The following is a 461373-nucleotide window of genomic DNA, read 5'->3' as shown; positions in this document are numbered from 1 at the left end:
TCTTGAATTTTATATAAAATATTGAAGGCAACATCATGCACCAGTTTTGTTTTGGTGGAATAGTTGGCGTATATGGTTTTTTTAGAAATGCCAAGTTTAGCGGCAATATCGTCCATAGTGACGCTTTTAAAGCCGTATTCCAAAAACATCTCTGTCGCCATATTTAAAATTGGTTCTTTCAATCTTAAAAATTTTTTGACAAATGTAGTCTTCGGAAACTTTTAAAACAAATAAAGTTTCCAGAGTTTTTATAAATATTTAATTCTTCCTTTAAATTTGAAATTATTGCAATTATGGTATTTTAGCGCAAAATTTATTTTAATGCTGGCTATTACAGAGTATCGCGAGGTTTTTTTAGACTATTTAAATAATAAATTGAAAATTAAAGAACCTGCTAATCTTTATGAACCAATGGTTTATATTCTTGGTTTAGGAGGTAAAAGATTACGCCCAGTATTAGTATTAATGGCCACCGATATTTTTGAGAAAGATCACAAAGAAGCTTTAGATGCTGCATTGGCGATCGAGATTTTTCATAATTTTTCTTTAGTGCATGATGATATTATGGACGATGCTCCTTTAAGAAGAGGAAAGCAAACCGTCCACGAAAAGTGGGATGTCAACACGGGGATACTTTCTGGAGATGCCATGTTGATTAACGCTTACCAACTTTTCGAAAATTATGAAGGCGATACTTTTAAAGAATTAGCAAAGCTTTTTACAAAAACCGCTATCGAAGTATGTGAAGGACAGCAATATGATATCGATTTTGAAACCAGAGACGACGTGAGTATCGATGATTACCTAAAAATGATAGAATACAAAACAGCCGTATTAGTTGGAGCTTCTTTACAAATGGGAGCTATTGTAGCTGGCGTTAATGAAGATTGTAAAAAAGCCATATATCAATTTGGAAGATTATTAGGTATTGCATTCCAGCTTCAGGATGATTATTTAGATGCATTTGGTGACCCAAAAACTTTTGGTAAACAAGTGGGAGGCGATATTATAGAAAATAAGAAGACATTTTTATTTCTGAAGTCTTTAGAAGCATCCACTAAAGATGAAGCAAAACAACTAGAATACTTATATTCTATAAATCCGGAAGATAATTCTGGTAAAATTGAAACTGTAAAAGCTATATTTAAAAGTAGTGGAGCAGCGGCATCTACTAAAAAAGAGATCGAGAAATACACCAATTTGGCTTTCGATGTTCTAGATGGTATTGCTATTCCTGAAGAAAAGAAAACACCTTTACGTGATTTCGGGAAAATGCTAATGAGTAGAACGGTTTAAACTGAAGCAGTAAATACTATTCAGCTTTTTTTTTCTGAATTGTTCTGTTTCATCTTTTTAAGCTGAAAGGTTATTTTTGTAGCCAGTTTGGTAGAAATTTCCTTAATTTTAATCCCTTTCTAATTTCTTTTTCATTTTAAATTATCATATTCGTAATAGAATTAGCGAAATACTGTTCAGGTTGATTAGTGGCATTGTTAAAATTCCTTTAATGAATAGAATAAAACTATTAAATGCTATAACCAGTTTTTTTTAAAAATTGTACTTTTGCTATGTTTTACACTTTATAGAAACATTAGTTTCCACTTATGGATAGATTTTCATTTCTTAATGCCGCACGTACCGCATATTTTGCCGAATTATACGATCAATATTTACAATACCCAGATAGTGTAGAGCCCAGTTGGAGGGCATTCTTTCAGGGTTTTGATTTTGGAATGGAGCAAAACGGTGTCTCATCAGATGTTTTAGATGAAGCTCCGGTAACGTTTGAGGAAGGCCAAATGCCAGATCACGTTTTAAAAGAATTTCAGGTTATTCGACTAATCGACGGCTATCGTACACGCGGGCATTTATTTACAAAAACAAATCCCGTTAGGGAAAGAAGAAAATATGAGCCTACACTTGATATCGAAACTTTTGGGTTAAGTAAAGGTGATTTAGATACTACTTTTAATGCAGGTGATATTTTAGGTATTGGTCCTAAAAAATTGAAAGATATAATCAAGCATCTTGAAAATATTTACTGCGACTCCATTGGAGTGGAGTATATGTTTATTAGAAAACCTGAGGAAATCGATTGGATTCAGAAAAAACTGAATGTTAATGAAAATCATCCTCAGTTTGAAACAGACAGGAAAAAGCAGATTTTAAGAAAGCTGAATGAAGCTGTCGCTTTTGAAGGTTTTCTACATAGAAAATATGTTGGTCAAAAGCGATTCTCTCTTGAAGGAGGAGAAACTTTGATACCGGCTTTAGATGCATTAATCGAAGGCGCTGCAGAGAAAGGAGTCAAAGATTTTGTGATGGGAATGGCCCACCGAGGTCGATTAAATACCCTTACCAATATTTTTGGTAAATCGGCTAAAGATATTTTTAGCGAATTTGACGGTAAAGATTACGAACAGGATATATTCGACGGAGACGTAAAATATCATTTAGGTTGGACATCTTGCCGAAGTACAAGTAGCGGTAAAGAAATTAATATTAATATTGCTCCAAACCCTTCTCACTTAGAGACTGTTGGTCCTGTAGTAGAAGGTATAGCAAGATCAAAAAGAGATCGCCGTTATAGCGGGGATCCTTCTAAAGTCTTGCCAATCCTAGTGCATGGTGATGCAGCTGTAGCTGCTCAAGGCGTTGTTTACGAGGTAGTGCAAATGGCAAAGCTGGAAGGTTACGAGAATGCCGGTACTATTCATATAGTTGTGAATAACCAGATAGGTTTTACAACCAATTATTTAGATGCTAGATCTTCTACTTATTGTACAGATGTAGCTAAAGTTACCTTGTCGCCAGTACTTCATGTAAATGCAGATGATGCTGAAGCTGTAGTACATGCTGTGCTTTTTGCCCTCGATTTTAGAATGCAGTTCAAACGAGATGTCTTCATAGATTTATTAGGATATAGAAAATATGGACATAACGAAGGGGACGAGCCAAGATTTACACAACCTAAACTTTATAAAGCAATAGCGAAGCATAAAAATGCAAGAGATATTTATGCTGAAAAACTTATAAAAGACGGTGTAATTGACGAATCTTATATAGAAAAGCTAGAGAACGATTATAAAACGAAGCTTGAAGAAGATTTAGAAGATTCACGAAAAGAAGATACCACCAGAATTACTCCATTTATGGAAGATGAGTGGGATGGCTATGAAAATGTACAGGAAGATCGGATGATTGAGGATATCGATACGACTGTAAAAATGGATGAACTGGATAGAGTGGCAAAGGCTATATCTAAGCTTCCTGAAGGCAAAAAATTCCTTAAAAAGGTTAATAAAATTATCAATTTAAGGGAGAAAATGTATTTTGAGGATAATAAGTTAGATTGGTCTATGGGAGAGCATCTGGCGTATGGAACCTTAATGGCTGAAGGATTTAATGTAAGAATTAGTGGCCAGGATAGCGAGCGTGGTACATTCTCGCATCGTCATGCTGTATTAAAAGTTGAAGATAGCGAAGAAGAAATTATTCTTCATAATAATATAGAAGGTAGAGAAGGAGACTTCTTTATTTATAATTCGCCACTATCTGAATATGGTGTTGTAGGATTTGATTATGGATATGCCATGGCCAGTCCAAAGACGCTAACGATTTGGGAAGCTCAGTTTGGAGATTTTGTGAATGGAGCTCAGATCATGATCGATCAGTATATCTCTGCTGCAGAAGATAAATGGAAATTGCAAAACGGATTGGTAATGTTTCTTCCTCATGGTTATGAAGGGCAAGGAGCAGAACACTCTTCAGCAAGAATGGAACGTTTTCTTCAGCTATGTGCAAAGGATAATATGTTCGTTGCTGATGTTACAACTCCGGCGAATATGTTTCACTTGTTAAGAAGACAAATGAAATTTGGTTTTAGAAAACCATTAATCATTTTCACTCCAAAGAGTTTGTTGAGACATTCCAGGGTAAATTCAACTAAAGAAGAGTTTGCTGAAGGATCCTTTAAAATGCTTATTGACGATCCAGAAGCTAAGGCAGACAAAGTGAAAACTTTAGTATTTTGTACCGGTAAATTTTATTACGATCTTTTAGAGTATAAAGAAGAAAACGAGCGTGATGATGTTGCTTTAGTAAGAATAGAGCAGTTGTTTCCACTTCCGGTAGAGAAGATGAGAGAAATCATGAGCAAATATAAAAACGCAGATGATATTGTTTGGGCACAAGAAGAGCCAAAAAACATGGGAGCGTACGGTCATATGTTAATGCATATAGACGAAGCGAAAAAATTTAGATGTTGCAGCCGTAAATTTTACGGTTCTCCGGCAGCTGGTAGTGCAGTTCGCTTTAAGAAAAGACATCAACGCGTTATCGATTGTGTGTTTGATAAATCACTAACTGAAGATTAATTAAATTAGAATAAATTTTCTGGCTTATCCAGAAAGCAAAATAAAAAAGAAGAACATGGCCTTAGAAATGAAAGTTCCATCCCCCGGTGAATCTATAACCGAAGTAGAAATCGCAGAATGGTTGGTAGAAGATGGGGACTACGTTGAAAAAGATCAGGCAATAGCTGAAGTCGATAGTGACAAAGCTACCCTGGAATTACCTGCTGAAGCTAGTGGGATTATAACGCTAAAAGCAGAAGAAGGCGATACCGTTGGTGTTGGTGAAGTAGTTTGTTTAATCGATACTGAAGCTGATAAACCAGGTGGAGGAGATGATGACAGCAAAGATGAAAGTGCAGAAGAAGAGGTAAAAGAAGAGCAGGAAGAAAAAGAATCTAAAGAAGATAGCGATAAGGCTCCAGCAAAAACTGAAAAGCCATCAAAATCTTCAACGCCTTCTCAGAAACAAGATAGCCATGCTTCTGGTAGTCCATCACCGGCAGCTAAAAAGATCTTAGATGAAAAAGGGATAGACCCTAAATCTGTAGATGGTAGCGGTAGAGATGGTAGAATTACAAAAGACGATGCTGTACAGGCAAAAGCTTCTATGGGAACTCCCGGTACAGGAAAACGTGGAGAATCTCGTAAGAAAATGTCTATGCTTAGACGTAAGGTTGCAGAGCGTTTAGTAGCTGCTAAAAGTGAAACTGCTATGCTTACTACTTTTAACGAAGTAGATATGTCTTCAATCTATGCGCTAAGAAAAAAGTATAAAGAAGAATTTAAAGATAAGCACGGTGTAAGTTTAGGATTTATGTCTTTCTTTACTCTTGCTGTTGTTCGTGCTTTAGATATGTATCCTGATGTAAACTCTATGATAGACGGAGATTTTCAGGTAAAATATGATTATAAAGACGTTAGTATTGCCGTATCAGGTCCAAAAGGATTGATGGTGCCGGTAGTGAGAAACGCAGAAAATTTAAGCTTTAGAGGAGTTGAAGAAGAAGTTAAGAGACTTGCACTAAAAGCTCGTGATGGTAAAATTACAGTTGATGAAATGACTGGAGGTACTTTTACTATTACTAATGGCGGTGTTTTTGGTTCGATGATGTCTACACCAATTATCAACCCACCACAAAGTGGTATCTTAGGAATGCATAATATTGTAGATCGTCCTGTCGCTATCGATGGCCATGTGGAAATTAGACCTATGATGTACGTGGCGCTATCTTATGATCATCGTATTGTAGACGGTAAAGAGTCTGTTGGTTTCTTAGTAGCAGTTAAAGAGGCAATTGAAAATCCAGAAGAACTATTAATGGATAATGATGTAAAAAGAGCTTTAGAGCTTTAAGAATTACGATCCATGTTCAAATAAAAAAGGGAAGCGAAAGCTTCCCTTTTTAAGTTTTAGTTGGTTAGGTAAATCTTTTTAATGATAAACCAGGCTAAGAATATTTATAACTAAAATACCTATTACTGCAACTACAAGAATGTATGATGCTGGATGAGGTTTTAAATGGTTTTTCTTAGCGTAAAACATAAATCTAACATTGGTTGCTCAAATTTATATTTAATTAAGGAACCCTAAAAGGGGAGAAAACCCCTATTTTAAAAACAGCGTTTTAGATTTATAATCTATAATCGCTTTGCCTTTTTTTAGAATGTCAGCGCCAATAATCCCGTGTACTTTTTCAGCATCATGTTGTAATAAGGCCTCGTTTACATGGCGAAGATCGAAAAGAACAAGGTCTATTTTTTTCTTCTTCCAACCTTTAATTTCAATTTTGTTTTTTTGCGAAATCTGAGTAAGCATATTTGATGCGCCCGCACCCGCCGCTTTAACATCACTGTCTTCTGATAAAAGATCAAAATGCTCTATACTGTCTATGCCAACACAGGTACTAGATGCTCCTGTGTCTAAAATAAAATTTCCTTCAATCTTGTTAATTTTAGCAACGATTTCTAGATGATTGGTTTTGGTGAACTTAAATTTTATGCTTTCATATCCTTTTTCTTTCAGGATTTTCTTAATACTCGCCATTCTTTTTAGTTTTGAACAAAGATAGGTTTTCAAAATAAATTATTTTTGCAAACATGATTATTACAGATACACATACACATTTATATAGCGAATCTTTTGATGAAGATCGTGATGCTATGATACAGCGAGCAATAGATGCTAAAGTTGAGCGTTTTTTTATCCCAGCAATCGATTCTACTTACGCAGATAGAATGTATGGTTTGGAAAAGTCTTTCCCCGAGCATGTTCATTTAATGATGGGGTTGCATCCCACTCATGTTCAAGAGAATTTTAAAGAAGAGCTTCAATTTATCGAAGATCAATTTCAGCAAAGAGATTTTATAGCAGTAGGTGAGATTGGTATCGATTTGTATTGGGATAAAAGCACGCTTGCCATTCAGCAGGAAGCTTTTAGATTTCAAATTAAATTAGCGAAGAAGTATAAATTACCAATCGTTATTCATTGTAGAGAAGCTTTTGATGAGGTTTTTGAAATTTTGGAAGAAGAAAAAGGAGAAGATCTTCTTGGTATTTTTCATTGTTTTACGGGAACCGAAGGACAGGCAAAAAGAGCAATTTCATATAACCTGAAATTAGGAATTGGTGGGGTTGTAACCTTTAAGAATGGTAAGATTGATAAATTTTTAAACGCTATACCTTTAAGTAATATAGTTTTAGAAACCGATGCGCCATATCTTGCTCCAACTCCTTTCCGCGGAAAAAGAAATGAATCTGCTTACATTTTGAATGTTGCTGAAAAATTAGCGGAAATTTATGAGAAGCCTTTAGAAGAAATTGCTAAAATCACCACAGAGAATTCAAAAGATATATTCGGTATTTAAACTGAAATTAGTTAATTTTTTGTTCATTTGCTTAATAAGCCAGACACGTGCGAGACTTTGAAGATATAAGATTTTATAATGAAAAGGAGGTCCAGGAGGCCCTTCAGTATTACATTAAACATCCAATGATGAAGGCGCTTCTTCATTTTACATTTCCGGAGAAATCTTCCGAGGAAATTAAGGATATAGTGTTTAGCTGTAAAAGTATCCGGGATTTTCAAACTAAAATTATCTATCATTCGGTAGGAAAAATCATTGAAAAAAGTACGGATGGAGTTACCGATAGCGGGTTTGAAAAATTGAAGCCTGGAGAGTCTTATCTTTTTCTTTCTACACATCGCGATATAATTTTAGATACTTCGTTACTAAATTATACTCTTTATAATCATGATTTGGTAATGACGGCTTCTGCTATTGGCGATAACTTGGTGCAGAAAACCTTTTTGATGGCTTTATCCAAATTGAACAGAAACTTTTTGGTGCGACGAAAATTGAGTCCGCGTGAAATGTTTAAAAGTTCTCTGGAATTATCTACTTTCATAAGAAAGATGCTGCTTGAAGATCAAAGATCGGTCTGGATGGCACAGCGTGAAGGTAGAACTAAAGACGGGAGCGATTATACGCAGCAGGGTGTGCTTAAGATGCTAGGGATGGCAAAGGGCGATTTAAGTTTGACTGAATATTTTGGGAAAATTAAAATTGTGCCTATCTCTATATCGTATGAGTTTGATCCTACCGATGTTTTGAAAATGCCCGAGATTCTTTCTAAAAGAATGAAAGAAAAATATGTAAAAGCGCCAGATGAAGATTTTAAATCGATCATTCAGGGAATTTTAGGAATTAAAGGTAGAATTCATATTAACGCCGGAGATATAATGGAACCAGCCTTGTTTGATCAAATAGAAAATGATTTTGACTCTGTTAATGAGCAGTTAGGAGAAATAGCTAATAGAGTGGACAATCAAATCCATAAAAATTATGCGCTATGGCCGTCAAATTACATTGCTCAGGATTTATTAAATAATACAGAACTTTATACCTCAAAATATTCAGAGAAAGATAAAAGGCGATTCGAGAGACGTTTAAAACGTAGAGTAGATTTTAAAAATTCTCTGGAACTTAACAGTTATCTTTTGATGTACGCTAATCCTGTAATCAACAAAGAAGCGGTGGATGGCAACAAGGGCTAGAATTCTTTTAGTATATACTGGTGGGACCATTGGTATGATCAAGGATTATAGCACCGGTGCTCTTAAACCTTTTAATTTTAATGATCTTTTGCAGAATATTCCTGAATTGAATATTCTTGAAAATGAAATAGATACTTTAAGTTTTGAGCATCCTATAGATTCTTCAGATATGAATCCTGAGGAATGGAGAAAAATTGCAAACATTATCTACGATAGCTACGAAAGTTATGACGGTTTTGTAATATTACATGGTAGCGATACGATGTCTTATACGGCTTCAGCGATAAGTTTTATGCTTGAGAATTTAAATAAGCCGGTGATTTTTACAGGTTCTCAATTACCAATAGGTGATTTAAGAACAGATGCTAAAGAGAATTTGATTACCAGTATACAGATTGCAGGTTTGCAAAAAAACGGATGTCCTGTTGTGACAGAGGTTGGGCTCTATTTTGAATATAAATTGTACAGAGCCAATAGAACAACAAAAATTAATGCAGAACATTTTCAGGCATTTGCTTCGTTAAATTATCCGCCATTAGCTGAATCTGGAGTACATTTAGCGGTAAACTCTAAAATACTTTGGAAACAAAACAGAAAGCAACAGCTAAAATTGCATGGTAATTTTAATACCGATGTACTTGTTTTAAAAATGTTCCCCGGCATTACTAAGGAAATTGTAAATCATATTTTTAGTTATCCAAATCTGAAAGGTGTAGTTTTAGAAACTTACGGCAGTGGCAATGCGCCAACACAAACCTGGTTTTTAGACTTGCTTGAAGAAAAAATAAGTAATGGTCTTAAAGTAGTTAACGTTACACAGTGTGCTGGAGGGAGTGTTGCGATGGGAAATTATGAAACTAGTGTAGCAATGAAGAAAATAGGTGTGGTCTCGGGTAAAGACATCACTACCGAAGCTGCAATTGCTAAATTAATGTACTTACTAGATAAAAATTTAACACAGAAAGTCTTTAAAACTATATACGAAACCTCATTGAGAGGTGAAATGTCGTAAAATTAACGAATCATACTTGATGGTGAACAAATTTTTTTGTTATTTGGCGCACCATTTAAAACATGAATATAGAGAGGTGGCCGAGTGGTCGAAGGCGCACGCCTGGAAAGTGTGTATACGCCAAAAGCGTATCGAGGGTTCGAATCCCTTCCTCTCTGCTGGTGTTTTTATTGAAAAATTATTTTTATATCTTTAACCCTTTAACTAATTAAATTAAGACAAACAGTAATGAAAAGATTATTTTCTATTTTGGTAATCGCTGCGATTATGGTGTTAGGTGCCGGTAATCTTAAGGCGGCAAACATGGTGAACACATTGCCAGGTACGTTAGCGACTTTCGTTCAACAGGACGATGAAGCTGCGGCAACGGCTGATGCAGACGAAGAAGAATCTCTAGGTTTTCATCAGGAATTAAAAAAACGTTTTATTGAAGGTGGTGCTGGATTTATGGGTATCGTTCTTCTTTGTCTTATTCTTGGTCTGGCAATTGCCATTGAGAGAATTATCTATTTAAACCTTGCCAGTACTAATACTAAAAAATTAGCTCGTAATGTAGAAGAAGCATTAAACAGCGGAGGTATTGAAGCTGCTAAAGAAGTATGTAGAAACACAAGAGGACCTGTTGCTTCTATTTACTATCAAGGGCTTGATCGCGCTAACGAAAGCATCGAATCTGCAGAGAAAGCAGTAGTAGCTTACGGTGGTGTTCAAATGGGTCAATTAGAGAAAAACGTATCTTGGGTATCTTTATTTATCGCTCTTGCTCCTATGCTTGGGTTTATGGGTACGGTAATTGGTATGATCCAGGCATTCGATAGAATTGAGGCTGCTGGTGATATGCAACCATCTCTTGTTGCTGGAGGTATTAAAGTAGCACTTCTTACTACGGTATTTGGACTTATTGTTGCGATTATCCTTCAGATTTTCTATAACTATATCATCGCTAAGATCGATAGTATCGTAAACGATATGGAAGATGCTTCTATCTTGTTAATCGATATGCTTGTAGATTACAAAAACAAAAAGAGAGTTTAATTAGATCTGACTATAAAAGTTATGACATTACATAAAATTTTAAAATATGTTGCGTTAGTTATTGGCGTGCTTGGGCTTATCTTTTTGGGTAGGGTTATTGCAGCCGGTGACGAAGCAATAGAGGCATCAGTTGATGTTCAAAATAGCGTTTTAGAGCCAATGATGTGGATTTCATATCTTGTTCTAGGAGTTGTTATAGCATTAGTTGTGATATTTGTGATTGCCGGTTTATTTAAAGGCAATATTAAAAATACCATTATAGGAATTGTAGCATTTGCAGTAGTTATTTTAATTGCATATTTCTCTACTAGCGGTTACGAGCATACTACAAGTACAGGTGAGTATGTAAGTGCGTCCACAGATCATTGGGCAGGAGCTGGTTTAGTAGCTTTTTACATTTTGGCTGCATTAGCAATTTTATCTATGGTATTTTCAGGAGTGAAAAAACTAATAAGTTAAGAACCTATGGCTAGAAGATCATCACCCGAAGTAAATGCGGGATCTATGGCAGATATTGCTTTCTTACTTCTTATCTTCTTCTTGGTAACTACAACCATTGAGACCGATAAGGGTATTAGTAGGAAGTTACCGCCATGGCAGGACGAAAATCAACCGGAGCCACCAAAGATTAAACAAAGAAATATTTTTACTGTTGTATTAAACAGTAATAATGATCTTTTGGTGGAAGACGAAGAGATGGAATTGAAAGATCTGCGTCAAGCTGCTTTTAATTTCTTAGATAACGGAGGAGGATCAGGAAGCGAAGCTTGTAGTTTTTGCCAGGGCGCAGGAAGTGCAGAATCGTCTGTAAACCCACAAAAAGCTATTATTTCTTTACAAAATAACAGAGGTACAGAGTATGGTACTTATATTGCCGTTCAGAACGAATTGGTGGCTGCTTATAATGAATTAAGAGATAGAGAAGCTAAACGTTTGTACGGAACTACATTTGTTAATTTGGAGGCAGAGTATAATGATCCAAAAACAGGTGAAGGTAGAAAGGAGTCTTTAAAGGAGAAGATCGAATCTATTAAGGATTTGATTCCTCAAAAGCTTTCTGAAGCAGAGCCTAAAGGTTAACAGCCTTTTTAAAACTAAATTTAATTTGACCATTTATTATGTCTAAATTTAAAAAGAAAAAGTCTGGTGATTTACCTGCGATCAGTACAGCGTCGTTACCCGATATTGTATTTATGTTACTGTTTTTCTTTATGGTAGCGACAACGATGCGTGAGACTACGCTAATGGTTAAGAATTCATTGCCTACTGCAGATCAAGTTGAAAAGCTTGATAAAAAAGATTTGGTAATGTATATCTATGCCGGTAAGCCAAGCCAGAGATATCAGCAAAAATATGGTACAGAAGCTAGGATTCAGTTAAACGATAAGTTTGCAGATGTTAGTGAAGTACAATCCTTTATTTATTCTGAAAGAGATCAGAAAAGAGAAGAATTAATACCATATTTAACTACAGCTTTAAAAGTTGATAAAGAGACTAATATGGGACTTGTGTCTGATATTAAACAAGAACTTAGAAAAGCTGAAGCGCTTAAAATTAACTATACAACTATACAGGGTGATGCAACCCAAGCTCAGAATTAATCTGATTGTTTAGTTTTAAATAGTATTAAAAACATCCCATCCTTATTTCAGGATGGGATGTTTTTTTATATTTACTTTGGATTGTAGGTATATCGATTTCATGAAATATAAATTTTTAATTTTGCTTTTTTGGGGTTTAGCTGCGCGTGCACAGCAAACTAATCCTGCTTTTGCCGATAGTATTCCTACAGTTATCGATAGTAGCTATAGGGAAGATCAATTTTACTTTGGTTTAAGTTTTAATTTTATCACAGATCAGCCAGAATTTTTGGATCAAAATGGATTCTCGGCTGGCGTGAGTGGCGGTTTTATACGGGATATTCCTTTAAATGAAAATCGAAATATCGGTATTGGAATTGGCCTTGGTTTGGCCTTTGATAGTTTTGGTCAAAATCTGTTTATTGGGGAAGATCAGGATGGTAATAGTGTTTTTCGAAATTTAAATCAAGATGGGATTGATTATGATTCCAATCGTTTTAATACTTTTTTAATTGAAGCGCCAATTCAGTTTAGGTGGCGAACATCTACTTTCGATTCCTACAAATTTTGGCGTATTTATACCGGTCTTAAATTAGGATATATATATCATTTTCGGTCTATTTTCAAGCAAACAGGAAATACTGTGAAACAAAGCGATGTGCCAGAATTGGAAAGATTTAGGTTAGGCGCAAGTTTTACCTTTGGTTATAGTACGTTTAATTTTCAGATCTATTACGGTTTAAATCCGTTTTTTGATGGCGCTACAGTAGAGGGGGAAGATGTGAGTATTTCTACTTTACGAGTAGGTTTAATGTTTTATATTCTATAGCCAGTAATAAAAGAGCAACATTTGCGGTAAAATACCTGCTAAACATCCCAAGACCAGTTCTGTATTTGTATGAGCTTTTAAATAGAGTCTAGAACTACCCGTTAAGCCAAGAGCTATTAAAAGTCCAGATGTAGCCAAAATTAAATTGATGTGAAAATAACGGCTAAACGCTATTAAAAAGCCTGTAAAACCGGCTAATCCCATCATGTGTAGACTAATTTTTATTCTGAATAACGTACATACATAAGCGATAGCAGTTGCTCCTAAAATTCCTACAAAATAGAAGTAAACCTCTGGATAATTATAGCGATCTAAAATTTGATTAAGCACCATTAAGCAGAGAATGCTAAAAAAGAAAAGTGGCCATTTGCGTTCTTCAACTTCACTCAAAGCCATATTCGTTACCTTACCTAAATTTTTCAGAAGAAAAAAAAATACTATCGGGATAAAGACTGTTATAATCGCTATGGCTAATAATTTAGCTCTAATGACCTCTTCAGGAAAAAATCGGGGAGTTAATGAGAAATATAGTAAACTGCCCGCAAATGGCATCCAAATGGGATGAAACAAATAGGAAGCAAGCTTTAAAAGTACTTTCATTAAATTTCTTTACGTAAACGTGCTACAGGAATATCCAATTGTTCTCTATATTTTGCCACAGTTCTCCTGGCTATCGGGTAGCCTTTATCTTTAAGCACTTTCGCAAGCTTTTCATCTGTCAGTGGTTTTTTCTTATCTTCCTCTTCAATAGACATTTCTAGGATCTTTTTAATTTCTCTTGTAGACACATCTTCCCCCTGATCGTTTTTCATCGATTCAGAAAAGAATTCTTTGATCAATTTTGTCCCATATGGGGTGTCGACATATTTGCTATTTGCCACACGAGAAACGGTAGAGACATCCATTTCGATTTCATCTGCAATATCTTTTAGAATCATCGGTCTAAGATTACGCTCATCTCCACTCAAAAAATATTCTTTTTGGTAATGCATAATAGCGCTCATAGTTACCATCAAAGTTTGTTGCCTTTGTTTAATGGCTTCAATAAACCATTTAGCAGCGTCCAGTTTTTGTTTTATAAACATTACTGCATCTTTCTGCTCTTTGGTTTTCTTTTTGCTCTCTTTGTAGCCTTTCAGCATATTGCTGTAATCACGAGAAACGTGCATTTCTGGAGCGTTTCTTCCGTTTAGGCTAAGCTCTAATTCGCCATCTGCAATTTTAATTGTGAAATCCGGTATTACATGCTCTACCATTCTGGTGTTACCAGAATAAGCTCCACCAGGTTTAGGGTTAAGGTGACTTATTACTTCAATAGCATCTCTTAAATCGTCTTCAGAAATATCATGCTTAGAAAGCAGCTTTGTGTAATGTCTTTTGCTGAAGTGATCGAAAGATAAATCGATAATTTCAGTTGCCGTTGTAACTGCTCGGGTTGCTTCTTTCCTTTTTAACTGGATAAGCAAACATTCCTGAAGGGAACGTGCTCCAACGCCCGCGGGATCTAAATCCTGTACTTTTTTAAGCACTTTTTCAACCGTCTCCTCGTCAGTATATACATTTTGAGTAAATGCAAGATCATCTACAGTATCCTGGATGTTTCTTCTTATATAGCCACTCTCATCAATACTTCCAACTAGAAATTCGGCAATCTCGTATTCGTTATCGTTAAACCTTAGGGTGTTTAGCTGATTTCGTAAATGTTGGGTAAAAGAAATTCCTGCTGCATAAGGAACTTGTTTATCCTCATCGTCTGCGCTATAATTATTGGCTTGTAAGCGATAATTTGGGATTTCATCATCACTTAGATATTCATCTACATTAATATCTTCAGCATTAATCTCATTTTTATCATCAAACTCAGCTTCAGAATCTCTGTTTTCATACTCATCACCATACTCGTATTCTTCGCGCTGCTCGTCTTTCCCCGTTTCTAGCGCAGGATTTTCTTCAATCTCTTGTTTAATGCGCTGTTCAAAAGCCTGTGTAGGCAGTTGGATAAGCTTCATCAACTGGATTTGTTGCGGCGATAGCTTTTGTGATAACTTAAAATTTAATTGCTGTTTTAGCATATAAAGTTGTTTGCTTTATTCGATAATCGAGATTAAGAATGCATCTTACCAAAAGATAACTTCTAATCTAAATTTTTAATTAGCTATTCTGAACATTCCAGAATACCTTCTACACAAAAATACGGAAATGTTCGCTGATTGCACTTTGGCACAGTAGATGATTGTGGTAAATTTTTGTTAAGGATGCTAGAGCTTTTCTATAAATCTATAGAATTTCTTCGGAAATTTGATCTCAAACTCCTGAATTTCTGAATGGATAGGATGTTGGAATACTACGGCAGTAGACGCTAGAAAAAGACCTTTTGAAGTAGAAATTTTAGGAAAACCATACTGTTTTTCACCTAAAATCGGAAATCCATTTTTAGCAAGATGAATTCTTATTTGATGCGTTCTGCCTGTAATAGGTGTTGCTGCAACAAGGCTGAGATTGCTGTTTTTATAGCTCAATTTTTTTAAAAGTTTTACTGAAGTTTTCGCCTGTTTTTCTTCAATTTTATCTTCAAAAATCTGCTTAATATCTGGAAAATCACCTTCTACTATCGCAGTGTATGTTTTCTGAATTTCTTTTTCCTGAAATTGCCTGTTTAACTCGATAAGTGCTTTATTGGTTTTGGCGCAAAGCAAGATTCCGCTTGTGGGATTATCCAAACGATGTGCTGACTGCGGAACGTCTAACCGATCGATAGCTTCAGAAGGTTTTAAATTAAAAGCTAACGCATTTTGGATAGTTTTGAAGTAATTTCCGCTAGTAGGATAGCCAGCAGGTTTGTTAATTACCGCAATATAATCGTCTTCAAAAAGTACTTCAAGTTTTAAATTGAACGATTTTTGCTGAATTTCGGCTTGGAGTAGTTTAATTTTTTGTCCTTCTAAAACCCAGTCTCCCGTTTGGCCAATTTTGCGATCAACTAAAATTAGTTCTTTTTTAATGGCTTTTTTTATTGCGCTACGAGTGGTTAAAGATGCAAAAATAGTAGCAGCGTATTCTTGTAATCTAATAGTTTCAGATAATTTAGGAACAATATGCGTTTCTTTAATTTTCAAAAAAAATAAATTTCATAGGATTATTCCAACTAGCAAGTGCTGCATTGAAAGTGAAAATAAAAAAATATGATCACATAAAAAGAGGCTAAGATTCCTATAATTTCGAGAATATTGAGAGCTTTAATTTTTTCAGTAATAGTTTCTAGATAAAGTTTCATACTGAAAGAGGATTGAAATGCAATTTAAATAAAAAACCTCACAGTTGAATCATGCTGTGAGGTTTGAAATTTTATAAGAATCTATAATTTAAAATTCTGCATTCTGCGGAGTTCTTGGGAAAGGGATTACATCTCTAATATTACCCATTCCTGTTACAAATTGTACTAAACGTTCAAAACCAAGTCCAAATCCACTATGTACACAAGTACCAAATCTACGAGTATCTAAATACCACCAAAGTTCTTCTTCCTCGATTCCTAATTCTTGCATTTTCTCCTGAAGAACATCTAAACGCTCTTCTCTTTGAGACCCACCTACGATTTCTCCAATGCCTGGGAATAGAATATCCATTGCACGAACAGTTTTCCCATCTTCATTTAAACGCATGTAGAATGCTTTAATTTTGGCGGGATAATCAAATAAAATTACAGGGCATTTAAAGTGTTTTTCTACAAGAAAACGTTCGTGTTCACTTTGTAGATCTGCACCCCATTCTTCGATAATATATTTGAATTTTTTCTTTTTATTTGGTTTCGAATTTTTAAGAATTTCGATCGCTTCCGTATAACTAACGCGCTTAAAATTGTTTTCTAAAACAAAATTCAGTTTTTCGATTAAGCCCATATCGCTACGTTCTGCAGCTGGTTTAGATTTATCTTCATTCGCTAAACGTTCTTCTAAAAATGCAAGGTCATCTTTACAATTTTCAAGAACATATTTTACCACGTATTTGATGAAATCTTCAGCAAGATCCATGTTTTGATCAAGATCACAGAAAGCAATTTCAGGTTCAATCATCCAGAATTCAGCCAGATGCCTTGAAGTATTAGAGTTTTCAGCTCTAAAAGTAGGACCGAAAGTATAAATTTGACCTAAACCTAAGGCGAAAGTTTCTCCTTCTAACTGCCCAGAAACCGTAAGATTAGTCTCTTTTCCGAAGAAATCTTTTTTATAATCTATACTGCCATCTTCGTTTTTCGGAGGGTTTTTAAGGTCGAAGTTTGTTACTTTAAACATCTCACCAGCACCCTCGGCATCACTACCGGTAATAATTGGTGTGTTTACATAATAGAAATTATTTTGCTGAAAATAACTGTGTACAGCAAACGATAATTTTGATCGAACACGCATAATTGCGCCAAATGTATTTGTGCGGACTCTTAAATGCGCTTGTTCACGTAACTTTTCTAAACTATGGCGCTTAGGAGAAAGAATGGTAAGTTTTACCTCCTCTGGGTTAGCATCGCCTAAAATTTTTACTTCTTTAGCTTCAACTTCAACGCGTTGTTGTTTACCTTCACTTTCTTTTAAAATTCCTGTTACGCTAATTGCTGCGCCAACGGTAATTCTTTTTAAAATTTCAGGATCAAATTTTTCAAAATCTATAACACATTGTAAATTATTAATGGTAGAACCATCGTTTAAAGCAACAAAGCGATTACTTCTAAACGAACGCACCCATCCGCTAATTTTAAACTCCTGTAAAAACTGGTTACTTTCTAGTATTTCAGCAACTTTAGCCTGTATCATTTATTTTAGATTTAGAAAAGAAACAAAGATAAAAATTTCCCTTTAAGCCGCTAAGCTTTGCTCGATAATCGAGATTAAATACTGCTGGCGAACTTCAAAATTGGTGTTTTTCGTAAAATCAGGTTTTGATTCGCCGCTATGCTAATTTATTTTTCGATTTTATTGCTATTGTGTTCTTCGTCATCTTTAGAGATTTCTTCTTCATCTTCCTCGGTCGCAATTATTCGCATTGCAGGCTCTTTAAGCGTTTCTTTATTCGCGATACTTCGTTCTAAAGATAGCAATAGCGAGGGCAGTAGTAAAAGATTAGACAGCATCGCAAAAAGTAATGTTGCTGATACTAATCCACCTAAAGCTACGGTCCCGCCAAAACTACTAATCATAAAAACCGAGAAGCCGAAGAATAACACAATCGAAGTATAGAACATACTTACACCGGTTTCTCTAAGGGCAGCATAAACCGAGCGCTTAATCTTCCAATTATTAGCTTTAAGTTCCTGCCGGTATTTTGCCAAAAAGTGAATGGTATCATCTACAGAAATACCAAAAGCAATACTAAACACTAAAATGGTTGATGGCTTTATGGGAACACCTAAATATCCCATCATTCCTGCTGTTATTAGAAGCGGTAGTAAGTTAGGGACAAGCGAGATTAAAATCATCCTAAAACTTCTAAACATCCAGGCCATTAGCAAAGCGATTAACACAATGGCCAGAGATAAAGAAACTACAAGGTTTTTGACCAAATAGGTTGTTCCTTTTTGGAAAACAAGTGCTTTCCCGGTCATGCTAACTTCGTAGCGTTCTTCAGGAAATATTTTATGAATTTTTGGCCAGAGACTGGTTTCGATTCTTTCCATCTCGTCGGTGCCAATATCCTTCATAAAAGTTGTGATTCTTGCATATTGCCCGGTGCTATCTACGTAAGTATTTACCAGATTATCGTTACCTTCCATCCCTTTGGTGTAAGGAATGATGAAGTTTTGCTCTTGTGAGGTAGGAAGTTGGTAATATTTTGGATTTCCGTTATAATACGCCTGCTTGCTATATTTTACCAATCGCGTAATAGAAAGTGGCTTGGAAAGCTGTGGTTCTTCAACAATTAGGTTTTCCAGTTCTTCGATCCTTTTTAAACTGGAAGATTTTAAAACTCCTTTTGGTCTCTTGGTATCAATTAGAATTTCCAAAGGCATAATTCCGTCGAATTCCTGTTCAAAAAACTTCACATCTTTAAAGAAAGAAGCTTCCTGCGGCATGTCTTCCAATAAACTTCCGGAAATTTTGATATTGTAAATGCCTATTATGCTGGTTGCCAATAGCGCTACGGAAGTAAAATAAACCGCAATTCTATGGTTTCTTACCATCTTTTCCATCCAGTTTACAAAACCGCCAATCCATTGTCTGTTTAAATGTTTTAGATGTTTAGACTTCGGAATTTTCATATAACTGTAAACCACCGGAATGATAAGTAATGAAAGGATAAAAATGGCTATTATATTGATGGAGGCCACGATACCAAATTCCTTCAGTAATTTACTTTCGGTTAGAATAAACGTTGCAAAACCTGAAGCTGTAGTGATATTGGTCATTAACGTAGCATTCCCCACTTTAGCAATTACACGTTGTAGCGATTTGGCCTGATTGCCGTGTTTCTGGATTTCCTGCTGATATTTATTAATTAAGAAAATACAGTTGGGTATACCAATTACAATAATAAGTGGAGGTATAAGCGCCGTTAATACCGTAATTTCATAGCGCATTAAACCAATCGTTCCAAAAGCCCACATTACACCTATACATACAGTAAGCATAGATATAACTGTTGCTCTGAGCGATCGAAAAAAGAAAAAGAAAATTAAAGAGGTAACACCTAAAGCAGCACCGATAAAAAGCCCAATTTCGTCTACAATGTTTTGTGAATTAAGTGTTCTTATATACGGCATGCCAGAGACATGCACATCCATCCCAGTGTCCTTTTTAAACTGTTTAATCATAGGAACCAGTTGGTCGACTACAAAATCTTTTCTGGCTTTTGAATTTACAATCTCTTTATTTAAATAAAGAGCACTTTGGATGGTGTTAGAGTGGGAACTGTAAACAAGATTCTCATAAAACGGCATTCTAGAGAAAAGCTCGTTTTCGTAGTTTGCAAGTTCTAAACTATCTGGGGATTCCTCTTCAATAAAAGGAACCATTTCAAAACGCTTGGGATCTTCGAATTTCTTAAGTTTCTTAAGATTTCCGATAGAAATTGCGTAATCTACTTCCGGGAATTTTTGAAGACTGTCGTTAAGATCTTTCCAGGCCTTAAAGTTTTTTTCCTGAAATAAGGTAGAATCCTTAATTCCCATAACAATTAGATTCCCTTCTTCTCCAAATTTATCCAGGAAATCATTGTATTCCTGGTTTACTTCATGATCGTCGGGTAATAGGTTGGCTTCGGTAAACGAGAATCGCATATACTTCCATTCCGAAGCAAAAAAAGCGGTTATACCAACAATAAGCAGGATAATAATAATTCTGTTACGTAAAATTAACCGGGCTACAGCGTTCCAAAAGCCAAAAGTGAAGATCTTAGACATGCGTAATTTTTAAGCGCGCGCAAAGTTAACAAAAGAGAACCTAATAATCAGAATTTTGAGAATTAAACTCAGATAATTTAAAACTTGATGTTTAAAGTGAATTTAAAAGCAAAATTTCGATTAAATCCTGGAAGATTATAAGCGCCATAACGATACGCTGTGGATAGACCAAAACCTGAAATGATATTATTAACCTCTAATCCTGCCTCAGAGTATCCATGTTCCAAAGAATTGAAAGTGATATTTTGGTGGCGATCCATATTATCGATGTCTCCAATGGCATGCCGGCTAATTAAAACAATTTCAGGCTTAAAGAAATTGGAGAATTTAATAGGAGGTAAGGTATGTCTTAGATGGAGCATTGCTAACCGATCGCTATAAAACTCGTTGTAATACATGGTTTCGAAGCTAGTCTTTCCTGCTATAGAAAATCTTTTTAAAATAGCTTCCTGTCGCGAAGAGTTTGGAAAGGCATGGAATGTATGCGTAAGTGGCAACGCACCTGTGGCATAATTTCCTTCTACGATTACTTCAGTTTTCGAAAGATCAAGACGTTTTAATTCATATTCGAATTTTAAACCAGTTCTTATAAAATCAAAATCGCCATCGGCAACACCAGACAGTCCTTTGTCAAACTGGAATGTAAATCTTGGGGAGTGCCCTTCTATCAATATTGATTTTTCCGGTGTTTTTAAATATTCACTAAAAGGTTCCCAGGTTAGAGAAACTCCAATTGTACTAATATTATACTCAGGATAAGTTTCGCCCTCGTATGCAAAAACATAATCTTTTGCTCCCAAAACTTCGGTTTTGCTAAAGCGTATTTCAGAAGATAATTGCGGATTTATGCGATGTTCTAAACCTGCATAATATTCGCGATAATAATAGAAGAAATTAATATTTACAAACCTGGGCTCAAGTAAATAAAATTTTGGAGGAGCTTTTAAATAATTAAAACTTGCAACTTCTGCCATATCATTAGTATAGCCAAGAATTAAACTTGTTTGGGTTGGGCGGTTTAAGTAAATGTTTGCATCGATATTATATTTTGATTTCTTGTCTTTAAAACCATAGACATAATAACCGCCTACACTAAATCGCTTAGAAAAATGATCGTTGGTTTTTCCTCCAAAACCTAATCGAATTCCTTCATAGTTATTGAATTTGAACAGCTTATTGAGTTGAAGATCCCATACTCCTAAAGGATAATAGCCATTAGCCATTGTTTTTTTTACCTCTATTTTTCGTGCAATATTTTTCGTGTTGATGATGCTATCAACATAATTAGCTGTAGCTTCGTCTTTGCTAGTGAATGGTTCTTTGCGATTGTCAATCCAAAAGTTACTATCCCTATTGTTCGCCTTTGGGTTAACCTTAATTTTTGCTGAAGTGTTCTTTACTTTTGGGACGCTATCAAGATTATAATCATAATTAACCGTAGTGGCATCTAAATATAGATTCTGCTGAATGGTATCCTTATTGAAGATACTTGAGATTGAAAGTCTGCGCTGTATAGTGCCTAAAGAGATACTTCCTCCAAAAACTGAGATATCTTTGCCACCACTACCTGGTTTTATTTTAATATCTCTTTTCTTTAGTAGCCAGACATTTTTTGAATTTTCAAATTGATAATTCTCTTTAATTTCAAGATCAATTTGACCAATAAGGCGAGCTTCGGTTTTTTGAATTCCGAAGTTTAGGGTATCTAAATAGATCACACCTTCAAGGCTGGCAATGCGCTTTTCTCTTTTCGGTTTAAAATAGATTAGATAAGCCGGGCGATCACTATTGACGGTATCTAGAATACGATATTCGTAATTTTTAAAGGCATTTTCTGCTAGTGGCCCAGCATATTCTGTTTGAAAAATAGGGTATTTATTTTCGTAAAATGAAGTAGGATAAATATCCAGGCTAATTACCTCGTAGATCGGTTCTTCGAATCCAGCGGTTTCTAGTCCTAAAACTTCTTCTTTTTCCCCCTGTTTTTTGCTATAAGAATATTTAGTTACTTTTTCTGAAAGATAAGCACGGGCAACATTTACTATCGTGGCAATTTCAGTATTAGTAGTATCTGTAGTTAGCTCAATAGGGTTTTCGTCGTTGTCAATGATAAATTTAGAATAAGATGTATATTCAAAACCATTTAAAGCCTTCTTTGGATCGTTAATAATTCTATTTGCTATTGCCTTTTGAATAACGCGATTTGCAGGGTTTTTTGAAGAAGAAAGATAAACCGTGCTTAGTTTCTCGTAATCTGGATAAAGCTGAAAAACCGTAATTTTCTTTTTAGTTGAAATTTCAAAATCTCTGTTATAAAATCCAAGATAAGAAATGGTGATTTTTAGGTCTTCTTTATTTTGGGCGTTTATTTGAAAGCTTCCGTCTAGATTAGAAAGTTTTTGACTGCCATCTGGTAAAATGATCTTTGCATAAGCTAATGGCTCCCCGGTAATCGCATTGATTACTTTGCCCGGGATTTGTTGTGCGCTAACAAAAATACCGGAAAAGACAAAAAGAATGGTATAAACTAATCGCATATAGTATCCCCGGATTATAAAATGACATCAAAAAAAAGTCAAATTAAGTTTCGCTACAAACAGTAAAAAGCAAACTTAATTTGACTGTAAATAAAGAAATAAATTCCCGAATTATATGGTCATAATTTCTTTTTCTTTTGCCTCTAATATTTCTTCAATCTTGGCAATGTATTTATCTGTAAGTTCCTGTACTTCTGCTTCTGCATTCTTTTGTAAATCTTCAGAAACTTCAGCTTTTTTTAAATCGTTATTTGCAGTTTTTCTGTCATTTCTAACGCCAATTTTAGCGTCTTCAGCTTCAGCTTTTGCCTGTTTTACCAGTTGCTTTCTTCTTTCCTCTGTAAGCGGTGGAACGCTAATAATTACGCTTTCCCCATTATTCATTGGATTGAAACCAAGATTTGCAAGTAAAATTCCTTTTTCAATATTAGGAATTGTTCCTTTCTCGAATGGTTGTATAGAAATTGTTCGGGCATCAGGCGCGTTTACGTTTGCAACCTGATTTAAAGGTGTTTGAGAACCGTAGTATTCTACCATAACACTTCCTAGCATACTTGGGCTGGCTTTACCCGCTCTAATGTTTAGTAACTGTTTTCTAAGATGGGCAATAGCTTTTTGCATCCCTTCTTCAGCAGAATCTATAATTAATTCAATTTCCTCTTCCATGGTATATTGTCTATATTTTTAACTGTATGCTTTTATAAATTCACTTTTGTTCCCACATTTTCTCCGGTAACTACTTTTATTAAATTACCTGGTGTATTCATGTCGAAAACAATAATTGGTAACTCGTTTTCCTGGCTAAGAGTGAAAGCTGTGGTATCCATTACTTTTAGGCCTTTCCTAATAACATCATCAAAAGAAATAAAATCAAATTTAGTTGCTTTTTTATCTTTCTCAGGATCTGCGGTGTAAATTCCGTCCACACGAGTTCCCTTCAAAATTACATCTGCTTTAATTTCTATTGCTCTAAGAACTGCAGCAGAATCTGTTGTAAAATATGGATTTCCTGTTCCACCACCAAAAATTACCACACGACCTTTTTCAAGATGTCTAATTGCTTTTCTTCTAATAAAAGGCTCGGCTACCTCGTTAATTTTTATGGCAGATTGCAATCTTGTTTCGATCTCTGCATCTTCAAGTGCACTTTGCAAAGCTAATCCATTAATAACCGTAGCGAGCATCCCCATGTGGTCTCCCTGTACACGATCCATTCCTTTACTTGCACCTGCAACACCTCTAAAAATATTTCCGCCGCCAATAACAATCGCTACTTCTATTCCCTGATCTATTACCGATTTCACTTCTTCAGCATATTCGGCTAATCGTTCTGGATCTATACCATATTGGCGATTTCCCATTAATGCTTCTCCAGATAATTTTAGTAGTACTCTTTTGTATTGCATGGCTTGTTTTAAAGATGATTGATGCAAATATAGCTAATATCTTAATTTGAAAAATCTTATCAATTAAAAATCTAAACCTTAAGAATAATTTAGTATTTCAAACGCTTGCCAAAGTGTCTAAGAAGCTAAAATGGCTGGATTTTTGTTATCATTAAATTGAAGTTATTTGAAAAAGAATAAAAGATGATTGGATATTATTTAATAGCAGGAATCATGTTTATCGTGAGCCTGTATGTAAGCAATAAGCTTAAAAGTAAGTTTAAGAAGTATTCCAAAATGCAATTGCAAAATGGAATGAGTGGTAAAGAGATTGCTGAAAAAATGCTGCGTGATAACGGAATTACAGATGTAAATGTAATTTCTACACCCGGTATGCTTTCAGATCATTACAATCCCAGTAAAAAAACGGTTAATCTTAGTGAGGGTGTTTATTCGCAACGAAATGCAGCTGCAGCAGCGGTTGCTGCTCACGAATGTGGCCACGCAGTGCAACATGCTAATGCTTATGGCTGGTTAAAAATGCGAAGTGCGCTAGTTCCGGTAGTAAGTGTGGCTTCAAACTTATCACAATGGGTGATATTGGCAGGTTTGGTATTGCTTTATACTAGCACCATGGGGCCGACTATTTTCTTTATCGGAATTGTACTTTTTGGATTAGGAACACTGTTTAGTTTTATAACACTTCCTGTAGAATACGATGCGAGTAATAGGGCTTTAGCTTGGTTGGAAACCGAAAATATGTTAACTGGTCAAGAACACGATGCAGCAAAGGACTCTCTAAAATGGGCTGCAAGAACATATGTAGTTGCGGCTCTTGGATCGTTGGCGACCCTTCTATACTTCATAGGAATTTTTATGGGGTCCAGAGATTAAAATATAGTATACGATTTAGGCGAAAAGCAGGTAATAATTTTTACCTGCTTTTTTTATTTCACGAGGTATTTTCTGAATTGCATTAAATTATTCGCAGTTTTAAGGCTTTAATTATTTAATTTTGAGACAGCCTGCGAAGATTTAAAATGCCCGAATGAACAAGAAATTATTTTTACTACTTATATTTTGCACCTTTTTTCAGATTCAATCTTTTGCACAAAAGGATATCGCGAAACCCGTTTTTCGGGATTCCGCTCAAGCAATATTTTCATCGTCGATCTCAGAAAGTCGATTGGTGCCTCCAAAAAATGAACACAAAATATATAATCCTAGAAATCGCGGAATTAATAAAGTTATTCCTGGTAAAGGATACCCAAAGGGAGTAGATCCTGCTTTGCAAAGCAAGAAAGGTTTAGTGCCTTCTAGGCTGCCATCCTTATCTTTTGATGCAGTTACCACTCGTTCTACACCATCTGATCCTACGGGTGTAGCAGGATTAAATCACTACCTAAATGCATGGAATTCTGCGTTTTCGATCTATGATAAAGAAGGTAATATTCTTATGCAGCCCGCTTCTTTGGCAAGCATAGGAGGAGAGTTTGAAGGCGAAACTTTAGGAGACCCTATCGTAGTTTACGATCAATTTGCAGATCGATTTTTAATAAGTCAGTTTAGCGATACTCCCAATAGTTTTTTAATCGCAGTTAGTAGGGGGGCAGATCCCGTTAATGATGGATGGTATACCTATCGTTTTTCTACAAATAATGTGCTGCCAGATTATCCTAAAATTTCAGTTTGGAGTGATGGATATTATATTACCACAAACAAGAATTCTAATACGGCAGACCAAAGTCAGGTAATTTATGTGATGGAGCGTGATCGTATGTTGATTGGAGAAACAGCGCAATTTGTCTCTTTTCCTTTGCCTGGGATAGAAACTAATGGATTTTATAGTCCTGCTGGTTTTAATGCAATGGGAGAAAATATGCCGCCTAGAGGAAATGCACCAATTATCTACCTTCAGGACGATGCGTGGGCAGGAGTGCCAGAAGATCATTTAAAAATTTGGCTGGTTAACGTAGATTGGGAAGATTTATCTAATTCAACTATAGAAGAATCTCAGGAGTTAGGTTCATCTAGCGGCGTGTCACCATTTACGGCAACTTTCGATGGAGGATCTTTCAGTAATCTATCTCAGCCAAATGAAGCTCCAGATATAGACGCTTTGCAGGCAACCATGATGTATATGACGCAATATCGAAGATTTGCCGATCATAATTCAGTAGTGATGAATTTTGTGGTAGATGTAGATCCTACACAAGCCGAGCATGCCGGGATTAGATGGTATGAATTAAGACAATATAGCGACGATGGCGAGTGGAGTGTATATCAAGAAGGAACATATGCACCAGATAAAAGTGATCGTTTTAGCGGTAGTATTGGTATAGATGATATGGGAAATATTGGTTTGGGATTTACAATTTTGGATGACAGCCCTGCAAACCCTATTTATCCTTCTATAAGATATACTGGTAGGTATAGAGATGACGAGTTGGGTGTAATGACACTAGAGGAGCAAAGTATTGTGGAAGGGAATAGTCCTAACCCCAGTACACGATATGGAGATTATGCGCATCTAACAGTAGATCCACTTGATGGTTTAACCTTTTGGCACAATGCCGAATATTTTGAAGGAAATAATCGAATTAATAGGATAGCGAAATTTAGGTTAGCTCCAGATTTTACCAGAGACGTGGGTGTTACTGAAATTTCGGCACCAATAGATGCGACGCTTGGAGAAAATGAAAAAATAACAATAACCTTAAGAAATTTTGGTGCAAACTCGCAATCGAATATTCCTGTGAGTTATACTTTAGATGGGAAAACAGTAACCGAAATTTTTACAGACAGGATTGAGGGCTCTTCTTCGGAAAAATTTACATTTTCAGAAACCGGAAACTTTTCAGAAATAGGTAGAAGTTATGAGGTCTTCGCTAGAACAAATTTAGAGGGAGATCAAAATTCAGAAAATGATACGATTACAAAAATAGTGCAAAATTTACCGCCAAATGATGTTGGTGTTACCGCTATTAATGCACCATCAACCAGAGAGAATTTAGGCGATAATGAGCAAATTTCAGTCACTATAGAAAATTTTGGAGGAGAAGCTCAAAGCAATATCCCTGTGTGGTATCAAATAGGTAACAATAATCGAGTTGAAGAAATCTTTGCTGGTAGTATTGCTGTGGGTGAAAATTCAGTTTTTAATTTTCAACAAAATGCTAATCTTTCTAAAGATGGTCGTTACCGCATAACGTCTGGTACAGCTTTAGAGAACGATTTTGATACAACCAATGATATAGAGCAGGCCTTTGTTGCAAATCTTAATTGTATTCCAGAAGGTTCAGATTGCAGTTATGGCGACGGTATTTCTTATTTTGAACTTGGTGATATTTTGAATGAACGCATCCCTTGTAGTAATGGGTATAGCGACTATATTACTTTTTCTACAGATCTAGATCGATCTGAAGATACTTACACACTTACTGTTCAAACCTTTTTTAATCCAGACGCAGATGAAGAAAAATTTTCAATGTGGATAGATTTGAATGATAATGGTGAATTCGAGGCCAATGAGCGCCTTATTTCTTCAGAGCCACTTTTGGCTTCTAATACCTCCTATTCATACGATTTTAGTCTTCCTGAAAATGCGCCTCTAGGTCAGCATTTATTAAGAATAAGAGCAGGCGATACTAGTTATGATGGTGAGCTAAATAATCCATGTAATGTGATGGATTATGGTACTACACACGACTATTCAGTAAATATTATCGATTCTAGTTTAGATATCGAGGACTTTATTCTGAATGAAGCAGAATTAATAGTTTTAAACGAAAATAATGGTAAGTATCGTGTAGTTCTGGAAACAAGTTATAAAGAGCCACTGCGTATTACCGTTCACAATGTGCTAGGTCAAAAAATGCTAGAGAATAAAGTTGAAAATACCGAAGATGGATATGTTTACGACCTAGATATGTCTTATGCAGCGCGCGGTGTATATTTAGTGAGAATAGGAACAAGAAAAGTGGGCAAAGTGAAACGATTTATAGTGAAATAAAAGGTTATAATACGATAGCTCTTGCTGTAAAAATTAAGAAAGCTATTTTTGCCCAAAATCGAAATTCATGAAGATAATTTCCTATAACGTAAACGGAATCCGTGCCGCGGTAAGAAAAGGCTTTTTAGATTGGATACAACAGGCAGATCCAGATGTAATTTGTATTCAGGAAATAAAAGCAAATCCAGATCAATTAAACTTAGATGAATTTACCGAAGCGGGTTATCCTTACCAGTACTGGTATCCGGCTCAGAAAAAAGGTTACAGTGGTGTTGCAATTTTAAGCAAAATAGAACCTAAGCATGTAGAATACGGTACAGGGATCGATTATATGGATTTTGAAGGTCGAAATATCCGAGCTGATTTTGAGAATTGCTCTGTGATGAGTTTATATTTACCTTCAGGAACCAACATAAACAGATTGGAATTTAAGCTTCAGTTTATGGCCGATTTTCAGAAATATATCGATAATCTTAAAAGTGTAGTTCCTAATCTTGTAATTTGTGGTGACTATAACATTTGTCACGAAGCAATCGATATTCACGATCCGGTTCGGCTTAAAAATACATCAGGTTTTCTTCCGGTAGAGCGCGAATGGATCGATAATTTTATGAAAAGTGGGTTTATAGACAGTTTTAGGTATTTTAATGACGAGCCAGATCAGTATTCCTGGTGGAGCTACAGAGCGAATGCAAGGGCAAATAATAAAGGATGGCGAATCGATTACAATTTAGTTGCAGAGCCTTTACAAGAAAAATTAAAACGCGCCGTTATATTACCAGAAGCCTATCATAGCGACCATTGTCCTATTTTAGTAGAGCTGGAATAATTAAATTTTATAGAAATGAAAAGAACCATATTAGCTATTTCAGGAAGTGTTTTAATGCTTACTTCTTGTGTTTCATCAAAAGTTTATAAAGATCTAGAAAGTAGGCATGCCGATTTAAAGCGTGAAAATCGAGAGCTCAATTCAGAATTAGATCGATTAAAAGGTGTAGATGAAGAGTTAGCTGAATTAAAATCTGAACACAAAAGTCTTACTGCTGAAAGGGATAAACTTAAAAGTGATTTGGCTAGCCTGCAATCTAATTACGACAACTTAAAGAGTTCGTATGATGCCTTAGAAGAAAATTCTTCCGCAGCAATTGCAGAAAATTCACGTCAAAATCGTGAATTATTAGCGCAGCTTGAAGAAAAAGAGAAAGCACTCGCTGCTGAACAGGCAAGATTAGAAAAACTAGAGAAAGATTTGGCAGCTCGCTCTAAACGAGTGAATGAGTTAGAAGGCTTAATCGCAGCCAAAGACGCTAAGATGAATGCTTTAAAAGATGCAATTTCTAAAGCATTAACAGATTTTGAAGGTAAGGGGCTTACCGTAGAGCAGCGCGACGGGAAGGTATATGTTTCTATGGAAAACAAATTACTTTTCAATTCTGGTAGCTGGGCGGTAAATACAGATGGTCGCCAGGCGGTAAATCAGTTAGGGAATGTACTGGCTCAAAATCCAGATATTAGTGTGTTAATCGAAGGGCATACAGATAATGTTCCTTACGGTGGCAATGGGCCGTTAAAAGATAACTGGGATCTTTCTACAAAAAGAGCCACTGCGATCGTACAGATTTTAAGAGAAAATAACAGTATCGATCCACAGAACTTAACTGCAGCCGGGCGTGGTGAATATGCTCCTGTGGCTAGTAACGATACGGCGGAAGGAAAAGCGAAAAACCGTAGAATCGAAGTGATCTTAACACCAAAATTAGATGAGGTGACCAAGCTTTTAAATGAAGTGGACTAATATTTTCTACGGAAAGTTAATAATATTTAAATGTCCTTTTGAAGTTTTCAGAAGGGCATTTCTTTTTTGATCTTTGTTTGAAATTCGTTGTTTTTAACGACTATTTTTATATAAAAAAAGTTATGAAATATACTACGCTACCAAATACCGATATTAAAGTAAGTAAGATCTGCCTGGGAACGATGACCTGGGGAGAACAAAACACAGAAGCCGAAGGCCACGAGCAGATTGAATATGCGCTCGATCAAGGTGTGAATTTTTTGGACACCGCCGAAATGTATTCGGTGCCGGCAAAGCCAGAAACGCAGGGAAGTACAGAGGAAATTATTGGGAGCTGGCTAAAGAAAACGGGTAAACGAAAAGATATCGTTTTGGCATCTAAAGTTGCCGGCCCGGCAGAGATGGTTTCTCATGTTCGTGAGAATATGGGCTTCAGTAAAGAGGCGATTAACGACGCGATCGATAAAAGTCTTAAGCGATTAAACACCGATTATTTAGATCTTTATCAATTGCACTGGCCAGAACGAAACACTAATTTCTTCGGAAAACGTGGTTATAAACATCAGGAAAATGAAGAGTGGCAGGATAATTTTAAAGCTGTTTTAGAAAACCTTCAGGAATTGGTAAAAACCGGAAAGGTGCGTCATGTTGGTTTGTCTAATGAGACTGCTTATGGGTTAAGTCGGTTTTTAGAAGAAAGTCGACTTCATGATTTGCCGAAAATGATCACGGTTCAAAATCCATATAGTTTGCTGAATCGAAAAGATGAAATAGGGCTTACTGAAGTGCTTCATCGCGAAAATGTAGGATTATTGCCTTATTCTCCGCTGGGAATGGGAACACTTTCAGGAAAGCACCTAAACGGTATTGTAGAGAATACACGCCTAAGCTTGTTTCCGCAGTATAAAAGATATTCCGGAGAAGTAGCAGTGGAAGCTACTAAAGCCTACAAAGAAGTTGCGTTAAAACACGAGTTATCGATGACGCAAATGGCACTTGCTTTTGTAAATGAGCAGCCTTTTGTGACTAGTAATATTATTGGCGCCACTAAAATGGATCAGTTAAAAGAAAATATTGCCAGTATCGATCTCAAACTTTCTGATGAGGTTTTGGAAGATATCGAAAAAGTGCATGAAAAATATCCAAATCCGGCGCCTTAAATTAGATGTTAGATCGCTCCGCTTTTAGATATAAGATTCAAGATCGACTATTAAATAAGATTCGATATTTCTAAGCTACTTTTTCACAGCTAACAGCTGCGAGCTGAATTACAACGGAGCCACTAAACTTTCATGAATAAACGATGCGCTTTTGTTTTTAGGGCGAACATGGTACCAATCACCAGTTTTTCCTAAAAGTTGAAGCGTATCCTGATTTTTCGCTTGTCCTAAGATTTGGGATTTGGAAGTTGTAGGTTTGTCTCGAAGATTCGCAATACTGCTTTTGGTGATCAAATTGGTCGATTTTTTATCGAATTTTGCTATTTGGGGCTTAAATTCTTCAGCTTGTTTTACAAAGTATAGCGGATTAATGGCGCCATGTTTATAGATTCCAAAGTGCAAGTGAGGCGGAGTAGTTCTTGCGTTTCCGGTATTTCCTACAAAACCCAAAGTATCACCCGCATTTACATTTCCCGAGGTTTTAGCAATACTGTCTAAATGTGCATAATATAATGATTGTCCTCTTTTAGTATCTCTAAGCCAAACTTGTTTTCCCCCTAAGCCTTTTTCGCCGGTAAAACCAATACGTCCACTGGTTGCAGCGAGTACAGGCGTGCCTCGATTCGCAAAAATATCGATACCTTCATGATTTCTGGCACCACCATCGCGAGCAGCGCCCCAATAACTTTGTATATTATGGTTCTTTCCATCAGCTACCGGAAATATATAAGCCGGTTTACTTTTAAATTTGAATACAAATTCTGCCTGAGTTTCTATGGCTGGTTGAATTACTATTTTGTACAGTCCAGATTCTTTGATCTCATATTGAAATAATTTTTGACCAATTTCAGCACTTTCAATTTTTTTAAAATCTTTTAAGCTGTTATCGATCATGCGGTAAAAATCGATAAAAACAAGATCGTTTATAGAATCGGTAAAAATTTCAAAATCAAAAATTTCTCCTGCATTTAAATTGAGTTCGTAAGCATAAATTGGGAAAGATTTAGACATAAAATGACCATTTTCTACATAAGGTAAATCGATTTTTAAGCTGTCCTTTAATCCTAAATCATGTTGCTGTTCCCAGATTGTAAATAATTCATCTGAAATATTGTAATCTCTCTTATAAACTTCTTTTGCACTGGGGTTAGTAATAAAGTCGGTTGCTTTATTTAGGCGAGAGCAAGAGGCAAAAAAAACAGCTAATAGTATGTAATATAAAAAATGCTTCAACGTCTAATTTTTTCTTTTTCAGTAAAATAGACGCAGTAATTGTGCCAGTATTTATTCAAATAAATGGCTAACTACATCTTCTATTTTAGAAACGCGTATTACCTTAATTGCATAACTAGATTTTGGAAGTTTACTTTGAGTAGAAATCATAATTTTTGCAAACCCAAGTTTTTCAGCTTCCAAAATTCTTTGATCGGCGCGAGTTATTGGGCGTATTTCTCCGGCTAAGCCAACTTCAGCAGCAAAACAAATATCTTTTTCAATAGCAATATCCTCGTTAGAAGAGAGAATGGCTGCGACAACGGCAAGATCAATTGCAGGATCATCTACGCTAATTCCGCCAGTGATATTTAGAAAAACATCTTTTGCGCCTAATCTGAAGCCTGCACGCTTTTCTAAAACGGCTAAAAGCATATTAAGTCGCTTAACATTATAGCCGGTTGCTGAGCGTTGCGGAGTTCCATAAACAGCAGTGCTTACTAATGCCTGAATCTCAATCATTAGCGGGCGCATTCCTTCTAAAGTACTTGCGATAGCGGTACCGCTTAAATCTTGATCGTTTTTACTAATTAATATTTCTGAAGGATTGCTTACTTCGCGTAAACCGCTTCCCTGCATTTCGTAAATGCCCAATTCGTGAGTGCTTCCAAAGCGGTTTTTATTAGCTCTTAAAATTCGGTATACGTGATTACGATCTCCTTCAAACTGAAGTACCGTATCTACCATATGCTCTAATACTTTTGGACCCGCAATGCTACCTTCTTTAGTGATATGCCCAATAAGAATTACGGGTACATTACTTTCTTTGGCGAATTTTATTAATTCTGCCGTACATTCTCTAATTTGAGAAATATTACCGGGAGCGCTTTCAATGTAATCACTGTGTATGGTTTGGATGGAATCAATAATAACAACTTCCGGAGAAACTTCTTCAATTTGCCTGAAGATATTCTGTGTTTTTGTTTCAGTGAGAATATAGCAATTTGTCGAATTTGGATCTATACGCTCTGCACGCATTTTTATTTGCTGCTGGCTTTCCTCTCCTGAAACGTATAACACTTTGTAAGGAAAACTTAACGAGATTTGTAATAATAGCGTACTTTTTCCTATACCGGGTTCTCCGCCAAGTAAGGTTAGTGAGCCTGAAACCAGGCCGCCACCCAAAACACGATCTAATTCGGTGTTTCCGGTTTTCCAGCGGTATTCAGGAGCGGTTTCAATCTCATTAAGACGTAAGGGCTTAGCAGCTCTTTTCTTCTCGGTTTTTGCTGAGGTTTTCCAGTCCTTTTTGTCTGGTTTTTCAATTACTTCTTCTACAATAGTATTCCAATCTCCGCAGGAATTGCATCGTCCCTGCCACTTAGAATATTGCGCACCGCAATTTTGACAGTAATAAGCTGTTTTAACCTTCGCCATAGCCGCAAAGATAATTATTAACGATTGGCTTTTTTAATTTCTTCGGCTCTTTCCAACATAAAATCTGTAGTTAGAAAGGAAATTGGTTTTTGGCTGTATGCTTTTTGATAGATTTTAATAGCGCGTTGGGGATTGCCGGTTTCTTCTTCCCATCTGGCTTCAAAATACGTAGCAAGCATCGTGTTGGGATAATGATCGGCAGCCATTTTACTTAAATCTTTAAAATCTTCCCAGCGCTTGGTTTTTTCAATAGCTTGATTGATCGCAAGAAAATCATTGAGTCTAATTTGTTTCTGAAGACCAAAAAGCTCATTAATCGTAGTGTATTTATCCTGTAAATATTCAGAAAGGCTAATACTTGTTTGTAGTAATTTTGTTTGATATTCTTCTTGAGAAATAGGTCGATAAATTTCGAAAATATTATCTATAGCCGCTGGTATCGCTTTCCCAACTAACGAGTAATGCGTTGAATTTTCGAAGTTATCAAAATCGTATTCAATTAATGTGTTATTTAGATCTTTTAATAATACATCAAAACTTAAAATGCTTTCCTGTAATTGTGGGATATCATCTGATCCTGTAGCAAGGTAATACCAAATTCTTTTTTCAGATTTTTGAAAAATTTCATTCAATCTTACCGACATTTTTGGTGCGTAATCGGGACTAAGATTGATGTAGGCATCAAATATCGGTTTGTCTTTTAAAAGATAGTAATTCATGAAATTGGCAGTAAGGTCGTGCCCCACAATTACATGAAAAGGCGCAACACGATATTTTTCTGCAATACTCTTCATGAGTTCCATTCCTAAGAACTCGAAAAAAGCAGCTCCTTGTTCGCTCGGTAAATAGCGTTCTTCATCGTAATAAGAGTCAGCTTCCCTGCTGTTATTTTGATTTATTCCAATTACGATCATTTCTGGAGCGTCTTCCCAATAAGAATAATAATCTATCATTCCGGCTACTGGTTCAAATAAATAATCGCCATCCAATACTAACATAACTGGATATGATTTTTCTTTATTTTTATCGTAATTTCTTGGTAGCTGAATTTTTATTTCGCGACTTGCACCAAGTTTATCTGATGCTATTGTTTCGTAGGTAGTTTGAGCAGCAATTATCCATGGAAAGATAATGGCTACTGCTAATAGTAGTTTTTTTATCATAGGTGATCATTTAGCAGACTTCAATATAAATAATTATTTTCTTCTGTTAAGGATTGGTAGGAAAATAAATGAGAGTCCGCCAAGTACAAGGTTTAAGAGCGTTTGGGATGCCCAAACCACCCATCCAAAGGCTTCCCCGCCCTGTTTAGAGATACTAAAAAGTGTTAAGACTCCACCAATAGCAATGGGGTAAACTCCAATACCGCCATTGGTTACTGAGATTGCAAAAGATCCCACCACGAATGCGGCTAAAATTGCACCAAATCCCGCATCGCTAGTCTCTGGAATTGCAAAAGTGGCAACATAAAACATCATTACATACATGGTCCAGATAAAAAATGTATGAAAAATAAATGCCCATTTCTGACGCATTTTTAAAATACTGCGCATACCTTCTAGAATACCTTTTGCAAAATTTTTTATTTTTCTGAGAATAGAAAGCTTAGATTTTTTAATTATGATCAGGGTTATGGTTCCAAATAGTACGAGTAAGACAAAAATACCTATGGTGAAGATTGGATTAATATCATTTTCTGAAAAATAACTAAGAACGTGATCGGTTTGTAAAATAACTGCGAGCGAAATTATAGCCATTAGAATGATGAGATCTGCCAGACGTTCAGATATAATTGTCCCGAAGCCTTTTTCTATAGGAATCTCTTCGTATGTTTTTAGGGTTGCGGCTCTTAAAAATTCTCCTGATCTTGGGATACCTAGATTTGCAAGATATCCAGCCATAACCGCCATAAAGCTATTGCTGAATTTTGGTTTGTATCCTAAAGGTTCGAGCATAAATTTCCATCGATATGCTCTGGAAAGATGAGCTAAAGTTCCCAAAATTAAAGATAGAATTACCCAAAAAGGATCAGCTTTTTTGATATTTAGAATCAGCTCGGCACGCTCTGCCGGCGTGGCGCTGTTATAACTATACCAAATTAAAAAAATCCCCAGCATAAGGGGGATTATCGTTTTAAGTGTTTTTTTAAGCTTACTGTTCAAAAAAGTTATTTTTAGTTAAGCAGATTATTCTCTTCGTTAGGGAAAACAATAGCCGGCTTAAAAGCTTTAGCTTCTTCGAAATCCATTATAGCATAGCAGATTAAAATTAGCACATCACCTTTAGCCACCTTTCTAGCTGCAGCACCATTTAAGGTAATTTCTCCAGAATTTCTTGGTCCTGGGATAGCATAAGTTTCTAAACGCTCGCCATTGTTGTTATTTACAATTTGAACTTTTTCACCTTCAATAATATTTGCTGCATCCATTAGATCCTCGTCTATGGTGATACTGCCAATATAATTTAGATCGGCGCCGGTTACTTTTACACGATGAATTTTAGATTTAACTACGTGAACTTGCATGATTTTTAATTATTAAGAGCAAGATTGTCTATAAGTCTAATATCGCCTGCATAAGCAGCGATAAAAGCCCGGTAAGATATTCCCTCTCTTTTTTCTGTTATTTCTTTTAAAGTTTCAGCATCGGATATTTCAAAATATTCCAGTTCTAAAAATGGATAATTCTTAAACTGTTGCTCTACCCAATCATTAATGTAATTTGCACTTTCTGTGCCAAATAACGTTTGAGTTTCTTTTAATGTCGCATAGATAAAGGCAGCTTTTTCCCTTTGTAAGTCATTAAGTCGTTCGTTTCTGCTACTCCTTGCGAGGCCAGATTCTTCTCGAAGTATAGGACAGCCAATGATTTCTACGGGAATACGCTCTATCTCTGTAAGTTTTTTGATAATCTGTAATTGCTGATAATCCTTTTCACCAAAAAATGCTTTATCTGGTTCTGCGGTTTCAAATAAAAGTTTAACCACCGTTCCCACTCCGTCAAAATGTCCGTTTCTATGTTTTCCCTCCATCACACTATCTAATCCGTCAAAGTCAAAATGTTGCGAAATGACTTTATCACCGTACAATTCGTTTGCATTTGGAGTGAAAACAATGATATTTTCAGATATTTTTCTAATTAAATCGATGTCTTTATCGAGGTCTCTGGGATACTTTTCTAGGTCGCTGGGATTGTCGAACTGTGTAGGGTTAACAAATATGCTTACCACAACCTGATCGCAGGATTTAAAAGCTTCATTAACAAGGTATAAGTGGCCGTCGTGCAAAGCCCCCATTGTAGGGACTAAACCAATCGTTTTATTGGCCGACTTGATGTTTGCTAAGGTAGCCCTTAGCTGTTCCTTTTCTTTAAAAACCTGCATCGTAAATTAAAATTAACAGCGTGCAAACTTAATATATCTCTGGCAATCTGCATAAAATTTTGTAATTTTGCGTGTTTTTTGTTCGCAATCGCACTTTAAAGAAAAATTATATGAAAGATAAGAGGATATTGTACGTCTCGTCTGAAGTTATACCTTACTTACCTGAAACCGAAATATCATCCACATCTTTTGAAGCCGCAAAAATGGTGAATAACCTTGGAGGGCAAATTCGAATTTTTATGCCAAGGTTTGGTAATATAAATGAGCGCCGCCATCAACTTCATGAGGTTATAAGGCTTTCTGGGATGAATATGGTGATTAATGATTTGGACATGCCATTAATCATAAAAGTTGCTTCGATCCCAAAAGAGAGAATGCAGGTTTACTTTATAGATAACGAAGATTATTTTAAAAGAAAAGCAACACTTTCTGATGAGGATGGTAATCTTTTTGAAGACAATGACGAGCGCGCCATCTTTTTTGCCAAAGGTGTGATCGAAACTGTAAAGAAATTAAACTGGTCTCCAGATGTTATACACGTACATGGTTGGCTTGCGTATATGTTGCCGTTATATCTAAGAAATTACTATGGTAATGAGCCTCTTTTTAAAGATGCGAAAATAGTTACTTCAATTTACAATGAAAACTTTGAAGGAACGTTAGATGAAGAGATGAGAGAGAAAATCTTGTTTGACGGAATGGAAAAGAGAGATCTTAAGCACCTAAAGGAGCCAAGCTTTGTTAATTTAGCAAAAACAGCTGCAGATAACTCTGACGCTTTGATTGTGGGGAGTGATGATCTTCCTGAAGATTTACTGGATTATTTAAAGAAAATCAATAAACCTTTACTTCCATACAAAACAAGAGAAGAGTTCTCGCAAGCATATCAAGATTTTTACACTACAAAAGTATTAGCGGAATAGTAATTCTTATTTACATGAATTTATACAGAAGGATTTTAAAAATAGCAACAGTTCCTGTTGTTATTTTTCTTTTAGCATCTTGCGATGATGATTTTAGTAATGTTGGTGGAGAGGTTATCGGAAATCCATCTGGCGTAGAGGTGCGTGAATACGACATCAATGCCTATACTGTCGATTTAAAATCGATCGAGTCTAACCGGAATTTTGCGGTTGGCCAGACTCCTCAATATCCCAAACTCTTAGGAGTTTATAATCATCCCGTTTTTGGACAAAAATTAGCCAGTGTACTTTCACAAGTGAGTATCTCGCAAACTTCGCCTCAATTTCCCGATGGTGCAATTTTAGATAGTGTGGTACTTAATATGCCATATTACAGTAGGCAAACAAGAAATGCAGATGGGGATACAGAATATACACTAGATAGTATTTATGGTAGTGGCGCTTTTAAATTAAGTATCTATGAGTCTAATTACTTTTTAAGCGATTACGATCCTGAACAAAACTTTGAGAAAAGACAAAAATACTATTCAGATCAACAGGATGTATTTGAGCAATTCTTAAATAACGATCCTATTTATGTGAATGAGAGTTTTAGGCCTTCAGCAGATAAAATACGGATTATAAGACCCAATGGAGAAGGTGAAAATGACACCGTTTACAGTGCGCCTTCATTACGGGTTAAGTTAGATAAAGAATTTTTTCAGCAGAAAATATTTGATAAAGAAGGAAGTCAGGAATTATCAAGTCAAAGTAATTTTAAAGATTATTTTAGAGGACTTTTCCTTAAGGCGGAGCCTGTTGGGAATAGTGGAAGTATGATTCTTTTCAATTTTGCTTCAAGTTCTGGTGTGAAAATGTACTATTCTTACGAAGAAGAAACTACAGATGATGAAGATCAAACTGTAGATGTAAAAGTAATAGACAGTCTTGGATTAAACTTTACTGGTAATAGAGTAAATACCTTTAAAGGAGAGTACCCTCAGCAAGTTCAAGAGAATATTGCTAATGGATCTGAAAATCTTTATATTGACGGAGGTGAAGGAACTATTGGAGTTGTAGAGCTTTTTAATGAAGGAGAATTAGAAGATTTAAGATCTGAGAATTTTATTATCAATGAAGCAAACCTGGAGTTATATCTTAAAAGTGATGAAATGAACGGTGCTGAAGAACCATCGCGACTTTACCTTTATGATATCAATAATAATTCAGTTTTAGTCGATTATAATATAAATCAAAGTGACGTAAATACGAACAATCCTCTTAATTCTAGAACAATATTTTCATCGAAACCTGAAACAGATGAGGAAACGGGAGTTACAAAATATACACTAAGATTAACGCAACACATCTTTAATTTAATAGAAAACGATTCTACAAATGTAAGATTAGGAATTGCGGTAACTTCTAATATTAATCAGGCTGGTAATATAGCTGCAAAAGAAAGTACACCGGTATTAACTGGCGATAATAAATTAGACGTTGTTCCGGCTGCTTCAGCGATTACTCCAGAGGGAGCTGTATTTTATGGATCGGAAGCTGCAAACGAAGAAAGAAGACTAAAGTTAAAAATATACTATACAGATACAGACCAGTAAACCAAATCTTATATGTGCGGAATAGTTGGATATATTGGGCATAGAGATGCTTATAATGTTGTTATAGAAGGTTTAAAACGTTTAGAGTATCGTGGGTATGATAGTGCGGGTATTGCACTTTATGATGGAGAACAACTTAAGGTTTGTAAAACGAAGGGTAAAGTAGCAGATCTAGAGCAAAAAGTTCAGGAGTCTATTACATCGAATGGGTCTATTGCAATAGGTCATACCCGGTGGGCAACGCACGGTCAACCCAATGACATTAATTCACATCCGCATTTATCGAATTCTGGTAATCTTGCTATAATCCATAATGGAATTATCGAAAATTACGATTCTCTTCGTAAAGAATTAAAGAAACGTGGCTACACATTCAAGAGTGATACCGATACTGAAGTTTTGGTGAATCTTATTGAAGATGTTATTAAAAATGAAGGTGTTAAGCTAGGTAAAGCAGTTCAGATCGCTTTAAATCAAACAGTAGGAGCCTATGCTATTGCTGTTTTTGATAAAAGAAAACCAGATGAAATAGTAGTAGCGCGGTTAGGAAGTCCTTTGGCAATTGGAATAGGTGAAGATGAATATTTTATCGCTTCAGATGCTTCTCCTTTTATCGCGTACACCAATAACGCTATTTATCTGGAAGACGGTGAAATGGCGGTTGTTAGAGATGGTAAAGATGTTAAGGTCCGTAAAATTCATAATGATTCTGAAGTTGCTGCGTACGTTCATGAACTTCAACTTAATCTAGAGCAAATAGAAAAAGGTGGTTACGATCACTTTATGCTAAAGGAAATTTACGAGCAACCCAATGCAATAAGGGACACCTATAGAGGCAGATTGTTGGCCGATCAGGGAATTATTAAAATGGCTGGTGTAGATGATAATATAGACCGTATCTCGAAGGCTAAGCGTATTTTAATTGTAGGTTGTGGTACTTCATGGCATGCAGGATTGGTAGCTGAGTACATTTTTGAAGATATGGCTCGTATTCCAGTAGAAGTGGAGTATGCTTCAGAATTTAGATATAGAAATCCCGTTATTACCGAAGATGATGTTGTAATCGCTATTTCTCAAAGTGGAGAAACAGCAGATACCATGGCTGCTATAAAATTAGCGAAAGAAAAGGGCGCTTTTGTATTTGGTGTATGTAATGTGGTAGGATCATCAATCTCCAGAGAAACAATCGCAGGCGCTTATACTCATGCAGGTCCCGAAATTGGAGTAGCTTCAACAAAAGCATTTACAACTCAAATTACGGTTTTAACCCTAATGGCTTTAAAACTTGGTAAATATAAAGGGACAATTTCAGATTCAGATTTTAGATTGCATCTACAAGCGTTGGAAGCCATTCCGCAAAAAGTAGAAAAATTATTGCAAACTGATAAGGTGATCAAAGAAATCGCTGAAACCTATAAAAATACCCGAAACTGTATTTATTTAGGTAGAGGATATAATTTCCCTGTAGCGTTAGAAGGGGCCTTAAAACTTAAAGAGATTTCTTATATTCATGCTGAAGGTTATCCTGCGGCAGAGATGAAACATGGGCCAATCGCTTTAATTGATGAAGAAATGCCGGTTGTGGTAATCGCTGTTCGTAAAGGACATTACGAAAAAGTAGTAAGCAATATCCAAGAAATAAAATCCAGAAAAGGTAAGATTATAAGTGTGGTGACTGAAGGCGATACAGAGGTGAAGGAGCTTGCAGATCATGTGATTGAAATTCCTGAAACAATCGAATCTTTTACTCCGTTACTAACTACAATTCCGTTGCAATTACTTTCTTATCATATTGCAGTAATGTTAGGTAAAAATGTAGATCAACCCCGGAATCTTGCAAAATCGGTAACGGTAGAGTAAGGTAAGTACAGGATGATAATTTTTATTTACAAAGTAATTTTACGCGATAAAACGTAACTTTTTAGACTATAAAAAAAGTTATTTCTTTGGAAGTATGAAATTATAAAGAAAAAACTATCTTTGCAGCCAAATTTATGGCCTATTGTTATTTATAGAATTATAAATCAGTTAGGTAGGTTGTAGGTAGATTTAAATAAAAAAACATTAAAGAAATTAATAATGTCTAAAGTAACAGGTAAAGTTGCCCAGGTTATTGGCCCTGTAGTTGATGTTTCCTTCAGCTCAGAGAACGTAGAATTACCAAAGATTTACGATTCTTTGGAGATTAAAAGAGAAGATGGTTCTATTTTAGTTTTAGAGGTGCAAACACATATAGGTGAAAATACTGTTAGAGCTATTTCGATGGATTCTACCGATGGGCTAAGCCGTGGCGTAGAAGTTGTAGCTACCGGAGCTCCTATCCAGATGCCTATTGGTAAAGATATATACGGCCGTTTATTTAACGTAGTAGGAGATGCTATCGATGGTTTAGGAAATCTACCCAAAGCAGGTGAAGCAGGATTGCCAATTCACCGTGAAGCGCCAAAATTCGAAGACTTATCTGTTTCTACTGAAGTTTTATTTACTGGTATTAAAGTAATCGACCTTATCGAACCTTATGCAAAAGGTGGTAAGATTGGATTATTTGGTGGTGCCGGGGTAGGTAAAACCGTATTAATTCAGGAATTAATTAACAATATTGCAAAAGGTCATGGTGGTCTTTCTGTATTTGCCGGTGTAGGTGAACGTACTCGTGAAGGTAACGACCTTCTTAGAGAGATGCTTGAATCTGGTATTATCAAATACGGGGACGATTTTATGCACTCTATGGAAGATGGAGGATGGGATCTTAAGAAAGTAGATAAAGATGTAATGAGAGAATCTAAGGCTACTTTCGTATTTGGACAGATGAATGAGCCACCGGGAGCACGTGCTCGTGTTGCTTTATCTGGTCTTACTATTGCAGAATATTTCCGTGATGGCGCAGGAGAAGGACAAGGAAAAGATGTTCTTTTCTTCGTAGATAATATTTTCCGATTTACTCAGGCTGGTTCAGAGGTGTCTGCACTTCTTGGGCGTATGCCTTCAGCGGTAGGTTATCAGCCAACTCTAGCTACAGAGATGGGTGCGATGCAGGAAAGAATTACTTCAACTAAAAATGGTTCGATTACATCTGTACAGGCGGTTTACGTACCTGCAGATGACCTTACCGACCCTGCACCAGCAACAACTTTTGCTCACTTAGATGCAACAACAGTACTTTCTCGTAAGATTGCCGAGCTAGGTATTTATCCTGCGGTAGATCCTTTGGATTCTACTTCAAGAATCCTTACTCCAGACATCTTAGGTAACGATCATTATGATTGTGCTCAACGAGTAAAAGAACTTTTACAACGTTATAAAGAATTACAGGATATTATTGCGATTCTTGGTATGGAAGAACTTTCTGAAGAAGATAAACTTGCGGTATCGCGTGCAAGACGTGTTCAACGTTTCCTTTCTCAGCCATTCCACGTAGCAGAGCAGTTTACTGGTCTTAAAGGTGTGCTTGTAGATATTAAAGAAACGATCAAAGGATTTAATATGATCATGGATGGTGAGTTAGATCACCTTCCTGAAGCAGCTTTTAACCTTAAAGGGACTATCGAAGAAGCGATCGAGGCTGGAGAGAAAATGCTAGCTGAATCATAATAGTATAGAGCTATTAGCGGTTAGTGATTTAAAACTAACTACTAACTACTCAGTACTCAATACTAAAAACTATGTATTTAGAAATCGTAACTCCAGAAGCAGTTGTTTTTCAATCTGAAATTGAAGCTGTAAAGGTTCCAGGAATTGATGGTGAGTTTCAGATGCTTAATAATCACGCACCCATCGTTTCTACTTTAACAGAAGGTACGGTAAAGATCAATCTTACTGCTTCAAATACTGAAGTGACTTCTAAGTTATCTTCAGAATTTAAACAAGAAGGAAAAGAATTATTCTACCACATTAAAGGTGGAGTGCTGGAAATGAAAGATAATAAGGCAATCATTCTAGCCGACTAATATAATTCTGATAGTATATAAAAAAGCCTGTTGCAATTGCAACAGGCTTTTTGTTTTTGTTGAATATAGAGGTTCATCTAATCTATCCTGCCATAATCCTTTTTTAATTTTAGCGGTAGTTTGAATTCGGATCGCTGAAAAATGAGTTTGGTATTGAAATTATTGAATTTCAAATAAGATTTTCATTAGTTCTTGAAGTTAGTTATAACATCTGCTAAATGAAGACCATTGACTTTTATCTGAAAACTATTTCTTTGTAAGCCATTTTTCACGATTTTCGACTTCCTTTTTCTTGGCATCAGCGTTTATTTTTATTTCGTAAGAAGGATTTTTTCCAACAGTAACTTCTGCAGTCTTCTCTTCATCATAATTCTTGAATTTTATACTGATTTTTTCTCCAGGTTTTAATGTTGAAGTGATACTATTGAATTCTTCCTTATTTTTTATAACTGTATTATTTACTGAAATAATTTCAGCACCTTTATCCAAACCTCCTTTATAAGCTGATGTACCTATTTTAGGGTTGTTCGTCATAACCACCATACTATCTTTGTTTTCTACGGAAATTCCCAGATCAGCTTCCTCTGCTCTTCTTGAAATATTGATTCCCATTTTGTCCAAAAGCGGTTTGTATTCTGGCATTTTGCTATTGTAGATATATTTATTGAAAAAGCTTTTTCCAAAGCTTTCACCCGCGTATTCTTTTAGTAAATTTTCGATATCTTTTACTACGTAAGGCTTTTCTGGTTTTCCGTAAGTTTCCCAAACCAGTTTCATGAAATCATCTAGATTGAGATCTTGATCGCGTAATTCTAGATCTAAGGCTAATCCCAAAACACTTCCGTAGGAATAATAAGAAATAAACGTATTTTCACGATTTACAGGATCTAAAGAAGTTGCAGCATCCACAAAAGGCGCCTGGTAGCTCATTTCAATAGGATTAAAATATTGAAGTGCCGGAGATGTCCAAACATAGTTAAAGCTTCCGTTTAGACCGTTTATGTAATCTTCCGCAGAAATAATTCCTGCACGGCATAAAATCAAATTGGTGTAATAACTTGTAAAACCTTCAGCAAACCAAAGTGCACCACTCATATTCGCTTTTGTGAAATCGAAAGGTTCTAAAGATTTTGGCCGAATTCTTTCTACATTCCAGGCATGGAAAAACTCGTGAGAAACTGTGCCAATATTTCCCTTCATGCCTCCATTGGCTAAAGTTTCAGTATCTGTTAAAATAGTGCTGTTGCGATGTTCCATTCCGTCTCCCGAAACATTAGGCATGTAACAGGCTAAAAAAGTGTATTCGCCATAATCGAAATTGGGCAATTCGCCATAAACTTTCATTTCTTGTTCCACGATCTTTTTTACTTTCTGAAAATACTCTTCGAAAAGCTCATCGCTACTTGGATCGTGTAACACAAACCGAATGGTTTTTCCGTCCAGTTCAAATTTTTTAATTCTGAAATTGCTAATTTCAGTTGGACTATCCATAAAATACTGAAGATTGGGAGCAGTGTATGTATTCCTTTTAATATGCTTAAGCTGTGTGGCTACTTTCCAATTTGGTTGACTTTCAGTATTGTAATCGATCTCTATAGCTCTATCCTGCAAGCTTTCAGCAAACATAAAAGTCGCCGGCATGTTTAAGTGTGCATGCGTGGGATCAATTTGCGAGTAAGTGCCGTCACCACGGTTGGCGAAAAGAGTGTATTCTATATTTACGATTCCGCTATGACCGGTAACAGCCCACGAGTATGGATCTGGACGAAAGACTTCCAGTTGTTTTCCTTTGCTATCAGTAGCTTTAAATTCATAAACGTTTTTTGCAAATTCATGGATAGCATAGCGTCCGGGAGAAGATCTGCTCATTCTTACGGTGAATGTGTCGGTTTTTATTTCTGGGAATTCAATGTGGATCTTAGCTTCGTGATGCAAGGCATTTTCAAAAGAGATGCTGTACCTATTTTGCTGAGCAAAACTAATCGTGCAGACAAAAAGTAAAAGTAGGGGTAAACGCATAAACTAAATTTTAGTGCTAAAGTTAAGTAATTAATTTTCTTCCTGGTATTCAAGAATATCCCCAGGTTGGCAGTTTAGTATTTCGCAAATCGCTTCTAATGTTGAGAATCTTACTGCTTTGGCTTTTCCGGTTTTCAGAATAGAAAGGTTTGCCGTAGTAATCCCTATTTTATCGGCAAGTTCATTACTCTTCATTCCTTCGCGTTCCAAAACTTTATCTAGATTAATGATTATCGCCATCGTTTAGATCGTAAGTTCGTTTTCTTTCTGAGTTTCTCTGGCGTTTTTAAAGACCTTGCTTAAAAACACAAATAATAGTCCCACTGCAATGATGAATAGTAAATTATTGAAGCCAATATCTAATGAAACTCTAAATTCTTCTGGATCTATAAGAATATTAGCTACAATATTGCTGATAATTTTAGCCAGTGAAGTATAAATTATAAAAAGGCCTACTTTTTTAAAAAGATGAATTTGATCTGCTGAGTATAATTTGTTCTCGAAAAAACTATCTATAAGTTTCTTTATAAGGTAGATAATGTAAACCTCTAAGGCAATCAGAAAATATCTGAAAATACATAGTGTTATAATGGGAAGAGTGAAATCAGTAATCATTCTTTTGTTGACTTCTAAAGCAATTTCATTATCAGAGTAAAACTGAAAAAATAGTTGTAGGGGTGTGACTAAAACGATTATGAGCATTGCTGCATAGCAGAATTCTAATAGATGCTTTAGGATTTTTGGTGGTTTCATAAAATATTTATTATCGATTAACGATAACAATATTAATTAAAATTATTGTTTTTCGATAATTTCTTTATAAAAATTAATTTATTTAATTATGAAGACGCTTTCTAAATTGCTATTTTTCATATTCAAACATTAAGTTATTGCAAAGTCTGCGTATATCTGTATATTTAACGTTTAATATTCGCATAAAACTTAAATAATAACTATTATATTTGCGAGAAACGGATTATTAATCAACTATGCTATTAGCAATATTTCTAGGATTTTTATTTGCTTTACTTTTAGTTTTTGCAGGAAAGTTTTTTAAAGGAAAGTTTGCTGTTTTATCTTCTTTAATACCCCTTGGACTTTTTGTCTATTTTCTTCAGTTTATTCCTGAAGTTATGCATGGGGATGTTGTAAAGGAAAGTTATAACTGGGTACCTTCATTTGGTGTAAACCTCGGTTTTACTTTAGACGGTCTATCACTTTTATTCTGCTTAATGATAACTGGGATTGGAACCCTGGTTTTCGCCTATACATCAGCTTATTTACATCATCATAAATATCTTGACAGGTTTTACGCCTATTTGAGTGTGTTTATGGCTGCGATGTTAGGTTTAGTTTTATCTGATAACGTAATAAGCCTTTTTACCTTTTGGGAACTTACCAGTATAAGCTCTTTCTTTTTAATAGGTTTTAATAACACGCAAGAGGCTTCAAGAAAGTCTGCATTAACCGCGCTTGGTATAACAGGTTTAGGAGGAATGTTTTTGCTTGCTGGCGTTATCGTTTTAGGTAACATAACAGGAACCTATAGCATTGCAGAAATGCTCAATATGGCACCTGAACTTATTAAGGGACATGAGTATTATTCGATAGCAGTGATTCTTTTATTTGGAGCAGCTTTTACAAAATCTGCACAGTTTCCTTTTCATTTTTGGCTGCCTGGTGCGATGAAAGCACCAACACCGGTTTCTACCTATTTGCACTCGGCAACGATGGTAAAAGCAGGTATCTACTTAGTAATGCGTTTTACACCTGTTCTTGGTGGTGAAGAAATTTGGAATACAACATTAATAATTGTCGGAGGGGTGACGATGCTTTACTCTGCAATTCATTCTTTATTTAGGACCGATCTTAAAGGAGTTCTAGCATATTCAACAATATCGGCTTTAGGAATTTTAATGTTCTTAATCGGCATGGGAACTACTGAATCTTTTACTGCCGCAGCGGTTTTTATTATAGTCCATGCTTTGTATAAAGCTACGCTTTTCTTAACTACTGGAATTATAGATCATCAAACAGGAACTCGTGATGTAACTGTGCTTTCTGGTTTGCGTAAAGTTTTAATGCCTGTTGGTATTGCTGCAATTATTGCTGCAATCTCTAGTGCAGGTATTCCCCCCACGATTGGATTTTTAGGGAAAGAACTTACTTACGAGGCAACTATGCATGCACCGATAATAGCAACTTTATTGATTGTGGGGATCGTTATTACAAAAATGTTGTTGCTTTGGGCAGGTTTTGTAGCCGGTATAAAACCGTTTCAGGGGAGTTTGCCCGATAGTCTAAAGGATACCAAAATGCCGGGACCATTAATGTGGGTTCCACCAATAATTTTGGCAGTGCTAAGTTTAGTGTTTGGAGTGATGCCTTTTATTATTGAAGGCTCTTTGATAAAGCCAGTCGTCTCTGCTTTAGGAGGTGAAACTGGTGAAATCCATCTTGCCTTATGGCATGGATTTAATACGGTGTTTGTCTTAAGTTTAGTGACCATTACTGTGGGGACAATTTTATACTTTGTAATTAAGCCTTCCAAAAAACTTGAAATGATGATTGGAAAATTAGAAGTGGCCAGTCCTAAAAGTCTTATGGAAAAATTTAATATTGGATTTACGCAGGTTTCTTCATTTTGGACTCGTGTTTTTCAGAATGGTTATTTGAGGAATTATGTGTTTATTATTATTTTCTTCCTGGTAGGAATGGTTGGCTATACTATGGTAGGAAGTACCAAGTTTAATTTAGATCCTGCAATTTTATCTAATATTAGTTTTTACGAGCTAGTGGTAAGTATTATAATGTGTATTGCTATATTATTCACGGTATTTACCAGTAGTAGATTATCTGCCGTTGTCGCAATGGGAGTAGTGGGTTTAACAATATGCCTTGTTTTTGTATTTTATAGTGCACCAGATTTAGCAATGACGCAGTTTTCCATAGATACTTTAACGGTGATTCTGTTTGTATTGGTGTTATATCGTTTACCAAGATACCTCAAGATTCAGGATCATAAAATGCGTATTCGAGATGGAATATTATCCTTGCTTTTTGGAGGTATGATAGCCGTTTTAGCACTCGAGGTTTTATCTGAACCAGTAAATACTGAAATTGGTGATTTTTACGCCAAAAATTCGTATATAATGGCTCACGGTAAAAATGTGGTAAACGTTATTTTGGTTGATTTTAGAGGAGCAGATACTATGATAGAAATTTCAGTACTTACTATTGCCGCTATTGGGGTATTTGGATTATTGAAATTAAGATTAAAAAGAACAGATAGAGTTCAGTAATTAAAAGATTATGAAAACCATCATATTAAGAACAGCATCTAATTACCTTTTGCCGGTTTTGTTGATGTTCTCAATTTTTATCCTTTTGCGAGGACACTACCTGCCGGGTGGTGGATTTGTAGGCGGTCTTGTAGCAGCTATTGCTTTTGTCTTACATTCTTTCGCTAATGGACTAAAAAATACAAAAGCTTTACTCAAATTCCATCCGGGATTTTTAATGCCCGCAGGTCTTGCACTATCTTTTTTTAGTGGACTTTCTCCAATGTTGTTTGCAGGAGACCCATTTATGACCGGGCTATGGTATCATGGGCATGTTCCTGTTTTAGGAAGTGTAGGTTCGGCATTGTTTTTTGATATAGGAGTTTATCTTGTAGTTGTAGGGGTAACATTAACCATAATCTTTACAATTTCTGAAGCACCTTAATTATGGAGATATTATTAGCTATTTTAATAGGTTTGCTTTATGCGGCGGGGATTTATATGATCCTACGTCGTAGTTTGGTGAAACTAATTATTGGAATCATTCTGTTAGGGAATGGAGCTAATCTTTTGATTTTTCTTTTAGGCAGAATAACAAAAGGTTTGCCTCCTATAATACCAGAAAATTCTGAAGTTTTTACAGAAGCTTATGCAGACCCCGTTCCGCAGGCACTTATATTAACTGCTATTGTAATTAGTTTTGGATTGCAATCTTTTGCCATCATTCTTGTGAAAAGAGCTCATAAGGTGGTAAGAACAGACGATCTGGACGAAATGAACGCAACCGACGAAGATTCATGATGCAACAATTAATCATATACCCTTTATTATTTCAATTATTCCTAAGCATAGTTTTAATGTTTTTCTGGAATAAGATTAATGCGCAAAAAATTATAAGCATTGGTGGTAGTATTATCGCTGTGGCGCTTTCAGCTTATGTATTCTATTTTGTTTGGGAAAATGGTACTCAAAAGGTAAATGCTGGAGATTGGGATGCGCCCTACGGGATTGTCTTTGTTGCAGATACTCTCGCCGTTACTTTAGTACTTTTAACAGCATTGTCTGGTTTAGCAGTATCGGTTTTTTCGGCCGGTTCTGTAATTAAAGATCGCCTACGATTTGGTTATTATCCTATATTTCATTTTCTGCTATTAGGTTTGACCGGCGCATTTTTAACCGGTGATTTATTTAACCTTTACGTTTGGTTTGAGATTATAATTATAAGCTCCTTTGTATTAATTACAATTGGTGGTGAAAAAGCACAGTTAGAAGGTGCTGTAAAATATTTTACTTTAAACATACTAGCGTCTACCATTTTCTTAACTGCTATTGCGGTACTATATGGTTTAACCGGTTCGTTGAATATGGCAGATCTTGCAGGTAAAGTTGCTGCTGTAGAAAATCGCGGACTCGTAGTAGTTGCCGCTATTTTATTCCTTATAGGTTTTGGTACAAAAGCATCTATTTTTCCACTGTATTTTTGGTTACCGGCTTCTTATCATACGCCACCCGCAGCTGTTTCAGCAATATTTGGTGGGCTGCTAACTAAAGTTGGTGTCTATGCTTTGATAAGAGTGTTTACATTAATTTTTGTAGGCGATGTGTTCTTAGGGGAAATCTTAATGGTACTGGCTATTCTTACTATTTTTAGTGGAGGTGTTGGTGCGTTGGTTCAGAATAACGTTCGTAAAGTTTTTTCATATTTAATTATTTGCCATATTGGTTATATGATAGCTGGTTTGGGAATGTTTACTGAAGTGGCTATTACCGGAGTTATTTTTTATCTGATTCATGATATCATGGTAAAAACAAATCTGTTTATGGTGAGCGGAATAATTTTCAAAATAAAATCTTCAAACAGCATGAGAGCATTAGGAGGTTTCTATGCGAATTATCCAAAGCTCAGTTTGTTGATTTTTATTCCTTTATTTTCATTGGTAGGAATTCCGCCATTGTCAGGATTTTGGCCTAAAATTTCATTGATAGGTGAAGGATTTAAAACCGAGAGTTATTGGACGGTAGCAGCAATTATTTTTGCCAGCTTTATTACCTTAGTGATAATCGCTAAATTATGGGCAGAAGTTTTTTGGAAAGATGCTAAAGAAATTCCTGAAAAGCCTAAGTTCGAATATTTCAGTGATCTAAATAAAACAAAGAAAACGCAGTTTATTGTACCAATCATTTTCTTAAGTTTAATATCACTTTATATTGGTTTTGGAGCAGAGCATATTCAATTGTTATCTGCTAGAATAGCAAATGAACTTATGAATAGTCAGCAATATATCGATACAGTTTTAAACAATAGTTAAGGAAGGAAACAATGAAAAACAGGTTTGTATCTAATATTCTTCTAACATTTGTGTGGGTGGTGCTCACAGGAGACTTTCATGTTTCTAACTATTTGTTCGGCTTTATATTAAGCTATGTGATATTAATGGTGATTACCAGAGGTTCAAAAAAAGCCAAATATTTTACCATTGTTCCTAGACTTATTTATATCATACTATTCTTTTTCTGGGAATTGATAAAAGCAAATTTAGAAGTTGCTTGGGAAGTAATGACACCTAAATTAAACATGACTCCCGGTATCGTAAAAGTTCCACTAACGGTACAAAGCGATGCAGGAATAACCTTATTAGCGAATATGATAACTTTGACTCCGGGTACGCTTAGTCTGGATGTTTCAAATGATAAGAAGGTGCTTTATGTACACGCGATGTACATAAAAGATAAAGATAAATTCATTGCCGGCATAAAAAACGGTTTTGAAAAACGAATTTTAGAGATTTTAAAATAATGACTTTAGTTGAATATTGTAGAATAATAATCCTGCCTGTCTTGGCTTTTTCTGTGATACTTATCTTGGTGAGATTTTTTAAGGGTCCAAGTATTGCAGATAGAATCGTTGCTTTAGATCTTTTGATAACCACAGGGATAGGTATAATCGGGATCTATACGATAACATCGGGTAGCTCGACACTGTTAGATACAGGGATGATTCTGGCGCTTATCGCATTTTTAAGTACCGTAGCTTTAAGTTATTATTTAGAACGAAGAAGTAAGAAGAAATGAATATTTTAATAGGAATAATTATCACCTTAGGAACATTATTCGTTCTGCTCGCAGCAGTAGGACTTATAAGAATGCCAGATACCTATTTACGAATATCAGTAAATACTAAAGCTGCTACATTAGGAATTGGGCTTTTGCTGGTTGGTGTAGCCTTATACTTTTACGACCTCAGTACTACCTCCAGAGCATTTATAATCATATTATTCTTGTTCTTAACAGCGCCCGTAGGTGCACATCTAATAGGTAGAGCGTCATATTTTATTGGGAATAAACTTTGGGATAAATCCAAAATGGATGATTTGCAGGGGAAATATCAGCGAAATTCTCATGTATTAAAAAGTGAGATCGACGATACACCAGAGGATAATGTAGATCACACCAAAATGTAATTTTTTTATTTATAGTGCGCTACTTTTCAATTATAGGTAAGCTTTCTTTTTAAAACTCAATTTTCGTCAATCTGTAAGGGCATATTCAGGTAATCTTGTAATTTTGCCTGCATGAATAGATTCCCTTCCAAGCTTAAAAAAAGCCTAGATGCAAGATTGCAGGATAATTCGCTTAGAGAATTAAAAACTGCTGCAGGAGGTGTCGATTTTTACTCTAATGATTATCTGGGATTCGCCAATGCCGAATCTATTTTTGCTGAAGCCCAAAAGCTTTGCGAAAAGTATAACCTGAAGCAAAATGGCGCGACCGGCAGCCGACTCATTTCCGGGAATCACAAATTATACGAAATCACTGAAAATTTTTTAGCCGAATTTCATCAAGCTGAAGCAGCACTTATTTTTAATTCTGGGTATGATGCCAACCTTGGTTTTTTTTCTTCAGTGCCACAAAAAGCTGATTTTATTTTTTATGACGAGCTAATTCATGCCAGTATTCGTGATGGTATTTTGTTGAATCATGCTAAGGCGTACAAATTTCAGCATAACAATATTGAAGATTTACAGCGTAAAATTTCACGATTAAATCTTTCAGAAAATTCAGCTGTTTATATCGTAACCGAAGCTATATTTTCTATGGATGGCGATAAGGCTCCTCTGTCAGAATTAGCCAAATTTTGCGAAAAGAATAATCATTTTCTAATAGTAGATGAGGCTCATAGTACCGGAGTTTTAGGAATAAGTGGAATGGGATTGGTGTGTGAACTTCAGCTTCAGGAAAAAGTTTTTGCGCGCATTCATACCTTCGGAAAAGCAATAGGTTGCCACGGCGCAGTTGTTTTGGGTAGCCAAAAACTAAAGTCGTATTTAGTGAATTTCGCGCGGAGTTTTATTTACACGACGGGACTTCCACCACACGCTATTGCAACTATTTATTCAGTTTTTCAGCGATTAAAAATGAAAGAAACTGAAATAGAATTGCTAAAAGCAAATATTCAGTTTTTTAAAAAGCAGTTAAGAATCGCAAAAATCGACACTTATTTCGTTGAAAGTGAATCAGCTATTCAATGTGCAATAATTCCAGGGAACGAGAATGTAAAGAAAATAGCATCAATTTTTCAGCAAAATCAATATCTGGTAAAACCCATTCTTTCGCCAACCGTTCCAAAAGGTAGTGAGCGACTTCGTTTTTGTCTGCATAGTTTTAATTCCGAAGAAGAAATAAAAAAGCTTGTGAATATATTAAAAACATCCCTGACACAAATTTAATTTAAAATGAAGCAATCTTATTTTATCACCGGTATAGATACTGAAGTTGGTAAAACCATGATATCGGCAATTGTGACCGAAGCTTTGGAAGCCGATTACTGGAAGCCTATCCAGGCGGGCGATCTGGATAACTCAGATACGCATAAAGTGGAGCGTTTAATTAGTAATAAAAAGACCAAATTCCATAAAAACGCATTTGCATTAAAGACGCCTATGAGTCCGCATGCCGCTGCTGAAATTGATGGAATAGCAGTTTCTTCAAAAACTATAATTCGGCCAGAAACCGATAATGATCTGGTTGTAGAAGGCGCTGGCGGTTTGCTGGTTCCTATAAGTGATTCTGAAACTATTGCCGATTTGATTCAGCCAGAAGATAAAGTGATTCTGGTTTCCCGTCATTACCTGGGAAGCATTAATCATACCTTATTAAGTATCGAAGCTTTGCGTAGTCGCGGTTTAGATTGCTTCGGAATTATTTATAGCGGAAATGAAACTAAAACCACTGAAGATATTATCCAAAAAATGAGCGGTGTTCCGGTGATTGGAAGGGTAGAAGAAGAGGAAGAATTTACTGCAGAAGTGATTAATAAATACGCAGATAAATTTCGTGAGAATCTGAAAAAGTAAAGAATGCAAGAGAATTTAAGTTTAGCTGAAAGAGATAAAAAACACTTATGGCACCCGCTTACACAGCATAAGATTGCTGGTGATGCTCTAGGGGTTACAAGAGCGAAAGGCGTTAAGCTTTACGACGAAAACGGCAAAGAATATATCGACGGAATTTCATCATGGTATACCTGCGTTTACGGCCATTGTAATGAATTTATTACAGCCCGTGTAGCTGCACAAATGAAGAGTTTAGATCAGGTGGTGTTTAGCGGATTTACACATAAACCAGCTGTCGAACTTTCTGAAGCTTTAATGAAAATTTTACCGAAAGGGCAGCAAAAAATGTTCTTTAACGATAATGGTTCTACAGCGACTGAGATTGGGATAAAAATGGCTTTGCAGTATCATCATAATCTTGGGAACGATCGCAAAGTGATGCTAGCTTTTGAGGAAGGTTTTCATGGCGACACTTTTGGAGCGATGTCGGTTTCAGGATTGTCGGTTTATAATGGCGCTTTCGAGGATCATTTTATTGCCGTTAAGCGAATTCCGGTTCCAAATGGAAATAACAATCAGGAAGTTTTAGAGCTGTTAAACCAAGTGATTCAAGAAAATAATATCGCAGGCTTTATTTACGAACCTTTAGTTCAGGGAGCAGCAGCCATGAAAATGCACGATGCCAATGGGTTAAATGAAATCCTGAAAGTGTGTAAAGAAAATGATATCGTTTGTGTTGCAGACGAGGTGATGACGGGCTTCGGGAAAACCGGGAAGTATTTTGCTTCAGATTATATAGAAACTAAACCCGATGTTGTTTGTATGTCCAAGGCCTTAACGGCCGGCTTATTGCCAATGGGCTTAACCAGTTGTTCGCAAAAGATCTACGATGCTTTTTATTCTGATGAGATTGCAAAAGGACTTTTTCATGGGCATACATATAGTGCAAATCCATTAGCTTGTACCGCGGCCTTAGCCGGTGTAGAATTACTGACTTCAGAAGAGATGCAAAGCAATATTAAGCGAATTGAAAATTTACATCAGGCTTTTGCAGATAAAATTAAAGATCATCCAAAAGTGACCAATATTAGACATTTGGGGATCATTTTTGCTTTCGATCTGAATATAAAAATGGAGCGCTACGGAAATATTCGAAATCAGCTTTTTAATTATTTTATGGAAAACGGCGTTTATCTTCGTCCTCTAGGAAACACCATTTATATTACGGCCCCTTTTATTACTTCAGACGAAGAAATGCAGAAGATTTACGATACGATTGAAGGGGTTTTTGAAAGATTTTAAGTTAGAAGCTGGAGCTTACATCGCTTTGCTGTTAGAATATAGGTTAGAGAAACAAGAATCAGGAATCAAGAAATATGTAACATGCTAAAATTTTTCTTCCTTAACATAAAAAAAGCAAATCCCTACAATTATGAAAAATCCAATTTATATCACTTCCATGGCTTCTGTTTCTCCTTTGGGAGAAGACCAAGAAGAAATTTGGGAGGCTTATAAAAGCAATCATCATTTTATACAAAAGCACAATTTTGAAGAAGAGGAAGCTTTTGCTGCTTTTTTGCCAGAAAAATTACGTGCAGAAATAGATAATCTAAGAACTGAATCTGCAAATTATCGTAAGCTAGATCTTTCAGTATTATTTGCAATTTATACTTCGCGGCTAGCGATAAAAAGAGCCGGTTGGCAAAATGAAAAAAATATTGGAATCAATATTGGGAGTTCTCGTGGTGCGACTGGATTGTTTGAAAAATTTCATGCTGAATTTATCGAAAATCGGCAGGCGTCTACTCAGGCTTCCCCATCAACCACTTTGGGGAATATTTCATCCTGGGTTGGCCAGGATTTAGAAAATAACGGAATTCATTTTTCGCACAGTGTCACTTGTTCTACCGGTTTACATTCGGTTTTAAATGCGGTTGCTTGGCTTCAATCTGGTTTAGCTAATAAATTTATCGCCGGAGCGAGCGAAGCAGCACTTACCCCTTTTACAATTGCCCAGATGAAAGCGATTAAAACTTATGCTTCAGAAGATCTAGAATATCCTTGCCAGGCATTGAATCTTGATAAAACCCGAAATTCGATGGTTTTAGGCGAAGGTGCCGGGTTGTTGTGTTTAGAAACTTCAGCTTCAGAAAAAGCACTGGCTAAAATTACCGGAATCGGTTATTCCGCAGAAAAATTAAAACATAGTGTATCAATTTCTGAAGACGGGAAATGTATGCAAAATTCGATGAAAATGGCCATTGGAGATCTGGATCCTGCTGAAATTGACGTGGTTGTGATGCACGCACCGGGGACAATAAAAGGCGATCTTGGTGAAGTAAACGCGATAAAAGCTGTTTTTGGTGAAAATTTACCGGCAATGACTTCCAATAAGTGGAAAATTGGGCATACGTTTGCAACATCGGGAATCCTGAACCTGGAATTGGCAATGTTAATGCTAAAACATCAGGAGTTTATTTCGGTTCCTTTTTCCGATATTAGTAAAAAACCTGCACGATTACAGAATATTCTGGTAAACGCAGTTGGTTTTGGCGGTAATGCCGTTTCTATTTTAATTAATAATATTTAATATTTTTTAGCTCTAATGAGCGAAAAATCCTCGCTGTTCTTTTAGCGAAGTTTTGATTATTTTTGAATAAATCTATTTTCATGGCGACAAGACATAACTGGACCAAAGAAGAAATTTTAGAGATTTACAATAAACCATTGATGGAACTGCTTTACGAAGCAGCTACGGTTCATAGAAAACATCATGATCCTAATACTGTACAGGTTTCTACTTTGCTTTCTATAAAAACAGGCGGATGCCCAGAAGATTGTGGCTATTGCCCACAGGCAGCTCGTTACCATACCGATATTGAAGGTAATGATCTTATGAGTGTAAATCATGTAAAAGCGCAGGCATTACGTGCAAAATCTGCCGGTAGTTCACGTGTTTGTATGGGAGCAGCCTGGAGGAATGTAAAAGACGGTCCAGAGTTTGATAATGTTTTAGAAATGGTGCGTACCATTAACAAACTTGATATGGAAGTTTGCTGTACGTTAGGTATGCTTACTGAAAACCAGGCGCAGCGTTTAGCTGAAGCAGGGTTGTACGCCTACAATCATAATTTAGATACCTCTGAAGAATATTATAAAGAAGTAATTTCTACTCGTGGTTTCGATGATCGTTTAGAGACTATCGACAATGTTAGAAAAACCAATGTTACGGTTTGTAGCGGCGGAATTATTGGAATGGGAGAAAAAGAGGAAGATCGTGCCGGGATGTTAGTGGCACTTTCAACTTTAAATCCGCAGCCAGAATCTGTGCCTATTAATGCTTTAGTGCCTGTAGAAGGAACGCCAATGGAAGAGCAGGCGCCGGTTTCTATTTGGGAAATGGTAAGAATGGTTGCTACAACCAGAATTGTAATGCCAGAAACTCAGGTAAGATTATCTGCCGGGCGTACACAAATGAGTAGAGAAGGGCAGGCGATGTGTTTCTTTGCTGGTGCAAATTCAATTTTTGCAGGTGACAAGTTGTTAACCACGCCAAATCCAGATGTTAGTGAGGACATGCAAATGTTTAAGGCTTTAGGTTTAAATCCGCAAAAACCATTCACTAAAAAATCGAAACCAGAAACGGTAGAGGCAGCAGCATCTAAATATAATTCGCTGAATGAAAAGCCAAAATGGTCCAGACCAGGGCATACTATAGAGCGAAACAAAGTAACAGAAGAAAAACAAAAAGCTAAGGCCAAAGCTTAAATAGAGTTATGCAGTTGGATCTTCAGAAAGTACCACGAGTAAAAGGAATTTCAAAAGAGGAATTTCAGCAGGAATATTTTATTCCGCAACGACCGGTAATTTTTGAAGATCTGGCTAAAAACTGGCCAGCATATCAAAACTGGAATTTCGATTACTTTAGGCAGAAAGCCGGTGATGTTGTAGTGCCACTTTACGATAGCACTCCGGCAAAAGGTAGGCAAAACTCGCATGGCGCTGCCATGAAACTGTCCATTAAAGAGTATTTTGATATTCTTGAAAAAGGACCTTCAGATTTAAGAATGTTTTTTTTTAATCTTTTGCAAAATTCACCTGAACTTTTAAATGATATCGAATATCCAGATCTTGGAGTGAAGTTCTTTAAAAAATTACCTGTTCTATTTGTGGGCGGGGAAGGCTCTAGCGTTGTGATGCATTACGATATGGATCTTGCGAATAACTTTCATTTTAATTTTTCTGGTAAGAAACGCGTATTGTTGTATCCGCCAGATCAAACACGGTATCTGTATAAAGTTCCACACTCTATTGTAAGTATGGAAATTATTAATATGGATAATCCAGATTTTAAAACCTATCCTGCACTTGCTAAAGCAAAGGGTTTTGAAGCTAATCTGGGACATGGTGAAGGTTTATTTATGCCAAGCAAATGGTGGCATTTTATAAAATATGAAACAGCAAGTTTGTCGATTACCTTAAGATCTTTTCCTAGATCGCCCGGTAAAGTTTTAGAGGTGCTAAATAATCTTTTATTTATGCGGAATTACGATAATCTAATGCGTAAAATAAAAGGGCAGGATTGGATTGATTATAAAAATCAAAGAGCAATAAAGAATACTCATAAAAAAGCTAATATCGAATAATGAAGAATGGAGGTTTGCAGTTGGCAGAAATTCCAAGAGTAAAAAGGATTTCTAAAGAGGATTTTGTAAAGCAATATGTGAAGCCACAAAAGCCAGTTGTAATAGAGAATTTGATTGAAGATTGGCCGGCTTTCGAAAAATGGAGTTTGGATTATATTAAAGATGTTGCGGGAGAAAAGGTCGTTCCTTTGTACGATGATCGCCCAATAACTTCAGAGTTTAAATTCAACGAGCCGCATGCCGAAATGAAAATGTCAGATTATATCGATCTTCTAAAATCTGAACCTACAGATTACAGGATTTTTCTTTATCACTTAATGAAGGAGGTGCCAGCGCTGCAAAAAGATTTTAAATTTCCGAACATCGGTTTGCGAATGATAAAGCAATTACCCATGCTTTTTTTTGGAGGTGAGAATTCTAAAGTGTTTATGCATTATGATATTGATTTTGCAAATATCCTTCATTTCCAATTTCATGGTAAAAAACAATGTATTCTTTATCCACCTTCAGAAAGTAAATATCTTTACAAAGTTCCGCATGCTTTAATTTCAAGAGAAGATATCGATTTTACCAATCCAGATTTTAATAATTTTCCTGCTCTGAAAAAAGCAAAAGGCTATGTTACGGAGCTTAATCATGGCGAAGCACTTTATATGCCTGAAGGCTACTGGCACCAGATGACTTATCTTACCGCTGGTTTTTCGATGAGTTTAAGAGCTACACCGCGTACCGTTACCAATTTTTCTAAAGCTATTTATAATCTGGTCGTGATGCGCAATTTTGATAATCTTATGCGTAAGTTAAGAGGTCAAAAATGGATTGATTACAAAAATCGAGTAGCAGTTAAGAAGACTAATAAGTATGCTTAATTAATTAGTTATTGGAATAATTATTGGCATAAGTTTAGCCCTGTAGATTAAGGTTTGTTAACTTTGAATTGCAAAACAATTCGGTTTGAAACCACCCCTTAATTATAAAATCTCATCTTCTGAAGGGATCTATCTTCTTAAATGTATAATTGGTACGATTGTCTGCTATGCATTGTTTGATGCTTTTCCCCAATATCCTTTTTACTGGAGTATCATTTCTTGTTTATTGGTGTTCTCTCAGGAGAATGATCGTGAACTGGCGCTTAATAGAATTAAGTCTAATTTTCTGGGTTCTTTTGTTGGCTTAGCGGTCTATTTTTTACCAATTCCAAGTGTTGTGATGTTTTGTCTTGGGGTTGCTTTTACCGTTATTCTAGGAATATTTTTAAAAATAGAACCCACTATTAGATCTGCCTTGGCAGCAGTAATTATTGTTATTATAAATGAGGATAAAGCCGATACGGCTTGGCTGGTAGGTTTGCAACGAGCTGGCTGTGTGTTGTTAGGGTGCTTAATTGCCTTATTTATATCTATGTCTTTTAATAGGCTTTTTAAGGCGGTGTTTAATCGTTCAGCTTAGATAATTGGTTAGCTTTATCAAAGACAAGGTGGCTTTCCCAACCTCGATATTGCAAGTAATCGACAAGTTTTTTTTTCTTTTTAATTACTGAAGTTTCCTTGATGGTTTCCCATTTCTTTTCTGAAATTTCATGGAAAGTAGCGAGATAGTCGGTTTCTGAAATTTCTTTAAGTCCGGTTTGAATATTTCTAGCTGAAATTCCTTTTTGATTCAGCTCATTAGTAATTCTTTTTTTGCCCCATTTTTTAATTCTGAATTTACCCCTGGCAAAGTTTTTTGCGAATCGCTCTTCATTCAGAAAATTTTCCCGCATAAGTTCCATAATAATTTGTTCCTGGGCTTCGGGAATCATATTCATGCTCTTAAGCTTTTCTTCAACTTCTTTATGAGTTCTATCTCTGTAGGCACAATATTGCATTAGCTTAACGGTAGCCTCTTTTAGTGTATACGTTTTATGTGCAGCTTGTTTCATGTTGCAAAGCTAAATCTTTTGCGGTGCGATTGAAATAAAAAAACCGTCATAGCGACGGTTTCTTAACATATTATTTATGGATTAGGCCATAGCTTTTTTATTCAATCTTTTTTCAGCTAGTTTATCTAATTTGTTGTCTGCGGCATATTCTTCATCAAGTGTTTTTTGAAGTTTTGTAGCAAGTTCTTTATAGCCTAATTCTTTAGCGTAGCGAACAACCGTCCCGTATCCCGAAATCTCATAATGCTCAATGCGTTGCGCATCTGCAATGATACCGGCATCGCTAACCTCTTCAGAAGTCTTTTCTTTTAAGAAATCCTCAGCTTCTTCGATAAGTCCCTTCATCGCTTTGCAGGTTTCGCCAGTAGGTTTAATGCCTAGCTCTTTACAAATTTCAGATAAGCGTTCTTTATGCTCTTTAGTTTCTTCTAGGTGACCCTCAAATGCTTTTTTTAGAGCGTCATTATTTGCTGCTTTTACCATTTTAGGTAATGCTTTTAGAAGTTGCGATTCAGCACTATATAAGTCTTTCAACTGGTGTTCGAATAATTCCTTTAAATCTTTCATCTTTTTAATAATTAGGTTGTTATAGGTTAAATGTATCCTATAAACCAAACCAGTATAGTTAAATAGATAAGAAAGCTTTCTTAGCTTTTTGCCAATTGTGAGTGGTTATATTATTTAAATTTGGAGTATAAAAAAACGCCTAACAAAAATTTTGTTAGGCGTTTTAGTTTTATCGAATAACTTTTCCTTCTTGATCGTGGAAATGATACTCTAAATACGTGTAAGCGTCTCTAGGTATAATTTTAACCCAGCGTTTATGGTCTAGAAACCATTTAGATCTGGGAGATGGAAAGCCTTTCGTTAGAAAAGCTGCAATAAATGGATGCGCAGTAAGCGTTATTTTCTTATGATTCTTCTTAAGAAGTCGCTCTATATCGGCTTTGATTTTTTGTATTAAGATAATTGGTGCCTCAACCTCACCATCGCCATTAGGATTCTCCTCTCGGGTCTTAATATTCATTTCTGGCCTTACGCGTTGTCTTGTAATTTGTATTAGTCCAAATTTACTAGGAGGGAGGATCTTGTGCTTAGCACGATCGTCGCTCATTTCGTTTTTAAGGTGATCGAATAATGCTTTGCGATTTTCAGCTTTATTCATATCAATAAAATCGACTACTATAATGCCGCCCATATCGCGAAGTCTTAATTGGCGAGCAATTTCTGTAGCGCTTATTAGATTTACCTCTAGTGCGGTATCTTCTTGGTTTTTGGATTTGTTAGAACGATTCCCGCTATTCACATCTATAACATGCATAGCTTCTGTATGTTCTATAACCAGGTAGGCGCCCTTACTTATGGATACAGTGCGTCCAAAAGAGGTTTTTATTTGTCTTTCGATACCATACTTTTCAAAAATTGGAACATTGGACTGATGTAATTTTACAATTGATTCTTTGCTAGGAGCAATTTCGCTCACATAGTCCTTAATTTGTGTGTAAAGCGTCTCGTCATCTACAGTAATAGAGGTGAATGTATCATTGAACACATCTCTTAAAAGAGATGATGCCCGATTTAATTCTCCCAAAACTTTTGATGGATAATGAGGCTTATACAATTTTTTACACATCGCTGTCCATCGACCCATCAAATTTTGAAGGTCTTTGTCCAGCTCTGCTACTTTTTTGCCTTCGGCTACGGTTCTTACGATAACGCCAAAACCTTTAGGTTTTATGCTTTTAACAAGGCGTTTTAATCGATCTTTTTCTTCCTTACTTTCAATTTTTTGAGAAACTGAAATTCTATTAGAAAAAGGAACAAGAACGATATATCTTCCTGGTAGGGATAACTCGCTACTTATACGAGGCCCTTTGGTAGATATAGGTTCTTTTACAATTTGAACCAGTAACGACTGATTTGATTTTAAGACATCAGAGATAACTCCGTTTTTGTCTATTTCTTTTTCAAAAGTAAAATTCTTTAAAGAATAGTCTTTTAATTTACCTGTGCTTACACGTTTTATAAACTTAAGCAAGGATGAAACCTGAGGGCCCAGATCATGATAGTGTAAAAAACCATCTTTAGTATAACCAACGTTAACAAATGCGGCATTTAACCCGGGGACAGCCTTTCTAATCTTAGCAATCATTATATCGCCAACATTAAAATTATTGTCGTCTTCATCCTTGTTCAGTTCAACAAGTTTTCCATCTTTTAATAAGGCAAAATCTACAGCAGAGGATTCGGACCGTATAATTAATTCTTTGTCCACTCTATTAGATTTTTAAGCCCGAAAATTCTCGGGATGGATTAAACATTATTTTATCACAGGTGTTTGAAGCCTGAAGAGATTTATAAATATACCAGCATAGTAATTTAATACCTTGCTTTAATTCAAAATCTCGATGTCAAAGAACGTTGCTGTTAAAGCAAAATCTTTTAAATAAAAAAAGTAGTATGAAAACTACTTTTTCTTGTGGCGGTTAGCTCTTCTTCTTTTTTTACGCTTGTGCGTAGCTACCTTATGTCTTTTTCTTTTTTTACCACTTGGCATAGTGTTACGTTTTAATTAATAAATTTATTTCATTATTCCAGCTTCTTACTTCTGGATAGCTTATTTTACATCTACATTACTCTTAACTCCCTCCACGAAAATCTTCGCTGGTTTAAATGCCGGAATGTTATGAGCAGGTATTTTAATAGTTGTGTTTTTAGAAATGTTTCTTCCAGTTTTTTCTGCTCTTGTTTTTACAACAAAGCTTCCAAAACCTCTTAGATAAACATTGTCTCCACTTTCTAAAGAAGATTTTACCTCTTCCATAAAGGTTTCAATTGTAGCTTGTACATCACCTTTCTCCATTCCTAATTTCTCCGAAATATTCGCTACGATATCTGCTTTCGTCATTTTCGTGCTATTTAATATTTATAAATTGGGGTTCTTAATTTTCAAGGGGGCAAATATAAGAATTATATATTCAATATTTCAAACCTAAATCATTAAATAATAACGGAATAAACAATTTATATTGCGATAAGAGATTTTAAATTATGAATTTTTCTAAAACTTTGATTAACTGGTACTTAAAATCTAAGCGTGATTTGCCTTGGCGAAAAACCAGTGATCCTTACAACATTTGGCTAAGCGAAATTATGCTTCAGCAAACAAGAATAGAGCAAGGATTACCTTATTATATGAAATTTGTAGACGAGTTTCCTAGCGTTTTTGATCTTGCTGATGCTCCTCAGGATAAAGTGATGAAGCTATGGCAGGGATTAGGATACTATTCTAGGGCTAGAAATCTTCATGCCACAGCAAAACATGTGGCTTATGAGCTTGATGGGGTTTTTCCAAAGGATTATAAGGGATTGCTAAAATTAAAAGGAGTAGGCGATTATACCGCTAGTGCAATAGCATCTATAAGTTATAAAGAGCCTGTAGCCGTTGTAGATGGAAATGTTTACCGTGTACTTTCTCGTTATTTTAATATAGACACTCCTATTAATAGTACAGAAGGTGTGAAAGAGTTTAAAGCCTTAGCGACAGAGTTATTAGATCAAGAAAATCCTTCCGCATTTAATCAAGCTTTGATGGAGTTTGGTGCTTTGCAGTGCAAACCTAAAAATCCGCTTTGTAATACTTGTCCTTTTAATATAAGCTGTTTGGCCTTAAAAGAAAACAAGATTGGTGATTTGCCGATTAAAATTAAGAAAGGAAAAATCAAAAATCGATATTTTAATTATCTGGTTTTTTCTTCGGAAGAGAATAGAACCTTACTTCAGCAAAGAAAAGGAAAAGGAATATGGCATGGTTTGTATGAGTTTCCTTTAATTGAAACCAAAACTGATATTCAGGAAGCAGAAGTTATTGAAAATAATATCGAATTTCAGCAATTAACACAAGCAAAAAATGTGGCTGTTAGTCTCTATAACGATCAGGCGATTGTGCATAAATTATCGCATCAGCATATTTTTGCCCGTTTTTGGTTTGTTGAAGCAGAAAACTTGCCTGAAGACGGCATTTCTACAGAAAAAGTGAAAGAATATCCAGTGCCGGTGTTAATTCAGAATTTTCTTAATGAAATTGACATAGAAAACATGTAATTTTGCTGTTTTTCAATTTAACTGTATTCCGATTTTAATCGGATTGATTTTTTCATTAAATTAGAAAGATAACTTTAAATAAATCTAACACAATATTTTATGACAGGGACGCTAAATAAAGTAATGCTTATAGGACATACCGGAGATGATGTAAAGATGCATTATTTTGAAGGCGGTGGCTCGATTGGCCGTTTTCCGCTTGCAACTAATGAGGTTTACACCAATAGAACCAGCGGCGAACGTGTAAATAATACCGAGTGGCATAATGTTGTTGTGCGTAATAAAGCGGCTGAAGTTTGTGAGAAATACCTTAAAAAAGGGGACAAGGTTTATATTGAAGGTAGAATTAAAACGCGTAAATGGACCGATGATAAAGGGATGGAACGCTACTCTACTGAAGTACAATGCACCGAGTTTACTTTTTTAACTCCTAAAGGAGAAAGTAATGGTGGTAATCCTTCACCACAAAACAATGCGGGTAACCAGGGAACAAAGCCAAATAATACGGCAAACAGTAATTCGGGTTATTCGGGCGATAATACTAATTTTGCCAGTCAACCATTTAATGGTAACGATGAGGAAGAAGATGATTTACCATTTTAAGTTTAATTAAATTTATTGCATTTGGATCCAGAACCCCCCAGTATAATTTTATGGGCCGCGTTTGATTACACCCAGGTAATAAGCCTTATATTTTTATTACTGCTATTGCTATGCTCTGCCATGATATCTGGTGCAGAGGTAGCTTTCTTTTCGCTAACTCCTGCAGACTTTATGACAGAGGATGGGAGTAAGAGAACAAAATCTCAGGAAATTGTAATAAAGCTCCTAGAAAAACCAAAGAAGCTTTTAGCAACCATACTGGTAGCCAATAACTTCATCAATATCGCTATTGTTTTGTTATTTGATTCTGTTTCAGACCAATTATTTGGCGGGCTCGATTTTGTTATTTTTGGTTTAAACTTTAAGTTGATTTTTGAAATTGGCATTGTTACTTTCCTCATCTTGCTTTTTGGTGAGATCTTACCAAAAGTCTATGCTAGTCGTAATAATGTTCAGTTTTCAAATTTTATGGCGCAGCCGGTCAATATTTTAGATACTTTATTTTCTCCGCTAAGTACACCAATGCGCGCCGTTACTCTTTTTTTACACGAAAAATTAGGTAAACAACGTCCTTTTATTAGTATAGACCATCTTTCGCAGGCATTAGAGCTAACTAGTGAAGAAGATACAACTAAAGAAGAACAGAAAATTCTAAAAGGTATTGTGTCTTTTGGGAATACAGATACCAAACAAGTGATGCGCCCTAGGATGGATATCTTTGCGTTGAGCGACGAAGATACCTATGCTGAAATTATCCCTGCACTTATCGAAAATGGATATTCTAGAATTCCGGTTTACAAGGAGAATATCGATAATGTAACAGGTATTTTATATAGTAAAGACTTATTACCTTATCTAAATACGAAAGATTTCGAATGGACGTCTCTTTTAAGAGAACCTTATTTTATTCCGGAGAATAAAAAATTAGATGATCTTTTAAACGAATTTAAGGAAAAGAAAAATCACCTTGCAATTGTCGTGGATGAATATGGTGGTACAAGCGGACTAATTAGTTTAGAAGATATAATTGAAGAGATTGTTGGAGATATAAGTGATGAATTTGATGATGAGGATCTAATCTATTCGAAACTAGACGAATTTAATTATGTTTTTGAAGGTCGTACTCCATTGAAGGATTTCTATAAAATTATCAAGTTGGAAGAGCCTTCTTTATTTGAAGACAATAAGGGAGAATCTGAAACACTAGCCGGATTTTTACTTGAAATTTCTGGAGACTTTCCTCACAAAAACGAAATTATCAACTTTGGCAATTATAATTTTAAAGTTGAAGCTGTAGACGATAGAAGGATCAAACAAATTAAATTGACGATTTTGCCTGTATGAGGTATTTAAGTTATTTGGTAGTTTTTATAGTATTCTGTTTTATGGTTTCCTGCGGAAATGAAGTCCAGCCGAAACCTAAAGCAATGTTAGCTTTAGAATATCCTAGGGCAGAGTATCAACCAATAAACATTAATTGTCCTTACACATTTGAAATAAATCAAATAGCTGAAATCGCACCTTCTAAAAATAGGCGACCATGCTGGATCAATCTGGATTACCCTTCTTTAAACGGTTCTGTATTTATCACTTATCAATCGGTAAATAATAATCTAGATTCATTATTAAGGGATGCACAAAAATTGCCTTTAGAGCATACCATAAAAGCAGAAGCCATAGAAGGTGATATTTATACTAACGATATCCATAAAGCTTATGGTATGTTTTATGAACTTCAGGGTGATGCTGCCTCACAGGCACAATTTTATATTACCGATAGTACGAGCCATTTTTTAACAGGTTCGGTTTATTTCAATACGCAGCCTAATTACGACTCTATTTATCCTGCAGCTAGCTATATTATGAAGGATATGCGGTATTTAATGGAAACAATTAGATGGCAATAATTTTTTTCTTTTCAATTTCGATTCTAACATAGAATGATGATTTTTGCCGCAAATTTTAGAGCTATGGCGGCAGGAAACAAAAAATGGATATACCTTTTTATATTATCCTTAATTTGGGGCAGTTCTTTCATTCTTATCAAGAAAGGACTGGTAGGTCTCTCTCCGCTTCAGGTTGGTGCATTTCGGATTATTTTCGCCGCTTTATTTTTAATTCTTGTAGGTTTTCGAAAAATTATTAAGCTTAAAACTTCGCAATGGAAGTGGATCATTGTCTCTGGTTTTGTGGGATCATTCTTCCCAATTTTTCTTTTTGCTTTTGCTGAAACAAAAATAAGCAGCGGGATCGCTTCGATCCTGAATGCGGTTACGCCTTTAATGACGCTTATCCTGGGTGTTATGTTCTTTCAGGATAGATTGGATAGTAATAAAGGGATTGGTGTTGTGGTTGGTTTAATAGGTACTGCGGGTTTAATTTTTAGTAACGCAAATTTTAATGGAAGTGAGAATTATTTATATTCAATATTGGGCATTTTAGCCGCGATTTGTTATGGCATAAACGTAAATCTCTTAAAAAAATATTTAAGTGATATTCCTGCTGTGGCAGTAACTTCTGGTTGTTTTGCCGTTTTATTGATTCCTGCGTTCTCCATTTTGGTGTGGTCTGGATTTTTTACTGAAAATTTATCGAATATTGAATTGCAGAAATCGATAGGATTTATTGCAATTTTGGGAGTTTTGGGGACTGGTGTTGCGATGATCTTATTCAATAGACTAGTGCAAATTACAAATCCCGTTTTCACCAGTTCAGTAACTTATACGATGCCGATTGTTGCTTTGGCTTGGGGGATTTTGGATGATGAGGTTTTTAGTTTGAATCAGTTATTCTTTGCAATGCTTGTAATCATTGGTGTTTTGATTGTTAACCGTGCAAAAGCAATTTCAATAAGAAGAAAAAAGAAGTTAGTTCAATAAAAAAGCCGACTTAAAAAGCCGGCTTTATCTAACATTAACTAAAAAGAAGATTATTCAAAATCTGAATCTTGTACTCCTTCATTAATTTTATACTCCTTAACTTTAAGATCGAAAGACTGTGGTCCCATACTCTGAGAAATAGTGAAAGGCATTTTTACGCCTTCTACTTCTTGGTAATCACTATAAATTGTTGGGATACTCATTGTTTGTCCCATTTGTGAAATAGTCGTAAGTGTTTTCACTTTAAGTCCGCTTTCCACATCATAATAATTGGTAGTGCTTTCGTTTACTTTTACCGCATAAGCATCGCTGCCTTCAACATCTTCGATACCGGTAACTTTCGCATTTTCGCTTATGCTAAGTTCTGGGAATGTGTTAGCTTCAATGGCTACAGCATCAATTTGATCCTGGCTCATATCCATTTTTTGTCCTTGTACCATCATATATCCAGTTTCTCCATTGTAAACCTGTTTTTGCATCACATTACCAGAAACGCTAACAGTTTGAGAGAATTTACCGGCGCTGCTTTTACGTTGTTCTAAACTTAATTCTTGTCCCTGTATAGACGTAGTGGCAGTAAAAGCTATAGTGTTTATGGCTTTGGCAGCTTCTGCGCCTCCAATGGCTTCAATATAATCTGAATATACTTTCTCTACAGTAACCGAAGGGTCTAAAGCTTTGTTGTAGTCTGGTTTTTCAATCTCTTCACCATATTTGTTGTAATATTTAACTGGGAAAGTTTTTCCCTTATATTGCATCTTTTCAAGATTTTCAGCTACTTCGTTTCCTTTTCCTGCAATTACAATTCGTGATTGATCGGCAAGGAAATATTTTTTAGCAACTCTTTGAACGTCTTCTAAGGTAACCTTATCGATGTTTTCTAAATATTCTTTGTAGAAATCTTCGTCTAAATCTTCAGTTTCAACCTCCATTGCAAAACTAGCGATAGTAGAGGGCTGCTCTAAACTAAGCACAAAATCCCCTGTAAGTTTCGCTTTAGCATTAGCTAATTCAGATTCAGAAACCTTTTCATTTCTTATTCTGTAGATTTCATCTAAAAACGCTACAACTGAACTATCGGTTACTTCGTTACGAACACTTGCACTTGCTACGAAAGTTGCAACATATTTGTCATTACCAGTTCTCGAATAGGCGCCGTAGGTATATCCTTTATCTTCTCTAAGGTTTAAGAATAAACGAGCTTCGCCTCCTCCACCTAAGATTTTATTGGCTACCATTACAGGAAAATAATCTTCCTGTTTTTTCTGAAGGTTAATTGTATTTACTAAAGCAATTTCACTTTGTATTGCATTTGGCATGTCTACAAAGTTAATTTCAGTTTTATCTACATTTTTAACTTCAGGAATGTTAATTTCGGGTAATGAAGTCTTTTTCCAATTAGAAAATTCCTTCTTCACAAGTTTCTTTACTTCTTTCTTTTCTACATCACCTACTATTACCAAGTAAGCATTTGCAGGAGAAAACCAGGTTTTATAATAATTCTCTACATCAGTAAGACTTATATTGTCTATAGTTTCCTGAGTTTCAAATTCCCCGTAAGGATGGTCTTTCCCATAAGCTAAAGCAGATCTTACTCTGCCTGCATTGTAAGAAACATCTTTCTCGTTACTTTTTAAATAGTCTTTAGTACGAGCGATAGATTTATCGAATTCTTCTTCGGTGAATTTTGGGTTAATTACCCCATCTGCCATCAAACCAAGGATTTCTGGGAAATACTTTGAAAGCGTATTTGCAGAAGCTCCTCCTGAAGAAATATTCAATCTGGCACCTAGGTAGTCTACCCTTTCATTAAATTCATCTTTAGGCATATTGGTAGTTCCCTGTCCTAATAACTCTCCCATTAAGCCGCTTACTCCGGCTTTCTTACCTTCTGAATGCGGAGGGTTGTCGAATCTAAGCGACATAGCTACTCGTGGTAATTTATGGTTTTCTACCAGCATTACGGTTAGGCCGTTGTTTAACTTAAAAGTTTCTGGTTCTTCTACTTTTACTTTTGGTGCCGGTCCAGGTTCAGGCATGGTACTTCGATCAATCTGAGCGTTAAGCCCTATTGCGCCCAAAAGAAATATTGATACTGCTATTATATTTTTTTTCATTTTTGTCTAATTTGGTATTATTCCGCTTCCTTTTCTTCCGGTAGGTAATCAATGATTACTCTTTGATTTGGCTTAAGATATTTATTAGCAACTTCTTTAATGTCTTCTCTGGTGATGTTACGATAAATATCTATTTCTTCATTGATTAGACTGGTGTCTTTGTAAAGAAGGTAGTTGCGAGCTAAGGAATTAGCTACGCCAGCGATACTAGAGTTTGAATTAACAAAATCATTTTCAGCTTTATTCTGAAGTTTTTCGAAATCACTCTCAGAAATTAATTCATTTCTAAGTTTTGTAATTTCCTCTTCGATTTCTTCATTTAGTTTTTCAATACTTGTTTCGCCTTGTGGTAAGGAGTATACAAGATAAATTCCGTAGTCTTCCTGTTCAAGGTTAAAAGCGCCAACCTGTAAAGCAATATTCTGTTCGTCTACTAACTTTTTGTAAAGTTTTGAACTTTTTCCATCACTTAAATAGGTAGAGATCATATTTAAAACATAAGAATCTTTATTGCCAAATTCAGGTGTTCTATAGCCGGTGATTGCCATTGGGATCTGAATATTGGCATCATAAAATTCGCCATGAATTTCTTTAGTAATAGGATCTTCTTTAGGGTAATCTCTAGTTACTTCTTCGCCAGCCTCGATTGGGCCGAAATAATCTTTGATCATTCCCTTGGTTTCTTTAATATCGATATCTCCAGCAACAACCAGTACAGCATTATTAGGAACGTAATATTTATCGAAATAATCTTTAAACTCCTGTAATGTTGCGGCATCCAAATCTTCCATATAGCCTATATTAGGGTCTTTATATGGATGTTTTTTGAACATGTTCTTCTGCACTGCAGGAAGAATGTTTCCATAAGGAGAATTATCCATTCGCATTCTACGTTCTTCTTTTACCACTTCATTTTGAGTATCTACCCCTTCTTGTTTAATAATTGGATGCATCATTCGCTCAGATTCCATCCATAGTCCTAATTCTAGATTATTAGATGGGAAGGTTTCGTAATAATAAGTACGATCGTTTGAAGTGTTTGCATTGTTATCTCCGCCATGAGAACTAACGATTTCAAACCATTTTCCTTTTTCAATATTTTCTGTTCCTTCAAATAATAAGTGTTCGAAAAAATGGGCAAAACCGGTTCTACCTTCTTCTCGATCTTTACCACCTACGTGATACATTACAGCAGTTGTAACTACAGGAGCTGAATTATCCTGATGTAAAATAACATGAAGCCCATTATCGAGATCATATTCTGTATACTCAACTTCCTGGGCAAAGCCAACAGATCCTAATAATAAAGCACCTGTGACCAGCTTTAATTTGTTAATCATTGTGTATGGTTTATAGTTATGCTATGCGTTAGTGTGGAAAGATACAATTTTGTTACAATAAGAAAGTGACGAAATTTGGTATTAATTTAACACAAAACGTATAATTGTCTTAATTAACAAGCTGTTAAAGATAGTTTTCGAAGTTTTTTAAGAACTTTAGTTTTAAAACTAATAATTATGAAAAAAATAGGTGTTCCTGCAAAATTCGGAATCATGATAGCAGTAGGTCTTATTGTTTACTTTTTAGCGCTATCTCTGGTAGGTTTACATACCAATCCATTATTTAGTTTTTTTAATGGTGTAATAATGGGATTAGGTATATGGTTTGCTATTAAGGCAAAGCAAAGTCAGGAATCTGGGAGGTTTAAATATGCACAAGGATTTAGTACAGGATTAGTAACCGGCTTTATTGCCACCACAATTTTCACAGTATTCTTTGGTATTTATGCTAGCGAACTTAATACAGATTTTCTAGATCAATACCTTACGGTTTGGCGTAGTGATTATAAAACAGGTCTAGGAGTAACCCTTTTTACGGTATACGCTATGGGAGCGGCGAGCACCTTTGCCCTTACCCTTGCATTTATGCAATTATTTAAAAATAGCTGGAATACACAAGAAGCAGAAAAACATACACTTTAAAATTGGTGTTGTAGTAGTGCACAAATTTTGTTCAAATTTTGATGAAGTCTTTGCTAATTAATTATTTAGAATTATATTTGCACCCGCTTTGAAGAGAAGCTAAGTATATTTAATTAATTAACAGAACACTATGTACGCAATTGTAGAGATAGCAGGGCAGCAATTTAAAGTTGCAAAAGACCAGAAAGTGTTTGTACACCGTTTACCAGGAGAAGAAGGAGACAGCGTTTCTTTCGATAAAGTTCTTTTAACTGGAGATGGTGACAGCATAACTGTTGGCGCCCCGGCTATAGAAGGTGCTCTAGTAGGAGCAAAAATTAATCGTCACCTTAAAGGAGACAAGGTAATTGTTTTCAAAAAGAAAAGACGTAAAGGTTACAAAGTAAAGAATGGTCACCGCCAGTCTTTAACTGAAATTGTAATCGAAAGTATTACTGCTAAAGGCGGTAAGAAAGCTTCTGAAAGCAAAGCTGAGAAGAAAGAAGAGACTAAAGCTGATAATGATTTAAGTAAGCACACAGTTGCTGAACTTAAAGAAATGGCTAAGGAAAAAGGAATTGAAGGATATTCTTCAATGAAAAAAGCTGAATTAATCGAGGCTTTAAGCTAAATTATTAAATTACTAAAAACCTTATAAAATGGCACATAAAAAAGGAGTTGGTAGTTCCAAGAACGGTAGAGAGTCAGAATCGAAACGTCTTGGAGTGAAAATTTTTGGAGGTCAGGCTGCTGCTGCAGGTAACATCATTGTTAGACAAAGAGGTACTGCACACAATCCTGGTGAAAACGTATATGCAGGTAAAGATCACACTTTACACGCAAAAATCGATGGTATTGTAAAATTCACTAAAAAGAAAGACGACAAATCTTTCGTTTCTATAGTTCCTTTCGAGGCTTAAGAAATAATTAGTTTATAACATAAAAAAGCCTTTCAGTTTTCTGAAAGGCTTTTTTATGTTTCAACAAATCGGGGAATAATATAAAATTCACAATTTAGCATTTTCAGTTTTAAAGAAATCGAATGCTATTAATGTGATTGTAATACGTAAATTCTCCAATTATATATCCAAATTGATATATAAAATAAGCAGACAGCGCTAATAGCGTGCATGTCAAAATCAGTCTTTTTAGGTGTAATTTATTTATCATGGTTGTTAGAAATGGTCTATTTATCCAATATACTTTTTTTTCTAAATGATTTTGTTTACAGTTATATAATAAAGACCTAACTATTACATTAAGCTCAAAGGGTATATTTCAGGTTTTATAATATCGTTTTATGAAATCGACTCTCTTTCTATACCTCTTTACAATTTCAAACCTTCTTTTTAGTCAGAATTATTCCACGAAACAATCCACCGATTCAATATTTTTTGAATTGAAAGGCGAGCTTGATTCGGCTTATGAAATGGGAGATGAAGCTGAAATTGCCAAAAAATACGTTCAGCTTGGCGATTATTATCATTCGATAGAAATTAATACTCAGGCGATCGAGCAGTATAATCAGGCACTTTCAGTAATTGAAAAAGAAATCCCAGAATTAGAAGCAGACATTAAAAATAAGATTGGGCTTTCCTATATCAACCTGAAAAACTATGCGAAATCACGAGAATATCTAAATGAAAGTATTCGTATTTCCGAAGAAAAAAAACTAAAAGAGCGACTAGCTCTTGCTGAAAGTCTTTTGGGTACCACTTACGAGAAGCAAGGAAATTATTTAAAAGCTTTAGAACATCAAAATAAAAGTTTAAGTCTTTATACCGAAGCTAAAGATCGATTGGGAATTGCTACGGTAAATGAAAACATAGGGAGCGTTTACGAAGATTTAGAGCAGTTTGAAAAAGCCCTTAAATTTTTTAAAATTTCGAATAGACTTTTTAATGAACTTAATCATAAAGGTCGAATCAATGTATTGAATAATCTTGCAGATGTTTATCGAAAAACTGGCGATTATGGAAATGCTATGACCTTTACAAACCGCGCTTTAAAGCTCGCCGAATTGTTTGAAGATCGTCATCAAGTAGAAAGTGCGCATAAAGATCTGGCGAGATTGTATGCTTTAATGGGAGAATTTAAAAAAGCTTACGATCATCGTCTAATTTATGAAGAGCTCCAGGAAGAAGGATTTTATTCCCAAAATTTTAAGCAGCTTAATACGCTGCAAACCATTTTTGACACCAAACAAAAGGAGTCTGAAATTGCCTTGTTGAAACAGGAGAATAAAGTAAATGAAGCCAATCAGAATTTGTTGATTTTTGGCGTTGTTTTGTTGATTTTGTTAAGCGGAATTTCATTTTTCTTTTATAATAGAAAACGACAGGAAACTTCAAAACTTCAGGCTTATGAGCAAAAGCTACTGAAAGTCGAATTAGACAGAAAGGCTATAGAAGAGAAAAAACTTCAGGATGAAATTCGATTAAAAACAGCATCACTTTCAAAATACAGTCTTAATATGGCACAGAAGAATAAGATGATTGCTGAAACTTCTTCAACTCTACAAAATTTAGCTTCACGATCTTCCATAGATCCAGTTCCTAAAATTAAAAGTCTGGCCAAAGAATTAGATAAAAGTCTTGCTGAAGAACAAGAATGGGACGAGTTTATGAGTTTCTTCCAGGAAATCCATCCGCAATTTGTAAAGCAGTTGTCAGAACGTGCACTTTCAAAATTATCTTCAACCGAGTTAAGATTGGCAATGTTACTTCGGCTTAATTTATCTTCAAAAGAAATTGCAGCGATTTTGAGGGTCACGCCAGATAGTGTTCGGGTAGCGCGTTATCGATTACGTAGAAAATTACCAATAGAGCAGAAGCAGGAATTAGTAAATTTTATGCTTCAATTTTAAAGGAAATCTGCCTCTTTTTACATAAGGTTACTGTAATGTAAAGAAATCTTAATTGTTGCCTTGATGTAGCTGTTAAAAAATGATTTGTTAACTCTTTGTTGCTATAGCTTTTTATAGGTAAAGTCTTGTAATATATAGTTTTGGAGTATTCTTAAACTTAAAAAAATGAATCAAAAAAACTACTTTAAATTTTTGCTTGTAACGCTTTTTGTAGCTCTAAATTTTAGTTTTACGCAGGCGCAAACGGGAGCAATTAGGGGTACTATTGCAGATGAGACAGGAATTTATGTTCCGGGTGCTGAAGTGATGATCCCTGAAATTAACAAAGGAACCACAACCAACTTTGATGGAAACTTTACAATGGTAGAAATACCAGAAGGAACCTATACGTTGGTGATTAAATATATGGGATACGAAGACTTAAATAAAGAAGTTACCGTAACGGCTAATCAAACTATAGATGTAGATCTTGTTTTAAATTCTTCTACAACCACATTAGAGGCTGTACAGTTAATTGGTGGCGGTCTTAGCGCGCAGGCCCGTGCATTAAACGCACAAAAAAATAGAACCAATATTACCAATATTGTATCTACAGAACAGATTGGTAAATTTCCCGATGCCAATATTGGGGATGCTGTAAAAAGAATTCCTGGGATCACCATGCAGGTAGACCAGGGGGAAGCCCGTAACATTATCGTAAGAGGTTTAGCACCGCAGCTTAACTCGGTAACTTTAAATGGTAGCCGTATTCCTTCGGCTGAAGGTGATAACCGTAATGTACAGATGGATCTTATTCCATCTGATATGATCCAAACGATAGAAGTGAGTAAGGCAGTAACACCAGATATGGATGGGGATGCACTTGGTGGTTCTGTAAATTTAGTGACTAGATCTGCACCAGAAAATTTTAGACTGGCTGCAACGCTAGGATCTGGGATCAATTTTATTACCGATAAACGAATTCTTAGTGGATCTTTTTTATTGGGAGATCGCACTAAAGACGGGAAGTTTGGATATATGATTTCCGCTTCGATAAATGATAACGATTTTGGATCTGATAATGTTGAAGCCGAATGGTCTGATGAGTTTGAATACAATACGGGGCTTCCAGATGAGAATGGCGATGATATCCTGGAAGAGGTCGATGTAAACCCTTATGCCAGTGCTTTCGAAATTAGAAAGTATTTAGTGCAGCGGGTTAGAAGAAGTTTCTCTGCAAACTTAAACTACGATTTCAACGATAATAACAGTCTTTACTTCAAATCGATGTACAACTGGCGTGACGATCGTGAAAATCGTTTTGCTTATGCTTCAGAAATTTTAGATGCTGAAGATATTGGCGAAGGTGATTTTACGGTTACTAATGGGAACTTAGTTCGATTTCCTGCGGAAGCAGAAAGAGAAACCAAAGGAGGTATTCCTGGGGGAAGAATTCAAAATCGCAGATTAGAAGATCAGCGCATGCAAAATTATACCTTAGGCGGTAATCACCTCTTCGGAAGTCTAAAATTCGATTGGATGGGCTCTTACGCAAAAGCTTCAGAAGAACGTCCTAACGAGCGTTATATAAGCTGGGAAACCGAGTATTTTGTTGAAAATGGAATTGATCCTGAAGAACCATTACAAACTCCGGTAAATACATCTTCACCCTCAGATTTTGAGCTGAAGGAAATCACTGAAGAATATCAATTCACTGAAGAAGAAGATGTCAACGTTTTTGCGAATTTCGAATTACCGGCAGACTTTTTTAATCAGGGTTCTGGAATCGTAAAATTTGGAGTAAGAGGCCGCTTTAAGAATAAGAATAGAGATAACAATTTCTTTGAATACGAACCCGAAAATGGTTTCGAAAATATGGCTCAGACCGATGTTATCAGAAAAGATGGAAACGATTTTCTGGCTGGAGAACAATACCGCCCGGGATTCTTTACATCGCCAGAATATCTAGGTTCTTTAGATCTAAATTCAGATCAATTTGAAAGTGAAGATCTGCCAGATGAATATCTTCAGGAGAATTTTGAAGCTGAAGAGAATGTATATGCCGGTTACATCATGGCAAATCAAAATCTATCTCAGAATTTCTCGATCTTAGCCGGTGTTCGTCTAGAAGCGACTAAGATTAGTAGTTTAGGAAACGAATTGATTTTTAATGAAGACGGAGATTTCGAAGAAGCTGCGCCAGTTAGAGATGAAAGTGATTATACCAATATTTTACCTGGGGTGCATTTAAAATATAATGTGAACAATAGTACCGTACTTCGTTTTGCTTGGACCAATACTTTGGCGCGCCCTAATTATATCGATCTTGTACCTTACCGCGCTGTAAATAACGAAGATGAAGAAATTTCTGTTGGAAATACAGATCTTAATCCTTCAACTTCAATGAACTTCGATTTTATGGCAGAGTATTATTTTAAGTCTGTTGGGATCCTTTCAGGAGGCTTGTTTTATAAAGATATAGAGGATTTTGTGTATACTTACATAAGTGAAGATGAAGCTACCGGTTACGATTTATTTCAGCCATTAAATGGTGACCAGGCAAAGATCTACGGAGCTGAGGTTTCTTTCCAGAGACAATTAAACTTCTTGCCAGGATTTGCTAAAAACTTCGGAATTTATCTTAACTATACTTATTTACATTCTGAAGCAAACGGAATTAGAAATGAAGATGGTGATCTTAGAGAAGATGAATTGTCTTTACCAGGTTCTTCTCCAAACATGTTCAACGGTTCACTTTCATATTCAGATAAACGTTTTAGCGCTAGACTTTCTGCAAATTTCTCTGATGCTTATTTAGATGAATTAGGTGGTAATGCTTTTGAAGATCGTTACTACGACGAGCAATTATTTGTAGATTTTAATATGTCGTATTCGATCAATAAAAATCTTAGAATCTTTGCAGATCTTAACAATATTACCAATCAGCCATTACGTTATTACCAGGGAGTTGCGAATCGTACCATGCAAATGGAATATTACAGCCAGCGTTTAACTTTTGGTCTTAAATACGATCTATACTAGAGGGCAAGCAATTCAGTAGAAAAAATAATTTAAAAACATAAAATTTTAAGTCTTGGCTTACCAGCCTGTAGATGGTACTTAAAATTCAAAAATATTAAAATGACAAAAATAAAATCAATCCTAATTTGCCTAATCTTAGCTTCATGTGGTACGCAATTGCCAGAAATCGCACCCGATGTGGTTACTGAAAAAACATTGCACGATACCGACGATCCGGCAATTTGGGTAAACAAAGAAAACCCTGAAAAAAGTATTGTTTTTGGAACCGATAAAGATACCGATGGTGCGATTTACGCTTTTGATCTTGATGGGAAGATTATCGAATCTAAAACCATGAGAAACTTTAAACGTCCAAACAATGTAGATGTAGAGTATGATGTAAAACTTTCTGATAGTACTGTAACAGATATCATGATCTTTACAGAAAGAGAACGCGAACAAATTAGAATTTTTTCGGTGCCAGATATGAAGCCTTTGGATAATGGCGGATTTAAAGTATTTCAGGATACTCGTGAGAATGAAATGAGTTTACCGATGGGAATTTCGATCTATAAATCGCCAAAATCTGGTAAAACCTATGCTATCGTTGGTCGTAAAAATGGTCCTAGAGAAGGTTATCTACATCAAATAGAACTTGAACCTGCTGGGGATCATTTAGCACCAAAATTGGTACGTGAATTTGCCAAGTTCAGTGGGAAAAAAGAGATCGAAGCTATCGCTGTAGATGATGAGCTTGGTTTTGTGTACTGCTCTGATGAAGGTGATGGCATTAGAAAGTATTATGCCGAGCCAGATATGGGGAACGAAGAGATTGGTTTTTTTGGAGGGGAGTATTTTAAAGATGATATCGAAGGTATTGCTATTTCTATGTATCCAAACGGAAAAGGACAGATTATAGTTTCTAACCAGCAGGAAGGAACTTTTAATTTCTTCAGTAGAGAAGATAATAGTTTTGAGTATGCACTGAATTTAGGAACTACAGAAACTGATGGTTGTGAAGTGACTACAGCGTCTTTAGGCGAAAAGTTTCCCAATGGGTTATTCGTTTCTATGAATGATAATGATGAAAGTAATTTCTTTTATCACGATTTAAGTCGATTAAAAGAGCCGAAGAAAACTGAAGAATAATTGTTTGATTTTGAAGAAAAGTGTCGGTAAGCTTTAAGTTTACCGGCATTTTTTGTTTTTAGAAATATTCTAATTTCTAAACCTAAAATTAGTGTATTTTTAAAGTAAAATGAAATTCCATAAAAATGAAGGCAATTTCGAAAATAGGCATTGGACTTTTTTTCTGCTTAACTTTCAGCAATATGAAAGCGCAGGATACAACATCAGAATTCGATAAAAACTTTACCCATGTGGTCTATTTTTGGCTTAACAATCCAGATAGTGAACAAGATCGAGCTGATTTTCTAAAATCTCTGAACAAATTCATGGAAAACAGTCTGTATGCAAAAACCAAATTTATCGGAGAGCCGGCGGGAACACCAAGAGAAGTGGTCGACGGGTCGTTTACCTATTCTTTGATACTTAGTTTTCCTTCAAAAGAGATTCAGGATAAATATCAAAAGGAGAAGGCGCATTTAAAATTCATCGAGGAATCGGAGCATTTATGGAAGCGAGTGCAGGTGTATGATTCGGTTGGAATTAAATAAAGTACCTCGAGGCAAGCCTCGGGGTATTATGCCCTTTGGCGATGCCAATAAAAACAAAAAAATCCTCGCATTGCGAGGATTTTTTTATGCTGAAATTATATAAAATTAGTCTTCAAAATATACCGCAGAAACTTTGCTTAGCATATTATTGATGGCAGGAGTTGCGTCTCCAGAATCTTCATCTGAAAAAGCAAGAACTCTTCCGTCTCCGTTAGCTAATTCAGCTACGTAAATCATTCCAGAATCTTCATCATAAGAAACGTTTACAGGGTTACCCAGCATGGTACTTGCTCCGGCAATTCTTACCTGTTCTCCAACAGCTAACATTGCTCCATCTTCTGTAGCATTGAACTTATTGTCGAAATCGGTGATTACGTGTAATGCTCCATCAGAATCTGAACTTGCCTCACCAATATCAGACATGATCATTGTTCCATCATCATAATCTAAGCCATGTGTTCTTTCAATTCCCTGTATTGCGATCATTTTAGTTGCTTCTACCATTCCGTCTGCAGAATTAGATAGGAAATTATCGAAACTCGCCAGCATATTTGTTTTATCTACAACGGCATAAAGAGTATTGTCTACAAATTCGATTCCCCATACATCAAAATCTACCATCACGGTATTTCTTAGCGTCATCCCGTCTGCAGTTCTTGTATAAATAAAGAAACGTCCGTTTGGAGTATCGTCATCGTCACCGTTGGTATCGGCATTATCGGCGATCACAACCATATCGTCTGATACAGCAATATCGCGTGGACTAGCAACATTACCTGAACTCATAAAATCTGCCGAAGCTTCTGTAGACATATCGTCCCACATGCTCACATCTCCATAGTGCTGAATGCCAAGGGGGTCTCTTGAAGCAATGATTAGTGCATCTGTATCATCATCATAGATAATTCCTTCAGCATCATTAGAATCTGTGTTTAAGGTGTAGGAGTCTCCGGTGTCTAAATTGTAACCGGCAATATTTCCAGTATGCGTTGTAGCGAAAAGCATCGGAGCTTCTACTTCCATTCCGTCATCGGTTTCGATCATTCCATCGTCATCATCACTACAAGAGGCTAAGGTAATTGTGGTTAAACTTGCTAAAAAAATGTGTTTTAAATTCTTCATAAATTAAGTTGTTTTGATTTGCAATATTTACGAATTAAGATTTGGTGTCGGTTTTTAAATTTCGGGGATTAACAAAGGATTAATATTTTTCAGAGGGTTTTAACGTGATTTGAGAATTTGAAAAATAACCGATACTTTTTTATTAACTTTATTACAACAGGCTATATGCGAGAAATTAAATGAACGCAACCTTTTAAATGTTGTAGTATCTATTTTATAAACTCCTTATGTATGAAATCATTTTTTAAGTTTCTTTTCTGTTTATTTTCAATAAGCTTAATTTCTTGCTATTCAGATGAACCTGAGCGGGAGGAATTCACAGTACAGGATTTCTCTGCAAGTAATTTTCCGCAGGAATGGAAGTTGGTTGGAGTGCGAGCTTCGATGATCCCAAATGCCGAAATTGTTGACATTGAAGATGGTACAGAGTATTATAATTTTAATGAAGATTCTACGTTTCAGAAAAGAGCTGAAATTGAAGATGAATTAATCACAGCAGAAGGAACTTTTTTTATAGACGAGCGTGATTTTTTAATTCTGGAATATTCTCAAGAATCTGCTCTAATAGCAAGTTGTAGCAACCAATCTAAGACAGAATTCCTACACTTTTCTGATAATCAATTAATAAATAGTAATGCTCTGAGTTGTGACGCTCTTTACTATTACTATAAAAAAGTAGAATAAAAATTATTCTGAAAAAGAAAAATCCCATTCATTTCTGAACGGGATTTTTTATAATTCTAGTCTCTAGTCTCTAGTCTCTAGTCTCTAGTCTCTAGTCTCTAGTCTCTAGTCTAGTATCTATAGTATTCCGGTTTAAATGGTCCTTCAACTTCAACACCAATATATTTGGCTTGGTCTTCACTAAGCTTCGTTAATTCAACACCAATTTTTTCTAAATGAAGTGCAGCTACTTTTTCATCTAAATGCTTAGGTAGCATATACACTTTGTTTTCGTACTTATCGGTATTATTCCAAAGTTCGATTTGTGCCAAGGTTTGGTTGGTGAAAGAGTTACTCATAACAAAACTTGGGTGGCCGGTAGCACAACCAAGGTTTACCAAGCGCCCTTCAGCAAGTAAGATAATATCTTTACCATCTACAGTATACTTATCTACTTGTGGTTTGATTTCATCTTTAGTTTCTCCGTAATTATCATTTAACCAGGCAACATCAATTTCGTTATCAAAATGCCCAATATTACATACAATGGTTTTATCTTTCATTGCCTGAAAGTGCTCACCACGAACGATGTCTTTATTTCCTGTAGTGGTAATAACGATATCTGCTTTTTCAACTACTGTTTCTAAACGCTTTACTTCAAAACCGTCCATAGCTGCTTGTAATGCACAGATAGGATCAACTTCTGTAACGGTAATAATTGCGCCAGTTCCTTTAAAAGAAGCTGCAGTTCCTTTCCCAACATCACCATAACCACAAACTACAACACGTTTACCAGCAAGCATCACATCGGTAGCACGACGAATCGCATCTACCGCACTCTCGCGACATCCAAATTTATTATCGAATTTAGATTTGGTAACCGAGTCGTTTACGTTAATTGCCGGCATAGGAAGTGTTCCGTTTTTCATACGCTCGTAAAGGCGGTGAACTCCGGTAGTCGTTTCTTCAGAAAGTCCTTTAACGTCTTTCGCAAGCTCTGGATATTTATCCAAAACCATATTAGTTAAATCTCCACCATCATCTAAGATCATGTTTAACGGCTTACGATCTTCACCAAAGAAAAGTGTTTGCTCGATACACCAGTCAAATTCCTCTTCCGTCATTCCTTTCCATGCGTAAACTGGGATTCCGGCTTCAGCAATAGCAGCTGCAGCTTGATCTTGGGTAGAGAAAATATTACAAGAACTCCAGGTTACTTCAGCACCAAGAGCAATAAGTGTTTCAATAAGTACCGCAGTTTGTATCGTCATATGTAAGCAACCCGCAATACGAGCACCTTTAAGCGGTTGTTCTTCTTTATATTCTTCACGAAGCGCCATTAATCCCGGCATTTCTGCTTCTGCCAGTTCAATCTCTTTACGTCCCCATGCAGCAAGGGAAATATCTTTTACTTTATACGCCGTATAAGGCACTGTGTTCGTAGACATATTATTATATTTGATTATTCTCTAATATTACAGCGCAAAAGTAACTAATATTTAATAAACCGGCATGCCTCTTTTCAAAACAATAACACCGCGAAAAGGAACTAAAGTCTTCATTTGGAAGGTAGAAGAATCTTTTGAGTGGCTTAGCGACGGCATAAAATTAACTGATCACTGCAATAGTAGAGTTGCAGGGATGAAATCTGAAATCCATCGCAGAGGTTTTATGAGCATTAGGCATTTAATGGCGGAAGCCGGTTATGTAGATCAAGATTTGTGGTATGATGAGTTAGGAAAGCCATATTTAAATGATGAAAAATTCATATCGATAACCCATTCCTTTAATTTTACCGCGATTATTGTGAGCGACCAGCCGGTAGGAATCGATATTGAAAAACAGCGCGATAAAATATTGAAAATCGCTAATAAATTTACTCCGCTAAAAGAATATCATACGCTGGCAAACGAAGAAGCAATAATTCGAAAATTAACCATTGTTTGGGGAAGTAAGGAATCGATTTATAAAGTGCATGCACAGCCGGGATTAGGTTTTTTACAGCATATTTATATTAAAGATTTTGATTTTGAAGATGCCAATACTAGCGGAACTGTTACTTTTGAAGGCGAAAAAACCGAGTATGAACTGGAGTTTCTAGAATTTGAAGGATTTACCTGCGTTTATACCTTTCTGTTAAATTAAAATTGATGCCTACACTTTTAGATGCGATATTTAAAGCATCCAAAACCCAAAAAAAATTACTTGCAGTTTTAATAGATCCTGAAAAGTTTTCTGCGGAAAAATATGAAGATTTTATCGAAAATCTCCCTGAAGCAGTTACTCATGTTTTTGTTGGTGGAAGTACTGTAACAACTGAAGAAAGTGAGATTTGCGTAGATTTTATAAAAAGTAAAACCAAATTACCGGTAATTTTATTTCCCGGAGATAAAGGTCAAATTACTGAAAAAGCAGACGGAATTTTATTGCTCAGTTTACTTTCCGGCCGTAATCCTGAATATTTAATTGAGCAGCATATAAAAGCAGTGCCAAAATTGTTGAATTCTGGTTTGGAAATTATTCCAACGGGATATTTATTGCTGAATGGTGGTAATCAAAGCGCTGTAGCAAGAGTAAGCAAAACCCAGCCTATAGATCAAAATGAAATAGAACTAATTAAAAATACTGCGCTTGCCGGCCAAATGATGGGGAAACAACTAATTTATCTTGAAGCGGGTAGTGGAGCTAAAATTCCGGTTTTTGACGAAGTTATTGCTGAGGTAAAGAAAGATTTAAGTATCCCTCTAATCGTAGGCGGCGGCATTCGAAATGCAAAACAATTAGAAAAGGCTTATAAAGCCGGAGCTGATTTAGTGGTTATAGGAACCGCTTTTGAAAATGGAGAATTTATTAGTTAGTATTAAGTAGTGAGTACAGAGTAGTGAGAAATTAAATGATATATTGTTGATAAGCTTTCAACTTTTCTTTCAACACATCAACAAATTAACTCATTAGCAAATTGTCTCAGATCTAATATCTCACTACTAAATACTCACCACAAACTAAGCGTAAACTTCAGTTAAAAATTCTTTCATTGTTTTTGTTTTTCGACCAAGAATGTGTTCAAGATCTGTAGTGTCAAAATCAAATTCACCATTGGCTACACCTTGGCTAAACATGCTAAGCATACCCACAATTTCATTTGGTAAGCCAGCTTCTTTCATTTGAGATTCGAATTCTTCAACTGAAGGAGAAACATAAGCGATTTTTTCACCAAGAATTTCAGTTAGCATCTCGCTAATTTCTTCGTAAGAAACTTTCTCATTTCCATTGAATTCATAAATTTTATTAACGTGATCTTTTGGTGAAATTAGCATTTTAGCTTCAGCTTCAGCAAAATCTTCTCTGGGCACATAGGCAACTTTTCCGTCTTCAGTAGGAAGATAAATAAATTTCGTTTTTAGAAGTTGTTCTTTATCGCCAATAAACATAGGCACCACATCGCTATATAAATTATGACGTAAAATGGTATATTTTAAACCAGAATCGATCAATAGTTTTTCGGTTTGCAAATGGCTGCTTACAACAGGATCGAGTGGCGCATCAGAAGATTCCGTTTTTCTAACTGTGCTCGTGTAGAAAATATGCTGTACATTATTAACTTTTGCTGCAGCAATCACGTTTTTATGTTGCTCTAGGCGCGCTTCTAAATCACTACCTGAAACTAAGTAAACCTGCTCGAAATCTTTTAAAGCTTCTTCTAATTTTGCCGGGTTTTCATAGTCGGCTACTCTAATGCCAAAACCTTGAGCTTTATATTCTTTTACAATATCTTTTTCAGTATCTCTAACCAATACCGCAAGATTACTAGGATCGGTATTTTCGATTAAATTTTTAATTACAAGTTGTCCTAAACTTCCGGTTGCACCGGTAATCAATGTCTTTTTCATTTCAATATTTTTTAATTACCAATAGATATTTAGTTACTTTTGGTAAGTAAAGATAATTAAAGAGAAGTGAAATATCAAGAAGTTTCAAATTGGTAGTTAAGTTACTAAGAAGTAACTGTTGTTGAAAATCAAACTGTTATGGGAGTGAAAATAGAAATAAATTATTCGGAAGCTGAAAATTGTCCGGTTCGTAATATATTAGACCGGTTTGGAGATAAATGGTCTACACTGGTTATTTTGATCTTAGGGGATTATGACAAGCTTCGATTTAACGAATTACAGAAAATGATTGGTACCGTTTCTCAAAAAATGCTGGCAGTAACTTTAAAGAAGCTGGAAGCAGATGGATTGGTGGCTAGGAAAGTATTTCCACAGGTGCCGCCAAAAGTTGAATATTCGCTTACAGAACTTGGTTTTAGCCTTTTACCGAAGCTGAAAAGTCTGGTGCAATGGGCAAACGAAAACATGAGTGAAATTACCGAAAATCGATCTTCAAATAACCTAAAATAAATAAGCAATTCTCATTAAAATAGGGCTTCTTCGCGCTTTATAATGATTATTTTTGAGAATGAATTTTAGATAGAATAAATGAATATTTCAGCAGAAAATTATCAGTCGGTTTTTATTAAAGAATTTTTATTAGGTCATTCCCATGTGAAAAAGGAAGTACTTTCAGGGTTTTTAAAATTAGGGTATAAAATTGTAGAATTTCAGGTATTGTTTTTAAGCGCTCTTTTTGCAGTGTCATTGGATTCTATTAAAATTAGTTATTAGCATTATGGAGCAGATCTCGAATTTTTTTCTGGATTATTATGAAGGAGCAACTACGTTTGATATCGTTCTAGAAGCAACTGTCTTCATTTTTGGGATTGCAAGTGTTTATTTTTCTAAAAAGGAAAATATTTTGGTGTATCCTACAGGGCTTGTTGCAACCATCATCACTGTTTATCTTCTGTTTAAAGCCGAATATTATGGGGATATGATGATGAATTTCTATTATTCGGTGATGAGTATTTACGGTTGGATCAATTGGGCTAGAAAAAAAGATGGAACGCCTGTACTGCCAATTTCTAGAACAAATAAAAAAGAAAAAATAATTGGCTTCGGATTATTTGTGCTTACCATGCTGGTAACATTTGGCGTTTATAAAGCCTTTGGCCGAGAGATCGAAACCGCAAATTATATCGACATTTTTACTTCAGGAATATTTTTTACCGCCATGTGGTATATGGCAATAAAAAAGTTAGAAAACTGGACTCTTTGGATTTTTGCAGATTTAATTACGGTTCCGCTTTATGCCTACAGAGGTTTAGGTGTGTTAGCCTTGCAATATATTATTTTTACAGTTATGGCAGTTCAGGGATATCTTGTTTGGAAGAGAAATATTGGAAGTCACGTTGATTCCTAATAGATATTAATGAAATTAATTGTGCTAAATTTTTTAAATTCTATGTTAAAGCCCGCTGTCTTTCAGTGGAGTTGTTTTGCGGAGTTATTTGATTAAAGTGCTGTTAAGAAGCTGTTTAATGATCTTTATTTAATCTTGAAATTATTAAATATGCGTTAATTGGCGCCCTAAAATTCTATTTTTTAACGTATATTGACAAGCCTTAGATTTATATAATGGGCATAAAAATATTGAGGAAGGAGGAGCAAAGTTCTTCAAATTTCAGAGTTCCTTAAAATAATCAAATAAACTAGCTAAGAAATTAAAATGTGGTCAAAAACAATGGCTACAAAATATAATATCAGCAATTAATCAACTAACTAAAACTAACAAAACCGTGAAATTTAACGAATCAGATATCCTGCAAACTCAGGAAAAAGGATTAAATACTGAAGAAGTAAATAGACAAATTGAAATTTTTAAGCGTGGAAATATTAAAGTTGATATTCAAGAAGCGGCAACAATAGGAAATGGAATTTCTGAAATCTCAGACGAGCAGCGGACTGAATATATAAAGGACTTTGAACACAAAAAGGATGAGCTAGATCTTTTAAAATTTGTTCCTGCATCTGGTGCAGCAACGAGAATGTTTAAAGCATTGCATAATTTTGTAGACGAGTTTGATCCTAAAGAAAAAGATTTACGGGATTATTTAGATGAAAAAGGGGATTCTAGCTTACAGTTATTTTTTAACCATATAGAAAAACTGCCTTTTTATAATGAGGCAATTACAGCAGCTAAAAAAGATAACAGCAGTTTTGACGAGCTTAGCAACGACGAGCAAAAGAAAGTGATAGCTGAAAATGTTTTATACGAAAAAGGTCTTGGACTAAGTGATCTTCCAAAAGGCTTGGTTCCATTTCATAAGTATGATAATATTGTTGTAACTGCTTTTGAAGAACATTTATATGAAGCAGCAAAATATGCCGACAGTAAAGGTGTAGTAAAATCACATTTTACAGTTGGGCAAGGTGATAAAGAAAAATTTGAAGCAGAGTTTAATAAGATTAAAACGAGAGTAGAAGAGAAAACAGGTTTAAAGTTTGAAATTTCTTACTCTTACCAAGATCCAAAAACAGATACGATCGCTGTTGATGACGAAAATGCGCCATTTAGAACAGAGGAGGGTAAAATGTTTTTCCGGCCAGGAGGTCATGGTGCGTTAATCGATAATTTGAATCAGCAGAATGCAGATCTAATTTTTGTAAAAAATATCGATAATGTAGTGACATGGTCTAACCTTGGCGATGTAGTTGATTACAAAAAAATGCTTGCAGGTAAGTTGTTAGAATTAAAAGACAAAACTTTCGGTTTAATAAATAAACTTCAGGGAAATCCTTCCGAAGAAGATTCAAAAGAAGCTTCAGAATTTTTGCGTAAGCAATTATTTGTTAAATCCCTAAAAGGATCTGAGTCGGCTTCAGAATTATTAGGGAAGCTAGATAGGCCGTTACGTATATGCGGTATGGTGAAAAATGAAGGAGAACCTGGTGGTGGTCCATTTTTGGTGAAAGATGAAGAAGGTGAGATTTCGCTTCAGATTATTGAAGGGGCGCAAATTGATGATAATAATCCAGAACAGGTGAAAATCGTTAAAGAATCTACACATTTTAACCCTGTGGATATTGTTTGTAGTGTAAAGCAACCAGATGGCAGTACTTATGATCTTGAGAAATATGTAGATCCTAACATGAGTTTTATTGCTAACAAAACTAAAGATGGTAAACCTTTAAAAGCCTTAGAACGTCCAGGATTATGGAATGGTGCAATGGCGAAATGGAATACTGTTTTTGTAGAAGTTCCTGTAACGACATTTAATCCAGTAAAGACAGTAGCAGACCTTTTAAAAGAAAGTCACCAGACGGCTGAATGATTAACGAAGAAGAATTAATAAAAGAACTCGACTTTAGAGCTGTAAAAAGTAGCGGTCCCGGTGGGCAGCACGTTAATAAAACAGCTTCTAAAGTCGAGTTATATTTTGATATAGAGAAATCTCAATCACTTTCAGAGATTCAGAAAGAGCGATTAATCGCAAACTTTGCAACCAGAATCACAAAAGAAAAGGTTTTTATTCTGCAAAACGGAAATTCCAGAAGTCAACATAAAAATAAGGACGCCGTAATAAGTCAATTCTTATCGATGATTACATCTGGAACAAAAGCACCCAAAGCGCGAAAGAAAACAAAACCAAGTAAAATGGCTAAACTGAAAAGGCTAAGAAAAAAGAAAATTCAGTCAGAAAAGAAACAAAATAGAAAAAATCCATTGAAATAGAATTGTGTAATATTTCTACAACTGTGGATTTATGAACTGTAGAATTCCACAATTATAAAACTTATTTAATTTCGCTTTTATTTATTAGTACCTGTAACATAGTGTTATATATGTTATTTTAGATGTAAGGCGTTATGGCATAATTTTTCTATATAATAAAATGTTAGGGTTATTGAAGGATTTTAAATAACTGACGCAACAGCTCATACTGTTGTATAATTTAGATTTTCGGATTAAAAAGAGGCTGTGGTGGCCTCTTTTTTTATTACCAAATCTCATTTCCATAATTTATTTGTCGCTGAGTATATCATTGTGTGCAGATTTTCTACATAATTGAATCATAATATCTCGTAATTTCTACAGAATCTCTCGTTTTATAGGATTTTAAGTTTAGGGTAAAGCACTGTTAGTCATTGGTTTGTGTTTATTTTGAGATTAGGCATAATCTTTACTACTTTACTTATAAGATCTAAAAAATAGATCGGAAGAAATTATCAAAAAAACTCAAATTATGAAAAAGTCAATATTATCCTCAGTTGCAATTTTGGGATTATTTTTTGCTACACAGTCTATACAAGCACAGGAAGAAGAACCAATGGAACCAGAAACTACAGAAGTAGAAGAAGTAAAATCTGCTTCAGATATTTCAGAATTTAAATCTATTGATGTGCTAGCGTTACCACAACCAATTAAAGATGCTACAATGACAGAATTTAACGCTGTAGCTTCTGATGCCTGGGTTAAAATGCAAAACGATCAGAAAATTTACAAATTAAAAGTTGATGTAGATGGTGAAAGCAAAATGATTTATGCAAACACTAACGGAGAATGGTTAAAAGAAGATGAAGTTATAGACTAGTTATTAAGAAAACAAAAGCCGAATTTCAAAGAGACCAACTTTGCGGCATTGAGCAACAATCGGTTAGCACGTATTAAATAATGATAGCCCGGGAACTACTAACTAACATTAGGGCAATTCAAAAAAAATACATTTAAAATTTGGCGATTTTGCTAGCCGATTGTGCCAAAAAATGGGAATTAATCTATAGGCTATATTCGAATTTAGATTCAAAGAGGTCACATTGCGGACCTCTTTTTTTATGCATTCTTTTTAAAAAGTTGAACTTATGTTTACTAAATTTGTCATCTCGATTTAAAATTTGATTATGCCCAAAATTCTCATAGTAGAAGATGACGTTCCTTTCGGTACAATGCTCAAAACATTTTTATCTAAAAGAGATTATGAGACAGAATTGTGTTTTTCAGGTGAAGATGCATTGAAAATTATATCTAAATCAAATTTTAACCTTGTACTTACCGATGTTAGGCTTCCAGACAAGGATGGATTAACTATTCTTAAAGAAGTAAAAGCCAAAAATCCAGCAACACAGGTTATTGTTATGACTAGTTATGCAGAAATTAGTATGGCGGTTAAAGCAATGAAAGATGGGGCTTTTGATTATGTAAGTAAACCTTTTAGACCAGAGTCGATTTTGCAGACTATAGAGAACGCGCTACAAACAAAGGTTGTTGAGGAGAAAAAGCCAGAGAAGCAAAATACAGAAGTAAAGAAAACAATTCCGCAATCAAATATACAGTACATAAAAGGTGTAAGTGATGCCTCTAGAAAGTTGAATGATTATATCGAGTTGGTAGCTCCCACCAACATGTCTGTATTGATAACCGGGGAAAGCGGAACAGGGAAAGAGAATGTTGCTAAAAGTATACATTACCAAAGCAAACGTAAAGACGCTCCATTTATCGCAGTAGATTGTGGCGCTATTCCTAAAGAAATTGCTTCAAGTGAATTTTTTGGACATATTAAAGGTTCTTTTACGGGTGCCATTAACGATAAGATTGGACATTTTAAGGCGGCCAATGGTGGGACTTTGTTTTTGGATGAAATAGGGAATTTAAGTTACGAGTTACAGGTACAATTATTGCGAGCTTTGCAAGAGCGACGTATTAAACCGGTTGGTAGCAATAAAGAGATTGAAGTAGATATTCGCGTAGTCACGGCAACAAACGAAGATCTTGCACAAGCAGTGAAAGATGGTGAATTTAGAGAAGATTTATATCATCGCTTAAACGAATTCTCGGTGAAAGTTCCTTCATTAAAAGATCGTAAAGAAGATTTGATGCTTTTTGCCGATCACTTTTTAGAAGAAGCAAATACTGATTTGGAAAAAGAAGTTTTAGGTTTTACCGATGATGCTGTGGATGCTTTTAAGAATTATTCTTGGCCGGGGAATTTAAGAGAGCTAAAAAATATGGTTAAGCGTGCGGTGCTGTTAACTCAGGATAAATTGATTCCTATGAAGGTCTTACCGCATGAAATTGCTACAGCTGAAAAGGATGAGGAAGACTACGGACTTTTCAAAAATAAGAATGAAGAAAAAATGATTCTTGAAGCTTTAGAGAAAACCGCAGGAAACAAAAGTAAAGCGGCAAGAATGTTATCGATAGATCGAAAAACGCTTTACAACAAATTAAAACAGTATGATATTAAGCTGTAATCTCGGTTTCTAAAGATTGGACTAATATCTCTAACTGATTAATTAGCTGATTTACTTCAGCAACTGTAGTTTCTTGTTTACGCTCTAGCTTTTCTAGAATTGTAATTAAGTGAAGAACTTTCATTTGCCTGATCATGGGTAGCATTTTATGTGCAATTTGCCCGATAGCTTCCAGATTTTGTTCTTTATTATGATGCTTCAGTTTTTCAATACTTTCTTCTGAACTTTCTATAAACGCTTTGATGATAACTAACATCGCTTCTTTATCTTCTCCTGAAAACATATAGATATCCTCTAAATTATACAATTCAGTTTCGTTAGAACTTGAATCGTATTTGCTTTCAGCTGAAACATGTCTGTCGGTCAGGCTGAGATCAAATATCTCGCTGATCTTCATTAAAAGATCTTTTGCTTTAAAAGGTTTAGTCAGTTTTGCGGTAAAACCGGTGAGTTTGTATACTTCATCTTTCATATCGGTGCGACCGGATAAAGCGATAATTGGGATTTTTTTCAGTCTCTCATCTTTTTTAATGTTGTTCATTAACTGAAATCCGTCCATGATAGGCATTTGGATATCGGTGAGAATTAGATCGTATTGATTTTTGTTTAAAAGCGCCAAGGCTTTTTTTCCGTTTTCTGCGGTATCAAACTTCAATTGATGACTTTTTAGAAATTCTAAAGTTAGTGCTAGTTGTGCCGGCTCATCGTCCACTACCAAAACCTTTTTATTTCCGAAGTCAATATCCTGTGTTTTGGGAGTAGGCTCTATTTGTTTATTATTGGCATCCTTCTTCTTCAATTCTTTTACAGGAATGCTTACTGTAAATTCGCTTCCTTTGCCTTGGTCACTCTGCAGTTCAATTTTTCCTTTTAGAAGCGACGTAAGGCTTTTTGTGATGGTAAGGCCAAGACCGCTGCCGCCATATTTTTTTTCGATTCCGCTATTTTCCTGGCTAAATTCTTCAAATATTACTTCTTGTTTCGCTTTGGAAATCCCAATTCCCGTATCCTTTACTTTTATAATTAACCAGGAAGAGTTTTTAGCTTTTTTCTGAATAGCTCCTGTTACTAGAATTTCACCTTTTTCAGTAAATTTAATGGCATTGGTTACAAGGTTGGCAATAATTTGTTTGATCCTGAAAGGATCGCTGGAAAATTGCGCATCTGCCTCTTCAGAAACTTCAATTTTTATTTCAAGATCATTATTTTGTTTTGCCGGAATATTGTTTTGTACCGTGTCGGTAATTAAATTTCTAGGATTAAATGGTAAGTTTTCAACCAGCATTTTGCCGGCTTCCAGTTTCGATAAATCCAGTAAATCATTTACCAGATGAAGAATAAATTCAGATGATTTATTGATCTGTCTCAAATAATGTTGTTGCTTACTGGCAAGTTGGGTTTTGTCCAACAAATCAGAATAGCCAATTACCGTATTTAAAGGCGAACGAAGATCGTGGGTAATGGCTGCCATTAATTGCTCTCTCCTTTTTAATAATGTTTCTGCAAAGTTTTTCGCTTCTTCTAATTCTATTCGATATTGCTGGCTGCGGCGTACATCTCGTATAATTAGCATCAAGAATAATAGAATTACGATCACGCACACACTCCCCGAAATCATTATAATGCTTACAGTGTCTTCTAAAGTTTGCTGTGCTTTTTCTGTTCGTTCTATAGACGCTTCACGTTCATCTTGTTCTATATTGGCAAGAATTTTTCTTAATTGCTGATTAAGAACCATGTCGTTATCCAACAGATCGTTTTCTTTTTCAAATACCGAGTTTCTAAATCGAATATTAGCTTTTTGAAAGTCGTTTAATACTTTTTTTACTGCGCTAACTAACGAATCTGCTGTCTGATTGGTAAGCGACTTAGCGTTATCTTCTTTGGCATATTCCAGCCATTTTACTAATACCTTTTTTTGATAAGGCTCCAGATCATTAAAACGATCCTCGTAACCTTGATTGGCTTCAAAATTTTCGTTTACGCGGTTAAGTTCTTCCATTACCTGCTTATAGTAATTGGTGTTTCTTTCCTGCTCGCGTAATTTTAGTAGTGCTCCCAGATTTTCTGTTTTTAAATCCAGAAGTTTATAAATGCTGTCTAACTCGGTATGCAGATTGTTTTCGTCGTATTCTTGATCTAATTCAATCAAGTTTAATTTAATAGAATCTAATTGTTGTTGGTAGAGTTTTATATCTTCTTTAGTGCCAGTTTGAATTAGACGTCGACTAACATTTTCAGTTTCATAAAGATCGCTTGTGATTTCGCTTACCAAAAATAATTGGGCATTATTATTACTGTTGCTTTGCGCCATGTTGCTAAACATGACAACGCGATTGTAAATAAACCAGACCGCTACAACCACTAAAATTGCGATAAGAACGTAGCCCGTAACTACTTTTAAGGTTATAGATCTTTTGGTGTTTTGCATATCTTTTTCAAACACTTCAAAAATACAGGATTTAAATCAATTGCAATGATAGCAGTAAATCAAAAAAAGCGTTTTACATTTGCAGCGATCTCATAAGGGGTGCCTAACGGGCTGAGATTATACCCAATGAACCTGGGCAGGTAATGCTGCCAAGGGATAAAGTGCTAAAAAAGCGCTAGTACTCCTGGATATGCTCTAAAAATCTATTTGAGTAATTCAGGATTTATTTTTTTTAACCAAATTTTTAAATGGAATAATGGCCCCTTTTATTCGTAAATCATTGTTACGAATGAAAAATATATTATTCAGTAGTTTAATTATGCTTTTTAGTATGTCTGCTTTTGCGCAGCAATATGAGCTAAAAGGTATAGTAAGTCGAAAAGGAGAACCCTTAAACGGAGTAACAGTTTATGTTTCTGAAGAAAAAGAAGGTACACAAACCAATGATGTAGGGGAGTATCGACTTGTTTTGCCAGAAGGAGATTATACTATCGATTTTGTCTTCGGAAATAGAAAATCCTTCGAAGTAAACCTTACTGAAGATCAAACATTAGATGTAGATTTTGGTGATGCTGAAGAGGTTTTAGGGGAAGTGTTTTTACGTTCTATTCGTGTAGATGCAGATTCTCCAATCACTTTTAGTAATCTTTCCAATGAAGAAATAGAAAGTAGAAATTTAGGGCAGGATATTCCCGTTTTAATGAATTATCTACCATCTGTAGTAACTACTACCGATGCCGGTAATGGTGTTGGTTATACCGGGATTCGAGTGCGTGGTAGTGATGCTACGCGTACAAATGTGACCATAAATGGAGTGCCATATAACGATGCTGAAAGTCAGGGTACTTTTTGGGTAAATCTGGGAGATTTTGCTTCTTCTACAGAGAATATTCAGTTGCAACGTGGAGTAGGAACTTCTACAAATGGAGCTGGTGCTTTTGGTGCCAGTATCAATATTTTAACCGATAGGTATAGTGAAGAAGCATCTGCAGAGGTTGCCAATAGTTATGGATCTTTTAATACCCATAAACATACGGCTAAATTTAATACAGGTCTTTTTAATGAGCACTGGGATTTCTCAGGAAGGGCTTCATTAATTAAAAGTGACGGGTATATTGATCGAGCAGATTCTGAATTAAAATCTTATTTTTTGCAAGGCGCTTATGTAGAAGATAATACGTTAATTAAAGCTTTGGTTTTTGGAGGGAAAGAAAAAACCTATCAAGCTTGGTACGGAATTGATGCTGAAACTTTAGAAAATGATCGTACCTATAATCCAGCAGGACAATACACCGATGAAGATGGGAATAATCAATTCTATGATAATCAAACCGATAATTATCAACAAGATCATTATCAGTTACTATGGAATCAGACCTTCAATAATAATTGGTCATCTAACTTAGCATTGCATTATACCTACGGAAGAGGGTATTATGAAGAATACGAGGAAGACGCCGATTTAAATTTCTATGGATTATCTAATTTTAGCGCTGATGGAGAAGAAGTAACTACATCAGATCTTGTAAATACCAGCTGGTTGGATAACCATTTTTATGGAACCACCTTTAGTTTGAATTATAAGAATAGTAAAATAGATGCTATTTTAGGAGGAGGCTGGAATCGTTATGACGGAGATCATTTTGGTGAAGTAATTTACACACGTTTTGCTCAGAATAATGATCCATTTGAGCCTTTCTATCTGAACAATGCTATCAAAACTGATTTCAATGTTTACACTAAAGCAACAATATCTTTGACAGAATCTTTAGCAGTTTATGGAGATTTACAATTACGAACTATAAATTATGAAGCAGAGGGGCCAACAGAAAAACTTGATCAGTTTATTGTAGATGATCACTTTTCTTTCTTCAATCCAAAATTTGGATTTACTTACCGGTTCAATAGAGCACATCAATTATATGGATCTTTTGCGAGAGCACATCGTGAACCCGTTAGAGTAGATTACGAAAATGCCATAATTAACGATAGATCGCAGCCAAAAGAGGAAGCCTTAAACGATTTTGAGTTTGGGTGGCGTTTTAATACTGCTGCAACCCAAATAAACGCTAATCTTTATTTTATGGATTATCAGGATCAATTAGTGCTTACCGGTCAAATCGATGACGAAGGTGCTGCAATTAGGGAGAATAGTGGTGAGAGTTATCGATTGGGTTTAGAGATCGACGCAACTTTTAGAATAACAGATTTTTTAACAGTAAGACCAAATATTGCTTTAAGTAGAAATAAAAATATAGATTTTGTAAGTACGATAGATGGAGAGCAGGTAAACTTAGGCGATACCGATATTTCATTTTCTCCTTCTATTGTAGGCGGGAATATGATACAGGTGAATCCTTTTAAGAATTTCCAGGTGAACTGGTTAACAAAGTATGTGGGCAAGCAGTATATGAGTAATATTGAAGCAGAAAGTTCAGAGTTGGATGATTATCTTGTAAACGACTTAAATATTCAGTACACCTGGAATAATGCACCATTTTTTAAGGAAATTCTGTTTACTGGTTTAGTAAATAATATTTTTGATGAGCAATATGTTTCGAACGGCTATTATGATGGAGGCTATGTTGGTTATTATCCCCAAGCAGGAATAAATTTTTTAACCGGTATCACGCTTAAATTTTAAAGAAGATTCGATTTGTTTTAGTTCTAATGCCTGAGATTTGATAAAATTTCAGGCATTTTTTATTATAACTAATTTATCAATTTCTATAGAAAAGCAACTGCTGCTTTAAGTAGCTTTTAAAGAATCTCAATTAGAGATTGTAATTGTATTGCCTCGTTTCTCTACGCGATAAGGCTTCATGGCATATTCACCGTTGCCTTTTACCTGTTCACCGCTTATTATGTTATACACATTGCCTTCGCAACTACAAGTTGCTTCAATCCCGTTCATTTCCATTGCAGAACAATCATTGGGTGCGTGGTTTGGATCACTTAATTCGTAGGCTAGAAAAAGATCGTTGTTTACATTATAAATAACCACACCTTTAATCCCGATGCCTTCATTGTAAATAGCGATTTGATTTCCCGGAAAATTTAGTTGATTGTACTGCGGTAAGTCTAGATTTATGTTGAAGCCAAAATTGATGTTGACTAAATTTGGATTATTATTAAGGTTGTCGTCGCTAGAAGAACAGCCTGTTAATAAAACCAATAGCAAATTAAAAAATAAAAAACCCTTCATTCAATTTCTTTTTTATCGCAAATGTAAATTTGTTATATTTGTTAGAATCAATCCCATTATAGGTGGGATTTTTTTATTATAAAATATTAATCTAATGAAAATGCAGCTTAGAATATTCAAGTTCGCAGTCAGACCGCGATACTTGGCAATTTACAATTAGTGATAATCTTTTTATACACTATACCTGGTTAAGGTCATTAGATTTAAAACAATCATTAAAAACATATTATTTTTTGGAAACAGGCCTCTTTACCAAGGCCCTTTACCAATTATAAAAACGACGAAGTTATGAGTAAAGTATCTTATTACACTGCGGAAGGACTAAAAAAGTTGAGAGAAGAATTAAATCATCTTAAAGATGTAGAACGTCCAAGAGCTTCTGAAGCTATTGCTGAAGCTAGAGATAAAGGAGATTTGAGTGAGAATGCAGAATATGATGCGGCAAAAGAAGCGCAGGGGCTTTTAGAAATGAAGATTTCAAAACTGGAAGAAGTTGTTGCAAATGCACGAGTAATAGACGAATCTCAATTAGATACCTCTAAGGTTTTGATTCACTCCCACGTGAGAATTAAAAATCAAAATAACGGAGCAGAAGTAAAATATAAGTTGGTTGCACAAAGCGAAGCCGATTTAAAATCCGGTAAAATTTCTGTAGATTCTCCTATCGGAAAAGGCCTTTTGGGTAAAAAAGTAGGTGAGGTAGCCGATATTGCTGTGCCAAACGGTGTAATGAAGTTTGAAGTACTTGAAATCTGGAGAGAATAATAAAATATATTTAAGAGTTCAAAAAATCCTTTTCTAAGTCTTTTAACTAAGATTGAAGAAAAGGATTTTTATTTTTAAACTACCTAATTAAAAACCAAATCGATATGTCTACGTTATTTACAAAAATAGTTCATGGGGAAATTCCTGCTTACAAAGTAGCAGAGGATAGTCAGTTTCTAGCTTTTCTTGATGTTCGGCCGAATGCTAAAGGTCATACCCTTTGTATTCCTAAAAAAGAAGTCGATTATATTTTTGATATGGATGAACAAATGTATATGGAGCTTATGCGTTTTTCAAGAAAAGTCGCGTTGGCTTTAGAAAAAACGGTAGAATGCAAAAGAGTAGGTGTCGCCGTTGTAGGATTGGAGGTTCCTCATGTTCATGTACATTTAATTCCGTTAAATAACATGGGGGATATGAATTTTGCAAACCATCACGAAATGAGTGAAGAAGAGCTTCAGAAACTCGCATCATCAATTCATGTAAACCTATAAGAGCTTTTATCTTTGTTTAAACTTGAATTAAAATTAAGAATAGATTGGAGCGATCTGGATATGTATCGCCATGTAAATAATCTCAGCTTTATGCGTTTTATGCAATCTGGCAGGGTGAATCTTTGGGAAGCTACCGGATTGCATAAAATGTATACCGATAGTAAAAAAGGTGCAATGTTAGTTTCTACGCATTGCGATTTTAAAAACGCATTATACTACCCGGGAAATGTTCTTGTGAAAACAAGAATCACTGAAATGGGCACTAAAAGTTTTAAAATAGAACATCATATTTTAAACGAGAAACAAGAAATTTGTGCAATAGGTAAAGATGTAGCTGTGTTTTATAATTTCAACGAGAAACAAACAAATGCAATACCAGAAAGTCTAAGGAATATCTTAGATCGATATTAGGTTTTTTTAAGCATAATTTCAAAAGTAGTTCCTTCGCCAATTTCACTTTTTGCTACTCGAATACGCCCGTCGTGATATTCTTCTACAATTCGTTTCGCCAAAGACAGACCCAATCCCCATCCTCGTTTTTTGGTGGTTTGTCCTGGTTCAAAAATTACTTTGAAGCGATTTTTGTCGATTCCCTTTCCAGTATCATGTATATAAACAAAAACCTGTTTTTCATTTTGTCTAATTTCAAGAGAAAGTTTTCCTTTTCCTCGCATTGCGTCAATAGCATTTTTTACTAAATTTTCTATCGTCCAGCTGTAAAGTTGCGTGTTTAAGTTAACTTTTATTTCTTCTCTCGGTACTATGAGGTTAAAATCGATAAGTTTAGAACTTCTGGATTGTAAATATCGATAGCTCTCTCGGGTGGCTTCTACAAGATCGGTTTCTTCTAATAAAGGAGCAGAACCAATTTTAGAAAAGCGTTCGGTAATTGTTTGTAAGCGGGTTATGTCTTTTTCGATTTCAGTAATATAAACTTCGTTTACATTTTCTTGTTTCAGAATTTCTGTCCATCCTATTAGAGAACTTAATGGCGTACCAATTTGATGTGCAGTTTCTTTTGCCATTCCTGCCCACAATTTATTTTGTTCACTGTTTTTTGTGGTAGTATAGAAAAAATAAATTACTCCTATAATTAGAAAACCAATGGTTACCAATCCTAGTGGATAGTACTTAAGACTATTTAGAACAGGAGAATTTCCGTAGAAAACCAAATGAGTCCTAAACCTGTCTAAATGCATAATTATAGGCTCGTTTTCAGCTCTTAGTCGATTAAGGTAGTTTTCAGCTTTTTCAGGAGTATCGATTTTTTCAGGATCGATATAATGGGTAGAAACTATATTTCCTTCTTCGTCTGTTTGTATTGTTGGAATACTGGTGTTGCTATTTAAAACATTTAAGATAAGCGGACTCAAATTTTCGTTGCTGCTAGCGCGATCCAGTTCCAATAGCGCTTCAGACCAAATGCTCATTTTTGTGCGCTCTTCATCTTTAAGCCGGTTAAAAAAGATGGTCGTATTCCACAAGACTAAAATAATTACAGCGAGACCTGCAAATATGATAAACCAGCGATTAAACTTTCGTTCGTCATTAAAATTCATAAAGAGTTCCTCTTCATTTTAAAAGCGGTTAAAGATAAGCGTTTTAATATGAATATTATTGTGAAGACATGCTTTAAATTCCTTATCCTAATTATTACCTTTGTGAAAAATCAAAGCATGTTAAGTATAGATTCTAAGGAATCACCTTCTGGCGCCCTTTACAGATATTTGAGTGGAGCGGTAGGGCCAAGGCCTATTGCATTTGCAAGTACGTTAGATGCTGAGGGACGACCAAATTTGGCTCCTTTTAGTTTCTTTAATGTGTTTAGTGCTAATCCTCCAATATTGGTGTTTTCACCCGTAAGACGAGGTAAAGATGGTAGCCTGAAACATACATTTTTAAATCTGCAGGTTGTTAAGGAATGTGTAATCAATATTGTAGATTACAAAATGGTACAGCAAATGTCTTTAAGTAGTACAGATTATGCTAAAGGTGTAAACGAATTTGAAAAATCTGGGCTTACCATGCAGCAATCAGATTTGGTGAAGCCATTTAGGGTCGCAGAATCTCCGGTTCAGTTTGAATGTAAAGTAAACGAAATTATAGAACTTGGAGATGAAGGCGGAGCAGGAAATTTGGTAATATGTGAAATTTTAAAAACACATATTAAAGAAGAAATTCTGGACGAAGATGGTTATATCGACCAGGTAAAGATCGATCAGGTTGCTCGAATGGGCGGAAATTGGTATACTCGTGCCAAAGATGGGATGTTCGAAGTACCAAAACCAATCGCCAATTTAGGGATTGGAGTAGATGCAATTCCGCAGGGAATTAGAGAAAGTAATATCTTAACAGGAAATGATCTTGGTAAATTAGGAAATGTAGAAAATCTGCCTACTTTAGAAGAGTCGAAATTATATGTTTCTGAAGATGATTTATTTACAGAGATTATTGCAGCAAAAGAAACAGAAGCAATTCATAAACAGGCGCAATTATTGCTGGAAAAAGGAATGGTAATAGAGGCGTGGAAATTATTACTAGCAAATTTTTAAACGAAGATGGAAGTACAAGGAAAGATTAAATTAATCGGAGATACCAAAACTTTTGGTAATAACGGATTTAGAAAAAGAGAATTAGTTGTCACTACAGAAGAGCAATATCCACAGCATTTAATGATTGAGTTTGTTCAGGATAAAACAGATCTTTTAAACAGTTATCAGGTAGGGCAGCCTGTTAAAGTTGGTATTAACCTTCGTGGTAGAGAATGGGTAAGCCCACAGGGGGAAACCAAATATTTTAATTCTATCCAGGGATGGAGAATTGAAAATCTACAACCATCACAACCGGGTGGTCAAAACGTGCCGCCACCGGCAGATCAATTTGAGCCTGCACAAGATTTTAAAGACGAAGATTACGACGATCTTCCTTTCTAAATATTAGCACAATTTTTTGTAAAAGCTTAGTATGCACTTAACGTACTAAGCTTTTTTGTTTTTGTAATTTTCTGAAAACTAACCCCCCTAAACGTGCAAATTCTAAAACCATACGATCCATTTCCTAATGTAGCTTACGCTTCAGATGACGGATTGCTTGCCATTGGCGGGTCGCTAACAGAAGACCGCTTAATAGAAGCTTATTCTAAAGGAATTTTCCCTTGGTATGATGATTCTCAGCCGATTTTGTGGTGGTGTCCAGATCCCAGGATGGTTTTATTTCCGCAGAAATTAAAAGTTTCAAAAAGCATGAAACAATTGCTGAAGAAAGAAGCTTTTAAAGTGACTTATAATGAAGCTTTTGAAACGATCATAGATAATTGTGCTCAAATAAGTAGAAAGGGGCAGCAAGGAACCTGGATTACGCCAGAGATGAAACGAGCATATTCTGGTTTGCATCAAAAAGGAATTGCACAGTCTGTTGAGGTTTGGGAGAATGGCGAAATTGTAGGAGGTTTGTATGGGATTTATCTAAAACATAAAAAAGTGTTTTGCGGGGAAAGTATGTTTGCTAAAGTAAGTAATGCTTCAAAATATGGTTTTATAAATTTAGTAAGGAAACTTCAGGAGAAAGGAGTAGAACTTATAGACTGCCAGGTTTATACTGCTCATTTAGAAAGCCTTGGTGCTGAGGAAATTTCTAGAAACGAGTTTTTGAATTTTTTGAAATAAAAGGCGGTTGTTTCATTTATGATATTAATCAAAAAATAGATGAAAAAAATCACTAATTTTACTATTGGCCTTTATTGTATTTGTTTCTTCCAATTGCTGGGCTTAAACGGCTGCCATTTATTGCGAAAGTTGTTTTACTTCTTTATATCGAAAACAAGAAACTTCGTGATCGTTAACCATTCCGGTGGCTTGCATAAAAGCATACATCACGGTAGAACCAACAAATTTGAATCCTCTTTTTTTAAGGTCTTTACTTAACTTATCGCTAATTTCTGTAGTGGCAGGTGCCTCTTTATAATTTTCAACTTTATTTTGGATTGGTTTATGGTTTACAAAGCTCCAGATATAGTGATCAAAACTACCAAACTCTTCTTGAAGTTTTATAAAATGCTGTGCATTGGAAACCGCGCTTCTTACTTTTAATTTGTTCCGAATAATCCCCGAATTTTTAAGTAACTGCTGGATTTTATCTTCAGAATAATCAGCGATTTTTTTATAATCGAAATTATCAAAAGCTTCCCTAAAGTTTTCTCGCTTTCGTAAAATAGTGATCCAGCTTAAACCAGCCTGAAAAGTTTCCAAAATCAAAAACTCAAATAACTTTTGTTCATCGTGTACCGGTACACCCCATTCTTCATCATGATAATCTTCATATAAATTGTCACCTAAACACCAGCCACATCTATGTTTTTCAGTCATAAATTATTTTAAGGTTTAAATTGATAAGTAATTGTACCGGGTTGATCATCTCTGCCAGAAAGCTTGCTAAAAACTGCTTCAGAAGCATATAATAAAGCATTTTCTACAAGACATTTATTATCTGTAGAAGAACTAGCTTCGTTAAAAGAGGTTGATTTTACCCTGCCAGATTCATCTACTTTTATATTAATTACAATTTTTCCTGAAAGACTACACGTATAAATTGGGTTGGGAATGTTTACAGCCGTTCTACCTTTAAGATTAAAGGAAATAGAACTGTTTTTTAAACTACCAGATTTGCTGGAAATTTTGGAGGTCGAATTATTTCCATCAGACTGTTGCTTTTCTCTGCTTCCCGAGTTTTTAAGGGTATAACTGCCAGATGTAGCAGTTTCACTATTTTTTGATGTCGCCTGCTGTAAAGCAGAATTTTTCTCAAAAATAGCATTTAATTCTTTGTTGAAATTGGATGATCTTGCTTCCTGATTTTGATTAAAAGCGCGATGTGTTTGTGTTTTACTACTTGTAATTTCTTGCTTTTGATCGTCTTCAGGTTCCTTTTTTTCAGTCTTTAAAGCTTCAGTAACAGCGCTTAGGTCTACCAAAAATTCCTGGTTTTTCTGAGAGCTATTTTCTAAATGCCAATTAAAAAGCAATAACAAAAGCACCATAAATATTAGAATGGTTAAAAGCAGTGCCTTATGTTTTTCAAAAAATGGCATCAATATATACGTCTTACAATTTTTTTGGTGAAGTTAGTATCTTTCAAACTTATAATCAATAAAACACTTTGATGTTTTAGCATCAAATCTTACTTGCTTTTTTACTGAGTAATGCTGCAGAATGTATTCCAAAATTTGAATATGTAAAAAAAAAATGCAACCATATCGATATTTAAGTATCTTAGCTTTATAAACATCAATCAAATGAGAACTAGATTATTATCCTTGCTTTTTTTATGCACAAGCTTTTTTATTTCAGCACAAGAAACTGAAGAATCAATTGATCTTACAAAACAAGAGTTAAAATTAAATTTAGGAATGGCCGTAGCAGGGATTCCAGAAGTAAGTTACGAGTATTTTTTAGAAGATAATAGCAGTATAGGTTTATCTATAGGAGTAGGCTTAGACGAGCCCGAAGATTTGTCGCTACGTTTTATAGCTACGCCTTATTACCGGCTTTTCTTTGGAAAAAAGAAAAACGCAGGTTTTTTTATAGAAGCTAATGCTGCAATAGCTTCCTATCATGATTATTATAATGAGTATACCTATAATTACGATGATGACGGTTACTATTATGAAGAACAAACTAATATTTATGATGAAAAAACGACCAATTTTGGTTTAGGGGCTGCAGTTGGTTTTAAACTGTTAACTCGTAACAATTATATTGGTGAAATTTATGCCGGTGCCGGTAGGCTTTTTGGCGATAGCAACGATTTTGAAGTTTATCCTAGGCTTGGCGTTTCTATAGGCAAACGTTTCTAGGAATTTGAAATGGGCCTTGGTAATTGTTTTTCAAAATCATCAAGGCTTAAACTATTTTTTACGCTAAAATCACCAATTTTAGTTCTTCTTAATGCGGAAAGATGTGCGCCGCTATCAAGTTTTTTACCAAAATCGTGGGCAAGACTTCTTATATAAGTTCCTTTGCTGCAAACTACCCTGAAGTTAATATTTGGAAAATCTGAAGCATTAATTTCAAATTCTTGGATACTTATTCTTCTAGATTTTATTTCAACTTTTTCGCCTTTTCGAGCATATTCGTAAAGTCGTTTTCCGTCTTTTTTTAATGCGGAAAATACCGGCGGATATTGTTCAATGTCTCCAATAAAGCTTTTGGTAGTTTCGGTTATATTTTCTTTAGAAATATGGTCTGTCGGGAAAGTTTCGTCGATTTCAGTTTCCAGATCATAAGAAGGCGTTGTTGCACCTAATTTAAATGAGCCGGTGTATTCTTTAATTTGTCCCTGTAGTTCTGGTATTCTTTTGGTGAATTTCCCGGTGCAAATAATTAGAAGCCCGGTTGCCAAGGGATCTAAAGTTCCGGCATGGCCAACTTTAATCTTTTTAATATCGCAGCTTTTACGAATCATCCACCGTACTTTATTCACAAGCTGAAATGAGGTCCAGTTTAATGGTTTGTCGAAAAGTAAGATTTGTCCTGCTTTAAATTCTTCAGCAGTAATTATAGGATGATCCATAGATTAAAATCTGTTTAGGGCTTCAAACTTAAATACAAATTTAGGATCGAAAGCAATAATTTCAGTTTTTGTTGAAATTTCTATTTAGATCTTCAGCAATAAATTCAGAATGAGTTATGCAAAATAGCCAAAGCCAATAGCGATAATTCCTACGATAAAACAGTAAATAGAGAAATAAGAGAGTTTGCTCTTTTTTACCAGAGAAATCATCCAGGTACAGGCAACAAGACCAGATAAGAAGGCGGCAACAAAACCAATAATTAAATGGGAACCACCAACAGATTCTTCAGTAATATTCCCATCCATTAAATCTTTGGCTATTTTTCCAAAAATCAATGGCACTACCATTAAAAATGAAAAACGAGCTGCTTTGGTTTTGTCGTTTCCTAAAAGAACTGAAGTTGAGATTGTAGAACCGCTTCGTGAAATCCCCGGTAACATGGCGATAGCCTGTGAAACACCAATCACGAAGGCATTCATAAAACTTACCGGTTTACCTGTATCTTTTGCTTTATCAGCAAGCCAGAGTAAAAGTGCGGTAATAATTAGCATAAAGCCCACAAAAACAACACTGCCACCAAAAAGTTCTTCTAAATAATCTTCAAAAAAGACACCGATTAGCGCAGCCGGAATCATAGAGATAATAATCTTGGCTGAAAACTGCGTTTCCTCGTTCCATTTAAACTGAAAAAGTCCTTTAAAAATGTCGAATATGTCTTTTCTAAAAACAACGATCGTACTTAAGCCCGTCGCAAAATGTAAGACTACGGTAAACATCATAGATTCTTCTGGCAAACTACTGTCACCTAAAATGGCTTTTCCTAATTCTAAATGTCCGCTAGAAGAAACGGGTAAAAATTCAGTTAATCCCTGAATAATTCCCAGGATAATGGCGTCTAAAGTATCCAATTTCTATTTTTTGTTTGGGTTTACTAAAATAGCGAAAACCTGAATCCCAAAACCAATTAAAACGATAGTTGGGGCAAGGCGAATACGCTGAAAATTATAAACAGCTTCATTAAATTCGTTAGGATCGTCGCTACCACCGCCTGCCATCAAAATAAATCCTAAAGCGATTACCGCCAGACCGATAAACATGAATTTGTAATTCTTTTTACCAAATACAAAATTTTTGTCTTGTTGTTGGGGTTTGGTGTTATTGCTCATCTATTGTAATTTTAACTTTAGTAATAAAGCTCATCTGTTTGTAAATTTAAAAATCTTGTGGTGGCGAAAAAGGTACTTAGCCAGGTTATTACGATACCTGTTACAAAAACACCACCAAATAAGGCTAATATAAGTTTTTTGTCGGCCAGTAAATTTAACTCAGCAAAACTATCGTTTAGATAATAAATTACAGCAGCCATTCCTATAAGTGCTACCAAAGCGCCAATCATTCCTAGCTTTACGCTTTTCCAAATAAATGGGCGGCGTATAAAACCTTTGGTAGCGCCAACCATTTGCATGGTTTTTATTGTAAAACGTTTAGAGTACACCGATAATCTTATCGAGCTGTTGATAAGTAGAACCGCAATAAAAGTGAACAATGCACTAACGATTAAAACCCAGAAGCTTATCTTTTTAAGATTGTTATTCAGTAAAGAAATTAATGGCTTGTCGTAAGAAACTTCATCTACGGCGCTATTTTCTGAGAGTTGAGCTGCAATTTCTTCAACCCTTTCCGAAGAAACAAAGTCGGCATTCATATAAACATCAATAGAATTTTGAAGTGGATTGTAATCCAAAAATTCCATAAAATCTTCCCCAATAGCTTCTTTTGTTTGTTCAGCAGCTTCTTCTTTAGATACAAAAGTTACCGATTTTGTATAAGAAGCGGTATCTAAACTTTTGGTTAGTTTCTGCATCGCTTCCTCTTTGGCGCCATCATTAAAATAAACCGTCAAAGCAATTTGCTCTTTAAAATGATCTGCTACTTTTTTGGTGTTTAATACCAATAAACCCAGCATTCCCAGTAAGAAAAGTACTAACGCGATACTTAGAACTACAGAGAAATAGGATGAAATCAAACGGCGCTTTTGATATCTTTCAAAAGATGTGCTCATAAACAGCTATCAATTTTTTGTAAAAATAATAAAGTAAACGGTTCCAAGACTTTCTTAACGCCCAAACTTTATTAATTATTCTGATAAGTGTAAATTTGAAAGAATAAGATTCATATTGTGTGAAAATGCTATTAAATTTTTTAGCTCAAAACTCGAATAAAAGAAAATTGAAACTATGAGAATTCTTGTATACGGCACTGGTGGTGTTGGCGGTTATTTTGGAGGTCGTCTGGCACAGGCGAGCCACGACGTTACTTTTATTGCCAAGAACGAAAGTTTAAAAGCGATTAGGGAAAACGGACTTGTCGTTAAGAGTGTAAATGGTGATTTTACGGTACATCCTGCAAAAGTAACCGATGATATTAGTGAAGTTGAAACGCCAGAATTGGTAATTTTAGGTTTGAAATCCTGGCAAATAAAAGATGCTGCAAAACAACTAAAATCGATTATTACTGAAGAAACTATGGTATTGCCGCTGCAAAATGGTGCCGATAATATGGAAAAACTTCAGGAAATATTGCCTAAAAGGAATGTTTTGGCTGGTTTTTGCCGAATTTATAGTAAAAAAGAAGCGCCGGGAGTAATTAATCATTTTCAGTTTGATCCTGAAATTATTTTCGGAGAATTGGATAACGAAAAATCAGATCGGGTTTTAAAATTGAAGGAGATTTTCAATAATTCTGGCTTTAAAGGAATTGTTCCAGATGATATTTATAAAGCGATCTGGAAAAAGTTCAGTTTTATTGCTACCGTTAGCGGCTTGGGTGGATTAACCCGGGTGAGTATAGGAGAAATGTGGCAAGATGATTATTTGCAAGATGTTTTAAAGAAAACTGGCCTTGAAATTCAAGCCATCGCACAAGCAAAGGGAGTTAATTTTGATGATGAAGATATAGCAAAGCTATTTCAGTTTATCGGAAAGCAAGGAGAAACAGCTACTGCTTCAACGCAACGTGATATTATGGCCGGGCGGCCTTCAGAATTGGAGAACTTTAATGGTTATATCGTAAAACAGGGTAAGAAATTAGGAATCGAAACTCCGGTAAACGAATTTATTTATCGGGCGTTGTTGCCAATGGAGAAGGAAGCGAGGAATTAGAATTAAGAGTTTGGAGTTCTTCGCTGTTAGAAGTTAGAATGGAGATGCTAAAAATTAGACTAGAACTGTTGAATTTTAAATGCTGAATATTGAATTTAGAATGATTTGGTTGTCTGTCTTACTGAACTTGATTCAGCATCTTAACCCGAATTTCCAAATAATAAAATCTGAGAGACGGCAACTAATAAAATAACTGCTGCAAACCATCTAAACCTATTTCTATTCTTAATTGCTGCAACTGGTTTAAAATTGTAAATTTGCAGCCATTGTTAACAATTGATAATTACGGAATTTAGGAAATTACCTTAGGGAAAGGCCATAAAACTTTTATTAGAAGATTTTTTATTGCGAGGCTAGCCTTAAGTAATTAATCTCGATTATCGAGTTCCGATTAAAATATAGTCCGTTTAAGGACGTTCAGAAATACATAGAAATGAACTACAACTTCAACGAAATTGAAGCCAAATGGCAAAAATATTGGGCCGAGAACCAAACTTTTAAAGCATCAAACTCCTCAGAAAAACCTAAATATTACGTACTCGATATGTTTCCTTATCCTTCGGGAGCCGGTTTACATGTTGGGCATCCGCTAGGGTATATTGCGAGTGATATTTATGCGCGTTACAAACGCCATAAAGGTTTTAATGTGTTACATCCACAGGGTTATGATAGTTTTGGACTTCCGGCCGAGCAATATGCGATTCAAACCGGGCAGCATCCTGCAATTACCACTAAAGAGAACATTGCAAGATATCGTGAGCAGTTAGATAAAATTGGGTTTAGTTTCGATTGGAGTAGAGAAGTGCGTACCAGTAATCCGGAATATTACAAATGGACGCAATGGATTTTTAGTGAGTTGTTCGAATCTTGGTACGATTTAGAAGCTAATAAGTCAAGAGCGATTTCTGAATTGGAAGCAATTTTTGCTGCGGAAGGAAATACTCGTGTAAAAGCAGCTTGCGACGATGCTATTGAAGATTTTTCAGCGGAAGGATGGAATAAATTATATTCCGAAGAGAAACAACGAATTTTACTGAAATACAGACTGACCTATCTTGCTGAAACAGAAGTGAACTGGTGTCCGCAACTGGGAACGGTGTTGGCAAACGACGAGATTATAAACGGAGTTTCAGAACGTGGTGGCTATCCGGTGATTCGTAAAAAGATGACGCAATGGAGCATGCGAATTTCGGCTTTTGCAGAGCGCCTGCTTCAAGGTCTCGACAATATCGATTGGACTGAAAGTTTAAAGGAAAGTCAGCGTAACTGGATCGGAAAATCAGTTGGGGCGCATGTAGATTTCAAAATTCAAAATTCAGAATTCAAAATTGGTGTGTTCACCACCCGTCCTGATACGATTTTTGGTGTGACTTTTATGACGCTTGCGCCAGAACACGAATTGGTAAAAGAAATTACTACCGATGCACAACGTGAAGAAGTAGAAGCCTATATCGAAGCGACCGCAAAGCGTAGCGAGCGTGAGCGAATGGCCGATGTAAAAACTATATCAGGAGCATTTACCGGGGCTTATGCCGAGCATCCATTTACCAAAGAACCAGTGCCAATTTGGATTGGGGATTATGTGTTGGCAGGCTACGGAACCGGTGCAGTAATGGCTGTGCCATGTGGCGACCAGCGTGATTATGATTTTGCCAAGCATTTTGAAATTCCGATTAAAGATATTTTTGAAAACGCCGATATTTCTGAAGAAGCTCATAGCGGTAAAGAAGGAACGGTAATCGCTAATTCCGATTTTTTAAGCGGATTAGCATATAAAGAAGCACTACAAAAATCGATTCTTAAGTTAGAAGAAATAGGAGCAGGCTACGGAAAAACCAATTATCGATTACGAGATGCCGTATTTTCGCGCCAGCGGTATTGGGGAGAACCTTTCCCGGTATACTATGTAAATGGTTTACCACAGCTAATCGATGTAACGCATTTGCCGTTGCATTTGCCGGAAGTGGAAAAATATTTACCAACAGAAACCGGAGAACCGCCGTTAGGAAATGCAACCGATTGGGCTTGGGATACTGCAGCTAATAAAGTAGTAAGTAACGATAAGATCGATCATGAAACGGTATTTCCGTTAGAGTTGAACACCATGCCGGGCTGGGCGGGTAGTAGCTGGTATTTATTCCGTTATATGGATGCCGGGAACGATGAGGTTTTTGCTTCTGAAGCAGCATTAGATTACTGGAAGAATGTGGACTTATATATCGGCGGAAGCGAACACGCTACCGGCCATTTATTATATTCCAGATTCTGGACGAAATTCTTGAAAGATCGCGGACATTTAAAAGTAGAAGAGCCTTTTAAAAAGCTGATCAATCAAGGAATGATTTTGGGGACGAGTGCTTTTGTTTATCGTCTTGAAGGTGAAAATAAGTTTGTTTCTAAAAATCTTACTGAAGGAAAATCTGTTCAGCCAATTCATGCTCCGGTAGAATTTGTAAATGCTTCAGATGAATTAGATGTTGAAGCTTTTAAAAATTGGCGACCAGAATTTAAAGAAGCGGAATTTCTTACTGAAGAAAATGGAGCCTATGTTGTAGGTCGTGAGGTTGAAAAAATGTCGAAGTCCAAATATAATGTGGTTAATCCAGATGATATTTGTAACGATTACGGCGCTGATACGTTGCGGATGTATGAAATGTTCTTGGGGCCTATCGATCAGGCGAAACCTTGGAATACCGCCGGAATTACCGGAGTACACAACTTCCTAAAAAAGTTGTGGAAGTTATATATCAAAAACGATCAATTTGAGGTTTTAGAGGAAAAAGCTTCGGCAGATTCGTTAAAAACATTGCATAAAACCATTAAAAAAGTCACGGAAGATATTGATAATTTCAGTTTTAATACGTCGGTTTCTACGTTTATGATTTGTGTGAATGAACTGAATGCACAAAAATGTAACAGCCGCGAAGTTTTAGAACCTTTAGCAGTTTTAATAGCGCCTTATGCACCACATATTGCTGAAGAATTATGGAGTAAGTTGGGATATTCAGAATCCATTTCAACCGCTACTTACCCTAAATTTGAAGAGAAATTTTTAGTAGAAAGCACTAAAAATTATCCAATCTCATTTAATGGTAAAATGCGTTTTACGATGGAGTTACCATTAGATATGAACAAAGATGAGATCGAAAAAACGGTAATGGAAGACGAGCGTACTCAAAAACAGTTAGATGGTAGAACTCCTAAAAAAGTGATCGTGGTACCAGGTAAAATTGTAAATATTGTAGGCTAATATATTTTAAAAATCAATAAAAAAGCCGCCTTTTTCAGTAGAATAAGGCGGTTTTTTTGTTTTCAGCTTTTGAATAAACTTTGTTCAGAAACTAGATTTAATGAATGTATTTTTACGAGAAGTAGATACATTATCTAATTCAATAAAAATCATTTAAAAAGCTATTAATTAGAGTTTATGCCATAAGAATTTGCCATTTTAATTGCCCAGGCAATCGCATTTGCTGTGAATACGGAATTATAGACATCTTTATCTCTAGAATCTGTACCGCGGCCATAGGATGGCTTAAATACAGGGAAATTATTAGCATCTAACATAAATGGTGTAACTGTATCTGAAGTATTTGAACCATTAGAGTTAAACCCGCCATCCCCAACAAAAATCAGGTTTAAAGAGTTGTGCTTAAATGCTGTAATTTTATCTAATTCAATATCGGGGTTAGCTTGTGAAATATCAGTATTGTGAGAATAAACTGTTATGGCGCTAGAAGGAATACCTGTTACAAAATTTGTGGAAGAGGCATCTTCTCCCCAAACTTTTTGCCTTATATCTCCAAAAGGACCATTTAAAATATTATCATTGTTTGAGCTAAACTCATATAAAGCACCTGCCGGATGTGAATAGCCTGTTTTAATTTCATCTGAATTGAATAATTTTTTAAAAAGAATTTCAAGACCGGTAGTTGCTTCTGAAAACAAAAGAACTACTCCATTGTTGTTTAAATAATCTATTAAAATTGATGCTTCTTCTTCAGAAGGATTCCAGGAGAAACCAATAATTATAATATCTACCGGATTTTTACCGGTAGTCCATTGTTTTAGATTAACAGCACCTGGAGCATTGGTGCCATCAATAATTTCACTCCACCCGTTAAAATCAACGGTACTATTTGGTAAATCTCCGTAATTAATTGGGCTAGTTATTAAACTGTTAGAAGCTGCATTTCCAGAAAAGTTATAGCCATATCCATCTTTGTCGCTTCCAATGCTAAGTAATCTTTTTTTCGTATTAACAATATTTACAGGAATGCTAACTTTGCAAGAAGAATCAGATTGATCAGTAATATTAATATCTGTACTTGATGTTGAAGATGGTGTCCCGCTGCCTTGTAAAATAATATCTTGATTTCCTGAAGCATCAAAGGTGCCTGAACCTTTAAATGAGATGCCATTTACAGATTTGGTTGTAATATTATAATATCCAGGAGCAGTAACTTCTACCTGTAATTTTATTTGATTTTTATAATTCAAAGGTACCCCAACATGGTAACTCCCCAATACTTCAGCACCACTACAATTTATACTAAAAGTCCCTAAAGCTTCAACATCAATAGAAACAGGATTGTTGCAGTTTATGTCTATTCCAGATGCTGTAATGGAAACTTCGTCCTTTTGTACATTTTCAGGACGTCCTTGCCCCTCTAGCCTAATTCTTTGTATTCCTGTATTTAAAAATCGTCCTTCAGCATAAAATCCATAACCGTTAGAAGTATTTGCTGTAATAGAATACTTTCCAACTTTTTTTACATTTATAGATACCGTTAAATATTCATTTGGCGAAAGATCTTTTCTTTCAAAAAAAGTACCTTCGATAGTAATCTCACCACAATCTAAGGTTGCTTCACTGTATAATGCATCACCACACAAACTTCTCCATCGTGTATTGTTACTATCCCAAAAATTATAACATCCCTCAGAAATATTAAAAATTAAAAGGCTGTTTTCGGATTGGCTAGGCTTAATTGAATCTCGCTGAGATTGGGTTAATCTTGGAATTAAAATACCTTTTTTTGAAATTTCTCCAGATGGACTGTCAATTTCTGAAATATGCAATAGACTTTTTGAGTTAGGTTCTGTAGTATTAATCCCTACCTGAGAGAACGTATTTATTATTGAACATGTATAAATACATAAGAAAAATAGTATATGTTTCATGGAATAGGATAACACATAATTTTCAAAAAAGAAGGATTTAGCGCTTATCAAAGAAAGGTTTCTAACTTTAACAAACAATGTAATACAAATTTAAGATTTATTATCACTATTTGGGAATTGTATTCTATACATTTTTGCTTATAAAAAGACTGTATCCATATATACTGTATTGAAAAATCTGCTTGCGTATTTAATTATCTATTGAGAAAATATGATTTAGTAATCAATTAAGTGGAGAGTAAAGTCTATGAAACAAAATATAGCCTAAATTAAAAGGGACTTTGTTGAAAGGAAAAAATGAAAAACAGCTATTTTTTCTATTTAATAACCAAATTCAACCTTCTAAATATAAAGTCTATTTTCCAATATCTAAAAGCGGAGGGGTCTAAGTTATAAAAGGCGCAGCCGGTCTGGTCTAGATTCGAGCTTCTAATTAGCCTAAATAAAGATCAATAAGTCCTTCAGGAGTAGTAACGTTGATGGTTTGGTTTGGCTTGTCGATTTTTTCGATAAATTCATCATTCATGGGGATAAGAATTTCTTTATCGTCTTTTTTAATTTCGAATAAAGCCTGAGCGGTGCTATCGTTTATTGAAGTGATTATACCAATGTCGCCATGTTTAGCATCAATCACCTTAAAACCTATAATTTCGTGATAGTAGAACTGATCTTCGTCTAGTTCAGGAAGGAAAGTAAGTGGGAGATAAAGCTCACAGCCAATCATATCGTCTGCATCATCTTCCGTATCGATATCTTCGATCTTTGCACGCAGTAGTGTGCTTTTATGCAGGGAACTTTTTTCAATAAAAAATGGAACCAGATTATCGTTGTATTCAACGAAAACTGATTCCATCTCTGTGTACAATTCGGGTTCGTCTGTATCTAATTTGATAAGGAGTTCCCCTTTAAAGCTATATTTACTAACGATTTTCCCTAAGTAGAAACATTCTTCTTTAGTCATCGCTAGATAAGAAATTAACCTTGTTTTTCTTCAGTTTTAGCTTCTTCATCTGTAGCTGCGTCTACTTCTTTGTCTACATCAGCTTCTGGTTCGCCTTCTTCAGTAACAGCGGCAGCCTCAGCAGCGGCAGCTTCACGTTTAGCGTTTACTTCTTTCTCAGCAGCTAAAGCTTTGTCTTTTGCTTCTTGTTCTGCTTTTGTAAGATTTTCTTTCTTGTTGCTAATTTTGCTTTCTTTTTCCTCTAACCAAGCTTGGAATTTCTTCTCAGCTTCTTCTTCAGTTAAAGCACCTTTTCTAACTCCACCAGCAAGGTGATTTTTAAGTAATGCACCTTTGTAAGAAAGAATAGCACGAGCAGTATCAGTTGGCTGTGCTCCATTCTGTAACCATTTTACAGCTCCGTCAACATCTAGCTCGATAGTTGCAGGATTTGTATTTGGATTATAAATTCCTACTTTATCTAAGAATTTACCATCTCTTTTTGAACGTGCGTCAGCCGCTACGATCCAGTAAAAAGGTTTTCCTTTTTTACCGTGTCTTTGTAATCTTATTTTTACAGGCATAAAAATTAATTTACGGGGTTCCCGACCCCTATTATTAATAAGGCTGCAAAGATACTACATTTTTCTAATATACAAGACCTTGGCAAAAAAATATTGTAGCTCTTCTAGAACGATAATGAACTCATATCAATACTAAATAAAAGACAATAAAAATTGAAGAAATACCGCACTCTTGTTAAAAGCAGTTAATTAGTGCTAAACCCTGTTAAATAGGTTGTTGCGGCCGTATTTGAGTTGTAGATTTACTCAGCGAAACAATAAAAAAAAGATTATGAAATATTCAGAAGAAGTATCAGAAAAATTAAATGAGCTGTTAGAAAAAAACTATGACGCAGAGAAAGGATATAAATTTGCAGCTGAAAATGTTAAAAATGATAAGCTAAAATCTTTTTTCACTGAAAGAGCACAAGAACGCTACGATTTTGGACATGAATTAAAGTCTGAAATTAGAAATTATGGTGAAGTGCCAGATAAAGGTTCTAGTTTAGCAGGTGATGCTCACCGTACTTGGATGAACTTAAAAACAGCATTCTCTGGAAACAAAGAAGAAGCAGTTTTAGAGGAAGCTATAAGAGGTGAAAAGGTAGCTGTTGAGGAATACCAAAAGATCTTAGATGATACTAACGTGCCAGCATCTACTCAAAATATTCTTCTGAAACAAAAAAATTCTATAGTAGCTTCTTTAAATGAGGTGAAATCTCTTGAATATAAACTTGACTAGAAGAAAAAAAATAAAATTTTGAGGCGAATAGATGTTTGATTGAAGTAGTAGTAGTTTTAATGTTCGTATCGAGCCTCACGGAAAAGAAGTTTTGCTTCAATTACCGTGAGGCTTTTTTATTGGTTAATAATTGTTGAAAAACACACTTTTTCTCAACTGAAATTATGCTTAGTTTTGCAAGATAAGATGTTGCTGAATTGCCCTTTTTCTTCATACAGGGTGTAAATAATTAAGAGCCAATGTATTTAATTTTTGATACCGAAACCACCGGATTACCAAAGCGTTGGGATGCGCCTTTAACCGATTCTGATAACTGGCCAAGATGTATACAGATCGCTTGGCAGTTACATGATGAGATGGGTAATCTTTTGGAGCATCAGGATTATCTAGTGCGCCCAGAAGGTTTTGATATTCCTTATGATGCCGAGCGCGTTCATGGAATTTCAACAGATTTGGCCAAAGAAGAAGGTATTTCTTTAAAGGACATGTTGGAGAAATTCAACGAAGCTTTGGGAAGGACTAAATTTATCGTTGGACAAAATCTTGGTTTTGATGTTAATATTATGGGAGCCGAGTTGCATCGCGCTGGTATGGATAGCCAATTACTCGAACTTCCGGTTTTAGATACCTGTACAGAAACTACGGCCGAGATGTGTAGAATTCCCGGTGGACGTGGTGGTAAATTCAAACTACCAACGCTTACCGAGTTGCACGAATATCTTTTTGATGAGCCATTTGGAGAAGCACACAACGCAACTGCCGATGTTGAGGCTACAACACGTTGTTTCCTGGAATTGGTGAGAAAAAGAACCTATTCTGCGGAAGAATTAAATGCTGCTCCCGGTTATTTTGAAGATTATATAGAAGCCAATCCAGAGCCATTTCAGCCAATTGGTTTAAAGCACATAAATCTTAAGAAAGCTTCCGAAGCGATTAGGAAAAGGTTGGAGAAACTGCAGCCAACCGATGAGATTACTACGGAAGAAATCGAGGAGAATCTAGAAAAATTAGACGAGGTACCTTTTGCACATCTTCATAACCATTCGCAATTCTCTGTATTACAGTCAACCATAAGTATTCCCGATCTTGTAAATGCCGCTGGCGAGCAAAATATGCCGGCAGTAGCGCTTACCGATCATGCAAATATGATGGGAGCATTTCATTTTGTAAAAGAAGTTGGGAATTATAATAAAAGTGTAAAGGCGAAAAACGAAGAAGCCATTGCTAATGGTGAGGCCGTGGAAGCCAATGAAATAAAGGCGATTATTGGTTGTGAGTTTTTTGTTTGTGAAAATCACACCGATAAATCAAGAAAAGATAACGGTTACCAAGTAGTGATGTTGGCCAAAAATAAAAAGGGCTATCACAATTTGGCTAAAATGTCTTCGAAGGCATATACCGATGGCTTCTATTATGTACCTCGAATCGATAAAGAGGTTGTAAAAAAATATAAAGAAGATGTAATCGTGCTTACCGGTAACCTTTATGGGGAAGTGCCGAGTAAAATTCTAAATGTTGGTGAAAAGCAGGCCGAAGAAGCTTTGCTTTGGTGGAAAGAAGAATTTGGTGATGATCTTTATATAGAGATGATGCGCCACAATCAGGAAGATGAAAATCGTGTAAATCAAGTTCTGGTTGAGTTTTCTAAGAAACATGATATAAAATTAATTGCGACCAATAACACCTATTATTGGAGAAAAGATGACGCCAATGCGCACGATATTTTATTATGTGTAAAAGACGGTGAAAAGCAGGCAACGCCAATTGGTCGTGGCCGCGGCTATCGTTACGGATTGCCAAACCAGGAGTATTATTTTAAGACTGCTGAAGAGATGAAAAATCTCTTTAAAGATTTGCCTGAAGCAATATCGAATATTAAGGAGATTGTAGATAAAATAGAGCCTTTTGAGCTGGCACGCGACGTATTACTTCCTGCTTTTACCATACCTGAAGAATTTTTGGTTGAAGAGGATAAAATAGATGGTGGTAAGCGAGGCGAAAATGCCTATTTAAAGCATATTACCTTTAAGGGAGCTGAAGGGCGTTACAGCGAAATCACTCCGGATATTAAAGAAAGGTTAGATTTTGAGTTATCGGTAATCGAAAAAACAGGATATCCGGGTTATTTCTTAATTGTTGAAGATTTTATTCGTGAAGCCAGGAATCTTGATGTTTCGGTGGGACCGGGAAGGGGTTCTGCAGCCGGTAGTGCGGTAGCCTATTGTTTAGGAATTACGAATATCGACCCTATTAAGTACGATCTGCTTTTTGAGCGTTTCTTAAATCCAGATCGTGTGAGTATGCCCGATATTGATATCGACTTTGATGATGAAGGTCGTAGCCGGGTTATGGATTATGTAATCGGGAAATATGGTGCCAATCAGGTAGCGCAAATTATTACCTACGGAACCATGGCTGCAAAGTCATCGATTAGGGATACTGCTCGGGTTTTAGATTTACCTTTAAGTGATGCCGATAGAATAGCGAAATTGATCCCTAATACCAAACTAGGGAAGCTTTTCGCAATGGATGAAAAGACGATAAAATCGAAATTCCGAAGCGAAGAAATAGACAGTATTAACGAGCTGCTAAATATTTCTGAAGGAGATGATCTTGAAGCGCAAACGGTAAATCAGGCGCGAGTTTTAGAAGGGTCGGTTAGAAATACCGGGATCCATGCCTGTGGGGTAATTATTACCCCTAGTGATATTACCGATCACGTTCCGGTTTCGTTGGCTAAGGATTCCGATTTATATGTAACGCAGTTCGATAACTCGGTTGTAGAAGATGCGGGTCTACTAAAAATGGACTTCTTGGGGTTAAAAACGTTAACCCTAATTAAGGATACCATCAAAATTGTAAAAGGAAGACATGGGATCGATTTAGTTCCCGATGAATTTCCTTTGGATGATGAAGAAACTTATAAACTCTTCCAACGTGGAGAAACAGTAGGAATATTCCAGTATGAATCTCCAGGAATGCAGAAACACATGCAGGCGTTAAAACCAACGGTTTTTGACGATCTAATTGCAATGAACGCCTTGTATCGCCCCGGGCCAATGGAATATATTCCAAGCTTTATTGCCAGAAAACACGGGGACGAAGAGATAAGTTATGACCTTCCAGATATGGAAGAATATTTGCAAGAAACCTATGGTATTACGGTCTACCAAGAGCAGGTAATGTTGCTTTCGCAAAAGTTAGCCGGCTTTTCTAAAGGTGAAGCCGATATGCTACGTAAAGCAATGGGTAAAAAGATATTTGCCTTACTGGAAAAACTGAAGCCAAAATTTCTAGACGGTGGAGAAGAGAAAGGCCATCCTCGAGAAGTTTTAGAGAAAATATGGAAAGACTGGGAAGCTTTTGCTTCTTATGCGTTTAACAAGTCGCACTCTACCTGTTATGCATGGATTGCTTACCAAACGGCATATTTAAAGGCGCATTATCCTGCCGAATATATGGCTGCGGTATTGTCTAATAACATGAACGATATCAAGCAAGTTACCTTCTTTATGGAAGAATGTAAGCGAATGAAACTTAACGTACTTGGTCCCGATGTAAACGAATCTTACTATAAATTCTCTGTAAACAAAGATTACGCTGTCCGGTTTGGAATGGGAGCTATTAAAGGAGTTGGAGCCGGCGCAGTAGCCACTATCGTGGAAAATCGTAAAAGCGAAGCTGGGCATTATCGATCTATTTTCGATATGGCAAAACGAATCGATTTGCGAGCAGCCAATAAAAAAGCTTTTGAAAATCTGGCTTTGGCGGGCGGATTTGATTGTTTTAAAGAAACGCATCGCGCACAGTATTTTCACGATGAAGGAGACGGAATGAGCTTTTTGGAGAAAGTGGTGAAATTTGCTGCTAAATTTCAGGAAAATGAAAATTCGTCTCAGGTAAGTTTATTTGGCGAAGCCAGTGAAGTGCAGATTCCAGAGCCAAGTGTACCACCATGTGAAGAGTGGGGAACGATGGAAAAGTTACGCCGTGAAAAAGAAGTGGTGGGAATTTATATTTCTGGGCATCCATTGGATGATTTTAAGAAAGAGATTCAGTATTTCTGTAATGGAAGTTTATCAGATTTTAGAGAACTTGAAAAAATAGTAAATCGTGAAATTTCTTTTGGCGGAGTGATTAGCGATGTTCAACACAGAACCTCAAAAATGGGAAAAGGTTGGGCAATGTTTACCGTTGAAGATTATACTGAATCTTACGAGTTCAGAATGTTTGGCGAAGAATATCTTAAAAACCGACATTTTCTGGTTCCAAACTCTTTTGTGCATATAAAAGCCTTTATAAAAGAGGGGTGGACCAACAAAGATACCGGCAAAAAAGGAGAGCCTAGAATTCAGTTTAATAGCTTTCAACTATTGCATGATATCATGGATTCATACGCGAAGAAACTTACCATTCAGTTAGATATAAATGATTTGAAGGAAGAGAAAATCGATATTTTAAAAGAGATTTTTAGAAGTTACCGCGGTGATCATAAACTGAATTTTGTGGTGTATGAAATGAAAGAGCAGCTGAAATTACATATGCCTAGTAAGCGCCAAAAAGTAAAGATCTGTCCTGAATTATTAGAAAGTTTGGAAGCTGAGCATGTGGTTTATAAATTGAACTAAAGCTGAGGTTTTTTACTTTCGGGCAGGGATTGAAGCAAGCTACCGTGTAGCGCGTAAAGCCCGGTCCTTCCTGAAGATGAAATCTGAAGGAAGGAGCCCGCCGTATAATTATTGACAATCAGCTTATAACGAAATCTGATATTTGATTTGTAAGGTTTCCGAAAATATTTGACTACTTTTACGTATTGATAATTTACTAGAAAAATAAAGATTATGGCTATTGAAATAACCGACGCAAATTTTGAAGAAACAGTATTAAAAAGCGATAAACCAGTAATGGTTGATTTTTGGGCAGCATGGTGTGGACCTTGTAGAATGGTAGGACCGGTAATCGAAGAGCTTAGCGGCGAGTATGAAGGGAAAGCAGTTGTTGGAAAACTAGATGTTGATGCTAACCAGGAATTTGCTGCAAAATACGGAGTTAGAAATATCCCAACAGTGCTTATTTTCCAAAACGGAGAAGTTGTAGGTCGCCAGGTTGGTGTTGCTCCAAAAGATACTTATGCAAGTGCTTTAAACGAGCTTTTATAATCCATAGCGATTTTTGAATAATATTGAGCCCGGCTTTTGCCGGGTTTTTTTGTTTCTTGATTTGACGTAGCTAGTATTGAGAAGTTAGAAAATAGAGTAGAGAACCATGAATTTGAATTCTAAATGCAGAAAAATTGAATAGCTGTAAACTGTATACTGAAAACAGAGTTCTCGACATAACACTTTCACCTTGAGCGCTATCGTCATCTCGATCTTGTGGAGCGATCTTTTTTGAATTCAGTAGTTCTAACATAGAATATTGAAAAGAGACCAGATAATTATTATAAAATGCTGAAATCTGAATTGCTTTTCAATGAAAACTTTTCTGTTCAACGTTCATTCTTCATTGCTTATTGGTAATTGTATTTTGTAAACTGTCAACTCGTTTTCGTATATTCCTGCAACAAATATTTTTACTTTGAAATTACAACAACAGGTACATCAAACTGAAGGATTTTTAAATCTTGAAATATTGGCACGGCAAATTGTCGAAGGTTATATTTCGGGGATGCATAAGAGTCCGTTTCACGGCTTCTCTGCAGAATTTGCAGAGCATAAAATTTACAATCAGGGAGAAAGTACCAAGCATATCGATTGGAAGCTTTATGCGAAGACTGATAAATTGTACACCAAGCGCTACGAAGAAGAAACCAATTTGCGCTGTCACCTTATCATCGATAATTCTGCTTCGATGCATTATCCTTCTTTAAAGAAACAAAGTCTCTCAAAACTAAATAAAATTGGTTTCTCGGCTCTAGCATCAGCGTGTATTATGAATATGCTAAAGCGACAGCGTGATGCGGTGGGTTTAAGTGTGTATAGTGATAAGTTTGAATTTTATGCGCCAGAAAAAGCAGGAGAACGCCATCATCATTTATTGCTGAATCATTTAGAAAACGCGGTAAATTCTGGCGGGTCTAAACGCGGAACAGAAACCTATACCTATTTGCACCAAATTGCAGAAAAACTAAAAAGAAGATCTTTGGTATTTCTGTTTACTGATATGTTTCAAAGCGATAAAGAGGAAGCCGAACTCTTTGAATCTTTAAGGCATCTTAAATATAATAAGCACGAAGTAGTCTTGTTTCATGTTTTAGATAATAAAAAAGAGCTTGGATTTGATTTTGAAAATGCGCCGAAGCTATTTTTTGATGTAGAAACGGGAGATGAGATAGATTTATACTCAGAAAATATTCAGGAAAATTATAAAAAAGCGATTAAAAACTACTTTGAAAATCTAAAATTGGAATGCGCGAAATACCGGATAAGTTACGTTCCGGTAGATATCAATAAAAATTTCAATAAAATTTTACAATCTTATTTTGTTGAAAGACAAAAGCTTGCATAACGAGCTAAAAAAAATATCAAAAAAATTCAAAAAAAAGTTTGTGGAAGTGAAAAACAGCTGTATATTTGCACTCGCAATAACGCAACGGTCTGGTAGTTCAGTTGGTTAGAATGCCTGCCTGTCACGCAGGAGGTCGCGAGTTCGAGTCTCGTCCAGACCGCAAGATTGCAAAAAGCCTTTCAGAAATGAAAGGCTTTTTTTATGCTTTAATTTTACTTCTTTTTGTGTGCTATTATGACTGAAATTTATTTTACTTAAAAATTGGAGGTAGTTGAGGGGGGGGACTTAGGTTAGCCGATTATCTAAGTTATTCAGTTTATGCAATAAAAGCCTTGATTCGTATATTTTTCAGCGTAGAGTTATAAATACAATTAAAAATAAAAGCTATTTGAGTTGAATATATGAGATTAAGTTTTCTGAAAAATTAAATCAATTTATGTAGAAACAGAAAAATATGCGAGTTCGTGTCTCCAACTTTTAATCTTAGGGTGCTAAAGGCTCTTGTAATATGTTTCTCTACAGATTTTATGGAGATGTTTAAATAATCAGCAATTTCGGTATTGGTAAGCCCATCCTTTTTACTCAGTAAAAATGTTTCTTTACATTTTGGCGGTAATTTATGTATTTCGCTTCTTACGATGGCTATAAGTTGCTCAAGTGACTGTTCAGATTCTTCTTCAACAATACTAGATAGGGTATCGATATATTTCTTTTCTAAATATATCGTTTTTTTATTTTTTCTATACTGATCTATAAATTCATTATACACAGATTTATAAAGCAAATTTTTGATTGAAAGTGTAGTTTTTAGGTTGTCTTTATTCTTCCAGATTTTTATAAAAACATTTTGAACGATATCTTCAGCAAGATCCTTATCTGCTATTAGGTTGTAAGCATAAACGCTTAGTTTATGATGGTAGATCTTTAAAAGATATTTGTAAGCATCTTCGTTTCCGGTTTTTAAGGAATTTATTAAGTATATATTATCTGAAAAGGTTTTCGTCATAACGTATTGATGAAAATATGCTTTAATAATTATCTAATTTATAAAATTTTGATTTAAAAAGGTAGGGTATGTAAAAATTCGGTCGTATTAATAATAAGCTATAACTCCATGAGCACATCAATAGAATCCATAGTCGTAAAATTTATTTGTAGAGAAGCAACAGCTCAAGAACTGGATAAACTTGAGGTATGGTTAAAATATTCAGATAATACCAAAGTGTTTAAACAATTATTAAGGGTGAATTTTGCAATTGATAATAGCTTAAATCATTTTAATGATACTAAGATTCATCAAATATTAAATGAGCAAATAAAACATCATCAAAAGGCAAAAAGGCGAAAGAAAAACATGAGGATTTCTTTATATGCTCTAGCCGCAGTTGCGGTCATTATATTTGGCAGTGCTTTCTATTTAAAATTTGAAAAGAATAATCTGAATCAACAGAATGTAACATCAAATATAGTAGATGTTTCTGATGAGATTCCTGGGGCCATTCTAACTTTGGAGGATGGTGCAGAGGTTATATTGAAAAATGGAGATACCTATCAAAATAACGGAGTTAAGAGTGATGGGAAGCAGCTTATTTATGATAAAAATGAGGATAGTGATAAAGTTGTATTTAATTATTTAACTGTACCTCGTGGAGCGCAATTTGAATTAAAACTATCTGATGGCACAAAAGTCTGGCTTAATTCTGATTCTAAACTGAAGTATCCAGAGTCTTTTATTAAAGGTAAATCGCGCATTGTCCATCTACTCTATGGTGAAGCTTATTTTGAAGTTTCGCCAAGTAATTTGCATGATGGAAGTTTGTTTGAAGTGCGCAATGAAGAGCGCATTATTCAGGTACTTGGAACACAATTCAATTTAAAAAGTTATAAGGAAGAAACTAATACCTACACCACATTAGTAGAAGGAAGTATTATTTTAAAATCACGAGATAAAAAATATGCTTTAAAGCCAAATGATCAGATCATATACAATAAAGAAAGAGCAGAATATAAAAAGCAACAGGTGAATGTATTTAATGAAATATCCTGGAAGAATGGGATTTTTAGTTTTGAAGATAAAAAGTTGAAAGATATTCTCAAAGTACTGTCTAGATGGTATGATGTAGAATTTGATTTGAAAAATCACCAACTTGGAGAAGAAGAATTTGTAGGAGTTTTAAGTAAAGATCAAGATATTGAGGAAATACTTGAAAGTATAAAAAGTTCTGGGATTATCAATTCATATCAAATGAATCAAGAAATAATTATAATAAATTAAAAAAAGAGGGAACGAAGTTTTGACATTTAGCGGTATCGAACTTCGTCCCTCACCTAAATTAATCAAACATGGTGTTTAACTAATCTATTTTGTATGAAAAACAAAACTATAAAAAACAAAGCTTATATAATTAAGCGATGTTCAATTTTAATTATGAAAACCTTTTTAATTTTCTTTTGCTCGACAATTCTTGCTTTTAGCCCGAATGAAACATTTTCTTAGCAGAAAGTTCACATCGATAAAGATCAAAAGTTTAGTGTAGATCAAATCTTCGATATCATTAAGAGTCAGACAAACTACAGATTTATTTATCCAAAACAATTATTTAAAAATAAACCAAAAGTTCAACTTTATCAAGGCGATATTAAAGTAACAGAAATGCTTACTCTTGGTTTGAAATCAAGTGGGCTAACTTATGCAATCACTGAAAATAATAATATCATATTCAAAGAAAAAGCGGAGGATACCACTACTTTTTCTGAGGATCAAAATATGATAGAAGGTCTGGTTAAGGATACTAATGGAACTCCTTTACCTGGCGTAAATGTGCTAATTAAGGGCACTTCAATTGGAACCACTACAGATTTTGATGGGAAATATTCTATTGAAGCGAAACCAGGAGATGTTTTGACCTTTTCCTTTGTGGGAATGAACACGGTTTCAAAAGAGGTAGGTAATGAGAATATACTTAATGTCACGCTTACTGAAAATGCTGCGGCTTTAGACGAAATCGTTGTAGTTGGATATGGTACACAAAATGAAAAAGATATTACCGGTGCTGTAACTTCTGTTTCTGCCAAAAACTTTAATAAAGGCGTGCAGCAAAGTCCGCAACAACTTCTTCAAGGTAAAATGCCTGGTGTTAATATTGCGCAAAATAGTGGCAAGCCTGGAGGATCCAATACCGTTTTAATTCGTGGAGGGACTTCTTTAACTGGTTCAAATGAACCCTTATATGTTATAGATGGTGTGCCAATTTCTACATCCTCTGGTACAGGTCAAGCAAACATAAGTAGTAGTGGAACCGATTTTTTTGATCAAGAACCGGTTAATCCATTAATGACCTTAAATCCCAGTGATATAGAATCTATTAGTGTTTTGAAAGATGCATCTGCAACAGCTATCTACGGCTCTAGAGGTGCCAATGGGGTGATTGTAATAACCACTAAAAATGGAACTGCAGGAAAAATAAATGTTTCTCTGGATGTGTCTCATGGTGTTTCGGTAGTTTCTAATACGATTGAAGTCCTTTCTGCAGATGAATATCGAAAAGTAGTAAATGATCTTGATTTACCATTAAATGAGGGTGGTGAGTCTACCAACTGGCAAGATGAAATATATCGAACAGCTGAGGTGCAAGATTATTACCTTTCCTTAAGTGGAGGCTCAGAGAATACAAATTACAGAGCATCTCTGAGCTATAGCGATCAAGAAGGTGTGGTATTAGGTTCCAATTTAAATCGAGGAACTGCGCGTATTAATATTGGCCAAAAAATGTTGGATAAAAAATTATCTTTTGATTTAAGGTTAAACTACGGGCAAACAGTTTCAAATGCTGCTCCGGTTTCTAATACTGTAGGGAGTGAAGCTGGTTCCAGTATCAATTACGAGGCTTATGTTTTTAATCCTACATATTCTGTATACGATGAAAATGGAAATTTTAATCATATCTTACCCTATAGAGTGAATCCATTATCTTTCTCAGAGCAGGTTATTGATGAACGTACTAATAACAGATTTTTAGGAAATTTCACTACAGATTATAAGATCATAGATCCACTTAGTATCAATGTAAATTTAGGATATACCAATCAAACTATTGATCGTAATTCTTACCTAAGTAAGGAAAACCCATTAGGGCAGGGGTTAGGAGGATATGCCAATGTACAAAAATTAAAAAGTTTTAATAAGTTACTTGAAACTACCTTAAAGTTCGAGGAGAAATATGGAGATCATAACATCAACGCATTAGCAGGATATTCGTACCAATATTTCGTAGATGAAGGCTTAAGAAATGATGCTAATGGTTTCTTGTCCGATGAATTTAAATGGTATGGCTTACAAGCAGCCAGTAATGTACGTACCGTATCTTCATTTAAACAAAGTAATACTTTGATTTCCATGTACGCACGTCTTAATTACGATTATCAAGGTAAATATTTGCTTACAGCTACTGTTCGTAGAGATGGTTCCAGTCGTTTTGGAAGTGGAAATAAATGGGGTGTTTTCCCTTCAGGCTCTGTAGCTTGGAGGATATTAGATGAAGACTTCTTTAAATCTAATACAATCAATGACTTAAAATTGAGAACAAGTTACGGAGTAACCGGGAATCAAGAAATAGGGAATTTGAATTCTATAACAACATTGGGTGCCAGTACCACAGGTTATATTGTGGGCGGACAAAGAATCACTGTGGTTTTGCCGCAGCAGTATGCTAACCCCGATTTAAAATGGGAGCAAACGGCACAATTCAACGTTGGTATCGATTTTAGCCTTTTAAAAGGTAAAATCTATGGTACTGCAGATTATTATAATAAAGAAACAAAAGATCTTTTATTGCGAATTCCAGTTCCTACACCTACTGCGGTAAATACACAGCTGGCCAATGTTGGAAGTGTGCGTAATCGCGGTATTGAATTCTCATTAGGAGCATATGCCATCGAAAAAGAGAATTTCCAATGGCGAACAAATTTAATTTTCAGTCATAATAAAAACGAAGTACTTAGCTTATCCAATGCACAATATCAGGGCGATGATATACAAGTTGGACCTTTAAGAGGCCAGGGATTAACAAGTGGTACCTACGCCCAGTTAATACGACCAGGATTTGAAGTAGGTACTTTTTATGGCCGAGAATTTTTAGGAATAGAAGATGGGGTAGAGCAATTTGATCCTGAGCCAAAGATTATTGGTTCTGCACAACCTGATTTTACTTTCGGGTTCTCTAACAACTTTAACTATAAAGCTTTCGATCTATCGTTTAACTTAAGAGGCTCTGTGGGGAATGATGTATACAACTTAACGGCTAACAATTTAGCGTATTTAAGCAATTTGCCAGGAAGGAATGTGTTTAAAGAAGCTGTAGAAAGTGGGGTAACCAGAGATCAGCCTAAACAATACTCCTCTAGATGGATTGAGGATGCATCTTTTGTAAGATTAGACAATATTACATTAGGTTATAATTTAAATTCTGAAAATCTATTCTTTTCGAATGCTAGGCTCTATCTCACGGGACAAAACCTGTTTGTAATTACTGGTTATTCAGGTTTGGATCCTGAAGTGAATTCAGAAGTTTCTGGAGCCGGAATAGCTCCGCTGGGTATTGATTATCTCGCCTATCCTAAAGCAACAACTGTTACTTTAGGACTAAACCTAACCTTTTAATTTATACATATTATGAAGTTTTACATATATAAAATAGCCATTATATTGAGCGTTGCCTTGCTTGCTGTAAGTTGTACTGATTTGGATGAAGAAACTTTTGGGAGCTTATCGCCAGATAATTTTTACAATACTGAAGAGGAAGCTCTTGCTTCTGTTGTAGGAATTTATCAGCAACTTTCTTATTTACAAAGTATTGGGGATCCATGGAGAATCGCAGAGTTTGGAACCGATGAGTTTATTGTCCCTGGTCGTGCTAGCGGTGGATGGTTCGATCAAAGCAATATCGATATTATTAAGCACCAGGTGGATCCTGCAAATGCAACTACAGGTAGAGCCTGGAAAAATATCTTTCAGGAAATAGGAACAGCTAACGCCGTTATAGAAAGTTTGGAACAATCACCAAATAGCGAGAATTTAACTGCAATCATTGCTGAGGCAAAAGCATTAAGAGCTTATGGTTATTTTTATGCTATGGATTTTTGGGGAAATGTACCCCTAGTGACTGTGGCAAGAATTGATCCTAACGATTTGCCACAAACCACCTCCCGATCAGAAATTTTTAGTTTTATTGAAAACGAATTACTAGCTGCTTTGGAGGATATGCCATCTGTAAATGAAGTTAATCGATCTGACTATTATCCTAGATTTACGAAAGAGTCGATATATTCCCTTTTAGCCATGATGTATTTAAATGCAGAAGTTTATACTGGTACACCACAATGGCAAAAGGCGGTTGAAATGTGTGATAAAGTTATTAATTCTGGTGGTTATAATCTTTCTGGCGAAGTGATTGATAATTTTGCTTCTAACTCTCAAACAAATTCGCCTGAACTTATTAGTGCTTTCACAAATGATCCTATAAGTAATGCTGGCAATAATCAATTTATTTTATATGCACAAAATGCCTTAGATCAATTAAAATATAATTTGCCGTTTGTTCCGGCAAATGGATATAGCACCTATCAAGAAGCTTTAGATCGTTATGAGGACGACGATGTCCGTAAAGAGCTTTTAGAATATGGACCGCAAACTTATCTTAATGGAGAACCATTATTAATGGACAATGGAGAGCAACTTGTTTTAATACCGGTACAAGATTTAGTAAGTGCGGAAGATAATGAAGGATACAAAGTGTTGAAGTATACACCTGTAGGTGCTAGTTTTTCAGGCTTTAATGCGGATAACGATTATGTATTAACCCGTTATGCGGATATCTTATTAACAAAGGCAGAAGCCCTATTTAGGTTAGATAATAGTGCTGCGGAAGCTTTAAATTTGGTAAATGAAGTTAGAAATAGAAGTAATGCAACTTCATTAAACGCCTTAAGCTTAGAAATAATAGAGGAAGAGCGCGCTAGGGAATTTATCTGGGAAGGACATCGTAGAAGGGATATGATTAGATTTGAAAGCTATTTTAATGACACCTGGGCTTTTAAGACTACACAGACAGAAGAATATAGGGGTATTTATCCTATTCCTCAGGAACAAATTACCGCCAACCCAAACCTTACTCAAAATCCAGGTTATTAAATTTAATTGGAAAAAAAATAATCCAAATTGGGCGATTTAGGATACATTTTGTTGATCAGTACCTGGCAGGTCATCATTGCCAGGTATTGGGTCGACAAGCCTAGAATAATAAAAAATTATAATTACTGAAAAGACAAAATAACCACTATAAAAAACTATTTTACTTACAGAAAGCAACTCTTTCAACCACCAAACATCAGATTAATATGCAATGCTTTAGAACATTAATATTTCTTCTTTGCTTCGTGCAAACTTCATTCGCTCAGAAAGAAAAAATGAATATAAGACCTTATACAATCGCTACGAACTTTCAAAATTTGTCTAGCCATTATGACTTTCTTAGCCCTGTTCAGCTCGATTCTTCACTGGCCGTTAAGCAATTAAAAGATATACGATATAAGAAAACGGAAACTTCAGATTTAAAGCTTGACGCATATATTCCAGAACAAAAAAATAATGAAAAACTACCTGGGATCCTTCTTATTCACGGTGGAGGATGGTTTTCAGGAGAAAAAGAAAATTTGGGTGTATTAGCGCAGGCGCTTGCGGCTAATGGCTATGTTGCAGTAACACCAAGCTATAGGCTTGGTGGAGAGGCCATTTATCCTGCTGCGGTTTTAGATCTTAAAGATGCTCTACGCTGGATGCGAAAAAATGCAAAAAAGTTAAATCTGGATGTTAATCGTATAGCTACATTAGGTGGATCTGCAGGGGCACAATTAGCGATGCAAGTGGGCGTAACTCCAGATTCTGAAATTTATGATGAGGAGGATCAAGAATTCAGTTCTGCAGTGCAGGCTATCGTAAATATAGATGGAGTCACAACATTTGTGCATCCAGAAGTAGAAAAAGGTCCCCTTTTGAATACCTGGTTAGGAGGTACCTATGAGGAAAAACCCGAGATATGGAAAGAGGCATCTCCTATAGAATACGTGAATAGCAAAACTCCTCCTACACTTTTTGTAAATAGTGCACAACCCCGGTTCCATGGAGGGCGTGACAGCTATATTGATTTACTGGATCAGTACAACATTTATAGTGAAGTTCATACTTTAAAAGATACTCCTCATGCTTTTTGGCTGGTTAATCCTTGGTTTAAACCTACACTAAGATATACACTCGATTTTCTGGATAAATTTTTAAAAGAACCATATACTCCGCCGTATCGTACAATTAAGGTAGCTAAAAATGATCAGGCAGACTTTAGCAGTATTCAGGATGCCATTAATTCTGTTCGAGTATTTGGTCCAGGAGAAGTACTTATAGAAATTGCTGCAGGGGTTTATAAAGAAAAGATTGTTATTCCTTCACATATAACTAAGCTTACATTAAAGGGAAGCGATCGCGAGAAAACTATTATATCATATAACGATCATACTGGTAAAATTGATGAACTTACTAAAAAAGAACATGGTACTTTTTCTTCACATACCTTATTAGTGCAAGGAACAGATGTGCATTTGGAAAATTTGACGATACAAAATACTTCTTGTAATGAAGGTCAGGCTGTCGCTTTGCACGTGGAAGGTGATCGATTTGTAGCCGTAAATTGTAAGATTTTAGGGTGTCAAGATACTTTATACGCGGCTAAAGAAGGATCCAGGCAATATTATGAGCAGTGCTTTATTCAGGGTACTACAGATTTTATTTTTGGCCAGGCCATAGCTGTATTTCAAGACTGTACCATTAAAAGTCTTACAGATTCCTATATCACGGCAGCAGCAACCTCTAGAAATCAGGAGTTTGGTTTTGTGTTTTATAAGTGTAAACTTATTGCAGATAAGGATGTTACTAAAGTATTTTTAGGAAGACCATGGCGGCCTTATGCTAAGACGGTATTTATAAATACAGAAATGGGAGCTCAAATTTTAGAAGAAGGATGGCATTCCTGGCCAGGAGATTCCATGTTTCCTGAAAAGGAAAAGACTGCATATTATGCAGAATATGAAAGTAGAGGAGCAGGAGCATCAGCAGAAAATCGAGTGGAGTGGTCTCATCAATTAGGTAAGTGGGAAATCGAGCAATATAGCTTAAGAAATATCTTTAATGGTTGGATACCGGCTATGTATAAACGTTAAATTTCGGTTTGTCACCCATGCTAGCCATTTCGAGTGGCTGTGTTCGTAGGCTAATGTGCCGTTATCGAAAGATAACAAATTGCAATAATTTTCGATTAGGAATTCAGCAGAAATGAGCTATAAACGGTGTTGAACGAATCCTCCCTACCGGTCGGAAGCTTACTAAGCCAAAATACAACAATTTTTATATTTAAGATAAACTAAAATTTACCGTTATGTATAAAAAAAAGTAAAACGATAGTAGAGACCGCTATCGCAGAAGTTCCTGGCTTTGAAAACCTATGCTTACAACTTGGTAAGAGCTTTTCGATCAATGAGAAAGCCGCAAGTACCCTGAACAACTACAAGCGATGCCTGGCTCACCTGGGCCTGCACTACAAGCAAAGCCCGGAGACCCTCTCTACTGAAATGATCAATGATTATCTTTTTCATTGCCAAAACCTGCACAAAACCCCATCCGAAAGTTTTTTCAAGCACACTATTTTCGGCCTGCGGGCCATCTACAAGATCCTGGGCTTGAATGATAAGCAGGTCAAGCTTCCCCAAATAAAGCGACAGAACCAACTCCCTGTAGTGCTTAGCAAAGCTGAAGTACGTACCTTGCTCAAAGCACCCAAATATCTCAAACACCGATTGATCCTGGGGATGCTGTATGGGTGTGGACTAAGGAGCTATGAACTCTGTGCCCTACGGCTCTGCGATGTAGACTTTGACCGACAGACTGTTTTTGTAAAAAAGCAGAAGGGCAAAGTAGACCGTTATGTGCCACTTAGCAAGCACTTGGCACGTGGACTTAAAAAATACATTGCAACGGAATCTCCAAAAACCTTCCTCTTCAACAGCCAGGTAACCGATGATGGCGCCCCCCGGCCCATAACCCCCACCGCAATACAATGGGTCATCAAAGAGAACCGAAGTAAAGTAAATACCCACAAGACTATTACCGCCCATTGCCTGCGTCACACTTACGCCACGCACTTGCTGGAGGCAGGACTCAATATTATGAGCCTGAAAGAACTTTTAGGACATGCCTTTATCGAGACAACGCTGGTATATTTACACGTTGCCAACACTGGGAGTTCACGCAAGTTTAGCCCCCTGGATACCCTTTTTCAATAATGCGCAGTCACCTTAAGGTGGCCGATGTGCTGGAGATGGAGCAGGATTATATCTCCTCACGGGCATTTACGAGCTGGCACAGGCGTACCCTTCATGCCATCCGTAAATGCCGCACCCCTGCTATGGGCGGACATATCGATAAGTGCGATTGCTGTGATAAACTCCACATCAGTTACAACAGTTGCAGGAACCGGCATTGCCCTACCTGTCAAGGCCATAAACGCGAACATTGGATACAGGCACGGGAAAGTGAACTGCTCAATGTTCCTTATTTTCATGTAGTCTTCACACTCCCTTCGGAACTGAATGCGTTTGCTTTATCCCATCCCAAAATAATTTATGGGAGCTTGTTCAAAGCGGCCTGGTCCACCCTTAGACAGTTCGGGGAGAACCCCAAGCACCTGGGCGGGCAAATGGGCATGATAGCCATACTGCACACCTGGGGCCAAAACCTGAGCCTGCACCCGCACTTGCATTGTATTGTTCCTGGAGGTGCGGTAAAGAGGTCAGGCAAATGGAACCTGCAAGGAACAAGGGAAAATACCTGTTCAACGTGAAATCCATGGGGAAGGTATTCCGCGCAAAATATAGTGCACTGCTTCGAGAGCAAAAGATAGCCATACCACAGGAAATCTATGATAAGCTCTTTGCTAAAAACTGGGTAGTCTATGCAAAGCAGCAATTCCACACCCCAAAATATGTAGTAGAATATCTGGGCCGTTACACCCATAAGATCGCAATAAGCAATCACCGGATAAAACAAATAAACAACTCCCAAAGGAGGGTAACCTTCCAGATTAAGGACTACAGGAAAGCGGGCCAAAAAGGACAACTAATACTGGATACCCGTGAGTTCGTGCGCCGATTTGCACTGCACGTACTGCCCAAAGGTTTTACAAGGATAAGGCATTACGGCATCCTAAGCAGCAGTTGGAAAAAGCATAAACTACCGGCCCTACAAAATATCCTTGCAGGGGTGCCAGTAAAACCTGTCGAAAAAAAGCCTCCATTGCTCTTGGGCAAATGTCCAAGTTGCAAAAAGGGAAAACTAGTCACCGCTCTAACTTTCGATAAGCGTGGACCGCCAGATAAATGGAGAAAACTACTTTTATCCATTAATAGCTTTTAAAAACTGGCCTGCACCATGCGGGGCGGGAGAGTTATGTCCTAAAGCCAAGGATTTATTCAAAAAGGGACCGGAAAAGGAGGCTAATCGATACGTAACTAGATTTAAGTAACTAGAAAAATGTTGGAGCCTAAAAAACTCAACAAAAATTGTGGCTCATCTGCCCCAATAAAATTCCAGAATAATACAGGGTAAAAAGGTATTCCCCATAAAGGAGGAAACGGATCCGTCAACAAAATATTCAGCCCTGGCCTATCGGCGGGCCGAATACTTAGTTATTGTAGCACGTTATTTTTCACTTTTATATAGTTCTATCGCTTTTAAGAATTTAATTCCTCCAGCTTTCGTTTGGTCATATATGAATTCATTTAATTCAGGATGGTGTTCGTTAATCCAGCTTAAAAGTCCGTTTTTGTTTCTTTCCCAAGTCGCTTCATTAAAATCCACGTATTCTGTTTGTACAGTAATTATTTTTTCATTTTGGAATTTTATAGTCTGATTTGTTATAAATGGCTCTTTGTGAAGAAATGAAATTCTTTTATCAATCTTTGAAATTTTTGCTTTTACAATTTCGTTTTTTTGTTCGATTTTAAGTATCTCATAGTTAGGATCAAAAACAGAATCCCATTTTAAAAATTCTAAATAATCGCTTTTGGAATAAGTGTGTTTATATTCTCCTTCAATCATAGTTAAACTATCCGCAAACCAGTCTGATATTTTTGAATAATCTGAATTGTCAAGAACCTTAAAATATTGTTTAGCAATTTTAACTCTGTCAATTTTCTTTTCCGTGTTTTTACAGGACGTAAATCCGATTGTCAATAGTAAAAATAAAATTATGGTTTTGTTCACGGGTTTTTGGTTTTATGTGCTACAATGAAGGATATAAATTCAATAAAATGTTCACAATCATAATTACTAAACCGAATGAATAATTTTCTGTGTAACTTTTATATAAAGCAAAAAAACTACGAATTAAAATTCGATTAGATGGCTTATTTCTGCAGTCGCCATTTCTTTGCTTATTTCAGTCAATTCAATTAATAATAGCTCCAACTATCCAGGAAATAAAAGATATTGCTATTTAAACTTTAATTCCTCTCAAGAAAATCTTCTGTATTAGTAACTTCAGAATAAAAATAATTTAAGGCAGCTAAGAACGATTTATGAACTTCACTGGCTTCTACTTTTTCACTATTAATTTCTAAATCCCTGGTTGCACAGGCATCACCAATCACCACACAATCAAAACCAAAATCTTTGGCGGCCCTGGTGGTAGCATCTACGCACATATGCGTCATCATCCCGCAAATGATCAAGTTTTTAATGCCTTTTTCCTGTAGCGTTTGTAACAAATTTGTTTCTCTAAAACTATTTGGAAAATGTTTGATCACTATTTTTTCCCCGGTTAGTGGTGCTACATTTTTGTGAATTTCTACACCTTTTGTTTCTGGTATAAAAAAGGTAGAACCTGGCGCAAGCGATTGATGTTGAATATGAATTATGGGGAGATGCTTTTTTCTAAATTTTTCCAGTATTTTCTTAGCGTTTAAACTAGCTTTTTCGGGTTCAGAAAGTTCCATATTTCCGTTCGGGAAATAATCAATCTGGATATCGATTAAGATAAGTGCAGTTTCATTTTTCATAAGTTCTTTTTTTAAGTAAAAATACTCAAATCAACCATAAAGATGGTTTCTAAGCAGCTTAATTTTAATACCTTCATTCGCTATAGAATATAAAACCAAAACCTCGCCGAAATAGCGAGGTTTTATAAATTCAAATATAAATTCAAATTATCCCCAGACTTCCTGGCTAATTTCATTGATGAGTTCTATCTTTTTCCACTGGTCTTCTTCGGTAAGAATATTTCCTTCTTCAGTAGAAGCAAAACCACATTGCGGACTCAAACTTAAGCGTTCCAAATCTACATATTGTGTAGCTTCTTTAATACGATCGATGATAACTTGCTTGTTTTCTAAAGTTGCATTTTTGCTGGTAAGTAAGCCTAAAACAACTTTTTTATCTTTCGGCACAAATCTTAGCGGTTCAAAATCTCCAGAACGATCGTCATCAAATTCTAAATAAAAGTTTTCTACCGCTTCCTTTGCAAAAAGTGTATCGGCTACCGGCTCATAACCACCAGATGCGGCCCAGGTAGAATGATAATTCCCTCTGCAAACATGGGTTGATAAATGTAAATCTTCAGGTAAGTTTTCTAAAGCCGAATTGTTTAATTTAAGATAGGTTTCTTTAAGATCGTTGCGATCAAAACCTTCACCTGCCATTGTTTTCCAAAAATCGGCATCACATAACATGGCCCAAGTACAATCATCGAATTTAAGGTCACGGCAACCAAGATCGTATAATTTTAAAATCGTTTGTTGGTATGCTTCAGCAATATCTTTAAATAATTCTTCTTGATCTGAATAATATTTCTTCACATATTCCTCGTTATCGCCTCTAACTAATTCGGCATATAATTGGGCAGGAGCGGGAATGCTTTGTCTTGCAACATGTTCTTCGCCAACATGTTCTTTTAGGAATAAAAAACTATCGAAAACAGGATGATTTGGGTTAAATTTTATTTTTCCTGATAATCTGGCTGAATCTTTTCTGGTTTCTTCCCCCTGAAATAAATAACCCCGATCTTTTAAGAAATGCTCTATTCCATCTAATCCCCAAAAAAAATCTAAATGCCAGTAACTTCGTCTAAACTCTCCATCGGTTATGGCGTTAAGTCCGCTTTGTTTTTGTTTTTCGATAAGTTTAGCGATTTCTTCATCTTCAATTTTTTTTAATTCTGAGGCTGAAACTTCATTTTTAGCAAATTGTTCTCGAGCTTTTTTTAGGGTCTCTGGTCGTAGAAAACTTCCAACAACGTCAGATTTGTTTTTTGTGGTAGAATGAATGCACATAATTAAATTTTGTTAGGTTTTTGTAACGGTCAAAGTTATATAATAGCGTGTTTTCATCTAAATTTTTGGTGTAATTAGGTTTAAATCTCTTATTTATATTAGTATTGAAGAATATTGTACTTTTACATGCAGGCTACAAACTTTCAAAAAGAATAATATCCTATGGAAAATTTAGATGAGGTAGATCTTAAGTTGTTAAACATACTCCATAAAAATTCAAATTTTACCGTAAAAGAACTGGCAAAAAAGGTTAATTTATCTGCTTCTCCAGTTTTTGAACGACTGAAAAGGTTGGAGAAAAGCGGTTATATCAAAAAATATATCGCAATTTTGGATGCTGAAAAATTGCATCATGGATTTATAGTTTTTTGTAACATTAGGCTGAAAAAACATGATAGGACGATAGGAAATCAATTTGTAGATGATATTATGAAGATTGATGAGATTGTTGAATGTTACAATATTTCCGGGGATTTTGATTTTCTTTTAAAAGTTTATGCGCGTAATATGAAACATTATCAGGATTTTGTATTTAATAAACTTGGTGGCGTAAAGAGCATAGGAAGTACGCATAGTACTTTTGTAATGACTGAAATAAAAAACACCTATGGGATAGGGATTATTTAGCTGAAAGCGTTCCTATTCTTTCTTAAAAATGTTGCTTTGATAGATTTATAACAACCTGTTATTCAGATTGTTTGCGAAAAGTCAAAAATACTACAGGAATTTGTAAAAGCTTACATTTGCGTTTTTAACCAATTATGAGAAGAAAACCCTATTTGCTTTTACTTGCTGTATGCCTTTTGCTTATAAGTACCACCGTCTTTGGACAGGAGACTAAAGAAGAGAAGTCTAAAAAGGGATTTATAGGAAGATACATCAATAATATTTTAAACGATACGGTATCGAAAGAGAAATCTCAATTTTTTGTTTTTCCTACAGTTGGTTATCGGCCAGAGACCGGAGTAGAATTTGGAGTTACCCCGCTGTATATTTATTATGCGAATGAGGATGTAAATAACAGGCTAAGTGAAATGAAGGCCTACAGTTTTTTTACTCTAAATGGGCAATATGGTTTACGTATTGGCCATGCGTTATATTCAGATAAGGATAAGTGGTTTTTTCTTGGAGATATCGATTTTGAGCAATTTCCGCTTAAATATTATGGGATAGGAAATGATGTTCCGAAGGAAAATATAGCCTTGGTAGATGCAACCCAAATTCGAATCAAAGAGCGCGTTTTAAGAAGAGTACTAGAAGACTTTTATATAGGTGTAGAAACAGATTTTAGAAGCCTTACAAATGTATCTTTTGAAGGGAAAAATGATAATGATTTAGAAGATATTGAAATACCCTTTGGAGCCGAGGGGTCAACTAACTTTGGTTTAGGCGTAGGATTAGTTTATGATCAAAGACATAATGTTTTAAATGAAAGAGATGCTTTTTTTAGCGAATTTGCCTACCTGAATTATAATCCCTTTTGGGATAGCGATGTAGAATATCAGCTAATTTCTATAGATAACCGTGTTTTTAAAAAAATAAACGAAAGGGATGTTCTTGCGGCGCAACTATTTGGAGAGTTCAATTTTGGCGGAGACGTACCTTTCAATCAGCTTTCTTATATGGGAGGCGAAAGCTTAATGCGTGGTTATTTTAAAGGAAGATTTAGAGATCAAAATCAAATTGCCGCGCAAGTAGAATATCGATTTTTGCCATTAAAGTTAGGTTTTACAGATCGTCTTGGTGCCACAATTTTTACCGGAGTAGGAGAAGTCTTTGATAAGTGGAATGAGGTAGAACTCAACAAACTAAAATGGTCTGCCGGTGCAGGAGCACGATTTCTTATTTTTCAGAAAAAAGATGTATATCTTCGATTTGATTATGCCTTTACAAGAGATGGAAGCAATTTCTACATCAGTATTGGTGAAGCTTTTTAGTACTTAAGTTATAGAAATTGAATTCTTTAACCAAAATTCAACGATTAGCGACTAAGTTTTTTCAGATCGTTCAGCGAAATTCAAGCATTACTCTCAACTTTATTTTAGATTTTAAGTAGCAATTTTATAATTTGAAGATTATCAGTTTATGATTATCATGCACCTTACCGTACTTAATATTATGTTATAATATGCTATAGTTGAGTTAAAGGCTGTAATAAGCACATCAACTTCCAATAACGCGCACTTTCCTGCAATTATTCCAGTACATTCCCGATACCAAAAAAAACTTGTTGAGCTATGAATGAAGAGCAAAAAGAAAACAAAAAAACTCAGGATTTGGCTTCCAATACCAAAGATGGTACAGGAAAGACAATGACTACAAACCAGGGTGTTAAAGTTAATGATACTAATAATTCTTTAAAAGCTGGCGAGCGTGGAGCAACCTTGCTAGAAGATTTTATTTTAAGAGAAAAAATAACTCATTTTGATCATGAGCGTATTCCAGAACGTATAGTACACGCAAGAGGTAGTGGAGCTCATGGTGTATTTGAGCTTTATGAAAGCCAGGAAAAATATTCAAAAGCCGGTATTTTTACCGATACGAATAGAAAAACTCCGGTATTTGTCCGTTTTTCTACGGTGGCCGGTAATAAAGGATCTGCCGATTTAGCCAGAGACGTTAGAGGGTTTGCAACAAAATTTTATACGGAAGAGGGAATCTTTGATCTTGTAGGAAATAATATGCCTATATTTTTTATTCAGGATTCTATGAAATTTCCAGATTTGATCCATGCTGTTAAACCCGAGCCAGATAAAGATATTCCGCAGGCTGCTTCAGCACATGATACTTTTTACGATTTTGTTTCTCGAACAACAGAAACATTGCACAACCATATTTGGGTGATGAGTGATCGTGCTATACCAAGAAGTTTCAGAATGATGGAAGGTTTCGGTATACATACTTTTAGATTGATTAATGCTGAAGGAAAATCTCATTTTGTAAAATTTCACTGGAAACCACTTCTAGGAACACATTCTATTACATGGGATGAAGCTGTTAAATTGCATGGTGCAGATAGCGATTTCCATAGAAGGGATTTATGGGATGCTATCGATAGTGGCGAATATCCAGAGTGGGAATTAGGTTTCCAGATTATTCCTGAAGAAGATGAACATAAATTCGATTTTGATATTCTTGATCCAACAAAACTGATTCCTGAAGAAATGGTACCAGTTAAAAGAGTTGGTAAAATGACATTGAATCGAAATCCTGATAATTTCTTTGCAGAGACCGAGCAGGTAGCTTTTCATCCAGGTCATGTAGTACCGGGAATAGATTTTTCAAACGATCCGTTGTTGCAAGGCCGATTATTTAGTTATACCGATACGCAACTTTCAAGATTAGGAAGTCCAAATTTTCATGAAATACCAATCAATCGTCCTATAAATCCAACGCATAACAATCAGCGTGATGCGCATATGAGAATGACTGTTGATAAAGGGAAAACCGCTTATTTTCCAAATTCAATTGGTGGAGGATGTCCACATTTAGCTAAAATGGCGGAAGGTGGATTTACATCTTATGAAGAGCGTATCGATGCGAGAAAAATTAGAGCGAGAAGCACTAGTTTTAATGATCACTATTCCCAACCAGCATTGTTCTACAGAAGTTTAACAGATTGGGAACAGCAACACGTAGCAGATGCCTATACATTCGAACTTGGTAAATGTACCTACGATCATATTAAGGAACGTATGCTCTATGTAATTAATCAAATTGATAATGATCTTGCAATAAAAGTAGCAGATGGTTTAGGGATGCAGATCCCTAGTGAAATCGAGCAACCCGTAAATCAGGCGATAGGTGCCGATGCGGATCCAGCAGATCATCAACCGGGACCAAAGAAAGAATATCTTAAAAAATCTGAAGCACTAAGTCTTACTCATCTAAGTTCAGAAAGTATAGCCACGCGAAAGATTGCATTTTTGGTAGGAGATGGTTTTGATGGTGAACAGGTAATGAAAATGAAGAAAGCACTGACTAAGAAGAACGCTATTGTTCATTTAGTGGCAACTCATGGCGGAACTGTAAAATGCGATCACGACAAAAACCATAAAGTGGATGCTGCACTGTTAACTACAGAAAGTGTCTTATACGATGCGCTCTATTTGCCAGGAGGATCTAAGAGTATAAAGGCTTTAACAGAAGCACCAAAGTCGGTTAAATTTATAAATGAAACCCTTAAGCACTGTAAAGCTTTTGCTGCTGAAAAAGACACTACTGCGTTATTGGATAAAACCGCTATCAACTTATTTGACGATGATGTCGCGATATTAATAGGAAAACAACCAGAGCAATTTATTAAGCAAATTGCTGCACATAGAAACTGGGTAAGACAACCGAAAGCAATGAGTATTCCTGTCTAGTTTAGTTCAAATTCAGGGAGTGTTAGAAGAAAAGGCCGCATCAATTGATAGCGGCTTTTTTAATGACCTAAAAATAATTTAGAGTACAGTACTAACAATTGAAAATATTGATTTTTACTATCCATAAATAATTAAATGCATTCAATTTCTTTTTATTGAATCAATCTCCAGTTTTAATTGGTTTAGTTTTGAGAATTGAAATTAGTAAGTACTTTAAAGTCTCGTTAATGCTTGACTTAAAATGAGTTAAAACCATTTTGGCGCACGAAATTTATTCTAGTTTTGAAATTTAAAGCAATAATTAATGATTGAATTTTGGGACATACCAAAGCTATTTGTAGCCTTTTTTATAATCCTTCCGGCAGTTTCTTTGGTGCATGAGCTTGGTCATGTATTAATAGCAAAATTGCTAGGTGCAAAAAAGGTGAAGATCATTATAGGGTCGGGTAGAATTCTTGTAGATAACCGATATTTTGAAATTCGGAAGTATTATTTTTATTACGGCTACTGTTATTTTGAAAATATCTACGACCAAAGTAGATGGCGTAATCTCTTCATTTACTCAGGGGGAATACTTGGTAATATTTTATCCTCCTGCGTTGTAATTTATATAGTCACTAGCCAGGCACTGGTTCCTACTATTTTTACCTATCAATTTTTATATTTTTCGTTGTACTATGTGTTTTTTGCTTTATTGCCAATGAGTTATCCAGATGGGAATTACAGTGATGGAAAAATTATCTATCACCTCTTGAAACGTAATCATACATTATTGCAACAAAAGCAATTTCAGCTTTGGTTTGATGAAGATGAAAAATCCTGGCGACTTTCTTCGGAAAGTGAAGAAGAATTTGAGCAAGTAGAAGATTATGATGAAGCCTACGAGAAAGCCCTTCAGCAAGCTAGAGCTTCCCGTCCCAGTAAACTTGAAGTTATTAAAAAGAATACCAGTCACTTTGAAATTTTTCCTAGAAATCCTATTTAAATATAGTACAATTTTTAACTATATATTTATAGTAAACCGTAATGAAAATATTTAAGATTATCACTCTGTAGACTAGTGCAAAATTTCATTTCTCTGGATGTTCTTCAATTCTGAGATGCTAATAACCAAATCTTCTTCAAGTCCAGATAATACCTGATTTTCAATATTTAAATCTGTTCTAATAATCTGCAAGATTTTATTTTCCAGGCTTATGGCACGATCAATTACAAAATCGCGTCCTTTTCTTTGCAAAGTTAATAATTGATTGGGATAGGATTTTGCATTTAACTTTTTGATTTTTGTGGATTGTCTGAATGTTTTATTAAGCTTAGTTAATGCAGATTGCGTCATCTTTTGATGTCTAGAAAAAAGCTGTTCAAAAAACATCCGCTTAGAAGCTCTTTTAGCTTCCTCAAAAAATTGAATACTAGTTTCTAACGTGGTATATAATTGATTTAAATCGATATCCTTTTCAATATAAATTCTTTTGAGAATCAAAAATTTAGGATAAGGTTCTTCATCATAATACTTAATACATACTTTACCGTTACCTTCTATGTTTTCTGAAAAATACTCACCATTTACGTCACTAAAGGAACCTTCTTCTGTTAAGAAAACTCCAGAAATTGAAGCATTTTTAAGTTGATGTAATGTTGAAATTTCTTCATGATGCAACTCAAATTTATATTCGATTTTAGAGATGCAATCTGCTATACTTATTCCTCTTAAATTAGAGTAATAATTATCGTCTTTTGTTTCTTTCATCTTTCTAAATTTTTACTATTTCTGAATAAGATTTGGAAAATTTATTGATAGATCGAAATTGATCAATTGCCTCATTACAACCGTTTATTACCACATATCCTTAAATTTTTATAATACTGTTGTTCAATTAGTTAAGTTATGTTAATTTAGAGGTGCTAACCAAATTTACCTACCATGAAATTAATTCGCGAACCAAGGCAGAGACTTTTGATAGTCTCGCTGATGTTAAGTTATATTATTGCTATTTGCTCTGCAATTCAACTTTTACCTGAAATTCTAACGCTACCATTCTTACTTTTAGGATCTGTTTTAGTAATAATTTTATTTATTCAATTTATAATTAAATTCCGCTAATCAATATAAATGCATTAATTTGAAGAGAGTACTTCAAATTGAATTTCCTTAAAGCTTCCGCCATTGCTATCTTCAGCCGAGCATGCGGTGAGGCCTACTATTAAATCCATTTTCGCTTCGAATAGGATGTAATCTTGCCCAGAATTTAAAGGAGGATCAACACTAATCTTGCCCTTATTGTCAAACTGAACATTCATAAAAATATTAAAAGCTGTCGGAATATCATCTGGAGCAATATCGTATTTCGCTAAATTTGTATATAAATTTTCAAAGCAACTAGGGTGATATTTGTTATTATTGTACATAATTTCAAAAGTCTCAGGGCTGCAGGGTGCAAGTAAAAAATCATTTCTACCATTAGTATCTTCTAAAATTTCCATCATCTTACGGCTACGGTTACTCCATATAAAATTTCCTTTAGAAATCAAGATAGATTCTTCAAAATCTAAAGTTTTACCACTTGAAATTTTTTCTCTTATATCATCTTTATTAAAAAGTACCATATCACTAACCTGTTCTCCTTTGGGAGCAGTCACCTTCAAGCGGTCTCCTTTATTAATAGTAAGTGAGGCACCAGATTGTTTAGCTATCGTTTCCATATAAAAATAATTCTATTACTTATTATTTAAAAGGGCATTCCCAATCCTTTTCAACTTTTCTACCGCTATACTGCCTTGCTTCACTATGTGTTCCAAAATCTTCCAACATGGGATTTATGGTCCCTTGCAGCTGTTTATCTCTGTCTCGAATGGCATCTCTAACACGTTGATACGTTCCCATTTCTCGTAATTTTTCGAATTGCCAATGTAAATTGAAAGCAATTGCTGTGTAAGGAGCACGGCGTGCTTTTCTAGAACTATTAGAATGTAGGCCCACAACGTAAAATGATTTTCCTGCAATACTAAAGCTAAAATTCTCATCTTGTGGGTTGCTGCTAACCATAGGATCCCAATCATATTCATCCATATTATTCAGAAGATATAATTGTAACCAAAGTTGTTCTTCAAATTCCATTTCGTTTAAATCTACGCTCTCGGGAAAAATTGCAATAAATGTTTCAAAATCGTTAGATTCAAAATCGTAATTATTAATGTATGTTTTTAAATCTGAATAAAGCTTTCTTGTAAACTCAATATTACCTAGATTTTTATAGATATTCAGATTTACTTTATCCATGCTAAAAACAGTTTTAGCCATAATACAGGGATGATCTTCTCCAATGATAAATTCTTTGAAATTCTTATAAATTTTACTATCCGATTGGTTTTTTTTAAAATCAATAGCCTGATTTTCAATAGCTTTTAGCATATCGTCATTTTTCATCTAAATTAGCTAGGATGAACTGCTGAAAAAAAGTGCTTAAGAAGACTTTAGATCAAAATTTTACATGGTTTAACATATTTAATTTAATAGCGTCAACAATGTGATTAAAAAAGCATTTGTCTGTAATCGTAATGTTTTTCTTATTCGATTTTCTAGGTCTTTTCATTAAAATTTATACAATTCACTCTTTGTTAACCATCTAACTGCTACGGCTGTTATAATATTGAGAGAGAAAAAAATAATTATGAAAGATCCAAGAACAAAGTATCCACAACCACCATTTGACACCGAACTACAGAATGAACCAGGTGTAGAATCTAAAATGAATCCGCTTCCAGATTATGGTGAAAACACCTATAAAGGAAACGATAAGCTAAAAGGTAAAGTAGCCTTGATTACCGGTGGCGACTCTGGTATAGGAAGAGCAGTAGCTTACGCTTATGCATTAGAAGGAGCTAAAGTTGTTATTTCGTATCTTGATGAACATAATGATGCAAAAGAGACTGCAAAAGTTATTGAATCTAAAAATAGAGAAGTTTTATTAATCGATGGTGATATTAGAGAAGAAAAGCACTGCAAAGATATTATAGAGAAAACCATAGCTAAATTTGGCCAATTAGATATTATTGTAAATAATGCAGCATTCCAAATGGCAAGAAATAGTTTACAAGATATTACTGCTGAAGAATGGGATAAAACCTTTAGAACAAATATTCATGCTCCATTTTATCTATGTAAAGCGGCAGAACAACATTTGGCACCGGGAAGTAGTATTATAAACACAACATCGGTAAATGCTTATTCGCCTAGTGACAACCTGGTTCCTTATGCGGCAACCAAAGGAGCCATAAGAAACTTTACCGCGAGCATGGCACAATTATGGGCCGAAAAAGGAATTAGAGTAAATGCGGTAGCACCAGGACCGATTTGGACACCATTAATCCCGGCAACAATGCCCGGAGAAAAAGTGAAAAACTTCGGAAAACAAACTCCTTTAGGTAGACCCGGTCAACCTGCCGAATTAGCCTCAGCATACGTGATGTTGGCTTCAGAAGATAGTAGTTATACTTCTGGTGCAACAATTGAAATAACAGGTGGAAGATATACCTTATAAATTCTTTAAAACTCTTCTGGAAGATGATTTTCCAGAAGAGTTTTTTCTAATTTGGCCCGAATATATTGAATATTGATCATAACTAAGCCACTGATAAAAGTCTTACCAAATTCAATTGGCAATTAAGGAAACATCATCTACCCGGCAGCTTGCGTTAGGTTCTCCATGCACTAAAAAGCCAATTTCTACCTTTTCTTGATTAATTTTAATATTTTCGATCTTTACAGTAAACCATGTTTCATTTTCATTAGCATCTACTGAAACAACTTTTTTCTTTCCAGCACTTTCAGCATACATTTCTAATTTTGAGAAGTTCCCTGCCTTTTTCACCTTAGCGGTTAGCGTATAGCTGCCATCATTTAATTTTACGTAAGGCGTTGATGTGATGATTTGAAAAACGTTTCTTTTGAATTTAATATTATCAGATATGTTTAGACTTTTCTCACCAATTACTTCTTTTCTATCTTTTTTAGAATTGAAATAATTTAATTCGGGAGAATCTTTTGCTTCAATAACGATTACATTCCCTTGTTCAACTACAGAGTGCCATCCTAGTAATTGTTCTTGGATCGGCTTTACCGGGCTTGGTATTTTTCTTCGATCGGCTTCAAAACTTGGATTTCGAACGTAATTATTATCTTTAGCAACAGTCCAATTTCCTGTAGTTTCTTCAAAATTCCAGGAATTCAGAGAATTAAAATAGGGCGTGTCACCTTCAAAAGAAAGAGGACACCATTGATTGTATCCTAAACCATTCCTTGCAAAATCTGCCCATCGATCACCACAATAGATCGCAGTTTCTTGATCAGATCCGTTAACATTTACAAAAAAGCCGGTTTGTGTGATATGAGCATAATCTTTATAGCTTCCGGGGGTGATCAACATTTTATTTTCAGGAGAATATGGTCCGCGAATATTATCGGCCACCATGTAATAGGCATAGGAAGAATCCCACCCGTAAAGATTAGAAGCAAAAATATAATATTTCCCATTATGCTTTAGCATGCAGTTTCCTTCTGGGCCTTTGCCTTTGAAGATCTGAGTAACATCCAAAAGATCAACTTTGCCATCTTTTACCCCAATTTCTGAAACGTATATTTTGTTTCTTCCCTGGCCATAAGAGTAAATTAGGTATGATTTTCCCGAATCGGGATCTGTAAAAACGGTTTGATCCCCGGTGTTAGGGGTACCTATTCTGTCAGTCATATCTAATCGATTATGACATTCAAAAGGTCCTGCTGGAGTTTTTGAGGTTGCAATAAGCACACCGTCGTTGTGCTGAACAAACATGGCATAACGATCTATTTCTTTGACATAAGCAACGCCCAATCTTCCCATCCAAAAAGTTCTTTCGTAAGTTTTGATCACTTCACTTCTTTCAAGAGCATTACTTTCAAACTTCCAGTTTACCAAATCGGTTGAGGTGTAACATGTAGCTGCTTCAAAATGATTTCTATCCTGAGTTACCGATGGATCTCTTCTATAGAGTTCTGCTTCTTTATAATGAGCGCCGTACCAGTAATATTTTTCTACTCCGTCTTTGGGATCTGTAAAAATAAAAATTCCGCCTCCCTGGCTATAAATTGGTTGATTGTCTACAGTGTTCCAAAAAGTATCATTTTTAATATTCAAATTTTGTGAAATTGAGTCAGTATGTAAACCTAAAAAGTAAATTAGAAATATAAAGCTGAATATTTTTCTAGTGGAATAGATGTGCTTTAAAGCCATTTTGATTGGTTGTTTTTATTTTTTTGCTGAAATAAGATTATTCTTTGTCAAACGTTTTCGTTTATGGATGAAATACTTCAGCATTTTAATTTTGGTTGGCTTCTAAAATAATTCTTTTTATTTCAAATAATTCTTTTTTCAAGTTAAAATGCTGGTTTTTAAGTTTGTTTGTAATTGAGGAATTGAACTCCATTCAAAAGCTAGCAGATAAAAAGCACAAAGAGTGAAAATAAATTTGAAGTAAAACAGAAAAGCTGCCTGTTTACACAGACAGCCTTTCCTCTAAACACTTATAATGAAAAAATATTCTCAAAATTGAGCTGAGAATGCCTTAAAAACTAGTTATTCTTTTTCTTATAAAACATATAGAATATTTGCGGTAACACGGTAAAGGATAATAGCATACAGATTAACAAACCACCAACAATCATTATCGCTAAAGGTTTTTGTACTTCAGAACCCATCCCATTAGACAGTGCTGCTGGCAATAATCCTAAAGATCCCATTAAAGCAATCATAATTACCGGGCGTATTCTGCTATAAACTCCTTCAGAAATCGCTTGTTTTAGCGGCATATGTTCTAAGTTTTCTTTCATTACAGCAACGAGAATAATTCCGTCGATTGTACAGACACCAAATAGAATAATAAACCCAATTCCTGCGGAAATCCCAAAAATGGTTCCTGTAGCCCAAAGCGATATAAATCCGCCAATAAAGGCAAATGAAAGTGTAGAGATACAAATAATCGTGTCTTTAATATTTCCGAAATTCATATATAATAAGAACACAATTAAAAGAAGTACTGCAGGAACAATATAAGTTAGCTGCTTAGTAGCACGTTCTTTACTTTCAAATTCACCTGCCCATTCTACTTTGGTGTTTTTAGGAAAATTTATTTCTTTGTCTACTGCCTTTTGAGCATCGGCAATCGTGCTCCCTAAATCTCGTCCGTCAATACTAAAACCAACTCCGGTATATCTACTGCTGCCTTCGCGATAAATGAATGCCGGACCGGTTTTAAATTCGATATCTGCAATATTTTTCAGCGGTACTTTTTTATCGTTTAAAGTAGGTATCAATATATTCCCTATCTCTTCTTCGCTATCTCGATAGGGTTCATCAAACCTAATTTGTAAATCAAATTTTCGTTCGTCTTCGTAAAAATGAGAGGCTGTTTTTCCTCCAATAGCCATTTCAATTACGGCTTGCGCATCTTCAGTGCTTACTGCATATTGAGCCATTTTGTTTTCTTGTAGGCTAATACGCAATTCTGGTAAACCTATATTTTTATACACCAATACATCGGTGATTCCTTCAATTTTACTGATGGTTTTTGCCACCTGATTGGCTTGATCTTCCATTTGGAATAGATTATCTCCGAAAATTTTGATCACTAAAGAGCTTTTTACTCCGGCAACGTATTCTTCTACATTGTCCTGAATAGGCTGACTGAATCCAAGATTGATTCCTTTAAATTCTGCCAGCGTATCTTTCATTTCTGCAATGAGCTCTTCTTTAGAAAGGCTTCTTTTCCAGTGGTCTTTTTGCTTCAGCTCAATATGAAATTCATTATTGAAAAAACCTGTAGGATCGGTACCATCATTAGGTCTTCCAGTTTGGTTCAGTACAAATTTCACTTCATCAAAAGCGCGTAATTTCTGTTTAATTTTTTTACCAGTTTTTACCGATTCTTCTAAACTTACACTATTGGGTAAAGTGGCTCTTATGTAAAGTGCACCTTCATTTAACTGCGGAATAAATTCGGTTCCGTAATTCAGTAATTTCACTACGCATACTATAAAAATACCTGCAAAAGCAATCATTGTTACTTTTCTATACTTACTTGCAGCATTAAATAATCCGAAAATATTTCCGCGGAAAAAATTGACTACAGGGTTATTTTTAACTGTAATGTGCTTATTCAGTAAAACTTTACACATTGCCGGTACTAAGGTTAAACTTAATAAAAGCGACCCTAAAAGTGCATAGCCTAAGGTAAATGCTAACGGACTAAACATTTTGCCTTCTACTTTTTCGAAAGAAAAAATAGGGAAGAGCGCTATTATTAAAATTAGCTGCGCAAAAAAAATGTGGGGCGCTACTTTGCTCACGCTTTTTCTAATAATATCTCCTTTAGAGATTTGTTTATAACGCTCAAACCCTAATTCTACAGATTTTTCTTCTAATTTTACGTAGACGGCTTCTACGATTACCAGCGTTCCTTCCAACAGAAGTCCAAAATCTAAGGCTCCCATCGAGATAAGATTGGCGGGCATTCCTTGTATTTTTAATAAAATAATACTGAATAAAAAGGATAACGGAATAATAATGGCGACGGTAATGGTCGTTCTCCAGTTGAATAAGAAAACCAATACAATAAGTGAAACCAGTACGATCCCTTCCACCAAATTGGTACTTACTGTTTTTACGGTAGAATTTACCAATTCGGTACGGTCTATAAACGATTTTATTTTTACATCATTTGGGAGAATACGAGTGTTTAATTCTTCAATTTTGTCTTTTAAACGCTCAATTACTTCTGCAGGATTTTCGCCACGAAGCATTACCACAATTCCTTCCACAACATCTTGATCGTCATCTAAACTCACCTGTCCTAATCTTGGTTTAGCTGAAATTGCAACTTTAGCAACATTTTTAACTAAAACCGGAGTTTGATTATGAGTAGTAATTAAAGTGTTTTCAATATCTTCGATACTCGTCAACAAACCCACTCCACGAACAACATACGCCTGCTGACCTTTCTGAATCATATCGCCACCCACATTAATGTTACTTTTGGTAATGGCTTCGTAAAGGTCTAAGGGCGTAAGATCGTACTGTTCTAAAGCGGTTGGATTTACCTGTATTTGATAGGTTTTTTCTTCTCCACCAAAACTTTGCACGTCAGAGATTCCGGGTACGGCTAGCAATTCTCTTTCGATTACCCATTCTTGTATCGCAGATAATTCTTTTATAGGCCGATCACTTTCGATCACGTACCTAAAAATTTCTCCGGTAGCTCCGTACGGCGGATCGATTTCTGGGTCTGATCCTTCAGGTAAATCTACCCCTTGTAAACGGTTAGCCGCGTATTGTTGCGCATAAAAATCTTCTACACCATCTTCAAAAATAACAGTCACTACCGACAAACCGAATAATGATATAGAACGAACATCAGACTTTTTAGGAATGGTATTCATTTTTTTCATTAAGGGTAAGGTGACAAATTTCTCTACTTCTTCGGCACTTCTTCCCGGCCATTGCGTAATAATTCTTGCCCTTGTGTTGGTAACATCTGGGAAAGCTTCAATAGGCGTGTGTATGTAACTGTAAATTCCTGCGGCTGCTAATAGTCCCGTTAAAAAGAATACGATTAAGGTATTCTTTAAAGAGAACGAAACTATGGCATTGGTGAATTTTTCCATCTTAATTTTTATTTTAGCTTAATTAATTGGATGCGCTGCTTTCAAAAAGTAAAAGCGTGTCGTAGGTTACAATTTTCTCTCCTTCGGTTAAACCTTCTTTAATGAAGAAAGAATCTTCGTCTTTAGACAGGATTTTTACTTCACTCACGTTTGCTTCACAATTATTTTTAAGCTTAACCACGTAGTATTTATTATTGTTGAAAACAACCGATTTTGCTGGAATATGTGGTGCTTTTTCTTGCGTATTGTTCTTTACAATCGCCTCTACGTGTAAACCGGGTTTAAGAAATAAATCTTTGTTTTCAAGTATAATTCTTCCTTTTAATACATTTTCTTGAGGCTCTAAAACATTGGAAATACGATCGATTTTTCCTTGGAAAGTTTTATCGGGATAGCTGTTGGTTTTTATACTTACAGGCATTCCTTGTTTCACCGCATCAATATCAGTAGCATAAATATTCACATTGATCCAAACTTCATCTAAATCTGAAATCGTAAATAACGGATCGCCTTCAGCTCCAATTTGCATTCCGGCAGCAATTTTATTGTCGACAACAAAGCCGCTGCGTGGTGCTTTAATCTGAAATACGCCTTTTTCGGGACTCGCGCTATAAAGCTTTAGATTGGTTTGTAGTTTTTGAAGATCTGACTCTAGATTTTGTTTTTCGCTTTTAGCTGCGATTAATTCTTTTTCTGAAGCAATACCATCGTCGTAAAAACTCTGTGTAGATTGAAGTTGGCGTTTAGCTACTTCAAGATTGGCTTTAATTTGTTTTACTTCGGCTTCAATCCCGTTAAGCTCTGTACTTTTTATTTCTGCTAATACCTGATTTTTTTCAACTTTATCACCTAAGGTGAAGTAGGTGTTGGTAATAATACCACCAACTAAACTCACGTAATTTACCACCGCATTTGGATTGTAAGCAACAACGCCATTTAAGCGTAGGCTTTTAACCACATTTTCATTAGTGATCTGCATTGGTTGAAGTTCGGCTACTTCATTTTCTGTAAAACATTCCTGTTTTTTTACAATTGGTTTTTGTTCTTCTTTACAACTAAAAAGTATAGCAGATCCCATTGCTACTAATAATGGGAGTTTTATGTTCTTAAAGTAATTCATTAGTTAGGGATGTTTATTTCGAGTCCTGTGTTATGTTTTAATTCTTCTAAATCGTCTAAATATTCTTGCTGATTTTCCAGAATAGTTCGTTTGGTATCGATATACGATTCTAGAAAATCCATATAGGTGATAATGTTGATGGATTGTAGTTTGAAATACTCGGTATAAGCTTCCATTGTTTTATCTAAGCCTTCTAGATATTCTGTATCGATATCGTCAAAAAAGTGAGCCGCTTCAAGTAAATTTTTATAGCTTTTTCGAACTTCTTCCCGAACTGCTAACAGCTTGTTTTCATTTACATAGTTTTGCTTTTGTACCGCAAATTCAGCTTTTTTGATGTTTCCTTTGTTCCGATCGAAAAACGGAAGGTCTATAGAAAAACCAAAGCCAATAAAATCTTGCAGAATATTACCACCGCGGTCATAGCCCAGAGACACGGCAATATCTGGCGTTGCCATTGCTTTTTCATAACTTAATTCTTTTTGAGATCGTTGAACATCTAGTTTACTAATTCTAACATCCGGACGATTATTTAGCGCTTCTTCCTGTAAATAATCGAGGGTATAATTAAATGGTAGCTGATATTCGTTATCGGGATTAAAGCTTGTCCCGAAAGAAAGCGTGGTTTGATCGGGTAAATTCAGCATCACGACCAATTCTTCATTCAGTTCGTTTAGTGCTTTTCTTTCCTCGATTAATTCATCTTTAATACTTAATAAAGAAGCTTGTAACCGTATAAGTTCGGCTTTATTTACATTGCCCTGATCGTATTGTTTTTGGTAAGCTTTTACGATATTTTCTAAAGAAATTAATTGGCGATCAAGCATTTCTGCATAGCTTTCGTGAAACTGGAAAGCATACACCGTTTTTCTGAATTCAGTTTTTAAGCTTAATAGAAAATCTTCTAGGTAAGATTGTGCCATTTCCGCAGAAACCTCAGCAAGTTCCACACGTTTTTTACGTTTTCCGGCGGTTTCAATCACTTGTTCTATTTGTGCTGAAATCTGTCGATACCTTCCAAAACTATCGCTTCCAAACAAACTAGGTTGTGGTTCGCCGGTTTTCTTCTGGTAATCTGCCGTCCAAAGATTTACTTCATCAACTTCTAGCGTAGGATTGGGCCAAACTTTTGCCTGAATCACTTCAGCATCAGCCATATCTATGGATAATCGTTCAGCAAGAAGCGATAAATTATTTTCCAATAATAAGCCTTCAGCTTGTTCTAAATTGAGCTGTAGGGTATCTTGAGTTTGAGACTCAGCGTTATTCAGCCCAAAACAAATAACAAAAAGTAATAGATAGATTTTTTTCTTTTGCATTTCCTTATTTTGATGATACAAAAAAAGAAAACGAAGCTTAGAGGAAAATTTGTTCTATATTAAAAGCAGATTAAAGTAGATTAGAATTTTCTAATGTTGTATAACTTCTCTTTTCGTTATTCCTTACTTGATCCGGAATTTCATCAAGAGCTGAACAATCATTTTTGGAGGAGGCGACACTGAATCAAGTTCAAGTTGATGGTATTTTATTTCTGAATTATCATCTTGATCACTGCGGAAATTCAAGCTGAATTTGAGTATAATTTTTTAACTGCGTAGTAATTGAATGTTGAATTTGATGAAGCTGAAAAATCTTTAACGCGATGCTCATTCCAAGTCCGTTTCCCTGAAATGAAGCCGTGTTTTTTCCTCTATAAAAAGGCTGGTTAATATGCTTTAAATCTTTGTCTGAAATGCCTATTCCGTGATCTTTCACCTGCAATTGTAAACGATGATTCGCCTTGCTAAGCTTTATCATCACTTCATCTTTAGAGAATTTAGCCGCATTTTCGATAATATTGAATAAAGCCATATAAAGTAAAGTCTCGTTTCCTTTAAATTCCAGCAAATGAAAATCTTCCGGAACAATAGCTAGTTGAATATTAAATTTTTCTGCTGAATATAAGGGTATTAATTTTTCAATAATCTCCCAGATAAGTTCATCGATCCTAATGTTTTCTTTAAGCTGAATACTTTTATTAAGATTAGAAAGGGTAAGTAGGTTTTCTAAAATATTTTTAAGCTGCTGGGCGTCTTGCAAAACTTGCTCTGAAGTTTCCCGATAATCGTCGTTGCTTCGGTTTCGTTGTAGGCTTATTTCTAATTGATTAATGATGCTGGCAAGTGGCGTTTTTAGTTCGTGCGAAGAAAAATCTACAAAATTCTTTTGCTGCTCGTAACCGGTTTCTATTTCTTTTAAAAGATTATTGAAGGCTTGGAAAAGTTCTTCTAACTCGTCTTTAGAACTTTTGTAAGAAAGTTGCAGCGGACTTTTATTTAAATTTAAATCATTTACTTGCTGAATAATATTTCTTACCGGTTTGTAAGCCAATTTGGAAAGTCTGGAAGTAAGAAAAATAAGAATAAGCATCGCCACAAAAAAACTGATTGCCAAAATACTAATCAGCTTTTTTTTCTGACTTTGGATCATTGGGTTGGTAGCTTTCACCAGCACTACAAAATCACCCTGATTATCCTTGTAAAATAATCCGTGATAATACGTATCGTTATCCCGAAAATTGAGTTCTCCTTTTTGTTTAATTTGTTCTATGCTTTCGCTCCAATTTTGCTTCAATTCTTTGGTATTGAATGCAATATTTCCGTTTTCATTAAAAATGCTGACTTCTTGATCTGAACTAAGATTGTAAAAAGAATTCTGGATGGGTTCAAATCCTTTTTGGCTAAGTTCATCTCTTTCTAGGTAGAACATCGCTGAAATTTTTGCCGTTCTGGACAACTCCTGAAAGAATATATTTTTAGAACTTTGATAAAAGGCAATATAAATGATAACAGAAGTTATCAAAAAAACAAGCCCAAACAGAATACTTGAAATTAGCGTTATTTTTTGCCTAATTTTCATTGCTCGTCAGAAATCATATAACCTCTTCCTTTAATAGTCTGAATGAGTTTAGCTTCTTTTTCGCTATCAATTTTATTTCTTAGGTAAGAAATGTACACATCAATTACATTAGTGTAGGTATCTTGCTGGGTATTCCAAACATTTTGTAAAATAGTCTGGCGGGTAACAACTTCATTTTTATGTTCTAATAAAGTTTTGAGCAGAAGAAACTCTTTTTGGGAAAGGTCTATGTTTTTACCGTTTCTTTCTACTTTATGTGCTTTGTAATTCAGTTTTAAATCTCCGCAAAATAAATCTTCTTCAACTGGTTGCTGGTAAGTATTGGTTCTTCTATTTAATGCTTTAATCCTGGAGACAAGCTCTTTAAAATGAAATGGTTTTACTAAATAATCATCGGCTCCTTTATCTAAAGCTTTTATTTTATCATCGGGTTCTCCTAAAGCACTTAAAATGATAATAGGAGTGATTATTTTTTTAAAACGAATAAGCTCACAAAGTTCTATTCCGGTCAATCCCGGCAGCATAATATCAAAAATAAATAAGTCCCAATCCTGATTAAAAACTAGATCTCGAGCAGCATAACCATCTTCTTCAGTTTGCACTGAAAGGCCTTCTTCCTGCAATCCTTTGCTTAAAGATTCTCTTAATCGTCTGTTATCTTCAACCAGTAAAATTTTCATCTTTAATTATTCCGAACTTAAAATATGATGCACAAATGTACTATTTCAACTTAAGAATAATACGATTATTATAGCAGGTATTCCTTAGTCTTTAATGTTGCGGAATTATTCAGCAATTTTATAGGCTTTTTCTAAAAATTGAGGATATAGGTTATCACGTTTAAACATATTAATGTAAAATAATGCGATTAAATCATTTTCAGGATCTATAATATATTCAGTTCCTAACATTCCGCCCCAATTATAAGCAGAATTCGAAACTGCTGGAATATGTTTATTATCTTCATTTTGTAGTTGAAAACCTAAACCAAATTGAAATCCTTCACCGCCTGCATTTTTTTCAGGTAAACGATTAATTGAAGTCATCTGTTTAATGGTTTCCGGTTTTAATATTTGATGATTATTAAAGGTGCCGTCATTCAATAACATCTGGCAAAATTTAGCATAATCTTCAATAGGCCCGTTTAAACCAATGGCTCCTTCAGCATAAGTTTGCTCTTCGCTGATAGCAGCTTTTGCAAAGTCTGTTGTTCCCGCTTCCAAACCTTCTTCAGTAATCGTGTAGGGCTTTACAAAACGGTCTAAAGCTTCTGGCTCGTAATACCAGTCGGTATCATTCATTCCTAAAGGATTTAATACGGTTTCTTTTACATATTCTTGCAATGGCTTACCTGAAATTACTTCAATCATATAAGCAAGCATGTTGGTGCTAATGTGATAATTCCATTCTGAACCAGGATCGAAACCAAGTGGATATTTTGCTAACGCAACCATTTCATCTTTTAAATATTTAGACGTTGCATCGCCGCCAAAACTTCGTTGTCCCGAGGGTTTATTATCGGCATTTCCTTTACCAAAATTTTTAGGAACAGTGTCGTTTACACCTTCGTTTTTTCTGATTTCAGAAACCAAACCTGCATTTAATCCGGAAGAATGAGACATTAAATGAGCAAAGGTCATCGGTGTTTTTACCGGACGGGTTTCGTAAGTTCCGTCTTCATTCACTTTGGATACGACTTCATTAGGTATTTCCGGAAAATATTTAGAAACAGGATCATCTACAGCTACGAGTCCTTTTTCAACCAAAGTCATAAAAGCTACGGTAGTAATCGCTTTGGTTTGCGAAAAAAGGACATAGTAATCGTCGGTTGAAGCAGGAGTTTTAGTTTCAAGGTCTTTATATCCAAAAGCTTTATCGTACAAAATATTACCGTGCTGAGCGACAAATCCTGTAACGGCATTTACTTTCTTCTGGTCCACGAAAGATTGTAATAGCGAATCCATGTTTTGAATACTTTTTTCGTCAACACCCAGTTCTTCTAGGTTAGCACTTGTTTTAAATTCTTGGGGAGTAGTTTCCTTCACTTCCTCTGTTTCTTTTTTATCTGTTTTTTCCTTGCATCCATATAGGATGGAAAGAGAAAGGAAAAGTGTAGCGGCTAGTTTTTTCATAATTTAATTATTGCTGATTGAAGATCTTTATAATACTTTCCAGACCTGAATAGAGATATACTCTTTTTTGCCTTCTGGTTTACAAATGAAAATGGCATTGTTAAGCCATGCATATTTTGAATTTATGGGGGCTTCAAATTTAGGAGCTGCTCTAAAATAAGGAGCGGAATTTTCTTGTTTTGGATTATAAATTATTCCAGTATTTCTAACATTTATAAAAACACCATCATCGGTTTTAATCGTGTAAATTGCATCTAAATGTACAAGTTCACCGTTGTTGGTTACGTATTGATAATCGGCTCCGTTTTTAAGAATTGTACCTTTTAACTTTGGTCCTTTAAACGTGCCACCAGAAATTGGTATCATAATTCTTTGTCCTAATGGAGCTTCACCAAGTTCAATAGGAGTATCTATGTTTACTCTTAATTCAAAAGCGAACTCTAACTCGGGAGGTTCAAATTCCTGAGTAACTGTTTTAAAGCTGAAAAAGCTTAATACTGAAATTAAAAAATACAGATGAACATTTCTCATAATTTGAATTTGGGGAAAGATTTTATTCTACAGGATTTAAATATTTCGCCAAAAATTCTTCGATAGCCGGATCTGTAATTTCTAATTTCTCGGCATAAGCAACCCCGTGCCCTCCTTCAACTTCTAGGTACTTAATGTTTGCACCAGCTGTTTTCATTTTTTCAACAAAATCACGTGTCCGCTCTGGCAAAACAATACGATCGGAATCTCCCTGTATAAGAAACATTGGTGGGTGATTTTTACCAATATAACCTATTGGCCACCATTCAGCTTTAGCCATAGGCACATCTCTACCTAATTCGGTTGGAGGCGATCCGGCAGCAACGACATTCACTTTACTTGAATATTCTTTAAAGGGTCCGTCACCTTCTAAACTTTCAATAGTAGGAGTCATGGCCAGCATCAAAGCAAGATGAGCTCCGGCAGAATGGCCATACGCCCCAATACGATCTGGATCTACTCTTAATTCTTCAGCATGAGCTCGTAACCACCTTACGGCACATTTTACATCTTCTATGCAAGCCGGAAAACCAGCTTCTCCGGTAAGTCGATATTCTACATTAATAACCGCGTATCCTTTTTGTGCATAAGCGAGCATCATTTTTTGATAAACATCTACATTTTTTGATCCAGCCGCCCAGCCACCACCATGTACAATAACTAAAGCTGGTTTAATACCTGCTGCAAAATTCTTCGGCATTGCCAGATCAAGTTTCCACGAATCGCTATCGCCTGTACGGTAAGGTATATCTTTAGTAACTGTAACTGTTTTTTCTTCTGAAAAAACCTTAGTTGCATCTACTTGTGCTGAACTGAAAAAAGGAATGCTAAAAGCTAAAAAAATGATAAGCTGAAATCTCAAATTTGAATTTTTCATAATGCTGAAAATTTAAATTTTATTTATCGAAATTTTTAGATTTCATCGTCCACCCGGGATAATTCTCTAAATTAGATTCTAAAAAAATATCAGATTTATCTTCATTTTTAAAATGCCAGTCTAACCAATCTTTAGCCATTTTAGCAAAAGAACCGCCATTTTTTTCGTTAAATGTACCGCCATGTCCCGCTTCTAAATTATTGCCAAAAGCTACCGGTACGTTTTCAATTCTATCATAATCTAAAAATGCATTTTCAGTTGCCACATCAGTTTCTCCACCAACAAGATAAATAACATCACCATTCAGTTTTTGTAAGGATTTTGTACTGGCACCAGCCATCGTCATATCGCCCATACCCGAATTAAACATCATATATGTTTTAATTTGAGGATTCCCTGCAATGCGCATTACTTGTGCACCGCCACAAGATTGTCCTCCGGCAGCAATTTTATTTAAGTCTACATTTTTATAGTAGTCATTACCTTTTGTTTTTGCTTTTTTAGTAATCCAATCAAGACCTTTTAAAAGTTTGTCGTCTTCTGTGCTTTTGTGTTTTCTTTCCTCAACAGTCATTTGCAAATCACCTATAGCAACAATTACATAACCATAAGAAGCAATTTCAGATAGTAATCTTTCGTGGTGTATGGAAGAATCCATACAGCCACCATTGGCCCAAATCAGGATTGGTAATTTATCTTCGGTGCTTACCGCTTCTTCAATATTTTCGGGACGATAAATAACAAAGTCTGAAAGTGATTTTTCTGAAACTGCGATAGCATGGTAAGGTCCGCTGCCCCCCCCCTTATCAATCGTTTTCGTTTTTAGCCACTGGGCGTTGGTGGAAATAGCGATGAAACAGCAAATAATGAAGCTGATAATGGTTGTAGTTTTCATAGAAATTAGGTTACGCTTAAAGGTACTATTTTTATTAAAAGTATAATGATGAGTTTTAGATTATGTGACGGAAAATTATAAAATCAAAAAATGGAGTCTACGGGAAACATAAAAATATTATCGAAATCGCTATAATATCGTTTTTTTTAAAATCGATGTTAAACTTATGGTAATCGAACCCAATTTTTAGGATTATGTTTATTCAGTTTTATATTTGATATATCAAAAGAGAACATTATGGAAAATCAAGAAATAAAAATAGAGCTGGAAAACGGCGAGACCTTAGGTTTTAATGTGAACGCAGAAGTGCAGAAAGGTCTTTATCTAACCACCGATACTCGTTTAATCAATGAAAATATTCAAAAATTTACGATTGATATAGAAATGGTTCCTAACCAGATTGCCATGAAGATTTCTCAAATAGGTAAGTTTGCAGCAGTTACTTTTGCGGTAGATGAAAATAGAAAATATCAGTACCTTATAGGATCAGATCTTGATATCGATAAAATGGAGAAAAATGCTTCCGATAAAATTCCGGATCAAATTAAAGGACTTATTGTAGAAGCTTATTCTCTTACCCAGAAAAAATAAAATTCAATTTCAACAAATTTGAATTATTTTATAAAAAGCGGGCTAAATGTCTGCTTTTTTAATGTTTAAGCTTTGTTTCAGTTTTCATAAATAAACATCTATTTCTTAGAATAAATAGTGCTTATATAGTTCCGAAACTAAAAAATAGCGCTTATGATCTCACTCATAATCTAAAAGCCAGCAGTTCTTCAACTTTGTAACGTAGAACTTAAAAATCATCGTTATGAATACGTTACAAACAAAAACAGTAGGCCAAATGGTTACTGAAAATATTAAAACTGCACATATTTTTAAAAAGTATAATATCGATTTTTGCTGTGGTGGTGGAATTAGCATCCAAAAAGCTTGTGATCGATCAAATGTTTCTTTTGAAGATCTGGCACGTGATTTACAAAATCTTGACCAACCTAAAAGTCGTGCTACAGATTATAATAATTGGGAACTAGATTTTTTAATTGATCATATTATCAATATCCATCACCGGTATGTTGAAGAAAACATCCCGATGTTGATGCAATATGGTACAAAGGTGGCTAAAGTTCACGGCGAGCGTCATCCGGAACTACTGAAAATACAGGAACTTTTTGCAATGGTTGCTACAGAGCTTAGCGGACATTTACGTAAAGAAGAGCTTATTTTATTTCCTTTTATAAAAAAAATGCTCCAAGCTAAAAAAGAAAATACATCTTTAGCACGGCCACAATTTGGTAAAGTAGACAATCCTATAAATATGATGGAGGTTGAACATGAAGAAGCGGGTGAAATCTTAAAAAAAATCGCAAAGCTTAGTAATAACTACACACCACCTGAAGGTGCTTGCAATACCTATCGTGCTTTTTTCTCTAAATTAGATGAATTTGAACAAGATCTTCACCATCATATACATTTAGAGAACAATATTCTGTTTCCAAAGGCACTTCAATTGGAAAAAACGATTCAATATTCTGAATAATATAGCGTTTATTGGCTGTTTTAATTCTGAAGTTCATTTTTGATTTATTTCACCGGTTTTATGTTTTTCAAAGCTGTAATCCTTTATAAGTTGTATCCTTATGGAAAAGGGAATAGCGCGCGCTGATTCCTGTTTCTGTAGGGATTCTTTTATTTCAGAATTTAAGAAGTAAATCAACTTGAAATGATAAAAAATAAGATGCAATTTTATACTATAAACAAATTGTTTTTATAAAAAACTAAAAAATGATTGAGGCAGAGGTACTTTTAAAATTTGGCTCGCAAAAATGCGAATATAATAAAGGAGATCGGCTATTTGGCGAAGGCGAAATGGCGCAAAACTATTACCAGGTGATCTCTGGAGAAATTAAAATGAACAATTATAATTTAGACGGAAAAGAATTTATTCAAGGAATTTTCAAAGATGGGCAAAGTTTTGGGGAACCTCCCTTATTTGCAGATGTAAAATATCCTGCTAATGCTGAAGCTATTGTCGACTCCATTGTTCTTAAATTATCCAAAAATCATTTTCTCGAATTACTTGCCTCTAATCCGGAAATTCACCTAAAAATCACCCAAACACTGGCTAAAAGACTTTTTTATAAAGCGATTATGGTTTCAGAAATTTCTAGTCAAGAGCCGGAACATCGTATTTTAAGAATTCTAGATTATTTTAAAAAACATGAGCATAAAAAGGAAGTTCCCTTCAGTTTTAAAGTAGATCTAACCCGCCAGCAAATTGCAGATCTTACAGGTTTACGGGTAGAAACGGTGATTAGAGCCATGAAGTCATTAGAGAAAAAAGGAGAGCTTAAGATTATTTCTAGAAAAGTTTATCGATAATTATTCAATAACTTCTAAAAGTTCAATATCGAAAATTAAAACTGAGCCACCAGGGATTGTACTGTACTTACATGGTCCATAGGCTAAATTGGAAGGAATTAATAGTTTACCGCTACCACCTTCTTTAAAATAAGTAAAACCTTCCGTCCAACCAGAAATTACTTGTCCCAATCCAAAAGTGATATCCTTATTTTGATCAAATACATTACCGTTTAGAAAATAACCTTTATAATTCACTCGTACTCTGCTTGAACTTGAAGGCTGAGCACCTGTACCTTGTTCTTCTACAATATAGTATAGGCCAGAATTTGTTTTTTCGGCCTCCAAATTATTAGATTCCAGGTAGTTTTGTATTTCCTGATCATTATCTTCAGTATAATCTTTAGTCAGGCAATTTTCATTGTTATCATCACTTCCGCAGGAAACAAAAAATAAAATTAAAATGGCAAGTAAACAGTTTTTCATGGTTATAATTATAAGTTCAGTCTATTTTTAGAAAGCTGAATTAGTTATTGCATTCAGCAAAAATGGCTATAAAATTTGAAATAAAATAGAAAGCCCATAACATTTCTGTTACGGGCCTTATTAATTATTGGGAGCAGGTTACTTTGTAAATAAAACCGCTCCGCCCTCAGCGGCAAGAGTAAGTTTTATCTTCCCGCTTTTTTTTATTTTTTCTTCTTTGAAGCTGGCTTTTGTATTTTTTGAATCATAAATATGATTCACTTTTTCTCCGGCAAGCATTGGTAATTCTAAAGAAATCTGACGTTTTTCTTTTTTGGCATTTACCACGGCAATATACCATTGTTCTCCTTTTCTGCGAGCCAAAGCGCAAAAATCTTCTGGTTCTCCGCCAATATAAAGGGTTTCGTCCCAAACGCTGGGCACTTCTTTTAAAAAGTTAAGTACATAATCAGGTTGCTCATCAAGATTATTCGGGGTTAAACCATAATGCTGAATGGGCGAAAAATAGAGTACCGCAGTGGCCAGCTCAAAAGCTTCGGTCGTGCTTCTTATAGTTCCGTTTTCCTGAGTTCTGGATAAGCGCTTATTTAAAAATACTGGAGAAAAATCCATCGCACCAACCGTGTTCCTGGTAAACGGAAGTAAAGTCGCATTTAAAGCATGCTTATCTAAAGATTCCTGTTGAAAAACCAGATTTTCTGAAGCTAAAACTGCCTCTGAAGTTACATAATTTGGATACATTTTCTCCCATCCTCGTGGCAACGTGCAGCCATGAAATGTAATTGCCAATCCATAGTTATTGGCGTCGGTTAAAATATCTTCATACAACTGCATAGTCACCTGCTTATCGCCACCAAAAAAGTCGATTTTCAATCCTTTAACGCCAATTTTTTGTAACCAGGCCATTTCTTTCTGGCGCTGGATGGTATTATTCATTTTATCTTTTGGCGTTTGTGGCGCTTCATTCCAAAGTCCGTTTGAATTGTACCACAGCAAAATATCAACGTTTTTAGAATTGGCGTAATTCACCAGTTCTTCCATTTTTTTTCGGCCAATATTGCGATCCCAATTGGCATCGATCAAAACATACTCCCAATCCATATCGGCAGCCAGATCTATAAACTCAACCTGGTCTTCGTAGTTTATACTTGGATCCTGCCACACAATCCAGCTCCAGCTGGCTCTTCCCATTTTATAATCAATAGAAGCTTCGTATTTTTCTTCAACTAAATCAAAAGCCACGGTAGATTCTACAATAGGTTTCAGTGTACTTCCTAAAGTAATCGTTCGCCATGGAGTACTTGCCGGTAGCGATTGAATAGCATAGGTTTCAGCAATGCCATTATTTTCTCCCTCCTGCGGAAATTCAATCTCAAAAAGCCTGTTTTCTTTCACTTCGCTTAAGCGGCAACCCGGGTAGTGGCTATCGGTTCCGGTTTCAGAAATTAACAACCAGCCTTTATTTCCGTTTTTAAAAAGAGCAGGAAAAGTATAGCCCACACCATATTTTGAGGGCGTGTTTAGTTTTTCATTTAACGTATATTCTTCTTCGTATGAAGGTTTGGTTCCCATCCAGCCGATCATAGGTGTCGCTTGCGGACTAATGTAGCTTGTAGCATCACCTGGAAGTTTAAACCCAGATTTTTCATTTAAAATCTTCAGGCTATTTTTCCCTTCATGAGATTTTAATTGATATGAATAAGCAACATCACGGTTAGAAACCCGAAATTTCACAATTAGCGTATCCTTATTGCTATTCAGAAATTTCCCAACCAATTCATTACCTATATAATCTACATGGCTTACTTTGGCTTTCTTAAGCTCATAAGAGCTTTCGATGTGATCCTTCTGAAAAGAACTATTTTCTAAATTCTTAGAGAAATCCCCAATAGAAGTTTCCAAACCAAGCGGAGAATCCTCTAAAAATACTTCATTTTTATAACGAATATCGTAAGAGATTTTTCCGCTATTATTTTTTAGTTCTACGGAAATATTACCATCAGGACTTTTAAGCTGTTCTGTCTTTTGGGCACTAATCGATTGAGAAAGTAGGATTCCTCCGATTAATGAAAAAGCTGTTTTTAATATGGTTGACATAAAGTGTTTTGTTGGTCGATTTTTTAAAATTTAATTAATTGGCTCAATTCCTTCTAAAGTTGGTTTTACTTCTTCAATTAATCCATCTTCAGTAAAGTTTAATCTATCGATAGCAACCTCACGATGGAAACCTGCAGCGCCACCCATAGCTTCTCCTTTAGGTCTTGTAAATCTGTGATACACCAAATAAAATTCATCCTTATCATGTACTTTAATTACTGAATTATGTCCGGTAGCTAAAATATCCTGACTTTCATCTTTCTGAATTACGAGATTATTTTCCGGAATAGTAAGAGGGCCAAGCGGACTTTTAGCAGTGGCATAACGCACTTTATAATTTGGGCTTCGGGTATCATCTTCAGACCATAAAAAGTAATAGGTGCCGTTTCTAAAAAAGACTTCAACTCCTTCTCTAAAAGTATTATCCGGAGTAAGTACTTTAGGCTTTTTGCTTTTGATAGAAACCATGTCATCATTTAATTCTACCACGGCTAAAAAGCCATTCCCCCAATACAAATAATTTTTTCCGGTTTTTGGATCTACAAAAATATCAGGATCGATATTTTGTCCGCCTTTTATTCCTTCTGGTTTTTCTGAAATTAAAGGCGCTCCACTATCTTTAAAAGTACCTTTTGGGTTATCTGAAGTTGCTACTCCCACTTGCTGTGCAGCCGTGAAATAATAGAAATACTTGTATTCTCCATCAATTTCTTTTTCTACCATCGTTGGAGCCCAGGCATTTCTACTGGTCCATTCTACGTCTTTTTCAAGATCTAAAATAACGCCTTCATCAGTCCAATTCACTAAATCTGGCGAAGAAAAAGTTTTAAAATATGTTCCCGACCATCCATCAAATCCATCACTGGTAGGGTAGAGGTAGTATTTACTATCTTTTTCAGAATAAATAATTTCAGGATCAGCGTAGTAGCCTTCTACCACAGGGTTGTTAGCCACTTCAACACTAACCTGATAGCTGGTTTTGTTTTCACCATTTGTAACTACGTAAGTTACCGCTCCGTTTGAAAAATCCTGAGCTCCTTTTGGTGAGATTTCAGTACCCGGAAGCAATTCGAATTGAGGATCGAAATTCGATAAATCAGTATCATATTTTACCGGTAAATAAATTGTTTTTTCTGAACGTTTGATGACGATATTGTTGGTTTTTATCGCTTCATTTTCAGCGCCGGTAATTTCAGTTAAATCTTCGGAAGGAAACTCTTTTAATAAGCGTTGTAATTCTTCTGAAGTAATTGGCAGTACTGTACCATGTCTTGGATGAAAGTTCATCGAAATATCTTCATCTACAACTTCAAAATTCTTAAGATCAGCACTTCTGGTAAACTGATATTTTCCGCTGGTGTACATGTCGTACATTAAAATATAATCTTCAGAATTATTCAATTTAAAAACCCCAGAACCTTCTACCGCTTTATCAGTTTGATCTACATTTCCAGACTCCGCTTTGTATCCAGAGGTTAACGAATCTGATATGGCTACTTTAATTCCTTTATCGGTATCGCCTTCGGTTTTGTAGAACAAATAAAACTTGTCGTCTTTTTTTATAATATCACCATCGATAGAAGCCATTTCGTTAGGATTAAAAAACAGCTGTTTTGGCGTGGTTTCTAAAGCGGTAAAATCGTCGTTTACATAGGCGTAATAAATTTTATCATAGCTTCCCGGTTGTAACATCGAGAAATAAACCATGTATTTTTTCTTATTCGCATCATAAATAGTTTGCGGCGCCCACACGCGGCTAACATCTGAAAATTCTGGAAAAGTTTCGGTAATATCGATTACGCTGCTGGACCAGTTTATCAAATCATCAGATTTTAATAAGGTCATCGCGGTATTCGACCAGCCGTTTTTGGTAAGCAAATCGGTTACCACCATATAAAATCCGTCGTTATTTTCTTTTCGTAAAATATGAGGATCACGAACTCCACCTGTACGGCTTATAGAATCTGAAGCGACAATAGGTTCGTTATTATTTAAAGCATGAAAGTTATAGCCATCGCTACTAATTGCGTAGCGAATCGCTTCTTCTCCGGCGCCGTTACCAGTGAAATAGGTGAACAGGTAAGCGGTATTTTCGTTAGTTTTTTTATTGTTTTTTTCGCAAGAAACAAGCCCAAGGAAACAAAAAACCAGTAGGGCAGATGTGGTTAAAAACTTTTTAGTCATTTTTGTTGATTTTCGGAAGATTTAATTATAAACGTTAAAAATACATTTTTAAAAAATAGAATGCTAGGTTGTTTTAAAATTAGAGTAACAATACAAAACTACCCTCAGGCGTATAAAGACCTAAGGATAGTTTCAACTCACACTTATAACTTACTCGATAATCGAGATTACAGGCTCCAAGCCTTACCTTGAGCTAGTTTACATCATTATTCAATAGAGAAATGATATAAGAATAACTATATTTATTCTCCTCTAAACGATATTTTTTATGTGGATAACGTCCCCACGAATCATCACCACCTAAACCACGTTGCTTATAATCGACATGTAAAAACACCTTGTCCTGAACTTTGATATCGGTGGTATGGCGTTGTGCTTTTTCCTCTCCCGAATCTAAATCTTCGGTAGCAATGTTTAAAGCACTAAATCCTAATGGCTGTTCACCAATGATTTTTAAACCTTTTCCATTTTTATTTTGAAGCTTAATCCAACGCGCGTCAGTTTTGTAACCAGCCTCTTGCGGACGAATATAGCCCCAGGTAAACTGATTTTCAACTTTGTCTTCATAGATTCCTAAAAACGCTGAAGTATTCCTGTCTGAATAATTTTCCCATGGACCACGACCGTAATATTCTAAATTTTCATAATCGCCCGGTAAAATTATTCGCATTCCAAAACGTGGAAGTTCGGGAAGATCTTTTTCGCTATCCAAAGTAGCGGTAACTTTAATGTCTCCGTTGTTTTCTATAAAATATTCTACGATATAAGGTACGTCAACACCGGCTAACTGATACGTCACTGTAATTAACTGACCGTCTTTTGCTTTTTTAGCAACCTCAACATTTGTCACTTCTGAATTATGCGTCGCCTCTTTCCAGGCTTTTAATCTTTGTGGCATGTGATTACCAAAATCATTATCGGTAGGCGCTCTCCAAAAATATGGCTGTGGAAATACTGATATTGGTGATTTTTCACTGCCTTTTAAATGATAGGCTTCAAAGCTTCCGGTTTCAGTATTAAAAACACCTTCCACCATATCATTTGAAAATTGAAGTTTATCACCTTTCTTTTTAACTTTTAACTTACCAGAAGTTTCAGTTTTGGTTTCAGTAAAAAATGTATTCTCACCAATTTTGAATTGTTCTCTGGCAATTTCGTGCCCCGCAGGAACCATTGCTTTCGTCTTTTTAGTATAAGCGTATACACTTAGGAAATATTCTTTATCCTGAAGTTCTGGTAAATTCACAGAAATCGATTTTGAAGTATTTGGAGCTACTTCAATATTGAATTTTTCAGATTGTATTAATTCTCCATCAGCAAGCAATTCCCATTTGAAATCGAAAGCATCCAAATTCGTGAAATTGAACTTGTTTTTTATCGAAAGTTCATTTTTATCTAAGTCAAATTCAATATTTTGATATACTTTTTTAACTTCCTCTAAAGCCGGGTGAGGTTCACGATCTGCACTCACCAATCCGTTTGCATTAAAGTTTTGATCGTTTTGCAAATGCCCGGCGCCAAGATCGCCACCATAAGCCCAAAACTCACGTCCATCTTCGGTTTCTGTTCGTAATCCCTGGTCTACCCAATCCCAGATAAATCCGCCTTGCATATGATCGCTGTTATCGATAATATCCCAATATTCCTGAAAATTTCCGTTACTATTCCCCATTGCATGAGAATATTCACACATAATAAAAGGACGTTTTTTAGTCTCATCTTCAGCATAATTTATCATATGCTCGATACTTGGATACATGGGGCAAACGATATCTGTATTTCGATTTTCACCTGCTTGCTCAAACTGAACTTTGCGTGTTCTATCACGTTCTTTGATCCAATCGAATGCATCGTAAAACACTTGTCCATTTCCGTTTTCATTTCCTAAAGACCAAATTATAATAGAGGGGTGATTTTTATGAAACTCGACCATCCTTTTAATTCGGTCTAAATGTGCAGGCGCCCATTCTTTAAGATAAGCAGGATGTATTGTTGTGTCCAAATCTTTATTGAAAGCTACGCCCATTCCGTGTGTTTCTATGTTTGCCTCATCAACAACATACATTCCGTATTCATCAGCCAATTCGTAGATATAAGAATCATGTGGATAATGACTCATTCGGATTGCATTGACGTTGTTCTTTTGCATCACCTCAATATCCTTACGCATCATTTCACGATCTGGCGTATGCCCTTTATCGGGATGATGTTCGTGTAAATTCACTCCATTTACCGTAATTGCCTGTCCATTTACCATCAGCTGCGCATTTTTGATTTCCACTTCACGGAAACCAGTTCTACCAGCAAGCGCGGCAACTTCATTGTCTTTTTTATCTAATAAAGCAATCGAATATTGATAAAGATTTGGAAATTCATTGCTCCATTTTTCAACCTCAGCAAGATTTTTACTAAAGCTTACTTCCGTAGCTTTTTTATCTAATGTTTTAGTTTCAGCATAGACTTCTTTACCAGAAGGATCCATTAATGTGAATTTCACTTTTGGCTTTTTGATGCTTCCTTTATCAAATTCTTTCAGTTTAACATTCACGTTCAACTCACCATTCTGATAGTCTTGGCTTAAGCCACTGGTTACAAAATAATCCCAGATCGTAGTTTTAGGAATGGCCTGTAAATACACATCACGTTCAAGTCCGCTTAAACGCCAAAAATCCTGATCTTCCAGATAACTACCATCGTGCCATCTAAAAATCTGAACAGCTAATACATTTTCGCCATCTTTTAAAAATTCAGTAATATCAAATTCAGCCGGCGTTTTAGAAGCTTTGGTCATTCCCGCTTCTTTACCGTTCACAAAAATTCGAGCATAACCCGAAATTGATCCAAAACGAAGGATAACTTCATGATCTTCCCACTGCTGCGGAACAGTAAAAGTTCTGCGATACGTACCTACCGGATTATAAATTTCTTCATCGCCATCTTTCGAGTTTTTATTGATCGTTTCTCCACTTTCGGTTTTTTCTTCCGAAGGAAATCCGATGTAAGGCGGATTTTTAGGATGTGGATAGGTGATATTGGTATAGATGGGAAAATCGAAACCTTCCAGTTCCCAATTAGATGGTACTGTGATATTATCCCAATCCTTATCGTTAAAATTTTTTTTATAAAAATCTAAAGGTCGTTCACTAGGATGTTGAACGATATTAAATTTCCAGGTTCCATTTAAACTTTGGTATAAATCGGATGATTTCGGTTCATTTTTTAAAGCTTTAGAAGCGGAAGAATATAGCACGAAATCACTACGCCCTTCTAGTTTGTTTCGATCTAAAGTTGTAGGGTCTTCCCACTCGTTTTGCTGAGCATAGGTAGCGGTTACAAATACCGCAAATATTAGATTGAAAATAGTTTTTTTCATTGGGGTTTGGTTTTTTCGACTAACTTTTAATATTCTGAATTATAGTTACTATAGATTTCTTAGGGATTTCTACTTGTGAACCTAAAACTTCTTCAAAAGCCAAGTTGCTATCTGAAGAGGTTGTGTAAGTTTTCAGGTTTTCCATAGAACTATTTGCTGAGCTAAGAGTTAACAATTCATTTTTTGCTCCATTATTAACGATCACCGTAATAATTTCATCTTTATTTTTATTTAAATAGGCTGAGCATAAAAGAGTATTGCTTTTATCAGCTACAGAAATCTTTATTCTTTTGCTTCCTGGTCTTATGAACCGGCTATAATTTCCCAAAGCCCACAGCATTTTACTTTCATAAAAATTACCGCCTTTCTTGTTCTTGTCAATATAAATAAGTCCGTCTTTATAATCATAAGGCGAAATCGCTAACCACCAGTGCCAGGCAGAAGCTTGAGCAACAGTTATATCATTATGTATCACCTTAGCCATATATAATGCGGGTTCGATACCTAAATCACGACCATTACCGTTTATTTCACCATCGTTATCACCAAGGATGCAGTATTCTGACATCCAATATTTCAGAGAATGGTAATTTTTAAGATTTTCTGCTAAAGCTTCACGCTCATTTATCAATTTAGATTCTGGAGAAGTAGTAAAATAACTATGCCCAGATATCGTTTGGCTAATATTCGATAAATCGCCTATATAATTTTGCGAATCTGGATTGAAAAACTCATAAATCTGGCTGCCTCTTCCCGGTTTATTATCATCTTCAAAAAGATAATTGATTTGTGCCGCTTCAGCAAGATCAATTTTAGTTTCTATTCCTTTTTTTTCTAATTCTGAATCTAAAGACTTCGCCAAATTTGCAATCTGATCATTCCAAAAAGGAGTGCCTTCCTGGGTGCCATCTTCCCAATCCCATTGAGGTTCGTTTATGGGGCTTATATAATCTACTTTTAATCCCATTTTCTCTAATCCCTCTATAGAATTTGCAAGAAAACCTGCGTACTTCGCAAATTTATCCTCAGCCAAATTAGCTATCTTCCCAGAAGCAGTATAAGCTTTTTGGTTTTTGGTAAACATTACCGGCGGACTATTAGAAAAAATAAGAAAATCATCTACACCAAATTCTTGCGCTTTTTTGGCAAACCATACTTGGCCTTTTTGCTTATCCCAGTCGTACCCTCCATTTTCCTGCAAAAAAGATTCAGCTTTTCTCCATTCATCCTGAATATTATCGTTATTTGTACTGCCTGCACCAAGATTAAAACGCCATAGGGATAAACCAATACCTTCTGGATTACCTTCAAAATCGACCTCCTTACTAAAAAGTAAAGAGGCGATTTTTTCTTTTTTTTCTTCTGGCCATAATCCTACAAACTGTGTTGACCAGGCATCTGAAGCACCAAAATTATCTATAGTCTGATAGGTTACAGACGTGTCTAGCATTAAGTTATTCGTCTGACTTATAGCTGAAAGCTGTAGTATAGAAAAAAATATGAATAAATTATAGTTCAATCTTTTGCACATTGGTATAAATAAGTTCATTCGACATCGAGGACCTTGCTCCAATACGTACAAAAATATAGTCTTCGTTTCTTAGGTTTTCAGGGATTTCCATATCAACTGAAATATTATCATCAAAGTCGAAATCTGCTAAGTTTACTGCTTTTGTAGCTGTATTAATATTTTTATCAAGGAGAATAGAATTATCTAGGATTACAAGTACTTCTTGTATCTCACTGTTTTCTACAATTTGATTTATTTGAAAACTGGAATTTAGCTGTTGTCCGTTCAATTGAAAACTTTCATTAGTAATAGTCACATAAGGTGTAACAGGTACATCTAATTGCGTATTTCCATTTACCTGAACTACTATGGTATCGTTTAGTTGTGGTAACCATGGATCGCCACCTTTTCTTACCATTTTGTATTCGCCATCAAAGAGCGAAACAGAATAGGTTCCATCCTGTGCAATAAACACAGGGATAAATTCATTTAAAGCGTAACCATCTTGCCATAATTCTAATTCGGCACTATTTGTTCTTACAGATATTGGAAGATCCTGATACATAATCTGGCCTTCTAACATCGCTCCCGGCGCATCAAAGTTATCTTTTTCGCAACTAAGAAAACTAATACTAATAAGCGATAATGTATATATAATTCGTTTTTTCATTTCAGAATAATTTTCAATAATTAATTAAAATCTAGTGAAAAGGGTTTCTTACCAACTTTGGATTATTATTGAGTACTCCTTGATCTATAGAAGAGTAATAATTTGCTAAGCGGAAGAGACGCGCTCTTCTGAACCTTGTTGGTCTAAGTTTATTGTAAATATATTTGTTGTTATCGGGATGTCCAGGACGTACAACGCGGTAAGGGTAAAGACCATATACCACTGCCTGTTCACTATTTTCGTCGCCATTCCAAATTTCATGAGCAATTCTCCATCTTTTTAGATCGAAAAAGCGGTGGTCTTCAAAAGCTAATTCAACACGACGTTCATTTCGAATATCTTCGATAGTGATATTCTCTATACTATTTTCTGGGAATCCTGCACGTTTTCTAATAGTATTTACATAATTAGTAGCAATATCCATCTGGCCTATTTCAAAAGAAGCTTCAGCTGCATTTAAATAAATCTCCCCTAAACGAAACCAAGGCCACCAATTTTCAGCAGCTACACCTCTAAGACTCGCTCCAGAAGCATTGCTTAAAAATTTTCTTAAGTAAAAACCAGAGTTGCTTACATTTTGTGCATTGTCTTGAGGACCATCGGCACCCGTCCATAAGTCACCATCACTATAATTTTCTCCTAAGTTTTGTGAAGATTGATAGGAATAACCTGTGCCGTCCCATACCGCAACTCCCGCTTGCATTTCGACTGGAGCACTTTTAAATGTAGTTCCTGGATAAATTACAGTACCATACAATCTAGCATCTTTATTTTCAAAGATTCCGGTAAGTTCATCGTATACTATTGGATCTCCATTTGCATCATGAAAATTTAGTTCTCCGTCGCTACCATCCAAATAATCGAAGCTTTCAACTAGATTTAATGAAGGTGTTACGTTAGTATGGAATTCATTATCTTCTGATAAACTTCTTGGTATATTCAAGAAAGTAAAGCGATGAGGCTTTAATTCAGTAACGAAATCTTTAGCAAAAATTATTTCGTTACTATTTTTATCCATAAGCATCTCATAGAAATTCATTCCTCTATCGGGATTCTCATCATAAAGGGTGTAGTTTCCATTTTGTAGAATTTCTTGTGAAGCTGTTAAAGATCTGTTATAAAATTCAGTAGCTCTCCCTGCCGGAATTCCAACTTCTTCACCCGGAAGGGTTATAGGAGAGTCCATTAAATTATTATACTTTGCAATTGACCCGGCATAAAGCATAGCTCTGCTTTCTAAAGCCAGTGCAATAAAAGTATTAGCTCTGGTTTTACTGCCGTTGTTACTTGCAAGATTATCTTTAATATCCTCTAATTCTTGATAAATGAAATCGTAAACTTCAGCTTCTTTCGCTCTCGGGATTTGTAAATATTCGGGATCACCATTGAAATCATATATAAGTTGCTCGGTAACTATGGGCACACCTCCCATACGCTTTACTAATTCAAAATAAACAAAAGCTCTTATAAATCTTAATTCAGCATTAAAAAGATTTTTTTGATCTTCATCTATTTCAGTACTATACTCTTCTAAATTATCTAAAGCAAGATTAATATCCCTTATAAAGCCATAGTCCCAGTATCTACCATAATCGTCACCATACTGAAAATCATTGCGCCAGTTAGAATCAAAATGCCCAGACCACATAGCATTATCCATCTCGGTCATCCCACCATCATTAAATACCCCGTGGAGGCTTGGCAAACGATCATAATAATTTGCCATTAGGGATTTAATTAACTCTGGGTCATTCCATAATTGCTCATCACCAATTATATTTTTTGGATCACGCTGTAAATATTCATTATGGTTACAGCTTAAAATGCTTATAAAACATGTAAGAAGTAAGATGCGTAAGATTGTATATTTCATAATGTTTTTTTATAAATTTTACTAAAGTGAAAGGTTTACTCCAACAACTATAGTTCTTTGCTGTGGATATACTACTGATCCGCTTGCTGATATTTCAGGATCTATTCCAAATCCGTTTACATTATCAAAAGAGGCAAGATTTGAGCCAGTTACATAAACTCTAAGTCGATCTGCATTAACTTTGGAAACAAGGCTTTTCGGTAATGTATATCCTAGTTCAATATTTCTCAATCTTAAGAACCAAACATTAGTTAACCAAAAATCACTATTTCGACCGTTAGGACCTACGTTACCGTTTCTAATGGCTGGATAACGTCCAGGAATCCATTCACTTTCTGGGTTATAGGGATCTGCTCTGTGCCAACGATCCTCTAATAGATAGGCTGGTGAATTACCACCTGCATGAAGGGGATTTCTTAATTCATAATTTTGAAACCATGATTGCATTGTTGCTCCCGCTAGATCTATCGTAAGATCTATGTTTTTCCAGTCCATCGCAAAAGTACCACCGTACGAAATGATTGGTGCCCAATCACTAGGGTAACCTATTGGTCTTTCATCCATCCAGTTGATAACACCATCCTCATTTACATCCTTATAAATAAAATCTCCAGGAAGCAGAGTATTATTATTTTGACCATCAATGTTTACATCGTAATTTCTGATCTGTTCTTCAGACTCGAAACGACCTTCCACTTGATAACCCCACCATATACCGCCCCAGCGTTCTTCTGCAGAATTTCTATATTCATTATAGGAATTACCAAAGCGTGGTTTGTAAGTAGAAACACTTTTAAATCTTGAATAAGTGAAATTTCCACTTACTGAATAATTGAACTCGTTGATTGAGTTTTTATAAGTTACTATAGCTTCACCACCGTTGTATCCATTTTCATTTTCTCTAAGATTTTCGTTAGGAAGATTATAACCTACTTCACTAGGAAGTAATACATCGTATTTTGGGCCTGGAATTTCTGTTCTTCTTATTCTAAATATGTCTCCTGTAATACTCAATTTGTTATTAAACATGGTAAGATCTATACCAATATTAGAATTTGTATTGGTAGCCCATGATAGGTTCTCAATAGGGAGAGCTCTAGGACGCAATCCTGTTGTATAATTTCCGTTTAAAACAGCACTGCCGTTGTTCCAATTATAACCTTGTAAATAGTCAAACATTTCAACATTCATTTCAATTCCTGTTTGACCAGTAGAGGCTCTTATTTTTAGATCATCCACGATTCCTGCTAGCGGCTCGAAAAATTTCTCATCAGATATACGCCATCCAAGAGAAACTCCAGGGAAAAAACCCCATCGATCATCTTCTGGATATAAGTACGAGGCATCATAACGACCAAGAAGTTCAACTATATATTTATTGTCGTAACTGTAGTTTAATTTACCTATGTATCCTGCTCTTGCCTGGTAGCTCCATCCGTCATCGAAAGAATTAATTTGATCGAATTCTAATAATGGTAAATAGTTATTGGTAGGATTGGTCCCTATTTGTTGGAAATCCTGTTCAAAATCATTTCGCTCATAGGCAGCCATTACTGAAAATGTATGTTTTTCTATGGTTTTAGCATAGTCCAATTTTATCTGTGAAAAAGTACTTATATCTTCTCTTTCAGCTTGATAACGCCATCCATTTTCTGCACCGCCAGTTGCATTATAAGAGTCATTTGCCTCATTGTATGTAAAAACGTCGTATGAATATTGAAAGCCGTCAAATTTGTTGTTGCCAAAATTATAGGAATGTGTTCCTCTAACTTTTAAGCCAAAATCAAATTCATACTCAGCATACAGGTTGATGTTTAGATTTCGTGCAAAGTTATCTTTATAACCTACTATATCTCTATCAAACAGTGCCGGATTTCTTGAGTAATCACGCGTTTGATTAGGATATTCAGGATTATTGTTGACATATGGAGGAGTGGTAGGAATATTACTGAATAACCCTAAAATTGCGGCAAAATAACCATCACCACCTGGCAGACCAACATCTTTGGTTTCTTCTAAACGTCCACTAATTTGGGTTCCAACTGTAAATCGCTTCGCTATCTTGGACTCTATGTTAGCTTGTAAGTTTGTTCGCTCGTAAGCAAAATCATCCAGTAAAGCGTCTTGGCGTGTATTTGCTAAGGATAAATAATAATTTGTTTTATCGGTTCCTCCCGAAACACTCGCATTAATGTGACTTTGTGGAACATTGTCCCTCATTAAAAAGTCATAATAATCATAACTTTGATAACCAGGCTCTGTACCTTGTTGCCATTTTTGTAACTCCTCTGGAGTGTAAACGGTACTAGGATCCCTACCTTCGTTTTGGGCAGCTTCTACCAATGCTCTAGTATATTGAGAGGCATTAGCTAGCTCAGGAAACCTAGTTAGATTTTGCCAACCGTAATAACCATTAATATTAATTTTAGGTTCATCATTTTTTTTACCTTTTTTAGTGGTAACGAGAACTACACCATTGGAGGCACGCAGACCATAAACGGCAGCCGAAGCATCCTTTAATATCGTTATACTTTCAATATCTTCAGGATTTAATGAGTTAAACATATCGTTTCCTGAATTACCTGTCGATTGAAGCCAATCTCGTCCATTGTCACCACCATAAGGAACACCGTCTATAACATACAGTGGATTGCCTAAGTTTCTAATCTCTAATCGAGCTCCTCTTCCTGGTCTTGCGTCTTGCGCGCGTACCGAAACCCCTTGAATCTTACCAGCTAAAGCTCCTGATGTGGTCGTCGATGTAGTTCGCGAAATGTCATCAGATTGTATTGTACTAATAGCTCCGGTAACATCCTTTCTCTTCTTTGTACCATAACCTACAACAACTACTTCATTTAAAGCTTCGGTATCATTAAGTAATGTTACAGAGAAGAAATTTTTTTCTCCAATTTTAATTTCTTTAGTTTGGAAGCTCACAAAAGAAACTACCAAAATTGCATTCTCAGGATCTGCAACTTCTAGAGAAAATTCTCCATCCAAATTAGTGACTGTTCCATTTGATGTGCCTTTAATTAGAACTGTAGCTCCTGGTAGCGGTAAGCCAGTGTCATCCAGAATTTCTCCTGTGATTTCTTTCTGCTGGGCAATAAGTGAAGAACCCATAATCAAAAAGAGCAATAACATATTGGGTTTAGATTTTCCCAGATTGAGTAGAAATGTAAACATACATTTTGATTTTAGTTAATTTTTAAAAAAAGTTAGATTTGCAAGCCGAACTATGTTGAAAACGATTTCGTCAGTTTTCATTGTTACAATTTTCTTAATTTTATAAGGATTGTATCGGGTACTAATTGACTTAATGAGTGGTTTAAAATGACTCAATATGCTATTTTGCTTATTTTTAGCGCTTGAATTTGTATAATCAATAACAATATCTATTACTTAATGAGAATTTGTAAGTCTGTTTTTTTATTAATCAATCTCACAGCTATAATTGCATTTTGTAACCCAGTTTTAGCACAAAAATTGGAATCTTTACATTTTTATGAAATTAATACAGAGGATGGGCTCTCTAGTAATTTTGTTAATGATATAACGCAAGATTCTCTTGGTTTTATTTGGATAGCAACAAGTGACGGACTTAATCGTTATAACGGGACAGATTTTAAAATTTTTAAAAGCGGCAAACCTAATTATAATTTATCAAATAATTATGTGCAGAGCATTGAGGTAGTTGGTAGTAAAATTTATATAGGTACCGATGGAGGTTTGTCTATTTATGATAATAAAAATGAATCTATGGCTGTCTATAACGAAGAAAAGGACAGCCTATTAGGTAATAGTATAAGTGCGATTAGAAAGTTAGCAGGCGACAGTATAGCTTTGGGAGTTTACAGAGGTGGTTTGCAGTGGTTGTCTTCTTCCGAAGAATTGTTTAGTGTTAATTCAAAATTGAATAGTAATTTATCATCCAAAGAAATTTCTTCAATCATTCAGATAGAGAATAGCTTATTTGTTGGAACTTTTGATAATGGTCTTAATAGAATAGACCTAAATACGAATACCGTAGAAGCCAATATTTTTGATCTTAGAGCTATTAACAGTCTTTATAAAGATAGTGACAATAATATATGGATAGGAACTCGAAATGGCTTAGTAATACTTACTAACAAAAATAAAATTATTCGCATTAACAAAGCTGTTAATCCACAAGAAGGCTTGAGTGATAGTGATATTTTATGTTTTCAGGAAGATGAAAATGGTTTTATGTGGATTGGCACCAGAAATGGAGGGCTTAATTTATTGAATATCAATAGTATTGGTGAAAATAAAATTTTAAAAGTCGACTGGTATTTGCCGTCTGAAGATGAAAATAGCGTTACTAATCGTACTGTTTCCTCTCTTTTTCTAGATAGCGATAAAAACATGTGGATAGGAACTTCCACTGGAATTAATTTTGTCCAAACATCTGGTGAAATTGTTCAGTTCAGGAAACATATAGATAATAATAATCAGAGTTTAAGTCATGATAGAGTGGGCGCAATTGCGATCTCTAAATCTGAAGGAGTTTGGGTGGGAACCGATGGGGGAGGTCTCGATTATTTTGATCCCGTTAGCCAAAGATTCGATCATTTTTCAAAAAATAATTCTAAAAATAGCCTAAGTAGCAATTATATTTTGTCCTTGCTTGAAGACTCTCAGGAACGTTTGTGGATAGGGACCTTTCGAGGTGGTATAAATCTTTATAAAAATGCTCAGTTTAAGAACTATTTACAAGGATCTCCAGCCGATGGTAGTGATGTAAGAGTCATTTTTGAAGCTAGAAATAAAAAAATATGGGTAGGTACAAATAGAGGTGGCTTATTTTGGTTTGACGAAAACATAGGAGATTTTAAAAATGTAACCGATTTAGAAAAGCTTGATATCCGAGATATTTCTGAAGATGATATTGGTAATTTATGGCTTGCAACTTATGGATCTGGACTTATAAAATACAATCCAAAAACAAAAGAAATCGTAAGATATGCTGTAAACTATGGTTTGGATTTTCCCAGCGACATTATTTTTAGTGTACTTTATTTAGGAGAAGGACAACTTTTGGCGGGAACACGTTATGAAGGTCTTGTTCATTTAAATACCGAAAATAACTCGTTTGATCGAGTGACCGAAGTAGATGGATTAAGTAATAATTCTATTGTAGGAATAATTAAAGAAGACGATCAATATGTTTGGCTTAGTACTTTTAGCGGAATCAATCGTTATAATATCGAAACTCGGGAAATTGTAAATGTTTCAACTTTAAATAATATACAGCCAGGAGAATTTAATGTTGGTGCCATTAGCAAATCTAGAAATGGTATAATTTATATCGGCGGAAATAAGGGATTAAACTTCTTTGATCCGTCAGAAATTCGGCAAAACGAAAAAAATACGCCAATATATTTTGATAATCTTAAGATTTTAAATGAAAAAGTTTCTGTTGAAAATAGCCCTGATGCTGTTTTAGATAGCTCTCTTTTTTATAAAAATGATATCACCTTGGCGCATAATGAAAATTCTTTTTCGGTAGACTTTCATAATTTAGATTTTCCGTTTGCCAGAAATACCGATTTCGTTTACAAATTAGATGGGTATAGCGATATTTGGATAGAAACGAATGGTGCTAACACCGCCAATTTCACTAAAGTTCCTCCCGGAGATTATAAACTTATTGTAAAAACTAAATCTGGATTAAATAGTGTAAGCAAAGCACAATTGGGTATTACGATTATACCGCCTTTTTGGAGCACCTGGCCAGCTTATCTGCTTTACCTTATTTCAATTTTGGTAATAATTTATCTAATATCAAGATACTATAGTGAGCGATTAAAACTCAAAAATTCTATTGCATTAGAACAAAAGCGCTATCAGTTAGAGCATCAGCTTAACGAAGAGCGACTTCGATTTTTTACGGGCTTTTCACATGAACTTAAGACGCCTCTCACCTTAATTCTTGCGCCTATCGAAAGTTTATTAGAAAGAGTGAAACATAAAGACTCTCGTGACGATCTCAAATTTATTCGAAGAAATGCAAAGAGTTTACAGCAAGCAATCAATAAACTATTAGAGTTTAGAAAATCTGAAGAAGGCTTAAGTCAGTTAAACTGTAATAATCATGATTTAAAGGAATATTTAAAAAGGTGGATAAAAAATTATCAGCCTCTTGCGAAAGAGAAAAACATCGAAATTCATTTAAATTATATAGCGAATCATAGAAAACTGAACTGTGATATTGATAAAATCGGGGTAATTATCAATAACATATTATCAAATGCTTTAAAATACTCCAATAAAAATACAGCGGTAAAAATTGAAGTCTATTGTGAGGGTACAACTCTTAAAATCGAAGTTACCAATCAGGGAGAAGGAATCAGCTCTGAAGAAATAAATCATATTTTTGAATGGTATTACCGTGCAGATCATCAACAAAAAACAGGAACTGGGATAGGGCTTGCCTTATCGAAGAGCTTCGCAGAGTTGCATGAGGGGACAATTGAAGTAAACAGCACTCCCGGGGAGAAAACAAGTTTTACACTTTGTCTTCCACAAAAATTGTTGGTTTCTGAAAATAAAGATTTAGCTAATAAAGAGCAAGTAATTATAGCTGAAGAAATTGCAGAGGATACTGAGGTTCCAGCGCTTATTAGTTCTGAACATCAAAAGAGTCTTTCTGCAGACGCGAACAGGAAAATTATGCTGATTATTGATGATAATCCCGAGATTCGCCTTTTTCTAGAGAATCTTTTTAAGAATTCCTACGATTTGCTTTTTGCAGAAGATGGGCAGGAAGGTATAAATAAGGCGACCAAATATGTGCCAGATGTTATTATATCTGATGTTATGATGCCAATCAAAAACGGTATCGATCTTTGTGCCGATCTTAAGGCAGATACAATAACTAGTCATATCCCGGTGATATTGCTAACAGCCAAATCCAATACAGAGAGTGTAAGTTCAGGGTATCAGGAAGGGGCAGATTTATATATAACCAAACCTTTTAAACCGAAAGTGTTGAAGCTACAGGTGAAAAGTCTGTTAGCAAATAGAGAGAAAATACGTATTCATTTTTCACAATCTGATAAAACCGAATTATTAATAGGTCAGGAAAAAAATTCAAAATTAATCGAAACTGAAAAACAGTTTTTGAAGAAAATCGAAGAAATTATTTTGGATCCAGATCATTTGAAAAAAGTGAATACCGAGTTTCTAGCAAAAAAGATGGGAATGAGTAGAACCCCACTTTATAGAAAAATTAAAGCGCTAACAGGTTTTAATATCAACGAATTAATAAGGGATATTAGGATAAGAAAAGCGGCCGATCTTATATACCGTGAAAACTATTCGGTTACTGAAGCTTCGTATGCAGTAGGCTTTAGTAGTATCAAATATTTTAGAAAGATTTTTAAAGAAAAATACGGTAGCAATCCTTCAGAATTTAAAACAGGTGCTACTAGTAAAACATAGATGTAATTAATCTGCTAAAGAGTTTTCCTGAAAATAACGAAGCCTCTAAATACTGAGAGGCTTCGTTTGAACTATTTTAAGATTGCGAATAAAAATATTAATTATTCGATCGTATAATCGAAACTTCTAGACTGCGACAAACTAAAATAACCAAAGGCATAATTATCTTCATTTGTATTGTTGATAAGATTACCTCTTATGTTTGCCGGTGGAGTGCTAAAGGGATTGCCACTTGTACTTTGTATAATAAGACTCATGTATTCGTAAAATTGTTCAGAAATGCCTCTAAAAGTGGTATTAACTGTAGATCCTACTTCCAGGTCTTCATCAGAAAATCCATAGTCAACTTCATTGCCATTTATGAATTTATCACTACCAACTCCATATACAGGATAGATTAAAAAATCGGTTCGATAAGTTTCTAAATAATAATTTTCTTCCTCTTCAGGATCATTGAAATAATATGTGATTTCATAATTGTCAGCTGAAAAACCACCATCATCTGACTGTTCAATTCTGGTAATTTCAGGAGTGCTTATCATACGTTCTGTAGCCGTATAGGTTTCATTATCTACAATTACTTCTAACTGATAGCTGTCGTTGAGCTCTGGTAAAAAATTATTGCATTGGTAAGTTCCGGCTTCTTCGGTCTCTTCAAAAATAAAAATATCACCGTTAGCATTACTAATTTCAACTTCAGCATTACTTACTTTTTGCGTTTCGGTTTCGTAATAATCTGTAAGTCGGCTTAGATAAATTTGCTGAACATTTCCGGGAGTATTGGCTTCCCATAAAATTTCAGCATCAACAACTAGTCGATTGTCAGAAGGCTCTAGGTCTACTTCAATTACTTCTTCGCAGGAATAAAATGTAAAGATTAAACTGCAAAGAATAGCGTATAACCAGATTTTTTGAGTGAGTTTATATAAAGTTTTCATGGCTGATTAAAATTTGAAATTGTAAGAAACACTAGGGATAGCTCCAAAAATTGAAAGGCGTCGAGCTTCGTTGAAGCCGGTATCTTCGTTAGTTGTAAATCTAATCGAAGCTGCATTTTGGCGGTTGTAAGCATTATATAAGCTAAAAACCCAATAACTTTGCCAGCCTTTTTTCTTATCTGGTTTTGGCGTGTATGTGGCAGCCAAATCTAAATGATGATAAGTAGGTAAACGATTCTCGTTTCTTTTAGAATAATTAGGAACATGGATGCCTCCCAGCTCATAGTAACCATTAGGATAAGTTACCGGTTGTCCCGATTGCAAAGAAAAATTAGCACTAAAAGACCATTTTTCAGTATGCTCATAATTTGCCACAAAGCTCAAATTGTGTAATTTATCGTATGGAGAAAAGTACCAATCTCCGTCTGCAATCCCAGGTTCTTCAGGAGTGTTTCCTTCGGTACGTTGTTCTGCTCTCGATATGGTGTAAGAAAGCCAACCTTTTAGTTTTCCTGTATTTTTTCTGAACAAAAACTCCATCCCGTACGCTCTGGCTTTACCGCTAAGCAATACTTGTTCAATATTATTATTGCCTATAAGATCTGCCCCATCTACGTAATCAACACGGTTTTTAATGTCTTTATAAAAAGCTTCAGTTTCCAACGAATATTTTTTGTTACTGAAGTTTCTAAAATAACCTAAAGCATATTGATCTAAAAGTTGAGGTTTGATAAATGGTCCACTAGGCGTCCACATATTTACCGGAGTTGGCGATTGGCTGTTGGAAATAATGTGCATATACTGCGCCATGCGATTATAACTGGCTTTAAAAGAAGTTTCGTCGTTTAAGGCATAAGATAATGCAGCTCGAGGTTCTAAATTAGAAAAGTCCTTTATTACTTCGCCACTATCATAATTGGTGCTTCCTATAATTGGAGCATCTTCATAAATGTTGAAATCTGGATTGTACATCGCGGGATTGTTATTGGCATAAGTGTTTACGACCTGCGGGCCATAGCGATAAAACATGCTATAACGTAATCCATATCTGAAGTTTAGTTTTTCAGAAATCTTATGATTTACATCGATATAAGCAGATGGCTCAAACGCATATTTTTTATCTAATTGTAAAAAATTGATCGCAGAGCTTTCGTCTTTAGGTAAGAGCGTACCAGGATTAGTTTCGTAATAAGTGGCTTCCAATCCATAATTTAGCTGAATAGCTTCAGAAAGATAATGGTTCCAATCATATTTTAAACCATAGCTTGTAACGGCACTCTCCCAATAAAAACTTTGACTATCAAGATTTAAATTGAATTGATAATCGCTATAAAAAACCGATAAATCGGTATTTATATCTTCATTAAAACGATGTTTCCAATTAAGCTTGCCCATAGTGTTGCCATATGTAGTGGCAAAACTATCGCCAATATCAAAAAGATCTTTTCCAAAATATCCAGAAAAGCTTAGTGAGTTATTTTTATTTAAGCGGTAATTCAGTTTTGTATTTAAGTCATAAAACTGTGCAGAATTATCATTCAAGAAAATATGAGCGTAGGAAGATCTACCTGCGATCATAAACGAAGCTTTGTCCTTAATTATCGGTCCTTCGGCTTTGAGGTGGCTAGAGATCAATCCAATCCCTCCTTCAAGTTTGTAATCTTTATAATCTCCGTTAGCTTGTTTTATATCTAAAACTGAAGAAACTCTACCGCCATATTTAGAAGGTATTCCACCTTTGTAAAGATCAAGGGAATTTACCGCATCCGCATTAAAAACCGAGAAAAAACCGAATAAATGCGAATCGCTATAGATAGGAACATCGTCCAGTAAGATTAAGTTTTGATCGGCAGCACCACCGCGAACATTAAAACCAGAAGAACCTTCACCAGCATTGGTAACCCCAGGAAGCGTAAGAAGCGATTTTAAAGGATCGGGTTCGCCCATAGCTACCGGAATTTGTTTAATTTCATTCATCGTAAGGCTGTTCATACTCATTTGCGGCTTCTTGATATTCACCGCTTTCCCGTTTTGTTCGATCACTACTTCATTTAATGTTTCCCCTTCTTCTTCCAATTGAATTTTTAGATTGCGATCACGATCTAAATCAACTGTTTTTGTAATGGTTTGATAGCCTAAAAAACTAAAACTTACTTGATAAGTGTTTCGCGGAAGTATAATAGAAAACTCACCATCAAAATTAGATGTCGTTCCTTTTTTAAGTTCTGGGATGTTAATAGTAGCTCCTAATAGGGGAACATTTTTTTCATCGTAAATAGTGCCCGAAAGCAAAAATTCTTTCTGGCTGTTATTCGAAATTCGTTGTTTTACGGTGATATTATTTCCTAGAAGCTTGAATTCCTGTGGAAGTTGCGTGTTTAAATTGCGAATTAATTCGTCTATTTCTATGTCATCATATTTAAACGATTTTGCAAAGGATACCTTAGATTTAAGATCTTCAGTATAGGCTAATTTATAAGGCGATTGACTTTCAATCTGATCTTTTAAATTATTTATTGTATTCCCTTTTTCGATATATATAGCTAAGTTTTGGCTAACTAAACTTAAGCTACAAATAAATAAATAGGAGAAAAAAAGATGTTTCATACGTTGATGAGGTTTTGAAAAATGAATTTTAATATTATTTTTTTAGAATAACTTTTCTACGAGTCGAATCGATCTCGTAAGTTAGATTATGGATTTCAGTAATAATCTGTAAAGGTGTTTCAAGATGATCTTCTTTATTAATACGTAATGTTGTTTTTTTATTTAAAAAGTACTTTTCTATTTGTATATCATAACCATATTGTTTCTCTAAATAATCAATAATGGTTTTTAATTTTTTACTTTCAAAATCAACATATGTTTTGATATTGTTAATTTTAGGACGATCTTTTTGGTAAATAAATGCTTCGCCGGGTGAAAGTATCCAGCTTTCAGATTGCCCTTTGATATTCATCTTAACCTTGCCTTCATAGAGTTTAACTTCAGTCTTTTTATTAAGATCTGTGGTTATTGTAAATGTGGTTCCAAGAACAGTAGTGATAAGATTGTTATTATGAACTTCAAAAGGATGATGCTTATCTTTTGTTACCTGAAAAAAAGCATTGCCTTTTAAGTAAACTTTTCTGTTCTTATTAAAATTTGGGGGATAAGATATTTTAGAATTGCTATACATCCTAATTGCTGTGCTATCAGGTAAATAAATCACTTTGGTGTGATCACTGGGATTGGAAATATTTACAGTAGAAGCTGAAGTTTGTTGAGGTTCATTCCAAAAATAAAAACTACCGACTAAAATAAATAATATTACCGCTGCAGCATATTTTAGGTAAAAAGGTTTTTTGCGGCGTTTCTTTTTAAACGTAGTTTGATGAAAATCTTCCCAGGATTTTTCTTTTTTATTTTGGGTATTTTCTAAGGATGTTTCTTTCCAATATTCGTCAAACTGGGCATCAATTTGGTCTGTATCTATCATGATGCTTGCAATAACTCACAATTAAAACCCTCTTTTTGTACGCTTGTAATAAAATTTCCTGCTATTGTTGCTTGCGAAGAAACAATAATTAAAATATGATTATCCATTTCGTAAGGATGTATCTCGCAATCAGAAAAATTGAAGGCAAGAATTTTTAGAAGATAAATCAATTGTTCGCGTTCTAGTATATCGAGTTTGTAAATTTCAATAATCATTTTAGCTTATCTTTTTATAGTATACAATTGAGATTGTGAAAGTTCCTAAGCCTTTTTTATTTTTTTTCGGATAAAATTATTTGCCAGATAAATATGATTGGCAATGGTTTTATGAGAAAGCTGCGTCATGCTCGATATCTCTTTGTAAGAATAATTCTCTAGTTTATGGAGTTTGAAAATTTTTTTTTGCTGAACGGGAAGTTGATCAATTAGTTTAGAGATATTTTCACTCTTATCGGCGGTCTCATCATAGTCAGAAATTTCTGAAGACGTTTGGTCTCGAAGATAGTTTGAATCTAACGGAATGATTTTTTTCTCTCTTTGAAGGTAATTATAGATGATGTTTTTACAAATCACAATAATCTGAGCTTCTAATACAACGTCCTCTTTAAGTTGATGTCTGTTTTTATAAATTTTTACAAAAGCCTCCTGAATAAAATCCTCTGGAGTTAAAAACTTAAACTGAAATTTTTTACAGATATGAAAGAGTTTATCGTAATAGGCTAAGTAAACCTTTTTAAAGGTCTTAGTATTCCCCAATTTTAATTGCTGAATTGTTTTCCTGTTACTTTTCATTACTTCTGTAAAAGCTAATTGCAGCTATTAAACGATAAGGGTCACCTTATAATATACGAGTGGCGTAATTTTTTTGAAAGATCAAATTTATCTTAACTGAATTCATTTGAAATTCAACGGTGCAAACTTAGAAAATCTAATTTGTAATTTTAAAAGTTAGATTGTAGATTTGTCAGCCTTTTTTTAGGGCGTATTTAAAAGCTATTGCAATCTTCTTTAAAGGAATATTAATTTTTAATAATATTTCTCTCATAGAAGCTATAAAATACTATTGAGTAAGAACATAAAACTTCAAAATGAGTTTATTTTTTGAAGTAAAAATTTAGTTGTGTTGTTTGTTCCAAGAAATTGGAACTTGTAGGTAAACCTTTTTAGGCTATTTTTAGTCTTTGGGTTACCAATGAGAAGCTTTTTTCCGTTAATTCGGGAAGAGGCTTTTTTGTTTTATTACAACTTCAAAGATCACTTAGTTGATAATTATTAATTGCTAAGAGCAATTTTATTAAAAATCTTTATCTCTTTTTTTTCCAAAAGTGTGGCACTAATCAACAGATTGTGTGGTAAACATAAACGTGGAAAACCCCATAAATTCTTAAAATAGCCTTAAAATTGAGCTTCTAAAACGTTTGAAATGTAGCGGTATGCAAATTGCTTAAATGCTAATCAGAAAAAATATAACGCATGAGCAATAAATATAATCTATCCGTTTTAGCACGTTTTGCGTGGTTACTAATCACCATTTGTTCGTTAGGTTTAGCAACGTCCTGCAAGGAAGAAGAAAAAGAAGATGAAGGTATCCCTTTACCAGTAATTTCTTTGCAAGAACAAAATGCTTCCAAAGGATTTGAATATATAGGATCTATTGAAGGAGTAGAAACTATTGAAATTAGGCCACAGGTAGATGGAATTTTAGAAGAGATCTACGTAGATGAAGGCGATTTTGTGGAAAAAGGACAGGATTTATTCAAAGTAAATAGTCAACCCTATATGGAAGACTATAAAAATGCGAGAGCCAATGTTGCTTTAGAAAGAGCCAAAGTAGAAAAGGCAAAAAGTGATTTAGAACGTTTGCAACCACTTATTGATAACGAAGTAATTTCTGAAGTTCGAAAAAAATCTGTTGAGGCCGATTATCAGGTTGCTCTATCTTCACTTCAAAGAGCACAAGCCCAGGCAGCTAATATGAGAATCAATCTCGATTTTACTACTATAAAAGCACCTGTTAGCGGTTTTATGGGCAGAATCCCAAAATCACCTGGTAATGTCGTAAAGCAAACCGACGAGAAACCTCTTACCGTATTATCCAAAGTAGATGATATTTACGTCTATTTTTCGATGAGTGAGTCAGATTACTTGTACTACGAAAGAGCGAAGAACGACACGCTTTCTAATAAAATGAATAATAAAGTAAAACTTGTTCTTGCCGATGAGTCTGTTTATGAGCATACCGGAAAAATCGATGCCAATTCTGGGCAAATCGATAAAACTACCGGATCTATTACTTTAAGAGCTCGATTTGAAAATCCAGATACCTTATTAAGATCTGGTAATACGGGTAAAATTTTAATGGAAGAAATTTATCCAAAAGCGATTTTGGTACCTCAAAGTGCCACAACCTTTATTCAGGATAAAAAATTCGTTTTTGTTTTAGATGAAAACAATATAGCACAGCGAAAAGAAATAATTACAGAAGGACGATCTGGTGATAATTATATTGTTAGTTCCAAAAGTTTGTCTCCAAAAGATCGTATTGTGCTTTCTGGCTTAGATAAATTAGCAAACGGCATTAAAGTAAAACCAATCGAGCGAGGGCGTTTGCTATCTCAGGTCCAACTATAAATCATCACTTTTTAGCCAAACCAAACCTAGATCTACATGTTTAAGAAAATAATAAAAAGGCCCGTACTTACACTGGTCATTACTATCATATTGGTTATTGCCGGGGCCGCAAGTATTGCCTCTTTACCCGTAGAACGTTTCCCTGAAATTGCACCTCCAAGTGTTAGTGTTCAGGTTTATTATCCCGGGGGTAATGCAGAAACTGTTGCCAAATCTGTTTTATTGCCAATTGAAGAAGCTATTAATGGGACCGAGAATATGTCTTATGCTAATTCTACTGCAACAAACTCAGGTAGAGGTCGGGTTACTGTTTACTTTAAACCGGGTACAGACCCAGATTTAGCTGCTGTAGATATTCAGAATAGAATATCAACCATCACTTCTATGATCCCTCAGGAAGTTACTGAAGCTGGTATTTCGGTAACAAAAAGAATGAAGGGTAGTATCATGACGATAAATATTTATAGTGATGATCCTACTTACGATGAAACATTTCTAAACGCCTTTACCAGAATAAACATACGGCGAGAATTAAAACGTGTAGATGGATTAGCACAGGCTTCGATTTTGAGGCAGCGGGATTACGCTATGAGAATATGGCTAAACCCTCAAAAAATGGCTTCCTATCAGTTAACTCCGCGTGATGTGTTCGATCAAATTAAAGATCAGAATTTTGAAGCTGCACCGGGTAAATTTGGTGAAAACTCTGAAGAGCTTTTTGAAATTATAATGAAGCATGATGGCCGTTTTAATCAACCAGAGGATTACGAAAATCTGGTTATTAAAACCAAAGATGAGACAGTACTACATTTAAGGGATATTGCCAGAGTAGAATTTGGTGCTTCTAATTATACCAGTGAGAATCGGCTAAATGGTAAACCATCGGTTACAATCGATGTTGTGCAACAAAATGGTGCAAATGCCATGGAAATCGATGGCAAAATTAGAGAAATATTAGAGCAGCAATCACGATTATTTCCAGAGGATGTCCATTATAAAATCACCTATAGTGTTCGCGATCAAATAGACGAGTCGATGAGTCAGGTAGAACATACACTCGTAGAAGCCTTTATCCTTGTGTTTTTAGTAGTTTTTATTTTTCTTCAGGATTTTAGGGCGACGCTCATTACAGCAATTTCAATCCCTGCTTCTTTATTAGGAACCTTCTTTTTCTTGAATATTATTGGTGCTTCGATGAATGTCCTTAGTATGTTCTCTTTAGTGCTGGCTATTGGTATTGTAGTAGATGATGCCATTGTAGTAATGGAAGCTATTCACGAAAAGATGACACATCATAATATGCCGGTAAAAGAAGCGGTAAGTGCTGCTATGGACGAGATTACCGGGGCAATTATATCGATAACCGTAGTGATCGCCGCAGTATTTTTACCTGTAGGATTTTTAAGTGGACCTGTTGGAGTTTTTTATCAGGAATTCGCTTATACTATCATTTTTGCAGTATTGATTTCAGCTATAAATGCTTTAACGCTAACTCCGGTTTTAAGTAAAATTTTCTTCGATGGCAAAAATAAAAACAAAGAAAAACGAGGAATAGCCAAAGCCGTATCTAATTACAGGCAATACAGAAAAGCCAAAATATTACGAAACAAAGGATTTAGAAAATTTGATAGTTTCTTCGACAGGTTTACTAAGAGATATCTGGGGGTTGTACGGTGGACACTGAATCATAAATGGATTGGATTGGCAGCATTAGCCGTAATTATAGGTGCAACGGTATTTTTGTCGAAAATAACGCCTAGTGGATTTATCCCTACGGAAGATGATAATTTCTTGATATTATCGATGAAAATGCCCGAAGGATCCTCATTACACCGTACAAACACAGCGCTAAGAAAAGCAGATTCTATTTTGCAAGAACAACCTGCTGTTAAAGGTGTGAATACTGTTTCTGGTTTTAATGTGGTAGATAATGCAAATAGTCCATCGTCAGGATTGGCGTATGTACAGTTAAAGTCGGCTGATGAGCGCGGTGAAATTCAGGAGATAAAACCCGTAATCAAAAATTTATTAAGTAAGCTGGATGATATTCCCGAAACAGATTTTAATATGTATCCAAGACCAACTATACAGGGGTTTGGTAATTTCGACGGAGTACAGTTTATGCTTCAGGATAGGGCAGATGGCGATTTAGGTGAGTTTGGGCAAATTGTAAATGAATTTATCAATACCTTGAACAATCAGGAATCGGTAGAAAATGCTTTTACATCTTTTAACCCTAATTTCCCGCAATATCGCTTAGATATCGATTACGAAAAGGCCAAAAGTATGGGGGTAAGCGTTAAAGATATGATGTTTACCATTCAGTCTTACTTTGGTAGAGTCCAGCCTGGAGACTTCAATAGGTTTAGTAGGCAATACGGAGTTTATATGCAATCTGATATTCAGTTTAGAGAGTCTCCAGAGTCATTCAACAGCATTTTTGTTAAAAACGATAAGGGAGAAATGGTTCCGGTTAATACGATTGTAAAGCTTAAACAAACTTACGGGCCAGAGGTTGTGAATCGATATAACCTTTATAATGCTGCCAAGATTAATGTTACTCCCGCAGAGGGTTATAGTACAGGTGATGTGATGAATATGATTGAAGATCTTACTGCTGAAAAGCTTCCTGCAACCTTAAGTTACGAGTGGACCAGTATGAGTTTAGAAGAGAAAAATTCTGGTGGGGACACGATCATTGTGTTCATAATCATTATTTTATTGGTCTATTTTATTCTGGCGTCACAATACGAAAGTTTCTTATTGCCATTAGCCGTAATGCTATCCTTACCGGTGGGAATATTTGGCGTTTTTACAGCCATTAATTTTGCGGGTATCGATAACAATATTTATGTGCAGATTGGTATTATTATGCTTATTGGTTTATTAGCAAAAAATGCGATTCTAATTGTAGAATTTGTGGCTCAAAAAAGACGAGCTGGTTTCTCTGCATTTGATGCCGTGGTGGAAGCAAGTGCACTCAGAATTCGCCCAATAATTATGACGTCGCTGGCATTTACTGTAGGATTAATTCCATTAATGTTTGCTGAAGGTTCTTCGGCACAGGGAAATCATTCGGTTAGTATTGGTACTGCAGGTGGGATGATTAGCGGTATTGTTCTAGGGATTTTTATTATTCCGTTACTTGCTTATGTATTCCAAAGACTTCACGATAAAATGAATTTGGAACGTTATGGCGATTAAACCAAAATCAACTAAAAAATTGAAGATGAAAATGACTTTTCTTTCAACTATAAATACGAATAGAATTATACCTTCAACTAGCTGTTTTAAAGGGCTATTAGGAATTTTTGCAATGATAAGCGTGGTAAGTTGTAAAGTAGGAGAAGAATATACACGGCCAGAGTTTAAGGAGGATATTTCAGCTGAATATTATTCAGGAGAAAAAGACCTGGATTCGATGAAAACTGATTCTTTAAATCTTGCTGAAATTGATACCGATACTATCCCGATGTCTGAAATTCCGTGGAAAGAGTATATAGAAGATAGTACGTTGCAGTCGTTAATCGATACGGCTTTGGTAAATAATATAGACCTTAAAAAAGCCATGAAGAACATGGAAATTGGGATGGAAGAATTAGCGCAATCTAAAGCTAATTTTTTCCCTTCTCTAAATGCAAGGCCTGCAGATTATCGAAGAGATTATTATTCTGAAAATTACAATAATTACGGTTCTAATCGATCTCGTAGAAATCATGGTGAAAATCCACCAAGCAGTCTTTATACTGAAAGGCTAGAGTATTCATCTGCGCTACAGGCAAATTGGGAGCTGGATCTTTGGGGGAAATTGCGTTGGCAAAAAGAAGCTGCAAGAGCTGATTTTATGAAAAGCAAAGAATTTAAAAAAGCTGTGCAAACCTCTTTAATTGCTGAGGTAGCTTCAACCTATTTTAATCTAGTGATGCTTAAATCCCAAATTGAAGTTGCCCAGAAAAACTATGCTTTAAATGATAGTACTTTAAATATTGTACAATTGCAATATGATGCAGGAGAATCGACTTCGCTGGCCATCCAACAAACCAAATCACAAAAATTAAAAGCGAAAACTTTGATTCCTCAATTAGAGCGAGAGTATGTAATTATGGAGAATAAATTGAACCGTTTACTGGGTCGTTCTCCGCGATCGATAACCATACCAGCTAATTTTGAGGATATCGAATTTCAAAAAAGATACAACACAGGAATCCCGCTAGAATTAGTTAAAAATCGTCCAGATGTTGCGATGTCTGAATATGAGCTGATTGCCGCGAATGCCGATGCCGGTGTTGCTAATGCTTTGCGATATCCATCTTTAACTATTGGTGCTTCTGCGGGTTTAAATTCATTTGAATTAGATGAATTTTTGGATCCTGTAAGTTCTGGTTTTGCATTATTAAACGGAGCTATTTTTCAGCCAATTTTTAATAATCGTAAACTGAAAACAAATTATAATGTTGCACTTTCTCAAAAAGAAATTGCGCAACTGGATTTTAAAGGTAATCTTATCGAAGCGATTGCAGATGTGTCTAATTCTTTAGCAAAAATGGAAAAGCTGAAAGAAGAATATAATATAGCTGAAGAAAGAATTGAAGTAACCCAGAAAGGTTTAAAAGATGCCGGAATGTTGTTTAGAGGAGGTTATGCCAATTATCTTGAAGTACTTACCGCACAAAGTGATGCTTTAGAAAGTGAACTGAATTTAATTAATATTAAGAAGCAACTTTTAATTGCCAATGTAGAACTGTACCGTAATCTCGGTGGCGGGTGGCAATAGTGGATAAAACAAAAAAATCCGTTAGTGCTTCTAACGGATTTTTTTGTTTCAATTTTTATAGAATATTAACTAATTTTTCAAATACTCTGGCTACCATCTCAGCGCCAGGATCTGGGATACCTTCTAAACTAGATTCAGATAAATAAGAACTTCTACCAGATTTTGTATTGGTGATATTTGCGGTTTCATCTGCTCCTTTACGAGCTGCTTTAGCAGCTTCATCCATAGCCTTCCCTTCACTTAAAGCTTCAAAGGCTGGTTGCATTGCGTCAATCATGGTACGATCGCCTTTTTCTGCACCGCCATAAGATTTCATTTTATCTAATCCGTTTAGTAATGCTTTACCAACGTTATCATCATCTTCCAAACTGCTGCCCGCTTTGGTAAAAAGCATCGATAATAAAACACCGCTGGAACCACCGGTTTCCCTAGCTAATACTCGGCCAATTGTAGTAAATAATTCAGGTAAAGAAGCATAAGGTAATTCATCTGAAATACTTTTGAATTTTTTACCGGCACCGGCAAAAGTAGATCCTGCATCGCCGTCGCCAACTTTTTCATCCAGATCGTTCATTTCTTTTTCCATCTCGATTAAATGTTCTGAGATTTCCTGAACAACTTTTTTGTTATGCTCATTTTCTGAAGGTTCAAACTGCATTGTTTTAGGTAACTCCGGACTTTTAATGCTGCTTGGTTTAGCATATTCTCTTATACGCCATTCGGGAGTTTCAGTAGTTTGGAATAATGCTTTTTCAATTTCTTCATCTAATTTCAGTAAAGTGATTGAAAACCCATTCATATTCAGCGAAGTTGTCATAGCTGTGGGACCTACCAAATATTTCACTTTAGAAGCAAGATCGGTTTTATCGAAACTATGCACCAACAAATTCATCTCTAGTGGCGTAACACTTCCAAGATTATTAAAAAGCAACACATATTTTTCATCTTCACCAGAAAGATATTCTTTTAATTCATCTAAGGCTTTTTTTACCAGTGCATCGGCTTTATCCATTTTGATAACATCGACACCGGGTTCTCCATGAATTCCCAAACCTAATTCGGCTTCAGAATCATCTAATCTTGATTCTTCAGGATTGTTGAATTTTTGGCCTTCTGTAAGTGAAAGTCCAATAGATATAGTACTTTCGGCTACTTTTTTAGCAGCTTTTGTTACTTCATCTAAAGATTTTCCTTCTTCAGCTAATTGTCCAGCAACTTTATGTACTAGTAGCGTTCCGGCTAAACCACGCTGTTGCGTGTCTGTCCCTAACGCAATATCGTCGCCTACAATTACAGTTTCTACCTTATGGCCCATGGCTCTAGCTTGTTCTGCAGCAAGTCCAAAATTTAAGCGGTCTCCGGTATAATTTTTAATCACCAGTAAGCAACCATTATCGCCACTTACAGCCAAAATAGCAGCGAGCACCGCATCTACAGAAGGCGAAGCGAAAATGTCTCCGCAAACAGCGGCGGTAAGCATTCCTTTAGCAACAAAACCGGCATGCATAGGTTCGTGTCCAGAGCCACCACCAGAAATGATGGCAACTTTCGATTTATCGATTTCTTTTCGAGTAACTACTCGAACTTCAGGAAAAGTGTCTAATTTGGTTAGTTTAGGATCGGTAAGTAAACCTTCTATAGATTCGTTTACAACATCCTCTGGCTTATTGATGAAAAACTTCATGTTAGGTCTTTTCTTTTAAAGATACAGAATTATTAAGCGTAAAGAATTTCAGTAGCGAACAGATGCCGGAAATTATAAAAACTTTAAGTCGATTTTAGGAATTTAGAAGATCTGCAACTAATTTTGAATAATTGCAATGCTATTGCAGATATGCTATGTTATATTTGAGTTGTGAAATTTATAGGAATCATATTAGCTGTTTTATTCTTGTCGCTTAGCTTTTTGCCATGTTCAGATGTTGCAAGCGATAATGAAGAGCACACTCATGTCGTAGAAAGTCATAGCGATCATGATGGCGCAGTCGATTTATGTACACCATTTTGTTACTGCCAATGTTGCCACAATCATATGATGACCTATAATTTGCCGAATTTCGAAATTTCTAATCCTTCGGTTTTAAGTGCACATTTTGGTTATTTAATCACAACTTCTTCAGCATTTACAGATCATTTTATACCGCCTCCGCAGGTTTAGTTCAGAAGTGAAAATCAATTTATTTTAGAAGATTTAGGCTGAATTTTTTCAGCAATAAACTTCTTCTTATTTCCTATTTCTGAATTTAAATCAATTTTCTGATGATTAATAGAATCATTGACTTTTCTGTCAATAACAAATTTATCATCGGGTTGTTTACCATAGTGCTTATTGCCGCCGGAGTTTGGAGTATGCAACAAGTTCCTGTAGATGCACAACCCGATATTACCAATAATCAAATTCAAATAATTACACAGGCGCCTAATTTAGGAACTGAAGATATCGAGCAATTTGTAACCTATCCTGTAGAAGTTGCGATGGGGAATTTACCGGAGGTTAAAGAAATCCGGTCGGTTTCCAGATTCGGATTATCTGTGGTTACTATCGTTTTTAACGATGATATTGGTACTTATTTGCCACGCCAATTAGTTGCGGAACAACTTGCTAAGGTGAAAAAAGATATTCCCGAAGGTTTTGGTGAGCCATTTATGGGACCTATTTCTACAGGATTAGGGGAAATTTACCAGTATACGCTAGAAGTTGACTCTGAATTTAAAGACGAATACACACCAACAAAATTACGCAGCATTCAGGATTGGATTGTAAAACGCCAATTTGCAATGGTTCCCGGTGTAGTGGAAGTAAATAGCATCGGTGGGAAAATCAAGCAATATGAAGTTGCTGTGAATCCCGACGATTTGCGTTCGATGCAGGTGACGATGGCTGAAGTTTTTGAAGCCTTACAAAACAATAATCAAAATACAGGCGGCGCATATATCGAGAAAAACCATCAGGCTAATTTTATTCGAGGAGAAGGACTCACAAAATCAATTTCGGATATTGAGAATATTGTCGTTAAAAATGAAAAGTTTCCTATTTCCATCGCAGATGTAGCACAGGTTCGTATAGGAAATGCAATTAGATACGGAGTGCTCACTAAAAATGGAAACGGAGAAGCAGTTGGCGGAAGTGTTTTAATGCTGAAAGGAGCAAATTCTAATGAAGTTGTAGAAAACGTAAAAGATAGAATAGCTCAAATCCAAAAGTCTTTGCCGGACGGAGTTTTTATCAAGCCTTTTTTAGATCGTAGCGAGCTTATTGCGAATACTACAACTACTGTGAAAAGCAACTTACTGGAAGGCGGACTCATTGTAATATTTGTTTTGGTGCTTTTACTTGGTAATTTTCGAGGCGGCTTAATTGTTGCCAGCACCATCCCGCTATCCTTGTTTTTCGCTTTTATTTTGATGAATATTTTTGATGTTTGGGCCAATTTAATGAGCCTTGGTGCGATCGATTTTGGGATTATTGTAGATGGCGCAGTGATTATTGTAGAAAGTACGGTTTTTATATTTAGTAGAAAATCGATTACCAATAAACTCCATCAAACTGAAAAGGATAAACTGGTAAGTATGTCATCTAAAAAAATGATGAATTCTGCATTCTTCGGTCAGGCGATAATTTTGATTGTCTTTTTACCAATTTTAGCTTTAGAGGGTGTCGAAGGGAAAATGTTTAAACCGATGGCGCTAACTTTCATATTTGCAATGCTGGGAGCCATGATCTTGTGTTTAACCTACGTGCCAATGATTTCCGCATTATTTCTGAAAAACAAAAAGTCAGACAAATTAGGATGGGGAGATCGCTTTGTAGGATGGCTTCAGCAAAAATACGAGCCTTTGCTTCAAAAATCATTAAAAGCTTCTAAATGGATTGTTTGCTCAGCAATAATTTTGTTGGTTTTTGCCGGTTATCTTTTTAGTAGAATGGGAGGCGAATTTATTCCGCAGTTAGATGAAGGCGATATTGCATTTCATGTAATTTTAAAACCAGGAAGTTCGCTTTCTGAAGGGGTAGCAACTTCAACGAAAATTGAGAATCTTTTATTAAATCATTTTCCCGAAGTAGAGCAAGTGGTTACACGATTTGGTGTTTCTGAAGTACCAACCGATCCTATGCCGATGGATATTGGGGACAGTTTTGTTATTCTAAAACCAAAATCTGAATGGACTTCTGCGGAAACAAAGGATGAGCTTATTAAAAAAATGAAGCAAACTATAAGCGAAATTCCCGGAGTAAGCTATGAGTTTACTCAACCAGTAGAAATGCGTTTTAATGAATTGTTAACCGGAATTCGAGAAGATGTTGCTGTAAAATTGTATGGTGAAGATTTAAATATCCTTGCTGAAAAAGCTCAGGAAATAGGGGATCTTATTTCAGGAATCGAAGGCGTAGCCGATATGAAGGTAGAAGCCACCGCCGGTTTACCACAAATTACGGTAGATTACGACAGATCGCAAATGGCGCGCTACGGTGTAACTATCGAAAGCGTAAACCAAATGATAGAAACTGCATTTGCAGGATCTAAAGCCGGAGTAGTTTTTGAAGGTGAACGAAAATTTGATTTGGTAGTTCGGCTTGAAGAAGAAAACCGTCAAAATATATCGAATATCGAGCAATTGTACATTAATCTACCAGACGGAAGTAGTGTGCCTTTAAGCGAACTCGCAACAATTAGCTATCAGCCGGGACCCATGCAGATTAGTCGAGATAATACCAATCGAAGAACTTATGTTGGAATTAATATTCGGGATCGAGATGTGAAGTCTGTCGTGCATGATATTCAGAATAAATTAGATGCCGAGCTAGAGTTACCTGCTGGCTATTTTGTACGGTATGGTGGTGCTTTCGAGAATCTAGAAAGAGCGAGTGAACGTTTAAAAATTGTAGTTCCCATAGCCTTACTACTCATTTTTATTCTTATCTATTTTGCATTAAAATCTTTTAAACAGACACTAATGATTTATATGGCAATTCCTTTAGCCGCTATTGGCGGGATTATTTCACTTTGGTTACGCGGAATGCCGTTTAGTATTTCAGCGGGAGTTGGTTTTATTGTTCTTTTTGGGGTTGCGGTGTTAAATGGTCTTGTTTTAATAAGTAGTTTAAATGAACTGAAAGAAGATGGAGAAACCAATTTGAAACAACGAATTTCACGAGGAACAAAAAGAAGAATCCGACCAATTTTATTAACCGCACTAACCGATGTGCTTGGTTTTCTGCCAATGGCAATTTCAAGTTCAGCCGGGGCCGAGGTGCAGCGACCCTTAGCGACAGTAGTAATTGGCGGATTAATAACTTCAACTTTATTGACGCTTTTTGTGTTGCCGATTTTATATAAATGGGTAGAAGAAGGTGGCTTTAATTTCAAAATAAATAGCAGAAAGTTAGCAGGAGCTGGTTTCGTTGTATTGATGGTTTTGCCAAACTTTAGTAATGCTCAGGAAATAGAGCTGTTACCGGAAGTCACTATGCATCAGGCGGTTGAAATAGGATTGGAAAATTATCCGCTGTTAAAGAACAAGCAACTGGAAGTTAAAAAAGAGGAAGCTCTAAAAAAGAATGCTTGGGATTTCGGGAAAACAACCATTTTTACAGCCGGGGAAGAGCTGGATAACGGAAATGGGGTGTACACTCGTATTGGTTTTAGCCAGCAAAATATAAATGTCTTCGGAATTGCTTCCGCATTAAAACTTCAGAAAGAGAAATTAAAATTAGCAGAAAATCAGCTGAATTTATCCAAAATCGAAGTGGCTACAAAAATCCGAAAACTTTGGGGAGAGGCTTATGTAGCAAAGCGAAAGTTTGAACTTTATAAAGAGCTTGATTCTATTTACGGGAAATTTAATGATGCTGTTAATTTGAGATATGAAGTTGAAGAAATATCGGAATTAGAGAAATTGAACGCTCAAAATAAGGTAAATCAAATTCTGGTAAAAGCACGGCAATCTAAAGTTACTTACATCAATACGTTAAGTGAATTGAATTTATGGCTAGGCGAAAGCCAGGATGTGACGGTCACTTCTTCATTATTGATGGAATCAATTGAAAATAGTTTTGAAGGTAAATCTTCCAGACATCCTTATTTGGATGCTGCGGAACAACAAAAACAGGTAGCAGAAGCAAATTTCAAAAAAGAAAAATCAAATTTTCTACCCACCTTGAATCTGCAATATGGTCAACAGGAAGTTGAAGGAGAAGACGGGTACGTGATGTATCAAGCCGGTATTTCAATTCCTTTTTTAAGCGGAAAGAGTTATGGGAATACTAAAGCAGCAAAAATCGATGCTGAAATTGCTAATCGAGCCTCTAATTTTGCCAAACAGGAGTTTTTGATGCAACGAAAACAAGCCTTACAAAAATACCAAAGTTGGAAAATTTCTTGGGAATATTATGAACAAGAAGCTTTATTGATTGCTGAAAAACAGCGAAAAGGAACAATTATAGCCTACAATGAAGGCGCACTAGATTATGTAGCTTTTATTCAAAACCTTGAAGAAGCTTTGCAAACCGAGCTGGATGCTATCGATGCCGCCAGAGAATATGTACTGGCTTATGCTGAAATGAAATTTTACTTGGTAACCAAGATTTAATCACATTAGGTTTTTAGTGAATTGCTGAAAACAAAATAAAACGAAAATCAATGAAAATATATTCAATTATAAGTTTGCTTGCATTGGGCTTTTTAATAGCCTGCGGAAATGCTGAAACGAAAGAAGTTGCAGAGAAATCAAATACTTCAAAAATTAATGCTGAAGAAAATTCGCATGAAGAATTAAACGGAGTTGAAATTAGTGCCTCACAATTTGATGCTTTAGCCATAGAAATTGGTGAAGTAAAGCTTCGAAATATGGCAGGGATGGTAAAAGCGAATGGACAATTAGAAGTACCGCCGCAAAATGAGGCTTCGGTAACTACAGTTTACGGTGCAAATATTAAAAGTATCGAGGTGATTGAAGGGCATCAGGTAAATAAAGGACAGGTATTAGCCTATATTTCGCATCCTGAAATTGTGGATATTCAAACTCGGTTTTTAAATGCATTTAATCAATTTCAACTTAAAGAAAAAGAATACGCACGCCAAAAGAAGCTTTATGATGCCGGGGTGTCTTCCGGAGAAAAATTTCAGATTACAGAAACCGAATTTCAGAATGCAAAACAAGCTACGAGTGGTTTAAAAGCGCAACTAAAATTGCTAAATATCAATCCAAAGCAGATCATACAAGGCAAGATATACCAACAAGTTCCTATAATTAGTCCGATTAACGGTGCTGTTGAAAAAGTGAATGTAAAAACGGGACAGTATGTAGATGCGCAAACCGAACTTTTCGAAATACTAAATACCAAGGATGTTCATGCAGATTTAATGGTTTTTGAAAAAGACATCCAAAATGTCGAAAATGGGCAAAAAGTGATGATTTCTTTAAAATCAAGACCCGATTTAGAAATGGAAGCCGTAATCATCTCGGTAGGGCAGGCGTTTGAAGAAAATCCCAAAGCTGTTCATATTCATGCTGAAATTGAAAATAAGCCTAAAAACCTAATTCCCGGAATGTATCTTACGGGAAGAATTATTACTGAAAATAATGAAACTGAGGCTTTACCAACAGCAGCTATTTTTACTGAGAACGATAGAGATTTTATTTTTAAAGCTGAAAAAAATAATGACAAATGGATCTTTTCTACTGTTGAAGTTAAAACCGGTATTGAAGATGGCGACTGGATAAGTATTACATTTATGAACCCTGAAGAGAAAGGCGCAAAATTTGCTTTAAATAATGCTTATTATTTGCAGGCAGAAATGAATAAAGGCGAAGGCGGCCACGAACATTAATAGTATGCAAAAAATAGAAGATATTTTAAAAGCAAAAGGGATTAGGCCCACAGCAGTACGTTTGTTGGTGTATAAATTTATGGCGCAAGAATCTTTAGCGATGAGCTTAAATGATATTGAAGCAGCTTTTGATAAAACTGAACGCACCACGCTTTTTAGAAGTTTGAAATTGTTTGAAGAAAAAGGTCTGGTACATAAAATTGAAGACGGTAGCGGTATAGCAAAATATGCGCTGCAAACATCAGAAGAAGGTAATGTTAGTGATAAATTGCATTTACACTTTCATTGTTCTAAATGTGGGGAAACGCAATGTCTTACCGATCAAACAATACCCAATATTAGTCTGCCTAACGGTTTTAAAGCTACCGATGCGAATCTGGTGGTAAAAGGACTTTGTGATAAATGTTCGTGATTAGTTGAAGCTAGATATATTGATTCTTATAAATGAAGTATAAAAAAAGCCAGATTCATTCTGGCTTTTTTTTATATTTTAAAAGGAAGTGGTTGTTAAACAACGATTTTCTTTTCTCCTTTAATTTCGTGGTTGTTGTGGCTAATATCTTCTTGTCTTTTTAATTTTTTTAGAAGCTTGTATCCTATATAAGCACCACCAGCTGCGGCTCCAAATCCTAATCCTATTAATCCGCTTTTTGCTACAACTTTTTTACCAGCCTTTGCTGCTAAATATCCCGCTATCCATTTTCCTGTTGATCTTACTTGCTCTTTCATATTTAAATTGTTTATGATTTTCCTGTTGGTTTAATTAATAATTCGTTCACATTCACGCTGTCTGGTTGGGATAAAGCGTAAATTACTGCATCTGCTATATTTTTAGATTGCAGTTTAGGTTCTTTGTCATTATCGTAATTTTTGTCATTAAGAAGCTCTTCGTCGGTAATGTTATCTCTAAGATTAGTTTCTACAGTTCCTGGTTCTATACAGGTTACTCTAATATTATAATCGGGAGAAAGTTCCATTCTCATCGCTCTGGATAATGTAATGATAGCCGATTTAGAAGCTCCATAGATAGCACCACCTTCGTAAACTTCCTTACCATCGACAGAAGATATATTTATAATATGCCCACTTTCCTTACTTTTCATTTGCGGAAGAACTGCATGGATACATCTTAATGTTCCTTTTACATTTACTTCAATGGTTTGTAGCCATTCATCTAAATGCCTGTTTTTTAAATAAGTTAGTGGCATTACGCCTGCAGAATTTACTAGAATATCAATAGTTTTAAATTTTGCTACTGCCTTTTTAAATCCATTAGCAACACTATCTGTTTGGCTTACATCCATTTCAATTAGAAGGCTTTCGGTTTTTATATCCTTCTGGATTTCCTTAAGCTTTTCTATATTTCTACTCGCTAATACTATCTTACAGTTTTCCTTAGATAATTTTATAGCAATGGCTTTCCCAATGCCACTGCTTGCTCCTGTAATAAAAGCTACTTTGTCCTTCAGTATCATATTTTGCCCACTCGTTTAGTTCAATTCCACTTCTTAAATCTACTATGAAAGAAGGCATTTTTTTGGCGATTATGATGTAATTCATTCTTAATCTTTTGATAAACCTAAGTTAAAAGCAACTTTGTTTATTTTATTGAAATGATGATGATTTAAGTTTTTGCGTGATTTTTATTCTGAATAAATTTAATTTAAAACCTTTTTCTCTAAAAGTCCGTATATATTATGATAGAATGTTTTAAATAGTGAGGAATAATAATATAAAACGCTTATTGGTCTTTACTAAAATATGCTTTTAGTTCTATTTGATGAGCTTTTTAAGATTTCGGATATCAGAAATAAAAAGAAGACATCTGATGTTCCTGCAGTTTGTTTTACAACTAAATAATTCACTTTTTTGCCCCGAATATTTTTGAAGCCATGATACAATTGTATCATGGCTTTTTTATAGTTGTAAAGGCACTGGCTTTTTGTCTTTGTCTATTGCTACAAGGGTAAATTCTCCTTTTACGGCCTGTTCTCTATGATCTGAGTACATTTCTTCAATAAAGATCTCGACATTTACTTTTAAACTGGAATTTCCAACATGGGCTACTTTACCAATAAGTTCTACAATAGTGCCAGCAGGAATAGGTTTTTGGAAATCAATCCGATCACTACTCACGGTTACCATACGTTGCCGGCTAAATCTAGTAGCAGTGATAAAAGCTACTTCATCCATCATTTGCATGGCAGTACCTCCAAAGAGGGTGTCGTAATGATTTGTGGTGTTTGGAAAAACAGCTTTAAAAAGGCTTGTTTTGGATTTGGTTATTCGCTCTTCAATTGTCATAAATTTCTTTCTCTAAAGCCAAAAAGTGCGTTACCTTTTTAGTGTTGTTTTTTAAAGGATAAATATCAATTCTGCATAAATACTCCTCACCATTTTTCCGATAGTTTAAAAGCACATCAGAAAAGCTAGTTTTAGAAAATACTTTTTTTCTAATTTTCTTTCTTGTTGCTATAGATGTTTTGCTTCCCTGAAGGAAATTAGGTTTTTTACCTTTCGCAAAATTTGCGGGATATCCTGTCATTGCAGAAAAGCCTTTGTTTGTCCAAAGAATTGTTTGATCTGCTTTGGTAAGCACCATCGCTTCATAATCTTCCTCTAAAACAAAATCTAAATTGGTGTTCCAGTTATATTTTTTGCTTAAGTTAATTAAAGATGCTAATTCGGTTTTCTTACGAGCTTTATCTCTAATTCTATCAGAATGATTAGCAAAAATATCGAGACTTGTGAGAGGGTGAAGTTGTTGGATAACTAAGTTTTTATAGCTAGTATCCTTCTTACTTAAAAATAAGTCTAATGAGGATAAGTTATAATCGTTTTCTGGTGCCATTATTTTTTTGGTTTAGAAAGTCGGTTACCAGTAATATGTCTTTGTCTAGTACTTTTAAATCTACCAGACTCAAAATTTCTTAATTTTTGATGTTTCGTTTTTCTACCCTGAACTCGTGCACGCCACTTTCTCCAATTTCTTGGGTGCATTTGTTCTTGCATAATTTTTATAACATCCTTTTCAGTAAGTCCAAATTGATATTCAATCGCTTCAAATGTAGTGCGATCTTCCCAGGCCATGGCGATCACACGATCGACTTGCCTTTCGGATAGATTAAATTTTTCTGAAATTTTCATACTCTATCTTTTGTTTAAAGATAAAGCGATAAAGTTAAACATGAAAATAATTGTGGTTTAATTTAGAATGTAAGAAGTGTTTTTGATCACTTTGTAGCCACAAGTAAAAAGTATTCGATTTACTGAAATAGAATGCGTAGGTACTTTTTTCTTTTTCAGCTTTAAAAATTTAGCCTTAAATTTTAGGGTATCTATCTTTTTAGAGGTTAATAATTTCTTGTGATTGTGTTTATGGTAAGAAAGGCAATTACCAACTACAAAATTGGATACTCTATATTCAGTATTAATTTCTTTGAATGCATCATTTTCCATAATCACTAGCTTTAATAAATAATTCTTATTAAATTTAGTTAATTTTCATTTTAAATCATAAAAAAATAATAAATTCTTTTTATTGAATGTTTTAACTGTAAAAACCTCAGTTTATTCCTCGCTACTTAATTTTTCATTAATTAGAAAATCTACAATTTCAGTATTAATTTCGGCTCCCAGAAGAATTATGAAACAGGTAATATATAGCCAAAGTAGTAGTACAACCACCGCCGATATTGAGCCATAAACTTCACCATAATTACCAAAATTACTCACATAAAAAGAAAAACCGTAAGAAGCAGCTAACCACACAAGCGTAGAAAATATAGCACCAGGAATCACCCAGCGGAGTGCGGGTTGTTTTCTTGCAGGTGCAAATTTGTATACCATGCATAAAAAAATGCAGACTAAAACAGCTAATATTAACCATCGCGACCAACTAATAATATCTTCTAAATATCCTGGTAATCCAATTTTATGTACCAGTGCAGGGAATCCAACGATAAGCACCATGCTTAAGATTAGCATAGCAAGTCCTCCAACTGTGAATATGGAAGCCATTAAATACTGTTTAAAAATATTGTGATCTTGTTCGGTATCATAAGCGATATCTACACCGGTTAATAATCCATTTGTTCCCTTATTTGCACTCCAAATACTAAATAAAATTCCAAATAATGTTCCCCATCCCAATTTATCACCGTGCGATTCTAGAAAAACATGGATACGTTGCTGTAAAATTTCAAATGCTTGTTTGGGCATCATTGCAGAGAGCTCACTAATTTGTCTTTCTATATCCTGGGGATCGGTGGCTAGGCCGTAGATAGAGATAAGTGCCATAATTGCGGGGAAGACCGCTAAAAATGCATAAAAGGCTACTCCTGCAGATACAATGCTTACCTTATCTTCGCCAATTTCATTTTTAATCTGTTTAATCACCTCCCACCATCCTTTCAAATTAAGGGTAAAAGGATTGTATTCTTTTTTTGTATCTATTGCCTCTCTTTCCATTTTAAACAGTATTACACTACAGGCACAAAAAATAATTATAAAATTTTCTAAGTCTCACAACGCACTGTTAATTCTATTTTTAATCTGATAATTATCATAATTCATCAATCTCAATATTCGTAATTTAGATGAAAATTATTAGTTATGAGAACTGTTCTTTTACCAACCGATTTTTCTGAAAATTCCTATAATGCTATCAAATATGCTTTGCAGTTATTTAAAAATTCGCGCACTAAATTTATTTTGCTGAATACACTCTATAATGCAGATTTTATAATTTACAGTAGCTTGTATGGAGTTTATAAAGAAAACTCTACTAAAAATCTATCTCGTTTTCTAAAGCGGATTGAAGAAGAGTTTCACAATAAATACCATGAGTTTGAATTAGTTTCTACTTTTAAAATGCTACATGAAGAGATTAAAGAACGAGTAGCCCAACAAGAAATCGATCTAATTATAATGGGAACTGAAGGCGCCCAGGATGGCAGTGAAATGCTTTTTGGAACCAATACGGTACATGCGATAAAAGCTGCTAAATGTCCATTATTGGCAATTCCTGCTGGTGCAGCTTATTCTGAACCAAAAAATATTCTCTTTCCAAATGATTTAAAATTAGACTTTGAATCTTATGATTTATGGTTTCTAAAAAATATTATAGATCAATTTCAATCTACTGTACATATTCTTAATGTAAGTTTTGGAAAAGATTTAGATGAAAATCAAGAAAAGGCTAAAGTAGCATTGCAACAGTATTTCGATGAGAATGGCTACGTTTTTGGTAGAATAAACCGGGATAGCGTTATGGAAGCTTTAAAAGAATACCAGAAACAGAATCCAGTTGAAATGCTGGTGATGATAAAAAACAAACACACATTTATCGAAAAATTATTATTCAGCTCTTTAGTGCACGAGGTAGCTTATAATGTGAAAATTCCATTTTTGGTCTTACCATCAGAAAATTACAAACATCAGGAAATTTGATTTTCAATAAAATCGGAAAGATATTTTGCATCATTTTTTATACCTCCCAAGGTTGCCGATCCACGGGTATGCAGCCACGGGAGGCCTATAAAATATAAGCCTTTAGTATTACTTACGCCGCGTTTATGTTTCGGGTAGCCATCTTTGGTTAGTTCTAAACCATCAATCCAGCCAAAATTGGGACGATATCCGGTTGCCCACACGATATTTTTAATATCAGAAATCTCTTGTTCTTCCGTAGAAATAATTTCTCCTTCAGCATCTAACGTTTTACCAACAGCTTCTACATTTGTTCGGCTTAAAATCTCCTTTACATCGGTACCAATAATAGGTTGCCGACTATTGTTTATTTTTCTCCCAATCCAAGAATCTTTACTGAAGCTAAGAAAGCCGGTTTTAGAAAACCACCACCACAAAGTTTTTCCCAAAAATTCCTGCGGAAGCACTTTTACATCTGTTGCACCAGAGAAATAAGTTTTTCGATTGGTGGAAGAAATTTCATCCAGAATCTGAAACCCAGAATCTCCTGCACCAACTACCAATGCATTTCCTTCTTGTAATTGAAGAGGATTTTTATAAAAATTGCTATGAATTTGAAAAACCGATTTGTCTATTTTTTTGTAAAAAGGCGGCGTATAAGGTATATGAAATGGCCCGGTAGCAATTACCAGATTTTTTGCCTTAAATTCTTCTTTTTCAGTGGTGATTAAAAAAGTAGATTTCTCTTTAGAAACTGAAGTGACTAATGTGTTTAGCTGAATTGGAAAATCGAATTTTTCGGCATACAATTTAAAATAATTAGCGACTTCGGTTTTCGAAGGATAATGTCCTTTTTCTGAGGGAAAATCCATTCCCGGAAGGTGATTAAACTCGGTTGGAGTAAATAATTTTAAAGAATCCCATCGATTGAGCCATGAGGCGCCAATTTCTTCCTCTTTATCCAAAATAATAAAATCATATCCAGCTTGCTTCAGGTAATATGCCATAGCAAGACCGGCTTGCGCCGCACCAATTATTATAAAATCCAGCATTCTTTGTTTTGTAGCGTTGCCTCCAAAGTTCGTAAACTTAATCATGATATAAAAAAATCTGCATCTTTCATTTTGGGTTACTGAATTTATATATTGTAAATTCATCTTTCAGAAAAGTTTAAAATATGCGTCCCTATATCCTGGCAGAAACTAATTACAAAAACGTAAAAGATGAACATTACGAAATAGCGATCTTACCTTGGGGAGCGACCGAGGCTCACAACTATCATTTACCTTATGCTACCGATAATATTCTTGCTGAAGAAATCGCAAAATTAACCTGTAAAATTGCCTGGGATCAAGCTGCGAAACCTCTTTTATTACCAACCATTCCGTTTGGAGTAAACACAGGCCAAATGGATGTGCCTTTTTGTATGAATATCAATCCTTCAACGCAATATGCTATTTTAAAAGATACACTTCAGGTTTTGGATAAACATAACATTAAAAAGCTAGTTATTTTTAACGCTCACGGCGGGAACAACTTCAAACCGATTATTCGTGAACTGAGTTTAGATTTTCCAGAGGTATTCGTTTGCAGTCTAAACTGGTTTCAATCGATAGACGCAAAAGATTATTTTGATGAACCTGGCGATCATGCAGGAGAGCTTGAAACTGCAGCAGTAATGCATTTTAAACCTGAATTGGTATTGCCACTTGAGGAAGCCGGGAATGGATATGCTAAAAATTATAAACTAAAAGGTCTAAAAGAGGGGTGGGTAACCAGCCAAAGGAAGTGGACTAAAGTTACTGAAGATACCGGAGTTGGAAACCCAAAAAAGGCGACAGCTGAAAAAGGCAAAAAATTTGTTGAAGCTGTTGCCAAAAAAGTAGCCGATTTTTTAATTGAATTGCATCATGCAGATTTAAATGATTTATACGAGTAATGCTGAAATCGCTTATTTATATCTTTGGATTTTTACTTTTAGGAGAATTAATTCAATATCATTTTAGTTTACCCATAGCTGGGAATATTATAGCTATGCTGCTAATTTTTTTGGCCTTGTTTTTTAATTTCATAAAGTTAGAAGATGTAAAACCAGCTTCAGATATGTTAGTAAAATATATGGTAATCTTTTTTATTCCCTACGGAGTTGGATTAATGGCTTATACCGATTTGATCGCTGATTTTTGGATACCTGTTACAACTGCGGTTGTTTTTAGTACTTTAATTTCTATTTATATTACAGGTTTTTTATTTCAAAAATTGGACAAAAAATGAAGCCATTTTTACTTCAGCCAATCTTTGGAGTAACGCTTACTCTAATTGCTTATTTCTTTTCAGGAATAGTAAGAAGAAAATTCAATTTTGTCATATTTAATCGCGTATTCATTTCTGTTTTAATAATAGTAGCGGTTTTGTTCGTTTTTAATATCGATTTTGAAACTTATAATAAGGGAGGGAAATATATAAGTTTTTTCCTTGGGCCTTCGGTAGTAGCATTGGGGGTATTTCTTTATGAAAAACTAGAAGAAGTAAAACGAGATCTAAAAGTTTTTTTACTTTCTGTTTTTGTGGGAGGAATTGCAGGGATATTTAGTGTATTGGCGATTTTAATATTATGGAATACTCCTGAAATCTTAAGTCGGTCGTTAGTTGCAAAATCTGTTACTACTCCTATTGCTATTGAAATCGTAAAGGTAACAGGTGGGTTACCAGAAATTACGGCAGGTATTGTGATTGCGACTGGTATTTTAGGAAACGCAATAGGTCCATATTTTTTAAAAATAACAGGAATCAAAAATAAAAAGGCCATTGGATCTGCCTTGGGTACGGCAGCACACGGTATAGGAACAGCTAAGGCTTTCGAAATAAACCAATCTGCAGGAACTTATAGCGGTTTGGCAATGTGCATTAACGGTATAATTACCGCTTTACTGGCGCCTTATATTTTAGAATGGTTTCTAAATTAAAGCAATAAAAAAAGCCACCAAAGGCGGCTTTATTTTTTCTTAAGAAATATTTCTATTATTGGTCTACTTCAATGGTATCTGCTTTTTTACTGTAAAGAGTAGAATCTTTGCCAGTATAACTTGCGGAAACATTTCCGTTAGGAGTTTCAGTAACCATATCTTCTAACAAATCTGCAGCTTCATCAAAAAAGGCACTTACATTAGCATCTTTGTAATCAGTTTTTTTGGCGGCTTTTAACTTTTTCCAACTTTCTTTTAATTCCATAACCTCATCCGATAATTCGGGATAGCTGTCTTTTTGCAAGTTTTCTAACACTCCTACAATAACCTGTCCTTTGCTATATAGATTATCTGCAGTTATAGTAGTATCAATTTCATTGGTATTACCATCAATTTCAGCCGTAATAGAATTTAAGCTATCATTAGGTTTGGCATTAAGATCTTGTGATTTTTCCTCAACAGCAGCAGCCAATTTATTTAGTGCTTCTTTGGTATAAAGCTTTTGTTCCATATTGTCATCAAGATCACCCCCACGCTCTACATAGGTTAAATATTCTGCCGTAGCATTTGTAGGATAAGAGTTGTCTGTTGTTTCATCTTGCATATCCATCTCTTCAGTCGCTTCAGTATTCTCTTTAGAATCTGATTCTGAATTTTTACATGATGACAGACTTATAATACTTGTAAAGCCAAAGGCCAATACAGATAATTTAATTAGGTTCTTTTTCATAACAAAAGTATTTGTTGGTTTTAAAGGTAAAATTAGTTAACCAAACTAATATGATGCGTAAATCAGTTTATAAACCTTTGTTAATAATGTAGTTAGGGTATTTTAAGCTATTAACATAAATTTTCTGAAAGACAATATTGTTTAAATTATAGAGATGTTTTGGATTGGTGTAATTTCAATGAATTGTAGGGTAAGCGAGATATTAAGGTTGTATATATGTTTGATTTTGTGTACTTTAATGCGTTCATTAATTTGTATTATGATAGCACCAAATGATTCTTCCGAAGAGGAGTTTAAAAGAGTTCTTGAAGTTTCTCAACTTGATCTAGATTATCAGAGCCTTCAGGAACTGTTTGAAAATTTAACAAATATGGCATCAAAGATTACCAGGGCCAATTTGTGCTTAGTGAATATTTTAGATTCTTATTGGCAATGGTCTATTGCAGCCACAGGCATGGAGCCTGCTGTGATGCGAAGAGAGCAATCGGTTTGTCAATATACCATAGGTCAAGATGGGTTTTTTGAAGTCGACAATTTTAGGGATGATGATCGTTTTGATGTGCCGTTAGATGAAAAGTATTGCTATTATTTGGGACTTCCTTTAAAATCTTCTGAAGGAAATGCCATTGGCGCTTTATGTGTTATCGATGAAGTTAAACATGAAATTTCAAAAGACCAGCGTTATCTCTTAAAATTAATAGGTGCTGAAATTGTTGAAAAGCTGGAAGGTTTAAAGAAAACGACTGAGATTAATCGTCGTTTTCATGATATGCATTCTGCACAAAGAGAACTTGGGTACGAACTTCGTGGTCCTGTTAGCAGTATTTTAGGTTTAAGTAAACTTGCTGAAGGGGAAGACGATCCATCGATGCTAAAGCAATATTTTAGTCTTGCAAGTCAAAGCAGTTCCGAGCTGATTGATATTATTGGAAATACTTTAGAGAAGAATAGTAGTGATTTTTTACACTATGAAAAAGGAAGTATTACATTAACCTCATTGAAGGATAAGCTCATTGCTCTATATTCGAGTTTAGGAGATACAAAACATATAAAATTAAATATTGAATTACTGGCAGGAAATCAAAATTTGAAATTCTCGAAACAGAGTATTATTCAGGTAGCAGGGAATCTGATATCTAATGCAATAAAATTCAGTAGTGATCATTCAACAATAAAAGTCGTATTGGGATTAAAAAATACTAGTATTTTAGATATGGCAAAATTTAGTATTCAGGTACAGGCTAATGGTGCTTGTCTCTCTAAGGAATCTATTGAAGATATCATGAGCTCGAACATGAAGGCTAAAGAAAGTTTGGTTGGTGTGGATGCCTACGGTTTGGGATTAAAATTAGCGCGTTATTTGGTTTTGTCTATGGGAGGACAAATAGAAATTACTTCAGAAAGGGAAACGAAATCTACCCAATTTGATATTTCTATTCCCCGTTTTATTTAAGCTGAAACTAACTATTACCAAAAAGAAAATCGCGATACCCCCAACCTTTATAGAGAAAAAGCACAAAGAAAATAAGAGCAACCATAAATTCCATAAAAGTAGAAGCTAAAAATCCTATAAAGCTTCCGTAAGCAGCACGTAATGCTGTTTTTGAATCAGATTTATTTACGATTTCACCAATAAATGCACCTACAAAAGGACCAATTAATATCGCAAAGGGGATTGGCGTAAAAATTCCAACGATTAGTCCTACGGTTGTACCTATCATTCCCGCTTTGCTACCGCCATATTTTTTAGTGCCCATGGCAGGTATCACCATTTCAAGAATATAAATGGTAACGGCAACAACTAATGTGATCCCAAGAAACCAATAATCGATTTCTATACCAGGGATTAAGTAAAACGCCAATAATCCTAACCAGCTAATTGGTACACCGGGAAGTACAGGTAAAACACTGCCAACGATTCCTACAATTAGTAAAATCACTGCTAAAGTAATAAGGATTAATGTCATGAGTTTTTATGATTATTAAATTATTAAAGTAACTCTTTTAAAAAGCGTTTAACCTCTGTAATGTTTTCAACACGATAATCGGCATAAGAATCATTTCCGTGCTCTCCCACTAAAATTCCGTAGCCGTTTTCCATTTCTTTAAACGCATCTTCATCTGTCGTGTCATCGCCAAGATAAATAGAAAAAGGATTGGTTGCTGTACTTAATTCTTTCCGAAGAAAATTTACAGCTTTTCCCTTGTGCCAATCGATATTAGGTTTTATTTCCACTACTTTTTTACCGTCACCTTTATGCAATTTCGAATAATTTGAAACTACATTTTCAATGATAGAATGAAATTCTGAAATTTTTTCTTCGGAAACCTGGCGGTAATGAATAGCTAAAGTAAACTTTTTACGTTCAAATCGAACGCCTTTAATAACACTCAATTTTTCTTGAAGTTTTTCTTCAACTTCGTCAAAAACCGGAAGCATTTTTTGCGCTTCTTCATTATCCTTTTCAAAATTTTTAGGACCTGCAATTTCAAATCCGTGACTGCCGGCATAATAAATATCCTGTAAGCCCACTTTATTACGAACATCACTTAAGCCTCGACCACTAACTACGGCAATAGCATAGTTTTCGGATAGTTGCTTTACAATTTCTTTAGTCTCATTATCCATTCCCGCATCTTCGTGATTTTCTACGATGGGCGCCAAAGTACCATCAAAATCCAAAAAAATAAGTGGTTTGTTAGTGCTGAATTTTTTCTTTAATACTTCAAGATTTTCGATTGCTGAAGGCAATTTTTTCGGGTCCTGAGACTGTTTCATAATAATTGGATCTATCTAATTTTTGTCAATTCAATATAGAATATTTTAAAATCATTACTGTTAGTTTTCTATTAAAGTTAATTCTGGATTTTATTCTTATAATAAAAATCTAAAATGTTAAATATTGAAATTTACAACTAATACATTAGTTAAAACTAAATGATTAGTTTATATTAGCTTCATCAATTACTAAAAGACCCTATTAAAATATTTGTGATGAAGCAATTAACAAAAGCAGAAGAAGAGATTATGCAGATTCTTTGGCAACTTAAAGAAGCCAATGTCGCAACGATTATCGAAGAAATGCCAGAGCCAAAACCGGCATATAATACGGTATCTACAATTGTTAGAATATTAGAAAACAAAGAATTTGTAGATCATCGAAAAAAGGGGAAGGGATATATCTATTTTCCTATAGTAGAGAAAGAGACTTATAGCGACCAGAGTATGAACAAGCTCATCAATAATTACTTTAATGGTTCTTTTAAAAGTATGGTTTCTTTTTTTATGAAGAAAAACGAAATGGATACCAAAGATTTGGAGGCTATTTTAAAAGAAATTAATAAAGATGAATAGTGATGCTTAGATATTTACTACAAATAATATTATTTCAATTGGCATTTTTGCTGGTGTATGAATTGTTTCTGAAAAAGGAAACCTTTTTTACGGCAAACCGTTGGTATTTGTTGTTAACCCCCGTGTTATCATTAGCGCTTCCTTTTGCTAGCTTTAGTATATTTTCTGAAGTTTTACCTGCATCTACCGTTACGGCAATTAATAATACGATCAAATTACCCGAGGTATTTATAGGAGGTAACCAGCCGCAAGTTGAACAATTACCTACGGTACATATTAAATCTGAAAGGGAAATAGCAATAAATTGGTGGTTGGTATTATATGGCTTAGGATCTTTAATTAGTTTGCTCCTTTTCTTTAAGAGATGGAGCGTATTAGGAAAGCTGTTTAAGTATAAAGCTGAAGAGAAAAAGGACTTTAGAATTATTGAAATTCCTAATTCCAAAATGGCGTTTACCTTTCTGAAAACTGTTTTTTTAGGAAGCGAAATTTCAGCTGAAGAACGCGAACAGATTTTAGCACACGAGCTTATTCATGTATCGCAAAAACACAGTTTCGATCTGTTATTGTTCGAAATACTAAAAGTACTATTATGGTTTAATCCTTTGGTATATGTTTTTCAGAACAGAATAGCTTTATTACATGAGTTTATCGCCGATGAGCAGGTTCTAAAACAAACCTCTAAAAAGCATTATTTTAATCAGTTGCTCAATAGCGCTTTCGAAACTCAAAATCTATCATTTACCAATCAATTTTTTAATCATTCATTAATCAAAAAACGAATAGTTATGTTACAAAAAAACAAATCAAAAGCAATTGCAAAATTTAAGTTTTTACTGGTGGTACCAGTATTAGCGATGATGCTTATTTACGTTTCATGCTCAGATGGAGGAGCAAGCATGAAAAAAGAAAGTCCAACGGAAAGTTTTAGCCAGATTATTAACAGTATAGAAACTAGAGATAACTTATCTTCAGAAGAAAAAGAAGCCTTAATTAGTGCTTTAAATGAGGTAGAAGCAAAAATGGAAAATGACCAAAATCTGGAAGATATTTTAACCAAAAATGAAATTCAAAACTTAAAAGGTAAGCCGGCAAGCGATGATGTAGATATTCCATTTAGTGTGATCGAAGAAGTCCCTATCTTTCCAGGTTGCGAAGGTTTAAGAACCAATGAAGAGCGAAAAGCTTGTATGGCTGAAAAAATTCAGCAAATGATAGTGGATGAATTTAATACAGAGCTGTGGAAAAGCTTAACTAAAGAAGGCGAAGTGCTTAGAGTAATTACTCAGTTTAGAATAGACGAAAACGGAAAAATTCAAAATGTAAAAACCAGGGCACCACACGCATTATTAGAAGAAGAAGCCAAAAGAGTGATAAAAACTTTACCTCAAATGAAACCAGGAAAACAAAGAGGTGTTGCGACATCGGTAATGTATTCTTTACCAATAGTTTTTCAGAATTAGTAATTAATTTTTTGGAAATACTTCTTTCTAAATTCAAGTTATGAAAAAATTCCTGATTTTATTTTTCAGTATTATTAATGCATCCGGTTTTTCTCAATCTACTACCAAAATTGCCGATAGTTTATACGCTGTTGGTCAATACGAGGAGGCTATTACTTTAATGCAAAAAGAAGATACTTCTTCCGTAAGAATACTGGCAGATTTGGCTAAATACTACAAAGCAAATAATAATGATATTGAGGCTTTAGAAACTTATCAGAAGATTTTAAATAAAGATTCCACTCGTGTTTTAACTGCTTTAAATTATGGCGAAACGCTACTGAATTTAGGATCGTTAGAAAGAGCGGATAGTCTTTTTGCTAAGTTAAACAGCCGCTTTCCCAAAAATGCACAATTTTATTATTCGCGGGGATTAGCTAACGAGAGAATGGAAAATGATAGCATTGCTATGGTATACTTCTCAAAAACACAAGAACTTGATAAATACCACCAAAATGCGCTTTACAAGTTATCCAAAGATCGACTTAAAAATAAGGAATATCAAGAAGCTATCGCTTTTGCAACAATTGGATTGGAAAAAAATGAAAACAACGTTTCTTTACATTCTATCATAGGGCAAACCTATTCTGTAATGGCGGTATTTTATCAGGCTATACCGCATTACGAAAAGATTATAGCATTGGGGCAGGGGAGTGAATTTATTCATTCAAAGCTGGCCTATGCGTATTATAAAGACGGTAATTTCGAAAAAGCTATTGAAAATTATAAGCAGGCTTTATTGTATGAACCGGGAAATTCTAGTACACACTATCTATTAGGGAAAATATATGCGCAAACCGGGGATTTTCAAAATTCAGAATTACATCTTCTTATGGCAATTAAAATTAAAGACCAGCCAATGGAAGCCGAGTATTTTAGTTTAGCCTTAACCTATAAAAATTTAGAAGAACACAAGAAAGCTTTTGATTGGTTTCAGAAAACATTAAAAGAAAATCCAGACCATATTAGGGCAATGTATGAGCGCGCAGTTGCTGCCGATAATTATTTTAAAGATCTGGATACCAAAATAAATTATTATCAGGCGTTTTGGAATAAATATTATGGAGATGATCCTAACTATCTCGCGAAAGATATGCTGTATTTAACTAAAAATAGAATTAGCGATTTAAAGGAAAAAAAGCACATGTTAGCTGAAAAAATAGAGAAAGCCGAAACAAAAGATTCTTTAGCTGAAGTAGAGGCTAAATCTACCGATCTGGCGACGCAGGAAAATTAGCATAAAATTCATCTAATCTTGGGGTTAAGCGCAATTTGATTATTTTTGAAGTTACAAGCCGAAGATTTGATGAAAATAAGATTACTTCCAGTTTTAGTATTATTAATTATTTCCTGCAATTTTGAGACTAAGAAAATCTCTTCTGAAGAGGTTTTAGAGCAGGAATCCAGAGCCCTTAATTGGAAAGAAGTCGATGAATATCCGGCCTTTGAAAATTGCCAACAAGAAACCGAGCTTGCTGCCGCTAAGCGATGTTTTGAAACCAAAGTTGCAGAAAATATCTATGCATATTTAGAAAAACAGCAGCCCATAGTAAGTAAAAGTATCGATGATACTATTTTTATTTATCTTGAAGTTACCAAAAAAGGAAAACCAGAAATAGATTCTATTTCAGTAATCGATAGCACAGTAACCAATCAATTACCAAAAATAGAAAGTTGGTTACGAGAAAGTATCGATTCTTTACCTAAAATCTATCCCGCCAGTAAACGCGGTATCCCGGTGTCTACCGCTTTCAAAATGCCAGTAGTGATAAAAGCGGAATAAATTTAAAAATCAATTATTCAGCATTTCTTATTCTAGATAAGAACTAAAAGCAAGGTCTGTTACCGTAAGGATCTTTCTCGTGATCTATAGTGTAATTAAACTCTTTCCCATCTCTACCTCGAGTATAAGTCACATAGTCCCAAACGCCAGAATGTATGAGCGTATAAGTACCGTTTACTTCACCCTTATAGATCTCATCATAATATTTGGTAATTGTAGGATGAGCGCCACCTTCAGAATATTCTTCTTTGGTATATTTTAAGTCGATAGTTTCTTTCTGTCCCTCGTACTTAACTTTATTGGCTTTCCCATCTTCACCGAGTTCTATCCAAATTCTTTTGTTTTTATCATTATCAGAAGTGTAGCAAATATATTGAAGCTGCTCGTTATTGCTTTCTGATTTATTTGTAGGCGTAGCCGAATCTATTTTAGTTTCCTGCTTTTTTTCGCTTTCTACAACCTCTTGTTTAGGTTTTTCTGGTTGCTCATAGCTATCTTTATTGCTATTATCTTTACAAGAAATAAAAAGCGTTGATGCAATTACTGAAACTGATAATATCTTTCTAAATGTCATTTCTGTGTATATAAATTTTAATTGCCAATTACAACATTCCATTTTCTAACAGAATATTCTTTTATGAGTCCGTTTTTGAAGTAAGGATCATTTTCAGCAAAATTCGTTGCAGCCGATTCAGATTCAGATTTAAAAATAAAAATCGCTTTATCAGCGGGCTCGTCCAATGCTCCAGCCATTACGATTTCTCCGTTTGCTTCGCCTTTTTTGGCCATTGCTAGATGTTCTTCACGGTATTTCCCTCGTTCTTCCAAATAAGAGTCTACCAGGTGATAAGTTAGGATATAATAATTCATAGTTTGTTTTTTTAAATATAAGGAATAGAAATTAGATTAAGAGACAAGAGACAAGAGACAAGAGACAAGAGACAAGAGACAAGAGACAAAAGGTTTAAATTGAATAAAATTTCTCCATCCCGCTGTGCTTCAGTCTAAATGATCTCTAGTGCAAATTGCTAATTGTCTACTGAATTTTGTAAACTGTAAACTGTCAACTGCCCACTTCTATGTGAATAAGGTTTCTCGGCTTCATAGTGTTTTGCTCCAAATGACATTTTTTATCACGTTGACCAAAAGTAGAGAATTTTTTAATTGCTGAAAGCTTAAGGCTGTCTGCTAATTGTTTATTGAATTTTGTCAATTGAATTCATCTCTTAAACCTTCTTCCTTTCCAGTTGTAACCTCCAAATAGCGAAAGAATGGCAACATAAACCGAGAAGAATGGATATAGCACACTGCTAATTAGATATTTTCTCATTAGTGATTCATTTTTAAAGAGAATCGTTCCGCGATAAAGCAACACAAAATCCAGGTTAAATTTCACTAAAAATAAGATCATAAAATAAGGAAAGGGGAATAATTTGAAAATACCGAAAAGCAGGCTCAAACTGAAAGCAATGTTCATATTAAAAACGATTAGTCCCGTTAGTTTGGCGAAATTGCTGGTGTACGCTGAGGTTTTTGAAGCCCACCGAATACGTTGCTGTACCAGTCGCTTAAAACTCGATTGTGGTTTGGTTTTTACAATCGCATTTTGGTCTTTTAAGAAAGTCACTTTTAATTGCTGCTGAATAAATTTTTGCAGTAAAAACACATCATCTCCGCTGGCAATTTCAGAGTTTCCTTCAAATCCATTTTGCTTAACAAATGATTCTTTTTTATAACAAAGATTAGCCCCGTTTGCCATAAAAGCTTTTTTGATTCCAAACGCTCCAGCTCCCGTAATCTGTAAGCTTAAAAAATCTAGCGCTTCAAAAGAAGTCACGAATTTTTTGTCGGTAATCTCAATCTTTACCGGTGCAGCAATCATTACCGAGTTATTTTCTAAAATTTCAGTATTAAAACTTTGTAGCCAGTTTTGCGGTATTTTACAATCGGCATCGGTGGTGAGAATATATTCTAATTGTGCCATTTCAATTGCAGTTTTTATGGCATCTTTCTTCGGGGAATTCGAAATGCGATGGTTCTGTAAAACTTTCAGGTTAAGCTGAGGTTGAGTTTCGATAAATTCGGCAATAATTTTTTCTGAATCGTCTTCAGATTCATCATTGATCAAAAGAATTTCAAAAAGCTTAAAAGGGTAATTCAGTATAGCTAGGCTTTCAAGTAAATCGGGTAGATTTTCAGCTTCATTTCTAAACGGAATTATAATCGAAAAACGGGTTTTAGGTGGCTCGTAATTATCAGTAGAAGGCTTTAACGAATTCCAACCTTTTAAAAACGCCAGCATTAAAGCTGCATATAAAATGGCGATTAGAATTACAAATATCAGCATCTGGGCAAGTTTAGTGCAAATATAGATTTCCGTAGCTTTGCAAAAGGGGAATTATAAAATTTCTCCACAAAAACTGAAGAATTTGAGCGAAAAGATCATTTTAGGAATCGACCCGGGAACCACAATTATGGGGTTTGGATTGATAAAGGTGAAGAATAAGAAGATGGAGTTTTTACAGTTGAATGAATTGCAGCTGAAAAAATATGATGATCACTACGTGAAACTGAAATTGATTTTTGAGCGTACCATCGAGCTTATTGAAACCTTTCATCCAGATGAAATTGCGATTGAAGCGCCTTTCTTCGGGAAAAACGTACAATCGATGCTGAAGCTAGGTAGAGCGCAGGGAGTAGCAATGGCAGCCGGACTTTCGCGTGAAATCCCAATTACAGAGTATCTCCCAAAAAAGATCAAAATGGCGATTACCGGTAACGGTAGCGCGAGTAAAGAGCAGGTAGCAAAAATGCTGCAAAGTATGCTAAACTTAAAAACATTGCCCAAAAACCTGGATTCTACCGATGGTTTGGCGGCAGCAGTTTGCCATTTCTATAATTCTGGTCGCACCGAGATTGGTAAAAGTTACACCGGTTGGGATGCTTTTGTCAAACAAAATCCTGGGAAAGTTAAGTGATCAGTAAGCAATAATCAGTTCACAATTAACAGAAGATATGAATGACTTTAAAGATAATCCATTAAAGAAAAAATCTTATGACTTCGCACTTCAAATTGTTCAGGTTTCTAAAAAGTTGATGACTGAAAAAAGAGAATTTATACTTTCTAAACAATTACTAAAATCTGGTACTTCGATCGGCGCTAATGTAGCGGAAGCCAATGGGGCAATCTCTAATGCTGATTTTTCAGCAAAAATATCGATCGCTTATAAAGAAAGCTTAGAAACAAAGTATTGGTTGTCACTTCTAAAAGATTCAGATTATCTGCAGTTAGAGAGTTTTGAAAGTCTTCATAAAGATTGCGACGAAATATCTCGAATACTGTATTCAATTTTGAAGAAAACGAGGCTAAATAAATAAGCCATTGTTTATTGATCATTGCTAATTGTTAATTGAATTAAATGAGCGGAATCTACATTCATATCCCATTTTGTAAGCAGGCGTGTCATTACTGCGATTTTCATTTTTCGACCTCATTAAAGAAGAAAAGTGAGCTGATTGTCGCATTGCGAAAGGAGTTAATACTTCGGAAAAATGAGTTGCCAGATGAACCGATTCAAACCATTTATTTTGGTGGTGGGACACCCAGTTTGCTTAATCTAGAAGAACTGAATGCGATTTTTGATACAATTTATACTGAATTCAATATTGCTAAAAACCCTGAAATAACACTGGAAGCGAATCCCGACGACCTTTCAGAAGAGAAAATAGGAGAACTGGCGGCTTCAAAAATTAACCGACTAAGTATTGGCGTGCAATCTTTTTTTGAAGAAGATCTAAAATTAATGAATCGTGCACATAATGCAGAAGAAGCTTTAAAATCTATAAAACTAGCCAGATCGAAATTCGATAATATTTCGGTTGATTTAATTTACGGAGTACCGGGAATGAGCGATGAACGCTGGAAAGAAAACATTCATATTCTACTGGATTTAGGAATTTCCCATATTTCAAGTTATGCTTTAACGGTCGAGCCAAATACGGCGTTGCAAAAATTCATCGAAAAAGGAAAAGTAAAACCCGTAGATGATGCCGCTGCTGCTCAGCATTTTGAGATTCTAAGAACGACCCTCAAAAATGCCGGATTTGAGCATTACGAGTTTTCAAATTATGGGAAACCCGGTTATTTTTCGCAAAACAACACCGCATATTGGTTAGGAAAACCCTATTTAGGAATTGGGCCTTCAGCGCATTCGTATGACGGGAATTGTAGAAAATGGAATGTTGCGAACAACACGCTTTATATCAAAGCGATCGAAAAATCTGAATTACCTCTCGAAATTGAAGAGTTAAGTACAACAGATCGTTATAATGAATATATTATGACGCGTTTGCGAACTCATTTTGGCGTAGATCTTAAAGAAATTGAATCAAAATTCGGTAAAAAATATCTGGAATATTTAAAGGAACAGTCGGCTATTTTATTTCAGAAAGAACTTCTAAGAACCGAAGATAACGTGATGCGAATAACAGAAAAAGGAACTTTTTTAAGTGATGGAATCGCAGCAGATTTGTTTTATATTGATTAGTAGTTCGATGTTAGACCACTTCGCTTTTAGATATTAGAATTTAGGCAGAAGTATTAATTATATGCTATATTTTGAATGCTGAATTTTAATTCTACAATGATCATCTTTTAGTTTAAGGTTGAAACGAACATTGAAAATGAAATAACTTTGCGGTGAGTTTACTCTTACATACTTCGAAAATTAATCGCTAATTTTACGTGAGAATTCACAAAGTCTCATTAATAAAATTCTTAGGTTAGATCACACATTATGCTTGCACAAATTCAGTATGAGGGAGAAAGTTTTACGATCGATTTTTCGAAACCAATCGATATTTCGCTGAGTTTGCGTGGCGATGGTAAAAACCCAATAGCCTGGTATTTAGATGCTCCTAAGATCACACCATTTAGAGATGGTGATTTTGTAGGGAAAATTTCAGAAGGCGCTTCAGTGAATTTTAATAATATTCAGTTTAATCCGCATGGGCATGGCACGCATACCGAGTGTGTTGGACATATCAGTAAAGATTTTTTCAGTATAAATCAAACACTCAAAAACTTCTTCTTCAAAGCAAAACTGATTTCTGTGGCTCCGGAAAATCATGGAGAAGATCAGGTAATTTCCGAAGAAATTTTAAAAAAGCAATTGGGCGATTCCTGCCCGGCAGCTCTTGTGATTAGAACGATACCTAATTATGCCGAAAAGCGAACAAAAAAATATTCGCATACTAATTGGCCTTATTTATCTGAAGCTGCGATGCTATACATCCGTAAATTAAATGTAAAGCACATGCTTATAGATTTACCATCGGTAGATAAAGAAAAGGATGAAGGGAAACTATTGGCACATAAAGCTTTTTGGGATTATCCTAAAAATACTCGATTTGATGCGACTATCACAGAGCTTGTGTACATTCCCAACCAGATTAAAGACGGAGCATATTTTCTGAATCTGCAAATTGCATCTTTCGAGAATGATGCTTCGCCTTCTAAACCGGTATTGTATAAAATTCAGTAAAATTAGAATCGCAAAGATAGCCCCAAGCCACTGCCAGAAGCTAAAATATTTAATTCTGTTGTGAAATTATTTGTTTGCCTTTCTAAAGAGTTGTTGTACAGATCTACCGCTTGTTTTGCTTTTTTACTGGCACTAGAAGATAATGGTATAGCTACTGCAACCAGGCCTGCACCAATACCCGCCAAAGCCCAATTAGGATCGCCACCACCAATGGCTTCTCCCAATGGCCAGCCAATTAATCCGCCGCCGGCAACAGAAAGGATAGAGGTGAAAACCGTTGTTGTTTTAGCCTTTCTTATTAAATCCTGAGCTTCTGGAATATCTTCAGTAATTGCAGTAAGATCTCTTAAACTTAATGTATTTTCGTTTTGAGTAAATTTATAACTTCCAAAAACTTTTTCGTATTCAATTTTTTGTGCATGAGATAAGTTTAATGAAGTAATGAACATGGCAAGAATGATGATTTTTTTCATGATTTTAATTGTTAGATTTTGCCGAAAATTAAATTAAAAATCAATATCTAAATCGTTAATTTTTAGGTTAATATAAAATTTTATGAATGCTATTGTAAAGCTTGAGGAATTGGCCATGATGGCTTTAGGTATTTTTGCTTTTTATTTCTTACATTTTTCTTGGTGGTGGTTTGTAGGCTTATTTTTTATGCCAGATATGGGTATGATTGGATATGCTTTTAATAATAAAACAGGAGCTTTTTTATACAATTTATTTCATCATAAAGGGCTGGCAATTTGGTTTTGGCTAGTAGGGTTTCATTTACAGTTAGAGGTTTTACAATTAATAGGTGTAATTTTGTTTTCTCATTCGGCTTTTGATCGTATTTTGGGGTACGGACTCAAATATGAGCAAGGTTTTAAATTCACTCATTTAGGAGAAATCGGTAAATAATATGGAGTTACTTTTTATCGGGCTGGCAGCTGGAGCTATTGTAGCGTATTTTATTTTTAGAACGTTTAATAAAGATCGTTCTAAAATTAAAACCAAGGAGCAGTCGGTTGTTTTAATGGAGAAAATTAGGAGCGTTTGTAAGTTTATAACGGTCGAAGGTGATTTTTCTGAAATCTATCATTACGAAAATCTAAAAGAGAAATACATAAGCTTGATTTTTGGTAAAAAGAAAGCTATTGTTTTAATAAGTGCAAAAGCGCACGTTGGTTTTGATCTTAGCAAAATAAAAATGGAAAGTGATAATGAATCAAAAAAAATTGTGCTTACCAATTTTCCGCAGCCAGAACTGCTAACCGTAGAAACCGATTTTAAATATTACGACAAGCGCGAAGGCTGGGCAAATCCTTTTACAACTTCAGATCTTACCGATATTAATCGCGATGCTAAAAAACATATTGTCGATAAAATTCCGGAAAGTGGATTGTTGGAACAAGCTAAAAAAGAAGCTTTGGATACGATCCTGTTAATGGAAAACATCGTACAGACAATCGGCTGGACCTTAGATTATTCGGCTTTGGTTTTGGATGAAGCCGAGATTAAGAAAATTGAAAATAAAGAATCCTAAAAACAATTTTATGGATATCGATACTTTTAGAGATTATTGCTTAAACAAAAAAGAAGTGACCGAGCATATGCCATTTGGACCAGAAACTTTGGTTTTTAAAGTGATGGGAAAGATGTTTGCATTGGTTTCCCTAGATGCAGTGCCGCTTCGCATAAATTTAAAATGTAATCCAGATAAAAGCTTAGAGCTTCGGGAAGAGTTTGATGGAAAAATTATTCCGGGATATCACATGAATAAACAACATTGGAATACGATGATTCTCGATGGGCAAATTCCTGCAAAATTAATTTTTGAACTTACAGACCATTCTTATCAACTTATCGTTGATGGACTAAATAAAAATCAAAAACAAGAATTCGACGAATTATAATGGCAAAACACATCGATTTTTATAAAAAACAGATTGAAATTCATCAAAAAATAGCTGATAAGCTTTCAAAGCAATTACTGGCTTCTAGTTTATTAAGATTGGCCGTTTTTATAATTATTGGTTTTCTTATTTATTTTTACTGGGGAGAAACCAAAATTATGATGGCTGCAATTATTGGAGGTATTGCCATATTCTTATATTTAGTTTCACGGCATAGCAATCTTAAATATAAAAGTGATAAACAGAAATCTTTAATTAAGTTAAATCAAACTGAAATTGATGTGATGCAGTCTAGGCAATTTCAGGAGTTGCCAGATGGTAGCGAATTTGAAGTTCAAAATCACGATTATGCCCAAGATATCGATCTCTTCGGAAGGGGTTCCTTCTTTCAGTATTTAAACAGAACGGCACTGTACCAAGGCACTAAAAAGTTGGTGGATATTTTGCTGGCTAATGATATTGAAAGTATTACCAAGAAACAAGAAACAGTTAAAGAATTAGCTGCAAAAGCCAAATGGCGACAAGAATTTAGTGCTACCGCAAGTCTTGTAAAAACAACCGAATCGTCAACCACGATAGTTAATTGGTTTAGAAACTACAAACGCTTTGTACCAAAGTTTATAAAATGGCTTTCTCCGCTATTCTCATTGTTATCTGTAGCTATAATCGCAGGATATATTCTTGGTTTTGTTACTGAATTTCAGCTGTTACTATGGCTTATTGTTGGGATCTTGATCACTGGCGTTTTCTTAAAACGGATCAATTTGCTTTCGGGGAGCGTTTCTAAAATTCAGGATACTTTTCACCAATATCACCAATTGTTGGGAATGTTAGAAAACGAGGAGTTTTCTTCAGCAATAATGACAGCCAAAAAGAAAGCGATTAGAACCGAAAATAAAAAAGCTTCTGAAATTTTTAAGGAATTTTCTAAAGCCATCGATGCCCTGGATCAACGTAATAATATGATATTTGGCGTTATTGGTAACGGATTTTTACTTTGGGATTTGCGCCAGTCTTTAAAGTTGGAAAACTGGATCGAAAACTATGGATTTCAGGTTGAAAATTGGTTTGATGTAATTGAAGTGACCGATGCTTATAATTCGTTAGGAAACTTCAGTTTTAATCATCCAGATTATACTTTTCCGAAGATTAATTCCGTAGAAAAAGGAATCGAAGCAACTCAATTAGCACATCCACTACTGCATCCTGAAAAGCGCGTAGCCAATGATTTTTATATCGACAGTAAAGAATTTTTTATTGTTACTGGAGCAAATATGGCCGGGAAAAGTACGTTTTTAAGAACGGTTTCCCTGCAAATTGTGATGAGCAATATTGGTTTGCCGGTTTGTGCTGAAGATTGTTCTTATACGCCCATAAAATTAATTACCAGTATGCGCACCAGCGATTCTTTGAGTGATGACGAATCGTACTTTTTTTCTGAATTAAAACGACTTAAATATATCGTAAATCGAATTAAAGATAATCGATATTTTATAATTTTGGATGAAATTTTAAAGGGGACAAACAGTATCGATAAAGCGAGCGGTTCTAAAAAGTTTGTTCGAAAATTGGTAAATTCTCATTCTAACGGAATTATCGCAACGCACGATTTAAGTCTTTGTGAAATTACTGAAGAATTATCGCAGGTGAAAAACCATTATTTTGATGCTGAAATTACTAATGATGAGCTTCATTTTGATTATCGCTTTAAAGATGGGATTTGCCAAAATATGAACGCATCATTTTTATTGCGAAAAATGGAAATTGTAGATAATTAACAGATTTTTAAAATGTTAACTAACTTAATTCTTTACTCAGGATTTTCAGGAATTACCGTTTTTATTGGGGCTCTCCTGGCAAATATTTTTAATCATCATGTTAAAGAATCTCCGGTAAAATATGAAATTGTTCATTTTTTAATGTCCTTTGGTGCGGGGATCATCCTATCGGCTATAGCTTTGGTATTAATCCCAACCGGGATGGAACGCTTAAGTCTTGCCGGCATGGCTTTTTCTTTTGTGCTGGGAACGATAACATTTTTATTTATCGATAGGTATTTAGCTAAAAAGGGAGGGCAAACAGCAACGCTTTTAGCAATGATGATGGATTTTGTTCCTGAAGCTATTGCTTTGGGTGCCGTATTTGCTATCAATACCGGCATGGCGACATTACTTGCGGTTTTTATAGGACTACAAAATCTACCTGAAGCTTTTAATGCATTTCGCGATATGGTGCAAAGCGGTTATAGTATATCTAAAAGCTTGGTAATCTTTTTCTTTTTGAGTTTCTGCGGAATTTTAGGTGCGCTTTTAGGCCATTTTGTATTAAGTGATTTTCCTAATTTAACAGCACATTTAATGACCTTTGCCAGCGGAGGTATTCTATACTTATTAATACAGGAAATTATACCAGAAAGTAAACTTGATAATAATTATATCGCTTCTCTGGGAGCAAGTTTGGGGTTTTTAATAGGCATTATTGGTGAAAAATTAATTTAATGGATTCTTTAACCCAAATAGTTTTAGGCGCCTCTGTAGGAGAAGTGGTTTTAGGTAGAAAAGTTGGAAACAAAGCAATGCTTTACGGAGCGATTGCAGGTACCATTCCAGATCTAGATGTGATTGCCCGTAGTTTTACCGATACGATTACCGCCAACGAATTACATCGTGGATTTACACATTCGATATTTTTTGCTTTGGTTTTTGCACCAATTTTTGGTTGGATTATTTCTAAAATTGAAAAAAAAGCTGATGCCGATTGGAAAGATTGGTCTAAACTGATGTTCTGGGGATTGTTTACACATCCGCTGCTGGATATGTTTACTACCTGGGGGACACAACTTTTTTGGCCAGCAGATTATCGACTGGCATTTAAAACGATCTTTGTAATCGATCCTGCGTATACGCTTCCCTTTTTGTTTTTTACGTTGCTTGCTGCTTTTCGACCAAAAGGTTCTATAAGCCGAAGAAAATTAAATTCCATGGGATTACAGCTTAGTTGTTTATATCTATTTCTTATTACCATCCCATTAAAAATCTATACGTTTTACGAATTTAAAGAGGCCTTAAAAGAGCAAAATATCTCTTACGCTGAAATCGAAACAAAACCAAGTCCGTTTAACACGATTATGTGGACTGCCAACATAGCGACCGATAAATCCTATTTGGTTGGAAATTATTCTATTTTGGACGATCAACCAATAGAGTTTAGACGCTACCCAAAGAATTATCATCTTTTAGGAGAGATAAAAGAGTATCCTAATTTTAAGAAACTTGTAAAAATTTCAAAAGGATGGTATACGATTACAAAGAAAGAAGGCGATTTATATTTTAATGATCTTAGGTTTGGAACTATAGATCCTACAGGAAAGGATTCACGATTTGTCTTTAGTTATAAACTAGAAGTGAAAAACGGAATTCTTACCGCTACAGAAGTTGAAAAAAATTATGGTGATGCCTCAAAAATGATGAAAAGCCTTTTTGATAGAGTTAGAGGGAATTAGGTTTTAGTCCGTAGTTTTTGGTTGCAGAATGCAGTCTCAGTTGGCAGTAATCGGTTAGATCACTTGGCAGTCGTAGAATAGACAATGAGTAAAGGTGCAAGAATCAAGGTTTGTTGATAATTATAACAATTTCTGAATGTCACTTCGATTAGAGCAAAGCGGAATGTATAAATCTTTTTCAATTTCAAAATTTTGTTCTGATTCTCGGTTTTAGATGCTATCGTTTTTTTTATTCTAACTTCTAACTTCGGAAAGAATTATCCATAAAGTCGAGATGATCACTTTTCTTAATTCAAAATTCGAAAATCTTATTTCCATATATTCATTATCTTAGGCTCTGTAAAAGCCCTAGATTAATGAAATTAAAATTCCTTCTTTGCTCATTTTATATATTTTTAGCCAGTATTTCTTTAGCTCAAAATTCTTCAGCTAAATTAGATAGTATCCTTAAGAATGAAAGTGAACATCGAGCTTACGATTACCAAGAATATCCCTTGGGTTTACATACTGAAGAATTTTATAAATCTGAAGCCGATTTTGCCCAAAATCTTCTCGATAAGTTATCCAAAATCGATAGATCAAATCTCTCCCAAACCGAAAAGATTACGGCCGAATTAATTGAATTTAAACTCCAGGAACGTGTAGATCAATATCAATATAAAGCTTATTTGAATCCGCTTCTTTCTGATGCCGGGTTTCATGTAAGTTTGCCTTATCATGTTGCTCGATTAAATAATTACGAGCAAGTAAAACAGTATTTGAATAAGCTCAATGCGATTCCGCAATATGTTGATCAAAACCTGAATCTACTCAGAAAAGGACTAAAATTAGGGATCACGCAGCCTTTAGTTATTTTCGAGGGCTACGAGTCAACGTATAACGATCAGATCGTAAGCGATTATAACGAAAGCTTTTATTACAGTCCGTTTCAGGATTTGCCAACAAACTTAACACAAAAACAAAAAGATTCAGTATTAAAAGTGGCTAAAATAGCTGTGGAAGAAAATGTAATTCCGCAGTTTAAAAGAATAAAAAAGTTTTTTGAATCTGAATATTTCCCCAAAACCCGAAAAAGTATTGGTGTTTCTGAAATTCCAAATGGTCTGGAATATTATCAAAACCGAATTCATTATTATACCACGCTAGATCTTAAAGCTGAAGAAGTTCATGAAATTGGTTTAAAAGAAGTTGCGCGAATTAATGCTGAAATGAAAGCGATTATTGAAGAAGTAGCGTTTGATGGACGTTTTGATGAATTTATTGATTTTCTACGAACAGACGATCAGTTTTACGCCAAAACCGGAGAAGAGTTATTAAGAGAGGGGCGAGATATTGCTAAAAGAATCGACGCACAGTTACCGAGATTTTTTAAGGTTTTGCCCAGAAAGCCTTATGGAGTAGCGCCAGTACCAAGCGCTATCGCGCCAAAATATACAGCCGGGAGATATAAAGGATCTTCGTCGCCAACCGAGCCGGGATATTTTTGGATCAACACCTATAAATTAGAAAGCAGGCCAAAATATGCATTGCCGGCTTTAGCACTTCACGAAGCGGTGCCAGGACATCACTTGCAAATTTCTTTAAATGCCGAGCTAGGAGATAGTATTCCGCCTTTTCGACGTAGATTTTACCTTTCTGCTTATGGAGAAGGCTGGGGTTTGTATGCTGAAAGTTTAGGAGAAGAAATGGGGATTTATACCACACCGTATGAAAAATTTGGTCAACTAACTTACGAGCAGTGGCGCGCTTGCAGATTGGTAGTGGATACCGGGATGCATGCTAAAGGCTGGAGTCGTGAACAAGCAGTAGCATTTTTAACCAAAAATACAGCCCTTTCTTTACACGAGATCAATACCGAAATCGATCGTTATATTTCTTGGCCGGGACAGGCACTTTCTTATAAAATAGGAGAAATAAAAATTAAAGAATTACGTAAAATGGCAGAAAAAGAGTTAGGGACAGCTTTCGATATTCGTGAATTTCATAACGTAATTTTATCTCACGGAACGGTGACTTTAAAGCTGATGGAAGATTTGGTAAACAACTATATACAAAACATAAAAAATGAATAAGTCGTTCTTCGTAGTGCTTTTTATGCTGAATTCTCAGTTTTTTTTCGGGCAAACCAGGGATGATTACGATCAGGTAAAAGAATCGATAATTATAGCATATAATTCCGGAGAATATGATTCGATATTTAATAGTTATTCCGCCGAAATGCAAGGTGCATTAAGTTTAGAGAAAACAGAAGCGTTTTTTAAGAATTTAAAGAGTTCTGTAGGAAATATTATCGAATCAGAGTTTTTAACGTTTAATCCGCCGTACACTATTTATGCTACGGAATTTGGGGGCGCAGCTTTTATGTTTAGCCTGGCACTTTCAGAAAATAAAGAGATAACGGGGTTGAAGTTTACGCCATATGGAAAAGAAACAAACCTCGCTGAAGCCGATACAATGCTGGATCTCCCTTTTGAAGGCGAATGGTATGTAGTTTGGGGTGGTGATACAAAAAAAGATAATTATCATGTGGAGCATCCTGCACAAACCGGCGCTTTTGATTTTTTAGTAATCAATGATGATCTTAAAACGCATGATGGTGATGGAAGCTTTAATGAGCAATATTATGCCTTTGGAAAAGAGATTTTAGCACCGGCAGCCGGAGAAGTAGTTATGGTTGTCGATGGCATTTACGATAATATTCCCGGTAAGATTAATCCAGATTTTATGACCGGAAATACCATTGTGATCAAACTGAAAGATGGAGAGTTTTTATGGTTGGCGCATTTAAAAAAGCATTCGATTAAAGTAAAAGAAGGTGATAGGGTTGGGGAAGGACAGTTTTTAGGCTTATGCGGAAATTCTGGGAATTCTACTGAGCCACATTTGCATATGCATGTTCAGGATGAACTTAAAATTAATCAGGCAAAAGGCTTGAAGAATCATTTTAGGCGTTTAAAAGTGAAACGAAAATATATCGAAAACTACTCACCAGTTCGTGGAGATTTGATCGAGAAGATCTAATTACAGATCGCTGCTCTGTTAGATGGTAGAAATTAGATCGCTCCGCTTTCAGATTTAGAAAGGAGATTTTCTGAGAAAGAGACGGGAAATTTATTTTAAATCTTGAATGCTGAATTTTGGACGAGATTTAGATCGCATTGGCAGGTGTGATATGAAATCTACGTAGTTGTAATTTCGAGCTTGCCTAGCCGCGAGGCAGTAACGCATTAGAGAAATTTATTCATTTAATTCTATTTATAAAACAAACCTCGCAAGTTTTTAAAGACTTGCGAGGTTTGTAAATATTAGTGCGCTGAAAGCTTTCTAGCAGATCGCTATGCTATAAAACTGTTCACTGCCATTGCAAATTTACTTCTGCGAGTCAGCAAAGTTTTTATAGAAATGCGGAATGGTTTCAATGCCTTTTAGGTAATTCCAAATCCCAAAATGCTCGTTTGGTGAATGGATTGCATCTGTATCCAAACCAAAGCCCATCAGAATAATTTTGCTTTTTAATGCTTTTTCGAACAAAGAAACAATAGGGATACTACCACCGCTGCGCTGCGGAATGGGTGTCTTCCCGAAGCTTGTTTCGTAAGCTTTGCTAGCCGCTTTATAAGCGTCGTTATCTATTGGTGTGACATAAGCATAACCTCCATGGTGTGTATTTACTTTTACTTTAACTGCTTTTGGAGCCAGGCTTTCAAAATGCTTTTTGAAAAGTTCAGAGATTTCTTTCCAATCTTGGTTAGGTACAAGTCGCATCGAGATCTTTGCGAATGCTTTTGAAGGTAAAACTGTTTTCGCGCCTTCACCAATGTAACCGCCCCAAATTCCGTTTACATCTAAAGTAGGGCGAATAGAGCCGCGTTCTAAAGTAGAATACCCGGCTTCACCATAAACATCATTGATGTCTAGTTTCTTTTTATATTCTTCTTCATTGTAAGGTGCTTCAGCCATTTTTGCTCTTTCTTCCGCAGAAAGTTCTTCAACCTTATCATAAAATCCTGGAATGCTAATATGATTATTTTCATCGGTTAACGATGCAATCATTTTAGTTAGAATATTGATGGGGTTTCCAACCGCACCACCGTACAATCCAGAATGAAGGTCGCGATTAGGGCCGGTAACTTCTACTTCCATATATGATAATCCTCTTAATCCCGTGGTGATACTCGGCACATCTTTGGCAATCATACCGGTATCTGAAATTAAGATCACATCATTTTTGAGCTTTTCCAGATTATTTTCGATAAACCATCCTAAATGTTCGCTGCCTACTTCTTCTTCCCCTTCAATCATAAATTTTACATTGCATGGAAGCTGATTGGTTTTGGTCATATATTCCAATGCTTTTACATGCATATACATCTGGCCTTTATCGTCGCAGGCACCACGGGCAAAAATAGCGCCCTCTGGATGAAGTTCAGTTTCTTTAATAACAGGTTCGAAAGGTGGGGAGTTCCAAAGATCTAAAGGATCTGGAGGCTGCACATCGTAGTGGCCATAAACCAGTACCGTAGGTAGGTTTTTATCGATAATTTTTTCTCCATACACTACAGGATGGCCTGGGGTATCACATATTTCGACCAAATCACAACCAGCTTTTTCTAATTCTGTTTTCACTGCCTGGGCAGTGGTGATCATTTCATTTTTAAATTTTGAATCGGCACTTATCGACGGAATTTTAAGTAAATCAACAAGTTCTGAGACAAATCTATCTTTATGCTGTTCAACATAAGATTTTACGTTGTCCATGAGTTTGGATTTTGAGTTTTATCAAAGGTAAGAATTTCAGAATTTTTTTTGGAAGCTTGTTTGTGAATTAAAAGATTTGTTTATATTTGCATCTGCTTACCGAAAGGATGAGCACTTTATTGAACCTGCGGGCGTGGTGGAATTGGTAGACACGCTAGACTTAGGATCTAGTGCCGCGAGGTGTGAGAGTTCGAGTCTCTCCGCCCGCACAGGTTAAAAGCCTCTCAGAAATGAGAGGCTTTTTTTATGGAATTTCTTTTTTGCAGATAGCGCAAAATTCTCATAATCTTCATTTACTTCGGTTTCCTTTTCTAGAATCCTTAGACTATTACTTCAGTTAAATTGAGGGTTGAGAAAAACTAAGACTCGTATTCTTTCAACAAATTTTAGCAAATTGAGTTTAGTTATATTCTTCAATTCAAATTTTACTTTCATTTTTTCAGCATAAAACCTAATCCTAAGTACTCTTAAAAATCTTTAAAAAACCCAATCGATATTTAGACTAAGTTTAAATAAAATCGCAAAAAATAGTATATTGCGTCCTAAAATGGTTCGATTCCTTTAGCAGGTTTCGGCCTAATGTAAAGATCAATAATTAGAAAATTCAGAAAAAAACTAGTATGATAAAAATTAAGCACATTTTGGCAGGAACAGCTTTAGTACTGGCTTTACCATTAACGGCTCAGGAAGATAATGTTTTTCTTTCCAGAGATTATTGGACTAATAATCCAAGTGTAAGCGAGGTAAAAAGTGAGGTGCAAAAAGGGAACGATCCAACTGAACGAAACGGTAGTAATTTTGATCCTGTCGTTATGGCGATTTTCAGCAAACCATCGAAAGAAGTTATAGAATATTTGCTAGAGCAAGAAGGTAACGATGTAAACAAGTTAACCCACGATGGTAGAACCTATATTTTTTGGGCAGCCTCTGCAGGTAATTTACCACTCGTAAAATTATTTGGAGAAAGAGGAGCTAGAATGGATTTAGTAGATGATCATGGGTACTCGGTTCTTAATTTTGCGGCAAATGCAGGTGTTAAGGATAAAGAGCTTTACGATTACTTAATTTCAAAAGGATCGAATCCTAAAGTAGAAAAAACACACTCTGGCGCCAATGCCTTGCTTTTAATGATGCCAAGTCTCACCGATTACGAGATGGTAGACTATTTTGAATCTAAAGGCTTGTCTATTAAAGATACCGATGACGAAGGTAACGGCGTTTTTAATTACGCAGCAAGATCTGGGAATATCGAAATGATGAATAAGCTTATCGAAAAAGGGGTAAGTTATAAAGAAGAAAATAAAGTTGGCGGAAATGCAATGTTCTTTGCAGCTATGGGATCTAGAAGATCTACAAACGACTTATCTGTTTTCGAATATTTAAAAGAAGTAGGAGTAGCACCAAATGTGACTAAGGATGATGGATCTACACCACTGCATGTTTTAGCTGCAAGAAGCAAAGATATGAAAGTGATCAACTTTTTTGTTGAAAACGGTGTAAATCCAACAGCGAAAGATGATGAAGCAAATACGCCGCTTCTTAACGCTGCGAGAAGAAATAATCTTGAAATAATTAAGTTTTTTGCTGAAAAAACAGACGATATCAACGCTGCAAATAAAAAAGGCGAAACAGCTTTAAGTCTGGCGGTTTCTGGAAATTCTCCTGAAGTTGTTAAATATTTGATTGATGAAGGCGCTAAAACTGAATTTACAGATAATGCTGGCAACACGTTGGTTTATTATTTAGTTGATTCATATCATCCGCGTAATGCGAAGGCTTTTGAAGAAAAGATGACTTTGCTGAAAAGAGAAGGTGTAAATTTTTCTAAAACTCAGGCTAACGAGGAAAATTTTCTTACCCTGGCAGTAAAGAAAAATGATTTGGCATTAATTGAAAAAGCATTGGAGGAAGAAATAGATGTAAATACTACAGATGCTGAAGGAAATACTCCGCTACAAATTGCAGCTTTAAGATCAGATAATACTAAAATTATGAAGCTTCTTTTAGATCATGGAGCCAATAAGGAAGTAACCACAGATTTTGGAGAAAGTGTTTACGATTTGGCTAGCGAAAATGAAATACTTCAGGAATCAAATGCCGATTTAGAATTTTTAAAATCATAACATACAAGATGAAATTTAATACATTAAAAATAGGTCTTTTAGTCTTATGCTTAGGTTTGTTCTCGTTTGTAAGTTCAGAATCTACATCTTTTAAGTGCCTTATTCAGCTAACAAATTATAATGGAGAAGGAGCTTATGTTGTTGTCTCATTAATTAACCCTTCTGGAGAATACGAGAAAACCTTATTGGTGCAAGGCGACGACGAAGAGTGGTATCCAGATTTAACCGACTGGTGGGAAGATCAAAAACAAAAGGATGAGAATATTGACGCCATTTCTGGGGCAACTGTAGGTGCCGGTGGACGTGGAATGGGTGCTTTTCAAATCGAATCTGATAAAATAGACAGCGGTTACAAAATACGTTTTGAAACTGCCGTAGAAGATCAAAAGTATTATGTGAAAGATCTAGAGCTTCCACTAACTTCAGAAAATCTGAAAGGTAAATTTGAAGGCAAAGGCTATATTCGCTATGTACGGATAATGGCAAGCAAATAGTAGTCCTATGATATTATCGATTTGGAGATACAGTCACTTAAGTTTGGCTGTATCTTCTTTTGTTTTTATCCTAATTGCTTCGGTAACAGGTATAATATTAGCATTCGAGCCGATCGATCATGCTGCGCTAGATTATCAACCAGTAGACACTTCAGAATTACAAATTTCTGAAGTGATAAGAACGCTTCAGTCTAACTATGATGAGGTACTGAGTTTAGAGGTCGATGAGCAGGGATTTGCTATCGCTTCTGTGTTTAGTATGGAGGGCGATAGTGGAGATTTTTATATCAATCCAAAAACCGGAGAAAAAATCGGTGAACTTAAGGGCCAATCTTCTTTATTCAAATTTGCAACTAGCCTGCATCGTAGTTTATTTCTTAAAAGTGCTGGTAGAATATTTGTGGGGATTACTTCATTCTTGTTGTTTTTAATCAGTATCACTGGTTTAATACTGGTGATTAAAAGACAGCAAGGTTTTAAAGCGATTTTCGATAAAATTGTACGAGAAAATTTCTACTCTTATTATCATATCTATTTGGGCAGGTTGTCGCTTATCCCTATTATCATCATTACCGTAACCGGAGTTTTCCTTTCTTTATTGCGTTTTAATATTATTCCTGAAGTTCGGCTTTCGCATACTATAAATGAAGAAAAGTTAGTTGAAAATACTCAGCGTACTTTATCTAATTTTCCTGCTTTAGAGCATATTTATTTAGACGATATACGATCTATTGAATTTCCGTTTAGCGAAGATGCTTCAGACCCTTTTAAAATTAGTCTTCAAAATAAAGAAATATTAGTTAATCAATACACAGGTGAAGTTGTTAGTGAACTATCTTATCCATTGGTTAATCTAATTTCAGGCTATAGTTATAATTTGCATACCGGGCGAGGAAATGTAATTTGGGCGATAATTTTAGCGCTTTCCTGCATCAGTATACTCTTTTTTATCTATTCTGGTTTTGCAATCACACTTAAAAGGAGAAAGTCACTGCTAAAGAATAAATTTAAGAAAGATGAAGCCGAAATTATCATTCTTGTAGGATCAGAAACCGGAAGTACAATGTCTTTCGCTAAGCTTTTTCAGCAGGAATTAATCAAGAACGGAAAGAAAGTTTTTATAGCCCAGATGGATCAATATGCCGTCTTTAAAAAAATGGAGCAATTGGTTATTTTTACCTCTACTTATGGTGATGGAGAACCTCCTGCGAATGCTAAAAAATTTCTTCGGAAATTTAATAATATTGAACAAAAAAATAGTTTTTCCTACTCTGTAGTAGGTTTTGGGTCTCTTGCCTATCCTAGTTATTGTAAGTATGCTTTTGATGTCGATCAACAATTGTTGGAAGATGAAGGAAGCATTCAGTTTCTGCAACCCTATACTATAAATAATAAATCTTGGGAGGCTTTCGATCAATGGGTTGATCAGTGGAGCAATAAATTTGGGATTACAGTAAACGTTCCCAGAGATAATGACGTTACAAAACAGCGAAAAAAGACAAAAAAATATAGAATTCTGTATAAAACTAAAGCTAATGAAAGTCCGGATAATACTTTCGTTGTAGGCTTAGCTCCGATAAAAAAGCAAAAGATAAAATCGGGTGATTTATTGGCAATTTATCCCACTAAGAATGATCACGAAAGATTGTATTCTATAGGAAAAGATCAAAATGGAGATATCCTTTTAAGTATCAAAAAACATGAATTTGGCTTGTGCTCTAATTTTTTAAATGATGTTGAAGTTGGAAGCACTATTGATGCGGTAAAAATTAAAAATCCAGACTTTCATTTTAAGGCTTCGCGCAACGCTATAATGATCGCTACAGGAACCGGTATTGCACCCTTTATAGGGATGATGCAGGAAAATGCTAAGAAGCAAGCGGTAACTTTGTATTGGGGAGCTCGTAATTCTGAAAGCTTAAATGTATATAAGAATAGAATAGATTCTTTCTTGAAAGATGGGCGCTTAGCTGAATTTTTACCAGCTTATTCAAGAATCTCTAAAGATAAAATTTATGTACAGCATTTGATTGCTAGAGATGCTGAAAAAATAGCAAAAAGTCTTAACGATGGCATTGTAATTATGATTTGCGGTTCCATTTTAATGCAAAAGGAAGTTGTGAAAATCCTCACTGAAATTTGCGAAAATCACAATAAAAAACCACTTAGTTATTATCAAAAGAAAGGTCAGCTTAAAATGGATTGTTATTAAATAATCAATTTCAATTAGATGAAAAATTGGAAAACGCTTTAGTATTATTGATCAGATTTTCATTCTAAATCCTAAATATAAAGGTGATTTCGATTTTGATATTTGCAAAAAAAATATCGCCTTTTTTTGGGATTGTTCTTATTATAAGACACTTAGGTGGGAAATCTATAATTATCAATTTTTTGATGAAATTTTAATATTAAATACCAACACAATTCATCTTAACTGTTTAATTTTGAATCGCTAAACTAACTCAACTTGCGATGAAACTAATTTATAACGGTGCACACCTTAAGGTATACAATATTGTATCGCGTGCTAATCAGGTAATAGAAAGTCAATATTTTCAAAAGGATTTAAAAGAATTTTTAAACCTTCATTACAATGAAAAGGTGGTTTCAGAATTCTTAAATCGTTTAAAAGATTCAGATTTTAATATTAACGTTAATTCCAATTGGATGCCGTTTTCCAAAAGATTAATTTACATCGATAAAAATGGAATAAGTGTAAACTCTGGTATTTTAAATAAAGCTTCTAAATTTTATGTGGGATTGATATTAGAAAAAGCTTTTTTGATTTTCGATCAAAAATATGATATCAGTAATAAAACTTTAATGATTAAAGATCTAGAGGAAAAAGAAGATGTTTTGCAGGGTATTGGCTACTTGGCAACAACCGCGGGAGATCGCTAATCGTTTAATGATCAAAATATGGCTTAATGCCCAACCATTAATAACAACAAATTTTAAAGCCTGAAGTTTCAACTTCAGGCTTTTTTATTGAAGGATTTAAGAGATAAATATTTAGCGATATAACCCCCCCTGTTTTTTAATTTTTTATTATCTATAATTTGATTTTTAATCTCTAATTTTCCTCCCTCAAATTAATAGCGTTTTTATGGAAATTTTTCTTCAGGCAGATAGCTGGGTTGCTTTGCTTACCTTAACATTTATGGAGATTGTTCTTGGGATCGATAATATTATTTTTATTTCTTTAGTCGCGGGGAAATTGCCGCAGCATCAGCAAAAGAAAGCCAGAATTGGAGGGTTAGCGTTGGCTATGATTACACGAGTATTACTTTTGTTAGGTATTACCTGGATTATTGGTTTAACTAAACCCGTACTTACTTTTGGCAATTTTGAGCTTAGTTGGAGAGATATTATCTTGTTAGCAGGAGGGATTTTTCTTTTAGTGAAAAGTACTTTAGAAATACACCACAAAGTAGAAGGACAGCAAGAAGCAGAGAAAAATGTTAGCGCCAAATCTTTTGGTTTGGCTATAGCTCAAATTGTGATGTTAGATATCATTTTCTCTTTCGACTCTATTTTAACCGCCATCGGCTTGACGACAGAAATTATTCTTATGATAATTGCAGTGATAATTTCTATTTTGGTAATGATGATTTTTGCTAAAGCGGTAAGTGATTTTGTAAATAAACACCCTACGATCCAAATTTTAGCGTTAAGTTTTCTAATCTTGATAGGAGTGATGCTTATTATTGAAGCAGTTCATTATCACGTACCTAAAGGTTATATCTATTTTTCGGTCTTCTTTTCTTTGTCTATAGAAATGCTGAATATGAGATATCGAAAGAAAAACGATTAATTGAAAATAGTCTGAATTGTAAGCGACTGCTTTGTTGCCTTTCTAAAATACAATCATAGCAATCCGTTCTCTTTTTTGAGATCTTTGGCAAGTTGCTTATCGCTAAGCGTTCCTTTTTCTAAATGTTCTACGGAAGAAATAATATCTTCTTTAGAATAGCTTTGATGTAACTTTGCGATTCCCTGAATTTTAAAAGGCGCTGCCCAAAAACCTGTGATTAATGGCAAATGGTCCTGAAGTATTTTTTTAGGAATATTTTTGTAAAATAAGGGCGTTTTTTGCCGATTTTCGAAAGTATTGACCAGCTTTTCTAATGAGTTTTCTAACTCTTCAGAAGTTTGTATTTTGATCTTAGCGTTGATATGAACAGCCGAATAATCCCATGTGCTAATATCTTTTTCCGCGTACCACGAAGAGCTTACGTATGCATTTGCACCTTGAAAAATAAATAAAACTTCAGTATCATTCTTCAGAGACTTTAATTGCTCATTATGATTTGCGATATGCGCATACAATCTAAAATCCTCTGCAGTTCCTTCTGTTAAAACCGGAATATGAGTTGCTATTAGGTTTTGCGCATTGCTCACCATTGTCGCAAAAGGATTGTTTTTAATAAAATCGAAAATAAATTCTGGATGCTCTTTTTGATATTTCTTCGGTTGATACATTAAAAAGGGTATTAGCAGCTAAATTTAAGCTTTTTGCTTAACATCCTTAATAAGCCATTCTTCCAATTTAGTTTCAGGATCACAATGTAAAACAGAAACATCGCCTGTCGTTTCGAAGATTACCGCTCTCACTTCAGAGAGTTGGATAACATTAGCTTCTCTTAATTTTCCGCGCAAATCAGATTCGGTTACTCGGGCTTTCTTCAGATTATCATAGTAAATCTCCCCTTCCTTCATTAACATGATAGGATCATTATCTGTAATTTTCTGAAAAGCCGGATATCTTCTTAAATATGCTGTGCCAATTTGTAAAATATAGACCGCCAAAAGACCTACCGCACCCTGAATTAAGCTTACGTTTTTTAGTAAAATGGTTGAAGCTAAAATACTACCACTGGCGATCGTCATTGCAAAATCGAAACTCGACATTTTAGAAAAACTACGTTTTCCTGCAATTCTTGTATAAATAATTACTAAAATATAAATGCCTATTGCACTTAATGAGATAGCAATTAAACTTGTTGCTGATGCTTCAAACCATTTCTCCATATTGTATTTTTAAATTATTATCCTCCAATTAATTCTCCGCCATTCACGTGAATGGTTTGTCCTGTAATATAACTGCTGTCTTCGCTTGCTAGAAATACATAAGCGGGTGCAACCTCTCCCGGCTGCCCGGCTCTTCCCATGGGTACTTTTTGTCCAAATTCTTTTACATCGTCAAAAGTAGCAGGGATTAAAGGCGTCCAAATTGGGCCTGGTGCTACGGCGTTTACACGTATCCCTTTTGTTACGAGCATTGTAGATAAACTTCTGGTAAAGCTCGTAATTGCGCCTTTACTACTGGCATAATCCAGTAAATGGGAGCTTCCTCTATAAGATGTAACCGAGGTTGTATTAACAATTGCGGCGTTTTCTTTTAAATAGTTTAGCGCTTCCTTGATAATATAAAAATAGGGGTAAATATTGGTTTCAAAAGTTTCCTTAATCTGATCTATACTTATATTTTGTATATCATCTTTTGGAAATTGTACAGCAGCATTATTAATTAGGATGTCTAGACTTCCTAATTTCTCAATCGTAAGTTTTATCGATTTTTTACAAAATTCAGGATTCTTAATATCTCCTTCAATTAAAACACACCGCTGTCCTTCGCCCTCTATTAATTTTTTAGTCTCTAAAGCATCTTCATCTTCGCTTAGATATATAATGGCAACATTAGCACCTTCTTTAGCAAAATGTAAGGCTACACTTCGACCTATACCACTGTCTCCACCGGTAATTAAAGCATTTTTTCCCTTCAGCTTTTCACTACCTTTATAAGACGCTCTAATGATCATTGGCTGGGGGTGCATTTGATACTCATCTCCAGGTTGTTTTTGATCTTGTTGTGGAAAGGTTTTTGGTTGATCCATAAAATTTGCATTTTAGTAATTCGAAATCAAGTAAATTTAAGCATGCCAGACAGAAAAAAAATGTTAAGTTGTCCTAAGCCTTTCTAAAGGACTACTGAATATAATTTTTTGGACTATAAAAAATTTGAAATACACTAACTAACACACTTATAAATGACAACTCCTTTAAAAATTGGGCATAGAGGTGCCAAAGGTCACGTGGCCGAAAACACAATAGAGAGTATAAAAAAAGCTATTAGCCTTAAGGTAGACATGATCGAAATCGATGTGCATCTATGTAAAACGGGAGAGCTAGTTGTAATTCATGATGAAGAACTAGATAGCACAACTACTTGTACAGGATTTGTTGGTGAAAAATCACTTAAGGAGCTAAAATCTTGTAGAACTTCAGAAGGTTATCAAATTCCTACATTAAAAGAAGTGCTCGATGTTATTCAGGATAAAGTAATTTTGAATATAGAATTGAAAGGAGAAGGAACAGCATTACCGGTATTAGACTTGCTGGAAAAGCGGCCAGAATCAAGAATTTTGATTTCAAGCTTTAATTTTAATGAATTGATGAGTCTTCGTAGTCAAAATACTACAATCCCTTTAGCTGTGTTAACAGAAGACGATATGAGTATTGCATTTTTACAGGCACGACACTTAAAAGCAGCTGCCATTCATCCTTATTATAAATTAGTAACCAGAGATTTTATAGGGGATTGCCACCGTAACAAAATTAAAGTGAATGTTTGGACGGTAAATAAAACCGAAAAAATCAAGAAAATGAAAGATCTTGGAGTAGATGGGATTATTTCCGACTTTCCAGATCGAATATAGTGATAAGATTTGCCATAATTATTTCTAACAAAATTAGATGACGCATTACAATGTTTTGATAGTAGGTGGTGGAGCTGCCGGTTTTTTTACAGCAATTAATATTGCAGAGTTTAATCCCGAATTAAAAATTGCCATTCTAGAGCGAGGAAAAACGGTCTTATCTAAAGTTAAAATTTCAGGTGGTGGACGATGTAATGTGACGCATGCTGAATTTATGCCGAAAGAATTGTCACAAAACTATCCCAGAGGACAAAAAGAATTACTTGGCCCTTTTCATAGTTTTATGACGGGTGATACCATTGGCTGGTTTGCCGATCGCAATGTAGAATTGAAGACTGAAGAAGATGGCAGAATGTTCCCTGTGAGTAATACTTCTGAAACTATTATAGACTGCTTTCTTAGCGAAACCAAGCGTTTAAATATAGATATTCTTACAGGATATTCGGTAAATGCTATTGATAAAGTAGATCATACCTGGAGTGTGAAAACCACTAAGACGAATTTTACTTGCGAGAAGTTAGTCATAGCAACAGGAAGTAATCCTAAAATGTGGAATATCCTTCAACATTTAGGGCATCATTTAATAAATGCGGTACCGTCTTTATTTACGTTTAATATCAAAGATCCCAGAATAGAAGGTCTTGCCGGTATCGCTAATTTTGCTGAAGTGAAAATTCCGAATTCGGGACTGGAAAGTGAAGATCCACTTTTAATAACTCATTGGGGATTAAGTGGCCCCGGGATTTTAAAACTTTCTGCCTGGGGAGCGCGAGAATTAAACAAATATGATTATAAATTTCCTATAGTGGTAAACTGGGTGCCGGGTTTTAATTCAGATTCTATAATGGAAGATTTGATGAAAATTAAGAATAACTCCGGAAAACAAAAAGTTTCTAAATATCCACAATTTGAACTTCCAAAGCGACTTTGGATAAAAATATGCAAGGCTTCAGAAATTGTAGAAGAAGAGGTTTGGGCCAATGTTTCAAAAAAGCAATTAGAAGCATTAGCGATACAATTAACGAATGCTGAATTTCAGGTAAACGGTAAAAGTACTTTTAAAGAAGAGTTTGTAACTGCTGGGGGTGTAGATTTAAAAGAAATCGATTTTAAAACCTTCCGAAGTAAAAAATATCAAAACTTATATTTTGCAGGAGAAGTACTAAATATCGATGCTATTACGGGTGGCTTTAATTTTCAGAATGCCTGGACGGGTGGATATATCGCTGCAAAAGCTATTGCTGAAAGTTAGTTAATACGCCAAAATTCAAAAGTAAAAGCCAGCAAATAAAGTACCCAAACAGCATAAGGGATAAGTAAGTAGGCAGACCATGCGTTTACAATTTTAAACCATTTTATAGTAATAAGAACAACTATAAATACGGAGATAATCGCAAGTAAAGCCATTAATGGTTCGTGCAATCCAAAGAAAAATAAAAACCAAAAAGTGTTGAGTAGTAGGATAAAGCCAAAATGATAAAGTGCTGTTTTTACCCATTTGTGATAGAAACCTTTACTCCATACTAAACCTGCCGAAACGCCAATAAGTATATACATGATTGTCCACACCGGGCCAAAGAAAGATTCCGGTGCTGTAAACCATGGTTTCTGCAGCGCAGCATACCAGCTGTCTAATCCGTCTTGTAGCGCAATAATGCCTAAAAAGCCAAATACCAGACAAACGGCAGTTGCTGTAACACTGCGTATAAGCAGCTTAGCATTCATTAGTTATGATTAGGTTTTGTCTTTTAAAAATAGCAAAAAAAATGAATTATGGGTGAATCAGTAAGAAAAATTTAAAAGTATATATTTGTCGAAAATCTTTAAAAATGCCTGATAAGGAATTTATCGTAGCAGATGTTAATCCAACCATAGAAAATGGTTCGGAGAGCTGGGAAGCGCCAAGTAATATAGCTTTAGTTAAATATTGGGGTAAAAAGGAAAATCAAATTCCGGCGAATCCTTCTTTAAGTTTTACGCTCAAAAACTGTAAAACTACAACTAAATTAAACTATGTTAAAGTTACTGAAGCGCATCAAAATTCTGAAGAAATTACTTTTGAAGTGATCTTTGAAGGCGTTAAGAAAGAAAGCTTTAAGCCTAAAATTGCTTCTTTTTTTAAACGAATTTTGCCTTATTGTGCTTATTTGAAACATTTTAGTTTCGAAGTTGTATCAGAAAATTCTTTTCCGCATAGTAGTGGTATAGCATCTTCAGCAAGTGGGATGAGTGCTTTAGCACTTTGTGTGATGAGTTTGGAAAAATCACTTTTTCCTGAAATGACCGATGATTTTTTTAATAAAAAGGCTTCGTTTTTAGCAAGATTGGGTAGTGGTAGTGCTTGTAGAAGTGTAAAAGGCAATATGGTCGTTTGGGGCGAGCACAAAGATATTTTGCTGAGTAGTGACTATTATGGGATCGAATATCCTCTTAAAACTGATGCCGTTTTTAAGGATTATCAAGATACTATCTTATTGGTAGACAAAGGAATTAAACAAGTAAGCAGTACGGTAGGCCACGATTTGATGCATGGGCATCCCTTTGCAGAGGCAAGATTTAAGCAGGCAAACGATCATTTATCAGAACTAATCCCTGTTTTTGCAGATGCAGATCTCAAAACTTTTATAAAAATTGTAGAAAGCGAAGCGCTTAGCCTTCATAGCATGATGATGAGTAGCGATCCTTATTTTTTGTTGATGAAACCAAATACTTTGGCACTTATTCATAAAATTTGGGAGAAGCGAGAAGAAAGCGGAATCCCGGTTTGTTTTACTTTAGATGCCGGTGCAAACGTACATATGTTATATCCTTCAGCAAACAAAGAAGAAATTTTGGAATTTGTTAAGAACGAGTTAGTTGTCTATTGTGAAAATGGACACTATATTTGCGATGAGGTTGGAGAAGGAGCAAAAATGTTGTAATTTTATATAAGTTGCTGTAAATCATAATCTGGTTGTAGTAGCTAAAAGGCTAATTATATGAAGGGACCTTTATTTTATTCTAAAATTTTATTGTTTGGAGAGTATGGAATCATCAAAGATTCTAAGGGCTTATCTATTCCTTACAATTTTTATAATGGCGCTTTAAAGGTTTCTGAAGAGCCTACGGCAAAATCTAAAGAATCTAATGAACACTTAGCTCGTTTTGCAGTATATTTAAATACGCTGCAAATCGAAAATCCAGAGCTTGTACATTTTGATATTAATGCTTTAGAGGCTGATATTGAGAAAGGAATGTATTTTGATTCGAGCATCCCGCAAGGCTATGGCGTTGGTAGTAGCGGTGCATTAGTAGCGGCGATTTACGACAAGTATGCTACAGATAAAATTACCGTTTTAGAAAATCTAACCCGTGATAAATTACTTAAACTGAAAAAGATTTTCGGTAAAATGGAATCTTTTTTTCATGGTGAATCTTCAGGATTAGATCCTTTAAATAGCTACTTAAGCATTCCGATTCTAATTAATTCTAAAGACAATATCGAACCTGCCGGAATTCCTTCGCAAACAGAAAACGGTACAGGTGCTGTATTTCTTTTGGATAGCGGTTCTACGGGAGAAACAGCCCCTATGGTAAGCATATTTATGGAGAATATGAAGCAAGAACCTTTCAGGAAAATGCTTAAAAATCAGTTTGTAAAACATACAGATGCTTGTGTTGATGATTTTTTAAAGGGAGATGTAAAATCGCTATTTAAAAATGTAAAACATCTTTCTCATGTGGTTTTAGATAACTTTAAACCTATGATTCCTGCGCAATTTCATAAGCTGTGGAAACATGGTATAGAAACCAACGATTATTACCTTAAGCTTTGCGGCTCTGGTGGTGGTGGCTATATCTTAGGATTTACAGAAGATTTAGAAAAAGCCAAAAAAGCCCTTAAAGATTACAATCTGGAAGTTGTATATAACTTCTAAACTTATTAAAATCAATAGCGTATGGCTTCGCTGATGAATAAGCGCTTTTTGCTTAAAATGCTTAGCCTTTTTTCTGTGGTTCGCGGTTATAATATTCTTATGATCGTTATAGCGCAGTACTTAGCTTCAGCATTTATTTTAGCTCCAGAACTTCCTTTAAGAGATGTTTTTTTCGACGATAACCTATTTTTCATTATTCTAAGTACCGCCACGGTAATTGCTTCAGGATATATTATAAATAATTTTTACGATAGCGAGAAAGATTTAATAAATCGTCCCAAAAAAACGATGCTCGATAGGATTGTAGGGCAGCGAACAAAGCTTTCAGTATATTTTATTCTGAATATGTTTGCTGTATTTTTCGCCAGCTATGTTTCGTTTAAAACGGTGGTCTTTTTTTCGCTGTATATTTTCGCAATTTGGTTTTATTCACACCGTCTCAAAAAGATTTTATTTGTTGGGAATCTTGTAGCATCTGTAATGGCTATTATACCTTTCTTTGCTGTGTTTGTGTATTACGGTAATACCGAAGCTGTAATTTTTATCCATGCCACATTCCTCTTTTTAATGATCGCTATGCGAGAATTGGTAAAAGATTTAGAAAATATTAAGGGAGATCTGGCTCTAAATTATAATACGATACCTGTGGTATATGGGGAGAAGTGGAGCAAATTATTTTTAGGGATTTTATTCTTATTTTCTATCATCCCAACATTATTACTTACGCAAAAGTTTGATTTGGGGTATATGGATATTTATTTTTGGGCAAGCTTTTTATTGCTTATCCTATTTATGCTTATTCTATATTTCAGCAAAGCGAGGTGGCAGTATTTATTGCTTCATAATATTCTCAAGTTTATAATTGTTTTGGGGGTTTTCAGTATTTTACTTATCGATCCAGATACCCTTTTAAACCGAGTTTTTTAAGGAAGCCGAAGCTTTTTTATACTGAAATATGTAAAATTGGCTTTCAACTTTCTTTATTTGAAGTAGTTGGATTAAAGAAAATTCAAAATCTTTCAATAATCATTTTTTAACATCGAAGGTAACCAGTATCTTTGCAAAAAATTAGCGATATGAGCAGGAATGATAATTCTTCAGGAAAAAAGCATAGTGGAAGACAAGGTGGCGGTAGTCGCAACAAATCTTATGCTCGCGGTAACGCGCCTATAAAATCTAAAAAAGTAACTGCTTTAGAAAAAAGGGAAGATGGAATGCGTTTAAATAAGTATATCGCTAACGCAGGTATTTGCTCTAGAAGAGATGCCGATATTTACATATCTTCAGGAAATGTTTCTGTAAATGGAGAAATAGTAACCGAAATGGGTTACAAAGTTCAGCTTACTGATGAAGTTAAATTCGATGGCCGTAGCATATCTCCAGATAAGCCTGAATACTTTGTACTAAATAAATCTAAGGGAGTTTTCGTTACCGGAAGTATCCATAAAGGAGGATTAACGGTAATGGATATTATGGCGAAAGCTTCTAAATCTAAACTCGATCCAGTTGGTAAATTAGATACCCAAACTACCGGTTTGTTGGTATTTACAAACGATGGTGCTCTAGCTAAGAAATTAGCTAATCCTAAAAATGGGATACGTCAGATTTATCATATCAAAATTAATCGTGCGTTATCACAAGAAGATTTAGAGAAAATTAGAGAAGGCGTTTTTATTGAAGGGAAAAAAGTAAATGTAACCGATGTGAGTTATGTGAAAGATCGACCGAAATCTGAAGTAGGTTTAGAGCTAACAAGCACAAGATCCCATATCGTTCAGAAAATATTTAAAAGTTTAGGATACGAGATTGTTAATTTAGATCGTGTAGTTTTTGGTGGTTTAACCAAGAAAGATTTGCCAAGAGGTCGCTTTAGAACACTTACCAAGCAAGAGGTTATTAATCTTGGTAATTTGTAAATCATTTTTTAAATATTCAATCATTTTTTTATTTACATTTATCCCAGAAATTATAACTGGGATAAATTGCTTCTTTAGCAATCGCAATTATAATTAGATCATTAATTATTAGAAATATTCTTTTAGTGTTTTTAAATTGAAAAACATTTTTCTTTTCAGATTCCCGCCAATTCAGGTGGAACTTGAGTTTAGAACAACCTCTAGACATCGTAATTTTTATATTGAAAATATTCTTAACAATATTTTATCAATCTGAATTTTCAGACTGATGAAATAATACCTAATTTTTATTTTTTAACCATTTACTTATATAAATTGAATACCAAATACAGGGATTTAATCGATCAAACTTACTATTTTCCTCAAGAAGAATTTAAATTAGAAGGTAGTGAACTTCAATTTCATGATATAGATTTAATGGAACTGGTAAAACAGTACGGAGCACCATTAAAATTTACTTATCTGCCAAAAATTTCAGAAAATATTAATCGTGCAAAAGGCTGGTTTAATACCGCAATCAAGAATCTTGATTACAAAGGCTCTTACAATTATTGTTATTGTACCAAAAGTTCGCATTTTGAATATGTGATGAATGAGGCGCTAAAGAATGATATTCATATCGAGACATCTTCTGCTTTCGATATCAATATTATTGAAAAATTGAAGGCTTCTGGAAAACTTAAAGATGATGCTTATGTAATTTGTAATGGCTTTAAACGCGACCAATATGTCAATAATATAGGTAGGCTAATTAATAATGGGCACAAAAACTGTATCCCGATTATTGATAATTACGAAGAACTAAGTTTACTTGAAGATAGGATTAATGATGATTTTGAAGTTGGGATAAGAATTGCATCAGAAGAAGAACCAAAATTTGAATTCTATACTTCAAGATTAGGAATAGGTTACAAGAATATTGTGCCATTCTACAATCAATCCATAAAGGATAACGATAAAGTGAATCTAAAAATGCTTCACTTTTTTATTAATACCGGTATTCGTGATACCGCTTATTATTGGAACGAGCTCAATAAATGTCTTAAGGTGTATATTAACCTTAAACGTGTGTGTCCAACTTTAGATAGTTTAAATATTGGTGGAGGTTTTCCTATAAAAAATTCACTTCATTTTGAATATGACTATCAATATATGGTTGAAGAGATTATCAACCAAATCAAACAGTCTTGCGAAGAAGCCGGTGTTGAGGTTCCAAATATTTTTACCGAGTTTGGAAGTTTTACGGTAGGTGAAAGTGGTGGCGCTATTTATGAGATTTTATACCAAAAGCAACAAAACGATCGTGAAAAGTGGAATATGATCAATTCTTCTTTCATTACAACGTTACCAGATACTTGGGCAATTAGTAAAAAGTTTGTGATGCTAGCCATTAATCGCTGGAACGACGAGTACGAGCGAGTATTATTGGGAGGATTAACATGTGATAGTGATGATTATTACAATAGTGAGCAACATACCAATGCTATTTATCTTCCCAAGTTTAAAAAGGAAAAGCCATTATATATTGGGTTTTTTAATACCGGTGCTTATCAACAAACCATTGGTGGATTTGGAGGGTTACAACATTGTTTAATTCCGCAACCAAAGCATTTGCTAATAGATAAGGACGAAAATGGTAAAATCACTACCAAGATTTTTAAAGAACAGCAAAAAGCAGAAGATATGCTGGATATTTTAGGATACCAGTAATTATAATCATTAAAATATTTATCTTTAATGATTTCAACTATTTCTTATTAAACCAATTAGATTAAAATGAGTAAAAAGAATTATGCCGGAATACCAGATAAATACGCTCGTATAGACGAGGCAAAAGTGGTATTAATTCCTGTTCCTTATGATGGAACAAGTACCTGGCAAAAAGGCGCAGATAAAGGACCAGATGCTTTTTTAGAAGCTTCAGAAAACATGGAACTTTATGATATTGAAACAAGATCTGAAGTTTACAAAAAAGGTATCTATTTAGCGCCACCAGTAACTGAAGATGCATCACCTGAAAAGATGGTAGAAGCGGTTTATAAAACTACTAAAAACTATATCGCTCAGGACAAATTTGTGACCCTTTTTGGAGGTGAGCACAGTATTTCTATTGGTAGTATTAAAGCATTTAATGAAAGCTTTGCAGATTTAACAGTAGTACAACTTGATGCTCATGCCGATTTGAGAGCAGAATACGAAGGCTCTAAATGCAATCATGCCTGCGCAATGCATGAAGCTAGTAAAAATACAAACCTAGTACAGGTTGGTATTCGTTCAATGGATATTTCAGAAACCGATCATATGGACGAGAATCAAGTTTATTTTGGACACGATTTATATGAAGACTGGATGGATGATGCTATTGGACAAATGACGCCAAATGTTTTTATTACGATAGATTTAGATGCTTTCGATCCTTCAATTTTACCATCTACAGGTACACCTGAGCCAGGAGGCTTATTTTGGTACGAAACCTTGGAGTTTTTAAAATTGATGTTCAAAAAGAAAAACGTGGTAGGTTTTGATATCGTTGAGCTTTGCCCAAATAAAGATGAAAAATCTTCAGACTTTCTAGCAGCTAAACTTTATTATAAAATGCTTAGCTACAAATTTAAATATCAAGATTCTAACGAAGACGACGAAGATGAATAAAGGAGCGATTTCGCAATTTATAGAAAAATATTATTTACACTTTAATGCAGCAGCGCTTGTCGATGCCGCTAAAGATTACGAAAAGCAATTAGAGAAAGGCAATAAAATGCTGGTCTCTCTTGCTGGTGCAATGAGTACAGCCGAATTAGGAAAGATTTTTGCTGAAATGATTCGGCAAGATAAGGTACAGATCATTTCCTGTACTGGTGCGAATCTTGAAGAAGATGTAATGAATCTTGTAGCACATTCACATTACAAGCGCGTGCCTAATTATCGTGATCTTACTCCAAAAGAAGAATGGGAATTGTTAGAAGGTGGCTTAAACCGAGTAACCGATACTTGTATTCCTGAAGAAGAAGCTTTTAGAAGAATCCAGGAGCATATTTATAAAATCTGGAAAGAAGCAGATGATAAAGGAGAGCGTTATCTTCCTCATGAATATTTATATAAACTATTACTTTCTGGAGTTCTAGAAGAATATTATGAAATTGATTTGAAGGATTCTTGGATGTATGCTGCTGCTGAGAAAAATTTACCGATAATCGTACCGGGGTGGGAAGATAGCACATTGGGTAATATTTTCGCTTCTTACGTAATTAAAGGAGAATTGAAAGCTAGTACTATGAAATCTGGGATTGAGTATATGACTTTCTTAGCCGATTGGTATACAGAAAATGCGAATACCGGTATTGGTTTCTTTCAAATTGGAGGTGGTATTGCAGGAGATTTCCCAATTTGTGTAGTACCAATGTTGTATCAAGATTTAGAGCGAACCGATACTCCATTTTGGAGTTATTTCTGCCAGATTTCAGATTCTACAACTAGTTACGGATCATACTCTGGTGCTGTTCCAAACGAGAAAATTACTTGGGGTAAATTAGATATTAATACGCCTAAGCATATTATTGAAAGCGATGCAACAATTGTAGCCCCACTTATATTTGCTTATTTATTAGATATGTAATGCGCCGATTAATACTTCTAGTGGAGTATTAACAAATAATTATATTAAATTGAAGCTGTCCTCTAGTCAATTTTGGCGTATTTTGGGCAGCTTTTTTAATTCTCTGGTTGTATGAATATGTGGATAGTGTATGGGATCGGTTTTTTGGCTCAATTATGTTTTTCAGCCAGATTAGTAAATCAATGGTTGTTATCAGAGAAAAAAAATAAAGTTCAAACCCCAACATTATTTTGGCAGCTTAGCCTTTTAGGTGCTATTTTGTTCTTCGTTTACGGCTATTTACGTAAGGATTTATCGATAATGATTGGCCAGGCGCTTATTTATTATATCTATTTCCGCAATTTACAATTACAAGACCAGTGGAAACCTTCCAATATTTTCTTTAAAATCGCTGTGGTTCTCTCACCAATACTTATTACTGTTTATCTTGTGTTTTTTAGTGATTTAGATTGGTCCAGGCTGTTTACCGGCGATAATATAGCTATTTGGCTAGTAATTTTGGGAACAGTAGGACAAATGGTTTATACAGGAAGATTCGTTTATCAGTGGATCTATTCTGAAAGGCACGACAAAAGTAGTTTGCCTTGGGGATTCTGGATAATGAGTTTAACCGGTTCTGCCATTATTTTTACATACGCCTGTTTTAGAACCGATCCTGTGTTATTATCAGCACACTTTTTTGGAGCAGTAGTATATATAAGAAATTTATTTTTGATGCATAAATCAAGAAAGAAGGCTAAAGCTTAATTTCTTCGGAAAGAAAACTTCAGTGATCGCAAATCCAATCACTACTAAATATTCTAATGCCACCAGCCATAAATTTTCCTGAAATTCGGCATTTCCATAAGCGCTATAGCTTAAAATTGCCATAAAAGACCAAACGATAGGAAATCGATATTTGGTGAATACTGAAAGCAAAAGCGGAGTCACAATATACCAAGGATGAACAGTGGTCGAGAGCAAAAAATAAAAGGCAAGCGCAAAAACACAACCTGAAATTAGCGATTTTAAGCTGCTATTTTTTCTAAAAAGACCAATGGCTAGGATTATTATAAAAGTGATTACAGGAAGAATCCTACCCGCATCAGCGATAATGTTATATCCTTTTATTTGAAAACCAATCCAACGAACGATGTAGTAAATACTGGCGTTGAATTCGAATTTCTGAAACCAAAGCCCAACACTTTCAGAAAAATTATTCAGAAAAGCCGAATTATAGAATGGAAGAAAGCTTAAAATGACCGTTAGCAACACGATAGCATAAAATCCAAGAAGTTTAGTCCATTTTATCGATTTTAGTTCAGTAATTTTTTCTGAAAATGGAGTTGCTAGATTTCGATTTTCGATAAATTCTGCATCACTTTTTTTACTACTGAAAAACTTCAGAAAGAGCGGTAGGAACATCAGCGGAAGCAATTTTACGGAAATCGATAACCCTAAAATTATAGCTGAAATGATCCATTTTCGTTTCCATAAAAAGTAAAAACTCAGTAGAATAAAAAATCCCATCACACTTTCAAAATGTAGATTTCCGAAGCATTCAATAATCACAAATGGATTCAGTATAAACCAGAAAATGTAGTATTCTGGTAAATCAAGTTTTTGTAAAAGTTTTCTTCCGTAGAACAAAATTCCGATTTCAGCCAACAAAATAAACAGCCTAAAAATTACTACGGAAAAAAGAATATTTTTATCTGAAAACCATCCTGAAACAGCAAAAATCAATTGATTAATAGGCGGATAATTAGTGTAATTGGAAGCACTTAGTGTGCCCATGCCATTCACCAGTTGCTGAGCTTGGGAAATACTACCAAAATGTGCCGATTCTATCAAATAATCAGGCGTCGATAAATACGGATTAATTCCGTTAGCGAGTAATCGCCCATCCCAAATAAACCGGTAAAAATCTTGTGAAAGATTGGGTAAAGCGAAAATAAAAAATAGTCTAAAGATCAAAGCTGCGCCTGCCAAAAACCAGAATCGTGTTTTTAAAAGCTGAATAATTTTAAAACTCAGAAAAAACAAACCCGCGTAAAGGGTGATTAATTTTGGGAAATCTGCTCGATCAAGATCGTAAGCAAAACTCCAGTAAAAAGCAGCAGTCGTTAAGAATAATAGCAACGGAATTTTATAGAGTTTCAGGGATTGGAACAAGCTTGATGCCATTTAATCATATACTTTTCGAAAGTAAACATAAATATTAGACAAATCATCTGCCAAGTGAACAGAAATCAAGATTTATGTTAAACCTATTTATGGTATTCTAGAGGATAAAAGAAAAATAATTTTATTTTTATCTTTTCCGAAGTATAACTCTTTCTCAAATCTTGAAAAAAAAATCTTATAATTTCAGCTTTGTTACTTTAGTAAATTTATTTTTTACGAGCTTCTCAATATTTACTTATGGACAAGAAATTAACTCAACTAACATAGTTCACGATTTTGAAGGATATCGTTATTTCAGACTCAATTATGATAATGATTTCTTTATGTACTCGGATGATGATTACACTCAGGGTTTGAATTTCGAATTATTTCATCCAGTTTTCAGAAAAAACCCAATAAACTTTCTCTTTTTTAAAAGTAAAGGTGGCAATTATAAATATGGACTTGCTATAGAGCATTCTGCATTTACACCAGATGTCATAAGCGACATTGATATCAGATATACTGATCGGCCTTACGCTTCAGTATTAACTTTAAAAATGATGAGCGTTAGTGATCATCTTGATAAGGGGTTCAGGATGAAATCTTCTTTCTGGCTAGGTATTATTGGTCCATCATCTTTGGGCGGAGCCGGGCAAACTTGGATTCATGAGGCTACCGGGAATTGGAAGCCTAGAGGATGGGATAATCAAATCGTAGATGACGTAATGCTAAATTATAATCTAGGCTTCGAAACGTTGCTTTTAAATTTCAGTAATTATTTTTCATTATATGGTGAATCGAAGGTACGATTGGGGACGATGTTCACAGATTTCAATCTAGGTGCAAGTGCAACTTTAGGACTCGTTAACTCGCCTTTAAGAGCATCCAATAGAAGAAGTAGATTCCAGGTTTATCTATTTGCTAGAGGAATAACTAATTTTGTTGGATACAATGCTCTATTACAAGGAGGAGTTTTTAATCGTAGAAGCACTTATACTATTCCTTCTAACAAAATAGAGCGTTTTACTGGGCAATATTATTACGGTTTAGTTATTAAATCTGGTTTTTTCTATTTAGAGTATTATCAAACCTCAATGACGCGTGAATTTGAATATGGTGATCCTGAAGATTGGGGCGGTTTAAAAATTGGAGTAAGGATTTAAAACAACTATAAATATGATCTGAATTCTAACAGCGAAGCGATCTCAATTCTAATTACTAAAACTATCCCTTCGAAAAAATACTCTTAAAAGCCACAAAACCAAATCCGCCAAAAAGCATAAGGTGGAAAACAATTAATCCAAAGTCATTTAGCGCAAAAGCGCTGTACAAAGCAAATGCGAAGTAGAGGCAAAGGATCGTTTCGATAAGAATATTTACGGAAAATTTATTCGATAAATATTTATTGCCTTTCCAGGAATCTTTAAGCGTATTCACGTTGAATTTTGGAGTTCGTATAAATTCAGATTTTTTACCAAAATGCCCTTCTAAAACCGCTAAAGAATTATGTACAGAAAATCCCATTGCCACCGCAAAAAAGGTGATAAACATCCCGATAAAACTCAAGAAAGATTTTATCCCTTTCCCGTAGATTTTGGTGTAGGGAACATAGTAGCAGAAAAAGAAAATGATTGTGCTAATGCCAAAACCGGCAAGCACATTAAAATACCAGCTAAACGCAGGATTGTTATTTTTAATGTATAAAACGGGAACACTTAAAATTCCCAATAATAAAACGATTAAAAACATACTGGAATTTAGCAAATGAAAAAATCCGTGAAATTTTGTGCTAAATGAAACACTAGGATCTTTAACTAATCTTAGATAATTTTTCCTGAAATTTTCAGCTGCACCTTTGTTCCATCGAAATTGCTGCGAACGTGCTGCACTGATCACTACAGGAAGTTCAGCCGGAGTTTCGACATCTTCCAGGTATTTGAATTTCCATTTTTTAAGCTGTGCGCGATAACTTAAATCCAAATCTTCGGTTAGCGTGTCACCACTCCAATTCCCGGCATCAAGGATACATTGCTTGCGCCAGATCCCAGCTGTACCATTAAAATTGATAAAATGCCGACCAAAATTTCTGCCGGTTTGTTCTAATATAAAATGAAAATCTAAAGCAAAAGCCTGGATTTTTGTAAGTAGCGAATAATCACGATTTAGATGCGCCCAGCGAGTTTGCACTACGCCAATTTCAGGATTCTTAAAATAAGGAACCGTTTGTTGCAGCCAATCTGGATTCGGCATAAAATCGGAATCAAAAATGGCAATAAATTCTCCTTTGGCGATTTTTAATCCTTCTTTTAGTGCGCCGGCTTTAAATCCGCTTCGGTTTTCACGTTGGATATGCTGAATATCAATCCCATTTTGCCGAATTTCAGCAATAATTTCAGTAGTTTTTAAAACCGATTCGTCGGTAGAATCGTCCAAAACCTGAATTTCAAGTTTGTCCTTTGGGTAATCGATCTTAGCGATATTCCGCAGTAATCGTTCTACCACATACATTTCGTTGTAAAGCGGCAATTGTATGGTCACTTTGGGGATTTCAGCAGGATTATTTAGATCGAACTTTTCAGCATTATCGACACTTTTCTTCGCTTTTAAGTAATTCAGCAATAATTGTAATTCTGAAATACTGTAAAAGAAGATCACCAGCAATGCCAGTGTGTATATTATGATAATCGCTAAATCCAATCTATTTTTTAATCTATTTAAAGCTATATTTAAAAATCCAGCCTAAAATCTTTACGCCTGCAAAGATAGCGCCTTTTAGCGTTCCAGAAACTTTAGAGACACCAATCCTGTTTTTGTAATGCACAGGCACTTCTACATACGTGAAATCCAGTTTTATGGCTTTAAGTTGCATTTCTACCGTCCAGCCATAGGTTTTATCTTGCATATTTAGCTGAAGCAGTTTCTCGTATTTTATCGCTCTAAAAGGACCAAGATCGGTAAATTTTGCGCCAAAAAATATATGCATTAAAGTGGTGGCAAGCCAGTTTCCGAAGATCTGCGGAAGCGTCATCGAGCCATCTTCTCGCCATTTTTTAACCCGGGCGCCAATTACCATATCCATATTTTTTTGCTGAATGGGCGCAATGATATTGGTTAATTCTGAAGGATAATCGCTGTAATCGCCATCCAAAAATACAATGATTTCAGGTTTTTGTGCTTGCATGGAGATATAATCCATACCTTTTAAACAAGCATAACCATAACCCTTACGGTTTTCCTGAAGAACTGTTGCTCCAGCAGCAGAAGCATTTTTCTCGGTATCATCGGTCGAATTATTGCTTACCACAATAACTTCATCAACGATATTGGGGATTTCTGCAATAACTTTTGCAATCGAATCTGCTTCGTTATAGGCAGGGATTATAACTTTTATGATTGAATTTTTTTTCAAATTCTTTAGGCTATTTAATCAATTTCTAAACATCACAATTTTAAAAATACTGTGAGATTACCACGTCTTTTATTGAGATTTCTGATTTAAAAGATCCAAAAGATCTACATCGTTCCCAAGTAAAACCTCATTTTCGTTGATTCTGCCTTCTGTTTTTCCGTTTTCTAATTTTAGAACACCACGAGGGCAAACCGCTGAACAGATTCCGCAGCCCACACAACTAGATCGAACAATATTTTGTCCTTTTTGGGCATAGGCTCTAACATCGATTCCCATTTCGCAGTAGGTAGAACAATTTCCGCAGCTAATACATTGTCCGCCATTGGTTGTAATTCTAAATTTTGAAAATAATTTTTGTTGCATCCCAAGAATTGCTGCCATTGGGCAACCAAATCTACACCACACGCGACTTCCAAAAATCGGGTAAAAACCAACACCAATCACTCCAGAGAAAGCCGCGCCGATTAAAAATCCATACCATTCACGGAGTTTATAAGCCGGGAAGAAAAAGATATTCCAGTTTCCGCTGAAATAATTAATTCCAATAATGGCTAATATCACCACTAGATATCCAATTGCCCCGTATTTCGCATCCTTTTGGATTTGGTCGCGTTTAAAGATCATGATCAAGGCGAAAAGTAGTGTAAGAAATCCTGCGCTTCCCCAAAGAAAAACATCTTTAGTTAACCAAAATCGATCTGAATTTTCACCAAGATAAGAATAGACTACGGCGATAGTCATTACGGTTACAAAAACCAATACACTATGAATTACCCAGCGCTCGATCTTCCATGCTTTTTGAGATTTATCGGAAAGTTGTCTAAAAGGATCGCCGGCAGTTTCTGCCAGCCCACCGCAACCACAAACCCAGCTGCAATACCAACGTTTTCCGTATTTATAAGTAAGAATAGGAGTGATGACGAAGATGGAAACAATACCAAAAATAAGCATGGAGACACCTAAATTTCCACCAGATATAAACGATTCTAAGCGATAACCTGCAAAAAGATCGTAATTAAGGGGCCAGATTGTAGTTGGCGCAAAATAAGGTTTGTTTAGTCGGGCAAGAATTTCAGGAATTAAAAACGCAAAACCTAACTGAAAAAACATGACCGAGCAAGTTCGAATGATTTCGTAGCGATTATGACGATATTTCAGGATAAATTTAAAACCAAAGATCCAGATTGCAACCGTATATAAAGTTCCGTAAGCAAACCATTCGCTAGCCGGGCCGCCATTTATAAATTTACTTAGCGGATCGAATAAACCGATAACTCCGCTATTTGCGCCTTCGCTGTTTAACCCTAAATACTGCGGAAACCAATATAACACCACATAAAATAAAGTTAGACCAATCCCAAGTATCCAGGCCCAAAAGCCTTTACCGCTTAGGGATTTGAACCAAACGCCGTCGTTTTTGATTCCTGCATGTTTTCCCCAATACGCATCAATTGAAAAAATTGCCGTTCCGAGTGTAATCAGTCCCAGCGATAAACTTAGAAATAAACTTTTATTCGGAAAGTTGAAATTTGCGATGGCAAGCACCAAAATCAATAAACCGGTAAGGCCAATAGCACTTGCTATTTTTTGAGTGGTGGAAATACTTTTTGGTGCATCCCCGGTGATAGACATATTATGTTCAATGTTGCTCATGTAGTTTGTGCGTTTTGGAGATTTTTCTTAAACCCTTCAAAAATTTCTGCCTCATGCCGAGTATAAAATTCAGGATCAAAATTAGCTTGTTTTAGATTAGCAAGTACGTAAGTTATCTCTCGATTTTCGGTAAGCCAACGATCTAAAACTTCGTGTCGCATTCTAATTCCGAAGGTATTTATTCCTAAAAATTGATTCGTTTTTTTATCGAAATTTATGGTGATGGCTTTGGTTCTATCTTCATGCTGCCAATGAAAATGCTGCTCATTTTCCTTTGGTTTTGGCCAGACCCAACCGTAAGTTTGATATTCGATGTCAAAGAATTTGGCCGAATTAAACCAATTTCCCGGATTATATTGAGATCTTTTTCCTGTAAGCGTTACCGCTAAAGTTTCACCCATCATTCGGCCGGTATACCAAACGGATTCAACCGGTTTTCGCTGGCCAATGGCTTTCTGTTGCTCGGCACAATCGCCAATGGCATAAACATCTGGAATATTGGTTTCTAAATAAGAATTCACCAAGATTCCTTTATTCATCGCCAAATCTGAATTTTTTAAAAAATCGATATTTGGGCGTACGCCGGCACAAAGTCCGACGAACTGGCAATCGATTTGTTCACCGGTTTTGGTAATTATAGAACTGACTTTCCCGTTTTCGTCTGGAATAATTTTATCGAGTTCGGTTGCTGTTCGTAGGTCGACGCCGTGAGATTTAATATGTTCAGAAATCATATTTGCGTCTTCAAAAGGTAATACCGAATGCCAAAAAGCTTTTTCTCGAACCAGCATTGTAACCTCGATATGCCTGGTGCGAAGCATTTCGGCAAGCTCTACGCCAATTAATCCGCCACCGATTATGACTGCTTTTTTACAGTTTTTGGTGTTTTTTTCGAGTATTTCTAAATCTTGTTTCGACACCAATCCCTGCACTCCGTCTAGATCTTCACCTTCCCAACCAAATTTGTTTGGGATCGATCCTGTTGCTAAAACCAGCTTGTCGTAATTAAGTTTGTCGCCATTTTTAAAATGAAGCGTTTTTTCACTAAAATCGATTTGCTGTACCCAGCCATTTTTAAGATCGATTCGGTTTTTCTCCCAAAACCAATCTTCATAAGGTTTAAGGTGATCCCACTTCATGTGGCCCATGTACACATACATCAGCGCAGTACGAGAAAAAAAGTAATCACTTTCCGCAGAAATTACCGTAATCTTTTTATCCGATCGTTTGCGGATATGCCGTGCAGCGGTAATTCCAGAAATTCCGTTACCCAAAATAACGATATGCTCCATGCTTTTGCAGATATTGCTTTATGTTTCGAAGTGCAATTTAAAAGTTAGTCGAAAATAAAGAAGTATCTTAACTTATAATTTCGAGAAGCAATTTTAAGATTAGGTATGTTTATTTAATTTTTTAGGCAGATACTGATTTTCTTTAATTTAGGCTCAAAAATAGGTTGGATTCAATGAAATTTAATTTTTGGTTAATTATCGCGGTAACTCTCTTTCATTGCAGCTGCCAGCCAGATTTTCCTAAACTAAAATATAATGGATTAAGCTTAGTTGCTTCCCGAGATTCGTTGAAAACAGCGCATATTCTTCCGCTAAAAAATGTAAATGCGAATACAGTAGCCTTGATGCCTTTTGCTTTTCTTCAGGATTTAAAAAATCCAGAGCTACATTTTAATGACGATCGACAATGGTGGGGAGAACGGGTAGAAGGGCTTCAGCAAAACATTCGAGTACTTCAGGAAAATGAAATAAAGATTATTCTAAAGCCTCAAATTTGGATTTGGCACGGCGAATTTACCGGAGATCTTAATATGTCTTCAGAAGAAAATTGGATAAAGTTTGAAAATAGATATTTGGAATATATTTTATTATATGCGGAACTGGCCGAAAAGGAACAAATTGAACTATTCTGCATAGGAACCGAGCTTTATAATTTTACTGAAAAAAGACCCGAATTTTGGCAAAAGATGATCGCTGAAGTACGCAAAGTGTATTCTGGAAAGATCACTTATGCTGAAAACTGGGATAAAGTTGACCAGTTTGAGCTTTGGGATCAACTCGATTTTATTGGCGTAGATGCTTATTTTCCTGTAAGTGAAGAAGAAAATCCTACAAAAGCCGAGTTGATCGATGGGTGGAAATCACATAAAAAAATGCTTCAGAAATTATCTTCGGAATATAAAAAGCAGGTAATATTTACTGAATATGGCTATCGTAATGTCGATTTCGCAACGAAGGAACCTTGGAAAGCTTCAACAGTTAGGCGTAATGATGAAGTTCCAAAAAACCTAAATGAAGAACTACAAGCAAACGCTTTACAAGTGATTTACGATGAATTTTGGACTGAAAATTGGTTTGCCGGTGGCTTTCTTTGGAAGTGGCATCACGATCATGATCGTGCCGGTGGAAAGCAGAACGATCGCTTTACACCACAAAATAAACTGGCTGAAGATATAGTAAAGATGAATTATAAAAAGTTTAGGTTGAAGAATTAACTTTAGACTGATAGCAACTGTATAGCTGTTCTGGTGAAGCGCCCTTAAATTTCTTCCAGTAAATCTGGCAAAAAAGCCATTGTGTTTGCCAAACTCCTAACTTTTCATATAAGCGAGCTGAGGTTGTAAGCCATTTGTTAATAATAGTAAATTCACCTAAATCGTATAGTTTTCCAATCAGCTCATTGTCTTCGTAAACTATATAGTTTTCATTGTAACCTCCTAATTTAAAGAATAATTCTTCTTTAATAAAAAGGGATTGATCGCCACCGCGACAGGAACGATGATTAATTCTGGTAAATTGCGCCATAAGTTTTAACCACCAGTGATTTTTATCGAATTTCATTATAAAGCATCCCGCTTTTTTGTCGTTTTTTATAGTCCTAATGATGTAATTATCAAAATGGAAAGGAGGATAGCTATCGGCATGCAGAAAATATAATATTTCAGCCTTAGCTATTCTTGCACCAGCATTCATTTGCTTGGCTCGACTTTTTTCAGAAAAAATAATTTTTACAGAAGAGAATTGGCGGGTAATAGCAATCGTTTGATCCAGGCTACCACCATCTACGACAATTATTTCAGCAATAAATCCTTTGTTGTGTTTCAGTAAATATTCTAACAGCCGGCCAATATTCTGCTCTTCATTAAAAACAGGAATAATGATGCTGATTTTCATTTTACTGCTTATTCAGATTCCAGTTATATTCTTTGAAGGAAATATTATTCCAATTTTTCATTTTCACATTACTGTATTGGTTAATATATTCCCCAAGAGTATTACCTTTTACAGTAAAGTCACCACTATACCAATCAAAGATTCTGGAAAGTTGAGCAGATTCTTTTTTAATAATATTTTTATCTGAATTTATAAAAGTTCTTGTTGCGTATTCTAATTGCTCGTTGATTGCGCTTGCGGTATACGCTTCATTTAAAAGTCTGGGGCAAGAAATAGACGCACAGTTAATGGCGAAGTGAATTCTTGGTTCTTTCATTCGTCTTAAAATACTGTTTTCTATAGCTCCCAAAGAAATTTGCTTATTGCCCATGCTAACAAATTCTTTAGTCCATGCACCATCGATTTTCTTAATGCTTTTTACCGGGTAATTATCTAAAATTAACCGAACAGTGTTTGCGTTATAAGTATTGATGTAATACGCTAATTGTTCCTGAATAGACCAACTGTTATCTGGTTTATTATCGGCAAGCATTTTAATATATTTATCTAATGCTTTTCGATCTTTTTTGAATCCCTCATAATCTACTAATCCTTTTTCATTCACATGTTTCTGTAGCAAATTATGCCAGCCAGAATGGTCAATATTAACTGAAGAATTAGAAGATGTTGAAATTAGCTCACCTTTTACATTGTTATGCGGTAATCCCTTACTGGAGAATCCAGCAGCTGAAAATAAAGCGCAGCCGCTTAAACCAATAGAGAAAATGGCCGTGATCGTTATTCGTTTAAGCATAATAAGATTTCTCATGCTGCGCATATTTAAGTTGTAATTGTTAACAGCATCCTCCGCCATCGTAATGAAAGGTAGATTCGCTAATATAGATATCATTTCTTCCTAAATCTTTTAAGGCCTTTGCTGTTTTATCGCAAACTGCTAAAGGTTGATTATGAAGAAGGACATGTCCTTTTTGATCATCAAAATACTCTTTTTCGCCAAAATAAATTGCTGCTTTGCCTGTAAAAATACACGGGCCATCTTCTGGCATGGGATCTTTTATAGCAGCAACTTCTATCGACTCAATAAAGATTAATTCTTCTGTTGGATAGTGTTGAGGATCTAGAATACGATATGGTTTTCGTGCTCTAATTTCTATGGTTCCAAAACCCACATCGGTTAAAGCTTTTACGTATTCCTTGATAGGTAGACTTCCGCTAAGGCATAAAGCTCTTAATCTTTCATCATTTCTAAGCTCATCATTCATTTGCTGCTCGCAAGTAGGATCGCTCATTACCAACTTTCCGTTGGGTTTCAAAACACGATACATTTCTTCAATAGCTTTTTTAAGATCTTCAACTTTAAAGATATTGAATAAACAGTTTTGCGCTGCCACATCTATAGTATTATCTTCTACCGGAAGATGTAAAGCATCACCTTTTTTTAGATCTACAAAATCTGATTGAAACCACGAATTTTGTTCTTCAGCAATCTTAAAGTTTTTTCTTGAAGCTTCCAGCATCTCATCTACCGCGTCTATGCCCACAACTCCATTTTTTTGTCTTGAAAAATATGCGAATTGTAGTAATTCCATTCCGCCGCCAACGCCAACGTAGAGGATCTTTGGGTTGTTAGAAAGGTCGCGAGCATGAACGGTACTGCCACAGCCATAGTTCATCTCTTGCATGATCTTAGGGATTTTTAAACCCGGCAATTCCCAAATAGGATTTGTAGTGCAGCATAGACCAACATCTGGTTTAAGAGCTGCATCTTTATAAACATTTTTTGTGGTTTCAAGATAGCTACTCATAGCTTATATTGTTTTTATCACTTCTTTAAAAAGAGTAATCATTTGTGGTTCGGCTTTCTCGGCCATAGCAATAATTTCTGAAATTTCTACTGGCTCTAAATTGTCAGGATCTCCTTCATCTGTAATCACAGAAACCGCGGAAACAGGAATATTTAGATGGTTTGCTACGATAATTTCTGGAACAGTACTCATTCCAACGGCATCTGCTCCTGCTATTTTTAAAAATCGATATTCTGCCCTAGTTTCTAATTGAGGTCCTAAAACAGAAGCATAAACGCCTTTGTGCAATTTGATGCCATGCTCTTTTGCAACATTTTCCATCGTCGCGTTCATCTTAGCGTCGTAAGGTTGAGACATATCTACAAAGCGTTCTCCTAAATGTTCTACACCTTTAAAGGCTAAAGGAGATCCTCCCTGAAAATTAAGGTGGTCGTCAATAAGCATTAATTCCCCTTTTTTATAATCTAAATTTATAGAGCCTGCTGCATTAGAAACTAAAAGTTTACTAATTCCTAAACGCTTCATTACACGTACAGGATAGGTGACATCCTGTAAAGTATAACCTTCATAAAGATGAAAACGCCCCTGCATTACCACTACTTTTTTTCCTTCCAGGCTTCCGTAGATCAGTTTTCCTTTATGAAATTCTACCGTCGCGGTTGGAAAGTAAGGAATGTGATTGTAGCTGGCTTCATATTCAATTTCAATTTCTTCGATTAATTTACCAAGTCCGGTTCCTAAAATAATTCCGATTTCCGGAGCTTCAAATCCTTTAGATTTAAGATAATCTGTGGATTCCTGAATTGCGTCTGTCATTTTCATTTTGTAAAAAATTGACTAAAAGCGGGATGATCTTGGATATCTGAATAGTAATCTACATCATTCCGCTCTTCCAGTAATTTATAATTTGTGTTTGTTAAGTTTTGTATGGTTTCTTTTAGCACCGTATCGGTTCCCCAAAATTTATTCTCAAAAAGGTCTTCCTTAAGCTGTCTCATCCCAAGCAAATAATAACCGCCATCTTGTGCGGGGCCAATTACAACCTCCTGGGTTTCCAAAGCTTCAAAAGCCTTTTCTAAATCCTCGCTATTGATATCAAATAAATCGGAACCAATAATTGCGATTTTCTCGTATCCATCTTCGAATCCTTCAGTAAAAGCATATTTCATTCGCTCTCCCAGATCTTTACCATATTGTTTTTTCTTCTGAAAAATGTTAGGATTCCAGATGTCACCTTCTTGTATTTCTTCAGAATAATATACTCTTTTTTCCGCAGAAATTGGTGCTGTAACTTTTACCGTGTGATCTAATAAAAAACGATAAATTTCTAATGCTGTTTGATCGCCTACATCTTTGGCAAGTCTTGTTTTTACTTTGCCAAATTCTGGATTACGCGTAAAAATTATAAGTAAGTTTTTTGAAGTAGTTTTTTCTCTCAAAAAATCATATTTTTTTGCTGTAAAGCCGATTTATAGAGCTTTTGAAATAAAGGCTTAAGGTTTTCGCATTCTCAGCAATATACTGTGATTATATGAAAATGACCTTTAATATTTTGTGAAATTTACAAATGCCAAAAATGGCCAAATATTAGTTTCTTTTTTTAATAAGCTTTCAAAATTTACACTGCATAAAGAAGCTTATTTTATATGATTATTGCTTTAATTAAATGGTAGAACCCTGGCAGCTACTCCCAGCGCCGGCGGTACAACCATAACAATGTTGAGAAATAATAATATTTCGATCATTCAGTAAATCTTCATTGTATTCACTAATGTGTTTTGTGCTAGCATTTACCTTAAGATCCAGCATTTGATTAAAATCACAATCGTAAAGCCATCCATCCCAGCTAATCGAAATTGTATTGGTACACATTACATTTTCCACCGCAGCAGGATTGTATGCATCTACCAGCGAATACATGTAATCTTCGTAATTTTCTGAAGCGATTAAATATTCCAAAAACCGACTAATAGGTAGATTGGTGATTGCGTACAGATTATTAAAATCGATATTAAAATCTTGTTTTAATGCTTTTTTAAAGTCGTTTTCCATTGCCGCCTGGTTGGTAGGTAAGAATGCTCCAGAGGGGTTATAAACCAGATCTAATTTGAGGTCGCAGCCCGGCTGCGCGTATCCTACTTCGTTTAAAAGTTGAAGCGCCTTTATGGATTTATCGAAAACTCCATTTCCGCGCTGTTTGTCTGTTTTCTCACGTTTATAAAATGGAAGTGAAGAAACGACATGTATTTTGTGTTTTCTGAAAAATTCTGGTAAATCGTGATATTTCTTATTTGTAAGAATTATCGTAAGATTAGATCTTACGATAATATCATTAATTCCTGCTTTGCAGGCTTCTTCTACAAACCATCTAAAATTAGGATTCATTTCAGGCGCTCCACCGGTAAGATCTAAGGTGTGTGCGCCGGTATTTTTAATGACTTCCAGACATTGCTGCATGGTCTCTTTCGTCATTATTTCTTTACGATCTGGCCCGGCATCAACATGGCAATGCGAACAAACTTGATTACACATATAACCAAGGTTAAGCTGTAGTATTTCGAGTTTTTTAGGTTTTAATGGAAAATGGCCGGTTTTAGCAATTTTATCCTTAAAAGTTGGTAGTTCTCCATCTTCAAAAATTCCTTCACTCAAAATTTCCAGTTGGCGTTGCGGACTGGACAAATCATCTTTTCTTCCTTTTAGGGATTTTAAAGACATACAAATTGTTTTTGTTTTTAATTTGAAATGAATAGAACAAGCAGCAAAGAGACTACATGCTTAGTTTTTTGTACTTATTCATCATCTGTACACCATGTACAAGAGTCGCGCCACTTTCTATTGCTGCTCCTGCATGTACGGCTTCCATCATTTCTTCTTTAGTTATTCCTCTTTGTAAGCCATCTTTTGTGTAGGCATCGATACAATAAGGACATTTTACCACATGGGAAACTGCTAAAGCGATTAATGATTTTTCTCGTGCAGAAAGCGCTCCTTCTTCAAAAACTTTTCCGTAGTAATCGAAAAATTTTTCACCAAGTTCCTCACTCCATTCTGTGATTTCACCAAACTTTCTTAAGTCGGCTGGATCATAATAATTTTTAGACATAGTAGATTTTTTCTGTAAATATACAATTTAGAGATAGCTTAGTTAATCATTTAGTAATTCATGTAAATTTAATCCTATGTGCATTTCTTAAAATTATTCTTTATTTTTGTTAAAATATAGGATTTAAGATTTGACCAATGCTTTTAAAATCCACTGTTTAAATTGCCATGCTTTCTAAACAGTTATAATTAGATTTTATTGAAATTGGACTGGATTTGTGGACGCTGATTATGGAAATTCTATGATTTTTACTAACAACAAGATTGCTTGCTAAAAGATTAGATTTCATGAGAATAGACGTCAAAACTTTGCCGGTAAATGATATTATCAAAGATATTTCTAATTGCTTTGGAGTACCAGTTGAAAATGCTGCAGGGGAGTTGAAAATTGAAATTCCCAAAAACATAGGCGAAGGATATATAAGAGGATCCAGTTTTAAATCGGGTATAGGTATTATTACCTATAACTGTAAATTCTTAGAAGATGTTGATATACATTTTACATTAAATTCTATTCATCCCCTAAAATTTATTTTTTGCTCAGAAGGTAAGGTAGAGCACTGTTTCGAAAATTCAGACGAAAGCGTGATTATTGATAATTTTCAGAATATCATAGTTTCAAGCAGCGGATATAGGGGACACGTACTTAGCTTTAAAAAAGATGTTGCGGTACATGTGTCGAGTTTAGAAATTATACGGTCGGTTTTTTCGCATCGAGATAATTATCAATTTGAAGGTATGGAACCTGATTTGAAAGCGATTTTTAAAGATCAGGTGTCTGAAAAAGAATTCTTTTATCAGGGTAATTATAGTTTAAAGTCGGCAGACTTGATGGAGCAAATTGAGACTAAAGATTTTTCAGGCTTTTTACGATCTATTTATCTTGAAGGTAAAGCTTTTGAAATGCTGGTGGTGCAAATAGATCAATATCAAGACGATGAGGCAGAAGATAAATTACCTCAAATTCTTCGAAAATCGGATGTTGAAAAAGTAAATTACGTAGCTCGAAGAATTGAAGGAGATCTGGCTACCAATCTAACTGTTGAGGCATTAGCCAAAGAGGCGGGTACGAATGTTAATAAACTTCAGGAAGGATTTAAGTATGTTTATGATTTAACGGTGAACAAATATATACAGCATCGAAAGCTTGAAGCCGCAAAAGAAATGCTGATGAATTCCGATAGAAATATTTCTGAAATTGTAAATTCTATAGGACTAAATAACCGAAGTTATTTTTCAAAGATTTTCAAAGAAAAATATGGGGTTAGTCCAAAATACTTCAGGAAATCGAGTTTGCGTCACAATCAGGTTTAAATTTGATCTCCCAAATCTAAAATAGCTTCTTTGGTTTCGTTCAAATAGCTGCGCCCAATGGTATATCGGTTGCCTCCAATTTCAATACTATTCCCTTCAATCGCTTCAACCTTTGCGATAGATATGGTGTAGGATCGATGTATTCTAATAAATTGCTCTCTTGGTAAACTTTCAGTAAAGCTACTAAGCGTTTGGTGTACAATATATTTATCTGTAGCGGTAATAATTTTGATGTAATCTTTAAGACTTTCAATAACCAAAATATCGTTTAGATAAATTTTTCGCATTCGCTTTTTGTCAACTTTCACGAAAAGATGATCGTTTTCTTTGGTTGTTTTAGCGGTACTCTGATTTTCAGTTTTGATTTTTACTGCCTTATTTACAGCTTTTAAAAATCTGGGAAAGGGAATAGGTTTGATTAAAAAATCTAAAATTTCCAGCTCGTAGCCTTTTACGGCATATTCAGAATGTGCTGTGGTAATTATTACATTAGGCTTATTAGGTAAACTTTCTAAAAAACTATAACCGTCTAATAAAGGCATGTTTACGTCTAAGAATAATAAATCTATTTCATTTTCCTGTAGATAATGCATGCTTTCTACAGCGTTGGTAAAGGTAGCCTGCAGGGTAAGCTCCTTAATCTGTTCAGTATAGTTTTTTATCACCTTAATAGCTAAAGGCTCATCATCTATTATGATACAGGAAAGATTCATTTTAGTTTTAATTTTAATTTAATTGAAAAATGACCGTTTTTTTCACCGATATCAAGTTTATATTCCTCTTTCGTATAGCCAAGTTCTAAGCGTTTTTTAACGTTATTGATTCCTATTCCTCCGGTAGGTTTAAGTTTTTTTGGGAGCTTTTTTTTCCTTTTTTGAGAAATAGAATTAGCTACTTCAAAAAAAAGAAAATCATCCACAACTTTCAATTTTATTTTTATAAAAACATTTCCGATATTTTCATTAATTCCGTGTTTAAATGCATTTTCAACAAAAGGGATTAGGAGCATTGGAGATAATTCTTTTCCTAAAATTTCTCCAGAAATTTCCATCTCTACATTAAGATTCTCTCCGTAGCGAATGCGTTCTAAATCCAAATAATTCTGAATGCATAAAATCTCTTTTTCCAGGCTTTGTCTTTTATTCTTTGTTTCGTAAAGCAAGTAACGCATCAATTCAGAAAGTTTAAGGACTACGTCTGGAGCTTTTTGTGATTTCTCTAGGGTTAACGCATAAATGTTATTTAAGGTGTTAAAAAAGAAATGAGGTGAGATTTGCGAGCGCAGAAATCGTAATTCAGTTTCTAATTTAGATTGTTCTAATTTTGCCGCTTTTTGATTAGTAGAAATATAATCGATGGTAATCTTAATTGCAGTGAAAAAAGAAATCACATAAAATTCCCCTAACATCATTTGGATTATATAATTGGCTGTTAAGGAATTTGTTTCGGGGCCTTCCGGCCAAACATTTTTACTGATTAAGAAATAGGTGAGTTCAAACTTAATAATCACCATACAGAAAATAGCCAAAAAAAGTATGCTTGTAAAAAGTATGTAGCGCTTTTTGTAAATAAAGGTCGGAATCAAAAAATAAACGCTGAAGTAGCAAAGAAACATATGGATAGGAAATCCTAGAAGATTACCTTTTAGAGATAAAATATAGTCCTGATAAAAGCTTCCCCATCGCAACATGTTGAAAATAAAGTAAATGCTCCAAAACATCACGTGGTGTATGGGCTTGATCTTATAATCAGAGAAATTTGATAATTCGAATAAGTTTTTTATGGATCTTTCGGCTTTCAATTATTTAAATTTTTCTTAACTATTTAGTTGTTTGTCTTTTCAGAAATGTCATTGGTCTAATATCTTTTTAATAGTTGATGAATATATAAATATTTAGCTTACAAGTTGAGTTAACTCAGCTAATAATCCGAAAATTCTTTGTGTATGAGAAGCCGATTTAGTGCAGTAGCCATATCATTTTTGCTGTTAATTTCCTGCAAAAAAGAAGGTAGTAAAGATCTTAAAGAAGCGCCAAAAAATAATGATTTGTCCAGTTTCGTAAATCCGTTTATTGGTACAGGTGGGCACGGGCATACATTTCCGGGGGCAAGTCGGCCTTTTGGGATGGTGCAGGTTAGTCCAGATAATGGTAAAAGTGGTTGGGATTGGTGTTCTGGTTATCATTATTCAGATTCGCTGGTAGCAGGATTTAGCCATTTGCATTTGTCGGGAACCGGAATTGGAGATTTGGCCGATCTTTTATTTATGCCGGTAAATCAACAAATCGATTTAACTAAAGAGGTAAAAGAACAAAATGATATTCCTTATCTTTCTAAATATTCTCACGAAAACGAAACTGCAAAACCAGGTTATTATCAGCTGTTTTTAGAAGACTTCGATATCAATGTAGAACTTACCTCCACATTAAGAACCGGCTATCAAAAATATACTTTTGGAGAAGGAGAAAAACAATCGGTAATTATCGATTTAGGCTTTGCTATTAACTGGGATAAGCCAACGGAGACTTCAATAAAAATAGAAAACGAAAATACCATCACCGGATATCGTCACAGCACCGGTTGGGCAAAAAATCAAAAAGTATTTTTTGTAGCTAAATTCTCTAAGCCGATTATCGATTCTGAATTGTATGCTGAAGCTAAACCTTCTGAAGCATCTGAAGTTGAAGGCGAGAAAACTTCAGCACAACTCTATTTCGATAAAGAAGACAAAAATCTTCAAGTAGCTGTAGCTTTATCTTCGGTAAGTATAGAAAATGCTAAAGAAAATTTAGACAGCGATGCGAGTTTCGATTTTGAAGGTATTAAAACAGAATCCGATAAAGTTTGGAATGTGGCACTTTCTGATATTGTAGTAGAATCGAAAACCGATTCTTTAAAAGAAATTTTTTATACCGCCTTGTATCATTCGAGTTTATCTCCTGTAACTTTTAGTGATAAAAATGGGGAATATCGCCTACAGAATGATAGTATTTCTTCTGCTGAAGGAACAACTTATTCTACGCTTTCACTTTGGGATACTTTTAGAGCTGAAAATCCTTTGTTAACAATTACAAACCCCGATAAAGTTTCTGACATTATTAATTCGATGCTTGCGTATTATGACGAAAGTGGCGCGTTGCCGGTTTGGACGCTTTATGGGAACGAAACGAATACCATGACGGGCTATCACTCGGTTCCTGTTATTGTTGAAGCTTTTACAAAAGGAATTAAAGGATTTGATGCTGAAAGAGCTTACGAAGCCTTAAAAACAACCATGATGCAAGATCAGCGTAGTTTAAAAGAACTTAAAAAATATGGTTATGTTCCTTACAATTTGGGTAACGAATCGGTTACTAAAACTTTAGAATATGCTTATAACGACTGGTGTGTAGCGCAAATGGCAAAAGCTTTAAATAAGCAGGAAGATTATGAGTATTTCTCGAAAAGAGCCGAATCCTATAAAAAGCTTTTTGATCCTGAAACCGGATTTATGAGAGGGAAATCTTCTGAAGGAAAATGGCATACCCCTTTTGATCCTAAACATTCACAACATCGCGTAAACACCGATTATACGGAAGGAAATGCGTGGCAACACAGTTGGTTTGTCTTGCATAATGCTGAAGGTTTAATTGAACTTCATGGTGGTGCCGAACCGTTTACTGAAAAATTAGAACAACTTTTTAATGAAAGCTCAGAGATCACCGGAGAGCATATTTCCAACGATATTTCAGGTTTAATTGGGCAATATGCGCATGGAAACGAGCCAAGTCATCATATTGCTTACCTATTTAATAAAGCCGGAAAGCCTTGGAAAACTCAGCAATACGTACACAAAATTCTAGAAACTCAATATTCTACAAATCCAGATGGTTTAAGTGGTAACGAAGATGCTGGGCAAATGTCTGCCTGGTATGTTTTCAGTGCTATGGGATTATATCCGTTTAATCCTGCAAGTGCAACTTACGAGATTGGTACACCGGTTTTCGATAAATCGACGATCAATCTTAAAGGCGGAAATCAATTTGTAATCACAGCAAAAAATCTTTCTCCTGAAAATTTCTATATCCAATCGGCTAAACTGAACGGAAAAGAATTTAATCAAACAACTATTTCTCACGAGCAAATTGAGGCAGGTGGAACTTTAGAATTTATAATGGGAAGCGAACCGAATAAAAACTGGGGCGTAGCCAAAAAATAAGCAGAATTAATGCATATAGTAGACGTAATTATAATTGTCCTTTATATTTTATTAACCTTAGGCGTTGGTGTTTGGGTATCCAAAAAAGCCAGCAAAGGTTTAGATTCTTATTTTTTAGGGGGTAAAACAATAAAATGGTATTATCTGGGATTAAGTAATGGTTCTGGGATGTTCGATGTTTCTGGTACCGCCTGGATGGTAGGAATCCTGTTCTTATACGGGGTGAAAAGTTTTATGTTTATGTGGATGTGGCCAATCTGGAATCAGGTATTCGTAATGATGTTCCTGGCCGTTTGGATTAGGCGCTCTAAAGTGATGACGGGTTCAGAATGGATTTTAACTCGATTTGGTGACGATAAGGCAGGACGAGCTTCTCATTTAATTGTAGCCATTTTTGCGGTAGTTGCCTCTATAGGTTTTATCGCGTATTTCTTTGAAGGTGCCGGGAAATTTATGACGGTAATTCTTCCGTGGGATATGAGTCTTTCTATTGCTGAAATAAACTTGCTAACTTCAGAACAGTCTTATGCCTTGCTTATCATTTTTTTTACAACGATCTATACCATAAAAGGAGGAATGTTCTCTGTAGTTACTACTGAAGTTTTACAATATCTTATTATGGTTATTGCCGGGATTTTAGTTGCCGGGTATACCTTTTATGCGTTTAGTGATGTTGAGGTAAATCGGTTAATTCCTGAAGAATGGAAAAATGTTTTCTTCGGAAATGAGCTTACCGGATTTTGGTCTGGAGACTATCAAGAATTTAATCGACTTATCGATACGCAAGGGTATAAAATGTTTGGTGCTTTTATCGGGATGACGCTTTTTAAAGGTTTCTTTTCGAGTGTTGCAGGGCCAACGCCTGGTTACGATATGCAGCGAATTCTTTCAACTCGAAACGTGAAAGATGCAGCATATATGAGTGGTTTTACCAATCTGGTTTTATTTATACCACGATATCTTTTAATTGGTGGAATTGTTTTAATCGGGCTTGTTTTTATTGCGCCACAAATGGCAGAAGCAGGAGTTGTTACCGGTAACGATCTGGAAGTAATTTTACCAAAAGTAATCAATAATCATGTTCCGGTAGGAATTAAAGGATTATTGTTGGCGGGATTATTGGCTGCATTTATGTCCACATTTTCAGCTTTTGTAAATGCAGGGCCGGCTTATATTGTAAACGATATTTATAAAAAGTATTTTAAACCAGTAGCTTCAGATAAACACTATGTAAAAGCGAGTCATATTGCATCTTTTGGTGTGGTTATTCTTGGAGTGATCATGGGCTTTTTTGCAGATTCTATTAATGCCATTACACTTTGGATTACCAGCGCACTTTATGGCGGTTATGTAGCGGCAAACTTTTTAAAATGGGTTTGGTGGCGATTTAATGGTTGGGGATATTTCTGGGGAATGTTAGCAGGTTTAGTTATTGCCACACTTCAGTTTTTCTTAGATCAAAATAAAGCGAATTTAGAAGCCGGTACCTTGCTGCATGATCTTTCAGAAATTCCGGTAATCTATTTATTCCCGATCATTTTAGGATTCTCATTGCTTGGTTCTTTGTTAGGGACATTCCTAACAAAACCAACAGATATGGCAACGCTGAAATCCTTTTACACCAATGTGCATCCTTGGGGTTTTTGGAAACCGGTAAGACATTATTATTCCGAAGAAAAAATAGAGAAAAACAACGAATTTTGGTTGGATATGTTTAATTGTCTAATCGGAATTATATGGCAATCCAGTATGATTTTATTACCAATCTTTTTGGTAGTAAGAGATTATCCTAAAACTTGGATGTCTTTTGCCGTGTTTATCGCAACAAGCTTAATTTTGAAATTTACCTGGTTAGATAAAGTGAAAAATCTTGAAACCAGCGAAGACGATATTTAATTAATACAGAATTAAACAGTAGCCTGATGATATTTCAGGTTAAAAAATAATAGAAATCTCGAAATTCGAGTAAAATAAAGAAGATGATGAAGAATATACCTTGGCAGGATAAGCCAGAGAATTGTAACGATCTACTTTGGAGACATAGCGAAAACCCTATAATCGATCGTTATGCTATTCCTACCTCAAACAGTATTTTTAATAGCGCAGTAGTGCCTTTCGAAGATGGTTTTGCCGGCGTATTTAGATGTGACAACAAAGCGGTACAAATGAATATTTTTGCCGGATTTAGTAAGGATGGTATCAATTGGGATATTAACCACGAGCCCATCGAAATGCAGGCAGGGAATACTCAAATGATCGATTCAGATTATAAATACGATCCTCGTGTTACCTTTATCGAAGATCGTTATTGGATTACTTGGTGTAATGGTTACCACGGCCCTACAATTGGTATCGCTTACACTTTCGATTTTAAAGAATTTTTTCAGTGTGAAAACGCTTTTTTGCCCTTTAACAGAAACGGAGTTTTGTTCCCTACAAAAATCAACGGTAAATATGCAATGTTAAGTCGGCCAAGTGATAACGGTCATACACCATTTGGAGATATTTACATTAGCTACAGCCCAGATATGAAATATTGGGGTGAACATCGTTGTGTTATGAAAGTAGCTCCGTTTGAAGAAAGTGCATGGCAATGCACAAAAATCGGCGCTGGCCCCGTGCCGATTTTAACCGATGAAGGTTGGTTGTTGTTTTATCACGGTGTTATTGCTACCTGTAACGGATTTAGATATTCGGTAGGTGCTGCAATTTTAGATGAAAACGAACCTGATAAAGTAAAATACCGTTCGCAACCTTACTTATTAGCTCCGGCAGAACTTTACGAAATGACGGGGGATGTACCAAATGTAGTTTTTCCTTGTGCAGCCTTGCATTCTCATGAAGAAGATAAGCTAGCTTTGTATTACGGAGCGGCAGATACCTGTACAGGTGTTGCCTATGGTAAGATAAGCGAAGTTGTAGATTTTGTAAAAAATAATAGTTTGTAAGATGAAATCGATACTAGTCAGTTTTGGATTCTTTTTTTGTTTGAATGCTTTTGCGCAGGAAACGCCACGCTCTTATGTGGCGCACAAAACTTCCGAAGAAATTACTATTGATGGTAAAGCTGAAGAAGCTAGCTGGAAAGAAGCAAAATGGACTGCCGATTTTATAGATATTAAAGGTGAAAAAGTCCCAAAGTATAAAACCAATGTAAAAATGCTTTGGGACGACCAGTATTTTTATATGTATGCCAAAATGGAAGAACCGCATATCTGGGCAACTTTAAAGCAACGAGATACGGTAATTTTCTATAATAATGACTTTGAGGTTTTTATAGATCCAGATGGTGATACCCAAAAATACATGGAGTTTGAAGTAAATGCCTTAAATACGGTTTGGGATTTAATGCTTTTAGAAACCTATCGCGAAGGCGGTCCTGCGATCGATCACTGGGATATTAACGGAATTAAATCTGCCGTGAATATTGAAGGTACTTTAAACGATACTTCAGATAAAGACCAATATTGGGAAGTAGAAATTGCCATGCCCTGGGATGCTTTAATTGAAGCTAGTAAAATTGGTGAAATTCCGCAGAATGACTTTTGGCGTGTTAACTTTTCGCGCGTAAACTGGGATCACGATCTTAAAGATGGTCACTATTCAAGAAAGAAAGGTGAAAATGGTCAATTTCTGCCAGAATATAACTGGGTTTGGTCACCACAGGGTGTAATTAATATGCACGAACCAGAGCATTGGGGTTATGTATATTTTAGCGATCAAAAAGCTTGGGAAAATGTAGAATTTCAAATTCCTGAAGACGAGCATATACGTTGGAAAATGTATGAATTGTATCGTGCTCAAAAAAAATATTATTCCAAACATAAGAAATGGGCAAATACTGTAGCGAAACTTCAGGATTCGCCGGTTGCTGTTTTAAATAAAGAATTAAATCCGAAAATAGAAGTCCATTCTTCAGGATATAACCTTACGGTAGAAAGTCCTTTTTCAGGAAAAGAATACCTGATTAAAGAAGATGGACAATTTTTAGAGTTAAAGAATTAAATAACCTTTAAGGTTTTTAAAAATAAATCAAATGAAAATTAAGTTTTTATTCCTTTCCCTTTTAGTAGCATTTTCAAGCATTTCATGTTTGGATAATATGCAAAGTGCGCAAAAAAATACTTCCGAAGAAACTAAGAATGAATCAGCCGAATCCTCAGATTTTAAATTTTGGACATGGATTACTGCCGATGAAAAAAGAACAGATTCTTCATATACTGCTGAATTCAAAAAATATAAAGATAATGGTTTGGATGCCGTATTGATTAATACGAATACCGATCCAGATTTGCTTTCTCGATTAACGCCGCTTGCCAAAAAAGAAGGTTTAGAAGTGCATGCCTGGTTAATGACAATGAATCGCCCGGGAGATTCCGTCGCGCTGCAACATCCAGATTGGTATCAGGTAAGCCGTAGTGGAAAATCTGCTTTTGACGATCGCCCGTATGTAGATTATTACCAATGGCTTTCGCCAAGTAATCCGGAAGCAGTGCAACATATTTATGATCTTATTGAAGGTCTAGCAAAAGTTGAAGGAGTGGCTACAGTTCATTTAGATTATATTAGATATCCAGATGTTTTTCTTCCGGTTGGGCTGTTGCCAAAATACGATTTAGAACAGGAAACAGAATTACCAGATTATGATTTTGATTATTCTGATGCCAGCGTAAATGCATTCAAAGAGAAATTTGGTAGAGATCCCCGAGAAATGGAAAATCCGGCCATTGATATCGAATGGAAACAGTTCCGTTTAAATCAGGTAAAAAACGTAGTAGATCATGCTTATAAAATTGCACACAAACATGGCAAAGAATTAAGTGCCGCTGTTTTTCCTTATCCAGAAATGGCCGATCATATGGTGCGCCAACGTTGGGACAAATGGAATATAGATTATGTATTGCCAATGATCTACAATAACTTTTATAATGAAGATTTAGATTGGATTGGTTTTGCTACCAAGCAGGGAGTAAACGATCTAAAAGGTCAAAATACACAATTGCATACCGGAATTTATATTCCTGAAATGACACCAGAAGATATTACAAAAGCCATTCAGTTAGCTAAAGAAAATGGAGCAAAAGGAGTTTCTTTCTTTGATGGAGGAGCTTTTACAGATGAGAAGTTGGAAGCAGTGAAGAAAGCGAGTGAGAAATAAAAGTTAGAAGTTAGATCGCTGCGCTGTTAGAATTGAGAATTAGTATGGAGTTAAGAAAATAGACAAGAGAATCAAGATTAAGGACTAAAATAGTAGTGAGTAGTTAGAATTGAGTATTGAGTGAAAGCTTCAATTAAATTGATAATTTGCTAATTTGAAAATGTGTTAATGTGAAAAAAAGAAAGGAAGCTTACTGTATTGTTAGAGTTTAAATATGAGATCGCCACGCTGTTAGAAGTTAGAAATATTTTAAACGAGTCTAAAGTAGTTAGGTCATGCTGAACTTGATTCAGCATCTCATCCTGATGAGAAAATCGACAAATTCTAAGAAAGAATATATTTAGATCTCAAAATTGTTCATTATAAAGGGCATTTTTCTTTAAAACCAAAGAAGATGAGATGCCGGGTCAAGCCCGGGATGACGAAACTTTTAATGCTAATAACTATCGTAAAAAAGCTAACCGCAAAAAAATGAAATTAAAATTCTTAGGAATAGCTGTTTTAATGATGATTTTTTCCTGCAAAACAGAGGAAACTGAAGTCAGTAAAAAGTCAGAAGAGAAACTTACGCAATTTGTAAATCCGTTTATCGGGACAGATGGGCCGGGAAATACGTACCCGGGTGCGACTACGCCATACGGAATGGTACAATTAAGCCCCGATATCGGGATTGGCGGTTGGGATCGTATTGCAGGTTATTTTTATCAGGATTCGATTATTAGCGGTTTTTCGCACATGCACTTAACAGGTACGGGTGCCGGCGATCTGTACGATATTTTGGTGATGCCAACTAACAGTAAGTTTTCAGAGCGTATTCCAGAAAATAATCATAAACCTTTTTCAAAGTTTAGTCACGAGGAGGAAGAAGCTTCGCCGGGCTATTATTCGGTGCAGCTTTTAGATTACGATATTAAAGCGGAACTTACTGCTACGCCAAGAACCGGGATTCAGCGGTTTACTTTTCCTAAAGATTCGTTATCGCAAATTCATGTGGATTTGGGGTATGCTTTAAACTGGGATAAGGCAACAGATACGCATATTAAAGTAGTAAACGATTCGGTTATTGAAGGTTATCGAAAATCTACTGGATGGGCAAAAGATCAGCGAGTGTATTTTGTAATGAAGTTTTCTAAAGCTTTTCAGGATTTCGAAATTCTAAAGAATGATGAGGTTATTTCAGCAAAAGAAATTACTGCGGAAAAGACGAAGATTATTCTCAATTACAAAACCACTTCCGAAGAACAAATTGTAGTTAAAACCGGTGTTTCTTCAGCAAATGTTGAAGGCGCTTATGCCAGTTTAGAAACGGAAGCTAAAGATTTTAATTTTGATAATTATCGCAAAAAAGCGAATGAAACTTGGGAAAGTGAACTTCAGAAGATAAAAATTAAAACATCAAACAGTGATCAAAAATCGGTGTTTTATACGATGATGTATCAATCGATGTTGGCGCCAACTTTATTGAGTGATCCCAACGGGAATTACAAAGGCGCAAATGATAGTATTGAAAACGCAAGCGGATTTAAGCGTTACGATACCTTTTCACTTTGGGATACTTTTAGAGCCGCGCATCCGCTATACACGATCATTCAGCAAGAAAGAGTGCCAGATTTTATAAAATCGATGTTAGCGCATTACAAGGAAACTGGTTTGTTGCCGGTTTGGTCGATGCAAGGAAACGAAACCAATATGATGTTGGGGTATCACTCGGTTCCCGTGATTGTTGATGCTTATTTTAAAGGTTTTGATTTTGATGCTGAACTAGCTTACGAAGCCTGTAAAGCCAGTGCGATGACGAGCACAAGAAAAATCCATGTTTTTGCTGAAAAAGGTTATGTGCCGGCAGAAGATAAAGAAGGCGATTGGAGTGTTTCTAAAACGCTGGAATATGCTTACGACGACTGGTGTATCGCAATGTTTGCTAAGGATTTGAGGAAAGAAGACGATTATCAATACTTCTTAGAACGCTCTGGTTACTGGAAAAATACCTATGATTCTAAAACCAGTTTTTTTAGAGCAAAAGACGAAAATGGTGAATTTATCGAAGGATTTAATAGTAAAGAGTATTCCAATTATTTTAGTGAAAGTAATGCGTGGCAATATTACTGGTTTGTGCCTCAGGATATTCCCGGCTTAATTGAAACTACGGGAGGTGAAGAGCGTTTTACGCAAAAGCTAGATTCGATGTTTTCGTTTAATCCTGCTGCAGATGATAAATTGCCAATTTTTAGTACAGGAATGATCGGCCAATATGCACATGGTAACGAGCCGAGTCATCATGTTGCGTATTTGTATGATTATGTAGGTAAAGCTTCAGAAACGCAAAAACTGGTGCGCAAAATTATGACCGAGCAATATAAAAATGAGCCAAACGGTCACTGCGGAAATGAAGACTGCGGACAAATGTCGTCTTGGTATATTTTTAGTTCGATGGGATTTTATCCGGTAAATGCAGCGCAGGGAACTTATATGTTGGGTGCTCCGTTATTTGAATCTGTTGAAATTAATCTGCCGGGCGGTAAAAAATTCAGTATAAAAACATCGAATTTTGCTGAAGACAATCAGTTTGTCGCAAAGGTGAAATTAAACGGAAAAGAGCTTAATCGTGCTTATATTACTCATAAAGAAATTATCGCTGGTGGCGAATTGTTATTCGAGATGAGCAGCGAACCTGTCGATAGAATTTTAGAAACACCGCAGCCGAATACCATTTATTAATATTCGATAAGTCTGGATATCATTTTATTTGCTAAATCAAGATTACATGAAATTGTTTAAAATTCTACTTCTTTTTATAGTGCTTTCAACAATTGGCTGTACTGAAAAGGAAAATCCGTCATTTGCAGAAGACGATTTAGTGCTTATTCCGCAGCCAAAATCGCTAAAACTCAATAACGGAAGTTTTGAAGTCAATGAAAACACCAAAATCATCATTCCGCAGGATAGTTTAGCTTCAGTTTCTTCAATTTTAAACGATCTTTTTAAAAAAGCTGCCGGATTTGAGTTGGAAACTTCAGAAGAAGCAACTTCAGAAAATAGTATTCAGCTAAAAATAAATTCAGAAATCGCTAAGGAGGCTTACGAGCTTAAGGTAACTTCAGAAAATGTGATTGTAGAAGCAAATTCTAAACTAGGATTTGTGTATGGATTAGAAACGATTCGGCAATTACTTCCCAAGGAAATAGAAAGTGCATCGAAAATATCGAATATCGGCTGGTATATCCCAAATGTTGAAATTAGCGACGCACCGCAATATTTATATCGCGGGAATATGCTGGATGTTTCACGTCATTTCTTCAGGAAAGAATACATTAAAAAGCATATTGATCGACTCGCGTTTTTAAAACTGAATACCTTTCATTTTCATTTAGTCGACGATCAGGGCTGGAGAATCGAGATCAAAAAATACCCAAAATTAACTGAAGTCGGTGCTTTTAGGGTCGATCAGGAAGATCGCCCTTGGAATGCGAGAACCAAAAACGATCCTGATGCGAAGGCTACTTTTGGCGGATTTTATACGCAGGACGATATCAAAGAAATTGTGGCGTATGCCCAGGAAAAAGGCATACGCGTGATCCCGGAGATCGAAATGCCGGCGCATGTAATGAGCGCGATTGCTTCGTACCCGTGGTTGTCGTGTACAGGCGAACCTATTGCGGTACCTTCAGGGGGTATTTGGCCAATTACAGATATTTATTGTGCAGGTAAAGAAACGACTTTCGAGTTTTTAGAAGATGTGCTAACGGAGGTTATGCAATTATTTCCGGGAGAATATATTCATGTAGGTGGTGACGAAGCCACCAAAACCAACTGGAAAACTTGTCCCGATTGCCAACGCCGAATTAAAGAAGAAGGACTTGCCGATGCAGATGAGCTACAAAGCTATTTTATGAAGCGTATTGAAAAATTTTTAAATGAAAATAACAGAACGCTAATTGGCTGGGACGAAATTTTAGAAGGTGGTTTACCAGAAGAAGCAACGGTAATGAGCTGGCGTGGTTTTGAAGGGGGATGGGAAGCATCAAAAGAAGGTCACGATGTGATCATGACGCCAACCAGTCATTTGTATTTCGATTATTACCAGGGAAGTCCAGATAACGAGCCGGTTGCTTTTAATGCATTTACTCCGTTAAAGCGAGTGTATGAATTTAGACCCGTGTTAGATTCGATGAGTGTCGAACAGAAAAAACATGTGCTTGGTGGGCAGGCCAATCTTTGGGCAGAATATGTACCTACAGAAGAGCATTCAGAATATATGTTATTCCCAAGATTAGCGGCGTTAGCAGAAGTGGTTTGGAGCCCTGAAGAGCAATTGGATTGGGAAGATTTCTCGGTAAGAATCCGTAAAATGATGGAGCGTTTTGAAGTCATGGGGATTAATTATGCGAAAAGTGCGTATGCGATTCAGCCAGAATCTGATATCGATCTGGAAACCGGGGAAATTACAATCAAATTAAAATCTGAGTTTCCAAATACTGAAATTCGGTATGCCTTAAATGGAGAAGAACTTACTTCCGAATCTAGTGTTTACGAAAATGAAATAAAAGTAGATACCGATACTAAAATTAAGGCTGCTGTTTTTAGTAATGGTAAGGTTATGGGGCCGGTAATGGATAAAACTTTTCAGTTTCACAAAGCTGTGGCAAAACCGGTGACTTACAAATATCCTTACAATCAAAGTTATGCTTCTTCAGGAGAAACAGCGCTTGTAAATGTTTTAAAAGGAAGTAAGTATTTTAAAGATGGCCGTTGGCAGGGATGGATAGGCAATCCTGCGATTGTTACGATAGATTTAGAAGAAACTACAGAGGTAAGTGAAGTAGTGGTAGGTAGTTTAGAAGAGCAGGGAACAGGGATCTATTTTCCGCAGCATATAAAAGTGGAAGTTTCTAACGATGGAAAAACTTTTAAAGAAGTAGCTTCTTTAAAAAGAGATTATCAAACCAATCCTGGGGCGAAAATCGAGAATTTTAAGTTGAAATTTGAGACTCAGGAAAATATTCAGTTTGTAAGAGTAAGTATAGAACCATTAGCAAAAACTCCAAATGGGGGTGGTGCGTGGTTGTTTTTAGATGAAATTCAGGTAAAATAATATAGTTTTCTTTAAGATTCTACGTCATTCCGGACTTGATCCGGAATCTCACAGAAATTGTATTTGAAATTTCTGGATGAGACCCTGAATCAAGCCCGCCTGCTGGACGGGCAGGTTCAGGGTGGCGAAAGTAATGACTAGGGAAATACTTTTTTTTAAATATAATATTCGATGTTTTTAGTAAGAAATATTCTTTCAGTAGTAGTTGTATTTATTAGTGTTCAGATAGCTTCGGCACAAACAGGTTTCGATCCGCTTCCTTATGTAAATCCTTTTATAGGAACTTCAAATTACGGGGCTACAAATCCCGGAGCAATAGCACCAAGAGGGATGGCTAGTGTGTCGCCGTTTAACGTTGCCGGGAGAATAGATCTAAATCCGCTTGAAAAAGATAGTCAGTGGTTATCGAATCCATACGTGCACGAAAATCAGTTTTTAACCGGTTTTAGTCACGTAAATATGAGCGGTGTTGGTTGCCCGGAACTCGGTGTAATTATTACCATGCCAACTACCGGAGAATTAGAAACAGATCATGTAAAATACGGAACTACATATTCTGAAGAAACTGCTGAAGCAGGATATTATTCAGCACAACTCGATAAATATAACGTAAAAGCAGAAGCTACAGCGAGTACCAGAGCAGGAGTGAGCCGGTATTCCTTTCCGGCAGGGAAATCGAACGTATTACTGAATTTAGGTTTAGGCTTAACGAACGAGCAGGGCGCTATGATACATGTGGTTGGGCCAGATGAGATTGAAGGAATGCGAATGGTAGGAAGTTTTTGCTATAACAATGCAGAAGCTGCCTATCCTGTATATTTTGTAGCGAAATTCTCTAAACCAGCCGATGATTTTGGCGTTTGGAAAACACCATATAAATACGAAGGTTTAGAATCGCAATGGATGGGGTATAACGGTAAAACCCGAATCAAAAAGGGATTTACCAGAGAAGTAGTGGGCGATAGTATTGGGGCGTATATGACTTACGACTTTAAGGAGCCGCAAGAAGTTGAAGTTCAAATTGGGGTGTCTTATGTAAGTATTGAAAATGCTCGTGAAAATTTAGCGAAAGAAGTTGGAGATTCCACTTTTGAAGAAGTTTTAACGGAAACAAAAAATGCCTGGAAAAAGAAATTACAGGTTGCTGAAGTTGAAGGCGGAACAAACGATGAGAAAACAATCTTTTATACCGCTTTGTATCATACCCAAATTCATCCAAATACTTTAAATGATATCAACGGGGAATATCCTGAAATCGCTACGGGTAAAATAGGGAAGACTGAAGGAACTCGTTACACCACTTTTTCTTTGTGGGATACCTATCGTAATTATCATCAGCTAATGAGTTTGTTGTATCCGGAAGAGCAACTGAATATGGTAAGATCGATGTTAGAGATGTACGATGAAAATGGATGGTTACCAAAATGGGAATTAAATTCTACCGAAACTTTTACAATGGTAGGAGATCCTGCCGCTGTGGTTTTAGCAGATACGTATTTACGTGGTTTAACCGATTTTGATGAGGAAAAGGCTTACGAAGCGATGCTGAAAAGTGCATTGGATACCGTGAATAATCCGCTGCGTCCCGGACTAAAAGAATATATCGAAAATGGATATTTGGGAGTAGATGGTGATGTGCCGGGACCTGTGTCGACCACTCAGGAATATAATATTGCCGATTATGCCATCGCTCAGTTGGCTAAGAAGTTAGGAAAAAAGAAAGATTACAGACAATTTTTAAAGCGCTCGTTGTCTTATAAGAAGTTGTACAATCCAGAGACAAAATTTATTCAACCAAAAAATAGTGATGGCAGCTGGTTTGCCGAATTCGACCCTTTAGCGGGAGCTAATTTTGCTCATAATCCTGGTTACATCGAAGGAAATGCTTGGCAATATCTGTTTATGGTGCCACATGATGTAAACGGATTAAAAAAATTGATGGGTGGAAATAGCAAATTTGAGGCTCGATTAGATGAACTATTTGCAAAAGATCAATTCGATATGGCTAATGAACCTGACTTTGCTTACGGATATTTTTATAATTTTATTCCTGGTAAAGAATATAAGGCTTCAGAAAAAATACATGAGCTAATTAAAACCTATTGGAAAAATGCTCCAGATGGTATTCCTGGTAACGATGATACAGGGACGATGAGCGCGTGGATTATTTATTCGATGATGGGAATTTATCCTATAACTCCGGCTGAACCTGTTTACACTTTTATAACGCCAACATTCGACAAGGTTACGCTTCACTTAGATGAGAATATATATCCAAATAAAAAACTAATTATTGAGAATAAAACGAATCCTAATGGAGCCTTAAATTTGATAATAGATCAAAAAAGTATAAAAGGTCTAATATTCGAAATGCCAATATCAGACTTCCCTAAAAAATTAGACTTTAATCAGTATTAAGGCTAAAAAAATTAAAAATAGTCTTTAATTGATTTAATTTTTAGCCAAAAATTTAAACGAAAACGATTTTTGTATATAAGTTGTTTAGCTATTCAGCAGTGTCATCCGTCGATTTTATTTTCAAAAGCTTAACTAAATGCTAACATTTAAGATAAATTTAGCAACTTTAGGGTTGAATTAAACATGTACTAACTAAAATTAAAATTACAAGTATGGTGAAGAAAATTATGTTTTCAGTTCTGCTTGTTATGGGACTTTTTCAATTTGCTATAGCACAAAATCAGCAAGTTAGTGGTACCATTACAGAGGCCGAAACCGGTATGCCGCTACCTGGTGTTACCGTATTAGAAAAGGGTACTTCTAACGGTACTTCCACAGATTTTGATGGCGTCTATACGCTGAGCGTGAGTGATAACGCAATCTTAGTTTTCTCTATGGTAGGTTACGAAACCAGGGAGGTTAGCGTAACTTCAGGAGAATTAAACTTGGAATTAGCCACAGATACAGAAGCTTTAGATGAAGTAGTGGTTACAGCATTAGGTATCAAAAGATCAGAAAAGGCATTAGGTTATGCCCTTACCGAAGTTGGTGGTGACGAATTAGCTGAAGTAAAGCAGGTAAATGCTATTAACTCTTTGCAGGGTAAAGTAGCAGGTTTAAATGTAAGTGGAGCAGCTACTGGTCCGGCTGGTACAAGTAACGTATTAATCCGTGGTATTTCTAGTGTTGGTGGTAATAATCAACCACTTTACGTTTTAGATGGAATTCCTATTGACAATACAAATTTAGGTTCTGCAGGTCAATATGGAGGATCAGATTTTGGTGATGGTATTTCAAGTATCAATCCAGATGATATCGAATCTATTAGCGTTTTAAAAGGTGGTGCAGCAGCAGCACTTTATGGTTCCAGAGCATCAAACGGTGTAATCTTAATAAATACGAAATCAGGAAAAGGACAACAAGGCTTTGGAGTGCAATACTCTGGATCGGTATTGTTTGAAACTGTGATGGATGATATCTATGATTTCCAGAAGGAATATGGACAAGGTATTAATGGAGTAGCGCCAGAAACTAGTCAGGAAGCGCTTACTGCAGGAATGCAGGCATGGGGTGGTCGATTAGATGGATCAGATGTAGTTCAATTTGATGGAGTTGAAAGACCTTACACCAATCAAGGAAATAACTTAGATCGTTTTTACGAAACAGCTCACACAATAACTAACACTGTAGCGATCACAAAATCTGGTGAAGGATATAACTTAAGATTTTCTGCAACAGATATGAGTAATGAGGATGTAACTCCTAATTCTGGCATGAATAGAAAATCATTTTCCCTTAATGGAGGTTTGTTATTGGCTGAAAAATTAACTCTTGATGTTAGTGGTAAATATATTTTAGAGGATGTGAAAAATAGACCTAGATTATCAGATTCTCCGGGTAATGCTAGTTTTACAACTGTTTTGTCACCAGCGAATATTAATGTAGAAGACTATAAGCCTTGGATTAATGATGATCTTACAGAAAATAGAATTTCTAGTAGCACTTACCATCAAAATCCTTACTGGTCGGCTTATGAATTCAGTAATAATAGCTTGAAAAATAGATTCATTGGATCTTCAACTATTAGATTTGATATAACCGATTGGATGTATGCATTGGGTAGAGCGGGTCTAGATCAATATACAGCGAGAATTACCACTGTAGAACCTTTTGGTACAGCTTATAATCCATTAGGAGCAATGACAGAAAACACCTATATCTCTAAAGTAGTAGATGCAGATGTGATGTTAGGATTCAGTAAGTCTATTGGAGACTTTAATAGTGAAATAATTTTAGGAGCCAATAGCAACGATAGAAAGTTTGAAACTACTACTTTAAACGGAAGAGAGTTTGTTATTCCTGGTTTAGTCGACATTAATAATGTGACTAATAAGAATTATGATTACATATATTCTCAAAATAAAATCAACTCTTTATATTTTACAGCTGAGTTTTCTTACAACGACTATTTATTTTTAAACGTAACTGGTAGAAAAGATTGGTTCTCAACATTATCACTTGCAGGGAAATCTAGTCCTAATAGTTATTTTTACCCTTCTTTTAATTCTAGTTTTGTATTTAGCGATGCGCTTGATATGCCTGAGTTTATAACTTTTGGTAAGTTGAGAGCAGGATACTCTGATATAGGAGGTGGAGCTCAGGATCCGTACCAACTTTCTCTGGTATATGGCATTTTTGATACGTATAATGGTAAAGGTTCATCTGTGCCATTGGGTAGAATTACAAATGACAGACTTCCAAATCAAGAGCTTAAGCCATTTTCTAAACAAGAATATGAATTAGGTCTTAACTTGAAGATGTTTAATAGTAGAATAGGAGTAGATTTTGCATATTATTTCAATAAGACTACAGACGATATAGTTCCTATCAGCCTTTCTAATAGTTCAGGGTACAGTAGTGCGTTCGTGAATATTGGTGAATTGACTAACAAAGGGATAGAATTCTTATTAACAGGTTCTCCTATTAAAAATGAGAATTTTACTTGGAATGTATCTTATAATTTAGGGTATAACAAAAACGAAGTTGTTAAGACAGATGATGATGATAATCCATTATTCCCAGATACTGCTCAGGCCACAAATGTATCCTCTGGAGCGATCGTGGGTGAGCCTTTTGGAGCCATTTATGGTACTTCTTATATCAGAGATGATCAAGGAAGAATTCAATATGATAGCAATGGTACGCCTACAACAGGACCTAGAAAAATTTTAGGTAATGGAGTAGCTCCATGGACTATGGGACTCACCAATAATTTTAGATATAAAAACTGGAATCTTTCTTTCTTGATCGATGCCAAATTTGGAGCAGATATTTATTCTGGTACCAGTGCTTTTGCGAACTACTATGGTGCTAGTAAAAACACGCTTGTAGGTAGAGAAGATGGTATCGCTGTTCAGGGATTTGATGCATCAGGGGCAGATTTCTCAACTACTATTGCTCCTGAGAATGTAGACTCTTACTACAAAAAACTTTACGAGATCGCTGAAGAACATATCCAAAGTGCAGACTTTATTAAATTTAGAGAATTTAGTTTAGGTTATAGTCTGCCAAGTGATTTGATAAAAGATACTTTTATTAATAGCGCTAACATATCTATAATAGGACGAAACTTGTTCTTTATAAAAAGAGAAACGGATAATATAGACCCAGAATCTTCTTTTAATAGTAGAGGAGCCAGAGGTTTAGAAAGATTTGGCTTGCCAACTAGTAGAAGTTATGGTCTTAATCTTAACGTTAAATTTTAAAGAAGATACTGATGAAAAATAGAATATATACACTTATATTGCTGATTGGGGTGATATCTTTACAATCATGCGATCAGGACTTTGAAGAGTTAAATGTAGACCCTACAAAGACAACAGAGATGGATCTAAGTTATAAATTTCCATCAGCAGTACTGTATGTTTCTGGGCAAAGATATGAGTCATGGAGAGCAAATTTAATTTACTCTTCTACTATGATCCAGCATATTGCTAATACTGAAACATATTGGAGCGGTGATAAGTATTTATTAAACACCGCTTATGCCGAAGCTTTCTGGACTGCTATGTATCCGCAGGCAATAAAGTCTATTGAAGATATGAAATATGGCTTAGAACAGATGGGAGATTCTACTTCTGTAGATTACGCGATAGTTAATACATTAGGTGTCTATCAATATCAAAAGATTACAGATTTATATGGTGATGTTCCTTATTCTGAAGCAGGAAAAGCTTTTATTGATAAAGATTTTAGACCTGTTTATGATAAGCAAGAAGATATTTATGCAGATATGCTGAATACGCTGGAACAATCAGTTGAGATTTTTGAAACTGGAGGCACAAGTTCTTTAGGTAGCGCAGATATTTTATTTGAAGGAGACGTTAATAAATGGAGAAAGTGGGCTAACAGTCTTATGTTAAGACTTGCTATGCGTATGACCAAGGTAGATGAAACTGCAGCTCAAGAGTGGGCTCAAAAAGCAATCGAAGGAGGAGTAATGGAGTCTAACGACGATATTGCTTACGTAGTTCATGAAGAAGGAAACGGAATAGTTCAAAACGGAAACGGAGAAACTTTTACTGCAGACGGTACTCCTAGAATGAGTGATACTTTTATAGAATTTTTGCAAGACGATCCTAGGTTAACAATCTATAGCAGTCTTCCAGAAGACACCGGTGAAGAAGACGCTAATGGTGATCCAATTTTAAGATCAGAAGAAGAAAGATTAGATCCAGACGCGCAAATTGGGCTTCCTAATGGTTTAGATGGTTCAATGTTAAGAGAGCTTACTGGAGAAACTGATACTCAGGATTATTCAGAGCCAAACAGGCTTTATATGACAAGTGAGGCTGCACCTATGTTTTTCCAGACCTATGCTGAAGTAGAATTCATGTTAGCTGAAGCTGCTTTTAGATGGGGAATTGCAGGTGGCGATGCCGAGGCTCACTATAATGCTGGTGTTCGTGCAGCAATGAATTATTTGGAATTATATTCTCCAAATGCTGCAATTTCAGAAGCTGAAATCGATGAATATCTTGAAGATAACGCTTATGCTGAAGAGGATGCCCTGGAGCAAATTAATACGCAGTATTGGGCAGCAACATTCTTGAATGAAATAGAGTCTTATTCAAATTGGAGAAGAAGTGGATATCCAGACTTAACTCCGGTTAATTATCCAGGGAATGTAACAAACGGAACAATTCCTAGAAGATTGACTTATATGACCTCTGAGCAATCAACAAATGCTGAAAATTATAATGCCGCTGTGCAGTCTCAAGGTCCAGACCTTTTGACAACTCGTATCTGGTGGGATGTAGAATAATAATATGAATTTTAATAAATCACCTCTTTTTACCTAACACCAATGAATAAACTTAGAATTCCAATTTTATTCCTTTTTATGATCTTTTTTAGTAATGCCAAAGCGCAAGATAAAGAAGGCAACATAGTAGAATATTTTGGCAAGGAAAAAGTGAATGATGTTAGTGAAGGAGAGGTGATTCATTTATTTAAAGAAGGTCTTATTTTAGGAACTTCAGGAACACCATTTAGTAATTCAGCTATTCAGCATGATCCTATTTTTGCTGAGGTTTTGCAGAATGGTTTTCAGATAAATGAAGGAAAAGAAGTTTACGACAATTTCAAAGAAGAAACAATTGCTTGGCAAAATATCGCAATTAGCGAAAACGGAGAATTCAACGATCCTAAATTACGTCGAAATGGATATTTGTATTTAGAATACATTTCCGAAGAAGAAAAAACCGTAATTTTTGAAGCCTCTGGGCATACCAATGTTATTATTAACGGATTGCCACATGAAGGAGATCATTATGATTTTGGGTGGAATCTAATTCCAATAACTTTAAAAAAAGGAGTAAATAAATTTCTACTTTCTGGCGGTCGTTTTTCTAGAATGCGCGCACGTTTACTAACAACTTATAAGCCGGTTGAATTTACTACTAGAGACTTAACGCTACCCAATTTACTTCAGGAAGAAAACGAAAACTTATGGGGCGCAATTCGAATTATTAATACTGAAAAGAACTCCTTAAAAGGAGCTAAAATTAAAGTTGAATTAAATGGTATTTCAGCAGAAACAAAAGTTCCTAAAATTGTTTCTAAAAATGTTCGAAAAGTTCCATTTTCAATTCCTATTCCTTCCAATCTTCAAGAAGGAGACAGCATTACTGCTAATCTTTATCTACAAGAAGCTAATGGCAGAGATATCGATACCGCCAAAATTATACTCGATATCAAATCAAAATTCAAACATCACAAAAACACATTTCTTAGCAAGGTAGACAATAGCGTGCAATATTATAGCGTGGCGCCATCCTTAACTAAAAACAAAGAAAATCAGGCCTTATTTTTATCGGTTCACGGAGCTTCTGTAGAAGCTGTAAATCAGGCCAACGCTTACAAACAAAAAGATTGGGGGCATTTAGTTGCTCCTACTAATCGCAGGCCTTTTGGTTTTGCCTGGGAAGATTGGGGAAGATTGGATGCATTGGAAGTTTTAGAACATTCAGAAAATTTATTAAAAACCGATCCGCAACATACTTATTTAACCGGGCACTCAATGGGTGGCCACGGTAGCTGGTATTTGGGTGTAACCTATCCCGATAGGTTTGCGGCAATCGCACCCGCTGCAGGTTATCCAGATTTATTAGACTATCGAAATAGTTTTATTAGTCGTATTTCAGACGAGCAGATTGAAAAGCAATTCGAAATGTCGGCAGCAGATTTTAAACAAAAAATTAATCCAGATTTCAAGAATACTACTGAAAAAAATCTTGATCAAATTACTCGACGTGCCGGCAATACTAGCCGAACGCTTAAGTTGAAGAACAATTATCTGCATTACGGAGTTTATATTTTGCATGGTGATTCTGATAATGTTGTCCCTACCTATCTTGCGCAGGAAATGCGTGAGGAACTAGGTAAATTTCATCCCGATTTTGCCTATTATGAATATCCGGGAGGCGAGCACTGGTTTGGTGATGAAAGTGTAGACTGGCCACCAATATTCTATTTCTTTAATCGAAGAAAAATAAAAAGTGATGCTGAAATGAATAAAATTGATTTTAGCACAGCTTCACCGGGAGTGTCGTCTAAATCCCATTTTATTATAATTCTTCAGCAAGAACATCCTTTTGAGATTAGTAATTTCAAGTTTGAGAGAACCGAAAATGGATTTTCTCTTGAAACTTCAAATATAAAAACACTAAGTATCGATCTTGCCGCGATGGATCATCCAAATTTAAAAGCGATGGTGATCGATGGGGATTCTATTTCAACCTCCACTTCAGGAATTATTTACTTTGAAAATGAAGCAGGCAGCTGGAAAACTTCAGAAATGCCTGATGATTCAGAGAAAAGTCCGCTTCGATCTGGTGGTTTTAAAGATGCATTTCGCCATAATATGGTATTCGTATATGCAACTAAAGGATCTAAAGAAGAAAATGAATGGTATTTTAATCGCGCAAAGTTTGATGCTGAAAAGTTTTGGTATCGTGCAAACGGAAGCGTAGAAATTATAAAGGATACCGATTTTAAAGCTTCAGATTATATCGATCGTAATATTATAATTTATGGCAACAAATCGAATAACGCTGCATGGAAGAAATTACTCAAAAATTCGCCTGTACAATTTTCTGAAAATCAGGTAAAAATTGGCAATAAAACCTTAAAAGGTGAGCATTACGGTGCTTACTTTATTTATCCTAAAGAAAATCACGAATTCGCAAGTATTGGTGTAGTCACCGCCTCTGGTATTAAAGGAATGCATGCCGCTTATGCTAATGATTATTTAGAGAACGGAACATTTTATCCAGACTTGCTTTTGTTTAATGATGAAATGCCCAAAAACGGATTATCGGGTATAAAGGGGAGTGGCTTTTTCGGAAATGACTGGTCAGTAGAAAATGGGGAATTCATTTGGGATATTGAAGATTAAAAAAATTACTCGATAATCGAGATTAAATACGCGGTTCTGATAGTTTTCGGGATCATGGCTTGAAATAAAAATTAAGATGCCTTTTGGCTTGGCCTTAGGTAGTTTATTAGTTGTATTTAGCTTTAAAACTGGTTGGTATTTAACTAACCAGTTTTGTTATTAAAATTGAAAAATTGATGAAAAAAATTTGCCTTTGTTTTTTACTAATTTCAAACTTGTTGAGTGCGCAGGATTTAAAAAATGCGCCTTATAAAAATAGTGAGCTTAGTGTTGATGAACGCGTAGAAAACCTTATTTCTTTAATGACCATCGATGAAAAAATCGGTCAGTTAACCACACCGCTTGGCTGGAAAATGTATAAGAAAGAAGGAAATACATCGGGAATTAGTGAACTTTACAAAGAAGAAATAAAAAACAGAAAAATTGGCGGTTTATGGGGATTGTTAAGAGCAGATCCCTGGACACAAAAAACTTTAGAAAACGGTTTACATCCAAAAGAAGCTGCCAGAATTACGAATGAAATACAAAAATACGCGATTGAAAATAGTCGTTTAGGAATTCCATTATTACTCGAAGAAGAAGCTATGCACGGGCATATGGCAGTTGGGACTACAGTATTTCCAACTGCGATAGGCCAGGCTAGTACCTGGAATCCTGATTTGATTAAAGAAATGGCTCAAACTATTGCAGCGGAAATTAGAATACAGGGAAGTAATACCGCTTATGGTCCTATTATAGATATCGCCAGAGAGCCAAGATGGTCTCGAGTAGAAGAAACTTTTGGGGAAGATTCTTATTTAATCGCTGCAATGGGAAAATCGATAATTAAAGGTTTTCAAGGTGAAAAAGAAAGCGATCTAAAAGATGGTAAACATTTAGCTGCAACATTGAAACATTTTGCGGCATACGGAGTTTCAGAAGGAGGACACAATGGCGCTGCGGTACATGTTGGGCAGCGTGATTTATTTCAGAATTACATGTATCCCGTAAAAGAAGCGGTAGATAGCGGGGTGTTATCAGTGATGACGGCTTACAGTTCTATCGATGGAATTCCAAGTACAGCACATAAAAGTTTGTTGACAAATACACTGAGAGAAGACTGGGGATTTGATGGTTTTGTAATTTCAGATTTGGCAAGTATCGAAGGGCTTTTAGGAGATCATCATGTGGTGGAAACTTCAGAAGATGCAGCAGCTATGGCCATGAATGCCGGAGTAGATGTTGATCTTGGCGGGAATGGATATGACGATGCTTTATTAGATGCCGTAAATTCAGGAAAAGTTTCCGAAGAAAGAATCGATGAAGCGGTTAAAAGAATTCTTACTGTAAAATTCAAATTAGGGCTTTTTGATGATCCTTATGTAAAGGAAAAAGAAGCTGAAAAAATAGTTCGAAATTCAGAACACATCGAATTGGCAAGGGAAGTCGCTCGCCAGTCGGTTACCATGCTGAAGAATGAAGACAATATACTTCCATTAAACAAAGAATTGAAAAACATTGCGGTAATCGGGGCAAATGCCGATATGCAATACAATCAGTTAGGCGATTATACCGCTCCGCAATCTGAAGACAATATTATTACCGTTCTAGAAGGTATTCAGCATAAAATGCCGAATGCCAATATCGAATACGTAAAAGGAACTGCCGTTCGTGATACTACACAAACTGATATTCCGGCAGCGGTAGCAGCAGCTAAAAGAGCTGAAGTTGCCATTGTTGTTTTAGGAGGTTCAAGCGCAAGAGATTTTAAAACTGAATATTTAGAAACCGGAGCGGCTACTGTTTCTTCTAAAGAAGACCAGATTTTAGGCGATATGGAAAGTGGCGAGGGCTACGATCGTTCAACTCTTAATTTAATGGGGAAACAATTAGAATTGCTTCAGGCTGTTGTTAAGACTGGAACGCCAACGGTGTTAGTTTTAATAAAAGGCCGCCCATTATTGCTAAACTGGCCTTCAGAAAATGTACCTGCTATTTTAGATGCCTGGTATCCCGGGCAAGAAGGCGGGAATGCTATTGCCGATGTATTGTTTGGTGATTTTAATCCTGCGGGAAGATTACCGGTTTCTGTACCAAAATCTTTAGGGCAAATCCCGGTATATTATAATTATTGGTTCCCAAATCGTAGAGATTATGTAGAGACCGATGCTAAGCCGTTGTATCCTTTTGGTTTTGGTTTAAGTTATTCTGAATTTGAATATTCAGATTTAAAATTGAAAACTTCAGTGAAAGGGAAAAATACCAAAGTAGAAATTAGCCTAAAAGTATCTAATATCAGTGAAGTTGATGGGGATGAGGTGGTGCAGCTTTATATCAGAGATATGGTAAGTAGTGTGCTAAGTCCCGTAAAGCAGTTGCGAGGTTTTGAGCGTGTTACTATAGCTTCAGGAGAAACGAAAACTATTCAATTTGAATTGCTTCCGAAGGAATTATCATTATTTAATGCTGAAATGAAGCAGTTGGTAGAAGCCGGAGCATTTAAGCTGATGATTGGTGCTTCTTCTGAAGATATCCGACTGGAAACTACTTTTGAAATTCCTGAAAATATTGAAATTACAAATTAATATTGGGATAATGTCACCCTAAAATTGTCCTCGATAGCTATCGGGACAGGGTCTCATCCAGATGTAAGAAAATTAAATAAGAATAATTGATTATAAAATATATCTAAGAAATGTTGAAATTCAATAATCTGAAATCACTTTTTTGCTTGGCACTGTTGGTTTTTGCACAACAAACTCAGGCACAAACGCAAGAAGAAGATGAGCATGGTGTACATGGTCGCTCTCAGGAATATGTGGCGCCAACCGATCCTCAGGTTTTAGAAAAGCTAGAGGAATGGAAAGATCTTAAATTCGGAATGCTCATTCACTGGGGGATTTATTCGGTTCCCGGCATTATGGAAAGCTGGAATTTATGTTCTGAAGATTGGATTGAGCGTGATAGTACTATTGCTTATAACGATTATAAAAAATGGTATTGGAATTTAGATAAGATCTTTAATCCGGTAAATTTCGATCCCGATAGTTGGGCAGAAGCCGGGGAAGCTGCTGGGATGAAGTACATGGTGTTTACCACGAAGCATCACGATGGTTTTAATATGTTCGATACACAGCAAACCGATTATAAAATTACCAATGGCCCTTTCCAAAATAATCCAAAAGCGAATGTTACCAAGTATATTTTTGAAGCTTTTAGAAAGAAAGATTTTATGATTGGGGCTTACTATTCGAAACCCGATTGGCATTCGCAATATTTCTGGTGGGATAAATATGCTACACCTAATCGAAATGCGAATTATGATATCGAAAAATATGACTGGCGTTGGAATAAATTTAAAGAATTCTCTTATAACCAAATAGAAGAATTAATGACCGATTATGGAAGTGTTGATATTCTATGGTTAGATGGCGGTTGGGTACGCCCAAAAGAAACCGTAAATGATGAAGTTAAAGCCTGGGGCGCACCAATTCCAGATTTTAGTCAGGAAATCGATATGCCTAAAATAGCTAAAATGGCTAGAGAGAAACAACCGGGAATTATCTTTGCCGATCGAACTGTACACGGCCCTTACGAAAATTACCAAACCCCGGAACGTAAAATTCCTGAAACCAAATTAGATAATCCATGGGAAAGTAATTTACCATTAGGAAATAATTGGGGATATGTGCCAAACGATCCTTTCAAATCTTCAACCACAGTTATTCATAATTTAGTAGAAGTGGTTGCTAAAGGAGGAAATATGCTTCTTGGGATTGGTCCGAAACCAGATGGAACCATTCCTTTGGAAGTGGTTGATCAGTTACATGAAATTGGCGCTTGGTTAGATAAAAATGGCGAAGCTATTTATGGTACACATGCCATTGATGATTACCAAGAAGAGAATGTTTATTTTACTGAAAAAGAGGAGGTAATTTATGCAATAGCGATGTTTGAGGATGATGAGAAGCTTCCTAAAACAATCAGTTTCAGTAAAAATTTACCGTCAGAAAATGTGAAAATCAAATTATTGGAAACCGGTGAAAAAGTGGATTTCAAAATAAAAAATGGTAAAGTTGAAATCACACTTCCTAAAGAAATTCGTTCAGCAAAAAATAGTTCAGGAGTAGCATTTTCAATCGAAAATTAAAAAAATGATTCAGCATTTCAATAGAATTATAGTTGGTTTAGGAATTGCAACGATGTTGTTTGCCTGCCAGGAAAAACAAGAAGAAAAAGCACCAGAAGCTGTTGGGCCAACGCCAAGTAAAGAACAATTGGCATGGCACAAAATGGAATTAAATGCGTTTATTCACTTTACCACTAATACATTTACAGGCAAAGAATGGGGATATGGCGATGAATCTCCAGAAATTTTTAATCCTACAGATATTGATGTGGATCAGTGGATGGAAACTTTGCAAAAAGCCGGTTTTAAGGGCGTTATTTTAACGGCAAAGCATCATGATGGTTTTGCATTATTTCCTTCAGATTATACCGAGCATGATATTGCCAATTCATCATACAAAGATGGAAAGGGAGATTTGGTAAAAGAAGTAGCCGAATCTGCCAGAGCACACGGATTAAAATTCGGGATTTACTTATCGCCTTGGGATCGTAATCGTGAAGATTATGGGGAGAAATCTTATGTGGAATATTACCGAAATCAGTTAAAAGAAATTTTCACCAACTATGGCGATATCTTCGAGATGTGGTTTGATGGCGCTAATGGCGGTGATGGATATTATGGTGGTGCCAATGAAGAGCGTAGGATCGATAAACAAAATTATTACGATTGGCCAACAACTTTAGCAATGGTTGAAGAAATTCAGCCTTCTGTATTATTTTTTAGTGATGCCGGGCCAGATTTACGTTGGGTAGGTAACGAAAGAGGCGAAGCAGGATCAACTAATTGGAATATCATCAATCCAGATACGCTTTATGCGGGGAAACCTGAAATTAGCGATTTGTTGCAAACTGGAGCTAAAGACGGGACAAAATGGATTCCGGCTGAGGTAGATGTTTCCATACGCCCAGGATGGTTTTATCATAAAGAGGAAGATTCTTTAGTAAAATCTCCACAAGAATTATTTACTACTTATTTGCAATCGGTTGGTAGAGGATCTACTTTATTGCTGAATGTTCCGCCAGATCAACGTGGCCAATTTGATGAAAATGATGTCGCTTCTTTATTAGGAATGCGTAAAATTATCGATAGTGTTTTTGCTAATAATTTAGCTGAAAATGCACAAATATCAGCAAGTAATTATCGAGGGGAATCAGAAGCATATTCCGCAGAAAATTTAATCGATGGAGATTCTGAAACGTATTGGGCTACCGATGATGAGGTTATTCAATCTTCAGTAGAAATCACTTTCGATGCTGCTAAAACGGTTAACTTTGTATTACTTCAGGAATATATTGAATTAGGACAACGTGTAGAAAAATTCAATATTAGTGCAAAGGAAAATGGCGAATGGAAGCAAATTGCTGAAGGCACAACCATCGGGTATAAGCGAATTCTAAAAGTTCCTTCCGTAGAAACTACCGCTTTAAAAATTGAAATTGAAGCAGCAAAAGCAAATCCAATATTAGCTAATCTAGAAATTTATTAACGAATGCGAATTTTATCGAATCTTATTGTTCTTTTTTGTCTTGTAGGTTTTAGCATGCAGGCACAAAAAGAAGTGTTTAAAATTGAAGATGGTAATTTTCAGTATAAAGGAGAGCCTATTCATATTTACTCGGGAGAAATGCATTACAGCAGAATTCCTAAACCTTATTGGCGCCATAGGATGAAGATGGTAAAAGCTATGGGTTTAAATGCAATTACCACTTATGTTTTTTGGAATTATCATAATACCGCACCGGGAGAATGGGATTGGAAGTCGGGGAATAAAAATCTTCAAGAATATATAAAAATGGCTGAAGAAGAAGGGCTATTTGTAATTGTACGTCCCGGCCCATATGTGTGTGCCGAGTGGGAATTTGGCGGATATCCGTGGTGGCTTCAGAAGAATCCCGAACTTAAAATTCGTCAAAATAACCAAGCATTTTTAGATTCTTGCCGAACTTATATTAATGAGTTGGCTACGCAAATTAAACCACTTCAGGTAAATAAAGGCGGAAACGTAATCATGGTTCAGGCTGAAAACGAATTTGGCTCTTTTGTGTCACAACGAGAAGATATTGCTGCGGAAGATCATAAAGCTTATAAACAAAAGATTTTTAAAATGCTGAAGGAATCTGGTTTAGAAGAACCGTTTTTTACTTCAGATGGAACCTGGCTTTTTGAAGGTGGCGCTGTAGAAGGTGCATTGCCAACTGCCAATGGTGAGAATAATGTAAACAATCTTAAAAAAGCGGTAGATAAATATCATCATAATGAAGGCCCCTATATGGTAGCCGAATTTTATCCCGGTTGGTTAGATCATTGGGCAGAACCTTTTACAAGAATCGGAGCCGATGCGATTGCTAAGCAAACAGAAGTGTATCTTAAAAACGAGGTAGATTTCAATTTTTATATGGTTCACGGCGGAACAAATTTTGCGTTTACCAGTGGTGCCAATTATAACGAAGATCATGATATTCAGCCAGATATTACCAGCTACGATTATGATGCGCCAATTTCTGAACCGGGTTGGGTAACGCCAAAATATACCGCGATTAGAGAATTGATGAAGAAGTACGTAGCATACGATATTCCTGAAATTCCGCAGCAAATTCCTGTTATTGCGATAGCTGAAATTAAACTGAATAAGAAGCAAAGTGCTTTGAAGATGATTAAAGAATCTGAACCTGTTGTTGCTGATGCACCGATGAGTTTTGAAGCATTAAATCAGGGTTATGGCTATGTGTTGTATCGTAAAAAATTTACGCAGCCTATTAACGGGAAATTACAAATCCCTGGCTTACGAGATTTTGCAACAGTTTATGTGAATGGAAAATATGTAGGTAAGCTTAACCGTATGAATAACGAATACGAGATGGATATTAAAATTCCGTTTAACGGAAGTTTAGAAATTCTTGTAGAAAATATGGGACGAATTAATTACGGGGCAAAAATGACCGAAAATAAAAAAGGAATCATCAGCGCTGTAAGCATTAATGATTACGAAATTTCTGGCGGATGGGAAATGTACAAAGCGCCATTCGAGCAAGCACCGCAAGTAAAGGCTTCCGAAGAAATAAAAGAAAAATTACCGGTCGTGTATTCGGGGAATTTCGATCTAGATGAGATTGGAGATACTTTCTTGGACATGCAGGAGTGGGGAAAAGGAATTGTTTTTATTAACGGACATAATTTAGGTAGATACTGGAAAGTTGGTCCACAGCAAACGATGTATTTACCGGGATGTTGGTTAAAAGAAAAAGGTAACGAAATTACCATTTTTGAGCAGCTTAATGAAGATTCAAAATCGACAATTTCAGGTTTAGTGAAGCCGATTTTGGAAAGCTTGTCTCAATAATTCTTCATGTTTTTCACGACATAACATGTTAGTGAAAAGTTTGTTTGACAATGAAAGGAGGACCGCCATCCTCCTTTCTTTTTTGTAAAATACTAAATTGAGTTTTGCTAATATAAACGCGCAAAATATTGAAAAGTAACTTAGTGTAAGTTTGTTTTATGCATTGGTTGGGAAGAGGAAGTAGTTCCCCTCTTCCCTTTTTTTGTTTTAATCTGAATCTATTATGAGAACCATTTGTATCATTTGTTTTGTATTATCTTTTCTGAATATAAAAGCTCAGGAAGATGTGAAATTTGAAGTTTTAGAATCGGGTTTTATTTATACGGAAGCGAATTTTCCCAGCGCTCACGCATCTACTATCGAAGAATTAGAAAATGGCGATCTTATTGCAGCCTGGTTTGGTGGCACGCACGAAAGACATCCAGATGTGAGTATTTATACCAGTATAAAAACTACAACCGGTTGGTCTTCTCCTAGAAAGGTAGCCGATGGTTTTGAAAATGATACGCTTAAATATCCAACCTGGAATCCTGTTTTAGTCAATATTCGTGAAAATTTATTCCTTTTTTATAAGATTGGACCATCACCTTCTACCTGGTGGGGCGCTTATAAAACTTCAAAAGATCAGGGAAAGACGTGGAGCGATAAAATCTTGTTGCCTGAAGGAATACTGGGACCAATAAAAAATAAGCCAATACAACTAGAAAATGGGCGAATTGTTAGTCCGTCGAGCATAGAACTTCAAGACGGTGCCGTTTGGCATTCACACATGGAAATTTCAGATGATCTTGGGAAAACCTGGAGGAAGATTCCTATCAATCACGATTCAGATTCTAAAGTGATTCAGCCTACAATCATTCAGCTAAAAAATGGTGATCTAAAAGCATTTTTCAGAAGTGATCAAGATGTTGTTTTAGAAAGTTTCAGCAAGGATAATGGCGAAACCTGGAGCAAATTTATGGAATCTGAATTAGCGAATCCAAATTCAGGAATCGATGCTGTACGTCTAAAAAACGGCGGATTTTTAATGGTTTATAATCCTATGGCCAGTGGAGACGACTGGTGGGATGGTAGAAGTAAATTGAATTTAGCGTATTCTAAAGATGGAAAGCATTGGCAGGACGTTTTAAAACTCGAAAATGAGGAAGAAGGCGAGTTTAGTTACCCGGCAATAATTCAGGCTGAAAATGGCGAAATTCTTATTACTTATACGTACGATAGGAAGAGGATTAAGTATTTTAAGTTGAAACGAATAAATTAACTACTTAAAAACCTTCGGTATGGTAAAAGGGTCAAAATCCCATAATAATGGTAAAATAAAGTAAACAATAAGACTAATTAGGATAATCGAAACGATGTTCAGCCAAAAACCTGTTTTCATCATATCGGCAATTTTTAGATGTCCAGATCCAAAAACCACGGCATTTGGTGGTGTTGCTACGGGAAGCATAAAAGCACAACTTGCCGCCAACGTGGCTCCTACCATTAACATATAAGGATGCAGGTTTAGAGCTAGGGCCATTGGCGCTAAAATAGGTAATAACATTGCGGTTGTAGCTGTATTTGAAGTAACTTCAGTTAAAAAGTTCATGGCGCTTACCAATATTAATAAGAGGATAAATAGGGGTAAATTCTCTAAATTAACCAGTTGCTCCCCGATCCAGTTGGCCAATCCCGTATTATCAAAAGCTCTTGCCAAAGCCATGCCACCCCCAAATAATAGTATAATTCCCCATGGTATCTTAATGGCTTCTTCCCAGTTTAAAAGGCGCTTTTGCTTTTCCTTATTTTTACCAGAGGGAACCAGGAATAAACAAATTGCTGCAGCCATTGCAATAATAGTATCATCGATATTTGGTAGAAAATTATCTAGGAAAAACGAGCGTGTGATCCAGCAAATAGCAGTAAGTACAAAAATGATTAAAACTCTTTTTTCTTGCAAGCTAATATTTCCGAGCTCGCTTAATAATTTTTTAATTTCAGATTTCCCTCCTGGAAATTCGGTTTGTTTAAAGCTAAAAGCAAAGCTGGTAAGGTATTTCCAGCAAAAAGCTAAAAGAAGAATCGAGATTGGAATCCCTAAAAGAGCCCATTTTAAAAAGCTTATTTCAATCCTATACAGTTCTTCAATAATGCCGGCAAAAACGAGGTTAGGCGGCGTACCAATTAAAGTTCCAATCCCACCTATAGAAGCACTGTAAGCAATAGCTAACATAAGAGCTTTTCCAAATAATTTGCTTTCATTTTCACTAGTGTCTGGGTTGTCCTTTAGTTGATTTATTATAGCAGTTCCTATAGGAAGCATCATTACAGAAGTTGCGGTGTTAGAAATCCACATCGATAAAAATGCGGTAGCCAACATAAAACCCAAAATGATATACTTAATATTCGTCCCAATAAGGTTAATGATATTAAGGGCGATTCGGCGGTGTAAATTCCATTTTTCTATGGCTACTGCAAGTATAAAACCTCCCATATATAAAAAAACATATTTATGGCCGTAAGAGGCAGTAGTAAGGCCTAAATCTAGCACTCCGCTTAGAGGAAAAAGAACAATAGGCAGTAGAGCAGTAGCAGCTATAGGAATAATCTCGGTTACCCACCAAATTGCCATCCATAATGTAATCGCTAAAACATCAAATGCTGCCGGAGACATTTCTGCCGGAGGTTGTGAAAATTGAAATATTCCGAAAATTAAAGGACCTGATATTAATATTAGGCTTTTTAAAGTGTTGTTCATTTAAAATATGTTATTCAGCCGGAAGATAATTATTTTTCTGAATAGCAAAACAGTCCGCTGTATTACTATGTTAATAGTTTTATTACTAAAAAAATAGTTGTTTTTAGTTGTTTCTTTTTAATTTATATAAGATATTGTGGATAAATCAATCAGAAATCAAATATGAAAAATAAATTTATCTTCATTTTAGCTTTTTTAATGCTAAGTGCTTTTCCACTCCAAGCTCAAAATAAACTTAACTATCGAGTGAGCTATGAACTTACTTATAAATTAGATTCAACAGATTTAGAATCCAGTAAATCTGAAGTGATGTGGCTTTTCGCAAATAATGATTCGTCTTTATTTATAAGTAGAGGAGCAGCACTAAAAGATTCCATAAAAAAGAATGTGATTGCTGCCGAGATTGGATCTGAAAAGTGGCGAAGTAAAATGGAAGCTGCTAAAACCGAATTTGAATATCGAATTTTCAAAAATAAAGCTGAAAATAAAATTGGATACGGAATTAAGCTTTTAAGCGATAAACTTTACTATTCAAACTCTTTAGATCAAATAAAATGGGAAATACAGGCTAACGCTAAAGATATCGCTGGCTACAACGCACAAAAAGCGACAACAAGTTTTGCTGGTAGAGATTATATCGCTTGGTTTACTCCGGAAATTCCACTTACCGATGGCCCTTATAAATTTGCAGGTTTACCGGGACTGATATTAGAATTGCAGGATACCGAAGCTGAATATTTTTTTAAGTTCGCTGGTTTTGAGAAGCTTGCCAATCCTCTAGAGTACGAGATCTTTCCTGAAAAATATAAAGAAGTTAAGAAAAAAGAACTTTTAGATTTAGTAGAAACTTATGAAAAGGATCCTATAAGTTATGTAAATAATTATGTGGGCTCGGGTGGTACAACTGTACGTGTTGAGATCGTTGGAGATGAAAAAAAAGACTATCTTAGAAAGCATCGAGCAGAACTGGCTAGAAAAAATAATCCTATAGAACTAGAAAAATGAGAAGTCTTTTTATCCTTGTATTTATACTTTGCTTAGAAAATGTAGTGGCGCAAAATTCATATTCCTATAAAGCTACGTATCAACTCAAATATCAGGAAGATTCTACCGATTTGAATAGCATAAAATCTGAAACTGTTTTACTTTATTTAGGGGAAGGTGTGTCCCGGTATTCAAGTCTAGGTAAGGCTGTTGAAGATTCTTTAACCGCAACTTTAGATCCTAGAAATAAAAGTATGGCTGAATTTTATAGAATTAGAAGTCTAACTCCAGAAACCGATTTTCACTATAAGATCTTCAAAAATTACAATGATAACGAGCTTATTTTAGCCGAAAAGGTTTTTAAGGATAAACTGAAATATAAAAAAACTTTAAATCCCATCGACTGGGAAATAGAGCAAGAAACAAAAGAAATTTTAGGATATAAAGTTCAAAAAGCTTTAGGCTCTTTTGCCGGCAGAAATTACGAAGCCTGGTTTGCGCCAGAGCTTCCATTTTTAGACGGTCCTTATAAATTTGGAGGTTTGCCGGGACTTATTTTGGAGATTTCAGACACTAAAAATCATTATCGTTTTAGCATAATGGAATTTCAGGAGTTAAAAAAAATAGTGTCTAAAACATTGAATTTGGATGATTATAAAGAAGTTTCTCAGCGAGATCTCGATCAGGTTCGTGGTGATTATAAAAGAGATCCACTTACTGCAATGACCAACGGCGGTGTGACCATTCATTGGAAAGATGGGCAGGAAGAAGAAGCCAAAAGGAAATTCCAGAAGAGACATAAAAAGCAAAATAATCCAATTGAACTTTAGCCAAAATAAATTTATAAATCTAAAATCTTTATGAAATTCAAAATAGGTCTAATATTGCTATTATTTTTTTTTAAGATTACAGCACAGGAGAAACCGAAAAGAAAATTCAATTATAAAGCAACTTATCAACTCGAATATCAGGAAGATTCTACCGATCAAAATTCAATAAAATCTGAAACCGGTGTGCTTTATTTAGGAGAAGGAATATCTCGATATTCAAGTTTAGGTAAAGCGGTTAAAGATTCTTTAGAGAATATGCCTAATCCTAAAAGGATGAGGATGGACGAGTACAATAAAATGACCGATTTTAAATCTAAAATCTTTAAAAATTACCAGAATAACGAACTTGTTTTAGCCGAAAAAGTTTTTCAATATGATTTGAAATATAAGCAGGATCTAAAACAAATCGATTGGGAAATTGAGCCAGAGAAAAAAGAAATTTTAGGCTTTAGCGTTCAGAAGGCGACGGGCTCTTTTGCCGGTAGAAATTATATCGCCTGGTTTACTCCAGAATTACCATTTTCTGATGGCCCTTATAAGTTTAATGGTTTGCCTGGGCTTATTGTAGAGATTTCAGACCAAAAAAATCATTATCATTTTATTCTTACCGGATTTCAGGAATTAGAAAAACCGGTAGCTATACTATTGAATCTTGATAGTTATAAAACTGTTTCTCAGGAAGAACTTGATCAGGTTCGAGACGATTATAACCGCGATCCAATTGGAACAATGGAAAAGGCAGGAGTTGTTTTTGGTTGGAGTGAAAAAGATGAAGCTAAACAAAAAAAGGAACTCACTAAAAAGTATAAAAAACGAAATAATCCTATTGAACTTCAATAATTAGTAAGCATCATCAATCAAAATATAAACATTGAAAAGATCAGCAAAAGCTTTATTCTTAATACTATTAATATGCGTTGCCTTTACAGGCTATTCTCAAACTGAAATTACCGGGCAGGTTTTAGACGATAACAGTAAAAAGCTTAGCGGTGCAACGGTGATGATCAGCAAAGATTCGGTTTCTTCGATATTAGCTTATGGTATTTCAGATTCCGATGGAAAATTTCAAGTCAGGGTTAAAAGCGAATCAGAATCTTTGTTTTTAAAAGTTTCCTATATTGGTTTTAGCACGTTTAAAAAAACGATTCAGAATAAAAAGCAGGCACTACAAGTCAAACTTTCGCCTTCTTCAGAAGCTTTAAAAGAAGTTATCGTGAAATCTGAAATTTTACAGCAGCGCGGCGATACACTTAGCTTTTCGGTAGCTGCTTTTAAAGATAAAAATGATCGTGTAATAGCTGATATCTTGAAGAAATTACCGGGAATCGATATTCGGCCAAACGGACAGATTTTTTATAAAGACGAGCCTATCCAGAAATATTATATCGAAGGTTTAGATCTTTTAGAAGGTCGCTATAATTTGGCTAATAATAATCTTTCAGCGAATGCAGTTTCTAAAGTTGAAATTCTGGAAAATCATCAGCCGGTAAAGGTTTTGGATAGTTTAGAATTTTCAGAGCGCGCTTCTATAAATATCAAGCTTAAAAAAGAGGTTACGGTTAGCGGAACGGCGACTGCCGGAATTGGCGCTGCGCCTTTACTTTGGCAAACTAAAATAACGCCAATGATTTTTACTAAAAAGCAGCAGGCCATCCTTACTTATCAAAGTAATAATACCGGGAACGATGTATCTGGCGAGATTCGCAATTTTTCTATCCGTTTTGTTGGAGCAGAGTTTGATATCGATAAAACCGATTGGCTTTCGATACAAAATGTATCTGAGCCACCATTCTCATCACAGCGCTGGCTTGACAATAATGTTCATTTAGGTTCAGCAAACATCTTACAGCGTATAAAAAAAGATAGGGATCTAAAACTGAATATTTCTTATCTTAACGATTACCAACAGCAGGATGGACGTACGCAAACTCGGTATTTTACTCCTACCGATACGATTGATGTGATTGAAAACACCAGTAACGATATTTTTTTAAGCAAGTTAGAAGGACAACTTACCTTCGAGAATAATGCTGATAAAAATTATCTGAAAAATCAATTGGAATTTAATGGTTCTTGGAATGCTAATCGTGGGCTAATCGATCGTTCTAATACACAAATAAAACAGCAGTTGGATAATCCTTTCTTCGGAATAAAAAACGATCTTCGCCTGCTTAGAACTGTCGGTAAACAATTAATTACTTTTACTTCAAACACCGGCTTTACGGAAACCAATCAAGATCTGCTGGTGCAACCGGGGCAATTTGAGACTATTTTTAATGATGGCGATTCTTATGGCGAAATTCAGCAATTGGTATCAGCAAGAAAATGGTATACCAATAATTCAGCTGGTTTTACCAAAGCGCTTGGCAAATTTACGATATCGCCAAAATTTGGATTTTCTATTCAAAATCAACAATTAGAGACCGATATTTTTCTGGAAGATGGGGTAGAGGTTTTAGATACTGATTTTAAAAACCGAACCAAATTTGTACAGTCTTCAGTATATTTCAAAAACTATTTCAGATTTAAAAATAAAGATGAAACCTGGAATTTGAGTTTAAGTACGCCGTTAGCGTTTAAAAGTTTCGATCTTGAAGATGATAACTTTAAAGAAAAAAGAAATTTAGATCGATTGGTTTTCGAGCCCAGGTTTTCTGTGGATAAAAAACTTTCAGCCTTTTGGGAAGTAGATGCTTCAGCAGGATTGCGTTATGATTTTGGTGAAATTCAACAATTATACTACGGATTTTTGCTGAATGGCTATCGAAATTTGAATCGGTATGAGGCGCCAATTTCAGAAAAAACACGACAGGATTATAGTGCGGGACTGGCTTATCGAAATCCGTTAAAACAATTGTTTTTAAACGCTTCGTATTCTTATAATTATACTGAAAATAATTTATTATATAGTTCTACTATTGGTGAAAATGGAGCTACAATTTTAGAAGCAATAGAAAGCGAAAATACGTTTGATGCTCATAGTTTTAGTGCCGGCGGGAGTAAGTATTTCAGAAAAATAAAAACAACAGTAAAACTGAATGCTTCTTATAATTTGTCGACACGCCAACAACTTTTAAATAATACGCTAGCCGAGGTAAATACGCAAAGTTTTGTTTTAAGAGGAAGTGTAGATGCTGAGGTTAGCAGTTGGTTAATTGCAAATTATTCGGGTAATTTCTCAACGTTTACTTCGGGTTTTGGGGGCAACGATTTTCAGCAAATAGAAACGCATCAGCATACTGCAGATCTTTACTTTTATCCAAAAGACAATCAATACTTAAGTATAAGCGGTGAATATTATGGCAATTCTTTATCTGAAAATGGCGATAATTATTTTTTGAACCTGGGTTATCAGTTTACTTTTGAAAAACCAAAAATGGATTTAAATATTAGTTGGCGAAATATCCTGAATACCGATCAATTTATAAACGCCAGTAATAACCAGTATTATTACGTACAAAGTAGTTATCGCTTGCGCCCGTCTCAGGTAATGGCCACTTTAAAGTTTACGCTTTAAATTTTTTAAGTTGACCCAGAATTAATTTTGTGACAAATGACCAATTTTAAAAAAGAAGCCTGTGTAGAATCTTTAGAAGAAGCTTTAAAAGCTGAAGCGTGTGGTGCAGATCGAATTGAATTATGCGCAAACTTAGCTTTAGATGGAATTACTCCTGATAGAAATGTAATTCAGCCGACAAAAGAGCAGTTGCAGATTCCAATTCGAGTTATGATTCGCCCTCGCGCAGGAGATTTTGTGTATTCTGAAGATGAATTTTTAAGAATGAAGAAGGATATTGAATTTTGCCAGCAAGTTGGAGTAGAAGGAGTGGTCTTTGGAATTTTAAATGAAGATAAAACACTGGATATTGAACGAATTTCTGATTTAGTTGAAGCTGCAAAGCCTTTAAAAGTTGTAATCCACAAAGCGATCGATGATACTCCGGATATTTTAAAAGCAACTGAAGATTTAGTTAAAATCGATGGAATTTCTACGATTTTGACTTCAGGAGGAAAAACGACCGCGAAAGAAGGAATTTCAACTTTGAAAGAAATGCTTGCAATTGCAGATAAAAAGCTGGAAATCATGCCCGCTGGAAGAATTACTAGTAGCAATTTAGGCGAAATGCATAAATGTATCGGTGCAAGAGCTTATCATGGGCGTCAAATTGTTGGTGTGTTTTAATAATTTTTTATAATTTAGCTAGTCCAAACGTTTTTTAATATGAATGCTGAAAAGAAGAGAAAACCGGAGGAAAATCTTAAAATCACCGTATTAATTATTCTGGCAATAGTTGTTTTTCAGATAATTATGGATTGGAGCGATTTTAAAACAGGTCTTATAGGAGCGCTAGTTCACTAAACCAACCAAGTTTACGGTTTAAGTTTTTCTTACGAAACTTGTGAATTTCAGAAGGATAGCTATATGCAATAGGTCAGCCTTCAATTTCTATTAATTTTAGGTGAATTTATATATCTTTTTTGTTCACTGATAAATCTGAATTTTTTACTTTTTTCAATATTTATTTTCTATTACTTTTTCAGAATAGTTATTTTTCGATTTTTAGGGAAAATTTGAATAGTGAAATAAATACTGATCAATACCTTTCCTTAAAAAGTTTCGAAGTCAAAAGGATTTTTAGCTTATAATTTTCATCAGATTTATTTAATAATCTTGCAGATAGTTTCTGGAGTTAAAAATTATTTATAGCTTTCTCTACTCTCTGGTTATTTAAAAAAAAAGCTGCCTTAAATGAATAAGACAGCTTTTTAAATGATTTGGGTTTAGAGATGTAATTACATCATTCCTGGCATTCCGCCACCCATTCCTTGTGGCATTCCGCCGCCACCAGCATTATCTTCTTTGATGTCGATCAAAGCACATTCTGTTGTTAAAATCATTCCAGATACTGAAGCTGCATTCTCTAAAGCTACGCGAGTAACTTTCTTAGGATCGATAATACCAGCTTTCATCATATCTACATAGGTATCGGTTTTCGCATCGTAACCATAATCTTTATCACCTTCAAGTACTTTATTGATTACTACAGATCCTTCACCACCTGCGTTTTCAACAATTGTTCTAAGCGGAGATTCGATAGCACGAGCTACAATTTGAATTCCGGTTGCTTCATCTGCATTTTCAGTAGAAATTGCTTCAAGAACTGCTTTAGCTCTTACTAAAGCAACACCACCACCGGCAACGATACCTTCTTCTACAGCTGCACGAGTTGCATGAAGTGCATCATCTACACGGTCTTTCTTCTCTTTCATTTCAACTTCAGAAGCTGCACCTACGTAAAGAACTGCAACACCACCTGCTAATTTAGCAAGACGCTCCTGTAGTTTTTCTTTATCGTAATCTGAAGTTGTAGTTTCGATCTGGGCTTTGATTTGGTTTACACGCTCTTTAATAGCGTTATCATCACCAGAACCGTTAACTACAGTAGTGTTATCTTTATCGATAGCTACTTTTTCAGCAGTACCTAACATATCGATAGTTGCATTTTCTAAAGAGAATCCTCTTTCTTCAGAAATTACTGTACCACCGGTAAGAATAGCGATATCTTCTAACATTGCTTTTCTGCGATCTCCGAATCCTGGAGCTTTTACCGCAGCAATTTTAAGAGAACCTCTTAATTTATTTACTACTAAAGTAGCAAGTGCTTCACCGTCTACATCTTCAGCAATAATTAAAAGTGGTTTTCCAGATTGCGCTACTGGTTCTAGAATTGGCATAAGATCCTTCATTGTAGAAATCTTCTTATCGAAAAGAAGAATATAAGGATTTTCTAAATCAGCAGTCATTTTCTCACTGTTAGTCACAAAGTAAGGAGAAAGGTAACCTCTATCAAACTGCATACCTTCAACAACATCTACATAAGTATCTGTTCCTTTTGCTTCTTCAACAGTAATAACTCCTTCTTTACCAACTTTTCCAAAAGCTTCAGCAATTAATTCACCAATAAGCTCGTCGTTGTTTGCTGAAATAGAAGCTACCTGCTTAATTTTTTCTGAAGAATCACCAACTTCCTGAGTTTGCTCAGATAAGTTTTTAGTTAAAGCTTCTACAGCTTTATCGATTCCTCTTTTAAGATCCATTGGGTTTGCACCTGCTGCAACGTTTTTAAGGCCTTCTTTAACGATAGCTTGAGCCAGAACAGTAGCAGTAGTTGTACCGTCACCAGCAAGGTCGTTGGTTTTAGAAGCAACTTCTTTTACCATCTGCGCTCCCATATTTTCAAGCTCATCTTCCAGCTCGATTTCTTTAGCTACAGAAACACCATCTTTAGTCACTGTTGGAGCACCAAATGATTTACTTATAATTACGTTACGACCTTTAGGTCCTAATGTTACTTTTACTGCATTTGCAAGAGCATCTACACCACGTTTAATTCCGTCACGTGCTTCGATGTCGAATTTTATATCTTTTGCCATTTTATTGTAAATTTTAGTAGCCGAAAAAGTCAGCTAAAAATTGGTTAATTTTAAATTGAATTTAGAAAGAAACTATACGATAGCCAGAATATCGTCCTCTCTCATGATAAGATAATCTGTACCTTCCAATTTAAGTTCGGTACCAGCAAATTTGCCATAAAGAACTGTATCACCAACACTAACAGTCATGTCATGATCCTTGGTTCCTTTACCAACTGCAACAACTTTACCTCTTTGTGGTTTTTCTTTAGCAGTCTCTGGAATGTAAATACCCGAAGCTGTTTTAGTTTCAGCTGCTACAGGTTCGATAAGAACTCTGTCAGAAAGCGGTTTAATGTTTAGTCCCATTTTCTATAATTTTATTTTGATTAATTAATTTAAAACTCGAAACTGAATATTTCGAAAATTATGCCATGTGAAAAAAGCTGACATTAATAAATAAAAAATGCCAGCTTAGTGACAAGCTGGCATTTTTAACCATTAATAAAAATGGGATCGTATTTTATTGAGCACTATCTGCAGCAGGAGCAGTTTGTGATTGCTCATTTTGCTGTGCTGGTACATTGTTTTGTGGTAAAGTATTTTCTACTTCATCCTCATCAAAAATTTTGGAATCTTCAAAACCATTACCACCATCCATAATAGATACATTACTTACAAGAATAAGTACAAGTAAAACGGTTGCGAGTGTCCATGTACTTTTATCTAGAAAGTCATTTGTTTTTTGTACACCACCAATTTGTTGGCCACCGCCACCAATAGAAGAAGATAATCCTCCTCCCTTAGGATTTTGCACCATGATAACTACCACTAGCAAAAATGCTACGATAACTATTAAAACTAAAAAAATTGTAAAAGTGCTCATTCTTTCTCTTTATTATTTTCCTGAATTTTTTCGACTGCTCGAATTTGGTCTGCAAAGAAACCACTTTTTTCGGGATTTTTCAAAATTAAAATTTTATATGCCTGAATTGCTTTTTTGTAATTCTTTTGCTCCAGATAAACCCGAGCTAAAGTCTCTGTCATTAAGGCTTCGGGTGCGGGAGTGGATAAATCTGGTGTGCTGGCCTTCGGTGCAGATTTAGTTGGTTTGATTTTGGGATTTTTAGAAATAAAACGATCAATAATGTCAAATTTCTTCTGAATATTTTCTGGTGTATCTTTCTCTTTTTCTTCTTTTTTTTGCTGAAGTGGCTGGGCTGAAGTTAAACGCAACCATTCTGAAAAACTGTGAGATTCGGAATTATTGAACTGTAAAGGTTGCCCAATTTTTAATTGATCTTTCGGTTCTTCTTTTAATTTAGATTCTGTTTGCCCTTCCGCAGCATTTTTAGATTTAGAACGCTCAAATAATTCTGGATCCATCACTTTATCAGATTCGTCCTGCTTCATTTGGATCGCTTCCCCGACCGCCATACTTTTTTTACCAAGTACCTGTATGGGTTCGGTAACTTCAAGATTGTAAAGTTTGTTTTCTTGTTCTTTAATTTGATCTGCAATTCTACTTTGGTTGAAATTTACAGAGCTTATGTATTCAAAAAGGATTTCACGGTCTGTAGTAAAAGCAGCGGTTTTTCTTAAAGCTGAGTTATACGATGGGCTCTCTGCATCTTTTAATCCTTTTAATCGAATTGCACGTGCCGCCTGAAAATAAGGTGCATTCATTAGAATATCTTCCAATTCTCTGGTTTCCTGCGGGGAAACTTCCTCGGGATGTTCTAATAAATATGTGAAATTCTTTATATCCATATAATTTCTACCAGTCGGTTAAAGCTGCATTAAAAATATCCTGTGTAATTCGATCATAAATTTCATCGATGGCGGTATCCAAATTGCCACCAATTAATTGTTGTCCTGCCGGGTAATCGTAATAAAAAGAAAAGCGTCTATCAAAATCTTTTTCAGGCTCTAAAGTATTATAATATCTTATCTGCACTGCAATTGTTAAACGGTTTTGTGCTGCTGTATTTTGCGCAGTCGCCGTCATTGGTGCGATGTAATAATCGATAATTTCGCCTTCAAAAATTAGATCTGCATTGTTATTGGTGAGAGTAAGATTGGTTTGGCTTTGAATAAGATCCTGTAAATCTAACTTAAAAGTTCTTTCGATACCTGGCTCAATTAAATCTGCCGTATTTTGAAAATTGTTAACTTGAAAGGTTTCCGCATTTCCTGTGCTTGCCCCGGTAAAAGAATAAATTCCGCAGGAAACCAGCGTTAAAACACTAAAAATCGATAAAACTAGTCCTAATTTCTTCATGGGTTCGGTTGCCAAAATATTGCTTCTAAAACGGCAAATATTAATTATAAATTGTATTGTTTGATCTTTCGATAGAGCGTGCGTTCGCTAATACCTAATTCTTCAGCAGCTGCTTTACGTTTCCCGCTATGGCGCTCTAGTGATTTTTTAATCAGCTCTAATTCTTTATCCTGAAGTGAAAGTGTTTCTTCTTCTTCGATTTCTTCAGCAAAGTGATATTTGTCCTTTTCAGACATGTTCTCTGGCTGAGGCTCGTAATCATTATTACTGCTTTGTTGCGGGATTTGTAGAACCTCAAGATTATCGCTGTCTAAATCTTCTACATTAAAGTCTTCTTCATCTTCATCGCCATTTCCGTAGATTTTCTGAATTAAACCTTCATTTTCATCTCTAACCTCCTTAGAGTTGCCTTCCTGCATTAACTTTAGCGTAAGTTTCTTTAAATCGTTAAGATCATTTTTCATGTCGAAAAGAACCTTATATAAAATCTCACGCTCGTTGCTAAAATCGCTTTCTTTTTTCTTATCTGAAATTACTGCGGGTAAATTGCTACCCATATCTGGTAAATATTCTTTCAGCTCTTTACCGTTGATAGATCGCTTTTGTTCTAATACTGAAATTTGTTCCGCAATATTGCGGAGCTGGCGAATATTACCACCCCAATGATATTTTTGCATCAAAAGAACAGCATCATCTTCCAATCTAATGGTGGGCATCTTGTATTTTAATGCGAAATCTGAAGCAAATTTTCTGAAAAGTAGATGAATATCTCCTTTTCGATCCCTTAGAGCGGGTAAATTAATTTCTACAGTGCTTAATCTATAGTAAAGATCTTCTCTAAATTTCTCTTTTTTGATCGATTCGAACATGTTGATGTTGGTCGCAGCTACGATCCTTACATTGGTTTTCTGTACTTTAGAAGAACCTACTTTTATAAATTCTCCATTTTCCAAAACCCGTAAAAGTCGAACCTGGGTGGGAAGCGGAAGTTCACCAACTTCATCAAGAAAAATGGTTCCGCCATCGGCAACTTCAAAATAACCGCTACGGGTTTGTGTTGCACCGGTAAATGCACCTTTTTCGTGTCCAAAAAGCTCACTGTCGATGGTGCCTTCTGGTATTGCACCACAGTTTACCGCTATATATTTTCCATGCTTTCTATGCGAAAGCGAATGTACTATTTTAGGTATACTTTCTTTACCAACACCACTTTCTCCCGTTACTAAAACCGAAATATCAGTTGGAGCAACCTGTATTGCTTTTTCAATTGCCCGGTTAAGTTTTTGGTCGTCTCCTATAATCCCGAAACGTTGCTTTATGGCCTGTACTGATTCCATTTAAAAATATGCAGTATTGATTATTACTGATTAATTCCTGAAAAATTAAACTGAAAATCGTCTTAATTATTGTCGCTGTATCCAACAGGTTCGCCAATTAATGTTGCGCTGGTGCAATCATTAATTTTTACATTTACAAAATCACCAACCTTATAATTTTCTTTTGGGAAAACAGCTACTGTATTTTGTGACGTTCGACCACTCCAGTGTGCATCAGATTTTTTTGATGATTTTTCGATAAGTACTTCTACAGTTTTTCCTAAAAATTGCTGGGTCCTATATCTGCTATGTTCTTGCTGAAGAGCAACAATTTCAGAAAGACGTCTTTTTTTGATGTCGTGTGGAACGTCGTCTTCAAATTTTCTGGCAGCCATTGTTCCCGGTCTTTCAGAATAAGCGAACATAAAACCAAAATCATACTTTACGTATTTCATTAAAGAAATAGTATCCTGATGATCTTCTTCAGTTTCGGTAGGGAATCCCGTAATAAGATCATGAGAAATTCCACAATCTGGGATTAATTTTTTGATATTATCAACCAAGGTGAAGTATTCTTCACGAGTGTGAAGGCGATTCATTTTTTGAAGCATACGGTCACTACCACTTTGAACGGGTAAGTGAATATAATTACAAATGTTGCGATGTGCAGCCATAACTTCTATAACATCTAACGTCATATCCTGCGGATTAGACGTAGAAAATCTAATTCTCATTTTTGGTTGAGCTTCTGCAACCAAATTTAATAGAGCAGCAAAATTGGTAGCTGTTGCTTTTTGCATTGGTGTGGCGTCTTTAAAATCTTTTTTTAATCCGCCACCATACCAAAGATAACTGTCTACATTTTGGCCCAAAAGCGTAATTTCTTTGTAGCCCTTTTCAGCAAGATCGTTTACTTCTTCGATAATACTCTGTGGATCTCGGCTACGTTCTCTACCACGGGTAAAAGGAACGACGCAAAAAGTACACATGTTGTCGCATCCTCTGGTAATCGATACGAAAGCAGAAACTCCATTAGTTTGTAAACGTACAGGAGAAATGTCACCATAAGTTTCTTCTTTAGAAAGAATTACGTTTACAGCATTTCTACCTTCTTCAACTTCACTTATAAGGTTTGGTAGGTCTTTGTAAGCATCTGGCCCAACAACCAAATCCACAATTTTTTCTTCTTCTAAGAATTTACTTTTAAGACGCTCGGCCATGCAACCTAAAACCCCAACTTTCATATTAGGGTTGATGCGCTTAACAGCATTATATTTTTCGAGACGTTTTCTTACCGTTTGTTCTGCTTTTTCTCTAATCGAGCAGGTATTTACTAAAACTAAATCGGCTTCTTCCAGCTGTTGTGTTGTATTATAACCTTCTTTAGAAAGTATGGAAGCAACGATTTCGCTATCGCTAAAATTCATCTGGCAACCATAACTTTCAATAAAGAGTTTTCTTTTATTTTCGGTCTTTGGCTCAATAATCAGGGTGTTTCCCTGCTGCTTTTCATCAATAATCTTCTCCATAATGCTATACTAAGCTTAGGTAATTAGATGGCAAAGATACGTTTTAAGGTTATTGTGCCAAAGTGGCAGTAATTTTTTTTATAATTTTTAAGCAACTTTTTAAGTTTTTCTGCATCTAATGTGAGAAAAGCAATTAAAAAAGCTAAAGGAAGAACCTTGTGAGTTTTTGAAAAAGAAACAATTTTTTATGGAAGGCTGAGGATGTTTTCTTTCAGAAAAATAAAGAAAAGAGTGAAACCCCCGATCGTTGCTAACAAAATCAATGAAAATATAACACCTATGAAATAATTCTGCCTAATGATGACTGTTAGAGATCGGGGTAAACACTAGTTGTAATTGGTTATAAAGATAGTAAAATCAATCTATTAAGTGTATTAATTACTATTGTTATTTATGTTTGGTTATTTTTTTACATGCCTGCAGTATTGCGGGCATGTTATTTTACATAAATAGCTTCCAAAATGGAGCAGTTTAAGACTAAATACTTGCATTTTAAAACCGATTTAATGATTCATTTCCTACGTTAAAAAAAAATTGATATACTTTTGCACTTACAAAACTGTAAACTATGGCAAAAAATTTAGTGATCGTGGAGTCTCCTGCCAAAGCCAAAACGATTGAAAAGTTTTTGGGTAAAGATTATAAGGTGGCTTCTAGCTTTGGGCATATTGCTGACCTTCCAACAAAAGAGTTAGGTGTAGATACTGAGGGAGATTTTGCTCCTAAATATATAGTCTCCAAGGATAAGAAAGATGTAGTTAGGAAACTAAAAGGTTTAGCTAAAACAGCAGAGACCATTTGGCTTGCTAGTGATGAGGACCGTGAGGGAGAAGCTATCGCATGGCACCTTGCTGAGGAGCTAAAGCTAAAAGACGATCGTACTAAGCGAATTGTGTTTCATGAAATTACCAAGACGGCTATTTTAAAAGCTATTGATAATCCCAGGGGGATTAATTATAATTTGGTAAACGCACAACAAGCAAGAAGAGTTTTAGATAGGCTTGTAGGTTACGAATTATCTCCTGTTTTATGGAGAAAAGTAAAAGGAGGTCTTTCTGCAGGAAGAGTGCAAAGTGTCTCGGTTAGGCTTATTGTTGAACGAGAACGTGAGATTGAAGATTTTAAAGCCGAAGCTTCCTATAGAATAGATGCTGAATTTGCCAATGCTGAAGGTAAAACGTTTAGGGCTAAACTGCCTAAAAATTTTGATACAAAAGAAGAGGCAGAGACTTTCTTGAAAGATAACCTTGGTGCTAATTTTAAAGTAGCCGATCTTACTAAAAAGCCTGCTAAGAAATCTCCGGCACCGCCATTTACAACTTCTACTTTACAGCAGGAAGCTTCCAGGAAATTATATTTTTCGGTAAGTAAAACGATGACTTTAGCGCAACGTCTTTACGAAGCTGGTCACATTACTTATATGAGAACCGATAGCGTAAACCTTTCTGAAGATGCGCGTAAAGGTGCTAATAGAGAAATTTTAAAAGCTTACGGAGAAGAATACGCAAAAACCAGACAATTTAAAGGAAAGACTAAAGGCGCGCAAGAAGCTCACGAAGCCATACGGCCTACTAATTTCGCAAGTCATTCGGTTAAAGCAGATCGTGACGAGCAGCGTTTGTATGAATTAATTTGGAAACGTGCTATTGCCTCCCAAATGTCTGAAGCGCAATTAGAGCGAACTAATGTTAAGATTGAAGCGAATAAACACGATAAAATTTTTACGGCAAACGGTGAAGTTTTAAAATTCGAGGGATTTTTAAAAGTTTATTTGGAAGGTAGTGATGATGAAGATTCTGAAGAACAAAGCGGAATGTTACCGGAAATGAAGGTGAACGAAGCGCTTCAGAATATTTTTATTAATGCTACGGAAAGATTTACTCGTCCGCCTTATCGATATACTGAAGCTTCTTTGGTAAAGAAACTAGAGGAGTTAGGTATTGGTAGACCGTCTACCTATGCACCAACGATTTCTACAATTCAGAATCGAAATTATATAGAAAAAGGATCTGTTGATGGGGCCGAACGCGAATATGTTCAGTTTACCCTTGAGAACGAAAAAATTTCAGAAAAGAAATTAAGTGAAACCGTAGGAAGTGATAAAGGTAAATTGGTGCCAACCGCAGTAGGTAAAGTAGTAAATGACTTTTTAGTAAATCATTTTTCTAATATTCTTGATTATAATTTCACAGCAAAAGTAGAGCAAAGCTTTGATGATATTGCTGAAGGAAATGAAGAATGGACAAAAATGATGAAAGATTTTTATACCGATTTTCATCCTCATGTTCAAGACGTTGCTAAAAATGCAGATCGTGAAGTTGGGGAAAGAATTTTAGGAGAAGATCCCGAAACCGGAAAGCCGGTGAGTGTTCGTTTAGGTAAATTTGGTCCAATGGTTCAAATTGGCTCGGTAGAAGATGATGAAAAACCAAAATTTGCCAGTTTAAGTCCAGATCAAACTTTAGATACAATCACTTATGAGGAAGCAATGGATCTTTTTCAGCTTCCGAAGGAATTAGGGGAATATAAGGATGAAAAAGTAGAGGTGAATAATGGCCGTTTTGGTCCTTATGTGAAATTCGGTAAAAAATACGTTTCTCTTGAAAAAGGAGAAGATCCTATGAGTGTAGATTTCGATCGCGCTATGGAGCTAATTAAAGAAAAAGAGAAAGCCGATGCTCCAATATATCATTACGAGGAAAAGCCGGTTCAAAAAGGAGTAGGGCGCTTTGGGCCTTATCTAAAATGGAATGGTATTTTTATAAATGTAAATAAGAAATACGATTTTGATAATCTTTCTAATGAAGATATAGAAGAGCTTATTGAAGATAAAAAGCGTAAGGAGCGCGAAAAAGTAATTCATAACTGGGAAGAGGAAGGTATTAGAGTCGAAAAAGCCAGATGGGGAAGGTCTAATGTTATTAAAGGTAAAACCAAGGTAGAATTGCCAAAAACAGTAGACGCTACAAAAATCACTTTGGAAGAAGCTAAAGACATAATCGCCAAAAAAGCACCTAAGAAAAAAGCGACCAAGAAAACCACTAAAAAGAAGACCACCGCAAAGAAAACGACCAAGAAAACCACAAAAAAAACATCGAAAAAATAAGCTGAATGGAGTTGGATTTTTTAAGTCCTGTTGGTAACGATATAATTGACTATGCAAAAAGCTTAAATGCGCATAGTATGGGTTCTAAGGTTAAATTTAATTCAGAATTTACTGGGATACCGGATCTTGATGATGTTCAAATTGCAATCGTTGGTATTAGAGAGAGCCGTTTATCTGAAAATGATGAAGATGATTTGCTCAGTTTCGATAGCATTAGAAAAGCTTTTTACAGTCTTTTTCCTGGGAATTGGCATTTAAATATTGCCGATTTGGGTGATATTCAGAAAGGAGCTACTGTAAAAGATACTTATTTTGCAGTAGAAAAAACGGTTGCAGATTTAGTAAAAAAAGGCGTAATTCCTGTTTTGCTTGGCGGTTCTCAGGATCTGCTTTATGCGCAATACAGAGCTTATGACACTTTAGATGAGATGGTAAATCTTGTAAATGTAGATGCCAGATTTGATCTTGGCGATGCAGAGCAGGTAATTTCTAATAAATCTTACGTTTCTAAAATTATAGTTAATGAGCCTTACAATCTTTTTAACTATTCTAGTATAGGATATCAAACCTATTTTAATTCTCAGGAAGAAATAGAATTAATGGATCGGTTATTTTTCGATGCCTACCGCTTGGGAGAAATTAGTAATGACATTTCCCTAATAGAACCAATAATGCGAGCAGCGAATTTGGTAAGCGTAGATTTAAGTAGTATAGATGCGGCTTCAATAGGGCATTCATACTTCAAATCGCCAAACGGCTTTAATGGAAAAGAAATTTGTGCTATATCCAGGTATGCAGGGCTAAGTGATAAAGTGAGTTCTTTTGGGATTTTTGAATATAATTCTAATTTGAGTGAGTTGTCTGAGATGCTTGTGGCTCAGATGATTTGGTACTTTGCTGAAGGTGTTAATTATAGAAATAACGAAAATACAGTTGCCGCTAAACAAGATTTTATAAAATATCAAGTCCCTATAGATGATGATATTTTAGTGTTTTACAAAAGTCCTACAAGTGGGCGCTGGTGGATCGAAATTCCTTACGTAGCTAGCCTCAATACTAAATTAAAGAGGACTACGTTATTACCTTGTAGTGAGGAAGATTATCTGGAAGCTTGCAATCAGGTGATTCCAGAAAGATGGTATAAAGCAAAAAGAAAAAACGAAGTTTAATAATTAGGCATAGCCTTTGTATGTGGTTATTTTCTTAAAACTGTTGTTTTTTAGAAAATAATTGGATAGGTTTACCGCCTAAATTTGAGATGTCTTAACCTAAAAGTATTATGAAGAAAATTGTTTCGCTGGTTGCTGTTCTTGCTTTAATCTACAGTTGTGGTAGTAATGACAGAGGGCAGCTTGTAGGTGCGAAAGGAGAAAGATGGAACCCAGAGGAGCCGTTTGGTATGGCCTTAGTGCCTGGAGGCTCATTTATCATGGGGAAATCAGATGATGATATAGCAGGACAATTAAACGCTCCCCCAAAAACGGTTACAGTTAATACATTCTATATGGATGAGACTGAAATCACTAACGCAGAATATCGCCAATTTGTAAATTATGTTAAAGATTCGGTTGTTCGCGTGATGCTGGCTATGGAAGCCGAGCTAGAGGGCGCTACTGCTGGATCAGAAGGTATTGGTGAATATGCTTTTGCAGATGCCGATGAATCTGATCTTACGCCTTATCAACAATACATGTTGGATACTTATGGTTCTGGTGGAGAAATGGATGCTTATGAAAACCGTAAGTTAAATAAAGACGTAGATATTATATGGGATACGCAGGATTATCCAGATGTTGCTTACGCAAGAGTGATGGACCAGTTATATATTCCGCAGGAAGACGCATATAATGGCACTCGAACTATCGACGTTGAGAAATTGAAATTCAAGTACAGCTGGATGGATATTCAGGCAGCGGCAAGAGGTAAAGGAAATCGTCGGGAATATATGAAGACTGAAGTTGTAGAAGTTTATCCTGATACAGCAGTATGGATTAAAGATTTTAATTATAGTTATAATGAGCCTATGCACAACGATTATTTTTGGCATAGCGCATTTGATGATTATCCTGTTGTTGGAGTGAACTGGAAACAAGCCAGAGCATTTGCACAATGGAGAACAAAATATAACAATGATTTCCGCAAATCCAGAGGAGATAGTAATGTGCCATCATACCGTTTGCCAACAGAGGCAGAATGGGAGTATGCTGCACGAGGTGGTCTGGAAGGAGGAACTTATCCATGGGGTGGACCATATACAAAAAATGATAGAGGTTGTTTTATGGCTAATTTTAAGCCCTTAAGAGGAGATTATGCTGCCGACCAGGCATTATACACTGTTGAAGCTCAATCTTTCGATCCAAATGGTTATGGTTTATATAATATGGCAGGAAATGTCGCAGAGTGGGTCAACTCTTCTTACGATGCATCTAGCTATGATTATATGTCTTCTATGAATCCTACTGTAAATGATTATGATGATGCACGAAAAGTTGTGAGAGGTGGATCTTGGAAAGATGTGGCTTATTTCTTACAAGTTTCATCAAGAGATTATGAATATGCAGACTCTGCGAGAAGTTATATTGGCTTTAGAACTGTGCAGGATTATCTTGGCAACGATGTTCCATTAAATCAACAAACTACTTTTGAGTAACCACTTAACCCTAAATACATTCCTAAAACTTAAATTTTAATTATTATTTATTATGGCACAATCAAAAACTAGAATGAAGGTGATGAACATGGTTTACGGTATCGGTGCGGCCGTAGTTATTATTGGAGCGCTTTTTAAAATTATGCACTGGCCTTTTGGTAACCAGATGCTAATCGCAGGTCTTGTGACTGAGGCATTTGTATTCCTTGTTTCAGCATTTGAACCTGTAGACGAAGGTTACGACTGGTCTCTTGTATATCCCGAACTGTCTGAAGGGAGTGCTGCTATGGTTTCTCCTAAGAAAAAAGAGGTAGTTGTAGAGGAAACAAAGGACGCTCAGGGTATGCTTTCTAAAAAGCTTGATGAAATGTTACGAGATGCTAAAGTAGACGCGGCTTTAATGTCAAGTCTTGGTGATAGCATAAGAAATTTTGAAGGTGCAGCTAAAGGAATTGCTCCAACAGTAGATGCTATGGCTTCTCAGAAAAAATATAGCCAGGAGTTAACAACTGCTGCTACGCAAATGGAAACTCTAAATAGTATTTATAAAGTTCAGGTAGAATCTGCTTCAAAACAAGCTGAGGTTAACAAAGCTGTTGCAGAAAATGCTGGTAAACTTAGAGCTGAAATGGATTCTTTAACACAGAATCTTGCTTCTTTAAACGGTGTTTATGGAGGTATGCTAACTGCGATGAATGGTCAACGTAGAGCTTAATTTTAAGAACTTTATAATATAAACTTATTAGAAAAATAATACATGGCATCAGGAAAACAAAGCCCTAGGCAGAAGATGATTAACCTGATGTATTTAGTGTTTATCGCAATGATGGCACTTAATATGTCTAAAGAAGTTTTGGTAGCCTTCGGTTCTATGAATGAGAAGTTGGAGCAGGCAAACGCCACTACCGAACAGCGAAACGCATCAGCTATGCAAGGTTTGCAATCAAAAGCAAATGAGCAGGCAGAAAAATATGCTGAACTAGCGCAAAAAGCGGAAACTATTAATCAATTATCACAGAATTTAGATTCTTATATTGAGGGGGTTAAAAACGAATTGACTGCCGATTTAGATGATCCACAGGATTATCAGGCAATGGATAAAACAGATATTCTGGATGAACGATTTTTCACTGGAGGGAAAGTTAGTCCAAGAGGTCAGGAATTCGTAGATAAGATTAAAGAATATAGAGAGGGTGTAATTAATACATTAGGTGAGGATTATAGCGCTCTTAACAAAGAGATTGCAGCAAAATTTGATACTTCAGAAGAAGAAGATGGCGAAGGTACTAAAAAGCCTTGGTTAACTTATAATTTTGAAGGATTTCCATTAATTGCTTCCATCACTCAGATGACGCAAATTCAGTCGGATGTTAAAACGACTGAAAATGATATTCTTTCTTCAATGTTATCGGGACAATTGCAGGAAGAAGTTTCAATGACAAATTATTCAACTTTGTTAGAAACACCTAAGTCTGCTTATTATCAAGGGGAAACATTCAATGGAGCTATTGTTCTTGGTAGAACAGATGCTACTACTAAACCAAATAAGGTAGAATTGAAATTAGACGGAAGAACACTTTCTGGTGACGATTATTCTTTACAAGGTGGTAAAGTTGTTTTAAATGTTCCTGCGGGTAATGCTGGTAGTCATAAGTTAACAGGTCAGTTAATTTTTGCTGAAGATGGAGAAGAAACCTTGGTGCCTGTAGAACAAGAATTTGCAGTAATACCTAAGCCTAATAGTGCAACTATTTCAGCTGATAAAATGAATGTTGTATATCGTGGAGTTAAAAACCCGCTTACAATTTCAATGGCTGGTGTTCAGGATAATAATATTAGTGCAAGTGCACCTGGTTTGAGCCGAGTTTCTGGAAGTAGTTACGTTATGGATGTAACTAGTGTACAAGCGAGAGAAGTAAAAATTAATGTAACCGGAACGATTGACGGTAAAAGTTATCCTTCTAGTTCTACTTTTAGAATTAAAGATATTCCTAGTCCGGTTGGTTCTATTCGTAAAGAAACCGGTTCAGTTAAAATGCAGAGAAATAGTCTTGAGATTTCTGAAGTTGGAGCAGAATTGCCTGATTTCGATTTTGATATAGGTCTTCGAGTAACTGGATTTAGTTTTAAAGTTTCTGGGCAGCCAACAGTGACTGTTAGAGGTAATAGATTGGATAATGCAGCGAAAGCTGCTTTACGTAGAGCAGGAAGAGGAGAAACCGTGCAAATTTTTGATATTGAAGCTTCACTTAATTCAAACAGTGGATATAGACTTAAGAAAATTGCACCAGTATTTGTAGAACTTACGAATTAAGAAAAGTAATTATTTATGAAAGGAAAATATATAATATTTAGCTTATTGTTATTTATCGGTTTTACCGGTATGTCACAAACAGCGAGTATTCTAAATGCAGAAAAGCCAGAAGACATTGGGAAGTCTAAAACAGACGCCGAAGATAATACTGAAGGTGGGCCACTAGAATATGGTTATGTAGATGATCGTGATGTACTTTGGTCTAAAGGGACCTGGGAGATCATCGATTTGAATGAGAGAGTTAATTTTCCTTTGTACTACCCTGTGGATACAATGAATATTGCATCCAACAGAAGGTCACTTTACGATGTTTTAATTCGTGCTATAAAAAACGGTAAAATTGAAAATATTTATGCCGATTCCTACTTTACGGAGAAAAGAACTTTAAAGGATATTAGAGCAACAATTTCTCGTGTCGATACTACAGATTATGGTATCGAACAATACAATGCCGGTCAAGAAGTTGATGAGCAATTTATTGATCGAAGAGATTTGGGTGCTGCCGATATTGTTCAGTATAAAATACGTGGAATTTGGTATTTCGATAAAAGACAAGCAGAGCTTAAGTATAGAATTCTTGGTATTGCACCAAGGGCTCCTGATGTAAACTTTATCGACGACTCAGAGCTTAACGACCTTGTTGATTTGTTTTGGGTTTGGTATCCAGATGCTCGTGATGCCTTGTACGAGGCTAAAGCTTATATAGGAAATAATACTGTTATCTCGTACGATCAACTTTTAAATGCTAGAAGATTCAATTCTGTTATTTTTAAGGAAGACAACGTACAAGGTGATAGAGCAATTAACGATTATATTGTAGATAATAGCTTTATGCAATTATTAGAGTCTGAGCGTATTAAAGAACAGATTCGTAATTTTGAGCAAGATATGTGGAATTATTAATTCGCAATTCTGCAAATAATAAATAGAGCGCCTTTAATAGGCGCTTTTTTTGTGCTTAATTTGTATTTGAAAATAACAAAGTATGCTGGATTATATCGTCGTTGGTTTAGGTTTAAGCGGAATCGCAATTAGTAACCATCTTGAAAAAAGAAATAAGAAATTCGTTGTTTTTGAGGATAATTCTCAAGAATCTTCGAAGGTTGCTGGTGGTATTTATAATCCAATTATATTAAAACGGTTTACATTAGCCTGGGAAGCAGATAAACAAATTAATTACTCAATTCCTTTTTATGAAGAGCTTGAAAAAAAGCTAAACACTAATTTTATTCAGCCATTTAATATTTATAGGAGATTTCAATCTATAGAGGAACAAAATAATTGGTTTGAAGCGGCAGATAATTTGCGATTAGCCCCTTTTATGGGTACTCAACTAGTAAGAGAGGTGAACTCGAATATCTCTGGAGATTTTTCATTTGGAAAGTTAGAGAAAACGGGCGCCATAGATACGGAAAAGTTAATTTCAGCAAACAGAGATTATCTAAAAAAGCATTCCATTTTAAAAGAAGAAAAATTCGATTATTCGGCTTTAGAAATCGAGGGTGATTTTGTTAGTTATAAAGATAAGAAAGCTAAGAATATTATCTTTTGTGATGGTTTTGGGCTTGTAGATAACCCATTTTTTAATTATTTACCATTACGAGGAAATAAGGGAGAATATTTAATTATCAAATCGAAAGATTTGAAGTTAAAACAAGCTGTAAAATCATCTGTTTTTATTTTGCCTTTAGGTAATGATCTCTACAAAGTAGGCGCAACATACGATCATAAGGATAAAACTAAGGAACCTACTTTAGAAGCGAGAACAAAGCTTCAAAAAGATTTAGATAAGCTAATTAGCTGTGAATACGAAATTGTAGATCAGGTATCAGGAATTCGACCTGCTACAGCAGATAGAAGACCGTTATTAGGTAATCATCCTCAGCATAAAAATCTTTTTTTATGCAATGGTTTTGGTAGTAGAGGTGTACTTATTGGCCCTTTGCTTTCAGAAAATTTATTAAATTTTATAGAGAATGGCATTCCACTGCCTCCCGAAGTTGATATTACTCGATTTCAGAAAAAATATTACAAAAACTAATTCCTGTTTTGTTTTCTCTTTGCGGCATTTTTATCGTATTTCAGAAATAAATTTATCCAAATGTTTCTGGATAAGCGCATAATAATTGGCATAAAGACGATAAGTGTGCCTACGATAGCAAAGAAAGAAGTTAATAGTCCGCCACCAAGAAAGTAGTGCGCAATGATAAAAGCAGCTACAGAAAATGCAACTCCTACCGCATAACTTACATACATTGCCCCGTAAAAGAATGACGGCTCAATCTTATATTTGGTACCACAGTGAGAACAATGATCATGCATCTCGTAAACTTTGTTTAGTTTAAAAGGGTTTTTTTCTCTATACATGCTCTCTTCCTGACATACGGGACAGGTTCCCGTTAAAATGCTATACAACTTCGTGCCTTTCAAGAATTTCATAAAATTTTTTTTGCAGTACAAATTTAATCATCTTTGCACAAACCTAAGTTACTTTATATATAAATGCTCAACATCCATAATCTTTCAGTCTCTTTTCAGGGAGAATATTTATTTCAGGAAATTAGTTTTCGTTTAGGAGCCGGAGACCGCATAGGTCTAATTGGTAAAAACGGAGCGGGAAAATCTACTATGCTTAAGATTATTGCTGGCGATCAGGAATATGATAGTGGGCAAATTGCCAAAGACAAAGAGCTTAGAATTGGATTTCTAAAACAGGATATAGATTTTGTACAGGGACGTACTGTTTTGGACGAAGCATATCAGGCTTTTGAAGAGATTAAACGTCTGGAAGCCAAAATGAATGAGATTAATCATCAACTAGCGACCCGTACCGATTATGAAAGCGATTCTTATACCGAATTAATTCAGGAACTTACTGATGTAACACATCAATACGAGATTATTGGAGGTTATAATTATGAGGGAGATACCGAAAAGGTATTGCTGGGGCTTGGTTTTAGTAGAGCAGATTTTAAAAAATTAACCGATACCTTTTCTGGAGGTTGGAGAATGCGAATAGAACTAGCGAAGCTCTTGCTTCAAAATAACGATATTTTGTTGCTGGATGAGCCTACCAACCACCTGGATATAGAAAGTATCATTTGGTTAGAAAGTTTCTTGAATTCTTATCCCGGTTGTGTGATTCTGGTTTCTCATGATAAAATGTTCTTAGATAATGTAACCAATCGTACTATAGAAATATCTTTGGGTAGAATCTACGATTATAAAAAGCCGTATTCCAAATATTTAGAATTGCGAGGAGAGCTAAGAGAGCAGCAACTTGCAGCGCAGAAAAATCAGCAAAAAGAAATAGAGCAAACCGAGAAATTGATCGAGAAATTTAGAGCAAAAGCATCTAAAGCTTCTATGGCGCAGTCTTTAATTAAAAAGCTGGATAAAGTTAATCGTATTGAAGTAGATGAAGATGATAATGCGGTGATGAATATTAGTTTCCCTGTTTCAGTGCAACCGGGTAAAGTTGTTGTTGAAGCAGAGCATGTTGGGAAGGCTTATGGAGATCATAAAGTACTTGAAGATATTAATCTACTTATCGAACGCGGAAGCAAAATCGCTTTTGTTGGTCAAAACGGACAAGGGAAGACAACCTTGGCAAAAATAATTATAGATGAAATTTCTCATACGGGAGATTTAAAACTTGGTCATAACGTTCAGCTAGGTTATTTTGCGCAAAATCAGGCTGATTATTTAGACGGAGAGAAAAGTATTTACGATACCATGGTCGATGCTGCGAACGAAAGCAATCGATCTAAAGTTCGCGATATGCTAGGTTCGTTTTTGTTTCGTGGTGATGATGTAGACAAAAAAGTGAAAGTGTTATCTGGGGGAGAGAGAAACCGATTAGCACTTTGTAAAATGCTATTACAGCCTTTTAATGTGCTGGTAATGGATGAGCCTACCAACCACTTGGATATTAAATCTAAAAACGTGCTAAAAGAAGCTTGTAGAAATTTTGAGGGCACTCTAATAATTGTATCTCACGATAGAGATTTTCTTCAGGGATTAACCAAGACGGTTTACGAATTCAGAAATAAACAGATCAAAGAATATTTAGGCGATATAGATTATTATCTGGAGCAGCGTAAACTGGAAGATATGCGTGCTGTAGAGAAAAAAGATAAGGCTCCTAAAAGTGCAGCTAAAAAGGTAGCTACAGAAAAACAATCGTACGAAGACCAGAAAAAATTAAAAGCACTAAACAATAAGTTGAGTAAGGTAGAGTCGAAAATTACCAAATTAGAAAAAGAGCTAAAACGTAAAGATCACGAATTGGCGACTAATTATGAGAAGACAATTGCTCAGTCCAATTTTTTAGATAGTTACAACGATAAGAAAAAAAATCTAAAGAAATTGTTTCAGGAATGGGAGGGATTGCAGTTAGAAATAGATGAAATTAGTTAATTTCTTAAAAAAATTAAGATATTCGATTAAACTTTATCTAGTTTTAGGAGTCCAACCAACTAAGTTATGGATAAACGCAAGATAATTCTCTCAGTTCTTGGACTTCTGCTTATTGTGGGAGCCGTATTTGCAGCTAAATGGATCATAGACAGTAATGTTAAAAAAGATCCAGAAATACAGAAGGTTGTAAAAAATGTATTCGTTAAAACAGTTAAAAATGACACCGTTCCTATAAGCATTCCTGCTAACGGAAATGTTACTGCGTTAAGAAAGCTTGAACTCTACTCAGAAGTTCAGGGGATTTTTAGAAGCAGTAGTAAAAACTTTTTGGCAGGTCAGGAGTATAAAAAAGGTCAGATTTTACTGAATATTGATTCCGCAGAATATGCAGCCAGTGTACAGTCTGCTAAAAGTGATTTATATAATAGTATCACTGCTATTATGCCCGATCTACGCTTAGATTATCCAGATGCTTTTGAGAAATGGCAGCAATATTTAAGCAATTTTGATATTAATAAATCGGTTCCAGAACTTCCTGAAATCGAAACCGATAAAGAAAAATATTTCATAAGTGGTCGTGGTATTGTTTCTTCGTACTATACCATAAAAAACCTTGAAGAACGTTTAAGAAAATATACAATCGTAGCGCCATTCAATGGTATACTTACCGAAGCTTTGGTAAAGGAAGGAACATTAATTAGGTCTGGACAAAAGCTGGGTGAATATATAGATCCTTCTGTTTACGAATTACAGGTTTCTATAGCTAAGAAATTTAGCGATCTTTTAGCGGTGGGCGAAGAGGTTAAACTTCAAAATTTAGATAGAACCCAAAAATATAGCGGAACCGTTAGTAGAATTAATGGTAGAGTGAATCTGGAAACGCAAACCATTCAGGTGTTTATTCGTGTAGAAGGACAAAATATACAGGAAGGAATGTATCTTGAAGCAATGCTAGATGCTAAAAAAGAACCAAACGCTTTAGAGATCCCGAGAGAATTATTGGTAGAGCGATCTAAAGTTTACGTAGTTAGAGACAGTGTTTTAGATTTGGTAAGCGTCCAACCCGTTTATTTTAGTACCGAAAGTGTAGTGGTAAAAGGCCTTGAAGATGGTACTAAAATGTTAGCAGCATCTGTACCGGGAGCTTATGCTGGGCAGTTAGTTAATGCTGAAGAAGTAAAAGATACCGCTAAAAACGAATAATCTTGAGAAAACTTATTAGTTATTTTATAAAGTATGAGGTTGCGGTTAATATCGTAATCATTGCTTTTTTACTATTCGGAGCAGTTGGTGCGCTTACTTTAAAGTCTTCTTTCTTTCCTTTGCAGGATAGCCGAATGATCAATATTAGCGTGACCTATCCAGGATCTGCGCCCGAAGAAATAGAGGAAGGGATAATCCTTAAAATAGAGGACAATCTAAAAGGCCTGGAAGGTATAGAACGTGTAACTTCGGTTGCCAGAGAAAGTGGAGGATCTATCACCGTAGAGATTGAGCGAGACGAAAATATTGATGTAATGCTCACCGAGGTTAAAAACGCAGTAGATCGCGTGCCAACCTTTCCAACCGGTATGGAGCCTTTGGTAGTTGCCAAAGAAGAATCGGTTAGACCAACCATTAGATTTGCAATTAGTGGCGAGAAAATCCCGTTGGTTACCTTAAAAAGAATAAGTGAGCAAATCGAAAATGATTTGCGAATGATGGATGGTATTTCTCAGATTGAAATAGACGGTTTCCCAGAAGAAGAAATAGAAATTGCGGTTAGAGAAAACGATCTTCTGGCTTATAATTTGACATTTCAGGATGTTGCTCAGGCGGTTTCAGGAGCAAATATCCTTACCACTGGAGGGACGATTAAAACCAGTAGCGAGGATTATTTAATTAGGGCGAATAACCGGTCTTACTACGCAGACGATTTAGAAGATCTGGTATTAAAATCTACTACGAATGGAGAAATTATCAGATTGTCTGATATTGCCAGAGTTTCCGACCAATTTTCTGAAACACCTAACGCATCATTTTTCAACGGCAATCAAAGTGTAAATATTACAATAAGTAATACCAATTCTGAAGATTTACTTGCAGCAGCAGAGCAGGTGAATGAATATATCCAAAAATACAATCAAAAAAGTAGCAATGTTCGTTTAGATGTTGTTTTCGATTCGTCCATAAGATTACAGCAACGAACGCAGCTTTTAGTGGAAAATGGAATCATGGGGATAGTTTTGGTCCTGTTCTTTCTTTCCCTTTTTCTAAATACAAGATTAGCCTTTTGGGTGGCTTTTGGTTTACCGGTTGCCTTTCTAGGAATGTTTATTTTTGCTGAACAGTTTGATGTCACTATTAACGTTTTATCGCTGTTTGGGATGATTATCGTTATCGGTATTCTCGTAGACGACGGGATTGTTATTTCAGAAAATATTTATCAACATTTCGAAATGGGTAAGAATCCCATTAAAGCAGCACTAGACGGGACGATAGAAGTTGTTCCTCCAATTATTTCAGCTATAATAACAACCATCTTGGCTTTTGCCAGTTTCCTGTTTTTAGATAGTAGAATAGGCGAGTTTTTTGGAGAAGTATCTACTGTGGTGATGCTTACACTGGTTGTATCTTTAATTGAAGCACTCATTATTTTACCTGCGCATATCGCACATTCCAAAGCATTAAAGCGTAACGTTTCGCAACCAAAATCTGTAATAGGTAAATTCTTCGGTAAAATGAGGAATATAAATAAACTTGGAGATCGATTGATGATTTTTCTTCGTGATAAAGTTTATGGTCCGGTTTTAAATTTTGTGCTGAAACAACAAATATTAAGTATAGGAATTCTTTTAGCGGTCCTTATTTTAACTTTTGGAGCTATTGGTGGTAATATTATAAGAATAACACTTTTTCCCAGCGTAGCCAGTGATCGAATTTCTATCGATCTTTTAATGCCTGAAGGAGTTAATCCTGAAAGAACAGATTCGATTATTACAATGGTTGAAGAAGCCACCTGGCAAGTAAATAAAGATTTTTCTGAAGAACAAACTGGTAATCTCTCTGTAATAGAAAATACCATTAAGAGGGTTGGCCCAGGAAATAATAAGGCGTCGATACAGGTAAATTTACTACCTGGTGAAGAACGTGATTTTGGTGCACCTGAAATTACAAATGCAATTCGCGATAAAGTAGGGCCAGTATATGGCGTAGAAAACTTAACGTTTGGATCGGGCGGTAATTTTGGAGGTGATCCTGTTTCTGTTTCCTTGTTGGGGAATAATCTCGAAGAACTAGAAGCCGCAAAGGAAGAATTAAAAGCCAATTTTGAAAACAATCCGTTACTAAAAGATGTAAACGATAGTGATCCTAAGGGAATTAAAGAAATCAATATTTTCCTTAAAGATAATGCGTATGCGTTAGGATTAGATCTGGCCGATGTAATTGGGCAGGTTAGAAATGGTTTCTTTGGGACACAGGCTCAGCGATTTCAAAGAGGACAGGACGAAATTAGAGTATGGGTGCGTTATGATTTGGAAAATAGATCTTCTATCAATGATCTTGATGATATGCGTATTCTAACCCCTTCTGGAAACCGCGTTCCGTTTGATGAAATAGCGAATTATGAAATTATTCGAGGAACCGAGTCGATTAGTCACCTTGATGGAATGCGAGAGATTCGAGTAAGCGCAGATATGGAAGATCCCAACGGAAGTTCAACAGACATTTTAGCTGATATTCGTGAAAATGTAATGCCTGAAATATTAACTAAATATCCAAGTTTAAGCGTTTCGTACGAGGGGCAAAATCGTGAAGCTGACAAATTGATAAATTCAGCCAGTACTGTATTGCCAATTATTTTGTTTTTGATTTATGCTACAATAGCTTTTACGTTTAGAAGTTATAGTCAGCCATTATTACTAATGATTATGATCCCTTTTAGTGTTATTGGCGTTGCATGGGGACATTGGATTCACGATTTTCCAATCAATATGCTTTCAGCATTAGGTATTATAGCGCTGGTGGGAATAATGGTTAATGATGGCCTGGTACTTATTGGGAAATACAATGGTAATCTACAGGATGGCATGAAGTTTAAGCAGGCAATTTACGAAGCAGGAAAATCTCGTTTCAGGGCAATTTTTCTTACTTCCTTAACCACCATAGCTGGTATGGCACCTTTGCTGTTAGAGAAAAGTAGGCAGGCGCAATTCCTTAAACCTATGGCTATATCCATAAGTTACGGGATTGGTATAGCTACTTTATTAACCTTATTTTTATTACCGCTACTGCTTTCTATTACTAACCGTATAAAAGTGGAAGGTAAATGGTTGGCAACAGGTAATAGAGTGGAACGCGAGTCTGTAGAGCGAACAATAAAAGAATTAAAAGAAGCAGAAAAAAATAAAGATGAATATTAAAATTACCTATTTTACTGTCATTTTTTTCATGTTTATTGGGCTTGCTACAAAAGCTCAGGATTCTTTGTTAACCAAAAATGAAGTTATAGCAAGAGCTCTTGATAGTAACTTCGGAATAAAAATGGCTAATAACAACGTTGAAGTTGCTGAAAATAATCAGAGTATCTTAAACTCTGGATATCTTCCGTCTTTAAGAGGAGCAGGTGGTTATAATTACGATCTTAATAATCGGCTAACAGAACCAGAAGAAGGAGACAACGTAGATCAACGCGGGATCGAAGGCGAGTCCTATAGCGCCTCTATTAATTTAGACTATACGCTTTTTGATGGATTGGGACGATTTTATAATTATAAAAGTTTAAAAGAGCAATATAATCTTTCGCAATTAGAAGCGAGAGAAACTATCGAGAATACCATACTTCAATTGCTAACGGTATATTATGAAATAGCGAGATTAAGTGAGAATATGGGGGTTTTAAAAGAAACTTTAAAAATTTCTCAGGATCGAGTAAAGCGTGCACAGTATCAATTTGAATACGGGCAATCTAATAATTTAGTAGTCCTAAATGCTCGGGTAGATGTGAATACCGATAGTATTAATCTTATCGAAACGCGACAGCAACTACGCAATACCAAACGCGATTTAAATGTTATTCTCAATAGAGATGTCAATAATAGAGCTTTTGAAGTAGATACTTCTGTAAGTTTTATTACCGAGCTACGAATAGATTCCTTTCTAGAGCAATCTACTTATAATAATGTAAGTCTTCTTAAGGCAAAAAGTAATATTATCCTTAGTGATTATGATATTAAGGTAAGTAAATCGGGTTATTTGCCTACGGTAGGTCTTACTGGTTCTTATGGATGGAATAGAAATATAAGTGCAGCTACCGCCTTTTTTCCGGGATCCAAAACAACTACCGACGGCTTATCTGCAGGATTAAGTTTATCGTGGGATTTATTTGATGGTGGTCTAACCAGTGTAGCCATTCAAAATGCTAAAATTAATAAAGAGAATCAACAACTTCAGAAAAAGCAAATAGAATTAGAGGTAGAGCGGGATATTGCAAATGCTTTAGGAAACTATGAGAATAAACTTTATATCTTTCGTGTACAGGAAGAAAATGTTTTGACAAACGAAGATAATTTTAGCCGATCTGAAGAGCAATATCGATTAGGACAGATCTCTTCTATAGAGTTTAGGCAGGCCCAAATTAATTTGCTTGATGCTAAAACGAGTCTTAACTTAGCCAAATATGATGCAAAGTTGGCTGAATTGGAATTATTGCAACTTACCGGCCAGCTATTGAATATTGATTTTTGATATGTACGAGCATTTTTTTCAATGTCCCTATTGTTGGGAAGAAATTTCTGTACTTTTAGATCCTTCGGTTTCCAGGCAAACATATATTGAAGATTGTGAAAATTGTTGCAACCCAATAGAATTTGATGTAGCTTTTCAGAATGGAGAAATTACCGAATTTGAAGCTCGAAGTATAGAGCAATAATAACAGTATTTTATTAGTAAAATGGGCGATAAAACAATTTTTGAGCTATCTGAAAATGTTGTAGGGATTATTCTAGATCAGTACGTTTCAACTCAGGTTATGGAAGAAATTCTAAAAGAAATTGAAGAGCGAATAAAAGGCAATAAAAAATTAGATTTTTTCTGGAAATTAAAGATGGAAATAAAATTTCTTTAGCAGCTTTTTGGAAAGATATGCTATTTAAATGTAAGCACGCCGATGATTTTAATAAGGTGGCTTTGGTTACAGATATACAGTGGTTTAGAAGCTTTGCAGATTTTAAGGATAATTTAGTGGATTTGGATATAAGAGCCTTTGATAATGACGAACGCCTGCAAGCTCTAAATTGGATAGCTGAATAATTTTTTAAAAAAGTTTTGGAGAAGTAAAAAAGAGTCGTATATTTGCATCCCGATAGCGAAACAATAGCTGTCAAGACTTACTGAAATAGAGATATTAAAATATATATCGCGGGATAGAGCAGTAGGTAGCTCGTCGGGCTCATAACCCGAAGGTCACTGGTTCGAGTCCAGTTCCCGCTACTAGAAAAGGCTTCACAATTTTGTGAAGCCTTTTTTTATTATTTTTTTAATAATAGTTATCCAAAATCCTTGCACTAGCTGTGTGAAATCATATGATAAAAAAGGAGCGGTTTACCTGTGAAATATAGATCCATGATTTCCTGGATGTTGTCATCAGAATATCCGTAATAGTGAATTTTTTTTTAAAATTGATAACTGCAAAATCGACGAAAAAAATTAATTTTATCGGTTTCGTTCAAACCTTATACGCTAGAATGGTTGTGCAGATAGATCTCCAAACATATTCAATACAATGGCATATTATGCAATTGCAGCAAAATTCTTTTAGAAAACATAGCTATTCAACTTTTTCTTATTAAAAACCTATTCTAATTAAAAAATATTATGGTAGAATTTTGGAGTGCTAATAGCGAATTAATTATATATGTGCTTGTCGTTATAAGTGCTGTTCTATTGCTCTTAGTTTCAACAAAATTACTTTATAAATGGCTCATAAAAAAAACCTTAAAAAAATATCCTAACGAGAAGCCTACCACTTTAAAGCTTGTTAAACGAGTACTTAACACATTATGGGTTATTCTAGGTGTGGCAGCCTTAAGTTTTGTTTTTATTTCTGAAGATAAATATGCCGTTGCCGCCAAAAATTTTGAAAAGATCGTCTATGTTGGTTTTGTATTGGTTTTTACGATAATTGGATCAAGTGTTGTCGATACATTATTTGGCCGAGTTATTAAGAAAACTATAGCTTCAGATGGTGATCCTACCAGCTATAAATTTTTGCGTTATTTAAGTGTATTTGGTGTTTACTTCTTCGGTGCTATTCTTGCTACTTTGGCCTTTCCTGCTCTAAGAGGCGTGGCGCAAACTGCATTAGGTGGGGCGGGAATTTTAGCACTTGTGTTAGGTGTTGCCTCGCAGGAAGCGCTGGCAAATATTATAGGCGGCATTTTCATTATATCCTTTAAACCTTTTCGAGTAGGCGACGTCATTAAAATTTCAGACACGCTTGTTGGTTCTGTAAAAGATATAACTTTAAGGCATACGGTGATTCAGAATTATCAAAACAAAATGATTGTGATTCCCAACGCGATAATAAATAAAGAAAAGGTGACCAATTATGATTTGGAAGAAAAGAAAATCTGCCAATGGATCGAAATTGGGATCTCTTATGATAGTGACATAGATTTGGCCAAAAGTATAATGAAAGAAGAATGCGAGAATCATCCTAATATTTTTGATAATCGCACTAATCAGGATATTGGAAATGGAGTTCCTTTGGTAATAGTTCGTGTTATAGATCTTGGAGATTCTTCAGTTACTATTCGCGCCTGGGCCTGGGCTTGGGATTACGCTTCTGCTTTTGTGATGAAATGTGAACTCTACGAAAGTATAAAAAAACGATTTGATGCTGAAGGTGTAGAAATTCCTTTCCCACACCGAACTTTAGTATTTAAGGACAAACAAATGGAAACATTTAAAAATTGCTATTCATCTAAAGATTAATAATCAGTTTGATGGAGATTATGAGATTTTACAACTATCAAAACTAATCGGTCTTGTTTAGTCGATTTATTCAGTGGTTTTGCGAATGCATTTTCTGTTTGTTTTAAGATGCTACGGAATTAGTTTGAACAATTATCGGAAGAAATGTTTGAAGATTAAAATCTTAAAAATAGCCTTTATTTTCGGTATTTTTAGTCAGTATTTTTTTGGAGACTTAGATTTTTGTAATGAGTAAATTTTTTCAAGCTATTCTGGTGGTTCTTGTCCTTGCGGCGATTGTTATATATAAAATTACTAAAAAGAAGAAAAAGAAAGCATCGCCATTTCCCGCAAACTGGCATCAGCTGCTTTTAGACCATGTAGAGTTTTATGCTGAATTAACTAGAGTCGAAAAAATAAGATTTCAGCAGCGTGTCATGTTATTTTTAAATGAAGTCTATATCGAGAGCGTTTCTTTTAAACTTGAAGATCTAGATAAGATTTTGGTCGCTTGCAGTGCGATAATTCCTGTATTTAGATTCAGACACTGGCATTATTCCAATTTAAGCACGGTAATTTTATATCCCAATCATTTCAATAAAAATCTTGTTTTCGATAATGATGGAGAAGATAAAATAGTGATGGGCTTAGTGGGAACCGGCAGGTTCGAGCACCAAATGATTCTTTCGCGACGCGCGTTGCATGATGGATTTGCCAAGCACAATGACCGGTTAAATACCGGTATTCACGAATTTGTTCATTTAATCGATAAAATGGACGGGCAAACCGATGGTGTGCCAGAGCGGCTTTTAAAACACACTTATACCATTCCGTGGCTTAAAATGGTACATAAAGAAATGGAAGAAATTAATGCCAATAAATCAGATATTCGAAACTATGGTGGAACTAATGAAGCCGAATTTCTTGCCACAGCCAGCGAATATTTCTTTGAAAACCCTAAGCGTATGCAACGTAAACATCCAGATGTATACAAAATGTTGCACGATTGCTATTTTCCTGAAGATTAATCTTTAAGAATTTAATTGATAGTTATTTTTATTACTTGATTTAATTATCGTAATATTGCAATTAATATTCATCGTAATATTACGATAATTAAAATTTTGACTTATGAAATTAGCGGAAATAAAGCAGATTTTAAAAGAAAAGGAAACTATCGAATTTGAACTGCCGGATGGCAGTTTAGTACCATCGCATTTTCATGTAACCGAAATTGGTAGTGTAGAAAAGAAATTTATAGACTGCGGCGGTACATTTAGAGAAGAAAACAAAGCTAGTTTTCAATTATGGGAAGCTAATGATTACGACCACCGCTTGCATCCAGAAAAATTAATTTCGATCATAGAACTTTCAGAAAAAATACTAAAGCTTGATGGAAATTCAGAAATAGAGGTAGAATATCAGGAAAGCACTATAGGTAAATACGATCTTGAGTTTAATGGTGAACGATTTTTATTGGTTAATAAATTTACTACCTGTTTAGCTCAAGATCAATGCGGGATTCCAGCCGAATCTTCTGAAAAACGGAAAAAAAGTTTAAAAAATCTACCCCCAGTTGAAACCAATTCATGTGAACCGGGGTCGGGTTGTTGCTAATTAAAAATAGTTTTAAAAATGTATAATTCTGTTCAACAATTTATAACTTCTCTAGATATCACTGTAATTAGTGAAGAGCGTAAAAGCGCGCTGGAAGTTTTTATAAGGTTTATTGCTGAAAAAATTAAAAATAAAGAAACAGTAAACCTGAATTTTATTTGTACTCATAATTCAAGAAGAAGTCATTTTTCTCAAATTTGGGCGCAGACCATTGCTGATTATCTATCATTTAAAAATGTGAACTCTTATTCAGGAGGAACAGAAGCTACCGCAGTTTATCCTTCTGTTTTAAAGACTTTTGAACATGTTGGTTTTTCAGTAGGACATCTTTCCGAAGAAAAAAGTGCGCTTTATTTTTTAAAATTTTCCGAAGATGCCTCACCAATTCTCAGCTTTTCGAAAGTTTATAATCATGCATTTAATCCTAAGAAAAACTTTGCAGCGGTAATGACCTGTTCTCAGGCCAATGAAGCCTGTCCTTTTGTGCCGGGCGCCGAGGTACGAATACCTTTTACCTTTGAAGATCCAAAAATAAGCGACGGTACGCCAGAAGAGTTTGAAAAATATCTCGAAAAATCCAGGGAAATCGCTAATGATCTTCTTTATGTTTTTACCAAAGCAAAAGAACTTTCAGACTAAGAAATAATGAAAAAGAAATTAAGCTTTTTGGATAGTTATCTTACCCTGTGGATTTTTATAGCTATGGCGGTTGGTGTTTGTCTTGGTTATTATATTCCGGCGGTGCCTAAGCTTATTAATTCATATAGTTCTGGTTCTACCAATATTCTAATCGCGGTTGGATTAATCTTGATGATGTATCCACCTTTGGCGAAAGTCGATTACAAAATGTTGCCTAAGGTGTTTAGAAATGTGAAGATTTTAAGTATTTCGATAATTTTAAATTGGATCGTTGGACCGATTTTAATGTTTTCGCTTGCGCTTTTGTTTTTAGGAGATCATCCCGAATATATGACCGGTTTAATTTTAATTGGTTTGGCGCGTTGTATCGCGATGGTTCTGGTTTGGAACGACCTTGCTGCTGGAAGTAAAGAATACGGTGCAGGATTAGTAGCTCTAAACAGTATTTTTCAGGTTTTTGCCTATTCGTTTTATGCCTGGTTGTTTGTAACTAAGCTTCCGTCTTATTTTGGTTATGAAGGAAGCATTGTTGAAATTTCTGTAGCTACGATTGCAGAAAGTGTTGCGATCTATTTGGGAATTCCGTTTTTAATGGGAATTTCTAGTCGCTTAGTTTTAGTGAAGTTGAAAAGTGAAAAATGGTATTCAGAAAAATTTATTCCTAAAATATCCAAAATCACCTTAATTGCTTTGCTTTTTACTATTGTGGTGATGTTTAGCTTAAAAGGAAAATTAATTGTAGAAATTCCTAAAGACGTAGTAATTATCGCAATACCGCTAATGATATACTTTGCTTTAATGTTCTTAATAGGATTTATTGCCAGCCATTGGGCAGGAGCGAAATATGATGAAAATGCTGCTGTTTCTTTTACCGCAGCAGGAAACAACTTCGAACTCGCTATAGCTGTAGCTATTGCGGTGTTTGGATTAAATTCAGGTCAGGCTTTTGTTGGGATTGTTGGGCCTTTAATCGAAGTCCCTGCGCTTATTCTTTTAGTACGCATTTCGTTCTGGCTTCGAGAAAAACTATATGATAAACCTGCAATTCAGTCTTAAGACAGATTCGTTAGATTTGCGTCAATTTTAACCTAATATTAGATTTAGGATATTGTTTCTTTTTTACCTTTAAAAGAAAGCACGTAAATTATGAACGAAGATTACCAAAAAGGATTAATACTGAATATTCCAGTTAAGTTGCCTTATGCCGTTTTGGAAAAGGTTATCGAGGAGAAAATGCAAGAAGAAGACGAGGAGGGCAACGGGATTAGCGAATATGCCGATGTTAAATTCGTGTGGTTAGAAAAAAATCCTGAGGTAGATTATGATATTACCCTTGGTTTGCGATTAAAAGCCAAAACATTTCTGTTTAAAAATAAAGAATTAGAGCTCAAAATTCATCTTAAGTTTGATTTTGATCCTGTAACCAATCAATTTTCATTAGCAGATTACGAGGCTGTAGGAGAGAACGATAACAAATTGACGAATAAAATTGTACAGATTATTCTGAATAAATTTGTTCAGAAGAAAATACTGCAAAAATCAAAACAAAATCTCTCAGAGAAATTACAGCAAGAATTAAAAAAGATCAATGCTAAGCTTCAGGAAAATAATCGTCCTGCTGAAGGTTTGCTGGTAGATGCTCAGTTAGATCAGCTTAATATTTCTCATTTCGAATTTGCGCCACAGGAGCTTTATATTTATTTAAGTCTTACCGGCGAGGCCGCTATGGAAGTTACTAAAATTCCAGATTAGCCAGCCACTAATGAAGCGATTAGTAATACTTCCGTTTTCTTTAATATTTTTTTCCTTGAATACTCAAAACATCGTTGAAAATTATCCTGATGTGGAAGAGCTGGTAAAAGCTTTGTATAAAAAAGATTCTCTGCAATCTGGCATTTTAGAAAATGAAGAATTTCTGAATAATTAGATAAGAAATAGAATTGCAGTGTTTGGTTAAAACTCAAACGTAAAGCCCTTCTTCGTTAATTTTTGATATACTTCTTCATCAAAACTATAAAGCTTGGCTGCGCGATGGGAAACATCTTTTTGTTTTTCACCAATATCCACCAAGAGTTTCATCTTTAAAAATTTTCTACGGAAGTTAGGTTTATCCATTTTTACATCCAAAATTTCTTCATAAAGCTGCATTAGCTGGAGTAAAGTAAATTTTTCTGGTAATAGATTGAAACCTATAGGAGCCTGGCGTACGCGGTTTCTAAGTTTTTCAAGTGCTGCCTCAAAAATTATTCTATGATCATAAATAAGATCTGGAATTTCTTCAACCAAAAACCATTTCGCTTCTGATGCGGTGAAACCAGCAGCAATCTCGTAATCTTCGCTTTTTACTAATGCGTAATATCCGATAGTGATCACACGGCTGGTGGGAAACCGGTTAGGCTCTCCAAAAGCCTGTAGTTGTTCCAAGAAGATGTTGTCTAAGCCGGTTAGATCTCTAAGAACACGTTTAGCAGAATGGTCTATAGATTCTTTCTCGGTAATCCATCCGCCTGGTAAACCCCATTTATCTTTACTAATTCCTTCGGCATGCTTTACCAGAAGAACTTCCATCTTACCTTCATTGAAGCCAAATACCACACAGTCGATAGTCACTGCTTCAATAAAACTCTCTTCTTGTATATATTTTTCTCCTTCTGCAATAAAGCCTTTAGACATCTTGTGAAAATTAGAGCGTAAAAATAACAATTTCAACGGAAATGATAGTTTCGATTAATTCCTACCAACTTTTTATGTCTACCATTCATCGATAGAAGAAAAGTAGTACATCGAAGAGTTCTATCTATTCTTCTTTTTCAGTCTAATTTTAGGGTGTAGATAAGAGGAATTATGAATATAGCAGTTGAAAATACAAACGGAGAAATGATCGATGTGAACATCGAGCTATACAGAAATAAACAGTTTGTAAACTGCTGTGAAGCTGAAAATATGCAAGGAACATATGCGAGAGCTAAAAATCCAGAAACGAAACCAGAATTAGCGTATAATCATAAAATAATAAAAGCTTTTATAGATCCTAAAACGCGTAAAAAATTTGAAGTTTCTGAACATGAAGCAATCTCAATATGTACTCGATCAATAGAACAATTTGCTGAAAATAGATTTAAAAATAAGCAAACCTTCTTTATAGAGTTAATGAGCCAGTCGCCCTACGATTTGCAATATCATTTCTTAGTAGAGGAGTAGCGAAGAGACACTTTTTTGCCCTGAACAAAGTGAGTTTAATTTGGTTAAGAAAAACGGATTGGTGGGGACTAGGTCAAGCCAATCCGTTTTCTTTTTTTGATTCAGTAAAAAATATTCTTTTTTCTATTCGCTTACCAGGCGTAAATCTGTAAAGTTTTCGTTTAAAACAATAAAATTTTCTGCTTTATTGTAACCTATACTTTCTAATGTAACATCTTCATTATTTACACTCGCCGATTTGATGTCGAATGGTAAGCCATGTAAACAGATTTTCATGGTTTTTAAACTCGATTTGTAAGTGCCGGCAACGTGTTGCTGAATAATGATCTCTTTTTCTTTTCCGGTAAGTTTAAAAGTTCTAAGATTAAAAAGACCCATCTTATAGTCGTAACCATCATGATCATCTTCGTAATAAATAGAATTTTGTTTTCCCTCTTTGTAATAAACGTCTAAGCGAAGTTCTTCAATTTGTATTTCATCTACATATTGTTGAACAGGATATTTGGGGATAATGGCACCTTCTCTTACAAATATTGGCATGCTATCTAAAGGAGCGTCTACCCAAAGTTCTTTTCCACCTTCTATTACAGCATCGTTCCAGAAGTTATACCAACGTCCTCTGGGAATATACATTCTTCTTCCCTGTACATTTGGTTCTTGTATTGGGCACACTAGAAAATGATTTCCGAAGATAAATTCATCAGAGCGGTAATGTGTTTGTATATCTTCTTGGTCAAAATAAACTAATGGCTTAAGTATTGGGATATTATCTTCACAATATTGGTAAAAAGCAGTATATAAATAGGGAAGTAACTGGTATCGTAATTCTACGAATTTACGGGTTATATTCAATACCTCTTCGCCAAAATACCAAGGTTCCTGTTCTCCATGATCTCCCGAAGAGTGCACGCGGCAAAATGGATGAAAAACACCAAGCTGAATCCATCTTGTAAATAACTCTCCTGTTGGCTGATCTGCAAACCCACCAATATCGGTACCCGCAAAACTAAATCCACTCATTCCAAGGCGTTGAATCTGAACATTTCCCAACCACAAATGTTCCCAGGTGGCTACGTTATCTCCCGTCCAGGTGGAACTGTAACGTTGCCCACCCGAGTAGCTGGCGCGTGTTATTGTGAAAGGTCTTTTAGGGAAAATATATTTTTTAACTCCTTCATAGGTAGCTCTGGCCATTTGCATCCCATAAATATTGTGTGCTTTACGGTGGCTACATCTGTTTCCGTCGTAATCGTGACGAACATCTAAAGGGAAAGTTTTTCCGGGTACTTCCATAACCGCTGGCTCGTTCATGTCGTTCCAAACACCTTTCACACCTATTTCGGCAATTAAAGTTTTGTAATGATCTGCCCACCATTCTCTAACTTCTGGATTTGTGAAATCTGGAAAAACACAATTTCCTGGCCAGACTTTCCCACGCATATAAGGACCGTCTGCCCGTTTACAGAAGTAATCTTTTTCTAGTCCATCGGTAAAAATTTCGTAAGTATTGTCTATTTTTATACCAGGGTCTATGATTGCTACTGTTTTAAAGCCGTCTTCTTCTAATTCTTCAACCATTCGTTTAGGCTCTGGGAAATAGTCTTTATTCCAGGTGAAGCATCTAAAGCCATCCATATAATCGATGTCTAGATAAAGCGCATCACAAGGGAATTTATTTTCTCTAAAACTAGCTGCCAATTCTTTTACTTTTGCTTCTGGATAATAACTCCATTTGCTTTGGTGATATCCTAAAGCCCACATTGGTGGTAATTCTGGTCTCCCGGTAAGATTAGTGTATTTGGTAACAACTTCAGCAATCTTAGGGCCGTAAATAAAGTAGTAGTTCATCTCCCCACCATCTGCCCAAAAACTTGTAACGTGGCGTCGCTCATGGCAAAAATCAAAGTGCGTTTTAAAAGTATTATCGAAAAATATACCGTAGGATTTAGCATGATGAAGACCTATATAAAATGGAATGGATTTATATAATTCTGGTAAATCTCTCCCAAAAGCATATTGATCGGTATTCCAGTTGCTTATTCTTTTTCCTTTTAGGTTGAAGTGTGTTGGTTTGTCGCCCAGGCCGTAAAAATTTTCTCCTTCTACTGTGCTTTTGCTCATTTTCACATAATTACCGCCGAACTCGAAACTTTCTTCCCAATGAAATCCAAGTTCATCCTGAAGAATCAATTCATCTTCGATATCGAACATGGCCGTTTTTAGGTCGCTTCTGTTAATTCTACATTTAATCTGTTCGGTAACGATCCAAATAGCGGTTTCATCTTCGATAATTTCTAATACTGAATATCCGTGAGAATGATCGTTATCTATGGCGTACGAGAAATCATTTTCAAACACTCCATGGGTTGCATACCTAAATCTTAGCATGCTATCTCGTAGTACAGTTACTATAAGATGTACACCGTTTTCTGAAAGAAACAAAATAGAATCTCCGTTTTGCTCATAAGAAACCAATTTTGAGGGGAAAAGGTTTCCTTTCTTTTCTAATTCTGTATTTGTAATCATATTCTAATTATTAAGTAACATTTTGAGATGGCTAATTGAAACTAAAAAATACCGAAGCTAACGGTGGTATTGTTAAAGCTGCAGAATAATCTCTCCCATGAAATGCCTGATTATCAATTTTTATAATTTTATTTTTTACACCAGAACCTTCGTATTTTGAATCGTCTGTATTTAGAATTTCTTTTAATTTTCCCGATCTGGGAACACCTATGCGATAGTTATTTAAAACATTTGGTGTGAAATTGCAGACAATCACTAGATCGTCTTTTTCTTCTTTTCCTTTTCTTAAATAGGATAAAATTGAGTTTTGATTATCATCGTAAGAGATCCATTCAAAACCCTCAGGGGAAAATTGCTTTTCGTAAAGTGCAGGGTATTTTTTGTAGGTTTTGTTGAGGTCTTTTATTAGACTATGAATTCCTTTATGAAAAGGATAATCCAATAAATTCCAGTCTAAACTGCTATTGTAATTCCATTCACCATACTGCGCAATTTCACCACCCATAAATAATAATTTATTTCCCGGATGTGAATACATGTAGGCATGCATTAACCTGAGGTTTGCAAAACACTGCCACTCATCACCCGGCATTCTACCAAGTAGTGACTTTTTACCATAAACCACTTCATCGTGGCTTAAAGGAAGGGTGAAATTTTCTGTAAACGCATAGGTTAAACTAAAACTAATGTCGTTCTGATGATGTTGGCGGTAAATACTATCTTTTTTGAAATACTCTAAGGTGTCGTGCATCCAGCCCATCATCCATTTCATACCAAAACCTAAACCGCCAAGGTAAATAGGTTTAGAAACACCTGGATACGCTGTGGATTCTTCAGCAATAGTTTGTACGCCATCAAAACTCTGGTAGATTTCCATATTCAAATCTTTTAGAAATGATATGGCCTCCAGATTCTCATTTCCACCAAAAATATTAGCATCCCATCCGCCTTCTTCACGAGAATAATCCAAATAAAGCATAGAAGCGACGGCATCAACTCTTAAACCGTCAATATGATATTGCTCGATCCAAAAAATAGCATTACTAATTAAGAAAGATCGCACTTCGTTACGTCCATAATTGAATATAAGACTTTTCCAATCGGGGTGATATCCTTTTTTATAATCTGGATGTTCGTAAAGGTGTGATCCATCAAATCTACCTAAACCATGTTTATCTTCAGGAAAATGAGATGGCACCCAATCCATGATCACGGCGATATTTTTTCGGTGGAAAGCATCTACTAAAAGTTTAAACTCGTCTGGATTGCCAAATCTTGAAGTGGGAGCATAATATCCTGTTACCTGATATCCCCACGAAGGATCGTAAGGATACTCCATAACCGGCATAAATTCTACATGTGTATAACCTAGATCATTAACATAATTAACCAACTCATCGGCCATTTCTACATAACTCAACGAGCGGTTTTCCTCGTATTTACGTTTCCAGCTTGCAAGATGAATTTCATAAACCGAAATTGGTTGATCTAGCGCATTTTTTTTTGAACGGGTGTTAAGCCATTTTTTATCTTTCCAGGAATACTCATCCTCCCAAACTATCGATGCGGTAGCCGGTGGATGTTCACTTTTACGGGCATAAGGATCTGCTTTCTCAGTTACAATATTGCCAATTGAACTATTGATTTTATATTTGTATTTACAGCCTTTCCCAACTCCTGGTATAAATCCTTCCCAAATACCGCTACTGTCCCAGCGCACAAATAGAGGATGTTCGTTCTCTGTCCAATAATTAAAATCTCCAACTACAGAAACGCTTTTAGCCGTAGGTGCCCACACCGCAAAATAGGTTCCTCTAACACCATTAATTTCTAAAATATGTGATCCAAGTTTTTCATAAATTCGATAATGTTTTCCTGCCTTAAATAATGAAATGTCAAAATCTGTAAATAAAGAATATAGCTGTACATCCTGCTTCATAAAAGCTTAAAATAATTGGTTAGTGTTGTAGAAGGTAGTTAGCCATCTAAATGAAAAATCTTCATATTTCTTAAGAAGATCTCTATACATTCGTGGCATTAAATTACTGTTTTAATTCTATATCCTGAACTTTTTAAATTAATATTAGCGTTTAGTTAAAATTAGAAAAGTCAAAAAGAGAATTAAAAAGAAGCTTAAGTGTGAGGTTTTGGTAATTAAGGAAATAAGTGAGTTAATAGATTTTAAACGATGCTTAGCTTAATACCAAGATCTTTTATTTTTTTTGAAAGACTAGTAGAAATACCTTTATCTGTAATAATATGATCTACCTGCTCTAAACTGCAAATTCTCCCAAAACTTTTTTTGCCGAATTTAGATGAATCTGCCAGGATTATGGTGCGTTGCGATGCTTCAATCATTTTTTGATTTAATAATGCTTCTTCTAAGCTTGTGGTAGTGCATCCATATTCTAAATCTATACCATCAACCCCAAGAAATAGTTGGTTACACGAAATGTGATCTAGAATATGTTCAGCATAATGGCCGGTCACTGAAGATGAACTATGCCTCAAATTTCCACCAAGTTGAATTACCTGAATGTTTTGATGATTCAACAATTCTAAAGCCACATTTAAAGATGATGTAATCACGTTTAATGCCCCTTTATTAGTAATAGATTTTGCCAGTTGCTGCACAGTTGTGCCAGAGGCAATCATAATTGAATCGTTATCTTTAATTAAGCTTGCAGCTTTTTTAGCAATATCATCTTTTTGAGAGACAGAAATTTTTTCTTTCTCATTTACCGGGCGATCATTGATGTATGGATTTTCTAAAGAAGCACCGCCGTGGGTGCGGTGCAAAAGGCCTTTATCTTCAAGCAGTTTAAGATCTTTTCGTATAGTCACGGCAGATACACCCAGTTCTTCGCAAAGTTCTGAAACTTCAATGTGCTGTTCTTGCTGTAATTTTTCAAGAATTAACTGGTGTCTCTTCATGATATTCAAAATAAATAAAGCCTAGCAAATATATAAAAATCGATTTTCTGTACTATTTAATAATAAACGAAATAAAATGAAAGTTAAAGTTAATTAACTTAAGTTTTACGAGAATATAGACTGAAAAGATAATCATTAACACTTTCGTTTGCTTTCTTTAACTAATTTTTTTGTTTCGAAATATTTCGTTTTAAATCATTTTTTTTAAATTAGCTAAAAATTAGAAGTTACATAATTATGGCAGCTAAAAATATATATTCTAGAAATACACTTGTCGATTCGGTCAAAGATGTAGAGAAATGGGATGTGATTGTAATAGGTGGAGGGGCAACAGGCCTTGGTGTAGCATTAGATAGTGTTACTAGAGGATATAAAACATTGCTGCTAGAGCAGGTAGATTTTGCAAAAGGTACTTCTAGCCGTAGTACAAAATTAGTTCACGGTGGTGTGCGATATTTGGCACAAGGGAATATTGATCTTGTTAAAGAAGCTTTATATGAGCGCGGTCTATTAAGTAAAAATGCTCCTCATTTAGTGAAAAATCAAAGTTTTGTAATCCCTAATTATAGGTGGTACGAAGGTATGTATTACACTATTGGCTTAAAGGCTTACGATTTTCTTGCAGGTAAATTGAGTTTAGGTAAATCTAAGCATATAAAGAAAGAGGAGACCCTAAAACGTGTAAATACTATACGGCAGGATAAATTAAGAGGTGGGGTTGTTTACCAAGATGGTCAGTTTGATGATTCGCGTTTAGCTATAAACGTCGCGCAAACTTGTGTAGAGCATGGAGCATCGATTCTTAATTATTTTAAAGTAAATAATCTGATTATTGAAGATAAAGTAATTAAAGGAGTTGCGGCAAAAGATATGGAGACTGGCGAAGATCATCAATTTTTAGGTGATACGGTAATTAATGCGACGGGCGTTTTTACAGACGATATCTTAAAAATGGCTAATCCAAATGCCCGTAATATGGTAAAACCAAGTCAGGGAGTTCATTTGGTATTCGACAAGTCTTTCTTACCAGGAGAAGATGCCATTATGATCCCTAAAACAGATGATGGCCGTGTATTATTTGCGGTGCCATGGCATGATAAGGTTATTGTAGGAACAACCGATACTCCTTTAGAAGAGCATTGTTTAGAACCTCAGGCTTTAGATAAGGAAGTAGAATTTATATTGAAAACTTTCAATAATTACCTAGAGAAAAAAGTTACCCGGGATGATATTCGAAGTATTTATGCTGGTTTAAGACCTCTTGCTGCACCAAAAGATGGTTCAGAAAGTTCAAAAGAGATTTCCAGAAGTCATAAAATTTTAGTTTCAGAAACCGGTTTAATTACCATTACCGGAGGGAAATGGACCACCTTTAGGCGAATGGCGCAGGATACTGTAGATAAAGCGATATCATTAGGGAAACTTCCGAAGAAAGAATGTAAGACTATGGATCTAAAAATTCATGGAGCTAAAGAAAATCCAGATTTAACTAATCATCTTTATATCTACGGAAGTGATCAGCCACAAGTTCATAACCTAGTTAATGAAGATCCTACTTTAGGTGAAAAACTTCATCCAAGATTGGATTTTCTAAAGGCCGAAGTTGTTTGGGCAGCGCGCCATGAATTGGCAAGAACAATAGATGATGTTTTAGCAAGAAGAGTGCGAATGTTATTTATGGATGCTAAAGCGGCTATAGAATGTGCTCCTGAAGTGGCAAAATTATTGGCAAAGGAGACAGGTAAGGATGAGCAGTGGATTAACAAGCAAATTTCAGATTTTAAAGAAATAGCAGATCATTATACCATATAAAATTTAACCAATTTATTAACCAAACAGCCTTCAGTTTATATTGAGGGCTTAGGGTTGCATTTCTAAATGCAACTCTACTAAATTATAAAGCGATTATGGATCAGTACATGTTAGCATTGGATCAAGGAACTACAAGTTCTCGCGCAATCCTTTTTGATAAGAAAGGCAAAATTGTTTCTGTTGCGCAAAAAGAATTTACGCAGCATTTTCCTCAACCAGGATGGGTAGAACACGATGCCAGGGAAATTTGGTCAACGCAAGCAGGTGTAGCTGCTGAAGCTACCACTAAACACGGAATGAACGGGAACAACATCGCTGGGATTGGTATTACAAATCAACGCGAAACCGTTGTAGTTTGGGATAAAAAAACCGGTGATCCGGTATATAATGCTATTGTTTGGCAAGATAAGCGAACTTCGGATTATTGCGACGAACTAAAGGAAGATGGCACTGCTGAAATAATTAAGAAAAAAACAGGCTTGGTGATTGATTCTTATTTTTCGGGTACCAAAGTAAAATGGATTCTTGATAACGTCGATGGAGCTAGAGAAAAAGCTGAGGCCGGTGATCTTATTATGGGGACTATAGATACTTGGTTAATCTGGAATTTCACTAAAGGAGAATTGCATATAACCGATGTAACTAATGCTTGTCGTACCTTGTTCTTCAACATCAATACGATGGAATGGGATGATGAACTTTTAGAGATTTTCGACATTCCTAAAAGTATGTTGCCAGAAGTAAAAGATTCCAGCGAAATATACGGGCATACCAAAACCACCGTTTTTGCATCTAAAATTCCAATCGCAGGAATTGCAGGAGACCAGATGGCTGCTTTATTTGGACAAATGTGTACCAAAAAAGGAATGGTGAAAAATACCTACGGGACTGGATGTTTCATGTTAATGAACATTGGTGAAGAGCCAATCGTTTCAGAAAATAATCTTCTTACATCTGTAGCCTGGAGAATTAATGGGAAAACAGAGTACTGTTTAGAAGGTTCAATTTTTATTGCTGGGGCTGTGGTACAGTGGCTTAGAGATGGTTTAGGTGTGATTAAGAAATCTGCAGATGTAGAAAAGCTTGCAAGCTCTGTAGACACTACCGATGGGGTATATTTTATTCCTGCATTCTCTGGATTAGGAGCACCTCACTGGAACCAAAAAGCCAAAGGAACAATGTTCGGGATTACCAGAGGAACTACAGATGCACATATAGCAAGAGCTTCCCTGGAAGCGATAGCCTACCAAACCATGGATATTCTTAAAGCAATGCAAGCTGATAGCGGGATTGATATCAAGCAATTACGTGTAGATGGAGGAGCATCGGTAAACGATATGTTGATGCAATTTCAGAGCGATGTTTTGAATACGGAAACAGTACGTCCCGAAGTAACTGAAACTACTGCTTTAGGTGCTGCTTATTTAGCAGGTCTTGCTGTTGGGTATTGGGATAGCATGGAAGAAATTGAAGAAATTTGGAAGATTGATAAAGAATTTCATCCTACCGAAGATCAGAATGCTGTAAAAGACGGTATCGATGGATGGTATAGAGCAGTAAATGCTTTACAAGAATGGACAAAACTTTAAATTAAAATAGCATTTATGACACCTTTTATAGCCGAAATTTTAGGCACAGGATTACTAATTTTATTGGGGGGCGGAGTAGTAGCGAATGATATTTTAAACGGAACCAAAGGTAATGGCGGAGGTTGGGTAAGTATCTCTACCGCATGGGGATTAGCAGTTTTTGCCGGTGTTGTGGTCGCAGGTCCCTACAGTGGTGCGCACTTAAATCCAGCAGTTACTTTAGGCTTGGCCATTGGGGGACTTTTCCCATGGGCAGATGTGCCTACCTATTTAGCAGGAGAATTTATAGGCGCCATGATTGGTTCTTCGTTAGTATATGTAATGTATAAAGACCATTTTGATGCTACCGAGGATGCTGGGTTAAAGAGAGCCGTCTTTTGTACAGATCCAGCAATCCCTAACAATTTTAGAAATTTAATGAGTGAGATTTTGGGAACCTTCGTTCTCGTTATCGCCGTGTTTTATTTTGCAGATGCATCTTTCGAGACAGAGTCTGGGGGGACAACTAAAGTTGGTTTGGGAGCTATTGGGGCCATCCCTGTAGCATTTATGGTTTGGGGAATTGGCCTTTCTCTTGGAGGGACTACAGGTTACGCAATTAATCCAGCGCGTGATTTGGGACCAAGAATTGTACATGCCCTTTTACCGATTAAAGGAAAAACCGATAGCAATTGGTCGTACGCCTGGATTCCAATTGTGGGACCAATTATTGGAGCCGCCATTGCTGCAATTCTATTTTTAATTTTAGGAAAGTAATTTTATGAAAAATATACATGCTATTTTTCTGCTAACTTTCTTGTTGGCGGGTAATATTTCTTTCGCTCAGGTTAGTGATGAAAATATCGTAGAGGAGCGAAATGAAGATGAAGTTGAAAATGATACCAAATTATTTCATTTTAATCTTCAGCTTAAAAACATGCACCTTTGGAAAGGGCTGCATGTTACCGATGCGCCAATGACGGCGGCAGATATCAACTATACTTCTAAAAACGGATTCTTTAAAGCAGGACTTTGGGGCGGTAGAGGTTTCAATGGCGATTATACCGAATTTGATTACTACATAACTTTTATGCATAATGGTTGGTCTTTGGCTATTTGGGATATTAATAATTACAGCGATTATCCAGATGCTAAGATTTTTGATTACGACCGTAGTGAAACTTCACATTTTATAGATGTTATTTTAGGATATCAATTTCAAAAAATTCCTTTAAAATTATCATGGAGTACGATAGTGCAGGGAAGGGACACTTATGTAAATGATAATGGTCAATTGCGAAATGCATTTTCTAATTATGTAGAAGCTAGTTATGTAATATTAGATGAAAAAGACTGGTCTTTATCAGGTCTTGTAGGTGGATCCTGGTCTTTTGCTCCACAAGACGCACATTTTTATGGAGATGAAGCAGGAATTACCAATATTGGAGTGATTTACAATCGAGATCTAAATGTTTTTGACAAGTTTACGCTCCCGGTTTCAGCAACAGCAAGTTGGAATCCTGTGCAAGATTATGGCGCGATACAGGTTGCATTTAATTTATTTTAGTTAATAATTTAAAGATTTTTGCATAGTTAAATAAACTAATTTTTGCTTCGGAATTGAAGTCGCAATTTATTTTATCCTTAAGTATGAAAAATATAATATCCTCATAAAATTAATTTATGAGGATTGTTGTAAATTGACGGGGGAAATGCAGAAATTTGATTTAGGAAAATAAATGGGAAAGTTATTGCTATGAAAATCTATGACTTTGAAGTAAGTACTGCCAATGGTAAAAAGCTTCAGCTTGAAGCTTTTAAAAATCAACCAATTTTGATCGTAAATACAGCAACCAAGTGTGGTTTGGCGCCACAATTTGAAGGTTTAGAAAAATTACATCAAGATTATAAAGAAGATGGGTTGGTAGTGCTTGGTTTCCCATGTAATCAATTTGCAGGACAGGAACCAGAGACCAACGAATCGATGGAGGAAGCCTGTAAAATAAATCACGGAGTTACTTTTCTTTTAACACAGAAGATCGATGTTAACGGAAGTAATACGTATCCTATATTTAAATACTTAAAGCAGTCTTTGCCAGGAACATTAGGGAAAAGAATTAAGTGGAATTTTACTAAATTCTTAATTGCACCCAACGGAGAACCTTACAAAAGATATGCGCCAACAACTTCACCCGCAAAAATAGAAAAGGATATAAAACAACTCCTAAATAACGCAAAATGACAACTAAATCTACCCTCAGTTTAAACGAGCAATTGTGTTTTCCTGTTTATGGTTCTACAAGAATCATATCTCGTCTTTATCAGCCTGTTCTTGCCAAACTTCAGCTTAGTTACTCTGAATATATGGTGATGCTGATGTTATGGGAAAAGGATAAGGTCAATATTGGTCAAATTAGAAGGCAGCTTTATTTAAATAAAGAAAGCTTGATGCCTATTCTAAAAGGACTTCAACAAAAAAACTTTGTATCGCTTCAGAATGATCAGTTGGATTCTTTAGAGGATGAAATCAGTATTACTGAAACGGGAAAAGCTTTAAAAGCAAAAGCAAAAAGGATTCCCTTTTCCTTATCCAGAGTGCTCAATACTCCCGTAGAAGAATTAGGAAGCATGCAATTGCTTATTAAAAATTTTCTTACCCGTTTTGAGAAAAAGAAGTAGCTGAAATACTTCAAATCTTGTTCGGATTTTAGCAGAAATAGCGGTCAAATATTAGTTCAGTAATTCTACAAACTTGGCATCTCTAAAATGTTTCCATTTCAGATTTCAGCCTAAAATAATATCTTGCATCCATGAAAGTGGATAATCTGCAACAAGGTTTTTTTGGTATAGGAATTCAAAATGGAAAAACTCCAGAAAACTTGGGGGTTTTATGGCGTTCTGCCCAAAATATGGGAGCTAGTTTTATTTTTACCATTGGTAATAGATATGCAAAACAGGCGTGCGATACCCATAAGGCCGTAGGTGCAATGCCGTATTTTCATTACGATAGTTTTGAAGATTTTTATGCGCACTTGCCTAAAGGCGCTATGCTTGTAGGCGTAGAATTAGATGAAAAAGCGGAACCTTTAGAAAGTTTTGAACATCCCCGCCGATGCGTTTATCTTTTGGGAGCAGAGGATCATGGGCTTTCGAAACAAGCCATTGAAAAATCACATTTTCTGGTGAAATTTAAATCGACCTTAAGCCTCAATGTTTCAGTAGCCGGTAGTATTATAATGTACGATCGTAGTGCTAAGAATATAATATAATTAGAATTTCCGAATTCAGAAGAGATATCTAGTCGTTGCGTATTTTTCTATAAAAATAAATGCCTATATCTATAATTTGATAAATCGATTTATTAAAAAGATTTTGCATATCTATTAGTTCATGATTTCTTCATACTTTCTTTAAATTAGCGGTCATTAAATAAAAATTAGTAAAATGAAATATTTTTCAAAGGCTGTTCTAGCTTTGGCGTTTACAGGAGCTTTTAGCTTTGTGTCTCAAGCGCAGGAAGCGGCAGAGAACAATCAGCAAGATTTTGATGAATTTATGGATCGTAGCGGTAACTCTTACCGTTCAGCTTCAGGTGTACCTGGGCCAGACTATTGGCAAAACGAAGCAGATTATGAAATAAAGGCAACGCTAGATGATAAGGCACATACCTTAAGCGGAGAAATTACGCTTTCTTACACTAACAATAGTCCAGACGAATTACCTTTTATCTGGTTATATCTCGAGCAAAATCGTTTTACCGAAAATTCTAGAGGAACTTTAACTACTCCAATAGGTGGAAACCGCTATAATGGGGATGTAGATGGAGGTTACGAGATTTCTAATCTGGAAGCTAAAACAGGTAGAAGTACTTCTTCTAAGCATCTAATTAATGATACCAGAATGCAGGTTTGGTTTGATAAGCCAATAAAAGCAAATGGAGGAACTGCTACAGTTTCTATGAACTTTACCTACAATATACCAGTTAAGGGTATGGATCGTATGGGAAGATTAGATGTAGAAGATGGTACGATTTACGCAATGGCGCAATGGTATCCTCGTACCGCTGTGTATGATGATATCGAAGGGTGGAATGTAGAACCTTATCTTGGTGCAGGAGAATTTTATCTTGAATACGGAGATTTTGATTATGAAATTACCGCACCCTGGGATCATATCGTAGTTGGTTCTGGTGAATTGGTGAATGAAAGAAAAGTCCTTTCTTCAAAATTAAGAAATCGATTAGATAAAGCAAGAAAGAGTGATGAGACCGTAACCATTATTGGTGAAGATGAGATTAATGACGCTTCGCTAAGAGCAAAGCAGGATGGAACGCTTACCTGGCATTTTAAAATGGAAAACTCTCATGATATCGCCTTTGCTTCCTCAAGAGCATTTATATGGGATGCTGCTAAAATTGATTTGCCAAGCGGGAAAGATATTTTAGCTCAGTCGGTTTATCCAAAAGAAAGTGCAGGTAATGATGCCTGGGGAAGATCTACAGAATATAGTAAGCAGTCTATAGAGCATTATTCTAATAAATGGTATGAATTTCCTTGGCCAGTTGCAACGAATGTAGCTGCTGAAATTGGCGGGATGGAATATCCTGGTCTTAATTTTTGTGGATGGAAAAGTAAGGGCGCTTCACTATGGGGTGTTACAGATCACGAATTTGGACATAACTGGTTTCCTATGATTGTGGGATCTAATGAAAGAAGATATGCCTGGATGGATGAAGGTTTCAATACCTTTATAAACTATTATAGTACCAAAGATTTTGGTGAATATCCTGCAAGTCTAGATAAAACTAGAAATCTTACCGGGTGGTTTAAGTCTGAAACTAGAGAAGGTATTGATACATATCCAGACGTTACTAACTTAAGAAATCTTGGAATGACGGCCTATTATAAACCAGGTATAGGTCTATTAATGCTTAGAGAATACATCTTAGGTCACGAAAGATTTGATAACGCGTTTAAATCGTATATTAAAACCTGGGCTTTTAAGCATCCGCAGCCTAAAGATTTCTTTAATCACATGGAGAATGTAGCCGGGGAGAATTTATCTTGGTTCTTCGGAAGCTGGTTCTACGGAACGGGTAATATCGATCTTGCTATAGAAGGCGTAAAACAAAATAGAAACGGCAAAGGTTTTATTATTACTGTTGCTAATAAAGGTGAAGTGCCTATGCCTGTAAAAATGAAAATTACTTATCAGGATGGATCTTCAGAAATGCTAACACTTCCTGTAGAAATATGGCAACGTGGCGATAGTTGGAGTCACTTAGTAGATACAGATAAAGCTCCAAAAAGTATCGAAATAGATCCAGATAAAATTTTACCAGATGTAGATTATTCTAATGATAGCTGGCCAGCTGAGTCTTTCTATCAAAATTAGAAACCTATAAAGTCAATTAAAAAATCCCGGTCTTTCCGGGATTTTTTAATTTTAGCCACTAATTTTTCTTTCTAAACATTTGCTGAGTTTTAATCAAATCGGTTACTTTTTCTGGTAGCATATCTTCCCAACCCGATTTTTCTTCAGTAATCATCTCATGTACTTTTCTGGAATTGATATCCAAAGTTTCCTCATCGTAATCTGTAATGTTGATAATACGATCATTCTGCTTAAAGAAATTATATAAACCTCTGGTATTATTGTTTACTCTCAGGTTTTTAGTAGTGTATATTTCGCCGGTTTCCTCATCTCTGGATGGATAGAGATAGATATTTACATTACGGGCAAATAGAGAACCAAAAGCTTCTAAAATTCCACCACTCAAATTAGTATAGTATTTATTATCAAAAATATCCTGTAAAGTAGTAACTCCCATGGTAAGACCAATTTGCTCTGAGGTAAATTGAGCAAAATAATTCACTACTTTATAGTATTGCTGAAAATTAGAAATCATTACCGTATGGCCAAGAGCACAAAGCAAGTCAGCACGATTTAGAAAATCTCGTTCATCAATTTCGTCGCCTTCACCTTTTAGATTGAAAAGCGTAATTTCAAATATAACTTCTGTCGCAGCACGTTGTATGTCATGATCCTCCATAAACATACGCAGCGACTTCTCGTACATACTTATGTTTACTTTGGTTACCGGTCTAAAACTTCCGCGTAGCGTTAAAATATTTTTCTTGTAAAGCACATTTGCCGGTAAAACATTATTCCCAGATGGAGCGAACATCACCGCATCGGTCATTCCGTTTTTTACCAATTGCAAACTCATAAGTCTATTATCAACATCTTTAAACGCAGGACCTGTAAAATTGATCGTATCTACTTCAATTTTATCAGCACTTAGGTGATCGTATAAACGCTTGAGTAAAACTTTGGGATCGTCGTGATGATAATAGGCTGCATAAATAAGGTTAACCCCCATTATCCCTAGACTTATTTGTTGTTGGGCAGCTTTGTTTTCGTGCAATTGCACGTGTAGAATTATTTCACTGTACTCTTCCTTTGGCTTGGTTTGAAATCTGATCCCTATCCACCCATGGCCTTTGTATTTTTTTGCCCAATCTATAGTCGCAACCGTGTTGGCAAAACTAAAAAAGAGTTTATTAGGATGTTTTAATCGTGATATCCGTTTTTCGATAAGACCGGTTTCGTAGGCCATCATGGCTTTAAGACGAGGTTCGGTTACATATCGTTTGGCAGGTTCGGCACCATAAATAGCATCACTAAAATCCTTATCATAGGCACTCATTGTTTTTGCAATGGTCCCAGAAGGGTTTGGCGCTCTAAAAAAGTTTCTTACTGTTTCCTGTCCGGCACCGATTTCGGCAAAAGTTCCGTAAATATTTTCATTAAGATTAATGCGGAGTGCTTTATTCTGAATAGAAGTTATTTTATCAAACTCCTTGTCTCCCTGAACATTAATTGGCATAGATTAGACCTTTAGGCATTCGTTTGCCTAAAATTACAATTATTCTGAAGAGTGCGCCCTAAAGCAATGTTAGATATTCTATAATATTTATTTATGATTATGCGTTAGGTAAATAAATCCATTACTTTATATTTAATAAATCTAAAAGTTTAGTTATACTTTTTTAGTCAGCTATTTAAAAATGAGTCATCTAACCAAATCATCATCAAAATGCGAACATTAATTATTCAGGCACTTTTATTTATTTCCGCAACCGTTTTTAGCCAGCAGACCGAAATTTCTGCGGTACTTGCAGATGCACAAACCAAAGAAATTATTCCTTATGCGACCATTCAGTATGGAGAAAACAAGGGAGTTTTAACCAACGACGAGGGCGTTTTTGTACTACCCGAAGGAATTTCAGAAAATAATAAAATAAAAGTTTCTTCTTTAGGATACGAGGAGACCGAAATGCTAATTTCAGAATTAAAAGATACCTTATTTATAAAACCATCTTCAATTACGTTAACAGAAGTTTTCCTTTCTGATAAAGACTTAAGCGGTGAAGAAATTTTGGAGAAGGTTTTAGCGAATATCGATTCTAATTATAATTTTAATTACGCAAAGAAGCGTTTTTTTTATCGAAGTTCTTACTTCAATGATATCAAACGTTTGGATATGGAGGTGGAAGAAAGTACCATTCCAGAAATCGATCAGAAATTTGTGAATAATGCTCTAACTCAAATTCCGCGTTACGTAGATAGTTACATGGAGTATCTTGGTGATTTTTACGGGAATTATGAGGATCAAAAAGTTCAGGTAATTAAAATTGCTAATCTTTACAATCCAACGAACGAGCAGGGAGTAGAAGAACTTGGCGAGCGTATGGAGCAAATAATCAAAGATAATCTTGGCGAAGATACTTACGTGAAAATTAAATCTGGATTGTTAGGATTTAAAATGGATAGCGAAGAGTTTCTTGAAGAAATGGAGGAAGCGGAAGAACCTAAAGAAAAAACTGCTGAAGAAAAGACTAAAGATAGTATTAAGCTTTATGAGAATTTAGCGAATGGTATTCAGTCAAAACTTTTGGCTAGCCTAAAAGGAATGTTTTGGAAGGATGATATTACATTCGATGTTTTTCAGAAATCAAGAAAATATGAATTTGAAGTTGAAGGGTATACCCAGATCGGGAACGATATCGCCTATGTAATTAATTTTAAACCAAAACGCGGTGCCGACTTTAAAGGGAAAATGTTTGTAAGTACAGAAGATTTTGGACTTTACCGTTTGGATTATGATAACGTAAAACCACTAAAGAAATTCAAACTATTTGGAGTAAGTAATAAGAAAGACGTTTTTCAGGGGAAAATGATTTTTGCTAAAGATCAAAACGACAAATACAATCTAAAATATGTAGAGCGTAGCTCTGGGAATACTTTTGGTGTAAGCCGACCTTTAAAGATTTTAGTAAAAAAGGGAAAATGGTATTGGAACAAACGTCTTAAAGAATTAGATCTAGAGATGGATATTGTTGCAAGTGATGTTTCTAAAGGGCAGTGGATTATTTATGATGAAGAGGAAATGGATAAAGAGGCTTATGCTTCAGTAGAAGTAAATAACCAGTTTGATTATAAGAAATTCAAAAAATATAATGCTGAATTTTGGGATGGATACAATGTAATGGAGCCAAATCAAGCCATCAAATCCTTTAGTGCGATGGACGAAGCTGAAGATTCAGAATAAATAGATAAGCCTTAAAATAAAAAGCTCCCTAAAATATCGAAATTCGATAGTTAGGGAGCTTTTTTAATTTATATAAATAAAATTTGAATGTCCGTAGCAATTTACGGATAATCGAAAATCAAACTAATCTACGCGATCGGTAACTACGCGGTAGGTTGGGTCTTCTATAATATTTACTTCGATAATTGCATCTGCATTGTTTAAAAGATGACGGCAATCGTCACTTAAATGACGAAGGTGTAATTTTTTATTTTGCTTAGCATATCGTTCAGTAAGCTTGTTTACTGCTTCAATACCAGACATATCTACAATTCTACTTTCAGAAAAGTCTACAATCACTTCCTCAGGATCATTCAAAACATCAAATTTTTCATTGAATGCCGTGGTAGATCCAAAGAAAAGCGGACCGTAAATTTCATAATGTTTTACGCCATTTTCGTCGATTCTTTTTCTAGCTCTAATTCTTTTTGCGTTATCCCAGGCAAATACTAATGCTGAAATAATTACACCTATTAGTACTGCAAGTGCCAGATTATGAAGTAAAATAGTAATTAAGGTTACCAATACCATCACAAAAATATCATGCTTGGGCATTCTGGTAAGTGTTTTAAAACTTGCCCACTCAAAAGTACCAAAAGCAACCATAATCATTACGCCGGTAAGTGCTGCCATGGGTAATAATTCTATTACAGGAGCGCCTACAAGAATAATAACTAAAATGGTAATTGCTGCGATAATTCCAGACAGTCTGGCGCGAGATCCGGAAGATAAATTTACCAGCGTTTGTGCAAGCATTGGGCAACCACCCATTCCGTAGAAAAAACCATTGGCGATATTAGCCGTTCCCTGTGCAACACATTCTTTGTTACTACGACCACGGGTTCCCGTAATTTCATCAACAAGGTTTAAAGTTAAGAGCCCTTCAGTTAAACCAACCGCTGCCATGATAAGTCCGTACGGTAAAATAATTTTTAACGTCTCTAAAGTAAATGGAACCTGCGGAATGTGAAATGGAGGTAACGTACCACTTACTGAAGCGATATCTTTTACCTGTCTGGTCTCAATTCCGAAGAAATAAACAATCGCAAAAACCACCAATATCGCTACCAACGATGGTGGCACTGCTTTGGTTATTTTAGGGAAAATAAGAATGATAGCGATCGTTAAAGTAACTAAAGCGAGCATAATTAATAATGGGCTACCGGTTAACCATTCTACCTGCCCATTTACTACTTCTTTAAATTGTTCTAATTGAGCAGAAAAAATAATAACCGCAAGACCATTTACAAATCCAAACATTACAGGTTGTGGCACTAATCGTATAAATTTCCCGAGTTTAAACACGCCAACGGCAATTTGGATGACGCCGGCCATGGCCACTGCGGCAAATACATAATCTAATCCGTGAGAGTTCATCAAAGCAATTAAAACAACCACGGTTGCACCGGCACCACCAGAAACCAGTCCTGGGCGACCACCAAATATGGCAGTAATTAATCCCATGATAAATGCGGCATATAAACCAACCAATGGAGGGAATCCTGCTAGTATAGCAAAAGATAAGGATTCTGGGATCATGGTCATCGCCACGGTTAGCCCAGCCAAAATCTCGGTTTTATAATTAACTTTTTGTGAGAAATCAAAGAGATTGAAGACTTGTTTCATAGTGCTTTTTGTGTCTTTTTGCTGATATTTAAAGCCTTAGGCTTCAATTTTAGAAGCCGCAAAATTATATAATTTAATTTAATAAGAAAGAAGACTGCTTAAAAGCATTCAATTTTTAATGGTATCGTAATATAAAAGCTTGTTTATTATGTATTTAGTAGTCATTTTTAGAAATTTGGAAGTCTTCTTTTCTGAAAAAAATCAATTTTTCGTTTGGTTTTAGGTTGCAGTAATTAAATAAAATATCTTTGTAAAAAATTCAGCATGGCACATAAAGCAGGTTTTGTAAATATTATCGGAAATCCAAACGTAGGAAAATCGACATTGATGAATGCTTTTGTAGGAGAGCGATTATCAATTATTACTTCTAAAGCACAAACTACGAGACATCGTATTTTAGGGATCGTTAATGGTGAAGATTTTCAAGCAATTTTGAGTGATACTCCCGGGATTATTAAACCTGCGTATGAACTTCAGGCATCGATGATGGATTTTGTGAAATCTGCTTTTGAAGATGCAGATGTGCTAATATACATGGTTGAAATTGGTGAACGGGAATTAAAAGATGAGTCTTTTTTCAGAAAAATTATTCATGCCGAAATTCCAGTTTTATTATTGCTAAATAAAATCGATAAATCTAACCAAGAGCAGCTCGAATCTCAGGTGCAGCTTTGGAAAGAAAAAGTTCCTAATGCCGAAATTTATCCAATTTCAGCCCTAGAGGGATTTAATGTGGCTGAAGTTTTTAGTCGTATTATTGAGTTATTACCAGAAAGTCCCGCATTTTATCCTAAAGATAGTCTTACTGATAAACCGGAACGCTTTTTTGTAAATGAAATTATTCGCGAGAAAATTTTGATGCATTACAAAAAAGAAATTCCTTATTCCGTAGAAATAGAAACCGAGGAGTTTTTTGAAGAAGAAAAAATTATAAGAATGCGTAGTGTGATCATGGTAGAACGTGATACGCAAAAAGGAATTATAATTGGTCATAAAGGGAATGCTTTAAAACGTGTAGGTGTAGAGGCGCGTGCCGATTTAGAGAAATTCTTTGGGAAGCAGGTGCATATAGAACTTTATGTGAAGGTGAACAAAAACTGGAGAAGTAACGATAGACAATTAAAGCGTTTTGGTTATTCTAAAGACTAATTTGGTGCGTTAGCTATTTTAATCTTTCGTTAAAAGACCCGGGTTAAATTGATTCCCAAATCGATTCGTATATCTTTAAGCTGAACTATTACTTCAGCAAAAATATGAGTCCGTTTATTATTCTAACCATTATCATTGCATTAGCCGCTTTATTTGGCTATGTGAATGTTCGATTTTTAAAATTACCAACTACCATTGGTTTAATGCTGATTACAATTATTTTCAGTTTAATTGTTTTCGGGATTAGTTTTTTCGATGATACTTTACTCGATATCGAGGAATATATCATTACCCAACTCGATTTTAGAACCTTGTTGTTAGATGTAATGCTTAGCTTTTTGCTTTTTGCCGGAGCTTTGCATACAAATTTTGAACAATTAAAAGTACAGCGATGGCCTGTAATTGTTTTTGCAACATTAGGAGTGCTAACTTCAACCTTTTTAGTAGGTAGTCTTGTTTATTTCATGCTGCCTTTATTTGGCTTGGAGGTAGACTTTATAAATTGTTTATTATTTGGTGCTTTAATTTCGCCTACAGATCCTATTGCTGTTTTAGGAATATTAAAAAAAGCAGGTGCTCCCAAACAACTTGAAACAAAAATTGTGGGAGAATCTTTGTTTAATGATGGAGTAGGAGTAGTCGTTTTTCTAACCATATTTAATATAGCCGAATCTGGTGGAAGCGAAGAAAGTACCGGATTTATGCATATTCTTGAACTTTTTGGTGCTGAGGTTATTGGTGGCGTAGGTCTAGGATTAGGGATTGGGTATATCACCTATCTTTTAATGCGCTCGATTGATGATTATGATACCGAAGTAATTATAACACTAGCCGCGGTAATGGTCGGGACAGCAGTTGCTCAAAAACTTCACTTTTCAGCTCCATTGGCAATGGTAACAGCAGGTTTGTTAGTAGGAAAAGACACGGTACGTCAATCTTCTATGTCTGAGATGACTGAAACCTATGTAGATAAATTTTGGGAGCTTATCGATATTCTTTTAAATACGGTGCTTTTTGTTCTTATCGGGATGGAAATTTTGGTGCTCACGTTCGATCTGGAGTATATTCTAGCCGGGTTATTAGCTATTCCGGTAGTGCTTGTTTGCCGCTATCTTTCTTTGTTGCTGCCAATAGAGTTTTTTAGAAAGAAGCTAGGCTTTGTGCCGAAAACCAATCTAATTATGACGTGGGGCGGTTTAAGAGGTGGGATTTCTATCGCACTTTGTTTAGGACTAACTAAAGATATGGATCGCGATCTATTTCTAGTGATGACCTATGTTGTGGTGATCTTTGCTATTTTAGTCCAAGGATTAACTGTTGGGAAACTAATTGAAAAAACACAGAATACACAAGCCACTGAATAGTTTATGGTTTTAAATTCAGGAAAGTTTATTGTTTCTAAATCGGTTGTTTAGTACTACCTTTGCAAATAATTTTTAGTTATGAGTGGTATTGTTGCTATTGTAGGGAGACCTAATGTTGGAAAATCTACTTTTTTTAATCGTTTAATACAACGTCGCGAGGCGATTGTAGATTCTGTAAGTGGTGTAACCCGCGATCGTCATTATGGAAAATCAGACTGGAATGGTCGACATTTTTCATTAATCGATACCGGTGGTTATGTTATTGGGAGTGATGATGTTTTTGAATCTGAAATAGATAAGCAGGTTGAACTCGCCATCGATGAGGCTGATGTGATTATCTTTATGGTAGACGTAGAGACAGGCATAACCCCGATGGATGAAGATGTTGCAATACTTCTTAGAAAGGTAAACAAACCTGTATTTCTTGCCGTAAATAAAGTAGATAATAATAAACGTCTAGAAAACGCTGTTGAATTTTATTCTTTGGGATTAGGTGATTATTTTCCTATTGCGAGTACAAATGGTAGCGGATCCGGAGATTTATTAGATGCCGTTATCAAGGCTTTACCAGAAGAGACAAATGTCGAAGAAAGTGAACTTCCAAGATTTGCAGTAGTAGGGCGGCCTAATGCTGGTAAATCTTCTTTTATAAATGCTTTAATTGGTGAAGAAAGATATATTGTAACTGATATTGCTGGTACAACAAGAGATTCTATAGATACCAAATATAATAGATTCGGTTTTGAATTTAATTTAGTAGATACTGCTGGGATTCGCCGAAAATCGAAGGTAAAGGAAGATCTTGAATTTTACTCGGTAATGCGGTCGGTAAGAGCAATAGAAAATGCCGATGTTTGTTTACTGGTTTTAGATGCTACCCGAGGTTTCGATGGTCAGGTGCAAAATATATTTTGGCTGGCACAGCGTAACCGTAAGGGAATAGTTATTCTTGTAAATAAGTGGGATTTGGTAGAAAAAGAAACCAATACCATGAAGACTTTAGAGCAGGAGATTCGTCGCGAAATTGAACCTTTTACAGATGTACCAGTTATATTTATGTCGGTACTGAATAAACAACGCATTTTTAAAGCTATTGAAACTGCTGTTAAGGTTTTTGAAAACCGAAGTAAAAAAATAAAAACTAGAGAGCTTAATGATGTAATGCTTCCTATTATAGAAAATAATCCGCCACCGGCTTATAAAGGGAAGTTCGTTAAGATTAAATTTTGTATGCAACTGCCTACGCCACAACCGCAGTTTGCATTTTTCTGTAATCTACCCCAATACGTAAGAGATCCTTATAAACGATTTATAGAAAATAAATTACGTGAGGAATTTGATTTTAAAGGAGTTCCTATTACGGTATATTTTAGAAAGAAATAAAAAAAATATTCTAATAGTTTAGTGAAGGATTCTTAAGCCATTTTAAGGTTTTTGAATCCTTTTTTTATGCTTTTTTATGAAATCTTTGATGTTTTATTAAACGTTTTCGTTTTAGGAGAGTCTAATTGAATATGACCACCACGTTTGTAACCTAAACCGAAAATTTTAAACATCAATCAATGAAATTTTATTTTGTAATTGCGTTTCTTTTTATCAGCGCGATAAGTTTCTCTCAGAAATTCGAAATGTCTGGGAAGGTACTGGATCCAGATGGCAATCCACTTCCGTCTGCTACGGTGTATGTAGAAAAAGTCTCAGATAGTACTTTAGTAACGTATACAATATCTGAAAGTTCTGGAGAATTTACTCTTGCTGGTTCATCTAAAGAAAAGAATTTGAATCTTTTAATATCTTTTGCGGGTTACAAGCCTTTTAAAAAGTTAGTTCAGATTAAGGAAGAAACTCAAAACCTAGGCGATTTGAAGATGGAACTTCAGGATAACCAATTAGGAGAGGTAACCGTGGTAGCTTCAAGACCTCCGCTAACATTAAAAAAAGATACTTTAGAATTTAATGCCGATAGTTTCAAAACTCGGCAAAATGCAAACCTTGAAGAATTATTGGAGAAATTACCTGGCGTAGAAGTAGATTCTGATGGCGCGATAACCGTCAACGGAAAACCAGTTTCCAGTATTAAAGTAAACGGTAAAGAGTTTTTTGGCGACGATCCGCTAATTGCGACTAAAAATCTTCCCAAAGAGATTATAGAGAAAATTCAGGTTTCAAACGAAAAAACTAAGTCTGAAGAATTTACCGGTAAAGCGGGAGATCCAGATAATAAGACCATAAATATTACTATAAAAGAAGATAAGAATAAAGGCTATTTCGCGAGAGCTACTGCCGGTGGTGGTACCGATGATCGTTATGAACTTAGCGGAATTGGGAATATTTTTAAAGACGATATGCGTTTAAGCATTCTGGCTAGTTCTAATAACATTAATAGTTCAGGTTTTAGTTTCGATGAGGTTTACGGAATGATGGGGGGAGGCAATGCACGTTCAGTTTTTGGAGGCGGTGGCGGTATCACCAAAGCAGAAAATGCGGGGCTAAATTATACTAATGAGTGGAATGATAAATATGAGTTTAATGGCGATTATTTCTTCGGAAGAAACGATACACGGCAGGAAACTGAAGTAGAAACTAAATATACTATCGCAGATTCAACTAATACTGAAGAAGACGGGGCAAGTATAAGCTTTTTTGAAAATTCAGATAGTTATAGTAATCTTTTAAATGATAGTCATAGAGCTAATGCAAGATTCGAAATTGAATTTGATACCCTTACAAAACTTTCTGTTTCCCCTCGATTTACCGCTAACATAGGAATTTCGGAACGAGGATCATCTTCTGATCGTTCTAATGAAGACGGTGAATTGGTAAACACTACTTTAATCGAAGAATCTGAAGATATTCACAGTACTAGCTTCAGTAATAACATTGATTTTATTAAACGATTTGGGAATCGGGGTGCTTTTCTGCAAATGGAGTTTAGAAACACTTATGACGAACAGGAAAATGACAATTATTTTTATTCTGAAAGAGTAGTATACGATGATAATGGTAATAATACAGAAATACAGGATCAATATATAGATGAAGATGGAAATACAGAAAATTATTCCTTTAGTGTTTCCCAACGGAGTGTACTAGCTGACGATCTCTTTCTGGATTTATCATATGATTTTTCTTCAAACAATAACACAAATGAGCGCTATGTGTTTGAAGCTGACGAAAATGGCGATTATAGTGTTTTGAATGAAGGCTTAAGCAGTAACTTTGAAGTAAAAAGTAGACAGCATATCCCAAATGCCGGAATCAACTATGAAGGGGATGTTTGGAGAATAGATACTAATTTTGGTTTTTTAAACACCACTTTAGAAAATAATAATTATCTATCTGATATTTCATTCGATAACACATATAATAATCTTTATATGCGAGCAAGGATTAGGTATGAAGTTGAGCGATCAAAAAGTTTATCCATAGATTATTCTACAGATGCTAATGTGCCTTCAGTACGGCAATTACAGCCGGTTATCGATCAAACTAATCCCAATAATATCCTTACTGGTAATCCAGATTTGAGACCTTCTTATACTCACAATATTCGAGGAGGATATCGTAATTTCGATTTTTCAACTCGTAGCGGTATTTTTAGTTATTTCAATTTAAATTTTACAGAAAATAGTGTTGTAGCTAGAACAATTACAGATACACAAGATTTCTCCAGAACAACAACGTATACGAATGTTGACGGCGCTATGTCTGCTTCTTTAGGTGTTTTCTATAACAAGCAAAAGAAGAATGAAAATAGCGAGTTTAGATATCGTTTATCTTTAAATAGTAGCTACAATAAAAATGTGGGATTTTCTAATGGTATAAAATTTTATTCAGAGACCGTTTCTATCGATCCTTCGATAAGAATTACGTATGCCATCGAAGACGTTTTAGAGATTAATCCAGAAGTAGGTATAGGTTACAATAATTCTCATTATAGTATTAGTAATCCAAATGACCGAGAATTTATTAATCAGCGTGCAGGGTTAGAGGTGACTACATACTGGCCTAAAAATGTAGTTTTTGGTAATGATATTTCTTATAATAAATTCGGAAATGTATCTTCTCAATTTGATAATACTTCTTTGCTTTGGAATACCAGTTTAGGATATCAGTTTTGGGATGAGAAAGCAAACCTAAAGATAAAAGTTTATGATGTATTAGATCAGGTAATAAATACCCGCAGACAATTTGGGGATGATTATATTCAGGATTCTAGCAGTTTAGTACTTACTCAGTATGCAATGCTAAGTTTTACTTATAACTTAAAGAATTTTGGAGGTCAAGGTTATGGAGGTGGCAGAGGAGGCCGACGACCACCAAGATAGTACTTTAAAATAATTGACAAAAAAATGCCCAATCTTAGCCATAAGATTGGGCATTTTTTTATGTAATTTCTAATAGTGATTTTATTTGTTTAGTTAGATTTTACCAGCTTCCGCCAGCGCCACCTCCGCCAAAGCCTCCACCGCCGAAGCCTCCACCAAATCCGCCGCCGCCTCCGAAACCACCTCCAGAGCCGCCACCGAATCCGCCGCCACCAAAACTACCGCGACCAAGCGAACTTAAGATAATGGCGTCCATTAGCGTGCTGCGACCACGACGACCGCCGCCTTTGCCACCACCTCTACTTTTACCGATAAGCGAAATGATGATAATTATAAAAACTATAATAAATAAAGCGATTGGCTTTGCCGAATTTCCTGAACCCCCACGAGCTTGAGATGTGCCTTTAAACGTACCAGCTAAAACTTCAAAGACAGCGGTAGTTCCTTTATCTAAACCAGTATAATAATCGCCTGTTTTGAATTCCGGAGTAATTATTTGATTTACGATCTGCTTAGTAGTAGCATCTGTCATATACTCTTCTAAACCATAGCCCGTTGTTATCCATAACTTATGATCACCTTCAGAAACCAAGATTAATAAGCCATTATCTTTACCTTTTTGGCCTATCTCCCACTTATGAGCCCACTTAGCTGAATATGTGCCAATATATTCTCCTTGCAAAGATTTAATAGTTGCAACTACAATCTGCGTAGAAGTAGTATCTGCATAGTTAATAAGCTTTTGGGTAAGACGTTGTTCTTCCGAAGTATTTAAAAGATCAGCTTCATCGTAAACTGCGGTTTGTTTACTTGGTTTTGGTGGAATATCGCGCTGTGCGAATCCAACAAAACTAATAAGTAATAATAACAGGCTTAATAGGCCAATCTTTTTATTGAGTTGTAGCATTTATCCTCTTGAAATTTGATCTGAAAGTTCATTCTCGTCATCTTCTTGCCATGGAAAATGTCTTTTCAATTGTTCGCCGGCTTTTAATATACCGTCAACAAGACCTTGTTTAAAGTTTCCTTTTTTGAAGTGTTCCAGGATTACATCTTTTGTACTTTCCCAAAAATCATCTTCTACCTTATCGTTAATACCTTTATCACCATAAATAACAAAGTTACGATCCTCGGTAGCGACATAAATTAATACGCCATTTTCCTCTTTTGTGTTATCCATTTTCAGCTTATGGAAAACATCCATGGCGCGTTCAAAAATATCTTGTGCTCCTGAAGATTTCTCTAAATGCACACGAATTTCACCAGAAGTACTTTTTTCAGCTGTTCTTATCGCTTCTACAATATCATTTTCATCCTCTGTTCTTAGCGAAAATTCTTTACGGCTCATAGTTATAATTTTTTGATTACTGAAAATCGAATTCTACGTCTGGAGCGTTTTCAGCACCGGCATCTGCTTGATATCTTTCCATACGTTCAAAACCAAACATCCCTGCAAAAATATTATTAGGGAATTTTCGAATATAAGTGTTGAAGTCTGTTACCGCAGCATTATAGCGATCACGCGCTACATTAATACGATTTTCGGTACCCTCAATTTGAGCTTGTAATTGCAAAAAGTTTTGATTTGCTTTAATATCTGGATATCGCTCTACACTTACCAATAATTTGGATAAGGCAGACGATAAACCGGTTTGTGCTTGTTGAAATTGCTGAATTTGAGAAGCGCTCAAATTTGAAGCGTCAACATTAACAGAAGTTGCTTTGGCACGCGCTTCGATCACATCAGTTAAAGTACCGCGTTCAAAATCGGCAGCACCTTGTACTGTTTTTACAAGATTTCCAATAAGATCGTTTCTTCGTTGATAGGAACTTTCTACGTTAGACCATGCTTCTTTAGCGTTTTCTTCAAGTTCAACTCCCGTGTTGTTTACTCCGGCGGTCATACTATAAACTATAATTCCAAGAACAACTAGGACGATTACGGGGATTAACCATTTTTTCATTTTCTATAATTGATTTTTAATATTGATTAGGCTTGATTTAATTTTTTCTAATTTACGAACAATATCAAAATTGCTCAGTGTTTTTTGCTTTTCTTCTTTAAGGTGTGTTTTCGCACCTTCCAGAGTAAAACCACGTTCTTTAACTAAATGATAAATAAGCTCTAGATTCTTAATATCTTCAGGTGTGAATTTGCGATTTCCTTTCGCGTTTTTTTTGGGTTTAATAACATCAAATTCTTTTTCCCAAAATCGTATTAAGGACGTGTTTACTTTAAAAGCAGTGGCAACTTCGCCAATGCTATAATATCTTTTTTCAGGTAGGTCGACTTGCATTAATCCAGAGATTGATTTTCCTGTTGCGATTTTCTCAATACTTCGTCAAATTCTTCCGGAGAAAGGTTTCCGTAGTAAAAATTGATAGGATTTATATGCTCATCATCTTTGTAAACTTCATAATGCAAATGTGGTGCTTCAGATCTTCCAGTGCTTCCTACAAAACCAATAAGATCTCCACGTTTTACCTTTTGTCCTCTTCTTACATTATATTTGTATAAATGGGCATATAAGCTAGTGTACCCGTAGCCATGATCAATCCTGATGTGATTGCCGTAGCCGGTGCTATGATTATCGGCTCTTATTACGCGACCATCTCCTGTAGCATAAACCGGGGTTCCTCTTGGTGAAGTAAAATCCATCCCATAATGAAACTTCCTTACCTTGGTAAAAGGATCGGTTCTCCAACCATAACCTGAGGCAATTCTGGTTAGATTCTCATTCTTTACAGGTTGTATTGCTGGGATTGCAGCTAATAAATCCTCTTTTTCTTTTGCTAATTCTGCAATTTCATCTAAAGATTTAGATTGTACTACTAATTGTTTAGTAAGCACATCCATTCTTTTTGTAGTTTCTTTAATTAGCTTCGAGTTGTCGAAACCTTCCAGATCTCTATATCTGTTTATCCCACCAAAACCGGCTTTACGAGTTTCCTCTGGAATAGGGTTAGCCTCAAAATATAAACGGTAAATATTGTTATCTCGATCTTCGATATTGCCGAGCACATTTTGAATTTGATCCATTTTTTTATTCAACAAGCCATATTGCAACTGCATATTTTGCAGTTCTCGCTTAAGTGCCTTTTCTTTGGGCGTTTCGATCTGCGGAATATTCAGGTAGACTAACAATAGTAGAAAACCGGCAAGAAAACTTCCGAAGATGCTAAGCAAAACAATTCCAAATCGACGACCTTTTTTTCGCTCGATTTTTTTGTAAGAAAGTGTATCGCTATCGTAATAATATTTAACCTTCGACATGAGTTAAATTTATAGTATTTTTGTTGCCGTTGTATGCACAAAAAGCGTGCAAGTTTAAACGCTAACGAACAAAGATAGCAATTGTTTTATAGCCTGCATAATTTAATAATTTTTAGAAGAAATTACAGTACATGAAATCTCAGGAAATTCGCAAAAGCTTTTTAGGATTTTTTAAAGCAAAACAACATAGTATTGTACCCTCAGCTCCAATGGTGCTTAAAGATGATCCAAGCCTGATGTTTACTAACGCAGGTATGGTTCAGTTTAAAGAATTTTTTCTTGGGAATTCGGTGCCTAAAAATACAAGAGTAACCGATTCGCAAAAGTGTCTTCGGGTAAGTGGTAAGCATAATGATCTTGAAGAGGTAGGGCATGATACTTATCATCACACCATGTTCGAGATGTTAGGGAACTGGAGCTTTGGAGATTACTTTAAAGAAGAAGCCATTAACTGGGCCTGGGAATTATTAACCGAAGTTTTTAAGATCGATAAGGAAAGTTTGTACGTTTCTGTTTTTGAAGGAAGCAAAGAAGACGGTGTTGGTTTAGATACTGAAGCTTTAGAATTTTGGAAAAAAATTGTTCCTGAAGACCGAATTATCTACGGAAACAAAAAAGATAACTTTTGGGAAATGGGCGACCAGGGACCATGTGGGCCTTGTTCAGAAATTCATGTAGATATACGTTCTGCTGAAGAGAAAGCTAAAAAATCGGGTAGAGAATTGGTAAATGCCGATCATCCTCAGGTTGTAGAAATATGGAACTTGGTTTTTATGCAATTTAATCGAAAAGCAGATGGTTCTTTAGAAGAACTTCCGGCAAAACATATCGATACCGGGATGGGATTTGAGCGTCTTTGCATGGTCATGCAAGGGAAACAATCCAACTATGATACCGATGTTTTTACACCACTTATCGGCGAGATAGAAGAGATAACAAATTCCACATATGGTAAATCTGAAGATATTAATATCGCGATTCGTGTAATTGCAGATCACGTTCGTGCGGTTGCCTTTAGTATTGCAGATGGACAATTACCCAGCAATACGGGAGCGGGATATGTGATTCGTAGAATTTTACGTCGCGCTATTCGGTATGGTTTTACATTTTTAAATATTAAAGAACCTTTTATCTACAAATTGGTAGATAGACTTAAAACTCAAATGGGAGAAGCTTTCCCAGAGTTGGTAAAACAACAACAGCTTATCCAGAATGTGATTAAAGAAGAAGAACTTTCTTTTCTTCGAACTTTAGAGCAGGGATTGGTGATGTTAGAGAATATTGTAACCGAAGCTAAAGGAAAAGAAATTTCAGGAGTGAAAGCTTTTGAATTGTATGACACTTTTGGATTTCCGATCGATCTAACTGCACTTATTTTAAAAGAGAAAGGACTTAGTCTAAATATTGCTGAATTTGAAGCTGAACTTAAAAAGCAAAAAGAACGCTCTAGAGCCGCTACGCAAGTAACATCTGGCGATTGGGAAGAAATCACTGAAGTTGAAGAAAATGCTTTTGTAGGATATGATCAATTAGAAACGAAGGTTGAAATCGCCAAATACCGTAAAGTTGAAACCAAAAAGCAGGGAGCGCTTTATCAAATCGTATTTACTAAAACACCTTTTTATCCAGAAGGTGGTGGACAGGTTGGCGATAAAGGGTATTTAAAACTTGGTGAAGAGAAGATAAACATTATCGATACCAAGAAAGAAAGTAACCAAATTATACATTTTGCTAAAAAATTGCCTAAAGATGTTTCAGCAGAGTTTACGGCGGTGGTAGATGCTGATGCACGTGCAAAAACAGCGGCAAATCATACTGCTACGCACTTACTGCATCAGGCGTTACGACAAATACTGGGAACGCATGTAGAGCAAAAAGGTTCTATGGTGCAACCTAATTATATGCGATTCGATTTTAGTCATTTTAGCAAACTTTCTTCCGAAGAAATAGAACAGGTAGAGCAGTTTGTAAACGAGCGTATTCAGCAAAAGTTAAAACTGGAGGAGCAACGCAATATAGCGTATCAGGAAGCTTTAAACCAAGGAGCGATTGCACTTTTTGGGGAGAAGTATGGAGATAGCGTTCGTGCGATTCGTTTTGGAGAATCTATGGAACTTTGCGGTGGTACGCATGTAAATAACACCGCTGATATCTGGTATTTTAAAATTACCGGGGAAAGTGCGGTAGCTTCAGGTATTCGTAGAATCGAAGCCATTACCGGTGATGCAGCAAGAGACTATTTTAATACTAAAACTGAAATATTAGAAGAGGTTCAGGGATTGTTGAAAAACGCCAAAGATCCTGTAAAAGCAATTTCAGTTTTACAAGAAGAAAATACTGAACTGAAAAAGCAAGTAGAAGCTTTATTAAAAGAAAAAGCCAAAAACCTGAAATCTGAGGTTAAAAATGAGATTCAGGAAATAAACGGTGTTCACTTTTTAGCAAAACAAGTAGATCTTGATGCCGGCGGAATTAAAGATTTAGCCTTTCAATTAGGTGGAGAAATCGATAATTTATTCCTTCTTTTTGGAACCGAGCAAAAAGAAAAAGCATTGCTTTCCTGCTATGTTTCTAAAGAATTGGTTGCCAGTAAAGCGTTAAATGCGGGAACAATTGTTCGTGAGCTTGGTAAGCATATCCATGGAGGTGGCGGTGGCCAGCCTTTCTTTGCAACTGCAGGTGGTAAAAATCCGGCAGGAATTCCAGAAGCTTTGGCTGAAGCTAAAAAATATATTGAGTAGAAAGATTCTAAGAATTTTAGTATCTTTCTTTTATAAAATTATAGGCGTATGGAAGAACATTTCTGTACGCCTTTTTATTTATTTGATATGGATTTCAGAACAATTGTACCGGTTAGAAATCAATCGCCGAAGATCAACTACAATGCTAATATTGCCTTGTTTGGATCTTGTTTTGTAGAAAATATTGGTGATAAACTTCATTATTTTAAATTCAATGTGCTGCAAAATCCCTTCGGAATTATATTTCATCCCGTGGCACTGCTCAACTTATTCCGAAGAATAGAAGAAGATTATTCGTACTCAGAGTGTGATATTTTTGAGCGTAATGATCAATTTAGCTGTTTCGATGTGCATTCACAAATGAATCGTCCCGATAGGGCAGAAATGATTTTTCATTTAAATAATTCTTTGCAGAATACGCGATCTTTTTTGCAAAAAAGCACACATGTAGTTATAACTTTAGGCACTGCCTGGGGCTATGTTTTACATTCAGAACAGCGTTTGGTAGCAAATTGTCATAAAGTGGCGCAATCTAATTTTACTAAAAGAATCTATTCTATAGATGAGATAAAAAAAAGTCTCTTCGAAATTTCCAATATCATCTGGAAGCTTAATCCTAAAGCTAAAATTATTTTTACCGTTTCACCGGTTCGGCATTTAAAGGATGGTTTTGTAGAGAATCAACGTAGTAAAGCAAATCTAATTTCAACAGTTCATGAATATAGAGAAGAGGAGAAGCTGAAATTGAACGAAATGACAGCATATTTTCCCAGTTACGAACTTGTAATGGATGAATTACGCGATTATCGATTTTATGGAAAAGATATGATTCATCTTTCTGAAAGCGCTATAGATTATATATGGGATAAATTTAAAGAAGCCTGGATAGATTCTGAAATTTATCCAATAATGAAAGAAGTGGATAGTATTCAGAAAAGTCTAAGTCATCGCCCTTTTGACGAAAACAGCCCCAAACATCGCGAATTTCTTGAAAAACTTAAGTTGAAAATCGAAAGACTAAAGCATAAAATGCCTTCTATTGAATTCTGAATTTATTATTTTAAAAGCTAATTTGGCAGTTATGTAATAAAATTATGTGATATATATTTTGAATATTATAAAATAATTGTAAATTACGCACTGTAAATTAATTCTAATTTATTGATTGAAGTATCCTACTTAAGGATACGATGATTAATTAAACTTTCTTTTCTAAAATTTGTTTGGGGTAGATTTTAGAAATTTTACTCTTATGGACGGGTGGGGCCGTCCATAAGTTTTTTATAACACTTTCCTATTTTTAAATCCTTATCTTTAATTTCAACTTTAATTTTTATACAATGAAAAAGTTCCTGTTAGGAGCGGTTGCTGTTTTACTTATCGTTTTTGGATATCGCTTTTATAAGAATCTGCAAAATGAGCGTGAAGTATTAGAGCAAAACTCTAAGCTTATTCAGGAACAAATTAAAAATGTAGGTAAACTTGTGGTTACCGAAGGTAATTTCTCTCAGGTTTGGTCGTATAAAGATTCAAAAAAGTTTTATTTAGATGTGTTTTCAGCAAGAAAGAAAGCACTAATTGTTGTGAATGCAAAAGTAACGGTAAGCTATGATCTAAGTCAGCTTGAAACCGAGATCGACCAGGAAAATAAGCGTGTTATTATAAAAAGTATCCCAAAGCAAGAACTAAATATTTATCCAGATATTCAATATTATGATGTTACACAAGATTATCTAAATCAGTTTGACGCTTCAGATCACAATAAGATTAAAAAGAAGGTGACCGCTTCTTTAAAGAAAAAAATAGAGGCTTCCAGTATTAAGACGAACGCTCAAAACAGGTTGGTGAGCGAATTGTCCAAAATCTATATTTTAACAAATACCATGGGCTGGACCTTAGAATATAATGACATGCCGGTAACATCTCAAAATGATTTACAGGATATCAAACTTTAGATTTTAGGAGCCATTTTATTTTTAGCCATAGCAATTCCATCTTCTATCAGATGAGCGATTTTAGGTCTTTTTTGCTGAAGTTTTTCTAAATGATCTTTACTTATTTTGGCTAATTCTGGATCATGCGCTAGCGCCAATTCATAAATTTCAGTAATTAATAACCAATCGTCCTGGTGGTCTTTTTTAAGAATATCGAATGCAGCCTGAATGCTAAATTTTGTATTTTTTCCTTCTCTAAAATGGCGTACAGCTTCGTATAAGCCTTCGAGTTCTTTTTGTTTTGAAGTCTTTTCTGTTTTAATTGAATTTGAGCTTGTTTTATGGGTAACTAAATCGAAAGAATGATGATCTGCCGGTCCTGCAAATGCCGATACTATTTCTTTGCCTACAGCCATATCGTATCTTCCCCATTCCGGTTTAAATAAAACTTGATCTTCATACTTTACAGTACAATTTCTAAAGCTTATAAGAACTATTTTTCCTTGTAGGTTTCTGGTTCCTGTAATTATTTCGCCGTTTACAATAATACCACCTTCAAATTCTAGCTCAATATTTTCTCCTTCGTAAATTTTATAGGCTTTTAAGTCACGCGGACTCATATCTTCAATGGCTAAATTGATACCTTTTAATTTTCCGATCGGCGAGCCAAAACCTTCGGGATGTGATTTTGTACCATGTCCAATCAATTCTTTTTCTCTAGAAGCAAGTGCTGTTTTTCCTTTCGTTTGAATATAAATTGGTTTTCCTTCAAATTCGATCACATTTTCAAAGTTCCCTGAAACCTGCAAGCCGGTACTAAATTCGATAGTGCCCAAACCTTTTGAATCTATCAATTTTTTAATTCCGCTTAAGCCACCTTTTCTAAGCGCCATTTTATTAGCGAATTCCTCTAAAACCAGGCTTAAATGTGCAAAATCTGGAGTTACATACAACTGCGGTTGTGGCTTTGTAATATCAAATTCCTGATGCATAGCTTCGATCGAATAAGGGATTTTTTTTATATTCTCAGTCATGCACGACTTGCTTTCGCCAATCGACGATAATAAACCGGCACCATAAATCTTTGGATTTTCAGGAGTTCCTATCAGCCCGTATTCTACTGTCCACCAGTGTAAGTTTCTAATGAGCGCCATTTCACTCGGCTCTACATTTTTGTCCTGCAGCTCACCAACAAGTTTTTCAATAGCAGCTATTTCTTTAAGCGGAGTTCCTTCAGCTTCTTTTAAAATAGAAAGTTTTCTAATAGCTTCGTAAACTTCGTAATCATGAGCGCTTGAAATTGCTTTGCATCCAATTTCTCCAAAACGCCTTAAATATTCGGCATATTCTGGATTAGCTATAATTGGTGCATGCCCGGCGCCTTCATGAATAATATCGGGTGCAGGAGTGTACTCGATATTTTCCAGTTGCCTGATGTCGCTAGCAATTACCAAAACATTAAACGCCTGAAATTCCATAAATGCAGCCGGCGGTATAAAACCATCTACCGCAACCGCTGCCCAGCCAATTTCTTTTAAGATTCGATTCATCCCGTACATATTTGGAATATGATCTATAGAAATTCCAGTTTGCTCGAGTCCGTCTAAATAAGATTTGTGCGCCACCTTGCTAAGGTACGCTACATTTTTGCGCATAACATATCGCCACACCGCCTGATTGATAGGTGTATAGTCTTCATAATTTTGTGGTTTAATGTATTGCTGAAGATGCTTTGGTAAACGTTCTAAAATTTCATTAGACTCAATTGAATTATGCATAAAGTTGTAGCGTATTTTAGTATTGAATATACGAAATTTTAAAAGAAATAAGTTGAATGTAAAAAATATGGCAATAAAAAAAGCCTTTCGTAGGAAAGGCTAAATTTAATTTTTGAAAGTTGTAAAATGTTCTTTTATTCCTCAGATCCGGGAGGATATTTTTCTAGGATTTTAGAAACAATCTCATTTATTCTTTCCTGTTTTTTACTCACTTTTTCAGCAAGAGCAGCAGTACCCATTCCCTGCCAAACCAATTCTTTAGTTTCAGCATCAATAAGATCAATATATAAAGTTCCGTCGCTAGTTCTATTTACTGTATTGAATCCTGTATTCCAATACCATGGAGACCATCCCCAACCATAACCCCATCCAGGATTATTTTGATAAATATTTATATTCTCATGTGTCTTAGTGAAAATACTTACTAAAAGATCTGGACTTTGTGATTTTTCGAAGCCTTTTTCATTCATGGAAGCTTCAATAGCTCGCATAATACGTTTTTTATCAAGATCAGATATTTCAGCTTTATCAACCCCCGGCTTAAAAAAAGCGAAAGAGCTGTAAGAATTAAAATTGGCTTCACGATCATAATCAGAGGCTACTCTCACACTGCTACAAGAAGTGAAGAAAATGGCCAAAAGCAACAACACAGGAGTAAATTTTAGAACTTTCATAGGTGTTATATTTTATAATTTATAAAATGCTAAGCAAGTATGCTAAACACTTGTTAGACTGTTTTGTAATCTCAAATATCATGCCGAATTAATCTATTTTATCTATTCTAAAAATCACTATATCTATCTATACGAATAAGCTACCATCTCTTACAATTATATAAAACAGCCATCACTAATGTTTTATTGAGAATTAGTCTTTTTATCATAGCCGTAAGGGCAATGCCGGCAACCACTCTCACAACAATAGCCTCTTTTAAGATGATATTGCTCTGTGAAACATTTGTAACCTTCTGGCGTTAAATAATAGTCGCCATCTTCTAAAGGTATTTTTTTTCTTGAAAAACTCATGAAAACAAATTTACAATTCTTAACTTGAAGAAAATGATTTTGATCAATAAACATATTCTGGGTAAAAACTTTATTGCGGTCGCCATTTGGCCCGTGATCTTTGTGAAATCTGCTAAATACAAAGAAGATGATTTATTAGTGAATCACGAGAAAATTCACTTACGCCAGCAATTGGAGCTTTTAGTTGTTTTCTTTTATATTTTTTATGCTGCGGAATTTCTTTTTGGCTGGATAAAATATAAAAATGCGATGAAGGCCTATCAAAATATCAGTTTTGAGGTTGAAGCCTATACAAACGAAAAAGATGAAGATTATCTTGAAACCAGAAAGCCATTTTCCTTCCTAAAATATTATCGCTAAAATCTTTGTTCCAATTTTCGCCTTTCTCATCTTTGCAATATGAATGCTTCGGAAAACATCGAATCGATATTCCATAGAAAAGAACCTGTTTTTTCTCGAAACGACTTTATTACAAAGTTTGAAGATAAGAATATTGAAGTCTGGTTAAAACGTGAAGATCTACTGCATCCCGAGGTTTCAGGGAATAAATTCAGAAAGCTGAAATACAATGTTCTAGAAGCGAAAAGACTTCAAAAAAAACGAATTTTGACTTTTGGTGGTGCATTTTCTAATCATATTGCCGCTACGGCTGCAGCCGGAAGAATTCATAATATTCCTACAATAGGGGTGATTCGTGGGGAAGAGCTGAGAAAAGACCTTCAAAAAACGCTAAAATCAAATCCTACTTTAAAGTTTGCTTCACAAAATGGGATGCAATTTCACTTTATTGCAAGAGAAGATTTCCGAAGAAAAAATGATCCTGATTTTATCGAATCTCTTTATGCTGAATTCGGAGATTTTTATTTGGTTCCCGAAGGCGGAACAAACAAGTTTGCTATACAAGGTTGTGAAGAGATTTTAAGTGAAGAAGATAAGAATTTCGATTTTATTTGTGTTGCGGCAGGAACCGGTGGAACGGCTTCAGGATTGATAAATGCTTCAGCTGAAAACCAAAATGTTCTGGCTTTTTCAGCATTAAAAGGGGATTTTTTAAAATATGAAATTGGCCGTTTCAGCAATAAAAAAAACTGGACACTCGTTAGCGATGAGTATTTTGGTGGTTATGCTAAAATAAATGAAGAGCTGGTAAGTTTTATTAATGAATTTAAGACCGAGTTTGCAATTCAGCTTGATCCCATTTACACCGGCAAGATGATGTTTAGTGTTTTTGAGATGATCAAAAAAAATCGAGTTCCTGAAAATTCCCGTATTTTAGCGGTGCATACGGGCGGTTTGCAGGGGATTGCAGGGATGAACCGGCGATTGGAAAAAAAGAAAATGAGTTTAATTATTGTATAATATGAGGTTGAAACCTTATTTAGTTTTAGTGGTATTTGCACTTTTTATGGCTTCCTGCGGAAGTAAAAAAAAGGTGACTACACGTAAAAACCGAAAAGATAGAAATGAAGCGGTGATTAATAACCGTAATCAGGGAAATAGAAATACCGAAACTCCGGCTGAAATTGTGGATGCTGAAACCATGCCCGTGAGAACCTACGATTTTACGGTAGAAAATTATATTGCAGATTATGCGCCTATAGCACAGCAGGAAATGCATTTATATAAAGTACCTGCAAGCATCACTTTGGCCCAAGGGATTTTAGAATCTGGCTCTGGGAAAGGCAGATTAGCACAACAAGCCAATAACCATTTTGGGATTAAGTGCCACGACTGGCAAGGCGATAAAATTTATCACGACGACGATCGCAATCAGGAATGTTTTAGAAAATATAGACATCCAAAATATTCTTTTAGAGACCATTCATTATTCTTAGCAGAGCGTCGGCGCTACGCCGAACTTTTTGATCTTGATCAAGACGATTACAAAGGCTGGGCAAAAGGTTTACGCCAGGCCGGTTATGCTACAGATCGTCGTTACCCGCAAAAGCTTGTAGATTTAATAGAACGTTACGAGCTATATCGCTATGATGCGGAAGTTTTAGATCGTCCTTCTCCTAATTATACAACCGAATTTGAAGCGAAAGGCGATAGCTATATCGTTAAAAAAGGAGATACTTTATATTCTATTTCAAAACGCTATAATACCACTGTAGAAGAAATTAAAAGTTTAAATAATTTAACTGGCACCAATATTGAAATTGGACAAGTTTTATTAGTAAAATAACGACCATAAGAAAATTGCAATTATATGATTTATCAAAGAAGTAGTGCCTTATTTGCTGAAGCCAAAAAAGTGATTCCGGGCGGAGTAAACTCGCCGGTTAGAGCTTTTAAAGCAGTAGGAGGAGATCCTGTTTTTATTGAAAAAGCAGAAGGGGCTTATATTTATGATGAAGACGGAAATAAATTAATCGATTATATCAATTCCTGGGGACCAATGATTCTTGGCCATGCGCACAAACCTGTGGTTGATGCCGTGATCGAAAAAGCCAAAAAAGGAACTTCTTTTGGAACTCCGACCGAGATTGAAACCAAAATAGCCGAATTAGCGGTAAAAATGGTTCCTAATATCGATAAAATCAGAATGGTAAATTCGGGTACCGAAGCTTGTATGAGTGCGGTTAGATTGGCCAGAGGTTTTACCGGGAAAGAGAAAATCATCAAATTTGCCGGTTGTTATCACGGGCATAGCGATTCTTTTTTGATTCAGGCTGGGAGTGGAGCGATGACTTTTGGTACGCCAAATAGTCCGGGAGTTACCCAGGGAACAGCTAAAGATACTTTGCTAGCCGCTTATAATGATTTGGATGGTGTAAAGCAGATTGCTGAACAAAATAAAGATGAAATTGCCTGCATTATCGTAGAACCTGTTCCAGGAAATATGGGATGCATTCCTCCGGCTGAAGGATTTTTGGAAGGTTTGAGAAAGCTTTGCGATGAAACCGGAATTTTACTGATTTTTGATGAAGTGATGACCGGTTTTAGGTTAGCCGCAGGAGGTGTTCAGGAACGATTAGGGATCAACGCAGATATTGTTTGTTTTGGGAAAGTAATTGGCGGTGGTTTGCCAGTAGGTGCATTTGCTGCGCGAAATGAAATTATGGATTATTTGGCTCCGGTTGGGCCGGTGTATCAGGCAGGAACTTTAAGTGGAAATCCACTTGCTATGGCTGCAGGATTAGCCATGTTAACCGAATTGTCTGAGAATCCTGAAATTTTTAAAAGCATTGATAAAAAAACCGAATATCTTCATGAAGGAATGGAGAAGGTATTGAAAGAAAACGGAGTAAAACATACCATTAACCGCGTAGGTTCGATGATCTCTGTTCATTTTTCTGAAGATGCGGTAAGCGATTTTGCTACTTCTGCGGAAGCTGCAAAAAATGGAAAATTCAATACTTTTTTCCACGGAATGTTAGAAAACGGAATTTATATCGCACCGAGTGCTTTTGAAACTTGGTTTATAAGTGAAGCTTTAAGCTATGAAGATCTTGATAAAACGATCGCAGCGGTAGATAAAGTAACTAAAGATTTCGATTAATATCGATTTTATATAAATTCAACCGGCATTTTGATTTTTCAGAATGCCGGTTTTTTTGTTTTCAGATTATCATCTTCGTTTCGTAGTAAGATAAATAATAGGTCCAAAGAAAGGAACGAGTATTGAAATCATAGCGTATAGGATTTTTTCTAAATCTCCAGCTGTAGATTTAATGACCTTTCTTAATGAAATCCATAATAATATAATGTGAGTAAGTAAGAGGATGGGAACAAGAAGATTAAAAAGTTGCCCTAATAATATTCCTGTATTAGTAACATTTGTATTATACGTGATATCTATATTTTCTTGCTTAGAGTGTAAATTATCTATAAATTCTTCGATATTATCTATTTCGCTAGCCTTAAGTTTATAAGGTACCTTTTCTGAAGTATAAACTAATATGTCTTCACGATCTTCGATTACCACTTTCTCGATTTCTTCGGAAGGTAAAATTTCTTCGTTAAATTCAGTAAATGATATTTCTTTAGAATCTTTACCGCATCCAACTGATATTAGGCAAATTAAAACTGGAATAAGAAATAGTAAGGATTTTCGCATATTTTGTTGTTTCAGATAATTCACGGTTACAGATGATATTTAAAAGCTAATATAGAAAATGGGTGAGTCTTAAAGCTTTTCATTTGAAAATCATCATTTTGAATTATAGCAATCCATTATCAGAGAAAAAAACTAGAATATTATATATTCGAACTTTGCCGGAAGATTTATTCTTTCCTTCAACTTTTAAATCCAAAATTGAATGTCTGCAATAAGTCATAATGAGGTGTGGTTAATATGAGCTTCATTCAGGGTCTTATCACTTTAATTTGCTTTACAATATAATATGAGATTCCGGATCAAGTCCGGAACGACAATAATTTAAAATTAGTTGAAGGCCGCTCGCTGAGAACTAAAAGCTAAAAACTCTTCTAATAATCGCTAATTGTTTATTGAATATTCAAGAAAACTGCTTACTGATAACTGTAAAAAGTGAACTGTTAAATAATCGTCTACATCATCCCTAGCAATTCCTCCACATAATCTCTAGAATTCGATAATCGCGGTATTTTATGTTGTCCACCTAGTTTACCATTTTTCTTCAACCAATCGTGAAATAACTTTTCTCTTGCTACATGAATCTTAGGCGCATTAAGTGTCATATTTAAATAGCGCTTCGCCTCGTAATCACTATTTACTTGTTGTAATGCCTGGTCTAGATCTTCATTAAATTCCGACATCGATTTTGGCGGATGCTTAAACTCGATAATCCACTCGTGCGCTCCTTTTTCTTTACCTTCCATAAAAACCGGGGCGGCAGTGTAATCTACGATCTCGCAATTGTTGGTAAGCGATGCTTTTTTTAGTGCAGTTTCAGCATTTTCTATAATCAATTCTTCACCAAAAACGTTAATGTGATGTTTTGTTCTTCCAGATACTTTTATACGATAAGGACTGGTAGAGGTAAAACGAACCGTGTCGCCAATTTTATAGCGCCATAAACCTGCATTGGTTGTAATAACGATGGCGTAATTTTTACCAATTTCAACTTCAGAAAGTGGTATAATTTCTTCCTCATTGCTTCCGTAGGTATGCATAGGAATAAACTCATAGAATATTCCGTAGTCCAACATTAACAGCAAATCTTTGTTATCATTTTGATCCTGGCAGGCAAAAAATCCTTCTGAAGCATTATAAATTTCGTAATATCTAAAATCTTCGTTAGGTAAGATTTTTTGATACTGAGCTGCATAAGGATCAAAGCTAACACCACCGTGAAAATAAACTTCAATATTGCGCCAAACTTCAAAAATGCTTTCCTTACCGGTATGTTCTAAAACATTATTTAGTAAAACCAGCATCCATGAAGGAACTCCGGCAAGACTGGTTACGTTTTCTTTGATAGTTTCTCGCACAATCGCATCCATTTTAGTTTCCCAATCGTGCATCAAAGAAACTTCGTTACTTGGTGTGCTACTAAACTCGGCCCAAAATGGCATATTATCGATAAGAATGGCCGAAAGATCTCCAAAACTTGTTCCGTTTTCTTTGTAGATTTCTTTACTTCCGCCTAAGCGTAAACTTTTTCCTGTGAAAAATTGAGAGCCGGGATTATTGTTTAAATACATGCAAAGCAAATCTTTACCAGCGGCATAATGGCAATGTTCTAAAGAATCCTCACTTACTGGGATAAATTTACTTTTAGCGTTTGTAGTTCCACTAGATTTTGCAAACCATTTTATAGGAGTTGGCCAAAAAATGTTATTTTCTCCTAACCGGCTTCTTTCAATAGCTTCATAATAATTTTCGTAAGAATGTAAAGGAACACGAGAAGCGAAATCCTTATAGGATTTGATTTCAGAAAAGGCATATTTTCTACCAATCTCTGTGTTTTTAGCTTTATAAATTAGTCCTTTTAAAAGCTCATCCTGTACATCGTGAGGATATTTTATAAATAATTCCATCTGGTGAATACGCTTCTTAAGAAACCATGAAGCAATGGAATTTACTAATGGAATTGGCATTTATTTATTATATATTTATCAACTCTTTGCAGAGCTTTTTGGTTGGTAGGTTAAAAATAACCGAAACTTTGAAGCCTGCAAAAACGCATCAGTTAAAAATAATGAAAAAGATATGAGATACGAGGGTGTGCTCACCAAAATGAAAACAGAACTGTTGGAAAATGTAGAATATTATCTAGATTTTGAGAACGATTTTTTAAATATGAATCAACTTCTAGAGAAAAACTTAAGTTTAAATTTTCTACGTTTTCAATGCCTTAATTGTGGGCAACAAAAGAAAATTTTTAGACAGGGTTTTTGTTATGATTGTTTTAGCTCGATTCCGCAAGCCGGGGAATGGATCATGAAGCCAGAACTAAGTAAAGCACATTTAGATCTGGAAGATCGAGATTTAGAATATGAAAAAAGAGTGCAACTAACACCGCATATTGTGTATTTAGCAAATTCGAGTAATGTAAAAGTAGGCGTGACTCGTAAAACTCAGGTGCCCACACGATGGATCGATCAGGGAGCACACGAAGCAATTGAAATTGTAGAAGTTCCTAACAGGTATTTGGCCGGGATTACAGAAATCGCTCTAAAAGCCCATGTTTCTGATAAAACAAACTGGCGAAAAATGCTTACCAATGATATTTTAGATTTAAATCTGGAAGAAGAGCGAGAAAAATTGAAAGATTTTATTCCTGAAGAAGCCAAAGCCTATTATTTAGCCGATCAAAAAGAAACCGAAATTAAGTTTCCTGTGAAGCAATTTTCACCAAAAATTAAAACGCTGAATCTTACAAAATCTCCATTTTATCAGGGTAAATTAATGGGGATAAAAGGTCAATATTTATTATTTGAAGACGGAACTGCTTTTAACGTTAGAGCCCATGAAGGTTTTGTCGTAGAACTTAAAGTCGCTTAAAACCAAAGTATGAAATCACAAAAAGAGAAAATGCTTTCTGGTGAATTATATTTTGCCGGTGATGACGAGCTAACGAAGGAGCGTATGAGAGCTCGGGAGCTGATAAAAAAGTATAATTCTCTTCCTGAGGATCAAGCGGAAAAATTAACTGCTATTTTAAGGGATTTGATTCCTAATGGTGGGAGAGAATTAGTTGTTCAGCCGCCTTTTTTTTGTGATTACGGATATAATATCAAAACTGGAGATCAGGTTTACTTCAATTTTAATTGTGTAATTTTGGATGGGATGGAAGTTAGCATTGGCTCGCGCAGCATGTTTGGGCCTAATGTGCAAATCTATACTGCATCGCATCCTTTAAACGCGAAAGAAAGAGCTTCGCTTTTAGAATTTTCTAAAGCCATAGCCATAGGAGAAGATGTTTGGATTGGTGGAAACGTTACTATCTGTCCCGGTGTGAAAATCGGAAATCGTGCAGTTATTGGTGCCGGAAGCGTGGTAACTAAAGATATTCCTGATGATGTTTTTGCTGCCGGAAATCCTTGCAAAGTAATTAAGAAAATAGAACACTAATTTTTGCTGTTTACACTAATAAATAAGATTTATGCTAAAATTATCGAATCTTGTCTTGTTATTATTTGCAACTTCTGTGCTTTTTGGACAGGAAATAGAACATCCACAAAAAAAGTATTCTGAAGACTCCAAAATGGAAGTCGTTAATCTATTGAAGAGTGCAAATGCAGAAGATCAGGTCGCTCTATTTGTAGAAGATCAATTTATAGGGAATCAGGTTTTGTACCCAACTTTAAATCCTGATAATATTAAGAGTGTCGAAGTCGAGAAGGAACCTTTTGTATTAGATAGTATTCATTTTGATGGTAAAATAATTATTACCTATAAAGACGAATATCAACCTGAGTATGTCTCGGTAAAGAAACTTATCTTAGAACAAACAGAAATTGATCTACCAATTGTCGTACAAATCGATAAAGAAGTGCTAGATCTCGATTATGCTATGTATAAGGTGGATAAAAATTTTATACTGAAGCTAACTTTAGAAGAAATACCAACTTCCAAGGAAGGGCATAAAATTGTATTGGCAAAGTTTATTACAAAAACACCAGCTAATATTGTTGAAGCAAATAACATACATATTAAATAAAAACCACTTAGATTTTTTAAAATCCAAGCGGTTTTTATTTTTTTACTCATTACTCACTAATCACTAACTACTGCGCAGTATCTTTCTTTTTCTTATTTCTGTTAAGTAATCCTCCTAAAATAGATTTTGCCGCATCTTCTATTTTTTTCTCCTGAGTTTTTGTGGTGTCTACAGTTTTCGCAGGTTTTGCTGTACCAGTACTATCTGTAGTGGCTGTATTATCCTGTTTATTTTTTCCTAATTGTTTATTGATAAGATCATTTAAAGCATTGGTGCCTTTTTCTTTTAGCTTGTCTTTTTGTTCTTCAGCAATTTTTTGCGTTAAGCTAGTAATTGCCTGTTGCATATTCAGGTTGATCTTTGGACTTTGGAACGTTCCGTTTAAACCTACCGGAATTTCAACCTTTGTATTTTCAAGGCTCGATCCGCTAAGTTTGCTTAACGTACTGCTTACTTGGTTTCCTAAATATTTTGCCGGAACATCCAGATCCAATTTATAGTTCATATTCATATCAAACCCGTGGCTACCCGAAATTTTTACCAGAATATCTTTAATCTTGAAATCGAAAGGTTGGATATTCACCGCACCATTATCAAAAGTTAATTTAGTTTTCAGATTACTCAAATCAATTTTATCTAAATCTATAAAATTAATTTGATCGTCTAATTTTGATAAAAGCGGCATTTTTTTAGAATCGATATCTGCCGTTAAAATTTGAGCCAGAGCATCCCCGGCTAAACTTGTTAATATTGGAGTTAGATCGTTATTGAGGTTACCGTTTAGTTTTAGGTTAGTCTGAATTTTTCCTTGTAGTGCATTAGCAATTGGCGCTAGGCCTTGCATTAACTCTAATCCATTGAAAGACTCAGCAATACTAATCGCATTCAAATCTAACGACATATCGAAAGTAGGCGTTGGTGTTTTGGTAGAAACATTTCCGTTTAGGGCAATTTTTCCGCCGAATATATCTGAAGTGATATTTTGCAGCGTAGCGGTTTCGTCACGAATAATCACTTTACCTTTTGCATTGGTAAGCTTCAAGTTATCGTATAAAATTTTGTTAGCATTAAAAGTAAGGGCTACGTCAAGAAAAGATGGGATTTTAATAGCTTCTTCGCCAGTGGCTACTTTTTCGGTTTTAGGCGTTTTAGCAGTATTTTCTTCGGAAGTTTCCGCAGGTTTCTCTTCGGTTTGTGCCACCATAAAATCGTTCACTGCAAAAGTATTCGATTTTACGTTGAAGTCTCCTTTTAATTTTTGATCGGTAAACAGGAATCCCATCAAATTCTGTATAGTTCCGTTTGCTTGGAGATCGGTTTGGCCGGTAATTAAATTTAATTCAGGAACTGAAACATTATCCTGAGCCAAGTTTACTTTAGCGCTTGATATATTTACTTCGTTCGGAATTTCCGGAGATTTATAACTAAAGTTTTTAATACTTGCCGTACCACTACTTTTTACATTCTGGTATTGTTCTTTTTCGATACTATTCATATCGAAATTGGCTGAAGCATCTACCGTTAAAATTCCGTTTAAATCTAAATTCATATCTAATGGATAGGCTTTATCGAGATTGGCTAAATTTAGCGTTCCGTCCAGATCAAGATCAACAAGCATATTGCCCATTAAGTTTTTTACACTTCCGTTAGCTGCAAAACGATCTTGATCGATTCTGAATTTTACATTGTTGAAGGTTAAATAGGTATCTTCTACAATTCCGGTTTCATTTAAAACCCGAAGATCAAGATTAATATCTTCTACACTTTTTGGTAAATCGGGATATTTAAATGAAGCATTATTTGAGGTTACTGAAATATCTAATTTCGGAATATAGGTGTCATTAGCAGTTCCTTTAATCATACCGTTTACCACAAAATCACCTTTAGTTTCAACATTTTCGATGTTTTTGGCGTAAACTTCTGGAATTACCGCCAAGAAGTTTTTAAAGTCAGATGAAGGTGTTTTGAATGTTAGATCGATATTGGTATCATCACCATCAACTTGTACAAAACCATCAAAAGTAAGTGGTAATTGATTGATTTTTGCTTCATTCTCTAGAAACGTATATTTCATATTTTCTAAATCCATTTGAAGCACAGCATCTAGTGCTACTTTATTTCGGTTTAAATAATTAATACTATCAAATTCGAAAGAAACTATGGCTTCAGTATCGGTATCTAATTCGGTTTGATCGAGAGAAAAATCTCCGGTTCCGCTATGGTTTAATTCTTCTAATTGTAAGGCCATTTTAGCGCCTTTATCGATATAATTTAATCGGGAATTATTGATTTCGTAATGTTGCAGGTCTAAAATTAATCCGCCTGTTGTATCTGCTGGAGTAGTTTTATTTGTTGCTGTAGTATCTACTTTTGCAATGTCGTAATTGGCTCTTCCCAAAGAGTCTACTAAAATATTTAGGTAAGCATTGTTGATTTTAAATTCATCAATTTTTTTAGCTTCATCATTGCCTTTAAAAAGTTCTTTAATGCTCATCTCTAATGTTAGCTCTTCAACATCAGCAAGTGTATCGCCTTCAAAAGGCGCATTATTTATAACGCTAACATCGCTAAGGACTACTGTGGCTTGTGGAAAACTTCGGAATAAACTTAAATCTAAATCTGCAAATTCTACTTTGGCGTTTACATTATCATTGATGGTTTTTTTGACGAAATCTTCAATTTGTGATGAAAATATAAATGGAGCTGCGATTAGTAATACTACAATCACCAGCAGTGTGATTCCTATAATTTTAAAAACTTTTTTCATAGTCAGATCAGTTTTTTAAGTCGTTTATGTAATGTGCTAAGTTTTGGTTAAACCTAGTTATTCTTCTAGTATAAGTTCTTCTCCTTCAGCTAATTTAAATCGTTTCCTGATGCCATAGACAGCAAGATATAGAAATGGTGTGTCGCAAATGGCTACAATTACTTTAAACAGAAATCCGCTAAGTAATAGAACACCAAATTTATCCCATTCAATTTTGTTAAAGCTACATAACAAAATAAGAACCGAAGCCGTATCTACAAACTGAGATAAGAATGTCGAGAAATTATTCCGAAGCCAAAGATGTTTTCCTTTAGTCAGTTTTTTCCAAAAATGAAAAAGCTGAATATCGATATATTGGGCAAATAGATATGCAAGCATCGAAGCTATCACAGCAATGGCGGTAGCGCCAAAAACTTTAGTGAAGAGCGCGTCTCCAATCGGTGACCAGTCGGTTGCCGGAACAGCATTTGCCGTGTAAATAATCAGTAAAGAAAAGAGCGATGCAAAAATTCCTGCAGTAACTACTTGGTTGGCTTTTTTCTTCCCGTACACTTCGCTAATAATATCAGTGATCAAAAAAGTGACTGGATAAGGTAAAATACCCACTGAAATTTCAAATTTGTAAATCCCGAAAAAATCCCAACTAAAAAATTTTTGAAATATTAAATTAGAAACTACCAGGGATGCAATAAACAAAGACGCTAAAATCAAATAAAATCGATACGCTGTTAGTTTATCTTTAAGCTTCAATTTGGCCAAATTATTTTTTTAAAAGACTTCCTCGCAAAATTAAGGGTATGTGCTTTTGTTTTGCTTAATTTGCTGTGAAATTATAGCAGATCCCTTATTAAAATTTTCTTAATTAAAGTTTGAAATCCCCTAAGATAGTACATATAGCGCTGGGAAGCAATGAAGGAGAGCGTTTTGAGATTTTACAAAATGCCGTAGGTAAGATTTTTGAAGAGATTGGTGAGATCGTTCAGATTTCTTCGGTTTATGAGACGCCAGCCTGGGGTTTTTCTGGAAATGCATTTCTTAATGCCTGTATTGCGGTTTCTACACGTTTTTCTGCGGAAGATGTGCTACGGAAGTTATTAGCGATCGAAGCTCATTTTGGAAGAAAAAGAAGTGATTCTAAAAATTACCAAAATCGAACTTTAGATCTGGATGTTTTACTGGTTGAAGATGAAGTTAGTGAAACTGAAATACTAACATTGCCGCATCCACAAATACAGAATCGACGTTTTGTATTGGAACCTTTAAATGATATAGCTGCGAACGAAACGCATCCGGTATTAAAAAAGAAAATTCAGCAATTATTATTGGAAGTAAAAGATGAAGCTAAATTAACTAAGATCGATGCAAAGCTAGAAACGCTAAAGATTGCGAATAAATTTAGTTCTTGTAATTACATTGCAGTTGAAGGTAATATTGGTGCCGGGAAAACCAGTTTCTCCACGATGGTTTCTCAGGATTTTAATGCGAAGTTGATTTTAGAACGTTTTAAAGACAATCCTTTTTTACCGAAATTCTACGAAGATCAGGAGCGTTATGCATTTTCTCTGGAAATGTCTTTTCTGGCCGATCGGTATCAACAGTTATCTGATGATCTTGCGCAATACGATTTGTTTAAAGACTTTGTGATTTCAGATTATGATGTTTTTAAATCGCTTATTTTTGCAAAAATTACCTTGGCAGAAGATGAATATTCACTCTACCAAAAGTTATTTCATCTGATGTATAAAGAGCTGGTAAAACCCGATTTGTACATTTATTTGTATCAAAATACCGAGCGTTTACTTCAGAATATAAAAAAACGAGGGCGGGAATACGAGCAGAATATTCAGCCCGATTATTTAATGAATATCAATAAAAGCTATCTCTCTTTTATAAAGTCTCAAACCAATATGAAAGTCCAGATTATCGATATTTCTGAACTGGATTTTGTAAACAACCGTAACGATTATTTGAAGCTGTTAGCGGAGATTGATTTGTAGATTACAGTTACCAATTTACAGTGGTCGTCTTTCCGTGCTTGATACGGAATCTCATTATGTTGGATGCGATGCTGAATCAAGTTCAGCATGACGAAGAAATAGGTTTATTTGGATTCATTCATTTTCTTTTTTCCATTGCCCAAAAAAGAAACAAAAAAGTCTAGGCTTACTAAACTTACTCTAAATTGTACGTTCGGAAGCTGAATTTTAGAAACTCGCTATCGCTCAGACAGCCTAAAATTAAGGCGCTTCTCTTACTTCCAATTTTACGCGTAATTTTCGATAGGTCGTTTCGTATACTACTTATAAATAGTAATTGTAAACTCAAAATTCATCATTCAGAATTCAAAATTTTTCATCCTGATTCCTGCATCTTGACTCTCTCGTTTTTTCTTTATTTCTGAAATCTCACATCTATAATCTCATCTCTAAGATCTAGCAGCGCAGCACTCTAATCTGCGGTTTTTAATTTTGAATAAAGATCCCAAAGAATCACTCCTGTACTCACCGAAATATTTAATGAATGTTTGCTTCCGGCTTGCGGAATTTCGATCACACCATCACTAGCCGAAACTACTTTTTGCTGTACGCCTTTTACTTCATTTCCAAAGATCACCGCGATTTTTTCACCAATTTCAGGTTTAAAGTTATTCAGTATTACCGCACCTTCTGCCTGCTCGATAGAAAATACTTTTACGTTATCTTCTTTCAGTTTTTCAACTAAAGCTAAAGTATCTTCAACATGTTCCCAAGTCACTGTTTCGGTAGCGCCAAGAGCAGTTTTCTGAATGTCTTTATGGGGTGGTTTAGCCGTGATTCCGCACAAATAAATTTTCTCGATCAAAAAAGCATCGGCAGTTCTAAAAACAGATCCAATATTATTCAGACTTCTGATATTGTCCAGAATAACGATGATAGGTGTTTTTTTAGCTTCTTTAAACTCTTCAACCGATTTACGATTTAGCTCGCTGTTTTTGATCTTTCTGTTCTTCATGCGGCAAAAATAAAAATAATTGTCGGCTTTAACTTATCTATCAATCATTCGAAACTTTCAGAATCGATAATTTAAAACCGATTTTATATGAAATTGGGTGCGACTCTTTACAATTTTAATAAATATGAAATGCTGTGAGAAACCGGACTTTAAGCCTTAAGCTCGTGGTGCTATCTCTATTTCAAAGCTCAGCTTTTTTTATGATCTTTGGAGATCATTCATTATTTAAGAAATATTCATCAAAAATTTTATGAAGAAATTACTCATTCCACTTTTTACAATCCTTTTGGGAATAGGACAAAGTTTTGCGCAGGTCACTCCAAAATGGATCCGGTACCAGTCGATTTCACCCAATGGGGGAACCATTGCTTTCACCTACAAAGGCAATTTATACACAGTTGCTGCTAGTGGTGGCGATGCCAAACAAATCACTTTTCATAAGGCACATGATTATATGCCGGTTTGGAGTAAGGACGGTAAACAAATCGCTTTTGCTTCAGACCGTTATGGGAATTTCGATGTTTTTGTGATGGATGCTTTAGGCGGCCCGGCAACACGGCTAACCTATCACAGCAACGATGAGCAACCCTTTAGTTTTTCCGCAGATAATCAGTCGGTTATTTTTGGTGCCGTTCGCCAGGATCTCGCAGAGCACCGCCAGTTCCCGGCCAGTTACCAACCCGAATTGTATAGCGTTCCTGTTACAGGAGGGCGTGTAGATCAGATTTTCACTATTCCGGCAGAGTATGTTCAGGTAAGTGACGATGGCAAAACAATGGTGTATCATGATAAAGTTGGTGGGGAGAACGAATGGCGTAAACACCATGTATCTTCGGTAACCCGGGATCTTTGGACTTATGATGTAGAGAACGATAAACACAGTATGATCACCTCGTTTAAAGGCGAAGATCGTCAGCCGGTTTTTGATAATACCGAAGAAAATTTATTTTACTTAAGTGAAGAAAGCGGCAATTTTAATGTTCATAAATTATCCTTGGAAAATCCCGAGAAAACCAAGCAATTAACCGATTTTGATGATTTTTCGGTTCGTTTTTTAAGCTATGGCAATGGAACTTTAGCTTTTGGGTACGATGGCGAATTATATACGATGAAAGAAGGACAGGCGCCCAAAAAAGTTGAGGTGACTATCAGAACGCAGCCTGTGGACAATAGTGATAATTATATTAGTATTAGAGACGGAGTGCAGGAAATGGAAGTTTCTCCAAACGGTAAAGAAATCGCTTTTGTAGCTCGCGGAGAGGTTTTTGTGACTTCTGTAGATGGCTCTTTAACCAAAAGAATTACCAATACGCCAAATCAGGAGCGTTTTGTGTCGTTTACACCCGATGGTAAATCGGTAGTGTATTCCAGCGAGCGTGATGGAAAATGGAATATTTATAAAACCGAAATTGTAAGAAAAGAGGAGCCTTTTTTCTATGCTTCAACCTTACTAAAAGAAGAGCCCGTTATCGAAGCTGAAACTGATAGTTACATCCCTAAATATTCTCCTGATGGTAAAAAGCTGGCGTATATTTCAGGAAGACGGACATTGCGTGTAAAAGATCTGGATTCAGGAAAAGAAATCGATCTTTTAACTCCTGAAGATCTATTTACCATGAGTGATGGCGATCAAAATTTTACGTGGAGCCCTGATAGTAAATGGATTTTGATGGATTGGGGGAAATTATTAAGTAATAATGAAGTGTTATTATTAGCCGCAGATGGTAGTAAGCGGGAAAATTTAACCGAAAGTGGTTACCAGGATTATTACCCAAAATGGGTAAACGACGGAAAGCAGATGTTGTGGTTTAGTAACCGAAACGGACTAAAAAGTTATGCCACCAGCGGAAGATCTGAAAGAGATGTGTATTCGATGTTTTTTACCCAGGAAGCTTATGATAAATTCAATATGTCTGAAGAAGATTATAAGCTGATGAAAGCTGTTGAAGAAGCTCAGAATGCGAAGAAAGACGAGGACAAAGAAGACGATAAAAAAGATAAAAAGAACAGGAAAGATAAGAAAGACGAAGAAGTTAAAGATTTGAAGTTCGATTGGGAAGGAATGAAAGAGAGAAAAAAACGCCTTACCACGCATTCCAGCAGTTTAAGCGATGCCGTACTTTCTAAAGATGGAGAGAAAATTTATTACCTATCAAGTTTTGAGGATAAAAACAATCTTTGGGAAACCAATCTTCGCACCGGTGAAACCAAAATGTCGGTAAAACTAAATTCCAGAGGCGGAAGTTTAGTTTGGGACAAAAAGCAGGAAAATCTTTATCTATTAAGTGGAGGGAATATTTCTAAAATCGATGTCGATAAAGAAAAGTCAGAAGCAATTAAGATTGCCGGCGATATGTATTACGATCAAGGTGCCGAAAGGGAAAAAATGTTCGATCATGTATATATAAGAACAAAGAATATTTTCTACGAACCCACATTTCACGGGAAAAACTGGGATTCGTTGTATGTGCAGTATAAAAAATACCTTCCGCATATAGGCAATTCGTATGAGTTTGCTGAAATGCTTTCTGAAATGTTAGGCGAACTGAATGTATCACATTCGGGCGCGCGTTATAGTAACCGAAGCGACGATGGCGACGAAACGGCTTCACTCGGGATTTTTATGGATTATGATTTTGAAGGTGCCGGAATTAAAATTACTGAAGTTATCAAAGGAGGACCTTTAGATAAAGCAGCTTACGATATCGAACCGGGAATGGTGATTACCGCTATTGATGGGGAAACCATAGAGAACGATCAGGACATTGCAAAATACCTAAATCACAAAGCCAACAAATTTGTGTTACTGGAAATAAAAGATCCTGAAGCTAAAGCACCAAAACAAATTACCATGAAACCTGTTTCTTTGGGGGAAGAGCGTAATTTGTTATACAGGCGTTTTGTAAGAATAAATCAAAAAGAGGTTGAGGAGAAAAGTAACGAAAAATTAGGTTACGTACATATCCCGGGAATGAGTGACGAGCCGTATCGTTCGATCTACGAAGATATGATGGGTAAATATTTTGAAACCGAAGGCGTAATTGTTGATACTCGTTTTAACGGTGGTGGAGATTTGGTAGCCGATCTTGCGGCGTTCTTTACCGGAACACCTTTTATCACTTATGAAACTGAAGCCAAAGTGGTGGGTGGCGAGCCAACATCACGATGGACAAAGCCTACACTTTCTTTATTTAACGAAAGTATGTATTCAGATGGGCATTGTTATGCCAGTGGGTATACCGATTTAAATATTGGTACAACTATCGGGATGCCGGTACCGGGAACTTGTAGTTTTGCTGGCTGGGAACGTTTAGCCGATGGTACGGTTTGGGGAGTCGTTCCTGTTAGCGCTAAAAATAAAGCCGGGGAATGGATGGAAAATAATCAAACTGAACCCGATATTATCGTAAAAAACATGCCGGGCGTGATTAGCGAAGGTCGCGACCAGCAGTTAGAAAAAGGTATCGAAGTTTTATTAGATCAGGTTACTGAAGAGTAATTCTCTATCAAATTCGAATTATAAAAGCTCCGAATTAATTTCTCGGGGCTTTTTTATTTCAATAAGTCTAGTAAGGTTTTTGTAAAATATCAGACCATTTTTGAGAACGTGTTAAAACCAAATCATTTGCCAAAACCAAAAAAGTCTTTAGAACCCAATAAGATCAATCTTAAAGAAAGTTTTGCTTCTTTAAAATTTGTACCGCGATTCTTCCAAGAGATAAGGAAAGTAAATCCGCCGTTGTTTTACGCCAATATTGGTAGCCGAATTTTAAGTGCGGTCATTCCTTTAGCCTTGCTATGGATAGGGAAGATCATTATCGATGAGGTGGTGTTACAAATCGATGCCGAAGTAAAAGACCTTTCCCGATTATGGATGTTTGTTGCTGCAGAATTTGGGTTGGCGATCTTATCAGATCTTTTGAGTCGAGGAGTTTCACTAACCGATGCTTTGCTTGGTGATCAATATTCGATAGATACTTCTGTAAAAATTATTGAAAAAACAGCCGAACTGAATCTCGATCAATTAGAAGATTCCGAGTTTTACGATAAACTTGAAAGAGCCCGTAGACAAACTACCGGAAGGGTTGGTTTAATGTCCAATATTCTTGCACAGGGCGAAGATCTAATCGTGATTTTATCGTTGCTTATCGGTGTAGTAGCTTTTGAGCCCTGGTTGATTATTTTGTTGGTAGTCTCAATTGTTCCTACTATTATAAATGAAATAAAATTTAGCGGCACCAGTTATTCTTTAGCCAGAAGCTGGACGCAGGAGCGCCGCGAACTTGATTATTTACGTTATGCTGGGGCAAGTGATGTGACGGCAAAAGAAGTGAAGTTATTCGGACTTTCGGGATATCTTGCGAATCGATTTAAGTCACTTTCAGATCAATATTACGTAGCGAATAAAAAACTGGCGAAAAAAAGAGCCGGTTGGGGTTCGGTGTTTAATGTGATTGGAACTTCTGCCTACTATGGTGCCTATTTACTCATCGTGTACAGAACGGTTCTAGGCGTTTTTAGTTTGGGTGATCTTACGTTTTTATCGGGGTCATTTAATCGCTTACGCTCAAAATTGCAGGGATTTTTCACTCGTTTTACGGCAATAACCGAAAGTGCGCTGTATCTTCAGGATTACTTTGAGTTTTTGGATCTTAAATACGAGGATGCCGTAATTGATGGTTTACCACTTCCCAGGGAAATTAAAAAAGGATTCCGTTTTAAAAATGTAGGCTTTAAATATCCAAAATCAGATAAATGGGTGGTTCGTAATATTAATTTTGAATTACTCGCCGGCGAAAAACTGGCTTTTGTGGGAGAGAATGGAGCCGGAAAGACCACGCTGATCAAACTGTTACTGCGCTTTTACGAACCGACTGAAGGAGAAATTTTACTGGAAGATATTCCGGTAAAGCAATATGATAAAACGCAATATCAGCAGTATTTCGGAGTCATTTTTCAGGATTTTGTAAAGTTTGAATTGACCCTTCGAGAAAATATCGCTATGGGCGATATTCGTGAAATCGACAATCAATTTAAATTAGATGTTGCAGCCGAAAAAAGTTTGGCAAATCAGGTAATCGATGATGTTCCAAAAGGATTAGATCAGCAATTAGGGAAACGATTTAAGCAGGGGAAAGACCTTTCTGGCGGGCAATGGCAAAAAATCGCAATTGCCAGAGCGTATATTAAAGATGCTGAGGTTTTGATTTTGGATGAACCAACTTCAGCCTTAGATGCGCGGGCAGAAACCGAAGCTTTCGATCGTTTTATAAATCTTACAGAAGGAAAAACCGCCGTGATCATTTCACACCGCTTTAGTACGGTACGAATTGCAGACCGAATTATGGTATTGAAAGATGGCGCAGTTCTGGAAATCGGCACCCACAAAGAATTAATGAGAAACGATAAACTATATGCCGAATTATTTAATCTTCAGGCAGCGGGATATCAATAGTTTTCGATTAAACTTCAGAAATGATATAGCGTGATAATAACATTTAATATCTTTATGCTAAATAATTCAATTCTAATGAAAATAATTAGCATTCTTTGCCTTTTCTTGAGTTTTTCGCTTTCGGCACAAATCCAAACTTTACCACTTTGGCCAGAAAATAAAATGCCCAATTATCAAAAATCTTCAGAAAAAGAAGAGATTAATGATGGTGATGTGGTTTGGATTTCGAAGGTGCAACAACCTACTTTAGAAGTTTATCTTCCGGTTAAACAAACCGCGACCGGCCAGGCGGTTTTGGTTTGTCCCGGTGGCGGTTATGCTGGCCTGGCTTACGATTGGGAAGGTACGCAGATTGCTAAATTTTTAAATACTAAAGGCATCGCAGCCGGAGTCTTGAAATATAGATTACCGGGTTCAGCTTCAGTAAAAGAAAATTTTAAAGCGCCACTGCAAGATGCACAACGTGGTATTCGATTGCTTCGCGCTAATGCTTCAGCATGGAATATTGATAAAAATAAAGTTGGTGTAATGGGCTTTTCTGCCGGTGGGCATTTAGCTTCGACTTTAGGAACGCATTTTCAGGAGGCATTTTATTCAGCAATAGATAGTATAGATTCTGAAGAAATTCGTCCAGACTTTATGATTTTAATTTATCCGGTAATTAACATGGATCCTGAAATTACACATCAGGGCTCACGCGAAAATTTACTGGGGAAAAATCCAAGTGCAGCATTAGAAATGCAGTTTTCTAACGATTTACAAGTAACCGAAAATACACCAACCACGTTTATTTTGCACGCAAGTGACGATGGCGCGGTGCCGGTTGAAAACAGTTTGCGGATGTATGCTGCGCTTCACAAAAATAATGTAAAAACAGAGATGCATATTTATCCTGAAGGAGGGCATGGTTTTGCGCTGGCTAACGGAAAGTATTATCTGGAAAATTGGAGCGAGCGATTAAGTGACTGGCTTAAAAAAATAGAGTAAAAAATGAAGCATATTGCAATTTATGCCGAAGATCACAAATTAGTTTCCCGACTAGTGGATGATCTAAAAAAAGATAAAAAAGTACCCGGATTTGAAGAATTTCAGCATAAAAAAGGATTTGAACATTCTGAAGCTGTTCTTCAAAGTTTTATAAAAAAAGATCAAAAACATGGAAATTCAGTTTTAGTAAAAGATCAGGATCGCAGCTTGAGAACTTTCTCCAGTGGTGAAAAACGTAAAGCTTTACTCGAGTTTTTACTGAAAAAAGAGCCAGAATACCTTATTTTAGACGATCCTTTCGATTGTTTAGATGTGCAATCTGTAGCGAGCTTTAAATCGAGATTGGCTGAAGTGAAATCTGATTTTGCAATGCTACAAATCTTTAGAAGGGAAGAAGATATTTTAGCATTTATCGATGAGGTGCTAATTTTTGATTCCAACGGGAAAGCTATTCTGAAAAATAAAGCCGATTTTAAAGAAAATAAGAAGGAGTTTTTAGCGGAAATAAAGGCGATCCCACCTGCTCCTAAAACTTTTAAAAATATTCGCGAAAGCCTGATTAAGCTGGATAAGGTTAATGTTTCTTATGAAGAACGCCCTATTTTAACGAATATCACCTGGGAAGTGAAGCGAGGTGAATTCTGGAAACTTACCGGCTCAAACGGATCTGGAAAAACCACGATTTTGAGTATGGTTTACGGTGATAACCCAAAAGCTTATGGAGTTGATTTATTTCTCTTCGGAAAGAAAAAAGGAAGCGGCGAATCGGTTTGGGATATCAAGAAAAAAATCGGTTATTTTTCTCCCGCTTTAACGGAACTGTTTACTCGTAGAAATACGGTTGAAGATATGGTGATTTCAGGATTGGTTGATAGTGTTGGCCTTTATCAAAAACCAACAGATAAACAAAAAGCTTTGGCTAGGCAGTGGTTAGAAACTCTAGGTTTTCGGGATAAAGCCAAGAAAATATTTAATGATCTGTCCAATCTTGAAAAGCGAATGCTTCTAATCGCTCGCGCGATGATAAAACATCCACCATTGTTAATTTTAGACGAACCTTCTACAGGTTTAGATGATAAAAGTGCTTTAAAGATCACTAATCTTATCAATCAGATTGCAGCGCAAAGTGACACTGCAATTATTTATGTTTCCCACAGAAAAGAAAAAGGCTTAAACCCCGATTTTGAATTTGAATTGGTTCCTTCGGAAAAAGGATCGGTTGGAAAGCTTATTTCAAAAGTCAATTATCAATGAACAATTAACAAGATAGGTTTTAGTTCTCAGCAATAAGCTAATTTTTAATTATCGTCATTCCGTGATTGACAAGGAACCTCATCCTACTAGAAACTGAACAAGGTGCAGTTTCCGGATAGAAAAGTTCAGAATTACGAAGAAATATGATCAAAAATGATAATTGGTTGTTAAAATTGTTTAATGCGATTTTGAAGATTATCCGATAACAATCAATTTAGTTCACTGTTCACTGTTAAAAAAATGTGAATAAAAGCTATGCTCAGATTTTCTAATCGCAATGAGGTTTCTTTATTTTAGCGTTTCTAAAATTCTCCTGGTTTGACAGCAAAAAAAGAAGCAAAAGTGACCCCTTTAATGAAACAGTATTTAGCGATAAAAGTTAAATATCCTGATGCAATGTTATTGTTTAGAGTAGGTGATTTTTATGAGACTTTTGGAGCCGATGCAGTGGTAGCTGCCAGAATTTTAAACATTGTGCTAACCAATAGAAATAACGGCGGCGAGCGAAGCGAGCTTGCAGGTTTTCCGCATCATTCTTTAAATACGTATTTGCCTAAGCTTGTAAAAGCAGGGCAGCGTGTGGCTATTTGCGATCAATTAGAAGATCCAAAAATGACCAAGAAGATCGTGAAGCGTGGAGTAACCGAACTTGTGACTCCGGGTGTAGCTTTAAGTGACGAGGTTTTAAATAGTAAATCGAATAATTTTCTTTGTGCGATACACTATGGAAAAAGAAATCTTGGTATCTCATTCTTGGATGTTTCTACGGGTGAATTTTTAACCGCGCAGGGAACGCAAGAATACATCGATAAACTGCTTCAGAATTTTAACCCGAGTGAAGTTTTAATTCAGAAGAAATATAAAAAGAATTTTGCTTCTGATTTTGGGGAAGATTATCATGTTTTTTACTTAGAAGATTGGGTCTTTAAAAACGACTTTGCTAGTGAAACCTTAAATAGTCATTTTAAAACGGCTTCTTTAAAAGGTTTTGGGGTTGCTCATTTAGAGGAAGGAATTATAGCTTCAGGATCGATTCTTCATTACCTTGCCGAAACTCAGCATAACAAGCTTCAGCATATTACCGCGATAAATCGTATTGCAGAAGAAGAATATGTTTGGATGGATCGGTTTACTATACGGAATCTTGAATTATATCATAGTACAGCCGCCAATGCAGTAACCCTTCTAGATGTGATCGATAAGACGATTTCGCCTATGGGAGGCCGATTACTGAAACGTTGGCTGGCGCTGCCATTAAAAAATTCAGAAAAAATAAAGAAGCGCCACGAGGTTGTTGGCTATCTTTTAGAACATCCCGAGGTTTTATATAAGATACAGGAGCAGGTAAAAGAAATGAGCGATTTAGAACGTTTAATTTCAAAAGTAGCAACGGGTAAAGTTTCACCAAGAGAAGTAATTCAGCTTAAAAATTCCTTAGAAGCTATTATTCCGGTAAAGGAAACAGCTTTAGGATGCGAAAACGAAGCTTTAAAAGTGATTGGCGATAATTTACATGCCTGTGAATTACTTCGGTCTAAAATAAAGGAGAGCATTAACGAGGAGGCGCCGGTATTGGTACAAAAAGGAAATGTGATCGCAAGAGGATTTCATAAAGAACTGGACGAACTTCGTGATATTGCGTTTTCAGGAAAAGACTACCTGGATAATATGCTGGAGCGTGAAAGTGCGGCTACAGGTATTACTTCGCTGAAGATTGGAAATAACAATGTGTACGGCTATTATATCGAAGTGCGAAACACGCATAAAGATAAGGTGCCGGCCGAGTGGGTAAGAAAACAAACGCTGGTAAATGCGGAACGTTATATTACCGAAGAATTAAAAGAATACGAGGCTAAAATTTTAGGTGCCGAGGAGAAAATCCTGCAATTAGAACAGGACTTATTTTCGAAATTGGTGCTTTGGATGAGCGATTATATTCAGCCGGTACAGCAAAACGCGCAGTTGATTGCGCAATTGGACTGTTTATGTTCGTTTGCACAGCAGGCGAAGATCGAGCAATACTGTAAGCCTGAAATCGAGGAAGGCTTCGAGTTGCAAATTGAAGATGGTCGTCATCCGGTGATCGAAAAGCAATTGCCTATTGGCGAATCGTATGTGACCAACAGCGTTTTCTTAGATCGTGAAGAGCAGCAGGTGATTATGATTACCGGGCCAAATATGAGTGGTAAGTCGGCTATTTTGCGCCAAACCGCACTAATTGTACTAATGGCCCAAATGGGAAGTTTTGTGCCGGCAAAATCGGCTAATATCGGTTTAGTGGATAAGATTTTTACCAGGGTTGGCGCCAGTGATAATATCTCGATGGGCGAATCGACGTTTATGGTAGAAATGAACGAAACCGCTAATATTCTGAATAATATTTCTGAACGGAGTTTAGTACTTTTAGATGAAATTGGTCGTGGGACGAGTACCTATGACGGGATTTCGATTGCCTGGGCGATTAGTGAGTATCTGCACGAGCATCCATCACGCCCAAAAACGCTATTTGCGACGCATTATCACGAGTTAAATGAAATGTGTGATACCTTTAGCCGCATTAAGAATTATAATGTCTCTGTAAAGGAATTAGAGGATAATGTTCTTTTTCTACGGAAGCTCGTTCCCGGGGGGAGCGAACATAGTTTTGGGATTCATGTAGCAAAAATGGCGGGGATGCCACAACAGGTGTTACATAGGGCCAATAAGATCTTAAAAAAGCTGGAGCAAAGCCATAATATGGAAGAAAGCAGCGAAGTTTTAAAAAAATCTGCAGAAGAAGAGATGCAGCTTAGTTTTTTTAATCTGGACGACCCTTTGCTGGAAGATTTACGTGATGAATTGGTAAGTATTGATATTGATACACTTACGCCGGTAGAAGCGTTAATGAAGCTAAATGAGATTAAGCGAATGCTCTCGGTAAAACAAAAAAAGAAGGCCGAAAACGTAAAAAATTAAAAAAAAGCTTTGTCGTTTTAAGAAATGTGCTAAATTTGCATCCGCAATAAACAATTGCGCATCGGTAAAACCGAAAGTTCTTTTAAATACGCGAAAATAGCTCAGTTGGTAGAGCGCCACCTTGCCAAGGTGGAGGTCGCGGGTTCGAATCCCGTTTTTCGCTCAGTATATATAATATTATGCTCGGATGGTGGAATTGGTAGACACGTTGGACTTAAAATCCAATGAACAGCAACGTTCGTGCGGGTTCAAGTCCCGCTCCGAGTACAGAGAAACCCCTGCAAAAACAGGGGTTTTCTTGTTTTTAGTCCCTTCTTTTTAATATGAAAAATAAGGATAAAAACGAAAACGTACCCAGAAACGTACCCAGAAATTCTATAATTGAATTAGAAATTTCGATGGCGAAAAAGAGATATTCTATTCCAAAGCTTTACATTCCAAGAGTAAATGGCAAACCAACTGTTGCTCCTGGAAAAAGGTGGTACGTTTATATTCATTGGCGATCCAATCCAGATGGCCCACTCGATAAGAAATTTACTTTTACAAAGAAGATCAATCGGCTTAAAACTATTAAAGAACGAAGAGCTGCAGGGAAACATTTAGCTTCTATTTTAAGCCTTGCTTTAGAGCGAGGATGGGTTCCGGATACCGAAGAGCGAAAGTCTAAGAAAGCAAAACATCGTGGACCACAAATGACACTGGCCACCGCGATGGAATACGCTTATAAAATTAAATTGAAGTCCGGGAAAAAGGAATCTACGCTTAACGGTTATGAGTTTCACATGAATCGTTTTCTACATTGGGCAAAGGAAAACGGTTATTACGGAGCAGATCCTTCACATTTTGGAATTGATCAGTTCTATGAGTTCCTAGATTGGTTACGATTTGATTATGTGAATGAGCAAACCGGGAAAGAAGTCTCCGGTAGTTCAGTAAATAATCATAAATCGAGTCTTTCTGCGTTATTTACTACGATGAAAAATGAGCGGTTAATCCCTTATAACTTTATTAAAGATATTCCGAATGTAGAATCAGATCCGGTAAACAATAAAGCTTTTACTATGGAAGAACTCCGGATCATCAAAGAAGAACTCGAGAAAACAGATCCTTATTTAAAACACTATGTTTCCTTTGTAATTTATTCTTTGTTGCGACCGCTTGAAATCTGCAGGTTAAAGGTAAAAGATATAAATACTAAAAACTGGTTGCTCCAAGTTGAAACTAAAACCGATGATTTAAGCGTAAGACGCGTAATTGAGAAATTGAAACCGACTATAAAAGAAATGGAGTTAGAGAAAGCTCCACCATCCTATACTTTATTTACGAATCAAAATAAACCTGCAGATTGGGATGTTTCCTTGAAAAGTAAGGCAGATCATTTTGGTAAAAGATTTAGAGAAGTCAAGACCAGGTTGGGCTTTGGCAGGGAATACGGGATATACAGCTGCCGGCATACCGCAATTATGAATTTATATAATAGCCTTGTAGATGAAGGAATGGGAGAGCAAGAAATTTTATTTAAATTGATGCCAATAACACTGCATAAGAGTGTTGTGGGGATAAAGAATTATTTAAGAAAGCACAAAAAATCAATTCCACCCGATCATTCAGATATCTACACTATTGAATTTTAAGTTATTTATAATAGCGTTTCTTTGGTTATATACAAAAACAATCATATATTTGCACTGTTCATTCTACCATATTAGGAGAAATGAATTACGAAGTCCGGCGGCCTCAGAAGCTTTGCCGGACTTTGCGTTTTAATATATTTCGGGTAGTTTATTTTTGTATTTATTTTTAATTGTTTTGTGTCCGCCATATTTTTTTTCTAAATAATATGCAGTTATAAAGTAATAATCAGATCCGGATCTTTGTGGTTCCAGGATGATTACATAATTTTTGGATAAATTATGAATAAAGGTTCTTTTTATATTTCTTCCATTTTGCCTATGATTTGAGCTAAATACCCTTATATCAGCCCCATTTATATTTTCTTTAAGATGAGGAAGAATCCAATGTAGCCTTTTAGATCTCTCAAAATCGAAAACACTTCTTTTTTTTATTACATTTCCTTTATCGTCGTAAGTATCTTCGGTTCTGTTAGTTAAATGGGAAAATAAAACTTCCATGTCTACATCTCCATCTTTCTTCAATGGACGGATAATTTTATCTCTAAAGGTTATTTGTTTATCATTGTTTATATCTCTATCAAAAATAGCTTTCAAAGAGATAGTTCTTTTATCCTCTGGTAAATGATTTATTTCTAAATGAGAATCATATTTTTTTATAAGATTAGTGGGCATAATTTACTGAAGTTTAATAAAGAATAAATTGAATTTTCTTTCATATGGGGGAGTCTTCTCGTTTAGAGGTTTTCCAAGTAGTTTTTCAATTTTCTTTATAATATTATTTTTAGCAGTAACTTGATTTAAATTTCTGAGTTTATAATTAATGGCACCCATCAGTACATCAGTTATTTGCATTAATTCACTTTCATATGATCTAATTACTTGTAAATTTCTGATGTTACTATAATCGCGTTCTAAATAATTCTTTAAGTTTCTAGCCTTCAAGTATGAGTAACTGTCCTTAATGTCAATGTAAATATTGTAATTACAGTCGGGTTCTAATTTTTTATTGAGTAATTGGTAATACATTTTATCATAAAATGTATTATGGTCTTGATGAAATTTAGAGTGTTTTAATTCTGCTTTATCAACAATTATTGCTCTAAAATTTAGGTCGTTGCTGAAAAAGAAATCAATTATTTCATTATAAAGAGGATATTGAGATTTCGAAAGAGAGCTCCATTTCATTTCACCTTTATAAAAATGATTAAGTTTCATCTCACGAATACTCTTATTATACATTTTTAAAAGATGATACGGAGCACTTACATAGGATAAAATCATGTAAGGATGACCGTCATTTTCTATGTGAGTACTTTCATCACAATATATATTATATGTTCCCATTTAAGTTTTGTTATTTTTCAAAAATAATAATTCTAACGGATAAATATAAAATATTAAAACGCTTCACTCTCCACTTCCACTTTCATAACTTTTTCAGATTGAAACTTTTTTGATATTTTTTTTATGATCTGCTTTTCGTTATACTTAAAACTAAGCTCTTTAATATCGTAGATTTCGTGTGTTGAGCATTCAATACTATCTTTAAAAGTTTTGGAGTGGATCCTAAACCATAACCAGGTCTCCCAAAAATTGGATCCAACATTATCCAAAGAAAGAGCTCTGCTAAGATTTTCGGAACAAACAGGAAGATCATTTTCAAGACCACCGTAAAGACAAAAATCTAAATCACTAGATTCTTCAGGAGCGACTGCCGTTATAATTCCCTTGTTGGGTTCTACCAAGGCTGGCTGTAGATCTAATTCAATCTTTATTTCGTCTTCCTCATTATCCAGAAGGTTTGAAAAAACTCGGCCGTTTTTATTGTAAAAATAAGTTTCCCCGTTTGTATAACTAAGTTTATAAAAACGATTGGTGTTGTGTACAAATTTCTTCTTTGGGTCTTCTAAGTGCGAATGATCACGTACTTTTCTATCTAAAACTGAATTTTGTGCAAAATTAACTATCACGAATCGCTCCTGAACATCTATATCAAGATTCCACCAATTCTTAAGAAGGTTAATATATTCACCAGCTGTCATATCGGGAACAAAATTTGACAAAGAAAAAACAGATGGAAATTGATTTAATCTACCACCTTCAAAACTATATTCGAAATTGTTTGTATCAGCAATCGATTGATTTTGGTTCTCCAGAATAAGTTGCACCACTATTTTATCATAGATATCTTTTTTTTCTATCGTAATGGAAAATTTATCATCTAATTTCACCCTGTTGTTTGTTGACTTAGCTTCTTTTAGAATAGATCGTTCACCTGTAATTGAGTCTTGCCTGTATATTTTAAATTCGAAATACCTAGCCTGTACGGGATCTAAACTTATAGTGTAATCAATTTCATAATTACCAACTTCGGTAGGGGAAAGCAATTGCTCGTATAGACTGTAAACTTTGTTATTGTTAATCAGGTTGCTTTTAGGATCTGAAAAAGACCATTGCAGATATTCGCTACCTCTAAATTTTTCCAGATAGTTTTCAGGAATATATAGTGCCTTCTTAAGATCTGGATGCTCTACAGCTTCGCCAAATACCTTTTTTCCTTCCTGGGCATAAATAAACCGTAGAATCTCTAGTAGATAAGGCATAGGAGCCATGACGTTTTTATTTAGATACTTAGGTTCTTCTCCTGAATTATCGATCTCATTTTCTACATATTTCGAGTTTTGGAAATTATTCAAGAAACCTTCAAAAGCCTCATAATTATCCTCTTCTGTAATACTTGGCTTCCACACCATAGGGAAATTGAAAGCAGTAGACGGCCAGGATTTACGGCTGCAATTACGTGCATATACCGGTAAATCGACCGATATTATTTGTGGCCATGGTAAATTTTTAAGCTCTATATCATAAACCGCAAGATCTTCATCACCATAAGTGATGGTACATTCGATTTTTTTTCCCTGTATATCGCCAATAAACAAATTAGCTTTATAATGGCGATCGGGTAATATTAAACGACACGGAATTTGAATGTCAACATCACTGGCATTGCCCAAATGCAATAAACCTAATTTATTAAGAAGCTCTGCATCCCCCTCTATGGTAAAAGGCAAAGAGTAATTTTTATTTACACTATCTGTAAATAAATCACTTTCTTCGTTTAGACTCACCCCATATCTACTAATGTCGATCTGAAAGGTGTCGGTTTGAATATAAATCATTTCGAAGCGAAGTTAAATTTTAGATCAAAGTTTCTATTATATCGTCTAGTTTCTGAAGTTATGAGACTCCTAAAATCTCTTAGAACTTCCCAGCGTTGTCCCTGGTGTTCTAGCCAGATTTTTTTAGATCTTAAAACACTAGCTAGGAAAGCAACTTCTTTCTCGCTGTAAATATTACCAGTGTTAATCTCGAATGATTTAGGCTCTTGAATGTCCACAATTGTGCTATATTCTTTGCCATCTCTATTTCTTACAGAAACAGTACTTTCTTCTTCATCTATAATTTTGAATATACCATCACAATTAAAAATTTCAGGGCAATCCCATTCATTGAGCCATATTAATTGAGTTGAAGGAGCATCTGAAGGTTTAACAACTACCTGTAAATTAATTGTGCCGAAACTTATCTGAAAGGTGTTTTTTGAATTTAATCCATATTCATTTAGATTGAAAATAAACGTTAGTACTTTCCCTGTTTTGGAGATGGGAATTTGGGTTTGAATATCACCCGTAATTATCGCCTGGTCTATGGCCTCATCAGTTAGAATTGAAAATGCTATTATACCATCTTTTGGAACCGTTATATTTTCTGGAATATATGAGAGTTTTCCTAAAGTTGGAGTTTTTCCATTTAGGAATTGAATATTTGAAAACGTTTCTCTTAACTTGCTAAGCTGATTCCCCATAGTTTTATCAAGAACCTCAAAATCATACCGAATAGGAATCACAGGCGAGAAAGACTGCGTATCTAGGGGCGGTAAGATTTGGGGACTTAATAAAGTGTCCGTTTCCTGTCCTATAAGGATGTTAGCTATGTTCTGAAAATAGGGCGCGCGTTTCGTATATCTTAAGGTTTGGACTGTCCCTACAGTAGTAAAATTCAATATAGCTTCTGCATTTTTTCCGGCATTTCCTAATTTCAACTTATTACGATCATCGGCAAAGTATAATTTATTGCTTTCTAAACCTTCCGTCGTTTCTTGAACAATATCTAGAAGCACATCTATAAAAACCGAACCGAAACCATCACCTGCAATTTCAATTTTTGAAGTATAACTACCAATTTCTAATAATTCAGTGTTAATACTTTTGACAGAAATCTGATTAACACCACTCATCACATTACTCGGAGATAGTTGCAGCCAATTAGCATCGGTTGTAATTTCTGCATTCATGGAAGCATCGATCTGAAACGTGGTGGATCTAGAGGGTGGTTTTTGATAATTTTCGGAAAAAGTGATTAGTGATTTTGTGACGTTTAGATAATCTGCTTCTTCATTGCTTCCAAAAACATACAACCAGACAATTCCTTGAATTTTAGACCTACCATCATCAACAATAAAGTTAGCTCGATTACTTGTCTTGTTAATCCCTGCGGGATCTGCATTTAAGGTAATCGTAGCATTGCCTTGTCCATTATCTTGTGAAAAACTAAGCCATGTTTGATCTGTAACAATAGACCAATTATTTCCAGTTTTAATGTTTAGAAACTGTTTAGCAGGAGGGTTTTGCCCTCTTCGGTAATTGAATGTGAAAGATCTGCTACTAATATCTAGTAAGCTACCTTCTAGAACCGTTAAATTTACCTGAAGTGTATATGTTAAAGATCTACCTCCTAAGAGTAAATTGCTGGAGACTGTTCCTCTTATTTTAATATCTGCTGAATAATTTCCAGGCGCCAGGTTGTTAGCTATATTTTCATTTATAGCGATTTTATAATCAGATCTTCCTATTTTGCCACTGTCTAATCTCCAAATCTCTTCAAGTATTATAAAAAGCCATTGAGGTGCATCAAGAATTTCAATATTATCCTCGACTGTGTATCGCCACAATAAAGCCACTATCTCATTTGGAATTACTCCTGAAAATTTTTTATAGGTAATAGAAAGACTTCTTGGATTTAGTCCTAATTCGTAACCTTCATGTGGATTATCTGCCATTTTTAATCTTAGATTTAGATTTTATTTTATTGAGTTTTTTTTGAGTTTCCTGGCGTTTCTGTTCAGTTTCATAATCCTATCTTACAAAAGCTTCTAAAGGAATATCCAAGCGTTCTAATAATCGATCTATTGCTGCTATAAATGCTGCATAATCGTTACCTGAATTTATCGGGTTTGTTTCTTCCATAGAAGTAGGGCCACCATCATAGAATAGGCCAAGTTTCTTTCTTCGCTTATTCTCTATATACTTTTCGATCTGAGGCATTTCAGGATCTTTTCTTACGATCTCCGGAATTACATATTCATTTTTATGAACGTATCCCACAGGCTCGTGGCCAGAATCATCAATAAATCCTAAACCATTTGCACCGGTTGGTCCACCGTTAAAAAATCCTGTGGTTTTAGCTTCGTTTTTAGCTTTCGCAGCATTTTTAATTGCTCCGACAATACCAACAACCTGAGCTGCGAATCCAATTAATAAAGGGATGTTTTGCGGGAAACCTACAGATGCAGTTTTAGCCGTTCCGGCTGCAATATCTCCTGTAGCTTCGGCAGCTTTTAAGCTCATTTTAGATTGAAACAAACCGAGTTCAACCGCCATTTCTTTGGCTGCTAGCAATTGTTTTGCTAATAATAACGCTTGTCCAATTTTTGTTTCTTGGCCAGCAAGATTAATTGCAGCATCTAAAGAACCATTCCATAGCTTGCGTTTCTCCCGTGCAATTTCTTCTTCCTTTTTAAGCTCCTTATTCTTCCACTTTTCATGTATGCCATTAATTGTCGCTTCGTGAGATTCTTTAATTGCTTGCTCGACTTTGGCTTTTTCTTCCTCGGTCATTTCCAGGAATTCCATTTCTTTTTGGAATTCTTCGAGCTTTTTTTCCCATTCTAGCTCTGCCTTTTCTAATTCCTGAGCTTTTCGGATCTCTTCTTTTTCAGCTTCGCTTTCAGCACGTGCAAGTTCCAGCTCGTTTTCCAACTCTCGACGTTTCTCATCAAAAGAGCGCATACGCTCTAATTCCTTGGCTTCCTCTTCAGCTTTGGCTTCATCGATCTTGATTTGGTGTTCTGCCCGAATCTGATCCATTAGTTCCTGTTCCGCTCCTAATGCTCGAGCTTTTTCTAAGGCTCTTTCTTGTTCCAGTTCTGCTTCTTTAACGGCAGAATCCGCAAGGCGATCTTCACGCTTTTTAATATATTCTGCTTCGAGTGCTGCTATTTGATCCAGTCTCTTTTGTTCAGCAGCTGCGGCTTTTTCATTTGCTTTAGTAAGCTCATTGGTTACACGAAGCTCGTCGCGCATTAAGTTTCGAGCGGCATCAGCTTTTCTTCGCTGTAATTGCTCAACTTTTGCAGTTAACTCAGCCTCTTCGTTAAGATCTTCTTTTGTGGAATTAGAGAAAGTATTTTCTTCCTCTTTTATTTTTCTGCGAATCTCTGCAGCTTCGATTTCTCGATTGTAAAGTTCGTCCTGAGCTTTTTTCGCTTCAGCTAATATTTTCTGCCGTTCTTCTGCAGAAACATTTTCTTCGTCCCTGGCTTTTCTTCTTGCTTCTGCCACCTGAGCTTCCACACGGCCACGATCAATGATTAATTGTCGCTCAATCTTATCTGCATTTGCGGCCATATCACTAAGCTCCATTTGGCGCTTAACTTCATTGGCCATTTCGTCACCATACTCGCTCACGGCATCTTTAGCACGATTAAAGCCATCTACTGCTTTATCGGTAAAGTTTTCTACTCCGGTAGTAATTTGAGTAACGGCATCAACTGCTACCTTTCCGGCTTCTTTAAAATTCCCACTTAGCGCGAGGTCAATTGCTTCGCCAAGTTTTGGAAAGAACTGAATTAAACCAGTGATTCGGTTTTCAATATTGGTTTTAATGAAACTTCCAAGAGCTTCGATGGTCTCTTTAGGATTGGAGAATACATCAACTATAATTTTCCCGAGAAAGGAAAGTAAATCTGTAAGATTTCCAACCACCACACCGGTAACTGCACTTATTTTATTCCAGGCATTTTGGCCCTCCTCAGAATCTCTAAAATATTGGGTAACGGCTCCAATAGCTAAGGCAAGCCCGGCAAGCACCATCCCTAATGGAGTAGCGATAAAAGCTACAGCTGCTTTTGTGGCTCCAATAATACTGGCTCGCATTCCCTGGAGACCTTCCTGCACCATCATAAGATCGCCTGTCACCAACCCACCGGTTACTTTTCCAAAGGCCTCCCCAAATTCATTAACCGCTTTTCGATTGTCTTGGAGGGATTTTTCTCCCTCTTTGGTTTGGTTAATAAATTCACGCTGGCGTTTTTTCATGCCATCGTAAGTTTTCTCCAGTTCGCCGAGCTTCTTATTTTCTGCGTTCCATTTTGCCGTTCCTTCCTCCAGGTTACGAACATAACCACGCTGCGCCCGTAACTCCTTACCAACAGAATTCATCGTGGTTTTGACTTCCTTGTCATTTACACGAATCGCGAGGTTAAAAACTTTAGTTTGAGCTGCAGACATTATTTATCTTCGGTGTTAATTTGTAATACCAGGTTAGAGATCTTGGCCATTACATCATCGGTTCTGGTTTCGCCAAGGGCATCAAGTAAGTAATCGAGTGCCCCGGATTTTTTATAGATATCATCAAAGAGTTGAAATTGCGGAAGATTAACCTGGTGTGGTTTTCGTAGCGTTTCGCCTTTTTGATACCGGGAAGCTCTTAAATAAACATTTCCGCCTTCACGAACACCTGCTGCACCATAATGAAGCATAAAACCAACCTTGCTAGAGGTAAAGTTTAATCCTAATAATCTGTGCGTACCCATTTTGGCAGTTACACGGGTAGCCTCGAGAATGGGAATGTTATTGGCATCCCCCTGATTATGAATTTTTAGTTTGCGCTTAAGGATCGAGTGCACATAGTTTTCGGCCATCTGTGCGGCTCTTTTTCCAATCGCTTGCTCTTTGCTTTTAATATCTCCTGCCATAATTCAAAATTGGCAGCTATAAAACCCTTAAAAAAGGACAGACAATTATGGACAATTGGTAGCTATATCATTCCAATCATCAGGATCTAATTTTAAAGATTCATTACCCTCGAAAGCGCCTTCAAATCTGTAACCGTAAAGCTTCTCATTAAATACGGGGCCATATTGTTTCCAGCTTACACTCGAAACTTTGAATTTGTTGTAAAGAATAGAATCGGGCTTCTTCGATTCAAATCGCATACGAGCAAGTATCTTTATACCAATGCGCTCACATTCATCGAGCATTTCGTTTTGTTGGTCGAAGTTACCATGTTGTGGCCTTTGCCAGATCGTGAACGCAAAGAATCGACCTATCATACTATTTTCGGGAAGTGATTTAGATCCATCGCCTTCCGGAGATTCTACACTCATGGCCGGAAAATTAATCCCCGATCTAAAAGCACCAAAGAGTTCATCCAGATCCATTCGGAAAAATGATTTTTCCGGAAAGTCTTTTAATTGCTGATTAATATTTTCAAAAAAATCAACGACGATTTTGTGGGTTAGTTCCGGCATTCTTTTTAGTCTTTTTCTCGTTTATTAATTCATTCTCGTAGGTGCTCAAAAACTTGTGCATGTTTATGCGTTCGGTTTGCTCGAGCTTAGAAGGGTCAAAATTTATTTTGAAGTTTAATAGCTGGCCGAAAGGCGTGTATTGTGGTTTTTGCTGAATTTTGATTTTCTTCGTTTCCTTTGGTGGTTTCGGGAAAACATTAGGATATAGTTTAACCATTTCATTGCGGCAACCTTCAAAAGTATAAGCAATGGCCAGCTTCTTTTCCGGCGCAACTTTTATCCATTTTTTGATTGATTTCTCTAGGATAACTTTGTTAAAAGGCCGTCTTATATCATAATCCAGATTTTGAGACCCTGAACCACGATAAAGTGTAGCACAAATTAAATCGAGATATCGAGCATCGTTTTTTAATCTCCAGTTGAAAAAAAGTGCATCGACAAAGCTGAATTCTTCCATCGATAGGTTTTGGATCCTATTCGCTGGAGGGAAATGTTTTTTACCTCTAATCCTAAAAGCTTGAGGGAAAACTGTCCTGGTGTTTTCTTTATTTATAAATGCAACATGATCAGCATATTCTTCCGGAGGAATTTGAACCAGGGCTATATATTGAACCAGGAAATTATTGGAGCTAAGCAAGATCTTACAGATCCTTGAGTAAAGCCTGTTAATTGCTGTGTTTGATTCTTTAGGATAAAGCTCATAGAATTTTCTAAAATGCTCTATGGCCACCGCAATTTTTCCCAGCTGCTTTTCGCTTAGTTCGTTCCATGATTTTGGAAGCTTTACCGTTAATGATAAGTTGATCCCCATGCTTATATTTTTGGCTAAATACGTTAGCCGGAGACCATAAAAAAAGGACAGCAAAATAGCTGTCCTTTCAAAGCATAGGTATTAAGAAAAAATCAGGTTTTGGGAGACTTTGTTTTAAAGTGTAGAAATATCAATATAATAGCCACTATAATGCCGAAAATAAGCCCAATATTTAATCCCCAACTTGAGGACTGTCGATCGGTTATTTTTCCTTTTTCGTAGACGTCTTTTTCTTTTTTGCTCTTTGATTGATCACTGGATTCGCGATTAGATTCTCTAACCGAATTATCCTGCTCTCTGGTGTTTTCTTTGCTGATCGTAACATCGGCGTTAGTGGTGCTAAGTGTATCTTGGCCGTGGATAATGTCCATAGGCTTGGCTGGATCCCTGGGGTTGAAGTTAAGATCCCATTTTTCAGATATTCGCAGGATATCGCTTTTGATTGTCTCATTCTCGAAAGTTTTGATATCGTTTTGCTGAAGTTCAGAGACCGATTCCTGCTTTTTGTGGGTCCCGACTTTTCTGGAGCTGCAGCTAACTAGGAAGAATATAAAAACGATTATTAAGCAGCGATTAACCATCTTTCGAATTTTTTAGTTTTTTCAATACGATCATCTAAACCATGATATCCTCCATTGATTCGCTTTGTTAGTTGCTTAATCGAGGTGAGATCTGTTTTCTTAGCCACGTTCCACAAATGATTATTATCGAAATACCATAATGCACTCTCAAAATAGTATTTAGTAACCACAAGATCCGGATTGCACATTATTTCCTGATCGTTCATTGCATCAGCGAATAATTGGTAATTTCTTCTACCGGTTAATTGTAATGGCCCACGACCACGAAATAACCAACCATCACCGGAAGCTTCATCACCATTTCCATTTTGGTTGGCATAAACAAAGTTTGCAATTTGCTCCGGTTTTCTTGCCAGGATCCTGGCCACTTGTTTTTCAGCTTCAGAAAGAATACCATTTCGATCAGTATCAAGATCGTATGAGAAAATCTGTAGTAATCGTTCATAAGAATAATTCAGGTTTTCAAACTGGCGCTTAAAATAATTAGATTCATGCGCGCATTGCCCCGCAAAGTTTGCGGTTTGCTTAATAGTCAATTGAAAAGCTATTCTCATAGCATTAATTGTCTTAGGACCAAAAACACCATCCGGATCTAAACAATGATCTTTTTGAAAAATCTGAAGCGGTGTTAAAGTCATGGGGCAGGGGTGGTATGAGCGTTGTTTTGAGCTTGCTGTAATTGGCGATACTCAAATTCTTTTAGAATTTTGGAAGGCATTTCCTCTAAACGCCGAGTGGTATCTTCGTGATACACTTTGTTTTGATCGGCCATTTTTTCTGTGACTTCAACAATTTTTCGATTAGTTTCATTTTGATCACTAGATATTTTCATAAAAGCATCACCAAAATGATCAGCTCTTTTACGATCTTGTTTACTGTAGTCGTGAACTACTTTAAAGAGATATCCTACCGCTATTATAAGTGTGAGAATAACGAGGCCTGGTAAACCATATTCTGAAAATTTGGAAAGTGACTCAGTTTGAAGAGCTAGCATATATATTACTTATTTATTGATACCGTGGGCTTTTATCATAGCCCTTATTTCGCAAAGCATCCCTAATTCTAGCCTGGTCGAGTTTAGCCTGATAAGGAGTAATCGTAAAATCGATTAAAGTTGCAGGCAGAATTCCGGTGCAGCCGATACAATGATATTTTTGACGATCGGAAATTTTAAATTGAAGAATAAATTCATATTCTTTTCCCTGGGAAATTTCCCTGGTCGATTCGATTTCAAAATGTCTTTTATTATATCGATCGGTGATTAGCATTTTACCTTCGTGGTTTAAAACCACGGTAGCCGGAATGCTAATAGTGACCGAATCTTTAATTGGTTCTTTTTTTGATTTTTGCGCAAAGATGTTGGTAGTGATTAGGAAGAACCCAGTCAACAGTGTAAGAATTGTTTTCATTATTAAAGTTTTGAGTTTACTTGATATTCCTGAACATCCTGCCAATGATCAGTTTTGAATTGTGCCGTTTCGATGCCGGATCTCATCGCTTTGATACAATGATCTTTTTCGATCCAATCGAGAAGCGCAACCATATATTTTCCTTTTTGGTTTAAATGCTCGAGATAAAGATTCCATCCTAAAACTTCACTTATGGTTTCGTGGGCTGCACCGAAATTGTACAATCCTTCCTGGTCTTTTAGAAACAACCAATTAAAGAAACCACCAAAGGCTACATTACCAAGTTGATCGAGGGCAATTGCGATCGCTAAAAAAAATTGCTTGGTTCCTGAGATAATATCTCGAGCTTTTCGATTTTCTTTTGAAATAGAAACCACTACTTTCCAAATAATGGAAGCAATCAAGCAGGGAATAAAAAGCGCGAATGCTACGAGGATTAAAAAAAATGAAAGAAGTAATTGGCCAATATTACTGAAGAACTCAGAAAACCAAGATTTAAAATTTGAGAGATTCATTGGGTTCAGATTTATAATGTAAAAGTCTTAACCCAATGATTTTAAAAAAAGGACAGGAGGGTTATGTTTCGGAAAGTTGGATTTCTGAGGTTTCATCGACAAGTTCCCAGTCTTCACTAGAACTACCATAGATCGGGGTTTTTTGAGTGATACTAAGAAGGGCTTTTGCTATAATTTCAGATTGCTTTTCGGAGTAACTCATTTCAGGTGTGATACTTTCTCCTATTTGTGAAAAAAGAGCATCTATCTCATCATTGGAATAGTATACTGTTTTTGAATTGAATTGTTTATATGATTTTAAAGGGTCTCCAGCCATAGGTCTTTCAATATTGGATACAGTGCAATCTGAAACTTCTGCTTTGTAGCGATTATTTTTGCATTCTTTCGTCCATCCTGTAATCTGTAAAGCGATTACAGATTTTGTTCCTGACCTCGAATCAATTATTAAAGGTTTTTTACTTCTAACTATCATAATTATGAATTAAATATATTGTAAAGTTCAGTTCTTTTATTTTCTAAATTTTTACCAATTCCTACTAATTCCCAACCTAAATTCCCATTTGGTCCGATTTTTACATTTACATTAGTAGCGTAAACACCTAAAGGTAGAATTTCATGGTCTCCGTTAGAAAAATCTAATCTAGATCCGCTATATTCAAGAACATTATTCATATAAATTCTCTTACCATTTTGATCTCCAAAAACAAAAAACATTTCATTTAAATCAAATCTATCTATAGATGGGACACTCTCTAAAACTGTCAAGTTCCCACTTGATCTAGATACCATTAAATTGTTACTACTACTTTCATAATTTCCAAAGACATGAATATTTGTAAAACTTGAAGATATTTCAAAATCAAATGTTTTGTAGATTAAACAGTAATCATCAACTAAAAATTTATTAGCATCAATGTTTGGTACAAAACCATTTTGAAAAAACTCCCTTTCTTCTGCAGTTGCTTTATAACCTTGATTTGTATAATATCTTGGCTCTTTTAATTTATCTGGATTGTTTAAGCGATATTTCGTAGGATCAACCCAATTAAGAGTGTAAAAACAACTTGTTGCCTTTATGTTTGGATAATTATTTTTGAAATAGTATAAGAAGTCAAATTCATCTAATAATCCTTCATTTACTAGCTCGGTTACCCTTTGATTATCTATAGATCTTTGTGATTCGTTAGGTATCTGTATTTTGTGAGCGATCGCATAATCCAAACGCTCCTCATATCTTGGATGATAGCTTTGAGAATAATTATTTTCTAAAGTTGTTACTATAATACGATTTGATTTATCAAGTTCTCCTTGTACTACACCAACTGGGGTAATTCTAATATCATAAGTAGTCAATGGATCCATCAATACAATTGTATCTCCTGAATAATAAATTTCATCATATAATGCATCATTTACATAAACATTGAACTTTTCAAAGTTTCCTTCAGGAATTGTAAAATTTAATCGAATTGCTACACCATAAATTTCAGATGCTCGAAGGTCATTGATTTTATATGGTGATGAATAATAATTTTCACCAAAAACCGTTCTTCTTAATCCCATAACTTTCTATTCTATAAATTCTCCTTTACCTCTTAATCTAGCATCATCTGGCCTCCTGTAAATAGTTCCCATTTTATTAAATTCAAGGATCTTGCCTCCAGGGAAGTCTAAAGTACTTCCATCACCAGCAGTATCATTGATTGTCGCCTGTCCGGTACTAGTTACGTCTATATCGCAAGTGAAATTTGCTCTTAAGTTCCCTGGATTAGTTAGCGTTAAAGAAGCTGTAATCAAAAGAATTGCTTTGTGATCGGTGTCCGCTAAATCACGACTTGCTGCAACCGTAATTATTTTCTGTTCGTTAATAGCTTCTTGCTTTGCTGTTTCAAGTTGGGCAGCAGTTACATCACCAGCGGGACCTTTAAGAGTTTCCAGAAATTCTTCAAATGTTCCTTGGTTACCTCTAGATAGCCAATCTTGATAAGCTGATAGGCCGGGATCTCCTTTACCTCCAATTAGAGATGTTAACCATTCTGATTCGGTTCCTTCAAAGCCATTATCCAAAGCAGTTTGATAAGCTGATTTTCCTTGGGGGCCTAATAAAGAAATTAACCATTCCGATTCTGTTCCTTCAAATCCATTATCTAATGCAACCTGATACGCTGATTTTCCTTGAATCCCACCAAGGCTTTCGATCCATTCTGCTTCAGTACCTTGAAATCCGTTAGCCTGAGCAATTTCAAAAGCTGATTTTCCTTTTAGAGTTTCCAGCCACTCATCTTCTGTTCCTACAAATCCTCGAGACACAGCAACCTGATAAGCTGTTAGACCATTATTTCCATCTTTTCCAAAGCCATTCCATTTATTGTTATACCACAGATAAATAATTTTTTCATCCTTAACAATGTAAAAAATACCTTCTTGACCTTCGTCGGGACGATCGGCAATGCTATTAAAGAATTGAACCGGCGCTTCATTTTCTGAAGCTATCCATTGTCCGTTTTCAAAAGTGGCCACAAATTGTGCATTTCCATTGGTGGGTATGATCACAGCCCAGCCATTTTCCTCTGCATTAGGGCGAGCTGCAGACAACGTGGCCAGCGAAGTATGAAACTTGTAAAACTTTTCAGGATTTAAATTGGCAGCATCAATTAAATCAGCATGATCAGTTAGAATCAGTGCAATTTCCTCAAAATCTTCTGCTGTAACTTCAGTTTGGCGATTAATGGAGGGATTTATATTTCTTTTGCCAGAAATATTTATCGATGGTTTCTTAGCATTTGCCATAATTAAAAGCTTACAATGGATTTACCGTTAATCACGGGATTGGTTATTTTTTGGTTTTCTCGCTGATCATAATCTTGGAATATTTGTGGGAACTTTTTTAGATGGCGGACAAGATCTTTTAAGATCTCATTTCCTTCGTTGGTTTTAGATTGTTCCAGTTTTAAGAGTTCTACCTGATCTGCCTTGGTTCTGTTCATTCCGGGGATTTCTTCGAAAACCGTAAACAGGCCTCGAGAAGATAATTCGAAAATTCCTTCTTTCGCGATTTCAGCAATAGACAATGATACTTGTGCCCAGCGTGCAGTTTCGAGGGCTTTCTTTTCTTCAGCAGAATTTCCCTCTTTAATTTGTAAAAGCGTCTCAGCTCCCAACAGACCTTCAAAAAATTGTTTTTCTACTTTTCGCAAGAATGGACGTAAGGCGAGGAAGGTGAGACGGCTTTTAGATATATCGTAGTAATTTTGGAAATGTGCCGTTTGGCTACATAGTAATTCTTTAAAAATGGTGTATTGATCGGAATTTGTCCAGCTTTCAAATTTAGACTGATTAGCTTCCATTAACTCGAGCGCCTGGTCGATCGCTTCTAGTCCGGAATTCAAAAGTTCTACTCGAAGATCTTTAATCTGCCACCATTCTGCAGGCTTCGAATTTTGAGACATCGAAATATGTAAACCGCCATCGCTAGAGCTCACAATCCCTACTTTAGTATAGCTTAGCAAAGCCAAATTAGCTGAAGCTTCCTGAAGCAAATCAAAAACTTCTTTTTCGGTTTCTTCTTCCGGATCTGCATCGCTCCAGGAGTTATAGAGTTCCCTGCCAATTACAGAAAGGATGTGTTTTCGCTCTTGTTTTCTTAACTGGCTTTCGATCACCTGAAAGCTGAAATTGTAATTTACAATTGCGTATTTTTTGATGGTTTCAATATTCTTAACTAACATAATTAGATCTCGTTTTGGGTTCCGGTTGGATTCTTATCCAGAGTAGTAAGATTAGTCACGGCAAAGTCACCTTCTAGATTTTCATCCCATCCATTATAATCACGAAGAAGTCTCCAGATATCGAGTGTGGTTTCTCGTTTGGTTTTGAAAAGGCTATTTAGAATGCTCATCGCTTCGCGCTTATCAGAGCCGGATCCTCCGTTTAATTTCCCTCCAGGAATACCAACTCCCATTAAATTAGGATCCACACCAATTGCCGACATGATTTCTGAGTTACCTGCAGAGGAGTCTAGAAGGCCTTTTCCTTCGCTGCTATTTTCATCTTTTAACGGCACAACCTCGATACCTTTAACCCAATTATTATTGTTATCCCTAAAGACTGTAGATTGTATGGATTTACCGGCATTTTTATTTCCTGCAAGATGAGCGTCAATGGCATCTTTAAGATTTTTCCGAATATCCATTTTCTTAGTAGTGTCGAATTTATCCCAATCATCACCATACGTTCTTTTGAAGTATTCCTCAGAGATATACACCATATACTTCACGTTCAATTGATTTTCAGAGAAGTGTTTTTTATATTCTGGGATGGCATTTACAACTTCCATCCAGCCGTTACGGAAAACTGAATGGTGCGATGGTTCCGGGTAGTATGTTTCATCGATAAGCGGATAAAATATCGGCATCGTGAATTTGTGAACTTTATTTCGCTTGCAATATTCTTTTACTTCTTCAGCGCTGCAGTAATTATCGATTACCGGAATTTTACTAACATATTCGCTATCTGCAGAAGTTGTACTTTTCCAATTATGGCAGAAATAGGAGTTTTCAATAATCCCTGTTTTTGGGTTTATTTTTTCAAATCGCATTTTTGCCGTTTGAAGCCTACGAAGTGAATAGATCTTTGAATAATCATTGGTCAAAATATACTCTGGCCATCCAAGATCAAAAGTTTCGAGATCTGTTATAATCTCTGTAAAAACACGATGGATTTTATTTCTACGGAAGAAGGCTCTTATCTCTGGTTCTGAATTTAGCGATACAATTTGTCGATCTTCTTTTCCATTTTTATCGGTCGATTTCATTAATCGGAATCCCTGGCCATAATGTGCTGCACGGTTAAATCGATAACTGGATCCTGCTGCACCATTTTTCTTTACTACGTCCAGGAATCTCTTAGGATATTGATTGTCATCTCCCCATTTTACAATCTTACCGGTTGTACTGATTCCGGTCTCTTCTATTGGAGCACTTGTGTGGTTTCCTTTTCCCGAAAATACAAATGTCGCCTGTGTACCGGTGCCAAAATGAATGTGGTTATGTTCGTAAAGATTGCTCATTAATAAATGACTTTTTTGCCGTTGAATGAAATGATGTAGCGAATGTGGATTTTCTTAACCTCGCCGTTCTCCAGGCGAATATTTCGAGTCTTATTTTCGAAGTGCTGTGGGTTCTTTCTAATCTTCGGGGTTTTGGTTTTTTTGAAATGCTGTAAGGCGTAAATACTATCCTTATCCATTCCTTTTTCCTTCATCACCAGTTTTGCATTTTCGTAGCTATTTAATGTGCCACCGGTTTTGGAATTTCGATTAAAAGTGCGCACGGAAATATCGAATTTCACCGCTTTTCCTTCGGAATTCGGAGTTCGCATAATCTCCAGGACTTCTTTTAGATAGATCGTTTCTTCTGCCATAATCCAAAAGTGCGAATGACTTGTGCCTTAAAAAAGGACAGGAATTAAGTGTCCTTTTTTAAGGGGCTTCGATAGGTCAATTTTGAAGTAAAACCTCAGATAAATTGGCGAACATAACCACAAAAGACACTCACTTCGATAAGGTTTACGGATCCTTTCTAGATGATTCTATAGAACTCAGCGATTTTCAGGAAAAAATGAAAAATCGTGTAAAAACGGCCTTTACACTAATGCTTGATCGTAAAACCCGTGACCAAGTTTCTAAAATCCTTCAAGAACAATTCGAGGTTTCTCAGGCAACTGCCTATCGTGATATTGGTAATGCATTAAAGATCTATGGCGATGTAGGAAAAGCGGACAAGGAAGGAATGCGCTTCTTGATTTTCGAATATAATCAGCAGGCCCTAGAGATTGCTTTTAAGGAGAAGAACTTAACTGAAATAGGGAAATGTCTTGATCGTATGATCAAACTGGCGGATTTCGACAAGGATGATAAGCTTGTTAATCTTGATAAGCTTAAAAATATGGATATCACTATCACTCTGGATAGTCGAAGTAGGAAAGGTATCGAAAAAATGACCTCTGAAGGGGTAGTTGATTTCAACAATTTTGGTGTCGAGGATACGGAATTCGAAGAGCTAAACGACGAGGAAAATGCTGAGTAAAAAAGTTCGTTTAAATGCCGCCCAGGTTGTTGCTGCTACCGCCAAACAAAAACAAAAATATTTAGAGTGGGGTAGGGGATCTGGAAAAACAACTTACCTGGGTTATGACTCTCTTCAGCTGGTTAAACAAATGCCTAGAGCATCATTTGCAATGGTAGGATCTACCTATAGTCAAATTCTCTCCAGATTTATGCCGGCTATTAAAGAAGGTCTGGAATTATTCGGAGTTTATGAAGGCGTAGATTATGTAGTTGGTTCGATGGCAGGAAAAAAGATGGGCTTTAAAATGCCCTATCAATCACCTGAAGCATTTAATAATATCTGGCATTGGTCGAATGGATCAATTTTTCAATTTGTCAGCTTAGATCATAAGGATAGCGGGCGTGGTCTAAACTCTTACGCTATACGAGGAGATGAAGCTGCGCTATTTGATGATGAGAAGTTAGCAATTAACGTAAAAAACACCAACAGAGCCAAAAAAGCACAATTTAAAAATGCGCCGCTTTTGCACTCCGAGGTTTTTACTTCTTCTACTCCTTTAACCAAAAAAGGGAGATGGTTTACAGAAATGGAAGATGCAGCGAGAAAGGATCCCTCAAAAATATTATTTCTTAAAGCTACAGCCAGAGTAAATATGGCTAACCTGAGAGCGGACTATTTTGAGTATATGCGCCAGTCTTATAGGGATGATATTATCTATAATGCTGAAATGCTTAATATCCGACCTAGAGAAATTACGGACGGATTTTACCCGCAACTTACCGCGGATCACTACTATACTGATTTTGATAACGGTTATCTAGAAGGAATACCTATTACTGATTTAAATGGCAATGCTCTAAACTGTCGTCAGGATCTTGACGTCAAGAAGAATGAACCACTGATTATAAGTGTGGATTGGGGAGCCAATATAAATAGTATGACTGTTAGCCAATTACAGGGGGACACTTATAGAGTGCTTAAGGAGTTCTATGTAAAGTCGCCAAAGATGTTGGATCATTTATTCCTGGAGGAGTTTCTACCTTACTACTTGCCACACCCAACTAAAGAAGTATACTTCTATTATGATAGAACCGGTAATAATAGGATGGCCAATAGTAAAATGACTATGGCAGATCAGGCAAAGGATATACTAACCAAAGCAGGGTGGACTGTTTATAAAATGACAACCGGTGCGAATCCATCATACACTGAAAAGTTTAGACTGATTAACGTGGCCCTCCGAGAAGATGGCAGGCGCAGAGGATTACCCAAGATACGGATCAATCAGGCCAACTGCCCTAACTTAATTGTTTCAATGGAAAATGCAGAAGTCTATGATCGAGGGAAAGGACTGGAAAAGGATAAGCGATCGGAGAGAAGAAAGGGGGTGGACCAGGAGCACGCAACACACTTATCGGATACTTTTGATTATCCATTCTTCTCAATGTTCGAGGGTAAACTAGATGCCTCGAGAGCCGGAGCAGAAGATATGCCACTCACCACGTTCTAGGGGGTGGTCTTTCATATTTGCATGATTTAAACACGTGGCACATGTCATATCGCTATAGGCTACGGCGTTTGTCAACGAGCCGATATTTGATAAAAAAAATTAGCCTTTTGAGGGTTAAGTATTTGATAATTAAAAATGTAACTTTTTATTTTTGAGAAAATGAAAACTGACTATACAAATGAGATTAAAAAACTAATTCAAGATAATTATATGCCTGTAGATTCTCAATTTACAGGAGGAGATTATGTGGAAAGAAAAACGCTTTCTAATATCTATAAATTAGTGACAAATGTTCTTCCGGAACGATGGATCTACGAAAGCGATATAAGAGATATTCTTTTAGAGCTTGGATTTAAAACGTTCTTACATACCTATCCAGAAATAACTAAGGATGGAGAAGTGATTCGCGAAGAGTACACTGATTTATTTTATTTCCTGGAAAGAAAAACAGCGGCTATTTAGCCGCTGTTTTTTTAATTAGTGGTTTTTCCATAGCATAATATCAGTATATCCAGAATCCTTATTTAGACGATTGTTAGTAGTGGACATGCTTGATCCTGTGAAAGGATTTTGCGTTAGAGATCTTGTTTCAATCCATTCACATAATTCAATGATTTCACTTTTATTACTCGTGAAATAAAAATAAGGGGAATTATCTAATAGGTTCAAAACATCCAAATAATCGCGAAGCTTCCAGTAATTTTCGCTTTTATAAGTTGTCGTATCAGTAGACAAATAAGGTGGATCTACTAAGAATATTATATTTTGACTTTTATAGTTTTCGAAAATTATTTTATAATCTTCTGAGATCCTATTTACTCCGTTTAAATATCCTTCGCAAGCATAATCGTTTAGCCGAATTCTGTTATAAAAGGTCATTTTTTCGAATTCTTTAAAATTATTAGCATACTTACCACCAAAGAGTAAAGAAGCAGAAAGCGTAACGTAATCGACGTAACCAAAATCTAACTCTGCTTTCTTTACTAAATTAAGAATAGATTCACGATGTTTTCCAAATACTTTTTTATCTCGAGGAGCATTCTTCAGTTCTAATCTAAGATCGGCTAATAGTATATTTGTATTTGGAATTGCTTTTAGTCTATCTTTAAAATTATCGTAATCATTCCATATTACTTTAGCTAGAGGATACTTTTGTTTTACATGATGAGCGAGTAAGCCAGAACCCCCAAAAATATCAATGTATGTACCGTTACTTGGAAAAGTTTCTAATGCCTCATCAAACTTTTTTAGAAATCTTCTTTTCTGCCCCTGAAATGGCAGTGGCGCCTGTTTGTAATTCTTCTTTCTAAGATTTTTGTTTACTTTTGTCATTCTCACAATCATTATAATTATTAAATATTCCCAATCAGATATTGAAGGGCTTATGTCCTCCAGTGCCTGATTGGGTTAATTATTAATGGTTGTGAGAGATTGTTAGTAAGCTGGGGGACTCTATAACATCCCTTCGATTTTCTGCAGGTCGAGTTTGTGTTGGTGCACTGCTTTTTGAGTTCGGTTAATTTGCTGGCCAATTTTTAAGCGCTCATCCTTATTGCTTTTTTTCTGCATCTCGCTTTCCCACTTTTTTATTCTCGAAGTTTTTTTATTGATGTAGTTAACCAGATTCGCTTTTTTTAGGAAGAGCTCTTGCTGCGATAACCCAGTAAAATCGTTTTCTGTTTTTGTAGGAAGTAAGGTTTTATGATCTTGCCAGTGATCCAGTTCTCTCCAGATCATTTCTCTTTGCTCGTCGAGTGCTTCGATCTTTAGTATGATTTTTAAAGCCTTATTGACTTCCTTGGCAGGCAAGTCATTCAAAACAAACTTTAAGTCGCTCATATCGTAAAAGAGATCCTTTAATTGGCGATATCGTACTTTTAAGACTGCAGGTAATTCGTTGTATTTTATTTTCTGGAAATAGGCATTAGCACTTTGCTCGATTTGGTTTTTGCGTTCCATTTCTACCTGTACCGGTTTAGGATCTGCAACAACTTCTATTTTTACCACCGGTTTTGGTTTAGGCTTTTGGTAAGCTCTGGATTTTGATAATTGCCGAAGCTCTTTAATTAGCACGGCCATATTTCGCGGATTCTCTCCACGTTTTAAATTCGCCAGGGTTCTTGATTGCATTACGCTGGAGGCTGCGTAAAGATCTACTCCGGTGTTATAAACCTTAGGCTTGCTTTGTAACCATTCACTTATTTCCATGATCCAAAATTGCAGATGGCACAAGTCATTAAAAAGGACAATAAAAAAACCGCCAGGAATTGCACTGGCGGTTTTTACTAACTAAATTAAAATGAAGAATACAGATTTAATTTTTAATTGAATTTTCTAAAGCTTTCAATTTGGTTTCAGCAATACGATCGATTGTTTTGGTATCGCTTATCCTGGCCAAAAGTTCAATCTCATTTTTAGTCCGGGCATTATTAACAAGCTTCGCAAAATCCTTAACGTGGAGCTTTTGTTTTTTCAGGTAGGCTTCAGCATCGGTACCAAGTTGGATCCAGGGAAAGACCCGGCGAGGAAGTTTATAGATTTCAAAAAGTACATTATCGCTAACTTCTTTTTGAGCATCTACACTTCCAACGTTTGGGATCACGTAACGGCCGGGTGCTATTTTAAATGCCTTACTCATTATACTTCAGGATCTGGAGCCGGTGCAGGGAATTTAGTGATTGCTCCTTCATAATCAGGGGCAAAATATGGCTGCTGATCTCGAATAATTACCTGAATATTCTTGGCATCTCCAGGAGCAGCACCGGTATTTCCGGTAAACTCAACAATATAGGCAGGGCAGTTTTCACTTCCAACCTGTACAAGATTGCCAGTTTTCTCTCTAACTATAAAAATCATCGGTGTATTTTTATAATATCGAAGATAGCCTTTTGTCTTTTTATTGTTTCGCATCGCTCCGGTTAAGGAGTTTTGTACACCAAGATTAGATTTTTCTCCTAATTGCGTATTTTCTACACTACCTGAGTCTGCCTGGATCTGAATTTTATGGAAACCACGGCCTTCTTTAAAAGTATGAGCTTCAGCTATAGTTCCAGCCTCTTCAAAACTTGTGGCCACGCTTAATTTTGGCGGCTTAGCAATGGTTTCGAAGTCGGTGATAGCAGCTCCATAAACTTCTAGATCATTAAGACCGGCAACGATTTCATCGGTTGCGCAAAACTCTATGTTTTCTAATTTTATTGGATCGCATTCCATCTTATTCGATTATTTGGGTTAGGAATGAACAATTCCCAAGAACAAGCTCAGCAATTACTTCTTCTGTTCCCAGAATTTCTTCCTGGCTCATTGGGTGTCCATCGATTCTTAATTTCTTAGGGGTGTTCGCTTTGAACTTCCATTTTCTTCCGCGATCATCTTTATAATGATCGGGTGCAGGATCTTCACCTTTTTCTTCCAGTTCCTCTTCAGAAATTTCCGGTTGCTCCTCAGAAGTTTCCGGTTGCTCCTTTTCGACTTTCGCAAGCTCAGCCTCTTTGGCTTGAATGGCTGCTTCTAATTTGGCATTGGTATCAAGGCCCTCGGTAGAAATACCGAGTTCCTTGCACCTTGCCTTAAGTTCTGTTTTGTTCATGATTTAGGTTTTATTCTGCAGGAGGAGTTACACCATCAATACCGTAGTATAACTTGTTTTTCTCTGTAGATCCAAGACCATAAGTGGCATCTGTATAGTTGGATAACAGCACTAATTCTTCAATTAAGAAATCGTAACCTTTCCAGAACTCCATAAAGATTTTTACTTTATAATCCTGCTTCTGTACGTCGGTGATTGAAGGTGCATCAAATACGTCTATCAGTCTTCTGAAATTATTTTCTGTAGTAGAGAATATATCATCCGTTTCCATTCCTGGAATTGCAACAATTTCGCGCTTACCTAATCGGGTTTTCAAAACATTGTTTTGAAACTTGTTTTGGCCAAATCTTTCTTCGTAATCCAAAATGTATCGCTCCACATTATTCTCAGACATAAAGACTTTTTTAATTTTGCCTTTAATCTTCGATGGTATCTGGCGCTCGTATGCAGTAACTTGATCGACCATGTTAGAATCTGTAAGAACGTTCATTGGAATTTTAAACGGAGTAGGATTCTTCATTTCAGGATCTACAACTGCAGCGTGCATAACACTTAATAGTTCTTCGATCCCTACCATAGAGTAGCCGAATTCGTCAAGTCTGGCTGGATCAAATTTACCTTTAACAGATAAAGTTGCCATGTTATCCAGAACCTTTGGCAATAGCTCATTCTCCACGATATATTTAGAGATAGGCATATCCTGTGGCTTCTTATTTTCAGCATAAAGTTCGGCCCAATAAGAGTGTAGAATTTCCGCAGGAATGATTGCGAAGTTTACTTTTTGATGATAATTCTTAAGAATTTTATGTTTAATTCTAAGTGCACCAAGTTCGTTCCATTCAGTACCAAAACCTTGAACTACATCAGTAAGCAAGGTGTGAGCTTGTGGATATTTACCTTTAATCTTCGTTAAAGGTTTAGTGTGTTTATCCAATACGATTTCAGCACGGTTTATCGCTGCTGAAACAAGTGTTGGATTATTTTTAAGAAATGATTTTAATTCCTTAACGACATCGTCTATTTGCATTGTTTGGTCTCCCATTATTGTAGGTCTTTATAGATTGAAGATTCAAAATTTATATAGTTATGTTCTCCTTCGGTGTTTTTATCTTCAGCAGCTCCACTTGTATGCGAAGCACCTGGTTTACCGTTTAACACAGCGATTTGTGCAGTAAGTGCTGTGTTGATGTCTTCCATCGTTGCATTTTCAGCGATGTTTTCTACTCCTGCATCGGTTGCAGCTGTTCTCATTGCTGTTAAAGCAGCGGTTGTGTTCGCTTTTTCGGCATCGATTGCCTGTTGTCTGGAGTCTTTTTCTGCCTGTAAATCCTGTTCTGCCTTTTCTTTTGCAGCATTTGCAGTCTGGATGGCTAAGGCATCGGCAGCGATTCTATTATCGATAGCCTCCTTTTGTTCGTCATTGATATAGCTGCCTTTATCTGTAGTCGCTAAGGTTGCGCCAAGTACAGCTACCAAATTCGGGAACGAGTTTGGTTTGCTCATGGTATTTGTGATTTTAGATTTTGTTTCGGGAATAGTGAAGGTCATGGCAGCATACTTGCTTACCATATCCTTAGGTTTCAATTGCATGATATCTTCAGGAACCTGGGCTTTTTCTTTTTTAATAATATGATCATAAAATCCAAGCTCTTCAGCTTCATCAGTTGTAAACCAATTGTCTTTATAGTTCAGATAGTCTTTTTCAACTTCTTCTGCCGTAATGCCTAGGCGATCTTCGATTGCCGTTCCTAATGCCTTGTCGATTTTTTCTGCAGCTTCAAGTTGTTCTTCAACCTCTTTTTTATTTCCCCAGTAAGAAGAACTGGAGTTATGAATCATTAAGAGGGAATTTTTAAAGGCGTGGATTTTGTCTCCGGAAAGAAGTATAAGTGCAGCCATACTGGCGCAAATCCCATCATTATAAGTAATGATCTTTTTATTAGAAGAGAAGATTGCATTGTAAATTGCCTGACCTTCAAATACTGCTCCGCCGGGAGAATTGATTCTTATGTGGATGGTGTCCGCATCTTTCTCCAAATCGTTAAATTCTTGTGTGAATTTAGAAGCGGTGTTTATCGTTTCGTAAGTATCCCAATCGATACCGCCAATTGCACCATAGATATAAATGGTCGCTTCTTTGGCGGCTTCGTTCTTTACAATGTTGTAATAAGGCTTTGGTTGTGGCAAATCGTTGATTGTTAATCCGTACTATTATGGAAGAACAATATTAGATCGTCACTAGCCTGTAAAAAAGGACATTACAGGCTTCCGGCTAATTGGAAAGCCAGGCCACGGTTAATAATGGGAAATTCTGCTTCATTTCCTGCAAAGTATAGCGGAGCTCCATAGCTTTCATTATTCATATTTAATGTATAACCTTTAAGTCCTGAAGGTGCGGGATTATGAAGTTCCTCGTAGGTAAATAAAAGCGGCTGTTCGCTGGTACCGTACAAATGGGAGTGAGTGTGCCTGGTAATTAAAACCACTACCTCTTTATTATTATAAGTCTCCAGCAAGTTTTGAATATTCGCATCTTGTGGAACCAAGGGAAGTGAAAAATCGGTTTCATACATTCGACTACCGTTTCTTATTCTAGTTCTGTTACCAAGGCTAAAGCGCTCCGGTAAAAAACCAATGGTCATTGCCTGGAATTCCTGAGGTAAATTATTGATAAGCGTTAAAACTTCCTGTTCTTTAGTAAGATGGTTGAATTTTGGCAGCTGTGAAGCTTCAATAATCATTGCTTTATAGAAAGTATCGAAATTCTCGTCGCCGTAAATGTTGCAAAGATTGTGGATCATTGGAGAGAAAAAATTAAGGGACAATTTGTGAAACTTCACATTTAGTCCCGGCAGGTGTATTGAGGCTAAAATTGGCTAAAAGATCATCTTTTTTGCGTTTAAAATCACGGTAAAGGCTCTCTGCTTTAATATCATCTTCTGTAATATCATAGAACTCCAAATACGCACGCATTGATTTTAAAAATAACTTTTCCTCCAGGTGTCGATTCATAAGCATCATTCGATAAAGCTCGTCTCTAAACTTTTTGTCTATTTGATCATTAAAGAGCTCGGCATTTTCACGAGTGATAAAAAGGCCATTTTTGTCGTAATAGGTTTCCGTGATCTCTACTCTAAAGATTTTAGTGTATTTGTGTCGAGTTAAGCGAACATCATAATTGCGGCCTTGAAGGGACAGGACTAGACTACCAATGTAAGTGTTTCGACCCGCTATTATATGATCGCTACCACACAATTTTAGCAGGTACTTATAGACATGATCGGCAACCGGGATTTTTTGAACGATGGAATACTGAGAGTAATTTTGGGACATAGATGTAGGATCTTTTCCCAAATATAGGAGTTAATCCAATGTTAAAAAAAGGACATTAAGCACTTTATTTGCCATAATTGAAGATGTAATTAATATCATCAACTTCAGATTTTATTAAATCTTTGAGAAATTGAATCATTAAATCATCTTTAGCATCAGTATTATTTTTCATTTGATTCAATTCTTCATGTAAAAACTTGATCCTTATTGATAGAATTTTTTGCGTATCAGGGTTTATATTATTTTTCAAAAACTGGCGTAGCTGAATTTGTTCCTCTTTTTCCGTGTTGTTGAAATCTAGAAATTTATCAAAACTTTTATAAGATCTAACGATTAATTCAACAATACTAATAAAAGTCTTTTTATTGTGATCAATTAAATTATTGACAATTTCGCTCTCACCTCGTTCTTTATATTCACTTATTATAGAGTGAAATTCTGAAAATGAGGCTGGGCGGAAATCAGTAAAAGGATCACTAAGAAATTTATATTTTTCTATTCTTGTATTTAGGTATTCAATTTGTTTGAATAATATTGAGGTTGTTCTATTGCTTACAAATTCTTTACGGGTTTCTTGTAGTTCTTCCCTCTGGAGTCTAAGTTCGTTTTGTTGAATCATAATGGAAACTATAATTCCAAATAATGCTAAACCAGAAAATAATGCATTAATTGCTCCAAACATATCCCCAAAGGTTCCTCTTTTAGAGGTAAAAAGATCTATGAGTAAACCAGATAATGCCCAAATTATAATTACTACTATAGTACCTATAAGTATATTTTTCTTCGATAATTCCATTTAATTAAAATAAATTCCCTTGTTCTCCTTCCGATTCCATAAATAAAGGTAGTATTCGTTTTAAAATCTCGTTTGTAAAAATTGGCTACTGATTCACCTTATGAGGTTTCGTAGCTCATATTTTTTAGTTTTCGTCTCTAATATAAACCAAAATCTTTAATTGTTAGTATTGGAAATAATCCTAATTTTGTAGGAAATATTCCATTATGAAGCTTAATTTATCAACTACTAGTGGTAACACTATAGATAGATATCCTTTAAATCAAAGGTTTATTGAGGATACTAAGTTTATTGATTTTGACTATTATTTTATGGCGACTAGGTTTATAGAAGGTACAGATGAAATATCATTAACCATTTGGACGATTATTATTGATGATAAAGAGAATCCTTATGTCTTGCGAACTCATCACCTTGGTCATTACGGAACTTGGAAGGAAGTTATACAAAATAGAATTATTTCTCATTTTCATAGAGTACGTCTCTCTGATATCATACCAAGTGTTTTAAAAAGGATTGAAATCAAAAAAGAAGATCATATCATAAAGCATAATAACTTAAAGGGTGGTCATCGTATTGGGATTGATGGAACCGATGAGATTTATATTAGGAAAAATCACCTTATTCGATTTGAATTATGAAACCATTTATCCAATGCCAAGATATACCGGAAAATGGCCATATTGAAGATGACCATTATGGAGTACAGTTTGATTACTTCTTTATGGGTAGGGGCGTGATACCAGGGCAAATTCAAAATGTGAGGAATCAACCTAAGCCAAATTCTGCAGAACTATTATTATTTATAGAAGTAATTGATCATTTAGACCATAAGTTTATTCGAAAAGAGAGATGCAGTTTGCTTCGTAAAACCGTTAAAACTCATATTGAGGAACGAATAAGAGTTTTTATGAGAGATCTCGATATTTCCCCGGTTTTTATTCGAGGCCTAATGCGTAATTTTGAGGTGACATCTGATAAATGTAAGGAATGGGATGAGTTTAGTTTTGATAGATTAGGCGATTAAATTAGCAGGATATTCATTCCATTCTTTACCGCGAAGTATTCTGCCGTTAGATTTTTTACTTCTTTTCTTACCGTCTGCGCCCCAAGTACCCCATTGTTTGAAGAAAAATGCAACGTTTTGTTCATCACATTGTTCTTGAATATTAATTGCCCATTCCGGATCCATTGGTCTAGCTTTAGGACCGGATTCTCCACCTACAATTGCCCAATGAATATTAGAAAGATCTAATGTTCCTAAATCCTCCAAAAGTGGTTCTAATGATAAGAAACGGATCCCTACATCAATATTTCTTAATTTATCAATTCTATGCTTGGTCTTTTTATTTTCCACTGTTACTCCAAGCCATACGTTTTCACTAGCAGTTCGAGTTTGAAAATATTCATACATCCTATCTTCGCGCTTTGTTAGTATTTGATACTGATGCCGCGGGGTGTTTTTCATGATTTCGAAGATCTTATCTATGTACTCAAAAGGGGCTTTTTCATGAAAAAGGTCACTCATTGAATTAACAAAAAACCTGGTAGGCTTTTTTACATTTAAAGGTAAATTTAGTCTTGAAGGCATTATGGAGAATTGGAAACCATTTTCATACCCAGGAGTGCCCATAGCTTTCAATCTTTTCGCCATAGTTTCTGCATAACAGTTTTTACATCCTGCTGTAACCTTGTTGCATCCAGTCATTGGATTCCAAGTAGCCTCTGTCCATTCTATCTTCGAAGTTTTCATTTCTTTATTCTTTTATAGGTTAAAGGGATATAGGAATTATTATTTTTATTGAAATCACGATAGTTTTTATAATTTAATTTTGGTTGGCCTTTGAAGTCAATTTCTGTTTTCCTTAATTTTCTTAAAACCTCTATAGCATGGTGATGAGTAAAACCTTTTTGAAGAGTGAAAATATAAGTTTCGATATTATTTTTCTCAGAACCCGTTAATAAAAATGCTTTCAATTCTTCTTGGAATTTTTCTGTTTTTGTTTTCTTTCTAGGTTCTGGAAAAAGACTTATTTGATTATTCTCTTCAACAATTTCTTCATTTATATCAAAATTTGCAATTCCCCCAATTTTGTCTTTTTTCCATGCAATATTCAAAAATTTATCGACTGCTAGCAAATGTTTTGCCCCAAATATTAGACCATGTATATTTTGATTTTTTTTTAAACTAAAAGGGAAAAGCTTTAGTGTACTTTCTTTTGGAATTAGACTTCTGTAATAATCAATTATGGTCTCATGTATTTTATTGTATTCCGTTTTTTCAATTATTTCCTTTTTTATATTTAGATAACTTGAGAATTCGCTGGTATGTCCGAATCTTTTTATATGCGATGAACTTATAAAAACTAGAAAATCGGTTTTTTTAAATTTTAAAAAGTCTTTAAAATTATGATCGTTAAATTGTTTCATCCCATTCTGATCTAAAAATATTAGATTCGGACCATTGAGAAGTTCTTTTCGTTTTTTAGGATATAATTCTTCAAAACTTTCATTCTCGATCTTATATTCTAAGAAATAATTCAGTTTCTTATTTTGCTCTAAGAAGTCAGAAATATTAATTACTAATTGATCATGATATTTTTTTTTGTATTCATTAAAGAGTACAAAAATTTTTTTCTTCTCTAATAGTATCATGTGTTGAAAGTCCACTAGTATATTCAATATTCTTAATGGACTCCCTGGAATTCCATCACAGTCATAACCAATCCCAGAAAAAAAATCATATATGTAGATGTTTTTACTCTTTTGAGATTTGATCCAAACAGGTAGCCACTCCTTTAAATAGCTTTCAAATATTTCTAATTTAGTAATTGTTTCATCAGTGAATGGAGTTTTAAAGAGATCTTTTGATGCCATTTTAAAATATTAATTCTTATAAATATAAAATTTTATCCTTAAAAGTTAAATTTTAAAATATCATGGAATTATATTTCAATGAAATCAATAGTTTTTTCTTAATTCTTCTCCTATTTTATCAAAAGCAATTTCGTATTTGTTTTTAACTTCTGACATTAGGTTGAAACCTTGCGTTTTGTCATCGATCATAATGAATTCACTGCATAACGATCTGAATTCTATAATCTGATCTGCTAATTTTCTATTAGAAAATCTTTGAGTTATTAAATTCAATTTTCTTATATTTTCACTACATTTTTCATTCACTTTTTCATCGAACGAGACAGGACTATTACTGTTTTTTTCTGCATTTATAATATCTAATAGGTGTAAAGATGTGAATCGAAGCAGGTTTAGCATTGTTTCTTGGGCTTGCATGCAATTTTCTCTTTGTAGTTCTTTTACGATTAGATTATTTTTAAAATTTTCAATTCTTCTTTGATTCCTAGAGTTACCTTTATTCGTGATTAGGGTAGCAAAAATACTTGAAGAGGCTCCGACAATAGTTCCAACTAATGTCCCTATAAATCCATATAGTTCAGAATTCATTAGATTTAAATTTTTAATATATGATTGCTTTTTTTTCAATATTGTTAAATAAGATTCACATATCAAAAGTATTATTTAATCATTTGCGAATTAATACTAAGCGAATGAATATCTTCTGCCTGGGGAAGTTCCCGGAAGATCTCATTCGCTATTTTATTTGCTTTAACTTTCTTCAGTTGATTGTCTGTTTTATCCTGGAAATAGATTAATGAATCAAATGCAACAAAAGCCTGGTAAACTTCCAGGTTTAACGTATTTCGCATAGGGATATTCCTGCGGGTAAATCGCTGGGCGATCATCCTACGATAGCCATATAAGATGGAGTGGTGGATGTGATGCTGACTTTTATTATTAGTATGGCACAGATGCTCTAATATATTATTATAAAATTGCGCAGCTTCATTCATCACTTTTAGATCATCCTGGCTTAAATTCTTTATGGGGATCTGGCTGGTAATGATCATAATATTACTTTTTTAAAGTGGTGGGTGCGTTGGCCATTAATGTAAAATAATAGCACTTGCGTAGCTTGTTGGATAGGATGCTGCATCACTCTATTCTGCATGGCTTCAGCAATTTTATAAACATCCTGGTAATTATTAAACTTCAGGAAAGAATACCAAACTGGGTTGTTTCCATTCAGTTTTAGATTCTCATGGCCATTCTTTAAGCAAATAACCATTCGTACTTTACTGCAGCGTTTACAATAAGTTTTATTGGCTGCGCCACAGCGGCATTTAATGCTTTCTTTTACTGCAGTTTTCATATCGCGAATACAAGTTTATGGTTAATTCCTTCAGTGATTAATACTTTTTTGTCTTCAACCAACCTAGTTAAAATTTGGCGAGTTTGATTAAATGGAATTTTGGCGGTATGCGCTAGGCGTACTTCAGAAATTCCGCTGAAGTTTCCCGTCTTCTTAGAATTTTCCTGTACCAGGTTCAGTAAATGTTTCATTTCATTATTCATTTTAAGCGTTATTATTTATGCGAAATATTTTTGCATGTTCTCCAGTTCGGTTTTTATCAGCGCATTGATGTTTCTGTACACTTCACGATTGCAATTGTATTTTACGTAATCGTAAACAAGCTGCAGTTCAATACGACCATTTATAAATTTCCGGATCTGTTCTCGTGCTTTTTCGGTATCGGTTTTATATCTAAGACTTTTCTCTGCTTGGATTCTACGTTTTTGGTAGCTGTCTACTTTTTCCTGGTCCAGTTTAAAGAATCGATACGCATATTCGAAGCTGTTGTTTTCCTTGTACGTAAATGCCGGATCAAAATATCGGCTAGGGTATAGGGGTTGCCATTCTTTGTGATTTTGGCTGTATTTTTTAACCTGGCGTAACACTTCAATCGCTTTTTGCCATTGGCTAAACATGTTCGGTTTGCTTAAGGTCTGGCCATTGAAGTTTTGAAATTTTTCCTTTATCCAGATCTTGTAAGCATTCACCCAACTTCCTGGATGCACCTCTAAGCTCGAGAACAAAATCGCAGCATATTTAAAAATATCCTGAATGGCCAATTCCTTAAAATCCTCTGGATGCATTGCACCGTAGTACGCTTCTTGTTTAGCGATTTTCGCGGCCAGCGGTTTATATTTTTTGTAATTTCCTGCGGACAGATCTTGTGCCAGTTCAATTTTGTCGAGTAGGGAGGAAGTCAAAACGGCCGAGAGTTCATTTTTTTCGAGCGCGGCGGTGAATTTTTTTTGTGGATTTCCGGCTTGATCGTCGCCGGCGTTGAAATTTTTTCCACCTTGCCTTCTCGGTGTTCCAGTAGATTTTTTAGTACAATCTTTTTGCGCTGGCGCGTTAGCGGCAGCACCTTCTTCCCTATACTTAGTCTCTTCTAAAGACTGTATTCTACTAGATACATTGTTATGGTGAACTTTCTTCGTTTGTATCTGTATAAGAGCCTGATTTTCATTTTCGGCAGATTTTGGCAAACCATTGTCGGTAAGGCTCAAAACTTCCTCGCAAAAAGCGATTTTAAGCGGCCTGGTTGAGCCGTGATATTCATAACCGGTAAGAACCCCGGCTTCTTCTAATCGTTCTCTGTGGGCTCTTATAGTCTCTACGGTAACCGGTAAGTTCTTAGCGCCGTCACGTTCTGCATCGATTATTTTATTGGGATAAAGTTCTAGCTTTGGTAATTCTCCCGGCACATGAACTTGTAGATCGCATCGCAACTTTTTGCGATTGAATAATTGCATATTGTATTGATGTAGAAAAGCCACAAAATATTGCTTGCTTTCTGGGCGTACTTCCTGCAGTAATTTTACTTTTCTAATTTGTGGGCCGTGTTCAAGGTTATAGCTTTCAACCGCTTTATTGTAGGCTTCAGGAGATAATGACTTGTGCTGTTCTTTCCAGATCCCCTCTTTTAGTTTTTGTTCAAAAGAAATAAAGGCCTTGCGCCTATGGCTAATCACCTGGCTATTGTATTGTTTTACCTGGAGATTAGTATTGCGGACTCTAGCATTGTATTTTTCGATATACCTGGAATAAAGAGCAATTGAATTACGAATGTTTTCTTTGGTAAGAATAGGGTGAATGTACTTATTAGCTTCTGTTTTTTCAGATTGTACGATTTCAGGCTTTTTAGTATTTAAAAGGCCATTCAGCTTTAGCACATTGTTGTTAAGTAAATTTCCTATCGATTTAGGTGTGCTCATAACATAACGCTTTAGTTTAAAATTAGGGTGAGATAGCCCACCCCAACATTTTCAGGTTTTAAAAAATTAATCCAAATGCAGGCCGGGATTAGGAGTCAACCTTCCCGGCGGCATTTGGTGTAGGGCAAAAAAGCCTCTTTAATAATTCCGACCGGCATTTATTATCAGCCTATGACTGCCGGTCGGTTTGAAGTCAAGTTTTCACTTGCCTCCTCGGTGTGGAGAGGGCAGGATTCGAACCTGCGTGGATTCCAGACAAAATGCTTAACCTGTTATACATATTTCTCATCTCCTTTTTTTAGCTTTAAGATCCATGCATTATTTGCGAGATCATCATTTCCTCGTTGCCTTCCAGCCATTCTTCGCCAAGCTGCTCGGCAATGCTTTCGCGAGTTGTTTTCTTTTGTTTTTTTGGTTTAACCGGCTTTTTAGATTTGTCCAGTTTTTTGCCAATTTCAGCATATAGCACCCGTAGCTGCTCTTCGGGTAGGGCCGAGAGCAGGGGAGTGATGCTATGTGCTGTTAATTGGTTCATGATTGGGTATTAATTGTTGAATTTCAGTTTGTGCGTAGGTTTAAAAAAGGACGCTAGTTTCAAAGCATAGTCTCTCTTCTGCTTTTTAAAAGAGGCAATCACATCTTTCTGTTCCTGTTCATTAAAATCATCATTCGTCATGGCTGCTTTGATCTGTAGATCACAGCGTTTCATTAAACTTCGATAATATCTAACGTCCTTTCTCATCATTAACCTAAACTAACCTTATGAAAAAATCCTGTTGCCCGTTGCTTTATGGCAGCGATCATTAATGCGGTTCTGCTATGCGTACCGGTTTTAATAAAAAGTTCTTTTTTGTGCTGATTGTAGGTGCTTACCTGGATGCCCATTTTAAAGGCAATCGCCGTATCTTTATAATCTCTTAGCATCATATCGAGCATTTTAATTTCCCTGTGCTTTAAAGGAGATCCGTTTAGATGGATTTTTTTAAACTGAAGGGAAATACAATCCTCTTCATGCCTGTAATTTTCTGGAGGTTGTAACACCTCGCCAATCATATCGGGTTTATTATCTAAACCGCCATACATAAAGTAGGTGTACAGTTCTACCCGTCTTTTAAAGGGAAGATTAATTCCAAAGTATTTATTAATAACCTGCCTGGCTTCGTGATTGCTATTAAAAGCATTGGCCAGGATCATAAACTTACCTTGCGGCAGCTTATCGAAGTTATGCGAATGGCCATTTTGCAACCATTCTACTTTCTTGCTTTGTGGGATCCCATAGAACTCGATCCCATCATCTTTTTGTAGTAAACCTGCAATTAAATGTTGCGGGTTTTCGCTGGGTTTTGTAAATTTGACTTTCATTTGATATTTATTTAAGCGTAAATATTTATGTGAAAAGCCCGTAGTTCCCGCTTCGGGCTTTTTATTTATATCGTATATCAAGGCAGCTGCAATGGCAATAAGAAATATAAAAGCAATAATGGCCAGTATCATAAGCCTATCGGTATAACTTAACCGATCTTTAAGAATCACTTTTATTTTAAAAAACTTACGACGCATGCGAGGCTTGTTTTTTGGCGTTTGCTAAAAGATCTGCGCGCTCCTCGTTTACCGTAGCTCGCTTTTGCATGATGTAAGGCACATAATCGAAAATTGCATCTTCTACCTTCTTATTCGTTACTTTGCCATTAAATATTAGACTGATGTATTCTAGTGAATAGGATTCCTGGTAACGGTTTTTAATTCCTCGCTGCATAAAATAATTCTGAAGTTTTTGGATATGCTTCGAGCCGATTATTTCTTTCAATTCGATCTTTTGTTTTTGCGTTATCATATAATTCTCCTATTGCCAAAACCGTTATACTTGTGTATATTTGAGTTTTGGTTCGTGTTTTTGTTTAAACAAATATACATTCAAATGTCTGAAAAAACCAAACAATTGAAGCTAAAATAATTCAATTGTCTGAAAATTAATTTTACTTGTCTGATTGTGAGCGTTATAGATAGACTTGAAATAGTACGGAAAAAATACGGTTTGAATAAATCACAGTTTGAAAAAAGTCTTTCTGTATCAACAGGTTATCTTAAATTGACTGAGAAAAGACAGTCACAACCAGGGACTGAATTAATAATCGAGTTCAGTAAGAAATATTCCGACATTTGTCTGAAGTGGTTGCTTACAGGAGAAGGAGAGATGATGAAGTCAGAAGCCCAAAACGAATCAAAAGATAACCCGCCCAAACCCTACCAGGGGCAAAACGATATAAGCAATCTAGAGCTTAGAAAAGATCTTCATGCCATTAGCCAGGGAATGATCAAAAATTTTGAGACTATTAGTGAGGGCGTATTCGAAACCCTTAAGGGTCAACAAAAAATCCTTGGTTTTATTGAAGAACTTAAAGCTGCAGATATTGCTAGTGCTACCAAAAATCTAAGTGATTTTTTGGCTAAGAACTAAGTTATTTACTTAATATTCCAAAGGTTTACCTGCGGAATCATTATTATAAAAGTGGGAAAATCTGAAAAAGAAATACTTTTAGATAAAGTCTTTGCATTCTATTATCAAAAGCCAGGTGCTTACTTTGAAGTAATAGGTTTGGCTAGACATAATTGGAATGTTACGGATAGAGTTTTACTCGATGCAGTCATCGATGAATTGTACGATCGTGAACTTATTACAGCAAGCAATTACTCGAAATATAGTTTTGCACTGAACCATGCAGGGCAAGAAATTGGTGACAAATATGAAAATTTCTCTGACTATTTATCATCCCAAAAGAGAGAGCAAATATTCCAACAAAGAAAGACAACTACAAAAACGGTAATAAGTATTGGTTTCAACATATTGTTTGGATTTTTAACATTGCTACTTACCTGGTTGTCATATAAGGACGACAAAACCATAGATGAGCAGAAAGAGAAAATAAACGAATTAGAATTAGTTATTGACTCTCTGCTGACAAATAGACCAAATTTAATCAATCAAAAAAAGGACAGTTTAAAATAGTATATAATGGCAAATAAATTCCAGTTAGAGGTTTATACGTTAAACATTAGAAAAAAGTACTCTGAAGACGTATTAGGTTTTTATAATACATTCGGAGATGAAAATGAATCTATGATCTCCTTTTTTAAAGATTTTGTGAAATTCAATGATAGATTAAATGTTGATGAGGAACAACAGCGTTCTTTTAAAATTTTGAAGGAGCCAATGACAATTTCTGGGGAAACTGGAGTTTTTAGCGGCGTGGTACAAAGTGGTGAATATGGTACAGGTAGTTCCATAGTTGATCAAGTTTCTGAAAAAGAGGTTTATAAAAAAAAGAAGACTGATTTAGAGATTAAACCATTCTATTTTTTAATCTGGTTTCCATTGAATGGTAGAAAAGCTTTTCTAATCCTTCAGAGAACGGGAATCTACGGTATTAATACTATTTTCTCTCTAAGGTTTAAAGACTTTATCGATTCAAAAAAGCTTGATTTAAAAATTGATTATAAGGTTTTTACTTCCACAGAACTTGCGCGTAAAACTTTCGAAAAGGGTAAGATTAAAGAATTTATTTTGACTAGAAATAATCTACCGTCAGATATTGTAGATAAAATGATGGATAATGTCGATGGTCAATTATATATTCCTAAAATTAAGAATGTGGAAATTCGCATTAAGGCAGCTGATGCCTTTTTTCCAGAGACTAAGTTTGATAATTTTATGTCTAATAATAACACAAAATTTTTTGAAACTCCTGCTTTTAAAGAGCTAGGAATGGATGGTTCCCACCGAAAGAAGATAAGAGTAAAGATTGGAGATAAGAATAGAACAATAGATATTTCAGAATCTTTTGCTTTACGACCGTATGTGGATATAGGTAGGGATCTTAGATTCGATGTTGAAACAGGGCACCCACTTTTCACTAGTATTGATGAAATTGCGAAAGAATTTGTTGAGGATATAAGAAAGGAGGTCTTTTAATGGATAAAATTAATATTATCGGTATTATTCACAAGCATTTTAAAACACTTGTTAATAGTAATACAAAGAAAGCTGATTTTTGGGATTGGTTCGTTTTTTTAGTCTTACCGCTCATTTTTAGTGGAGTACTTCTATTTTTCAATGTTTACTTTTCGGATGATGCTGTTGGAACCGTAATTACTGTAATGACTGTATTAGTTGGGCTTTTATTTAATGTGATTGTGATCCTTTTTGATATTGTAAGAAGGGATAATAGTAATCAGATTAAAAATCAGGTTCTCGAGGAAGTCTTAGCTAATATTTCGTATTCTGTACTTTTAGCATTTGCTACAATTCTATTTACGTTACTCTTAAATGTTGAAAATTCTACAGCGATAACAGTTTTTACCTTTATTGTTTATTTCCTTTGCAGTCATTTTTTTCTAACAGCTTTAATGATACTAAAGAGAATATTTAAGCTTTTCGACAATGAAATGAAGAAAAATACAAATTGAATTATATTAATCTGAAATTGGATGATGAAGGATCCTACTATTGTTATGGAACGGTTTTATAAGAATCGTGAAGAAATGAAAGACTATACTTTTCATAGGATGGATCTTATTATTCGCCAAGCGAGAGATATCGTTGTGAATTATCGAAGAAGCGAAGAATCAAAAGAATATTTTGATGAAGCTTTAGAGTTGTCTAGAGCATTAGTAAATGAAAGGGTGGAGGAAAATGAAATTAAGCTTTATCAAGATAACCTGGTACTTGCTGTTGAAATTGGTTTGGTTTTATGGTTGAATGCTACACCGGGGTTTAATTTAGAGTTGCCAAAGATAGATTAAGGTATTTTATCGCGAGGGGAGTAGTTGCTTTTAGTTACCAAAATTTAGAGTTTCTCCTTTCAAATTGGTTTTCAATTTTCTCTTGTTCTTTTTTGGTGTACATGTTTTTGTTTTTAAGGTAAATCAAATAGGCCTTTAGCCTTTGCTGTTGTTTCAAATCTCATAGCAGGGTTGATTAATACTAAAGGAGTAGGGCCAAATCCAAAATACTATGAGCAGAATTTTACTCATTTTTTCGATTGTTATTTTTTTACCAAAATTTTCTGTGGCGCAATTTGAAATGAAGGGCGATCAAGATGGCTATGTCTATTTTATGCATGAAAAGGAAATTGAAGGTAGCCAGGATGCTCTGCGTAAAACTTTATTGCAATGGTTTGTAACGAACCACGATCCAGACGAAACCATTAAAATGAAAGAAGATGATTTTATTATTGGTGTTATTGAAAAACCTGTGACCGAAGTCTATGGGAATGTTCGATTAAGCGGAGTCGCCAAATACAATATTATGATTAGCCTTAAAAAGAAAGATAAGGTTAGGATCTGGATGAATAACGTTCAATTTAGGTCACCCTATGGAGGCGAATTTGTGAGGGTTTACTATGCCGCTGAAGATATGCCCATTAAAGATTTTACCGTAGCCTATTATAAAATGATTGGTGACTTGGAGAGTCAGCAAGAACGAATTGCTGCTCTAGAGCTTATGGATTCTGTCGATGCTTTTGAAAATCATTATAGGAAAGTAATGAAGCTTAGACGTGAAGTTTTTAATCCGGTTTCAATGGCTCTAATAGAAACGGCACAAAGCATAGATGAATTTTTAGAAAAAAATACTAGTAAAAATGAGTGGTAGATGAGATTAGAAATTGAGAAGTGGTTAGAAATTCAGAATTTTAATGAAAATACAGAAGGCTTATTTGGAGAATCGATTTTGTGTTTTAAGAATGGAGCTTATAGGTCATCACTATTGTATTCATACTTAGGTTTTCTAAATGTTATACGCTATAGGATTTTAGAATCAAGTATTCCTTCAGGCTTTCAACAGGGTAGGTGGGAACTTTTGAGAAGGGAACTGAATGATGTAGAAATATGGGATGGAAAAGCATACGATGCTTTGGTAACTAACAATCCGCCTATTTTTCCAATAAGTGCGTCAATCAGAAGGGAATTAGATTACTGGCGAGATAAGAGGAATGATTGTGCACATTTCAAAAAGGAACGTATTGATTATTTCCATACAGAAAGTTTTTGGAGCTTTTTAATTGAATATTTACCTAAACTAGTTGTTAATGGAAGTAAAGAAAGTCTTTTTCGAAAATTTGTAAATTTCTTTGATCCGAGTATTACACCGCCGGATGAAAAGATGGATCCATTAATTAGTGAGATAGAATATTCCGTTAATAAATATGAGCTGGAACATTTTTTTTCGGAAATAAGAAATCAATTTCAGGAGGCGTGGCCAATACCTGAATACTTGAAGATTTTCGGGAATATTTTTAAATCAGGAACTCCTGAAATTCAGGATGTCCTACTCGGTTTTCTAAAGAAAAACGAGTCCGATTTAGAATCTCTAATTAAAGAGTATCCAGAAATTATAGGCAGGCTTAGTTTAGATGTAGGGTTTGTAAGAAAACTTTGGTATTCTAAATTATTTGGAGGGTTGACATATAATAATTATGGAATTCTTTTAGGGCTTATTCGTAATGGTCATATAAAACGAAATCAAATAGATGAAGTATTTCAAACAATAATTCCAAGGTGTTATGATCATATTCCTGCGGATAGTCAAGTTATAGAATTGCAAAACTTGAATTTCTACAGGAAGATTCGTCCTGATTTATTCCCAACAAATGGTTTCAGCAATTTTAGTACTGGAAATAATAGGTCTAGTTTCATAGTCCATTATTTATTTACACAGGAGATTCAAAGAAATGACTTGTTATCATTGAAAGCAAGTGTCGAGAGAGATTATCCTCCATACAACTTAATAGATAAGTTAGATAACAAAATTCGAGGAAATGGTTTTTTTGAGGATAAGCTAAAAGATGCCTTCGAAAAATTTGATATAGAGATTCCAAATGAATTAGATGCATTAATTGAAAACAATGAGGATTATGAAGATTTGCCGTTTTAAAAAGAACCTAAATTCGTACCTAGATTTTTCAATTTTAAGAAGTGTATGAAAATGTAAAACGCTGATAAATAATAAATTTTACGGTCTAAAAACAGGGTTATAGTACTTAAAATCCAATGAATAGTAACGTTCGTGCCGGTGTAAGTCCCGCTTCGTGAATAAAAGCTCTTTTTATCTTGTTGATTTTTAGTTATCTATATAGATTTCTAATTGATCTCTGGAATAAATTTAATCTAAAAATGGATTATTTGATTTAATCATTTCTTAATCCGCTAAGTAAGTCATTAGTATAAATATATGCTCGTTTTGTCAATTCGACTTAAATTAGCTACCTATTAAAGAATGATATTTCCACACAAATCTCAAAAACAACTTTTCTATTAAAATTTGATTTATACAACGATTTTAAATATTGCAATATTTCAGGGGATTGTTCTGGGCTTAGTTATTTTAAAGTCTTCCTTGTTCAATAGTAATTCAAATAAATATCTGGCATATTTGATATTTACACTTTCAATTATTTTATTGAATCATGTTTTTGAAATCGAAAAAGCAGCTACTTCCTATCCTATTCTGCGCTTTATTGAGCACATCGAGTGGGTATTTCTGATACCTGCTTTCCTATTCCTGTTTGTAATAAATAGGATTGATGATACTGTGAAAAGTAGACAAAAAGGATATTTGTATTTTATTCCATTTGCCTATTCCGCTGTCCTTAATATCGCATACGATCTTGATCGTGTTGCAGGGATTTATACCATTCCTGAGCCCGGTATTGATCTAATCGAAATACTTGGTTTGATTCATCTTATTTTAGCCATTATTTTTATCCCATTCCTGCCGCTGTACTCTTATTTTCTGATAAGATATTTAGAAAATTCACAGGAAAAAAAATGGATAATTACTTTATTGACAATTGTTTCCACATTGTTATTTGCTTGGCTTATTACCTGCTTAGCCGGCTTATTTTTTCAATATGACATTTCTTATACTATGAATGTACTAGCGATATCTGCTACCTTGATAGTTCATTGGACAGCCTACATAGGTATTTACAAATACAAACTAGCCAAAAACAAAGATGCAATCCATAATTTTCTGAATAAAGATTTAGCTCTTTCGTACATCAATCAGGAATTTGTAGAAAATAGTGATTCAGAAGTAGATAGGGAATCTATGACGGCAGATAATCTTTATTTTCAAAAACTAGAAATACTTTGCAAAGATGATCACATCTATACCGATAATACATTAAATAGAGAAAAAGTTGCTCAAAAACTAGGTATAAGTGCTGGATATGTTTCACAAATTATAAACACAGTAACAGGTGATAACTTTGCTTTCTACATCAATAAATATCGAGTTGAAGCTGTAAAGGAAATGATTTCAAATTCTGAATATGAAAACTACAGTTTGTTGGCCATAGGATTAGAAGCTGGGTTTACTTCGAAAACTACTTTTTACAAAGCTTTTAAAAAAGTTACTGGTCAGACACCAAATGAATATAAGAACTCTGAAAAATAAGTCCCAATTTATAGGATTTTAAGCTTTTGGAACCTTTTCTAATCCATGATATTTGAAATTTGCCTTCAAATAATTTAAATCATATTTTATGAAAAAGTCCCTCTTTATTTTAGCTTTGTTATTTTCATTTTTTGCTACTAATGCACAGAATGGTACGAACAATCAGTATAAGGAACAAAACGAAATAAAAGTTGATATAATTCAACCTTTACTTAGTGGATCAGTTGAAGCAATTTATGAGAGGAATTTAAATAGTAAATCATCTTTAGGGGTTTCAGGTCTTTATTTGTTTACGGACAAAATTGATGAGGATATGAATTATTCCCTTACACCTTATTACAGAAGGTATTTTGGTAAGAAATATGCAGCAGGGTTCTTTCTCGAAGGTTTTGGAACGTTCAGTTCAATTGACGGTAAAAAAGTCTATGATACTGAAAAGCCGCTCACATATACTGAAAATCCAGATGTGTATGATTTATCTCTAGGTATAGGGCTAGGTAGCAAATGGATTACGAAAAGTGGATTTATTTTTGAATTTAATTTTGGTTATGGAAAACAACTTTTTAATGCTGATAAAACGGATCACGACCAGGTTATTCGCTATGGGATTAAATTAGGTTATCGATTTTAATGTATATAAAGAGTATAATAAATAATTATTGAAAATTCAGATGGCGAGGCTCATAAAAACATGTGCTTAAACCACTTAAGAGTACTCGAAAAGGTTCGTTTTAACCGAAATACCATCAGGATGAAAGAAGCGCTGGAAAAAGTATTTAGATCTTTTAGTGATTTATCGGAAGAGGATATCAAAAGAGGTTTAACAGTTTTTACTCCTAAATTTTACAAGAAAAATGAACTGCTTATAGAAGCCGGGAAAACCTGTGACTGGATCGCTTTTATAAGTTCCGGGACGCTTAGAAACTACTATTTTTCCGGCAAGGATGAAGAGGTTACCTATTGTTTAACTTTTCCTAATACATTTATAACAGCTTATTCTTCTTTTCTTACCGGGAAAAGGACATTCGAATATATTCAGGCCTTAACCGATGTCGAGGTATTAATGATTCAAGAAAAGCAGTATCATGACTTAATACGTTCTAGTTATGGATGGCTTAAGTTTTCAAATCATTTTACAGAGCAATCCTATGTTTTAATGGAAGAACGCTTATTGATGCTGCAAATGGTATCTGCCGAAAAACGCTATGCCGATTTAATAGCCAACCATCCAGAAATCATTCAACAGGTGCCTTTAAAGTATATTGCCTCTTACCTTGGGATCACCCAAAGACATTTAAGCAGGCTGCGAAGTCAACTTTTATAATTAGAACCTGAATTCGATTAATGAAGGTATTTTTGGCGCATGAAGTGCATTTTTAAAGAAAATTGATATCGAAATACAACCAAAATGGAAGCTTCGAGACAAAATATTTTGCAAAAAATTCAGTCAGCCTACGGTATGCTAATCAAGAACTTGGGAGCAAGCCCGCAAGATATGAATCGGAAAAACTTTTTATAATTTCGAGGGCATCTCGATTGCTATCGGGACGGGGAATTAAATCCTCAATGAGGATTAAATAGAACTCCGATTTAGACATTTGTCCTTTCTACACTTTCCTGATGTCTGTAGTATTGCATCAAAGAAAGAAGTATATGAAAAATAAACAGGTTTTAATTATAAACGGGCACCCAGATCAGGAAAGTTTTAATAGTGCATTGGCAGCAGCTTACCAAAAAGGTGCGAAAGAGTCCAATGCCTCAGTAAACTTACTTAATATTCGGGAATTGGATTTTAATCCCAATCTGCAATTCGGTTATCGTAAGCGGTTAAATTTGGAGACGGATCTTTTGTCTTCCATAGAAAAAATTAAAGCGGCAGATCACCTGGTGTGGGTTTTCCCAATGTGGTGGTATGGTTATCCTGCACTGATGAAAGGTTTTATTGATCGGACTTTTTTATCCGGAATTATGTTTGATTACGAACCGGGAAAGTCGGTTCCCAAAAAGCTATTAAAAGGGAAAACAGCAAGGATCATCATGACGGCCGATACGCCAAAGTGGTATGATCGTCTTTTTATGAAAAGTCCGGCGCTGAATCAGTTTAAAAAAGGAACCCTTCAGTTTTGTGGAGTCAATCCGGTTAAAGTTAGTTACATCGCTCCTATAAAGAGTTCGAGTGAGGAATTCAGAAAAAAATGCTTGTCCAAAATAGAGCAATTGGGGAAGGAGAATAAATAAGAGGTATTAGGCGATTTTAAATCGGTTTTTAAAAGTATAATCCCATAAAATATTCAAATGTCATGAAACAAGAACAAAGCTTATTAAGGCTTGGGGCAGATAGCCTGAAAAAAGCAGCCTTAAATGAAGAAGCGAAAAATTTTATATTAAATAATGAAGTCTTATTTAAGGTTTTAAAGAAAGCAGCAGATCGATATATTGGTGGGGAAACGATAAAGGAAACACTCTTCGGTTCGGAAATGGAATGAAAAGGGATACGAAGTTACGACCGATTTTATGGGAGAAAGTATTCGGAATGAAAAAGATGCCAACCAAGCGACCGCTGAATTTATCAATTTTGCCAGAGCAGTTAAAAAAGATCATCTTAATTCTTCTATTTCTTTAGATCTATCACATATTGGTCTGCTTATCTCGAAAGAACTGGCAATGGAAAACTTAAAAGCCATTTGTGAAGAGGCTGGCAAAATGAATCAGGAAGTTATTATCAGTATGGAAGGCAAGGACAGAACCGATAGTATTCTGGAGGTGTATAAAGAAACTTTAAAAACGCATAAAAATCTTGGAATAACGCTTCAGGCTTATCTGGAAAGGACGAAAGATGATTTTAAAGAAGTGTCCCAGTTGTCTGGCAGTATACGAATGGTAAAAGGAGCCTATGAAACTGCAAGGGGATTATCGATAGAACGTGGGGATAAGCTTGATGAAATTTATTTGGGATATGTAGAGAAACTTTTAACGAATAACCATAAATGTGCCATAGCCTCGCATGATGAAAAAATATATAAGCAGACGATTGCATTAATCGAAAAATATAAGCCCACCAATTATGTGATGGAAAGATTATTGGGCATTAGAAATGAAGAATTCCAAAAGTATAAAGATGACGGTTATAATTGCCGAATTTATATCGTATACGGAAAAGAGTGGTACTTATATTTATGTAACCGTTGGGCGGAATATCCATTAAATATTTTTCAGGGAATAGCGGACATGGTTTCAGAGCGCACTATATCTGACACTGATTATTGTTTTTAGACTGGAGGATGCTTAAAAATTTATTTTAAGCAGTTTGATCTTTTGGATTTAGAGAATTTCTGTCTTTGAACTGAAATTTTTCTTGATTATATATATGTCTTAATAGACAGTATCTTTCGAATTTTCTGATGTAATAAATTTAATTGGAATAAGTAACTAAATTAGCTAATCTTAATTTGCTTGGATAGGATTGTAATATTAAAGGGGGTAATTTTAGATGACTAGCATGCTATCTAATAATAAAGGATTAAATCTAACTCTCCAGTGTAGAAATAAAATTATCTATTTTATTTGTGTTAACAAGAATTTAACTTAAAATTGCAGCACATTGACGTAGAAAAAATGACTTGCAAGAATTGTATCGAAAATTGAATTCTGAATTGATATTCTTGCTAAGATCGTTATTATTAGATATATGATTAGGTTTGAAATCTTCCGGGATTTGGGGCAATTCAGGAGCTCATCCTCAACAATATTATTTTTAAATATCTATGAGATTCCTGATCAAGTCTGCAATGATAAAGATTGATTATTATAAAAAGCAGATAGTCAAAAAGTAAATATGTTAAATAGAAAATATAAGTCTTATAGTTAGTTTGATTTATCGTAATCCAGCGAGAAATTAAATAATCAACTAATTAGTAATTTGAGAAATAAAAATGAAAAAAATTTACTTAATCTTCATATCACTTATACTTTTAAGTTGTTCAAATGATGATTCAAATGAAGTATTAAAGCCTCAGGAATTATTTATAAAACAAGTTAATTTAGATGGTCTTGTTTTTAGAAAGTATACTTATAAAAATAATTTAATTTCTTCTAGGGAATACTATAGAAACGGAAAATTGTGGCGACAAGAGAATATTAAATATTCTAACGATACAATTTTCATAAAGAACTATGATTCTTCAAATAAATTGATTCAATTATTCAAATATTATAATCTTACGGAGAATATATCTGTAAGGGATGAGTATGATTCTAAGAATCAAATGGTAAGTTATAGAATATATAACTTTTCTAATGATAATTGTGGGTACGTCAATTATGAGGATTATGATGTAAACGATAATTTATCTTCAAAAAGAACATTTAATTATATAGATTCAAATTGTAGTGTAGAATCTTCTCGATATAATTTTAACGGTGAATTATCTTTTAAAGAGCAACGTATACGAGATGATAAAAATAGAGCAAACAAAAACGAAACATTAGAATTCTTTAGAGGAAAGGAGATGGGGAATACTATCGTTTACAATAGTTGGGATTCTGAAGGTAATATTGAATTTATATATTCTTATGAGTCTACATTTAAATATAACGATGAAAATTATCCCATCTATGAAAGTAGAAAATATTTAGATGGAACTGTAGAAGAAATGACATTTGAATATTACTAAATCTTTTGACTTTTTCTTAAAAAGAAATTTTTAATTTAGAACTTTCCGAAAGGTATTTCTTCAGGGTGAGATCATTATTTTTAATAGTGCATATTTGCTGTGAGTTTAAACCATTTTCTCTTTTATAATATATTTTGGCTGAATTTTTGTGTTCGGAAAATAAAACCAAATTATGTTTAAAAATACATGTCTGGCTATTATTTTTTCTAGCCTTTTACTTTCGTGTTATGCTTATAAAGCACCAGCTATAAGCATTGGTATGTCTCTAGAAGAATTTAAAGATGTAGCAAAATATGAACAGCTTGTAGCAATGTATAAAGAGTATACGGTTTATAAAGTGAAGTATGGATATGAACTGGAAAGGACCGGTTATTATTATTTTAAAAATGGTAAATTAGAAAGAATGGATAGTGAAGAATATCGACCTCAGGTTATTAAAATTAATAAAACGGACTAGTCTTTTTTATAATACAAATAGGCCGTCTGAAAATATCCAAAACGTCATTCTGAACCTGCCTGTCGGCAGACAGGTTTATTTCAGAATCTCGTCTGATTGATTTAAAAATCGTTATGAGAACCTGAAACAAGTTCAGGTTGACGAAAATTAACTTTTTAGACAGCCTCTTTGTTATTTAAGAATCAACTTTATTATTATTTTAAATCAAAACGATCTAAGTTCATGACTTTAGTCCAGGCTTTGGCGAAATCTTTTAAAAATTTCTCCTGGCTGTCAGAACAGGCATAAACTTCAGCTTGGGCTCGTAGTTCAGAATTCGAACCAAATATTAGATCGGCACGGCTGGCCGTCCATTTTGTTTCTCCGGTTTTTCGGTCTTTTCCGGCAAATTCGGTTTGAGCGTCATTTGTAGAACTCCATGTGGTACTCATATCCAACAAATTCATAAAGTAATCATTACTTAAAACGCCGGGTTTTTCAGTAAAAACTCCTTTTTTAGAACCGTCATAGTTAATGTCCAATACCTTAAGTCCGCCAAAAAGAACCGTCAATTCAGGAACATTTAGCGTTAACAATTGCGCTCTATCGATTAGCATGGTTTCTGCTGAAGTACTTATACTTTCGCTACCCTTTACGTAATTTCTAAACCCATCAGCTTCCGGTTCTAATGCATTAAAAGCGTCAGCATCGGTTTGCGCTTCAGTAGCATCGGTACGTCCCGGTGAAAATTCAAGTGTTATATCGCTTCCGGAATCTTTTGCTGCTTTTTCGATCGCTGCGTTACCGGCAAGAACAATTAAATCGGCCAAAGAGATTCTTCTTTCCGAAGAAGCATTAAAATCAGCCTGAATTTCTTCTAATTTTGATATTATTTTTTGAAGTTGTGCCGGTTTGTTTACTTCCCAGTTACGTTGTGGCTCTAAACGAATTCTTGCACCATTGGCACCACCACGTTTATCTGAACCTCTAAAAGTTGAAGCTGAAGCCCATGCGGTAGAAACAAGCTCTGAAACTGATAATCCTGAGTTTAGTATCTTTTCCTTCAGTATAGCTATATCTTCAGCATTTACCAATTCGTGATCTACAGCCGGTACGGGATCCTGCCAAATCAATTCTTCATTAGGAACTTCTGGTCCTAAATATCTTGAAAGTGGCCCCATATCACGATGGGTTAATTTAAACCAGGCTCTAGAAAAAGCATCGGCAAATTCATCTGGATTTTCGTGAAAATGCCTTGAAATCTTCTCGTATTCGGGATCCATTTTAAGCGCAAGATCGGTGGTAAGCATAAAAGGTGCATGCTTTTTATTAGGATCGTGTGCATCTGGAACGGTGCCTGCGCCGGCATTGTCTTTAGGTTTCCATTGATGGGCACCGGCGGGGCTTTTGGTAAGTTCCCATTCAAAACCAAATAGATTTTCGAAGAAGTTATTGCTCCATTTTGTGGGAGTGGTCGTCCAGGCACCTTCAAGTCCGCTAGTAATTGTATCGCCCGCATTTCCTGTTCCAAAAGTATTTTTCCATCCTAAATTCATTTCTTCGATTGTTGCTCCGGCAGGTTCAGCATCAATATATTTTTCAGGATCGGCAGCACCATGTGTTTTCCCGAAGCTATGACCACCGGCAATTAATGCTACGGTTTCATAATCGTTCATTGCCATACGGCCAAAAGTTTCCCTAATATCTTTCGCAGCACCTAGTGGATCTGGATTTCCGTTAGGCCCTTCAGGATTTACATAAATTAATCCCATATGTGAAGCGCCAAGCGGATTTTCCAAAGTATTTCCGTTTTCATAGCGTTCTTTGTTTCCTAGCCATTCGCCTTCAGATCCCCAATAAATATCTTCTTCGGGTTCCCAAATATCTTCACGACCACCAGCAAAACCAAAAGTTTCGAATCCCATGGATTCTAAAGCGCAGTTTCCGGCAAGGATCATAAGGTCTGCCCAGCTAATTTTTTTTCCGTATTTCTGTTTAATAGGCCATAAAAGTAGCCTTGCTTTATCCAAATTCGCATTATCTGGCCAGCTATTTAAAGGCGCAAAACGTTGTGATCCCGAGCTTGCGCCACCACGACCATCAGCAATACGATAAGTCCCCGCGCTGTGCCATGCCATCCTGATAAAAAATGGTCCATAATGGCCATAATCAGCCGGCCACCAATCTTGTGAGTCGGTCATCAATTCAAAAAGATCTTGTTTTACTGCTTTTAGGTCTAGTTGGTTAAATGCTGAAGCATAATTAAAATCCTCGTCCATAGGATTGGTTTTTGAGGAATGCTGACTCAATATTCTTAGATTTAGCTGGTTGGGCCACCAATCTTTATTGGTAGTTCCAGTTCCTGCTGTAAATTTTTTGGATCCGCCCAAAAAAGGACATTTACTAGAATCATTTACTTCCCAAACCTTATGATTATCTGGATTGTCTTGATGATTATTGTTTGACATAACTTAAGATTTTAATTAATACCTGGTCAAAAATAAATAACTAATTATTATGTTTTTTAGTTTTTTGATAGTAAAAAACTATTGCTTTTATTGCGAAATTTATAGCTATAAAATTAATACGTGTCAATTATTTAAAAAATACTCTTTAAAAATAGCGAATTATAAATTATAATAAAAGACTACTTCAGATTAAGCATAAAATAGGCTGTTTTCTTTTCAAGAAAAACAGTTTATTTCAAAATTTATAATTGTTAAAAAAAATATTTTCAGACTAGATCACAGTGATATTATATGGCTTTAAAATTATTTTTATTCTGAAATGATTTTGCTGTCTCGTCCATTTTTGAGTCGAAGCCGGATATCTCTCGTTTTTTTCACATAAATTGAACTTTACTTACCTTGTGGGAAAATTTAAAACCTTCATGATAAAAAAAGTACTAGCGATTGGAGTATTGGCAGCACTAAGTGTTGGCTGTAAAACTTCTAAACCTGTCACAGAAGTTCCCCAAACAGAAAAGAAAGGAGATCTTAAATCCTACAACAAAGTAATTACAAATGATGCAATTTCAGATCGTGGATTATTCACTACGCACAAGTTGGATAATAAGGTCTTTTTTGAAATCCCAGATTCATTATTTAATAAAGATATGCTTTGGGTAAGCAGGATTGCTAAAGCACCTGCTGGTTATGGCGGCGGTTATGTAAACGCAGGCTCTAAGGTAAACGAGCAGGTTGTACGGTGGAATAAGCGCGGAAAAAATATTGATGTAAGAGTGATGAGCTTTGAAAATCAGAGCGATGAGGAATCACCAATTTATAAGTCGGTTAAAGCGAATAATTTTGAGCCGATTCTTTATAGCGCTGCTATAGAGACCATGACGCCAGATAGCAGTGCTTATGTGATTGATGTTACTAATCTTTTTGAAGATGAAGTTGCGGCGATCAACGCTATGGATGCATCTGCACGAAAAAAATATAAGGTAAAGCGATTAGATAAAAGCAGGTCTTATATTGAAGAAGTGCATTCTTTCCCTGAAAATGTAGAAGTGAGACACGTAATGACGTATGATGCTGAAGAGCCACCAGAACGTGGGCAAGCCAGTACCATTTCTATGTTAATGAATCAGTCTATGATTCTTCTGCCTGAAGATAAAATGATGCCCAGAATTGCCGATTATCGTGTAGGTTGGTTTACCATTGGTAAATACGATTATAATTCTGAAGCCTTAAAATCTGATGATTATGAGATTATTAGAAGATGGCGTTTAGAGCCTAAGGATATTGAAGCTTACAAACGAGGAGAATTAGTTGAGCCTGTAAAACCAATTGTTTATTATTTAGATCCTGCAACACCAAAACGCTGGAGACCTTACTTTAAAAAAGGTATAGAAGATTGGAATAAAGCTTTTGAAGAAGCTGGTTTTAAAAATGCGATTATTGCAAAAGATCCACCATCTAAAGAAGAAGATCCAGATTTTAGTCCAGAGGATGTAAGATATTCGGTTGTGCGTTATGTAGCTAGTACAACCAGAAATGCTGTAGGACCATCTGTAACAGATCCTAGAACTGGTGAAATTATAGAAAGTGATATCATTTGGTATCACAATCACCTTCGATCTTACAGAAACAGGTTTATGATTGAAGCTGGTGCGCAAAATCCAAATGCCAGAACTTTAGAAACTCCTGAAGAGGAAATTGGAGAAATGATGCGAATGGTAATTGCACACGAAGTGGGTCACGCTTTAGGTTTACCACATAACATGAAAGCCAGTGCTGCTTATCCAACAGATTCATTACGCTCTGCCGAGTTTACACAAAAATATGGACTTACACCGTCGATTATGGATTACGCCCGTGTAAATTATGTGGCGCAGCCAGAGGACAAAGGCGTGCGATATATTAGAATGATGGGGCCTTATGATGTTTATGCCATTAATTGGGGCTATCGTTATTTGCCAGAAGCAAAATCTTCTGCAGACGAGAAAGAAAGTCTGGATAAATGGATCCTTGAAAAAGCTGGCGATCCTATTTATGAATTTGGAAGTGGTTATGGTGGTCGCGATCCTCAATCACAGCGAGAAAGCTTAGGTAAAGATCAGGTAAAAGCTAGCGAATATGGTTTAGCTAACATGAAAAAAGTTGTACCTAACTTGATCGATTGGACAACAAAAGATGGGTATGGTTATAATGATTTAGAAGAAGTTTACGGAGAACTTATAAGCCTTTGGAGAGGCTATCTTTATCATGTAGTTACTAATGTTGGGGGTGTTTATGAGACAAGGAAAACCGCAGATCAAGAAGGTGTCGTTTACTCACCAGTTCCGGATGATATTCAGGAAAAAGCAGTAGAATTTTTAAATCAGAATGCTTTTACAACGCCAGATTGGTTATTAGATAAAGAAATTTTAGATCGTATACAGTCTACAGGAGCAATCGAGCGTATTCAAAAACTACAGACTAGAGTTTTAAGTTATTTACTTGACGAAGATCGTTTGTTAAGAATGGTAGAGAATCAGCAATTACATGGTAATAGCTATTCAGTATTAGAACTTTTTGATGATTTGAGAAACGGAGTTTTTACCGAACTTTATCGTGGAGAAAAAGTAGATGCATATCGTAGAAATTTACAGCGAACTTACGTAGATATAGGCGTTAGCTATATTAATGAAATTGAAAATGGGAATCAAGTCGCAAACACAGATGTTATTGCATTGATGCGTGGTGAATTAGAGAATTTAAAAGCTCAGATAAATCGTATGCAATATTCAACTTCAGACCGATTGAGTAGATATCATTATAAAGATTTAATTGCTAGAATTGAAAAAGCTTTTTCTGATAATTAAAATATAAAACGAAAATTTTATCGATAAAAAACCTCTAATTGGAGGTTTTTTTGTGCATTTAATCCTGTTTTATCACTTAAAAATAGGTGTTTTATCCATGGATAAACGGTTTAGCACTGTAATTATTGAGCGTAAATTCTTACATTTTTATAGCTGTAAAGCTTTTATTTGTATCTAAATGTAGGAAAGGACTTACAAAATATAGTTAAAATCATGTGATTTCATTATTTAAGTGTTTTTCATCGAGTTTTATAAGTTTTTCGTGTCTATTATTTTTTAATTTTACAAAACGAAATAATAGATAACAAATCTTAAGAACAGCATGAGAACAAAAATACTTTTAGGACTTTTAATAGCTTTTTTGACAATAGGATGTAGTCAGGAAAGACCAGGTGCAGATACTTTTAATTTGGATGTAGCAGTCGAGATTACAGTTGAGAATCAACGTGGAGAAAATCTTTTAGATCCTAGTCATCCTAATAGTATCAATTCAGACGAAATAAAACTTTATTATGTGGAAAATGGGAAAGCGCAGGAAGTTTATGATGAAACAAGCGATCTACCTAGAAGTTTTGTTGTTTTTAAATCTGGAGATGAATATAGAATGAGAATTGTACAGAACTATTCTGACGAAGAAGAACCACTTACCTTAGTACAGTGGAATGAGAGAGATATAGACACCATTAAAAGTGAGTACTTAAAAGGTGATCGATATATAATTCAAGATAAGATATACTACAACGGAAAATTGAGTTGGTCTAGTAGCGACAGTTTCGAGCCTCATTTCGGAGTTGTGAAAAATTAAATATTTCGTTATTTCTTTAAGATTAGTTTTGAAAAATGCCCTAAGATATTAGGGCATTTTTTTTTAATATAGTTTGCTGAAACTTTTCTTTATTTTTTGATAATTTTCGTTTAGACCTTTTATCTCTACATCAATCTCTTCAGAAACAACTTTTATATATTTAATAATTTCTTTATTGTTTAGCATGTCTTCCTCAGTAGATGATACTTCCAGTAAATGAATCAACCCAAGCATATTGGCGATAGGTCTTCTCATTATATGTGAGATGTCAAAAATAATTTGTTCAAGTAAATCTATATAATTCTTTTTATCGGTTATGTCCCTAAAACTTCCGTACCAAACTGTTCGTTTTCCCGCCTGGTTGTCTGGAAATGCACGAGATTGATGCCATGCATAGTCGCCATTAGGCTTGCTAACTCGGTAGGTAACATCCAATTCCTTTTTATTTTTTATAGCTTCAATAAAAGTGTTCTCTACTTTTAATCGATCGTCTGGATGTACAAATGGTAAGGCCTTAAATGGATTTTTTTTAAATTCTTCAGGGGTTAGCTGAGGTAAGAGCTTTTTTAAAGTCGCATTTATATAAGTGAACTGAACGTTTTTATCTTCATTTACTTCTAACTGAAATAAAGCATCCAGAGAGTGATTACTTAATTTATTGAATTTATTTATGCTTTTTCTCAATAAATCGGTTTGATTTATATGCTCTTTTTTATGTTCTAAATAATCTATTGTTTGATTACTTAAAATTTGAAGCGCCTCAATTTGAGTTGAGGTTAATTTACGTTTTTTCTTATCGATCACGCATAATGTGCCTAAAGCAACACCGCTACCGGTAATAAGAGGTGCGCCGGCATAAAATCTTATATGAGGTTTTCCTACTACTAATGGATTATCTTTAAAACGCATATCCTCAAGAGGATTTTCTACAATTAAAACTTCCTGGGGATTATTAATGGCATATCTGCAAAATGAGCTTTCTATAGGAGTTTCCTTGATATCGAGTCCAATTTTAGACTTAAAGAACTGCTTTTCTTTACCAACAAGGCTAATTAATGAAATAGGAGTATCGCAAATAGCGGAAGCCATTTGAGTTAATTCGTCAAGAATTTTTTCTGAAGTTTTATCCTGAAATTTAAAACTACTTAACAGTTCGTGCCTAACATTTTCTTTTTCCATTTCTTTGGTAACAAGTATCCACTGAAAAATAGGAAAAATATGTATTACTTAAATAATTAAGATGTTATTTAAATTAAATCTAAAAAAATATGCTCTTATTTGTGAATTAGTTATACAGCTTTGTTTAGTTTTATATCATCTTCGGGAAATCTAAAAAGATGTTCATGATCTGCTTCTTCAGCTTTAAGAAGTACGGTTTCCAGTGTTGAGTTAGGAGTTCTTTGATATACGATCTTTATTTTGAAATTTAAAGTTCTTTCATCTGTGTAAAATTCTCCTGTATTCTTATCAAATCCACCATCCGTAGTGCAGCAAATACTTTTTATTTGATAATTCTGTACTTTTTTGAGAATCTGAAGATCTAGATTATTGAAATCGTATTTATCTTTCAATTGTTTCAATCTCTTTCGAAGTCCAAGTGATTTAACTTTCTGCATTATTGGTAGGTTTTTCTCAAAAATACTTTAATTAAAGTTTAAATATTTATAAAAAACATTGAATTTAAAGTTAAATAAAGACTGTTTAATTGGATGTTTTGTTAAATTTTATTTGATTATAAAATTAAAATACGTTTCTGGAAAAGGCTCATTTCTAAAAGTATAGTGCCACCACTCCTCGCTATAATGTCGAAATCCATATTTAGACATTATAGATTTAAGATATTCTCGGTTTTGACGCTGATTTTTATTGAGATCCTCAAAATTGTGATGAGAGCGCTCCCCGAAAAAGTCAAAATTTCCGCCCATATCTATTTCTTCAAGTGTGTTTGCATCTATAATAGTTAAATCTACTGTACTACCCCTAGAATGACCAGATTTTGTAGCGATATATCCTAAACTAAATAAATTCATTTTTCGTTTATTAGGATAAAACTCAGATTTATTTAAAGTATCCTCTGCTTTTTTAGACCAAGCTATAAAACTATCAACTGCTCGTTGCGGGCGATATGCATCAAATATCTTTAGACAATATCCTTCATTTTCAAGTTCCTGCTGTACTTTTTCTAAAGCTTTGGCAGCTTGAGAGCTTAAAATTATTTTATTGCTCTCGTAGCCGGGGACTGGTCTTCCGGTAAAATTATGGTTCTCTAAATATCTAAGTTCACTTTCAATGTCTGGAATAACTTCAGATAAGTAAACAAATCCTTCTGGTAAGTTTTGAGAAAAGCTAAAGTTGAAAATTAAGCAAATTAAAATAAATACCGTTTTCTTCATCAAAATATTTGTTTTAAAAATTGGAATTAATCCAGATAATCATCATATTGCATGGAATAATTCCTAATACTGAAATTATGGCCGTACCATCCATCGAAATTAAGCATTTTAAAGAAGTAAGAGAAGAAAACAATTTTACCCAGGCAGAATTTGCTGAAGTTTTAGGAATTAAAAACTCTACAGCAGATATCGAACGGGGCAGGACTAAACTATCTGGGAGGGTTGTGGCAGAGCTTTTAAGACAATTTGGTATAAATCCCCTTTGGCTTTTTGGAGATAGCGGCCAAAAGTATTTAAAAATTTCAAAAGGAGATGTTAGTCCAAAGGTTGTGACAGTAGATCGCGTTGGAGATAATGAGAATATTGTTATGGTCAATCAAAAGGCGGCTGCAGGTTATCCTCATAACGTTCAGGATGTAGAATGGTACACTCAATTACCAGCTTTCGATATTCCCTTACCAGAATTTAGAAACGCTAGTTACCGCGGTTTTCAGGTAGAGGGTGATAGTATGTTACCCAATTATAGACCAGGGGAGTGGGTAATGGCCAAAGGTGTTGGCGGGATGGACGAGGTTAATAATAATCGGGTTTACGTGGTAGTGATGTACGATTCCGTTTTAATCAAGAAAATTCAGCGGCTTCCAGATCCTTCTAAACTTTTATTGATTTCTTTAAATGAAGAATATTTGCCTATAGAAGTGAAATTAGGTGATATTCAGGAATTATGGCAGGTAAATAGTAAACTTACTTTTAACCTCGATAATCCTTCAGAAAATGGATTATTTCAGCAACTGCAACAATCGATGGAAGAACTCAAAAGAGAGCTGCAACAATTTAAATCGTATAGAAACGAAGCTGCTTCATAATAATAGATTAAATTATCGAAAATTATATCCTATCCCAGATATTTAAGCAGGTGTCTTTTTCAAATGAAGATCTTGACATTCTACAAGAACATGTACATCGGGTAGAGTTGCAAAAAGGTGAATTGCTTTTAACAGCAGAGGAAACTGTAAATTACCAATATTACGTACAGTCTGGATGCTTAAGAACGTATTTTATAGATCAGTCTGGGAAAGAATTTACGCTGCAGTTTGCCATTCACGACTGGTGGATAAGTGATTATACTGCTTTTTTTAGTGCTTCTAAATCATTGATGCATATCGAATGTTTACAAGATGCTGAATTATATCGAATCTCGAAATCTAGTATGGAACAGTTATTTTTAGAAATCCCGA

General features: G+C 35.5%; 406 protein-coding genes, 6 tRNA genes and 1 pseudogene (2 of these 413 cut by a window edge). 236 read left to right on the top strand and 177 right to left on the bottom strand.

Annotated elements, in window-relative coordinates; genetic code table 11:
• Positions 1–182: the beginning of a TetR/AcrR family transcriptional regulator gene (locus tag PBT91_RS16385; protein ID WP_270059534.1), read on the bottom strand. The gene continues 433 nt to the left of window position 1, outside the view; only the first 182 of its 615 coding nucleotides appear in the window; the start codon lies at positions 180–182; the stop codon falls past the left edge of the window.
• Positions 183–321: 139 nt separating this feature from the next.
• On the opposite strand from PBT91_RS16385, the gene PBT91_RS16380 reads away from it, so the two are divergent.
• The 3 genes from PBT91_RS16380 to odhB all read left to right on the top strand — a co-directional run bounded on the left by PBT91_RS16380 (position 322) and on the right by odhB (position 5709).
• Entirely contained in the window at positions 322–1296 is a 975-nt protein-coding gene (locus tag PBT91_RS16380) for a polyprenyl synthetase family protein (RefSeq protein WP_270059533.1), read from the top strand.
• Positions 1297–1604: 308 nt separating this feature from the next.
• The gene (locus tag PBT91_RS16375; RefSeq protein ID WP_270059532.1) at positions 1605–4376 is read left to right on the top strand and encodes a 2-oxoglutarate dehydrogenase E1 component; all 2772 of its coding nucleotides are present in this window, start codon (positions 1605–1607) and stop codon (positions 4374–4376) included.
• Positions 4377–4431: 55 nt separating this feature from the next.
• Positions 4432–5709: a 2-oxoglutarate dehydrogenase complex dihydrolipoyllysine-residue succinyltransferase gene (gene odhB, locus PBT91_RS16370; protein WP_270059531.1), complete on the top strand. Its 1278-nt coding sequence runs from the start codon at positions 4432–4434 to the stop codon at positions 5707–5709.
• 252 nt (positions 5710–5961) lie between these two features.
• Here odhB and PBT91_RS16365 read toward each other — a convergent pair whose 3' ends face one another.
• The gene (locus PBT91_RS16365) at positions 5962–6399 is read right to left on the bottom strand and encodes a retropepsin-like aspartic protease (protein WP_270059530.1); all 438 of its coding nucleotides are present in this window, start codon (positions 6397–6399) and stop codon (positions 5962–5964) included.
• 53 nt (positions 6400–6452) lie between these two features.
• Here PBT91_RS16365 and PBT91_RS16360 point away from each other — a divergent pair, with 53 nt between their 5' ends.
• The 9 genes from PBT91_RS16360 (at position 6453) to PBT91_RS16320 (ending at position 12866) form a co-directional block, all read left to right on the top strand.
• Complete coding sequence (locus PBT91_RS16360; protein WP_270059529.1) at positions 6453–7220, top strand: TatD family hydrolase; 768 nt, start codon at positions 6453–6455, stop codon at positions 7218–7220.
• Between the two features lie 47 nt (positions 7221–7267).
• Positions 7268–8410: a 1-acyl-sn-glycerol-3-phosphate acyltransferase gene (locus PBT91_RS16355; RefSeq protein WP_270059528.1), complete on the top strand. Its 1143-nt coding sequence runs from the start codon at positions 7268–7270 to the stop codon at positions 8408–8410.
• Positions 8394–9422 (top strand): asparaginase, encoded by a 1029-nt coding sequence (locus tag PBT91_RS16350; protein ID WP_270059527.1) that lies wholly within the window; start codon positions 8394–8396, stop codon positions 9420–9422. Before PBT91_RS16355 ends, PBT91_RS16350 begins: the two co-directional genes overlap by 17 nt.
• A gap of 70 nt (positions 9423–9492) precedes the next feature.
• Positions 9493–9580, top strand: a tRNA-Ser gene (locus PBT91_RS16345).
• 70 nt (positions 9581–9650) lie between these two features.
• Positions 9651–10457, top strand: coding sequence for a MotA/TolQ/ExbB proton channel family protein (locus PBT91_RS16340; protein ID WP_270059526.1), 807 nt, complete (start codon positions 9651–9653; stop codon positions 10455–10457).
• 21 nt (positions 10458–10478) lie between these two features.
• Positions 10479–10916, top strand: coding sequence for a hypothetical protein (locus PBT91_RS16335; RefSeq protein WP_270059525.1), 438 nt, complete (start codon positions 10479–10481; stop codon positions 10914–10916).
• Between the two features lie 6 nt (positions 10917–10922).
• A complete protein-coding gene (locus PBT91_RS16330) occupies positions 10923–11537 on the top strand; it encodes an ExbD/TolR family protein (RefSeq protein ID WP_270059524.1) in 615 nt (204 codons plus the stop codon).
• 38 nt (positions 11538–11575) lie between these two features.
• Positions 11576–12058 carry an ExbD/TolR family protein gene (locus PBT91_RS16325; RefSeq protein WP_270059523.1) on the top strand — a complete coding sequence of 161 codons (483 nt, stop codon included), beginning with the start codon at positions 11576–11578 and terminating at the stop codon, positions 12056–12058.
• Between the two features lie 100 nt (positions 12059–12158).
• Positions 12159–12866, top strand: coding sequence for a porin family protein (locus PBT91_RS16320; protein ID WP_270059522.1), 708 nt, complete (start codon positions 12159–12161; stop codon positions 12864–12866).
• Here the strand turns inward: PBT91_RS16320 and PBT91_RS16315 are convergent.
• From PBT91_RS16315 to pyrH, 8 genes are all read right to left on the bottom strand, one after another.
• Positions 12861–13466, bottom strand: a complete 606-nt coding sequence (locus tag PBT91_RS16315; RefSeq protein ID WP_270059521.1) for a hypothetical protein — start codon at positions 13464–13466, stop codon at positions 12861–12863. The genes PBT91_RS16320 and PBT91_RS16315 overlap by 6 nt on opposite strands.
• Positions 13466–14938 carry an RNA polymerase factor sigma-54 gene (gene rpoN / locus PBT91_RS16310; protein ID WP_270059520.1) on the bottom strand — a complete coding sequence of 491 codons (1473 nt, stop codon included), beginning with the start codon at positions 14936–14938 and terminating at the stop codon, positions 13466–13468. Before rpoN ends, PBT91_RS16315 begins: the two co-directional genes overlap by 1 nt.
• A gap of 186 nt (positions 14939–15124) precedes the next feature.
• Positions 15125–15982 carry an RluA family pseudouridine synthase gene (locus PBT91_RS16305; RefSeq protein WP_270059519.1) on the bottom strand — a complete coding sequence of 286 codons (858 nt, stop codon included), beginning with the start codon at positions 15980–15982 and terminating at the stop codon, positions 15125–15127.
• Positions 15983–16228: 246 nt separating this feature from the next.
• Positions 16229–17671, bottom strand: a complete 1443-nt coding sequence (gene asnS, locus PBT91_RS16300; protein WP_270059518.1) for an asparagine--tRNA ligase — start codon at positions 17669–17671, stop codon at positions 16229–16231.
• Between the two features lie 146 nt (positions 17672–17817).
• Positions 17818–20253, bottom strand: a complete 2436-nt coding sequence (locus PBT91_RS16295) for an efflux RND transporter permease subunit (RefSeq protein WP_270059517.1) — start codon at positions 20251–20253, stop codon at positions 17818–17820.
• A 77-nt stretch (positions 20254–20330) separates the two neighbouring features.
• Positions 20331–22790: a DUF5686 family protein gene (locus tag PBT91_RS16290; protein WP_270059516.1), complete on the bottom strand. Its 2460-nt coding sequence runs from the start codon at positions 22788–22790 to the stop codon at positions 20331–20333.
• Between the two features lie 111 nt (positions 22791–22901).
• Positions 22902–23456: a ribosome recycling factor gene (gene frr / locus PBT91_RS16285; RefSeq protein ID WP_270059515.1), complete on the bottom strand. Its 555-nt coding sequence runs from the start codon at positions 23454–23456 to the stop codon at positions 22902–22904.
• A gap of 32 nt (positions 23457–23488) precedes the next feature.
• Positions 23489–24196 (bottom strand): UMP kinase, encoded by a 708-nt coding sequence (pyrH, locus tag PBT91_RS16280; RefSeq protein ID WP_270059514.1) that lies wholly within the window; start codon positions 24194–24196, stop codon positions 23489–23491.
• Positions 24197–24379: 183 nt separating this feature from the next.
• Between pyrH and PBT91_RS16275 the strand changes: the two genes are divergently transcribed.
• The 5 genes from PBT91_RS16275 (at position 24380) to PBT91_RS16255 (ending at position 31142) form a co-directional block, all read left to right on the top strand.
• Positions 24380–25069: a zinc metallopeptidase gene (locus tag PBT91_RS16275; protein ID WP_270059513.1), complete on the top strand. Its 690-nt coding sequence runs from the start codon at positions 24380–24382 to the stop codon at positions 25067–25069.
• A gap of 154 nt (positions 25070–25223) precedes the next feature.
• Complete coding sequence (locus PBT91_RS16270) at positions 25224–28187, top strand: GEVED domain-containing protein (protein WP_270059512.1); 2964 nt, start codon at positions 25224–25226, stop codon at positions 28185–28187.
• A 67-nt stretch (positions 28188–28254) separates the two neighbouring features.
• A complete protein-coding gene (locus PBT91_RS16265; protein ID WP_270059511.1) occupies positions 28255–29016 on the top strand; it encodes an exodeoxyribonuclease III in 762 nt (253 codons plus the stop codon).
• 15 nt (positions 29017–29031) lie between these two features.
• A complete protein-coding gene (locus PBT91_RS16260) occupies positions 29032–29982 on the top strand; it encodes an OmpA family protein (protein ID WP_270059510.1) in 951 nt (316 codons plus the stop codon).
• 122 nt (positions 29983–30104) lie between these two features.
• A complete protein-coding gene (locus PBT91_RS16255; RefSeq protein ID WP_270059509.1) occupies positions 30105–31142 on the top strand; it encodes an NADP(H)-dependent aldo-keto reductase in 1038 nt (345 codons plus the stop codon).
• Positions 31143–31250: 108 nt separating this feature from the next.
• Here PBT91_RS16255 and PBT91_RS16250 read toward each other — a convergent pair whose 3' ends face one another.
• Genes PBT91_RS16250 through panC form a run of 6 tightly spaced genes read right to left on the bottom strand, consistent with a single transcriptional unit; the run spans position 31251 to position 37172 of the window.
• Positions 31251–32375, bottom strand: a complete 1125-nt coding sequence (locus PBT91_RS16250; protein ID WP_270059508.1) for a M23 family metallopeptidase — start codon at positions 32373–32375, stop codon at positions 31251–31253.
• 51 nt (positions 32376–32426) lie between these two features.
• On the bottom strand, positions 32427–33791 hold the full coding sequence (gene radA / locus PBT91_RS16245) for a DNA repair protein RadA (RefSeq protein ID WP_270059507.1): 1365 nt from the start codon (positions 33789–33791) through the stop codon (positions 32427–32429).
• Between the two features lie 17 nt (positions 33792–33808).
• Positions 33809–34954 (bottom strand): alpha/beta hydrolase, encoded by a 1146-nt coding sequence (locus tag PBT91_RS16240; protein ID WP_270059506.1) that lies wholly within the window; start codon positions 34952–34954, stop codon positions 33809–33811.
• A gap of 33 nt (positions 34955–34987) precedes the next feature.
• Complete coding sequence (locus PBT91_RS16235; RefSeq protein WP_270059505.1) at positions 34988–35908, bottom strand: lysylphosphatidylglycerol synthase transmembrane domain-containing protein; 921 nt, start codon at positions 35906–35908, stop codon at positions 34988–34990.
• Positions 35909–35964: 56 nt separating this feature from the next.
• Positions 35965–36315, bottom strand: a complete 351-nt coding sequence (panD, locus tag PBT91_RS16230; protein ID WP_270059504.1) for an aspartate 1-decarboxylase — start codon at positions 36313–36315, stop codon at positions 35965–35967.
• Between the two features lie 5 nt (positions 36316–36320).
• Positions 36321–37172, bottom strand: a complete 852-nt coding sequence (gene panC / locus PBT91_RS16225) for a pantoate--beta-alanine ligase (RefSeq protein ID WP_270059503.1) — start codon at positions 37170–37172, stop codon at positions 36321–36323.
• A gap of 110 nt (positions 37173–37282) precedes the next feature.
• On the opposite strand from panC, the gene PBT91_RS16220 reads away from it, so the two are divergent.
• From PBT91_RS16220 to PBT91_RS16200, 5 genes are all read left to right on the top strand, one after another.
• Complete coding sequence (locus PBT91_RS16220) at positions 37283–38095, top strand: glycogen/starch synthase (RefSeq protein WP_270059502.1); 813 nt, start codon at positions 37283–37285, stop codon at positions 38093–38095.
• Positions 38096–38109: 14 nt separating this feature from the next.
• Positions 38110–39690 (top strand): DUF4270 domain-containing protein, encoded by a 1581-nt coding sequence (locus PBT91_RS16215; RefSeq protein ID WP_270059501.1) that lies wholly within the window; start codon positions 38110–38112, stop codon positions 39688–39690.
• Between the two features lie 12 nt (positions 39691–39702).
• Positions 39703–41550 carry a glutamine--fructose-6-phosphate transaminase (isomerizing) gene (glmS, locus tag PBT91_RS16210; protein WP_270059500.1) on the top strand — a complete coding sequence of 616 codons (1848 nt, stop codon included), beginning with the start codon at positions 39703–39705 and terminating at the stop codon, positions 41548–41550.
• Positions 41551–41769: 219 nt separating this feature from the next.
• Positions 41770–43281 (top strand): F0F1 ATP synthase subunit beta, encoded by a 1512-nt coding sequence (gene atpD, locus PBT91_RS16205; RefSeq protein ID WP_270059499.1) that lies wholly within the window; start codon positions 41770–41772, stop codon positions 43279–43281.
• A 71-nt stretch (positions 43282–43352) separates the two neighbouring features.
• Positions 43353–43637, top strand: a complete 285-nt coding sequence (locus tag PBT91_RS16200; RefSeq protein WP_270059498.1) for a F0F1 ATP synthase subunit epsilon — start codon at positions 43353–43355, stop codon at positions 43635–43637.
• 246 nt (positions 43638–43883) lie between these two features.
• Here the strand turns inward: PBT91_RS16200 and PBT91_RS16195 are convergent, their stop codons facing one another.
• From PBT91_RS16195 to PBT91_RS16185, 3 genes are read right to left on the bottom strand one after another with little or no spacing between them, the layout of a single operon-like run.
• A complete protein-coding gene (locus tag PBT91_RS16195) occupies positions 43884–45656 on the bottom strand; it encodes a M61 family metallopeptidase (RefSeq protein WP_270059497.1) in 1773 nt (590 codons plus the stop codon).
• Positions 45657–45686: 30 nt separating this feature from the next.
• Positions 45687–45896, bottom strand: coding sequence for a helix-turn-helix domain-containing protein (locus PBT91_RS16190; RefSeq protein WP_270059496.1), 210 nt, complete (start codon positions 45894–45896; stop codon positions 45687–45689).
• Positions 45897–45899: 3 nt separating this feature from the next.
• On the bottom strand, positions 45900–46409 hold the full coding sequence (locus tag PBT91_RS16185; protein WP_270059495.1) for a DUF2975 domain-containing protein: 510 nt from the start codon (positions 46407–46409) through the stop codon (positions 45900–45902).
• A gap of 236 nt (positions 46410–46645) precedes the next feature.
• On the opposite strand from PBT91_RS16185, the gene PBT91_RS16180 reads away from it, so the two are divergent.
• From PBT91_RS16180 to PBT91_RS16110, 15 genes are all read left to right on the top strand, one after another.
• Positions 46646–48958: a putative monovalent cation/H+ antiporter subunit A gene (locus PBT91_RS16180; RefSeq protein WP_270059494.1), complete on the top strand. Its 2313-nt coding sequence runs from the start codon at positions 46646–46648 to the stop codon at positions 48956–48958.
• A 10-nt stretch (positions 48959–48968) separates the two neighbouring features.
• Positions 48969–49382, top strand: a complete 414-nt coding sequence (locus PBT91_RS16175; RefSeq protein WP_270059493.1) for a Na+/H+ antiporter subunit B — start codon at positions 48969–48971, stop codon at positions 49380–49382.
• Positions 49383–49384: 2 nt separating this feature from the next.
• Positions 49385–49738 carry a Na+/H+ antiporter subunit C gene (locus tag PBT91_RS16170; protein ID WP_270059492.1) on the top strand — a complete coding sequence of 118 codons (354 nt, stop codon included), beginning with the start codon at positions 49385–49387 and terminating at the stop codon, positions 49736–49738.
• A complete protein-coding gene (locus tag PBT91_RS16165; protein WP_270059491.1) occupies positions 49735–51246 on the top strand; it encodes a proton-conducting transporter transmembrane domain-containing protein in 1512 nt (503 codons plus the stop codon). The genes PBT91_RS16170 and PBT91_RS16165 overlap by 4 nt, the downstream gene beginning before the upstream one ends.
• Positions 51247–51257: 11 nt before the next feature.
• Entirely contained in the window at positions 51258–51734 is a 477-nt protein-coding gene (locus tag PBT91_RS16160) for a Na+/H+ antiporter subunit E (protein ID WP_270059490.1), read from the top strand.
• On the top strand, positions 51734–52009 hold the full coding sequence (locus tag PBT91_RS16155) for a monovalent cation/H+ antiporter complex subunit F (RefSeq protein ID WP_270059489.1): 276 nt from the start codon (positions 51734–51736) through the stop codon (positions 52007–52009). Before PBT91_RS16160 ends, PBT91_RS16155 begins: the two co-directional genes overlap by 1 nt.
• Entirely contained in the window at positions 52006–52398 is a 393-nt protein-coding gene (gene mnhG / locus PBT91_RS16150; protein WP_270059488.1) for a monovalent cation/H(+) antiporter subunit G, read from the top strand. The genes PBT91_RS16155 and mnhG overlap by 4 nt, the downstream gene beginning before the upstream one ends.
• A 111-nt stretch (positions 52399–52509) precedes the next feature.
• Entirely contained in the window at positions 52510–53664 is a 1155-nt protein-coding gene (locus PBT91_RS16145) for an aminotransferase class I/II-fold pyridoxal phosphate-dependent enzyme (RefSeq protein ID WP_270059487.1), read from the top strand.
• A gap of 6 nt (positions 53665–53670) precedes the next feature.
• A complete protein-coding gene (bioD, locus tag PBT91_RS16140; RefSeq protein ID WP_270059486.1) occupies positions 53671–54291 on the top strand; it encodes a dethiobiotin synthase in 621 nt (206 codons plus the stop codon).
• 3 nt (positions 54292–54294) lie between these two features.
• A complete protein-coding gene (bioA, locus tag PBT91_RS16135; protein ID WP_270059485.1) occupies positions 54295–55572 on the top strand; it encodes an adenosylmethionine--8-amino-7-oxononanoate transaminase in 1278 nt (425 codons plus the stop codon).
• Between the two features lie 130 nt (positions 55573–55702).
• Positions 55703–56860, top strand: coding sequence for a beta-ketoacyl synthase N-terminal-like domain-containing protein (locus PBT91_RS16130; RefSeq protein ID WP_270059484.1), 1158 nt, complete (start codon positions 55703–55705; stop codon positions 56858–56860).
• 80 nt (positions 56861–56940) lie between these two features.
• Positions 56941–58038 carry a biotin synthase BioB gene (bioB, locus tag PBT91_RS16125; RefSeq protein WP_270059483.1) on the top strand — a complete coding sequence of 366 codons (1098 nt, stop codon included), beginning with the start codon at positions 56941–56943 and terminating at the stop codon, positions 58036–58038.
• 8 nt (positions 58039–58046) lie between these two features.
• The gene (locus PBT91_RS16120; protein WP_270059482.1) at positions 58047–58916 is read left to right on the top strand and encodes a cupin-like domain-containing protein; all 870 of its coding nucleotides are present in this window, start codon (positions 58047–58049) and stop codon (positions 58914–58916) included.
• Complete coding sequence (locus PBT91_RS16115) at positions 58916–59785, top strand: cupin-like domain-containing protein (protein ID WP_270059481.1); 870 nt, start codon at positions 58916–58918, stop codon at positions 59783–59785. Before PBT91_RS16120 ends, PBT91_RS16115 begins: the two co-directional genes overlap by 1 nt.
• 85 nt (positions 59786–59870) lie before the next feature.
• Positions 59871–60365 (top strand): FUSC family protein, encoded by a 495-nt coding sequence (locus PBT91_RS16110; protein WP_270059480.1) that lies wholly within the window; start codon positions 59871–59873, stop codon positions 60363–60365.
• Here PBT91_RS16110 and PBT91_RS16105 read toward each other — a convergent pair.
• The 4 genes from PBT91_RS16105 to PBT91_RS16090 all read right to left on the bottom strand — a co-directional run bounded on the left by PBT91_RS16105 (position 60349) and on the right by PBT91_RS16090 (position 63745).
• Positions 60349–60837 (bottom strand): regulatory protein RecX, encoded by a 489-nt coding sequence (locus PBT91_RS16105; protein ID WP_270059479.1) that lies wholly within the window; start codon positions 60835–60837, stop codon positions 60349–60351. The genes PBT91_RS16110 and PBT91_RS16105 overlap by 17 nt on opposite strands.
• An 81-nt stretch (positions 60838–60918) precedes the next feature.
• The gene (locus PBT91_RS16100) at positions 60919–61404 is read right to left on the bottom strand and encodes a YciE/YciF ferroxidase family protein (RefSeq protein WP_270059478.1); all 486 of its coding nucleotides are present in this window, start codon (positions 61402–61404) and stop codon (positions 60919–60921) included.
• A 169-nt stretch (positions 61405–61573) separates the two neighbouring features.
• A complete protein-coding gene (locus PBT91_RS16095) occupies positions 61574–63112 on the bottom strand; it encodes a ribonuclease E/G (protein WP_270059477.1) in 1539 nt (512 codons plus the stop codon).
• Positions 63113–63454: 342 nt separating this feature from the next.
• Positions 63455–63745: an HU family DNA-binding protein gene (locus PBT91_RS16090; protein ID WP_013073853.1), complete on the bottom strand. Its 291-nt coding sequence runs from the start codon at positions 63743–63745 to the stop codon at positions 63455–63457.
• A 143-nt stretch (positions 63746–63888) separates the two neighbouring features.
• Between PBT91_RS16090 and mutY the strand changes: the two genes are divergently transcribed.
• From mutY to PBT91_RS16065, 5 genes are all read left to right on the top strand, one after another.
• Positions 63889–64941, top strand: a complete 1053-nt coding sequence (gene mutY, locus PBT91_RS16085; RefSeq protein ID WP_270059476.1) for an A/G-specific adenine glycosylase — start codon at positions 63889–63891, stop codon at positions 64939–64941.
• Positions 64942–65040: 99 nt separating this feature from the next.
• Positions 65041–65544 (top strand): single-stranded DNA-binding protein, encoded by a 504-nt coding sequence (locus tag PBT91_RS16080; protein ID WP_270059475.1) that lies wholly within the window; start codon positions 65041–65043, stop codon positions 65542–65544.
• 21 nt (positions 65545–65565) lie between these two features.
• The gene (locus PBT91_RS16075; RefSeq protein ID WP_270059474.1) at positions 65566–66888 is read left to right on the top strand and encodes a gliding motility-associated protein GldE; all 1323 of its coding nucleotides are present in this window, start codon (positions 65566–65568) and stop codon (positions 66886–66888) included.
• Complete coding sequence (gldD, locus tag PBT91_RS16070) at positions 66885–67451, top strand: gliding motility lipoprotein GldD (protein WP_270059473.1); 567 nt, start codon at positions 66885–66887, stop codon at positions 67449–67451. Before PBT91_RS16075 ends, gldD begins: the two co-directional genes overlap by 4 nt.
• Before the next feature lie 33 nt (positions 67452–67484).
• On the top strand, positions 67485–68423 hold the full coding sequence (locus PBT91_RS16065) for a DMT family transporter (protein ID WP_333474201.1): 939 nt from the start codon (positions 67485–67487) through the stop codon (positions 68421–68423).
• Positions 68424–68473: 50 nt separating this feature from the next.
• Here the strand turns inward: PBT91_RS16065 and PBT91_RS16060 are convergent, their stop codons facing one another.
• Together PBT91_RS16060 and PBT91_RS16055 are read right to left on the bottom strand one after the other, a co-directional pair.
• Positions 68474–70540, bottom strand: coding sequence for a M16 family metallopeptidase (locus PBT91_RS16060; RefSeq protein ID WP_270059472.1), 2067 nt, complete (start codon positions 70538–70540; stop codon positions 68474–68476).
• Between the two features lie 17 nt (positions 70541–70557).
• Positions 70558–71880: a M16 family metallopeptidase gene (locus PBT91_RS16055; protein ID WP_270059471.1), complete on the bottom strand. Its 1323-nt coding sequence runs from the start codon at positions 71878–71880 to the stop codon at positions 70558–70560.
• A 177-nt stretch (positions 71881–72057) separates the two neighbouring features.
• Here PBT91_RS16055 and PBT91_RS16050 point away from each other — a divergent pair, with 177 nt between their 5' ends.
• From PBT91_RS16050 to PBT91_RS16020, 7 genes are all read left to right on the top strand, one after another.
• Positions 72058–72522: a DUF4199 domain-containing protein gene (locus PBT91_RS16050; RefSeq protein ID WP_270059470.1), complete on the top strand. Its 465-nt coding sequence runs from the start codon at positions 72058–72060 to the stop codon at positions 72520–72522.
• A gap of 130 nt (positions 72523–72652) precedes the next feature.
• Positions 72653–73132 (top strand): 50S ribosomal protein L21, encoded by a 480-nt coding sequence (gene rplU, locus PBT91_RS16045; protein ID WP_270059469.1) that lies wholly within the window; start codon positions 72653–72655, stop codon positions 73130–73132.
• A 28-nt stretch (positions 73133–73160) separates the two neighbouring features.
• Positions 73161–73421 (top strand): 50S ribosomal protein L27, encoded by a 261-nt coding sequence (rpmA, locus tag PBT91_RS16040; protein WP_270059468.1) that lies wholly within the window; start codon positions 73161–73163, stop codon positions 73419–73421.
• A 479-nt stretch (positions 73422–73900) separates the two neighbouring features.
• Positions 73901–75367 (top strand): tetratricopeptide repeat protein, encoded by a 1467-nt coding sequence (locus PBT91_RS16035; protein ID WP_270059467.1) that lies wholly within the window; start codon positions 73901–73903, stop codon positions 75365–75367.
• Between the two features lie 165 nt (positions 75368–75532).
• The gene (locus PBT91_RS16030) at positions 75533–78388 is read left to right on the top strand and encodes a TonB-dependent receptor (protein ID WP_270059466.1); all 2856 of its coding nucleotides are present in this window, start codon (positions 75533–75535) and stop codon (positions 78386–78388) included.
• A gap of 99 nt (positions 78389–78487) precedes the next feature.
• A complete protein-coding gene (locus PBT91_RS16025; protein WP_270059465.1) occupies positions 78488–79516 on the top strand; it encodes a phytase in 1029 nt (342 codons plus the stop codon).
• Between the two features lie 182 nt (positions 79517–79698).
• Positions 79699–80043: a Dabb family protein gene (locus tag PBT91_RS16020; RefSeq protein ID WP_270059464.1), complete on the top strand. Its 345-nt coding sequence runs from the start codon at positions 79699–79701 to the stop codon at positions 80041–80043.
• A gap of 105 nt (positions 80044–80148) precedes the next feature.
• On the opposite strand, the gene PBT91_RS16015 is transcribed toward PBT91_RS16020, so the two are convergent.
• Complete coding sequence (locus tag PBT91_RS16015; protein ID WP_270059463.1) at positions 80149–81165, bottom strand: hypothetical protein; 1017 nt, start codon at positions 81163–81165, stop codon at positions 80149–80151.
• 231 nt (positions 81166–81396) lie between these two features.
• Between PBT91_RS16015 and PBT91_RS16010 the strand changes: the two genes are divergently transcribed.
• The gene (locus PBT91_RS16010; protein ID WP_270059462.1) at positions 81397–81849 is read left to right on the top strand and encodes a hypothetical protein; all 453 of its coding nucleotides are present in this window, start codon (positions 81397–81399) and stop codon (positions 81847–81849) included.
• Positions 81850–81959: 110 nt separating this feature from the next.
• Here PBT91_RS16010 and ahcY read toward each other — a convergent pair whose 3' ends face one another.
• Complete coding sequence (ahcY, locus tag PBT91_RS16005) at positions 81960–83276, bottom strand: adenosylhomocysteinase (protein ID WP_270059461.1); 1317 nt, start codon at positions 83274–83276, stop codon at positions 81960–81962.
• A gap of 64 nt (positions 83277–83340) precedes the next feature.
• Here ahcY and PBT91_RS16000 point away from each other — a divergent pair, with 64 nt between their 5' ends.
• The gene (locus PBT91_RS16000; protein ID WP_270059460.1) at positions 83341–83973 is read left to right on the top strand and encodes a 4'-phosphopantetheinyl transferase family protein; all 633 of its coding nucleotides are present in this window, start codon (positions 83341–83343) and stop codon (positions 83971–83973) included.
• A 5-nt stretch (positions 83974–83978) separates the two neighbouring features.
• Entirely contained in the window at positions 83979–84686 is a 708-nt protein-coding gene (locus PBT91_RS15995; protein ID WP_270059459.1) for a geranylgeranylglyceryl/heptaprenylglyceryl phosphate synthase, read from the top strand.
• 144 nt (positions 84687–84830) lie between these two features.
• Here PBT91_RS15995 and PBT91_RS15990 read toward each other — a convergent pair whose 3' ends face one another.
• Positions 84831–85718 carry an SDR family oxidoreductase gene (locus tag PBT91_RS15990; protein WP_270059458.1) on the bottom strand — a complete coding sequence of 296 codons (888 nt, stop codon included), beginning with the start codon at positions 85716–85718 and terminating at the stop codon, positions 84831–84833.
• 138 nt (positions 85719–85856) lie between these two features.
• On the opposite strand from PBT91_RS15990, the gene PBT91_RS15985 reads away from it, so the two are divergent.
• The 6 genes from PBT91_RS15985 to PBT91_RS15960 all read left to right on the top strand — a co-directional run bounded on the left by PBT91_RS15985 (position 85857) and on the right by PBT91_RS15960 (position 91955).
• On the top strand, positions 85857–86228 hold the full coding sequence (locus PBT91_RS15985) for a winged helix-turn-helix transcriptional regulator (protein ID WP_270059457.1): 372 nt from the start codon (positions 85857–85859) through the stop codon (positions 86226–86228).
• Between the two features lie 268 nt (positions 86229–86496).
• Entirely contained in the window at positions 86497–87126 is a 630-nt protein-coding gene (gene pnuC / locus PBT91_RS15980) for a nicotinamide riboside transporter PnuC (RefSeq protein ID WP_270059456.1), read from the top strand.
• Positions 87127–87502: 376 nt separating this feature from the next.
• Positions 87503–89038, top strand: a complete 1536-nt coding sequence (locus tag PBT91_RS15975) for a DUF4301 family protein (protein WP_270059455.1) — start codon at positions 87503–87505, stop codon at positions 89036–89038.
• Positions 89035–89439 carry an alternative ribosome rescue aminoacyl-tRNA hydrolase ArfB gene (arfB, locus tag PBT91_RS15970; protein WP_270059454.1) on the top strand — a complete coding sequence of 135 codons (405 nt, stop codon included), beginning with the start codon at positions 89035–89037 and terminating at the stop codon, positions 89437–89439. Before PBT91_RS15975 ends, arfB begins: the two co-directional genes overlap by 4 nt.
• Positions 89440–89950: 511 nt before the next feature.
• The gene (locus tag PBT91_RS15965; RefSeq protein WP_270059453.1) at positions 89951–90298 is read left to right on the top strand and encodes a hypothetical protein; all 348 of its coding nucleotides are present in this window, start codon (positions 89951–89953) and stop codon (positions 90296–90298) included.
• A gap of 307 nt (positions 90299–90605) precedes the next feature.
• Positions 90606–91955 (top strand): sigma-54-dependent transcriptional regulator, encoded by a 1350-nt coding sequence (locus PBT91_RS15960; protein ID WP_270059452.1) that lies wholly within the window; start codon positions 90606–90608, stop codon positions 91953–91955.
• Here PBT91_RS15960 and PBT91_RS15955 read toward each other — a convergent pair.
• On the bottom strand, positions 91945–94386 hold the full coding sequence (locus tag PBT91_RS15955; RefSeq protein WP_270059451.1) for a hybrid sensor histidine kinase/response regulator: 2442 nt from the start codon (positions 94384–94386) through the stop codon (positions 91945–91947). The two genes, PBT91_RS15960 and PBT91_RS15955, sit on opposite strands and share 11 nt — an antisense overlap.
• 289 nt (positions 94387–94675) lie before the next feature.
• Here PBT91_RS15955 and PBT91_RS15950 point away from each other — a divergent pair, with 289 nt between their 5' ends.
• Positions 94676–97030 (top strand): TonB-dependent receptor, encoded by a 2355-nt coding sequence (locus PBT91_RS15950; RefSeq protein ID WP_270059450.1) that lies wholly within the window; start codon positions 94676–94678, stop codon positions 97028–97030.
• 126 nt (positions 97031–97156) lie between these two features.
• On the opposite strand, the gene PBT91_RS15945 is transcribed toward PBT91_RS15950, so the two are convergent.
• Positions 97157–97591: a Rieske (2Fe-2S) protein gene (locus tag PBT91_RS15945; protein WP_270059449.1), complete on the bottom strand. Its 435-nt coding sequence runs from the start codon at positions 97589–97591 to the stop codon at positions 97157–97159.
• 288 nt (positions 97592–97879) lie between these two features.
• Between PBT91_RS15945 and greA the strand changes: the two genes are divergently transcribed.
• The 3 genes from greA (at position 97880) to PBT91_RS15930 (ending at position 99261) form a co-directional block, all read left to right on the top strand.
• Entirely contained in the window at positions 97880–98356 is a 477-nt protein-coding gene (greA, locus tag PBT91_RS15940) for a transcription elongation factor GreA (protein ID WP_270059448.1), read from the top strand.
• A 104-nt stretch (positions 98357–98460) separates the two neighbouring features.
• Complete coding sequence (locus PBT91_RS15935; protein WP_270059447.1) at positions 98461–98850, top strand: HIT family protein; 390 nt, start codon at positions 98461–98463, stop codon at positions 98848–98850.
• Positions 98851–98862: 12 nt separating this feature from the next.
• Entirely contained in the window at positions 98863–99261 is a 399-nt protein-coding gene (locus PBT91_RS15930; RefSeq protein WP_270059446.1) for an acyl-CoA thioesterase, read from the top strand.
• On the opposite strand, the gene PBT91_RS15925 is transcribed toward PBT91_RS15930, so the two are convergent.
• Positions 99258–100409: a sensor histidine kinase gene (locus tag PBT91_RS15925; RefSeq protein ID WP_270059445.1), complete on the bottom strand. Its 1152-nt coding sequence runs from the start codon at positions 100407–100409 to the stop codon at positions 99258–99260. The two genes, PBT91_RS15930 and PBT91_RS15925, sit on opposite strands and share 4 nt — an antisense overlap.
• A gap of 117 nt (positions 100410–100526) precedes the next feature.
• On the opposite strand from PBT91_RS15925, the gene PBT91_RS15920 reads away from it, so the two are divergent.
• From PBT91_RS15920 to aat, 3 genes are all read left to right on the top strand, one after another.
• Positions 100527–101402, top strand: coding sequence for a flavin reductase family protein (locus tag PBT91_RS15920; protein WP_270059444.1), 876 nt, complete (start codon positions 100527–100529; stop codon positions 101400–101402).
• Positions 101403–101408: 6 nt separating this feature from the next.
• A complete protein-coding gene (locus tag PBT91_RS15915) occupies positions 101409–101783 on the top strand; it encodes a DUF3127 domain-containing protein (RefSeq protein ID WP_092540102.1) in 375 nt (124 codons plus the stop codon).
• Between the two features lie 93 nt (positions 101784–101876).
• Complete coding sequence (gene aat, locus PBT91_RS15910) at positions 101877–102515, top strand: leucyl/phenylalanyl-tRNA--protein transferase (RefSeq protein WP_270059443.1); 639 nt, start codon at positions 101877–101879, stop codon at positions 102513–102515.
• Positions 102516–102632: 117 nt separating this feature from the next.
• On the opposite strand, the gene PBT91_RS15905 is transcribed toward aat, so the two are convergent.
• Together PBT91_RS15905 and PBT91_RS15900 are read right to left on the bottom strand one after the other, a co-directional pair.
• Complete coding sequence (locus tag PBT91_RS15905; protein WP_270059442.1) at positions 102633–103214, bottom strand: DNA-3-methyladenine glycosylase I; 582 nt, start codon at positions 103212–103214, stop codon at positions 102633–102635.
• Between the two features lie 8 nt (positions 103215–103222).
• Positions 103223–103936: a hypothetical protein gene (locus PBT91_RS15900; protein ID WP_270059441.1), complete on the bottom strand. Its 714-nt coding sequence runs from the start codon at positions 103934–103936 to the stop codon at positions 103223–103225.
• Between the two features lie 204 nt (positions 103937–104140).
• Between PBT91_RS15900 and PBT91_RS15895 the strand changes: the two genes are divergently transcribed.
• Entirely contained in the window at positions 104141–104701 is a 561-nt protein-coding gene (locus PBT91_RS15895; RefSeq protein ID WP_270059440.1) for a hypothetical protein, read from the top strand.
• Here the strand turns inward: PBT91_RS15895 and truB are convergent.
• From truB to PBT91_RS15875, 4 genes are all read right to left on the bottom strand, one after another.
• On the bottom strand, positions 104698–105417 hold the full coding sequence (truB, locus tag PBT91_RS15890) for a tRNA pseudouridine(55) synthase TruB (RefSeq protein WP_270059439.1): 720 nt from the start codon (positions 105415–105417) through the stop codon (positions 104698–104700). The two genes, PBT91_RS15895 and truB, sit on opposite strands and share 4 nt — an antisense overlap.
• 114 nt (positions 105418–105531) lie before the next feature.
• Positions 105532–106326 (bottom strand): undecaprenyl-diphosphate phosphatase, encoded by a 795-nt coding sequence (locus PBT91_RS15885; protein ID WP_270059438.1) that lies wholly within the window; start codon positions 106324–106326, stop codon positions 105532–105534.
• Between the two features lie 3 nt (positions 106327–106329).
• A complete protein-coding gene (locus tag PBT91_RS15880; protein WP_270059437.1) occupies positions 106330–106584 on the bottom strand; it encodes a DUF3098 domain-containing protein in 255 nt (84 codons plus the stop codon).
• 17 nt (positions 106585–106601) lie between these two features.
• A complete protein-coding gene (locus tag PBT91_RS15875) occupies positions 106602–107480 on the bottom strand; it encodes a cell division protein FtsX (protein WP_270059436.1) in 879 nt (292 codons plus the stop codon).
• 175 nt (positions 107481–107655) lie between these two features.
• Between PBT91_RS15875 and PBT91_RS15870 the strand changes: the two genes are divergently transcribed.
• Positions 107656–108579: a ketopantoate reductase family protein gene (locus PBT91_RS15870; RefSeq protein WP_270059435.1), complete on the top strand. Its 924-nt coding sequence runs from the start codon at positions 107656–107658 to the stop codon at positions 108577–108579.
• Between the two features lie 433 nt (positions 108580–109012).
• On the top strand, positions 109013–111829 hold the full coding sequence (leuS, locus tag PBT91_RS15865; RefSeq protein WP_270059434.1) for a leucine--tRNA ligase: 2817 nt from the start codon (positions 109013–109015) through the stop codon (positions 111827–111829).
• Positions 111830–111993: 164 nt separating this feature from the next.
• Here leuS and PBT91_RS15860 read toward each other — a convergent pair whose 3' ends face one another.
• From PBT91_RS15860 to PBT91_RS15850, 3 genes are all read right to left on the bottom strand, one after another.
• Entirely contained in the window at positions 111994–113763 is a 1770-nt protein-coding gene (locus tag PBT91_RS15860; protein WP_270059433.1) for a hypothetical protein, read from the bottom strand.
• A 433-nt stretch (positions 113764–114196) separates the two neighbouring features.
• Complete coding sequence (gene rimM / locus PBT91_RS15855; RefSeq protein ID WP_270059432.1) at positions 114197–114724, bottom strand: ribosome maturation factor RimM; 528 nt, start codon at positions 114722–114724, stop codon at positions 114197–114199.
• A 14-nt stretch (positions 114725–114738) separates the two neighbouring features.
• Positions 114739–115287: a 30S ribosomal protein S16 gene (locus tag PBT91_RS15850; RefSeq protein WP_270059431.1), complete on the bottom strand. Its 549-nt coding sequence runs from the start codon at positions 115285–115287 to the stop codon at positions 114739–114741.
• Positions 115288–115558: 271 nt separating this feature from the next.
• Here PBT91_RS15850 and PBT91_RS15845 point away from each other — a divergent pair, with 271 nt between their 5' ends.
• The 5 genes from PBT91_RS15845 to PBT91_RS15825 all read left to right on the top strand — a co-directional run bounded on the left by PBT91_RS15845 (position 115559) and on the right by PBT91_RS15825 (position 122675).
• Positions 115559–116008: a ferritin-like domain-containing protein gene (locus PBT91_RS15845; protein ID WP_270059430.1), complete on the top strand. Its 450-nt coding sequence runs from the start codon at positions 115559–115561 to the stop codon at positions 116006–116008.
• Positions 116009–116247: 239 nt separating this feature from the next.
• The gene (dnaE, locus tag PBT91_RS15840; RefSeq protein WP_270059429.1) at positions 116248–120636 is read left to right on the top strand and encodes a DNA polymerase III subunit alpha; all 4389 of its coding nucleotides are present in this window, start codon (positions 116248–116250) and stop codon (positions 120634–120636) included.
• Positions 120637–120849: 213 nt separating this feature from the next.
• Positions 120850–121167 (top strand): thioredoxin, encoded by a 318-nt coding sequence (gene trxA / locus PBT91_RS15835; RefSeq protein ID WP_270059428.1) that lies wholly within the window; start codon positions 120850–120852, stop codon positions 121165–121167.
• Positions 121168–121585: 418 nt separating this feature from the next.
• Positions 121586–122515, top strand: coding sequence for a DUF58 domain-containing protein (locus PBT91_RS15830; RefSeq protein WP_270059427.1), 930 nt, complete (start codon positions 121586–121588; stop codon positions 122513–122515).
• Between the two features lie 86 nt (positions 122516–122601).
• Positions 122602–122675: transfer RNA gene (locus tag PBT91_RS15825), tRNA-Asp, on the top strand.
• Positions 122676–122939: 264 nt separating this feature from the next.
• Here PBT91_RS15825 and PBT91_RS15820 read toward each other — a convergent pair.
• The gene (locus PBT91_RS15820) at positions 122940–123521 is read right to left on the bottom strand and encodes an RNA polymerase sigma factor (protein ID WP_270059426.1); all 582 of its coding nucleotides are present in this window, start codon (positions 123519–123521) and stop codon (positions 122940–122942) included.
• Positions 123522–123629: 108 nt separating this feature from the next.
• Between PBT91_RS15820 and PBT91_RS15815 the strand changes: the two genes are divergently transcribed.
• The 4 genes from PBT91_RS15815 (at position 123630) to PBT91_RS15800 (ending at position 131782) form a co-directional block, all read left to right on the top strand.
• The gene (locus PBT91_RS15815) at positions 123630–124790 is read left to right on the top strand and encodes a FecR family protein (protein ID WP_270059425.1); all 1161 of its coding nucleotides are present in this window, start codon (positions 123630–123632) and stop codon (positions 124788–124790) included.
• Between the two features lie 378 nt (positions 124791–125168).
• Positions 125169–128174 (top strand): SusC/RagA family TonB-linked outer membrane protein, encoded by a 3006-nt coding sequence (locus PBT91_RS15810; RefSeq protein ID WP_270059424.1) that lies wholly within the window; start codon positions 125169–125171, stop codon positions 128172–128174.
• A gap of 12 nt (positions 128175–128186) precedes the next feature.
• Positions 128187–129704, top strand: coding sequence for a RagB/SusD family nutrient uptake outer membrane protein (locus tag PBT91_RS15805; protein ID WP_270059423.1), 1518 nt, complete (start codon positions 128187–128189; stop codon positions 129702–129704).
• Positions 129705–129979: 275 nt separating this feature from the next.
• The gene (locus PBT91_RS15800) at positions 129980–131782 is read left to right on the top strand and encodes a pectinesterase family protein (protein ID WP_270059422.1); all 1803 of its coding nucleotides are present in this window, start codon (positions 129980–129982) and stop codon (positions 131780–131782) included.
• Between the two features lie 285 nt (positions 131783–132067).
• Here the strand turns inward: PBT91_RS15800 and PBT91_RS15795 are convergent, their stop codons facing one another.
• The gene (locus tag PBT91_RS15795) at positions 132068–132328 is read right to left on the bottom strand and encodes a hypothetical protein (RefSeq protein WP_270061490.1); all 261 of its coding nucleotides are present in this window, start codon (positions 132326–132328) and stop codon (positions 132068–132070) included.
• 27 nt (positions 132329–132355) lie between these two features.
• Between PBT91_RS15795 and PBT91_RS15790 the strand changes: the two genes are divergently transcribed.
• Together PBT91_RS15790 and PBT91_RS15785 are read left to right on the top strand one after the other, a co-directional pair.
• A complete protein-coding gene (locus PBT91_RS15790; RefSeq protein WP_270061448.1) occupies positions 132356–132901 on the top strand; it encodes a tyrosine-type recombinase/integrase in 546 nt (181 codons plus the stop codon).
• Positions 132901–134030: pseudogene (locus PBT91_RS15785) on the top strand (IS91 family transposase). The gene PBT91_RS15790 and the pseudogene PBT91_RS15785 overlap by 1 nt, the downstream one beginning before the upstream one ends.
• Before the next feature lie 285 nt (positions 134031–134315).
• Here the strand turns inward: PBT91_RS15785 and PBT91_RS15780 are convergent.
• From PBT91_RS15780 to PBT91_RS15770, 3 genes are all read right to left on the bottom strand, one after another.
• Entirely contained in the window at positions 134316–134879 is a 564-nt protein-coding gene (locus tag PBT91_RS15780) for a hypothetical protein (protein WP_270059421.1), read from the bottom strand.
• Between the two features lie 239 nt (positions 134880–135118).
• A complete protein-coding gene (locus PBT91_RS15775) occupies positions 135119–135673 on the bottom strand; it encodes a cysteine hydrolase family protein (protein ID WP_270059420.1) in 555 nt (184 codons plus the stop codon).
• A gap of 147 nt (positions 135674–135820) precedes the next feature.
• On the bottom strand, positions 135821–136942 hold the full coding sequence (locus PBT91_RS15770; protein ID WP_270059419.1) for a 5-methyltetrahydropteroyltriglutamate--homocysteine S-methyltransferase: 1122 nt from the start codon (positions 136940–136942) through the stop codon (positions 135821–135823).
• Positions 136943–137104: 162 nt separating this feature from the next.
• On the opposite strand from PBT91_RS15770, the gene PBT91_RS15765 reads away from it, so the two are divergent.
• The 4 genes from PBT91_RS15765 to PBT91_RS15750 all read left to right on the top strand — a co-directional run bounded on the left by PBT91_RS15765 (position 137105) and on the right by PBT91_RS15750 (position 142294).
• Complete coding sequence (locus tag PBT91_RS15765; protein ID WP_270059418.1) at positions 137105–137569, top strand: Lrp/AsnC family transcriptional regulator; 465 nt, start codon at positions 137105–137107, stop codon at positions 137567–137569.
• Between the two features lie 134 nt (positions 137570–137703).
• Positions 137704–138879 (top strand): BamA/TamA family outer membrane protein, encoded by a 1176-nt coding sequence (locus PBT91_RS15760; protein ID WP_270059417.1) that lies wholly within the window; start codon positions 137704–137706, stop codon positions 138877–138879.
• Positions 138880–139179: 300 nt separating this feature from the next.
• Positions 139180–141309, top strand: coding sequence for a catalase (locus PBT91_RS15755; protein WP_270059416.1), 2130 nt, complete (start codon positions 139180–139182; stop codon positions 141307–141309).
• Between the two features lie 304 nt (positions 141310–141613).
• A complete protein-coding gene (locus tag PBT91_RS15750; protein WP_270059415.1) occupies positions 141614–142294 on the top strand; it encodes a site-2 protease family protein in 681 nt (226 codons plus the stop codon).
• A 72-nt stretch (positions 142295–142366) separates the two neighbouring features.
• Here PBT91_RS15750 and PBT91_RS15745 read toward each other — a convergent pair whose 3' ends face one another.
• The 3 genes from PBT91_RS15745 to gntA form a co-directional block, all read right to left on the bottom strand.
• Positions 142367–143059 (bottom strand): hypothetical protein, encoded by a 693-nt coding sequence (locus PBT91_RS15745; RefSeq protein ID WP_270059414.1) that lies wholly within the window; start codon positions 143057–143059, stop codon positions 142367–142369.
• Between the two features lie 368 nt (positions 143060–143427).
• Positions 143428–144012, bottom strand: a complete 585-nt coding sequence (locus PBT91_RS15740; protein ID WP_270059413.1) for an urea carboxylase-associated family protein — start codon at positions 144010–144012, stop codon at positions 143428–143430.
• Between the two features lie 22 nt (positions 144013–144034).
• On the bottom strand, positions 144035–144736 hold the full coding sequence (gntA, locus tag PBT91_RS15735; protein ID WP_270059412.1) for a guanitoxin biosynthesis heme-dependent pre-guanitoxin N-hydroxylase GntA: 702 nt from the start codon (positions 144734–144736) through the stop codon (positions 144035–144037).
• Positions 144737–144980: 244 nt separating this feature from the next.
• Between gntA and PBT91_RS15730 the strand changes: the two genes are divergently transcribed.
• The gene (locus tag PBT91_RS15730) at positions 144981–145850 is read left to right on the top strand and encodes an SDR family oxidoreductase (protein WP_270059411.1); all 870 of its coding nucleotides are present in this window, start codon (positions 144981–144983) and stop codon (positions 145848–145850) included.
• A gap of 111 nt (positions 145851–145961) precedes the next feature.
• Here PBT91_RS15730 and PBT91_RS15725 read toward each other — a convergent pair whose 3' ends face one another.
• The 10 genes from PBT91_RS15725 to PBT91_RS15680 all read right to left on the bottom strand — a co-directional run bounded on the left by PBT91_RS15725 (position 145962) and on the right by PBT91_RS15680 (position 159456).
• On the bottom strand, positions 145962–147482 hold the full coding sequence (locus tag PBT91_RS15725) for a family 43 glycosylhydrolase (RefSeq protein WP_270059410.1): 1521 nt from the start codon (positions 147480–147482) through the stop codon (positions 145962–145964).
• A gap of 434 nt (positions 147483–147916) precedes the next feature.
• Positions 147917–151003, bottom strand: coding sequence for an efflux RND transporter permease subunit (locus PBT91_RS15720; protein WP_270059409.1), 3087 nt, complete (start codon positions 151001–151003; stop codon positions 147917–147919).
• A 22-nt stretch (positions 151004–151025) separates the two neighbouring features.
• On the bottom strand, positions 151026–152123 hold the full coding sequence (locus PBT91_RS15715; protein ID WP_270059408.1) for an efflux RND transporter periplasmic adaptor subunit: 1098 nt from the start codon (positions 152121–152123) through the stop codon (positions 151026–151028).
• Positions 152123–153442: a TolC family protein gene (locus PBT91_RS15710; protein WP_270059407.1), complete on the bottom strand. Its 1320-nt coding sequence runs from the start codon at positions 153440–153442 to the stop codon at positions 152123–152125. The genes PBT91_RS15715 and PBT91_RS15710 overlap by 1 nt, the downstream gene beginning before the upstream one ends.
• Before the next feature lie 229 nt (positions 153443–153671).
• Complete coding sequence (locus PBT91_RS15705; protein ID WP_270059406.1) at positions 153672–154871, bottom strand: sensor histidine kinase; 1200 nt, start codon at positions 154869–154871, stop codon at positions 153672–153674.
• Positions 154872–155017: 146 nt separating this feature from the next.
• Positions 155018–155701, bottom strand: a complete 684-nt coding sequence (locus tag PBT91_RS15700; protein ID WP_270059405.1) for a response regulator transcription factor — start codon at positions 155699–155701, stop codon at positions 155018–155020.
• Between the two features lie 105 nt (positions 155702–155806).
• Positions 155807–157153, bottom strand: coding sequence for a serine hydrolase domain-containing protein (locus tag PBT91_RS15695; protein ID WP_270059404.1), 1347 nt, complete (start codon positions 157151–157153; stop codon positions 155807–155809).
• Between the two features lie 27 nt (positions 157154–157180).
• Complete coding sequence (locus PBT91_RS15690; RefSeq protein ID WP_270059403.1) at positions 157181–157684, bottom strand: DUF3237 domain-containing protein; 504 nt, start codon at positions 157682–157684, stop codon at positions 157181–157183.
• Between the two features lie 22 nt (positions 157685–157706).
• The gene (locus tag PBT91_RS15685; RefSeq protein WP_270059402.1) at positions 157707–158561 is read right to left on the bottom strand and encodes an alpha/beta hydrolase; all 855 of its coding nucleotides are present in this window, start codon (positions 158559–158561) and stop codon (positions 157707–157709) included.
• A 19-nt stretch (positions 158562–158580) separates the two neighbouring features.
• Positions 158581–159456: an alpha/beta hydrolase family protein gene (locus PBT91_RS15680; protein WP_270059401.1), complete on the bottom strand. Its 876-nt coding sequence runs from the start codon at positions 159454–159456 to the stop codon at positions 158581–158583.
• A gap of 237 nt (positions 159457–159693) precedes the next feature.
• Between PBT91_RS15680 and PBT91_RS15675 the strand changes: the two genes are divergently transcribed.
• The 3 genes from PBT91_RS15675 to PBT91_RS15665 all read left to right on the top strand — a co-directional run bounded on the left by PBT91_RS15675 (position 159694) and on the right by PBT91_RS15665 (position 161841).
• A complete protein-coding gene (locus PBT91_RS15675; protein ID WP_270059400.1) occupies positions 159694–160047 on the top strand; it encodes a hypothetical protein in 354 nt (117 codons plus the stop codon).
• A 223-nt stretch (positions 160048–160270) separates the two neighbouring features.
• A complete protein-coding gene (ric, locus tag PBT91_RS15670; protein ID WP_270059399.1) occupies positions 160271–160999 on the top strand; it encodes an iron-sulfur cluster repair di-iron protein in 729 nt (242 codons plus the stop codon).
• Between the two features lie 245 nt (positions 161000–161244).
• Positions 161245–161841, top strand: coding sequence for a Crp/Fnr family transcriptional regulator (locus PBT91_RS15665; protein ID WP_270059398.1), 597 nt, complete (start codon positions 161245–161247; stop codon positions 161839–161841).
• Here PBT91_RS15665 and PBT91_RS15660 read toward each other — a convergent pair whose 3' ends face one another.
• From PBT91_RS15660 to PBT91_RS15625, 8 genes are all read right to left on the bottom strand, one after another.
• On the bottom strand, positions 161842–162306 hold the full coding sequence (locus PBT91_RS15660) for an FKBP-type peptidyl-prolyl cis-trans isomerase (protein ID WP_270059397.1): 465 nt from the start codon (positions 162304–162306) through the stop codon (positions 161842–161844). It abuts the gene before it with no gap.
• A gap of 138 nt (positions 162307–162444) precedes the next feature.
• Positions 162445–164403 carry a glycoside hydrolase family 97 protein gene (locus tag PBT91_RS15655; protein WP_270059396.1) on the bottom strand — a complete coding sequence of 653 codons (1959 nt, stop codon included), beginning with the start codon at positions 164401–164403 and terminating at the stop codon, positions 162445–162447.
• Between the two features lie 30 nt (positions 164404–164433).
• Entirely contained in the window at positions 164434–166587 is a 2154-nt protein-coding gene (locus PBT91_RS15650; protein WP_270059395.1) for a family 43 glycosylhydrolase, read from the bottom strand.
• Between the two features lie 193 nt (positions 166588–166780).
• Entirely contained in the window at positions 166781–169960 is a 3180-nt protein-coding gene (locus PBT91_RS15645) for a glycoside hydrolase family 2 TIM barrel-domain containing protein (protein WP_270059394.1), read from the bottom strand.
• A gap of 19 nt (positions 169961–169979) precedes the next feature.
• Positions 169980–171410 carry a glycoside hydrolase gene (locus PBT91_RS15640; RefSeq protein WP_270059393.1) on the bottom strand — a complete coding sequence of 477 codons (1431 nt, stop codon included), beginning with the start codon at positions 171408–171410 and terminating at the stop codon, positions 169980–169982.
• A 58-nt stretch (positions 171411–171468) separates the two neighbouring features.
• Positions 171469–172140 carry a DUF3823 domain-containing protein gene (locus PBT91_RS15635; protein ID WP_270059392.1) on the bottom strand — a complete coding sequence of 224 codons (672 nt, stop codon included), beginning with the start codon at positions 172138–172140 and terminating at the stop codon, positions 171469–171471.
• 31 nt (positions 172141–172171) lie between these two features.
• Positions 172172–174013, bottom strand: coding sequence for a RagB/SusD family nutrient uptake outer membrane protein (locus tag PBT91_RS15630; RefSeq protein ID WP_270059391.1), 1842 nt, complete (start codon positions 174011–174013; stop codon positions 172172–172174).
• A 21-nt stretch (positions 174014–174034) separates the two neighbouring features.
• On the bottom strand, positions 174035–177199 hold the full coding sequence (locus PBT91_RS15625) for a SusC/RagA family TonB-linked outer membrane protein (protein ID WP_270059390.1): 3165 nt from the start codon (positions 177197–177199) through the stop codon (positions 174035–174037).
• Between the two features lie 300 nt (positions 177200–177499).
• On the opposite strand from PBT91_RS15625, the gene PBT91_RS15620 reads away from it, so the two are divergent.
• Entirely contained in the window at positions 177500–181477 is a 3978-nt protein-coding gene (locus PBT91_RS15620; protein ID WP_270059389.1) for a two-component regulator propeller domain-containing protein, read from the top strand.
• Positions 181478–181578: 101 nt separating this feature from the next.
• On the opposite strand, the gene PBT91_RS15615 is transcribed toward PBT91_RS15620, so the two are convergent.
• From PBT91_RS15615 to PBT91_RS15600, 4 genes are all read right to left on the bottom strand, one after another.
• The gene (locus PBT91_RS15615) at positions 181579–182415 is read right to left on the bottom strand and encodes a DUF4249 domain-containing protein (RefSeq protein WP_270059388.1); all 837 of its coding nucleotides are present in this window, start codon (positions 182413–182415) and stop codon (positions 181579–181581) included.
• Positions 182416–182421: 6 nt separating this feature from the next.
• Positions 182422–185022, bottom strand: coding sequence for a TonB-dependent receptor (locus tag PBT91_RS15610; RefSeq protein ID WP_270059387.1), 2601 nt, complete (start codon positions 185020–185022; stop codon positions 182422–182424).
• A gap of 34 nt (positions 185023–185056) precedes the next feature.
• Complete coding sequence (locus PBT91_RS15605) at positions 185057–185893, bottom strand: FecR family protein (protein WP_270059386.1); 837 nt, start codon at positions 185891–185893, stop codon at positions 185057–185059.
• 260 nt (positions 185894–186153) lie between these two features.
• Positions 186154–186684 carry an RNA polymerase sigma factor gene (locus tag PBT91_RS15600; RefSeq protein ID WP_270059385.1) on the bottom strand — a complete coding sequence of 177 codons (531 nt, stop codon included), beginning with the start codon at positions 186682–186684 and terminating at the stop codon, positions 186154–186156.
• A 681-nt stretch (positions 186685–187365) separates the two neighbouring features.
• On the opposite strand from PBT91_RS15600, the gene PBT91_RS15595 reads away from it, so the two are divergent.
• From PBT91_RS15595 to PBT91_RS15585, 3 genes are read left to right on the top strand one after another with little or no spacing between them, the layout of a single operon-like run.
• Positions 187366–188523 carry an efflux RND transporter periplasmic adaptor subunit gene (locus tag PBT91_RS15595; RefSeq protein ID WP_270059384.1) on the top strand — a complete coding sequence of 386 codons (1158 nt, stop codon included), beginning with the start codon at positions 187366–187368 and terminating at the stop codon, positions 188521–188523.
• A 36-nt stretch (positions 188524–188559) separates the two neighbouring features.
• On the top strand, positions 188560–191727 hold the full coding sequence (locus PBT91_RS15590; RefSeq protein WP_270059383.1) for an efflux RND transporter permease subunit: 3168 nt from the start codon (positions 188560–188562) through the stop codon (positions 191725–191727).
• A gap of 25 nt (positions 191728–191752) precedes the next feature.
• The gene (locus PBT91_RS15585) at positions 191753–193297 is read left to right on the top strand and encodes a TolC family protein (RefSeq protein ID WP_270059382.1); all 1545 of its coding nucleotides are present in this window, start codon (positions 191753–191755) and stop codon (positions 193295–193297) included.
• A 55-nt stretch (positions 193298–193352) separates the two neighbouring features.
• Here the strand turns inward: PBT91_RS15585 and PBT91_RS15580 are convergent, their stop codons facing one another.
• Positions 193353–194981 carry a dihydroxyacetone kinase subunit DhaK gene (locus PBT91_RS15580; RefSeq protein ID WP_270059381.1) on the bottom strand — a complete coding sequence of 543 codons (1629 nt, stop codon included), beginning with the start codon at positions 194979–194981 and terminating at the stop codon, positions 193353–193355.
• Between the two features lie 171 nt (positions 194982–195152).
• On the opposite strand from PBT91_RS15580, the gene PBT91_RS15575 reads away from it, so the two are divergent.
• The 4 genes from PBT91_RS15575 to PBT91_RS15560 all read left to right on the top strand — a co-directional run bounded on the left by PBT91_RS15575 (position 195153) and on the right by PBT91_RS15560 (position 201541).
• Positions 195153–195455 (top strand): DUF6660 family protein, encoded by a 303-nt coding sequence (locus PBT91_RS15575; protein WP_270059380.1) that lies wholly within the window; start codon positions 195153–195155, stop codon positions 195453–195455.
• 101 nt (positions 195456–195556) lie between these two features.
• Positions 195557–199888, top strand: a complete 4332-nt coding sequence (locus tag PBT91_RS15570) for a CusA/CzcA family heavy metal efflux RND transporter (RefSeq protein WP_270059379.1) — start codon at positions 195557–195559, stop codon at positions 199886–199888.
• A gap of 50 nt (positions 199889–199938) precedes the next feature.
• A complete protein-coding gene (locus tag PBT91_RS15565) occupies positions 199939–201129 on the top strand; it encodes an efflux RND transporter periplasmic adaptor subunit (protein ID WP_270059378.1) in 1191 nt (396 codons plus the stop codon).
• A 4-nt stretch (positions 201130–201133) separates the two neighbouring features.
• Positions 201134–201541: a Fur family transcriptional regulator gene (locus PBT91_RS15560; protein ID WP_270059377.1), complete on the top strand. Its 408-nt coding sequence runs from the start codon at positions 201134–201136 to the stop codon at positions 201539–201541.
• Positions 201542–201636: 95 nt separating this feature from the next.
• On the opposite strand, the gene PBT91_RS15555 is transcribed toward PBT91_RS15560, so the two are convergent.
• From PBT91_RS15555 to PBT91_RS15525, 7 genes are all read right to left on the bottom strand, one after another.
• On the bottom strand, positions 201637–201858 hold the full coding sequence (locus PBT91_RS15555) for a hypothetical protein (RefSeq protein WP_270059376.1): 222 nt from the start codon (positions 201856–201858) through the stop codon (positions 201637–201639).
• An 11-nt stretch (positions 201859–201869) separates the two neighbouring features.
• Positions 201870–202604, bottom strand: coding sequence for an SDR family oxidoreductase (locus PBT91_RS15550; RefSeq protein WP_270059375.1), 735 nt, complete (start codon positions 202602–202604; stop codon positions 201870–201872).
• 442 nt (positions 202605–203046) lie between these two features.
• Positions 203047–203433 (bottom strand): acyl-CoA thioesterase, encoded by a 387-nt coding sequence (locus tag PBT91_RS15545; RefSeq protein ID WP_270059374.1) that lies wholly within the window; start codon positions 203431–203433, stop codon positions 203047–203049.
• Positions 203423–203980, bottom strand: coding sequence for a PAS domain-containing protein (locus tag PBT91_RS15540; RefSeq protein ID WP_270059373.1), 558 nt, complete (start codon positions 203978–203980; stop codon positions 203423–203425). The genes PBT91_RS15545 and PBT91_RS15540 overlap by 11 nt, the downstream gene beginning before the upstream one ends.
• Positions 203980–204276, bottom strand: a complete 297-nt coding sequence (locus PBT91_RS15535; protein ID WP_270059372.1) for a TIGR03643 family protein — start codon at positions 204274–204276, stop codon at positions 203980–203982. Before PBT91_RS15535 ends, PBT91_RS15540 begins: the two co-directional genes overlap by 1 nt.
• 57 nt (positions 204277–204333) lie before the next feature.
• Positions 204334–204588 (bottom strand): hypothetical protein, encoded by a 255-nt coding sequence (locus tag PBT91_RS15530; protein WP_270059371.1) that lies wholly within the window; start codon positions 204586–204588, stop codon positions 204334–204336.
• 111 nt (positions 204589–204699) lie between these two features.
• Positions 204700–205599, bottom strand: a complete 900-nt coding sequence (locus PBT91_RS15525; protein ID WP_270059370.1) for a YihY/virulence factor BrkB family protein — start codon at positions 205597–205599, stop codon at positions 204700–204702.
• A 144-nt stretch (positions 205600–205743) separates the two neighbouring features.
• Between PBT91_RS15525 and PBT91_RS15520 the strand changes: the two genes are divergently transcribed.
• Complete coding sequence (locus tag PBT91_RS15520; RefSeq protein WP_270059369.1) at positions 205744–206580, top strand: universal stress protein; 837 nt, start codon at positions 205744–205746, stop codon at positions 206578–206580.
• Here PBT91_RS15520 and PBT91_RS15515 read toward each other — a convergent pair.
• A complete protein-coding gene (locus tag PBT91_RS15515) occupies positions 206568–207611 on the bottom strand; it encodes a flavin-containing monooxygenase (RefSeq protein WP_270061481.1) in 1044 nt (347 codons plus the stop codon). The two genes, PBT91_RS15520 and PBT91_RS15515, sit on opposite strands and share 13 nt — an antisense overlap.
• Positions 207612–207736: 125 nt before the next feature.
• Between PBT91_RS15515 and PBT91_RS15510 the strand changes: the two genes are divergently transcribed.
• The 3 genes from PBT91_RS15510 to PBT91_RS15500 are packed head-to-tail and all read left to right on the top strand — an operon-like array spanning position 207737 to position 209525.
• Positions 207737–208498: a creatininase family protein gene (locus PBT91_RS15510; protein WP_270059368.1), complete on the top strand. Its 762-nt coding sequence runs from the start codon at positions 207737–207739 to the stop codon at positions 208496–208498.
• Entirely contained in the window at positions 208498–208833 is a 336-nt protein-coding gene (locus PBT91_RS15505) for a CidA/LrgA family protein (RefSeq protein WP_270059367.1), read from the top strand. Before PBT91_RS15510 ends, PBT91_RS15505 begins: the two co-directional genes overlap by 1 nt.
• Positions 208830–209525 carry an LrgB family protein gene (locus PBT91_RS15500; protein WP_270059366.1) on the top strand — a complete coding sequence of 232 codons (696 nt, stop codon included), beginning with the start codon at positions 208830–208832 and terminating at the stop codon, positions 209523–209525. The genes PBT91_RS15505 and PBT91_RS15500 overlap by 4 nt, the downstream gene beginning before the upstream one ends.
• A 55-nt stretch (positions 209526–209580) precedes the next feature.
• Here the strand turns inward: PBT91_RS15500 and PBT91_RS15495 are convergent, their stop codons facing one another.
• Positions 209581–210255 (bottom strand): hypothetical protein, encoded by a 675-nt coding sequence (locus PBT91_RS15495; protein ID WP_270059365.1) that lies wholly within the window; start codon positions 210253–210255, stop codon positions 209581–209583.
• Positions 210256–210514: 259 nt separating this feature from the next.
• Between PBT91_RS15495 and PBT91_RS15490 the strand changes: the two genes are divergently transcribed.
• Positions 210515–211708: a GAF domain-containing sensor histidine kinase gene (locus tag PBT91_RS15490; RefSeq protein ID WP_270059364.1), complete on the top strand. Its 1194-nt coding sequence runs from the start codon at positions 210515–210517 to the stop codon at positions 211706–211708.
• Between the two features lie 7 nt (positions 211709–211715).
• On the opposite strand, the gene PBT91_RS15485 is transcribed toward PBT91_RS15490, so the two are convergent.
• Both PBT91_RS15485 and otsB read right to left on the bottom strand, forming a co-directional pair.
• Positions 211716–212222, bottom strand: coding sequence for a DUF456 domain-containing protein (locus tag PBT91_RS15485; RefSeq protein ID WP_270059363.1), 507 nt, complete (start codon positions 212220–212222; stop codon positions 211716–211718).
• Positions 212223–212245: 23 nt separating this feature from the next.
• The gene (gene otsB / locus PBT91_RS15480) at positions 212246–213034 is read right to left on the bottom strand and encodes a trehalose-phosphatase (protein ID WP_270059362.1); all 789 of its coding nucleotides are present in this window, start codon (positions 213032–213034) and stop codon (positions 212246–212248) included.
• A gap of 216 nt (positions 213035–213250) precedes the next feature.
• On the opposite strand from otsB, the gene PBT91_RS15475 reads away from it, so the two are divergent.
• From PBT91_RS15475 to PBT91_RS15460, 4 genes are read left to right on the top strand one after another with little or no spacing between them, the layout of a single operon-like run.
• Positions 213251–213610 (top strand): BlaI/MecI/CopY family transcriptional regulator, encoded by a 360-nt coding sequence (locus PBT91_RS15475; protein ID WP_270059361.1) that lies wholly within the window; start codon positions 213251–213253, stop codon positions 213608–213610.
• A gap of 2 nt (positions 213611–213612) precedes the next feature.
• Positions 213613–215073: a M56 family metallopeptidase gene (locus PBT91_RS15470; RefSeq protein ID WP_270059360.1), complete on the top strand. Its 1461-nt coding sequence runs from the start codon at positions 213613–213615 to the stop codon at positions 215071–215073.
• A gap of 40 nt (positions 215074–215113) precedes the next feature.
• A complete protein-coding gene (locus PBT91_RS15465) occupies positions 215114–216349 on the top strand; it encodes a tetratricopeptide repeat protein (RefSeq protein WP_270059359.1) in 1236 nt (411 codons plus the stop codon).
• Between the two features lie 45 nt (positions 216350–216394).
• The gene (locus PBT91_RS15460; protein ID WP_270059358.1) at positions 216395–216895 is read left to right on the top strand and encodes a hypothetical protein; all 501 of its coding nucleotides are present in this window, start codon (positions 216395–216397) and stop codon (positions 216893–216895) included.
• Positions 216896–216938: 43 nt separating this feature from the next.
• Here PBT91_RS15460 and PBT91_RS15455 read toward each other — a convergent pair whose 3' ends face one another.
• From PBT91_RS15455 to PBT91_RS15445, 3 genes are all read right to left on the bottom strand, one after another.
• A complete protein-coding gene (locus PBT91_RS15455) occupies positions 216939–217469 on the bottom strand; it encodes a hypothetical protein (RefSeq protein ID WP_270059357.1) in 531 nt (176 codons plus the stop codon).
• 17 nt (positions 217470–217486) lie between these two features.
• Positions 217487–217765: a YciI-like protein gene (locus PBT91_RS15450; protein WP_270059356.1), complete on the bottom strand. Its 279-nt coding sequence runs from the start codon at positions 217763–217765 to the stop codon at positions 217487–217489.
• 349 nt (positions 217766–218114) lie between these two features.
• Entirely contained in the window at positions 218115–219242 is a 1128-nt protein-coding gene (locus tag PBT91_RS15445; RefSeq protein WP_270059355.1) for a glycosyltransferase family 2 protein, read from the bottom strand.
• A gap of 82 nt (positions 219243–219324) precedes the next feature.
• Between PBT91_RS15445 and ruvC the strand changes: the two genes are divergently transcribed.
• The 4 genes from ruvC to PBT91_RS15425 all read left to right on the top strand — a co-directional run bounded on the left by ruvC (position 219325) and on the right by PBT91_RS15425 (position 222438).
• Positions 219325–219873 (top strand): crossover junction endodeoxyribonuclease RuvC, encoded by a 549-nt coding sequence (gene ruvC, locus PBT91_RS15440; RefSeq protein ID WP_443089630.1) that lies wholly within the window; start codon positions 219325–219327, stop codon positions 219871–219873.
• 37 nt (positions 219874–219910) lie between these two features.
• Positions 219911–220273, top strand: a complete 363-nt coding sequence (locus PBT91_RS15435; protein WP_270059354.1) for a four helix bundle protein — start codon at positions 219911–219913, stop codon at positions 220271–220273.
• 41 nt (positions 220274–220314) lie between these two features.
• The gene (hemW, locus tag PBT91_RS15430; protein ID WP_270059353.1) at positions 220315–221442 is read left to right on the top strand and encodes a radical SAM family heme chaperone HemW; all 1128 of its coding nucleotides are present in this window, start codon (positions 220315–220317) and stop codon (positions 221440–221442) included.
• 249 nt (positions 221443–221691) lie between these two features.
• A complete protein-coding gene (locus tag PBT91_RS15425; protein WP_270059352.1) occupies positions 221692–222438 on the top strand; it encodes a cyclase family protein in 747 nt (248 codons plus the stop codon).
• Between the two features lie 2 nt (positions 222439–222440).
• On the opposite strand, the gene PBT91_RS15420 is transcribed toward PBT91_RS15425, so the two are convergent.
• On the bottom strand, positions 222441–222911 hold the full coding sequence (locus tag PBT91_RS15420) for a hypothetical protein (RefSeq protein WP_270059351.1): 471 nt from the start codon (positions 222909–222911) through the stop codon (positions 222441–222443).
• Between the two features lie 82 nt (positions 222912–222993).
• Here PBT91_RS15420 and PBT91_RS15415 point away from each other — a divergent pair, with 82 nt between their 5' ends.
• From PBT91_RS15415 to PBT91_RS15380, 8 genes are all read left to right on the top strand, one after another.
• Complete coding sequence (locus tag PBT91_RS15415; RefSeq protein ID WP_270059350.1) at positions 222994–223344, top strand: DUF4260 domain-containing protein; 351 nt, start codon at positions 222994–222996, stop codon at positions 223342–223344.
• 1 nt (position 223345) lies between these two features.
• Positions 223346–223969 (top strand): DUF4230 domain-containing protein, encoded by a 624-nt coding sequence (locus PBT91_RS15410; RefSeq protein ID WP_270059349.1) that lies wholly within the window; start codon positions 223346–223348, stop codon positions 223967–223969.
• Between the two features lie 10 nt (positions 223970–223979).
• The gene (locus PBT91_RS15405) at positions 223980–224339 is read left to right on the top strand and encodes an MmcQ/YjbR family DNA-binding protein (protein ID WP_270059348.1); all 360 of its coding nucleotides are present in this window, start codon (positions 223980–223982) and stop codon (positions 224337–224339) included.
• Positions 224339–226117 (top strand): MutS-related protein, encoded by a 1779-nt coding sequence (locus PBT91_RS15400; protein ID WP_270059347.1) that lies wholly within the window; start codon positions 224339–224341, stop codon positions 226115–226117. The genes PBT91_RS15405 and PBT91_RS15400 overlap by 1 nt, the downstream gene beginning before the upstream one ends.
• Before the next feature lie 12 nt (positions 226118–226129).
• Positions 226130–226837, top strand: coding sequence for a ZIP family metal transporter (locus tag PBT91_RS15395; protein WP_270059346.1), 708 nt, complete (start codon positions 226130–226132; stop codon positions 226835–226837).
• A complete protein-coding gene (locus PBT91_RS15390) occupies positions 226837–227841 on the top strand; it encodes a metal-dependent hydrolase (RefSeq protein WP_270059345.1) in 1005 nt (334 codons plus the stop codon). Before PBT91_RS15395 ends, PBT91_RS15390 begins: the two co-directional genes overlap by 1 nt.
• Before the next feature lie 356 nt (positions 227842–228197).
• On the top strand, positions 228198–229913 hold the full coding sequence (locus tag PBT91_RS15385) for a DUF885 domain-containing protein (RefSeq protein WP_270059344.1): 1716 nt from the start codon (positions 228198–228200) through the stop codon (positions 229911–229913).
• Complete coding sequence (locus PBT91_RS15380; RefSeq protein WP_270059343.1) at positions 229906–230862, top strand: peptidoglycan DD-metalloendopeptidase family protein; 957 nt, start codon at positions 229906–229908, stop codon at positions 230860–230862. The genes PBT91_RS15385 and PBT91_RS15380 overlap by 8 nt, the downstream gene beginning before the upstream one ends.
• A gap of 348 nt (positions 230863–231210) precedes the next feature.
• Here the strand turns inward: PBT91_RS15380 and PBT91_RS15375 are convergent, their stop codons facing one another.
• Positions 231211–232599, bottom strand: coding sequence for a dipeptidase (locus PBT91_RS15375; protein WP_270059342.1), 1389 nt, complete (start codon positions 232597–232599; stop codon positions 231211–231213).
• A 127-nt stretch (positions 232600–232726) separates the two neighbouring features.
• Here PBT91_RS15375 and PBT91_RS15370 point away from each other — a divergent pair.
• From PBT91_RS15370 to PBT91_RS15345, 6 genes are all read left to right on the top strand, one after another.
• Positions 232727–232808: transfer RNA gene (locus tag PBT91_RS15370), tRNA-Leu, on the top strand.
• Between the two features lie 411 nt (positions 232809–233219).
• Positions 233220–234722 carry an ankyrin repeat domain-containing protein gene (locus PBT91_RS15365; protein WP_270059341.1) on the top strand — a complete coding sequence of 501 codons (1503 nt, stop codon included), beginning with the start codon at positions 233220–233222 and terminating at the stop codon, positions 234720–234722.
• A gap of 8 nt (positions 234723–234730) precedes the next feature.
• Positions 234731–235216 (top strand): DUF2271 domain-containing protein, encoded by a 486-nt coding sequence (locus tag PBT91_RS15360; RefSeq protein ID WP_270059340.1) that lies wholly within the window; start codon positions 234731–234733, stop codon positions 235214–235216.
• A gap of 7 nt (positions 235217–235223) precedes the next feature.
• Positions 235224–237428 carry a PepSY domain-containing protein gene (locus PBT91_RS15355; RefSeq protein ID WP_270059339.1) on the top strand — a complete coding sequence of 735 codons (2205 nt, stop codon included), beginning with the start codon at positions 235224–235226 and terminating at the stop codon, positions 237426–237428.
• Positions 237429–237691: 263 nt separating this feature from the next.
• A complete protein-coding gene (locus PBT91_RS15350) occupies positions 237692–238120 on the top strand; it encodes a hypothetical protein (protein ID WP_270059338.1) in 429 nt (142 codons plus the stop codon).
• A gap of 205 nt (positions 238121–238325) precedes the next feature.
• The gene (locus PBT91_RS15345) at positions 238326–239033 is read left to right on the top strand and encodes a TerC family protein (protein WP_270059337.1); all 708 of its coding nucleotides are present in this window, start codon (positions 238326–238328) and stop codon (positions 239031–239033) included.
• 53 nt (positions 239034–239086) lie between these two features.
• On the opposite strand, the gene PBT91_RS15340 is transcribed toward PBT91_RS15345, so the two are convergent.
• The 3 genes from PBT91_RS15340 to PBT91_RS15330 are packed head-to-tail and all read right to left on the bottom strand — an operon-like array spanning position 239087 to position 241116.
• Positions 239087–239701, bottom strand: a complete 615-nt coding sequence (locus PBT91_RS15340; protein WP_270059336.1) for an FMN-binding negative transcriptional regulator — start codon at positions 239699–239701, stop codon at positions 239087–239089.
• 24 nt (positions 239702–239725) lie between these two features.
• Positions 239726–240250: a DUF421 domain-containing protein gene (locus PBT91_RS15335; protein WP_270059335.1), complete on the bottom strand. Its 525-nt coding sequence runs from the start codon at positions 240248–240250 to the stop codon at positions 239726–239728.
• Between the two features lie 17 nt (positions 240251–240267).
• Complete coding sequence (locus PBT91_RS15330; RefSeq protein ID WP_270059334.1) at positions 240268–241116, bottom strand: SDR family oxidoreductase; 849 nt, start codon at positions 241114–241116, stop codon at positions 240268–240270.
• A 153-nt stretch (positions 241117–241269) separates the two neighbouring features.
• Here PBT91_RS15330 and PBT91_RS15325 point away from each other — a divergent pair, with 153 nt between their 5' ends.
• Positions 241270–241938, top strand: a complete 669-nt coding sequence (locus PBT91_RS15325) for a glycerophosphodiester phosphodiesterase (RefSeq protein WP_270059333.1) — start codon at positions 241270–241272, stop codon at positions 241936–241938.
• 37 nt (positions 241939–241975) lie between these two features.
• Entirely contained in the window at positions 241976–243190 is a 1215-nt protein-coding gene (locus PBT91_RS15320; RefSeq protein ID WP_270059332.1) for an NAD(P)/FAD-dependent oxidoreductase, read from the top strand.
• On the opposite strand, the gene PBT91_RS15315 is transcribed toward PBT91_RS15320, so the two are convergent.
• Entirely contained in the window at positions 243187–243663 is a 477-nt protein-coding gene (locus tag PBT91_RS15315) for a TspO/MBR family protein (RefSeq protein WP_270059331.1), read from the bottom strand. The two genes, PBT91_RS15320 and PBT91_RS15315, sit on opposite strands and share 4 nt — an antisense overlap.
• 104 nt (positions 243664–243767) lie before the next feature.
• Between PBT91_RS15315 and PBT91_RS15310 the strand changes: the two genes are divergently transcribed.
• From PBT91_RS15310 to PBT91_RS15275, 8 genes are all read left to right on the top strand, one after another.
• Entirely contained in the window at positions 243768–244859 is a 1092-nt protein-coding gene (locus PBT91_RS15310; protein WP_270059330.1) for a diphosphomevalonate/mevalonate 3,5-bisphosphate decarboxylase family protein, read from the top strand.
• A 57-nt stretch (positions 244860–244916) separates the two neighbouring features.
• Positions 244917–245855: a mevalonate kinase family protein gene (locus PBT91_RS15305; RefSeq protein WP_270059329.1), complete on the top strand. Its 939-nt coding sequence runs from the start codon at positions 244917–244919 to the stop codon at positions 245853–245855.
• Positions 245856–245876: 21 nt separating this feature from the next.
• A complete protein-coding gene (locus PBT91_RS15300) occupies positions 245877–246782 on the top strand; it encodes a geranylgeranylglycerol-phosphate geranylgeranyltransferase (protein ID WP_270059328.1) in 906 nt (301 codons plus the stop codon).
• Between the two features lie 149 nt (positions 246783–246931).
• Positions 246932–247771 (top strand): pseudouridine synthase, encoded by an 840-nt coding sequence (locus PBT91_RS15295; RefSeq protein WP_270059327.1) that lies wholly within the window; start codon positions 246932–246934, stop codon positions 247769–247771.
• Between the two features lie 315 nt (positions 247772–248086).
• The gene (locus PBT91_RS15290) at positions 248087–249481 is read left to right on the top strand and encodes an arginine decarboxylase (RefSeq protein WP_270059326.1); all 1395 of its coding nucleotides are present in this window, start codon (positions 248087–248089) and stop codon (positions 249479–249481) included.
• Between the two features lie 66 nt (positions 249482–249547).
• Positions 249548–250423 (top strand): agmatinase, encoded by an 876-nt coding sequence (speB, locus tag PBT91_RS15285; protein ID WP_270059325.1) that lies wholly within the window; start codon positions 249548–249550, stop codon positions 250421–250423.
• Positions 250416–251387 carry a deoxyhypusine synthase family protein gene (locus PBT91_RS15280; RefSeq protein ID WP_270059324.1) on the top strand — a complete coding sequence of 324 codons (972 nt, stop codon included), beginning with the start codon at positions 250416–250418 and terminating at the stop codon, positions 251385–251387. Before speB ends, PBT91_RS15280 begins: the two co-directional genes overlap by 8 nt.
• A gap of 111 nt (positions 251388–251498) precedes the next feature.
• On the top strand, positions 251499–252134 hold the full coding sequence (locus PBT91_RS15275) for a lipid-A-disaccharide synthase N-terminal domain-containing protein (RefSeq protein WP_270059323.1): 636 nt from the start codon (positions 251499–251501) through the stop codon (positions 252132–252134).
• Here the strand turns inward: PBT91_RS15275 and PBT91_RS15270 are convergent.
• The gene (locus tag PBT91_RS15270; RefSeq protein WP_270059322.1) at positions 252111–253553 is read right to left on the bottom strand and encodes a glycosyltransferase 87 family protein; all 1443 of its coding nucleotides are present in this window, start codon (positions 253551–253553) and stop codon (positions 252111–252113) included. The genes PBT91_RS15275 and PBT91_RS15270 overlap by 24 nt on opposite strands.
• 161 nt (positions 253554–253714) lie before the next feature.
• Between PBT91_RS15270 and PBT91_RS15265 the strand changes: the two genes are divergently transcribed.
• Positions 253715–254698 (top strand): lipid A deacylase LpxR family protein, encoded by a 984-nt coding sequence (locus tag PBT91_RS15265; RefSeq protein WP_270059321.1) that lies wholly within the window; start codon positions 253715–253717, stop codon positions 254696–254698.
• Between the two features lie 61 nt (positions 254699–254759).
• On the opposite strand, the gene PBT91_RS15260 is transcribed toward PBT91_RS15265, so the two are convergent.
• From PBT91_RS15260 to PBT91_RS15245, 4 genes are all read right to left on the bottom strand, one after another.
• The gene (locus tag PBT91_RS15260) at positions 254760–256232 is read right to left on the bottom strand and encodes a cellulose synthase family protein (RefSeq protein ID WP_270059320.1); all 1473 of its coding nucleotides are present in this window, start codon (positions 256230–256232) and stop codon (positions 254760–254762) included.
• Between the two features lie 13 nt (positions 256233–256245).
• Positions 256246–256944 (bottom strand): glycosyltransferase family 2 protein, encoded by a 699-nt coding sequence (locus tag PBT91_RS15255; RefSeq protein ID WP_270059319.1) that lies wholly within the window; start codon positions 256942–256944, stop codon positions 256246–256248.
• Between the two features lie 69 nt (positions 256945–257013).
• Positions 257014–258597, bottom strand: coding sequence for a 4Fe-4S binding protein (locus PBT91_RS15250; RefSeq protein ID WP_270059318.1), 1584 nt, complete (start codon positions 258595–258597; stop codon positions 257014–257016).
• On the bottom strand, positions 258594–259889 hold the full coding sequence (locus PBT91_RS15245; protein ID WP_270059317.1) for an NAD(P)/FAD-dependent oxidoreductase: 1296 nt from the start codon (positions 259887–259889) through the stop codon (positions 258594–258596). Before PBT91_RS15245 ends, PBT91_RS15250 begins: the two co-directional genes overlap by 4 nt.
• Before the next feature lie 173 nt (positions 259890–260062).
• Between PBT91_RS15245 and PBT91_RS15240 the strand changes: the two genes are divergently transcribed.
• Complete coding sequence (locus PBT91_RS15240) at positions 260063–261103, top strand: glycoside hydrolase family 113 (RefSeq protein WP_270059316.1); 1041 nt, start codon at positions 260063–260065, stop codon at positions 261101–261103.
• On the opposite strand, the gene PBT91_RS15235 is transcribed toward PBT91_RS15240, so the two are convergent.
• The 7 genes from PBT91_RS15235 to PBT91_RS15205 all read right to left on the bottom strand — a co-directional run bounded on the left by PBT91_RS15235 (position 261087) and on the right by PBT91_RS15205 (position 266693).
• Positions 261087–261782, bottom strand: a complete 696-nt coding sequence (locus PBT91_RS15235; protein ID WP_270059315.1) for a TIGR04283 family arsenosugar biosynthesis glycosyltransferase — start codon at positions 261780–261782, stop codon at positions 261087–261089. The two genes, PBT91_RS15240 and PBT91_RS15235, sit on opposite strands and share 17 nt — an antisense overlap.
• A gap of 1 nt (position 261783) precedes the next feature.
• Positions 261784–262590 carry a DUF547 domain-containing protein gene (locus PBT91_RS15230; protein ID WP_270059314.1) on the bottom strand — a complete coding sequence of 269 codons (807 nt, stop codon included), beginning with the start codon at positions 262588–262590 and terminating at the stop codon, positions 261784–261786.
• A gap of 25 nt (positions 262591–262615) precedes the next feature.
• A complete protein-coding gene (gene arsM, locus PBT91_RS15225; RefSeq protein WP_270059313.1) occupies positions 262616–263587 on the bottom strand; it encodes an arsenosugar biosynthesis arsenite methyltransferase ArsM in 972 nt (323 codons plus the stop codon).
• Positions 263588–263590: 3 nt separating this feature from the next.
• Positions 263591–264403: a purine-nucleoside phosphorylase gene (locus PBT91_RS15220; RefSeq protein WP_270061479.1), complete on the bottom strand. Its 813-nt coding sequence runs from the start codon at positions 264401–264403 to the stop codon at positions 263591–263593.
• Between the two features lie 2 nt (positions 264404–264405).
• Positions 264406–265026, bottom strand: coding sequence for a TIGR04282 family arsenosugar biosynthesis glycosyltransferase (locus PBT91_RS15215; protein WP_270059312.1), 621 nt, complete (start codon positions 265024–265026; stop codon positions 264406–264408).
• A gap of 223 nt (positions 265027–265249) precedes the next feature.
• Positions 265250–266305 carry an arsenosugar biosynthesis radical SAM (seleno)protein ArsS gene (gene arsS / locus PBT91_RS15210; RefSeq protein WP_270059311.1) on the bottom strand — a complete coding sequence of 352 codons (1056 nt, stop codon included), beginning with the start codon at positions 266303–266305 and terminating at the stop codon, positions 265250–265252.
• 52 nt (positions 266306–266357) lie between these two features.
• Positions 266358–266693, bottom strand: a complete 336-nt coding sequence (locus PBT91_RS15205) for an arsenosugar biosynthesis-associated peroxidase-like protein (protein ID WP_270059310.1) — start codon at positions 266691–266693, stop codon at positions 266358–266360.
• A 287-nt stretch (positions 266694–266980) separates the two neighbouring features.
• Here PBT91_RS15205 and PBT91_RS15200 point away from each other — a divergent pair, with 287 nt between their 5' ends.
• A complete protein-coding gene (locus tag PBT91_RS15200) occupies positions 266981–268006 on the top strand; it encodes a helix-turn-helix domain-containing protein (protein ID WP_270059309.1) in 1026 nt (341 codons plus the stop codon).
• Here the strand turns inward: PBT91_RS15200 and PBT91_RS15195 are convergent.
• Together PBT91_RS15195 and PBT91_RS15190 are read right to left on the bottom strand one after the other, a co-directional pair.
• Entirely contained in the window at positions 268003–268719 is a 717-nt protein-coding gene (locus tag PBT91_RS15195; RefSeq protein ID WP_270059308.1) for a LytR/AlgR family response regulator transcription factor, read from the bottom strand. The genes PBT91_RS15200 and PBT91_RS15195 overlap by 4 nt on opposite strands.
• Positions 268716–269417, bottom strand: a complete 702-nt coding sequence (locus tag PBT91_RS15190; protein ID WP_333474199.1) for a sensor histidine kinase — start codon at positions 269415–269417, stop codon at positions 268716–268718. The genes PBT91_RS15195 and PBT91_RS15190 overlap by 4 nt, the downstream gene beginning before the upstream one ends.
• Before the next feature lie 534 nt (positions 269418–269951).
• On the opposite strand from PBT91_RS15190, the gene PBT91_RS15185 reads away from it, so the two are divergent.
• From PBT91_RS15185 to PBT91_RS15110, 16 genes are all read left to right on the top strand, one after another.
• Positions 269952–272204, top strand: a complete 2253-nt coding sequence (locus PBT91_RS15185; RefSeq protein WP_270059307.1) for a GH92 family glycosyl hydrolase — start codon at positions 269952–269954, stop codon at positions 272202–272204.
• A gap of 9 nt (positions 272205–272213) precedes the next feature.
• Positions 272214–274100: a sodium:solute symporter family protein gene (locus PBT91_RS15180; RefSeq protein ID WP_270059306.1), complete on the top strand. Its 1887-nt coding sequence runs from the start codon at positions 272214–272216 to the stop codon at positions 274098–274100.
• Between the two features lie 86 nt (positions 274101–274186).
• Positions 274187–275152, top strand: coding sequence for a glycoside hydrolase family 130 protein (locus PBT91_RS15175; protein WP_270061477.1), 966 nt, complete (start codon positions 274187–274189; stop codon positions 275150–275152).
• Position 275153: 1 nt separating this feature from the next.
• Positions 275154–276209 carry a carbohydrate-binding family 9-like protein gene (locus PBT91_RS15170; protein ID WP_270059305.1) on the top strand — a complete coding sequence of 352 codons (1056 nt, stop codon included), beginning with the start codon at positions 275154–275156 and terminating at the stop codon, positions 276207–276209.
• A gap of 31 nt (positions 276210–276240) precedes the next feature.
• The gene (locus PBT91_RS15165; RefSeq protein ID WP_270059304.1) at positions 276241–277362 is read left to right on the top strand and encodes a family 10 glycosylhydrolase; all 1122 of its coding nucleotides are present in this window, start codon (positions 276241–276243) and stop codon (positions 277360–277362) included.
• Between the two features lie 471 nt (positions 277363–277833).
• A complete protein-coding gene (locus PBT91_RS15160; protein ID WP_270059303.1) occupies positions 277834–280080 on the top strand; it encodes a GH92 family glycosyl hydrolase in 2247 nt (748 codons plus the stop codon).
• 46 nt (positions 280081–280126) lie between these two features.
• The gene (locus tag PBT91_RS15155; protein ID WP_270059302.1) at positions 280127–282454 is read left to right on the top strand and encodes a glycoside hydrolase family 20 protein; all 2328 of its coding nucleotides are present in this window, start codon (positions 280127–280129) and stop codon (positions 282452–282454) included.
• A 171-nt stretch (positions 282455–282625) separates the two neighbouring features.
• Positions 282626–284872, top strand: a complete 2247-nt coding sequence (locus PBT91_RS15150; protein WP_270059301.1) for a GH92 family glycosyl hydrolase — start codon at positions 282626–282628, stop codon at positions 284870–284872.
• 212 nt (positions 284873–285084) lie between these two features.
• The gene (locus PBT91_RS15145) at positions 285085–288177 is read left to right on the top strand and encodes a SusC/RagA family TonB-linked outer membrane protein (protein WP_270059300.1); all 3093 of its coding nucleotides are present in this window, start codon (positions 285085–285087) and stop codon (positions 288175–288177) included.
• An 11-nt stretch (positions 288178–288188) separates the two neighbouring features.
• Positions 288189–289736 (top strand): SusD/RagB family nutrient-binding outer membrane lipoprotein, encoded by a 1548-nt coding sequence (locus tag PBT91_RS15140; RefSeq protein WP_270059299.1) that lies wholly within the window; start codon positions 288189–288191, stop codon positions 289734–289736.
• A 42-nt stretch (positions 289737–289778) separates the two neighbouring features.
• The gene (locus PBT91_RS15135) at positions 289779–292370 is read left to right on the top strand and encodes an alpha/beta hydrolase (protein WP_270059298.1); all 2592 of its coding nucleotides are present in this window, start codon (positions 289779–289781) and stop codon (positions 292368–292370) included.
• Between the two features lie 176 nt (positions 292371–292546).
• Complete coding sequence (locus PBT91_RS15130) at positions 292547–294934, top strand: glycoside hydrolase family 3 N-terminal domain-containing protein (RefSeq protein ID WP_270059297.1); 2388 nt, start codon at positions 292547–292549, stop codon at positions 294932–294934.
• Between the two features lie 110 nt (positions 294935–295044).
• On the top strand, positions 295045–296499 hold the full coding sequence (locus tag PBT91_RS15125) for an alpha-L-fucosidase (RefSeq protein ID WP_270059296.1): 1455 nt from the start codon (positions 295045–295047) through the stop codon (positions 296497–296499).
• 4 nt (positions 296500–296503) lie between these two features.
• Positions 296504–297964 (top strand): alpha-L-fucosidase, encoded by a 1461-nt coding sequence (locus PBT91_RS15120; protein WP_270059295.1) that lies wholly within the window; start codon positions 296504–296506, stop codon positions 297962–297964.
• A gap of 3 nt (positions 297965–297967) precedes the next feature.
• The gene (locus tag PBT91_RS15115; RefSeq protein WP_270059294.1) at positions 297968–299818 is read left to right on the top strand and encodes a beta-galactosidase; all 1851 of its coding nucleotides are present in this window, start codon (positions 297968–297970) and stop codon (positions 299816–299818) included.
• A gap of 223 nt (positions 299819–300041) precedes the next feature.
• Positions 300042–301079, top strand: a complete 1038-nt coding sequence (locus PBT91_RS15110; RefSeq protein WP_270059293.1) for a sialidase family protein — start codon at positions 300042–300044, stop codon at positions 301077–301079.
• Here the strand turns inward: PBT91_RS15110 and PBT91_RS15105 are convergent, their stop codons facing one another.
• Positions 301080–302558 (bottom strand): SLC13 family permease, encoded by a 1479-nt coding sequence (locus tag PBT91_RS15105; protein WP_270059292.1) that lies wholly within the window; start codon positions 302556–302558, stop codon positions 301080–301082.
• Between the two features lie 162 nt (positions 302559–302720).
• On the opposite strand from PBT91_RS15105, the gene PBT91_RS15100 reads away from it, so the two are divergent.
• The 6 genes from PBT91_RS15100 to PBT91_RS15075 are packed head-to-tail and all read left to right on the top strand — an operon-like array spanning position 302721 to position 308732.
• Positions 302721–303563, top strand: coding sequence for a GLPGLI family protein (locus PBT91_RS15100; protein WP_270059291.1), 843 nt, complete (start codon positions 302721–302723; stop codon positions 303561–303563).
• Entirely contained in the window at positions 303560–304372 is an 813-nt protein-coding gene (locus PBT91_RS15095) for a GLPGLI family protein (RefSeq protein ID WP_270059290.1), read from the top strand. Before PBT91_RS15100 ends, PBT91_RS15095 begins: the two co-directional genes overlap by 4 nt.
• 30 nt (positions 304373–304402) lie before the next feature.
• Positions 304403–305212 (top strand): GLPGLI family protein, encoded by an 810-nt coding sequence (locus PBT91_RS15090; RefSeq protein WP_270059289.1) that lies wholly within the window; start codon positions 304403–304405, stop codon positions 305210–305212.
• A gap of 31 nt (positions 305213–305243) precedes the next feature.
• Positions 305244–307889: a carboxypeptidase-like regulatory domain-containing protein gene (locus PBT91_RS15085; protein ID WP_270059288.1), complete on the top strand. Its 2646-nt coding sequence runs from the start codon at positions 305244–305246 to the stop codon at positions 307887–307889.
• Between the two features lie 36 nt (positions 307890–307925).
• Positions 307926–308555, top strand: coding sequence for a copper homeostasis protein CutC (locus PBT91_RS15080; protein WP_270059287.1), 630 nt, complete (start codon positions 307926–307928; stop codon positions 308553–308555).
• 39 nt (positions 308556–308594) lie between these two features.
• Positions 308595–308732, top strand: coding sequence for a hypothetical protein (locus PBT91_RS15075; protein WP_270059286.1), 138 nt, complete (start codon positions 308595–308597; stop codon positions 308730–308732).
• A 434-nt stretch (positions 308733–309166) separates the two neighbouring features.
• On the opposite strand, the gene groL is transcribed toward PBT91_RS15075, so the two are convergent.
• From groL to miaB, 7 genes are all read right to left on the bottom strand, one after another.
• A complete protein-coding gene (gene groL / locus PBT91_RS15070; RefSeq protein ID WP_270059285.1) occupies positions 309167–310807 on the bottom strand; it encodes a chaperonin GroEL in 1641 nt (546 codons plus the stop codon).
• A 72-nt stretch (positions 310808–310879) separates the two neighbouring features.
• The gene (locus PBT91_RS15065; protein ID WP_270059284.1) at positions 310880–311155 is read right to left on the bottom strand and encodes a co-chaperone GroES; all 276 of its coding nucleotides are present in this window, start codon (positions 311153–311155) and stop codon (positions 310880–310882) included.
• 154 nt (positions 311156–311309) lie between these two features.
• Positions 311310–311672 carry a preprotein translocase subunit SecG gene (gene secG / locus PBT91_RS15060; protein WP_270059283.1) on the bottom strand — a complete coding sequence of 121 codons (363 nt, stop codon included), beginning with the start codon at positions 311670–311672 and terminating at the stop codon, positions 311310–311312.
• Positions 311669–312556 (bottom strand): hypothetical protein, encoded by an 888-nt coding sequence (locus PBT91_RS15055; protein ID WP_270059282.1) that lies wholly within the window; start codon positions 312554–312556, stop codon positions 311669–311671. The genes secG and PBT91_RS15055 overlap by 4 nt, the downstream gene beginning before the upstream one ends.
• Positions 312557–312563: 7 nt before the next feature.
• Complete coding sequence (lptE, locus tag PBT91_RS15050) at positions 312564–313067, bottom strand: LptE family protein (RefSeq protein WP_270059281.1); 504 nt, start codon at positions 313065–313067, stop codon at positions 312564–312566.
• A 44-nt stretch (positions 313068–313111) separates the two neighbouring features.
• Positions 313112–314404 carry a sigma 54-interacting transcriptional regulator gene (locus PBT91_RS15045; RefSeq protein WP_270059280.1) on the bottom strand — a complete coding sequence of 431 codons (1293 nt, stop codon included), beginning with the start codon at positions 314402–314404 and terminating at the stop codon, positions 313112–313114.
• Positions 314405–314466: 62 nt separating this feature from the next.
• The gene (miaB, locus tag PBT91_RS15040) at positions 314467–315912 is read right to left on the bottom strand and encodes a tRNA (N6-isopentenyl adenosine(37)-C2)-methylthiotransferase MiaB (RefSeq protein ID WP_270059279.1); all 1446 of its coding nucleotides are present in this window, start codon (positions 315910–315912) and stop codon (positions 314467–314469) included.
• A 568-nt stretch (positions 315913–316480) separates the two neighbouring features.
• On the opposite strand from miaB, the gene topA reads away from it, so the two are divergent.
• The 7 genes from topA to PBT91_RS15005 all read left to right on the top strand — a co-directional run bounded on the left by topA (position 316481) and on the right by PBT91_RS15005 (position 326023).
• Positions 316481–319018, top strand: coding sequence for a type I DNA topoisomerase (gene topA, locus PBT91_RS15035; protein ID WP_270059278.1), 2538 nt, complete (start codon positions 316481–316483; stop codon positions 319016–319018).
• Between the two features lie 5 nt (positions 319019–319023).
• Positions 319024–320187: a formimidoylglutamase gene (locus PBT91_RS15030; RefSeq protein ID WP_270059277.1), complete on the top strand. Its 1164-nt coding sequence runs from the start codon at positions 319024–319026 to the stop codon at positions 320185–320187.
• 110 nt (positions 320188–320297) lie between these two features.
• Positions 320298–321668, top strand: coding sequence for a type IX secretion system lipoprotein PorK/GldK (gene porK, locus PBT91_RS15025; RefSeq protein ID WP_270059276.1), 1371 nt, complete (start codon positions 320298–320300; stop codon positions 321666–321668).
• A 52-nt stretch (positions 321669–321720) separates the two neighbouring features.
• A complete protein-coding gene (gene porL, locus PBT91_RS15020; protein WP_270059275.1) occupies positions 321721–322383 on the top strand; it encodes a type IX secretion system motor protein PorL/GldL in 663 nt (220 codons plus the stop codon).
• Between the two features lie 42 nt (positions 322384–322425).
• Positions 322426–323982, top strand: coding sequence for a type IX secretion system motor protein PorM/GldM (gene porM, locus PBT91_RS15015; RefSeq protein ID WP_270059274.1), 1557 nt, complete (start codon positions 322426–322428; stop codon positions 323980–323982).
• Between the two features lie 15 nt (positions 323983–323997).
• Positions 323998–324885, top strand: coding sequence for a type IX secretion system ring protein PorN/GldN (gene porN, locus PBT91_RS15010; RefSeq protein ID WP_270059273.1), 888 nt, complete (start codon positions 323998–324000; stop codon positions 324883–324885).
• An 82-nt stretch (positions 324886–324967) separates the two neighbouring features.
• On the top strand, positions 324968–326023 hold the full coding sequence (locus PBT91_RS15005) for an NAD(P)/FAD-dependent oxidoreductase (RefSeq protein ID WP_270059272.1): 1056 nt from the start codon (positions 324968–324970) through the stop codon (positions 326021–326023).
• Here the strand turns inward: PBT91_RS15005 and PBT91_RS15000 are convergent.
• Positions 326020–326421: a DUF983 domain-containing protein gene (locus PBT91_RS15000; protein ID WP_270059271.1), complete on the bottom strand. Its 402-nt coding sequence runs from the start codon at positions 326419–326421 to the stop codon at positions 326020–326022. The two genes, PBT91_RS15005 and PBT91_RS15000, sit on opposite strands and share 4 nt — an antisense overlap.
• A gap of 63 nt (positions 326422–326484) precedes the next feature.
• On the opposite strand from PBT91_RS15000, the gene abc-f reads away from it, so the two are divergent.
• The 15 genes from abc-f to PBT91_RS14925 all read left to right on the top strand — a co-directional run bounded on the left by abc-f (position 326485) and on the right by PBT91_RS14925 (position 340537).
• Positions 326485–328401 (top strand): ribosomal protection-like ABC-F family protein, encoded by a 1917-nt coding sequence (gene abc-f, locus PBT91_RS14995; RefSeq protein WP_270059270.1) that lies wholly within the window; start codon positions 326485–326487, stop codon positions 328399–328401.
• Between the two features lie 66 nt (positions 328402–328467).
• A complete protein-coding gene (locus tag PBT91_RS14990; protein ID WP_270059269.1) occupies positions 328468–329604 on the top strand; it encodes an efflux RND transporter periplasmic adaptor subunit in 1137 nt (378 codons plus the stop codon).
• Positions 329605–329606: 2 nt separating this feature from the next.
• A complete protein-coding gene (locus tag PBT91_RS14985) occupies positions 329607–332804 on the top strand; it encodes an efflux RND transporter permease subunit (RefSeq protein ID WP_270059268.1) in 3198 nt (1065 codons plus the stop codon).
• Positions 332794–334128 carry a TolC family protein gene (locus PBT91_RS14980; RefSeq protein ID WP_270059267.1) on the top strand — a complete coding sequence of 445 codons (1335 nt, stop codon included), beginning with the start codon at positions 332794–332796 and terminating at the stop codon, positions 334126–334128. Before PBT91_RS14985 ends, PBT91_RS14980 begins: the two co-directional genes overlap by 11 nt.
• A 1-nt stretch (position 334129) precedes the next feature.
• Positions 334130–334312 (top strand): CPXCG motif-containing cysteine-rich protein, encoded by a 183-nt coding sequence (locus tag PBT91_RS14975; RefSeq protein ID WP_270059266.1) that lies wholly within the window; start codon positions 334130–334132, stop codon positions 334310–334312.
• Between the two features lie 21 nt (positions 334313–334333).
• Complete coding sequence (locus PBT91_RS14970; protein WP_270059265.1) at positions 334334–334507, top strand: hypothetical protein; 174 nt, start codon at positions 334334–334336, stop codon at positions 334505–334507.
• Complete coding sequence (locus PBT91_RS14965) at positions 334462–334692, top strand: STAS/SEC14 domain-containing protein (protein ID WP_333474263.1); 231 nt, start codon at positions 334462–334464, stop codon at positions 334690–334692. Before PBT91_RS14970 ends, PBT91_RS14965 begins: the two co-directional genes overlap by 46 nt.
• Before the next feature lie 107 nt (positions 334693–334799).
• Positions 334800–334872, top strand: a tRNA-Met gene (locus tag PBT91_RS14960).
• A gap of 384 nt (positions 334873–335256) precedes the next feature.
• A complete protein-coding gene (locus PBT91_RS14955) occupies positions 335257–336375 on the top strand; it encodes a mechanosensitive ion channel family protein (protein WP_270059263.1) in 1119 nt (372 codons plus the stop codon).
• Between the two features lie 227 nt (positions 336376–336602).
• Positions 336603–337382 (top strand): zinc-dependent peptidase, encoded by a 780-nt coding sequence (locus PBT91_RS14950; RefSeq protein ID WP_270059262.1) that lies wholly within the window; start codon positions 336603–336605, stop codon positions 337380–337382.
• A 103-nt stretch (positions 337383–337485) separates the two neighbouring features.
• A complete protein-coding gene (locus PBT91_RS14945; protein ID WP_270059261.1) occupies positions 337486–337971 on the top strand; it encodes a DUF6428 family protein in 486 nt (161 codons plus the stop codon).
• Positions 337972–337989: 18 nt separating this feature from the next.
• On the top strand, positions 337990–338610 hold the full coding sequence (locus PBT91_RS14940; protein ID WP_270059260.1) for an arsenate-mycothiol transferase ArsC: 621 nt from the start codon (positions 337990–337992) through the stop codon (positions 338608–338610).
• A 6-nt stretch (positions 338611–338616) separates the two neighbouring features.
• Positions 338617–339666, top strand: a complete 1050-nt coding sequence (gene arsB / locus PBT91_RS14935; protein ID WP_443089629.1) for an ACR3 family arsenite efflux transporter — start codon at positions 338617–338619, stop codon at positions 339664–339666.
• Between the two features lie 90 nt (positions 339667–339756).
• Positions 339757–340362: a DUF4403 family protein gene (locus PBT91_RS14930; RefSeq protein WP_270059259.1), complete on the top strand. Its 606-nt coding sequence runs from the start codon at positions 339757–339759 to the stop codon at positions 340360–340362.
• A gap of 10 nt (positions 340363–340372) precedes the next feature.
• Complete coding sequence (locus tag PBT91_RS14925; protein WP_270059258.1) at positions 340373–340537, top strand: hypothetical protein; 165 nt, start codon at positions 340373–340375, stop codon at positions 340535–340537.
• Between the two features lie 26 nt (positions 340538–340563).
• On the opposite strand, the gene PBT91_RS14920 is transcribed toward PBT91_RS14925, so the two are convergent.
• On the bottom strand, positions 340564–341283 hold the full coding sequence (locus PBT91_RS14920) for an NUDIX hydrolase (RefSeq protein WP_270059257.1): 720 nt from the start codon (positions 341281–341283) through the stop codon (positions 340564–340566).
• 171 nt (positions 341284–341454) lie between these two features.
• On the opposite strand from PBT91_RS14920, the gene PBT91_RS14915 reads away from it, so the two are divergent.
• A complete protein-coding gene (locus PBT91_RS14915) occupies positions 341455–341811 on the top strand; it encodes a hypothetical protein (protein ID WP_270059256.1) in 357 nt (118 codons plus the stop codon).
• 123 nt (positions 341812–341934) lie between these two features.
• Here PBT91_RS14915 and PBT91_RS14910 read toward each other — a convergent pair whose 3' ends face one another.
• The 3 genes from PBT91_RS14910 to PBT91_RS14900 all read right to left on the bottom strand — a co-directional run bounded on the left by PBT91_RS14910 (position 341935) and on the right by PBT91_RS14900 (position 347271).
• Entirely contained in the window at positions 341935–344337 is a 2403-nt protein-coding gene (locus PBT91_RS14910) for a glycoside hydrolase family 31 protein (protein ID WP_270059255.1), read from the bottom strand.
• Positions 344338–344368: 31 nt separating this feature from the next.
• Positions 344369–346276 (bottom strand): 1,4-alpha-glucan branching protein GlgB, encoded by a 1908-nt coding sequence (glgB, locus tag PBT91_RS14905; protein ID WP_270059254.1) that lies wholly within the window; start codon positions 346274–346276, stop codon positions 344369–344371.
• Between the two features lie 242 nt (positions 346277–346518).
• A complete protein-coding gene (locus tag PBT91_RS14900; protein WP_270059253.1) occupies positions 346519–347271 on the bottom strand; it encodes a DeoR/GlpR family DNA-binding transcription regulator in 753 nt (250 codons plus the stop codon).
• Positions 347272–347508: 237 nt separating this feature from the next.
• On the opposite strand from PBT91_RS14900, the gene PBT91_RS14895 reads away from it, so the two are divergent.
• From PBT91_RS14895 to PBT91_RS14860, 8 genes are all read left to right on the top strand, one after another.
• Entirely contained in the window at positions 347509–349083 is a 1575-nt protein-coding gene (locus tag PBT91_RS14895; RefSeq protein ID WP_270059252.1) for a glycerol-3-phosphate dehydrogenase/oxidase, read from the top strand.
• A 95-nt stretch (positions 349084–349178) separates the two neighbouring features.
• On the top strand, positions 349179–350672 hold the full coding sequence (gene glpK / locus PBT91_RS14890) for a glycerol kinase GlpK (RefSeq protein ID WP_270059251.1): 1494 nt from the start codon (positions 349179–349181) through the stop codon (positions 350670–350672).
• A 15-nt stretch (positions 350673–350687) separates the two neighbouring features.
• A complete protein-coding gene (locus PBT91_RS14885) occupies positions 350688–351428 on the top strand; it encodes an MIP/aquaporin family protein (RefSeq protein WP_270059250.1) in 741 nt (246 codons plus the stop codon).
• Positions 351429–351432: 4 nt separating this feature from the next.
• Complete coding sequence (locus tag PBT91_RS14880) at positions 351433–352218, top strand: hypothetical protein (RefSeq protein WP_270059249.1); 786 nt, start codon at positions 351433–351435, stop codon at positions 352216–352218.
• A gap of 189 nt (positions 352219–352407) precedes the next feature.
• Positions 352408–352893, top strand: coding sequence for a glutathione peroxidase (locus PBT91_RS14875; RefSeq protein ID WP_270059248.1), 486 nt, complete (start codon positions 352408–352410; stop codon positions 352891–352893).
• The gene (locus PBT91_RS14870) at positions 352890–353330 is read left to right on the top strand and encodes a MarR family winged helix-turn-helix transcriptional regulator (protein WP_270059247.1); all 441 of its coding nucleotides are present in this window, start codon (positions 352890–352892) and stop codon (positions 353328–353330) included. Before PBT91_RS14875 ends, PBT91_RS14870 begins: the two co-directional genes overlap by 4 nt.
• A 131-nt stretch (positions 353331–353461) precedes the next feature.
• Positions 353462–353920, top strand: coding sequence for an RNA methyltransferase (locus tag PBT91_RS14865; protein ID WP_270059246.1), 459 nt, complete (start codon positions 353462–353464; stop codon positions 353918–353920).
• A 175-nt stretch (positions 353921–354095) separates the two neighbouring features.
• Positions 354096–356045, top strand: coding sequence for a M1 family metallopeptidase (locus tag PBT91_RS14860; RefSeq protein ID WP_270059245.1), 1950 nt, complete (start codon positions 354096–354098; stop codon positions 356043–356045).
• Between the two features lie 58 nt (positions 356046–356103).
• On the opposite strand, the gene PBT91_RS14855 is transcribed toward PBT91_RS14860, so the two are convergent.
• The gene (locus PBT91_RS14855; RefSeq protein WP_270059244.1) at positions 356104–357540 is read right to left on the bottom strand and encodes a TonB-dependent receptor; all 1437 of its coding nucleotides are present in this window, start codon (positions 357538–357540) and stop codon (positions 356104–356106) included.
• Positions 357541–357750: 210 nt separating this feature from the next.
• Between PBT91_RS14855 and PBT91_RS14850 the strand changes: the two genes are divergently transcribed.
• Entirely contained in the window at positions 357751–359265 is a 1515-nt protein-coding gene (locus PBT91_RS14850; RefSeq protein ID WP_270059243.1) for a carboxypeptidase-like regulatory domain-containing protein, read from the top strand.
• 123 nt (positions 359266–359388) lie between these two features.
• Here PBT91_RS14850 and PBT91_RS14845 read toward each other — a convergent pair whose 3' ends face one another.
• Positions 359389–360930: a SulP family inorganic anion transporter gene (locus PBT91_RS14845; RefSeq protein ID WP_270059242.1), complete on the bottom strand. Its 1542-nt coding sequence runs from the start codon at positions 360928–360930 to the stop codon at positions 359389–359391.
• 264 nt (positions 360931–361194) lie between these two features.
• Here PBT91_RS14845 and era point away from each other — a divergent pair, with 264 nt between their 5' ends.
• The 4 genes from era to PBT91_RS14825 all read left to right on the top strand — a co-directional run bounded on the left by era (position 361195) and on the right by PBT91_RS14825 (position 367771).
• Positions 361195–362079, top strand: coding sequence for a GTPase Era (gene era / locus PBT91_RS14840; RefSeq protein ID WP_270059241.1), 885 nt, complete (start codon positions 361195–361197; stop codon positions 362077–362079).
• 104 nt (positions 362080–362183) lie between these two features.
• Entirely contained in the window at positions 362184–363443 is a 1260-nt protein-coding gene (locus tag PBT91_RS14835; protein WP_270059240.1) for a cation:proton antiporter, read from the top strand.
• 78 nt (positions 363444–363521) lie between these two features.
• A complete protein-coding gene (gene der, locus PBT91_RS14830) occupies positions 363522–364826 on the top strand; it encodes a ribosome biogenesis GTPase Der (protein ID WP_270059239.1) in 1305 nt (434 codons plus the stop codon).
• A gap of 179 nt (positions 364827–365005) precedes the next feature.
• A complete protein-coding gene (locus PBT91_RS14825) occupies positions 365006–367771 on the top strand; it encodes an outer membrane beta-barrel protein (RefSeq protein WP_270059238.1) in 2766 nt (921 codons plus the stop codon).
• A gap of 100 nt (positions 367772–367871) precedes the next feature.
• Here the strand turns inward: PBT91_RS14825 and PBT91_RS14820 are convergent, their stop codons facing one another.
• From PBT91_RS14820 to PBT91_RS14800, 5 genes are read right to left on the bottom strand one after another with little or no spacing between them, the layout of a single operon-like run.
• Positions 367872–368678 (bottom strand): TPM domain-containing protein, encoded by an 807-nt coding sequence (locus PBT91_RS14820; RefSeq protein WP_270059237.1) that lies wholly within the window; start codon positions 368676–368678, stop codon positions 367872–367874.
• Complete coding sequence (locus PBT91_RS14815) at positions 368679–369119, bottom strand: TPM domain-containing protein (protein WP_270059236.1); 441 nt, start codon at positions 369117–369119, stop codon at positions 368679–368681.
• Positions 369120–369135: 16 nt separating this feature from the next.
• Complete coding sequence (locus PBT91_RS14810; protein ID WP_270059235.1) at positions 369136–369735, bottom strand: LemA family protein; 600 nt, start codon at positions 369733–369735, stop codon at positions 369136–369138.
• Positions 369736–369738: 3 nt separating this feature from the next.
• On the bottom strand, positions 369739–370068 hold the full coding sequence (locus PBT91_RS14805) for a MerR family transcriptional regulator (RefSeq protein ID WP_270059234.1): 330 nt from the start codon (positions 370066–370068) through the stop codon (positions 369739–369741).
• Positions 370068–371045, bottom strand: a complete 978-nt coding sequence (locus PBT91_RS14800; protein WP_270059233.1) for a M23 family metallopeptidase — start codon at positions 371043–371045, stop codon at positions 370068–370070. Before PBT91_RS14800 ends, PBT91_RS14805 begins: the two co-directional genes overlap by 1 nt.
• A 131-nt stretch (positions 371046–371176) precedes the next feature.
• On the opposite strand from PBT91_RS14800, the gene alaS reads away from it, so the two are divergent.
• The 3 genes from alaS to PBT91_RS14785 all read left to right on the top strand — a co-directional run bounded on the left by alaS (position 371177) and on the right by PBT91_RS14785 (position 375741).
• Positions 371177–373786 (top strand): alanine--tRNA ligase, encoded by a 2610-nt coding sequence (alaS, locus tag PBT91_RS14795; protein WP_270059232.1) that lies wholly within the window; start codon positions 371177–371179, stop codon positions 373784–373786.
• Positions 373787–373834: 48 nt separating this feature from the next.
• Positions 373835–374836: a GSCFA domain-containing protein gene (locus PBT91_RS14790; RefSeq protein ID WP_270059231.1), complete on the top strand. Its 1002-nt coding sequence runs from the start codon at positions 373835–373837 to the stop codon at positions 374834–374836.
• A gap of 290 nt (positions 374837–375126) precedes the next feature.
• The gene (locus PBT91_RS14785) at positions 375127–375741 is read left to right on the top strand and encodes a DUF4230 domain-containing protein (RefSeq protein WP_270059230.1); all 615 of its coding nucleotides are present in this window, start codon (positions 375127–375129) and stop codon (positions 375739–375741) included.
• Here the strand turns inward: PBT91_RS14785 and PBT91_RS14780 are convergent.
• The 3 genes from PBT91_RS14780 to PBT91_RS14770 all read right to left on the bottom strand — a co-directional run bounded on the left by PBT91_RS14780 (position 375738) and on the right by PBT91_RS14770 (position 378523).
• Complete coding sequence (locus PBT91_RS14780) at positions 375738–377498, bottom strand: aromatic amino acid hydroxylase (RefSeq protein ID WP_270059229.1); 1761 nt, start codon at positions 377496–377498, stop codon at positions 375738–375740. The genes PBT91_RS14785 and PBT91_RS14780 overlap by 4 nt on opposite strands.
• A gap of 134 nt (positions 377499–377632) precedes the next feature.
• Entirely contained in the window at positions 377633–378172 is a 540-nt protein-coding gene (locus tag PBT91_RS14775) for a DUF4136 domain-containing protein (RefSeq protein ID WP_270059228.1), read from the bottom strand.
• A gap of 183 nt (positions 378173–378355) precedes the next feature.
• The gene (locus PBT91_RS14770) at positions 378356–378523 is read right to left on the bottom strand and encodes a DUF5522 domain-containing protein (protein ID WP_270059227.1); all 168 of its coding nucleotides are present in this window, start codon (positions 378521–378523) and stop codon (positions 378356–378358) included.
• Positions 378524–378556: 33 nt separating this feature from the next.
• Here PBT91_RS14770 and PBT91_RS14765 point away from each other — a divergent pair, with 33 nt between their 5' ends.
• From PBT91_RS14765 to hemL, 4 genes are read left to right on the top strand one after another with little or no spacing between them, the layout of a single operon-like run.
• Complete coding sequence (locus tag PBT91_RS14765) at positions 378557–378883, top strand: hypothetical protein (RefSeq protein WP_270059226.1); 327 nt, start codon at positions 378557–378559, stop codon at positions 378881–378883.
• A 39-nt stretch (positions 378884–378922) separates the two neighbouring features.
• The gene (locus PBT91_RS14760; RefSeq protein WP_270059225.1) at positions 378923–379882 is read left to right on the top strand and encodes a 1-aminocyclopropane-1-carboxylate deaminase/D-cysteine desulfhydrase; all 960 of its coding nucleotides are present in this window, start codon (positions 378923–378925) and stop codon (positions 379880–379882) included.
• 1 nt (position 379883) lies between these two features.
• Complete coding sequence (locus tag PBT91_RS14755) at positions 379884–380708, top strand: glucosaminidase domain-containing protein (protein WP_270059224.1); 825 nt, start codon at positions 379884–379886, stop codon at positions 380706–380708.
• Between the two features lie 24 nt (positions 380709–380732).
• Positions 380733–382025, top strand: coding sequence for a glutamate-1-semialdehyde 2,1-aminomutase (hemL, locus tag PBT91_RS14750; protein WP_270059223.1), 1293 nt, complete (start codon positions 380733–380735; stop codon positions 382023–382025).
• Between the two features lie 69 nt (positions 382026–382094).
• Here hemL and PBT91_RS14745 read toward each other — a convergent pair whose 3' ends face one another.
• Together PBT91_RS14745 and PBT91_RS14740 are read right to left on the bottom strand one after the other, a co-directional pair.
• On the bottom strand, positions 382095–382583 hold the full coding sequence (locus PBT91_RS14745) for a PLDc N-terminal domain-containing protein (protein WP_270059222.1): 489 nt from the start codon (positions 382581–382583) through the stop codon (positions 382095–382097).
• A 452-nt stretch (positions 382584–383035) separates the two neighbouring features.
• A complete protein-coding gene (locus PBT91_RS14740) occupies positions 383036–384547 on the bottom strand; it encodes a GH3 auxin-responsive promoter family protein (RefSeq protein ID WP_270059221.1) in 1512 nt (503 codons plus the stop codon).
• A gap of 112 nt (positions 384548–384659) precedes the next feature.
• Between PBT91_RS14740 and PBT91_RS14735 the strand changes: the two genes are divergently transcribed.
• From PBT91_RS14735 to PBT91_RS14725, 3 genes are read left to right on the top strand one after another with little or no spacing between them, the layout of a single operon-like run.
• The gene (locus PBT91_RS14735; RefSeq protein WP_270059220.1) at positions 384660–385454 is read left to right on the top strand and encodes a DUF2797 domain-containing protein; all 795 of its coding nucleotides are present in this window, start codon (positions 384660–384662) and stop codon (positions 385452–385454) included.
• Between the two features lie 9 nt (positions 385455–385463).
• Positions 385464–386024, top strand: coding sequence for a sugar O-acetyltransferase (locus tag PBT91_RS14730; RefSeq protein WP_270059219.1), 561 nt, complete (start codon positions 385464–385466; stop codon positions 386022–386024).
• 31 nt (positions 386025–386055) lie between these two features.
• Positions 386056–386613, top strand: coding sequence for a hypothetical protein (locus PBT91_RS14725; protein ID WP_270059218.1), 558 nt, complete (start codon positions 386056–386058; stop codon positions 386611–386613).
• Between the two features lie 67 nt (positions 386614–386680).
• Here the strand turns inward: PBT91_RS14725 and PBT91_RS14720 are convergent, their stop codons facing one another.
• Positions 386681–389380 carry an AsmA family protein gene (locus PBT91_RS14720; protein WP_270059217.1) on the bottom strand — a complete coding sequence of 900 codons (2700 nt, stop codon included), beginning with the start codon at positions 389378–389380 and terminating at the stop codon, positions 386681–386683.
• 57 nt (positions 389381–389437) lie between these two features.
• Positions 389438–390139, bottom strand: a complete 702-nt coding sequence (locus PBT91_RS14715; protein WP_270059216.1) for a queuosine precursor transporter — start codon at positions 390137–390139, stop codon at positions 389438–389440.
• Positions 390140–390249: 110 nt separating this feature from the next.
• On the opposite strand from PBT91_RS14715, the gene folK reads away from it, so the two are divergent.
• Positions 390250–391377: a 2-amino-4-hydroxy-6-hydroxymethyldihydropteridine diphosphokinase gene (gene folK / locus PBT91_RS14710; RefSeq protein WP_270059215.1), complete on the top strand. Its 1128-nt coding sequence runs from the start codon at positions 390250–390252 to the stop codon at positions 391375–391377.
• Between the two features lie 451 nt (positions 391378–391828).
• Here folK and PBT91_RS14705 read toward each other — a convergent pair whose 3' ends face one another.
• Positions 391829–392371, bottom strand: coding sequence for an RNA methyltransferase (locus PBT91_RS14705; protein ID WP_270059214.1), 543 nt, complete (start codon positions 392369–392371; stop codon positions 391829–391831).
• Positions 392372–392621: 250 nt separating this feature from the next.
• Here PBT91_RS14705 and PBT91_RS14700 point away from each other — a divergent pair, with 250 nt between their 5' ends.
• The 8 genes from PBT91_RS14700 (at position 392622) to PBT91_RS14665 (ending at position 404656) form a co-directional block, all read left to right on the top strand.
• On the top strand, positions 392622–395870 hold the full coding sequence (locus PBT91_RS14700) for a S41 family peptidase (RefSeq protein WP_270059213.1): 3249 nt from the start codon (positions 392622–392624) through the stop codon (positions 395868–395870).
• Positions 395871–395996: 126 nt separating this feature from the next.
• Positions 395997–397826, top strand: coding sequence for an ABC transporter ATP-binding protein (locus tag PBT91_RS14695; RefSeq protein WP_270059212.1), 1830 nt, complete (start codon positions 395997–395999; stop codon positions 397824–397826).
• Between the two features lie 75 nt (positions 397827–397901).
• Entirely contained in the window at positions 397902–398813 is a 912-nt protein-coding gene (locus PBT91_RS14690; protein ID WP_270059211.1) for an alpha/beta hydrolase, read from the top strand.
• Positions 398814–398816: 3 nt separating this feature from the next.
• Positions 398817–400067: an ATP-binding cassette domain-containing protein gene (locus PBT91_RS14685; RefSeq protein WP_270059210.1), complete on the top strand. Its 1251-nt coding sequence runs from the start codon at positions 398817–398819 to the stop codon at positions 400065–400067.
• Positions 400068–400421: 354 nt separating this feature from the next.
• On the top strand, positions 400422–403022 hold the full coding sequence (mutS, locus tag PBT91_RS14680; protein ID WP_270059209.1) for a DNA mismatch repair protein MutS: 2601 nt from the start codon (positions 400422–400424) through the stop codon (positions 403020–403022).
• A gap of 90 nt (positions 403023–403112) precedes the next feature.
• A tRNA-Gly gene (locus tag PBT91_RS14675) sits at positions 403113–403185 on the top strand.
• Positions 403186–403203: 18 nt separating this feature from the next.
• Positions 403204–403289, top strand: a tRNA-Leu gene (locus PBT91_RS14670).
• 56 nt (positions 403290–403345) lie between these two features.
• Positions 403346–404656 carry a tyrosine-type recombinase/integrase gene (locus tag PBT91_RS14665; protein WP_270059208.1) on the top strand — a complete coding sequence of 437 codons (1311 nt, stop codon included), beginning with the start codon at positions 403346–403348 and terminating at the stop codon, positions 404654–404656.
• 129 nt (positions 404657–404785) lie between these two features.
• Here PBT91_RS14665 and PBT91_RS14660 read toward each other — a convergent pair whose 3' ends face one another.
• The 19 genes from PBT91_RS14660 to PBT91_RS14570 form a co-directional block, all read right to left on the bottom strand.
• Positions 404786–405328, bottom strand: coding sequence for a hypothetical protein (locus tag PBT91_RS14660; RefSeq protein WP_270059207.1), 543 nt, complete (start codon positions 405326–405328; stop codon positions 404786–404788).
• Positions 405329–405331: 3 nt separating this feature from the next.
• Positions 405332–406000 carry a DUF3800 domain-containing protein gene (locus tag PBT91_RS14655; protein ID WP_270059206.1) on the bottom strand — a complete coding sequence of 223 codons (669 nt, stop codon included), beginning with the start codon at positions 405998–406000 and terminating at the stop codon, positions 405332–405334.
• Positions 406001–406053: 53 nt separating this feature from the next.
• Positions 406054–407835, bottom strand: coding sequence for a hypothetical protein (locus tag PBT91_RS14650; RefSeq protein WP_270059205.1), 1782 nt, complete (start codon positions 407833–407835; stop codon positions 406054–406056).
• Entirely contained in the window at positions 407832–409775 is a 1944-nt protein-coding gene (locus tag PBT91_RS14645; protein WP_270059204.1) for a BACON domain-containing protein, read from the bottom strand. Before PBT91_RS14645 ends, PBT91_RS14650 begins: the two co-directional genes overlap by 4 nt.
• Before the next feature lie 76 nt (positions 409776–409851).
• Complete coding sequence (locus PBT91_RS14640) at positions 409852–412284, bottom strand: hypothetical protein (RefSeq protein ID WP_270059203.1); 2433 nt, start codon at positions 412282–412284, stop codon at positions 409852–409854.
• Positions 412284–412751, bottom strand: coding sequence for a hypothetical protein (locus PBT91_RS14635; RefSeq protein WP_270059202.1), 468 nt, complete (start codon positions 412749–412751; stop codon positions 412284–412286). Before PBT91_RS14635 ends, PBT91_RS14640 begins: the two co-directional genes overlap by 1 nt.
• Before the next feature lie 45 nt (positions 412752–412796).
• Positions 412797–413306, bottom strand: a complete 510-nt coding sequence (locus tag PBT91_RS14630; RefSeq protein ID WP_270059201.1) for a hypothetical protein — start codon at positions 413304–413306, stop codon at positions 412797–412799.
• Entirely contained in the window at positions 413275–414117 is an 843-nt protein-coding gene (locus PBT91_RS14625; protein ID WP_270059200.1) for a hypothetical protein, read from the bottom strand. Before PBT91_RS14625 ends, PBT91_RS14630 begins: the two co-directional genes overlap by 32 nt.
• Positions 414118–414209: 92 nt before the next feature.
• Positions 414210–414698 carry a hypothetical protein gene (locus PBT91_RS14620; RefSeq protein WP_270059199.1) on the bottom strand — a complete coding sequence of 163 codons (489 nt, stop codon included), beginning with the start codon at positions 414696–414698 and terminating at the stop codon, positions 414210–414212.
• Entirely contained in the window at positions 414680–415336 is a 657-nt protein-coding gene (locus PBT91_RS14615) for a glycoside hydrolase family 19 protein (RefSeq protein WP_270059198.1), read from the bottom strand. Before PBT91_RS14615 ends, PBT91_RS14620 begins: the two co-directional genes overlap by 19 nt.
• A complete protein-coding gene (locus tag PBT91_RS14610) occupies positions 415333–415692 on the bottom strand; it encodes a hypothetical protein (protein ID WP_270059197.1) in 360 nt (119 codons plus the stop codon). The genes PBT91_RS14615 and PBT91_RS14610 overlap by 4 nt, the downstream gene beginning before the upstream one ends.
• 13 nt (positions 415693–415705) lie before the next feature.
• On the bottom strand, positions 415706–416107 hold the full coding sequence (locus PBT91_RS14605) for a hypothetical protein (protein WP_270059196.1): 402 nt from the start codon (positions 416105–416107) through the stop codon (positions 415706–415708).
• 2 nt (positions 416108–416109) lie between these two features.
• The gene (locus tag PBT91_RS14600; protein ID WP_270059195.1) at positions 416110–416511 is read right to left on the bottom strand and encodes a hypothetical protein; all 402 of its coding nucleotides are present in this window, start codon (positions 416509–416511) and stop codon (positions 416110–416112) included.
• Positions 416512–416683: 172 nt separating this feature from the next.
• Positions 416684–417094 carry a hypothetical protein gene (locus PBT91_RS14595; protein ID WP_270059194.1) on the bottom strand — a complete coding sequence of 137 codons (411 nt, stop codon included), beginning with the start codon at positions 417092–417094 and terminating at the stop codon, positions 416684–416686.
• A 2-nt stretch (positions 417095–417096) separates the two neighbouring features.
• Complete coding sequence (locus tag PBT91_RS14590) at positions 417097–418185, bottom strand: hypothetical protein (protein ID WP_270059193.1); 1089 nt, start codon at positions 418183–418185, stop codon at positions 417097–417099.
• Positions 418186–418191: 6 nt separating this feature from the next.
• Positions 418192–419412, bottom strand: a complete 1221-nt coding sequence (locus PBT91_RS14585) for a hypothetical protein (RefSeq protein ID WP_270059192.1) — start codon at positions 419410–419412, stop codon at positions 418192–418194.
• A 2-nt stretch (positions 419413–419414) separates the two neighbouring features.
• Positions 419415–420350, bottom strand: a complete 936-nt coding sequence (locus PBT91_RS14580) for a DUF6712 family protein (RefSeq protein WP_270059191.1) — start codon at positions 420348–420350, stop codon at positions 419415–419417.
• Between the two features lie 2 nt (positions 420351–420352).
• The gene (locus PBT91_RS14575) at positions 420353–421690 is read right to left on the bottom strand and encodes a hypothetical protein (protein ID WP_270059190.1); all 1338 of its coding nucleotides are present in this window, start codon (positions 421688–421690) and stop codon (positions 420353–420355) included.
• Complete coding sequence (locus PBT91_RS14570; protein ID WP_270059189.1) at positions 421690–422043, bottom strand: hypothetical protein; 354 nt, start codon at positions 422041–422043, stop codon at positions 421690–421692. Before PBT91_RS14570 ends, PBT91_RS14575 begins: the two co-directional genes overlap by 1 nt.
• A gap of 104 nt (positions 422044–422147) precedes the next feature.
• Between PBT91_RS14570 and PBT91_RS14565 the strand changes: the two genes are divergently transcribed.
• From PBT91_RS14565 to PBT91_RS14555, 3 genes are all read left to right on the top strand, one after another.
• On the top strand, positions 422148–422708 hold the full coding sequence (locus PBT91_RS14565) for a hypothetical protein (protein ID WP_270059188.1): 561 nt from the start codon (positions 422148–422150) through the stop codon (positions 422706–422708).
• Positions 422698–424200: a terminase large subunit domain-containing protein gene (locus tag PBT91_RS14560; RefSeq protein ID WP_270059187.1), complete on the top strand. Its 1503-nt coding sequence runs from the start codon at positions 422698–422700 to the stop codon at positions 424198–424200. The genes PBT91_RS14565 and PBT91_RS14560 overlap by 11 nt, the downstream gene beginning before the upstream one ends.
• Before the next feature lie 159 nt (positions 424201–424359).
• The gene (locus PBT91_RS14555; RefSeq protein WP_270059186.1) at positions 424360–424662 is read left to right on the top strand and encodes a hypothetical protein; all 303 of its coding nucleotides are present in this window, start codon (positions 424360–424362) and stop codon (positions 424660–424662) included.
• A gap of 15 nt (positions 424663–424677) precedes the next feature.
• Here the strand turns inward: PBT91_RS14555 and PBT91_RS14550 are convergent, their stop codons facing one another.
• From PBT91_RS14550 to PBT91_RS14505, 10 genes are all read right to left on the bottom strand, one after another.
• Positions 424678–425532 (bottom strand): DNA adenine methylase, encoded by an 855-nt coding sequence (locus tag PBT91_RS14550; RefSeq protein ID WP_270059185.1) that lies wholly within the window; start codon positions 425530–425532, stop codon positions 424678–424680.
• Positions 425533–425652: 120 nt separating this feature from the next.
• Positions 425653–426408, bottom strand: coding sequence for a hypothetical protein (locus PBT91_RS14545; protein WP_270059184.1), 756 nt, complete (start codon positions 426406–426408; stop codon positions 425653–425655).
• 106 nt (positions 426409–426514) lie between these two features.
• Complete coding sequence (locus PBT91_RS14540; protein WP_270059183.1) at positions 426515–426838, bottom strand: hypothetical protein; 324 nt, start codon at positions 426836–426838, stop codon at positions 426515–426517.
• A complete protein-coding gene (locus PBT91_RS14535; protein WP_270059182.1) occupies positions 426838–427413 on the bottom strand; it encodes a hypothetical protein in 576 nt (191 codons plus the stop codon). Before PBT91_RS14535 ends, PBT91_RS14540 begins: the two co-directional genes overlap by 1 nt.
• Before the next feature lies 1 nt (position 427414).
• Entirely contained in the window at positions 427415–427789 is a 375-nt protein-coding gene (locus PBT91_RS14530) for a hypothetical protein (protein WP_270059181.1), read from the bottom strand.
• A 10-nt stretch (positions 427790–427799) separates the two neighbouring features.
• Complete coding sequence (locus tag PBT91_RS14525) at positions 427800–428831, bottom strand: hypothetical protein (protein WP_270059180.1); 1032 nt, start codon at positions 428829–428831, stop codon at positions 427800–427802.
• Positions 428831–429976 (bottom strand): head maturation protease, ClpP-related, encoded by a 1146-nt coding sequence (locus PBT91_RS14520; RefSeq protein ID WP_270059179.1) that lies wholly within the window; start codon positions 429974–429976, stop codon positions 428831–428833. The genes PBT91_RS14525 and PBT91_RS14520 overlap by 1 nt, the downstream gene beginning before the upstream one ends.
• 71 nt (positions 429977–430047) lie before the next feature.
• Positions 430048–430590: a hypothetical protein gene (locus tag PBT91_RS14515; RefSeq protein ID WP_270059178.1), complete on the bottom strand. Its 543-nt coding sequence runs from the start codon at positions 430588–430590 to the stop codon at positions 430048–430050.
• 13 nt (positions 430591–430603) lie between these two features.
• Positions 430604–431122, bottom strand: coding sequence for a hypothetical protein (locus PBT91_RS14510; protein WP_270059177.1), 519 nt, complete (start codon positions 431120–431122; stop codon positions 430604–430606).
• 64 nt (positions 431123–431186) lie between these two features.
• Entirely contained in the window at positions 431187–431918 is a 732-nt protein-coding gene (locus tag PBT91_RS14505) for a hypothetical protein (protein ID WP_270059176.1), read from the bottom strand.
• A gap of 311 nt (positions 431919–432229) precedes the next feature.
• Here PBT91_RS14505 and PBT91_RS14500 point away from each other — a divergent pair, with 311 nt between their 5' ends.
• A complete protein-coding gene (locus PBT91_RS14500) occupies positions 432230–432559 on the top strand; it encodes a hypothetical protein (RefSeq protein ID WP_270059175.1) in 330 nt (109 codons plus the stop codon).
• Positions 432556–432945, top strand: coding sequence for a hypothetical protein (locus PBT91_RS14495; RefSeq protein WP_270059174.1), 390 nt, complete (start codon positions 432556–432558; stop codon positions 432943–432945). The genes PBT91_RS14500 and PBT91_RS14495 overlap by 4 nt, the downstream gene beginning before the upstream one ends.
• Here PBT91_RS14495 and PBT91_RS14490 read toward each other — a convergent pair.
• The 11 genes from PBT91_RS14490 to PBT91_RS14440 form a co-directional block, all read right to left on the bottom strand.
• Positions 432934–433671 carry a DUF5131 family protein gene (locus PBT91_RS14490; protein ID WP_270059173.1) on the bottom strand — a complete coding sequence of 246 codons (738 nt, stop codon included), beginning with the start codon at positions 433669–433671 and terminating at the stop codon, positions 432934–432936. The two genes, PBT91_RS14495 and PBT91_RS14490, sit on opposite strands and share 12 nt — an antisense overlap.
• Positions 433668–434795, bottom strand: coding sequence for a three-Cys-motif partner protein TcmP (gene tcmP / locus PBT91_RS14485; RefSeq protein WP_270059172.1), 1128 nt, complete (start codon positions 434793–434795; stop codon positions 433668–433670). The genes PBT91_RS14490 and tcmP overlap by 4 nt, the downstream gene beginning before the upstream one ends.
• Before the next feature lie 84 nt (positions 434796–434879).
• Positions 434880–435383: a hypothetical protein gene (locus PBT91_RS14480; protein ID WP_270059171.1), complete on the bottom strand. Its 504-nt coding sequence runs from the start codon at positions 435381–435383 to the stop codon at positions 434880–434882.
• Between the two features lie 71 nt (positions 435384–435454).
• A complete protein-coding gene (locus PBT91_RS14475; RefSeq protein WP_270059170.1) occupies positions 435455–435847 on the bottom strand; it encodes a hypothetical protein in 393 nt (130 codons plus the stop codon).
• A complete protein-coding gene (locus PBT91_RS14470; protein WP_270059169.1) occupies positions 435844–436149 on the bottom strand; it encodes a hypothetical protein in 306 nt (101 codons plus the stop codon). Before PBT91_RS14470 ends, PBT91_RS14475 begins: the two co-directional genes overlap by 4 nt.
• The gene (locus PBT91_RS14465) at positions 436146–436340 is read right to left on the bottom strand and encodes a hypothetical protein (RefSeq protein WP_270059168.1); all 195 of its coding nucleotides are present in this window, start codon (positions 436338–436340) and stop codon (positions 436146–436148) included. The genes PBT91_RS14470 and PBT91_RS14465 overlap by 4 nt, the downstream gene beginning before the upstream one ends.
• Before the next feature lie 27 nt (positions 436341–436367).
• Positions 436368–438062, bottom strand: coding sequence for a hypothetical protein (locus PBT91_RS14460; protein ID WP_270059167.1), 1695 nt, complete (start codon positions 438060–438062; stop codon positions 436368–436370).
• Positions 438063–438366: 304 nt separating this feature from the next.
• Positions 438367–438597 carry a hypothetical protein gene (locus tag PBT91_RS14455; RefSeq protein ID WP_270059166.1) on the bottom strand — a complete coding sequence of 77 codons (231 nt, stop codon included), beginning with the start codon at positions 438595–438597 and terminating at the stop codon, positions 438367–438369.
• A 9-nt stretch (positions 438598–438606) separates the two neighbouring features.
• The gene (locus PBT91_RS14450) at positions 438607–438807 is read right to left on the bottom strand and encodes a hypothetical protein (protein ID WP_270059165.1); all 201 of its coding nucleotides are present in this window, start codon (positions 438805–438807) and stop codon (positions 438607–438609) included.
• Positions 438807–439622 (bottom strand): helix-turn-helix transcriptional regulator, encoded by an 816-nt coding sequence (locus tag PBT91_RS14445; protein ID WP_270059164.1) that lies wholly within the window; start codon positions 439620–439622, stop codon positions 438807–438809. Before PBT91_RS14445 ends, PBT91_RS14450 begins: the two co-directional genes overlap by 1 nt.
• Entirely contained in the window at positions 439612–439896 is a 285-nt protein-coding gene (locus PBT91_RS14440; protein WP_270059163.1) for a hypothetical protein, read from the bottom strand. The genes PBT91_RS14445 and PBT91_RS14440 overlap by 11 nt, the downstream gene beginning before the upstream one ends.
• A 201-nt stretch (positions 439897–440097) precedes the next feature.
• On the opposite strand from PBT91_RS14440, the gene PBT91_RS14435 reads away from it, so the two are divergent.
• The 15 genes from PBT91_RS14435 (at position 440098) to PBT91_RS14365 (ending at position 451647) form a co-directional block, all read left to right on the top strand.
• Entirely contained in the window at positions 440098–440520 is a 423-nt protein-coding gene (locus tag PBT91_RS14435; RefSeq protein ID WP_270059162.1) for a hypothetical protein, read from the top strand.
• A gap of 51 nt (positions 440521–440571) precedes the next feature.
• Entirely contained in the window at positions 440572–441069 is a 498-nt protein-coding gene (locus PBT91_RS14430) for a hypothetical protein (protein WP_270059161.1), read from the top strand.
• A 6-nt stretch (positions 441070–441075) separates the two neighbouring features.
• A complete protein-coding gene (locus PBT91_RS14425; RefSeq protein WP_270059160.1) occupies positions 441076–442032 on the top strand; it encodes a hypothetical protein in 957 nt (318 codons plus the stop codon).
• Positions 442032–442526 (top strand): hypothetical protein, encoded by a 495-nt coding sequence (locus PBT91_RS14420; protein WP_270059159.1) that lies wholly within the window; start codon positions 442032–442034, stop codon positions 442524–442526. Before PBT91_RS14425 ends, PBT91_RS14420 begins: the two co-directional genes overlap by 1 nt.
• Positions 442527–442547: 21 nt before the next feature.
• Entirely contained in the window at positions 442548–442862 is a 315-nt protein-coding gene (locus PBT91_RS14415) for a hypothetical protein (protein ID WP_270059158.1), read from the top strand.
• A gap of 211 nt (positions 442863–443073) precedes the next feature.
• A complete protein-coding gene (locus PBT91_RS14410) occupies positions 443074–443712 on the top strand; it encodes a hypothetical protein (RefSeq protein WP_270059157.1) in 639 nt (212 codons plus the stop codon).
• Positions 443713–444993 (top strand): hypothetical protein, encoded by a 1281-nt coding sequence (locus PBT91_RS14405; protein ID WP_270059156.1) that lies wholly within the window; start codon positions 443713–443715, stop codon positions 444991–444993.
• 387 nt (positions 444994–445380) lie between these two features.
• Positions 445381–446517, top strand: coding sequence for a helix-turn-helix domain-containing protein (locus tag PBT91_RS14400; RefSeq protein ID WP_270059155.1), 1137 nt, complete (start codon positions 445381–445383; stop codon positions 446515–446517).
• Between the two features lie 88 nt (positions 446518–446605).
• Positions 446606–447148, top strand: coding sequence for a DUF3575 domain-containing protein (locus tag PBT91_RS14395; protein ID WP_270059154.1), 543 nt, complete (start codon positions 446606–446608; stop codon positions 447146–447148).
• 60 nt (positions 447149–447208) lie between these two features.
• Positions 447209–447841, top strand: coding sequence for a Crp/Fnr family transcriptional regulator (locus tag PBT91_RS14390; protein WP_270059153.1), 633 nt, complete (start codon positions 447209–447211; stop codon positions 447839–447841).
• 329 nt (positions 447842–448170) lie between these two features.
• Positions 448171–448755, top strand: a complete 585-nt coding sequence (locus tag PBT91_RS14385; protein ID WP_270059152.1) for an NAD(P)H-dependent oxidoreductase — start codon at positions 448171–448173, stop codon at positions 448753–448755.
• 62 nt (positions 448756–448817) lie between these two features.
• Positions 448818–449003 (top strand): hypothetical protein, encoded by a 186-nt coding sequence (locus PBT91_RS14380; RefSeq protein WP_270059151.1) that lies wholly within the window; start codon positions 448818–448820, stop codon positions 449001–449003.
• Positions 449004–449031: 28 nt separating this feature from the next.
• A complete protein-coding gene (locus tag PBT91_RS14375) occupies positions 449032–449790 on the top strand; it encodes a proline dehydrogenase family protein (RefSeq protein ID WP_270059150.1) in 759 nt (252 codons plus the stop codon).
• Between the two features lie 917 nt (positions 449791–450707).
• Entirely contained in the window at positions 450708–451190 is a 483-nt protein-coding gene (locus tag PBT91_RS14370) for a hypothetical protein (RefSeq protein WP_270059149.1), read from the top strand.
• Between the two features lie 259 nt (positions 451191–451449).
• Positions 451450–451647 carry a hypothetical protein gene (locus tag PBT91_RS14365; protein ID WP_270059148.1) on the top strand — a complete coding sequence of 66 codons (198 nt, stop codon included), beginning with the start codon at positions 451450–451452 and terminating at the stop codon, positions 451645–451647.
• A 194-nt stretch (positions 451648–451841) separates the two neighbouring features.
• Here PBT91_RS14365 and katG read toward each other — a convergent pair whose 3' ends face one another.
• Positions 451842–454094: a catalase/peroxidase HPI gene (katG, locus tag PBT91_RS14360; protein WP_270059147.1), complete on the bottom strand. Its 2253-nt coding sequence runs from the start codon at positions 454092–454094 to the stop codon at positions 451842–451844.
• Between the two features lie 422 nt (positions 454095–454516).
• Here katG and PBT91_RS14355 point away from each other — a divergent pair, with 422 nt between their 5' ends.
• Both PBT91_RS14355 and PBT91_RS14350 read left to right on the top strand, forming a co-directional pair.
• Positions 454517–456937: a zinc-dependent metalloprotease gene (locus tag PBT91_RS14355; RefSeq protein WP_270059146.1), complete on the top strand. Its 2421-nt coding sequence runs from the start codon at positions 454517–454519 to the stop codon at positions 456935–456937.
• A 322-nt stretch (positions 456938–457259) separates the two neighbouring features.
• Entirely contained in the window at positions 457260–457742 is a 483-nt protein-coding gene (locus PBT91_RS14350) for a hypothetical protein (RefSeq protein ID WP_270059145.1), read from the top strand.
• A gap of 63 nt (positions 457743–457805) precedes the next feature.
• On the opposite strand, the gene PBT91_RS14345 is transcribed toward PBT91_RS14350, so the two are convergent.
• From PBT91_RS14345 to PBT91_RS14335, 3 genes are all read right to left on the bottom strand, one after another.
• A complete protein-coding gene (locus PBT91_RS14345; RefSeq protein WP_270059144.1) occupies positions 457806–458921 on the bottom strand; it encodes a PAS domain-containing protein in 1116 nt (371 codons plus the stop codon).
• 110 nt (positions 458922–459031) lie between these two features.
• Positions 459032–459358, bottom strand: coding sequence for a hypothetical protein (locus tag PBT91_RS14340; RefSeq protein ID WP_270059143.1), 327 nt, complete (start codon positions 459356–459358; stop codon positions 459032–459034).
• 108 nt (positions 459359–459466) lie between these two features.
• Positions 459467–460135, bottom strand: a complete 669-nt coding sequence (locus tag PBT91_RS14335; protein WP_270059142.1) for a M15 family metallopeptidase — start codon at positions 460133–460135, stop codon at positions 459467–459469.
• Positions 460136–460212: 77 nt separating this feature from the next.
• Here PBT91_RS14335 and PBT91_RS14330 point away from each other — a divergent pair, with 77 nt between their 5' ends.
• Positions 460213–461001: an XRE family transcriptional regulator gene (locus PBT91_RS14330; RefSeq protein WP_270061475.1), complete on the top strand. Its 789-nt coding sequence runs from the start codon at positions 460213–460215 to the stop codon at positions 460999–461001.
• 50 nt (positions 461002–461051) lie between these two features.
• Positions 461052–461373: the 5' portion of a Crp/Fnr family transcriptional regulator gene (locus PBT91_RS14325; protein WP_270059141.1), read on the top strand. 221 nt of this gene lie beyond the right edge of the window; only the first 322 of its 543 coding nucleotides appear in the window; the start codon lies at positions 461052–461054; its stop codon lies off the right edge, out of view.

This window comes from Zunongwangia sp. HGR-M22 (assembly GCF_027594425.1).
Lineage (GTDB): Bacteria > Bacteroidota > Bacteroidia > Flavobacteriales > Flavobacteriaceae > Zunongwangia.
Note: the sequence above shows the minus strand (reverse complement) of the source record. Positions and strands in the feature narration are given on the sequence as shown.

What these genes read in the sequence shown, in the direction of transcription:
- PBT91_RS16380 (WP_270059533.1), top strand. Translation starts at nt 322, where the DNA reads ATGCTGGCTATTACAGAGTATCGCGAGGTTTTTTTAGACTATTTAAAT.
- PBT91_RS16375 (WP_270059532.1), top strand. Translation starts at nt 1,605, where the DNA reads ATGGATAGATTTTCATTTCTTAATGCCGCACGTACCGCATATTTTGCC.
- odhB (WP_270059531.1), top strand. Translation starts at nt 4,432, where the DNA reads ATGGCCTTAGAAATGAAAGTTCCATCCCCCGGTGAATCTATAACCGAA.
- PBT91_RS16365 (WP_270059530.1), bottom strand. Translation starts at nt 6,399, where the DNA reads ATGGCGAGTATTAAGAAAATCCTGAAAGAAAAAGGATATGAAAGCATA.
- PBT91_RS16360 (WP_270059529.1), top strand. Translation starts at nt 6,453, where the DNA reads ATGATTATTACAGATACACATACACATTTATATAGCGAATCTTTTGAT.
- PBT91_RS16350 (WP_270059527.1), top strand. Translation starts at nt 8,394, where the DNA reads ATGGCAACAAGGGCTAGAATTCTTTTAGTATATACTGGTGGGACCATT.
- PBT91_RS16340 (WP_270059526.1), top strand. Translation starts at nt 9,651, where the DNA reads ATGAAAAGATTATTTTCTATTTTGGTAATCGCTGCGATTATGGTGTTA.
- PBT91_RS16335 (WP_270059525.1), top strand. Translation starts at nt 10,479, where the DNA reads ATGACATTACATAAAATTTTAAAATATGTTGCGTTAGTTATTGGCGTG.
- PBT91_RS16330 (WP_270059524.1), top strand. Translation starts at nt 10,923, where the DNA reads ATGGCTAGAAGATCATCACCCGAAGTAAATGCGGGATCTATGGCAGAT.
- PBT91_RS16325 (WP_270059523.1), top strand. Translation starts at nt 11,576, where the DNA reads ATGTCTAAATTTAAAAAGAAAAAGTCTGGTGATTTACCTGCGATCAGT.
- PBT91_RS16320 (WP_270059522.1), top strand. Translation starts at nt 12,159, where the DNA reads ATGAAATATAAATTTTTAATTTTGCTTTTTTGGGGTTTAGCTGCGCGT.
- PBT91_RS16315 (WP_270059521.1), bottom strand. Translation starts at nt 13,466, where the DNA reads ATGAAAGTACTTTTAAAGCTTGCTTCCTATTTGTTTCATCCCATTTGG.
- rpoN (WP_270059520.1), bottom strand. Translation starts at nt 14,938, where the DNA reads ATGCTAAAACAGCAATTAAATTTTAAGTTATCACAAAAGCTATCGCCG.
- asnS (WP_270059518.1), bottom strand. Translation starts at nt 17,671, where the DNA reads ATGATACAGGCTAAAGTTGCTGAAATACTAGAAAGTAACCAGTTTTTA.
- PBT91_RS16295 (WP_270059517.1), bottom strand. Translation starts at nt 20,253, where the DNA reads ATGTCTAAGATCTTCACTTTTGGCTTTTGGAACGCTGTAGCCCGGTTA.
- PBT91_RS16290 (WP_270059516.1), bottom strand. Translation starts at nt 22,790, where the DNA reads ATGCGATTAGTTTATACCATTCTTTTTGTCTTTTCCGGTATTTTTGTT.
- frr (WP_270059515.1), bottom strand. Translation starts at nt 23,456, where the DNA reads ATGGAAGAGGAAATTGAATTAATTATAGATTCTGCTGAAGAAGGGATG.
- pyrH (WP_270059514.1), bottom strand. Translation starts at nt 24,196, where the DNA reads ATGCAATACAAAAGAGTACTACTAAAATTATCTGGAGAAGCATTAATG.
- PBT91_RS16275 (WP_270059513.1), top strand. Translation starts at nt 24,380, where the DNA reads ATGATTGGATATTATTTAATAGCAGGAATCATGTTTATCGTGAGCCTG.
- PBT91_RS16270 (WP_270059512.1), top strand. Translation starts at nt 25,224, where the DNA reads ATGAACAAGAAATTATTTTTACTACTTATATTTTGCACCTTTTTTCAG.
- PBT91_RS16265 (WP_270059511.1), top strand. Translation starts at nt 28,255, where the DNA reads ATGAAGATAATTTCCTATAACGTAAACGGAATCCGTGCCGCGGTAAGA.
- PBT91_RS16260 (WP_270059510.1), top strand. Translation starts at nt 29,032, where the DNA reads ATGAAAAGAACCATATTAGCTATTTCAGGAAGTGTTTTAATGCTTACT.
- PBT91_RS16255 (WP_270059509.1), top strand. Translation starts at nt 30,105, where the DNA reads ATGAAATATACTACGCTACCAAATACCGATATTAAAGTAAGTAAGATC.
- radA (WP_270059507.1), bottom strand. Translation starts at nt 33,791, where the DNA reads ATGGCGAAGGTTAAAACAGCTTATTACTGTCAAAATTGCGGTGCGCAA.
- PBT91_RS16240 (WP_270059506.1), bottom strand. Translation starts at nt 34,954, where the DNA reads ATGATAAAAAAACTACTATTAGCAGTAGCCATTATCTTTCCATGGATA.
- PBT91_RS16235 (WP_270059505.1), bottom strand. Translation starts at nt 35,908, where the DNA reads ATGCTGGGGATTTTTTTAATTTGGTATAGTTATAACAGCGCCACGCCG.
- panD (WP_270059504.1), bottom strand. Translation starts at nt 36,315, where the DNA reads ATGCAAGTTCACGTAGTTAAATCTAAAATTCATCGTGTAAAAGTAACC.
- panC (WP_270059503.1), bottom strand. Translation starts at nt 37,172, where the DNA reads ATGCAGGTTTTTAAAGAAAAGGAACAGCTAAGGGCTACCTTAGCAAAC.
- PBT91_RS16220 (WP_270059502.1), top strand. Translation starts at nt 37,283, where the DNA reads ATGAAAGATAAGAGGATATTGTACGTCTCGTCTGAAGTTATACCTTAC.
- PBT91_RS16215 (WP_270059501.1), top strand. Translation starts at nt 38,110, where the DNA reads ATGAATTTATACAGAAGGATTTTAAAAATAGCAACAGTTCCTGTTGTT.
- glmS (WP_270059500.1), top strand. Translation starts at nt 39,703, where the DNA reads ATGTGCGGAATAGTTGGATATATTGGGCATAGAGATGCTTATAATGTT.
- atpD (WP_270059499.1), top strand. Translation starts at nt 41,770, where the DNA reads ATGTCTAAAGTAACAGGTAAAGTTGCCCAGGTTATTGGCCCTGTAGTT.
- PBT91_RS16200 (WP_270059498.1), top strand. Translation starts at nt 43,353, where the DNA reads ATGTATTTAGAAATCGTAACTCCAGAAGCAGTTGTTTTTCAATCTGAA.
- PBT91_RS16195 (WP_270059497.1), bottom strand. Translation starts at nt 45,656, where the DNA reads ATGCGTTTACCCCTACTTTTACTTTTTGTCTGCACGATTAGTTTTGCT.
- PBT91_RS16190 (WP_270059496.1), bottom strand. Translation starts at nt 45,896, where the DNA reads ATGGCGATAATCATTAATCTAGATAAAGTTTTGGAACGCGAAGGAATG.
- PBT91_RS16185 (WP_270059495.1), bottom strand. Translation starts at nt 46,409, where the DNA reads ATGAAACCACCAAAAATCCTAAAGCATCTATTAGAATTCTGCTATGCA.
- PBT91_RS16180 (WP_270059494.1), top strand. Translation starts at nt 46,646, where the DNA reads ATGCTATTAGCAATATTTCTAGGATTTTTATTTGCTTTACTTTTAGTT.
- PBT91_RS16175 (WP_270059493.1), top strand. Translation starts at nt 48,969, where the DNA reads ATGAAAACCATCATATTAAGAACAGCATCTAATTACCTTTTGCCGGTT.
- PBT91_RS16170 (WP_270059492.1), top strand. Translation starts at nt 49,385, where the DNA reads ATGGAGATATTATTAGCTATTTTAATAGGTTTGCTTTATGCGGCGGGG.
- PBT91_RS16165 (WP_270059491.1), top strand. Translation starts at nt 49,735, where the DNA reads ATGATGCAACAATTAATCATATACCCTTTATTATTTCAATTATTCCTA.
- PBT91_RS16160 (WP_270059490.1), top strand. Translation starts at nt 51,258, where the DNA reads ATGAAAAACAGGTTTGTATCTAATATTCTTCTAACATTTGTGTGGGTG.
- PBT91_RS16155 (WP_270059489.1), top strand. Translation starts at nt 51,734, where the DNA reads ATGACTTTAGTTGAATATTGTAGAATAATAATCCTGCCTGTCTTGGCT.
- mnhG (WP_270059488.1), top strand. Translation starts at nt 52,006, where the DNA reads ATGAATATTTTAATAGGAATAATTATCACCTTAGGAACATTATTCGTT.
- PBT91_RS16145 (WP_270059487.1), top strand. Translation starts at nt 52,510, where the DNA reads ATGAATAGATTCCCTTCCAAGCTTAAAAAAAGCCTAGATGCAAGATTG.
- bioD (WP_270059486.1), top strand. Translation starts at nt 53,671, where the DNA reads ATGAAGCAATCTTATTTTATCACCGGTATAGATACTGAAGTTGGTAAA.
- bioA (WP_270059485.1), top strand. Translation starts at nt 54,295, where the DNA reads ATGCAAGAGAATTTAAGTTTAGCTGAAAGAGATAAAAAACACTTATGG.
- PBT91_RS16130 (WP_270059484.1), top strand. Translation starts at nt 55,703, where the DNA reads ATGAAAAATCCAATTTATATCACTTCCATGGCTTCTGTTTCTCCTTTG.
- bioB (WP_270059483.1), top strand. Translation starts at nt 56,941, where the DNA reads ATGGCGACAAGACATAACTGGACCAAAGAAGAAATTTTAGAGATTTAC.
- PBT91_RS16120 (WP_270059482.1), top strand. Translation starts at nt 58,047, where the DNA reads ATGCAGTTGGATCTTCAGAAAGTACCACGAGTAAAAGGAATTTCAAAA.
- PBT91_RS16115 (WP_270059481.1), top strand. Translation starts at nt 58,916, where the DNA reads ATGAAGAATGGAGGTTTGCAGTTGGCAGAAATTCCAAGAGTAAAAAGG.
- PBT91_RS16105 (WP_270059479.1), bottom strand. Translation starts at nt 60,837, where the DNA reads ATGAAACAAGCTGCACATAAAACGTATACACTAAAAGAGGCTACCGTT.
- PBT91_RS16100 (WP_270059478.1), bottom strand. Translation starts at nt 61,404, where the DNA reads ATGAAAGATTTAAAGGAATTATTCGAACACCAGTTGAAAGACTTATAT.
- PBT91_RS16090 (WP_013073853.1), bottom strand. Translation starts at nt 63,745, where the DNA reads ATGACGAAAGCAGATATCGTAGCGAATATTTCGGAGAAATTAGGAATG.
- mutY (WP_270059476.1), top strand. Translation starts at nt 63,889, where the DNA reads ATGAATTTTTCTAAAACTTTGATTAACTGGTACTTAAAATCTAAGCGT.
- PBT91_RS16080 (WP_270059475.1), top strand. Translation starts at nt 65,041, where the DNA reads ATGACAGGGACGCTAAATAAAGTAATGCTTATAGGACATACCGGAGAT.
- gldD (WP_270059473.1), top strand. Translation starts at nt 66,885, where the DNA reads ATGAGGTATTTAAGTTATTTGGTAGTTTTTATAGTATTCTGTTTTATG.
- PBT91_RS16065 (WP_333474201.1), top strand. Translation starts at nt 67,485, where the DNA reads ATGATGATTTTTGCCGCAAATTTTAGAGCTATGGCGGCAGGAAACAAA.
- PBT91_RS16060 (WP_270059472.1), bottom strand. Translation starts at nt 70,540, where the DNA reads ATGAAAAAAAATATAATAGCAGTATCAATATTTCTTTTGGGCGCAATA.
- PBT91_RS16055 (WP_270059471.1), bottom strand. Translation starts at nt 71,880, where the DNA reads ATGATTAACAAATTAAAGCTGGTCACAGGTGCTTTATTATTAGGATCT.
- PBT91_RS16050 (WP_270059470.1), top strand. Translation starts at nt 72,058, where the DNA reads ATGAAAAAAATAGGTGTTCCTGCAAAATTCGGAATCATGATAGCAGTA.
- rplU (WP_270059469.1), top strand. Translation starts at nt 72,653, where the DNA reads ATGTACGCAATTGTAGAGATAGCAGGGCAGCAATTTAAAGTTGCAAAA.
- rpmA (WP_270059468.1), top strand. Translation starts at nt 73,161, where the DNA reads ATGGCACATAAAAAAGGAGTTGGTAGTTCCAAGAACGGTAGAGAGTCA.
- PBT91_RS16030 (WP_270059466.1), top strand. Translation starts at nt 75,533, where the DNA reads ATGAATCAAAAAAACTACTTTAAATTTTTGCTTGTAACGCTTTTTGTA.
- PBT91_RS16025 (WP_270059465.1), top strand. Translation starts at nt 78,488, where the DNA reads ATGACAAAAATAAAATCAATCCTAATTTGCCTAATCTTAGCTTCATGT.
- PBT91_RS16020 (WP_270059464.1), top strand. Translation starts at nt 79,699, where the DNA reads ATGAAAGCGCAGGATACAACATCAGAATTCGATAAAAACTTTACCCAT.
- PBT91_RS16015 (WP_270059463.1), bottom strand. Translation starts at nt 81,165, where the DNA reads ATGAAGAATTTAAAACACATTTTTTTAGCAAGTTTAACCACAATTACC.
- PBT91_RS16010 (WP_270059462.1), top strand. Translation starts at nt 81,397, where the DNA reads ATGAAATCATTTTTTAAGTTTCTTTTCTGTTTATTTTCAATAAGCTTA.
- ahcY (WP_270059461.1), bottom strand. Translation starts at nt 83,276, where the DNA reads ATGTCTACGAACACAGTGCCTTATACGGCGTATAAAGTAAAAGATATT.
- PBT91_RS16000 (WP_270059460.1), top strand. Translation starts at nt 83,341, where the DNA reads ATGCCTCTTTTCAAAACAATAACACCGCGAAAAGGAACTAAAGTCTTC.
- PBT91_RS15995 (WP_270059459.1), top strand. Translation starts at nt 83,979, where the DNA reads ATGCCTACACTTTTAGATGCGATATTTAAAGCATCCAAAACCCAAAAA.
- PBT91_RS15990 (WP_270059458.1), bottom strand. Translation starts at nt 85,718, where the DNA reads ATGAAAAAGACATTGATTACCGGTGCAACCGGAAGTTTAGGACAACTT.
- PBT91_RS15985 (WP_270059457.1), top strand. Translation starts at nt 85,857, where the DNA reads ATGGGAGTGAAAATAGAAATAAATTATTCGGAAGCTGAAAATTGTCCG.
- pnuC (WP_270059456.1), top strand. Translation starts at nt 86,497, where the DNA reads ATGGAGCAGATCTCGAATTTTTTTCTGGATTATTATGAAGGAGCAACT.
- arfB (WP_270059454.1), top strand. Translation starts at nt 89,035, where the DNA reads ATGATTAACGAAGAAGAATTAATAAAAGAACTCGACTTTAGAGCTGTA.
- PBT91_RS15965 (WP_270059453.1), top strand. Translation starts at nt 89,951, where the DNA reads ATGAAAAAGTCAATATTATCCTCAGTTGCAATTTTGGGATTATTTTTT.
- PBT91_RS15960 (WP_270059452.1), top strand. Translation starts at nt 90,606, where the DNA reads ATGCCCAAAATTCTCATAGTAGAAGATGACGTTCCTTTCGGTACAATG.
- PBT91_RS15955 (WP_270059451.1), bottom strand. Translation starts at nt 94,386, where the DNA reads ATGCAAAACACCAAAAGATCTATAACCTTAAAAGTAGTTACGGGCTAC.
- PBT91_RS15950 (WP_270059450.1), top strand. Translation starts at nt 94,676, where the DNA reads ATGAAAAATATATTATTCAGTAGTTTAATTATGCTTTTTAGTATGTCT.
- PBT91_RS15945 (WP_270059449.1), bottom strand. Translation starts at nt 97,591, where the DNA reads ATGAAGGGTTTTTTATTTTTTAATTTGCTATTGGTTTTATTAACAGGC.
- greA (WP_270059448.1), top strand. Translation starts at nt 97,880, where the DNA reads ATGAGTAAAGTATCTTATTACACTGCGGAAGGACTAAAAAAGTTGAGA.
- PBT91_RS15935 (WP_270059447.1), top strand. Translation starts at nt 98,461, where the DNA reads ATGTCTACGTTATTTACAAAAATAGTTCATGGGGAAATTCCTGCTTAC.
- PBT91_RS15925 (WP_270059445.1), bottom strand. Translation starts at nt 100,409, where the DNA reads ATGAATTTTAATGACGAACGAAAGTTTAATCGCTGGTTTATCATATTT.
- PBT91_RS15920 (WP_270059444.1), top strand. Translation starts at nt 100,527, where the DNA reads ATGTTAAGTATAGATTCTAAGGAATCACCTTCTGGCGCCCTTTACAGA.
- PBT91_RS15915 (WP_092540102.1), top strand. Translation starts at nt 101,409, where the DNA reads ATGGAAGTACAAGGAAAGATTAAATTAATCGGAGATACCAAAACTTTT.
- PBT91_RS15905 (WP_270059442.1), bottom strand. Translation starts at nt 103,214, where the DNA reads ATGACTGAAAAACATAGATGTGGCTGGTGTTTAGGTGACAATTTATAT.
- PBT91_RS15900 (WP_270059441.1), bottom strand. Translation starts at nt 103,936, where the DNA reads ATGCCATTTTTTGAAAAACATAAGGCACTGCTTTTAACCATTCTAATA.
- PBT91_RS15895 (WP_270059440.1), top strand. Translation starts at nt 104,141, where the DNA reads ATGAGAACTAGATTATTATCCTTGCTTTTTTTATGCACAAGCTTTTTT.
- truB (WP_270059439.1), bottom strand. Translation starts at nt 105,417, where the DNA reads ATGGATCATCCTATAATTACTGCTGAAGAATTTAAAGCAGGACAAATC.
- PBT91_RS15880 (WP_270059437.1), bottom strand. Translation starts at nt 106,584, where the DNA reads ATGAGCAATAACACCAAACCCCAACAACAAGACAAAAATTTTGTATTT.
- PBT91_RS15875 (WP_270059436.1), bottom strand. Translation starts at nt 107,480, where the DNA reads ATGAGCACATCTTTTGAAAGATATCAAAAGCGCCGTTTGATTTCATCC.
- PBT91_RS15870 (WP_270059435.1), top strand. Translation starts at nt 107,656, where the DNA reads ATGAGAATTCTTGTATACGGCACTGGTGGTGTTGGCGGTTATTTTGGA.
- leuS (WP_270059434.1), top strand. Translation starts at nt 109,013, where the DNA reads ATGAACTACAACTTCAACGAAATTGAAGCCAAATGGCAAAAATATTGG.
- PBT91_RS15860 (WP_270059433.1), bottom strand. Translation starts at nt 113,763, where the DNA reads ATGAAACATATACTATTTTTCTTATGTATTTATACATGTTCAATAATA.
- rimM (WP_270059432.1), bottom strand. Translation starts at nt 114,724, where the DNA reads ATGACTAAAGAAGAATGTTTCTACTTAGGGAAAATCGTTAGTAAATAT.
- PBT91_RS15850 (WP_270059431.1), bottom strand. Translation starts at nt 115,287, where the DNA reads ATGCCTGTAAAAATAAGATTACAAAGACACGGTAAAAAAGGAAAACCT.
- PBT91_RS15845 (WP_270059430.1), top strand. Translation starts at nt 115,559, where the DNA reads ATGAAATATTCAGAAGAAGTATCAGAAAAATTAAATGAGCTGTTAGAA.
- dnaE (WP_270059429.1), top strand. Translation starts at nt 116,248, where the DNA reads ATGTATTTAATTTTTGATACCGAAACCACCGGATTACCAAAGCGTTGG.
- trxA (WP_270059428.1), top strand. Translation starts at nt 120,850, where the DNA reads ATGGCTATTGAAATAACCGACGCAAATTTTGAAGAAACAGTATTAAAA.
- PBT91_RS15820 (WP_270059426.1), bottom strand. Translation starts at nt 123,521, where the DNA reads ATGACGAAAACCTTTTCAGATAATATATACTTAATAAATTCCTTAAAA.
- PBT91_RS15815 (WP_270059425.1), top strand. Translation starts at nt 123,630, where the DNA reads ATGAGCACATCAATAGAATCCATAGTCGTAAAATTTATTTGTAGAGAA.
- PBT91_RS15810 (WP_270059424.1), top strand. Translation starts at nt 125,169, where the DNA reads ATGCTTACTCTTGGTTTGAAATCAAGTGGGCTAACTTATGCAATCACT.
- PBT91_RS15805 (WP_270059423.1), top strand. Translation starts at nt 128,187, where the DNA reads ATGAAGTTTTACATATATAAAATAGCCATTATATTGAGCGTTGCCTTG.
- PBT91_RS15800 (WP_270059422.1), top strand. Translation starts at nt 129,980, where the DNA reads ATGAATATAAGACCTTATACAATCGCTACGAACTTTCAAAATTTGTCT.
- PBT91_RS15775 (WP_270059420.1), bottom strand. Translation starts at nt 135,673, where the DNA reads ATGAAAAATGAAACTGCACTTATCTTAATCGATATCCAGATTGATTAT.
- PBT91_RS15770 (WP_270059419.1), bottom strand. Translation starts at nt 136,942, where the DNA reads ATGTGCATTCATTCTACCACAAAAAACAAATCTGACGTTGTTGGAAGT.
- PBT91_RS15765 (WP_270059418.1), top strand. Translation starts at nt 137,105, where the DNA reads ATGGAAAATTTAGATGAGGTAGATCTTAAGTTGTTAAACATACTCCAT.
- PBT91_RS15760 (WP_270059417.1), top strand. Translation starts at nt 137,704, where the DNA reads ATGAGAAGAAAACCCTATTTGCTTTTACTTGCTGTATGCCTTTTGCTT.
- PBT91_RS15755 (WP_270059416.1), top strand. Translation starts at nt 139,180, where the DNA reads ATGAATGAAGAGCAAAAAGAAAACAAAAAAACTCAGGATTTGGCTTCC.
- PBT91_RS15750 (WP_270059415.1), top strand. Translation starts at nt 141,614, where the DNA reads ATGATTGAATTTTGGGACATACCAAAGCTATTTGTAGCCTTTTTTATA.
- PBT91_RS15745 (WP_270059414.1), bottom strand. Translation starts at nt 143,059, where the DNA reads ATGAAAGAAACAAAAGACGATAATTATTACTCTAATTTAAGAGGAATA.
- PBT91_RS15740 (WP_270059413.1), bottom strand. Translation starts at nt 144,012, where the DNA reads ATGGAAACGATAGCTAAACAATCTGGTGCCTCACTTACTATTAATAAA.
- gntA (WP_270059412.1), bottom strand. Translation starts at nt 144,736, where the DNA reads ATGAAAAATGACGATATGCTAAAAGCTATTGAAAATCAGGCTATTGAT.
- PBT91_RS15730 (WP_270059411.1), top strand. Translation starts at nt 144,981, where the DNA reads ATGAAAGATCCAAGAACAAAGTATCCACAACCACCATTTGACACCGAA.
- PBT91_RS15720 (WP_270059409.1), bottom strand. Translation starts at nt 151,003, where the DNA reads ATGGAAAAATTCACCAATGCCATAGTTTCGTTCTCTTTAAAGAATACC.
- PBT91_RS15715 (WP_270059408.1), bottom strand. Translation starts at nt 152,123, where the DNA reads ATGAATTACTTTAAGAACATAAAACTCCCATTATTAGTAGCAATGGGA.
- PBT91_RS15710 (WP_270059407.1), bottom strand. Translation starts at nt 153,442, where the DNA reads ATGCAAAAGAAAAAAATCTATCTATTACTTTTTGTTATTTGTTTTGGG.
- PBT91_RS15705 (WP_270059406.1), bottom strand. Translation starts at nt 154,871, where the DNA reads ATGTTCTACCTAGAAAGAGATGAACTTAGCCAAAAAGGATTTGAACCC.
- PBT91_RS15700 (WP_270059405.1), bottom strand. Translation starts at nt 155,701, where the DNA reads ATGAAAATTTTACTGGTTGAAGATAACAGACGATTAAGAGAATCTTTA.
- PBT91_RS15695 (WP_270059404.1), bottom strand. Translation starts at nt 157,153, where the DNA reads ATGAAAAAACTAGCCGCTACACTTTTCCTTTCTCTTTCCATCCTATAT.
- PBT91_RS15690 (WP_270059403.1), bottom strand. Translation starts at nt 157,684, where the DNA reads ATGAGAAATGTTCATCTGTATTTTTTAATTTCAGTATTAAGCTTTTTC.
- PBT91_RS15685 (WP_270059402.1), bottom strand. Translation starts at nt 158,561, where the DNA reads ATGAAAAATTCAAATTTGAGATTTCAGCTTATCATTTTTTTAGCTTTT.
- PBT91_RS15680 (WP_270059401.1), bottom strand. Translation starts at nt 159,456, where the DNA reads ATGAAAACTACAACCATTATCAGCTTCATTATTTGCTGTTTCATCGCT.
- PBT91_RS15675 (WP_270059400.1), top strand. Translation starts at nt 159,694, where the DNA reads ATGGAAAATCAAGAAATAAAAATAGAGCTGGAAAACGGCGAGACCTTA.
- ric (WP_270059399.1), top strand. Translation starts at nt 160,271, where the DNA reads ATGAATACGTTACAAACAAAAACAGTAGGCCAAATGGTTACTGAAAAT.
- PBT91_RS15665 (WP_270059398.1), top strand. Translation starts at nt 161,245, where the DNA reads ATGATTGAGGCAGAGGTACTTTTAAAATTTGGCTCGCAAAAATGCGAA.
- PBT91_RS15660 (WP_270059397.1), bottom strand. Translation starts at nt 162,306, where the DNA reads ATGAAAAACTGTTTACTTGCCATTTTAATTTTATTTTTTGTTTCCTGC.
- PBT91_RS15655 (WP_270059396.1), bottom strand. Translation starts at nt 164,403, where the DNA reads ATGTCAACCATATTAAAAACAGCTTTTTCATTAATCGGAGGAATCCTA.
- PBT91_RS15650 (WP_270059395.1), bottom strand. Translation starts at nt 166,587, where the DNA reads ATGACTAAAAAGTTTTTAACCACATCTGCCCTACTGGTTTTTTGTTTC.
- PBT91_RS15645 (WP_270059394.1), bottom strand. Translation starts at nt 169,960, where the DNA reads ATGAAAAAAACTATTTTCAATCTAATATTTGCGGTATTTGTAACCGCT.
- PBT91_RS15640 (WP_270059393.1), bottom strand. Translation starts at nt 171,410, where the DNA reads ATGCTAGACACGTCTGTAACCTATCAGACTATAGATAATTTTGGTGCT.
- PBT91_RS15635 (WP_270059392.1), bottom strand. Translation starts at nt 172,140, where the DNA reads ATGAAAAAACGAATTATATATACATTATCGCTTATTAGTATTAGTTTT.
- PBT91_RS15630 (WP_270059391.1), bottom strand. Translation starts at nt 174,013, where the DNA reads ATGAAATATACAATCTTACGCATCTTACTTCTTACATGTTTTATAAGC.
- PBT91_RS15625 (WP_270059390.1), bottom strand. Translation starts at nt 177,199, where the DNA reads ATGTTTACATTTCTACTCAATCTGGGAAAATCTAAACCCAATATGTTA.
- PBT91_RS15615 (WP_270059388.1), bottom strand. Translation starts at nt 182,415, where the DNA reads ATGAAAACTTTATATAAACTCACTCAAAAAATCTGGTTATACGCTATT.
- PBT91_RS15610 (WP_270059387.1), bottom strand. Translation starts at nt 185,022, where the DNA reads ATGAAACATCTTTTTTTCTCCTATTTATTTATTTGTAGCTTAAGTTTA.
- PBT91_RS15605 (WP_270059386.1), bottom strand. Translation starts at nt 185,893, where the DNA reads ATGATAGATACAGACCAAATTGATGCCCAGTTTGACGAATATTGGAAA.
- PBT91_RS15600 (WP_270059385.1), bottom strand. Translation starts at nt 186,684, where the DNA reads ATGAAAAGTAACAGGAAAACAATTCAGCAATTAAAATTGGGGAATACT.
- PBT91_RS15595 (WP_270059384.1), top strand. Translation starts at nt 187,366, where the DNA reads ATGAGCAATAAATATAATCTATCCGTTTTAGCACGTTTTGCGTGGTTA.
- PBT91_RS15590 (WP_270059383.1), top strand. Translation starts at nt 188,560, where the DNA reads ATGTTTAAGAAAATAATAAAAAGGCCCGTACTTACACTGGTCATTACT.
- PBT91_RS15585 (WP_270059382.1), top strand. Translation starts at nt 191,753, where the DNA reads ATGAAAATGACTTTTCTTTCAACTATAAATACGAATAGAATTATACCT.
- PBT91_RS15580 (WP_270059381.1), bottom strand. Translation starts at nt 194,981, where the DNA reads ATGAAGTTTTTCATCAATAAGCCAGAGGATGTTGTAAACGAATCTATA.
- PBT91_RS15570 (WP_270059379.1), top strand. Translation starts at nt 195,557, where the DNA reads ATGATTAATAGAATCATTGACTTTTCTGTCAATAACAAATTTATCATC.
- PBT91_RS15565 (WP_270059378.1), top strand. Translation starts at nt 199,939, where the DNA reads ATGAAAATATATTCAATTATAAGTTTGCTTGCATTGGGCTTTTTAATA.
- PBT91_RS15560 (WP_270059377.1), top strand. Translation starts at nt 201,134, where the DNA reads ATGCAAAAAATAGAAGATATTTTAAAAGCAAAAGGGATTAGGCCCACA.
- PBT91_RS15555 (WP_270059376.1), bottom strand. Translation starts at nt 201,858, where the DNA reads ATGAAAGAGCAAGTAAGATCAACAGGAAAATGGATAGCGGGATATTTA.
- PBT91_RS15550 (WP_270059375.1), bottom strand. Translation starts at nt 202,604, where the DNA reads ATGATACTGAAGGACAAAGTAGCTTTTATTACAGGAGCAAGCAGTGGC.
- PBT91_RS15545 (WP_270059374.1), bottom strand. Translation starts at nt 203,433, where the DNA reads ATGACAATTGAAGAGCGAATAACCAAATCCAAAACAAGCCTTTTTAAA.
- PBT91_RS15540 (WP_270059373.1), bottom strand. Translation starts at nt 203,980, where the DNA reads ATGGCACCAGAAAACGATTATAACTTATCCTCATTAGACTTATTTTTA.
- PBT91_RS15535 (WP_270059372.1), bottom strand. Translation starts at nt 204,276, where the DNA reads ATGAAAATTTCAGAAAAATTTAATCTATCCGAAAGGCAAGTCGATCGT.
- PBT91_RS15530 (WP_270059371.1), bottom strand. Translation starts at nt 204,588, where the DNA reads ATGGAAAATGATGCATTCAAAGAAATTAATACTGAATATAGAGTATCC.
- PBT91_RS15525 (WP_270059370.1), bottom strand. Translation starts at nt 205,599, where the DNA reads ATGGAAAGAGAGGCAATAGATACAAAAAAAGAATACAATCCTTTTACC.
- PBT91_RS15520 (WP_270059369.1), top strand. Translation starts at nt 205,744, where the DNA reads ATGAGAACTGTTCTTTTACCAACCGATTTTTCTGAAAATTCCTATAAT.
- PBT91_RS15515 (WP_270061481.1), bottom strand. Translation starts at nt 207,611, where the DNA reads ATGCTGGATTTTATAATAATTGGTGCGGCGCAAGCCGGTCTTGCTATG.
- PBT91_RS15510 (WP_270059368.1), top strand. Translation starts at nt 207,737, where the DNA reads ATGCGTCCCTATATCCTGGCAGAAACTAATTACAAAAACGTAAAAGAT.
- PBT91_RS15505 (WP_270059367.1), top strand. Translation starts at nt 208,498, where the DNA reads ATGCTGAAATCGCTTATTTATATCTTTGGATTTTTACTTTTAGGAGAA.
- PBT91_RS15500 (WP_270059366.1), top strand. Translation starts at nt 208,830, where the DNA reads ATGAAGCCATTTTTACTTCAGCCAATCTTTGGAGTAACGCTTACTCTA.
- PBT91_RS15495 (WP_270059365.1), bottom strand. Translation starts at nt 210,255, where the DNA reads ATGAAAAAGAACCTAATTAAATTATCTGTATTGGCCTTTGGCTTTACA.
- PBT91_RS15490 (WP_270059364.1), top strand. Translation starts at nt 210,515, where the DNA reads ATGATAGCACCAAATGATTCTTCCGAAGAGGAGTTTAAAAGAGTTCTT.
- PBT91_RS15485 (WP_270059363.1), bottom strand. Translation starts at nt 212,222, where the DNA reads ATGACATTAATCCTTATTACTTTAGCAGTGATTTTACTAATTGTAGGA.
- otsB (WP_270059362.1), bottom strand. Translation starts at nt 213,034, where the DNA reads ATGAAACAGTCTCAGGACCCGAAAAAATTGCCTTCAGCAATCGAAAAT.
- PBT91_RS15475 (WP_270059361.1), top strand. Translation starts at nt 213,251, where the DNA reads ATGAAGCAATTAACAAAAGCAGAAGAAGAGATTATGCAGATTCTTTGG.
- PBT91_RS15470 (WP_270059360.1), top strand. Translation starts at nt 213,613, where the DNA reads ATGCTTAGATATTTACTACAAATAATATTATTTCAATTGGCATTTTTG.
- PBT91_RS15465 (WP_270059359.1), top strand. Translation starts at nt 215,114, where the DNA reads ATGAAAAAATTCCTGATTTTATTTTTCAGTATTATTAATGCATCCGGT.
- PBT91_RS15455 (WP_270059357.1), bottom strand. Translation starts at nt 217,469, where the DNA reads ATGACATTTAGAAAGATATTATCAGTTTCAGTAATTGCATCAACGCTT.
- PBT91_RS15450 (WP_270059356.1), bottom strand. Translation starts at nt 217,765, where the DNA reads ATGAATTATTATATCCTAACTTATCACCTGGTAGACTCTTATTTGGAA.
- PBT91_RS15445 (WP_270059355.1), bottom strand. Translation starts at nt 219,242, where the DNA reads ATGCTGATATTTGTAATTCTAATCGCCATTTTATATGCAGCTTTAATG.
- PBT91_RS15435 (WP_270059354.1), top strand. Translation starts at nt 219,911, where the DNA reads ATGAATGACTTTAAAGATAATCCATTAAAGAAAAAATCTTATGACTTC.
- hemW (WP_270059353.1), top strand. Translation starts at nt 220,315, where the DNA reads ATGAGCGGAATCTACATTCATATCCCATTTTGTAAGCAGGCGTGTCAT.
- PBT91_RS15425 (WP_270059352.1), top strand. Translation starts at nt 221,692, where the DNA reads ATGCTTGCACAAATTCAGTATGAGGGAGAAAGTTTTACGATCGATTTT.
- PBT91_RS15420 (WP_270059351.1), bottom strand. Translation starts at nt 222,911, where the DNA reads ATGAAAAAAATCATCATTCTTGCCATGTTCATTACTTCATTAAACTTA.
- PBT91_RS15415 (WP_270059350.1), top strand. Translation starts at nt 222,994, where the DNA reads ATGAATGCTATTGTAAAGCTTGAGGAATTGGCCATGATGGCTTTAGGT.
- PBT91_RS15410 (WP_270059349.1), top strand. Translation starts at nt 223,346, where the DNA reads ATGGAGTTACTTTTTATCGGGCTGGCAGCTGGAGCTATTGTAGCGTAT.
- PBT91_RS15405 (WP_270059348.1), top strand. Translation starts at nt 223,980, where the DNA reads ATGGATATCGATACTTTTAGAGATTATTGCTTAAACAAAAAAGAAGTG.
- PBT91_RS15400 (WP_270059347.1), top strand. Translation starts at nt 224,339, where the DNA reads ATGGCAAAACACATCGATTTTTATAAAAAACAGATTGAAATTCATCAA.
- PBT91_RS15395 (WP_270059346.1), top strand. Translation starts at nt 226,130, where the DNA reads ATGTTAACTAACTTAATTCTTTACTCAGGATTTTCAGGAATTACCGTT.
- PBT91_RS15390 (WP_270059345.1), top strand. Translation starts at nt 226,837, where the DNA reads ATGGATTCTTTAACCCAAATAGTTTTAGGCGCCTCTGTAGGAGAAGTG.
- PBT91_RS15385 (WP_270059344.1), top strand. Translation starts at nt 228,198, where the DNA reads ATGAAATTAAAATTCCTTCTTTGCTCATTTTATATATTTTTAGCCAGT.
- PBT91_RS15380 (WP_270059343.1), top strand. Translation starts at nt 229,906, where the DNA reads ATGAATAAGTCGTTCTTCGTAGTGCTTTTTATGCTGAATTCTCAGTTT.
- PBT91_RS15375 (WP_270059342.1), bottom strand. Translation starts at nt 232,599, where the DNA reads ATGGACAACGTAAAATCTTATGTTGAACAGCATAAAGATAGATTTGTC.
- PBT91_RS15365 (WP_270059341.1), top strand. Translation starts at nt 233,220, where the DNA reads ATGATAAAAATTAAGCACATTTTGGCAGGAACAGCTTTAGTACTGGCT.
- PBT91_RS15360 (WP_270059340.1), top strand. Translation starts at nt 234,731, where the DNA reads ATGAAATTTAATACATTAAAAATAGGTCTTTTAGTCTTATGCTTAGGT.
- PBT91_RS15355 (WP_270059339.1), top strand. Translation starts at nt 235,224, where the DNA reads ATGATATTATCGATTTGGAGATACAGTCACTTAAGTTTGGCTGTATCT.
- PBT91_RS15350 (WP_270059338.1), top strand. Translation starts at nt 237,692, where the DNA reads ATGAAACTAATTTATAACGGTGCACACCTTAAGGTATACAATATTGTA.
- PBT91_RS15345 (WP_270059337.1), top strand. Translation starts at nt 238,326, where the DNA reads ATGGAAATTTTTCTTCAGGCAGATAGCTGGGTTGCTTTGCTTACCTTA.
- PBT91_RS15340 (WP_270059336.1), bottom strand. Translation starts at nt 239,701, where the DNA reads ATGTATCAACCGAAGAAATATCAAAAAGAGCATCCAGAATTTATTTTC.
- PBT91_RS15335 (WP_270059335.1), bottom strand. Translation starts at nt 240,250, where the DNA reads ATGGAGAAATGGTTTGAAGCATCAGCAACAAGTTTAATTGCTATCTCA.
- PBT91_RS15330 (WP_270059334.1), bottom strand. Translation starts at nt 241,116, where the DNA reads ATGGATCAACCAAAAACCTTTCCACAACAAGATCAAAAACAACCTGGA.
- PBT91_RS15325 (WP_270059333.1), top strand. Translation starts at nt 241,270, where the DNA reads ATGACAACTCCTTTAAAAATTGGGCATAGAGGTGCCAAAGGTCACGTG.
- PBT91_RS15320 (WP_270059332.1), top strand. Translation starts at nt 241,976, where the DNA reads ATGACGCATTACAATGTTTTGATAGTAGGTGGTGGAGCTGCCGGTTTT.
- PBT91_RS15315 (WP_270059331.1), bottom strand. Translation starts at nt 243,663, where the DNA reads ATGAATGCTAAGCTGCTTATACGCAGTGTTACAGCAACTGCCGTTTGT.
- PBT91_RS15310 (WP_270059330.1), top strand. Translation starts at nt 243,768, where the DNA reads ATGCCTGATAAGGAATTTATCGTAGCAGATGTTAATCCAACCATAGAA.
- PBT91_RS15305 (WP_270059329.1), top strand. Translation starts at nt 244,917, where the DNA reads ATGAAGGGACCTTTATTTTATTCTAAAATTTTATTGTTTGGAGAGTAT.
- PBT91_RS15300 (WP_270059328.1), top strand. Translation starts at nt 245,877, where the DNA reads ATGGCTTCGCTGATGAATAAGCGCTTTTTGCTTAAAATGCTTAGCCTT.
- PBT91_RS15295 (WP_270059327.1), top strand. Translation starts at nt 246,932, where the DNA reads ATGAGCAGGAATGATAATTCTTCAGGAAAAAAGCATAGTGGAAGACAA.
- speB (WP_270059325.1), top strand. Translation starts at nt 249,548, where the DNA reads ATGAGTAAAAAGAATTATGCCGGAATACCAGATAAATACGCTCGTATA.
- PBT91_RS15280 (WP_270059324.1), top strand. Translation starts at nt 250,416, where the DNA reads ATGAATAAAGGAGCGATTTCGCAATTTATAGAAAAATATTATTTACAC.
- PBT91_RS15275 (WP_270059323.1), top strand. Translation starts at nt 251,499, where the DNA reads ATGAATATGTGGATAGTGTATGGGATCGGTTTTTTGGCTCAATTATGT.
- PBT91_RS15270 (WP_270059322.1), bottom strand. Translation starts at nt 253,553, where the DNA reads ATGGCATCAAGCTTGTTCCAATCCCTGAAACTCTATAAAATTCCGTTG.
- PBT91_RS15250 (WP_270059318.1), bottom strand. Translation starts at nt 258,597, where the DNA reads ATGAGCAACATTGAACATAATATGTCTATCACCGGGGATGCACCAAAA.
- PBT91_RS15245 (WP_270059317.1), bottom strand. Translation starts at nt 259,889, where the DNA reads ATGGAGCATATCGTTATTTTGGGTAACGGAATTTCTGGAATTACCGCT.
- PBT91_RS15240 (WP_270059316.1), top strand. Translation starts at nt 260,063, where the DNA reads ATGAAATTTAATTTTTGGTTAATTATCGCGGTAACTCTCTTTCATTGC.
- PBT91_RS15235 (WP_270059315.1), bottom strand. Translation starts at nt 261,782, where the DNA reads ATGAAAATCAGCATCATTATTCCTGTTTTTAATGAAGAGCAGAATATT.
- PBT91_RS15230 (WP_270059314.1), bottom strand. Translation starts at nt 262,590, where the DNA reads ATGAGAAATCTTATTATGCTTAAACGAATAACGATCACGGCCATTTTC.
- arsM (WP_270059313.1), bottom strand. Translation starts at nt 263,587, where the DNA reads ATGAGTAGCTATCTTGAAACCACAAAAAATGTTTATAAAGATGCAGCT.
- PBT91_RS15220 (WP_270061479.1), bottom strand. Translation starts at nt 264,403, where the DNA reads ATGACAGACGCAATTCAGGAATCCACAGATTATCTTAAATCTAAAGGA.
- arsS (WP_270059311.1), bottom strand. Translation starts at nt 266,305, where the DNA reads ATGTCTTTAAAATCCCTAAAAGGAAGAAAAGATGATTTGTCCAGTCCG.
- PBT91_RS15205 (WP_270059310.1), bottom strand. Translation starts at nt 266,693, where the DNA reads ATGTCTAAAAATTATTATGATCCAGCCGACTTAAGAAAGTTTGGTGAA.
- PBT91_RS15200 (WP_270059309.1), top strand. Translation starts at nt 266,981, where the DNA reads ATGAGAATAGACGTCAAAACTTTGCCGGTAAATGATATTATCAAAGAT.
- PBT91_RS15195 (WP_270059308.1), bottom strand. Translation starts at nt 268,719, where the DNA reads ATGAATCTTTCCTGTATCATAATAGATGATGAGCCTTTAGCTATTAAG.
- PBT91_RS15190 (WP_333474199.1), bottom strand. Translation starts at nt 269,417, where the DNA reads ATGATGTTAGGGGAATTTTATGTGATTTCTTTTTTCACTGCAATTAAG.
- PBT91_RS15185 (WP_270059307.1), top strand. Translation starts at nt 269,952, where the DNA reads ATGAGAAGCCGATTTAGTGCAGTAGCCATATCATTTTTGCTGTTAATT.
- PBT91_RS15180 (WP_270059306.1), top strand. Translation starts at nt 272,214, where the DNA reads ATGCATATAGTAGACGTAATTATAATTGTCCTTTATATTTTATTAACC.
- PBT91_RS15175 (WP_270061477.1), top strand. Translation starts at nt 274,187, where the DNA reads ATGAAGAATATACCTTGGCAGGATAAGCCAGAGAATTGTAACGATCTA.
- PBT91_RS15170 (WP_270059305.1), top strand. Translation starts at nt 275,154, where the DNA reads ATGAAATCGATACTAGTCAGTTTTGGATTCTTTTTTTGTTTGAATGCT.
- PBT91_RS15165 (WP_270059304.1), top strand. Translation starts at nt 276,241, where the DNA reads ATGAAAATTAAGTTTTTATTCCTTTCCCTTTTAGTAGCATTTTCAAGC.
- PBT91_RS15160 (WP_270059303.1), top strand. Translation starts at nt 277,834, where the DNA reads ATGAAATTAAAATTCTTAGGAATAGCTGTTTTAATGATGATTTTTTCC.
- PBT91_RS15155 (WP_270059302.1), top strand. Translation starts at nt 280,127, where the DNA reads ATGAAATTGTTTAAAATTCTACTTCTTTTTATAGTGCTTTCAACAATT.
- PBT91_RS15150 (WP_270059301.1), top strand. Translation starts at nt 282,626, where the DNA reads ATGTTTTTAGTAAGAAATATTCTTTCAGTAGTAGTTGTATTTATTAGT.
- PBT91_RS15145 (WP_270059300.1), top strand. Translation starts at nt 285,085, where the DNA reads ATGGTGAAGAAAATTATGTTTTCAGTTCTGCTTGTTATGGGACTTTTT.
- PBT91_RS15140 (WP_270059299.1), top strand. Translation starts at nt 288,189, where the DNA reads ATGAAAAATAGAATATATACACTTATATTGCTGATTGGGGTGATATCT.
- PBT91_RS15135 (WP_270059298.1), top strand. Translation starts at nt 289,779, where the DNA reads ATGAATAAACTTAGAATTCCAATTTTATTCCTTTTTATGATCTTTTTT.
- PBT91_RS15130 (WP_270059297.1), top strand. Translation starts at nt 292,547, where the DNA reads ATGAAAAAAATTTGCCTTTGTTTTTTACTAATTTCAAACTTGTTGAGT.
- PBT91_RS15125 (WP_270059296.1), top strand. Translation starts at nt 295,045, where the DNA reads ATGTTGAAATTCAATAATCTGAAATCACTTTTTTGCTTGGCACTGTTG.
- PBT91_RS15120 (WP_270059295.1), top strand. Translation starts at nt 296,504, where the DNA reads ATGATTCAGCATTTCAATAGAATTATAGTTGGTTTAGGAATTGCAACG.
- PBT91_RS15115 (WP_270059294.1), top strand. Translation starts at nt 297,968, where the DNA reads ATGCGAATTTTATCGAATCTTATTGTTCTTTTTTGTCTTGTAGGTTTT.
- PBT91_RS15110 (WP_270059293.1), top strand. Translation starts at nt 300,042, where the DNA reads ATGAGAACCATTTGTATCATTTGTTTTGTATTATCTTTTCTGAATATA.
- PBT91_RS15105 (WP_270059292.1), bottom strand. Translation starts at nt 302,558, where the DNA reads ATGAACAACACTTTAAAAAGCCTAATATTAATATCAGGTCCTTTAATT.
- PBT91_RS15100 (WP_270059291.1), top strand. Translation starts at nt 302,721, where the DNA reads ATGAAAAATAAATTTATCTTCATTTTAGCTTTTTTAATGCTAAGTGCT.
- PBT91_RS15095 (WP_270059290.1), top strand. Translation starts at nt 303,560, where the DNA reads ATGAGAAGTCTTTTTATCCTTGTATTTATACTTTGCTTAGAAAATGTA.
- PBT91_RS15090 (WP_270059289.1), top strand. Translation starts at nt 304,403, where the DNA reads ATGAAATTCAAAATAGGTCTAATATTGCTATTATTTTTTTTTAAGATT.
- PBT91_RS15080 (WP_270059287.1), top strand. Translation starts at nt 307,926, where the DNA reads ATGACCAATTTTAAAAAAGAAGCCTGTGTAGAATCTTTAGAAGAAGCT.
- PBT91_RS15075 (WP_270059286.1), top strand. Translation starts at nt 308,595, where the DNA reads ATGAATGCTGAAAAGAAGAGAAAACCGGAGGAAAATCTTAAAATCACC.
- groL (WP_270059285.1), bottom strand. Translation starts at nt 310,807, where the DNA reads ATGGCAAAAGATATAAAATTCGACATCGAAGCACGTGACGGAATTAAA.
- PBT91_RS15065 (WP_270059284.1), bottom strand. Translation starts at nt 311,155, where the DNA reads ATGGGACTAAACATTAAACCGCTTTCTGACAGAGTTCTTATCGAACCT.
- secG (WP_270059283.1), bottom strand. Translation starts at nt 311,672, where the DNA reads ATGAGCACTTTTACAATTTTTTTAGTTTTAATAGTTATCGTAGCATTT.
- PBT91_RS15055 (WP_270059282.1), bottom strand. Translation starts at nt 312,556, where the DNA reads ATGGATATAAAGAATTTCACATATTTATTAGAACATCCCGAGGAAGTT.
- lptE (WP_270059281.1), bottom strand. Translation starts at nt 313,067, where the DNA reads ATGAAGAAATTAGGACTAGTTTTATCGATTTTTAGTGTTTTAACGCTG.
- PBT91_RS15045 (WP_270059280.1), bottom strand. Translation starts at nt 314,404, where the DNA reads ATGGAATCAGTACAGGCCATAAAGCAACGTTTCGGGATTATAGGAGAC.
- miaB (WP_270059279.1), bottom strand. Translation starts at nt 315,912, where the DNA reads ATGGAGAAGATTATTGATGAAAAGCAGCAGGGAAACACCCTGATTATT.
- topA (WP_270059278.1), top strand. Translation starts at nt 316,481, where the DNA reads ATGGCAAAAAATTTAGTGATCGTGGAGTCTCCTGCCAAAGCCAAAACG.
- PBT91_RS15030 (WP_270059277.1), top strand. Translation starts at nt 319,024, where the DNA reads ATGGAGTTGGATTTTTTAAGTCCTGTTGGTAACGATATAATTGACTAT.
- porK (WP_270059276.1), top strand. Translation starts at nt 320,298, where the DNA reads ATGAAGAAAATTGTTTCGCTGGTTGCTGTTCTTGCTTTAATCTACAGT.
- porL (WP_270059275.1), top strand. Translation starts at nt 321,721, where the DNA reads ATGGCACAATCAAAAACTAGAATGAAGGTGATGAACATGGTTTACGGT.
- porM (WP_270059274.1), top strand. Translation starts at nt 322,426, where the DNA reads ATGGCATCAGGAAAACAAAGCCCTAGGCAGAAGATGATTAACCTGATG.
- porN (WP_270059273.1), top strand. Translation starts at nt 323,998, where the DNA reads ATGAAAGGAAAATATATAATATTTAGCTTATTGTTATTTATCGGTTTT.
- PBT91_RS15005 (WP_270059272.1), top strand. Translation starts at nt 324,968, where the DNA reads ATGCTGGATTATATCGTCGTTGGTTTAGGTTTAAGCGGAATCGCAATT.
- PBT91_RS15000 (WP_270059271.1), bottom strand. Translation starts at nt 326,421, where the DNA reads ATGAAATTCTTGAAAGGCACGAAGTTGTATAGCATTTTAACGGGAACC.
- abc-f (WP_270059270.1), top strand. Translation starts at nt 326,485, where the DNA reads ATGCTCAACATCCATAATCTTTCAGTCTCTTTTCAGGGAGAATATTTA.
- PBT91_RS14990 (WP_270059269.1), top strand. Translation starts at nt 328,468, where the DNA reads ATGGATAAACGCAAGATAATTCTCTCAGTTCTTGGACTTCTGCTTATT.
- PBT91_RS14980 (WP_270059267.1), top strand. Translation starts at nt 332,794, where the DNA reads ATGAATATTAAAATTACCTATTTTACTGTCATTTTTTTCATGTTTATT.
- PBT91_RS14975 (WP_270059266.1), top strand. Translation starts at nt 334,130, where the DNA reads ATGTACGAGCATTTTTTTCAATGTCCCTATTGTTGGGAAGAAATTTCT.
- PBT91_RS14970 (WP_270059265.1), top strand. Translation starts at nt 334,334, where the DNA reads ATGGGCGATAAAACAATTTTTGAGCTATCTGAAAATGTTGTAGGGATT.
- PBT91_RS14955 (WP_270059263.1), top strand. Translation starts at nt 335,257, where the DNA reads ATGGTAGAATTTTGGAGTGCTAATAGCGAATTAATTATATATGTGCTT.
- PBT91_RS14950 (WP_270059262.1), top strand. Translation starts at nt 336,603, where the DNA reads ATGAGTAAATTTTTTCAAGCTATTCTGGTGGTTCTTGTCCTTGCGGCG.
- PBT91_RS14945 (WP_270059261.1), top strand. Translation starts at nt 337,486, where the DNA reads ATGAAATTAGCGGAAATAAAGCAGATTTTAAAAGAAAAGGAAACTATC.
- PBT91_RS14940 (WP_270059260.1), top strand. Translation starts at nt 337,990, where the DNA reads ATGTATAATTCTGTTCAACAATTTATAACTTCTCTAGATATCACTGTA.
- arsB (WP_443089629.1), top strand. Translation starts at nt 338,617, where the DNA reads ATGAAAAAGAAATTAAGCTTTTTGGATAGTTATCTTACCCTGTGGATT.
- PBT91_RS14930 (WP_270059259.1), top strand. Translation starts at nt 339,757, where the DNA reads ATGAACGAAGATTACCAAAAAGGATTAATACTGAATATTCCAGTTAAG.
- PBT91_RS14925 (WP_270059258.1), top strand. Translation starts at nt 340,373, where the DNA reads ATGAAGCGATTAGTAATACTTCCGTTTTCTTTAATATTTTTTTCCTTG.
- PBT91_RS14920 (WP_270059257.1), bottom strand. Translation starts at nt 341,283, where the DNA reads ATGTCTAAAGGCTTTATTGCAGAAGGAGAAAAATATATACAAGAAGAG.
- PBT91_RS14915 (WP_270059256.1), top strand. Translation starts at nt 341,455, where the DNA reads ATGAATATAGCAGTTGAAAATACAAACGGAGAAATGATCGATGTGAAC.
- PBT91_RS14910 (WP_270059255.1), bottom strand. Translation starts at nt 344,337, where the DNA reads ATGATTACAAATACAGAATTAGAAAAGAAAGGAAACCTTTTCCCCTCA.
- glgB (WP_270059254.1), bottom strand. Translation starts at nt 346,276, where the DNA reads ATGAAGCAGGATGTACAGCTATATTCTTTATTTACAGATTTTGACATT.
- PBT91_RS14900 (WP_270059253.1), bottom strand. Translation starts at nt 347,271, where the DNA reads ATGAAGAGACACCAGTTAATTCTTGAAAAATTACAGCAAGAACAGCAC.
- PBT91_RS14895 (WP_270059252.1), top strand. Translation starts at nt 347,509, where the DNA reads ATGGCAGCTAAAAATATATATTCTAGAAATACACTTGTCGATTCGGTC.
- glpK (WP_270059251.1), top strand. Translation starts at nt 349,179, where the DNA reads ATGGATCAGTACATGTTAGCATTGGATCAAGGAACTACAAGTTCTCGC.
- PBT91_RS14885 (WP_270059250.1), top strand. Translation starts at nt 350,688, where the DNA reads ATGACACCTTTTATAGCCGAAATTTTAGGCACAGGATTACTAATTTTA.
- PBT91_RS14880 (WP_270059249.1), top strand. Translation starts at nt 351,433, where the DNA reads ATGAAAAATATACATGCTATTTTTCTGCTAACTTTCTTGTTGGCGGGT.
- PBT91_RS14875 (WP_270059248.1), top strand. Translation starts at nt 352,408, where the DNA reads ATGAAAATCTATGACTTTGAAGTAAGTACTGCCAATGGTAAAAAGCTT.
- PBT91_RS14870 (WP_270059247.1), top strand. Translation starts at nt 352,890, where the DNA reads ATGACAACTAAATCTACCCTCAGTTTAAACGAGCAATTGTGTTTTCCT.
- PBT91_RS14865 (WP_270059246.1), top strand. Translation starts at nt 353,462, where the DNA reads ATGAAAGTGGATAATCTGCAACAAGGTTTTTTTGGTATAGGAATTCAA.
- PBT91_RS14860 (WP_270059245.1), top strand. Translation starts at nt 354,096, where the DNA reads ATGAAATATTTTTCAAAGGCTGTTCTAGCTTTGGCGTTTACAGGAGCT.
- PBT91_RS14855 (WP_270059244.1), bottom strand. Translation starts at nt 357,540, where the DNA reads ATGCCAATTAATGTTCAGGGAGACAAGGAGTTTGATAAAATAACTTCT.
- PBT91_RS14850 (WP_270059243.1), top strand. Translation starts at nt 357,751, where the DNA reads ATGCGAACATTAATTATTCAGGCACTTTTATTTATTTCCGCAACCGTT.
- PBT91_RS14845 (WP_270059242.1), bottom strand. Translation starts at nt 360,930, where the DNA reads ATGAAACAAGTCTTCAATCTCTTTGATTTCTCACAAAAAGTTAATTAT.
- era (WP_270059241.1), top strand. Translation starts at nt 361,195, where the DNA reads ATGGCACATAAAGCAGGTTTTGTAAATATTATCGGAAATCCAAACGTA.
- PBT91_RS14835 (WP_270059240.1), top strand. Translation starts at nt 362,184, where the DNA reads ATGAGTCCGTTTATTATTCTAACCATTATCATTGCATTAGCCGCTTTA.
- der (WP_270059239.1), top strand. Translation starts at nt 363,522, where the DNA reads ATGAGTGGTATTGTTGCTATTGTAGGGAGACCTAATGTTGGAAAATCT.
- PBT91_RS14825 (WP_270059238.1), top strand. Translation starts at nt 365,006, where the DNA reads ATGAAATTTTATTTTGTAATTGCGTTTCTTTTTATCAGCGCGATAAGT.
- PBT91_RS14820 (WP_270059237.1), bottom strand. Translation starts at nt 368,678, where the DNA reads ATGCTACAACTCAATAAAAAGATTGGCCTATTAAGCCTGTTATTATTA.
- PBT91_RS14815 (WP_270059236.1), bottom strand. Translation starts at nt 369,119, where the DNA reads ATGAGCCGTAAAGAATTTTCGCTAAGAACAGAGGATGAAAATGATATT.
- PBT91_RS14810 (WP_270059235.1), bottom strand. Translation starts at nt 369,735, where the DNA reads ATGAAAAAATGGTTAATCCCCGTAATCGTCCTAGTTGTTCTTGGAATT.
- PBT91_RS14805 (WP_270059234.1), bottom strand. Translation starts at nt 370,068, where the DNA reads ATGCAAGTCGACCTACCTGAAAAAAGATATTATAGCATTGGCGAAGTT.
- PBT91_RS14800 (WP_270059233.1), bottom strand. Translation starts at nt 371,045, where the DNA reads ATGTCGAAGGTTAAATATTATTACGATAGCGATACACTTTCTTACAAA.
- alaS (WP_270059232.1), top strand. Translation starts at nt 371,177, where the DNA reads ATGAAATCTCAGGAAATTCGCAAAAGCTTTTTAGGATTTTTTAAAGCA.
- PBT91_RS14790 (WP_270059231.1), top strand. Translation starts at nt 373,835, where the DNA reads ATGGAAGAACATTTCTGTACGCCTTTTTATTTATTTGATATGGATTTC.
- PBT91_RS14785 (WP_270059230.1), top strand. Translation starts at nt 375,127, where the DNA reads ATGAAAAAGTTCCTGTTAGGAGCGGTTGCTGTTTTACTTATCGTTTTT.
- PBT91_RS14780 (WP_270059229.1), bottom strand. Translation starts at nt 377,498, where the DNA reads ATGCATAATTCAATTGAGTCTAATGAAATTTTAGAACGTTTACCAAAG.
- PBT91_RS14775 (WP_270059228.1), bottom strand. Translation starts at nt 378,172, where the DNA reads ATGAAAGTTCTAAAATTTACTCCTGTGTTGTTGCTTTTGGCCATTTTC.
- PBT91_RS14770 (WP_270059227.1), bottom strand. Translation starts at nt 378,523, where the DNA reads ATGAGTTTTTCAAGAAAAAAAATACCTTTAGAAGATGGCGACTATTAT.
- PBT91_RS14765 (WP_270059226.1), top strand. Translation starts at nt 378,557, where the DNA reads ATGATTTTGATCAATAAACATATTCTGGGTAAAAACTTTATTGCGGTC.
- PBT91_RS14760 (WP_270059225.1), top strand. Translation starts at nt 378,923, where the DNA reads ATGAATGCTTCGGAAAACATCGAATCGATATTCCATAGAAAAGAACCT.
- PBT91_RS14755 (WP_270059224.1), top strand. Translation starts at nt 379,884, where the DNA reads ATGAGGTTGAAACCTTATTTAGTTTTAGTGGTATTTGCACTTTTTATG.
- hemL (WP_270059223.1), top strand. Translation starts at nt 380,733, where the DNA reads ATGATTTATCAAAGAAGTAGTGCCTTATTTGCTGAAGCCAAAAAAGTG.
- PBT91_RS14745 (WP_270059222.1), bottom strand. Translation starts at nt 382,583, where the DNA reads ATGCGAAAATCCTTACTATTTCTTATTCCAGTTTTAATTTGCCTAATA.
- PBT91_RS14740 (WP_270059221.1), bottom strand. Translation starts at nt 384,547, where the DNA reads ATGCCAATTCCATTAGTAAATTCCATTGCTTCATGGTTTCTTAAGAAG.
- PBT91_RS14735 (WP_270059220.1), top strand. Translation starts at nt 384,660, where the DNA reads ATGAGATACGAGGGTGTGCTCACCAAAATGAAAACAGAACTGTTGGAA.
- PBT91_RS14730 (WP_270059219.1), top strand. Translation starts at nt 385,464, where the DNA reads ATGAAATCACAAAAAGAGAAAATGCTTTCTGGTGAATTATATTTTGCC.
- PBT91_RS14725 (WP_270059218.1), top strand. Translation starts at nt 386,056, where the DNA reads ATGCTAAAATTATCGAATCTTGTCTTGTTATTATTTGCAACTTCTGTG.
- PBT91_RS14720 (WP_270059217.1), bottom strand. Translation starts at nt 389,380, where the DNA reads ATGAAAAAAGTTTTTAAAATTATAGGAATCACACTGCTGGTGATTGTA.
- PBT91_RS14705 (WP_270059214.1), bottom strand. Translation starts at nt 392,371, where the DNA reads ATGAAGAACAGAAAGATCAAAAACAGCGAGCTAAATCGTAAATCGGTT.
- PBT91_RS14700 (WP_270059213.1), top strand. Translation starts at nt 392,622, where the DNA reads ATGAAGAAATTACTCATTCCACTTTTTACAATCCTTTTGGGAATAGGA.
- PBT91_RS14690 (WP_270059211.1), top strand. Translation starts at nt 397,902, where the DNA reads ATGAAAATAATTAGCATTCTTTGCCTTTTCTTGAGTTTTTCGCTTTCG.
- PBT91_RS14685 (WP_270059210.1), top strand. Translation starts at nt 398,817, where the DNA reads ATGAAGCATATTGCAATTTATGCCGAAGATCACAAATTAGTTTCCCGA.
- mutS (WP_270059209.1), top strand. Translation starts at nt 400,422, where the DNA reads ATGAAACAGTATTTAGCGATAAAAGTTAAATATCCTGATGCAATGTTA.
- PBT91_RS14665 (WP_270059208.1), top strand. Translation starts at nt 403,346, where the DNA reads ATGAAAAATAAGGATAAAAACGAAAACGTACCCAGAAACGTACCCAGA.
- PBT91_RS14660 (WP_270059207.1), bottom strand. Translation starts at nt 405,328, where the DNA reads ATGCCCACTAATCTTATAAAAAAATATGATTCTCATTTAGAAATAAAT.
- PBT91_RS14655 (WP_270059206.1), bottom strand. Translation starts at nt 406,000, where the DNA reads ATGGGAACATATAATATATATTGTGATGAAAGTACTCACATAGAAAAT.
- PBT91_RS14650 (WP_270059205.1), bottom strand. Translation starts at nt 407,835, where the DNA reads ATGATTTATATTCAAACCGACACCTTTCAGATCGACATTAGTAGATAT.
- PBT91_RS14645 (WP_270059204.1), bottom strand. Translation starts at nt 409,775, where the DNA reads ATGGCAGATAATCCACATGAAGGTTACGAATTAGGACTAAATCCAAGA.
- PBT91_RS14640 (WP_270059203.1), bottom strand. Translation starts at nt 412,284, where the DNA reads ATGTCTGCAGCTCAAACTAAAGTTTTTAACCTCGCGATTCGTGTAAAT.
- PBT91_RS14635 (WP_270059202.1), bottom strand. Translation starts at nt 412,751, where the DNA reads ATGGCAGGAGATATTAAAAGCAAAGAGCAAGCGATTGGAAAAAGAGCC.
- PBT91_RS14630 (WP_270059201.1), bottom strand. Translation starts at nt 413,306, where the DNA reads ATGCCGGAACTAACCCACAAAATCGTCGTTGATTTTTTTGAAAATATT.
- PBT91_RS14625 (WP_270059200.1), bottom strand. Translation starts at nt 414,117, where the DNA reads ATGGGGATCAACTTATCATTAACGGTAAAGCTTCCAAAATCATGGAAC.
- PBT91_RS14620 (WP_270059199.1), bottom strand. Translation starts at nt 414,698, where the DNA reads ATGGTTAATCGCTGCTTAATAATCGTTTTTATATTCTTCCTAGTTAGC.
- PBT91_RS14615 (WP_270059198.1), bottom strand. Translation starts at nt 415,336, where the DNA reads ATGACTTTAACACCGCTTCAGATTTTTCAAAAAGATCATTGTTTAGAT.
- PBT91_RS14610 (WP_270059197.1), bottom strand. Translation starts at nt 415,692, where the DNA reads ATGCTAGCTCTTCAAACTGAGTCACTTTCCAAATTTTCAGAATATGGT.
- PBT91_RS14605 (WP_270059196.1), bottom strand. Translation starts at nt 416,107, where the DNA reads ATGAAAACAATTCTTACACTGTTGACTGGGTTCTTCCTAATCACTACC.
- PBT91_RS14595 (WP_270059194.1), bottom strand. Translation starts at nt 417,094, where the DNA reads ATGATAGTTAGAAGTAAAAAACCTTTAATAATTGATTCGAGGTCAGGA.
- PBT91_RS14590 (WP_270059193.1), bottom strand. Translation starts at nt 418,185, where the DNA reads ATGGGATTAAGAAGAACGGTTTTTGGTGAAAATTATTATTCATCACCA.
- PBT91_RS14585 (WP_270059192.1), bottom strand. Translation starts at nt 419,412, where the DNA reads ATGGCAAATGCTAAGAAACCATCGATAAATATTTCTGGCAAAAGAAAT.
- PBT91_RS14580 (WP_270059191.1), bottom strand. Translation starts at nt 420,350, where the DNA reads ATGTTAGTTAAGAATATTGAAACCATCAAAAAATACGCAATTGTAAAT.
- PBT91_RS14575 (WP_270059190.1), bottom strand. Translation starts at nt 421,690, where the DNA reads ATGAGCAATCTTTACGAACATAACCACATTCATTTTGGCACCGGTACA.
- PBT91_RS14570 (WP_270059189.1), bottom strand. Translation starts at nt 422,043, where the DNA reads ATGGCAGAAGAAACGATCTATCTAAAAGAAGTCCTGGAGATTATGCGA.
- PBT91_RS14560 (WP_270059187.1), top strand. Translation starts at nt 422,698, where the DNA reads ATGCTGAGTAAAAAAGTTCGTTTAAATGCCGCCCAGGTTGTTGCTGCT.
- PBT91_RS14555 (WP_270059186.1), top strand. Translation starts at nt 424,360, where the DNA reads ATGAAAACTGACTATACAAATGAGATTAAAAAACTAATTCAAGATAAT.
- PBT91_RS14550 (WP_270059185.1), bottom strand. Translation starts at nt 425,532, where the DNA reads ATGACAAAAGTAAACAAAAATCTTAGAAAGAAGAATTACAAACAGGCG.
- PBT91_RS14545 (WP_270059184.1), bottom strand. Translation starts at nt 426,408, where the DNA reads ATGGAAATAAGTGAATGGTTACAAAGCAAGCCTAAGGTTTATAACACC.
- PBT91_RS14540 (WP_270059183.1), bottom strand. Translation starts at nt 426,838, where the DNA reads ATGAGTAAGGCATTTAAAATAGCACCCGGCCGTTACGTGATCCCAAAC.
- PBT91_RS14535 (WP_270059182.1), bottom strand. Translation starts at nt 427,413, where the DNA reads ATGGAATGCGATCCAATAAAATTAGAAAACATAGAGTTTTGCGCAACC.
- PBT91_RS14530 (WP_270059181.1), bottom strand. Translation starts at nt 427,789, where the DNA reads ATGAACAAAACAGAACTTAAGGCAAGGTGCAAGGAACTCGGTATTTCT.
- PBT91_RS14525 (WP_270059180.1), bottom strand. Translation starts at nt 428,831, where the DNA reads ATGGGAGACCAAACAATGCAAATAGACGATGTCGTTAAGGAATTAAAA.
- PBT91_RS14515 (WP_270059178.1), bottom strand. Translation starts at nt 430,590, where the DNA reads ATGATCCACAATCTTTGCAACATTTACGGCGACGAGAATTTCGATACT.
- PBT91_RS14510 (WP_270059177.1), bottom strand. Translation starts at nt 431,122, where the DNA reads ATGTCCCAAAATTACTCTCAGTATTCCATCGTTCAAAAAATCCCGGTT.
- PBT91_RS14505 (WP_270059176.1), bottom strand. Translation starts at nt 431,918, where the DNA reads ATGGAATTATCGAAGAAAAATATACTTATAGGTACTATAGTAGTAATT.
- PBT91_RS14500 (WP_270059175.1), top strand. Translation starts at nt 432,230, where the DNA reads ATGGCGACTAGGTTTATAGAAGGTACAGATGAAATATCATTAACCATT.
- PBT91_RS14495 (WP_270059174.1), top strand. Translation starts at nt 432,556, where the DNA reads ATGAAACCATTTATCCAATGCCAAGATATACCGGAAAATGGCCATATT.
- PBT91_RS14490 (WP_270059173.1), bottom strand. Translation starts at nt 433,671, where the DNA reads ATGAAAACTTCGAAGATAGAATGGACAGAGGCTACTTGGAATCCAATG.
- tcmP (WP_270059172.1), bottom strand. Translation starts at nt 434,795, where the DNA reads ATGGCATCAAAAGATCTCTTTAAAACTCCATTCACTGATGAAACAATT.
- PBT91_RS14480 (WP_270059171.1), bottom strand. Translation starts at nt 435,383, where the DNA reads ATGAATTCTGAACTATATGGATTTATAGGGACATTAGTTGGAACTATT.
- PBT91_RS14475 (WP_270059170.1), bottom strand. Translation starts at nt 435,847, where the DNA reads ATGATCATTACCAGCCAGATCCCCATAAAGAATTTAAGCCAGGATGAT.
- PBT91_RS14470 (WP_270059169.1), bottom strand. Translation starts at nt 436,149, where the DNA reads ATGAAAACTGCAGTAAAAGAAAGCATTAAATGCCGCTGTGGCGCAGCC.
- PBT91_RS14465 (WP_270059168.1), bottom strand. Translation starts at nt 436,340, where the DNA reads ATGAAACATTTACTGAACCTGGTACAGGAAAATTCTAAGAAGACGGGA.
- PBT91_RS14460 (WP_270059167.1), bottom strand. Translation starts at nt 438,062, where the DNA reads ATGAGCACACCTAAATCGATAGGAAATTTACTTAACAACAATGTGCTA.
- PBT91_RS14455 (WP_270059166.1), bottom strand. Translation starts at nt 438,597, where the DNA reads ATGAACCAATTAACAGCACATAGCATCACTCCCCTGCTCTCGGCCCTA.
- PBT91_RS14450 (WP_270059165.1), bottom strand. Translation starts at nt 438,807, where the DNA reads ATGATGAGAAAGGACGTTAGATATTATCGAAGTTTAATGAAACGCTGT.
- PBT91_RS14445 (WP_270059164.1), bottom strand. Translation starts at nt 439,622, where the DNA reads ATGCGTCGTAAGTTTTTTAAAATAAAAGTGATTCTTAAAGATCGGTTA.
- PBT91_RS14440 (WP_270059163.1), bottom strand. Translation starts at nt 439,896, where the DNA reads ATGATAACGCAAAAACAAAAGATCGAATTGAAAGAAATAATCGGCTCG.
- PBT91_RS14425 (WP_270059160.1), top strand. Translation starts at nt 441,076, where the DNA reads ATGGCAAATAAATTCCAGTTAGAGGTTTATACGTTAAACATTAGAAAA.
- PBT91_RS14420 (WP_270059159.1), top strand. Translation starts at nt 442,032, where the DNA reads ATGGATAAAATTAATATTATCGGTATTATTCACAAGCATTTTAAAACA.
- PBT91_RS14415 (WP_270059158.1), top strand. Translation starts at nt 442,548, where the DNA reads ATGATGAAGGATCCTACTATTGTTATGGAACGGTTTTATAAGAATCGT.
- PBT91_RS14410 (WP_270059157.1), top strand. Translation starts at nt 443,074, where the DNA reads ATGAGCAGAATTTTACTCATTTTTTCGATTGTTATTTTTTTACCAAAA.
- PBT91_RS14405 (WP_270059156.1), top strand. Translation starts at nt 443,713, where the DNA reads ATGAGATTAGAAATTGAGAAGTGGTTAGAAATTCAGAATTTTAATGAA.
- PBT91_RS14395 (WP_270059154.1), top strand. Translation starts at nt 446,606, where the DNA reads ATGAAAAAGTCCCTCTTTATTTTAGCTTTGTTATTTTCATTTTTTGCT.
- PBT91_RS14390 (WP_270059153.1), top strand. Translation starts at nt 447,209, where the DNA reads ATGTGCTTAAACCACTTAAGAGTACTCGAAAAGGTTCGTTTTAACCGA.
- PBT91_RS14385 (WP_270059152.1), top strand. Translation starts at nt 448,171, where the DNA reads ATGAAAAATAAACAGGTTTTAATTATAAACGGGCACCCAGATCAGGAA.
- PBT91_RS14380 (WP_270059151.1), top strand. Translation starts at nt 448,818, where the DNA reads ATGAAACAAGAACAAAGCTTATTAAGGCTTGGGGCAGATAGCCTGAAA.
- PBT91_RS14375 (WP_270059150.1), top strand. Translation starts at nt 449,032, where the DNA reads ATGGGAGAAAGTATTCGGAATGAAAAAGATGCCAACCAAGCGACCGCT.
- PBT91_RS14365 (WP_270059148.1), top strand. Translation starts at nt 451,450, where the DNA reads ATGTCTCTAGAAGAATTTAAAGATGTAGCAAAATATGAACAGCTTGTA.
- katG (WP_270059147.1), bottom strand. Translation starts at nt 454,094, where the DNA reads ATGTCAAACAATAATCATCAAGACAATCCAGATAATCATAAGGTTTGG.
- PBT91_RS14355 (WP_270059146.1), top strand. Translation starts at nt 454,517, where the DNA reads ATGATAAAAAAAGTACTAGCGATTGGAGTATTGGCAGCACTAAGTGTT.
- PBT91_RS14350 (WP_270059145.1), top strand. Translation starts at nt 457,260, where the DNA reads ATGAGAACAAAAATACTTTTAGGACTTTTAATAGCTTTTTTGACAATA.
- PBT91_RS14345 (WP_270059144.1), bottom strand. Translation starts at nt 458,921, where the DNA reads ATGGAAAAAGAAAATGTTAGGCACGAACTGTTAAGTAGTTTTAAATTT.
- PBT91_RS14340 (WP_270059143.1), bottom strand. Translation starts at nt 459,358, where the DNA reads ATGCAGAAAGTTAAATCACTTGGACTTCGAAAGAGATTGAAACAATTG.
- PBT91_RS14335 (WP_270059142.1), bottom strand. Translation starts at nt 460,135, where the DNA reads ATGAAGAAAACGGTATTTATTTTAATTTGCTTAATTTTCAACTTTAGC.
- PBT91_RS14330 (WP_270061475.1), top strand. Translation starts at nt 460,213, where the DNA reads ATGGCCGTACCATCCATCGAAATTAAGCATTTTAAAGAAGTAAGAGAA.